The organism is Mycolicibacterium obuense, from assembly GCF_055397605.1.
In genome coordinates this window covers 3,696,704-4,151,123 of the sequence record NZ_AP043663.1, presented here as the reverse complement: position 1 = coordinate 4,151,123, position 454,420 = coordinate 3,696,704, and the positions used below count along the sequence as shown (strand labels likewise).

The 454,420-nt window shown below is 67.6% G+C and carries 446 protein-coding genes, 2 tRNA genes, 3 rRNA genes and 2 pseudogenes (2 of these 453 cut by a window edge); 251 read left to right on the top strand and 202 right to left on the bottom strand.

Features of this window, described 5'->3' with window-relative positions:
* A protein-coding gene (locus tag ACZ50N_RS19795) for a dihydrodipicolinate synthase family protein (RefSeq protein ID WP_464473593.1) crosses the window boundary here: on the bottom strand, nt 1-188 show its beginning. It extends 1,006 nt beyond the left edge of the window; only the first 188 of its 1,194 coding nucleotides appear in the window; the start codon lies at nt 186-188; the stop codon falls past the left edge of the window.
* Nucleotides 185-1,339 carry a Gfo/Idh/MocA family protein gene (locus tag ACZ50N_RS19790; protein WP_464473592.1) on the bottom strand — a complete coding sequence of 385 codons (1,155 nt, stop codon included), beginning with the start codon at nt 1,337-1,339 and terminating at the stop codon, nt 185-187. Before ACZ50N_RS19790 ends, ACZ50N_RS19795 begins: the two co-directional genes overlap by 4 nt.
* A gap of 161 nt (nt 1,340-1,500) precedes the next feature.
* On the opposite strand from ACZ50N_RS19790, the gene ACZ50N_RS19785 reads away from it, so the two are divergent.
* The 4 genes from ACZ50N_RS19785 to ACZ50N_RS19770 all read left to right on the top strand — a co-directional run bounded on the left by ACZ50N_RS19785 (nt 1,501) and on the right by ACZ50N_RS19770 (nt 5,398).
* Entirely contained in the window at nt 1,501-2,526 is a 1,026-nt protein-coding gene (locus tag ACZ50N_RS19785; RefSeq protein ID WP_046361667.1) for a LacI family DNA-binding transcriptional regulator, read from the top strand.
* Between the two features lie 218 nt (nt 2,527-2,744).
* Entirely contained in the window at nt 2,745-3,524 is a 780-nt protein-coding gene (locus ACZ50N_RS19780; RefSeq protein WP_236728390.1) for an ABC transporter permease, read from the top strand.
* A gap of 21 nt (nt 3,525-3,545) precedes the next feature.
* Nucleotides 3,546-4,580 (top strand): ABC transporter substrate-binding protein, encoded by a 1,035-nt coding sequence (locus tag ACZ50N_RS19775; protein WP_046361625.1) that lies wholly within the window; start codon nt 3,546-3,548, stop codon nt 4,578-4,580.
* An 8-nt stretch (nt 4,581-4,588) separates the two neighbouring features.
* Nucleotides 4,589-5,398, top strand: coding sequence for an ABC transporter ATP-binding protein (locus tag ACZ50N_RS19770; RefSeq protein ID WP_464470194.1), 810 nt, complete (start codon nt 4,589-4,591; stop codon nt 5,396-5,398).
* A 16-nt stretch (nt 5,399-5,414) separates the two neighbouring features.
* Here the strand turns inward: ACZ50N_RS19770 and ACZ50N_RS19765 are convergent, their stop codons facing one another.
* Nucleotides 5,415-6,290, bottom strand: coding sequence for an SDR family NAD(P)-dependent oxidoreductase (locus tag ACZ50N_RS19765; protein ID WP_464470195.1), 876 nt, complete (start codon nt 6,288-6,290; stop codon nt 5,415-5,417).
* A 25-nt stretch (nt 6,291-6,315) separates the two neighbouring features.
* Nucleotides 6,316-7,119: an SDR family NAD(P)-dependent oxidoreductase gene (locus tag ACZ50N_RS19760; RefSeq protein WP_464473591.1), complete on the bottom strand. Its 804-nt coding sequence runs from the start codon at nt 7,117-7,119 to the stop codon at nt 6,316-6,318.
* A 68-nt stretch (nt 7,120-7,187) separates the two neighbouring features.
* Between ACZ50N_RS19760 and ACZ50N_RS19755 the strand changes: the two genes are divergently transcribed.
* Entirely contained in the window at nt 7,188-7,766 is a 579-nt protein-coding gene (locus ACZ50N_RS19755; protein WP_464473590.1) for a TetR/AcrR family transcriptional regulator, read from the top strand.
* A 192-nt stretch (nt 7,767-7,958) separates the two neighbouring features.
* Here the strand turns inward: ACZ50N_RS19755 and ACZ50N_RS19750 are convergent, their stop codons facing one another.
* Nucleotides 7,959-9,101 (bottom strand): FAD-dependent monooxygenase, encoded by a 1,143-nt coding sequence (locus tag ACZ50N_RS19750; RefSeq protein ID WP_464470198.1) that lies wholly within the window; start codon nt 9,099-9,101, stop codon nt 7,959-7,961.
* On the opposite strand from ACZ50N_RS19750, the gene ACZ50N_RS19745 reads away from it, so the two are divergent.
* Complete coding sequence (locus tag ACZ50N_RS19745) at nt 9,102-9,452, top strand: hypothetical protein (RefSeq protein ID WP_464470199.1); 351 nt, start codon at nt 9,102-9,104, stop codon at nt 9,450-9,452. It abuts the gene before it with no gap.
* Between the two features lie 718 nt (nt 9,453-10,170).
* Here the strand turns inward: ACZ50N_RS19745 and ACZ50N_RS19740 are convergent.
* Nucleotides 10,171-10,737 carry a redoxin domain-containing protein gene (locus ACZ50N_RS19740; RefSeq protein WP_464470200.1) on the bottom strand — a complete coding sequence of 189 codons (567 nt, stop codon included), beginning with the start codon at nt 10,735-10,737 and terminating at the stop codon, nt 10,171-10,173.
* A gap of 419 nt (nt 10,738-11,156) precedes the next feature.
* Between ACZ50N_RS19740 and ACZ50N_RS19735 the strand changes: the two genes are divergently transcribed.
* Nucleotides 11,157-11,561, top strand: a complete 405-nt coding sequence (locus tag ACZ50N_RS19735; protein WP_464470201.1) for a limonene-1,2-epoxide hydrolase family protein — start codon at nt 11,157-11,159, stop codon at nt 11,559-11,561.
* Nucleotides 11,562-11,856: 295 nt separating this feature from the next.
* On the top strand, nt 11,857-12,378 hold the full coding sequence (locus ACZ50N_RS19730) for a DUF417 family protein (protein WP_464473589.1): 522 nt from the start codon (nt 11,857-11,859) through the stop codon (nt 12,376-12,378).
* Between the two features lie 253 nt (nt 12,379-12,631).
* Here ACZ50N_RS19730 and ACZ50N_RS19725 read toward each other — a convergent pair whose 3' ends face one another.
* From ACZ50N_RS19725 to ACZ50N_RS19695, 7 genes are all read right to left on the bottom strand, one after another.
* Entirely contained in the window at nt 12,632-13,297 is a 666-nt protein-coding gene (locus ACZ50N_RS19725) for a TetR/AcrR family transcriptional regulator (protein WP_464470203.1), read from the bottom strand.
* A gap of 279 nt (nt 13,298-13,576) precedes the next feature.
* A complete protein-coding gene (locus tag ACZ50N_RS19720) occupies nt 13,577-14,191 on the bottom strand; it encodes an RNA polymerase sigma factor (protein ID WP_464470204.1) in 615 nt (204 codons plus the stop codon).
* A gap of 652 nt (nt 14,192-14,843) precedes the next feature.
* Complete coding sequence (locus tag ACZ50N_RS19715) at nt 14,844-15,482, bottom strand: cutinase family protein (protein WP_464470701.1); 639 nt, start codon at nt 15,480-15,482, stop codon at nt 14,844-14,846.
* A 299-nt stretch (nt 15,483-15,781) separates the two neighbouring features.
* Nucleotides 15,782-15,955, bottom strand: coding sequence for a hypothetical protein (locus ACZ50N_RS19710; RefSeq protein ID WP_464473588.1), 174 nt, complete (start codon nt 15,953-15,955; stop codon nt 15,782-15,784).
* A 110-nt stretch (nt 15,956-16,065) separates the two neighbouring features.
* Entirely contained in the window at nt 16,066-17,442 is a 1,377-nt protein-coding gene (locus ACZ50N_RS19705) for an aldehyde dehydrogenase family protein (protein ID WP_464470206.1), read from the bottom strand.
* 51 nt (nt 17,443-17,493) lie between these two features.
* Complete coding sequence (gene lpdA, locus ACZ50N_RS19700; protein ID WP_464473587.1) at nt 17,494-18,915, bottom strand: dihydrolipoyl dehydrogenase; 1,422 nt, start codon at nt 18,913-18,915, stop codon at nt 17,494-17,496.
* 1 nt (nt 18,916) lies between these two features.
* Complete coding sequence (locus ACZ50N_RS19695) at nt 18,917-19,678, bottom strand: GntR family transcriptional regulator (protein WP_464470208.1); 762 nt, start codon at nt 19,676-19,678, stop codon at nt 18,917-18,919.
* 115 nt (nt 19,679-19,793) lie between these two features.
* Between ACZ50N_RS19695 and ACZ50N_RS19690 the strand changes: the two genes are divergently transcribed.
* The gene (locus tag ACZ50N_RS19690) at nt 19,794-22,046 is read left to right on the top strand and encodes an alpha-ketoacid dehydrogenase subunit alpha/beta (RefSeq protein ID WP_464473586.1); all 2,253 of its coding nucleotides are present in this window, start codon (nt 19,794-19,796) and stop codon (nt 22,044-22,046) included.
* A gap of 3 nt (nt 22,047-22,049) precedes the next feature.
* Nucleotides 22,050-23,384 (top strand): dihydrolipoamide acetyltransferase family protein, encoded by a 1,335-nt coding sequence (locus ACZ50N_RS19685; RefSeq protein WP_464473585.1) that lies wholly within the window; start codon nt 22,050-22,052, stop codon nt 23,382-23,384.
* Nucleotides 23,385-23,628: 244 nt separating this feature from the next.
* On the opposite strand, the gene ACZ50N_RS19680 is transcribed toward ACZ50N_RS19685, so the two are convergent.
* The 10 genes from ACZ50N_RS19680 to ACZ50N_RS19635 form a co-directional block, all read right to left on the bottom strand.
* Entirely contained in the window at nt 23,629-23,757 is a 129-nt protein-coding gene (locus ACZ50N_RS19680) for a hypothetical protein (protein WP_464470211.1), read from the bottom strand.
* An 87-nt stretch (nt 23,758-23,844) separates the two neighbouring features.
* Nucleotides 23,845-24,867 (bottom strand): TIGR03619 family F420-dependent LLM class oxidoreductase, encoded by a 1,023-nt coding sequence (locus tag ACZ50N_RS19675; RefSeq protein WP_464473584.1) that lies wholly within the window; start codon nt 24,865-24,867, stop codon nt 23,845-23,847.
* On the bottom strand, nt 24,852-26,411 hold the full coding sequence (locus tag ACZ50N_RS19670) for an amidase family protein (RefSeq protein WP_464470213.1): 1,560 nt from the start codon (nt 26,409-26,411) through the stop codon (nt 24,852-24,854). Before ACZ50N_RS19670 ends, ACZ50N_RS19675 begins: the two co-directional genes overlap by 16 nt.
* Nucleotides 26,412-26,453: 42 nt before the next feature.
* Nucleotides 26,454-26,942 (bottom strand): nuclear transport factor 2 family protein, encoded by a 489-nt coding sequence (locus ACZ50N_RS19665; RefSeq protein ID WP_464470214.1) that lies wholly within the window; start codon nt 26,940-26,942, stop codon nt 26,454-26,456.
* Between the two features lie 37 nt (nt 26,943-26,979).
* Nucleotides 26,980-27,468 carry a VOC family protein gene (locus tag ACZ50N_RS19660; RefSeq protein ID WP_464470215.1) on the bottom strand — a complete coding sequence of 163 codons (489 nt, stop codon included), beginning with the start codon at nt 27,466-27,468 and terminating at the stop codon, nt 26,980-26,982.
* A gap of 38 nt (nt 27,469-27,506) precedes the next feature.
* Nucleotides 27,507-28,508 carry an ABC transporter permease gene (locus ACZ50N_RS19655; protein ID WP_464470216.1) on the bottom strand — a complete coding sequence of 334 codons (1,002 nt, stop codon included), beginning with the start codon at nt 28,506-28,508 and terminating at the stop codon, nt 27,507-27,509.
* Nucleotides 28,495-29,997 carry a sugar ABC transporter ATP-binding protein gene (locus ACZ50N_RS19650; RefSeq protein WP_464470217.1) on the bottom strand — a complete coding sequence of 501 codons (1,503 nt, stop codon included), beginning with the start codon at nt 29,995-29,997 and terminating at the stop codon, nt 28,495-28,497. Before ACZ50N_RS19650 ends, ACZ50N_RS19655 begins: the two co-directional genes overlap by 14 nt.
* A complete protein-coding gene (locus ACZ50N_RS19645) occupies nt 29,994-31,109 on the bottom strand; it encodes a sugar ABC transporter substrate-binding protein (protein ID WP_464470218.1) in 1,116 nt (371 codons plus the stop codon). Before ACZ50N_RS19645 ends, ACZ50N_RS19650 begins: the two co-directional genes overlap by 4 nt.
* 522 nt (nt 31,110-31,631) lie before the next feature.
* Entirely contained in the window at nt 31,632-31,973 is a 342-nt protein-coding gene (locus ACZ50N_RS19640) for a hypothetical protein (protein ID WP_464470219.1), read from the bottom strand.
* A gap of 527 nt (nt 31,974-32,500) precedes the next feature.
* Entirely contained in the window at nt 32,501-33,286 is a 786-nt protein-coding gene (locus ACZ50N_RS19635) for an IclR family transcriptional regulator (RefSeq protein ID WP_464470220.1), read from the bottom strand.
* 357 nt (nt 33,287-33,643) lie between these two features.
* Here ACZ50N_RS19635 and ACZ50N_RS19630 point away from each other — a divergent pair, with 357 nt between their 5' ends.
* On the top strand, nt 33,644-34,846 hold the full coding sequence (locus ACZ50N_RS19630) for an alpha/beta fold hydrolase (protein ID WP_464473583.1): 1,203 nt from the start codon (nt 33,644-33,646) through the stop codon (nt 34,844-34,846).
* Nucleotides 34,847-35,857: 1,011 nt separating this feature from the next.
* On the opposite strand, the gene ACZ50N_RS19625 is transcribed toward ACZ50N_RS19630, so the two are convergent.
* Nucleotides 35,858-36,280, bottom strand: a complete 423-nt coding sequence (locus ACZ50N_RS19625) for a Rid family hydrolase (RefSeq protein ID WP_143820334.1) — start codon at nt 36,278-36,280, stop codon at nt 35,858-35,860.
* 715 nt (nt 36,281-36,995) lie between these two features.
* Here ACZ50N_RS19625 and ACZ50N_RS19620 point away from each other — a divergent pair.
* The 3 genes and pseudogenes from ACZ50N_RS19620 to ACZ50N_RS19610 form a co-directional block, all read left to right on the top strand.
* On the top strand, nt 36,996-37,511 hold the full coding sequence (locus tag ACZ50N_RS19620; RefSeq protein WP_464470222.1) for a DUF421 domain-containing protein: 516 nt from the start codon (nt 36,996-36,998) through the stop codon (nt 37,509-37,511).
* 1,045 nt (nt 37,512-38,556) lie between these two features.
* Nucleotides 38,557-39,795 (top strand): bifunctional alpha/beta hydrolase/OsmC family protein, encoded by a 1,239-nt coding sequence (locus ACZ50N_RS19615; protein ID WP_464473582.1) that lies wholly within the window; start codon nt 38,557-38,559, stop codon nt 39,793-39,795.
* Between the two features lie 117 nt (nt 39,796-39,912).
* A pseudogene (locus ACZ50N_RS19610) lies at nt 39,913-40,167 on the top strand (hypothetical protein); the annotation flags it as partial.
* Here ACZ50N_RS19610 and ACZ50N_RS19605 read toward each other — a convergent pair.
* Nucleotides 40,100-41,404 (bottom strand): MFS transporter, encoded by a 1,305-nt coding sequence (locus ACZ50N_RS19605; protein WP_464470224.1) that lies wholly within the window; start codon nt 41,402-41,404, stop codon nt 40,100-40,102. The pseudogene ACZ50N_RS19610 and the gene ACZ50N_RS19605 sit on opposite strands and share 68 nt — an antisense overlap.
* An 81-nt stretch (nt 41,405-41,485) precedes the next feature.
* Between ACZ50N_RS19605 and ACZ50N_RS19600 the strand changes: the two genes are divergently transcribed.
* Genes ACZ50N_RS19600 through ACZ50N_RS19590 form a run of 3 tightly spaced genes read left to right on the top strand, consistent with a single transcriptional unit; the run spans nt 41,486 to nt 43,673 of the window.
* The gene (locus ACZ50N_RS19600) at nt 41,486-42,454 is read left to right on the top strand and encodes a GlxA family transcriptional regulator (protein ID WP_464473581.1); all 969 of its coding nucleotides are present in this window, start codon (nt 41,486-41,488) and stop codon (nt 42,452-42,454) included.
* A 46-nt stretch (nt 42,455-42,500) separates the two neighbouring features.
* Nucleotides 42,501-42,923: a hypothetical protein gene (locus ACZ50N_RS19595; RefSeq protein ID WP_046361617.1), complete on the top strand. Its 423-nt coding sequence runs from the start codon at nt 42,501-42,503 to the stop codon at nt 42,921-42,923.
* Nucleotides 42,924-42,983: 60 nt separating this feature from the next.
* Nucleotides 42,984-43,673 carry a hypothetical protein gene (locus ACZ50N_RS19590; protein ID WP_464473580.1) on the top strand — a complete coding sequence of 230 codons (690 nt, stop codon included), beginning with the start codon at nt 42,984-42,986 and terminating at the stop codon, nt 43,671-43,673.
* A gap of 11 nt (nt 43,674-43,684) precedes the next feature.
* Here the strand turns inward: ACZ50N_RS19590 and ACZ50N_RS19585 are convergent, their stop codons facing one another.
* Nucleotides 43,685-44,368, bottom strand: a complete 684-nt coding sequence (locus ACZ50N_RS19585) for a hypothetical protein (RefSeq protein ID WP_464473579.1) — start codon at nt 44,366-44,368, stop codon at nt 43,685-43,687.
* Nucleotides 44,369-44,405: 37 nt separating this feature from the next.
* Between ACZ50N_RS19585 and ACZ50N_RS19580 the strand changes: the two genes are divergently transcribed.
* On the top strand, nt 44,406-44,696 hold the full coding sequence (locus ACZ50N_RS19580; protein ID WP_464473578.1) for a hypothetical protein: 291 nt from the start codon (nt 44,406-44,408) through the stop codon (nt 44,694-44,696).
* A gap of 447 nt (nt 44,697-45,143) precedes the next feature.
* Here the strand turns inward: ACZ50N_RS19580 and ACZ50N_RS19575 are convergent, their stop codons facing one another.
* Nucleotides 45,144-45,551, bottom strand: a complete 408-nt coding sequence (locus ACZ50N_RS19575; RefSeq protein WP_046361614.1) for a helix-turn-helix transcriptional regulator — start codon at nt 45,549-45,551, stop codon at nt 45,144-45,146.
* A gap of 172 nt (nt 45,552-45,723) precedes the next feature.
* On the bottom strand, nt 45,724-46,383 hold the full coding sequence (locus ACZ50N_RS19570) for an HAD family hydrolase (RefSeq protein WP_073683259.1): 660 nt from the start codon (nt 46,381-46,383) through the stop codon (nt 45,724-45,726).
* A 156-nt stretch (nt 46,384-46,539) separates the two neighbouring features.
* Here ACZ50N_RS19570 and ACZ50N_RS19565 point away from each other — a divergent pair, with 156 nt between their 5' ends.
* From ACZ50N_RS19565 to ACZ50N_RS19555, 3 genes are all read left to right on the top strand, one after another.
* A complete protein-coding gene (locus tag ACZ50N_RS19565) occupies nt 46,540-46,677 on the top strand; it encodes a hypothetical protein (RefSeq protein ID WP_157850928.1) in 138 nt (45 codons plus the stop codon).
* 164 nt (nt 46,678-46,841) lie between these two features.
* A complete protein-coding gene (locus tag ACZ50N_RS19560) occupies nt 46,842-48,314 on the top strand; it encodes an NCS1 family nucleobase:cation symporter-1 (RefSeq protein ID WP_046361612.1) in 1,473 nt (490 codons plus the stop codon).
* A complete protein-coding gene (locus ACZ50N_RS19555) occupies nt 48,311-49,303 on the top strand; it encodes an isopenicillin N synthase family dioxygenase (protein WP_464473577.1) in 993 nt (330 codons plus the stop codon). Before ACZ50N_RS19560 ends, ACZ50N_RS19555 begins: the two co-directional genes overlap by 4 nt.
* 57 nt (nt 49,304-49,360) lie before the next feature.
* Here ACZ50N_RS19555 and ACZ50N_RS19550 read toward each other — a convergent pair whose 3' ends face one another.
* Nucleotides 49,361-49,498, bottom strand: coding sequence for a hypothetical protein (locus ACZ50N_RS19550; RefSeq protein ID WP_166429226.1), 138 nt, complete (start codon nt 49,496-49,498; stop codon nt 49,361-49,363).
* Nucleotides 49,499-49,668: 170 nt separating this feature from the next.
* On the opposite strand from ACZ50N_RS19550, the gene ACZ50N_RS19545 reads away from it, so the two are divergent.
* Both ACZ50N_RS19545 and ACZ50N_RS19540 read left to right on the top strand, forming a co-directional pair.
* On the top strand, nt 49,669-49,827 hold the full coding sequence (locus ACZ50N_RS19545; protein ID WP_164481785.1) for a DUF6307 family protein: 159 nt from the start codon (nt 49,669-49,671) through the stop codon (nt 49,825-49,827).
* A gap of 4 nt (nt 49,828-49,831) precedes the next feature.
* Nucleotides 49,832-50,029, top strand: coding sequence for a hypothetical protein (locus ACZ50N_RS19540; protein ID WP_046361611.1), 198 nt, complete (start codon nt 49,832-49,834; stop codon nt 50,027-50,029).
* 24 nt (nt 50,030-50,053) lie between these two features.
* Here ACZ50N_RS19540 and ACZ50N_RS19535 read toward each other — a convergent pair whose 3' ends face one another.
* Complete coding sequence (locus tag ACZ50N_RS19535) at nt 50,054-50,686, bottom strand: GIY-YIG nuclease family protein (RefSeq protein WP_464473576.1); 633 nt, start codon at nt 50,684-50,686, stop codon at nt 50,054-50,056.
* Between the two features lie 24 nt (nt 50,687-50,710).
* Nucleotides 50,711-52,063, bottom strand: a complete 1,353-nt coding sequence (locus ACZ50N_RS19530) for an acetamidase/formamidase family protein (protein ID WP_048422903.1) — start codon at nt 52,061-52,063, stop codon at nt 50,711-50,713.
* 140 nt (nt 52,064-52,203) lie between these two features.
* On the opposite strand from ACZ50N_RS19530, the gene ACZ50N_RS19525 reads away from it, so the two are divergent.
* Nucleotides 52,204-52,605 carry a hypothetical protein gene (locus ACZ50N_RS19525; protein ID WP_464473575.1) on the top strand — a complete coding sequence of 134 codons (402 nt, stop codon included), beginning with the start codon at nt 52,204-52,206 and terminating at the stop codon, nt 52,603-52,605.
* Between the two features lie 9 nt (nt 52,606-52,614).
* On the opposite strand, the gene ACZ50N_RS19520 is transcribed toward ACZ50N_RS19525, so the two are convergent.
* The 3 genes from ACZ50N_RS19520 to ACZ50N_RS19510 form a co-directional block, all read right to left on the bottom strand.
* Nucleotides 52,615-53,973 carry a wax ester/triacylglycerol synthase domain-containing protein gene (locus ACZ50N_RS19520; protein WP_464473574.1) on the bottom strand — a complete coding sequence of 453 codons (1,359 nt, stop codon included), beginning with the start codon at nt 53,971-53,973 and terminating at the stop codon, nt 52,615-52,617.
* A gap of 80 nt (nt 53,974-54,053) precedes the next feature.
* Complete coding sequence (locus tag ACZ50N_RS19515) at nt 54,054-54,524, bottom strand: lipoprotein LppJ family protein (RefSeq protein ID WP_082133203.1); 471 nt, start codon at nt 54,522-54,524, stop codon at nt 54,054-54,056.
* Nucleotides 54,525-54,594: 70 nt separating this feature from the next.
* Complete coding sequence (locus tag ACZ50N_RS19510) at nt 54,595-56,478, bottom strand: alpha/beta hydrolase (RefSeq protein ID WP_048422906.1); 1,884 nt, start codon at nt 56,476-56,478, stop codon at nt 54,595-54,597.
* A 281-nt stretch (nt 56,479-56,759) separates the two neighbouring features.
* Here ACZ50N_RS19510 and ACZ50N_RS19505 point away from each other — a divergent pair, with 281 nt between their 5' ends.
* Entirely contained in the window at nt 56,760-58,025 is a 1,266-nt protein-coding gene (locus tag ACZ50N_RS19505) for an HNH endonuclease signature motif containing protein (protein WP_464473573.1), read from the top strand.
* 10 nt (nt 58,026-58,035) lie between these two features.
* On the opposite strand, the gene ACZ50N_RS19500 is transcribed toward ACZ50N_RS19505, so the two are convergent.
* Together ACZ50N_RS19500 and ACZ50N_RS19495 are read right to left on the bottom strand one after the other, a co-directional pair.
* Nucleotides 58,036-58,923 carry a phytanoyl-CoA dioxygenase family protein gene (locus ACZ50N_RS19500; RefSeq protein ID WP_464473572.1) on the bottom strand — a complete coding sequence of 296 codons (888 nt, stop codon included), beginning with the start codon at nt 58,921-58,923 and terminating at the stop codon, nt 58,036-58,038.
* A 56-nt stretch (nt 58,924-58,979) separates the two neighbouring features.
* Nucleotides 58,980-59,561, bottom strand: a complete 582-nt coding sequence (locus ACZ50N_RS19495; RefSeq protein WP_048422907.1) for a TetR/AcrR family transcriptional regulator — start codon at nt 59,559-59,561, stop codon at nt 58,980-58,982.
* Between the two features lie 191 nt (nt 59,562-59,752).
* Here ACZ50N_RS19495 and ACZ50N_RS19490 point away from each other — a divergent pair, with 191 nt between their 5' ends.
* A complete protein-coding gene (locus tag ACZ50N_RS19490; RefSeq protein WP_464473571.1) occupies nt 59,753-60,187 on the top strand; it encodes an MmpS family transport accessory protein in 435 nt (144 codons plus the stop codon).
* Nucleotides 60,184-63,006, top strand: coding sequence for an MMPL/RND family transporter (locus tag ACZ50N_RS19485; protein WP_464473570.1), 2,823 nt, complete (start codon nt 60,184-60,186; stop codon nt 63,004-63,006). The genes ACZ50N_RS19490 and ACZ50N_RS19485 overlap by 4 nt, the downstream gene beginning before the upstream one ends.
* Before the next feature lie 103 nt (nt 63,007-63,109).
* Here ACZ50N_RS19485 and ACZ50N_RS19480 read toward each other — a convergent pair whose 3' ends face one another.
* Nucleotides 63,110-63,301, bottom strand: coding sequence for a hypothetical protein (locus tag ACZ50N_RS19480; protein WP_046362052.1), 192 nt, complete (start codon nt 63,299-63,301; stop codon nt 63,110-63,112).
* 101 nt (nt 63,302-63,402) lie between these two features.
* On the opposite strand from ACZ50N_RS19480, the gene ACZ50N_RS19475 reads away from it, so the two are divergent.
* Together ACZ50N_RS19475 and ACZ50N_RS19470 are read left to right on the top strand one after the other, a co-directional pair.
* Nucleotides 63,403-64,362: an NAD(P)/FAD-dependent oxidoreductase gene (locus ACZ50N_RS19475; RefSeq protein WP_464473569.1), complete on the top strand. Its 960-nt coding sequence runs from the start codon at nt 63,403-63,405 to the stop codon at nt 64,360-64,362.
* Complete coding sequence (locus ACZ50N_RS19470) at nt 64,359-65,339, top strand: MOSC domain-containing protein (protein WP_464473568.1); 981 nt, start codon at nt 64,359-64,361, stop codon at nt 65,337-65,339. The genes ACZ50N_RS19475 and ACZ50N_RS19470 overlap by 4 nt, the downstream gene beginning before the upstream one ends.
* A gap of 4 nt (nt 65,340-65,343) precedes the next feature.
* Here the strand turns inward: ACZ50N_RS19470 and ACZ50N_RS19465 are convergent, their stop codons facing one another.
* A complete protein-coding gene (locus ACZ50N_RS19465) occupies nt 65,344-66,276 on the bottom strand; it encodes a LysR family transcriptional regulator (protein WP_464473567.1) in 933 nt (310 codons plus the stop codon).
* 103 nt (nt 66,277-66,379) lie between these two features.
* Between ACZ50N_RS19465 and ACZ50N_RS19460 the strand changes: the two genes are divergently transcribed.
* From ACZ50N_RS19460 to ACZ50N_RS19425, 8 genes are all read left to right on the top strand, one after another.
* Complete coding sequence (locus tag ACZ50N_RS19460; protein WP_048423003.1) at nt 66,380-67,258, top strand: alpha/beta fold hydrolase; 879 nt, start codon at nt 66,380-66,382, stop codon at nt 67,256-67,258.
* A complete protein-coding gene (locus ACZ50N_RS19455) occupies nt 67,255-67,920 on the top strand; it encodes a cysteine hydrolase family protein (RefSeq protein ID WP_464473566.1) in 666 nt (221 codons plus the stop codon). Before ACZ50N_RS19460 ends, ACZ50N_RS19455 begins: the two co-directional genes overlap by 4 nt.
* The gene (locus ACZ50N_RS19450) at nt 67,917-68,378 is read left to right on the top strand and encodes a nuclear transport factor 2 family protein (protein WP_046362049.1); all 462 of its coding nucleotides are present in this window, start codon (nt 67,917-67,919) and stop codon (nt 68,376-68,378) included. Before ACZ50N_RS19455 ends, ACZ50N_RS19450 begins: the two co-directional genes overlap by 4 nt.
* Complete coding sequence (locus ACZ50N_RS19445; RefSeq protein WP_048422911.1) at nt 68,375-69,001, top strand: pyridoxamine 5'-phosphate oxidase family protein; 627 nt, start codon at nt 68,375-68,377, stop codon at nt 68,999-69,001. Before ACZ50N_RS19450 ends, ACZ50N_RS19445 begins: the two co-directional genes overlap by 4 nt.
* Before the next feature lie 161 nt (nt 69,002-69,162).
* Complete coding sequence (locus ACZ50N_RS19440) at nt 69,163-70,581, top strand: amino acid ABC transporter substrate-binding protein/permease (RefSeq protein WP_464475684.1); 1,419 nt, start codon at nt 69,163-69,165, stop codon at nt 70,579-70,581.
* Entirely contained in the window at nt 70,578-71,348 is a 771-nt protein-coding gene (locus ACZ50N_RS19435; RefSeq protein ID WP_048422912.1) for an amino acid ABC transporter ATP-binding protein, read from the top strand. The genes ACZ50N_RS19440 and ACZ50N_RS19435 overlap by 4 nt, the downstream gene beginning before the upstream one ends.
* Nucleotides 71,349-71,409: 61 nt before the next feature.
* Nucleotides 71,410-71,832, top strand: coding sequence for a nitroreductase family deazaflavin-dependent oxidoreductase (locus ACZ50N_RS19430; RefSeq protein WP_046362046.1), 423 nt, complete (start codon nt 71,410-71,412; stop codon nt 71,830-71,832).
* Nucleotides 71,833-71,838: 6 nt separating this feature from the next.
* Entirely contained in the window at nt 71,839-73,137 is a 1,299-nt protein-coding gene (locus tag ACZ50N_RS19425; protein ID WP_464470247.1) for a H(+)/Cl(-) exchange transporter ClcA, read from the top strand.
* Between the two features lie 4 nt (nt 73,138-73,141).
* On the opposite strand, the gene ACZ50N_RS19420 is transcribed toward ACZ50N_RS19425, so the two are convergent.
* Nucleotides 73,142-73,285: a hypothetical protein gene (locus ACZ50N_RS19420; RefSeq protein WP_162231998.1), complete on the bottom strand. Its 144-nt coding sequence runs from the start codon at nt 73,283-73,285 to the stop codon at nt 73,142-73,144.
* A 164-nt stretch (nt 73,286-73,449) separates the two neighbouring features.
* On the opposite strand from ACZ50N_RS19420, the pseudogene ACZ50N_RS19415 reads away from it, so the two are divergent.
* Nucleotides 73,450-73,614 (top strand): annotated as a pseudogene (locus tag ACZ50N_RS19415) (GNAT family N-acetyltransferase); the annotation flags it as partial.
* 307 nt (nt 73,615-73,921) lie between these two features.
* Nucleotides 73,922-74,650, top strand: coding sequence for a TMEM165/GDT1 family protein (locus ACZ50N_RS19410; protein WP_464470248.1), 729 nt, complete (start codon nt 73,922-73,924; stop codon nt 74,648-74,650).
* 2 nt (nt 74,651-74,652) lie between these two features.
* Here the strand turns inward: ACZ50N_RS19410 and ACZ50N_RS19405 are convergent, their stop codons facing one another.
* From ACZ50N_RS19405 to ACZ50N_RS19385, 5 genes are all read right to left on the bottom strand, one after another.
* Complete coding sequence (locus ACZ50N_RS19405) at nt 74,653-74,901, bottom strand: hypothetical protein (RefSeq protein ID WP_236728334.1); 249 nt, start codon at nt 74,899-74,901, stop codon at nt 74,653-74,655.
* Nucleotides 74,902-74,999: 98 nt separating this feature from the next.
* A complete protein-coding gene (locus tag ACZ50N_RS19400; protein ID WP_236694198.1) occupies nt 75,000-75,311 on the bottom strand; it encodes a hypothetical protein in 312 nt (103 codons plus the stop codon).
* Between the two features lie 149 nt (nt 75,312-75,460).
* Nucleotides 75,461-75,787 (bottom strand): hypothetical protein, encoded by a 327-nt coding sequence (locus ACZ50N_RS19395; RefSeq protein ID WP_236694201.1) that lies wholly within the window; start codon nt 75,785-75,787, stop codon nt 75,461-75,463.
* Nucleotides 75,788-75,906: 119 nt separating this feature from the next.
* Nucleotides 75,907-76,890, bottom strand: a complete 984-nt coding sequence (locus ACZ50N_RS19390) for a cobalamin B12-binding domain-containing protein (RefSeq protein ID WP_464473565.1) — start codon at nt 76,888-76,890, stop codon at nt 75,907-75,909.
* 62 nt (nt 76,891-76,952) lie between these two features.
* Entirely contained in the window at nt 76,953-78,104 is a 1,152-nt protein-coding gene (locus ACZ50N_RS19385) for a PP2C family protein-serine/threonine phosphatase (RefSeq protein ID WP_082164060.1), read from the bottom strand.
* A 310-nt stretch (nt 78,105-78,414) separates the two neighbouring features.
* Between ACZ50N_RS19385 and ACZ50N_RS19380 the strand changes: the two genes are divergently transcribed.
* From ACZ50N_RS19380 to ACZ50N_RS19365, 4 genes are all read left to right on the top strand, one after another.
* On the top strand, nt 78,415-78,753 hold the full coding sequence (locus ACZ50N_RS19380) for an STAS domain-containing protein (protein ID WP_048422918.1): 339 nt from the start codon (nt 78,415-78,417) through the stop codon (nt 78,751-78,753).
* Nucleotides 78,754-78,862: 109 nt separating this feature from the next.
* A complete protein-coding gene (gene mbp1 / locus ACZ50N_RS19375) occupies nt 78,863-79,099 on the top strand; it encodes a microaggregate-binding protein 1 (RefSeq protein ID WP_046362038.1) in 237 nt (78 codons plus the stop codon).
* A gap of 139 nt (nt 79,100-79,238) precedes the next feature.
* Entirely contained in the window at nt 79,239-79,535 is a 297-nt protein-coding gene (locus tag ACZ50N_RS19370; RefSeq protein WP_236728335.1) for an STAS domain-containing protein, read from the top strand.
* A gap of 371 nt (nt 79,536-79,906) precedes the next feature.
* Nucleotides 79,907-80,977, top strand: a complete 1,071-nt coding sequence (locus tag ACZ50N_RS19365; protein WP_464473564.1) for an MmpL3/TtfA transport complex stabilizer — start codon at nt 79,907-79,909, stop codon at nt 80,975-80,977.
* A 6-nt stretch (nt 80,978-80,983) separates the two neighbouring features.
* Here ACZ50N_RS19365 and ACZ50N_RS19360 read toward each other — a convergent pair whose 3' ends face one another.
* Nucleotides 80,984-81,676, bottom strand: a complete 693-nt coding sequence (locus tag ACZ50N_RS19360) for a response regulator (RefSeq protein WP_048422921.1) — start codon at nt 81,674-81,676, stop codon at nt 80,984-80,986.
* On the bottom strand, nt 81,673-83,235 hold the full coding sequence (locus ACZ50N_RS19355) for a sensor histidine kinase (RefSeq protein ID WP_464473563.1): 1,563 nt from the start codon (nt 83,233-83,235) through the stop codon (nt 81,673-81,675). The genes ACZ50N_RS19360 and ACZ50N_RS19355 overlap by 4 nt, the downstream gene beginning before the upstream one ends.
* A 106-nt stretch (nt 83,236-83,341) precedes the next feature.
* Between ACZ50N_RS19355 and ACZ50N_RS19350 the strand changes: the two genes are divergently transcribed.
* Nucleotides 83,342-84,724: a cation:dicarboxylate symporter family transporter gene (locus ACZ50N_RS19350; RefSeq protein WP_048422923.1), complete on the top strand. Its 1,383-nt coding sequence runs from the start codon at nt 83,342-83,344 to the stop codon at nt 84,722-84,724.
* Between the two features lie 135 nt (nt 84,725-84,859).
* On the opposite strand, the gene ACZ50N_RS19345 is transcribed toward ACZ50N_RS19350, so the two are convergent.
* Nucleotides 84,860-86,047 (bottom strand): lipid-transfer protein, encoded by a 1,188-nt coding sequence (locus tag ACZ50N_RS19345; RefSeq protein ID WP_464473562.1) that lies wholly within the window; start codon nt 86,045-86,047, stop codon nt 84,860-84,862.
* 101 nt (nt 86,048-86,148) lie between these two features.
* Here ACZ50N_RS19345 and ACZ50N_RS19340 point away from each other — a divergent pair, with 101 nt between their 5' ends.
* From ACZ50N_RS19340 to ACZ50N_RS19330, 3 genes are read left to right on the top strand one after another with little or no spacing between them, the layout of a single operon-like run.
* Complete coding sequence (locus ACZ50N_RS19340; RefSeq protein WP_046362031.1) at nt 86,149-87,195, top strand: NAD(P)H-dependent amine dehydrogenase family protein; 1,047 nt, start codon at nt 86,149-86,151, stop codon at nt 87,193-87,195.
* Entirely contained in the window at nt 87,196-88,047 is an 852-nt protein-coding gene (locus ACZ50N_RS19335; protein WP_046362030.1) for a class II glutamine amidotransferase, read from the top strand.
* Nucleotides 88,048-88,056: 9 nt separating this feature from the next.
* Nucleotides 88,057-88,914: a patatin-like phospholipase family protein gene (locus ACZ50N_RS19330; protein ID WP_046362029.1), complete on the top strand. Its 858-nt coding sequence runs from the start codon at nt 88,057-88,059 to the stop codon at nt 88,912-88,914.
* On the opposite strand, the gene ACZ50N_RS19325 is transcribed toward ACZ50N_RS19330, so the two are convergent.
* Nucleotides 88,903-89,883 (bottom strand): patatin-like phospholipase family protein, encoded by a 981-nt coding sequence (locus ACZ50N_RS19325; RefSeq protein ID WP_046362028.1) that lies wholly within the window; start codon nt 89,881-89,883, stop codon nt 88,903-88,905. The genes ACZ50N_RS19330 and ACZ50N_RS19325 overlap by 12 nt on opposite strands.
* 51 nt (nt 89,884-89,934) lie before the next feature.
* Between ACZ50N_RS19325 and ACZ50N_RS19320 the strand changes: the two genes are divergently transcribed.
* Nucleotides 89,935-90,300, top strand: coding sequence for a VOC family protein (locus ACZ50N_RS19320; protein WP_464473561.1), 366 nt, complete (start codon nt 89,935-89,937; stop codon nt 90,298-90,300).
* A 12-nt stretch (nt 90,301-90,312) separates the two neighbouring features.
* On the opposite strand, the gene ACZ50N_RS19315 is transcribed toward ACZ50N_RS19320, so the two are convergent.
* Complete coding sequence (locus ACZ50N_RS19315) at nt 90,313-90,756, bottom strand: lipoprotein LpqV (protein WP_464473560.1); 444 nt, start codon at nt 90,754-90,756, stop codon at nt 90,313-90,315.
* A 178-nt stretch (nt 90,757-90,934) separates the two neighbouring features.
* On the opposite strand from ACZ50N_RS19315, the gene ACZ50N_RS19310 reads away from it, so the two are divergent.
* Nucleotides 90,935-91,459: a cysteine dioxygenase gene (locus ACZ50N_RS19310; RefSeq protein ID WP_046362025.1), complete on the top strand. Its 525-nt coding sequence runs from the start codon at nt 90,935-90,937 to the stop codon at nt 91,457-91,459.
* Between the two features lies 1 nt (nt 91,460).
* Nucleotides 91,461-91,832, top strand: a complete 372-nt coding sequence (locus ACZ50N_RS19305) for a rhodanese-like domain-containing protein (protein ID WP_046362024.1) — start codon at nt 91,461-91,463, stop codon at nt 91,830-91,832.
* On the opposite strand, the gene ACZ50N_RS19300 is transcribed toward ACZ50N_RS19305, so the two are convergent.
* Genes ACZ50N_RS19300 through ACZ50N_RS19290 form a run of 3 tightly spaced genes read right to left on the bottom strand, consistent with a single transcriptional unit; the run spans nt 91,829 to nt 95,377 of the window.
* Nucleotides 91,829-93,520, bottom strand: coding sequence for an alpha/beta hydrolase (locus ACZ50N_RS19300; protein ID WP_464473559.1), 1,692 nt, complete (start codon nt 93,518-93,520; stop codon nt 91,829-91,831). The genes ACZ50N_RS19305 and ACZ50N_RS19300 overlap by 4 nt on opposite strands.
* Nucleotides 93,521-93,542: 22 nt before the next feature.
* Nucleotides 93,543-94,319 (bottom strand): enoyl-CoA hydratase, encoded by a 777-nt coding sequence (locus ACZ50N_RS19295; protein ID WP_048422929.1) that lies wholly within the window; start codon nt 94,317-94,319, stop codon nt 93,543-93,545.
* The gene (locus tag ACZ50N_RS19290; RefSeq protein WP_464473558.1) at nt 94,316-95,377 is read right to left on the bottom strand and encodes an enoyl-CoA hydratase/isomerase family protein; all 1,062 of its coding nucleotides are present in this window, start codon (nt 95,375-95,377) and stop codon (nt 94,316-94,318) included. The genes ACZ50N_RS19295 and ACZ50N_RS19290 overlap by 4 nt, the downstream gene beginning before the upstream one ends.
* Nucleotides 95,378-95,537: 160 nt before the next feature.
* On the opposite strand from ACZ50N_RS19290, the gene ACZ50N_RS19285 reads away from it, so the two are divergent.
* Both ACZ50N_RS19285 and ACZ50N_RS19280 read left to right on the top strand, forming a co-directional pair.
* Nucleotides 95,538-96,392 (top strand): Bax inhibitor-1/YccA family protein, encoded by an 855-nt coding sequence (locus ACZ50N_RS19285; RefSeq protein WP_048423007.1) that lies wholly within the window; start codon nt 95,538-95,540, stop codon nt 96,390-96,392.
* 179 nt (nt 96,393-96,571) lie between these two features.
* A complete protein-coding gene (locus ACZ50N_RS19280; RefSeq protein WP_464473557.1) occupies nt 96,572-97,444 on the top strand; it encodes a putative endonuclease domain-containing protein in 873 nt (290 codons plus the stop codon).
* 32 nt (nt 97,445-97,476) lie between these two features.
* On the opposite strand, the gene ACZ50N_RS19275 is transcribed toward ACZ50N_RS19280, so the two are convergent.
* Nucleotides 97,477-98,694 (bottom strand): acetyl-CoA C-acetyltransferase, encoded by a 1,218-nt coding sequence (locus tag ACZ50N_RS19275; RefSeq protein ID WP_464473556.1) that lies wholly within the window; start codon nt 98,692-98,694, stop codon nt 97,477-97,479.
* A 38-nt stretch (nt 98,695-98,732) separates the two neighbouring features.
* Nucleotides 98,733-99,707 (bottom strand): SGNH/GDSL hydrolase family protein, encoded by a 975-nt coding sequence (locus ACZ50N_RS19270; RefSeq protein ID WP_464473555.1) that lies wholly within the window; start codon nt 99,705-99,707, stop codon nt 98,733-98,735.
* 193 nt (nt 99,708-99,900) lie between these two features.
* On the opposite strand from ACZ50N_RS19270, the gene ACZ50N_RS19265 reads away from it, so the two are divergent.
* The 4 genes from ACZ50N_RS19265 (at nt 99,901) to ACZ50N_RS19250 (ending at nt 104,606) form a co-directional block, all read left to right on the top strand.
* Nucleotides 99,901-100,971 (top strand): alpha/beta hydrolase, encoded by a 1,071-nt coding sequence (locus tag ACZ50N_RS19265; protein WP_046362061.1) that lies wholly within the window; start codon nt 99,901-99,903, stop codon nt 100,969-100,971.
* 29 nt (nt 100,972-101,000) lie between these two features.
* Nucleotides 101,001-102,395: a cystathionine beta-synthase gene (locus ACZ50N_RS19260; protein ID WP_046362018.1), complete on the top strand. Its 1,395-nt coding sequence runs from the start codon at nt 101,001-101,003 to the stop codon at nt 102,393-102,395.
* Between the two features lie 240 nt (nt 102,396-102,635).
* Nucleotides 102,636-103,334, top strand: a complete 699-nt coding sequence (locus ACZ50N_RS19255; protein ID WP_046362017.1) for an Rv1078 family RDD domain-containing protein — start codon at nt 102,636-102,638, stop codon at nt 103,332-103,334.
* Nucleotides 103,335-103,433: 99 nt separating this feature from the next.
* On the top strand, nt 103,434-104,606 hold the full coding sequence (locus ACZ50N_RS19250; protein ID WP_046362016.1) for a cystathionine gamma-synthase: 1,173 nt from the start codon (nt 103,434-103,436) through the stop codon (nt 104,604-104,606).
* On the opposite strand, the gene ACZ50N_RS19245 is transcribed toward ACZ50N_RS19250, so the two are convergent.
* The 3 genes from ACZ50N_RS19245 to ACZ50N_RS19235 all read right to left on the bottom strand — a co-directional run bounded on the left by ACZ50N_RS19245 (nt 104,603) and on the right by ACZ50N_RS19235 (nt 106,492).
* Nucleotides 104,603-105,274: a GOLPH3/VPS74 family protein gene (locus tag ACZ50N_RS19245; protein WP_464473554.1), complete on the bottom strand. Its 672-nt coding sequence runs from the start codon at nt 105,272-105,274 to the stop codon at nt 104,603-104,605. The genes ACZ50N_RS19250 and ACZ50N_RS19245 overlap by 4 nt on opposite strands.
* Nucleotides 105,275-105,279: 5 nt before the next feature.
* Nucleotides 105,280-105,774, bottom strand: coding sequence for a transcription elongation factor GreA (gene greA, locus ACZ50N_RS19240; RefSeq protein ID WP_046362014.1), 495 nt, complete (start codon nt 105,772-105,774; stop codon nt 105,280-105,282).
* A gap of 283 nt (nt 105,775-106,057) precedes the next feature.
* The gene (locus ACZ50N_RS19235) at nt 106,058-106,492 is read right to left on the bottom strand and encodes a DUF4307 domain-containing protein (RefSeq protein WP_464473553.1); all 435 of its coding nucleotides are present in this window, start codon (nt 106,490-106,492) and stop codon (nt 106,058-106,060) included.
* 117 nt (nt 106,493-106,609) lie between these two features.
* Here ACZ50N_RS19235 and mca point away from each other — a divergent pair, with 117 nt between their 5' ends.
* Genes mca through ACZ50N_RS19215 form a run of 4 tightly spaced genes read left to right on the top strand, consistent with a single transcriptional unit; the run spans nt 106,610 to nt 110,159 of the window.
* A complete protein-coding gene (mca, locus tag ACZ50N_RS19230; protein WP_046362012.1) occupies nt 106,610-107,482 on the top strand; it encodes a mycothiol conjugate amidase Mca in 873 nt (290 codons plus the stop codon).
* Nucleotides 107,483-107,486: 4 nt separating this feature from the next.
* A complete protein-coding gene (locus ACZ50N_RS19225) occupies nt 107,487-107,783 on the top strand; it encodes a hypothetical protein (protein WP_464473552.1) in 297 nt (98 codons plus the stop codon).
* Nucleotides 107,761-109,776 (top strand): thioredoxin domain-containing protein, encoded by a 2,016-nt coding sequence (locus tag ACZ50N_RS19220; RefSeq protein WP_464473551.1) that lies wholly within the window; start codon nt 107,761-107,763, stop codon nt 109,774-109,776. Before ACZ50N_RS19225 ends, ACZ50N_RS19220 begins: the two co-directional genes overlap by 23 nt.
* An 11-nt stretch (nt 109,777-109,787) precedes the next feature.
* Complete coding sequence (locus ACZ50N_RS19215; protein WP_046362060.1) at nt 109,788-110,159, top strand: nuclear transport factor 2 family protein; 372 nt, start codon at nt 109,788-109,790, stop codon at nt 110,157-110,159.
* Nucleotides 110,160-110,186: 27 nt separating this feature from the next.
* Here ACZ50N_RS19215 and trhA read toward each other — a convergent pair whose 3' ends face one another.
* Nucleotides 110,187-110,924, bottom strand: coding sequence for a PAQR family membrane homeostasis protein TrhA (trhA, locus tag ACZ50N_RS19210; protein ID WP_464470268.1), 738 nt, complete (start codon nt 110,922-110,924; stop codon nt 110,187-110,189).
* 55 nt (nt 110,925-110,979) lie between these two features.
* Here trhA and ACZ50N_RS19205 point away from each other — a divergent pair, with 55 nt between their 5' ends.
* From ACZ50N_RS19205 to ACZ50N_RS19195, 3 genes are all read left to right on the top strand, one after another.
* Nucleotides 110,980-111,771: a (2Z,6E)-farnesyl diphosphate synthase gene (locus ACZ50N_RS19205; RefSeq protein ID WP_046362059.1), complete on the top strand. Its 792-nt coding sequence runs from the start codon at nt 110,980-110,982 to the stop codon at nt 111,769-111,771.
* A 9-nt stretch (nt 111,772-111,780) separates the two neighbouring features.
* Nucleotides 111,781-113,130 carry a hypothetical protein gene (locus ACZ50N_RS19200; RefSeq protein ID WP_464470269.1) on the top strand — a complete coding sequence of 450 codons (1,350 nt, stop codon included), beginning with the start codon at nt 111,781-111,783 and terminating at the stop codon, nt 113,128-113,130.
* Nucleotides 113,131-113,274: 144 nt separating this feature from the next.
* Entirely contained in the window at nt 113,275-113,691 is a 417-nt protein-coding gene (locus tag ACZ50N_RS19195; RefSeq protein ID WP_046362007.1) for a hypothetical protein, read from the top strand.
* On the opposite strand, the gene coaA is transcribed toward ACZ50N_RS19195, so the two are convergent.
* The gene (coaA, locus tag ACZ50N_RS19190) at nt 113,688-114,626 is read right to left on the bottom strand and encodes a type I pantothenate kinase (RefSeq protein WP_048422938.1); all 939 of its coding nucleotides are present in this window, start codon (nt 114,624-114,626) and stop codon (nt 113,688-113,690) included. The genes ACZ50N_RS19195 and coaA overlap by 4 nt on opposite strands.
* 30 nt (nt 114,627-114,656) lie before the next feature.
* On the opposite strand from coaA, the gene ACZ50N_RS19185 reads away from it, so the two are divergent.
* The 5 genes from ACZ50N_RS19185 (at nt 114,657) to ACZ50N_RS19165 (ending at nt 120,801) form a co-directional block, all read left to right on the top strand.
* Nucleotides 114,657-115,865 carry a DUF885 domain-containing protein gene (locus ACZ50N_RS19185; protein ID WP_464473550.1) on the top strand — a complete coding sequence of 403 codons (1,209 nt, stop codon included), beginning with the start codon at nt 114,657-114,659 and terminating at the stop codon, nt 115,863-115,865.
* A 109-nt stretch (nt 115,866-115,974) separates the two neighbouring features.
* On the top strand, nt 115,975-117,438 hold the full coding sequence (locus ACZ50N_RS19180) for a glycine hydroxymethyltransferase (protein WP_046362005.1): 1,464 nt from the start codon (nt 115,975-115,977) through the stop codon (nt 117,436-117,438).
* Nucleotides 117,439-117,502: 64 nt separating this feature from the next.
* Nucleotides 117,503-118,330, top strand: a complete 828-nt coding sequence (locus ACZ50N_RS19175; RefSeq protein ID WP_464473549.1) for an acyl-ACP desaturase — start codon at nt 117,503-117,505, stop codon at nt 118,328-118,330.
* Nucleotides 118,331-118,542: 212 nt separating this feature from the next.
* Nucleotides 118,543-119,856, top strand: coding sequence for an RNA 5'-3' helicase PhoH2 (locus tag ACZ50N_RS19170; RefSeq protein ID WP_046362003.1), 1,314 nt, complete (start codon nt 118,543-118,545; stop codon nt 119,854-119,856).
* Between the two features lie 63 nt (nt 119,857-119,919).
* Nucleotides 119,920-120,801 carry a polysaccharide deacetylase family protein gene (locus ACZ50N_RS19165; protein ID WP_464473548.1) on the top strand — a complete coding sequence of 294 codons (882 nt, stop codon included), beginning with the start codon at nt 119,920-119,922 and terminating at the stop codon, nt 120,799-120,801.
* Between the two features lie 89 nt (nt 120,802-120,890).
* Here the strand turns inward: ACZ50N_RS19165 and ACZ50N_RS19160 are convergent, their stop codons facing one another.
* Nucleotides 120,891-122,297 carry a class II fumarate hydratase gene (locus tag ACZ50N_RS19160; protein WP_046362001.1) on the bottom strand — a complete coding sequence of 469 codons (1,407 nt, stop codon included), beginning with the start codon at nt 122,295-122,297 and terminating at the stop codon, nt 120,891-120,893.
* A gap of 44 nt (nt 122,298-122,341) precedes the next feature.
* Nucleotides 122,342-123,370, bottom strand: a complete 1,029-nt coding sequence (gene glpX, locus ACZ50N_RS19155; RefSeq protein WP_046362000.1) for a class II fructose-bisphosphatase — start codon at nt 123,368-123,370, stop codon at nt 122,342-122,344.
* 55 nt (nt 123,371-123,425) lie between these two features.
* Between glpX and ACZ50N_RS19150 the strand changes: the two genes are divergently transcribed.
* Nucleotides 123,426-124,130, top strand: a complete 705-nt coding sequence (locus ACZ50N_RS19150) for a DUF4245 domain-containing protein (protein ID WP_111511915.1) — start codon at nt 123,426-123,428, stop codon at nt 124,128-124,130.
* 31 nt (nt 124,131-124,161) lie between these two features.
* On the top strand, nt 124,162-124,959 hold the full coding sequence (locus tag ACZ50N_RS19145; RefSeq protein WP_046361998.1) for a dienelactone hydrolase family protein: 798 nt from the start codon (nt 124,162-124,164) through the stop codon (nt 124,957-124,959).
* On the opposite strand, the gene ACZ50N_RS19140 is transcribed toward ACZ50N_RS19145, so the two are convergent.
* Nucleotides 124,940-126,109: an AI-2E family transporter gene (locus tag ACZ50N_RS19140; protein ID WP_133414271.1), complete on the bottom strand. Its 1,170-nt coding sequence runs from the start codon at nt 126,107-126,109 to the stop codon at nt 124,940-124,942. The genes ACZ50N_RS19145 and ACZ50N_RS19140 overlap by 20 nt on opposite strands.
* Nucleotides 126,106-126,873, bottom strand: a complete 768-nt coding sequence (locus tag ACZ50N_RS19135) for an SDR family NAD(P)-dependent oxidoreductase (protein WP_046361996.1) — start codon at nt 126,871-126,873, stop codon at nt 126,106-126,108. The genes ACZ50N_RS19140 and ACZ50N_RS19135 overlap by 4 nt, the downstream gene beginning before the upstream one ends.
* 105 nt (nt 126,874-126,978) lie before the next feature.
* Here ACZ50N_RS19135 and ACZ50N_RS19130 point away from each other — a divergent pair, with 105 nt between their 5' ends.
* Nucleotides 126,979-127,446 carry an SRPBCC family protein gene (locus ACZ50N_RS19130; protein WP_046361995.1) on the top strand — a complete coding sequence of 156 codons (468 nt, stop codon included), beginning with the start codon at nt 126,979-126,981 and terminating at the stop codon, nt 127,444-127,446.
* 113 nt (nt 127,447-127,559) lie between these two features.
* On the opposite strand, the gene ACZ50N_RS19125 is transcribed toward ACZ50N_RS19130, so the two are convergent.
* The 7 genes from ACZ50N_RS19125 to ACZ50N_RS19095 all read right to left on the bottom strand — a co-directional run bounded on the left by ACZ50N_RS19125 (nt 127,560) and on the right by ACZ50N_RS19095 (nt 134,210).
* Nucleotides 127,560-128,450, bottom strand: a complete 891-nt coding sequence (locus ACZ50N_RS19125) for a formylglycine-generating enzyme family protein (protein ID WP_464473547.1) — start codon at nt 128,448-128,450, stop codon at nt 127,560-127,562.
* Complete coding sequence (locus ACZ50N_RS19120; protein WP_464470274.1) at nt 128,443-129,345, bottom strand: HAD family hydrolase; 903 nt, start codon at nt 129,343-129,345, stop codon at nt 128,443-128,445. The genes ACZ50N_RS19125 and ACZ50N_RS19120 overlap by 8 nt, the downstream gene beginning before the upstream one ends.
* Before the next feature lies 1 nt (nt 129,346).
* Nucleotides 129,347-130,891: an arylsulfatase gene (locus ACZ50N_RS19115; RefSeq protein WP_464473546.1), complete on the bottom strand. Its 1,545-nt coding sequence runs from the start codon at nt 130,889-130,891 to the stop codon at nt 129,347-129,349.
* A 108-nt stretch (nt 130,892-130,999) separates the two neighbouring features.
* The gene (locus ACZ50N_RS19110; RefSeq protein WP_464473545.1) at nt 131,000-132,112 is read right to left on the bottom strand and encodes a 3-beta-hydroxysteroid dehydrogenase; all 1,113 of its coding nucleotides are present in this window, start codon (nt 132,110-132,112) and stop codon (nt 131,000-131,002) included.
* Nucleotides 132,113-132,175: 63 nt separating this feature from the next.
* Nucleotides 132,176-132,388 carry an exodeoxyribonuclease VII small subunit gene (locus ACZ50N_RS19105; protein WP_046361991.1) on the bottom strand — a complete coding sequence of 71 codons (213 nt, stop codon included), beginning with the start codon at nt 132,386-132,388 and terminating at the stop codon, nt 132,176-132,178.
* The gene (xseA, locus tag ACZ50N_RS19100; RefSeq protein ID WP_048422949.1) at nt 132,385-133,626 is read right to left on the bottom strand and encodes an exodeoxyribonuclease VII large subunit; all 1,242 of its coding nucleotides are present in this window, start codon (nt 133,624-133,626) and stop codon (nt 132,385-132,387) included. Before xseA ends, ACZ50N_RS19105 begins: the two co-directional genes overlap by 4 nt.
* Nucleotides 133,623-134,210, bottom strand: a complete 588-nt coding sequence (locus ACZ50N_RS19095; RefSeq protein ID WP_046361989.1) for a lipid droplet-associated protein — start codon at nt 134,208-134,210, stop codon at nt 133,623-133,625. Before ACZ50N_RS19095 ends, xseA begins: the two co-directional genes overlap by 4 nt.
* A gap of 52 nt (nt 134,211-134,262) precedes the next feature.
* Between ACZ50N_RS19095 and ACZ50N_RS19090 the strand changes: the two genes are divergently transcribed.
* Nucleotides 134,263-135,276 (top strand): 4-hydroxy-3-methylbut-2-enyl diphosphate reductase, encoded by a 1,014-nt coding sequence (locus ACZ50N_RS19090; RefSeq protein WP_048422951.1) that lies wholly within the window; start codon nt 134,263-134,265, stop codon nt 135,274-135,276.
* Between the two features lie 18 nt (nt 135,277-135,294).
* Nucleotides 135,295-137,058: a penicillin-binding transpeptidase domain-containing protein gene (locus ACZ50N_RS19085; RefSeq protein ID WP_464473544.1), complete on the top strand. Its 1,764-nt coding sequence runs from the start codon at nt 135,295-135,297 to the stop codon at nt 137,056-137,058.
* On the opposite strand, the gene ACZ50N_RS19080 is transcribed toward ACZ50N_RS19085, so the two are convergent.
* A complete protein-coding gene (locus tag ACZ50N_RS19080; RefSeq protein WP_464473543.1) occupies nt 137,055-138,086 on the bottom strand; it encodes a DUF6542 domain-containing protein in 1,032 nt (343 codons plus the stop codon). The genes ACZ50N_RS19085 and ACZ50N_RS19080 overlap by 4 nt on opposite strands.
* A gap of 93 nt (nt 138,087-138,179) precedes the next feature.
* On the opposite strand from ACZ50N_RS19080, the gene ychF reads away from it, so the two are divergent.
* The 4 genes from ychF to ACZ50N_RS19060 all read left to right on the top strand — a co-directional run bounded on the left by ychF (nt 138,180) and on the right by ACZ50N_RS19060 (nt 141,010).
* Nucleotides 138,180-139,253, top strand: coding sequence for a redox-regulated ATPase YchF (gene ychF, locus ACZ50N_RS19075; RefSeq protein WP_048423010.1), 1,074 nt, complete (start codon nt 138,180-138,182; stop codon nt 139,251-139,253).
* A 44-nt stretch (nt 139,254-139,297) separates the two neighbouring features.
* Complete coding sequence (locus ACZ50N_RS19070) at nt 139,298-139,996, top strand: NAD(P)-dependent oxidoreductase (RefSeq protein WP_464473542.1); 699 nt, start codon at nt 139,298-139,300, stop codon at nt 139,994-139,996.
* A gap of 101 nt (nt 139,997-140,097) precedes the next feature.
* Nucleotides 140,098-140,460 carry a hypothetical protein gene (locus ACZ50N_RS19065; RefSeq protein WP_464473541.1) on the top strand — a complete coding sequence of 121 codons (363 nt, stop codon included), beginning with the start codon at nt 140,098-140,100 and terminating at the stop codon, nt 140,458-140,460.
* Nucleotides 140,461-140,611: 151 nt separating this feature from the next.
* Nucleotides 140,612-141,010 carry a VOC family protein gene (locus tag ACZ50N_RS19060; protein ID WP_464473540.1) on the top strand — a complete coding sequence of 133 codons (399 nt, stop codon included), beginning with the start codon at nt 140,612-140,614 and terminating at the stop codon, nt 141,008-141,010.
* 7 nt (nt 141,011-141,017) lie between these two features.
* Here ACZ50N_RS19060 and ACZ50N_RS19055 read toward each other — a convergent pair whose 3' ends face one another.
* The 6 genes from ACZ50N_RS19055 to ACZ50N_RS19030 form a co-directional block, all read right to left on the bottom strand.
* Nucleotides 141,018-141,512, bottom strand: a complete 495-nt coding sequence (locus tag ACZ50N_RS19055) for a nitroreductase/quinone reductase family protein (RefSeq protein WP_048422956.1) — start codon at nt 141,510-141,512, stop codon at nt 141,018-141,020.
* A gap of 33 nt (nt 141,513-141,545) precedes the next feature.
* On the bottom strand, nt 141,546-141,755 hold the full coding sequence (locus ACZ50N_RS19050) for a hypothetical protein (protein ID WP_053079328.1): 210 nt from the start codon (nt 141,753-141,755) through the stop codon (nt 141,546-141,548).
* Between the two features lie 59 nt (nt 141,756-141,814).
* Entirely contained in the window at nt 141,815-142,183 is a 369-nt protein-coding gene (locus ACZ50N_RS19045) for a hypothetical protein (protein ID WP_046365738.1), read from the bottom strand.
* A gap of 123 nt (nt 142,184-142,306) precedes the next feature.
* Nucleotides 142,307-143,227, bottom strand: coding sequence for a Vgb family protein (locus ACZ50N_RS19040; protein WP_464473539.1), 921 nt, complete (start codon nt 143,225-143,227; stop codon nt 142,307-142,309).
* A 12-nt stretch (nt 143,228-143,239) separates the two neighbouring features.
* Nucleotides 143,240-143,806 (bottom strand): hypothetical protein, encoded by a 567-nt coding sequence (locus ACZ50N_RS19035; protein WP_048422958.1) that lies wholly within the window; start codon nt 143,804-143,806, stop codon nt 143,240-143,242.
* Nucleotides 143,807-143,900: 94 nt separating this feature from the next.
* Nucleotides 143,901-144,578: a guanylate cyclase gene (locus ACZ50N_RS19030; protein ID WP_464475683.1), complete on the bottom strand. Its 678-nt coding sequence runs from the start codon at nt 144,576-144,578 to the stop codon at nt 143,901-143,903.
* Nucleotides 144,579-144,620: 42 nt separating this feature from the next.
* On the opposite strand from ACZ50N_RS19030, the gene ACZ50N_RS19025 reads away from it, so the two are divergent.
* Nucleotides 144,621-144,791 carry a hypothetical protein gene (locus ACZ50N_RS19025; protein WP_110798052.1) on the top strand — a complete coding sequence of 57 codons (171 nt, stop codon included), beginning with the start codon at nt 144,621-144,623 and terminating at the stop codon, nt 144,789-144,791.
* On the opposite strand, the gene ACZ50N_RS19020 is transcribed toward ACZ50N_RS19025, so the two are convergent.
* Nucleotides 144,781-145,566, bottom strand: a complete 786-nt coding sequence (locus ACZ50N_RS19020; RefSeq protein ID WP_464475682.1) for an adenylate/guanylate cyclase domain-containing protein — start codon at nt 145,564-145,566, stop codon at nt 144,781-144,783. The genes ACZ50N_RS19025 and ACZ50N_RS19020 overlap by 11 nt on opposite strands.
* 34 nt (nt 145,567-145,600) lie before the next feature.
* On the opposite strand from ACZ50N_RS19020, the gene ACZ50N_RS19015 reads away from it, so the two are divergent.
* Nucleotides 145,601-146,539 carry a hypothetical protein gene (locus ACZ50N_RS19015; RefSeq protein WP_201778353.1) on the top strand — a complete coding sequence of 313 codons (939 nt, stop codon included), beginning with the start codon at nt 145,601-145,603 and terminating at the stop codon, nt 146,537-146,539.
* Between the two features lies 1 nt (nt 146,540).
* Here ACZ50N_RS19015 and ACZ50N_RS19010 read toward each other — a convergent pair whose 3' ends face one another.
* The gene (locus ACZ50N_RS19010; protein ID WP_073684371.1) at nt 146,541-147,410 is read right to left on the bottom strand and encodes an alpha/beta fold hydrolase; all 870 of its coding nucleotides are present in this window, start codon (nt 147,408-147,410) and stop codon (nt 146,541-146,543) included.
* Between the two features lie 108 nt (nt 147,411-147,518).
* Between ACZ50N_RS19010 and ACZ50N_RS19005 the strand changes: the two genes are divergently transcribed.
* From ACZ50N_RS19005 to ACZ50N_RS18955, 11 genes are all read left to right on the top strand, one after another.
* Nucleotides 147,519-148,124 carry a TetR/AcrR family transcriptional regulator gene (locus tag ACZ50N_RS19005; RefSeq protein WP_464473538.1) on the top strand — a complete coding sequence of 202 codons (606 nt, stop codon included), beginning with the start codon at nt 147,519-147,521 and terminating at the stop codon, nt 148,122-148,124.
* A gap of 149 nt (nt 148,125-148,273) precedes the next feature.
* A complete protein-coding gene (locus ACZ50N_RS19000; RefSeq protein WP_046365745.1) occupies nt 148,274-149,041 on the top strand; it encodes an MlaE family ABC transporter permease in 768 nt (255 codons plus the stop codon).
* Entirely contained in the window at nt 149,038-149,892 is an 855-nt protein-coding gene (locus ACZ50N_RS18995; protein WP_046365746.1) for an ABC transporter permease, read from the top strand. Before ACZ50N_RS19000 ends, ACZ50N_RS18995 begins: the two co-directional genes overlap by 4 nt.
* Before the next feature lies 1 nt (nt 149,893).
* A complete protein-coding gene (locus ACZ50N_RS18990) occupies nt 149,894-151,342 on the top strand; it encodes an MCE family protein (RefSeq protein ID WP_464473537.1) in 1,449 nt (482 codons plus the stop codon).
* Nucleotides 151,343-151,376: 34 nt separating this feature from the next.
* Nucleotides 151,377-152,417: a virulence factor Mce family protein gene (locus ACZ50N_RS18985; RefSeq protein ID WP_046365748.1), complete on the top strand. Its 1,041-nt coding sequence runs from the start codon at nt 151,377-151,379 to the stop codon at nt 152,415-152,417.
* A complete protein-coding gene (locus ACZ50N_RS18980; protein ID WP_464473536.1) occupies nt 152,414-153,772 on the top strand; it encodes an MCE family protein in 1,359 nt (452 codons plus the stop codon). Before ACZ50N_RS18985 ends, ACZ50N_RS18980 begins: the two co-directional genes overlap by 4 nt.
* Entirely contained in the window at nt 153,769-155,124 is a 1,356-nt protein-coding gene (locus tag ACZ50N_RS18975) for a virulence factor Mce family protein (protein ID WP_464473535.1), read from the top strand. The genes ACZ50N_RS18980 and ACZ50N_RS18975 overlap by 4 nt, the downstream gene beginning before the upstream one ends.
* Complete coding sequence (locus ACZ50N_RS18970) at nt 155,121-156,269, top strand: virulence factor Mce family protein (RefSeq protein WP_464473534.1); 1,149 nt, start codon at nt 155,121-155,123, stop codon at nt 156,267-156,269. Before ACZ50N_RS18975 ends, ACZ50N_RS18970 begins: the two co-directional genes overlap by 4 nt.
* A gap of 1 nt (nt 156,270) precedes the next feature.
* The gene (locus tag ACZ50N_RS18965) at nt 156,271-157,770 is read left to right on the top strand and encodes an MCE family protein (RefSeq protein WP_464473533.1); all 1,500 of its coding nucleotides are present in this window, start codon (nt 156,271-156,273) and stop codon (nt 157,768-157,770) included.
* Nucleotides 157,734-158,396: an Rv1363c family protein gene (locus ACZ50N_RS18960; RefSeq protein WP_046365778.1), complete on the top strand. Its 663-nt coding sequence runs from the start codon at nt 157,734-157,736 to the stop codon at nt 158,394-158,396. Before ACZ50N_RS18965 ends, ACZ50N_RS18960 begins: the two co-directional genes overlap by 37 nt.
* Entirely contained in the window at nt 158,393-159,016 is a 624-nt protein-coding gene (locus ACZ50N_RS18955; protein ID WP_464473532.1) for an Rv1363c family protein, read from the top strand. Before ACZ50N_RS18960 ends, ACZ50N_RS18955 begins: the two co-directional genes overlap by 4 nt.
* Here the strand turns inward: ACZ50N_RS18955 and ACZ50N_RS18950 are convergent, their stop codons facing one another.
* Entirely contained in the window at nt 159,017-159,823 is an 807-nt protein-coding gene (locus tag ACZ50N_RS18950) for an SDR family NAD(P)-dependent oxidoreductase (protein ID WP_046365777.1), read from the bottom strand.
* 23 nt (nt 159,824-159,846) lie between these two features.
* Here ACZ50N_RS18950 and ACZ50N_RS18945 point away from each other — a divergent pair, with 23 nt between their 5' ends.
* Nucleotides 159,847-161,088, top strand: coding sequence for a WS/DGAT domain-containing protein (locus ACZ50N_RS18945; RefSeq protein ID WP_464473531.1), 1,242 nt, complete (start codon nt 159,847-159,849; stop codon nt 161,086-161,088).
* Here the strand turns inward: ACZ50N_RS18945 and ACZ50N_RS18940 are convergent.
* On the bottom strand, nt 161,073-161,747 hold the full coding sequence (locus ACZ50N_RS18940; RefSeq protein WP_053079329.1) for a TetR/AcrR family transcriptional regulator: 675 nt from the start codon (nt 161,745-161,747) through the stop codon (nt 161,073-161,075). The two genes, ACZ50N_RS18945 and ACZ50N_RS18940, sit on opposite strands and share 16 nt — an antisense overlap.
* 64 nt (nt 161,748-161,811) lie before the next feature.
* Here ACZ50N_RS18940 and ACZ50N_RS18935 point away from each other — a divergent pair, with 64 nt between their 5' ends.
* Entirely contained in the window at nt 161,812-163,242 is a 1,431-nt protein-coding gene (locus ACZ50N_RS18935; RefSeq protein WP_464473530.1) for a carotenoid oxygenase family protein, read from the top strand.
* Nucleotides 163,243-163,393: 151 nt separating this feature from the next.
* Nucleotides 163,394-165,136, top strand: a complete 1,743-nt coding sequence (locus ACZ50N_RS18930; protein ID WP_464473529.1) for a DUF3556 domain-containing protein — start codon at nt 163,394-163,396, stop codon at nt 165,134-165,136.
* A gap of 1 nt (nt 165,137) precedes the next feature.
* Here the strand turns inward: ACZ50N_RS18930 and ACZ50N_RS18925 are convergent, their stop codons facing one another.
* Nucleotides 165,138-165,923 (bottom strand): FadR/GntR family transcriptional regulator, encoded by a 786-nt coding sequence (locus ACZ50N_RS18925; protein ID WP_464473528.1) that lies wholly within the window; start codon nt 165,921-165,923, stop codon nt 165,138-165,140.
* Nucleotides 165,924-166,072: 149 nt separating this feature from the next.
* Between ACZ50N_RS18925 and ACZ50N_RS18920 the strand changes: the two genes are divergently transcribed.
* From ACZ50N_RS18920 to ACZ50N_RS18905, 4 genes are all read left to right on the top strand, one after another.
* Nucleotides 166,073-167,377: an acetyl-CoA hydrolase/transferase family protein gene (locus ACZ50N_RS18920; protein WP_464473527.1), complete on the top strand. Its 1,305-nt coding sequence runs from the start codon at nt 166,073-166,075 to the stop codon at nt 167,375-167,377.
* A 67-nt stretch (nt 167,378-167,444) separates the two neighbouring features.
* On the top strand, nt 167,445-168,590 hold the full coding sequence (locus ACZ50N_RS18915) for a thiolase family protein (RefSeq protein WP_464473526.1): 1,146 nt from the start codon (nt 167,445-167,447) through the stop codon (nt 168,588-168,590).
* Nucleotides 168,587-169,390: a crotonase/enoyl-CoA hydratase family protein gene (locus ACZ50N_RS18910; protein ID WP_269083398.1), complete on the top strand. Its 804-nt coding sequence runs from the start codon at nt 168,587-168,589 to the stop codon at nt 169,388-169,390. The genes ACZ50N_RS18915 and ACZ50N_RS18910 overlap by 4 nt, the downstream gene beginning before the upstream one ends.
* Nucleotides 169,391-169,401: 11 nt before the next feature.
* Nucleotides 169,402-170,544, top strand: a complete 1,143-nt coding sequence (locus tag ACZ50N_RS18905; protein WP_046365770.1) for an acyl-CoA dehydrogenase family protein — start codon at nt 169,402-169,404, stop codon at nt 170,542-170,544.
* Between the two features lie 57 nt (nt 170,545-170,601).
* On the opposite strand, the gene ACZ50N_RS18900 is transcribed toward ACZ50N_RS18905, so the two are convergent.
* Nucleotides 170,602-171,345, bottom strand: a complete 744-nt coding sequence (locus tag ACZ50N_RS18900; protein WP_133414251.1) for a fasciclin domain-containing protein — start codon at nt 171,343-171,345, stop codon at nt 170,602-170,604.
* A 121-nt stretch (nt 171,346-171,466) separates the two neighbouring features.
* A complete protein-coding gene (locus ACZ50N_RS18895) occupies nt 171,467-172,375 on the bottom strand; it encodes an SDR family NAD(P)-dependent oxidoreductase (protein WP_464475681.1) in 909 nt (302 codons plus the stop codon).
* Between the two features lie 78 nt (nt 172,376-172,453).
* On the opposite strand from ACZ50N_RS18895, the gene ACZ50N_RS18890 reads away from it, so the two are divergent.
* From ACZ50N_RS18890 to ACZ50N_RS18880, 3 genes are read left to right on the top strand one after another with little or no spacing between them, the layout of a single operon-like run.
* Nucleotides 172,454-172,981, top strand: a complete 528-nt coding sequence (locus ACZ50N_RS18890) for a gamma carbonic anhydrase family protein (protein ID WP_048422974.1) — start codon at nt 172,454-172,456, stop codon at nt 172,979-172,981.
* A gap of 29 nt (nt 172,982-173,010) precedes the next feature.
* Complete coding sequence (locus tag ACZ50N_RS18885) at nt 173,011-174,156, top strand: NAD(P)H-binding protein (protein WP_464473525.1); 1,146 nt, start codon at nt 173,011-173,013, stop codon at nt 174,154-174,156.
* Nucleotides 174,153-174,869, top strand: a complete 717-nt coding sequence (locus tag ACZ50N_RS18880; RefSeq protein ID WP_046364335.1) for a CPBP family intramembrane glutamic endopeptidase — start codon at nt 174,153-174,155, stop codon at nt 174,867-174,869. Before ACZ50N_RS18885 ends, ACZ50N_RS18880 begins: the two co-directional genes overlap by 4 nt.
* Here ACZ50N_RS18880 and tet(V) read toward each other — a convergent pair.
* Both tet(V) and ACZ50N_RS18870 read right to left on the bottom strand, forming a co-directional pair.
* On the bottom strand, nt 174,866-176,122 hold the full coding sequence (gene tet(V) / locus ACZ50N_RS18875) for a tetracycline efflux MFS transporter Tet(V) (protein WP_464475680.1): 1,257 nt from the start codon (nt 176,120-176,122) through the stop codon (nt 174,866-174,868). The genes ACZ50N_RS18880 and tet(V) overlap by 4 nt on opposite strands.
* A gap of 86 nt (nt 176,123-176,208) precedes the next feature.
* Entirely contained in the window at nt 176,209-177,018 is an 810-nt protein-coding gene (locus tag ACZ50N_RS18870; protein WP_464473524.1) for an enoyl-CoA hydratase, read from the bottom strand.
* A gap of 87 nt (nt 177,019-177,105) precedes the next feature.
* Between ACZ50N_RS18870 and ACZ50N_RS18865 the strand changes: the two genes are divergently transcribed.
* Genes ACZ50N_RS18865 through ACZ50N_RS18855 form a run of 3 tightly spaced genes read left to right on the top strand, consistent with a single transcriptional unit; the run spans nt 177,106 to nt 179,957 of the window.
* Nucleotides 177,106-178,191, top strand: coding sequence for a CaiB/BaiF CoA transferase family protein (locus ACZ50N_RS18865; protein ID WP_073683382.1), 1,086 nt, complete (start codon nt 177,106-177,108; stop codon nt 178,189-178,191).
* Between the two features lie 21 nt (nt 178,192-178,212).
* A complete protein-coding gene (locus ACZ50N_RS18860) occupies nt 178,213-178,965 on the top strand; it encodes a 3-hydroxyacyl-CoA dehydrogenase (protein ID WP_046364338.1) in 753 nt (250 codons plus the stop codon).
* 2 nt (nt 178,966-178,967) lie between these two features.
* Entirely contained in the window at nt 178,968-179,957 is a 990-nt protein-coding gene (locus tag ACZ50N_RS18855; RefSeq protein ID WP_464473523.1) for an NAD(P)H-dependent flavin oxidoreductase, read from the top strand.
* 54 nt (nt 179,958-180,011) lie between these two features.
* Here ACZ50N_RS18855 and ACZ50N_RS18850 read toward each other — a convergent pair whose 3' ends face one another.
* Nucleotides 180,012-180,143 (bottom strand): hypothetical protein, encoded by a 132-nt coding sequence (locus ACZ50N_RS18850; RefSeq protein WP_110797964.1) that lies wholly within the window; start codon nt 180,141-180,143, stop codon nt 180,012-180,014.
* Nucleotides 180,144-180,320: 177 nt separating this feature from the next.
* Here ACZ50N_RS18850 and ACZ50N_RS18845 point away from each other — a divergent pair, with 177 nt between their 5' ends.
* Nucleotides 180,321-182,540: an MMPL family transporter gene (locus tag ACZ50N_RS18845; RefSeq protein ID WP_464473522.1), complete on the top strand. Its 2,220-nt coding sequence runs from the start codon at nt 180,321-180,323 to the stop codon at nt 182,538-182,540.
* A 23-nt stretch (nt 182,541-182,563) separates the two neighbouring features.
* Nucleotides 182,564-183,196: a class I SAM-dependent methyltransferase gene (locus ACZ50N_RS18840; RefSeq protein ID WP_464473521.1), complete on the top strand. Its 633-nt coding sequence runs from the start codon at nt 182,564-182,566 to the stop codon at nt 183,194-183,196.
* A 20-nt stretch (nt 183,197-183,216) separates the two neighbouring features.
* Here ACZ50N_RS18840 and allB read toward each other — a convergent pair whose 3' ends face one another.
* Entirely contained in the window at nt 183,217-184,578 is a 1,362-nt protein-coding gene (gene allB / locus ACZ50N_RS18835) for an allantoinase AllB (RefSeq protein WP_464473520.1), read from the bottom strand.
* A gap of 223 nt (nt 184,579-184,801) precedes the next feature.
* Between allB and ACZ50N_RS18830 the strand changes: the two genes are divergently transcribed.
* Nucleotides 184,802-186,316 (top strand): NCS1 family nucleobase:cation symporter-1, encoded by a 1,515-nt coding sequence (locus ACZ50N_RS18830; protein ID WP_048422981.1) that lies wholly within the window; start codon nt 184,802-184,804, stop codon nt 186,314-186,316.
* 7 nt (nt 186,317-186,323) lie between these two features.
* Nucleotides 186,324-187,046 (top strand): aspartate/glutamate racemase family protein, encoded by a 723-nt coding sequence (locus ACZ50N_RS18825; protein ID WP_464473519.1) that lies wholly within the window; start codon nt 186,324-186,326, stop codon nt 187,044-187,046.
* 15 nt (nt 187,047-187,061) lie between these two features.
* Here ACZ50N_RS18825 and ACZ50N_RS18820 read toward each other — a convergent pair whose 3' ends face one another.
* Both ACZ50N_RS18820 and ACZ50N_RS18815 read right to left on the bottom strand, forming a co-directional pair.
* Nucleotides 187,062-187,889, bottom strand: a complete 828-nt coding sequence (locus tag ACZ50N_RS18820) for a bifunctional allantoicase/(S)-ureidoglycine aminohydrolase (RefSeq protein WP_073683373.1) — start codon at nt 187,887-187,889, stop codon at nt 187,062-187,064.
* Entirely contained in the window at nt 187,886-189,163 is a 1,278-nt protein-coding gene (locus tag ACZ50N_RS18815; RefSeq protein ID WP_464473518.1) for a DUF6986 family protein, read from the bottom strand. Before ACZ50N_RS18815 ends, ACZ50N_RS18820 begins: the two co-directional genes overlap by 4 nt.
* A 173-nt stretch (nt 189,164-189,336) precedes the next feature.
* Between ACZ50N_RS18815 and ACZ50N_RS18810 the strand changes: the two genes are divergently transcribed.
* Entirely contained in the window at nt 189,337-190,098 is a 762-nt protein-coding gene (locus tag ACZ50N_RS18810) for an IclR family transcriptional regulator (protein ID WP_048422984.1), read from the top strand.
* Here ACZ50N_RS18810 and ACZ50N_RS18805 read toward each other — a convergent pair.
* Nucleotides 190,095-190,811: an NAD-dependent deacylase gene (locus ACZ50N_RS18805; RefSeq protein ID WP_046364348.1), complete on the bottom strand. Its 717-nt coding sequence runs from the start codon at nt 190,809-190,811 to the stop codon at nt 190,095-190,097. The genes ACZ50N_RS18810 and ACZ50N_RS18805 overlap by 4 nt on opposite strands.
* 36 nt (nt 190,812-190,847) lie before the next feature.
* Between ACZ50N_RS18805 and ACZ50N_RS18800 the strand changes: the two genes are divergently transcribed.
* Entirely contained in the window at nt 190,848-191,213 is a 366-nt protein-coding gene (locus ACZ50N_RS18800) for an Rv1152 family transcriptional regulator (RefSeq protein WP_111512036.1), read from the top strand.
* On the opposite strand, the gene ACZ50N_RS18795 is transcribed toward ACZ50N_RS18800, so the two are convergent.
* Both ACZ50N_RS18795 and ACZ50N_RS18790 read right to left on the bottom strand, forming a co-directional pair.
* Complete coding sequence (locus tag ACZ50N_RS18795; RefSeq protein ID WP_073683376.1) at nt 191,214-192,059, bottom strand: class I SAM-dependent methyltransferase; 846 nt, start codon at nt 192,057-192,059, stop codon at nt 191,214-191,216. It abuts the gene before it with no gap.
* 18 nt (nt 192,060-192,077) lie between these two features.
* On the bottom strand, nt 192,078-192,596 hold the full coding sequence (locus tag ACZ50N_RS18790; protein ID WP_048422988.1) for a DUF1697 domain-containing protein: 519 nt from the start codon (nt 192,594-192,596) through the stop codon (nt 192,078-192,080).
* Nucleotides 192,597-192,683: 87 nt separating this feature from the next.
* Between ACZ50N_RS18790 and ACZ50N_RS18785 the strand changes: the two genes are divergently transcribed.
* Together ACZ50N_RS18785 and ACZ50N_RS18780 are read left to right on the top strand one after the other, a co-directional pair.
* Entirely contained in the window at nt 192,684-193,127 is a 444-nt protein-coding gene (locus ACZ50N_RS18785; RefSeq protein ID WP_046364352.1) for a PPOX class F420-dependent oxidoreductase, read from the top strand.
* A gap of 17 nt (nt 193,128-193,144) precedes the next feature.
* Nucleotides 193,145-193,336 carry a DUF5302 domain-containing protein gene (locus tag ACZ50N_RS18780; protein ID WP_048422989.1) on the top strand — a complete coding sequence of 64 codons (192 nt, stop codon included), beginning with the start codon at nt 193,145-193,147 and terminating at the stop codon, nt 193,334-193,336.
* A 1-nt stretch (nt 193,337) separates the two neighbouring features.
* Here ACZ50N_RS18780 and ACZ50N_RS18775 read toward each other — a convergent pair whose 3' ends face one another.
* From ACZ50N_RS18775 to ACZ50N_RS18735, 9 genes are all read right to left on the bottom strand, one after another.
* Entirely contained in the window at nt 193,338-194,675 is a 1,338-nt protein-coding gene (locus ACZ50N_RS18775; RefSeq protein ID WP_464473517.1) for an acyltransferase family protein, read from the bottom strand.
* Nucleotides 194,641-195,882, bottom strand: a complete 1,242-nt coding sequence (locus ACZ50N_RS18770) for an MFS transporter (protein WP_048422991.1) — start codon at nt 195,880-195,882, stop codon at nt 194,641-194,643. The genes ACZ50N_RS18775 and ACZ50N_RS18770 overlap by 35 nt, the downstream gene beginning before the upstream one ends.
* A 28-nt stretch (nt 195,883-195,910) precedes the next feature.
* Nucleotides 195,911-197,542, bottom strand: coding sequence for a monocarboxylic acid transporter (locus ACZ50N_RS18765; protein WP_464473516.1), 1,632 nt, complete (start codon nt 197,540-197,542; stop codon nt 195,911-195,913).
* Entirely contained in the window at nt 197,539-197,889 is a 351-nt protein-coding gene (locus ACZ50N_RS18760; protein WP_046364357.1) for a DUF485 domain-containing protein, read from the bottom strand. Before ACZ50N_RS18760 ends, ACZ50N_RS18765 begins: the two co-directional genes overlap by 4 nt.
* Nucleotides 197,890-198,031: 142 nt before the next feature.
* Entirely contained in the window at nt 198,032-199,774 is a 1,743-nt protein-coding gene (locus ACZ50N_RS18755; RefSeq protein ID WP_046364358.1) for a sodium/solute symporter, read from the bottom strand.
* The gene (locus ACZ50N_RS18750) at nt 199,771-200,139 is read right to left on the bottom strand and encodes a DUF485 domain-containing protein (RefSeq protein WP_046364363.1); all 369 of its coding nucleotides are present in this window, start codon (nt 200,137-200,139) and stop codon (nt 199,771-199,773) included. The genes ACZ50N_RS18755 and ACZ50N_RS18750 overlap by 4 nt, the downstream gene beginning before the upstream one ends.
* Complete coding sequence (locus ACZ50N_RS18745; protein ID WP_048422995.1) at nt 200,132-200,917, bottom strand: LytR/AlgR family response regulator transcription factor; 786 nt, start codon at nt 200,915-200,917, stop codon at nt 200,132-200,134. The genes ACZ50N_RS18750 and ACZ50N_RS18745 overlap by 8 nt, the downstream gene beginning before the upstream one ends.
* Nucleotides 200,918-200,930: 13 nt before the next feature.
* On the bottom strand, nt 200,931-202,148 hold the full coding sequence (locus tag ACZ50N_RS18740) for a sensor histidine kinase (protein WP_464473515.1): 1,218 nt from the start codon (nt 202,146-202,148) through the stop codon (nt 200,931-200,933).
* Nucleotides 202,149-202,229: 81 nt separating this feature from the next.
* Nucleotides 202,230-202,529: a DUF732 domain-containing protein gene (locus ACZ50N_RS18735; RefSeq protein ID WP_110797962.1), complete on the bottom strand. Its 300-nt coding sequence runs from the start codon at nt 202,527-202,529 to the stop codon at nt 202,230-202,232.
* Between the two features lie 120 nt (nt 202,530-202,649).
* Here ACZ50N_RS18735 and ACZ50N_RS18730 point away from each other — a divergent pair, with 120 nt between their 5' ends.
* The gene (locus tag ACZ50N_RS18730; RefSeq protein WP_464473514.1) at nt 202,650-203,228 is read left to right on the top strand and encodes an HhH-GPD-type base excision DNA repair protein; all 579 of its coding nucleotides are present in this window, start codon (nt 202,650-202,652) and stop codon (nt 203,226-203,228) included.
* Nucleotides 203,229-203,272: 44 nt separating this feature from the next.
* Here the strand turns inward: ACZ50N_RS18730 and ACZ50N_RS18725 are convergent, their stop codons facing one another.
* Entirely contained in the window at nt 203,273-203,656 is a 384-nt protein-coding gene (locus ACZ50N_RS18725) for a recombinase family protein (protein WP_046366827.1), read from the bottom strand.
* A 103-nt stretch (nt 203,657-203,759) separates the two neighbouring features.
* On the opposite strand from ACZ50N_RS18725, the gene ACZ50N_RS18720 reads away from it, so the two are divergent.
* Entirely contained in the window at nt 203,760-203,906 is a 147-nt protein-coding gene (locus tag ACZ50N_RS18720) for a DUF1059 domain-containing protein (protein ID WP_073685206.1), read from the top strand.
* A gap of 83 nt (nt 203,907-203,989) precedes the next feature.
* On the opposite strand, the gene ACZ50N_RS18715 is transcribed toward ACZ50N_RS18720, so the two are convergent.
* Nucleotides 203,990-204,985, bottom strand: a complete 996-nt coding sequence (locus ACZ50N_RS18715; protein ID WP_277242945.1) for an Rv1157c family protein — start codon at nt 204,983-204,985, stop codon at nt 203,990-203,992.
* A 42-nt stretch (nt 204,986-205,027) separates the two neighbouring features.
* A complete protein-coding gene (locus tag ACZ50N_RS18710) occupies nt 205,028-205,657 on the bottom strand; it encodes a hypothetical protein (protein ID WP_048421938.1) in 630 nt (209 codons plus the stop codon).
* 130 nt (nt 205,658-205,787) lie between these two features.
* Here ACZ50N_RS18710 and ACZ50N_RS18705 point away from each other — a divergent pair, with 130 nt between their 5' ends.
* A complete protein-coding gene (locus ACZ50N_RS18705) occupies nt 205,788-207,032 on the top strand; it encodes a mannosyltransferase (protein ID WP_464475679.1) in 1,245 nt (414 codons plus the stop codon).
* Here the strand turns inward: ACZ50N_RS18705 and ACZ50N_RS18700 are convergent.
* Complete coding sequence (locus tag ACZ50N_RS18700) at nt 206,980-207,261, bottom strand: 4a-hydroxytetrahydrobiopterin dehydratase (RefSeq protein ID WP_046366673.1); 282 nt, start codon at nt 207,259-207,261, stop codon at nt 206,980-206,982. The genes ACZ50N_RS18705 and ACZ50N_RS18700 overlap by 53 nt on opposite strands.
* A 38-nt stretch (nt 207,262-207,299) precedes the next feature.
* Here ACZ50N_RS18700 and ACZ50N_RS18695 point away from each other — a divergent pair, with 38 nt between their 5' ends.
* Nucleotides 207,300-207,689, top strand: coding sequence for a (deoxy)nucleoside triphosphate pyrophosphohydrolase (locus ACZ50N_RS18695; protein ID WP_048422049.1), 390 nt, complete (start codon nt 207,300-207,302; stop codon nt 207,687-207,689).
* Between the two features lie 4 nt (nt 207,690-207,693).
* Here ACZ50N_RS18695 and ACZ50N_RS18690 read toward each other — a convergent pair whose 3' ends face one another.
* A complete protein-coding gene (locus tag ACZ50N_RS18690; RefSeq protein ID WP_464473513.1) occupies nt 207,694-209,103 on the bottom strand; it encodes a PucR family transcriptional regulator in 1,410 nt (469 codons plus the stop codon).
* Nucleotides 209,104-209,268: 165 nt separating this feature from the next.
* Here ACZ50N_RS18690 and ACZ50N_RS18685 point away from each other — a divergent pair, with 165 nt between their 5' ends.
* The 5 genes from ACZ50N_RS18685 to ACZ50N_RS18665 are packed head-to-tail and all read left to right on the top strand — an operon-like array spanning nt 209,269 to nt 214,049.
* A complete protein-coding gene (locus tag ACZ50N_RS18685; RefSeq protein WP_464473512.1) occupies nt 209,269-210,747 on the top strand; it encodes an amino acid permease in 1,479 nt (492 codons plus the stop codon).
* Nucleotides 210,744-211,439 (top strand): SDR family NAD(P)-dependent oxidoreductase, encoded by a 696-nt coding sequence (locus tag ACZ50N_RS18680; protein ID WP_464473511.1) that lies wholly within the window; start codon nt 210,744-210,746, stop codon nt 211,437-211,439. The genes ACZ50N_RS18685 and ACZ50N_RS18680 overlap by 4 nt, the downstream gene beginning before the upstream one ends.
* Complete coding sequence (locus ACZ50N_RS18675; RefSeq protein ID WP_464473510.1) at nt 211,436-212,200, top strand: SDR family NAD(P)-dependent oxidoreductase; 765 nt, start codon at nt 211,436-211,438, stop codon at nt 212,198-212,200. Before ACZ50N_RS18680 ends, ACZ50N_RS18675 begins: the two co-directional genes overlap by 4 nt.
* A 14-nt stretch (nt 212,201-212,214) precedes the next feature.
* Nucleotides 212,215-213,183 carry an agmatinase gene (gene speB, locus ACZ50N_RS18670; RefSeq protein ID WP_046365357.1) on the top strand — a complete coding sequence of 323 codons (969 nt, stop codon included), beginning with the start codon at nt 212,215-212,217 and terminating at the stop codon, nt 213,181-213,183.
* Nucleotides 213,180-214,049, top strand: a complete 870-nt coding sequence (locus ACZ50N_RS18665; RefSeq protein ID WP_046365356.1) for a polysaccharide deacetylase family protein — start codon at nt 213,180-213,182, stop codon at nt 214,047-214,049. Before speB ends, ACZ50N_RS18665 begins: the two co-directional genes overlap by 4 nt.
* 7 nt (nt 214,050-214,056) lie before the next feature.
* Here ACZ50N_RS18665 and ACZ50N_RS18660 read toward each other — a convergent pair whose 3' ends face one another.
* Both ACZ50N_RS18660 and ACZ50N_RS18655 read right to left on the bottom strand, forming a co-directional pair.
* Nucleotides 214,057-214,323 carry a hypothetical protein gene (locus ACZ50N_RS18660; protein WP_046365355.1) on the bottom strand — a complete coding sequence of 89 codons (267 nt, stop codon included), beginning with the start codon at nt 214,321-214,323 and terminating at the stop codon, nt 214,057-214,059.
* Nucleotides 214,324-214,383: 60 nt separating this feature from the next.
* Nucleotides 214,384-214,548 (bottom strand): hypothetical protein, encoded by a 165-nt coding sequence (locus ACZ50N_RS18655; RefSeq protein WP_110797996.1) that lies wholly within the window; start codon nt 214,546-214,548, stop codon nt 214,384-214,386.
* Nucleotides 214,549-214,604: 56 nt separating this feature from the next.
* On the opposite strand from ACZ50N_RS18655, the gene typA reads away from it, so the two are divergent.
* Both typA and ACZ50N_RS18645 read left to right on the top strand, forming a co-directional pair.
* The gene (typA, locus tag ACZ50N_RS18650) at nt 214,605-216,512 is read left to right on the top strand and encodes a translational GTPase TypA (protein ID WP_048421944.1); all 1,908 of its coding nucleotides are present in this window, start codon (nt 214,605-214,607) and stop codon (nt 216,510-216,512) included.
* A 73-nt stretch (nt 216,513-216,585) separates the two neighbouring features.
* Nucleotides 216,586-218,502, top strand: coding sequence for an ABC transporter family substrate-binding protein (locus tag ACZ50N_RS18645; RefSeq protein ID WP_464475678.1), 1,917 nt, complete (start codon nt 216,586-216,588; stop codon nt 218,500-218,502).
* Here ACZ50N_RS18645 and ACZ50N_RS18640 read toward each other — a convergent pair whose 3' ends face one another.
* Complete coding sequence (locus ACZ50N_RS18640; RefSeq protein WP_464473509.1) at nt 218,503-219,717, bottom strand: chloride channel protein; 1,215 nt, start codon at nt 219,715-219,717, stop codon at nt 218,503-218,505.
* 61 nt (nt 219,718-219,778) lie between these two features.
* Between ACZ50N_RS18640 and mshB the strand changes: the two genes are divergently transcribed.
* From mshB to ACZ50N_RS18605, 7 genes are all read left to right on the top strand, one after another.
* Nucleotides 219,779-220,633, top strand: coding sequence for an N-acetyl-1-D-myo-inositol-2-amino-2-deoxy-alpha-D-glucopyranoside deacetylase (gene mshB, locus ACZ50N_RS18635; protein ID WP_464473508.1), 855 nt, complete (start codon nt 219,779-219,781; stop codon nt 220,631-220,633).
* A 207-nt stretch (nt 220,634-220,840) separates the two neighbouring features.
* Nucleotides 220,841-221,221 (top strand): hypothetical protein, encoded by a 381-nt coding sequence (locus ACZ50N_RS18630; protein WP_464473507.1) that lies wholly within the window; start codon nt 220,841-220,843, stop codon nt 221,219-221,221.
* Nucleotides 221,222-221,305: 84 nt separating this feature from the next.
* Nucleotides 221,306-223,885, top strand: coding sequence for a bifunctional FO biosynthesis protein CofGH (locus ACZ50N_RS18625; protein ID WP_464473506.1), 2,580 nt, complete (start codon nt 221,306-221,308; stop codon nt 223,883-223,885).
* A 129-nt stretch (nt 223,886-224,014) separates the two neighbouring features.
* Complete coding sequence (locus ACZ50N_RS18620; protein ID WP_464473505.1) at nt 224,015-224,284, top strand: hypothetical protein; 270 nt, start codon at nt 224,015-224,017, stop codon at nt 224,282-224,284.
* A 9-nt stretch (nt 224,285-224,293) separates the two neighbouring features.
* Nucleotides 224,294-224,755, top strand: a complete 462-nt coding sequence (locus ACZ50N_RS18615) for a DUF2231 domain-containing protein (protein WP_046365347.1) — start codon at nt 224,294-224,296, stop codon at nt 224,753-224,755.
* 16 nt (nt 224,756-224,771) lie between these two features.
* Nucleotides 224,772-225,506: a glycoside hydrolase family 16 protein gene (locus tag ACZ50N_RS18610; RefSeq protein ID WP_464473504.1), complete on the top strand. Its 735-nt coding sequence runs from the start codon at nt 224,772-224,774 to the stop codon at nt 225,504-225,506.
* 91 nt (nt 225,507-225,597) lie between these two features.
* Nucleotides 225,598-226,035 (top strand): CsbD family protein, encoded by a 438-nt coding sequence (locus ACZ50N_RS18605; protein ID WP_464473503.1) that lies wholly within the window; start codon nt 225,598-225,600, stop codon nt 226,033-226,035.
* Nucleotides 226,036-226,078: 43 nt separating this feature from the next.
* Here ACZ50N_RS18605 and ACZ50N_RS18600 read toward each other — a convergent pair whose 3' ends face one another.
* Nucleotides 226,079-226,627: a YceI family protein gene (locus tag ACZ50N_RS18600; protein ID WP_048421951.1), complete on the bottom strand. Its 549-nt coding sequence runs from the start codon at nt 226,625-226,627 to the stop codon at nt 226,079-226,081.
* Between the two features lie 291 nt (nt 226,628-226,918).
* Between ACZ50N_RS18600 and fdxA the strand changes: the two genes are divergently transcribed.
* Both fdxA and dapC read left to right on the top strand, forming a co-directional pair.
* A complete protein-coding gene (gene fdxA, locus ACZ50N_RS18595) occupies nt 226,919-227,242 on the top strand; it encodes a ferredoxin (protein ID WP_046365345.1) in 324 nt (107 codons plus the stop codon).
* Between the two features lie 23 nt (nt 227,243-227,265).
* Nucleotides 227,266-228,372: a succinyldiaminopimelate transaminase gene (gene dapC, locus ACZ50N_RS18590; protein ID WP_464473502.1), complete on the top strand. Its 1,107-nt coding sequence runs from the start codon at nt 227,266-227,268 to the stop codon at nt 228,370-228,372.
* A gap of 38 nt (nt 228,373-228,410) precedes the next feature.
* Here the strand turns inward: dapC and ACZ50N_RS18585 are convergent, their stop codons facing one another.
* Nucleotides 228,411-229,337: a LysR family transcriptional regulator gene (locus tag ACZ50N_RS18585; RefSeq protein ID WP_201778335.1), complete on the bottom strand. Its 927-nt coding sequence runs from the start codon at nt 229,335-229,337 to the stop codon at nt 228,411-228,413.
* A 69-nt stretch (nt 229,338-229,406) separates the two neighbouring features.
* On the opposite strand from ACZ50N_RS18585, the gene ACZ50N_RS18580 reads away from it, so the two are divergent.
* Nucleotides 229,407-232,829: a bifunctional proline dehydrogenase/L-glutamate gamma-semialdehyde dehydrogenase gene (locus tag ACZ50N_RS18580; RefSeq protein WP_464473501.1), complete on the top strand. Its 3,423-nt coding sequence runs from the start codon at nt 229,407-229,409 to the stop codon at nt 232,827-232,829.
* A 3-nt stretch (nt 232,830-232,832) separates the two neighbouring features.
* On the opposite strand, the gene ACZ50N_RS18575 is transcribed toward ACZ50N_RS18580, so the two are convergent.
* Together ACZ50N_RS18575 and ACZ50N_RS18570 are read right to left on the bottom strand one after the other, a co-directional pair.
* Complete coding sequence (locus ACZ50N_RS18575) at nt 232,833-233,327, bottom strand: Rv2253 family sensor-like surface protein (RefSeq protein ID WP_046366808.1); 495 nt, start codon at nt 233,325-233,327, stop codon at nt 232,833-232,835.
* A 125-nt stretch (nt 233,328-233,452) separates the two neighbouring features.
* On the bottom strand, nt 233,453-233,989 hold the full coding sequence (locus ACZ50N_RS18570) for an NUDIX domain-containing protein (protein ID WP_048421954.1): 537 nt from the start codon (nt 233,987-233,989) through the stop codon (nt 233,453-233,455).
* Nucleotides 233,990-234,038: 49 nt separating this feature from the next.
* Between ACZ50N_RS18570 and ACZ50N_RS18565 the strand changes: the two genes are divergently transcribed.
* Nucleotides 234,039-235,454, top strand: coding sequence for an acyl-CoA synthetase (locus ACZ50N_RS18565; RefSeq protein ID WP_464473500.1), 1,416 nt, complete (start codon nt 234,039-234,041; stop codon nt 235,452-235,454).
* Nucleotides 235,455-235,542: 88 nt separating this feature from the next.
* Complete coding sequence (locus tag ACZ50N_RS18560) at nt 235,543-236,076, top strand: M15 family metallopeptidase (RefSeq protein WP_464475677.1); 534 nt, start codon at nt 235,543-235,545, stop codon at nt 236,074-236,076.
* A 3-nt stretch (nt 236,077-236,079) separates the two neighbouring features.
* Here ACZ50N_RS18560 and ACZ50N_RS18555 read toward each other — a convergent pair whose 3' ends face one another.
* The gene (locus tag ACZ50N_RS18555) at nt 236,080-237,258 is read right to left on the bottom strand and encodes an MFS transporter (RefSeq protein ID WP_464473499.1); all 1,179 of its coding nucleotides are present in this window, start codon (nt 237,256-237,258) and stop codon (nt 236,080-236,082) included.
* A 51-nt stretch (nt 237,259-237,309) separates the two neighbouring features.
* Here ACZ50N_RS18555 and ACZ50N_RS18550 point away from each other — a divergent pair, with 51 nt between their 5' ends.
* A complete protein-coding gene (locus ACZ50N_RS18550; RefSeq protein WP_464473498.1) occupies nt 237,310-238,485 on the top strand; it encodes an ROK family transcriptional regulator in 1,176 nt (391 codons plus the stop codon).
* Between the two features lie 17 nt (nt 238,486-238,502).
* Here ACZ50N_RS18550 and ACZ50N_RS18545 read toward each other — a convergent pair whose 3' ends face one another.
* On the bottom strand, nt 238,503-238,778 hold the full coding sequence (locus ACZ50N_RS18545) for a DUF6480 family protein (protein WP_048421957.1): 276 nt from the start codon (nt 238,776-238,778) through the stop codon (nt 238,503-238,505).
* Nucleotides 238,779-238,909: 131 nt separating this feature from the next.
* Nucleotides 238,910-239,857: a 2,3,4,5-tetrahydropyridine-2,6-dicarboxylate N-succinyltransferase gene (dapD, locus tag ACZ50N_RS18540; protein ID WP_464470320.1), complete on the bottom strand. Its 948-nt coding sequence runs from the start codon at nt 239,855-239,857 to the stop codon at nt 238,910-238,912.
* An 88-nt stretch (nt 239,858-239,945) separates the two neighbouring features.
* On the opposite strand from dapD, the gene ACZ50N_RS18535 reads away from it, so the two are divergent.
* From ACZ50N_RS18535 to ACZ50N_RS18525, 3 genes are all read left to right on the top strand, one after another.
* On the top strand, nt 239,946-240,854 hold the full coding sequence (locus ACZ50N_RS18535; RefSeq protein ID WP_046366073.1) for a LysR family transcriptional regulator: 909 nt from the start codon (nt 239,946-239,948) through the stop codon (nt 240,852-240,854).
* A 105-nt stretch (nt 240,855-240,959) separates the two neighbouring features.
* Entirely contained in the window at nt 240,960-242,462 is a 1,503-nt protein-coding gene (locus tag ACZ50N_RS18530; RefSeq protein ID WP_464473497.1) for an APC family permease, read from the top strand.
* A gap of 29 nt (nt 242,463-242,491) precedes the next feature.
* Nucleotides 242,492-243,511 (top strand): aminotransferase class IV, encoded by a 1,020-nt coding sequence (locus ACZ50N_RS18525; RefSeq protein WP_052765249.1) that lies wholly within the window; start codon nt 242,492-242,494, stop codon nt 243,509-243,511.
* Nucleotides 243,512-243,515: 4 nt separating this feature from the next.
* On the opposite strand, the gene ACZ50N_RS18520 is transcribed toward ACZ50N_RS18525, so the two are convergent.
* Complete coding sequence (locus ACZ50N_RS18520) at nt 243,516-243,821, bottom strand: DUF202 domain-containing protein (RefSeq protein WP_048421958.1); 306 nt, start codon at nt 243,819-243,821, stop codon at nt 243,516-243,518.
* Nucleotide 243,822: 1 nt separating this feature from the next.
* The gene (locus ACZ50N_RS18515; protein ID WP_464473496.1) at nt 243,823-244,176 is read right to left on the bottom strand and encodes a YidH family protein; all 354 of its coding nucleotides are present in this window, start codon (nt 244,174-244,176) and stop codon (nt 243,823-243,825) included.
* Nucleotides 244,177-244,230: 54 nt separating this feature from the next.
* On the opposite strand from ACZ50N_RS18515, the gene dapE reads away from it, so the two are divergent.
* A complete protein-coding gene (gene dapE, locus ACZ50N_RS18510; protein ID WP_464473495.1) occupies nt 244,231-245,295 on the top strand; it encodes a succinyl-diaminopimelate desuccinylase in 1,065 nt (354 codons plus the stop codon).
* A gap of 78 nt (nt 245,296-245,373) precedes the next feature.
* Nucleotides 245,374-246,975 carry an ABC-F family ATP-binding cassette domain-containing protein gene (locus tag ACZ50N_RS18505; protein ID WP_464473494.1) on the top strand — a complete coding sequence of 534 codons (1,602 nt, stop codon included), beginning with the start codon at nt 245,374-245,376 and terminating at the stop codon, nt 246,973-246,975.
* Here ACZ50N_RS18505 and ACZ50N_RS18500 read toward each other — a convergent pair.
* Complete coding sequence (locus ACZ50N_RS18500) at nt 246,972-248,963, bottom strand: AAA family ATPase (protein ID WP_464473493.1); 1,992 nt, start codon at nt 248,961-248,963, stop codon at nt 246,972-246,974. The genes ACZ50N_RS18505 and ACZ50N_RS18500 overlap by 4 nt on opposite strands.
* A gap of 29 nt (nt 248,964-248,992) precedes the next feature.
* Here ACZ50N_RS18500 and ACZ50N_RS18495 point away from each other — a divergent pair, with 29 nt between their 5' ends.
* From ACZ50N_RS18495 to ACZ50N_RS18465, 7 genes are all read left to right on the top strand, one after another.
* Nucleotides 248,993-249,550 carry a cytokinin riboside 5'-monophosphate phosphoribohydrolase gene (locus ACZ50N_RS18495; RefSeq protein WP_046366245.1) on the top strand — a complete coding sequence of 186 codons (558 nt, stop codon included), beginning with the start codon at nt 248,993-248,995 and terminating at the stop codon, nt 249,548-249,550.
* Between the two features lie 42 nt (nt 249,551-249,592).
* Nucleotides 249,593-251,401: a long-chain-acyl-CoA synthetase FadD6 gene (fadD6, locus tag ACZ50N_RS18490; RefSeq protein WP_464473492.1), complete on the top strand. Its 1,809-nt coding sequence runs from the start codon at nt 249,593-249,595 to the stop codon at nt 251,399-251,401.
* 76 nt (nt 251,402-251,477) lie between these two features.
* Nucleotides 251,478-252,353: a dihydropteroate synthase gene (gene folP / locus ACZ50N_RS18485; RefSeq protein ID WP_133414219.1), complete on the top strand. Its 876-nt coding sequence runs from the start codon at nt 251,478-251,480 to the stop codon at nt 252,351-252,353.
* Complete coding sequence (locus tag ACZ50N_RS18480; protein ID WP_046366242.1) at nt 252,350-253,309, top strand: glucosyl-3-phosphoglycerate synthase; 960 nt, start codon at nt 252,350-252,352, stop codon at nt 253,307-253,309. The genes folP and ACZ50N_RS18480 overlap by 4 nt, the downstream gene beginning before the upstream one ends.
* A gap of 50 nt (nt 253,310-253,359) precedes the next feature.
* The gene (locus ACZ50N_RS18475; protein ID WP_464473491.1) at nt 253,360-253,671 is read left to right on the top strand and encodes a DivIVA domain-containing protein; all 312 of its coding nucleotides are present in this window, start codon (nt 253,360-253,362) and stop codon (nt 253,669-253,671) included.
* The gene (locus ACZ50N_RS18470; RefSeq protein WP_464473490.1) at nt 253,668-254,276 is read left to right on the top strand and encodes a DNA-3-methyladenine glycosylase I; all 609 of its coding nucleotides are present in this window, start codon (nt 253,668-253,670) and stop codon (nt 254,274-254,276) included. The genes ACZ50N_RS18475 and ACZ50N_RS18470 overlap by 4 nt, the downstream gene beginning before the upstream one ends.
* A gap of 145 nt (nt 254,277-254,421) precedes the next feature.
* Nucleotides 254,422-254,589, top strand: a complete 168-nt coding sequence (locus ACZ50N_RS18465) for a DUF3117 domain-containing protein (RefSeq protein ID WP_003406247.1) — start codon at nt 254,422-254,424, stop codon at nt 254,587-254,589.
* A gap of 12 nt (nt 254,590-254,601) precedes the next feature.
* Here ACZ50N_RS18465 and glgA read toward each other — a convergent pair whose 3' ends face one another.
* Nucleotides 254,602-255,762 (bottom strand): glycogen synthase, encoded by a 1,161-nt coding sequence (gene glgA, locus ACZ50N_RS18460; protein ID WP_464475676.1) that lies wholly within the window; start codon nt 255,760-255,762, stop codon nt 254,602-254,604.
* Between the two features lie 167 nt (nt 255,763-255,929).
* Here glgA and glgC point away from each other — a divergent pair, with 167 nt between their 5' ends.
* Nucleotides 255,930-257,144 carry a glucose-1-phosphate adenylyltransferase gene (gene glgC / locus ACZ50N_RS18455; protein ID WP_048421967.1) on the top strand — a complete coding sequence of 405 codons (1,215 nt, stop codon included), beginning with the start codon at nt 255,930-255,932 and terminating at the stop codon, nt 257,142-257,144.
* Here glgC and ACZ50N_RS18450 read toward each other — a convergent pair.
* The 7 genes from ACZ50N_RS18450 to ACZ50N_RS18420 form a co-directional block, all read right to left on the bottom strand.
* A complete protein-coding gene (locus ACZ50N_RS18450) occupies nt 257,141-257,629 on the bottom strand; it encodes an MSMEG_6728 family protein (protein ID WP_464473489.1) in 489 nt (162 codons plus the stop codon). The genes glgC and ACZ50N_RS18450 overlap by 4 nt on opposite strands.
* Before the next feature lie 22 nt (nt 257,630-257,651).
* The gene (locus ACZ50N_RS18445) at nt 257,652-258,242 is read right to left on the bottom strand and encodes a DUF4126 domain-containing protein (RefSeq protein ID WP_046366236.1); all 591 of its coding nucleotides are present in this window, start codon (nt 258,240-258,242) and stop codon (nt 257,652-257,654) included.
* Between the two features lie 15 nt (nt 258,243-258,257).
* Entirely contained in the window at nt 258,258-258,932 is a 675-nt protein-coding gene (locus ACZ50N_RS18440; RefSeq protein ID WP_048421969.1) for a methyltransferase family protein, read from the bottom strand.
* A 2-nt stretch (nt 258,933-258,934) separates the two neighbouring features.
* Complete coding sequence (locus tag ACZ50N_RS18435) at nt 258,935-260,578, bottom strand: ABC transporter permease (RefSeq protein ID WP_464473488.1); 1,644 nt, start codon at nt 260,576-260,578, stop codon at nt 258,935-258,937.
* Nucleotides 260,575-261,504 (bottom strand): ABC transporter ATP-binding protein, encoded by a 930-nt coding sequence (locus ACZ50N_RS18430; protein WP_464473487.1) that lies wholly within the window; start codon nt 261,502-261,504, stop codon nt 260,575-260,577. The genes ACZ50N_RS18435 and ACZ50N_RS18430 overlap by 4 nt, the downstream gene beginning before the upstream one ends.
* Nucleotides 261,497-262,153 (bottom strand): TetR/AcrR family transcriptional regulator, encoded by a 657-nt coding sequence (locus tag ACZ50N_RS18425; RefSeq protein ID WP_046366469.1) that lies wholly within the window; start codon nt 262,151-262,153, stop codon nt 261,497-261,499. Before ACZ50N_RS18425 ends, ACZ50N_RS18430 begins: the two co-directional genes overlap by 8 nt.
* A gap of 138 nt (nt 262,154-262,291) precedes the next feature.
* Nucleotides 262,292-262,972 (bottom strand): O-methyltransferase, encoded by a 681-nt coding sequence (locus tag ACZ50N_RS18420; RefSeq protein WP_046366464.1) that lies wholly within the window; start codon nt 262,970-262,972, stop codon nt 262,292-262,294.
* Nucleotides 262,973-263,140: 168 nt separating this feature from the next.
* On the opposite strand from ACZ50N_RS18420, the gene sigE reads away from it, so the two are divergent.
* The 4 genes from sigE to tatB all read left to right on the top strand — a co-directional run bounded on the left by sigE (nt 263,141) and on the right by tatB (nt 266,420).
* Nucleotides 263,141-263,938 carry an RNA polymerase sigma factor SigE gene (sigE, locus tag ACZ50N_RS18415; protein WP_110814650.1) on the top strand — a complete coding sequence of 266 codons (798 nt, stop codon included), beginning with the start codon at nt 263,141-263,143 and terminating at the stop codon, nt 263,936-263,938.
* An 88-nt stretch (nt 263,939-264,026) separates the two neighbouring features.
* Nucleotides 264,027-264,422 carry an anti-sigma E factor RseA gene (rseA, locus tag ACZ50N_RS18410; RefSeq protein ID WP_048422061.1) on the top strand — a complete coding sequence of 132 codons (396 nt, stop codon included), beginning with the start codon at nt 264,027-264,029 and terminating at the stop codon, nt 264,420-264,422.
* A 92-nt stretch (nt 264,423-264,514) separates the two neighbouring features.
* Nucleotides 264,515-266,002 carry a serine protease HtrA gene (htrA, locus tag ACZ50N_RS18405; RefSeq protein ID WP_046366463.1) on the top strand — a complete coding sequence of 496 codons (1,488 nt, stop codon included), beginning with the start codon at nt 264,515-264,517 and terminating at the stop codon, nt 266,000-266,002.
* A 4-nt stretch (nt 266,003-266,006) separates the two neighbouring features.
* Nucleotides 266,007-266,420, top strand: a complete 414-nt coding sequence (tatB, locus tag ACZ50N_RS18400; protein ID WP_046366462.1) for a Sec-independent protein translocase protein TatB — start codon at nt 266,007-266,009, stop codon at nt 266,418-266,420.
* A 4-nt stretch (nt 266,421-266,424) separates the two neighbouring features.
* Here the strand turns inward: tatB and ACZ50N_RS18395 are convergent, their stop codons facing one another.
* From ACZ50N_RS18395 to ACZ50N_RS18380, 4 genes are all read right to left on the bottom strand, one after another.
* A complete protein-coding gene (locus tag ACZ50N_RS18395) occupies nt 266,425-267,582 on the bottom strand; it encodes an Mrp/NBP35 family ATP-binding protein (RefSeq protein ID WP_073685176.1) in 1,158 nt (385 codons plus the stop codon).
* 36 nt (nt 267,583-267,618) lie between these two features.
* A complete protein-coding gene (locus tag ACZ50N_RS18390; protein ID WP_048421972.1) occupies nt 267,619-268,935 on the bottom strand; it encodes a lytic transglycosylase domain-containing protein in 1,317 nt (438 codons plus the stop codon).
* 91 nt (nt 268,936-269,026) lie between these two features.
* Nucleotides 269,027-269,569: a DUF1003 domain-containing protein gene (locus ACZ50N_RS18385; protein ID WP_073682669.1), complete on the bottom strand. Its 543-nt coding sequence runs from the start codon at nt 269,567-269,569 to the stop codon at nt 269,027-269,029.
* A complete protein-coding gene (locus tag ACZ50N_RS18380) occupies nt 269,566-270,861 on the bottom strand; it encodes a magnesium transporter MgtE N-terminal domain-containing protein (protein ID WP_048421974.1) in 1,296 nt (431 codons plus the stop codon). Before ACZ50N_RS18380 ends, ACZ50N_RS18385 begins: the two co-directional genes overlap by 4 nt.
* A 25-nt stretch (nt 270,862-270,886) precedes the next feature.
* On the opposite strand from ACZ50N_RS18380, the gene ACZ50N_RS18375 reads away from it, so the two are divergent.
* Nucleotides 270,887-271,846 carry an HpcH/HpaI aldolase/citrate lyase family protein gene (locus ACZ50N_RS18375; RefSeq protein WP_464473486.1) on the top strand — a complete coding sequence of 320 codons (960 nt, stop codon included), beginning with the start codon at nt 270,887-270,889 and terminating at the stop codon, nt 271,844-271,846.
* 18 nt (nt 271,847-271,864) lie between these two features.
* On the opposite strand, the gene ACZ50N_RS18370 is transcribed toward ACZ50N_RS18375, so the two are convergent.
* Entirely contained in the window at nt 271,865-272,563 is a 699-nt protein-coding gene (locus ACZ50N_RS18370; protein ID WP_464473485.1) for a DUF4190 domain-containing protein, read from the bottom strand.
* Nucleotides 272,564-272,695: 132 nt separating this feature from the next.
* On the opposite strand from ACZ50N_RS18370, the gene ACZ50N_RS18365 reads away from it, so the two are divergent.
* Nucleotides 272,696-273,211: a YflT domain-containing protein gene (locus ACZ50N_RS18365; RefSeq protein WP_464473484.1), complete on the top strand. Its 516-nt coding sequence runs from the start codon at nt 272,696-272,698 to the stop codon at nt 273,209-273,211.
* Between the two features lie 2 nt (nt 273,212-273,213).
* Entirely contained in the window at nt 273,214-273,801 is a 588-nt protein-coding gene (locus ACZ50N_RS18360) for a suppressor of fused domain protein (protein ID WP_073682665.1), read from the top strand.
* Nucleotides 273,802-273,804: 3 nt separating this feature from the next.
* Here the strand turns inward: ACZ50N_RS18360 and corA are convergent, their stop codons facing one another.
* Nucleotides 273,805-274,911, bottom strand: coding sequence for a magnesium/cobalt transporter CorA (gene corA, locus ACZ50N_RS18355; protein ID WP_046362661.1), 1,107 nt, complete (start codon nt 274,909-274,911; stop codon nt 273,805-273,807).
* A gap of 130 nt (nt 274,912-275,041) precedes the next feature.
* Here corA and ACZ50N_RS18350 point away from each other — a divergent pair, with 130 nt between their 5' ends.
* The 5 genes from ACZ50N_RS18350 to ACZ50N_RS18330 all read left to right on the top strand — a co-directional run bounded on the left by ACZ50N_RS18350 (nt 275,042) and on the right by ACZ50N_RS18330 (nt 280,528).
* Complete coding sequence (locus tag ACZ50N_RS18350) at nt 275,042-276,247, top strand: NAD(P)-dependent malic enzyme (protein WP_464475675.1); 1,206 nt, start codon at nt 275,042-275,044, stop codon at nt 276,245-276,247.
* 38 nt (nt 276,248-276,285) lie between these two features.
* A complete protein-coding gene (locus ACZ50N_RS18345; protein WP_464475674.1) occupies nt 276,286-277,095 on the top strand; it encodes a glycine betaine ABC transporter substrate-binding protein in 810 nt (269 codons plus the stop codon).
* 146 nt (nt 277,096-277,241) lie between these two features.
* On the top strand, nt 277,242-277,886 hold the full coding sequence (locus ACZ50N_RS18340) for a TetR/AcrR family transcriptional regulator (protein WP_172835560.1): 645 nt from the start codon (nt 277,242-277,244) through the stop codon (nt 277,884-277,886).
* Nucleotides 277,887-277,988: 102 nt separating this feature from the next.
* Nucleotides 277,989-279,863 (top strand): S9 family peptidase, encoded by a 1,875-nt coding sequence (locus tag ACZ50N_RS18335; protein WP_464473483.1) that lies wholly within the window; start codon nt 277,989-277,991, stop codon nt 279,861-279,863.
* The gene (locus ACZ50N_RS18330) at nt 279,860-280,528 is read left to right on the top strand and encodes a DUF3159 domain-containing protein (protein WP_464473482.1); all 669 of its coding nucleotides are present in this window, start codon (nt 279,860-279,862) and stop codon (nt 280,526-280,528) included. Before ACZ50N_RS18335 ends, ACZ50N_RS18330 begins: the two co-directional genes overlap by 4 nt.
* Here ACZ50N_RS18330 and ACZ50N_RS18325 read toward each other — a convergent pair.
* On the bottom strand, nt 280,461-281,282 hold the full coding sequence (locus ACZ50N_RS18325) for an SDR family NAD(P)-dependent oxidoreductase (protein ID WP_046362656.1): 822 nt from the start codon (nt 281,280-281,282) through the stop codon (nt 280,461-280,463). The genes ACZ50N_RS18330 and ACZ50N_RS18325 overlap by 68 nt on opposite strands.
* Nucleotides 281,283-281,464: 182 nt before the next feature.
* Nucleotides 281,465-282,967 (bottom strand): PGRS repeat-containing protein, encoded by a 1,503-nt coding sequence (locus ACZ50N_RS18320; protein ID WP_464473481.1) that lies wholly within the window; start codon nt 282,965-282,967, stop codon nt 281,465-281,467.
* Between the two features lie 160 nt (nt 282,968-283,127).
* On the opposite strand from ACZ50N_RS18320, the gene ACZ50N_RS18315 reads away from it, so the two are divergent.
* The gene (locus ACZ50N_RS18315) at nt 283,128-283,490 is read left to right on the top strand and encodes a DUF732 domain-containing protein (protein ID WP_464473480.1); all 363 of its coding nucleotides are present in this window, start codon (nt 283,128-283,130) and stop codon (nt 283,488-283,490) included.
* 81 nt (nt 283,491-283,571) lie between these two features.
* Here the strand turns inward: ACZ50N_RS18315 and ACZ50N_RS18310 are convergent, their stop codons facing one another.
* Nucleotides 283,572-287,294 (bottom strand): multifunctional oxoglutarate decarboxylase/oxoglutarate dehydrogenase thiamine pyrophosphate-binding subunit/dihydrolipoyllysine-residue succinyltransferase subunit, encoded by a 3,723-nt coding sequence (locus ACZ50N_RS18310; protein ID WP_464475673.1) that lies wholly within the window; start codon nt 287,292-287,294, stop codon nt 283,572-283,574.
* 267 nt (nt 287,295-287,561) lie between these two features.
* On the bottom strand, nt 287,562-288,305 hold the full coding sequence (locus ACZ50N_RS18305; protein ID WP_046362654.1) for a hypothetical protein: 744 nt from the start codon (nt 288,303-288,305) through the stop codon (nt 287,562-287,564).
* Between the two features lie 154 nt (nt 288,306-288,459).
* Here ACZ50N_RS18305 and ACZ50N_RS18300 point away from each other — a divergent pair, with 154 nt between their 5' ends.
* Complete coding sequence (locus tag ACZ50N_RS18300; protein ID WP_464473479.1) at nt 288,460-289,731, top strand: multidrug effflux MFS transporter; 1,272 nt, start codon at nt 288,460-288,462, stop codon at nt 289,729-289,731.
* Nucleotides 289,732-289,796: 65 nt separating this feature from the next.
* Entirely contained in the window at nt 289,797-291,476 is a 1,680-nt protein-coding gene (locus ACZ50N_RS18295; RefSeq protein ID WP_464473478.1) for an MFS transporter, read from the top strand.
* On the opposite strand, the gene ACZ50N_RS18290 is transcribed toward ACZ50N_RS18295, so the two are convergent.
* The 4 genes from ACZ50N_RS18290 to ACZ50N_RS18275 all read right to left on the bottom strand — a co-directional run bounded on the left by ACZ50N_RS18290 (nt 291,473) and on the right by ACZ50N_RS18275 (nt 298,376).
* Nucleotides 291,473-292,864, bottom strand: coding sequence for an NAD(P)/FAD-dependent oxidoreductase (locus ACZ50N_RS18290; protein ID WP_464473477.1), 1,392 nt, complete (start codon nt 292,862-292,864; stop codon nt 291,473-291,475). The two genes, ACZ50N_RS18295 and ACZ50N_RS18290, sit on opposite strands and share 4 nt — an antisense overlap.
* Before the next feature lie 27 nt (nt 292,865-292,891).
* Entirely contained in the window at nt 292,892-294,250 is a 1,359-nt protein-coding gene (locus ACZ50N_RS18285) for an FAD-binding oxidoreductase (RefSeq protein ID WP_464473476.1), read from the bottom strand.
* A complete protein-coding gene (locus ACZ50N_RS18280) occupies nt 294,247-297,666 on the bottom strand; it encodes a TM0106 family RecB-like putative nuclease (protein ID WP_464473475.1) in 3,420 nt (1,139 codons plus the stop codon). The genes ACZ50N_RS18285 and ACZ50N_RS18280 overlap by 4 nt, the downstream gene beginning before the upstream one ends.
* A 119-nt stretch (nt 297,667-297,785) precedes the next feature.
* Entirely contained in the window at nt 297,786-298,376 is a 591-nt protein-coding gene (locus tag ACZ50N_RS18275) for an LppP/LprE family lipoprotein (RefSeq protein ID WP_046362650.1), read from the bottom strand.
* A 62-nt stretch (nt 298,377-298,438) separates the two neighbouring features.
* Between ACZ50N_RS18275 and ACZ50N_RS18270 the strand changes: the two genes are divergently transcribed.
* Nucleotides 298,439-300,139 (top strand): DEAD/DEAH box helicase, encoded by a 1,701-nt coding sequence (locus tag ACZ50N_RS18270; protein ID WP_464473474.1) that lies wholly within the window; start codon nt 298,439-298,441, stop codon nt 300,137-300,139.
* A 6-nt stretch (nt 300,140-300,145) separates the two neighbouring features.
* Nucleotides 300,146-301,282, top strand: a complete 1,137-nt coding sequence (locus ACZ50N_RS18265) for an acyltransferase family protein (protein WP_464473473.1) — start codon at nt 300,146-300,148, stop codon at nt 301,280-301,282.
* Here the strand turns inward: ACZ50N_RS18265 and ACZ50N_RS18260 are convergent.
* From ACZ50N_RS18260 to ACZ50N_RS18220, 9 genes are all read right to left on the bottom strand, one after another.
* Nucleotides 301,266-301,832 carry a TetR/AcrR family transcriptional regulator gene (locus tag ACZ50N_RS18260; RefSeq protein ID WP_464473472.1) on the bottom strand — a complete coding sequence of 189 codons (567 nt, stop codon included), beginning with the start codon at nt 301,830-301,832 and terminating at the stop codon, nt 301,266-301,268. The two genes, ACZ50N_RS18265 and ACZ50N_RS18260, sit on opposite strands and share 17 nt — an antisense overlap.
* Nucleotides 301,829-303,070 carry a cytochrome P450 gene (locus tag ACZ50N_RS18255; RefSeq protein ID WP_464473471.1) on the bottom strand — a complete coding sequence of 414 codons (1,242 nt, stop codon included), beginning with the start codon at nt 303,068-303,070 and terminating at the stop codon, nt 301,829-301,831. Before ACZ50N_RS18255 ends, ACZ50N_RS18260 begins: the two co-directional genes overlap by 4 nt.
* A 169-nt stretch (nt 303,071-303,239) precedes the next feature.
* The gene (locus tag ACZ50N_RS18250; RefSeq protein ID WP_464470348.1) at nt 303,240-304,034 is read right to left on the bottom strand and encodes a DUF1906 domain-containing protein; all 795 of its coding nucleotides are present in this window, start codon (nt 304,032-304,034) and stop codon (nt 303,240-303,242) included.
* Between the two features lie 54 nt (nt 304,035-304,088).
* A complete protein-coding gene (locus ACZ50N_RS18245; protein WP_133414199.1) occupies nt 304,089-306,989 on the bottom strand; it encodes an MMPL/RND family transporter in 2,901 nt (966 codons plus the stop codon).
* A complete protein-coding gene (locus tag ACZ50N_RS18240) occupies nt 306,986-307,420 on the bottom strand; it encodes an MmpS family transport accessory protein (RefSeq protein WP_464473470.1) in 435 nt (144 codons plus the stop codon). Before ACZ50N_RS18240 ends, ACZ50N_RS18245 begins: the two co-directional genes overlap by 4 nt.
* Nucleotides 307,417-307,908 carry a MarR family winged helix-turn-helix transcriptional regulator gene (locus ACZ50N_RS18235; protein ID WP_048421993.1) on the bottom strand — a complete coding sequence of 164 codons (492 nt, stop codon included), beginning with the start codon at nt 307,906-307,908 and terminating at the stop codon, nt 307,417-307,419. Before ACZ50N_RS18235 ends, ACZ50N_RS18240 begins: the two co-directional genes overlap by 4 nt.
* 121 nt (nt 307,909-308,029) lie before the next feature.
* Nucleotides 308,030-309,397 carry an FAD-binding oxidoreductase gene (locus ACZ50N_RS18230; protein ID WP_464473469.1) on the bottom strand — a complete coding sequence of 456 codons (1,368 nt, stop codon included), beginning with the start codon at nt 309,395-309,397 and terminating at the stop codon, nt 308,030-308,032.
* Between the two features lie 10 nt (nt 309,398-309,407).
* On the bottom strand, nt 309,408-310,643 hold the full coding sequence (gene tap, locus ACZ50N_RS18225; RefSeq protein WP_464473468.1) for a multidrug efflux MFS transporter Tap: 1,236 nt from the start codon (nt 310,641-310,643) through the stop codon (nt 309,408-309,410).
* A gap of 28 nt (nt 310,644-310,671) precedes the next feature.
* Complete coding sequence (locus ACZ50N_RS18220; protein WP_464473467.1) at nt 310,672-311,349, bottom strand: sensor domain-containing protein; 678 nt, start codon at nt 311,347-311,349, stop codon at nt 310,672-310,674.
* A 128-nt stretch (nt 311,350-311,477) separates the two neighbouring features.
* Here ACZ50N_RS18220 and ACZ50N_RS18215 point away from each other — a divergent pair, with 128 nt between their 5' ends.
* Both ACZ50N_RS18215 and ACZ50N_RS18210 read left to right on the top strand, forming a co-directional pair.
* A complete protein-coding gene (locus tag ACZ50N_RS18215) occupies nt 311,478-312,308 on the top strand; it encodes a uracil-DNA glycosylase (protein WP_464473466.1) in 831 nt (276 codons plus the stop codon).
* 80 nt (nt 312,309-312,388) lie between these two features.
* Nucleotides 312,389-313,438 (top strand): LLM class flavin-dependent oxidoreductase, encoded by a 1,050-nt coding sequence (locus ACZ50N_RS18210; protein WP_046362637.1) that lies wholly within the window; start codon nt 312,389-312,391, stop codon nt 313,436-313,438.
* On the opposite strand, the gene ACZ50N_RS18205 is transcribed toward ACZ50N_RS18210, so the two are convergent.
* The 3 genes from ACZ50N_RS18205 to ACZ50N_RS18195 are packed head-to-tail and all read right to left on the bottom strand — an operon-like array spanning nt 313,435 to nt 314,852.
* Nucleotides 313,435-313,893, bottom strand: a complete 459-nt coding sequence (locus ACZ50N_RS18205) for a nitroreductase family deazaflavin-dependent oxidoreductase (RefSeq protein WP_048421999.1) — start codon at nt 313,891-313,893, stop codon at nt 313,435-313,437. The genes ACZ50N_RS18210 and ACZ50N_RS18205 overlap by 4 nt on opposite strands.
* Nucleotides 313,894-313,897: 4 nt before the next feature.
* Nucleotides 313,898-314,335 (bottom strand): HIT family protein, encoded by a 438-nt coding sequence (locus tag ACZ50N_RS18200; RefSeq protein ID WP_464473465.1) that lies wholly within the window; start codon nt 314,333-314,335, stop codon nt 313,898-313,900.
* Between the two features lie 4 nt (nt 314,336-314,339).
* Complete coding sequence (locus tag ACZ50N_RS18195; protein WP_464473464.1) at nt 314,340-314,852, bottom strand: DNA-deoxyinosine glycosylase; 513 nt, start codon at nt 314,850-314,852, stop codon at nt 314,340-314,342.
* Between the two features lie 32 nt (nt 314,853-314,884).
* Between ACZ50N_RS18195 and ACZ50N_RS18190 the strand changes: the two genes are divergently transcribed.
* Nucleotides 314,885-316,012: an adenylate/guanylate cyclase domain-containing protein gene (locus tag ACZ50N_RS18190; RefSeq protein ID WP_046362634.1), complete on the top strand. Its 1,128-nt coding sequence runs from the start codon at nt 314,885-314,887 to the stop codon at nt 316,010-316,012.
* 103 nt (nt 316,013-316,115) lie between these two features.
* Here ACZ50N_RS18190 and ACZ50N_RS18185 read toward each other — a convergent pair whose 3' ends face one another.
* On the bottom strand, nt 316,116-317,348 hold the full coding sequence (locus ACZ50N_RS18185) for an integrase catalytic domain-containing protein (RefSeq protein WP_048421677.1): 1,233 nt from the start codon (nt 317,346-317,348) through the stop codon (nt 316,116-316,118).
* Between the two features lie 115 nt (nt 317,349-317,463).
* Between ACZ50N_RS18185 and ACZ50N_RS18180 the strand changes: the two genes are divergently transcribed.
* Complete coding sequence (locus tag ACZ50N_RS18180) at nt 317,464-318,840, top strand: HNH endonuclease signature motif containing protein (protein WP_464473463.1); 1,377 nt, start codon at nt 317,464-317,466, stop codon at nt 318,838-318,840.
* Here ACZ50N_RS18180 and ACZ50N_RS18175 read toward each other — a convergent pair.
* On the bottom strand, nt 318,824-321,061 hold the full coding sequence (locus ACZ50N_RS18175) for a heavy metal translocating P-type ATPase (protein ID WP_464473462.1): 2,238 nt from the start codon (nt 321,059-321,061) through the stop codon (nt 318,824-318,826). The genes ACZ50N_RS18180 and ACZ50N_RS18175 overlap by 17 nt on opposite strands.
* A gap of 1 nt (nt 321,062) precedes the next feature.
* The gene (locus ACZ50N_RS18170; RefSeq protein ID WP_046362632.1) at nt 321,063-321,269 is read right to left on the bottom strand and encodes a heavy-metal-associated domain-containing protein; all 207 of its coding nucleotides are present in this window, start codon (nt 321,267-321,269) and stop codon (nt 321,063-321,065) included.
* A gap of 91 nt (nt 321,270-321,360) precedes the next feature.
* Between ACZ50N_RS18170 and ACZ50N_RS18165 the strand changes: the two genes are divergently transcribed.
* Nucleotides 321,361-322,008 (top strand): DUF305 domain-containing protein, encoded by a 648-nt coding sequence (locus tag ACZ50N_RS18165; RefSeq protein WP_464470359.1) that lies wholly within the window; start codon nt 321,361-321,363, stop codon nt 322,006-322,008.
* A 1-nt stretch (nt 322,009) separates the two neighbouring features.
* Nucleotides 322,010-322,441, top strand: a complete 432-nt coding sequence (dtd, locus tag ACZ50N_RS18160) for a D-aminoacyl-tRNA deacylase (RefSeq protein ID WP_046362630.1) — start codon at nt 322,010-322,012, stop codon at nt 322,439-322,441.
* Between the two features lie 5 nt (nt 322,442-322,446).
* Here dtd and ACZ50N_RS18155 read toward each other — a convergent pair whose 3' ends face one another.
* A complete protein-coding gene (locus ACZ50N_RS18155; RefSeq protein ID WP_464473461.1) occupies nt 322,447-323,328 on the bottom strand; it encodes an AIM24 family protein in 882 nt (293 codons plus the stop codon).
* A 71-nt stretch (nt 323,329-323,399) separates the two neighbouring features.
* Between ACZ50N_RS18155 and ACZ50N_RS18150 the strand changes: the two genes are divergently transcribed.
* Nucleotides 323,400-323,960 (top strand): ATP-binding transcription factor AbmR, encoded by a 561-nt coding sequence (locus ACZ50N_RS18150; RefSeq protein ID WP_464475672.1) that lies wholly within the window; start codon nt 323,400-323,402, stop codon nt 323,958-323,960.
* Here the strand turns inward: ACZ50N_RS18150 and ACZ50N_RS18145 are convergent, their stop codons facing one another.
* Entirely contained in the window at nt 323,961-325,862 is a 1,902-nt protein-coding gene (locus ACZ50N_RS18145; protein ID WP_464473460.1) for an ABC transporter ATP-binding protein, read from the bottom strand.
* Nucleotides 325,859-327,586 (bottom strand): ABC transporter ATP-binding protein, encoded by a 1,728-nt coding sequence (locus tag ACZ50N_RS18140; protein ID WP_464473459.1) that lies wholly within the window; start codon nt 327,584-327,586, stop codon nt 325,859-325,861. Before ACZ50N_RS18140 ends, ACZ50N_RS18145 begins: the two co-directional genes overlap by 4 nt.
* Nucleotides 327,587-327,703: 117 nt before the next feature.
* Here ACZ50N_RS18140 and ACZ50N_RS18135 point away from each other — a divergent pair, with 117 nt between their 5' ends.
* Complete coding sequence (locus tag ACZ50N_RS18135; RefSeq protein WP_046362626.1) at nt 327,704-328,279, top strand: DUF3558 domain-containing protein; 576 nt, start codon at nt 327,704-327,706, stop codon at nt 328,277-328,279.
* Nucleotides 328,276-328,824 (top strand): DUF3558 domain-containing protein, encoded by a 549-nt coding sequence (locus ACZ50N_RS18130; RefSeq protein ID WP_046362625.1) that lies wholly within the window; start codon nt 328,276-328,278, stop codon nt 328,822-328,824. Before ACZ50N_RS18135 ends, ACZ50N_RS18130 begins: the two co-directional genes overlap by 4 nt.
* Here ACZ50N_RS18130 and ACZ50N_RS18125 read toward each other — a convergent pair.
* Nucleotides 328,821-329,327, bottom strand: a complete 507-nt coding sequence (locus ACZ50N_RS18125) for a SixA phosphatase family protein (protein ID WP_464473458.1) — start codon at nt 329,325-329,327, stop codon at nt 328,821-328,823. The genes ACZ50N_RS18130 and ACZ50N_RS18125 overlap by 4 nt on opposite strands.
* 116 nt (nt 329,328-329,443) lie before the next feature.
* Here ACZ50N_RS18125 and ACZ50N_RS18120 point away from each other — a divergent pair, with 116 nt between their 5' ends.
* A complete protein-coding gene (locus tag ACZ50N_RS18120; RefSeq protein WP_048422003.1) occupies nt 329,444-330,592 on the top strand; it encodes a metallophosphoesterase family protein in 1,149 nt (382 codons plus the stop codon).
* A complete protein-coding gene (locus ACZ50N_RS18115; protein WP_464473457.1) occupies nt 330,589-333,255 on the top strand; it encodes an AAA family ATPase in 2,667 nt (888 codons plus the stop codon). The genes ACZ50N_RS18120 and ACZ50N_RS18115 overlap by 4 nt, the downstream gene beginning before the upstream one ends.
* Nucleotides 333,256-333,259: 4 nt before the next feature.
* On the opposite strand, the gene ACZ50N_RS18110 is transcribed toward ACZ50N_RS18115, so the two are convergent.
* Together ACZ50N_RS18110 and ACZ50N_RS18105 are read right to left on the bottom strand one after the other, a co-directional pair.
* On the bottom strand, nt 333,260-334,615 hold the full coding sequence (locus ACZ50N_RS18110) for an LLM class flavin-dependent oxidoreductase (protein WP_133414190.1): 1,356 nt from the start codon (nt 334,613-334,615) through the stop codon (nt 333,260-333,262).
* A 13-nt stretch (nt 334,616-334,628) separates the two neighbouring features.
* On the bottom strand, nt 334,629-335,852 hold the full coding sequence (locus ACZ50N_RS18105; RefSeq protein WP_464473456.1) for an acyl-CoA dehydrogenase family protein: 1,224 nt from the start codon (nt 335,850-335,852) through the stop codon (nt 334,629-334,631).
* A 133-nt stretch (nt 335,853-335,985) separates the two neighbouring features.
* Between ACZ50N_RS18105 and ACZ50N_RS18100 the strand changes: the two genes are divergently transcribed.
* Nucleotides 335,986-337,254: an alpha/beta hydrolase gene (locus ACZ50N_RS18100; RefSeq protein WP_464473455.1), complete on the top strand. Its 1,269-nt coding sequence runs from the start codon at nt 335,986-335,988 to the stop codon at nt 337,252-337,254.
* On the opposite strand, the gene ACZ50N_RS18095 is transcribed toward ACZ50N_RS18100, so the two are convergent.
* The 4 genes from ACZ50N_RS18095 to ACZ50N_RS18080 are packed head-to-tail and all read right to left on the bottom strand — an operon-like array spanning nt 337,241 to nt 341,413.
* Entirely contained in the window at nt 337,241-339,259 is a 2,019-nt protein-coding gene (locus ACZ50N_RS18095) for a dipeptide ABC transporter ATP-binding protein (RefSeq protein ID WP_464473454.1), read from the bottom strand. The genes ACZ50N_RS18100 and ACZ50N_RS18095 overlap by 14 nt on opposite strands.
* Nucleotides 339,256-340,161, bottom strand: a complete 906-nt coding sequence (locus tag ACZ50N_RS18090) for an oligopeptide ABC transporter permease OppC (RefSeq protein ID WP_464473453.1) — start codon at nt 340,159-340,161, stop codon at nt 339,256-339,258. The genes ACZ50N_RS18095 and ACZ50N_RS18090 overlap by 4 nt, the downstream gene beginning before the upstream one ends.
* Nucleotides 340,158-341,135, bottom strand: coding sequence for an oligopeptide ABC transporter permease OppB (locus ACZ50N_RS18085; protein ID WP_464470369.1), 978 nt, complete (start codon nt 341,133-341,135; stop codon nt 340,158-340,160). The genes ACZ50N_RS18090 and ACZ50N_RS18085 overlap by 4 nt, the downstream gene beginning before the upstream one ends.
* A 35-nt stretch (nt 341,136-341,170) precedes the next feature.
* Nucleotides 341,171-341,413 (bottom strand): hypothetical protein, encoded by a 243-nt coding sequence (locus ACZ50N_RS18080; protein WP_046361349.1) that lies wholly within the window; start codon nt 341,411-341,413, stop codon nt 341,171-341,173.
* A gap of 149 nt (nt 341,414-341,562) precedes the next feature.
* On the opposite strand from ACZ50N_RS18080, the gene ACZ50N_RS18075 reads away from it, so the two are divergent.
* The 12 genes from ACZ50N_RS18075 to ACZ50N_RS18020 all read left to right on the top strand — a co-directional run bounded on the left by ACZ50N_RS18075 (nt 341,563) and on the right by ACZ50N_RS18020 (nt 355,350).
* Complete coding sequence (locus tag ACZ50N_RS18075) at nt 341,563-342,267, top strand: response regulator transcription factor (protein WP_464475671.1); 705 nt, start codon at nt 341,563-341,565, stop codon at nt 342,265-342,267.
* A complete protein-coding gene (locus ACZ50N_RS18070; RefSeq protein WP_464473452.1) occupies nt 342,245-343,837 on the top strand; it encodes a sensor histidine kinase in 1,593 nt (530 codons plus the stop codon). The genes ACZ50N_RS18075 and ACZ50N_RS18070 overlap by 23 nt, the downstream gene beginning before the upstream one ends.
* A gap of 97 nt (nt 343,838-343,934) precedes the next feature.
* Entirely contained in the window at nt 343,935-345,752 is a 1,818-nt protein-coding gene (locus tag ACZ50N_RS18065; RefSeq protein WP_464473451.1) for a glycosyltransferase family 39 protein, read from the top strand.
* Nucleotides 345,753-345,784: 32 nt separating this feature from the next.
* On the top strand, nt 345,785-347,062 hold the full coding sequence (locus tag ACZ50N_RS18060) for a bifunctional glycosyltransferase family 2/GtrA family protein (RefSeq protein ID WP_464475670.1): 1,278 nt from the start codon (nt 345,785-345,787) through the stop codon (nt 347,060-347,062).
* Nucleotides 347,059-348,981 carry an ArnT family glycosyltransferase gene (locus ACZ50N_RS18055; protein WP_464473450.1) on the top strand — a complete coding sequence of 641 codons (1,923 nt, stop codon included), beginning with the start codon at nt 347,059-347,061 and terminating at the stop codon, nt 348,979-348,981. Before ACZ50N_RS18060 ends, ACZ50N_RS18055 begins: the two co-directional genes overlap by 4 nt.
* Nucleotides 348,982-349,044: 63 nt before the next feature.
* A complete protein-coding gene (locus ACZ50N_RS18050) occupies nt 349,045-349,536 on the top strand; it encodes a beta-class carbonic anhydrase (RefSeq protein ID WP_464473449.1) in 492 nt (163 codons plus the stop codon).
* Between the two features lie 164 nt (nt 349,537-349,700).
* Nucleotides 349,701-350,630, top strand: a complete 930-nt coding sequence (cysD, locus tag ACZ50N_RS18045; RefSeq protein WP_464473448.1) for a sulfate adenylyltransferase subunit CysD — start codon at nt 349,701-349,703, stop codon at nt 350,628-350,630.
* Between the two features lies 1 nt (nt 350,631).
* Nucleotides 350,632-352,485 (top strand): sulfate adenylyltransferase subunit CysN, encoded by a 1,854-nt coding sequence (cysN, locus tag ACZ50N_RS18040; RefSeq protein WP_046361355.1) that lies wholly within the window; start codon nt 350,632-350,634, stop codon nt 352,483-352,485.
* A complete protein-coding gene (locus ACZ50N_RS18035) occupies nt 352,482-353,222 on the top strand; it encodes a 3'(2'),5'-bisphosphate nucleotidase CysQ (RefSeq protein WP_464473447.1) in 741 nt (246 codons plus the stop codon). The genes cysN and ACZ50N_RS18035 overlap by 4 nt, the downstream gene beginning before the upstream one ends.
* Nucleotides 353,223-353,231: 9 nt before the next feature.
* Nucleotides 353,232-353,831, top strand: a complete 600-nt coding sequence (locus ACZ50N_RS18030; RefSeq protein WP_464473446.1) for a cysteine hydrolase family protein — start codon at nt 353,232-353,234, stop codon at nt 353,829-353,831.
* 8 nt (nt 353,832-353,839) lie between these two features.
* On the top strand, nt 353,840-354,316 hold the full coding sequence (locus ACZ50N_RS18025; protein ID WP_048422018.1) for an Rrf2 family transcriptional regulator: 477 nt from the start codon (nt 353,840-353,842) through the stop codon (nt 354,314-354,316).
* 14 nt (nt 354,317-354,330) lie between these two features.
* Nucleotides 354,331-355,350: a nitronate monooxygenase gene (locus tag ACZ50N_RS18020; protein WP_464473445.1), complete on the top strand. Its 1,020-nt coding sequence runs from the start codon at nt 354,331-354,333 to the stop codon at nt 355,348-355,350.
* Here the strand turns inward: ACZ50N_RS18020 and ACZ50N_RS18015 are convergent.
* Genes ACZ50N_RS18015 through ACZ50N_RS18005 form a run of 3 tightly spaced genes read right to left on the bottom strand, consistent with a single transcriptional unit; the run spans nt 355,347 to nt 358,178 of the window.
* Nucleotides 355,347-356,219, bottom strand: a complete 873-nt coding sequence (locus ACZ50N_RS18015) for a DUF4097 family beta strand repeat-containing protein (protein ID WP_048422019.1) — start codon at nt 356,217-356,219, stop codon at nt 355,347-355,349. The genes ACZ50N_RS18020 and ACZ50N_RS18015 overlap by 4 nt on opposite strands.
* Nucleotides 356,220-356,253: 34 nt before the next feature.
* Nucleotides 356,254-356,898 carry a response regulator transcription factor gene (locus ACZ50N_RS18010; RefSeq protein ID WP_048422020.1) on the bottom strand — a complete coding sequence of 215 codons (645 nt, stop codon included), beginning with the start codon at nt 356,896-356,898 and terminating at the stop codon, nt 356,254-356,256.
* The gene (locus ACZ50N_RS18005) at nt 356,886-358,178 is read right to left on the bottom strand and encodes a sensor histidine kinase (RefSeq protein ID WP_464475669.1); all 1,293 of its coding nucleotides are present in this window, start codon (nt 358,176-358,178) and stop codon (nt 356,886-356,888) included. Before ACZ50N_RS18005 ends, ACZ50N_RS18010 begins: the two co-directional genes overlap by 13 nt.
* A 149-nt stretch (nt 358,179-358,327) precedes the next feature.
* Here ACZ50N_RS18005 and ACZ50N_RS18000 point away from each other — a divergent pair, with 149 nt between their 5' ends.
* From ACZ50N_RS18000 to ACZ50N_RS17990, 3 genes are read left to right on the top strand one after another with little or no spacing between them, the layout of a single operon-like run.
* On the top strand, nt 358,328-359,050 hold the full coding sequence (locus ACZ50N_RS18000) for a FadR/GntR family transcriptional regulator (RefSeq protein ID WP_073682005.1): 723 nt from the start codon (nt 358,328-358,330) through the stop codon (nt 359,048-359,050).
* Nucleotides 359,047-359,715, top strand: a complete 669-nt coding sequence (locus tag ACZ50N_RS17995; RefSeq protein WP_073682004.1) for a sterol desaturase family protein — start codon at nt 359,047-359,049, stop codon at nt 359,713-359,715. Before ACZ50N_RS18000 ends, ACZ50N_RS17995 begins: the two co-directional genes overlap by 4 nt.
* A 43-nt stretch (nt 359,716-359,758) precedes the next feature.
* The gene (locus ACZ50N_RS17990; protein ID WP_073682003.1) at nt 359,759-360,640 is read left to right on the top strand and encodes an LLM class flavin-dependent oxidoreductase; all 882 of its coding nucleotides are present in this window, start codon (nt 359,759-359,761) and stop codon (nt 360,638-360,640) included.
* Here ACZ50N_RS17990 and ACZ50N_RS17985 read toward each other — a convergent pair.
* The 3 genes from ACZ50N_RS17985 to ACZ50N_RS17975 are packed head-to-tail and all read right to left on the bottom strand — an operon-like array spanning nt 360,633 to nt 364,624.
* Nucleotides 360,633-362,306 carry an NAD-binding protein gene (locus tag ACZ50N_RS17985; RefSeq protein WP_464473444.1) on the bottom strand — a complete coding sequence of 558 codons (1,674 nt, stop codon included), beginning with the start codon at nt 362,304-362,306 and terminating at the stop codon, nt 360,633-360,635. The genes ACZ50N_RS17990 and ACZ50N_RS17985 overlap by 8 nt on opposite strands.
* A gap of 38 nt (nt 362,307-362,344) precedes the next feature.
* Nucleotides 362,345-363,451, bottom strand: a complete 1,107-nt coding sequence (locus ACZ50N_RS17980) for an acyl-CoA dehydrogenase family protein (RefSeq protein WP_464473443.1) — start codon at nt 363,449-363,451, stop codon at nt 362,345-362,347.
* 15 nt (nt 363,452-363,466) lie between these two features.
* Nucleotides 363,467-364,624: an acyl-CoA dehydrogenase family protein gene (locus ACZ50N_RS17975; RefSeq protein ID WP_046361366.1), complete on the bottom strand. Its 1,158-nt coding sequence runs from the start codon at nt 364,622-364,624 to the stop codon at nt 363,467-363,469.
* A 168-nt stretch (nt 364,625-364,792) separates the two neighbouring features.
* Between ACZ50N_RS17975 and ACZ50N_RS17970 the strand changes: the two genes are divergently transcribed.
* The 6 genes from ACZ50N_RS17970 (at nt 364,793) to ACZ50N_RS17945 (ending at nt 369,037) form a co-directional block, all read left to right on the top strand.
* On the top strand, nt 364,793-365,032 hold the full coding sequence (locus ACZ50N_RS17970; protein WP_046361367.1) for a hypothetical protein: 240 nt from the start codon (nt 364,793-364,795) through the stop codon (nt 365,030-365,032).
* A 31-nt stretch (nt 365,033-365,063) separates the two neighbouring features.
* A complete protein-coding gene (locus ACZ50N_RS17965; RefSeq protein WP_046361368.1) occupies nt 365,064-365,597 on the top strand; it encodes a hypothetical protein in 534 nt (177 codons plus the stop codon).
* 75 nt (nt 365,598-365,672) lie between these two features.
* A complete protein-coding gene (locus ACZ50N_RS17960) occupies nt 365,673-365,825 on the top strand; it encodes a hypothetical protein (protein WP_166429219.1) in 153 nt (50 codons plus the stop codon).
* 4 nt (nt 365,826-365,829) lie between these two features.
* Nucleotides 365,830-366,945 (top strand): YeiH family protein, encoded by a 1,116-nt coding sequence (locus ACZ50N_RS17955; protein ID WP_464473442.1) that lies wholly within the window; start codon nt 365,830-365,832, stop codon nt 366,943-366,945.
* Nucleotides 366,946-367,211: 266 nt separating this feature from the next.
* Nucleotides 367,212-368,198, top strand: a complete 987-nt coding sequence (locus ACZ50N_RS17950) for a DNA adenine methylase (protein ID WP_464475668.1) — start codon at nt 367,212-367,214, stop codon at nt 368,196-368,198.
* Entirely contained in the window at nt 368,198-369,037 is an 840-nt protein-coding gene (locus ACZ50N_RS17945; RefSeq protein WP_073681998.1) for a hypothetical protein, read from the top strand. Before ACZ50N_RS17950 ends, ACZ50N_RS17945 begins: the two co-directional genes overlap by 1 nt.
* A gap of 288 nt (nt 369,038-369,325) precedes the next feature.
* On the opposite strand, the gene ACZ50N_RS17940 is transcribed toward ACZ50N_RS17945, so the two are convergent.
* Nucleotides 369,326-370,741, bottom strand: coding sequence for a dihydrolipoyl dehydrogenase family protein (locus ACZ50N_RS17940; protein ID WP_464473441.1), 1,416 nt, complete (start codon nt 370,739-370,741; stop codon nt 369,326-369,328).
* A 74-nt stretch (nt 370,742-370,815) separates the two neighbouring features.
* Complete coding sequence (locus ACZ50N_RS17935; protein ID WP_464473440.1) at nt 370,816-371,409, bottom strand: TetR/AcrR family transcriptional regulator; 594 nt, start codon at nt 371,407-371,409, stop codon at nt 370,816-370,818.
* A gap of 147 nt (nt 371,410-371,556) precedes the next feature.
* Between ACZ50N_RS17935 and ACZ50N_RS17930 the strand changes: the two genes are divergently transcribed.
* Nucleotides 371,557-372,711, top strand: a complete 1,155-nt coding sequence (locus ACZ50N_RS17930) for a molybdopterin-dependent oxidoreductase (protein WP_464473439.1) — start codon at nt 371,557-371,559, stop codon at nt 372,709-372,711.
* On the top strand, nt 372,708-373,163 hold the full coding sequence (locus tag ACZ50N_RS17925; RefSeq protein WP_318257605.1) for a hypothetical protein: 456 nt from the start codon (nt 372,708-372,710) through the stop codon (nt 373,161-373,163). The genes ACZ50N_RS17930 and ACZ50N_RS17925 overlap by 4 nt, the downstream gene beginning before the upstream one ends.
* Here the strand turns inward: ACZ50N_RS17925 and ACZ50N_RS17920 are convergent.
* The 3 genes from ACZ50N_RS17920 to ACZ50N_RS17910 all read right to left on the bottom strand — a co-directional run bounded on the left by ACZ50N_RS17920 (nt 373,153) and on the right by ACZ50N_RS17910 (nt 377,103).
* The gene (locus ACZ50N_RS17920) at nt 373,153-374,103 is read right to left on the bottom strand and encodes a carbon-nitrogen hydrolase family protein (RefSeq protein ID WP_073681993.1); all 951 of its coding nucleotides are present in this window, start codon (nt 374,101-374,103) and stop codon (nt 373,153-373,155) included. The two genes, ACZ50N_RS17925 and ACZ50N_RS17920, sit on opposite strands and share 11 nt — an antisense overlap.
* Before the next feature lie 13 nt (nt 374,104-374,116).
* Nucleotides 374,117-375,451 (bottom strand): histidinol dehydrogenase, encoded by a 1,335-nt coding sequence (hisD, locus tag ACZ50N_RS17915; protein ID WP_464473438.1) that lies wholly within the window; start codon nt 375,449-375,451, stop codon nt 374,117-374,119.
* Nucleotides 375,452-375,612: 161 nt separating this feature from the next.
* The gene (locus tag ACZ50N_RS17910) at nt 375,613-377,103 is read right to left on the bottom strand and encodes an APC family permease (protein WP_464470387.1); all 1,491 of its coding nucleotides are present in this window, start codon (nt 377,101-377,103) and stop codon (nt 375,613-375,615) included.
* A 108-nt stretch (nt 377,104-377,211) separates the two neighbouring features.
* Between ACZ50N_RS17910 and ACZ50N_RS17905 the strand changes: the two genes are divergently transcribed.
* Together ACZ50N_RS17905 and ACZ50N_RS17900 are read left to right on the top strand one after the other, a co-directional pair.
* Nucleotides 377,212-378,111 (top strand): LysR family transcriptional regulator, encoded by a 900-nt coding sequence (locus tag ACZ50N_RS17905; RefSeq protein WP_464473437.1) that lies wholly within the window; start codon nt 377,212-377,214, stop codon nt 378,109-378,111.
* Between the two features lie 110 nt (nt 378,112-378,221).
* Complete coding sequence (locus ACZ50N_RS17900) at nt 378,222-378,710, top strand: J domain-containing protein (RefSeq protein ID WP_464473436.1); 489 nt, start codon at nt 378,222-378,224, stop codon at nt 378,708-378,710.
* A gap of 36 nt (nt 378,711-378,746) precedes the next feature.
* Here ACZ50N_RS17900 and ACZ50N_RS17895 read toward each other — a convergent pair.
* A tRNA-Arg gene (locus ACZ50N_RS17895) sits at nt 378,747-378,819 on the bottom strand.
* A gap of 101 nt (nt 378,820-378,920) precedes the next feature.
* Between ACZ50N_RS17895 and argS the strand changes: the two genes are divergently transcribed.
* From argS to rho, 6 genes are all read left to right on the top strand, one after another.
* Entirely contained in the window at nt 378,921-380,573 is a 1,653-nt protein-coding gene (gene argS / locus ACZ50N_RS17890; RefSeq protein ID WP_464473435.1) for an arginine--tRNA ligase, read from the top strand.
* A complete protein-coding gene (gene lysA / locus ACZ50N_RS17885; RefSeq protein WP_464473434.1) occupies nt 380,570-381,988 on the top strand; it encodes a diaminopimelate decarboxylase in 1,419 nt (472 codons plus the stop codon). Before argS ends, lysA begins: the two co-directional genes overlap by 4 nt.
* A gap of 4 nt (nt 381,989-381,992) precedes the next feature.
* A complete protein-coding gene (locus ACZ50N_RS17880) occupies nt 381,993-383,309 on the top strand; it encodes a homoserine dehydrogenase (protein WP_464470392.1) in 1,317 nt (438 codons plus the stop codon).
* Complete coding sequence (thrC, locus tag ACZ50N_RS17875) at nt 383,306-384,385, top strand: threonine synthase (protein WP_464473433.1); 1,080 nt, start codon at nt 383,306-383,308, stop codon at nt 384,383-384,385. Before ACZ50N_RS17880 ends, thrC begins: the two co-directional genes overlap by 4 nt.
* A 12-nt stretch (nt 384,386-384,397) precedes the next feature.
* Nucleotides 384,398-385,342, top strand: coding sequence for a homoserine kinase (gene thrB / locus ACZ50N_RS17870; RefSeq protein WP_464475667.1), 945 nt, complete (start codon nt 384,398-384,400; stop codon nt 385,340-385,342).
* A gap of 310 nt (nt 385,343-385,652) precedes the next feature.
* The gene (rho, locus tag ACZ50N_RS17865; protein ID WP_464473432.1) at nt 385,653-387,644 is read left to right on the top strand and encodes a transcription termination factor Rho; all 1,992 of its coding nucleotides are present in this window, start codon (nt 385,653-385,655) and stop codon (nt 387,642-387,644) included.
* Between the two features lie 4 nt (nt 387,645-387,648).
* Here rho and ACZ50N_RS17860 read toward each other — a convergent pair whose 3' ends face one another.
* Complete coding sequence (locus ACZ50N_RS17860) at nt 387,649-388,614, bottom strand: quinone oxidoreductase family protein (RefSeq protein ID WP_046361377.1); 966 nt, start codon at nt 388,612-388,614, stop codon at nt 387,649-387,651.
* Between the two features lie 78 nt (nt 388,615-388,692).
* Here ACZ50N_RS17860 and ACZ50N_RS17855 point away from each other — a divergent pair, with 78 nt between their 5' ends.
* Complete coding sequence (locus ACZ50N_RS17855) at nt 388,693-389,199, top strand: MarR family winged helix-turn-helix transcriptional regulator (protein WP_046361421.1); 507 nt, start codon at nt 388,693-388,695, stop codon at nt 389,197-389,199.
* Here the strand turns inward: ACZ50N_RS17855 and ACZ50N_RS17850 are convergent.
* Nucleotides 389,180-389,614 (bottom strand): MarR family winged helix-turn-helix transcriptional regulator, encoded by a 435-nt coding sequence (locus tag ACZ50N_RS17850; protein WP_464473431.1) that lies wholly within the window; start codon nt 389,612-389,614, stop codon nt 389,180-389,182. The genes ACZ50N_RS17855 and ACZ50N_RS17850 overlap by 20 nt on opposite strands.
* Nucleotides 389,615-389,681: 67 nt before the next feature.
* Here ACZ50N_RS17850 and ACZ50N_RS17845 point away from each other — a divergent pair, with 67 nt between their 5' ends.
* Nucleotides 389,682-390,266, top strand: coding sequence for a maleylpyruvate isomerase family mycothiol-dependent enzyme (locus tag ACZ50N_RS17845; protein WP_464473430.1), 585 nt, complete (start codon nt 389,682-389,684; stop codon nt 390,264-390,266).
* Nucleotide 390,267: 1 nt separating this feature from the next.
* On the opposite strand, the gene ACZ50N_RS17840 is transcribed toward ACZ50N_RS17845, so the two are convergent.
* Complete coding sequence (locus tag ACZ50N_RS17840; protein ID WP_073682014.1) at nt 390,268-390,891, bottom strand: TetR/AcrR family transcriptional regulator; 624 nt, start codon at nt 390,889-390,891, stop codon at nt 390,268-390,270.
* Between the two features lie 129 nt (nt 390,892-391,020).
* Here ACZ50N_RS17840 and fadD1 point away from each other — a divergent pair, with 129 nt between their 5' ends.
* The 16 genes from fadD1 (at nt 391,021) to ACZ50N_RS17760 (ending at nt 405,645) form a co-directional block, all read left to right on the top strand.
* Nucleotides 391,021-392,610: a fatty-acid--CoA ligase FadD1 gene (fadD1, locus tag ACZ50N_RS17835; RefSeq protein ID WP_464470396.1), complete on the top strand. Its 1,590-nt coding sequence runs from the start codon at nt 391,021-391,023 to the stop codon at nt 392,608-392,610.
* 159 nt (nt 392,611-392,769) lie between these two features.
* Entirely contained in the window at nt 392,770-392,997 is a 228-nt protein-coding gene (rpmE, locus tag ACZ50N_RS17830) for a 50S ribosomal protein L31 (protein ID WP_046361380.1), read from the top strand.
* A gap of 106 nt (nt 392,998-393,103) precedes the next feature.
* Nucleotides 393,104-394,180 (top strand): peptide chain release factor 1, encoded by a 1,077-nt coding sequence (prfA, locus tag ACZ50N_RS17825; protein ID WP_046361381.1) that lies wholly within the window; start codon nt 393,104-393,106, stop codon nt 394,178-394,180.
* 23 nt (nt 394,181-394,203) lie between these two features.
* Nucleotides 394,204-395,031 carry a peptide chain release factor N(5)-glutamine methyltransferase gene (gene prmC, locus ACZ50N_RS17820; protein ID WP_133414275.1) on the top strand — a complete coding sequence of 276 codons (828 nt, stop codon included), beginning with the start codon at nt 394,204-394,206 and terminating at the stop codon, nt 395,029-395,031.
* A 13-nt stretch (nt 395,032-395,044) separates the two neighbouring features.
* Nucleotides 395,045-395,707: an L-threonylcarbamoyladenylate synthase gene (locus ACZ50N_RS17815; protein WP_046361382.1), complete on the top strand. Its 663-nt coding sequence runs from the start codon at nt 395,045-395,047 to the stop codon at nt 395,705-395,707.
* Nucleotides 395,708-395,709: 2 nt separating this feature from the next.
* On the top strand, nt 395,710-396,915 hold the full coding sequence (locus tag ACZ50N_RS17810) for a glycosyltransferase family 4 protein (RefSeq protein WP_046361383.1): 1,206 nt from the start codon (nt 395,710-395,712) through the stop codon (nt 396,913-396,915).
* A 262-nt stretch (nt 396,916-397,177) separates the two neighbouring features.
* On the top strand, nt 397,178-397,651 hold the full coding sequence (locus tag ACZ50N_RS17805) for an ATP synthase subunit I (protein WP_048422045.1): 474 nt from the start codon (nt 397,178-397,180) through the stop codon (nt 397,649-397,651).
* Between the two features lie 19 nt (nt 397,652-397,670).
* Nucleotides 397,671-398,468: a F0F1 ATP synthase subunit A gene (gene atpB / locus ACZ50N_RS17800; RefSeq protein ID WP_046361385.1), complete on the top strand. Its 798-nt coding sequence runs from the start codon at nt 397,671-397,673 to the stop codon at nt 398,466-398,468.
* Between the two features lie 71 nt (nt 398,469-398,539).
* Complete coding sequence (locus ACZ50N_RS17795) at nt 398,540-398,788, top strand: F0F1 ATP synthase subunit C (protein ID WP_046361386.1); 249 nt, start codon at nt 398,540-398,542, stop codon at nt 398,786-398,788.
* 9 nt (nt 398,789-398,797) lie between these two features.
* A complete protein-coding gene (locus ACZ50N_RS17790) occupies nt 398,798-399,307 on the top strand; it encodes a F0F1 ATP synthase subunit B (RefSeq protein ID WP_046361387.1) in 510 nt (169 codons plus the stop codon).
* The gene (locus ACZ50N_RS17785) at nt 399,307-400,644 is read left to right on the top strand and encodes a F0F1 ATP synthase subunit B/delta (RefSeq protein ID WP_046361388.1); all 1,338 of its coding nucleotides are present in this window, start codon (nt 399,307-399,309) and stop codon (nt 400,642-400,644) included. The genes ACZ50N_RS17790 and ACZ50N_RS17785 overlap by 1 nt, the downstream gene beginning before the upstream one ends.
* Before the next feature lie 49 nt (nt 400,645-400,693).
* Nucleotides 400,694-402,334 (top strand): F0F1 ATP synthase subunit alpha, encoded by a 1,641-nt coding sequence (atpA, locus tag ACZ50N_RS17780; RefSeq protein WP_046361389.1) that lies wholly within the window; start codon nt 400,694-400,696, stop codon nt 402,332-402,334.
* Between the two features lie 41 nt (nt 402,335-402,375).
* Nucleotides 402,376-403,305, top strand: a complete 930-nt coding sequence (locus ACZ50N_RS17775) for a F0F1 ATP synthase subunit gamma (protein WP_046361390.1) — start codon at nt 402,376-402,378, stop codon at nt 403,303-403,305.
* A 33-nt stretch (nt 403,306-403,338) separates the two neighbouring features.
* Complete coding sequence (gene atpD, locus ACZ50N_RS17770) at nt 403,339-404,790, top strand: F0F1 ATP synthase subunit beta (protein ID WP_048422046.1); 1,452 nt, start codon at nt 403,339-403,341, stop codon at nt 404,788-404,790.
* Between the two features lie 36 nt (nt 404,791-404,826).
* Nucleotides 404,827-405,192, top strand: a complete 366-nt coding sequence (locus ACZ50N_RS17765; protein ID WP_046361392.1) for a F0F1 ATP synthase subunit epsilon — start codon at nt 404,827-404,829, stop codon at nt 405,190-405,192.
* A gap of 6 nt (nt 405,193-405,198) precedes the next feature.
* The gene (locus ACZ50N_RS17760; RefSeq protein WP_048422047.1) at nt 405,199-405,645 is read left to right on the top strand and encodes a DUF2550 domain-containing protein; all 447 of its coding nucleotides are present in this window, start codon (nt 405,199-405,201) and stop codon (nt 405,643-405,645) included.
* On the opposite strand, the gene ACZ50N_RS17755 is transcribed toward ACZ50N_RS17760, so the two are convergent.
* Nucleotides 405,639-406,214, bottom strand: a complete 576-nt coding sequence (locus ACZ50N_RS17755) for a cob(I)yrinic acid a,c-diamide adenosyltransferase (RefSeq protein WP_046361394.1) — start codon at nt 406,212-406,214, stop codon at nt 405,639-405,641. The genes ACZ50N_RS17760 and ACZ50N_RS17755 overlap by 7 nt on opposite strands.
* A 77-nt stretch (nt 406,215-406,291) precedes the next feature.
* On the opposite strand from ACZ50N_RS17755, the gene murA reads away from it, so the two are divergent.
* The 4 genes from murA to rrf all read left to right on the top strand — a co-directional run bounded on the left by murA (nt 406,292) and on the right by rrf (nt 413,172).
* A complete protein-coding gene (murA, locus tag ACZ50N_RS17750) occupies nt 406,292-407,545 on the top strand; it encodes a UDP-N-acetylglucosamine 1-carboxyvinyltransferase (RefSeq protein ID WP_046361425.1) in 1,254 nt (417 codons plus the stop codon).
* Nucleotides 407,546-407,876: 331 nt separating this feature from the next.
* A 16S ribosomal RNA gene (locus ACZ50N_RS17745) occupies nt 407,877-409,396 on the top strand.
* Nucleotides 409,397-409,824: 428 nt separating this feature from the next.
* Nucleotides 409,825-412,951: ribosomal RNA gene (locus tag ACZ50N_RS17740) — 23S ribosomal RNA — on the top strand.
* Nucleotides 412,952-413,059: 108 nt separating this feature from the next.
* Nucleotides 413,060-413,172 (top strand): 5S ribosomal RNA (gene rrf / locus ACZ50N_RS17735).
* Together the 16S, 23S and 5S rRNA genes form the textbook arrangement of a ribosomal RNA operon.
* A gap of 73 nt (nt 413,173-413,245) precedes the next feature.
* On the opposite strand, the gene ACZ50N_RS17730 is transcribed toward rrf, so the two are convergent.
* From ACZ50N_RS17730 to ACZ50N_RS17700, 7 genes are all read right to left on the bottom strand, one after another.
* Nucleotides 413,246-413,749 carry a methylated-DNA--[protein]-cysteine S-methyltransferase gene (locus ACZ50N_RS17730; protein ID WP_046361426.1) on the bottom strand — a complete coding sequence of 168 codons (504 nt, stop codon included), beginning with the start codon at nt 413,747-413,749 and terminating at the stop codon, nt 413,246-413,248.
* On the bottom strand, nt 413,749-415,233 hold the full coding sequence (locus ACZ50N_RS17725) for an AlkA N-terminal domain-containing protein (protein ID WP_464473429.1): 1,485 nt from the start codon (nt 415,231-415,233) through the stop codon (nt 413,749-413,751). The genes ACZ50N_RS17730 and ACZ50N_RS17725 overlap by 1 nt, the downstream gene beginning before the upstream one ends.
* A 56-nt stretch (nt 415,234-415,289) precedes the next feature.
* Nucleotides 415,290-416,222 carry a LysR family transcriptional regulator gene (locus ACZ50N_RS17720; RefSeq protein WP_464473428.1) on the bottom strand — a complete coding sequence of 311 codons (933 nt, stop codon included), beginning with the start codon at nt 416,220-416,222 and terminating at the stop codon, nt 415,290-415,292.
* 56 nt (nt 416,223-416,278) lie between these two features.
* Complete coding sequence (locus tag ACZ50N_RS17715) at nt 416,279-418,642, bottom strand: CaiB/BaiF CoA-transferase family protein (RefSeq protein ID WP_464473427.1); 2,364 nt, start codon at nt 418,640-418,642, stop codon at nt 416,279-416,281.
* 5 nt (nt 418,643-418,647) lie between these two features.
* Nucleotides 418,648-419,865, bottom strand: coding sequence for an acyl-CoA dehydrogenase family protein (locus ACZ50N_RS17710; protein WP_133414905.1), 1,218 nt, complete (start codon nt 419,863-419,865; stop codon nt 418,648-418,650).
* A gap of 1 nt (nt 419,866) precedes the next feature.
* Nucleotides 419,867-420,961, bottom strand: a complete 1,095-nt coding sequence (locus tag ACZ50N_RS17705) for an acyl-CoA dehydrogenase family protein (protein WP_048423800.1) — start codon at nt 420,959-420,961, stop codon at nt 419,867-419,869.
* A gap of 106 nt (nt 420,962-421,067) precedes the next feature.
* On the bottom strand, nt 421,068-422,678 hold the full coding sequence (locus ACZ50N_RS17700; RefSeq protein ID WP_048423799.1) for an adenylate/guanylate cyclase domain-containing protein: 1,611 nt from the start codon (nt 422,676-422,678) through the stop codon (nt 421,068-421,070).
* Between the two features lie 47 nt (nt 422,679-422,725).
* Here ACZ50N_RS17700 and nucS point away from each other — a divergent pair, with 47 nt between their 5' ends.
* Together nucS and ACZ50N_RS17690 are read left to right on the top strand one after the other, a co-directional pair.
* On the top strand, nt 422,726-423,397 hold the full coding sequence (gene nucS / locus ACZ50N_RS17695) for an endonuclease NucS (RefSeq protein WP_048423810.1): 672 nt from the start codon (nt 422,726-422,728) through the stop codon (nt 423,395-423,397).
* Entirely contained in the window at nt 423,397-423,687 is a 291-nt protein-coding gene (locus tag ACZ50N_RS17690; RefSeq protein ID WP_046361400.1) for an Rv1322 family protein, read from the top strand. The genes nucS and ACZ50N_RS17690 overlap by 1 nt, the downstream gene beginning before the upstream one ends.
* 19 nt (nt 423,688-423,706) lie before the next feature.
* Here ACZ50N_RS17690 and mce read toward each other — a convergent pair whose 3' ends face one another.
* Nucleotides 423,707-424,180 (bottom strand): methylmalonyl-CoA epimerase, encoded by a 474-nt coding sequence (gene mce, locus ACZ50N_RS17685; RefSeq protein WP_048423798.1) that lies wholly within the window; start codon nt 424,178-424,180, stop codon nt 423,707-423,709.
* A 93-nt stretch (nt 424,181-424,273) separates the two neighbouring features.
* Between mce and ACZ50N_RS17680 the strand changes: the two genes are divergently transcribed.
* The 3 genes from ACZ50N_RS17680 to ACZ50N_RS17670 all read left to right on the top strand — a co-directional run bounded on the left by ACZ50N_RS17680 (nt 424,274) and on the right by ACZ50N_RS17670 (nt 426,837).
* A complete protein-coding gene (locus ACZ50N_RS17680) occupies nt 424,274-425,455 on the top strand; it encodes an acetyl-CoA C-acetyltransferase (RefSeq protein ID WP_464473426.1) in 1,182 nt (393 codons plus the stop codon).
* A 64-nt stretch (nt 425,456-425,519) separates the two neighbouring features.
* On the top strand, nt 425,520-425,906 hold the full coding sequence (locus ACZ50N_RS17675; protein WP_048423796.1) for a DUF3817 domain-containing protein: 387 nt from the start codon (nt 425,520-425,522) through the stop codon (nt 425,904-425,906).
* 25 nt (nt 425,907-425,931) lie between these two features.
* Entirely contained in the window at nt 425,932-426,837 is a 906-nt protein-coding gene (locus ACZ50N_RS17670; protein ID WP_048423795.1) for a tetratricopeptide repeat protein, read from the top strand.
* A gap of 75 nt (nt 426,838-426,912) precedes the next feature.
* Here ACZ50N_RS17670 and glgB read toward each other — a convergent pair whose 3' ends face one another.
* Both glgB and ACZ50N_RS17660 read right to left on the bottom strand, forming a co-directional pair.
* The gene (glgB, locus tag ACZ50N_RS17665; RefSeq protein ID WP_048423794.1) at nt 426,913-429,135 is read right to left on the bottom strand and encodes a 1,4-alpha-glucan branching protein GlgB; all 2,223 of its coding nucleotides are present in this window, start codon (nt 429,133-429,135) and stop codon (nt 426,913-426,915) included.
* Nucleotides 429,136-429,139: 4 nt separating this feature from the next.
* Complete coding sequence (locus ACZ50N_RS17660; protein ID WP_133414899.1) at nt 429,140-431,233, bottom strand: alpha-1,4-glucan--maltose-1-phosphate maltosyltransferase; 2,094 nt, start codon at nt 431,231-431,233, stop codon at nt 429,140-429,142.
* A gap of 206 nt (nt 431,234-431,439) precedes the next feature.
* Here ACZ50N_RS17660 and glgP point away from each other — a divergent pair, with 206 nt between their 5' ends.
* Complete coding sequence (gene glgP, locus ACZ50N_RS17655) at nt 431,440-434,070, top strand: alpha-glucan family phosphorylase (protein WP_464473425.1); 2,631 nt, start codon at nt 431,440-431,442, stop codon at nt 434,068-434,070.
* Between the two features lies 1 nt (nt 434,071).
* On the opposite strand, the gene ACZ50N_RS17650 is transcribed toward glgP, so the two are convergent.
* From ACZ50N_RS17650 to ACZ50N_RS17640, 3 genes are all read right to left on the bottom strand, one after another.
* Entirely contained in the window at nt 434,072-435,508 is a 1,437-nt protein-coding gene (locus tag ACZ50N_RS17650) for a neutral zinc metallopeptidase (RefSeq protein ID WP_048423792.1), read from the bottom strand.
* A gap of 82 nt (nt 435,509-435,590) precedes the next feature.
* Nucleotides 435,591-437,582, bottom strand: coding sequence for an ATP-dependent DNA helicase (locus ACZ50N_RS17645; RefSeq protein ID WP_046361409.1), 1,992 nt, complete (start codon nt 437,580-437,582; stop codon nt 435,591-435,593).
* 3 nt (nt 437,583-437,585) lie between these two features.
* Nucleotides 437,586-438,932: a nicotinate phosphoribosyltransferase gene (locus ACZ50N_RS17640; protein ID WP_464473424.1), complete on the bottom strand. Its 1,347-nt coding sequence runs from the start codon at nt 438,930-438,932 to the stop codon at nt 437,586-437,588.
* 53 nt (nt 438,933-438,985) lie between these two features.
* On the opposite strand from ACZ50N_RS17640, the gene clpS reads away from it, so the two are divergent.
* The 11 genes from clpS to rdgB all read left to right on the top strand — a co-directional run bounded on the left by clpS (nt 438,986) and on the right by rdgB (nt 446,441).
* Complete coding sequence (gene clpS, locus ACZ50N_RS17635; protein WP_046361410.1) at nt 438,986-439,288, top strand: ATP-dependent Clp protease adapter ClpS; 303 nt, start codon at nt 438,986-438,988, stop codon at nt 439,286-439,288.
* Nucleotides 439,289-439,295: 7 nt separating this feature from the next.
* A complete protein-coding gene (gene aosR / locus ACZ50N_RS17630) occupies nt 439,296-439,880 on the top strand; it encodes an oxidative stress transcriptional regulator AosR (protein WP_464473423.1) in 585 nt (194 codons plus the stop codon).
* Nucleotides 439,880-440,914, top strand: a complete 1,035-nt coding sequence (locus tag ACZ50N_RS17625; protein WP_277243659.1) for a P1 family peptidase — start codon at nt 439,880-439,882, stop codon at nt 440,912-440,914. Before aosR ends, ACZ50N_RS17625 begins: the two co-directional genes overlap by 1 nt.
* 10 nt (nt 440,915-440,924) lie before the next feature.
* Nucleotides 440,925-441,338, top strand: a complete 414-nt coding sequence (locus ACZ50N_RS17620; protein ID WP_046364613.1) for a M67 family metallopeptidase — start codon at nt 440,925-440,927, stop codon at nt 441,336-441,338.
* 32 nt (nt 441,339-441,370) lie between these two features.
* On the top strand, nt 441,371-441,643 hold the full coding sequence (locus ACZ50N_RS17615) for a MoaD/ThiS family protein (RefSeq protein ID WP_046364612.1): 273 nt from the start codon (nt 441,371-441,373) through the stop codon (nt 441,641-441,643).
* Nucleotides 441,640-442,602 (top strand): PLP-dependent cysteine synthase family protein, encoded by a 963-nt coding sequence (locus ACZ50N_RS17610; RefSeq protein ID WP_048423789.1) that lies wholly within the window; start codon nt 441,640-441,642, stop codon nt 442,600-442,602. Before ACZ50N_RS17615 ends, ACZ50N_RS17610 begins: the two co-directional genes overlap by 4 nt.
* Nucleotides 442,593-443,279: a rhomboid family intramembrane serine protease gene (locus tag ACZ50N_RS17605; RefSeq protein WP_464473422.1), complete on the top strand. Its 687-nt coding sequence runs from the start codon at nt 442,593-442,595 to the stop codon at nt 443,277-443,279. The genes ACZ50N_RS17610 and ACZ50N_RS17605 overlap by 10 nt, the downstream gene beginning before the upstream one ends.
* Nucleotides 443,276-444,106, top strand: a complete 831-nt coding sequence (gene murI / locus ACZ50N_RS17600) for a glutamate racemase (RefSeq protein ID WP_464473421.1) — start codon at nt 443,276-443,278, stop codon at nt 444,104-444,106. The genes ACZ50N_RS17605 and murI overlap by 4 nt, the downstream gene beginning before the upstream one ends.
* Before the next feature lie 69 nt (nt 444,107-444,175).
* Entirely contained in the window at nt 444,176-444,949 is a 774-nt protein-coding gene (locus tag ACZ50N_RS17595) for a cyclic nucleotide-degrading phosphodiesterase (protein WP_046364608.1), read from the top strand.
* A 104-nt stretch (nt 444,950-445,053) separates the two neighbouring features.
* The gene (rph, locus tag ACZ50N_RS17590) at nt 445,054-445,836 is read left to right on the top strand and encodes a ribonuclease PH (RefSeq protein WP_046364607.1); all 783 of its coding nucleotides are present in this window, start codon (nt 445,054-445,056) and stop codon (nt 445,834-445,836) included.
* Nucleotides 445,833-446,441, top strand: coding sequence for an RdgB/HAM1 family non-canonical purine NTP pyrophosphatase (gene rdgB / locus ACZ50N_RS17585; RefSeq protein WP_082164209.1), 609 nt, complete (start codon nt 445,833-445,835; stop codon nt 446,439-446,441). The genes rph and rdgB overlap by 4 nt, the downstream gene beginning before the upstream one ends.
* A 4-nt stretch (nt 446,442-446,445) precedes the next feature.
* Here rdgB and ACZ50N_RS17580 read toward each other — a convergent pair whose 3' ends face one another.
* Entirely contained in the window at nt 446,446-446,793 is a 348-nt protein-coding gene (locus tag ACZ50N_RS17580; RefSeq protein ID WP_133414896.1) for a DUF3817 domain-containing protein, read from the bottom strand.
* On the bottom strand, nt 446,790-447,170 hold the full coding sequence (locus ACZ50N_RS17575; protein ID WP_464473420.1) for a hypothetical protein: 381 nt from the start codon (nt 447,168-447,170) through the stop codon (nt 446,790-446,792). Before ACZ50N_RS17575 ends, ACZ50N_RS17580 begins: the two co-directional genes overlap by 4 nt.
* Nucleotides 447,171-447,206: 36 nt before the next feature.
* Here ACZ50N_RS17575 and ACZ50N_RS17570 point away from each other — a divergent pair.
* Nucleotides 447,207-447,290: transfer RNA gene (locus ACZ50N_RS17570), tRNA-Leu, on the top strand.
* Between the two features lie 82 nt (nt 447,291-447,372).
* Here the strand turns inward: ACZ50N_RS17570 and ACZ50N_RS17565 are convergent.
* Nucleotides 447,373-447,615, bottom strand: a complete 243-nt coding sequence (locus ACZ50N_RS17565; RefSeq protein ID WP_046364604.1) for a hypothetical protein — start codon at nt 447,613-447,615, stop codon at nt 447,373-447,375.
* Between the two features lie 166 nt (nt 447,616-447,781).
* Here ACZ50N_RS17565 and ACZ50N_RS17560 point away from each other — a divergent pair, with 166 nt between their 5' ends.
* Nucleotides 447,782-448,678 carry an alpha/beta fold hydrolase gene (locus ACZ50N_RS17560; RefSeq protein ID WP_046364603.1) on the top strand — a complete coding sequence of 299 codons (897 nt, stop codon included), beginning with the start codon at nt 447,782-447,784 and terminating at the stop codon, nt 448,676-448,678.
* 7 nt (nt 448,679-448,685) lie between these two features.
* Here the strand turns inward: ACZ50N_RS17560 and ACZ50N_RS17555 are convergent, their stop codons facing one another.
* Nucleotides 448,686-448,958 carry a WhiB family transcriptional regulator gene (locus ACZ50N_RS17555; RefSeq protein ID WP_046364602.1) on the bottom strand — a complete coding sequence of 91 codons (273 nt, stop codon included), beginning with the start codon at nt 448,956-448,958 and terminating at the stop codon, nt 448,686-448,688.
* Nucleotides 448,959-449,099: 141 nt separating this feature from the next.
* Between ACZ50N_RS17555 and ACZ50N_RS17550 the strand changes: the two genes are divergently transcribed.
* Nucleotides 449,100-449,750 (top strand): TetR/AcrR family transcriptional regulator, encoded by a 651-nt coding sequence (locus tag ACZ50N_RS17550; protein WP_048423782.1) that lies wholly within the window; start codon nt 449,100-449,102, stop codon nt 449,748-449,750.
* On the opposite strand, the gene ACZ50N_RS17545 is transcribed toward ACZ50N_RS17550, so the two are convergent.
* Together ACZ50N_RS17545 and ACZ50N_RS17540 are read right to left on the bottom strand one after the other, a co-directional pair.
* On the bottom strand, nt 449,733-451,532 hold the full coding sequence (locus tag ACZ50N_RS17545) for a sulfatase-like hydrolase/transferase (protein ID WP_464473419.1): 1,800 nt from the start codon (nt 451,530-451,532) through the stop codon (nt 449,733-449,735). The two genes, ACZ50N_RS17550 and ACZ50N_RS17545, sit on opposite strands and share 18 nt — an antisense overlap.
* Before the next feature lie 102 nt (nt 451,533-451,634).
* On the bottom strand, nt 451,635-452,210 hold the full coding sequence (locus tag ACZ50N_RS17540) for a TetR/AcrR family transcriptional regulator (RefSeq protein ID WP_464473418.1): 576 nt from the start codon (nt 452,208-452,210) through the stop codon (nt 451,635-451,637).
* A 119-nt stretch (nt 452,211-452,329) separates the two neighbouring features.
* On the opposite strand from ACZ50N_RS17540, the gene ACZ50N_RS17535 reads away from it, so the two are divergent.
* On the top strand, nt 452,330-454,420 hold the 5' portion of the coding sequence (locus tag ACZ50N_RS17535; protein WP_464473417.1) for an acyl-CoA dehydrogenase family protein. The gene runs 150 nt beyond the window's last position; 2,091 of the gene's 2,241 nt are visible here — the first part of the coding sequence; it begins with the start codon at nt 452,330-452,332; its stop codon lies off the right edge, out of view.

The window sequence follows — 454,420 nt, the reverse complement described above, 5'->3', positions numbered from 1 at the left end:
TCGGCAGGCGCGCCGGGGGTGTTGTCGGCAGTCACCTTCGGCACGACGTGCGCTGCGGCATAGGCGATCCGCGACATGATCGGCTGATCGGGGCGTCGCCACGCACCAGGCGTGGACAGCTGATAGGGACGCACCGCGCCGTCGAGAGGAAGCGCGATGCGTGCGGTGGTGTCCGCAGTGACGGTCATAGCACGATCTCCGGAACCTCGAGGCGCACGCCCCGTGCGGAACTGTCGAGGCCGAGCTGCGCGAGCTGGACACCGCGTGCGGCTGACAGCAGTCCGAAGCGGTGCGACCGCTCGGCGAGCACGTCACGCAGGTACTCCTCCCACTGCAGCTTGAAACCGTTGTCGAGTTCGGCGTTGGCCGGCACGTCGAGCCACTGGTCGCGGAACTTCTCGGTGGCCGGGAGGTCCGGATTCCATACGGGTTTCGGTGTGTGTGCTCGCTGCTGTGCGACGCAATTCCGCAGTCCCGCAACAGCGGAACCGTGCGTGCCGTCGATCTGGAACTCGACGAGTTCGTCGCGGTGCACGCGTACCGCCCACGACGAGTTGATCTGGGCGATGACGCCCCCGGCGATCTCGAAGATGCCGTACGCGGCGTCGTCGGCGGTGGCGGCGTACTCCTTGCCCGCCTCGTCCCAGCGCGTCGGGATGTGGGTGACGGTCTTCGCCGTGACCGCCTCGACCTTGCCCAGCAGGCCCTCCATCACGTAGTTCCAGTGGCAGAACATGTCGACGGTGATCCCGCCGCCGTCTTTGGCGCGGTAGTTCCAGCTGGGCCGCTGCGCGGCTTGACCATCGCCTTCGAACACCCAGTAACCGAACTCGCCGCGCATCGAGAGGATGCGGCCGAAGAAGCCCTCGTCGACCAGCCGACGCAGCTTGACCAGACCGGGGAGGTAGAGCTTGTCGTGCACGACGCCGGCCACGATGCCGGCGTTCTCGGCCATCCGGGCGAGTTCGACGGCTTCGACCAACGTTTCGGCCGTGGGCTTCTCGGTGTAGACGTGCTTGCCCGCCTTGATCGCGGCGGTCAGCGCCTCCACCCTGCGGGACGTCACCTGGGCGTCGAAGTAGACGTCCACGGTCGGATCCGCGATGACGGCGGCGGTGTCGGTGGTCCAGTGCTCGACCCCGTGCTGTGCGGCGAGGTCGGCGAGACGGTCGGCGTTACGGCCGACGAGGATCGGCTCGACGGCGACGCGCGTACCGTCCTCGAGCACCAGTCCTGAGTCGCGCAACGGCAGGATCGAGCGCACCAGGTGCTGGCGGTAGCCCATGCGGCCGGTGACGCCGTTCATGGCGATGCGCAGGGTCTTGCGGGGAGTGGTCATGGGAACGTGCTCCATCGTGGGGCGCGGCGTCGACGACGCTGCGCAAGAGGGCGGTGGATTGCACTTCGGAATGCGCTTTCCACGGTAAGCTGACAGCCGCGCATCGGTCAACCCATGTGCGAGAACTCGCCTTTGACGTGGCGATTGAGGAAGGCGAGTGGATGGCGGTCACCCTGCAGGACGTGGCGACCCGTGCGGGCGTGTCGCAGGCGACGGCATCCCGGGTGCTCAACGGGTCCGCGCGCGTCCCCGGGGAGGGCGTCGCCGATCGCGTCCGGGCGGCGGCCAGGGAACTGGGTTACGTGCCGAACGCGCAGGCCCAGGCGCTGGCGAGATCATCGACCGGACTCCTCGGCCTGGTCGTGCACGACATCGCCGACCCGTACTTCTCCTCGATCGCGCGCGGCGTGCAGAACGCATCGCGCGCGGCCGGCAAGCAGGTGCTGCTTGCCAGCACCGATCGGGACTACGACGTCGAACGCGATGCGGTCAGCACATTCATCTCGCACCGCGCCGACGCGATCCTGCTGGCCGGTTCCCGCCAGAGCGGACACCTCGATCGCGACATCGAAACCGAGTTCGGGCGCTATCGGGACAACGGCGGTCGCATCGTCGTCATCGGTCAGCCGCTGGCCTTCGGCGGTGCTGTCGAACCTGAAAACGCCTTTGCCTCAGCGCAACTCGCCGACCAACTGGTCGAGCTCGGGCACACCCAGTTCGCCGTGATCGGCGGGCCGGGCAGCATCCGCACCGCGGTGGACCGCCGCAATGGGTTCGTCGACGCACTGGGCAGGCGGGGCATCACACCGCTGGTCGAGGTCTCGGGCGACTTCACCCGCGACGGCGGGCACTCGGCTGCCCGGCGGCTGGCCGCTGCGCTGCAGCTCAGCCCCGCTACGGGGGCCCCGCCGGTCTGCGTCTTCGCCGTCACCGACGTCATGGCCATCGGCGCCATCGCGGCGTGGCGCGAGCTGGGCCTGGAGGTCCCGCGCGACGTCTGCATCGCCGGCTTCGACGACATCCCCACACTGCGCGACCATTGGCCGAGTCTCTCCACGGTGGCGCTTCCCCTGGAACGGATAGGGGAGCGCGCGGTCGAGCTCGCGCTCTGTACCGATCCGGGCGCTGACGACCTACGCGAACGCGTTCCCGGGAAGGTCGTGCTTCGGACCAGCACCCAGCTCTGACCTGCGCTGACGCCGCCGACGTGCGCCGCATCGTTGACAGTGTGTGCTGCATCACGTTAGGGTCGGAACTGCTTCGGAAAGCGCATTCCCAACGGGTGTTCATCCACCCGGACCTTCGAATCAAGGATTCATCCATGGCCGTAACCGCACCCGCGGAATCGCGCCGGGCCCCGCGCCCCGCCGCTCGACAGAAACGCCCGCGGAGATCGTTGTCGCCGATGAGCACGCTGTCGAGCATCTGGCGCCCGTCGGCTCTGCTGCTCGCCCTCCTCGTCGCGTGGTGGGCCGTCACCGAGGCCGACCTCGTCGCGCCCTACATCCTGCCCTCACCCGCAGATACCTGGCAGACCGCCGTGGACAACGCCGCGTACCTCGCCCAGAACACCTGGGTGACCACCTGGGAGACGGTGGTCGGCTTCGCGATCGCCACGGTGGTGGGCGTTTTCGTCGCAGTCGTGATGGTCTACTCGTCGAACATCGAGAAGACCGTCTATCCGTTGATCCTGTTCGCTCAGGTGATCCCGAAGATCGCGATCGCACCCTTGTTCATCGTCTGGCTGGGTTTCGGCACGTCTCCCAAAATTCTGGTCGCCGTCCTCATGGCGTTCTTTCCCATCGTCATCTCCGGGCTGGCCGGCCTGCGGTCGGTCGATCCCGAGATCCTCGAGCTGACATCGACCATGGGCGCGAGCAAGCTCAAGACCTTCGCCAAGATACGGTTTCCTGCCGCGCTGCCCCAGTTGATGTCAGGACTCAAAGTCGCCGCCACCCTCGCCGTCACCGGTGCGGTGGTCGGCGAGTTCGTCGGCTCCAATGAGGGACTCGGATACGTCATCCTGCAAGCCAACGGAAACGTCGACACCGCGATGCTGTTCGCCGCACTCGTGATCATGTCCGCACTGGGCATCGCACTCTTCGCCATCATCGAGATCGCCGAGAAGCTGCTGATCCCGTGGCACTCGTCGCGCCGCATCAGCTCATCCACCACTCAAGCCTGACCCGAAACCCCAGGAGAGACCATGTCGCTCAACCGACGGGCCGTCGCCATCGCCGCTGCGGCCACCGCCACCCTGCTGACGCTGACCGCGTGCGGCGGAAGCGGATCCGAAAACACAACCGCCGCTGATGGTTCGACCCAACCGGCGACCCTGATGCTCAACTGGTATCCCTACGGCGAGCACGCGCCGTTCTACTACGGTGTCGAGAAGGGCATTTTCGCCGAGCACGGAATCAACCTGAAGATCGATGCCGGACAAGGGTCGACGAAGACCGTGCAGGCCGTCGGTTCCCAACAGGTCGACTTCGGCTGGGCGGACACGCCTGCCGTCCTGAGCAACATTGACAAGGGCGTCAAGGTGAAGAGTGCGGGCGTCTTCCTGCAGACGACTCCGTCGGCGGTGCAGGTGTTCGCGGACTCGGGAATCAACACCCCGAAGGATCTCGTGGGCAAGACCATTGCGGTGTCCGCCGGAGACGCGCCGACGACGACCTTCCCGATCTACCTCGAGAAGGTCGGAGTCCCTGCGGATCAGGTGAAGCAGCAGAGCCTCGATGCCGCGGGCAAGATGTCCGCCCTCATGTCGGGTCGCGTCGACGGTTTGATCGGCTTCGCCCACGACCAGGGCCCGACGATCGCGAACAAGAGCGGGCGCGAGATGCGCTACCTCCGGTACAGCGATGCCGGCTTGAACTTCTACAGCAACGGCCTCATCGCCAACACCGAAACACTCTCCGACAACACAGAACTCGCGCAACAGATGGTCGAAGCCACCAGTGAGGCGTTTGCAGCCGCGGTCGCCGATCCCGAGGGTGCCGTGGACGCCATGGCGGGTAAGGACCCGCAGATGCCGCCGCGTGAGGTGCTGCTGGAGCAGTGGCGTCAGACCATCCCGCTGCTGAGCACCCCCGCGACCGCGGGCAAGGCACCGGGCGTCAACTCCGAAGCCGACTGGAAGTCCACGATCGCCACGCTGAACGAGGCGGGCCTGCTCGAGACGGCCAAGGAGCCCAGCGAGTACTGGGAATCCTCCATCAGCCCGCGCGGCAACGAGTAGGAGATCAGATGACCACCGCAACCATCGATCCGTCGACCGAAGTGACCCCCGCCGGCATCACCGTCGATGGCCTCACCGTGACGTTCTCATCCAAGCGCGGAACCACCACCGCGCTGCAGGACATCGATCTGCAGGTCGCCGACGGCGAGTTCGTCACCATCGCCGGCCCCTCGGGATGTGGAAAGTCGACGCTGCTCAGGGTGATCGCCGGGCTGACCGGCTCCACCAGCGGGGAAGTCCGGCTGCGCGGCAAGGCCGTGCGCGGGCCGCAGCGGGAGATCGGCTACGTGTTCCAGCGAGCCGCCCTGCTCGAATGGCGCAGCGTGCGAAAGAACATCCTCCTTCAGGCTGAGATGCGCGGTATGTCCCGGCAAGCCGCTGCGCGCCGGTGCGACCACCTCTTGGAGATGACTGGGCTGGAGGGCTTCGCCAACGCGATGCCGTACGAACTCTCGGGCGGTATGCAGCAACGGGTTTCACTGTGCCGGGCGTTGCTGCACGAACCTGACGTGCTGCTGATGGACGAGCCGTTCGGTGCACTCGACGCGTTGACTCGGGAGAAGATGAACGTCGAGCTGCACCGCATCTGGCGAGAGACTCAGACGACCGTCGTCCTGGTGACCCACTCCGTGGCCGAGGCGGTGTACCTGGCCAACCGCGTCGTGGTGATGAGCCCCCGTCCCGGCCGGATCGTCGAGACGCTCGACGTCGACCTGCCGGCGGACCGCGACTACTCCGATACCATGGAGCGGCCGGAGTTCATCCGCGTCGCCAACCGGGTCCGGGATCTCCTGGGGAGTTCAACCGCCGCGGACTGACCGGCGCATGTGCTCGTCAGCGTCGACTGCGCAGCGGGTCCAATTGATCGTCGGTGGCGTCGTCGGCGGCTGTGGAGAGGCTCAGCTCCTCCCACTTCTCGTCCGTGGCAAGCAGATCACGTCCGGCGGCCGTCGCGTAGCGGTAAGCGTCCGGCCCGACCAGGAGTCGGGCCGGCGGCTTCGGCATCCCGACGACGTCGAGCAACAGCGCGGCCACCTTGGCGGGGTCACTCGCCCCGATCGTGGCGGTGTTGCTCATCGCCGCGGCAGCCCCGACTGTGGGCTGATATTCCTCGCGGATCGGGTCCACGCGCATAGAGGATCCTGCCCAGTCCGTGCGCATGCCGCCGGGCTCCAGCACTGTCACTGTGATACCCAGTGGCGCCACTTCCTGGGCGAGGACGCTGGAGAAGCCGGTGACCGCCCACTTGGCCGACTGATAGGCGGCCAGGCCCGGTCGCGTCAGTCGGCCACCCACCGAGGAGATCTGGACGATGTGGCCGCCGCGTTGGGTGCGCATGACGGGCAGCGCGGCCTGGGTCAGCCGCACCACCCCGAGAAAATTGGTGTCGATCTGGGTCCGGAAGTCCTCGAAGTCGACATCCTCGATGGCCCCGATGTTGGCGTACCCAGCGTTGTTCACCAGCACATCGAGCCGTCCAAACTGGTTGACGGCGTGCGTGATTGCGGCCCGAACCTGGCCATCGTCGGTGACATCCAGTGGGACGACCGACAGTGTGTCGGGGAACTCGGTGGCGAGGTCGTCGAGCGCCGAGACCGAGCGGACGCCGGCGACCACGCGGTGCCCCGCCGCGAGAGCGGCCTCGGTGATCGCGCGACCGAGTCCGCGAGAGGCGCCCGAAATGAGAAAGACGTGCGATTGATCGGTCATGGGAACTCCTGTGGGTGATGGGTGATCAGGAAACGGATCGGATGGTGCCGCCGTCGACGCGGAGGTCGGCACCGCTGATGTAACCGGCATGCGTGCTGGCCAGAAACGTGACGGCAGCAGCGATTTCCTCGACGCGGCCGAACCTGCCGATGTCGTTGAGGAACCACTGCGAAGACGCCGCCTTCTCGATGTCGGGCCAGTCGGTGCCCCAGCCGTTGTCCGCTGCCAATCGACGGGTCATGTCGCGGACCGGCTCGGTCAGAATCGCGCCGGGGGCAACGATGTTGGCGGTGACTCCTGTACCTGCCAGTTCTCGAGCCAGAGCCACCGTGAGGTTGTGGCGGGCCGCGAGCGTGGCGTTGTAATGCGGCTGAAGCGCGACCGGCTGGATCGCCAGGCCACCTCCGATCGTGACGATGCGACCCCATCCGCGACGTCGCATGCCGGGGACCAGATGACGAATCATGCGGACGCCCGTCACGACGTTGGCCTGGTAGATGTCTGACCAGTCGTCGTCACTGAGCTGCGACCAGGTCAAGCCGTCGTAGTAGCCGGCATTGTTGACCAGGATGTCGATCTCGCCCGCGGCGTCGACCACTGCGGTCGCGCCGGCACTCGTCGTCAGGTCACCCAGTGCGGCGACCGCCTCGCCGCCGTTCGCGCGGATGGTGTCGACCACCGCGTGCGTCCTGGTCTGGTCGCGTCCATGCACGACGACCGAAGCGCCCTCCGCCGCCAGCATTTCGGCGATAGCGCGACCGATGCCGGCACTCGACCCGGTGATCAATGCGCGTCTGCCTGTCAATCCCATGTCCACGGCGCGCTCCATATCTACAGTCGTATACATACAGGTATACAGACGTAGACTTGTCGTCGTCTATTCCCTAACATGAAGACGTGCCCCCCCGCCCGTCGCGACCGCGCAACGCGGCGGCCACTCGCGAGGCCATTCTGAGTTCTGCGATCAGCAACTTTGCGCGCGCCGGCTATGACGGAGTGGGGGTTCGCGAGATCGCGGGCGATGCCGGTGTCACCGCCATGCTGGTGAACAGGTATTTCGGCTCCAAGGAGCAGCTGTTCGCAGAGGCGGTCGAAGCGTCTTTTGCGGCACCGGCTTTCGTCGCCGAGCAGCCGCGGTTCTCTGCGCGGGAGACCGCAGCAGCACTGGTGGCTCGCTCCGCCCCGGGCGGCGATGAGCTGGCCCCATTCCTGATCATGCTCCGGTCCGCCTCCAACCCGCGCTCCGCGGAGATCGTGGTCGACGCCATCGAGCGGCACGTGGGCAGGCGCTTGGCGAGGCAGCTGTCCGGCCCCGGCAGGCAGTTGCGCAGCGACGTCGTGCTGTCCGTGATCAGCGGAGTGCTCCTGATGCGACGGGTGGTGGGGACACGAGCGCTGAACAGCCGCGACATGGACGGGCTCACGGACATCTTGGAGGCCGTGTTCGAAGCCATCGTGCAGGGTCCTCCAAGCTGACGAACCGTCCGGGTCGCTTCAACTCGGGGAACATCCGTGGCATCGCGTCGGCGGTGCCACGCCAAGGCGGCACCGAAGGATGTCGCGTCTGGGGTTTTCGCACGCCGTAACGACGCGTGACCCGGAGACGCGCACCACCCCTTTGGCATCGAACTGGTCGTGGGCTTACCCGGCGAGTAGCGCTGATGTCGTCTAGGGGGTAGAGCTGCGTTCGTTAGCTCTGACTGCTCGTTCCACCAGCGCCGGTTCGACGAGGAGAGATGGGTGGGCCGCCATGAAGGAGACGGCTGTGTAAACGTCCGCGACCGACTGATCATGCAAAGTTGCCTGCAGCACTTGGTCGAAATTCCACCTCTGCTGGGCGACGTCACTGGCCACTTCGTTGCCATGTAAGGCGTCGAGCCGGGCGGCGTCGGGGCCAGTTGAAAGGGCCCAAGCGGCGTCAGTGACGACGGATTGGAGGTGGAAGAACTGTGTGGCGGCCTGACTCAACCGCGGACCGGAGGACAGGTACATCGATAGGCAGTTTCCGTGTAACGCCGCGGAAGACATTCCCTGACCGTGAATTGGGTTGAAGGAGGCCACAGCGTCTCCGACGCTGACCAGGCGGGCCGGAAAGTGCTGCAGTGCGGTGAAGTCGCGGCGACGGCTATCGGCTTGGCGGTAGGTCCGTATCTCGCGGGTGAGCAGACCCTGGGCTGCGTGGGCGAAGACGGGTGGCAGCTTGGCGCAGGTGGCACGGAACTGTTCTAGCGATGCGGGAGGTCGATCGGGCTCATATGCCGTGAGCATGACCATCCACTGGTCGCGTTCGGCGGCGAGTGCAGCACCGAGCGCCACTGCGTCGGGGGCTCCGGGGCTGGTGAACAGCGCAAGTGTGGTCAAGGGGTGCTCTGCGACATCATCGGACCGTTTGAATAGAGCAGTGGCGTAATTGATGTCGCTACGCAGCCGCTGCTCTATGGGTCGTTGGAAACCCGCGCGTTCGACCCACCCCGCTGCCTTGCTGGAGCGGCCCATGGCGTCGACTACGAACTCGGCAGCCACAACCCGCGGGCCGTCGTGAGTCTCATACCGAACGGCACAGACCTCATCGTTGTCGAACTCGAGCCCGGTCACTCGGGCAGGCAGCGCCGAGACGTTGGGGTATGCCAGGACGCGGCTGCGGATTGCCGCCTCGAGAAACGGTCGAGTGGCCGACAAAATGGGCAGGTCGCGGTTCGGCAGCCGCGGACGACCGTCGAGGTAGACAGCCTGATGCTTCGACTCGACGAGAACGGCACCCTGATCCTGCAAGTCGCCGCTGAAGCCGGGCAGCCACTTTTCGATCTGCATATGCCCACCTGGCAGCAGGACGTGCCCTTGGCGATCTTGGGGGACACCGGTACGCGGAGGTTCGTCAGCGTCGTCGCGTTCGAGAATGAGCACCGTCGTGGCGTGATCGGCAAGCACACGGGCAGCCAACAGTCCAGCGACACTGCCGCCGAGCACACAGGCAGTACCGAACAACCTTGGGGTGTGTGTGGGCACCAGGGTGCGGACGATGCGATCGAATACGACCCGGCCGGGGTGAAAAAGGCGGTTCATCTACGGTGCCATCCGCGCCTTGTCGAGGAGGGCGGTGCGGTCGGCCTAACGGAGCCGCATGCCGGCGCCACCGTCGTTGATACCGAAGGGGATGCCTGATTCGAGAGGTACACAGTCAACGGTGTCTTGCATCCATTGAGCCGTTACACGCAATCGTCGGTGCATCCGGAACGCAACCATGTCACGGACCTTCGAGATATTGGTGTCGGTAGGGCTGTTCGTCGTTCAAGGAATTCTGCGGGTCGGACCCGCATCTTGCAGGCCGAGCTCATGCCGGTGCTGCACGCCTGCGGTGTCGGGTTGGTGGCCGTGATCCCCAGGAAGTCCAACGGTTCGCTGAACTCAACCGCGATGAACGGGCTGACCCTTGCCGTGATCTCCGATGCGGCTGACACAATGGCGAATGGTTTGAGTGGCCAGACGCGACCCTCCACCAAAGCCGTTTATGCAAAACACACTTCGGTTCACGGCGCGAGCGAGCGAAACGCCGACGGCGTCAAGCCAGCCTGCCCATGCCGACAAGTCGGGGCTTTTCGGTAATACGGGCTGCCGATGGTGTGCGCGCCCGGCTCCGCGGAGTCGGAACGCGGCCTGCGCGAGCGCTCGCAGTGTCGGCGTCGCTCCGCGACAGCGGGCGTCAAGGGACATTGGCACGGCGGCAGTCGTCGAGTCCAAAAGTCGCGTTCACCAACGTCTGAGTATGTTTCATGCGGTCAGCCGTCGAGTAGGCGTTGACTCACTCCGTGCGGTAGCGATCGGACCTCGCCACGTTGTTTTGCTACCGTTGGCGGCTCTGTGTGCGAAAAACGTTGGGAAGTCAGGGCAGAACCGACGCTCGCACCGCGGAGACGATTTCCTCGATCGGCGGGATGTCGGCTGCAGTCATCGCTTCATGGACATAGACGACCCTGCCGTCACAACCCACGACGTAAGTGCCGCGGCCTTGCAAGACGTTCGTGCCCATGCCAAGGACTTTGGATCCCGCGTGGCGGGCCGCCAGAAGCCGCCGGGGTGAGAAGGCGAGGTAGCGCAACAGCTTGAAACGTTGTAGATCGACGGCGTCCTCCAACGATCGGTGAGCGTCACTGACGCAAACCGCTGCGGTGTGACGTTCCGTGCAGGCCGCTGCCACCGCGTTGAGGTCCTCGCGGTACACGATCACGGTGACCGCGCCCAAACGTGTGAGCTCTGATGCGGCGCCACTGAGCTGGATCGCGGCCTGCTGGCAAAAGGGGCACCACATTCGGTGAAAGGCAATCACCAAGGGCCCGCTGGACCACAGGTTCGCCAAATCCAGCTCTCCGTCGGTGCTGAGTACTCTCATGGCGGGAAAACGATCTCCTACAGACATACTCATCGTGACAGTGTCCTCGCTTTCAATCATCGTTTCCTGCCGTCGGCATTCCGATAGCCACGTTTGGCGATCCGTCCTGACTCGCATCACATGACCAACTGCCGGCAGCAGGTCATAGAACACTGTGTGTCGGATTCATCGCGTTCCGTTTCATCGAAATCACCGCGACTTCACTGGATATGATGCAGGCACCAAAGAGTCGGGCACCCGCCTGAGATGGAAGACCCCTGAATCTGAGCCCATCTCCGGATGGCACGGTTACTAGCCGCGGGGTCAATTATGTTGCAGGGACTGAATGCAGGTCGCGAGTAGTTCACTTGCGTGTCGGCTTGATGTACTGTCTGGTACAGTAGGCGCAGATGGCTACAGACCAGTCTCGCGTCGTGTGCTGAAGATCGATCCTCCCCGACCATTCTTGAAAAGCCCATCTGGAAGTAGGAATTGAAAATATGCAGACCGTAGACAACGAACCCAGCGAGACGGCCCTCGTCCGGAACTTCTTCGATCTGGTCAACTCCGACAAGTTCGACGAGGCGACCGATCTGCTGAGCGAGGATGTCTTCTACCACAACATCCCTTTGCCGGAAATGGTGGGTCGCGATAATGTCAGGGACTTCCACAAGGGCTTCGGTGTCGGATCCCGGGTGACGATCGATTGGCAGCTGACACGTATCGCGCAGTCTGGAAACGCGGTCCTTACCGAGCGAATCGACATCTTCCGTCACAGAAACGGGGCGGAGATCGTCCTGCCGATAATGGGCAGCATGGTCGTCGAGTCGGGAGCGATCACCCAATGGCGGGACTATTTCGACCGCGGAGACTTCGAGCGCCAGGCAGCATCGTTTCGCCCGTGACCACGATGAGCCTGCGATCGGCAGGTAGGCCAAGCTGGCGATCGCAATGGTGATGCAGCGCCCGCCGACTCGATTCTTCGGATTGCCTCGTATCGAAGGGTGGTCCGAACCGGATGGCAGCATCGACCTGCGGACGCAGTTGGCGGAATTGAGAATTGCGACCACGCCGTCGGCGGAAGGTCGCGGCCGGCATGCTCACCATCGCGTGCCGCGTTCGCGCAGCAGTGTGTAACGCCGCCACGGTGCGAGACCACAAGGTTGGGTGAGATGCACCCCATTCGACGAAGGAGCTCATATGGCCACCCCGTTTGTCCCCGGCCAGCAAAGCACTATTCGCGCCTATCAGGCGATCTCCACCGCAGGTGGGATAATTCTTCGGTTGGGTCTGATCATCCCGCTGGCGTGGATTGGGATTGCGAAGTTCACCAGTGCCGAAGCCGCCGCCATCATGCCACTGGTCAGCCATCAGCCGCTTATGCGTTGGGTTTACGACGTCTTCAGTGTCCAGGCGTTCTCAAATGTGCTCGGCTGCCTCGAACTCTTGGCCGCCTTGCTCATCGCGATCAGGCCGGTCTCGGCACGCCTCTCGGCGATTGGCAGTGGCATTGCGGCACTGTTGTTCGTCTCCACGATCAGCTTTCTCTTCACCACCCCCGACGTCGTCGCGTCCTCATCGCTGCACGTTCCGCTGGTGACCGAAGTCGGAGGCTTTTTGATCAAGGACGTGGCCCTGCTCGGTGCTGCGGTGTGGACACTCGGCGAGGCGCTGATTGCGCAGTCCGCGAAGGATGCCCGAATTGTCGGGGATCGCGGCTAGATCACGGTTGTGTCATCCACGATTGCCGAGCTGGCGAAAGCGCATGCGGCAACTGAGCTTCAAGGCTTCGTTAACGAAAGATGATCTGCGGGAAGCATCTACAGGTGGCCGGCATCGACCCGTCGAGCCGGGCGCCCACAACGACGACGCGCGTGACGCCATCGGGACCGGTTCGAGTACTACGACGACGGCCGGGACGTAGGTGGCTCGGCCGTCATCGAGACTCCGTCCTCGTCACGGGATTGCGCGACTCTCACCTGGCCTTCGCGCGGGTGCTGACTGGTCGCGGACGCGGCGTCCAGCGGCGAAGTTCGGTGAGCGCCGCGGTGAGCGAGTCGTGCAGGGGAGTGACGTCGTCGCGGACACGCGCCATCAGCATTCCACCCTGAAGGGCCGCGATGACCATGGCGGCGAGCCGCTGAGGGTCAGCCTTCCGAGACAGCTCGCCGCGCCTCTTCATCGTCGCCAATCCGCGGGCCAGCGGGGCTTCCCAACGGCGGAAAGCCGCATCCAGGCTGGGTCGGTATGCCTCGTCGTTCTTGAGTTCAGCGGCCATCGTGCCCAGCGGACAGGCGAAGGGGCCCTCCGGGGGAGCATGCAACTCCAAGTACTGCGCGGCCCACGCGTCAATGCCCGCCCAGGAATCGGTGTGACTGAGGGTGGGTTCCTGTTCTTCGAGAACGAGCTGCAGTTGACGATCGATGACAGCATGGACGAGGTCGGACTTGCCGTCGAAGTAGTGATATAGCTGACTCTTGCCCGAGCCCGCCGCGGCCAGGACATCGTCGAGGCTTGTGGCGCGCACGCCACGCTGATACATCAAGGTGGCCGCGGCATCAACTATTGCCGCCCGGGCGCGTCGGCCGCGCTCGGTGGCGGGTAAAGGTCGGGCATTGCCGACGGGCGGGGACCCAGACATCTACAAAGCGTATAAGACACCACGTAAGGGAAGTGCTTCATAGGGCTCGCCGCCACCTGGGCAGGTTCGTCGAACGCAGTGGCGACGTCGAGTCGGGGAAAGGCCGGGAGGCGTCGGTCTGCAGCAAGGAGTTCATCGTGGTTGACCGCCTGATCCGGTAACCGTGTGCGCCGATGTCGTCCGAGCTGCGCACGCCAGATCCTCAATCGAGGGCGGAGGGCCGTCTCTCGGACGGCGCAAAGGCCGACGCGCCGCGATGATTGCTCACGTTGAGCACGGTCATTCTGAGCCCGTCGCGTAGTCCTCCAGAATTCGCCGGATCGCCGCGCGACCCCGATGGAGCAGGACACGCTGATTGGCTGCACTGATGTCGAGCACCTCGCAGACCTCCGTGGAGTCGAAGCCCATGAAGTCGCGCAACATGACCACTTTTCGTTGCCGCGGCGGCAACGTGTCGACCGCCGGCTGAGCGACGGCGCGCAGTTCGCGCCCCAAGATCGAGCCCTCTGGAGAATGGCGAAGGTTCGCCGGGCGCTCCTTCCGCCCCCCGGCGCTGGGAACCCCCGGTCCGCGAATGGTGGCAGTGTCGACGTTGGAACCCGCCGAGAGAAGTAGCACTTCCCTGTCGCGTCGTTCACGGATACGGCGCGCCTTGGCGATATTGCTCATCACCACAAACAACCATGCACGCAGCGAGGATCGACCCTCGAACCCTGCGACGCCCTTCACCAGCGCGATCCAGGTCTCCTGGACGACCTCCTCGGCGACGGCATGGCTGGGGACGTACCCGCGCGCCGCCCGAAGAAGTGCCGGTGTATGAGAGTTGACCAGTTCCGTGAACGCCGCTTGATCTCCGCTTCGCAAAGCCAGGATCAATCCCGACTCGTCGATCATTTGCTCACCACGACTTCGTCGCCTCTGCAAAGCTGACCATCAGCCGATCGCGCAACACCGGTTTCTGGGTGCTCCACGACGAGGGTCCTACCGTCGGCGAAGGATGGACGCGCGCCGTATCTCGGGAGAGGCGGTAAGTGCCCTCGCACGTCGGCATGTGGCGCGTGAAGTGGTCAGCTCCTGAGCGTCGAGCGCGTGCTCGAGATGAGTAAGGGCAACTTTACAATCGCGTTGCCCAACAGTGATTTTAGCGCTCCATGGATCTGTACAGCCGGGTGAAACGCCACCGTGAGTCGCAGGTGTCAGTTCCATGGACAGTTCCTTTCAGCCTCTGAAAGTGCACTGCGGCCGTAGCGAAGCGCTCTGATTTGACTGGCGATGTGTTCGTCAGCGGGCAGACCTGACGGAACGTGGCGATCCGCCTGCACGATGGACGCGGCGACTCAACGAGCCGGCGAGATATCGGCGATTCGCCTGGAGGGAGATCGGTCGCGATTACGACGAGATCCAGGGTCGGATCGCTACGCGCTTTTAATCCCCGAGACTCTATCGCCTCCCACCTTCACACCCAGACTGCTATACGTGAAAAGCCCTCATGCTGAAACTCTTTGGTGCGACTGAGTCTCCTGATGGACAAACCGGTGACACGCGCTCATAACGATGTGCTAGTCAGGCGACCGGCAGCGAATGAAGCGCCCTGGCTTGCCGGGTCGCCGACGTAGTTGGCCGGGTTGTGTCCCGCGAAGTTGAGGCCATCCGAGCAAACGGGGTCGTCGACAACGCACAGCGCGCGCGTCTTGTTCTCATACAGAGGGCCGATCGTCACCGGCGGCTGACCCAGAAAGCTCATGGCACGACCGTTCGGCATGCCGAACAGCACTACTGCCGCAACGTGCTCGGCAACAGCTGGTTGCAATGGTTCAGGGACGGTCGTGGGATCGATACCTCCGGGCACCGTAGACGACGTCACGAAGCCTGCAACGGCGGCTCCCTGGGAGTAGCCCCCAAGAACAATGTTGGCTTGGGGGCACGTCTTCGAAATCGAGACAACACGAGCGGCGGCGTCTCTCACACCGTCAACGCCTGTAGCCCACTGATCGCTGGCAGGGTAGTTGACCGGGTAGACCTCAAGTGATCGTTGGCCGATTTGGGGACGCAAGGCGTCGACGAACGCATCACCGATGGGCCCGGGACCCGGAGGCTCATGCGTTCCCCGAGCAAAGATGACCTCGACATCGGGACACGCCGCGGCCGACGTGGATGGCGCAACGGTGGTCGTCAGCGCAGCCATGGCGAGCGGCACCACTCCCGAACTGAACAGGATCTTGTTGGTTCTCACTATCTGCTTCCTTCGCAATCAAATTGGTGTGAAACGGACTGTGATGGGGGCTCTGATCGCCCCTGGCGGTGATCGAGGCGGCGTGCCAGCGGCCTCCAGCGTTGAATGCGGGCGGCGTGGATCGTGACTTTCTGAACTCAACAGAGTCGGAACAGTGTGTCGTGTTGCGGACAGAGCGATCACTGTCGCTGCTCGTGGGTACGGCGGTGGCTTCGGCGGAACGAACTGATCGTACTGTACTCAAGAGTACATTAATTGGTAGCGCTGAATCGACGCTGAATATCGGCGTTGCCTCGGAGCGCGGTGATCCTCGCCGAACCCCGTAATGCATGGCAGTAGTGGAAGTGATCCGCGCGATCGAGCGACAGCGCCGCACAGGCGATCCAAAGGCCTTTATTGGTGATTCCGTCGCCCTGATCCTTCATCGGTCACGATCATCACGCTCTATGGGTGATTCTGTTTGGTGACTACCACGCGTTTTTCACACGCGTTTTTCAGTGGTCGTTGAGGCTTTGGGGTCCCGGCCGTGGCACCTTCATCTGCGCCACACGGATTTCAGATTGCAGAAGGCGCGGATACCCTCCGAAGAGAGTTCTTGTCCCACACCGGAATCCTTGACGCCTCCGAACGGTAGTTGCGGGTAGGAGACGGACATTCCGTTGACGAACACGGCGCCGGCCGCGAGGCCGCTGACGAAGAACTCTTCGTCGGCGGGGTCGTTAGTCCACACGGCCGAACTCAATCCGAATGTGGTGGCGTTGGCCAGTGCGAGTGCTTCGGCGCGGTCGGCAACCCGGTAGAGCGACGCCAGCGGACCGAATGCCTCCTCTGCGTACAGCTTCATTTCGGGGGTGACGCCGGCGACGACAGTTGGAGGGTAGTACCAGCCGTCGCCGTCGGGAACGACACCGCCGGTCATGACACTCGCTCCCTTGTCGCGAGCGTCGATGACCAATTCTTCGATGTCGCGGCGGCCGGACTCTGTGGCCAACGGTCCGATGTCGGTGCGTTCGTCGAACGGATCGCCCACGACAAGTGCGGCCATCGCCGTGGTGAACTGATGGACAAACGCGTCGTAGACGTCTTCGTGGACGATGAACCGCTTGGCGTTGATGCAAGCTTGACCGTTATTCGAGGTGCGTGCTGCGACCGCCGTGCTGACCGCGGCGTCGAGGTCCGCGGACGGGGTGACGATGAAGGGGTCGGAGCCACCGAGTTCGAGGACTACTGGCTTCACCTCCGAGCCTGCTATTGCGGCCAGCGAGCGGCCGGCCGGCTCCGAGCCGGTTAGTGTCATGGCGGCCACACGCTTGTCCCGTGCCACGCGCTCGACGCCAGCGGCGGGAATCATCAGTGACTGAAAGCATCCCGCGGGAAACCCGCCCCTGTCGAAGAGCGTGTCGAGGTACATTGCGGCCTGGGGCACGTTCGACGCGTGCTTGAGTAGCCCTACGTTGCCGGCCATGAGCGCGGGCGCGGCGAAGCGGATTACCTGCCAGATGGGGTAGTTCCACGGCATGACCGCAAGCACGACACCCATCGCCTCGTAGCGGGTGTAGGCCGCGCTGGCGTTCACAGCGGACGGGTCTGGCAGGAAGCGTCCGGTGAGGAATTCCTCGGCGTTCTCGGCGTAGAACCGCATGGTATGGGCCGACTTCAGTACTTCGGCTCGGGCTTGGGTGAGGGGCTTTCCCATCTCCAGCGTGAGCAACCGCGCGACGTCGTCGACGTCCGTTTCCAACACGTCGGCTGCGGAATTCATCCACACTGCCCGCTCGGCGAATGAGGTCTTCGCGAGGGCGAGAAAAGTGTCGTGGGCCAGGCCGATCCGACAGTCGACCTCGGTCTCGTCGTGTGGGGTGAAGAACTGTTCGATTTTCCCGGTGGCCGGATTAGTGGTGGCAATCGCCATGAGTGTGCCTTTCGATGGAAGCGGGTGGAGTCGAGAGGGCAGACGTTGTCATCACATGTTGATCATGTGGCCGGCCAGTCCGTGGATGGCTTCCTGGAGCGCTTCAGACAGGGTCGGGTGGGTGTGCACGTTCTTTGCGAGTTCGTAGACGGTGAGGTCCCACCGCTGCGCCAGCGTCAGTTCAGGAAGTAGTTCGGAGACATCGGGTCCGACGAGATGCGCCCCGAGAAGCTCTCCGTATTCGTCGTCGGCGATGAGCTTCACGAAGCCGATTGGTTCGCCCAGCCCGTGAGCCTTGCCGTTGGCGGAGAAGGGGAACTTAGCGGTGCGGATGCTCGACGAGCCTCGAGTTGCGGCTTGCTCGGTCGCTTGCTGTTCGGTCAGTCCGAAGCTGGCCACCTGCGGTTGACTGAACGTGGCGCGTGGCATCATCCCGTAGTCACCTATCGGGTCGGTGTCGTGACCGGCGATCGTCTCGGCGGCCACGAGGGCCTGCGCCTCGGCGACGTGAGCGAGTTGCAGCTTCGCGGTGACGTCACCGACCGCGTAGATATGAGAAACCGAGGTCTGCATACGGTCGGAGATTTCGATGGCGCCGTCCGCCGTCAGCGCGACGCCCGTGGACTCGAGGCCGAATCCGTCGACGCGCGGAAGGAATCCCACTGACTGCATGACCTTGTCGACGACGATCGTCTCGGACCGGGAGGTTGCGTTGTCGGTCAAGGTGACGGTCACATTGTGCCCGTCGTCGTGCAGCTCGGAGACCGTCGTGGCCGTCTTGATCGTCACCCCGAGCTTGCCGTACTGCTTCCGCGGCACGTCCGATACGTCAGAATCTTCGCTAGGGAGCACTCGGTCGAGGTATTCCACGATCGTCACGTCGACGCCGTAGTTGACGAGCACGTAGGCGAACTCCATGCCGATGGCGCCGGCGCCCACGATGAGGATTGACTTGGGAAGGTCACAGGCCATGATCTGTTCTTCATAGGTCACCACGTTTGGGCTCAAGGTGGTGCCGGGCAGCAGCTTGGTGGTGCTTCCGGTGGCAATGATGGCGTGGTCGAATTCGACTGTCGCCGTGCCACCGTCAGTTCTGGTGACTTCGATTTGGTGCGGATCGACAAATGACGCGCTACCGAAGAATTCAGTGATCGAGTTCTTTTTCATCAGGTAGTGCACACCTTTGACGCGGGAGTTCGCGACCATGCGGCTGCGGTCGAATGCTGCGCGGTAATCGGCGGTGTTGTACCCACCGGAGAGGCCGAACTCTTCGGCGCGATCCCGGAGGAGATGAGTGAGTTCGGCGTTGCGTAACAGAGACTTTGACGGGATGCAGCCGACGTTGAGACAGACGCCGCCCCAATACTGCTTCTCCACGATCGCGGTCCGCAGGCCGAGCTGGCTTGCACGTATCGCCGCGACGTATCCGCCGGGGCCTGCGCCGAGGACGACGACGTCGAAGCGCTCGCTCATGTCAGGTGGTTCCCTTCACTGTGAATATCTCGGGGTGGTTGAGAATTTCCATACGCGTACGCTCGACGTGGGTCTTCAGGATCGTGGCCGCAATCGTCCTGTCCCGCTGGGTGATTGCGTCGAGCAGAAGACGGTGCTCGGCGATCACGACCCAGCGGCGGCTGGGGCCGGTGATCCGGACGAATTCCCGCCGGTAATGCTGAGTCATGTTCCACAACCGGACGACCGTCGAGGCCAGGGGTTCGACCGTGCATCCTCGGTAGGACGTGAGATGGAAGGCTCGGTCCAGTTCCATGAAGTCCGCCAGGTTGTCGCGGGCTTCGATCCGGTCCTGGATGTCGGAGAGTTCGGCGATGTCGGCGTCGCTGAGTGCATCGATGCTCTCGCCGAGGACCAGCGGTTCCAGGGATTCCCGCATCCGGTAAATCATGTCGGCTTCGTGGCGGGTCAGGGCGGGCACTCGAGCGCCACGGTTGGTCTGGAGTTCGGTGAGCCCTTCGAGTTCGAGCATGCGGAGCGCTTCGCGAACGGGTAGGCGACTCATGCCGAATCGGTCTGCAATCTCCTCTTGGCGGATGCGTTCCCCGGGCCCGATCTCTCCCGCAAGGATGATTTTTCGCAGGTGGTCGGCCACCCGCTCGCTCGCGGCGGTTGCAGCGGCGGAGGGGGACGGTGATTTCACGTCTTCTGCTGACATGACGTAACTCTTACTCGCCCGGTAGCGAGATGACTGGCTCATTTTCTCGGCCGGCTTCTGCGTCACGCCGTTTGGGTGCGCGACGCGACCGCGTGGAGACGGTAGCGCACCGTGGTGTGCTCCCGGTATCGCCATCACGATATCCATAATGGATCCATAATCGGAGATTTGTCCACCAAACTTGACTCTAGAAGGCCATAATGGCTACATTTTGGAACGAGCATGTGACCGAGAACTCAGGGGAGTCGAAGTTCGTATGAGCAACAAGAACGCGCTGCAACCAGCCGTCGACTGGATCGAGGTCTCGGTCACCGAAGACGATTGGGACGACGCCCACCCGGCGCTACTGACGTCGATGTTCACTCAAGCGACCGTGATTCGGGTGTTCGAGGAGTACGTTCTCGACCTTGCCGGTCAAGGGCTGATCCACGGTCCCGCGCATTCGAGTATCGGGCAGGAGGGCGGCGCCGTCGGATCCGTGCTCTCCCTGACCAGTTCTGACGTGGTCAATGGCACGCACCGCGGGCATCACCAATTTCTGGCCAAGTCGCTGCATCACGTCGCGGCTGAAGGAATAGACGTGACGACTGAGCTCGACGAGGACGTTCGCACGGTGTTGCTGCGCACCCTCGCCGAGATCTGCGGGCTTTCGCGTGGATTCTGCCGCGGTAGAGGTGGATCGATGCACCTGCAGTGGCGAGAAGCCGGCGCGGTAGGAACAAACGCCATCGTCGGAGGTGGGGTGCCCCTGGCAGCCGGCTACGCGTGGGCTCAGCGTCATGCCAATACCGACGCCGTGGCTGTCACCTACTTCGGCGATGGCGCCACCAACATCGGATCGACACTGGAGACGCTGAATCTCGCTGCAGCATGGACGCTGCCAATCTGTTTCTTCATCGAGAACAATCGGTATGCGGTGTCCACCACCGTCGAGGAGGCCACCGGCGAACCACGCCTGTCGGCACGCGGCCCCGGGTTCGGCATCCCGAGCTGGAAAGTCGATGGGATGGACACTCTTGCAGTCCATCTCGCGATGAACGAGGCCATCGAGCATATGCGGGCCGGAAACGGTCCGACTCTCATCGAAGCTGAGGTCTACCGTTACTTTCATCAAAATGGGGCCTTTCCCGGCAGCGCGTTCGGCTATCGCACCAAGGACGAGGAACGCGCCTACCGCGACCGTGATCCCATCGCCCAACTCGCCAGGAACCTGTTGCGCCGCGAGATCGCCGACCAGGAACAGCTCGACACTTTCACTGCAAGCGTCAAGGCGACAATGCAGGAACTCGGCGACGTGATCCTCGAGCCGAAGCCCGGCGGCAAGCCACGCGAACGCCGAATCAAACCGAGCGAACTCCCCAACACCGACTTCGTCGACATGGGGGTGCGTGGGGATTTGTCCGAATTCGACGACACGGAGTTCACCGATCGCGACACCTTCACGGGTGAGGTGAAGCAAAGCAAGTTCATTGACGAGATCGCGACCGTATTGGCTCGACAGATGGATCGTGACGACACCGTTGTGATCATGGGTGAGGACGTTCACCGCCTCAACGGAGGTACCAACGGCGCCACCCGTGGCATCTCGGACAAGTGGCCCGACCGCATTCTGGGTACTCCGATCAGTGAGAACGCCTTCACTGGTCTAGGCGGTGGCATGGCCCTGGACGGTCGGTACAAGCCGGTCGTCGAGTTCATGTACGCCGACTTCATGTGGGTCGCCGCCGATCAACTGTTCAATCAAATTGGCAAGGCCCGCCACATGTTTGGAGGCGACAACGATGTCCCCTTCGTCTTGCGCAGCAAGGTGGCCATGGGCACCGGCTACGGGTCTCAGCACTCAATGGACCCCGCAGGCATCTTCGCGACTCAGCCGGGCTGGCGCATCGTCGCGCCGTCGACACCGTTCGACTATGTCGGTTTGATGAACACCGCGCTTCGCTGCAAGGATCCGGTGGTCGTCCTCGAACACGTGGACCTCTACGCGAGCACCGGCGACGCACCCGTGGACGACCACGACTACTACCTACCGGTTGGCAAGGCCGCCAAGCGCCGAACTGGCGACGCCGTCACTGTCCTCACATACCTTGCGATGACGAACTATGTCCTCGAGGCAGTCGACGACGGTGGCTTCGACGCCGACGTCATCGATTTGAGATGGCTCGATCGCGCGAGCATCGACTGGGAGACGATCGAACACAGCATCAAGAAAACCAACCGCGTGATAGTCGCCGAGCAGGGTGCCCGTGGCACCAGCTACGGCGGCTGGCTCGCCGACGAGATCCAGCGCCGGTACTTCGACTGGCTCGACCACCCCGTCGAGCGAATCACCGGTGGCGAGGCGTCGCCAAGCATCAGCAAGGTCCTCGAGCGGGCCGCTATCGCTCAGGCGGCAGAGGCCACCGCCAAGCTGACCGAAGTCACGGAGGCCTGACCCATGCCCGCCCTCTACCGCATGCCCGAAGTCGCCGCAGGCACCACCGACGCGCTGCTCTCGGAGTGGCTCGTCGCGGAGAACGCTGAATTCGCAGAGGGTGACACGCTTGTCACCGTGGAGACCGACAAGGCCAGCGTCGACATAGAAGCCGAGGCGGCGGGGGTGATTTTGCGCTATCTCGTCGAGGCAGGAACCCGTGTCGAGGTCGGTGACGCGATCGCCTTCATCGCCGACGTCGGACAGTCCGTCCCCGACATCGACGCCGCTCTGGCCGAACTTGGTGTCGACGGCTCCGCGGTCGGGGTCGGCACACCGGAGGCCGATGTGCTGCCCGCCGCGGCCGACGCCGACCATACTCCAGAACGCACAACCAAAGCTGCGCCGGCGCCCACGCCAGCTCCTGCGTCGACGGAGGGCACCGCAAGCAAAGGACGCCGCTTCGTCGCGCCACTGGTGCGACGACTTGCCGCCGAACACAACCTCGACCTCGATGCCGTCGTCGGCACAGGGCCCAATGGGCGAATGGTCAAGCGCGACATCATCGATCTGTTGAACGCGCCTGCCGCACCCGCAGAGCCCACGGCAGCGCCCGCACCCGCTACACCTCAGCCCCCCGCCTCCCAATCTCCGACGTCACTGCCCGAGACCGGTGCGCCCGGCTACACCGATCTGCCTCACACCCGAATCCGCCGAGCCATCGCTGCGCGTCTCACCGAGAGCAAGCATCAGGCGCCTCACTTCTATCTGCGCGGCAGCGCAGACGTCGGTGAACTGCTGGCCCTGCGGGCGGTGATCAACGACTCCGCCGCCACCAAGGTCTCGGTGAACGACATGTTGGTGAAGGCCGCCGCGGCCGCGCACATCGCCGTGCCCGAAATGAACGTGATCTGGACCCCCGATGCGATAAGGCAGTATCACAGTGTGGATTTGGCCATTGCCGTCGCTTCCGAGGGCGGCCTGGTCACCCCAGTCGTCCGCAACGTCGACGGCCAGTCGATCACCGCCATTGCGACGACAACCCGCGACCTGGCCGAGCGAGCCCGCTCCGGCGGCCTCAAACAGCACGAACTCAACGGCGGCACGCTGACCATCAGCAATCTGGGCATGTACGGCACCCAGGAGTTCGCCGCCATCATCAACCCGCCACAGTCGGCAATCCTTGCCGTCGGCGGGGCCATGAAACAGGCGGTCGTGATCGACGATCATCTGGCCATCGCCACCATGGTGCAGTTCACGCTGTCAGTTGATCACCGTCCGGTCGACGGCGCGGTGGCGGCCGAGTGGATGAAGACTTTCATCAGCATAATCGAGACTCCCATGCGAATTCTCCTGTGACGGAATCTCCGAAGGAGTCATCTCACACGACAGATCGTGACGAGGTGGATTGAATCCACCCCGTCGTTCGCGTGTTCGTGGTTGTCGGCTATCGTCGCGCCGCCCCCGGTGGCTCTTCGCACAGTCATCAACGCACACAGCCCGTAATGCTCTCGCCGCACCAACCGCGAGCGCGACGAGCCGCTACCGACGCAGGGACGATGGACATGAATCGACCCACACGATCGCCCATTTCAACGTGGTCCTAGATTCCGAGCAGCTGCGCAATGGCGCAGGGGGCCTGTACCGAGTGTGCCTGCTCCTCATGAACAAAGGCGATCGAGCGGATGCCGAATGAACCGCGATAGGTGCAAGACACCTCTTCGGCCGTCACGCACAAACACTGCGCCTTTCTGGGCGCGCCATGGCTCGTTCGCCGTGCGCCAACGCCACAGCGAATCGCAAAGGGCAGTCGTTCGAGTTATGAGGTCATGGGCGCAGCGGCAATCGAGCTGACCTGGGGTAGCACCTCGAGGGCGAACTGCTCGGTCTGCTCTGCGTACTCAGTCACTGTGCCTCCAGGACAGTCGAACTGCACGGTGATGTGCTGATAGCCGTGGCCGGCCAATCGCTCGAGATCCGCGACGATCTGCTCGACGTTGCCGGTCAAGACGGGACGGCCGTATCTGAAGGATCCGTCTGGCTGCGCCGTTGGCGTCAGTCGGACTTGACAGTATGCGCCCATGGTGAAGTCGGATAGGTCGCGCTGCAGTTCGTCTGCTTCCTTCCGGATCACCGTCCGCAGAAAGTCGAGATCCGACGGTTGCGTGCGTCCGTCCAACAGCATCGGGTAGAAGCCGTCACACATGCGGGCCGCCCGCTTTGCGGCGATCTTCGACATTCCCCCGTACCAGATCGGAATTCTACTTTGGATCGGCTTCAAATCCATTGATACGCCGTCGATGTCGAAGTACTTTCCCCGAAACTCGATGTCGGAGTGTTCCCAGGCCTGGCGATAGATTTGAATGCTCTCCCAGAGTACGCCGCCACGCTGGTCGAAATTTGCGCCCAGGGCCGCGAACTCGCCTGTCTCCCAGCCGACGCCGACGGCCATCATGGCTCTGCCACCCGACAGCACGTCCAGAGTCGCCCATTCATGAGCGGTGACAAGCGGGTGTCGATAAGGGGCGATATAAACGGTCGGACAGAAGCGCAGGGTAGAGGTCCTGCTTGCGATGGCGCCGAAAGTCGTTGCCACGTCCAGCATCACCGGCCTGTCGGGATATGCTCGCTTACCTGACGAGTTGGCCGGGTGCACCTCGTCTGTCTGTCGTTCGGTCACGATGTGATCGCTCAGCCAGACGGAGTGGTAGCCAAGCTCCTCGGCGCGGACGCTGCGTTCGACTGGCTTCATGTCCTGAGGATCGATATTGGTCAAGAAGCAGTCTCCGTCCACGTCGCGGCTCATCACGCCGTGGGTGGGGAGGTTCAATCCGAATTGCATTGGCCAGTGCTCCAATCTCGCGTCGTCACGTGACGTTCTAGGCCCAGCTTCCAGCCGACCTCTGCCTCGTAGAGCCGCGCAACCTCGAGCAACTCTGCATCGGTGCCTTTCGGTCCCGCCAGCATCACACCGACCGGGAGTCCGTTCGCGCGTCCTACAGGCATGCTCAGTGCCGGCATCCCGGTGCTGTTGAAAGGCGAGGTGTTACCCAGCATCGTCCACCCTCGCTCCAAGACTTGTTCGACGTTGGCGTGGTCGCCCGCCAACAGCGGGGCAATCGGCGTGGTGGGCATGACGAGCATATCGAGCGACCTGAAAACGAGCTCGTACGTGGCTGTTTGGCTGGCAAGCTGGTTTCGGGCCCTGGCATACAAGGCGCCGCCGTACGTGGTCGACATCGTCGTCCCGGCCAACCACGCCAGTTTTACTTGCGGTGACAGCTCGAGGGCACGGTTCTGCAACGCACTGTGCAGCCGCGCCGAGAACAGCGGGTCGTAGCGACCGAGGTGTCCGTATCCTTGGCCCCCGGATCGCAACAGCGAGGCCATGCCTTCGATGTTGCAGACGAACGCCGCCTCGGCAATGGTGAGGTGTTCGGGGATCGACACGCGTTCGATTCGTGCGCCCAACGCCTGCAGCTGGGTGAGGGTCTGTTCGAAGACATCGAGGATCTCCGTGGACCCGTGCTGACGGGTGAGGTCGACGGCTTCGTCGACGACCCCGATCGTGAGGCCGGCGAGGGATTTTCGTGCGTTCTCGACCCGCCTGGTGAACATCGGTGGGGGGATCTGGGCGGGTTGTCGCGGGTCTTCGTCGTCCCTGCCGACCAGTACGTCCATCAATGTCGCGATGTCTGCGACTGACCGGGCGATGGGCCCTGCGTGGTCGATGATCTGATCGATTCCCGCGATACCGGTGTACGGCACCCACCCGTGAGTGGGTTTGAGGCCCAGTGCCCCGCACCACGCCGCCGGAATGCGGATGGATCCACCCTGGTCGCAACCCACGGCCATGTCGATCCCGGGGTAGGACAGTGCGGCTGCAGCGCCGCTGGAAGACCCTCCGGCGAGGTGCGCTGCGGAGTTCGGATTGACCGTAGGCCCGTAGGAACTGGTTTCACCCGACGCTGCAAAACCGAAGCAATCCATGTTGGTGGTCGCCACCACACGACCACCAGCGCGAAGGATGCGGTCGACGACTGTCGCATGGGCGACGGGAACGAAGTCTTCCAGTCCCGTGTAACCGCATGTGGCCGGCACTCCCGCGACCGAAATCGAGTCCTTCACTGAAATGGTGCGACCCGAAAGCGGACCGTCGCCAGTCGGAGGCAGATCACACCAGCGCACAACGGCATTCAGGGGGTCGTCCTGCGGCGTCGACCGGCGCCAGTGGGTGGGGGGGTGGACTGGAGACGGCATGGCCGCCATCGGCTCCGCGGCATCGAGTTGGACGTTGACCATCTTGATGATGTCGTCGATGCCTTTGTTTTCGGACAGTCCCCAGGTCGCCGCCAGCGCGGCGACATCGGTCCGCGTTCGGGTCATGGAATCGCTCCTCCTCGAGCTCGTGAATCCGACTCGGGCCGGTCAGATATGGAAGCGACTGTCGTGCCAGCCGTGATCGATTCGCGCTTGCATGGCCCAGTTCAGCCGCACGACGGAGAACTTCCACCCCTCGTCGGTCAGCCGATATTCGTCGTTGTACGTACCCGCCATGATTGCTGAAAACCCCTGGCCACCGTCCGAGATGGCGACGGGTTCGTAGAGCTGCCAAAAGCCGGTCGCTGTCGTCGCCGTTTCGTCGACGTCGATGTCGCCGCCGATCATGAGGTGCAGCGCGAAGGTGATGGTCTCGCTGGTTGCGGCGAAGAAGTCGTAGATGGCTTGGCGGCCGACGTGGCGTCCCCAGCGGTCGCCGCCGTCCCAGATCGCGTCCTCGGTGAACATGGGCGCTATGACGTCGGGTTGATAGTCGTTGTCGCATGCCACGGCGTACTGCAGCTTGAGGCGACGAATCTGTTCGGCAGCGTCCAGGCGTGCAACCCTCTGGGTGAGTTGCTCGATGGTGTTGGTCATGTTCACTCCTTCAATGGTTGTGTTGAGGTGAAGCTCTTCAAAGGGTTTCGCTGGGAACCCGTCGTGCGGGTATTTCGATGAACTCGACGACGGCGCCGAGTGTGTCCTGTGTTTCGTAGTACGCGAATCCGCCGTCACCGTCGACGCCGTACCCGGCACCCGTCTGGGTAGGCTCCAAACCGTGCGTGCGATAGGCGTCGACGATGTCGTCAACTGACGAGACGAAGAATCCGACGTGGTGCAACCCGTAGCCGTGTTCGTCGATCCAATCGTGGTAGATACTGGGCCCATTGATGGGCTCGATGAGTTCGATTTGGGGCACCGTGTCGGCCAGTGCGAGTCGCATGGCGAACCGACCCGGTCCGCCACGATAGCCGTAGCGTGCCCCGGCTTTACCGGGTGCGTAACTGTAGATCTGCCACCGCGGTGCGCCGAGCGCGGCAGTCCATTCTCGAACGCCCCGGGCGAGATCTGGTACCAGGAAGCCAAGTTGGTCGACTCGGGACGAGGGAAGTTGCGGTTGCATCGATGTCCTTTCGGCTTTGCGCCAGGCGCGAGTGGGTCTCAAATCGCCTGTGCTGAACGGCGGTTGGACGTCAGCCGGGACAGTGCGATGGCGATGACCAGCGCGGCCCCGTTGAAGACCGGGTCCACCCAGGAGGGCACCCCGAGTTGGGCGAGTCCTGCCACTCCCACGGCAAGTAGGTAGACAGAGGCGACGACGCCCAAGGGGTTGAACTTTCCGATCTGTATTGCCGCCAGACTCAAGAACGCTGCCGCGAACGCGGGCAGGAAGAATGCGCTGTAGGACGTCGGGTTGGCCGAGCCGACCCGAGCCGTGAGGACCAGTCCGGCTATCGCGGCGAGTACCGGAGCGCCGAGCAACGCCACCGTGCGGATCTTGGCCGTGGGTACGCCAGCCAGTCGCGCGGCAGGCTCGTTGGCGCCGACGGCGTAGAAGAGGCGTCCGATGGGTCGTTGCGTCAACATGAACCACAACGACGCGGTGATTCCTGCGGTGATCAGGATGGGAAGACCTATTCCGGCGACGGACGCGGTTCCGATGATCCGGATTCCGTCGGGTATGGCCTCGTACACGACTGCGCCGTCCGAGTAGAACAAAATCAACCCTGCCAGAACGGAATTGGTGCCAAGGGTCACGACGAAGGACGGAAGGTTGAACTTGACGATGAGGAGCGAATGAATGGCCCCCACCACGAGTGCCATGATTACGATGGCAGCTAGTGTCGCCACGACGCTGAATCCCTGCCGTGCCGGCAGTCCCGCGGCCAGCATCGCGGACATTCCCAAGACTGCAGCTAGCGACAGGTCGAATTCGTCGACGATCAGCGGCAACATCACGGCCAGGCTGAGCATTGTCAGCACCGCGCTCTCGACGAGGATGGTTTCGGCGTTTGCCGCCGTGGCGAATGTTTCGGGCCGGAGCAGGCTGAACACCAGGATGAGCAGGATGAGCAGACCCGGAACCGCGAGCTTGGCCGCGACCTTTCCCCATTCTCGGGCGGGTTGTTGGTGTAGGTGCGTCGTCACCTCAGCTGTGGCCATGAATTTCTCCTTTGTGCATTTCGGTGAGCACCGACGAGACGTCGACTGGTGCCGTTATCTCGGCTGACACTTGTCCGTTGTTGATGACCACCATCCGGTCGCACGCAGCGGCGATCTCTTCTGGTTCGCCGCTGATCAATACGACCGCGAGACCGTCGGCGGCGTGTTGCCTCAGCTTCGACAAGATGTCGCCCTTGGCGTAGACGTCCACGCCCTGAGTCGGTTCGTCGGCCACCAGAACGTGAGGATTGACCGCGAGCCATCGGCTGAAGAGCACCTTCTGTTGGTTTCCGCCCGAGAGTGCGAGCATGTCGACGTCGGGGTCGAGTGGATGGACTCCCATGGAATCGAAGAGTTCGTACATGCGGGTCCGTTCGCTTTTCACGTTTATTCGTCCGCGCGACAGGTAGGGACGCATGTCGGACACCGTGGCGTTCTCGCGCGCGGTGAGGCCGGGCAGGACCGCTTGGGTCGCGCGGTTGGCTGGCACGAAACCGACCATGCGCGGGGCGCGCGCGACCTTGGTCTCACCCAGCTCGACGGATCCGCCCGTCGGCTCGGCCCTGCCGGTGAGCAGCGATCCCAGCTCCTCGACGCCGCTGCCCAAGATGCCGGCGACACCGACGACCTCCCCGCGGTGTACGTCCAGATCGATCCCACGAAGCGTCTCGCCTCTGAGTGCGGCGGCACGCAACACGAGAGGCCGGTCGACCCGCGTGGTCGTCGCCGTAGACGGTGCTGACACGGCCACCGGTGCGAGACTCGTACCGCCCATTGCGGTGGCGATCCGGTCGACGGACAGTTCTGACGTCGGTGCACTGTGAACCGCTTTACCGTTGCGCAGCACCGTGACTGCATCACTGACCCGCATCACCTCGCCTAGTCGATGCGAAATGAACAACACGCCCAGACCGGAGGCGGCGCACTGCGTGGTCACGTCCAGAAGGCGTTGTGTCTCCCGCGCCGGCAGTGTGGACGTCGGCTCGTCAAGAACGAGGAGCGAGCAGTCGGCGCTGGCCTGCAGGCCGCGGGCGATCGCCACGATGGTCTTCTCGGCCTTGGTCAAGGCGTCGACCGGGGTGTCGATCTTTGACTCGAGATCGAACGGCTCGAGTGCTTCGATCACCGCTGCCCGCTCGAGACGCTGGTCGATCCGCCACCGCCGAGTCGGGATGTTGCGCCCCAGGCTGAGGTTCTCAAGCACGGTCAACGACTCGACCAGAGCAAGGTCTTGGTGGACGAATGCGACTCTGTCGCTGAAGTTGTGGCCGTCACCGCCGACTTCCAGGCTGCCGGCATCACGCTGGTAGAAGCCCGCGAGGATTTTGACGAACGTCGATTTCCCCGAACCGTTCATTCCGACGAGTGCATGAACGCTAGCGGCCGGAATCTCTACGTGAAAGTCGTCGAGTGCTGCGTTGTCACCGAAGCTCTTACTGACCGACTCGGCTCTGAGCGCCGGAGAGCGATTCGCCGTCGAGATACTCATGAGCCCAACCAGATTCGTCGGTACTCCGACATGTAGTCGATGTCACCTTCCCACTGACCCTGCTGCGGAATGTCGGCAATGTTGTCGGTGGTGATGAGTCGGGTAGGCACGTGTTGTTCCACGATGTCCTGGCCCGACAACAGACGGTTGACGTTGTCGAACGCAGCCCACGCGCCCCATTTGATCGGCACCGCAGAGGTGGCGTTGGCCTGCCCATTGCGGATGAGCTGTAGCCAGGGAGCGATCCCGTTGAAGCCCCCCACACGCACACTGTCGAACCCGGCACCGCGGATGGACGGCAATGCGCTGAGCATCGATGCGTCGTACGCACCGATGACGGTGTTGATCTTTGGGTTCTCGCGGAGAGCACTGACCATCAAGCTCGGCACCCGAGTGGAAGCTTCAGCCGCGGTGAATTTATCCTCACGTACGATCTCACATGTCTTGCACGCCTGCAGGGTTTCGCGGGCTCCTCTAATCCACTCCCGCACAACGTTGAACTCGGGGGCCTCGGTGAGATAGGCCCGCGCTTGTCCGCCGGACTGCCAGATCATGTAATTGGCCATGTTGACGCCTTGTTCGGCGATGGGCTGGTCGACCTCGAAAGACACCCCAGTGGGGGAGGGCTCGTTACCACCGTCCCAGCTGCCGACCACGATCCCCGTGCCACGAGCCCGCTGGACGGCGCCCGCTACCGCCTCGACGGACACTGCACTGAGGATGATTGCGTCGTAGTCCTGGTCGACGGCCTCGCTGATCGCGCGGTTCTGAATTCGTGGGTCGAGTTGGCCGTCGACTACCCGCAGGTTCCAGCCGAGGGCGTTCGCGGCAAGTTCTGCGGCTTCAGCTGGACCTTTGCAACCTTCTGCTGCGAACCCGCAGGCAATCCACATCACCTTCACGCCCGGTCGAGCGCGCGGCCCCTGGGTTGGTCCCGGCCACGTCGTGACCGGTTTCATGGCCGCTTGGCTGGCGTTCTCGTAGGCCGACACATCGACGACTGCCTTATCAGCACCTGTTGCGGCAGCGTTATCGAGCCCCGAGGAACAGGCTTGCGTAACCAACGCAATGACCGCCACAAAGACGCTGCAACAGAACGATTTCCGAACCATGATTCTCCGAGTCATTCATTTTGGGGTGATCGGGCGATGCGCCGTAGCTTCGATGAACACCTCATGCATGGACAGGTGTGGTTGCCCGACGCGTCCACAGCGCAGACGTCGACGGCGCGAGTACTACTCGATGAAGCGGTCACTCATCCCGGGTGATGCCTCAAAAGCCGATGGACACAGAAGATTCGGCTTCCGTGCCGCCCTGGTCTTATGACGAAAATTGGGCCGTGACCATGTAGCGAACATCCACCGCGTCGTCACATCGGACTCGGGCGGACGGGTGAGTGACTCTGCCGCCCAGACGGGAATACCGAAGGGGGCAGGGTGCGCAGGTACTTAGTCGGGCGAGTTGCAGATCCGCTACCCGCGTTACCTCCAAACTGTGTAATGAACCAACACCATGTGTAATAGAGATAGTCTCGCCGACCGGTGTTGCCGTGTCAAGAGGAAGTGCGAGGCAGGTTGCAAAGAACCGAAGGCGGTGAGCAGGTGGTGTGTCATCTCAGCGCACGCGGCGCCGGCCTAGATGGCGAACTCGACGATATATGCGCAGTGGATGCGTAATTGGAGAGATTCAATGGCGACATAGACGAATTCTGTTGTTTGCAAAACGATTACACTGCGCCGAGGTGATGACGGAACCAACCGCCGCATTCCCGTCGCTACACCGAAGATTCGTCGGTTCCGGTCAAACTTGTGAGCAGTGGCGAAATAGACTGGTGTCACGAGGTTTTCCGTATCGGTGTCGAAGTTGGGGGTCGTCCCGTCGTGGGCCGGCTCAAGGTAAGCGAGATCAACCTTTAGGCGATCGGCACGCTGGTTCAGCCTCAGGCCTGGATGCTGCGGCTGGTTTGCCTGCCACACGCCGACTCCGACTCGTTGCATCCGCGCTGGTGCGATCGATCACCTGGGGCCAGGGCACCGAGATGGCGCGTCACCTTGCGACCGCCGACAAGTTGGACGCGCCTGTTCATTTCTGCGATTTACGCTCACCCTGGTAACGCGGCAGCAATGAGCACGAACGGGCTACTGCGGGATTACACCTCCAGGGGCGTGACCCTGCGGGGCCGCTCGCCCAAGCATCCACAGCTGTGGAAAGCGAACTCAACAACCGTCGCCGGAGAGTCCTGCAAGTCCGTTGTCCCGCGGACGTATTCGCCACCCCGCTAGCCTCGCGAAGTCCGCCGGTGTTGCGACGTTGACCAGAACTCGCCTCGGAGCGGGCCGCTCAGAGATGGACCGGAGCCGACAGGATTCGTGAGGTCGCTTCGGCTGCCCGTCGTCAAACGTCCCCACGGTGGCGGTGACACAGAAACAGGGCACAGCTCGACTCGCCGTACGCGTCAAAGGACGAGAAGTGCAGTGGGGCTGACCGGCGACGGCTGTATCCCTCAGACGCTTGCAGCAGCCAAAAGTGCCTCGACGTACGCGGTTTCGTTGGCCGCGAAGCGATCAGCGGGCATTGTGAGGGTGAGCGCACATTGCGGGTGGCGTTCGCCGAGGTACATAGGGACGGCTATGCCCCACACGCCGTCTAGGTACTCGCCGCGGTCGATGGCATAGCCGCGCTCTCGTATTTGGGCGAGCTCAGCGCGCATCGCGTCGACTTCGACGATGGTGTTGGCAGTGCGCCGCGTGAGAGTACGGCTTGTCAACAGGCGTTCGGCGTGGTCGTGCGGCGCGAAAGCGAGAAGGCACTTGCCCGAGGAACGCGCGTGGATGTCGCCAGCGCGTCCGATTTGAAGTGCTGCCACGCGGATGGCGTGGTTACCCTCGGCGACCGCGATGATCATGACGTCATCGCCTGTCCAGCAGGAGGCGTAACCTGATTCGCCGGTCTGTTCGGTGACCTGGTGCAGCGCAGAAAGCACCGCTGGGGACGGCTTGACATCGGCCTCGATCTGGGAGTAGAGCGACAGCACTTTCTCCGTCGAGAGAGAGTATGTCCTACCGTGTTTGGCGAGGTAACCGCATTCCGTCAGCGTGTTCAGCAGGTGGACGGCCGTGGTCAGGTTCAAACCAAGCGATGACGCGATCTCCTGTCCGCGCATACTGCGGTTCGCACTGATTTCGTCGAGAATGGCCAACGCTCGAGCTACCGACTGAATCCGGCCCGCTCGCCTGGCCTGATCCGGTTCACCCGACGAGGCCGCGTCCTCACTTTCGTCGACCATCATCCTCTCCTTGCCGAAACTCGCCTAAAGTAGCACAGTCGGACAGATGGTTTCACCATTGCACAGGTGGATTGACGCGCTCTAGTCCTTCCGTCATCCCACGCGTCGCGGCTTTGCTGGTGCCGCCGTCCGATCGAGCGTCGACAGCTCCACCCCCGTTGCGTGCAGCGAAGTCCGGCCGGGTGGCGTGGTAGTTGCCCGCGGCTATCGGGCCAGCGGGGAGATTTGCTGGGCGATGGATGAATCTCAAGGTTAGGGGCGACCGCGCCTTGCTAACCCTTGACAACGCCAGAACTACCTGACCACAATCGTCACTATTGCACAGTATGTTGCACAATATAACAGCTATGAGGTGACTCGATGTTTGGTGCTCAGTGGTGGGATAGGTATCAGCAGACGCTCAACGAGGACGCGCAGTGGCGCGCGGCGTCGCGGTGGGTGGACGCCCGCGTGCTCTTCGTGGTCGACGACGAACCGGTTGCCGGCTTGGAGGTTCGCCAAGGCCGCGCTCTCGGGGTTCAATTCGGTTTCCCCGGCCGCGGTGCAGACATTGTGCTGACGGCGCCGCGCAGTGAATGGGCTCGGCTGTTGGCAGGCGACATCGATTGGTTCGAGGCCACGTCACCTGGTCTGGGGCGGCTCGTCGTTTCCGGCGACGTGGTTGCAGCCATGCGCAATGCGAAGAGCATGTGGTTGATGCTGGGCGCACTGAGCCGGGTCGACAAGCCAGCTGCTGCCATACCGCAGCCATCACCTTCGCCCAGCCCGTCGGGCCACGACATCACCGGCCGGTACGTCACGGTCAACGGTTCGCGTACGTACTACGAGGAGGCTGGCGATGGTCCAGCCATCGTCTGCCTGCACGCGGCGTCCCAGGACGCCATGATGTACCGACACGTGCTGGAGGGGCTGTCGGACTCGTACCGGGTGATCGCCCTCGACGCGCCAGGACATTGCAAATCTCATCCCCCGGTCGGCGGCTTGTTCACAAGCATCACCCAGCACGCCGAGTTCAACGAGGCGTTCATGAGGGTGCTCGAGCTGGACCGACCCGCTCTCATCGGCTGCTCGTTCGCCGGCAACCAGGTGCTGGAATTAGCAGCTCGCCAGCCGGGTGCCTACAGCGCGATCGTCTCCAGTGAAGGCGCGGACTACACGCCTACGGTCTCAGATTTCTTTCTGGAAATGATGCGCACCGACGGTCACCAGATCGTCGACGCATGGTGCCAATCGATGATCGGAAACCGCACACCGGCCGATCGCCGGGACGACGTCGTCTGGCAAATTCAAAGAAACCCCGCCGAGGTCATGGTGAGCGACCTGATCGGATATGGGCACTTCGACAAGCGCGATGACATGGGTCGCATTACCGATCCGGTGTTGCTGTTGCGTGGCGACGCAGACTGGCTGGTGTCGCAAGAACAGGTCGAGGCCACTGCCGCGCGTATCAGTGGGAGCCGCATCGCCCTGCTAGCAGGCACCGGTCACTACCCGATGATCGAAAACCCTGTGGAGTTCAACCAAGCCGTGCGCGAGTTCCTCTCTGATGTCGGCTACGTATAGCCGCGCATTGCGACTCCGACCTCCGTTCCTGTGAGTGTGCACGCCCGGCCGGCACGGGGGTAAGTGACACACGGCCAGGGCCCGGCTCAGGTCGACATCGGATTCGACGAAGCGCGTCAGTGGGCGAACACGCCGTATTTGGAAGCAATCTGCCACCGTGCGTCAACCATGGTCACCCCAGCCGGCGCTGGGTGAGGACAGCACACCCGCCACGAGTCAATCGGCCTCAACGGCTCACACCGGATCGAGTGCGCCGGAGTTCGAACTTTCAATGGGCCGTACTGAAGTCGGGTGCCGGAAGTGGTAGCCAGTCCATCCCATGAGCTCACCCGAAAGTCGGTCGATGCAAGAACCCCGACGTCGGCGACAAGTGTGACTCAATGTTGGTTCCCTTGCGCTGATCCCGCTTGAACCTGCGGGTGCGCCTCTACCCGAGGCGGTGCCGGCCTGCTCGCGTCGATCGATAGTGCGTGTATGACGCAGGGTGACAGCCGTCGATGGCAGGTAGGCAGACTAGATGGAGCGCCTTGCCTCGAAAGGCCCTGGTGCGGAGCCAACCTCAGCAGACACGTCTGGGTGCGTCCGATGAGAAAATGGTCGTTGAGTCCCCGAGCAATGCAGCTGGACTGCGGATCTCCGACCGAGACCTTTTGGAGCCCTGGACTTTCCGTCAACGCTCAGCATCCAAAGGTGTGAACGTGGCGTGGTCGACGCGGTATGCGATCCGTAGATGCCGAGGCTGGTGGGAATGCGTTTCCTCGACCCAGCGTGCCGGAGTCGTTGGACGGTGTCGTGGCGGGAATCGGGCCGGCCATACTGAACTGGCCGGCCCGACGCCCACCGAAACTAGGCGCATGCCGTCTGAAGTGTTATCAGTTCCTCGGTGTCGCTACTACTTTGACGAGAACATTCAGATTTCCTGCCCCGGCCGAACTGTACGAGACCACTGTTGCTCCGCAGCCCACCGCGCTGTTCCTTCTCGCTTCGGGCGCGGACGCGCACGACTCGGTCCTATGTTTGGTTGAGTATCGCGGTGACGCGAATCTCGACTCGCATTGCAGGTAGCCCCAAACTGGTGACACCACTTTGCGTCCAGATTGGCGCTACATCCCCCAAGTGTTCGGCGAATTGTGGTGTCATGACGGCATTGTGGTCTTCCCAAGAGGCCCCCCGCTCGTCATCGATGACGTGGTAGGAGTTGATATGGACGACGTCAGACCACTTCGCACCAGCAAGGGCGAGCGTACGAGTCAGGTTGTCAAAGGCCAGCCGGATTTCCGCGTCTAGCGCTTCCGGGATGTTGAACTCGTCGTCCCATCCTCCTTGGCCTGATGTCTCGACGCGGTCACCGATGCGAAGCGCTTGACTGTAGCGCAGCCGTTTGACCATGGCCTCGCCGTATCCAGGCGTAACGAACAGTTCCACGTTCGGCATTTCCGTTCCTTCTCTTCATTGTTGATTCCCCGATTGTGGGGCTGTCAGCGGACAGATCCGTCGAAACCAGCAGAGCAGGGCAATTCGCCTTCACGCGACCGCGGATTCGGCGCCTCGTGGCGAGCGACGTGCTCCCGGCCAAAGTGTGGCATAGATGCATGCACATTGGCATAATGACAGTTTGTTGGATATCGTGCGAGTCTGTCAAGGCGAAAGGTATGGAGGCAGTGGATGAGTCGGCGGACTCGGGCGTCAGAGATCCACCCACCGTCGGCCCATGTCCGGCGGGCCGGCGCCACGACTCGTCTCGGATGTGGTGTGGACCGTGCCGCCGATAGGCTCCGATACAACGGCTTTCCTCAGCGGATCGCGGACTTGCACGGTCGCGTGTATACGGGTGATGCACGCGGCATGCAGCGACGTTCAGTCCTGATGCCAGCCTGTGGTGACTCCAAATCGTGTGCTGAAGAACGCGATACAGCTCGTCGCCGCAAACGACGGGACGTCGACTGGTGCCGTATAGTTGGCGACCAAACCCCAGAAGGCAAGTCTCTGAGCCAGCGACGACTGATCCGTCGCGATGGCCGAAGGCCTTTCAAAAGTACGAAGTGAGTTGACATCTCGCTCGGGGAACCGGCGCATTGCGCGCCCTCGCCACCAGTAGGAGCGGTCGGCCGCCAATGCCAACTGTCAGCTGATTCAACAAGGGAAGATCATGGAGCACGTTCTGCATGCTTTGATCGGGGACCTCTCCACGCTGGCGGGCAACGCGGTCAAGGCCGTGGCACTCTTCCTGACTGCAACCGCGCTCTTCCGGCTGAGCGGGCGACGCAACCTGGCCGACTTCGCCCCCTTCGACTGGCTTGTCACCGCAGCTGCGGGCGCAATCGTCGGACGATCGGCCACCGCCCCCGACACCTCGTGGCTTTCGGCGACTGTCGCGCTCGTCAGCCTGCTCACGACTCACGCCCTGCTCGCGAGGCTTCGATTGTTCCCGCGACTGCAGCGCATGATCGACCCGCCGCAACGAATACTCATCCGGGACGGCCTCATCATCGAGAACAACGTCCGTCGGTGCGGGCTGACCGCAGCTGACCTCGACGCGATCTTGCGCCAACATGGCCACCGCGATGCGAACAGGATTCATTTGGCGATCTTCGAGACCAAAGGCACAGTCTCGATTTTTCTCCGCGACGGATCCGCTGGTGAACGATGTGCGCCATCGAGTTAGGGGCGAGTGCGCTGTTCAGCGCTCGTACAACCCAAGCGGCAACGAAGTGTTTAACACTCCGACTGTCAGTCAAGCCTCGACACAGGATTGTCGGCCACGTCCCGAGGCTCCAGTGTGAGGACGATCTTGAGTTCGCCTGTGCGATGTATGTACCATCGAGTACAGTCGATCAATTGTCCGACGCGATCGCTGCCAGAAAGGCATTCGAGGCGACCGGGAATATGCCGAGCCGCGGGCCTGGATAACTGTACGCTGCGGTACATCCGGCAATTGCCCGGTCGAAGATCGATGGCTGTCCGCCGCGGACCTTGGTCCTGGTGCGGACGATGAAGCGCATCGAAGCCCGTGGCAGTTCATTCACGTCGCGTAGTAATCCCCGGGTAGGTCGCCGATAGATGTAAGTGAGGCAGTAGTTCTGTGCGACTGGATCTCTCGACGAAATGAGGCCGGGATGACTACGCTTGCAGCGACATCGCAGGTGGCAACCACGACAGCCATCATTGGTTACCTAATGTGGAGAACCGTCGGGTGGCGAGACGGTGCGCAGTTCCGAAGGCGGGTAAAGGTCAGAGTTGCCTTCGTCATCTTCGTGGGCTCCAATGCCTTGATTCAAGATGGGACCGCCCGCATCTTGCTCTTGCTGTTCGTGTGCACTCCGGTTGCAATGGCGGTGATCTACTCCTGCATCAAGCGAAAATGCCGTCGTCCCACAACATCGTGATCGCTGCGACGCCTGTGAACAATCGAGGGTACGGGCGCGGTGGCGAAATAGGTCGCTACCGAACGGAAGCACATGAATGCCGCGGGTTTTGTGAAACAGTCTGGTGCTGATACGCATTCGAGTCCTGCGAATGGCACGGGATCCACTTCGCCGCGGTGTTCAGCTCGGTCTGATCGTAGGAATTAGCACGGGCCGCTCAGAAGGCTGGATTTGGCGGAATCGGTCTTAAGCGCGTACGGAGACGCCGTCCGTCAGCCCGCTACCGAAACTACAACTGTTCCGTATAGTACAGTTCGTCTGAATCATCATCAGGCAAGGAGCGATGTGAACACCCCAACCAAAACGGTCTTTCGCGGCAGCAGCGGAGATTTGGCCGGGAAGCTGGAGATGCCGACCGGCACCCCGCAAGCCTGGGCACTGTTTGCGCACTGCTTCACCTGCGGCAAGGACAACATTGCTGCAGGCCGGATTTCGCGTGCCCTGGCCAACCAGGGTATTGCGGTTCTTCGATTCGACTTCACCGGCTTGGGCGAGTCCGATGGTGACTTCGCCGCGACCGGCTTCAGTTCCAACGTTCAGGACTTGATCTGTGCCGCAGACTATCTCCGTGAGCAATTTGTCGCGCCAGCGATCCTCATCGGACATTCTCTGGGCGGTGCGGCAGTCCTAGCAGCCCGTCCGCACATCCCTGAGGTTCGCGCAGTCGTCACCATCGGCGCCCCGGCCGACCCGGCCCACGTCACCGGACTGCTGAGCAACGCGTTGCCCGCCATCGAATCCGGCGAGGCCACGGTGTCAATCGGGGGTCGACCATTTCGGCTGCGCCGCAGCTTCCTTGATGACATCGCTGAGCAACCGCAGCGTGAGCGCATCTCGAGACTTCGCGCCGCGTTACTCGTCATGCACGCACCCACCGACGAGGTGGTGTCGGTGACCAACGCGCGGGAAATCTTCGATACCGCCCGGCATCCCAAGTCATTCATTTCACTCGACGGCGCCGACCACCTTCTCAGCAACCGGTCCGACGCCGAGTACGCGGCGAGCGTCCTCGCCGCCTGGACCAGCAAGTACATAGCAGCGCCATCCACGAGTACCCGCGTCACGGACACTGAGGGTCTCGCCGATGGCGTCGTGCGGGTTGCGGAAAGCCGGACCGGCAGACTGAGTGAGGAGATTAGTGTGCGCCGACATCGTCTGACGGCAGACGAACCCCACCCGGTCGGCGAAGACACCGGGCCCACTCCGTACGAACTACTTCTGGCTGCGCTGGGAGCATGCACGTCGATGACGGTGCGGATGTATGCCGACCGGAAGCAGTGGCCGCTTGAACGCATCGTGGTCAACTCGCGCCACTTTCGCATTCATGCGAAGGATTGCGCCGAATGCGAGACCGCCACGGGAATGGTCGACCGGATTGATCGTGACATCACCCTCATTGGCCCGCTCGACGACGATCAACGCGCCACATTGCTCGAGATCGCCGACAAGTGCCCGGTGCATCGCACCCTTCGTTCCGAAGTCTCCATCCTCACCGTTGAAACGAAAGCCGACGAAGAAGACTGACACGAACCGGACTTGTCCTTCGACGCAATTGTCATTCATGGCGTTCCTGACTGCGACCAGCACCTCGACGTCGGTGTTCCTGACCATCGGAATGACGTTGATGCGGCTCATGTTGCGACTGACGTCCGATACACCGGGTCCGGTGTCGCGTACAACGGCTCGAGCATCCTCGGCGCGGCGATCGCACCGTTCGTCGCGGCATGGTTGGCCACCTCCTATGGGGTGGCGTGAATGGGCGTCTATTTGATTGCGCCGCGTTGCTGACGCTCATTGCGCTTTTTGGTCATGCGAGAGACGAGATGCCTCACTCGACGACATCGAGCATCTCGTCCCGCTGCCTTGCGCCCACTCTGCGCACCGACAGGCACATGACCGCTGCGACGGCGCACAGCCCGGCCGCTAGGTAGAACGCGAGGTCGTAGTCGCCGCGCAGGTCGCGAATCCAGCCGGCGCCTGCCGCGGCGACCGCAGCGCCGAGCTGGTGCGAGGCGAACACCCACCCGAAGACGATCGGCGTCTTATCACCGAAGTAATTGCGGCACAGCGCAATTGTCGGCGGCACCGTGGCCACCCAGTCCAGGCCGTAGAAGATGATGAATACCCACGTTCCCGGCTCGGCGCGGGGAGAGAGCAGCGCCGGAAGCGCGAGAAGCGACAGCCCGCGCCCGGTGTAATAGATGACCAGCAGCACCCGGGCGTCGACCCGATCGGTCAACCATCCGGAGAACACCGTGCCCGCGACGTCGAGGATGCCGACCACGGCGAGTAGGCCGGCGGCCACGGTCGTCGGCATCCCGTGGTCGTTGGCTGCGGGGATGAAGTGGGTGCCGATCAGCCCGTTGGTCGTCATGCCGCAGATCGCGAAGCTGCCCGCCAGCAACCAGAACGCCGGTACCCGCGCACCCAGCACCAGCCCGGAGAACGCCGCGGCGAAACTGCTGTCGGGTGGGCGTGGCGCCGGTCCCGTGTCGGAGGACGGCTGCCGGCCGTAGCGGCCAAGGCCCCTGTCCTGCGGCCAGTTTCGCATCAGTAACAGCACGGGTGGTATCACGGCGAGCGCTGCGGCGGCGACCAGAAGCGACGCCCAACGCCACCCGTGATGCGTTGTGATGGCGGCGACCACCGGCAGGAAGATCAGCTGACCCGTCGCGCTGGCCGCGGTCAGCACCCCGGTGACCAGTCCCCGGTGCGCCTCGAACCACCGGGTCGCGATCGTGGCCACGAAACCCATCGAGATGGCGCCGGTTCCGGTGCCGACGAGCACACCCCACAGCAGGACCAGTTGCCAGCTCGCGGTCATCGTGACGCTGAGCGCGCTGCCGGCCGCGATCAGCGTCAGTGCGACGGTCAGCACCGGGCGAATGCCGAAGCGATCCATCAGTGCCGCGGCGAATGGCGCGGTGAGACCGAACAACGTCATGTTCACCGACATCGCGAGTCCGACCGTTCCGTGCGACCAGCCGAACTCGTGGTGCAGCGGGTTCATCATCACCCCGGGCACGGAGCGGAAGCCGGCGGCGCCGAGCAGCGCGATGAAGCTGACGGCCGCCACCACCCAGGCCCAGTGCAGGCGGGCGGTGCTGCGCGCAGAGCGGTCTGTCACGGTCACCGCTCGACTATGACGGCAGTGCGGCCCGACGACTAGTGGCAAGACTGCCGTTATGTGTCAAAAACGTGCCATCATGGCGTCATGTCCGCCCACCGGGTCGTCGTGCTCCTGCTGGAACCTGTCATCGGCTTCGACGCCGCGATCGCCCCGACGCTGTTCGGTGCGGCCAGCAGCCCCGAGGGCGCACCGCTGTACGAGGTTCTCACCTGCGGGCTGACGGCCGATCCGGTACTCGCCAACACGGGGTTCGCGATGATCCCGGCCGCCGGGGCCGAGGCCCTGGCCACCGCCGACACCGTGGTGGTCCCCGGCACGCGTTATCAGCCCGCTCGCGTCGACGGCCGGCTCGAACCGCAGGTGGCCGATGCGCTGGCGGCGATCCCGCCCACGGCGCGCGTCGTCTCGATCTGCACAGGCGCCTTCGTGCTCGCTGCGGCGGGGCTCCTCGACGGCCGGCCCGCTACCACCCACTGGCAGCACGCCGACACGCTGCGCGCACTGTATCCGCGGGTGTTACTCGATGAGAACGTGCTGTTCGTCGACGACGGGGACGTGCTGACCTCAGCGGGCCTTGCCGCAGGTATCGACCTGTGTCTGCACATCATTCGGCGCGATCACGGAACACAGGTGGCGAACGCGGTCGCCCGCTACTGCGTCGTACCGCCGTGGCGGGAGGGCGGCCAAGCCCAGTTCATCGAAAGTCACCTGCCTGCAGACGATTTCGCGTCGACGGCGGCGACCAGAACCTGGGCGGCGCAGAATCTGCACGAACCATTGACGATCGGCCGGCTCGCCGAGCATGCCGGCATGAGCACGCGTACGTTCATTCGCCGGTTCCGTGAGGAGACCGGCCAGCCACCCGGAGAATGGATCCGCAACCGCCGCATCGACCGCGCCCGCGAGCTACTCGAGGGCCACGACCTCAGTGTCGACGAGGTCGCCCGACGGTCGGGGCTGGGCTCCGGCGGCAATCTCCGGCACCACCTGCGCCGCGGATTGGGCATGTCGCCGTCGAGTTATCGCAAGGTCTTCGCCGGCCACGATCGCTAGGTCCGGGTGAAGGAAGGCTGTCCCAGCCCATCGCTACTCTCGAATCATGCAGATCACCGGCGCCTTCCTCGCCGAGCACGCCGAGATCGTGGACGGCAAGCTCAACGTGACGGGAGGCGTTCTCGACGTCGTCAAGGCTCCGGCGATAGGCCTGACGAACGAGAACGGGGAGCAGTTGGCCCTCCCACTCAGCCTGGTGACGCTGATGCAGGCCGGGCCCGACGACGAGGGCCGGCCCTATCGCATGAAGCTGGAGGTGGTCGCGTCCAACGGCGACATCATCGTGCTGGGCGACCAGGAGATCCCCGGCGGACACCCTGAGGGAGAGAACCACTTCTGGATCAGTGACTTCGGGCTCACCACCCGGGCGACCGGACGCATGGCGTTGATCGCCAGCATCGAAGGCGGCGGCAGCGTCAGTGTTCCGGTGTTCGTCGAGCGGGTCGACAGTCACCCGCCCGCTGGGTGAGCGTCCCCGGTGGCCGACACGTCATGCAGTCCGGCTGAGCGTTGGCGACGAATACCTTCAGTGGCGAATAGCGCGTGCAGCGTCCGCAGGCTGCGGATCCTTCTTGCACTGTCGAACGTCGTCCTCGTCGTCGTCGGCGTGCTCGTGGTCTCCGACCCGACGCGGCGGGACGCCCGCGGCGCCGGTCGGCCCGAATTGCCCGACCTCCACGTCCTCACCGACACCATGCCCGTCGACGAGAGCGCAGTGCCGCCGTTACCCGGCACGCAGTGGGGCACCATCATCGCCGTCCCCCAGGGTGGCCCCGCCCCGGTCCAGCCGCCTGAATGCGGTGTGTTCCTCTCGCAGGGAGAGGTTACCCAGAAGGCCCTGGCAATGCGCTCGTCGGGCGGTGCGGCGATCGGCATCGAACTCGCCGTCACACCGCAGCGTGTCCAGGTCCATGGTCTGCCCGACCGGTGTGCGTCGTTCTCGCTGACCACACCCGAGCTTCGCTCCGCCACCCGTGTCGAACCCGCAGACTTCGGTGCCACTGCGCCAGAAGCGATCAGCGTGCTGATGCACACGCGGACGACCACGAAGACGCAGTCGCTGGCGTGGGACATCGCGATGATCGTCGGCGTCCACCGCGGGCTGTTGGTGACGGCGGAATACACCCCCGGACCCCACGGCGCTGCCTTCGATCCCGCATTGGCGCAGCAACTTCCGGCACTGTACGAGGCTCAGACAACGCGATTGGACAAGAGCTGAGCCGCAGGCAGTCAGGCGCTGTCGCGCAGATGTGAGGCGACGGCGCGCAGGCGCGCCGGTTCGGCACTCGAGCGTCGCGATCCGATCTGAACGAACCCCGTCTCCCGCACGATCCCCAACGGGCCGGGACCGCTGAAGCGAGCAAGACCGGCGGCGCGGAGCGCGTAACCCGCCTTGGCCTGGCGGAAGCCGACCATGGTCCCGAGACCGGTCAGGCTGACCATGCCGAAGAGTCCGAAAGCGGCAGCGGTGAACAGCGCCCATATCGAGACGTTGCGGATGAACGTGCCGACGCAGGGGAGCCTCGGCTGCAGTCCCGAGCGAGCGGTCACCTGATCGGTGAGCGCCTTCACGATCCCGGGGAGCTTCGCCGCCTCGGCCGCCAAGGTCGCCGACGTCCTCTGCAGCAGCGCCGGATCAATCGGAAGGCCGAGAGAGCGCATTCCTTGAAGGGCGTCCAATGTCGTTGTGAACCAGGAAAACTGCGTCGGGAGAAAAGCTGTCGAGGACGGGTTCGGGTACACAGCGCTGATCAGCCGGGGGTCGGCGATGCCGAGGCGATTCAGAACCGGTGTCACGGCCGAGCCACTCAGCTGCTGTTGTATCAGCCATTGCAGCTGGGCCCAGGTCAACAGGACGAACCACTGCAGAATGCTGGGCGGTGCGACCACTGCCGTCGCTGAGACGAGTGGCACCGTCGTCACGGCTGCCGAAATGGAGACGGAGACAGCGATGGTCGGTTCAGTTGCGGAGGAGATCGGTGATTCGCCTGTGGCGGGCGCATTCTCGACGACAGGAGCGTTCTGCGCGACGGGGGGAGCGCTGACGACTGACGCGGGTTCGACAGCAGGCGTGGAGGTGCTCGAGGCGTCGGTACTCACGGGACTCGCGGTGATCCCCGCGTCGTCCGCGGTCGGCGCCGTCGTGGTTGCGGTGGCGACGGGTACCGACGTTGAGGACGAATCTGGTCCAGTGGTCGACGAATTGGTCGCGGTACCGGACTCGGTGTCCTCCGCGGGTTGATCGATGGTCGGAACGTCTTCGGGCGTCACATCCTCCGGTACCGCAGGCGACGAATCCGCGGTGCTGTCCGTGGACGTGTCCTGTTCCTGGGACGGAGGGGCGGCATCCTCGATCCGCGGAGACTCACCGGAACCATCGGTGTCGTCGGGGTGCGCGGCCTCTGCTTCTGTGCGTGACGGCGAGAGCGATTCTGTGCCCGGTTCCCGAAATGACGTGTGTTCGGATCGGTCCGTGACGGATGGACCGTCTCGGCTGCCCGAGTCGACGGAGTTCGGCGCGCGATCATCGGCGTAAGCGACGGCTCCGCCGCCGCCGAAGACGACAAGGATCGACGAGATCGCGCCGCCTGCGGCGATGTACCGCCATGCCGGCACGGTGCATGTGTTGGACCGCAGGGCCGGTCGCCCCATCGCTACGTCCGGGCTCGGTGGCTCGAGGCGAGCTCGATCACACCGACGCATCGTCGGCGAGGTGTTCCTTGCGCCGCAACTCGTCGACTTTCTCCACGACATCGCGCTGCGCCTCCGGCGACAGTCCGATGGCCCGCGCGGCCACACGGCGCACCCCCTCGTCGCGAAGACCGGCGAGCAGGGTCAGCTCTTGGTCGAGCTTCGCGTAGTAGGCGTCGTCGGTGAAGAACTCGGGTCTGATGCGGAAAAAGTTTGCCAACGCGGCCATTGTCGTGTTCGACGGATTGGTCCGGTTTCCCGATCTCAGCTGCGACAGGTAGGGAGCCGACATCGTCAACCCCTCCGCCTTGAGCGCCGTGACCACTTCGGCGGACGTGTGCGGTCCGCGTCCAGGCGGATAGACCGTGTCGAAAAGCCTGTTCAGACGGTCTGCGAATGTGTTCATATTCTGCTCTTATCGTGTGCGGCCGGTGGGCGGATTCCCGTGCCGATCGAATAAGAATAAGTTCTGGCATTTCGATCGCGGTGAAATCGACGTATTCGAATTGCATTCTTTTCAACCGGTGTTGCTGACGCCATCGGGGAATGGCAACCGAAATTGTTGCGCTTGCAAAAGATCACGGGATGCGTAGGACATCGCCCACCAGTGGATGGAGGGTGTCGTGCTCGGCCAGCGGTGCCGGCTCGGTGTCGCGCGCCATGTGTATGCGGTTGTGCCACCACACGGGCATGCCCACGTTGGCCGCTCCGGCGATGTCGTAGCGCGATCCCGCGACGAAGAGAACGCGGTGCGGTGCGAGCCCCAGATGCTGGAGCGCGAGAACGTACGGGGCCGGGTTCGGTTTGTACGCGCCGGCCGCTTCGGCCGTGACGACGACGTCGAGAGGGGCGTCGAGCCGTGAGGCCGCGAGATGCCCCAGCCGTTCCGAGCAGTTGGTGACGACACCGAGCGTGACGCCGGCGGCAGCCAACTCGGCCAGGACAGCGGGCGCTTCACCCCACGGCTGCAGTTCCGCCCAGCGGGCAGACAGACCGGCCGCCAGGCCGCGATCGAGAGCCAGCGACTCTGCGGCCTCGGCGACCAGCGCCTCGTAGTCCCGGTACGAGCCCTCGCCATACGTGATCTCGAGATATCTGTTTCGCCAGCGGCTCCCCGTCTGCGGATCTCCGGCGACGTCGTTCCACACGGTCCACGAATCCAGCAGTGCGGTCAGCAGATCGAACAGCACCGCGTCATAGCGTGGGGATCGAACCGGGACGTAGCTACCACCAGACACAGTCGGCCTTCCTCGAGACGAGAGTCGTCCGTCGACAAGCCTCGCCCTTCACGCTGTTGTTTCCGTGCGTAACACGCTGGTAGCACGCGTCCGATACGTTCCCTTGCGACAGACCTCCCCATCGGAGGCAGCTGGTTGACAGGAGCAGCGGGAAGCATGGTCGTACGCGGCAACTCATTCGCGATGGTGATGTCCGGCATCACCTTCACGGTGGAAGAGTGCCTGCGCGCCATCTCGTCGCAGCGAGTGCCGATGGCGCTGCTGTCGATCACCAGAGAGCGCGAGTACCACTAACCGCGCCACCGGTGTGCCCGCGGTCGGGTGAAATCCCAGCGGACACCGCGCGTATCACGTCGACCCGAGCGCAACGTCGGATCACACATCACCGCACCGGTCATCCCGGTCCTGCGGCCATTTGAACTTCGCAGCAACGCCTGCGCACCTGGAAGTGAAATGCCATGTCCATCAGCTCATTACCCGAGACACCGACCATCGGTGTGCCCACCGCCACGTCGACCCGTCTATACAACGCGGACCTCGCGCCCGTCACCAAGCGAAACTGGGGTGTCTACAACTTCTTCGCCATGTGGATGCAGGACATCCACAGCATCACCGTCTACACGTTCGCCGCATCGCTGTTCTTCATGGGCCTCAACGGCGGTCAAGTCTTCATCGCGCTCACAGTCAGCGTCGTGATCATCTGGGCGCTGATGAATCTGAGCGGGATCGCCGGACAGCGCACCGGGGTGCCGTTCCCTGTGCTGGCACGCTCCAGCTTCGGGATCTGGGGAGCCAACATCCCCGCGTTGATCCGCGCCGCCATTGCCGTCATCTACTACGGGATCCTGACCTATCTGGGTTCTACCGGCCTTCAGATCGCCGCGCTGCGCGTGGCACACGATGCAGTCGAGCCACTCACGCACCCAACGCTTCTCGGCCTCCATGTGCTCGGCTGGATCTGCTTCGCCGTCATGTGGGCGATTCAGCTGCTGGTCGTCCGCCACGGCATGGATGCGGTGCGCAGATTCCAGGACTGGGCGGGGCCCGCGGTCTGGGTGGTGATGTTCGCACTCGCCGTCTGGATGGTCATCAAGGCAGGCGGCAATGTGTCGTTCGACCTGAGCCCCGACCAGGCGCACGGCTGGGATCTGACCTACGAGATGTTCGCCGCCATTGCCCTGAACGTGTCGTTCTTCGCCACCTTCCTGGTCAACTTCGCCGATTTCGGGCGCCTGGCGCCGAACGAGAAGACGATCACCCGCGGCAACTTCTTCGGACTACCGGTCAACTTCGTGATGTTCGCCATCGTCGCCGTCACCGTGACATCAGCGAGCATCGTGGTGTTCGGCGAGGCGATCACCGACCCCGTCAAACTGATCGAAAAGACCGACAGCACAGCAGTCATCCTTTTCGGCGCCCTGGTCTTCACGATCGCCACCATCGGCATCAACATCGTCGCCGATTTCATCTCGTGCGCATACGACTTCTCCAACATGGCGCCCAAACAGGTCAACTTCTTTCGTGGCGGTCTGATCGCCGCGGTGCTGTCAGTGCTGCCACTCCCGTGGCACCTGTACAACAATCCGGAATCGATCGCATACTTCGTCGGCGGACTGGGAGCGTTCCTCGGACCTCTGTTCGGAGTGCTGATGTCGGACTACTGGATCATCCGCAGAGGGCGCGTCGACGTCGCAGAACTGTTCCGCGCCGACCCAGAGGGCAAGTACTACTACACCCGCGGGGTCAATCCGAGGGCGCTGATCGCGTTGATACCGGCGACCGCTGTGGCGGCAGTTCTCGCACTGGTTCCGGCGTTCGGGGCCTGGGCGCCGTTCTCCTGGGCGATCGGCGCCATTCTGGCCACCGCGCTCTATGTGCCGATCGCGTGGAGCACACGCGAGACCGAGACGCCGGCGGAGGTGACCGCATGACGCAGACCGTGTCTGACACCGTTCCCCTCATCGACCTCGCCCGGGCGCGCGGCGGGGAGCAGGATCGCCGCCAACTGGCCCGCCAGATCGATGATGCGAACTCTCACGTCGGATTCCTCGCCGTCGTCAATCACGGCGTCTCCGCCCAGTTGCTCGACGACATGTACGCGGTGACGGCCGAGTTCTTCGACAGCGCCGAGAGCGTGAAACTGGCGGTCCGTGGGGAACCGGATACGAGCCGGGGTTACATGCCGCCGAAATCTCGGGCATTGGCGCGTACCCGGGGAAAGGTGACGCCGGCCGACCTCGTCGAGTTCTTCTCGATCGGCTTGCCCGACGTCCCCGCCGGCGACCCGTGGTTCGTCGAAGCCCGTCGACGCGGCCACTTCCGGGACAACATCTGGCCGTCCGTCAATGGGTTCCGGGGCGTGTGGGAGCGCTACTACGACGAGATGGCGGCGCTCGCATTCGACATGATGCGCCTCTTCGCGCTCGCACTCGGACTGGACGAACACTGGTTCGACAACAAGGTGGACAAGCCGATCAGCAATCTGTTCGCCAATCACTATCCGCCGCTGGAACACCCACCCGAACCCGGCCAACTCCGCATCGGGGAACACACCGACTACGGCAGCCTCACGCTGCTCTATCAGCGCGACGCCGTAGGTGGACTCGAGGTGAGACTCGACGACGTGTGGGTTCCCGTCGCCCCGATCGCCGACAGCTTCGTGGTCAACATCGGAGACCTGATGGCTCGGTGGACCAACGACAGGTGGACCTCGACGCTGCATCGCGTGCAGAATCCCACTCTCACCGGCCCGGCCAGCCGTCGGCTGTCCCTTCCGTTCTTCTGTCAACCCAACTACGACTCGGTCATCGAGACGGTTCCGACCTGTGTCAGTGCCGGCGCCCCGTCGAAATATCCGACGACCACCTCGGGTCAGAATGTGACAGACAAAACCAGGGCCAGCTTTGGTGTACGGACCTGAGAGGCAACCGGTTACGAACTCGCCACCCCGCGTGTCTGAACTGGTGGCGGCCGACTGTCAGTGCTTTCTGTTGTCGAACAACGCTTCAGCCGAAGACCGCTTGGCCGCTGTCTTCGCATTCTTGTCGACGCGCTTTTCCTTCAACGATTTTCCCGATTTCTTCGACATGGCCTGGCGCGGAGACTTATCAGACATGAAGGAGCCCCTTGATTCTGGGGCCTGGGTGGTCCCGATGCCCCGACGGTACTCCTGTCGCGGGTTCCCTGGTGGTTTGCGGTGAATCGGCGGCGAGGCGCCGTGCGTGTAGCGTTGAGGGATCAGGTAGCTCGGATACGAGCGAACATGCCTGAGTGAAGAGGAATCTCATGGCATCGCCATCGACCATCCGATCGCCGTACGAAGTCCGGTTGGCGCTAGTTCAGGACACCATCACCTCGCATTCGCCACTCGATACCGATGCGGCCCGCACCCTCGCGGTACAGATCCTGGCGACGATCAACTCCATTCCCGAAAAGGTGCGCTGACCTCGTGACGGTCAAGGTGACACTGCCCGACGGCGGTCTCGACAGTTACATGCGGTTCGGCGACACCTACGTCGAGCACGGTGACGGCAGCTTGGACGTCATTCGCACGGGAGTCAAAGACACGTTGCGCTACACCTCGGACGAATGGGTCGGCGTCGAAGGTGATCGCAACACGTCGAAGACGAGATTCTTCCGTCGCTGACCGGGGTTCACGACCGCGCAGAGTTCACGACCATTCGGCGAGAATGCGCATCTTGCCGGCCTTGACCGCTGCATCGCGCCGCAGCTTCTTCAGCTCCGGCGCGAATGCGTTGCGCTCGTTGCCCTGGATGTTCAGCGGCAGCACCAGGGCATCGAGCAGCTTCGCCTCCATGTGCCAGGGCTCGGGATGGAGCACCCACGACACCGCCGCGTTCTCCGCCATCCACTGGGTCAGGATCGCTTCGCCGCCGGCGAACGTCTGCCGTTTACCCGAGCCGACCCGGCGCAGCGCAAAGCCCAATTCGCCCCCCAGCAGCACACCGAGGGATTTGCGCAGCGTCGAGCCGTCTGCGGCGGCATTCCCCGCGCCGAAGTGATATCGGATGCGCTTGCGCAGATCCTGCGGCGTCTGCGGCTTGCCGTCGGCACGCGGCGGACCGGGACTCACCCCGACGTACAGCAGTGTCCAGCCGTCGCGCTGCTCGCACTCGGAGACGTCGATACCGCCCGGGATCTCCCGGAACCACCACCCGTGCGCACCCGCGCGGGCGGGCACCGGGTCTGCCTCGGAGAACACCTCGTCACGCGTATACCTTTGCGCGGCAAGGAAGTTTGCGATCACATCTGCAGTGCGCTTCTCGGATATCCGGCCAGCCATGTGGCACAGCCTAGCCGCCCCGCGTCAGCTGAAATGCGCCTTGTACACCTGCCCGTGCACGCCGACGGTCCGGTCCACCACCTGCGAGACCGAGAAGTCGGCGGCTGCCGACAGATACGCGTATGCCGTCGCGCGATCCATTCCCCGGTCGGTCTCGAGGAAATCCAGCGCGTTGACCACGGCGCGCCTCATCGCCACGTCGAGGTCACTGCCCTGCCCGCCGACCGAGCCGTCGGGATCCGACAGGCCTATCGGTACCCAGGCGTCGGCTGTCTCGGCGAACGGGTAGCGGTACGACACCGACGGCGCATCGCCCGATCCCGGCTTGCACACCGTCAACCGGTAGGTGCCCCGCAGTGAACCCTCCATCGCCGTCAGCGCCACCTCGCCGTCACCCATGCCCATGTGCGGATCGCCGACGTAGAACAGGGCTCCTTCGGCGAACACCGGCAGATAGAACGTCGACCCGGGACCCAGCAGACGGATGTCGATGTTGCCACCGCCGACGGTCGGCGGGATCGAGTTGGCGGTCGCCGCGGTCAACTCGGTGTCTTGTGAGAAGGCGACGCCCATCATGCCCATGAACGGCCGCAACGGGAACCGCACCCGAGCGTCGCCGTAGGTCATCACGCCGTGACCGTCCTCGACGGCGGTGAACGTCGACACGTTCCCATAGCGCAGAGGATCTTTCGTGGCTCGCCCGTCGGTCGCCGTCGGTGGCATCACCTCCGCCAGCGTGATGCCGGCCGGGGGAGAGCCGTCGGAAGCACGCGCCAAAGCACCCTTGCCGTGCCTGCTGGAGACCACGCCGTAGGGCACCCGCGGAATAGCCTCCAGCACTTCGATCTTCACGACATCACCCGGCTCGGCTCCCTCCACGAAGACGGGGCCGGTCACCACGTGTGGGCCGTCTTTGTCGAAATCGCGCGGAGTTCTTCGGTACTCGGATGCGATCGCGACCGCATCATCGAGCACGTCGGCTTCGGCGACACCGTGGGCGCCGAAGTACTCGACCGGATTGCGGCCCTGGTCTTCGAGGATGCCCTCGTGGCTGACCGCGTCGATGCTGACCGTCTGCCCGGAAGACATCCGGAGCACGGGTTCGGCGTGGACGTTGGGGACGTATCCCCAGAGCACCTCGTCGGGGCGGGACTGAAGATAGTGATCGCCGGTGGGATCGCCCTGGCCGGGTTGCAGGACGGTGAAGCTCCCCGCCGACCCTGACGTCGCCGATGGCTCGGAGGGGCTCGAGGAGCATGCCGCGGCGATTCCGGCGACGCCGGTCCCGGCCCCGACGGCGGCCACCGCGCGCAGGAAGTCCCGGCGCCCCAGTCCTGTCCACAGGGCTTCTGCGGCGTGTCGAGCGAAGTCGGCCATCTGTCACCTTTCGTCGGGGTCGTGAAAGGTGTTCCCGCGCACTGTTTCCACTCTGCTAATTCTGTGGAACCGCTGTGTTAGGGGTCGATCGCAGCAAGAGTCGGTACTGTCGGGGGCACTTGTCGACGAGAGGACCTTCCATGCCGGACAGCGATCTACGCAGCTCAGCCAGAGCGTTCCTTGCCACGGCCCGGGGGTTCGCGCTGGCGTCCGTGGCGGTGCTGATCGTCTCGTTCGTGACGGCGGGTGAACTGGTGCAGTTGCACGAACTCGAAGACATCCACGGCGGTGCCGCGATTGCACTGCACGTCGTCACCGCCGGCTTGACCGTCGCACTGGCCGGGTTGGCCTACGCCCGGCGGAGCGCCTGGTGGACCGCGGTGGTCGCCGGATTCGCGTGCATCTATTCGTTCATCCAAGCCGCCCTGGGGGAGGGCGACACGCTGAAATTCCACATCCCCGGCGCCTTGTTCCTGGTGGTCGCCGTCGTGTGGCTCACGGCGTGGCTGTTCTCGCCGGCCGCGGCCGACCGCGACCGCTGACCGCCGGCCTCACGCCGGGGCGAGTTCCAGCACTTCGTCGAAGCCTTCGCGTAGGCAGTCCATGAACACCTCCAGGTCGGGGACGGCACCGGCGTCGATGTCGACACCCAATGCGCAGGTGTCGACGTAGGTCAACAGGGTCACGTTCACCGCAGCGCCGATCGTCGGCCCAAAGGCGTATTGCTTCAGCACTTTCGACCCGCCCAGAGACACCGGCACCGGGATGCCGGGAACGTCGCTGCACAGGAAGTCCACGTGCCGCAGGATCGATCCGATGTACCAGCGCGGCACCCGGTTGAGCACGCCTGCGATCAGCTGGGTGTGCGGTAGTGACTTCTCATGCCGTACCCGTGTGGTGATCTCGCGGATCCGCTGAATGCGCGTGGCCGGATCGCTCTCCCCGACGGGGATGTCGAATCGCATCACGGTGATGCGGTTGCCGCCGGGCGCATCGTCGTCGGTGCGCAGATTGATCGGCATGGTCAGGTGCAGTGAGGACACTCCGACGTCGTGCCGCTCGTGGTAGCGGCGTAACCCACCGGCCACCCCGGCGACGAATGCGTCGTTGAGCGCACCCCCGCCGCGGTGGCCCGCCTCCCGTAGTCGGGGCATCGTTATGTCGAGCACGTCGAGCCGTCGCAGCAGCGTCCGCCGGCTCATCAGCGCCGACCCTGCGTGGTTGACCGGGCGCACCGTCCGGTAGACCGAGGTGGCCATCTCGGCGGCCGAGCGCGCGGTACGCAACGGTGCGCGGGCGCTGTCGACGAGCAGTCGCGGCACCGCGGCGGCAACCCCGATAGCGGCCTCGCCGACCAGCCCGACGCCGTATCGCGCGGCCTCGGCGTAGTCGTCGACGACGCTGTGCGTCGGTGTGACCCGGTCTGCCTCGTCGTGCGCCGCGAACTCGGTCAGGCCGAAGAGCGTCATCGCGATCTGCACCCCGCCCACCCCGTCGGAGAGTGCATGGTGAAAGACGCACAGCACCGCGGCTCCGCCGTCCGGCAGTCCCTCGATCAGGGTGATCTTCCACAGCGGCCGGGCGCGGTCGAAGTCCTCCATCTGCGCCAACCGGGCGAGCTCCAACACATCGGCGAACGACCCGTCCGCGGGCAATGCCGTTCGGCGCATGTGGAAGTCGAGGTCGAAGTCCGCGCAGTCATGCCACCGCGGGGGCGCGTACAGAGGCGTCTCCATCACCCGCTGACGCAGCATCGGCAGCTGATGGCTTAAAGCCTCGACGCGCTGCCGGACCTCGTCCCAGTTCGGCGTGCGATCGAGCAGCATCACCGTCACCACCGTCGAGCGCAGTCGTGGGTCACTTTCCATCGACCATGTGAAAGCGTCGCTGCTGCGCATGAATTCGTTCATCGTCATCTCCTGCGCACCAGTGTGGCGACGGGCGCGCAGCCGTCAGAAGGGGCTTTGGTCCCGTTCTGAGCGTCCCTTGCTCAGCGGTTCTGCACCTCGCCGGTGATGTCGTGCAATGCGCTGTCGTCGCGATGGTCGGTCATGTTGCGGCACTCGCCGAAGATCTGCAGCGAGCCCCGCTGGGGGTAGTTGCCCACCGATGCGATCGCCATCACGCCGCCCTTGTGCACCACCTCGCCGTAGGGATTGAGCCCCGGCGGCGGGCCGGGCGCCCACCCCGGCTGCCGGGCCGCAACCGTGGCGACCTGCTTGGCCATCGCTGCGCTCTCCGTGCCCGCCGGCACCTCATACGCCACGTCGACGCGGCCGTGGTACGGCGGCTCGCCTTGGTCGTTGCACCATTCCCACTCGAAGGTGGCATAGGTGACGCGCAGATTCGCCGCCTGGGCGATCTCCTTGGCCGCGTCGACGACCTGCGCGCGGGCCTGGTCGTCGGGCAAGCCTTGGGCTGACGGGGTGGCGGACGCGGTGTCCTCGGGTGGTGGAGACATCGATGAGCAACCTCCTGTGACGGCGGCAAGGACAGCGAATGCTGCTGCCGCGCAGAGTCGTAACCGCATATCAGTACCTGTGGTCATTGGTGACGGTCTTTCGGTCCCATTCGGGGTCGTAGATGATCGGGGTCTGCACGTCGACACCGGGGATGGGCACCTTCCCGACGATGGGGACGTCGATTTCGCGCGGCGTGCTGACCGTGATCGGATGGCGGTGCTCGGCGATCAGGTTGTCGGTGACCAGGCGGTCGGCGTTCCCGGACGCGATGTCGGTGATGCCGCGCAGCGACTCGCTGCCGACTGTGTAGTAGTTCGAGTGGTCGGAAGGGTCGATGCCATCGGCGCCGGCGACTTCGGCGCGGAACCTCACGGACCCGAAGTCCTGACCGGCGGGGTCGGTGCCCAGCCCGGCCGAGACGCCCATCATGTTGCCCAGCTTCTCGTTGAGGGCGTTGGGAAGTCCTGGCCCGGCTTCCCCGAGCATGCCGACCGGATCGGTGGAGGCGTCACCCACGTACACCTGCCCGCCGTTGAGGTGGAAGTCCGCGGCGCTGCGGGCCGCGTCGGTGCCCGGGCACCCGAGGAGCACGGCGTCGTTGGCCTGCATCCCACTGCGAGCGAACGCATCCGCGACTGTCGTCGAGCCGTAGGAATGCCCGATGACCGTCGTGTGCTGCGGCACCGACGGATCGTGGGTGACACCCAGGCTGTTGACGTCCCAGGCGAGCGCGTCACCGCCGGTGCGCGCCAGCCCGGGCGTGGCGATGTTGGGGTCGGTGAAGCTCTCGGGGGTGTCGTAACCCATCCACGAGATCACCGCCGTCGGATCGGTCGGATCGGCCTTCAGGGACTGGTCATAGAGGTTGCGGGCGTCGTTGTGGCCGTCGGAGAGCCACCCGTCCCGCACGCTGGACCCGGTGCCGGGCACGATGACGGCGGTGTTGGCGGACTTGTCCGGATTGCCGATGGAGACCGCCGCCCGGCCCTTACCGTCGAAAGCCGTTGGCTCATAAGCCCACAACATCGTCGGGCGCAGGTTGCGGTCCATCCGCTCCTGCGGGCTGATGTCGCTGTAGCGGCGGTTGTTGCGTTCGTCACCGTCGATGCCCATCTGGTGCAGCAGACCGTCTTGCGTTCGCTTGGCGTTGTCGTACCGCACGACGTCGTCGCGGGAGAGCCCAAACCTGCTCGGGTCGGATGTGACGTCATCGACCGAGACGCCGTGCTGCTGCGCGGTGTGCTCGACGCGGTCCAGATCGTCGTCCATCACCGCGACGTTGACCTGATCGCGGACTTCTGCCGGTAGCCCGTTGAGGTTGCCGAGAATCGGCGGGTGTTCGGCGATCAACTCCTGGCGCTGCTGATCGGTCAGGCTGTCCCACCACTGCTTCACGTCGGCGGGTGCGGTGTCCATCGACGGGATCTGCACCGGGTGCCCGTCGACGGTGATCGTCGGGTTGTCCAGGTTCGGGCCGTCGGCCTGATCGATCGCCGCCGCGGTGTTCTCGTCGAGGTCGGTGAACAGCTGCAGGATCTTCTTCAGCATGGTGCTGCAGTTGTCGGCGATGCTGTGCAGGAAGCGGCCGACCAGCCACTGATGCGGCGTCACGGTGCCGTCGTCGGCGACCGCGAAGCCCATCTTCTCGAGCGAGGACACCAGGTCCAGCAGCGCGTCGCGCAGCGCGCCCATCTGCAGGCCCGCGTTCTGCAGCGCCGACTGCAGCTGTTGCAGACGCATCGCCGTGCGCTCCTGGATCGCGATGTCCTTGAGCCCGCGGGCGATCGCTGCCTCGGCCGCGGCGCCTTTCCAGTGGTCCTGCAGGTGTGACAGCGTCTCGCGCTCGCCGGCGATCACGGTCTGGACCTCGGTGTACTGCCGACCCAGCTCCGCAGCCGCATCGACCAGCGTGCCGGGGTGCGTCCCCCTGACCACCGAAATCGATACCGGCATGACCCTCCACTCGTCGCTGGGACGATGGTGTCACATCCCCGGTGGAGGTCAGTGCGCCTGGACGGGGTGGCTTCGAGGCTGCGGTGCTGTGGTCGCCGTTCGGCGGAGGATTGCGCACCGTCAAGTACCGCATCGGCGAATCCGCTCGGCTGCCGGATGAGCCTTGGCCAGCCGCACGAGCAGGCTATCGAACAGCGTCCGACAGTGCTGGGCGGCAACGAGTTTCGGGTCCCATCAGTCGGCGGCGCCGACTTGTCGGTGCCTCGTGATTGTGTGGGGTCATGTACCCGCGCAGTTCGTTGGCCATCGATGAGCGGCTCTCGGTGCTCTTCGATGAGCTGGCGGAGCTGACGGGGCAGCGCAACGCGATCGACGGGCGGATCGTGGAGATCTTCGCCGAGGTCGATCGCAATCAGTTGTGGGCGGCCGCCGGAGCGAAATCGACGGCGGGGCTCTTGGCGTGGAAGGCCGGAGTATCCCCGTCGCGGGCGCAGACGATCGCCGCGATCGCCCACCGCTATGACGAATTCCCGCAGTGCATCGACGGGATGACACAGGGTCGTCTCTTCGTCGATCAGGTCGGGGTGATCGCCGAGCGCGGTCTGCCTGGCTCTGACGAGCACTTCGCCACGATGGCCCAGTGTGCGACGGTGTCCCAGCTGCGGACCGCGCTGAAGATGCAGCCCAAACCCACCCCGGAACCGGAGCCCGTTGACGAGGCAGACGATGAGGACGACGACGGGGAGGTGGTCGTCGATCCGGGGCCGCAGGTGTCGATCACCTCGACATCGGATGAGCAGTACACGTACTGGACCATTGCACTGCCGCACGTGGAGAACGCCGCGTTCGAAGCCGCGCTGGCGTCGCACCGCGACGCACTCGTCACCGAGTGGAAGGCCGTCGACCCTGACGGGCGGGCGTCGATGCCCGGCACCGCTGCGGCGTTCCTGCGGCTGATCGGAGCGAGCTGGGACGCCGAAGCGGCGGCCCGCCCGCACGGGCAGCGCACCACCGTGGTCATCCACGTCGACATCCAAACCCGCCTGGCAGCACTACATTTGGGTCCCGTTCTGCCCGACAGTGACCGCCGCTACCTGACCTGTGATGCCACCTGCGAGGTGTGGTTTTCCCGCGACGGGCAGGTGGTCGGCGCCGGCCGGTCGACCCGCACGGTCAACCGGCGGCTGCGCCGGGCGCTCGAGCATCGCGACCGGGCGTGTGTGGTGCCCGGCTGCGGGGCGACCCGGGCGCTGCACGCCCACCACCTGGTGCACTGGGAAGACGGCGGCCCCACCGAATTGTGGAACCTGGCGCTGGTCTGTCCGTATCACCATCGGGCCCATCACCGGGGCCTGATCACGATCACCGGCCCCGCCGACCAGCTCGTCGTCACCGACGCCGCCGGCCGCGCCCTGACCTCAGACTCGTTGGCCCGCACGCCCACCCAACCACCGCCCGACGTCGCACCATGCCCCGGCCCGACCGGCGAACGCGCGAACTGGTGGTGGTACCAGCCCTACGAACCCCGCCCACCCTCGACGAACTAGGGCACGACGATCACTCGCTGTGCGTGAGCGAGTCGGTGAAGGCCGCGTTCGCTGCGCCGTTGAGGCGGCTGCCGTCGAAGCCGTACTCGACGGCGTCCCCGCGGATGGCCCGCAACGGATCCTCGAAGTCCCGGAAGTAGCCCATCGCCCAGGCGCCCTCCTGGTATCCGATGAGCTTCAGCAGATCATCATCGAGAGTTCGCGCGACATCCAGTGGTACCGAGAGGAATTGATTCTCTTCCTGGCGCACCCAACCGACGCAGTAGTTGACGTTGATCGCGCGCCGCACCCGATCGGAACGGTTGGCGGCGCCGCTGTGCACGATCTTGCCGGTGTAGATCAACACGGAACCGCGTGACATCTCGGCCTGCAGGCATTCGTCGTCGCCATAGTCGGTGGGCTTCTTGTCGCCGACCTGGCTCCCCGGAACGACCCGGGTGGCGCCCATCTCGGCGGTGTAGTCCGACAGCGCCCACAGCGTGTTGCACTGCACGTGGTAGTCGTCGGGGAAGGGGTAGAAGTCGAACGCGTTCTGGTCGCGGTGCAGCGCCTGTGCCGACTCGCCGGGTTCGATCGAGATCACCTGCGTGAGCATCAGCTGAAACGCCGACGCGTGGCCCAGGAAGTCGGCGCAGACGCCCATCATCGTGGGGTTCTGGACCAGCGTGCGGCACCCGTGCGAGCGTGCCACCAGTGCGCCGGTGCGCCGCGTCCGCCGCCCGATCATGGCGTTGTAGCCGAGCGGGGTGGCGTCGAGGTACGGCGCGAGTTCATCGTCGATCTGGTCCATCAATGCTGTGGACGCGAGGTCGTCGACGATCACGTAGCCGTCGCGACGCAGGAGGTCGGAGATCTCCTCAGGCGGCGTGGTGGCGGGTACGTGGTTCAGTTCGGCCATGGGCTCGAGTATCGCCATCGCATGTGTTGAGCTGGTAAAACGGCGTCACGCCGCCGTTACGAGACAGGCGCTCCCGCGTGATCCGGGGAGAGAAGGCGGGCCGACAGTTCGACGAGGGTCCGCTGCAGATCGCTGTCGCCGATGTCGGACATGTCGGGATCGGCCGCGACCCGGCAGACACCGGACAGGAACACTCTGAGGGCAATCCGGTCGGCGATGCACGGCTGCGGTCCCTCGAGCAGCTCCTGCAGGCGGTCGGTCACGACCCTGAATTCCGGTTCATCGCGCACCAATTGATCGATACCCGGATCGCCGTAGAACAGGACCGACAGTTGACGATGTCGGACCACCATCTCGATCAGGCCACTGACCAACACCTCGCGTCGGCGCTGCATGTCGGGAAGCACTTCGGCAATGCGAATGACCCGGGCCATATCGTCGATCGAGGGGCGCAGCACCTCCAGCGCAATCTCTTCTTTGGACCGGAACTGGTAGTAGACCGCTGCTTTACTCACCCCGACGCGGTCGGCGATCATCTGCAGCGACGAGCCGTGGACTCCGTGTTCGGCGAACAAGGCCAGGGCGGCGTCGAGCACGCGTTGCCGCGCCAAGCCGCGCGGAGCAGTGGGTCGCGCCATCCACCGTTCCTTCCTGTGAGGCCCTTCCTGTGAGACCGGCTCAACCTTAACGCCGAGCCTTCTCGGCGAGTGCCCTTTGGGTTTATCGATCGACAAAACAAAGCTAGCCGATCGGCTTGCTGAAATTATGCAGCCCATCTATGTTTGCTTGGCCGACACACATGGTGTCGCGTGGCGCACAAGGGGCATGCATGGTCGGGGTCTTGAAGCGGGCGTGGATACCGCTCGTCATCGTGGCGGTCGTCGCTGTCGGGGCGACCGTGGTGTACCGGATGCACGGGTTCTTCGGCTCGAACAACGAGACGACCAGGCCCGGTGCAGGTTTGGCCCAGGACGCAGAACCGTTCAACCCGAAGGTCGTCACCTACGAGATCACCGGCGACTCCGGCGCCTTCGCGACCATCAACTACCTCGATCTGGACGCCAATCCGCATCGCGTCGACGATGCACCGCTGCCGTGGTCGCTCACCTTGGAGACCACCAAGCCGTCAGCGGCCGCCACGATCATCGCCCAGGGCGATGGTGCGTCGATCAGCTGCACGATCTCGGTGGACAACGAAGTGCGCGACCATCAGACCTACGACGGTGTGAACGCGCAGACCTCCTGCCTGGTGAAGTCCCTGTGAGCGCGCCTCAGACCGGCCACGCCCGGATTCCCCGTTTCCTCCGACTCTTCTGCGTTCCCGTCCTGCTGGGCTGGCTGGCGCTGACCGCCCTCCTCAACGTCGTCGTACCCCAGCTGGAAGCGGTCGGGGCCGCCAACTCCACCTCGCTGACGCCCAATGACGCGCCGTCACTGCAGGCCACCCAGCTGGTGGGAAAGTTGTTCGGGGAGTACACCTCCAACAGCTCCGCGATGATCGTGCTGGAAAGCGACACGCCGCTCGGTGCCGACGCGCACAAGTACTACGACGGTCTGATCGCCGCTCTGCGTGACGACACCACGCACATCCAGCACATCCAGGACCTGTGGGGTGATCCACTCACGTCGTCCGGCTCGCAGTCGGCCGACAATCTGTCGGCCTACGTCCAGCTCTACCTCGCCGGAAACCAGGGCGAGACGCTCGCCAACGAGTCGGTGGAGGCGGTGCGCGACATCGTCGCGGAGAACCCGCCGCCGCCGGGGCTGCGTGTCTACGTCACCGGCGCCGGACCTCTGCTCTCCGATCAGCAGCACGCCGGCGACAAGAGCCTGCAACTGGTGACCGCGCTGACGTTCGCCGTGATCCTCACCATGCTTCTGATCGTCTACCGCTCCATCGTCACCGTGCTGCTGGTGCTGGTGACGGTGGTGCTAGAACTCGCGGTCGCGCGCGGCGTCGTGGCGTTCCTGGGGTATCACCACATCATCGAGTTGTCGACGTTCGCGGTGAACCTGTTGACGCTGTTGGCCATTGCCGCAGCCACCGACTACGCCATCTTCCTGGTCGGCCGCTATCACGAGGCGCGCAGCGCCGGCGACGACCGTGAGAACGCGTTCTACGTCATGTATCACGGCACCGGACACGTGATCCTGGGTTCCGGCCTGACGATCGCCGGTGCGACGCTGTGCCTGCACTTCACCCGGCTGCCGTATTTCCAGACCCTCGGAATCCCCTTGGCCATCGGCATGTTCGTGGTGACGGTGGCCGCGTTGACCCTCGCGCCGGCGATCATCACCGTCGCCTCGCGGTTCGGTCTGCTCGACCCCAAGCGGAGCCAGCGGACCCGCGGATGGCGCCGCATCGGCACCGCAGTCGTTCGGTGGCCCGGCCCGATCCTGGTCGCCTCACTCGCCGTGACATTGGTCGGACTGCTCGCGCTGCCGTCGTACACCACCAGCTACGACGACAAGAAGTACCTGCCGTCGAGTGTCGAGGCCAACGTGGGCTATCAGGTTGCGGCCAAACACTTTCCGCAGGCTCGTTTGAATCCCGAGGTGCTGATGCTGGTGGCCGACCACGATCTGCGAAATCCGACCGACATGCTGATCGTCGACAGGGTGGCCAAAGAGGTCTTCCACTTGCCGGGCATCGCTCGGGTGCAGACCATCACGCGTCCGCTCGGGACGCCGATCGAGGGTTCCTCGATTCCCTACATCGTCGGCCAGCAGGGTGTGAACCAGAAACTGACGCAGTCCTACGGGGAGGCCCGCACGGCTGATCTGCTGCGGCAGGCCGCCGACATCAACAAGCAGATCGATGTGCTGCGTCAGCAGTTGGAGCTGCAGAAGCAGAGCGCCAACGCACAGCAGGAGCAGTCCGACGTCTTGAAGCAGACGGTCGCGGTCACCAACGACCTGCGGGACAAGATCGCCAACTTCGACGACTTCTTCCGGCCGATTCGGAATTACTTCTACTGGGAACCGCACTGCTACGACATCCCCGTGTGCTACTCGCTGCGCTCGCTGTTCGACGCGCTGGATGGCATCGATGAGCTCTCCGGACTGCTCGCCGAGACCACCGTCAGCCTCGACAAGATCAATGCCTTGCAGCCCAAACTGCTTGCGTTGATCCCGCCGCAGATCGCGAGCCAGGAGCGCAACCGCGATCAGATCATGACGAACTACGCGACGCAGAAGGATCAGCAGGATCTGCAGGACCGGCAGCAATCGGATCCCGCTGCGATCGGCCGGGCCTTCAACCAGTCCAAGATCGACGACTCCTTCTATCTGCCGCCCGAGGTCTTCGACAACCCCGACTTCAAACGCGGTCTCAAGCAGTTCGTCTCGCCCGACGGCAAGGCAGTTCGCTTCATCATTTCCCACCAGGGTGATCCCGCGACGCCAGAGGGCATTTCGCATATCGACCAGATCAAGAACGCGGCATTCGAGGCGATCAAGGGAACCCCGCTGGAGACCTCGAAGATCTACCTCGGCGGGACCGCGGCGACCTACAAAGACATGCGCGACGGTTCCAACTACGACCTGATCATCGCCGCGATCTCCGCGATCTGCCTGATCTTCATCATCATGCTCATCATCACGCGGTCGGCGATCGCTGCGCTGGTCATCGTCGGCACCGTGGTGCTCTCGCTGGCCGCGTCGTTCGGCTTGGCGGTCCTGCTATGGCAGCACATCATCGGGCTCGAGCTGCACTGGCTGGTGCTGGCGATGTCGGTGATCATCCTGCTGGCGGTGGGATCGGACTACAACCTGCTGCTGGTCTCGCGGTTCAAGGAGGAACGCGACGCCGGCCTGAACACCGGGATCATCCGCGCCATCGCGGGCAGCGGCAGCGTCGTGACCTCGGCCGGTCTGGTGTTCGCGTTCACGATGATGTCGTTCGCGATCAGCGATCTGAAGGTGATGGCTCAGGTGGGCACCACGATCGGGCTCGGCCTGATGGTGGACACCCTGATCATCCGGTCGTTCATGACCCCGTCGATCGCCGCGTTGATGGGTCGGTGGTTCTGGTGGCCGCAAAACGTCCGTCCTAGGCCGGCCCGCTCGGTGACCTCACGCTGATCGGTCGAGATGGGTTATCCGAAAAACCCGAACTACTCAGGTGCTTGCGTACCGATCGCCAGCTACCCGTCACCGTCATCGGTGACAAAATCGGCTGCGATTCCTAGGCGTTCGGGTCGACCGTGACGTGACCATCAGGGCTGACGTGCACTGTCCCGTCCTCGTGAGCCCCGGGTAGATCGGGCATCTCGTGGCGACCGCCGGCCGACCGGCGACGCGCCGACCACACCGCGCCGCCGACCGCGGACGCCGCCGCTGCTGCGATCGGCCACACCAGTCGAGACCTGTTGCCCATGCGTCCCGGTATGCCCAGAGGGCGCCGTCGGAAAACCGGTGCGCGAAGGTGCGTAGTGAGCTACTCGAGTCACGGGGGCGCCGCCGGGCTACCGTGACCACATGACCGACATGCCGCTGCCGCGCGTCGCCGTGATCGGAGCGGGGCTCTCCGGCGCGGCCTGTGCGCAGGCACTGCGTGACCGCGGCATCGCGGTGGACATCGTCGAGCGGGGCCGCGGCCCCGGCGGCCGGATGGCGTCGCCGACCGTGCAGGGGCGCCGTGTCGACCTGGGGGCGGCGTACTTCACCGTCAAGGAACCGGCGTTTCAGGCCGTCGTCGACGAGTGGGTGCGACGAGGACTCGCCCGCCCCTGGACCGACACCTTCGATGTGCTCGCACCCGACAGCCGTGACAGCACCTCCGGACCCGTCCGATTCGCCGCGGACCGAGGTCTGCGCTCCCTGGTCGACGACCTGCTGCCCGAACCGGTCCGCTATGCGACTCCGATCGAGACCATCGACGACCTGACCCACGACGCCGTCGTTCTCGCGATGCCCGATCCGCAGGCGGCACGGCTCGTCGCCGCACCGGGCAGTGAGTGGGTGAGCTACGACCCCGTGATCGCGGTCGCGGCCGGCTGGTCGCAGCGCCGATGGCCGATCGAGCACGCCGCCTTCGTCAACGACGACCCGGACCTGTCGTTTCTCGCCGACGACGGATCACGCCGCGGCGACGGCGCCGCTGTCCTCGTCGCGCACAGCACCGCGGACCTGGCGCGCCGGCACCTCGAGGACCCCGGGAAAGCCGTCGCACCCGTCGTTGCGGCCATGCGCCGACTTCTCGACATCGCCGGCGAACCGGACTGGACCCATGTGCACCGGTGGACCTTCGCCAAGCCCTCCGGTACCCATGGCGACGCCGAGTTCAGCCTCGACGCCACCGCGAGACCGCTGGGGCTGTGCGGAGACTCCTGGTGCCCGTCGGGCGCGCCGCGTGTCGAAGCGGCGTGGCTGTCCGGGCAGCGCCTCGGTGCCGCACTGGCGGATCACCTCACGAAGGGAATGACACAACGGCCATGAAAATCACTGAGCTCTGGCGCTTTCCGGTGAAGTCGATGGGCGGCACTCGCGTCGATGAACTGCGTATCGACGAGCGCGGTGTGCACGCCGACCGGCTGTGGGCAGTCCGCGACGTGGAGAAGGGGGTCACGGCCTCGGCGCGCAGAATCCCGGTGCTGCTGCAGTGCTCGGCGCGCTACGTCGACGAACCCGGCCCCGATGCCGGACCCGGCAAGGTGCCCGCCGTGGTGATCACGCTGCCGGACGGGCGGGAGATCACCAGCGACGACCCGACGGTGCACACCGCCCTCAGTGAGCTTGTCGGCCGGGAGGTGCGGCTCACCGCGCTCCCGTCGGTGAACGACACCAGCGCCCACCGGATGTCGTTGCAGACCTCGCTGGGCAACTTCGCGACAGATCAGGTCCGCCAGGATTTCGGGCTCGGTGCCACCGACGAGCTGCCGGACACCTCGGTGTTCACCACCCGCCAGATGGTCACTCTGGCACGGTATTCCACTCCGCCGGGAACGTTCGTCGACCTCAGCCCGGTGCACGTGCTCAGCACGACCAGCTTGCGCAGCCTCTCGGCCGATGCGACACCGTATGACGTGCGGCGCTTCCGGCCCAACGTGCTCGTCGACGTCGAGAGCCCCGACCCGTTCCCTGAATCCGCCTGGGTCGGTGGTGAAGTGCATTTGGGCACCGTTGTGCTCTCGGTGACCAATCCGACGATCCGCTGCGTGGTCGGCACCAGGCCGCAACCGGGCCTGGAGAAGGACCTGTCGGTGACTCGCCAACTGGCCGAAAAGACGAACCGATTCCTCGGAATCTACTGCGACGTCGCCACCGCGGGCACCGTGCGCATCGGCGACGAGGCAACCGTCTATCTGCCCACGCCGCCGAACGTGGTCGAACGGACGGCCGCCGCGGTCGGCAAGTCGGCCAGCCGGGGCCTGCAGAAACTCGTCGAAGCCACGGTGCTGCGCTTCGCCAAGTGAGGGATCACCGGCCCGGATGTCGGAGGTGGTCGGGTTGGCTCACCCAGCCCGGCGGCACGTCGACCGACAACGCGAGATGGACGAACCTGCCGACCGCGGCGGTCGTCGCGCGGATCGGGCACCACTGCAGCGTGTAGGGAATGAACCGTGGGGGATCCAGCGGGATGAGGACCACCCCGGGTGCCGCGCCCGCCACGGCGGCGGTGGTCAGCGTCCAGCCCACCTCGGGCTGTTCTGCCCAGCGGTGCGCCGACAGGTCGATCTCCACCAATTCTGCTGTGGGCGGCACGATTCCAACATCATCGAGGATCTGCTGCACGGCCAGCGACCACGCGGGGAACAGCGCCTCGCTGTGCACGCCCAGCGTCTCGCCCGACAGCTGCGCGAGGTCGAGTGTCGGACTGTCGGCCAGACGGTGACCCTGCCGCAGGCCCACCACCGCGGGCTCGGCGCAGAACACCTCGCTCAGGATGCCAGGCGGGTTGGTGACCGGACCGCACGTGATGGCGACGTCGAGTGCGCCCTCGCCGATCGCCTGTTGCAGATCGGGCAGCCACATCCGGCGCACGGACAGCTCGACCTCGGGTGCGGCCCGCCGAAGGGCCTGCGCAAGGTGCGGCGCCAACAGTGGTGCCGCGGGCGGAGTGATTCCCAGCCGGACCGTGCCGGTGTCCCCATCGGCCAGCCGGCGCACCGCCGCCGCTGCCCCCTCGACGTCGTCGAGAATGCTGACCGCGCGGCCGAACAATTCGACGCCTGCCTGCGTGAGGGCGACCCGGCGCGTCGTCCTGGTCAACAGCGGCGCGCCGACTTCCCGCTCGAGGCGGCGGATCAATTCGCTCAGCGTGGGCTGAGCGATGTGCAGTTTCTCGGCGGCGCGTCCGAAATGCAGCTCGCGCGCCACCGCGACGAACGCCTCCAGCTGGCGCAACTCCACCCGACGATCGTAAAGCCCGCGACGCGATTGATCAGCCTGCCCGATGAATGCGATCCCGGATCGGCCCTTGTTCGCCGTCTCCGACCCCGGGCACGCTGAGTGGGTGTCCGATACCACCACGCGCCACCGCACCGCGACCATCGACGGGCTCGACGTCTTCTATCGGGAGGCCGGCGACCCGAGCCGCCCGACTCTGCTACTGCTGCACGGGTTCCCGTCCAGCTCCCACATGTTCCGCAATCTGATCGCCGCGCTGGCCGACGAATACCACCTCGTCGCACCCGATCACATCGGCTTCGGTCAGTCGGCGATGCCATCGGTGAACCAGTTCACCTACAGCTTCGACCGGCTCGCCGAGATCACCGAGGGACTGATCGAGCATCTGGGCCTCGAGCGGTTCGCGATCTACATCCACGACTACGGCGCACCGATCGGGCTGCGCATCGCCCACGCCCGACCGGACCGCATCACCGCGATCATCAGCCAGAGCGGCAATGCCTACCTCGAGGGCTTCACCCCGTTCTGGGATCGCCTCTTCGCGCACGCGAAAGATCGCGCCGCGAACGAGGATTCGGTGCGGGAGTACTTCACCGCCGAGACCACCCGGTGGCAGTACACCCACGGGGTGCCCGCCGATCGACTCGACCGCATCGCCCCGGAGACCTGGCAACTCGACCAGGCCGGGCTGGACCGCAAGGGCAACGACGCGATCCAGTTGCAGCTGTTCTGGGACTACCAGTTCAACCTCGACGGCTACCCGGGGTTCCAGGAGTACTTCCGCACTCATCAGCCGCCGCTGCTGGTCACGTGGGGGCGCAACGATCAGATCTTCGGCGCCGCGGGCGCCGAGGCGTTCCAGCGCGACCTGCCCGACGGTGAGTACCACCTGCTCGACACCGGCCACTTCGCGCTGGAAACCCACGGCGACGAGATCGCCGGCTACATCAGAGACTTTCTCGGTCGAAAGGTGAGGCAGCCGTGAACTACCCGCCGGACAGCACCGCGGTGGTCGTGATCGACCCGCAGAACGACGTGCTCAGTCCGACGGGCAAGAACTGGGAAGTGTTGCGCGACAGCGTCACCGAGAACCGGACTGTCGAGCATCTGGTCACGCTGCTCACCGCCGCACACGATGGCGGATACGGCGTGTTCGTCTCGCCGCACTACTTCTATCCCACCGACCACCGGTGGCTGTTCAACGGACCCCTGGAAACCGACGAATTGCGCACCGACACCTTCGCCCGGCGCGGGCCGCTGACCCTGGACGGGTTCACCGGCTCGGGAGCGGACTGGTTGGCCGAACTCGCCCCGCTGATCGACCACCCGAACACCGTCGTGGCCAGCCCGCACAAGGTCTGGGGGCCACAGACCAACGATCTGGTCCTGCAACTGCGCAAGCGCCGGATCAGCACGGTGGTGCTGTGCGGCATGCTGGCCAACATCTGCGTGGAATCACACCTACGCGACCTGCTCGAGCAGGGCTTCGAGGTCGTCGTCGTCACCGACGCCACCGCAGGTCCGCGCCATCCGGTGTTCGGCGACGGTTACCAGGCAGCACTGATCAACTACGAGTTCCTCGCCCACGAGGTCGCGACGACGAACGACGTGGTCACCGCGATGACCCAGGAAGGCGCACGACGATGACGGAATCACGACCACCATTTCCCCCGTTCGACCTGACCACTGCTCTGCAGAAAGTCCAAGCCGCCGAGGACGCATGGAACACGTGCGATCCGCACCGGGTCAGCCTCGCCTACACCGAAGACAGTGTGTGGCGCAATCGCGACCAGTTCGTCACCGGGCGGGCGCAGATCGTGGACTTCCTCACCGCCAAATGGGAGCGCGAACGCGACTACGCCCTGCGCAAGAGTCTCTGGGGATTCCGGCAGAACCGGATCGGTGTGCGGTTCCAGTACGAGTGCCGCGACGCCTCCGGTCAATGGTGGCGCAGCTACGGCAACGAACTGTGGGAATTCGACGAACACGGCCTGATGCGCCGGCGCGAGGCGAGCATCAACGACGTCGCGATCGACGAGTCGGAGCGCCGCTACTTCGGCCCGCGCCCCGAGGCCGAACACGGCCACGAGATCCCGCTGCAGTGAGCAGACACTACGCATCGATCGCGTTCACCCCGGCCGTGCGGTCGGTGCAGGACGAGCACGGGAGCGCCACGTTCTACGGACGCAAGGCGGACGCGGGCGCGGCGGCGCCGGGGCCTGACCGGCTCACCGACGACGAGCGGGATTACCTGGCCGAGCGAGACCACTTCTACCTCGCGTCGGTGGGGGAGACGGGGTGGCCGTATGTGCAGTTCCGGGGCGGACCGCCCGGTTTCGTGAAAGTTCTCGACGACCATTCCATCGGGTGGGCCGATTTCCGCGGCAACCTGCAGTACATCAGCACCGGCAACATGGGCGGCGAGCAGCGCGTCGCGCTGATCTTCCTCGATTACGCACACACGAGGCGCCTCAAGGTCTTCGGACGCGCCCGGATCGTGACCGCGCCGCAAGACCCCGAGCTCGTCGCATCGATGACCGATCCCACCTACGACGCAAGGGTCGAACGCGCCGTCGTCGTCGATGTCGCCGCCTACGACTGGAATTGCCCGCAGCACATCACCCCCCGCTACACGCTGGCCGAACTCGAGGGTGCGCTGGAGCCGATGCGCCGCAGACTCGCGGCGCTGGAGGCCGAGAACGCCGAGCTGCGAGCGGGGCGAACCTGACCGTGTCGGCCCGATAATCAGCTCCCGCGCCCTTCGGTGGGGCTAGCGTGTTCGCGAGATCATCACCGACAGGGAGGTCCAGCATGCGAGCCGGTTGGTCGGGACCCACGGTCCCGCGCAGAGTCCCGTGCAGAGCGCGAGGGTGGGGCAGGGTCGTCTCACTGCTCGGAGTACTGCTCGTGCTCGGCGTCGGTTCGGCGCTGACAGTTCCGCAGGCACTCCCGCAGGCCCAGGCGCAGGGGCAGACCTACACGGTCGCCACCGACACCACGTTCGCGCCGTTCGAGTTCCAGGACAAACAGGGCAATTTCGTCGGCATCGACATGGACCTGATCCGGGCGATCGCCAAGGATCAGGGCTTCACCGTCGACATCAAACCGCTCGGATTCGACGCCGCGCTGCAGGCCGTGCAGGCGAACCAGGTCGACGGCGTCATCGCCGGCATGTCGATCACCGACGAACGCCGCAAGGTGTTCGACTTCTCCGACCCCTACTTCGAGTCCGGCATCCAGATGGCCGTGCTCAAGTCCAACGACACCATCAAGTCCTACGAAGACCTCAAAGGCAAGCGGGTGGCCGTCAAGAACGGCACCCAGGGCTCGGATTTCGCGAACTCCATCAAGGATAAGTACGGCTTCCAGGTGGTCTCGTTCGCCGACTCGTCGTCGATGTTCGACGAGGTGCGCACCGGGAACTCCGACGCCGTCTTCGAGGACTACCCGGTGCTGCTGTACGGCATCGCGCAGGGCAACGGCTTCAAGACGGTCACCCCGAAGGAAGACCCGACCGGTTACGGCTTCGCCGTCAACAAGGGGGCGAATGCCGAGCTGCTCACCAAGTTCAACGCAGGCCTGAAGAACCTCAAGGCCTCGGGCGAATACGACAAGATCATCAGTGCCTACCTCGGTGAAGAGGCCACCACCGACGACAATTCGATCCTCGGCCTGATCAAGAGCACCTTCCCGCTGCTGCTCGAAGGCCTCAAGATGACCATCATCCTGACGGTCGTCTCGATCTTCTTCGCGCTGATCCTCGGCATCATCTTCGGGCTGTTCCGCGTCTCGCGGGCCGTCTGGCTGCGCGCGATCGGCACCACGTTCGTCGACATCTTCCGTGGCACCCCGCTGCTGGTGCAGGCGTTCTTCATCTACTTCGGCATCCCGTCAGCGCTGGGCTTCCAGATGTCGGCGCTCACCGCGGGCATCATCACGCTGTCCCTGAACGCGGGCGCCTACATGACCGAAATCGTCCGCGGCGGAATCCAATCCGTGGACAAGGGGCAGATGGAGGCGGCGCGAAGCCTCGGTATCGGCTACCTGCCGACCATGCGCAAAGTGATCCTGCCGCAGGCCATCCGCACGATGATCCCGTCCTACATCAACCAGTTCGTCATCACGCTGAAGGACACCTCCATCCTGTCGGTGATCGGCATCGCCGAACTCACCCAGACGGGCCGCATCATCATCGCCGGCAACTACCAGTCGTTCAACATGTGGTTGATCATCGGCATCATCTACTTCATCGTCATCATGGCGCTGACCAAACTCTCGGACCGACTCGAGAAGAGGCTCGTGAAATGAACCAACTGGCACCCGAAAGCGCGACGGAATCCACGGGCGCGGTGAAGATCCGCATCGACAACCTGAAGAAGTCGTTCGGTGATCTGGTGGTCCTCGACGGCATCACGACCACGGTCAAAGAGGGCGAAGTCGTCTGCGTCATCGGCCCGTCGGGCTCGGGCAAGTCGACGTTCCTGCGCTGCCTGAACAAGCTCGAGGACATCACCGACGGCACCGTGGTCATCGACGAATTCGACCTGACCGACAAGAAGATCGACCTCGACAAAGTGCGCCAGCGCATCGGCATGGTGTTCCAGCACTTCAACCTGTTCCCGCACATGACGGTGCTGGACAACGTCACGCTGGCGCCGCTGCTGACCAAGAAGATGGACAAAGCGGCCGCCGAGAAGCGGGCGATGGAGCTGCTCGGGCAGGTCGGCCTGGCCGAGAAGGCGCAGGTCAAACCCGCGACGCTCTCAGGTGGGCAGAAGCAGCGCGTCGCCATCGCCCGCGCGCTGGCCATGAGCCCGTCGATCATGCTCTTCGACGAAGCCACCAGTGCGCTCGATCCGGAGATGGTCGGCGACGTGCTCGAGGTGCTGCGGACGCTGGCCGCCGAGGGGATGACCATGGTCGTCGTCACCCACGAGATGGGCTTCGCGCGGGAGGTGGCCTCACGGGTGATCTTCATGGCCGACGGCAACATCGTCGAGGACGACACCCCCGCCCAGGTGTTCGACCATCCCAAACACCCACGGCTGCAGGATTTCCTGTCCAAAGTGCTCTGAGTGCCATGACATCTTCGTCGGTCACCGGAATATCGTCACGTCGGTGGTGTTGACTGGTGGCATGACTGAGCAACCGCAGCTGAGCCCCACCGACTGGGTTCGCGACCAGACCAAGCAGATCCTCGAGCAGGGCACCACCGAGGGCGTCCACATCATGGACCGGCCCGTCGTGCTGTTCACGACCGTCGGTGCGAAGTCCGGCCAGAAGCGCTATGTGCCGCTGATGCGCGTGGAGGAGAACGGTAAGTACGCGATGGTCGCGTCCAAGGGCGGAGACCCCCAGCACCCGTCGTGGTACCACAACGTCAAGGCCAACCCGGCGGTGACGGTGCAGGACGGCACCGAGGTGCAGGAGATGACGGCGCGCGAGATCTCCGGAGACGAGCGGGAGCACTGGTGGGCACTGGCCGTCGAGGCCTACCCGCCCTATGCGGAGTACCAGACCAAGACCGACCGGCAGATCCCCGTCTTCGTCGTCGAGTAGCCGCTGGTGACCGCGCGGGGATCGTTCGTCCTCGCGGTGACCGCGACGCTTGCCGGCGTCGTCATCGGCCTCATCGGCGGCGCCTTCCGCTGGTGCCTGCAGCACGCCGAAACGCTGCGGCTCGGTCTGGTCGAGTGGGCGCACCGCCTGCCCGGTCCGGGGTGGCTGATCCCGGTCGCCGCGGCTGCGCTGGGGGCGTGGCTGGCCGCGTTGATCGTGCGGCGGCAGCCGCTGGCCGCCGGTAGCGGCATCCAGCACGTCGAGGCGGTGTATCACGGTCACGCACGTCCACCGCTGATCGGACTACTGTTCGCGAAGTTCGTCGGCGGGGTGCTGTCCATCGGTTCGGGACTGGTGCTGGGCAGGGAGGGCCCGACTGTTCATATGGGTGCTGCGGTGGGCGCCCAAGCCGGTAGACATGCCCGCCTGAGTGACGCCGACGTCCGTCTGATGCAGACCGCGGTCGGCGGCGCCGGGCTGGCTGTCGCCTTCAACGCACCGATCGCCGGCGTGCTGTTCGCCGTCGAAGAGGTCAGCAAGTCCTTCCGCATGCAGCTGGTGCTGGCCACCACGCTGGCCTCCGCGACCGCGGTCGGGTGCACGCGGCTGATCCTCGGCAACCACCCCGACTTCGCGGTCGAGCCGTTGGCCGCTCCGGCGCTGGGCTGGCTGCCCCTGTTCTTGATCTTCGGGCTGCTCACCGGACTTCTCGGGGCCGCCTACAACGTGACGGTGCTGTGGTTCCTCGACCACGTCGCCACTGTCGTACGCATCCCGACAACGGTGAAGGCCCCCCTCATCGGCGCGGTGATCGGGCTGGCCGCGGTGCTGCTTCCGCTGTCGGTCGGCGACGGGCAGACCATCACGCAACTCGTTCTCAGCGGCCACACCCTGGCCCTGACCGCGATCGTGGGCTACCTCGCCGTGCGGTTCATCGCCGGTCCGCTGAGCTATTCGGCTGCGCTGCCCGGTGGGCTCTTCGCCCCGCTACTGGCCATCGGAGCGCTGTGGGGAGTCGGCTTCGTCACGATCGTCGACGCCATCTGGCCGCACGACCTCAGCGGGCTGGCCATTCCGATGGCGATCGTCGGGATGGCGTCCTTCTTCTCCGCCACGGTGCGCGCGCCCGTCACCGGGATGGTGATCGTCATCGAGATGACGGCGACCACCTCGGTCACGGTGCCGATGCTGGCCGCGACCGCCGCTGCGGTGATCGCCGCGCAGCTCACCGGATCGGCGCCGATCTACGACAGCCTGCGCGACCGGATGGTGCCCGAACGCGGACCTTCGGACTCGGCTGACTAGTCGGTCAGTTCTCGTCGGGGATCTGATGGCGCGTCTGCCATCCTCCGGGTGCGTCTGCGTCGTCGTCCTGATGGTCGAGCTTGTCCTGCAACTCGCGTTGTTCCTCGGTGGCCTGGGTTGCGTCCTCGGGTGTACTGGAATCGGTCACGATCCAATGTTCTCTTTTCACCCCGCCGCCAAACACCACACACTGGCGGAACGTTGTTCTGCGGTATCGGGCCCGGCCCGGCGCATCGAACGCGCCGAAGTCGATCTCATCGGAGCGGCGACTCGGTGAGACAGTGGCGGGCGGCGCGAGCATGCGCATCGCCGGCGGCGCTGCTGGCGCACCGTCTGGGTGCCGCGTCCGGCGCTGGATGCGACATCGCGGTGGTGACCACGGCGCCTGGCTCTGTGTCGCAGAAGGGCATGCAGCGCTGGGGTTTTCATCTCTTGTTCACGCGAGCGATCCTGGTGCACGACGCTGGCGGGTACTAGAGGCGTCACTTGTGGATGCGGGTACCCGAACAATTGCAGTCGATCACTCAAACTTACTGTGCGACAGCTCCTTTCGGAGCCACTGAGTTGCGTGGGGTCGAGCCCGAGGGTAGCCTTACCGTCAGCGAAGGGGAGTAGCCCCCAATCGGATGGTCGACATACTGGCGCAACGCGTGCGTTCTCGCCCGGTCATCCGAACCGGACCACGTGGACCGGTGGGCGAGACCTTCGGCCGTGCATCGTATTTCGGTTGCCGGCCGGAGGCGTGACCCGATCCGGCTGACAGCCACGACCAGAGGAGCCGTCAGTGATCGCCGCCCTGCTGCTGAGTTTCGCCGTGATCTTCGTGGCCGAGCTCGGCGACAAGAGCCAGTTGATGGCGATGATGTTCGCCCTGCGCTACCGGTGGTGGGTGGTGCTGTCGGCGATTCTCGCGGCCACCACCGCCGTGCACATTCTCTCGGTCGCCATCGGGCACTACCTGGGCGCCGCGCTTCCCACCCACCTGCTGGGTCTGATCGCGGGCGTGATGTTCATCGTCTTCGGCCTGTGGACGCTGCGCGGCGACTCACTCACCGATCAGGAGGCGTCCCGGGCCCAGCGTGCCACCGCGCCCGCGTTCTTCGTGGTCACCTCGGCCTTCATGCTCGCCGAACTCGGTGACAAGACCATGCTCGCCACCATCACGTTGGCTGCCGACAACAACTGGCTGGGTGTGTGGATCGGCTCCACGATCGGCATGGTCGCCGCCGACGCGCTGGCCATCCTGGTAGGAGCGGTCGCGGGCAAGCACCTGCCGGAGCGGCTCATCCAGGTGGTCGCCGCAGCGCTGTTCGGTGTGTTCGGCATCTTCATGGTGATCGACAACATGCTTCCGAGCCTCGCCGGCCCGGTCGGTGTCGCGATCGCAGTCGGTGTCATCGCCGCGATCGGACTCGTCCTGCGGTCCCTGCCGGAGCGCATGCGGCCGTCGGTCCTGCGGCCCGCGGCGCAGCTGCCCGCAGACGAACAGCCCGTGCAGCCCAGCCGCGGCTGACGTCAGATCGGCGCCACCGACCGGATCGAGATCTGGTCGGTGGCGCACATCCGGCACATCAGAGGGCGAACCTTCAACCGCACGTTGGCAATTCGCAGAGCACGGCGGCACATCGGATAGGGGCATCCGCACGACAGCGTGACCCACCACTGCGCCGGGTGCGCCAGCGGGCCGCAGAAGCGTCGGCACGTGCACAGGATGTCGGGTTCGAAATCCAGCTCCGCCAGCGACGGTTCCAGCAAGGTGGTCACGGCCACCAAGGCTAAAGTCCGGGTCGAGGGTTGTGCGGGAGGCGCGCGCGAGCGGTGCGGCCGATGTCCTCGAGGGTGCACCGCCCGCGCGCCACACGCTAGAGCCGAATCCAGCGGCCCAGGAACCAGAATCCCCAGCCGTCGCCGTTACCGGCGGGCATCGGCTGGACATGCTGGCCCTGGTACTGGAAGGGCTGGTGATCCTGGCGGCCCTGGTCGATGCCGCGGCGCTGCCAGTCACCGTTCGGCTGTGGTGCCGGCTGGCAGGCCGGCGCACCCGGCGCGCCGCACGGGCCGCCGGGTTCCGCAGCCGCGATGCCTGCAACCCCCGAGGCGAGGCCAGTGAAGAGCAAGGCCCCAGCAACAGCCGAGGTGCCCAGGGTGCGGGTGAGGTTCATACGTCGCTCCATTCGTCGAGTCGTGCGTGGCGGATGACCACACGAGCGACGACGCTAGGGCCGCGGCGTGGGTGGGCTCTTTGCGCAGCCTAGGTGCGCGCTTTGGATCCGGTCACGAATCGGACACCGAACGGCCACAAGATGTTTGGGCCGCTTCGGTGTCATCGCGAGCAGTTCAGCGTGACCGTCACCTTGGGCTTGGGGAACGTGGTGAACACGTTGATGTCGTCCTCGTTGATCGGGATGATCTGCGCCGGACGCGAGAAGGTGTTCACATTCGTGACAATGCATTCGTCCAACGGCGCGCTGCCGATGCGATTCACCCGGACATCAGCGCCCGAGGCCTTGAGCTGGTTGATGGTCGCCACGGCGTTGCCGCCCGCAGTGGCGTCCGAGGTGGGCGCAGCCTGCGACGGGACCGCCAGCGCCATCATCGCTCCCGAAGCGAGCACGCCTGCGGTCACGGTTGTGCGGATGGTCGCGGTCATCATGAAACCCCCAGTGGTGTCGGCTCGGCGGTGGCGAGCGTGTCAACCGGTGACACGGTGCCCACGGCCGAACGGTTCAACGCCCGAAGGAAGCGCGACCATTCCACGCCGCCGCGCCGTCAGCGGTCGTCGGCGAAGTGGGTGTCGAGGATGGCGCGCGATAGGGGGTAATTGCGCAGTGCCGCCGATGCCGTGCCGGCGAGTTCGTCGACGACGGACGCGGCGAGTCCCCGCGTGGTGACCACGTCGGCGATCCACGCCACCGTCTCGGGAATCGGCCTGCTGTCACCTGTCAGCAGGACCGCCGAAACCGCATGCAGCAGTTGGTTGAGCGCGTCGATTGCCATGGCCCTGTCCGTGGCATCCAGGCGCCCGCCGGCGGTCACCGACCAGGATGCGGCGAGCTCGTCGACGATCGCGCGGTGGTCGTGTTCGAGGTCGGCCTGCTCGGCCGCGGCCCGGGGCGGCAACGGCGAGACCGGCGGAACCACCGGAGGCAGGCTCGCGACAGCAGTCAGCGCCCCGTGCGCGTCGGCCGCCCACGCGGTCGCACCCAGCGCCTTGGCGCGCACGTCGTCAGAGCCGAACGCCGGACCACCCACCACGATCGGTGTCCCCGCGGCGGTGCTGGCCTCGATGAACCGCCTCGTGGCGGGCAGGGAGCCCAGCACCGAACAGCTGACGGCCACCGCCTCGGGCCCGTAGTCCTGCAGATACTGGTTCAGCCGCACCGGCGAGGTGGCCGCACCCATCAGGATGCTGTCCCACCCGTCGCTGCGCAGCGTGCAGTCGATGATCATCGCGGGCAACGCGTGCCATTCCCGCTCCGCACAGGCCAACAGAACTCGACCGCGCGTCGGCGCGACGGAACGCACATGCCGGCTCACCGCCTTGGTCGCGGCCACCGCCATCGCGGTCGCAGCGTGCTCTTCGGCGATGGTCCACTCGCCCCGCTGCCACCGCTCCCCGTTGTCGCGCTGCACCGCGGCGATGACGTCGGTCAACACGGTCACCGGATCGAGACCGTCAGCCAGCAGGCGGTCGATCAACGACTGCACGGCGCCGGCGTCACGTGCGGCGACCGCGTCTCGATACCGCAGCATCCGATCGTGTTGATCGTCGTCGCTTGACGACGACGGAGGAGGAGTCGAGCCATCGGACCCGGTCAGCGCGGACACGTCACCGCCAGCAGCGCGATGTCGTCGTGGGGTCGGCCGTCGACGTACTCGACAACCTGCTGTTCCACCGCCTCGCACACCACGTCGGGCGATGCGCCTGCGTAGGCGGGCAGCAGACCGATCAACCGATCGACGCCGAACAGGCCCTGCGCGCCGTGCGCCTCGTCGACGCCGTCGGTGAACATCAGCATCGTGTCGCCGCGGTTCAGACGCAGCGTGATGGTGCGGTACTCGACGTCAGGAATCATCCCGCACGCGGTGCCGAACACCTCGAGTTGCTCCACGAGCCCGTCGCTGCGGATGACCAGGGGCGCCTGATGGCCAGCGGTGGCCAGGTCGACGTCGATATGGGAGCCCGTCTCGGCGATGTGTAACCCGACACACAGCACGGTGACGAACTGCTCGGGCCGCGTCTCGTACAGCACGCTGTTCAGCGCACGCAGCAGCATCGCCGGCCGGCGGTCGAAATAGGCGGCCATGCGGACGCTCTGCCGGGTACGCCCAGTGAGAGCAGCTGCTTCCACGCCTTTGCCGCTGACGTCGCCGAGCGTGATCAGCCAGTCCCGGTCGGAGCCGAGCACGTCGTAGAAGTCGCCGCCGATGTCGATGTGTTCTGCCGCGGGACGGTAGCGCGCCGCCAGATGCAAGTGCTCGATCTCGGGCAGCGACGGTGGCCGCAGCGCTCTGCTGAGGACGGTCGCGATCTGCGTGCGCTCCTCGTAGAGGCGCGCGGAATCGAGCGCGATGGCGGCACGGGCGGCGAGATGACCGGCGAACGTGGTGTCGTCCGCGTCGAACGCTCCGCGGCGAGCGAGCAGCAGCGCGCCCAAGGTGGCGCCGCGCGCGTTGAGCCCGACGACCAGAAGATCCGTCAACCCCAGCGCTGCGACCTCGGCGCGCAAGGCAGGGTGCGGGAGCAGCCCGGCGAGAGACGGATCGGCGATGTCCGAGGTGGCATCGGTGTTTCCGGTGCGCAGCACCCGGTCCAGACGGCTGCCGGCGATCGAGGTCTGCGAGATCGTCGCGGTGAATCCCACCGACTCGCCGCCCTGGAGGAGAAGCCCGCCGCTGCGCGCGTCCGGCATCGCCAGCATGGCCCAATCCGCGAGCTCGGGTTTGAGCAGCGTCAGGAGCCGCATAGCGGTGCGTCTGGGGTGCAACGAGCCCGCGAGGCCGAGTTCGACCTCTTCAGCCAGTTGTGTGCGCGTGCGGACGGAGCACCTCCGATTTCAGCCGTGTTCCCGCGAGATGTGCCAACCTCAGGCGTGCTCCACGGTAGTCGCCGCCGGCGGGCATGCACGCAGGTCGGCCGATCCGGTCCACGCGCCCGCACAGGCACTCCGATAGCCTGTAGCCGGTTGTCGGCTCCGGCAACGCGTCGAGCAGGTTCAGACTGCAGCCTCGTGACATCAGCGCCCCCGCAGGGCGAAGAGAGATGAGGCATTGCGCGTGCAGCAATTCAGCGAACACCAGGTCGACGGCGTTGTCGTGATCGCGGCGTCCGGTGCTGTCGACATGCTGTCCGCTCCCGAGCTCCAGAACGTGATGAGTGCCGCGGCCGAGAGTCATCCCGCGGGCCTGATCCTGGACATGACCGAGGTGGATTTCCTCGGCACGGCCGGCATGGAAGTGCTGATGACAACCCGCAAGCAGCTCGGCGAGAACACCCGTTTCGCGGTGGTGGCCGACGGTCCCGCCACCAGCAGGCCGATGACGATCATGGGATTGGCCGACTACATCGAACTGTTCTCGTCATTGGATGTCGCGCTCAGCGCCTTCACTGGTTGAATGTTTGACATCCCCGGGGACCAGGGAACAGACGCATCGCTGAGCGGCCGGGCCGCTCCCCGGAGCGGAACGATCCGTCCGGGCACAACACTGAAGAGGGAGCGCTCCCGTGGGTGACAACAATTCTGGTCCCGAAGAAGCCGTCAAGGGTGTCGTCGAAGGCATCAAGGGCAAGGCCAAAGAGGTCGCCGGCGTCGTGACCGGCCGTGACGATCTGCAGGAGGAAGGCGAAGCCCAGCAGGACAAGGCCGACGCTCAGCGCGAAGCAGCCCAGAAAGAGGCCGAAGCCGAGAAGGCGCGCGCCGAAGCCAAGGCTAACGAGGCCCGTCAGAAGGCTGCGGAGTAACAGCCCATGCCGCAGTGATGTCCGTGCCATGACCGTCACGTCCATTCGTAGCAGGTCATCAGACTGCCGAAGCTTCTCTGTGGCTTCGACAGACCTGACTGTTGCGACTCGGACGCGCGGTCGTGGCCGGGCGAAGGAAGTGACGGTCGCGGTCGCCGGTGAGGTGGACGCGGCCAATGCCAAGCATTTCGCGCATGCGATCCGAGAAGCCGCCGGTGTGTGCCGCGCAGTGGTCGTCGACCTCACCGCGGTGCCGTTCATGGCCTTCGACGGCGCGTCCGCGCTGTATGCCATCAGCGCACATTTCTCTCGCGAGGACGTCGAGTGGTGCGTCGTCGGGAGCCCGGCGGTCGCCCGCGTGTTGCAGTTGTGCGACCCCGAAGGCCTGATTCCCCGAGCCGAAGTGCCCGTCCTTCGCGGAGCCGAACCGGCCTGAGTGCCGTGGCGCTGTCCACCGCGATAATTTGCTGCCGTGTCCCGGTGTGATCTGGCACTCACTTCGCGGCAGGACTCTAAGAAACCCTGAGCGCGCCGACTTGGTCACAGTCGTTGACAGCGGTTGCGGATCGGCGATGCCGTGCTGTTCATCGGCTGTTTGCTCGTTGCCATCGCAACGTAACGAATCGATAACCAAGAAAAGTCTAAGTGTGTGTTGAGAGTTTCTCCGCGCTCCTTCGCGCATGTGACCTTTGGCACCTCTGACCTTGATTTTTGGTCGATACACTCGATCCAGAACTGCGCCCGCAAGGGTTGCTGACAGACGTAATCGGACCCGGGAGACGTCGTCCCGGGGGAGGTGAGACTGCAATGGCCAGATTTGCGATGCCCACGTGGATGCCGGTGCGCAAGCACACGGAAGTGTCCGACGAGACCCATGTGGCCGACGTGGCTACCGAGGACTCCGACGCGAGCGCTGTGCGCCGTCTGAGCATTGGCCGTGGACCGGTCGGCGACATCGCCGCCGGCCCCCGCGCGATTGCTGTCGCGAACCCGGCCGACGACACCCTCACTCTGCTCGACCCCCATACGCTCGCCGAGCGAGCCGTGCTCGGTCTCGATGGCGAGCCGACCGGTGTCGTCGTCAGTGACGACCGCGCCTACGTCAGCGTCACCTCGGCGCAGCAGGACGCGGTGGTCGTCGTCGACGTGGAAACTGCCGGCGTGATGGCAACGTTCCCCGTCGCCTCGGGGATCACCGCACTGGCGGTCGGGCCCGACGGCAAACGGCTCTACGCCGGCCGCGCGTCGGCCGACCGCGTCGAGGTGACCGTCATCGACGTCACCGCGGAGCGCGCCGGAACCATCGACATCGGAAAGGGTCCGGCGGCCAACATCGACGCGCTGGCGCTCGACCCCCGCGGCAGGCGCCTGCTGGTCGCCGTCACCGATGACCGCGGCAGCCAGCTCGTCATCGTCGACGCGGAGACCGCGCGCGTGCAGCGCGTCGTGCCCGTCGGCTCCCCGCTGCGCGATCTGGCCTGTGCCGGCGACACCGTGTACGCCCTGACCTCCGATCGCGCGATCGGTGGCGCAGTGCACGTCGTCGACCTGGCCACCGCGCGGGTGACCGGCACGATCGCCGTCGGTGGGGCGCCGACCCAGCTGTCACTGAGTCGCGACGAGGCACGTGTCTACGTCGTCGACTACGACCGTGTCCACGTCGTGGACGCGACGCGTCTCGAGGTCGTCGACGCCCTGACGGCGCCGGCCCGGCCGTCGTGTGTGGCGCACAGTGCCGACGGTGGCGAGCTGTTCCTCGCGGATTACGCCGGTGGGCTCAGCGTGCACGCCGTCGAGTCCACGATCGGCATGCTCTATTCGCAGTTCCTCGCGACCGAACCGTTCGCCCTCAGCGTGCGCCAGCCCGTCGGCGTCTGAGCCGCGTCAGCGCCACTGGTAGCGAGTTTTCGGCCGGCCCGCCTTCCCGTAATCGGTCTCACGACGCAACGTGCCCTCGTCGGCCAGGCGCTCGAGATAGCGCCACGCCGTCACCCGGGACACCCCGATCTGTTTGGCGACGGCGTCCGCGGTGACGCCCGCATCACCGGAATCGCGCACCGCGCGGGCGATCTCGTCGTTCGTGCCGGGGGCGATGCCCTTGGGTGCAGCGGTCCGGTCCGGTCCGATCCTCAGCTCGGACAGTGCCCGGTCGACTTCAGCCTGGCTGGCGGCGTCGGTGCCCGCGGGAAGTGCGTCGCGGTAGCGCGCATACCGCTCCAGTCGATCGCGGAACGCCGCAAAGGTGAACGGCTTCAGCAGATAGGCGAGAGCACCGTGACCGACCGCGGCCCGCACCATCTCGAGGTCGCGCTCCGAGGTGATCGTGATGATGTCGGGGGCGGGGCGCAGCCCCGAGAGCGCCGACGCCAGCGCGATGCCGTTCGCGTCGGGCAGCCCGATGTCGAGCAGCACCAGATCGATCGCGGCGCCGTCGGCCGCCGCCTCGGAGGCGGCCCGCATCGCATCCCGCGCCGTGTGTGCCACCGCTGCCACCGAAAACCCCTGCAGGCGACCAAGATACGCCTGATGCGCCTCGGCGATCAGCGGCTCGTCCTCGACGATCAGCACCCGGATCACAGCGCGTTCACCTCCACCGTGACCACCGACCCGTACGTCACGTCGGCGCGCAACGATCCGCCGTGCTTCTGGACGACCTGAGCCACCAGCGCCAGCCCGAGGCCGTGCTGCTCGGCGTCGCTGCCCGTCTTGGTCGAGTATCCCCGCCGCATCGCCTTGTCAAAGGTGTTGGTGTCCATACCTTCTCCGCTGTCGGCCACCCGGATCAGCAGCCGGTCATCGCTCTGATTGACCGTGACCTCGACCCACGGATCGGATTTGTCGCAGGCATCCATCGCGTTGTCGATCAGGTTGCCCAGCACCGTGACCATCTCCGAACCACTGAGCAGATGCCCGTCCCCGGCAGGCAGATACGTGTCCTCGGTGATCGTCAGCTCGATTCCCCGCTCATCGGCCTGGGCGGTCTTGCCGAGCAGCAGCGCCACCAGCGCCGGTTCCCCCACCGCGCCCGACAGACGATCGACGAGGTGCTGCGACAACTCCAACTCGGCGGTCGCGAATCGGACCGCCTCGTCGGACCGACCCATCTCGACCATCGTGACGATGGTGTGCAACGTGTTGGCCGCCTCGTGCGCCTGCGCGCGCAGCGAATCCGTCAGCACCTTCAGCGAGTTCAACTCGCCCAGCGCACCCTGCAATTCGGTGCGGTCACGGATCGTCACCACCTCCGACGAGCGCTCGGCCGAAGCCACGGGGGAGCGGTTCACCACCAGCACGCGATCGTCGGTGACATGGACCTCGTCCCGGGCACCCGGCGCGAACGACTGCAGGAACTCCGGCAGATCCGTTCGCTTCACCGAGCCCTCCGGCAAGGACAACAGCCGCCTCGCCTCGTCATTGACCAGCGCCACGCCGTCGCGGTCGAGCACGATGAGACCCTCGGACACCGAATGCAGGATCGCGTCGTGGTGGTCGTACATCACCCGCAGCTCCTCAGGCCGCAGGCCCCTGGTCTGGCGCAGCAGCCGGCGGCGGATACCCCAGACCCCGACGAGTGACACCGCGAGCGCCCCGACGCCCACCGCCGCGATCACCGGCCACTGAGATCGCCACCGTTCGGCCAGGCTCTTCTGCAAGATGCCGGCGGCAACCAGGCCGACGATGCGGCCCGACCCGTCGCGCACCGGCGCGACCGCGCGGATCGACGGACCCAACGTGCCGGTGTACGTCTCGCTGAACGTCTCACCCTGCAGCGCGGGTTCGATGGTGCCCAGGTACTTGCCGCCGATCTGAGACGGATCCGTGTGGGTGAACCGGGTGCGGTCAGGCGCCATGATCGTGATGAACGCGATGTCGGTGTGGGTGCGCACCAGCTCCGTCATCGGTTGCAGCACCTCGGTGGCGCGGCCCGATTCGATGGCCGACGCCGTCGAGGGGGCGTCGGCCAGCGAGGTGGCGATGCCGAGCACCTGATCGCGAGCCGCTGCGTCACCGTCCTGACGGGCGTCGATCAGCGCCAGGATGCTGCCCACCGCCACGATCAGCGCGATCACCAGCACCTGCAGGGCGATCGCCTGGCCGGCCAGGGACCGCGGCCACGCGGCGCGGAGCGATCGCATCGTGTACGCACCCTCCCTGAACGAAATGAACTAAAACGTGACCTGGCTCACGCGCTGGCTGACCATCCTTTCAGACCACTTCGTCACCCCAGTTCGGAGGAAGCACATGACCACCACCGTCGACCGGCCCCCCACACCGGAAGCGCCCAAGCGGCGCGACCGCACCCACTGGCTCTACATCGCCGTCATCATCGCGGTGATCGCCGGCGTCGGCGTCGGAATCGTCACCCCCGAGGTGGGCAAGAGCCTCGGCGTCCTCGGCACGATGTTCGTCGCGCTGATCAAGATGATGATCGCGCCGGTCATCTTCTGCACGATCGTGCTGGGCATCGGATCGGTGCGCAAAGCCGCCACCGTCGGCAAGGTCGGCGGGCTCGCCTTCGTGTACTTCCTGGCGATGTCGACGTTCGCGCTGGCGATCGGTCTGGTCGTCGGCAATCTTCTCCACCCCGGTGAGGGCCTGAACATCAGCTCGACCACGGCCGCCAAGGGCGCCGAACTCGCCGACAAGGCACACGAGGCCGGTGGCCTGATGGACTTCGTCCAGGGCATCATCCCCACGTCGATGTTCTCCGCGCTGACCGAGGGCAGCGTGCTGCAGGCCCTGTTCATCGCACTGCTGGTCGGATTCGCAGTCCAGGCCCTCGGCTCCACCGGTGAGCCCATCCTGCGCGGTGTCGAGCACCTGCAGAAGCTGGTGTTCAAGGTCCTGAGCATGATCCTGTGGCTGGCCCCGATCGGCGCCTTCGGCGCCATCGCCAACGTCGTCGGCCAGACCGGCTGGTCCGCAGTCGGACAGCTGCTGACGCTGATGCTGGGCTTCTACATCACCTGCGCGATCTTCGTCTTCGGCATCCTCGGCTCCCTGCTGCGGGTGGTCTCCGGCATCTCGATCTTCAAGCTGGTGCGCTACCTCGCTCGCGAGTACCTGCTCATCGTGTCGACCTCGTCGTCCGAGTCGGCGCTGCCGCGCCTGATCGCCAAGATGGAGCACCTCGGTGTGGACCGCTCGACCGTGGGCGTGGTCGTGCCCACCGGCTACTCGTTCAACCTCGACGGCACCGCGATCTACCTGACCATGGCGTCGCTGTTCATCGCCGGCGCGCTGGGTGACCCGCTGTCGATCCCCGAGCAGATCGGTCTGCTGGTGTTCATGATCGTCGCCTCCAAGGGTGCGGCCGGTGTGACGGGCGCGGGGCTGGCGACGCTGGCCGGCGGCCTGCAGGCCCACCGCCCCGACCTGCTCGACGGCGTCGGCCTGATCGTCGGGATCGACCGGTTCATGTCCGAGGCGCGGGCGCTGACCAACTTCTCGGGCAACGCGGTGGCCACTCTGCTCGTCGGGTCGTGGACCCGCACGATCGACAGGACCAAGGTCGACGACGTGCTCGCCGGGCGAGATCCGTTCGATGAGCTGACAATGGTCGACGACGGACACGGCTCACGCGTTCAGGAGCCGCAACAGGAGAAAGCCCCTGCCGCGGTGTAGGACGCGAGAGGAAAGACCCGGTCGGTGCTTCCCGGCCGGGTCTTTTCATGTCCGTTTCTTTGCGCGACCAGACGCGAACTCGAGTATTTCGCCCGACGTGTCACTCGAGTTCGCGACTGGTCGGCGGAAGAAACCTCAGCGTTCGGCGCGCTGGTAGGCCGTCACGACCGCCGCGCCACCCAGCCCGATGTTGTGCTGCAGCGCCGCCGTCACACCATCGACCTGACGCTTGTCGGCATCGCCGCGCAGCTGCCAGGTCAGCTCGCTGCACTGGGCCAGACCCGTCGCACCCAGGGGATGGCCCTTCGAGATCAGCCCGCCCGACGGATTGACCACCCAGCGTCCGCCGTAGGTGGTGTCCTCGTCGTCGATCAGCTTCGGCGCCTCGCCGGGCCCGCACAGTCCGAGGGCTTCGTAGAGCAGAAGCTCGTTGGCCGAGAAGCAGTCGTGCAGCTCGATCACCTGGAAATCCTGCGGCCCGAGGCCGGACTGGTCGTAGACCTTCTGCGCGGCCTGCACATTCATGTCGTAGCCGATGATGTTGGCCGCGCTGCCGTCGAACGTCGACGCGAAATCGGTGGTCATCGCCTGCCCGACGATCTCCACCGCCCGGCCGGCGAGGCCGTGCCGATCGACGTAGTCCTCGCTGGCGAGCACCACCGCCGCCGACCCGTCCGAGGTCGGCGAGCACTGCAGCTTGGTCAACGGATCGGAGATCATCTTCGCGGCCAGGATGTCGTCGAGGCTGTACTCGTCCTGGAACTGTGCGTACGGATTGTTCACCGAGTGCTTGTGGTTCTTGAACCCGATCTTGGCAAAATGTTCGGCGGTGCTGCCGTACTTCTGCATGTGCTCGCGGCCCGCGGCCCCGAACATCCACGGCGCCACCGGGAACTGCATTGCGTCGATGTCGTTGAGCGCGAGGATGTGTCGCTTCATCGGAGACTCCCGATCGTCGGCGCCACCGCCGAGCGAGCCAGGCTGCATCTTCTCGAAGCCCAGCGCCAGCACGCAGTCGGCCAGCCCGCCGCGGATCGACTGGGCGCCCAGGTACAGCGCCGTCGACCCTGTCGAGCAGTTGTTGTTGACGTTCACGATCGGGATACCGGTCATTCCCAGCTCGTAGAGTGCCCGCTGACCCGACGTCGAGTCGCCCGAGCAGTACCCGACGAAGCCCTGCTCGATCTCGGAGTAGTCGATGCCGGCGTCCGCGAGCGCGTTGGTGCCGGACTCCCGCGCCATGTCGGGGTAGTCCCAGCCCTCCCGTCGTCCAGGCTTCTCGAACTTGGTCATTCCCCCGCCGACCACGAACACACGCTTCATGTGTTGATCCCTTCGCCAATCGCGACCGGCCCGCCGGGCGCTGGTGTACATCTGAGTAGAACACGTTCCAGTTCTTTGTCGGCATTGTTGGAGGAGGCGGAATGGCGCTGCGCGTCGTGCAATGGGCGACCGGCGGTGTCGGCGTCGCCGCGATCAAAGGCGTACTCGAGCACCCCGAGCTGGAACTCGCCGGCTGCTGGGTGCACTCGGCCGCGAAGGCCGGACGCGACGTCGGCGAGCTCATCGGCGTGGCCCCGCTGGGCATCACCGCGACCGACAGCATCGATGAGATCCTCGCGATGGACGCCGACGCGGTCATCTACGCCCCGCTGATCGCCAACCCCGACGAGGTCATCGCGCTGCTGCGCTCGGGCAAGAACGTCGTGACCCCGGTCGGTTGGCTGTATCCCAGCGAGCGCAGCGGTGCGCCGCTGCGCGAGGCCGCACTGGCCGGCGACGCCACCCTGCACGGCACCGGCATCGCGCCCGGCGGCATCAGCGAGAAGTTCCCGCTCATGCTCTCGGCGATGTCGACCGGCGTCACCTTCGTTCGCGCCGAGGAGTTCTCCGATCTACGCACCTACGAAGCGCCCGACGTGCTGCGGCACGTGATGGGCTTCGGTGAGACACCGGACAAGGCACTGACCGGGCCGATGCAGAAGATGCTCGACGCGGGATTCATCCAGGCCGTCCGAATGTGTGTGGACCAGTTGGGCTTTCACTCTGATCCGCGAGTGCGGGCGACGCAGGAGATCGCCGTGGCCACCGCCACGATCGAGTCGCCGATGGGGCCGATCGAGCCGGGGCAGGTGGCGGGACGCAAATTCCATTGGGAAGCGCTTGTCGACGGCGAGCCCGTGGTCCGGGTGACGGTGAACTGGTTGATGGGTGAGGAGCACCTCGACCCCGCCTGGTCCTTCGGCCCGGCCGGACAGCGTTACGAGATGGAGGTGCGCGGCAACCCCGACTTCACCGTGTCGGTGACGGGCTTCCAGTCCGAGGTCGGCGGCCAGGGGCCCGAATACGGCGTGGTCGGCACGGCCGCCCACTGCGTGAACTCGGTACCCGCGGTCTGCGCCGCCGCGCCGGGCATCGCGACCTACCTCGACTTGCCTCTGATCAGCGGCAGAGCCGCACCCCACCTGTAGATGTGCCGCCTGTTCGGGATGCACGCCGGGACGGCTGTGCCGGTGACGTTCTGGTTGCTCGATGCCCCCGACAGCTTGGCCGAACAGAGCCGCCGCAATCCCGACGGCACCGGCCTCGGCTACTTCGACGCGGCCGGACAACCCGTGGTGGACAAGCAACCGCTGGCCGCGTGGCAGGACGCCGCGTTCGCCCGCGAGGCCCGCGACGTGGTGGCGACGACGGTACTGGCCCATGTGCGCTACGCGTCCACCGGAGCCCCCGACCCGACCAACACCCATCCCTTCGTGCAAGAAGGCCGGTTGTTCGCCCACAATGGCGTCGTGACCGACCTGGATGTGCTCGACGCGCGTCTGGCCGAGCTGGGCATCTCCGAACTGGTTGTGGGGCAGACCGATTCGGAACGGGTATTCGCGCTCATCACCGGCGCGATACGAGCACGCGGCGGCGACGTCACCGCCGGCCTGATCGACGCCGTCGAATGGCTGGGCGCCCACGTCGGAGTGTTCGCGATCAACATCCTGCTGTGCACCGCGACCGAGATGTGGGCGCTGCGCTACCCGGACACCCACGACCTGTTCGTGCTCGATCGCCGCACGCCCGCCGACCACACCCCGTTCGAGATGCGGAGCAGCAGGATCAACGCCCGGTCCGGCGACGGGCCGTCGGTGGTGTTCGCGACCGAGCGGATGGACGACGACCCCGCCTGGCGGCTCCTCGGCGACGGCGAACTGCTGCACGTCGGACCCGGATTGGCCCTCACCTCGACCACCGGCGTCCTCGCCCCGCCCGCGCACCGCCTGAGCGTCGCCGATCTGAACCCGGTAGCGGCGGCGAGTCAGACCGTCCGGTAGAACAGGAGGGTGACGACGCGTCGTGCCCTAGTGCTGGCCGGTGGCGGACTGGCCGGAATCGCCTGGGAGACAGGTGTTCTGCTCGGTATCGCCGAGAACGTGCCCGCCGCGGGTCGGGCGCTGCTGGCTTCCGACGTCCTGCTCGGCACCTCGGCGGGGTCGACGGTCGCCGCGCAGCTCTCCAGTGACCTGCCGCTGGAGGAGTTGTTCGCCCGTCAGCTGTCGGAGACCTCACACGAGATCCACCCGGGGGTCTCGGTCGACGGCATCACCGAGCTGTTCCTGGACGCCGTGATGACCCCCGGTACCACCAAGGAGCAGAAGCTGACGAAGATCGGTGCCGTCGCCGCCGCCACGGACACCGTCGACGAAGGCGTGCGCCGTGAGGTGATCGCCCACCGGTTGCCGTCGCACGACTGGCCGTCACGCGACCTGCGCGTGACCGGAATCGACATCGCCACAGGCGAACTCGTGGTCTTCGACCGCGCCTCGGGAGTCGATCTGGTCGATGCGGTGGCGGCCAGCTGTGCTGTACCCGGCGCGTGGCCCACCGTCAGCATCGCCGGCAGGCGCTACATGGACGGCGGTGTCGGCAGCTCGGTGAACATGTCCGCCGTCTCCGACTGCGACACCGCCGTGGTCCTCGTGCCGTCGGCACCCGATGCGCCGTCGCCGTGGGGGACCGGCACGGCCGACGAGATCGCCGCCTTCGCAGGGGCCACGCTCGCGGTCTTCGCCGACGCCGGGGCGTTGGAGGCATTCGGCCCGAACCCTCTCGACCCGGCCTGCCGGGCACCCTCGGCGCAGGCCGGCCGTGCGCAGGGCCGGCGCGAAGCTGCCCGCATTGCGCAGTTCCTAGGCCTCTGACGCGGACACGGTCGCTTCGAGCGTGTCCAGTGCGGCACTGGCCAGCTCCTGGCCGATGTCGATCACCTCGTTGGCGCGATGGAAATCCAAACTCCGGCACACCGTGCGCGGCACCTCGATCAACAGATCGGGTGGATAGGCCGCCAGGGTGTGCCGGGCCAACGCCGCCTGCGCGATGTCGATGACACGGTTCATCACCTCGAAGCCGCCCAGCCGCGGCACCACGGGCATCACCGGTTCGCTAGGAGCCTCCAGGGGCTCGTCGTCACCCACGGTGAACCTGCCCAGCACCGCGCGCCCCGTCGGTGTGTCCAGCAGTGACCGCGCGGCCTTGGAATCCAGCAGCGACGACGAACTGCGCCACATCCGGTTCAACCAGTCGCCGGTGGCCTGCCGGGGTTCCCGGTCGCGGCGGTGCGCTTCGGGATCATCCCCGGAGAGGCTGACGGCGATCGTGACGTCGGCGGTGACGGCGGCAATCGGAGCCATCGGCAGTGGATCCAGGATTCCGCCGTCGGCCAGCAGCCGGCCGTCGAGCACATGTGGAGTGATGACGCCCGGAATCGCGATCGACGCTCGGATCGCGTCATCGACCGGACCGCGCTGCATCCACACGGACTTGCCCGTGATCAGATCGGTGGCCACCGAGGTGTAGGGAATCGGCAGGTCCTCGATCCGCACCTCGCCGAGGATCTCCCGCACCGCATCGAGGATCTTCTCGGCCCGCAGCACCCCCGCCGCCGTGATCGACGGATCGAGCAGGCGCAATACCGCCCGCTGGGTCAGCGAACCGGCCCAGGTCGTGTACTGGTCGAGCCGCCCCGCCGCTTCCAGGCCACCCACCAGGGCGCCCATCGACGACCCCGCGATACCGACGATCTCGTGGCCCCGCTCGTGCAGTTCGTTGATCACTCCGATGTGGGCGTACCCGCGGGCTCCTCCGCTGCCCAACGCCAATGCCACCCGCATCCGCTCATTCTCGCTTGCGTGAGCCGACCGCGACGGGCAACCCTGTCCCTCATGATCGGAACACTGCGTTCAGTCGTCGTCGACTGCCCCGACCCCCTCCGCCTGGCGCGTTTCTGGGCCGAGGTTCTCGGCGGCGACATCACCCAAGAGGACGCGGACTGGGTGGTGGTCACGGGTCCGGACGGGCGCCGGCTGGCGTTCCAGCTGTCTCCCGAACACCGGCCGCCGCAGTTCCCTGACCCGCACGCCTCGCAACAGATCCACTTCGACGTGATGATCCCCGAGGACCAGCTCGAGGCCGCTCAGGCCGAGGTGATCAGGCTGGGTGCGACATGGGTGCAGGACGTCGACGAGGACCAGTTCCGGGTGTACCGCGACCCGGCCGGCCACACGTTCTGCTTCGTCTGGAACGATTGAAACAACGCAGCGCTAGCCGCACAGCGCGTCGGCGGCCGACTCGACCGCGACGATGATCGCCGACTGCTGCCCGGCCGACAGCTGCGTCCAACTCTTGTTGAACTCGCCCGACCCCACCGTCGGCGTGCTCTGCAGCATCTTCAGGTACGGCTCGATCTGCGCCTTCGGGTCACCGCCGTGAGTGTCCATGTAGGTGCGCGCCGCACGGCAGTTCTGGAAGTAGTCGTCTTCCGTGGACTCCGCCGGTGCGCCCACCTTGGTCGTCACGCCACCCGGTGAGACCTCGACGGCGTCGGGGGCCAGCGATTCGGTGGCAGTCGTCGGGGCCGCGCTCGCCCGGGTGGACGAGGACGTCTCGGTGCTGGGCGTGGACGGGGTGGGTGTCGACGAGCAACCGGCCAGTGCCAGCAGGCCCGGTGCGGCGAGCAGAACGACTCGGACGGCGAAGGGGACCATCCCGTCAATCTAGCCGCGACGTGCGCAATTCCAGATTCACGGTGAGATTAAGTCCGCAGACCTGGCCAATCGCCTGGTCTCGTGCCACAGTGGGTGCGTGCGCAACGGAATGACTCGGGAGTGTTGTCGGGCCTGACCCCGACCCCCACTTCGTCCGTTCCACCCCTGGAGTTCTCCCATGGTTCTCGCTCCCACCCGTTTGCGCCCAGCCGACCTGCTGCATGCCACCGATCGGTACGCCGCCGACGTCCTCTCCGGTCGTTTCGACGACGTCCTTCCGGTCGGTGGGCCGCCCACCACCGAGCGCTGGTACACCCGCCTGCACGGCGATGACGAGCTCGACGTCTGGCTCATCAGTTGGGTGCCCGATCACGCCACCGAGTTGCACGACCATGGCGGCTCCCTCGGTGCACTCACCGTCCTATCCGGCGCGCTGCGCGAAACCCGCTGGGATGGCAAGCAATTGCGCAATCGCCGGCTTGAGGCCGGCGACCAGGCGGCGTTCCCGCTCGGCTGGGTACACGATGTGGTGTGGGCTCGCGAGAGCGTGTCGCTGTCCACTCCGATCGTTGCGCCGACCCCGACGCTGAGCGTGCATGCCTACTCACCGCCGCTCACCGCGATGTCCTACTACGAGGTATCCGAGCGAAACGCGCTGCGCCGCAAGCGGACCGAATTGACCGACCAACCGGAAGGGAAGTGACATGGGAAGCCGTATCGATGTGGTGCTGGAGAACGCTCGCACGAAGATCAACCGACTGACCGCGGACGAACTGCCGGCCGCCCTGCGACGCGGAGCCATCCTCGTCGACATCCGGCCCGCCGCCCAGCGGGCCATCGAAGGCGAGGTCCCCACCGCGCTGATCATCGAGCGCAACGTGCTCGAATGGCGACTCGACCCCACCAGCGATGCCCGGATTCCGCAAGCCGTCGACGACGACGTCGAATGGGTGGTGCTGTGCTCCGAGGGCTACACGTCCAGTCTGGCCGCGGCGGCCCTGCAGGAGATCGGTCTGCACCGCGCCACCGACGTCGTCGGCGGATACCACGCCCTCAAAGGCGTGCTCGTCTACTAGGAACTCTCGTCGCTGCGCAGCAGCGGCCTCAGCTTCTCCGTCTTGGCCGCAGACCACCCGGGCGGCAACAGGATCGAGGCCCACGCGTCGGCGACGTTGCGCACGTAGACGTGCCCGTGTCCGTCGGGCACGTTCACCGCCACCGCCATGTCGGCAGACACCTGCAGGAACGTCACGACTGGAATCCATTCCATGTCGGGGGAGACGTCGTACCCGCGCGGCTCCCGCAGCCAATCCGGTTTGGCGAACAACAGATCCGGATTCCACCAGGCGATCGGATCCGAGGCGTGCTGCAGATAGACGACGCGCGGCTGGCCCCACGGATCGTGCGGGCGCTGCAGGTCTTTCGGCTCCGCGACGAATCGCACGTTCTCGCCCTGGTCGTAGATCGGCAGCCATTGCGGGGAACCGGGATCGCGGTTGGTGGTCAGGTCGGTCCAGATGGTGTTGTTGAACGTCGGTCCGCTGAACAGTGCGCCGTCGGTGCGGGCGATGAGGTTGTTCAGCGCCAGGAACGGGGCCTCGCCGCCGAAGGAGCCCAGGCTTTCACCGAACACCACGAGCTTGGGGCGCTGCGCCTCGGGCATCGCGCGCACCAGCTCGTCGACGGCCTCGAACAACGCCTGGCCGGCCTGCCGCGCGTTCTCCTTGTCGACGAGGAACGACAGCCAGCTCGGGAGGAACGAGTACTGCATCGACACGATCGCGGTGTCGCCGTTGTACATGTACTCCAGGGCGGTGGCCTCGGCCTCGTTGATCCAGCCCGTGCCCGTCGTCGTGGCCACGGCCACCACCGGACGGTCGAGACCGCCGGTGCGCTGCAGTTCACGGGCGGCCAGCCGCGCCGTGGCCTTGATCCCGTCCGCGGAGTTGAGGCCGGCGTAGGCACGGATGGGTTCGACGGCGGGGCGGGCGTTGAACGCGCTGAGCTCGTCCACCGACGGTCCGCCGCCGACGAACATGCGACCCTGATGGCCGAGCGACTCCCAGCTGACCAGAGATCCCGGGCCGCCGGAGCGCAGCGGCGTCGCCGGAGCCGGATTGTCCGGATCGGTCTCGTCGTTGACCGCCGCGAATGTGCTGTTGATGGTGCTCATCGCGAACCGCACCACGATGCCGTTCAGCAGCGCGATCGTCAGCGCCAGTAGCAGCGTCACCACGATCACGGCCGAAACCCTCGGCGGCGCAACGCGATCGAGCTGACGAACGAGAAAGAGCACCAGCCGGCGGATCAATTGGCCGATCTCGACGAACACGAACAGCGTCACCACCGAGATCGCAGCCGCCAGCGGATAGTCCCAGAACGTCAACCGCGGCACACCCATCAGGTCGCGGACGTTGTCCTGCCATTCGTGGAACCAGACGATCGCCAGGACCATGCCGATCGCACCCACCACGACGAGGACCAGCCAGGCGCGGCGCGGAGGGGGCGGGCTCGAATCCTTGGACCGCATGTAGCGCACCAGCCACACCGAGAACACGCCGATCGCGTACCCGAAGGCGCCCGCGCCTCCGCTGACCAAGCCCTGGAACAGCGGGCCGCGGGGCAGCAGCGACGGCGTGAGCGACAACCACAGGAAGACGAGGCCGACCGCGGTTCCGGTGAACGTGTAGCGACGTATCCACCAGGGTTTGCGGGTGGTCTCGGCGCGCGGCTCGTCCTCCGGCGGGGCGACGGTGACGGTCACGAAGGCATGTTAGCCGTGCATGTCAGCGGTGGGTGAAGTTCGGCGAACGCTTCTCGGTGAACGCGGCCATGCCCTCGGTCTGATCGTCGGTGGCGAACGCGGAGTGGAACAGCCGGCGCTCGTAGAGCAGGCCCTCGGCGAGCGTCGACTCGAAGGCGCGGTCGACCGCTTCCTTGGCCATCCTGGCGGCGGACAGCGACATACCGGCGATCGTCTGCGCTGTGGCCGTGGCTTCCTCGAGCAAGGAGTCGGCCGGGACCACGCGGGACACCAGCCCGGCCCGTTCGGCCTCCTCGGCTCCCATGGTGCGACCGGTCAGGATCAGATCCATCGCCTTGGCCTTGCCGATGGCCCGGGTCAGCCGCTGCGAACCACCCATGCCCGGCAGCACGCCCAGCTTGATCTCGGGCTGGCCGAACTTCGCGGTGTCGGCGGCGATCAGGATGTCGCACATCATCGCCAGCTCGCAGCCGCCGCCGAGCGCATACCCGGCGACCGCGGCGATCGTCGGCGTGCGCGTGGCCGCGAAGTTCCCCCAGGCGGCGAAGAAATCCGACGAGAAGACCTCGGCGAACGACAGATTCGCCATTTCCTTGATGTCCGCACCGGCGGCGAACGCCTTCTCGTTGCCGGTCAGCACGATGGCGCCAATGCCCGGATCGGCGTCCAATTCGGCTGCAGCGGAGGTGACGTCGTTCATCACCTGGCTGTTCAGCGCGTTGAGAGCTTTCGGTCGGTTCAGCGTGATGGTGGCGACGCGGCCCTCGCGGGTGACGAGGATGGTCTCGTAGTCGGTCATGGCTGCTCCTGGTGCGTCTCGGTCTGGAAGGTCAGGTCGGGGTCGGTGCGCTGGAAGTAGGCTTCCACGTCGGCGTCTGTGACAGCGTCCAGCGTCGCCGGATTCCACTGCGGGTTGCGGTCCTTGTCGATGACCTGCGCCCGGATGCCCTCGACCAGATCATGGGAGCGCAGCGCCGCACAGGACACTCGAAACTCTTGCTGCAGAACATCTTCCAGTGATGGCAGCGAGCGGGCGCGGCGTACGGCCGCCAGCGTCACCGACAGGGCGACGGGGGAGCGGGAGCTGATCAGATCGGCAGCCTTGGTGGCCGCGGGGTCCTCCTCGTTGCGCAGGGCATCGACGATGCCTGCGACGGACTCGCCCGCGTAGCAGCGATCGATCCACTCACGATGATCCGCCAACTCGCCGGCCGGCGGCTCCTGCGCGAAGTCCGCGACCGCGCGGTCCACGCCGTCGGACTCGATGGCTTCGACGAACGAGGCGAGATCGGCGTGCGGTACGTAGTGGTCGGCGAAGCCCATCGCGATCGCATCGGCACCACCGAAAGGGGCGCCCGTCAGCGCGGCGTGGAGGCCGAGTAACCCCGGCGCATGGGCCAGGATGCGGGTGCCGCCGACGTCGGGCACGAAGCCGATGCCGACCTCCGGCATGGCCATCTTCGTCGCCTCGGTGACCACGCGGACGTCCCCGTGCGCGCTGATGCCCACGCCGCCGCCCATCGTGATGCCGTTCATCAGCGCGACATACGGTTTGGGGTAGCGGCCGATGTACGCGTTGAGCAGGTATTCGTCGTGCCAGAACAGGCGAGCCTCGGCGCCGCCGGCCTTCGCGCTGTGGTAGATCGCGACGATGTCACCGCCTGCGCAGAGGCCACGGTCGCCCGCGCCGGAAACAACGACCGCGTGGACGTCGTCGTCGTGCTCCCACGCCGTCAGGGCGGCCGTCATCTCGGTGACCATCGGGTGGGTCAGCGAGTTGATGGCCTTGGGTCGGTTGAGGGTCAGGTGCCCGACATGCCCGCGCACCGTTACTAGGAGATCCTCGTTTTGATCCACGCCAGCAATCTAGATCGTCGCCCCTGATCGGAGGGCGCCGGGTAAGGTTCCTGTGAGAAGGCTGGGAACAGATTCGATTCTCGGGAACCGTCCCGACGTGTCGATCGTTGAACCGATGTTCGGCACAGGCCGAATCACGACATCAGGAAAGGAACCGACGGTGCGCGAGAGCAGCAACCCGGTATTTCGCACGCTGCCCAAGGGGCAGCAAGGCGGATACGCGCAATTCGGTACCGGAGCCGCCGGCTACGGTGCGCAAGCGGTACACGCCGATCCCTATGCCACCTACCCCGATCAGCGTCAGACGGGTGTTTCGCGCCCGCTGACCATCGACGACGTCGTCACCAAGACCGGCATGACGCTGGCAGTGCTGTCGGCCGTTGCCGTGGTGTCGTACTTCCTGGTGGCGTCCAACATCGCGCTCGCCATGCCGTTCACGCTGGTCGGCGCGCTCGGCGGTCTCGTCCTGGTGCTGATCGCGACCTTCGGCCGTAAGCAGGACAACCCCGCCATCGTGCTGACCTACGCGGCGCTGGAGGGCCTGTTCCTCGGTGCGTTCTCGTTCGTCGTCGCCAACCTGATGGTCTCCGGCGTCAGCGCCGGCGCCCTGATCAGCCAGGCGGTCCTCGGCACCCTCGGCGTGTTCGCCGGCATGCTCGTCGTCTACAAGACCGGCGCCATCCGCGTGACGCCGAAGTTCACCCGCTTCATCGTGGCCGGCCTCTTCGGTGTGCTGGCTCTGATGCTGGGCAACTTCGTGCTGGCGCTGTTCGGTGTCGGCGGCGGTGAGGGCCTGGGCCTGCGCAGCGGTGGCCCCATCGCGATCATCTTCTCGCTGGTCTGCATCGGTCTGGCGGCGTTCAGCTTCCTGATCGACTTCGACTCGGCCGACCAGATGATCCGCGCCGGTGCGCCGGAGAAGGCAGCCTGGGGTATCGCGCTGGGCCTGACCGTGACGCTGGTGTGGCTCTACATCGAGATCCTGCGCCTGCTCAGCTACTTCAACAGCGACTAGTCATCGCACGGAGAAGGGCGCTCACCGAAAGGTGGGCGCCCTTTTTCGTGGTGCGCGTGTGCGCGGTGTGCTTCCGCTTCGGCGCCGAAACTGCTCACAGATCGCATTTCATCCACAGATTGCGATCCCCCCGCAGTCTGGGCGCCGATTGGGATGTCGCAACGTGTGATGGTGGCGCCATGACGCCACCGATCTGGCCGTTTGTCGGAAGCGAAGCCATCGCCGATGGTCGGGTGAAGAAGCATCAACTGCGCTCGAACTATCGGGCAGTCTTCCCGGATGTCTACGTTCCCTGTGACGTCGAGCCCGGGCTCGAGCATCGCGCCGTAGCGGCGTGGTTGTGGTCGCATCGCGAAGGAGTGATCGCCGGGCTGACGGCAGCGGCCCTGCACGGTGCCGCATGGATCGACGACACGCTGCCGATCGAACTCGTTTGGACGAATGCCCGGCGGCCGCTGGGAATGCGCACCATGGACGCCCGGTTGCGCTCAGACGAGTTCATGGTTCGCCCCGACGGCATGAGACTGACGACGATCACGCGAACTGCATACGACCTGGCGCGCCGAGGCAGAATCGGGGAGGCAGTCGCACGCGTGGACGCTCTGGGCCATGCCACAGGACTTCGCGCCGAGGACGTGCTCGCGTGTGCTCGCACCCACCGCGGCGCTCGGGGGCTGCGACAACTCGAGAAGGTCATGGACCTCTACGACGCGGGATCGGCGTCACCGAAGGAGACCTGGTTGAGGCTCCTGATCATAAGCGCCGGCTATCCGCGCCCACACACGCAAATTCCGGTGCGCAGTGCGGACGGCCGGCGTCGGTACTACCTCGACATGGGATGGCCCGACGCGATGATCGCGGTCGAGTACGACGGAGAGCAGCACCGCGTCGACGACGCGCAGTACGCCAGAGACATTCGCCGTTCCGAGGATCTGCGTGAGCTCGACTGGCTGGTGGTCCGCGTCATCAAGACCGACCGGGAGGTCGACATTCGGGCCAGAATCGCGCGCGCATGGGCCGCGAGACTGCGGGGAGATCGCGAAATCAGCTGAGATCGCGATCTCCCCGCAGTCTCGCGGCAGAACTAGGAGAGGCGCTCCACGACCATCGCCATGCCCTGCCCGCCGCCCACGCACATCGTCTCGATGCCGAAGGTCTTGTCGTGGGTGGCCAGGTTGTTCAGCAGCGTGGCGGTGATCCGGGCGCCGGTCATGCCGAACGGATGCCCGAGCGCGATCGCGCCACCGGAGACGTTCAACTTCTCCTCGTCCATGCCGAGCTCACGCGCCGACCCCAGCACCTGAACCGCGAACGCCTCGTTGATCTCGCACAGGTCGATGTCGGAGATCGACATCTTCGCGTTGCCCAGCGCCTTGCGCACAGCCTCGATCGGGCCGAGGCCCATGATCTCCGGCGACAGACCCGACACACCGGTCGAGACGATGCGCGCCAACGGGGTCAGCCCCAGCTCCTTGGCCTTGGTGTCGCTCATGACCACCACCGCGGCCGCACCGTCGTTCAACGGGCACGCATTGCCCGCGGTGATCGTGCCGTTGGGCCGGAACACCGGCTTGAGCTGGCTGACGGCCTCGTAGGTGGTGCCGGCGCGCGGGCCGTCATCGGTGCTGACGACGGTGCCGTCGGGCAGCGTGACCGGCGAGATCTCCCGCTCGAAGAACCCGCTCTTGATGGCCTCTTCGGCCCGGTTCTGCGACCGCACGCCCCAGTGGTCCTGGTCCTCACGGCTGATCCCGGTGTGCAGCACGACGTTCTCCGCCGTCTGGCCCATCGCGATGTACACGTCGGGCAGCAGGCCGTCCTCGCGCGGATCGTGCCACTCGGTCGCCCCCGCGGCGGCCTGATCAGTGCGGGCCATCGCGTCGGCGTACAACTCGTTCTTCGAGTCCGGCCAGCCGTCGGAGGTGCCCTTGAGGAAACGCGACACGGTCTCGACGCCGGCCGAGATGAAGGCATCACCCTCGCCGGCCTTGATCGCGTGGAACGCCATCCGCGTGGTCTGCAACGACGACGAGCAGTACCGGTTGACCGTGGTGCCCGGCAGGAAGTCGTAACCCAGCTGCACCGCCACGGCGCGGCCGATGTTGAAACCCGCTTCACCGCCGGGCTGCCCACAGCCCAGCATCAGGTCGTCGATCTCGCGCGGGTCCAGTGCCGGCACCTTGTCGAGCGCCGCCTTGACCATCTGTGCGGCCAGATCGTCGGGCCGCATGGACACCAGGGAGCCCTTGTTGGCCCGGCCGATGGGGGAGCGGGCGGTGGCGACGATGACGGCTTCGGGCATGACGACTCCTCGGTAGACAGCGAGAACTATCTGTGAACCTAGCTCGCAGCCACGACGATCGGCGCGGGGACCCCGGTGGAGCGGCGCCACAGCCGGCCGAGATTGCCGATCCGCGACAGCAGCGATCCCTCACCGGAGCGCGATTCCAGGGCCGCCTCGGCGGGCTCGCTGCCGACGAACTCACCGAGCGCAGCGCACAGCGCGGGCAGCAACTGCTGGGCGGCCAACGAATAGCCCGCCGCCGAGGGGTGGAACATGTCGGGAGAGAACAGCTCGTCGGGCGCCTCGTAGAAGTGCGGTGCCAACAGGTCGGAGAACGGCACCGGCACGCCGCCGGCAGCCCGCACCTCACCGGCCTGTGCCCGCGCCAAGCGCAGGCCGCGGCCGCGCGCCACCCAGCGCAGCGGCTGCGGAATCGCCTTGATCACCCCGAAGTCCGGGCATGTGCCGACGACGACCACCGCGCCGCTGCTGCGGAGCCGCTGCACCGCGCGGCCCAACCGGCGCGCGGACGGCCCCAGCCCGTTGGGGGCGGTGATGTCATTGGCCCCGATCATGATGACCGCCGCGTCCGGGGGCGGACCCGCGACGAACATCGCGTCGATCTGACCGGACAGTCCCTTGGACGTGGCACCGACGATCGCCTTGGTGCTGAGCCGGATGCGCTTGCCCGACTCCTTCGCCAGGCCGCGGGCCAGCAGCACACCGGGTACCTCGTCGGCGGTCGCGCAGCCGTAACCGGTCGCGGTGGAGTCCCCGAAGATCATCAGGTGCAGGTCGAACGGCACGCCGCGATACCAGCGGGTCACGGGGCCGCCGTCGGGCGAGTAGACCCCGTCGGCGCGTGGGGGGACGTCCCAGGATTTCGGGATGACGCGCCGGGCCTGATCGGCCTGACCCGTCAGCAGGTTGCGGGCGCCCACGTAGAACGACCCGGTGGATGCGAGTGCTGCAACTGCCGCCAGCGCGACGGTCGACCGGCGGACGTGAGGAGCACGGCGGCTGAATCCCACGAGTGCGAGTTTAGGTGGCCGTTTGCGGGGCTCGCGGGAGGGCGACGGAATCCGCGGTCACAGTGCGGTATCAACTCCGGTATCAATCGCGTTTAAACGATTGCGATAATGGTTACAAATGCCAAGCTAAATAACGAGCTTGTCTGAGTATCTTGGCTGATCCCGTACTACAACGGCGTAGGGAGTGGTGGCGATGACGGCACCGAGCAAGGTCCCCAGTACTGCGCACCTGGGCGTCCGGCCTGGTCGCGGCCACAAGCCGCGCCGTTTTCCGGTCAGCGACGGGGCGCCGGTCGAGGTCGTCGAGGACGGCCCGAGCATCGCTGGACGGCTCTTGGGTCTGGCGGCGATGGCCACCATCAAGCCGTTCCTCTCCGTCGGCAGCTACGCCCCCAAGCTGCCGTGGCCCTGGGGAGTCGTCGACTTTGCGGCCCGTGTGATCCGCCCGGTTCCCGGCACGGTGCGCGCGACGATCTCGCTGCCGCACTGCACCGCGCAGCTGGTGCGGGCGGCGGGTGTCCTGCCCGCCGACGGCAAGCGCAGCGTGATCCTCTACATGCACGGCGGCGCGTTCCTGACCTGTGGCGTACACACCCACGGTCGCCTGGTGACCGCGTTGTCGCAGTACGCCGATGCGCCGGTGCTCGTCGTCAACTATCGAATGATCCCCAAGCATTCGGTGGGCACCGCACTCGACGATTGCTTCGACGCCTATCGCTGGCTGCGGGAGACCGGCTACGAGCCGGATCAGATCGTGCTCGCCGGTGATTCCGCGGGCGGCTATCTGGCGCTGTCGCTGGCCGAACGCCTGCAATTCGAGGGCGTCGAGGGCTACGGTTCCGAGACCCCCGCGGCCATCGTCACGATGTCCCCGCTGTTCGAGATCGACAACGAGGCGCGCGCCGAGCATCCCAACATCGGCAGCGATGTGATGTTCCCGCCCAAGGCTTTTCACGCACTGATCGAGTTGATCGAGCAGGCCGGGAAGAAGCGCGTCGTCAACGGCAAGCCCGAGGAGACCTACGAACCGCTCGACCACATCGAGCCCGGCCTGCCACGCACGCTGATCCACGTCTCCGGCTCGGAGGTTCTGCTCAGCGACGCGAGGAAAGCGGCTCGTCTGCTCGCCGAGTCCGGGGTGCCGGTGGAGGTGCGTGTCTGGCCCGGCCAGATGCACGTCTTCCAGCTCGGCGCGCCGGCAGTGCCCGAGGCCAGCCGGTCGATCAAGCAGATCGGCGAGTACATCCGAGAGGCCACCTGGTAGTCGCCCGGCGGGCCTGAGACGATGGATGCATGCGCATCGCCCGGCACGTCAGTGAGCTCATCGGCAACACCCCTCTGGTGCAACTGAACTCGGTGGTTCCGCCGGGGTCGGGGACGGTGGCCGCCAAGGTCGAGTACCTCAATCCGGGCGGCAGCTCGAAGGACCGCATCGCGATCAAGATGATCGATGCCGCCGAGGCCAGCGGCGCGCTCAAGCCGGGAGGCACGATCGTCGAGCCCACGTCGGGTAACACCGGTGTCGGCCTGGCGCTGGTCGCGCAGCAGCGCGGCTACAAGTGCATTTTCGTCTGCCCGGACAAGGTCAGCGAGGACAAGCAGAACGTGCTGCGGGCCTACGGCGCCGAGGTCGTGGTGTGCCCGACCGCCGTCGCACCCGACGATCCCGACAGCTACTACAGCGTCTCCAACCGGTTGGTGACCGAGATCGACGGGGCGTGGAAGCCCGACCAGTACTCCAATCCGATGGGGCCGGAGAGCCACTACGAGACCACCGGGCCGGAGATCTGGGCGGACACCGACGGCAAGATCACCCACTTCGTGGCCGGCGTGGGCACCGGCGGCACCATCACCGGTGCCGGCCGCTACCTCAAAGAGGTTTCCGACGGTCGGGTCAAGGTCGTCGGCGTCGATCCGGAAGGCTCGGTGTACTCGGGCGGCACCGGGCGGCCCTACTTGGTGGAGGGTGTCGGCGAGGATTTCTGGCCCACGGCCTATGACCCCGCGGTGCCGGACGAGATCATCGCGGTTTCGGATGCGGACTCGTTCGAGATGACGCGGCGGCTGGCACGCGAAGAGGCGCTGCTGGTCGGCGGGTCGTGCGGAATGGCTGCCTATGCCGCGATCCAGGTCGCCGAGCGCGAGGGTCCTGACGCCCTGGTCGTGGTCCTGCTGCCCGACGGCGGCCGCGGCTACCTGTCCAAGATCTTCAACGACGGCTGGATGTCCTCCTACGGGTTCCTGCGCAGCCGGCTGGACGGCTCGGTCGCGGAGTCCACGGTCGGTGACGTGCTCCGCGGCAAGTCCGGGGCGCTGCCCGACCTGGTGCACACCCATCCCGCGGAGACGGTGCGCGACGCGATCGGCATCTTGCGGGAGTACGGGGTGTCCCAGATGCCGGTGGTCGGTGCCGAGCCGCCGGTGATGGCGGGCGAGGTGGCGGGCAGCGTGTCCGAGCGCGAGCTGCTGTCCGCGGTGTTCGAAGGGCGCGCCAAGCTCGCCGACGCCGTCAGCGAGCACATGAGCCCGGCGTTGCCGTTGATCGGTGCCGGCGAACTGGTGAGCACCGCGGCCAAGACACTCCGCGAGTGCGACGCCGTGATGGTGGTCGAGGAGGGCAAGCCGGTGGGTGTGCTGACGCGGCACGATCTGCTGGGCTACCTGTCCGACACCAGCTCGCGACGCTGAGCGCACAGCGGACAAAACCGCTGTTCGCAGCCGTCTCTCAGGTATGGTGATCTCGCTTGCTGCCAGCTAAGAAACAGACTGGAGGCACCATGGGCGAGCAACCGCCGGGGTCTCGGCTGTCCCCGCCGTATGTGAATCGGTTGTCTCGCCGCAGAATTCAGTCTGCACGCCGTGGCTTGGCCGGTTGCTCGCCAGACTTTCGTCCAGCACTGAACCATCCGAGCCGAGGAGGAAGATTCGATGACTGACAATCCGGGCGGTTACCCGCCCCCCGGTGGATATCCGCCGCCCCCCGGCGGCCAGCCGACCCCCCAGGGTGGCTACCAGCCGCCGCCCCCGCCCGGAGGGTATCCGCCTCCGCCGCAAGGCAATTACCCGCCCGGCGGATTCCCGCCGCCGCAGCAGGGCGGTTACCCGCAGGCCGCGCCCGCCCTGCCCAAAGAGGCCTACACCTCCTGGTTGACGCGCGTTGCCGCCTGGTTCATCGACTACATCCCGGTGTTCATCCTGGTCGGGCTCGGACAGGGCATCGCGATCCTCACCGGTGACAACAACTGCGAGAACATCAACGGCGGCTACGCCTGCACATCGGAACCGTCGGCGCTCGGCGCGACGGTGAGCATCCTGGCGTCGGTGCTGACGTTCGCCTATGTGATCTGGAATTACGGTTACCGGCAGGGCACGACGGGCTCGAGCATCGGCAAGTCGGTGATGAAGTTCAAGGTCGTCAGCGAAAAGACCTTCCAGCCCATCGGTTTCGGGTTGTCCGTGGTCCGCCAGCTGGCCCACATCGTGGACACGATCATCTGCTACATCGGGTACCTCTTCCCGCTGTGGGACGGCAAGCGTCAGACGCTGGCCGACAAGATCATGACCACGGTGTGCCTCCCCACCACTCCGCAGGGGCAGCACGGGCAGCAGCCGACGCACCACTACTGAGCCAGGGAATCGGCGCCGGCGCTGGGATGCGCCGGCGCCGATCGCTGCGCCCCGGTGCCGGGTCGACAGCGAGACGGTCCCCAGGGCTACCGTGGCAGCATGAGTGAGCAGCGCAGCGCGTCCGAGCACTTCCGGGCACTGGGACCGGCGACCAAGGCCATCCACGCCGGCTACCGGCCCGATCCGGCCACTGGCGTGGTCAACACCCCGATCTACGCCAGCTCGACGTTCGCCCAGGACGGCGTCGGCGGGCTGCGCGGCGGCTTCGAGTACGCCCGTACCGGCAACCCGACCCGAGCGGCACTGGAATCCGCCTTGGCTGCAGTCGAATCCGCGACCCATGCTCGCGCGTTCAGCTCGGGGATGGCCGCCACCGACTGCGCGCTGCGCGCGGTCCTGCGGCCGGGAGATCACCTCGTCATCCCCGACGACGCCTACGGCGGCACCTTCCGGCTCATCGACAAGGTGTTCACGCAGTGGGGGATCAGCTACACCGCGGTGGCACTCGGTGATCTCGACAAGGTGCGGGCCGCGGTCACCGACCGCACCAAGCTGATCTGGGTCGAGACGCCGACCAACCCGCTGCTCTCGATCGCCGACATCGCCGGCATCGCGTCGCTGGCCGCCGAACGCGGCGCGAAAGTGTTGGTGGACAACACCTTCGCCTCACCGGCACTCCAGCAGCCCATGCTGCTCGGGGCCGACATCGTGCTGCACTCGACGACCAAGTACATCGGCGGACATTCCGATGTCGTCGGCGGCGTGCTGGTGACCAACGACGAGGCTCTCGACGACGCCTTCGCGTTCCTGCAGAACGGGGCCGGCGCGGTACCGGGCCCGTTCGATGCGTACCTGACGATCCGCGGGCTCAAGACGCTGCCGCTGCGGATGCAGCGCCACAGTGAGAACGGTGCGGCCATCGCCGAATTCCTCACCGGGCATCCCGCGGTGGAGACCGTCCTCTACCCGGGGCTGGCAGACCACCCGCATCACGACGTCGCGGCCCGGCAGATGAGCGGGTTCGGTGGGATGGTGTCGGTGCGGCTGAAGGGCGGCCCGCAGGCTGCGCGCGACTTCTGTGCGCGCACCGACATCTTCATCCTCGCCGAGTCGCTCGGCGGCGTGGAGTCGCTGATCGAGTACCCCGGGGCGATGACCCACGCCTCGACCGCGGGCTCGCAGCTCGAAGTCCCCGACGATCTGGTTCGCCTGTCGGTCGGTATCGAAGACGTCGCGGACCTGCTCGGCGACGTCGAACAGGCGCTCGCCTAGGTCAGCTCTGCCAGCGCCTGCCGCACCGCCGACGCGGTGACGGCGAGGTTGACCTCGGCCAGCCCCGTCGGCGACTCGTCCAGCCAACTGCCGGCCGCGATCTCCCCGGCGCGGGCGTGCACCCACCGCCAGCCGCGGTCGTTGAGGCTGAGTAGCGCCCCCAGACCGTCGGCGGCATGCAGCACCGTGATGATCGCCGCGGTCGCGGCGGAGGGTGGGCGTCGCTCGAACAGCGCCGCCAGCAGCGCGTCGCGGGCGGGTCCCACCCGGCGGCGGTCGGTCGGCGAGGTGCTGGTGCGTCGACGCAGTGCGCTGGAACGCACCGAGACGCGACGAATCTGGCCGGTCCGCTCCAGGTGCTCGGCCAACCGGCGTTCTGCCGACCGACCCAGGACCTTGATCGCCTGGCCCGGCCGTCGCGGGGCTCTGCCGATGTAGTCCACCGCCGGTGCGGTCAACGGATCGACCGGGCCGGCAGCCGCGAGCGCCACCAGCGTTCCCGGCGGTGCCGGCTCGCCGTCCACCGCAGGGCGCACGCGGCAGGCGTACGCCACATCGAGCAGGGTGGCTGCCGCCAGCGCATGAGCGCGCCGCGTGTCGTCGAGGCCGGGTTGACCGGACGCGTTGTCGACCAGGAGCAGAAACAGCTCTTCAGCGATCTGCGCCACGCCGGTCAGCCGTGATAGGGCTCCGCGGAGACCAGCGTGACCTTCACGGTGTTGCCGTTGGGCACGGTGTAGGTCCGCGTGTCGCCCACCTTGGCGTCGAGCAGCGCGCCGCCCAGCGGAGAGTTCGGGGAGTACACCTCGAGCTTGCCGTCGGTGACGCCCTCCTGGCGGGTTCCGATCAGGAACGTCTCGGTGTCGCTCTCGTCGTCGTCGTAGTAGACCTTGACCACCGAACCGGGCAGCGCCACGCCCGACTGCTTGGGTGCCTCGCCTACCTTCGCGGTGTTGAGCAACTCCTGCAGCTGGCGAATCCGGGCCTCCTGCTGGCCCTGCTCCTCACGGGCGGCGTGGTAGCCGCCGTTCTCGCGCAGGTCGCCCTCTTCGCGGCGGTCGTTGATCTCGGCCGCGATGACGGGTCGGTTGGCGATCAGATGGTCGAGTTCGGCCTTCAGCCGGTCGAACGCCTCTTCGGTCAGCCAGGTGACCTGGGTGTCAGTCATATCGGCGCGCTCCTGTCGTCGTCGCTTTCAGCGCTTCTCGCGTGAAAAGTTCTCGGGCACGGTGCCGGGGCGGTGCTGAGGAACCAGCGTGTATCAGCGTGTATTGCCGCATCCGCCCGTTGTCGCAACTCGTCTGTCGTGATCGTCGTAACGGCGCTCAAATGCAGCAATACACGGCCCCAGCAGGAACCGTGTACTCAGCCATGATAGCACCGGGCGGCCACCCGATTTTCATGTTTTCGCAGTCCGCGGTTGGTTGCGGGACGATCCGTTGTCGCTCGTCCTATCCGCCGACCAGGTACGACGGCACATCGGTGCCGCACCCGTAGACGTCGCCGACAACCGCCGGCCGAGACGTCGTCACCGTCGTTCGGACCTGGACGATCTCGGTCGCCGACGGCGCGACGAGCAGCTCCCGGCGGCCCACTTCGTCACCGTCGTAGGACCGGGCCCGCACGATGCACACCACCGGCGCAGAAGGGTCGTCGCGGGTGATGCTCGCCGTCACCTCCACGGTGCGGTCGTCGACGACGCGGTATCCGCCCAGTTCCCCCTTGACCTCCGGCGACCCCAGCCGGGAGTACGCCACCGCCGCGATCGTCACACCGAGCACCACGACCGCGGCGAACAGGCCTACGATGACCCAGCGGCGGGTGCGCCGGCTGCGCTGCGGGGCGCCGTAGCGCGACGCAGGACGGTCGAGGGGACTGTCGGTCATCACGTTTTGCATGCCCGTCGTTCGGATGGGTGTACTAGGACTGGAACTATAGGACGTGTCGGATGTGTTGAATTCGACCGTGAGTGTCCATCCAGGTGAGCAGCTAAGAGGGAACTGTTGAGCGAACTGCGGTTGATGGCCGTGCACGCGCACCCCGACGACGAGTCAAGCAAGGGCGCGGCGACGATGGCCCGCTACGTCGATGAGGGCGTGCGGGTGATGGTGGTGACGCTGACAGGCGGCGAGCGCGGCGACATCCTGAACCCGGCGATGGACCTGCCCGAGGTGCACGGCCGGATGGCCGAGATCCGTCGCGAGGAGATGGCCAAGGCGGCCGCCATCCTCGGCGTCGAGCATCACTGGCTGGGCTTCATCGATTCCGGCCTGCCCGAGGGCGACCCGCTGCCGCCGCTGCCGGAAGGGTGCTTCGCGCTGGAACCGCTCGAGGTACCCACCGAGGCCCTGGTCCGGGTGATCCGCGACTTCAAGCCGCATGTGATCACGACCTACGACGAGAACGGTGGCTATCCCCACCCCGACCACATCATGTGCCACAAGGTGTCGGTCGCGGCCTACGAGGCGGCCGCCGACCACCTGCTCTACCCGGACGCCGGCACGCCGTGGGCGGCCCACAAGCTCTACTACAACCACGGCTTCCTGCGGCAGCGCATGCAGGTGCTGCAAGACGAGTTCGCCAAGAACGGCCAGGAGGGTCCCTTCGCGAAGTGGCTGGAGAGCTGGGATCCGGAGATCGACCTGTCCGCCAACCGGGTGACCACGCGCATCGAGTGCGCGAAGTACTTCCAGCAGCGCGACGAAGCGCTGCTCGCGCACGCCACCCAGATCGACCCGAAGAGCTTCTTCTTCACCACCCCGATGGAGTGGCAGCAGCGGCTGTGGCCCACCGAGGAGTTCGAGCTCGCCCGGTCCCGCGTTCCGGTGTCGCTGCCCGAAACCGATCTGTTCACCGGTATCGAGGGGCGGAACTGAAACCATGGTGACCGCGCTAACTGTCGACATCCTGGCCCAGAACCCGCCGCAGCAGAGCGGACCCGACTTCGGGAAGGCCAGCCCGTTCGGCCTCATCGTGATCGTGGTGCTGCTGATCGCCGTCTTCGGACTGGTGTGGTCGATGAACCGGCATCTGAAGAAGGTGCCGGCCTCCTTCGACAACGACGCCACCGACGCGGACCCGGGCGCGGTCACGGGTGCCCCCGACGCCGATCCCGATCTGGCCGCCGGAAACCCGGCGGATCCGGCGGCGCGCCGTGAGCCCGACGCCGGCACGTAACACCCTCGGGGCGGCCCTGAGCCCCTATCTGCGCCAGCACGCCGACAACCCGGTGCACTGGCAGCAGTGGAGCGCCGAGGCGCTGGCCGAGGCTGCCGCGCGCGACGTACCCATCCTGCTGTCCATCGGCTACGCCGCGTGCCACTGGTGCCATGTGATGGCCCACGAATCGTTCGCCGATCCCGAGGTCGCCGCCGCCGCCAACGCGGAGTTCGTCTGCATCAAGGTGGATCGGGAGGAGCGGCCCGACCTCGATGCGGTCTACATGGCCGCGACCGTGGCGCTGACCGGGCAGGGCGGCTGGCCGATGACGTGCTTCCTGACCCCCGACGGCCGGCCGTTTTTCTGCGGCACCTACTACCCGAAAGCGACCTTCCTGCAACTACTCTCGGCCGTCAGCGAGACGTGGCATCAGCGCCGCGCCGAGGTGGAGCAGGCGTCGGCGCACATCGCGGGCGAACTGCAGACGATGGCCGGCGGTCTGCCCGTGGGCGCACCCGTGACCGCGGAGGTGTGTGACGGCGCGATCGATGCGGTGCTCGCCGAAGAGGACACGGTGCACGGCGGTTTCGGTGGACCCCCGAAGTTCCCGCCGTCGGCTCTGCTGGAGGCACTGCTGCGCCATCACGAACGCACCGGCGCGGACGGGGCCCTGCAGGCAGCGGTCCGCGCGGGTGAGGCGATGGCGCGCGGCGGCCTCTACGACCAGCTGGCCGGCGGATTCGCCCGCTACAGCGTGGACGAGGCCTGGGTGGTCCCGCACTTCGAGAAGATGCTCTACGACAACGCCCTGCTGCTGCGCGTGTATGCGCACTGGGCGCGACTCTCGCGTGATCCGTTGCCGCTCAGAGTGACTCGGGAGACGGCGAGATTCCTGCTCGACGATATGCGCCGCGACGACCTGTTCGTCTCGTCCCTGGATGCCGACGCCGCGGGACGCGAGGGGTCGACGTACGTATGGACACCGGCGCAGCTGCGCGACGCGCTCGGTGACGACGCCGTCTGGGCCGCAGAGCTTTTCGGGGTGACCGACGCCGGCACCTTCGAGCACGGCGCGTCGGTGCTGCAGCTGCGCACCGATCCCGCCGACGCCGAACGGTTCACCGCCGTGCGGGCCGCACTGCGCGCGGTGCGCGCCGAGCGCCCACAACCGGAGCGTGACGACAAGGTCGTCACCGCATGGAACGGCCTCACGATCACCGCACTGTGCGAAGCCGGCGTCGCGCTGGCCGAACCCGAGCTGATCGACGCCGCCGCGGCATGCGCCGGCGCGCTGCTGAACCTGCACCTGCGCGACGGACGACTGCGCCGCACCAGCCTGGGCGGCGTCGTCGGGCCCGGCACGGCGATCCTCGAGGACCACGCGGCGCTGGCCACCGGCCTGCTCACGCTCCATCAGGTGAGCGGCGAGCAGCGATGGCTCGACTCCGCCACCGAGGTGCTCGACCTGGCGCTGGACCACTTCGCGGATCCGGACACCGCCGGCCGCTGGTACGACGTCGCCGACGATGCCGAGCAGCTGCTGGTGCGGCCGGCCGATCCATTCGACGGGGCCACGCCGTCTGGGGCGTCGTTGCTCGCCGAGGCGCTCATGCTGGCGGCGCACCTCGCCCCGTCCGACCGTGCGGCCCGCTACGCCGACGCTTTCAACACCACGCTCGCAGCAGCCGCCCCGGTGATCACCGGCGCGCCCCGTTCGGCCGGGCACTGGCTGGCGATCGCCGAAGCCGCGGTGCGCGGCCCGATCCAGATCGCGGTGTCGTGCGTCGACCCGTCGACGTCGGATCTGCTGGCCGCCGCTCGCGTGCTCGCGCCCGGTGGCGCGATCGTCGTCGGCGGGCCGGCCGATGGTTCGGAACTGCTGCGAGACCGGCCGCGGGTGGCCGGCACCGACGGTCCCGAGGATGCCGCGTACGTGTGCCGCGGGCGGGTGTGCGATCTGCCCGTCCACACAGCGGACGATCTCGCCGCCGCGCTGGGTCCGTCCGTGTAGCGTTGCGGCTCATGAGCTTCGAGCCCGACGTGCTGCAAGGTTTCGTCCAGCGCTACCTCGACACGGTCGCCAACGGCAAGGCCGAGGATGTCGCGGCGCTCTACGCAGAGGACGCCACGCTGGAGGATCCGGTCGGGTGCGGGGAAGTGCACATCGGCCGGCAGGCCATCGCCGGGTTCTACAAGGGCATGGAAGGTGATCACGACATCACCACCGAGCTGCTGACGTTCCGCGCGGGTGGGCACGAGGCCGCATTCACGTTCGCGATCACCGTGGGCGGTGCGATGCGGATCGAGCCGATCGAGGTGATGGTGTTCGACGGCGACGGCAAGATCACGTCGATGAAGGCCTACTGGAGCCAGGAGAACATCACCCCGCTGTAAGGGGCGCTGTCGTTCTGGGGGAAGGGTTCAGCCGGAGAAGACGGCGAACCACATCGCGATGTAGTGGCAGATCGCCGCGACCGCCGTGCAGGCGTGGAAGAACTCGTGATGACCGAAGGTCGTCGGCCACGGGTTGGGCCACTTCAACGCGTAGAGCACGCCGCCGATGCTGTACAGCGCGCCACCGACGATCAGCAGCACCACCGCGGCCACCCCGGCGCCCTGCATGATCGGCCCGATGAACCAGGCCGCCACCCAGCCCAGCAGGATGTAGAGCGGCGTTCCCACCCATCGCGGCGCCGACGGCCAGAACATCTTCAGCAGCACCCCGGCGAGCGCACCGCTCCACACGATCCAGAGCAGGACCCGACCGCTGTCCTCGGGCAGTGCGAGCACAGCGAACGGCGTGTAGCTACCGGCGATGAACACGAAGATCATCGAATGGTCGGCGCGCTTCATCCAGGTGCGCGCCGTCTTCGACTGCCACGTCACCCGGTGGTAAGTCCCGCTGACGGCGAACATCGCCACGATCGTCAGCGTGTACACCAGCGTCGCCAGACCCGCCTGCGTGGACTTCATCGACCACGAGACCGCCACCAGCGTGGCGCCGCAGATCACCGCGATCACCGCGGAGTAGACGTGAATCCACCCCCGCAGCCGCGGCCGGCCCAGGAACTTCGCGACGCCTTCGGCGACCGCCTCGGGCAGATCCTCGGGGTCCCGCGGCGCGTCGGCGGTGTACCAGGGCTCGAGAGATGTCGGCATTTCACCTCCGCTGACTGGCGTGGACAATCCACGGGCCACAGTAGTCTGGATCATCGTGGACCTCATTCCGCGGCGGCTCAAGGAACCGGCTTACCGGCTCTACGAGATGCGGCTGCGCCAGGGGTTGGCCCGGCAGAAATCCGAGCTCCCACGCCACATCGCGGTGCTGTGCGACGGCAACCGCCGGTGGGCCCGTGAACTCGGTCACGACGACGTCGCCTACGGCTACCGCGCGGGCGCGGAGAAGATCGCGGAGATGCTGCGCTGGTGCGCCGAAGCCGGCATCGAGATGGCGACGGTCTACTTGCTGTCCACCGAGAACCTGCAGCGCGACGCCGATGAACTCGCGGCGCTGATCGACATCATCACCGATGTCGTCGAGGAGATCTGCGCACCGGCCAACCAGTGGAGCGTCCGCACCGTCGGCGATCTCGCTCTGATCGGCGAGGAACCCGCCCGCCGGGTGCGCGAGGCCGTGCAGTCGACGGACGCGAACGGCGGGAGGTTTCACGTCAACGTCGCCGTCGGATACGGCGGCCGGCAGGAGATCGTCGACGCGGTCCGCGCCCTGCTGAGCAAGGCGATGGCCGACGGCGCCACCGGGGACCGATTGATCGAAGCCGTCACCGCAGAGGCGATCTCGGAGAACCTCTACACCTCCGGCCAACCCGACCCCGACCTGGTCATCCGGACCTCGGGTGAGCAGCGCCTGTCGGGATTCCTGCTGTGGCAGAGCGCCTACTCCGAGATGTGGTTCACCGAGGCGTACTGGCCCGAGTTCCGGCGGGTCGACTTCCTGCGGGCCCTGCGCGATTACAGCGCCCGGCACCGCCGCTACGGGCGCTAGGGGCCCGCGATGCTCGGCCTGTCCGCCGCGGTGTTCGCACTGAGCTGGTGGCTGGGCCTCTATCTGCTGGCCCGCGATCCGCGCAAACCCGTGCTCGTCCTCGCCGCGGTGGGCCTCACCGGCTTCGCCGCGATGGTGGCGCTCGACGCCGTCCGCACCGGCGCGGGCGTCGACGCGCTCGGCCGGATCGAGGTGTATCTCGTCGCCGTGCCGGGGGTGGCGTGGTTCGCCGTCCTGCTGGAGATGTCGCGCCCGCGGGACTGCACGCGCGGCCGGGGCCGGGAAGCCGCTCTCGTCGGCGCTGCGGCCGTCGTCGCCGCCACCGGAGCAGCGATGGCCGGCGATGTCGAGGGGCCGCTGCGCCTCGGCCACTGGGTGTTGTTCGCCGCAGTCTCCATCCCGGCCGTGGGCGCGCTGCTGGCCGCGGTCCTGCGTCGTCACCAGCCCCGCCCCGTCGTCGGGTTCGTCGTCGTCGCCACGCTCTTCTTCGCGCTCGGCAACGCGATCCTGGTCATCCCGCTCGGTCTGGTTCCGAGCTGGCTCGCGCTCGCCTCGACCGGGTGCGACGTCGCCCTGCTCGGCGTCGCGGTCGCGCTCGGCGACGCCTTCGACGAGGGCCAGGCACTGCGCAAGGACATGCTTCGCTCGGCGCTGGGCACCGCGGCGGTGGCGGTCCTGTTCGGCGGTCAGGTGTTGCTCGGGGTGGCCGTCTCGGGGCCGGGCGCCACGCTGGTCGTCCTGCTGTTCACCAGCCTGGCGGTCGCGATCACGGTCACCGTGCTGGCCGACCCGCTGGCCGGACTCCTCGACCGGCTGGCGTTCTCCCGGACACCCGCGCTGAGCGCCGAACGCGCCGCGCTGCGCAGCACCGAGGCGGCACTGCCGCGCCGCGCGGCCAGCCCCCTCGACGACATGGACGACGAGACGTTCGTGCGCGTCACGCGTCGCGCGCTGGGGCATTACGCGGACCTGTCCAAGCTCGTCGCCAGCCCGTTGACTGCGCTGCCGATCATCGACGAACGCCTCATGCGGCGCGGGGCATCCGATCGACCCCTGGAACGCGCCAACGAGCTGCGCGCCCTGCTGGCCGAGCGCATCGCGGGCCTCAAACCCCGCGACGGCAACGACTTCGGCACCACCGAGGCGTGGCGGCACTACAACGCGCTGTACTTCCCCTACGTCGTCGGCGTCCGTGCCTACGCGCAGAACGCGACCGCCGCCGGCCTGGACCCGGTGGCCCGCCGGGCGTGGCAGTGGCTGGCCACCGAGGTGCCGCAGCGCTCGTTGCACAACTGGCAGAACGCGGCCGCGCGCGTCATCGCCACCGACCTCAAGAGCAGCCTCGTCGACGTGCGCTGACCTGCGGCTGGCAGTAGTTGGCAGCGTTCGGTGTCGATGTGGCACCGACATCGGCGCACCGTCATGGCAGGTACCGGAGTCGCCGTCGGAAGAGGTTACGGCGTCGGCTCCGGTACCGATCGTCCATCGAGAAAGGAACCCGTCATGACCGCCACCGTTTCCTCCCGCCTCGGCACGTCACGCGACTCGCTACTGCGCTTCGCGATGCGCGCCGACGCCGTCTGCAGCGGCCTGACCGGAATCGGACTGCTGGTCCTCGCGCCCACCGTCGCCCGGGTGTCCGGTACGACACCGACCGTCGAGTACGTGACGGGTGCGTCGTTCGTCGTGTTCGCCGTCGCGGTGCTGGTGTTCGCGGCACGGCCGCGCATTCGCACCGCCGGTGCAGTGCTGGCCGCCGGCAACCTGTTGTTCACCGTGGCCACCGTGATCGTGGTGTTGGTCGGGGTGTGGCCGCTGACCACCACCGGTGTGGCGCTTTTCCTCGGCACGGGCGTCTACACGCTCGTGATGGCCGAACTGCAGTTCCAGGGTGTGCGGCGCATCTCCGCTCGCGGCTAGAGCTTGCGCAGCCGAAGCCGGTTGATGGAGTGGTCGGCGTCCTTGCGCAGCACCAACGTGGCGCGCGGGCGCGTCGGCAGGATGTTGTCCATCAGGTTGGGCCTGTTGATCGAATTCCAGATGTCGCGGGCGGCGAACACGGCCTGCTCGTCGGTCAGCGTGGAGTAGTGGTGAAAGTGCGAGGCGGGGTCGGCGAACGCGCCGGCCCGCATCGACAGGAACCGCGAGATGTACCAGTTCTCGATGTCCTCGATGCGGGCGTCGACGTACACCGAGAAGTCGAACAGGTCCGACACCATCAGCGCCGGCCCGGTCTGCAGGACGTTGAGACCCTCCAGGATCAGGATGTCCGGATGGGCGATGATCTGCTTCTCGCTGGGCACGATGTCGTAGAGCAGATGTGAGTACACCGGGGCGCACGCCGCGTCGGCGCCCGACTTGACCGCGGTGACGAAGCGCATCAGCGCCCTGCGGTCGTAGGACTCGGGAAAACCCTTGCGATGCATCAGGTTTCGACGCGACAACTCGGCGTTGGGATAGAGGAAGCCGTCGGTGGTGACCAGGTCCACGCGGGGGTGGTGCTCCCAGCGGGCCAGTAGCGCCTGCAGCACACGCGCGGTGGTGGACTTGCCGACCGCCACGCTGCCCGCCACGCCGATGACGAACGGCACCGGCCGGTCCGGATTCTGCTGCGGCTCACCGAGGAAGTCGGCGGTCGTGGAGAACAACGCCTGCCGCGCCGCCACCTGCAGGTGGATCAACCGCGCCAGCGGCAGATAGACCTCTTCGACCTCGAGCAGGTCGATCTTCTCGCCGAGACCCCGTAGCCGGACCAGTTCGTCCTCGGTCAGCTTCAGCGGGGTCGACATCCGCAGTGCCCGCCACTGACGTCGGTCGAACTCCACGTAGGGGCTGGGTTCGCTCAGCCGAGCCATGGGCACAGTCTTGCAGTTAGCGTGGTGACCATGGACGCCGGTACTAGTTCTGACACGCTGGTGCGCGACTACCTGATGCTCGGGTTGCGCTTCGACCGCATCGAGGAGGGCTACGTCGACTCGTTCACCGGTGACCCCGCGCTGCGCCGCGCGGTGGCCGATGAACCCGCACCCGACCCCGCCGACCTGGCGCGTGATGCGCGCCGGCTGCTCGGCGAACTGCCCGCCGGTCTCGACGACGAGCGCGCCGCGTTCGTCGGCGCGCACCTGCGCGCGCTCGAGTGCGCGGCACGCACGTTCGCCGGCGACAAGGTGGGGTTCGTCGACGAAGTCGAGGCCTACTTCGACGTCCGCATCAGCAAGGGCGATCCCGAGCGCTACCGCGAGGCGCACGCCAAGCTCGACGACGCACTCGGCGGCACCGGCCCGTTGGCCGAGCGCATCGCCGCCCACCGCGCCGCCGAGGAGATCCCGCCGGCGCGGCTCGAGGAAGCCATCCACGCGTTCTCCAGCGCGCTGCGCGACAACGTCCGCGCCACGTTCCCGCTGCCGGAGCGCGAGACCATCACCTACGAGGTGGTCAGCGACAAACCGTGGTCGGGCTTCAACTACTACCTCGGCGACTACCGGTCCACGGTCGCCGTCAACGCCGATCTCAAGCAGCAGATGGCGAACCTGCCACGGCTGGTCGCCCACGAGTCCTACCCGGGCCATCACACGGAGCACTGCCGCAAAGAGGCCGGACTGGTCGAGGCCAAAGGTCAGGCCGAGCAGACGATCTTCCTGGTCAACACCCCGCAGTGCCTGATGGCCGAAGGCCTGGCCGATCTGGCGCTCTACGCCGCCGTCGGGCCGGGCTGGGGGAGTTGGGCCGCCGAGATCTACGCCGATCTGGGCCTGCGGTTCGACGGCGCACGGGCCGAGACGATCTCGGAGGCGACGGCCGCGCTGGCCGACGTCCGGCAGGACGCCGCGCTGATGCTGCACGACGAGCACCGCGACGTCGACGACGTCGTCGCCTTCCTCAAGCGCTGGTTGCTCGTCGACGACGACCGCGCCCGCCAGATGCTGCGGTTCCTGTCGTCGCCGCTGTGGCGGGCCTACACGTCGACCTACGTCGAGGGGTACCGGCTGCTGCGGGGCTGGCTCGACGACCGGCCCGACGGCGTCACGCTGACACAGCGGTTCACCACCCTGCTCGACGAGCCGCTGATCCCGTCGTCGCTGCGGACCGCCTGACCCCGCCGCCGGTTGTGCGGATTCATCCGCGGCGCCCCGGGTCAGGCGTATGAGGGCGCACGCTCGCCGGGTTTTCCGGGCGGGCCCGTGGCCGACTAGGCTCGACACCATGACTGCCACCTCCGCCAAAGGTCAGGGCATCGAATACGCCGACACCGCCAGCGAGGCCTACCGCGCCGCGCTACGAGTGATCGAGAGCGTGGAGCCGCGCATCGCCGAGGCCACCCGCAAAGAGCTCGACGACCAACGGCATTCGCTCAAGCTGATCGCCAGCGAGAACTACGCCTCGCCCGCCGTGCTGTTGACGATGGGCACCTGGTTCTCCGACAAGTACGCCGAGGGCACCGTCGGGCACCGCTTCTACGCGGCCTGCCAGAACGTCGACACCGTCGAGGCGCTCGCCGCCGAGCACGCGCGCGAGCTGTTCGGGGCGTCCTACGCCTATGCCCAGCCGCACTCGGGCATCGACGCGAACCTGGTGGCCTACTGGGCGATCCTGGCCACCCGGGTCGAGACCCCGGGGCTGGCCGAGCTCGGCTCGAAGCACATCAACGATCTGTCCGAAGCCGACTGGGAGACGCTGCGCGCCAAGCTCGGCAACCAGAAGCTGATGGGCATGTCGCTGGACACCGGCGGCCACCTCACCCACGGGTTCCGGCCCAACATCTCGGGCAAGATGTTCCACCAGCGCCAGTACGGCACCAACCCCGAGACGGGGTTCATCGACTACGACGCCGTCGCCGCGGCCGTGCGCGAGTTCAAGCCGCTGATCCTGGTGGCCGGCTACTCCGCCTACCCGCGCCGCGTGAACTTCGCCAAGATGCGCGAGATCGCCGACGAGGTGGGCGCGACGTTCATGGTCGACATGGCGCACTTCGCCGGCCTGGTGGCGGGCAAGGTGTTCACCGGCGACGAGGATCCCGTGCCGCACGCGCACGTGGTGACGACGACGACGCACAAGTCGTTGCGCGGCCCGCGTGGCGGCCTGGTGCTGGCCACCGAGGAGTACGCCCCGGCGGTCGACAAGGGCTGCCCGATGGTGCTCGGCGGCCCGCTCTCGCACGTGATGGCCGCCAAGGCCGTCGCCCTCGCCGAGGCCCGCCAGCCGGAGTTCCGCACGTACGCCCAGGCGGTCGCCGACAACGCGCAATCGCTCGCCGACGGTTTCGTCAAGCGGGACGCCTCGCTGGTCACCGGCGGCACCGACAACCACCTGGTGCTGCTCGATGTCACGTCGTTCGGGCTGACGGGCCGCCAGGCCGAGTCGGCTCTGCTGGACTCCGGCATCGTCACCAACCGCAACGCGATCCCGGCTGACCCCAACGGCGCCTGGTACACCAGCGGAATCCGGTTCGGCACGCCCGCGCTGACCACACGCGGGTTCGGCGCCGACGAGTTCGACCGGGTGGCCGAGCTGGTGGTCGAGGTGTTGTCCAACACCCAGCCCGCCGCGGGGCCGAACGGCCCTTCCAAGGCCAAGTACACGTTGGCCGACGGAACCGCGGACCGGGTGCGTTCCGCCGCGGCCGAGCTGCTGGAGGCCAACCCGCTCTACCCGGGTCTGACGCTCTGACGCGAGGCCTGCGACACGGCCGGGGAATTTTACGATCCCCACAGAATTGGGTTACTGTAACTGCATGGCACAGAAACCTGTCGCTGACGCGTTGACCCTCGAGCTCGAGCCCGTCGTCGAGGAGCAGCTGAGGCGTCACCTCGATACCGAGGACGCCTGGTTCGCTCACGACTACGTGCCCTTCGACCAGGGCGAGAACTTCGCATTCCTCGGCGGCCGGGACTGGGACGCCTCGGATGTGACGCTGCCCAACAAGGTCACCGACGCCGTCGAGATCTTGCTGATCACCAAGGACAACCTCGCCGGCTACCACCGCGAGCTGGTCGAGCACTTCATCCTCGAGGACAAGTGGGGCCGCTGGCTGGGGCGCTGGACCGCCGAGGAGCACCTGCACGCCGTCGCGCTGCGCAACTATCTCGTCGTCACCCGTGAGGTCGACCCGTCGGCCAACGAGGACGTGCGCGTCGAGCACGTGATGAAGGGCTACCGCGCCGACAGCTACAGCCAGCTCGAGACGCTGGCGTTCATGGCGATGTGGGAACGTGCCCACGCCGTGTTCTGCCGCAACCTGGCCGCCCAGACCGACGAGCCGGTGCTGCGCGGCCTGGTCGAGAAGATCGCCCGCGACGAGGAACGCCACGCTGACTTCTTCTCCAACCTGGTGGCCCACTGCGTGACCTCCATGCGCGACGAGACCGTCGACGCGATCGCCACCCGGGCTGCGGCCCTCGACGTGGTCGGTGGCGACATCGACGCCTACACCGACAAGGTGGCCGCCGTCGCCGAAGCCGGCATCTTCGACCGGGCCGCGCTGCGGCAGGTCGTCGCCGACTCGATCGCGGCGTGGGGGCTGACGGACGAGCCGCGTCTCGCGGAGTTCATCAGCTCGTAACGGGGCAGCCGCTTCGGCACGGCGCGCCTGCGCGGCGCGGATGCCCGCGCGGGAGTAGCGTCGTTTTCGATGGCTAGCGAATTGCTCTGCTGTCCGGGCGGTCCGAATCGTTTCGACGAAAGGACCGGCCCCGGTCCTTTCGGCCGCGCCCGCGTCCACCGAGATGTTCGCGCCGGGGCTCCGCGAACTCGCGCAGCCTCGAGGAGCGCTACGTGACCGATTCTCCCATCCGGACCTACGTTCTCGACACCTCCGTCCTGCTATCAGATCCCTGGGCCATCACGAGGTTCGCCGAGCACGAGGTCGTGGTTCCGCTGGTGGTGATCAGCGAACTCGAGGCGAAACGCCATCACCACGAGCTCGGCTGGTTCGCCCGCCAGGCGCTGCGGATGTTCGACGATCTGCGTCTGGAACACGGTCGGCTCGATCAGCCGGTTCCCGTTGGGGCAGAAGGTGGAACGCTGCATGTCGAGCTCAACCACAGCGATCAGAGCGTGCTGCCGTCGGGCTTCCGCACCGAGAGCAACGACACCAGGATCCTGACGGTCGCCGCCAACCTGGCTGCCGAGGGCAAACAGGTCACCCTGGTCAGCAAGGACATCCCGCTGCGGGTCAAGGCGGGCGCGGTGGGCCTGCTGGCCGACGAATACCACGCCCAGGATGTCGTGACGTCCGGCTGGACCGGGATGACCGAGTTGGAGGTCACCTCCGATGACGTCGACGGCCTGTTCGCCGACGGTGAGATCGACCTCGAAGAGGCTCGGGATTTGCCCTGTCACACCGGAGTTCGGTTGTTGGGCAGCAACTCTCACGCGCTGGGCCGGGTCAATCCGGACAAGCGGGTGCAGTTGGTCCGTGGGGATCGCGAGGTGTTCGGCCTCCGGGGAAGGTCAGCCGAACAACGCGTGGCCCTGGATCTGCTGCTCGACGAGTCCGTCGGCATCGTGTCTCTCGGCGGCAAGGCCGGCACCGGCAAGTCCGCGCTGGCCCTGTGTGCCGGTCTGGAAGCGGTGCTCGAGCGGCGCACGCAACGCAAGGTCGTGGTGTTCCGGCCGCTGTACGCCGTCGGAGGCCAGGATCTCGGCTATCTGCCCGGCAGCGAGAGCGACAAGATGGGGCCATGGGCCCAGGCCGTCTTCGACACCCTCGAGGGACTGGCCTCTCCGGCGGTGCTCGAGGAGGTGCTCTCACGCGGCATGCTCGAGGTGCTGCCGCTGACGCACATCCGCGGTCGGTCGCTGCACGACTCGTTCGTGATCGTCGACGAAGCGCAGTCGCTGGAACGCAACGTGCTGCTCACAGTGCTGTCGCGGCTGGGCAGCGGGTCGCGGGTGGTGCTCACGCATGACGTCGCGCAGCGGGACAATCTGCGGGTCGGCCGGCACGACGGTGTCGCCGCGGTGATCGAGAAGCTCAAGGGGCATCCGCTGTTCGCCCACATCACACTGCTGCGCAGCGAGCGCTCGCCGATCGCGGCGCTGGTCACCGAAATGTTGGAGGAGATCAGCCCCGGCGCCCTGCCGTGACCCTGTGATCTGGCACGCCGCGCGCTGGGCGGCGTGCCAGATTCGCACGGTAGGCTGCCCGACGTGCGTAGGCGTCCCGACAGCTTGACCTGGCGTTATGGCCGGACCGTTCTCGGGACGGCCGCGGCGGTGGCCGTCATCATCGTCGGTGGGCTCACGGGTCACGTGCGCCCCGCCAATGCCGACGACGTGGACTGTGCGCAGGTCAAGTGCGTCGCGCTGACGTTCGACGACGGCCCGACCCCATTCACCGACCGATTGCTGTCGATCCTGCGCGCCAACAACGCGGACGCCACGTTCTTCCTGATCGGCAACAAGGTGGCCGCCAACCCCGCGGGCGCCAAGCGGATCGCCGACGCCGGTATGGAGATCGGCACCCACACCTGGGAACACCCGAACATGACGACGATTCCGCCGGAGGACATCGCCGCGCAGTTCAGCAAGGGTGTCGACGCGATCGTCGCTGCCACCGGAGTGCGGCCGACGTTGTCGCGCACCGCCGGTGGGTTGGTCAACGACGCGGTGCTCGCGGAGGCAGGACGGCAGGGCTTGGCCGACATCAACTGGGACGTCATCCCGTTCGACTGGGCCAACGACAGCAACACCGCGGCCACCCGGGCGCTGCTGATGAGCCAGATCAAGCCCAACTCTGTCGTGCTGATGCACGACACCTACTCCTCGACCGTCGATCTGGTCGAGCAGTTCATTCCGGTACTGAAAGCCAACGACTACCACCTGGTGACGGTGAGCCGCATGCTGGGGCCGCGTCAGCCGGGCACGGTGTACGGCAGCCGCGACAACGGGCCGCCGGTCAACGGTCTCGTCGACCTGCCGGCCGGTCAGATCCCGCCACTGCCGGCGACGCCGTCGCCGGCGCCGATGCCGAACTACCCGATCACCGACATCCCGGGCCAGAACTCAGGCGGCCCGAACAACGGCGCGTAGGCCCGGCGCACGTCTGGCGACCAGACGCAAACTCGAGCGGACACGCCGTGGAATTGCTCGAGTTCACGTCTCTTCGCGGAAAAAAGGCCCTACTCCCCGTCGCGAACTTTTGCCATCTTCAGCACGTCCAGGCGCTTGTCGAGTTCTTCTTCGGAGAGCTTGTCGCCGATCAAGCCGCGATCGATGACGGTCTGCCGAATCGTCTTGCGCTCCTTGAGCGCTTCCTTGGCGACCTTGGCCGCCTCCTCGTAGCCGATCGCCGAATTCAGCGGCGTCACGATCGACGGCGACGACTCGGCCAGCTCGCGCAGATGCTCGTCGTTGGCCACCAGCCCGTCGATGCAGCGCTGCGCGAACAGCTTCGACACGTTGGACAGCAGCGTGAACGACTCCAGCACATTGCGCGCCATCATCGGGATGTAGACGTTGAGCTCGAAAGCCCCTGAGAGCCCGCCGACAGTGACGGCGGCGTCGTTGCCGATCACCTGGGCGGCCACCTGCGTGACGGCCTCGGGGAGGACGGGGTTGACCTTGCCCGGCATGATCGAGCTGCCCGGCTGCAGATCGGGCAGCTGCAGTTCGCCGAGCCCGGTCAGCGGCCCCGAGCCCATCCAGCGGATGTCGTTCGCGATCTTGGTCAGCGACACCGCGATGGTCTTCAGGGCACCTGAGGCCTCCACCAGGCCGTCGCGCGCCGCCTGAGCTTCGAAACTGTCGACGGCCGTGCGCAATTCGGCGATTCCGGTCTGGTCGACGAGCACGTCGACGACCTTCGCGCCGAACCCGTCGGGGGCGTTGAGGCCGGTCCCGACCGCGGTGCCGCCGATCGCCAGCTCGCCGAGGCGGGGGAGCGTCGCCTTCACTCGCTCGATGCCGGCCTGGATCTGCCGGGCGTACCCGCCGAACTCCTGGCCCAGCGTCACCGGCACCGCGTCCATCAGGTGGGTGCGGCCCGACTTGACCGTGGTCCGCCATTGCCGAGCCTTGCTCTCCAGCGACTCGTGCAGCACCTCGAGCGCCGGAATCAGATGTCGCACAGCGGCTTCGGTGGCCGCGATGTGCGTCGCGGTGGGGAAGGTGTCGTTGGAGCTCTGCGACATGTTGACGTCGTCGTTCGGGTGCACGGTGACACCGGCCGCGGCTGCGATCGAGGCGATGACCTCGTTGGTGTTCATGTTCGAGCTCGTGCCCGACCCGGTCTGGAACACGTCGATCGGGAACTGGTCGTCGTGCGCGCCGTCAGCGATCTCGGCAGCAGCGGCGATGATCGCGTCGGCCTTCTCCGGTGCCAGCAGGCCCAGGTCCTTGTTCACCTGTGCGCAGGCACCTTTGAGCAGCCCGAGGGCACGGATCTGGGTGCGCTCCAACGGCCGGAACGAAATCGGGAAATTCTCCACCGCACGCTGGGTCTGAGCCCGCCACAGCGCGTTCTTGGGCACCTTGACCTCGCCCATGGTGTCGTGCTCGATGCGGTATTCGACCTCGTTGTCGCTCATTCGCTTCCTGTTCGTCTGGGGTGGGGCGGGGTTAAGAAAGATGGTCAGGGCAGGGGATATGCGGCGGTCTTGTCGCCGGTGAAATCGACCGCGGAGTACTCGTTGAGCTTGGCGAGGCGGTGGTACGCCTCGATCATCCGCACGGTGCCGGACTTGGAGCGCATGACGATGGACTGCGTCGTGCAGCCACCGCCGGAGTAGCGGACGCCCCGCAGCAGGTCGCCGTCGGTGACGCCGGTGGCGGAGAAGAACACGTTCTCCCCGGAGACCAGATCCTCGGTGTGCAACACGCGGTCCAGGTCGTGGCCGGCGTCGATGGCCTTCTGCCTCTCGGCGTCGTCGGTGGGGGCCAGCACGGCCTGAATGGCGCCACCCATGCACCGGATCGCGGCGGCGGTGATGATGCCCTCGGGGGTGCCGCCGATGCCGGCCAGCAGGTCGGTGCCGGAGTTCGGGCGGCAGGCGGAGATCGCGCCGGCGACGTCGCCGTCGGAGATCAGCCGGATGCGAGCGCCTGCCTGTCGGACGTCCTCGATCAGCTGGGCGTGCCGCGGCCGGTCGAGCACGCACACGGTGAGGTCGGCGACGCTGGAGTTCTTGACCTTCGCGACGCGGCGGATGTTCTCGCCGATCGGGGCGGTGATGTCGATGACGTCGACAGCATCGGGTCCGACCGCGATCTTGTTCATGTAGAACACGGCCGACGGATCGAACATCGCCCCGCGCTCGGCCACGGCGAGCACGGAGATGGCGTTGGGCATGCCCTTGCTCATCAGCGTGGTGCCGTCGACGGGGTCGACGGCGAAGTCGCATTCAGGCCCGTCGCCGTTGCCGACTTCTTCGCCGTTGTAGAGCATCGGGGCGTTGTCCTTCTCGCCCTCCCCGATGACGACCACACCGCGCATCGACACCGAGTTCACCAACTCGCGCATCGCGTCGACCGCGGCGCCGTCGCCGCCCTCTTTGTCTCCGCGCCCCACCCAGCGGCCCGCCGCCATCGCGCCCGCCTCGGTGACTCGCACCAGTTCCAGGGCCAGGTTGCGGTCGGGGGCTTCCCGCCTCGATTCCGTCATGGGCGAGATTGTCCCATTAGCGGGCCACCGATCGGGAGCTGGGATACTGGCAGTCATGACCACGCCGCCCGACCCCGGTCAGCCCGCAGGCAGTGAGGGCGCCGAGCGCCCCGCAAGCGGGTACGCGGTACCCGTCGCCAAGCCCGCCAAGGCCCGTCTCCTGCAGGACGGCCGCGACATGTTCTGGTCGATCGGTCCGCTGATCATCGCCTGCGTGGTGCTGGCAGGCGTGCTCGGCAGGTGCTCGTTCGCGCCGACGGGCCCCGGTGAGGGCCCGCCTCCCACCTACGACGCCCGTGCCTCGCTGCAGGCCGACGCGGATGCGTTGAAGATCCCGATCCGGGTTCCGCAGCTGCCCCGCGACTGGCGGGCCAATTCGGGGAGCCGGAAGGGCATCGAGGGGGGCCGCACCGACCCGCAGACCGGTCGGCAGGAGCGTGCGGTGGCCTCGACCATCGGCTACCTCGCACCCAGCGGCATGTACCTGAGCCTGACGCAGAGCAACGCCGACGAGGACAAGTTGATCGCCTCGTTGGGGCCGGATCTGGTGCCGACGGGCACCGAGGACGTCGACGGCATCCGATGGGTCGTCTATCAGGGTGGCGAGCAGGACGGCCGGGCCGCCGAGCCGGTGTGGACCGCCCAGCTGCGCGGTCCGTCGGGACCTGCCCAACTCGCGCTGCGGGGGGCTGCAGGTACGGACGAGTACCGTACGCTTGCCGCAGCGACGCAGTCCCAGCAGCCGCTGACTGTCAACTGATCGACGCACCTGACTCAACGATGGAGACGTGATGACTTTTCCTGTTGCCGACCTGTCGGGGTGGGTCTCCGAGCCCTTCACCGCTGCTGGCTACACCCACGACGTCTACCGCAAGGGTGAGGGGCCCGGCGTCGTGCTGATCCCCGAGATGCCCGGCCTGCACCCCGGTGTGCTCGCTCTCGGTAATCACCTGGTGGACAACGGGTTCACCGTGGCCGCACCATCGCTGTTCGGCACCCCCGGCGCGCCGGCGCTGCGCCCCGGCGCGGTCCCCGTGCTGCTGAAAGGGTGCGTGGCCAAGGAGTTCGCGGCGCTGACGACGAACGCCGACCGGCCGGTCGCGCACTATTTGCGGGCGCTGGCCCGCGATCTCAACGAGAAGACACCCGGCAAGGGTGTGGGCGTGATCGGGCAGTGCTTCACCGGTGGCTTCGCGCTCGCGGCCGCCGTCGACGACAGCGTCCTCGCCCCGGTGATGAGCCAGCCGTCGGTGCCGCTTGCGTTGACGCTCAAGCACAAACGCGATCCCGGCGTGTCCGAAGCCGAGATGGCGACGATCGAACAGCGCGCCCGGACCGAGGGTCTGTGCGTGATGGGCCTGCGGTTCAGCGAGGACGCGATGGCGCCGGGGGAGCGGTTCGCCACGCTGAAGAGCCGCCTCGGTGACGCCTTCGAATGCATCGAGATCAATTCCAAGAAGGGCAACCCCGACGGCTTCGGCCGGATGGCGCACTCGGTGCTCACCGATCAGGTGCGCGAGGTCGACGGGCACCCGGCCTACGAGGCACGCAAACGCGTGGTGGAGTTCCTCAAGACCCGCCTGACCTGAGCGCCCGGACCGGCAGCAGGCGCTGCCACCACGGCGGCTTCTTCTCGTCGTCGGTCGGATCGCTGGTGAGCGAATCCAGCGGCGCCCCTTTGTCGACGGCGAGGTAGACACTGATCGTCGTCACGATCACGATCATCAGCACCGGACCCAGCACGATCCCCCAGAAGCCGAACATCCTCAGCCCGGCGAACACCGCCAGCAGCATCAGCGCAGGGTGCAGATGAGCGCTCTTCGGCACGAGGAACGGGCGCAGCAGGTTGTCGATGCTGGTGGTCACCAGGACGTGGAACACCACGATGAACACGCCGCCGGCGACGTTGCCGAAGACCGCCAGGCCGATACCGAGCGGGATCGTGACGATGCCGCTGCCCAGCGGGATGAACGACAGTGCGGTCAGGAAGATCAGGAACATGAAGAACCCGTCGTGCAGCCCGGCCACGTAGATGGAGACTGCGCCGGCCACTCCCTGGCACACCGCGATGATGAACTGGCCCTTGACCGTCGCGGACACCATCGCGCCGATCTTGGCCAGGTAGATGTCGGACACCTCCCGTCCCAGCGGGTTGAGGTCGCGGAACAGGTCGGCCACCGCGCCGCCGTTGGTGAGCATCGCGAGGAATACGTACAGGAAGATGACGAGTGCCGTGACCGTCGCGGCGATGCTGCCCACCGAGTCGCGCGCGAAGTCGAGCGCGACTTGACCTGCGCCCTGGCCGACCCTGGTGGCCGCCTCCCGCACCGAGTCCTGGGTCAGCGTGACGTTCACGAACGGCAGCCGGGCGAGCACCTCGTTCGCGGAATCGAGCAGCCGCTGCGCCAGCGCGGTGAAATCGGTCTGCTCGGCCCAGTGCCCGATGCTGGTCACCATCTGACGGATCTGCAGCACGGCCAGCACGATCACGCCGGACAGCGGAATCACCACTGTGGCGACGGCAGCGAGCAGCGTCGCCGTCGCAGACAGCCCGGTGTTCATCCGCGCCCGCAGCCGGTGATACAGCGGGCTGAACAGGTACGCCAGCACCGCGGCAACGGCGATCAACAGGAGATAGGTGCGCAGGAAGTACGCGCCGAACCCGAGTGCGGCCACCGTGGCGACGGCCAGCGCGCGCTTCTGGGTGAGGGTGAAGCCCGCCGTCCCGGTGAGGTTCACGGTGCCTGGTCCATCAGCCGCGTCACATGGCCGAGCAGATCCGGGTAGCGCAACAGATGTGCTCCGCCGTTGATGTCGAGCACCTCGCCGGTCAACCAGGAGGACCGTGAATCGCACAGGTAGGCAACGGCATTGGCGATGTCCTCGGGGGTGCCGGCCCGGCCGAGGGCGGTGTTGTCGATGTAGTCGTCGACCACGCCGGGCACTGCGGCCGCGGGTTCGGTCAGCGGCGTGTGCACGAATCCCGGCGCCACCGCGTTGACGCGGATGCCGCGCGGGCCCATCTCCAACGCGGCCACCTGGGTCAACATCGACAGACCTGCCTTGGCTGCGCAGTACGCGCTCATGCCTGCTGCGGCCTGGCGGCCGTTGAGTGAGCTGATCTGCACCAGCGAGCCGCCGGCGCGCAGGTGCCGACCCGCGTGCTTGGTCACGATGAACGCACCGACCAGGCACACGTCGATCACGGCGCGGAAATCCTCGGCCGGCATCTCGGTGATCAGCCCGAGCGTGCTGAAGCCCGCACAGTTGACTGCGATGTCGAGGGCTCCGACATCGTCGAAAAGGCGCTCCACAGACGGTTCGTCGGAGACGTCGACCCATGCCGCGGAGTGTGGTGCGCCCAGCGCGGAGGCGCGTTCGGTGGCCGCGTCACGGTCGCGGTCGGCCACGACGACACGGCACCCGTCGGTGGCCAACGCCTGCGCCGTCGCCCAGCCGATGCCGGAAGCTCCACCGACGATCACTGCGACCCGCTCGGTCATGGTGAACTCTCCTTCTGGGCAGGACGGGAAGCGGGTTACAACGTCACACCTGGCCAATCAAAAGGCAATAGCGCTGACGGATTCCCGGCTGGCAGACTCGACATCGTGACCGAATTGCAGAGATCCGAGTCGATTTCGGTGGCGGTGCCGCCCGATCAGCTCTACGCCCTGGTGTCCGACGTGACGAACATGGGTCAGTGGAGCCCGATCTGCAAGGCCTGCTGGTGGGACGAGGGTGACGGTCCGCGCGTCGGGGCGTGGTTCACCGGGCGCAACGTGCTTCCCGAGCGGACCTGGGAGACGCGCAGCAAGGTGGTGGCTGCCGACCCGGGCCGCGAGTTCGCGTGGGAGGTCAACAACGGCTGGGTGCGGTGGGGATACTCCTTCGAGCCCGACGGCGACGGCAGCCGGCTCACCGAGCACTGGGAGTTCCTGCCGGCCGGCCTCGAGGGCTTCCGGGAGCGTTTCGGGGACGCCGCGGACGAGGAGATCGCCAAGCGCAGCGAGGCGGCCCGCACCGGTATCCCGGCCACGCTGGCGGCGATCAAGGAGTCGGCCGAGAGCGCCGCCTGATCCTGGGGCCGGCTACCAGTGCGATGCGCGGCAGCCGGCCGCGATGTTGTGGCAGTGTTTGCCTTCCTTGCACTTGCTGCACGAGCAGCGGCATTCGTGGTCGGAACGTCTGGTCATGGTGCTCCTTCTCGTCGGATACAGCGAAAACCGATGTGGCTCATACCCGTATCCACCGGCTGTGGGCGGCGGGCGGCGGGCCGGTAGCGCATGCAGTAGCTGTCGGCGCACAGGAACGAGCCGCCCTTGACGACCTTGCGTGGCACGGGGGTGCCAGGCTGGCGCGGGTCGTAGGTGTCGGCGGCGCAGCAAGGTTGGTTGTCGCGGCTGTCGCCGTACCAGTCGGTCGTCCACTCCCAGACGTTGCCGGCCATGTCGAAGAGCCCGTAACCGTTGGGTGGGAACGATCCCACCGGGGTGGTCTGTCCGTAGCCGGTGTCCGGTAGGTACGGGAACTCGCCGTGCCAGTAGTTCGCCAGCCGCTGATCTCGGCGCTCCGGCTCGTCACCCCACGTGTAGACCGCGTGCGCGAGTCCGCCGCGCGCAGCGACCTCCCACTCCGTCTCGGTCGGCAGGGCCAGGCCTGCCCACTCGGCGTAGGCCTGCGCGTCCGCAAAGGCGATGTGCACGACGGGGTGCGCGTCCTTGGCGCAGAGGGATGAGCGGGGCCCGCGGGGGTGGTTCCAGCAGGCGCCCGGGGTCCATGCCCACCACTGCGACAGGTGGCGCAGGTCCACCGGGCCCGTCGTGCGCTGGAACACCATGGAACCCGGCACCAGATTCTCCGGAGGGGCTCCCGGGAAGTCGCTCGGATCGAGCGGCCGTTCGGCGACGGTGACATACCCTGTCGCAGTGACGAACTCGGCGAACTGAGCGTTGGTAACCTGGCGCGGCATGATCGCGAACCCCTCGACACTGATCTCCCGCGCAGGACCTTCCTCCGGGTAGTGCTCGACGGACCCCACGACCGTGGTCTGAGGCGGCACGGGCACCAGGTCGTCAGTCACCGAACACGGTCACCCAGTCATCGCGCATGCTGGCGACGAGCCAGCCGAGGGTGGACGCGGCATCCAGCGACTTCTCGGCACCAGCGAGGTAGTCGAACTCGCGTTCGCCGTCGTCGTGGCGCAGCAGTAGCGCCAACGATGGCCCGCGACCGGCGGTGGCGTACTGGAGCATCGCGATGTCCCCGTTGGAGTTGCCGGCAGCCATGATCGGGCGCCGGCCCACCCGGCCCCAGATCCGCACCGGTTTCACCGGACCGTCGTCGAGGAACTCGGGCGTCGACGTGGTCGTGAGATGACCGTCGGCGAAGTCGAGGCCCACCGAACTGCCGATGACCCGCTCGGGAGGGATGCCGTACATCCTCGTGGTCACCGGCCGCATGAAGTCGCGGCCACCGCCGGACGCGATGTAATTGGTGAATCCGTGGTGCTCCAGGTAGCGCAGCAATTCCACCATCGGCGTGTAGCCGCACGAGGTGTACGGGCGGCCGAGTGTGGGGTGGACCGCGTCGTCGAAGAAGGCTGCGACTCGGTCGGCATGCTCCTCGACGGTGAGCCCGGCGTACGCCGAGAGGATTGCTCTCGCAAGAGTTTTCATCGCGGAGTCGTCACCGTTGTAGTGACGGGTGACGGCGTCGCCGAACCAGGACAGGTCGCCGGACGCAGCCGCCCGATACGGAGGATCGTCTGCCAGCGCCGGCTCTGCCGCGGCTTGCTCGGCCAGCCGGCGGACCAGGAAGTCGAGCTGGATGTAGGCCGGCTTCTCGCACCACAGCGTGCCGTCGTTGTCGAACACCGCGATCCGCTCCTCGGGGGCGACGTCGCGCACCGCGCGATCGACGAACTCGACGATCGAGGTCTTCGTGGAGCCGTCGCGCCAGGAGTCCAGAACCGCCAAGTCAGCCGCCGCCGGTCGCGAGGAACTTCTCGAGCTCCTCCACTGCGTTGTCGATCGTGAACGATGCCGGTTCCTGGCGTGGCGGGAACTCCCGGAACGTGTCGAGGAACTGAGTGACGATCGCCGAGCCGTAGAACATCAGGAAGAGCCTGTCGATCATCCAGTCCCAGTACGTGTTCGACGTGACGTCGGCGCGTTCGAACGGATCGGTGCGCAGATTGAACAGCTTGGGCGCCCGCAACCGGGTGAAGGGCTCGAACCACACCTGCAGCGTGCCCTGGCAGCGCTGCTCCATGAAGACGATCTTCCAGTTGTCGGCGCGGATGCCCAGCACGTCGCCGTCGTCGGAGAAATAGATCATGCCGCGCCGCGGGCTCTTGTCGACCTCTCCGGTGAGGTACGGCAGCAGGTTGTAGCCGTCGATGTGCACGCGATAGGTCATGTCACCGATGGTGTGTCCGGCTTTGAGTTTCTCGATGATGTCGGCATCGCCGGCCGCCGCCAAGAATGTCGGCAGCCAATCATGGTGCTGCACGATCTCGTTGGACACCGATCCGGCGGCGATCTTTCCGGGCCACCGGATCATTTCCGGGACGCGGAAGGCGCCCTCCCAGTTGGTGGCCTTCTCGCTGCGGAACGGCGTGGTGGCGCCGTCGGGCCAGCTGTTGGCGTGCGGTCCGTTGTCGGTGGAGTAGATGACGATGGTGTCCTCGGCGATGCCGAGTTCGTCCACCAGATCCAGCAACGTCCCGACGTTGCGATCATGGTCGATCATCGTGTCGTGGTACGGCGACTGCCAGCGGCCGGCCTGGCCTCGGCTCTCCGGCTTGGTGTGCGTCCGAAAGTGCATGTGCGTCATGTTCATCCACACGAAGAACGGGGTGCCCTCGGAATTCTGGCGACGGATGAAGTCGGCGCAGGCCGCGGTGGTCTCGTCGTCGATGGTCTCCATGCGCTTCTTCGTCAGCGGACCGGTGTCCTCGATGCGCTGTCTGCCCACCGGTCCGTAGCGGTCGTCGACCTCGCCGGAATCCTCTTCTGTGGGCCAGGAATGGATCACCCCGCGCGGTAACAGCGCCTTGCGCAGCAGCGGCGCCTCCTCCGGGGTCGGGTAGTCCTCGTGCTCGGGTTCCTCTTCGGCGTTGAGGTGGTAGAGATTGCCGAAGAACTCGTCGAACCCGTGCGCCGTCGGTAGGTACTTGTTGAGGTCGCCGAGGTGGTTCTTGCCGAACTGGCCGGTCGCATAGCCGAGGGGCTTGAGCAGTTCGGCGATCGTCGGGTCTTCCTTCTGTAGACCGATGTCGACCCCGGGCATGCCCACCTTGCTCATACCGGTGCGGTAGACGCTCTGTCCGGTGATGAAGGACGACCGACCGGCGGTGCAGCTCTGCTCGCCGTAGGAATCGGTGAACAGCATGCCCTCGGTGGCGATGCGGTCGATGTTGGGCGTGAAGTAGCCCATCATTCCGCGGCTGTAGCAGCTCAGATTCGAGATGCCGATGTCGTCGCCCCAGATGACGAGGATGTTCGGTCGGCCGTCGGGCATGGCGGGCTCCTTCACCATTTGACGTTCGCGTCAAGCGTAGGACTACCCGGGCCGCCCGGTCGGCGGATTCCGAAAGTGTGGCCGGGGAGCGCGCACCCGGCCGAGGCGTCAGCCCTCGGGTGCCACCGGTGCCGCGGCGTGCACCAGCGGCTCGCCGGCGGCGGCCTTCATCCGTTCGAACAACTCGACGTAGTAGGGGAGGCACTGCTGCAGCGCCTCTTCGGTGGTGAACAGCGGGCGATAGCCCAGATCGCGCTGCGCCTTGGCGATCGAGAAGTAGTTGTCGAGGTACAGCCGTTCCACCGCAAGGGGTTCCAGGAGCGGCTTGGGTGCGCCGAAGCGGAAATGCAGGAACTGCCAGAGCGTCATCGCGAACCACACCAGCCGGCCCGGCACCCGCAGCCGCGGATACGGCTGACCGCACGCCTCCACCACCGGGCGAGAGAACTCGAACATGTTGATCGGCTCACCGTCGTTGATGAAATAGGCCTGACCGGGTGCGGTGCCGCCGGGCACCAGGTGCTCGGCGGCCAGGATGAAGCCGTGCACCAGGTTGGCGATGTAGGAGTTGTCCAGCTTGACGTTCTTGCTCCCGACGAGCACCTTGACGTGGCCGGCCAGCACGCTCTCGAAGACGCGGCGGAACATCGTCTGGTCGCCGCGGCCCCAGATACCGCTCGGCCGGATCGAGCAGGTGAGAACGCCGTGCTCGCCGTTGGCGGCCAGCACGAACTTCTCGGCCGTCACCTTCGTCTCGGTGTAGAGGTCGTTGAACCGCGCGGTGTAGGGCAGTGTCTCGTCGCCGCCGGAGATGCGTTGGCCGCCCATCACCACACTGTTCGACGCCGTGTAGACGAAGCGCTTGGTGCCCGCCTGCTGCGCGGCACGCACCAGGTTCTGCGTTCCGGTGACGTTGACCGCGAAGCTGCGCTGCCGGAACTCCTCGCTGACCGCCCCTCCGCCCGTCAAGTCGATGATCGCCGCGGTGTGGAACACCGTGTCGATGCCCTCGACCGCGCGGGCGACGTCCGCGGTGTCGGTGATGTCGCCCTCGAGGACCTCGAGCCGGGGATGCGATGGCAGCGGCGAGGTCACGCGGTTGAAGCTGCGGACCTCGAGCCCGCGGTCGAGCAGTTCGGTCACCAGGTTGGCGCCCACGAAGCCGGAGCCGCCGGTGACGAGGACCCGGCCCAGTTCGGTGGTCAGCGATGCATCACCCATGGGGGGCAGACTAACTGAAACGTGTTCCAATTTTCCAGCATCGGCCGCGAAGTGAACCCGCGATCACTCGTCGGACTCGTCGCTCGCGGACAGTGCATCGGCCACCCTCTTACGGGCTCCAGCTAAGTGCTCTTCACAGCATTTTGCGAGCGCTTCGCCGCGTTCCCACAGTTTCAGCGATGCATCGAGATCGAGGCCCCCGTGCTCGAGCTGCTGCACGACCTCGATGAGCTCGTCGCGCGCCTCTTCGTAGCCGAGTTCGCTAATGGGCTTCATAACAAGTCCTCTGCTTCACCCTCGCTGATCGCCGTCACCGCGCCGTCGGACACCCGCACGCGTAGGCGCACCCCCGCCGGCGCGTCGAGCACCGACTGCAGCACCTGCGGCTCACCACCGGTCGGCGCCACCTGGACGACGGCGTAACCCCGCGCCAGCGTCGCTGCGGGTCCCAGTGTGCTCAACCGCGCCGACAGGTGACCGATCCGGTCGGATTCCACGTCGAGCAGCCTGGCGATGTCGCGGCGTCCTGCCCGTCGCGCCCGGTGGATCTCGTCGGCCCGGGCGGCGATCGCCTCCAGCGGGCGGGCCAGCACCGGTCGGCTGCGCAGCTGGGTCAGCGTGTGCTGTTCGCGGTTGACCCAGTTCCTCAGCGCCCGTGCGCTGCGCCTGCGCAGGTCGGCCACCAGCGCCAACTCGGCCGTCGTATCGGGCACGATGCGCTTGGCCGCGTCCGTGGGCGTCGCGGCCCGCAGGTCGGCCACCAGATCGCAGAGCGGATTGTCGGGCTCGTGTCCGATGGCGCTCACCACCGGCGTGGTGCACTTCGCGATCTCACGGCACAGCGTCTCGTCGGAGAACGGCAGCAGGTCCTCGACGCTGCCACCCCCGCGGGCCAGCACGATGACGTCGACCTCGGGGTGTGCGTCGAGCGCGCGCAGCGCCTCCACGATCTGGGGTACGGCGTTGGGACCCTGCACCACCGTGTTGCGCACGTCGAAGCGCACCGCGGGCCAGCGCGCCGAGGCGACGGCCGTGATGTCGTGCTCGGCCGCCGACGCCCTTCCGGTGATCAACCCGATCGTGCCCGGCAGGAACGGGATCGGTCGTTTCAGCCGGGCGTCGAACAGACCCTCGGCCTCGAGCAGGCGGCGCAGGCGATCGATGCGGGCCAGCAGCTCGCCGATGCCGACGGCTCGGATCTCGCTGACCCGCAGCGAAAACGTGCCGCGACCGGTGTAGAAATTCGGCTTGCCGTAGACGATCACCTGCGTGCCGTCGGTCATCTTCACCGGCGCATTGGTCACCAGGTCCCGGGGGCACGTCAGCGACAGCGACATGTCCGCGGCGGGATCCCGCAACGTGATGAACGCGGTGTTCGAGTTGGGCCGCAGTGTCAACTGCGCGATCTGTCCCTCGACCCAGACCGCGCCCAGCTTGTCGATCCACCCGGCGACGCGGATCGCGACGCCGCGAACGGGGAAGGGGTTCTCCGGCGACTGCCCGGGACTGGTCACTTCGCCGACGCGCGCGTGATCCTGTTGGCCAGCAGGGTCTGGAACGGGGCGCGCGCCTTCGTCGTCTCCTCATAAGAGAGCAACGCCTCCAGGTCCGCGATCCGCAGCGAGGTCAGACGCGCGCGCAGCTGGGCCAGCGTCAGGTTCTGGTAGTCGATCTCGGTGACGATCTCCGGCGCGTCGGTCGACGACGTCGATGACGCCGACGAGGCGGGTGTCGAGGTGGTGTTCGGCGTCTCGGGCTCCTCGCTGAACAGTGCGAAGCGGCCCTCGGTGAGCCGTTCGCCGTCGCGCACCGGCAACGTCACGACATCGGCGCCGGACTGCTCTGCCGCGCCCAGGTCCTCGTCGAACGTCGCCCACTCCGGCTGCTCGTCCTTGGGCGGGAACATCGTGTCGAGCGTCTCGTCGCCCTTGATGACCAGGACCGCGACGTCCTGCTGCACCTTCATGACCATCTGGGCGATCTGACTCACGACGGTCATCGGGTACATCAGGATCGTCTGCGGGAGCTTGCGGGTTTCCTCGATCGCGGTCACCGCTGCACCCACCAGCAGACGGACCCCGTACGGTGCAGTTGCCATGGCGACAGCCTACGGCTGGGCGAGGCAGGGGACCGATCAGTACCCTGGACTCATGCCGCCGACTGTCAACATGGGGATTCCAGGCGCCAGCCGATCCGCGCTGGGTACGGGTCTCGCGCAGGACGCGGGTAAGCGGGTCCTGCTCGCCGAGCCGCGCGGCTACTGCGCCGGCGTGGACCGCGCGGTGGAGACCGTCGAACGTGCTCTGGAGAAGCACGGCGCGCCGGTCTACGTCCGCCACGAGATCGTGCACAACCGCTACGTCGTCGACACGCTGGCCCAGGCCGGCGCCGTGTTCGTCGAACAGACCGACGAGGTGCCCGAGGGGGCCATCGTCGTGTTCTCCGCGCACGGCGTCGCGCCCACCGTGCACGAAGAAGCCAAGGCCCGGAAGCTGCAGACCATCGACGCCACGTGCCCGCTGGTCACCAAGGTGCACAACGAGGCCAAGCGGTTCGCCCGCGACGACTACGACATCTTGCTCGTCGGCCACGAAGGCCACGAGGAGGTCGTCGGCACCGCGGGGGAGGCGCCCGACCACGTCCAGGTGGTCGACAATCCCGACGCGGTCGACAACGTCACGGTCCGCGACCCCGCCAAGGTGGTCTGGCTGTCCCAGACGACGCTGTCGGTCGACGAGACCATGGAGACCGTGCGACGGCTGCGCGAGAAGTTCCCGACGCTGCAGGACCCGCCCAGCGACGACATCTGCTACGCCACCCAGAACCGTCAGGTGGCGGTCAAGGCGATGGCGCCGGAATGCCAGCTGGTCATCGTCGTGGGCTCCCGCAATTCGTCGAACTCGGTGCGGCTGGTCGAGGTGGCGTTGGGTGCCGGCGCTTCGGCGGCGCACCTCGTCGACTACGCCGACGACATCGACCCCGCCTGGCTGGCCGACGTGACGACGGTCGGGGTGACCTCGGGCGCCTCGGTGCCCGAGATCCTCGTCCGCGGTGTCCTCGACCGGTTGGCCGAACACGGTTTCGGGACCGTGCAGCCGGTGACCACCGCCAACGAGACACTCGTGTTCGCTCTGCCGCGGGAGATCCGGCCCGCACGCACCTAGCGGGTACCTTCGGCCCCTGTGGGTGTGCGCAAGCGTTCGTCGGCTGTCCTGTTCGTTCTCCTGCTTGTCGTGGCGGGCTGCAGTAACGCCGGAGACCGATTGCGGGACACCGTTTCCGCGTTCGCCGACGCCCTCAGCCGCGGCGGTGCGGCTGCGGCGGCCGCACTGACGACCGACCAAGCCGCGGCGGGCACGACGCTGGACGCATTGTTCGCGAGCCTGGGTAAAGACGTCCATGTCGGTGTCACCTCGACAGCAGAGGACAACGGCGCGGGCACCTTCGGGCTCGACACGACGTGGAAGTTCGGGCCGCAGAAGCAGATCGAGTGGAAATACAGCGCGGACGGCCGGGCCGTGAGCGCCGGCGACGACTGGAAGATCCAGTGGGATGCCACGACGGTCGCGCCGGGTCTGGACAAAGGGCCGCTGTCGTTCAGCACCCTCGTCCCGCAACCCGCCGCTCGCGTCCTCGACCGCACCGGCGCCGAACTGCTCACCCAGCACGTCGTCACACTGGTCGACCTCGCGCCCGGCGCGGACGTCAATGCCGTTGCCGCACTGCTCAATCCGATCGCACCCACGATCACCCCGGAGTCGCTGGCCGGTGAGTTGGCCGGCGGAAAACCCGTCACCGCGGTCACGTTGCGCGACGAGGACCTGGCACCCATCGAGGCTGCGCTGACGGCGCTGCCGAACGTCACGCTGCGGCCGCAGACCCGGCTGCTCGCGACCGACCGCGCGCTGACCTCACCCACGCTGTCCGGGCTGTCGGACCTGTGGCAGCAGCGCATGGACGCCGCGGACGGCTGGGCCGTGACCGCGCAGACCGCCGCGGGCGCGCAGCGCGTCGGCGGGCAGGACGCCACACCTGTCGGCGACATCGCCGCCACGCTGGACATCGGGATGCAGCGCGCCGCCGAGAGCGCGCTGGCGCCGCTGCCGACACCGGCCGCTCTGGTGGCGATCCAGCCGTCGACGGGCAATCTGCTCGCCGTCGCACAGAACGCTCCTGCCGATGCGCAGGGGCCACTGGCGCTGACCGGTCTCTATCCGCCGGGGTCCACGTTCAAGACCGTCACCGTGTCAGCCGCGCTGCAGGCCGGCCAGGTGAGCGCGGACACCGTCCTCGGCTGCCCCGGCACCGAGAACATCGAGGGCAGGCAGATCCCCAACGACGACGAATTCGACCTCGGGGAGGTGCCGCTGCACACGGCGTTCGCGAAATCCTGCAACACCACGATGGGGCGGCTCGCGGTCAACCTGCCGCCCGACGGACTGACGAAGGCCGCGGCTCAGCTGGGCCTGGGCCTCGATTTCACCGCGCCGGGCATGACTACCGTGACGGGCTCGGTACCGGTCGCCGACACGTCGGCGCTGCGCGTCGAGGAGGGCATCGGCCAGGGCAAGGTCACCGCGTCGCCGTTCGGGATGGCGCTGGTTGCTGCGACGCTGGCCCACGGTTCGGTACCCATGCCGGCGATCGTCGCTGGGCAGCCGGCCACCGTGGACCGCACCCCGGCACCCCTGCCCGCCGGGGTCGACGGGCAGATCAAGGCGATGATGGCCGAGACCGTGTCCGGGGGCACTGCCACCCAACTGCAGGACATCGCCGGCATGCTCGGCAAGACGGGCACCGCCGAGTACGTGGGACCCGACGGGGTGCAGCGTGCGCACGGCTGGTTCGTCGGCATCCACGACGACCTGGCGCTGGCGGTGTTCGTCAGTGACGCCGACAGTTCCACGCCGGCGGTGGATGCCGCCGGCCGGTTCCTGCGGAGCTAGATGTCGTATTCCCAGCGGTCGGCGTCGGTGTCGCGCGACGGTCGCCGGCGCGGCCGGTACTCGGGCTCGTCGGAGTCATCGCCGCCGCGGTACCGCACCCGTGAAATCGGATGGTGGGTGCTGCTCTCGCGCGGCTCGTACTCGTCGTAGCGGGGCCGGCGCGCGGGGCGTTCGTAGCCGCTGAGGCGCTCGCTGGGCGGGATGCGGGACTCGCGCGTCGAGGACGACTCCCGCGCCGACGCACGCTGCCCCGATGGCCGGGGGCGGCGCCTCGGCTCGGACGCAGGTGCGTCGTCCGGGCGGGGTCGGCGGCGGCGCGGCCGATCGAGATCGACGACCGGTTCGATGATTTCGGTGGGGTCCGGCGGCCGGGCATGCCGCGACCGTGAGGGTGCAGCGCGCTTGGTGGGCCGTTCGGCACGCGACCGCGCGGTGGCCCTGTCGCCAGGGCCCGCGGCCTCGGCGCGCCGGCCCGCGGTGTGGCGCCGGCGCGGCGGCTTGGCCTTCTTCTCGGCCGGGTCGGCGGCGTCGGCCTTGCCGCCGCCGGTGACGAAGCTCGACAGCTTCGCCGACACCGGGCTGCTGTGGCCCGCCGGAGAGGCGCCGAGGTAGCGGCGCGCGATGCCGACGACGAGCACGGCCGCAGAGGTGAAGAACATCAGGGGGAAGCGCTCGATCAGCGGATACCCACAGTTGATCAGCAGGTCCTTGATGCCTTTGACCTCGCTGCTGTGCATCAGGAAGTACGCGCCGGGCACCGTGACGAACAGCAGCAGCGGTGGCTGGATGACGGCGGTGAACAACCCGCTGCGCCGAACGGCGAGCACCGCGGTGAGACAGCCCATGACGTAGAGCACAGAGAACACGGACGTCAACGCGCCTCCGCCGCCGCCGGCGTCGATGGCGAAGCCGGCCGTGCTGGCGGCGACGGCGATCAGAATGGCGCCCCACCAGGGCACTCCCGCGATACCGGGGTGCGCGGAGCGGAGTTCGGCTGGCACCGCCGAGCGCGCACGCTGTCCTGACACACGTCGACCGTACCGGCTGGGGTGGCCGCATGCCGCCAGCGGACGCCTGTGTGGCGATGGCGGCCGGCCGACATCTGGCAGACTGTGGACTCCGTGGGCCTGAATCTGGGAATCGTCGGACTGCCGAACGTGGGCAAGTCGACCTTGTTCAACGCGCTGACACGCAACGACGTGTTGGCTGCCAACTACCCGTTCGCGACGATCGAACCGAACGAGGGTGTGGTGGCGCTCCCGGATCCGCGGCTGGACAAGCTGGCCGAGATGTTCGGCTCGGAGAAGACCGTGCCGGCGCCGGTCACGTTCGTCGACATCGCGGGCATCGTCAAGGGCGCGTCCGAGGGTGCCGGCCTGGGCAACAAGTTCCTGGCCAACATCCGAGAGAGCGATGCGATCTGCCAGGTGGTGCGGGTCTTCGCCGACGACGACGTCGTGCACGTCGACGGCCGGGTCGATCCGAAGTCCGACATCGAGATCATCGAGACCGAGTTGATCCTGGCCGACATGCAGACGCTGGAGCGTGCGCTGCCGCGGCTCGAGAAAGAAGCCCGCACGAACAAGGATCGGCGACCGGTGCAGGAGGCGGCGCTCGCGGCGCAGGAGGTGCTCAACGGCGGCACGACCCTGTTCGCGGCAGGTGTCGACGTGACGCTGCTGCGCGAGCTGAATCTGATGACCTCCAAACCGTTCCTGTACGTGTTCAACGCCGACGAGTCGGTGCTCACCGATGCCGCGCGAGTCGCCGAGCTGCGCGAGATGGTGGCGCCGGCGGACGCGGTGTTCCTGGACGCCAAGATCGAGGCGGAACTGCAGGAGCTCGACGAGGAGTCCGCAGCCGAGCTGCTGGAATCGATCGGTCAGACCGAGCGCGGCCTGGATGCGTTGGCGCGGGCTGGTTTTCACACGTTGAAGCTGCAGACGTATCTGACCGCGGGCCCGAAAGAGGCGCGCGCGTGGACGATTCACCAGGGCGACACCGCGCCGAAGGCGGCCGGGGTGATCCACTCGGACTTCGAGAAGGGCTTCATCAAGGCCGAGATCGTGTCGTTCGACGATCTGGTGGCCGCGGGCTCGATGGCCGCGGCGAAGGCCGCGGGCAAGGTCCGCATGGAGGGCAAGGACTACGTGATGGCCGACGGCGACGTGGTGGAGTTCCGCTTCAACGTCTAAGACAAAGCAGTGATCCCACGCTTTGCTGCCGACCGGAGGGATTGATGGACCTCGTCGTGTTCGGAGCGAACGGACCTACGGGACGTCGCGTTGTCAGCCAGGCGTTGGCCGCCGGTCATCACGTCACCGCTGTGACGCGCAAGCCCGATGAGTATCCGGTGACCTCGCCGAGCCTGAGTATCGCTGGCGCTGACGTCATCGACCAGGACGCCGTCGAAAGGGCGGTCGCTGGGTCCCAGGCGGTCATCTCCACTTATGGTGTGCCCTACAGTCGAAGCCAGATCACCGTCTACTCGGACGGCATCGCCAACATCATCCGGGCGATGGTCGCGAATGACGTCAATCGCCTGGTGTGCGTCAGTTCCACAACCGTAGCGACGGAAGACGCGCCGGGGGAGTCGCTGCTGTGGCGTAGGGCCATCGGCCCGTTCCTCCGCAAGGTCGTCGGTCGCACGCTGTACGACGACATGCAGCGCATGGAGGAGATTGTCAAAAGCAGCGATCTCGACTGGACCATCGTCCGGCCCGGTGGACTGTTCAACGCAGACGAGCCGACCGACGATTACGAAGTCGCGCCTAAACGTCTATCGGGGCGGGTCACGTCTCGCGCCGATCTCGCGGACGCCCTGATCAAAGAGGTTGCCGAGCCAGGGCACCCGCGTACGATCATCGAGGTCGTCACCAGGTCGGCCCAGCCGTCACCCCTCACGTTTCTTAAAGAGGCCTTCGGTGGCGGGAGCTAGAGGCCGCACGCGGAATCGCGACGTGGTGGAGTTCCGCTTCAACGTGTAGACGCCGCGGCTCGCTGATTCCGCAGCGCACCAGGCCGCGCTAGGTTTGGTCGATGATCGGTGTTGAAGATGCCGACGTCGGGGACGACTCCGATCGGTGCAGCGCTGCGATGGACGAGCGCGAACGCAGCCTCACACGGCGCGAAACCGAACACTCGCGGCGCGAACGGGTTTCCGACGAACGCGACCGGATCGCCGATGAACGCGACAGGATCGCCGACGACCGCCAGCAAGCTGCGGATGAGCGCGAGCGGATCGCGGACGAGCGCGAAGGTGCCAACGAGCAGCGTGAGCGGGATCGCTTGCAACGCATCACGGACGGTGAAAACCGTTCGTTAGCAGGGGAGAGACGGGACCAGGCCGAAAGGCGCGAAGTAGCCGAGACGCGGCGGTCGATGAACGAAGGCCCGCCCTAGCGGTGCTGACGACTCGAGGAGTCGCGGAGTTCCGCTTGAGCGGCTGGCCGTCGAGCGTGGGGGCTGTGCACGCTTCGGCGCCTGATTGCGTACACAGGGCCCACGGTGGGCGCCCGCGGGATGTCGGTGCCCCGGTCTAGCGTCGGCCGGCATGAAGCTCGTATCCGTCCGCCTCATCACCGCCGACGTGCCGCGGCTCGTGTCGTTCTACGAGATGGTCGCCAAGGCCTCAGCGGTCTGGGGTAACGCACTGTTCGCCGAGATCCCGACATCGGTCGGCACGCTCGCGATCGGCAGCGACAAGACCGTTCCGCTCTTCGGCGCCGGGTCCGCGGAACCCGCGGCCAACCGCAGCGCGATCATCGAGTTCCTCGTTGCCGACGTCGACGCCGAATTCGACCGTCTGCGAAAACAATTGGACGATGTCGTCACCGAGCCGACCACGATGCCGTGGGGCAATCGCGCGCTGTTGTTCCGGGACCCGGACGGCAACCTGGTGAATCTGTTCACGCCCGTGTCCGACCAGGCGCGCGCCAAGTTCGGCGTCTGAGAACGCGTCAGCGCGGTGTCAGCCTCATGATCGGAATCTGGCGACCACTCTCGGCAGTCCGCTCGCGGTAGTCGTCGTAACCCTCGTACACCTGCTCGGCCAGCGCGAACAGTCGGGCGTATTCGTCGGGGTCGGTGACCTCCGAGGCGGTGAACGGCTCGCCGCCGAACTCGCACTCGGGATGTGCGGTCAGATTGAAGTACCACGACGGATGCCGCCGCTTCCCGTAGTTCGAGGCGACGAGGATGACGTCGGAGCCGTCGTGGAAGTACGTCAGCTGCGTCTGGCGCTGCTGCCCGGATTTCGCGCCGGTCGAGATTAGCGGGGCGTTGATGATCGGCCCCATGTTGACCCGGCCGCCGGTGAGCCGGAACAGATACGGGTCGGTGCGCCGCGCAACGTGGCGCGCGAAGAACTGACCGACCGGCGAGCGGCCGAAGCGCACCCCACGCTGATAGGAGCGGCCCCGCCTGCGGTGCGGGTCGACGTAGCGAAGCGGCATATCCGGAAAGCTACCCGAGGGTGGGAAAACGATTCAGCCGCGGCGCGACGTGAGGCGCTGCTGCGCGCTGCGCTGTAGTTGGCTGACGGCGACAAGGGCAAGAAGGCCGACCGCCTGACGGGCGAGCACGGGCCGACGGGTGCGCTGGCGCCAGCTCTTCGACTGTGACGCGGAACGGCGGCCCAGGTAGAAGCCGAACAGACCTGTGGCCGCCATCATCGAGAACACGACGATGGCGGCCACAGGGTCAGCTTTCCCGACCGCGGTCGCAGTCAGGTCACAGGCGGGCTACACCTGAGACATCAGCCCACATAGCCGATGAACAGCCCGTTCCACCAGATGCCCCAAGAGTTGGAGCCGGGATTCCACACCAGCGGCTGGGGATCCCGGATACCGAGGTCGATCCAGTTGGCGGGCCGCCACACCGGAGGCAGGCCCAGACGCACCGGGTCACCCCAGTGTCCGGGCGGGCCGGCCAGCGGGCCCGGGCCCTTGGCGACCAGTCCGGGCGGCCCGAACGGGTTGTGGCCGGGCGGGTCGCCCGGCAGCCAGATGTCGTCGTGGCCGTGACCCGGTTTCGCCTGCGCAACACCTGCGCCGATGCCGACGATGGCTGATCCGAGAGCTGCGGCGGTCACCGCACCTGCTGCGAACTTCGTGAATCGTGTCATGACACTCCTCCTCAGAGTCGCTGTTCAACGCGCCGGTCACCGTCAACGTCGTGGCACCGGCCGGATACGACCCCCCTGCACTGAACGGCAGGTTAACCACACGACGAAGCGACCAAACGCTCCCTAGGGTTTAGCGGTCAGGGCCCCGAGAGTGTTACCGCGCTTGTTTGTGAACCACATCACGTGAGGGTCCGGGCCGGGTTTGATGTCGAATGGTCCGCGGATGTCGGGCGAGCTGAGAAACGACCAGGCGCCGCGCTGTGATGCCTGGTCGGGGGCCACGCTGACGATGCGGTCAGCGGCCGTGTCGACCAACCACAGCTGACCGTCTGCGCCGGTACAGATCCCGTCGGGTTCGACCAGGTCGGGGTGCGTGAAGAGGCGCATGGTGCCTGTGGGGTTCTCGGGGTCGAACGACAGCAGTCCGGCCGGTTCACGCGCTGTCAGCCACAGCGTGCCGTCATCGCCGCGAGTCCATGCGCGCGGAGTCGCCGGAAGCGGCCCGATGGTGGTCACGTGTCCGGTGAGCGGGTCAGCGCTGCCGATCGATGCCGCGTTCACCCACCAGGGCCGCCCGTCGCCGGTCACGAACAACGCAGCCGGCGCGGCGATGCCGTCGTCTGTGATCAGCCGCAGCGACGCCGCGGGATCTGGGGCGCACGGATCGATCGAGCCGATCGCGTCGGCGCCGCGCAGCGAGAACCACAGCCGACCGTCGGGGGCGGCCTTGAGTGCCACCGGGCGACTGCCGGCGGGCAACGCGTAGGAGGCGATCGTCGACGCCGGATCGGCGCTGTCGGGATCGATGGCCACCAACGCGTCGGAGCCGAGACTGGTGCACCACACCCGGCCGTCGGCCGCCGGAAAGATGTTGGCGGGGAAGCGAATGACGCCGGGCTCGGCGCCGAAGAGTTCGATCCGCCCGCTCCGGACGCGCCCGATCCGATCGTCGCCGATGTTGGTGAACCAGACATCGCCTGCTACGGCGATGATGCCCGAGGGCGCGTTCAGCCGGGGATGGTGCAGAGCTGTGACCGTGGGCATATCGAAACCGGTTCAGCCGGCCCGGTATTCGATCACGCGGTCCCGACTCTGCAGCGACTCACCCGCGATGACGACGAGTTCGGTGCTCGTCAGCCGGTAGGTGGTGGTGTCGTTACGCGCTTCGAATCCGGCCGGAATGAGCCGGACATCGTCGAGGCGCAGTGAGGCGCCGTCGCGCAGTCGCACGCCCCGGTAGGTGTATCCCTGCGCGTCACGGCACACCGCGACGGCTGAGTGTTCGGTGCGCGCCACGGCGACGGCGCGCTGATCGGTGTCGCACCGCGCCGCCGAGTCGACGAACCCGCGGGTGTCCATCGGCATGCTCACCGGCGCCGCCGGTTCCACCGGGGCGGGGCGCGGCGGGGGTGAGGGCTTCGCAGGCGCCGCCACCCAGGCGGACACCGTGTTCGGCTGCGCCGGAACGGAGTGCACCTGCTGTTCGGCTGGACCGCGGGAGGCGAGCAGCGCGACGATGATCACCAGCGTGCCGAGTGAGGCGACGACGATGGACAACGCCGGACCGCGCGAACGCGGCTCATCGTGAGCGTCGGGGGCTGGGGCGTGGTCGGTGACGGTCATGCCTGACGCTTCCTCGTCTCGCAGTATCTTGAGGACAGCAAAGCATCGCCGGTGGACGAAAGCCGGTAGCCGCACCGGCGTTTCACACACTGATTCAGGGCGCAACCGCGATCTCGGCGCCCAGTCGGTAGCCGTCGGCCAGCGGCAGGTCATCACCACTCCAGAACGATCCCGGATCGAACCAGTTCGCGTTCTTCTCGGTGACGAGCAGGCCCATCTCCTCGTAGGTGATCGCCACGGTCTCCGCGCAGTAGGCGGTCTCCAAGCCCATCTGCGTCCGCTCGATCTTGCGCTTGTCCGCGGCTCGACGAACAGCCTTGTGCATCAACGGGATTCCGCGAGTGAAATCGCTGACGGTGGGAATCCGTCCGCGTAGCCAACGCCCGGTGAGGCGCGCTGTGGAGGGAAACGGGGTGCCGTCCATGCGTGCGATCACGGTGAGCATGCGGTCCTCCTGCTCACGGTCGGCGTGCGGTGTGAGCTGGCGCAGCCAGCAGCGCTGGCCGTACGCGTCCGCCCAGCGGTGTACCGCTGCCCGCAGATCGTTGAGCTGCACCCCGCGATGGTGGGTTCCGGTCCACAGGTCGAGGAGCTTGTCGCCGAGCTCCGCGTGCCAGATCAGTGGTGGCAGATCCTCCAGTGCGACGGTCATCCCGACATGGTTGACCGGACTGTTGGTCATGGACTGGATCGCGCGGTCCGGACCGGAGTGGCCACGGAACAACCAGATGTCGCCGGTGCGCGTTTCCTCCAGCGCGCGTTCCAGGGACACCGTGCTTGGCTTCATGCCCGCAGCTTAGGCAGACTGACCGGCATGCGGGGAATCTGGAAGTGGGTCGGACTGGCCGGTGCGGCCGGCGTGGTCGCCGGCGGCGTGCTGGTCGCACGTGATCAGCGGCGGCGAAACTCCTACACCCCGGAGGACATTCGCGCTCGCCTGCATCAGCGCCACGCCCAGGCGCACGGCTCCGACGTCACGCGGTGACGGCGTAGAGCGTGTGCGTGCCGGAGAAACCCTTCAGCTCGGTGTCGCAGTGTCGTTCGACAACCAGATCGTCGCAGTCGTCGCGGTCGTCAATCGCATCGCGCACGGCCGCACTGACCAGGATCTGACCGCCGTCGGCCTGCGCGGCGACCCGCGCGGCCAGCGCCACGTTGCGGCCGAAGACGTCGTCGCCGCGCAGCACCGACTTTCCCGTGTGGATGCCGATCCGCACCCGAATGCTGTTGCGGCGCTTCGACAGTGAGCGCTGGATGTCCAGGGCGCAACGTACCGCCTGTTCGGGACGGGCGAAAGCGACCATGAACCCGTCGCCCTGGCTCTTCACGACGTGACCGTCGTGGCGCTCGACGAACCGGCGCACGGCCCGGTCGTGCCTGGCGATCAACCGGACGAACGCGCGATCGCCGATGCGCTCGTTGAGTGCGGTCGACTCCTCGATGTCGGAGAACATGATCGCGAGCCGTCCGTTGCGGGAGAGCCGGGCGAGATCGGGCCGTTCCACCTCGGCCCAGTCCGCGAGATCCTCGATCGAGGAACGCACCGCCGCGCCCAGCCCGTCCCGGCGCAGGATGTTCGCCGTCTGCCACACCGTCTTGACGGCCCTCGTGCCACCCGACACCAGCAGCTGTCGGGTGTCGAGGCGGTTCCGCAGCTCGTCTGCCTCCGCTTCCGCGGCCCGCACCCGTCGCCACAGCAGTCCGATCGCGGCTGCCTCGCCGATCGCGACGACGGCCAGGGCCAGCGCGACGATCTGCATCCCGGTCACCGGTCCAGTATTGGATGCTGGGGGCGTGAGTTCTCCACAGGCCCCCTGTTACGAGAGCCGCTGGCTGCGTGCCAACAGCAGCGACGGCACCCGCGCGATCTGGGTGCGCGAGACGCTGTTGCGGTCCTCGACCGGCGCGGCGAATGCGGATGTATGGGTGATGGCCTTCGATCCCACGGGGCACCGGGCGCTCCGACAGTCGTTCCCGATCGACTCCGCGGCCTTCGAGGACGTGCCCTGGACCGCACAGATCGGTCCCAGCAGCCTGACCGACACGGCCGCCGTCGGCGACATCGCCGGCCGCGCGCGCTGGGATCTGACGATTCGTCCGGGTGGGGAGCCCGCGGTGCGCATGCTCTCCGATCGGGCCTACCAGGCCCGGTTCCCGCCGGCGAAGACGCTCGTGCGGCATCCGCGGGCGGAGATGGCCGGCCGCCTCCAGATCGACGGTCTGACGGTCGACGTCGACGGATGGGTGGGCAGCGTCAACCACAACTGGGGCAGCCGGCACACCGCTGCCTACGCCTACGGGCAGGTGTGCGCGTTCGACGATGCGCCTGACACCACGCTCGAGATCGTCACGGCGCGCGCCGCGGTGGGGCCGGTGCTGTTGCCCGCGGTCACGCTCCTCGTGCTCCGCCATGCCGGCGTCGAATTCGCGGTGCGCAGCGTTCTCGGCAGTCTGCAGACGCATGGCCGGTACGAGCCGTTCACCTGGAGCTTCGGCGCACGGGTGGGGGAGCAGACCATCGAAGGCGAGATCGTCGCCGCAACCGATGACGTGATCGGCTTGACCTACACCGACACCGGCGGCGCCGAGAAGTACTGCTACAACTCAGCGTTGGCGACCTGCAGACTCCAGGTGGCCGGCTCCGCCGTCGCGCGTACCGAATTGACCAGTGCGGCAGCGATGTTCGAGATCCTGACCGCCGACCAGGTGGCGGGTGTGCCGCTGCGGGTGTGAGTCAGGGCCTCAGTACGAACGACACGACGGCGTCGGAGAAGGCGTCGTTGTCGTCGCCCGCAGCGGTGTGTCCCGCGCCGGTGAGCTCGACGAACTCAGCACCCGGCACCTTGTTCAGGAAGTCGGCGACGGCCTCCTCGCTGACCACGTCGGACAGCTTTCCGCGGATCAACAGGATCGGGATGGTCAGTTCGACGGCGGCCTGTTCGAGTTGCTCGACCCGCAGGAACGGATCGTCATGGGGAGCGGTGAGAAACGCCGGATCCCAGTGCCAGTACCAGCGTCCGTTGCGGTGCCGGAGGTTCTTCTTCAGTCCCTCGGGGTTCTGTGGCCGGGTGCGGTGCGGCAAGTAGGCGGCGACCGCGTCGGCGGCGTCGTCGAGGGAATCGAACCCGTGGACATGGCTGAACATGAAGTCGCGGATGCGCGCGCTGCCGTCCTTCTCGTACCGCGGCACCACGTCGACGAGCACCAGACGGGTGACCTTGTGCGGGCCGGCGTTGCGCGCCACCTGAATGCCGGTGAGCCCGCCCATGCTGGCGCCGATCACGACTGTCGGGCGACCGATCTGGTCGAGTACGCGCTCTGCGTCGGCCGACAGCGCGTCGATGCTGTACCGGGCGTCGGGGGAGCGGTCGCTGTCGCCGTGGCCGCGGCTGTCCAGGGCCACCACGTGCAACCCGCGGGAAGCCAGCACCTGCCCGGTCTTCTTCCACGACCAGCGGTTCTGGCCACCACCGTGGAGCATCAGCACAGACGGGCGAGCGGGGTCACCGTTGTCGGCGGCCGAGGGCCGGTTCCATTCGTCGGCGACCAACTGGAGGCCGTCGGCGCCGGTGAAGGTCGCAATCGTCGCATCGCTGCTGGTCATGGTCCACCGCGTCCTCTCACCGGTCCCCGAAGCCCTGAGGCTACCCAGCGCATCGGATCCACCGATCCCGGGTCCCGGCAGACCGCCGTCGATCTATTATTTTCGGTTGTGCAAATTGTGGCCGGTTCCGACGACGAACGGCGGCGCATCATCGAGGCCGCCTACCGCTGCCTGTCCGATTCCCACCGGGAGCCGGTCACGATGTCGACGATCCTGCACACCGCCGGCGTCTCCAGTCGCGCGTTCTACCGCCACTTCCGTTCCAAGGACGATCTCTTCCTGGCGCTGCTGCAAGAGGGTGCCGACGAGATCGCCGCCCGGGTGGACCGGGTGGCCGCGGCCGAGATCGGCAGCCCGGTAAACCAATTGGCGACATGGATCGGGGAGATCTTCGATCTCATGGTGGATCCGCGCCGACGGATGCAGATGGCGGTGATCGATTCCGAGGAGGTCCGCTCCGCGGCCGGCTACCGGGACATGCGGGAGCGCTCGCACGCCAGCAGGGAGCGGTCGCTCGCTGACATCCTGCGCCGCGGGCGTGCTACTGGCGCGTTCCCGCTGGCTGACCCCGACCACGATGCCGTCGCGATCAGCGCGTTGGTCAGCCGGATCCTGTCCTCCGTCGCGCCCGAGGACGTGCAGGCGGTCAAACAGGCCGAGTCCCGGTTGCTCGACTTCGCGCTGCGCGCCGTCGGCGCGGTGGCTCGCGAGTGAGCGTGACCGGCGCTTGCGACTCGTGTTGCCGCACCACATTTTGGTGATATACGGGCTGCCAGCGTCCTCACAGATGTACCGTCACCCCACACAGCGGGGGTTGGTCGGAGGCTTTGGCGGTGAACTGCTTGCGAGGAAGGACCGGTTGAATGGTCGCTTCCGACGTCATCAGCAAACCCGTACGTGCCTTCGGCGGGTTCTTCTCGATGGCCCTCGACACGTTCGTGGCGCTGTTCCAGCCACCGTTCGCGTGGCGCGAGTTCATCGCCCAGTCATGGTTTGTCGCGCGCGTGTCGATCCTGCCCACCCTGCTGTTGACGATTCCCTACACCGTTCTGCTGACGTTCATCACGACCATCCTGCTGACCGAGATCGGCGCGGCGGACTTCTCCGGAACCGGTGCGGCACTCGGCACGGTGCGCCAGATCGGGCCGATCGTCACCGTTCTGGTGGTCGCCGGTGCCGGCGCCACCGCGATGTGCGCCGACCTGGGGGCCCGCACGATCCGTGAGGAACTCGACGCGCTGCGGGTGATGGGCATCAATCCCATTCAGGCACTGGTGGTTCCCCGGGTGCTGGCCGCCACGGTGGTGTCGCTCGCGCTGTCGGCGACGGTGATCCTCGTCGGCCTCTCGGGTGCGTACTTCTTCGTCGTCTACATCCAGCACGTCTCACCGGGCGCGTTCGCGGCGGGGTTGACGCTGCTCATCGGCACCACCGACGTGATCATCGCGTTGGCCAAAGCGGCGCTGTTCGGGCTCTCGGCCGGCCTGATCGCCTGCTACAAAGGCATTTCCGTACGTGGCGGCCCGGCCGGGGTCGGCAACGCGGTCAACGAGACCGTCGTGTTCACATTCATGGCGCTGTTCGCGATCAACATCGTGGCGACGGCTGTGGCGATCAAGATCACCGCATGACCGTCTCGCGGCCGCATTCCCAGTTCCCGTGGCTCAAGGCCCGGTTCCGAAGCGTGGCCGGACCGTGGAATGACATCGGTACGCAGACCAAGTTCTACGGCCGCACGTTGCGCTCGGTGGGCTATGTCTTCACCCACTACAGCGTCGAGCTGATTCGCATCATCGCCCAAATGGGTCTGGGCGCAGGAGCACTCATCGTCATCGGCGGCACCGTGGCGATCGTCGGGTTCCTCACGGTCACCACCGGCGCGCTGGTGGCGGTGCAGGGCTACAGCGACTTCTCCACCATCGGTGTCGAGGCGTTGACGGGTTTCGTCTCGGCCTACTTCAACGTCCGGCTGATCGCGCCGGCCACCACCGCGATCGCGCTGTCGGCGACCATCGGCGCCGGCGCCACCGCCCAACTCGGCGCGATGCGCATCAACGAGGAGATCGACGCACTCGAGGTGATGGGCATCCGCAGCATCGCGTTCCTGGCGTCCAGCAGGGTGATCGCCGGTCTGTTCGTCGTGATCCCGCTCTACTGCGTGGGCGTGCTGATGGCGTTCTGGGCGGCGCGGTTCGGCACCACGGTGATCTACGGCCAGTCCACTGGCGTCTACGACCACTACTTCAAGACGTTCCTCAACCCGACCGATCTGATGTGGTCATTCGGACAGTGCATCGTGCTGTCGGTGATCATCATGCTCGTCCACACCTACTACGGCTACACCGCGCGCGGCGGCCCGGCCGGCGTGGGCGAGGCCGTCGGGCGGGCGGTGCGGACGTCGCTGATCGTCTCGGCATCGGTGTTGGTGCTGCTCTCCCTTGCTGTCTACGGCCAGTCCGGCAACTTCAACTTGGCGGGTTGACATGGACACACACGACGAAGGCCTGCATCCGGCGTGGTACACGCTGATCCTGCTCGTGGTCATGGCTGTCATCCTGTGGCTGACGTATTCGTTGTTCTTCGGCACCTTCACCTCCCACGAGACGGTCACGCTGACCTCCGACCGGGCGGGTCTGGTGATGGAGACGAACTCGAAGGTCAAGCTGCGCGGCGTACAGGTCGGCCGCGTCTCGGCGATCGAGGGCGGCAGTGAGCCGGTGGCGCTGAAGCTCGAGATCGACAAGGACAAGATCGGCTTCATCCCCGGCAACGTCGAGGCGCAGATCCGGGCGACGACGGTGTTCGGTGCCAAATACGTCGACCTGATCTATCCGAGTGACCCGCAGGGCACGCTGCGGGCCGGTCAGGTGATCCAGTCGCGCAACGTCACCGTCGAGGCCAACACCGTGTTCCAGAACGTGGTCGCCATCATCGACCGGGTCGACGTGGCGAAGCTCAACAGCACGTTGTCCGCACTCGCCGACGGGGTGCGTGGCCTGGGCCCGCAGATCGGTGAAGCCACCACCGCCGCGAATCAAGTTCTCCTGCAACTCAATCCGCGCAGCGACACCATCGCCGAGGACTGGCGCACGCTGCGGCAGTTCAACGACACCTACAGCGCTGCCGCGGGTGACATCGTCACCACGCTCGACGCGCTCAGCACCACGAGCACGACGATCGCCAACCGCGCTACGGCGCTCGACACGCTGCTGATGTCCACGATCGGCCTGTCCAACAGCGGCATCAGCCTGCTGGCCCCCAACCAGGCCAACCTGATCAAGGCCATCAACGTGCTACGGCCCACCACCGACCTGCTCTTCAAGTACAGCCCGGAGTACACCTGCCTGCTCACGGGCGCCAAGACCCTGCTGGACACCGGCGGGTACGAGGCGCCGGGTGGGAACGGCCGCAGCCTGATTCTCGACGTCGGCCTGTCTCTGGGTGACGATCCCTACCACTACCCGGACAATCTGCCGATCATCGGCGCCAAGGGCGGTCCCGGCGGCAAACCCTCCTGCGGCTCGCTACCTGACGTCGCCAAGAACTGGCCGGTGCGGAACCTGGTGACCAACACCGGGTTCGGCACCGGGATCGACTGGCGGCCCAACCCCGGTATCGGGTTCCCGGCCTGGGCCAACTACCTGCCGACCACCCGCGCGGTGCCCGAACCGCCGAGCATCCGCAACCTGTTCGGCGGACCGGCCATCGGGCCCATCCCGTATCCGGGTGCCCCCGCCTACGGGGCGGATCTGTACGCCCCCGATGGCAGCCCCCTGTGGCCCGGATTGCCGCCGGCCCCACCGCCGGGCGCACCGCGGGAACCGGGCCCCACACCCGGGTCCGAACCGTTCATCGTCGCGAATCCGGCGCAGATGCAACCCACTCCGCTGCCGCCGGTTCCGCTGCCGCGTGAGGCTGCCCCGTCACCATGACCACCATCGAGAACACACGGAGAGGTGTCCCGCCATGGCAGGCCTGACGACCAGGATCAGGCACGACGCGTGGCGTCTCGCCGTGTTCCTGACCGTCTGCCTGCTGGGTGTCTTCGGGCTGTTCGCGGTGTTCGGCCAGATGCGATTCGGGGAGAAGACGCACACCTACCGCGCCGAGTTCATCAACGTGAGCGGACTCGAGGAGGGCGATTTCGTCCGGGTCGCCGGCGTGGAGGTCGGACGCGTCGACAAGGTTGCCATCGAACCGGATACGACGGCGATCGTGGAATTCACCGCCGATGACTCGGTGGTGCTCACCGAGGGCAGCCGCGCGGTGATCCGCTACGACGACCTGATCGGTGGCCGCTTCCTCGCGCTGCAGGAAGGCGCCGGCAGCACCGCGACGCTGAAGCCGGGCGACACGATCCCGATGGCCCGCACGGCGCCGGCCCTGGACCTCGATGCTCTGATCGGTGGCTTCCGGCCCTTGTTCCGGGCGCTCGATCCGGAACAGGTGAACGCGCTGTCAGGGCAACTGATCTCGGCCCTGCAGGGGCAGGGCGGGACCATCAACTCGTTCCTGGGGCAGACCGCCGCACTGACCAGCACCCTGGCCGACCGGGATCAGCTGATCGGGCAGGTGGTCACGAACCTCGACGTCGTGCTCGGGTCGCTGGGGGACCAGAGCGACCAGTTCGCCAAGGCGGTCGACGGGCTGTCCGGACTGGTGGAGACACTCAAAGACCGCAGGCAGGACATCAGCACCGGACTGGCCTACACCAACGCGGCGGCATCGAGCATCGCCGACCTGCTGGCGCAGTCGCGGGAGCCGTTCACCAAGACAGTGCGCGAAACCGACCGCGCCGCAGGCATCGTCGTGGCCGATAGCGAGTACTTCGACAATCTGCTCAACACGCTGCCCGACGCCTACCAGGCGCTGGCACGCCAGGGCATTTACGGCGACTTCTTCAGCTTCTACCTCTGCGACATCGTGCTCAAGCTCAACGGCAAGGGCGGCCAACCCGTGTACGTCAAGGTGGCCGGTCAGTCCACGGGGAGGTGTGCGCCGAGGTGAAATCGTTCAGTGAACGCAATCAGTTGATCGTCGGCTCGGTCGGGCTGCTGGTGACGATCGGCGTGGTCCTCGGCTCCCTCAACTACACCAAGTTGCCGTTCTTCCACGGCAACGAATACTCGGCGTTGTTCGCCGACGCCGGCGGGTTGACCACCGGTCAGGACGTGCTCGTGTCGGGCTTCAAGGTCGGCACCGTCACGTCGATCGACCTCGATCAGTCGCGCGCACGCGTCGCGTTCACCGTCGACAAGGGCATCCGGCTCGGGGACCGCACCGAGGCGGCGATCAAGACCAAGGGACTCCTCGGCACCAAGCTGCTCGAGATTACCTCCCGCGGCGACGGCCAGCTCGACGGCCTGATTCCGTTGGAGCGCACCACGTCTCCGTACCAATTGCCCGACGCACTGGGCGATCTGGCGTCGACGATCAGCGGCCTGAACACCGACCAACTGTCCGAGTCGCTGCGGGTTCTGTCCGCCACGTTCGCCGACACCCCGCCGCAGCTGCGCATCGCCGTCGATGGCGTCGCCCGGTTCTCCCAGACTCTCGACGAGCGGGATGCCCAGTTGCGCAACCTGCTCGGCAACGCGGACAAGGCGACGACGGTGCTGGCGCAGCGCAGCGATCAGATCGTGGGCCTGGTCAACAACAGCAATGCGCTGCTGGCCGAACTGCGCACCCAGAGTGCGGCGCTGGATCAGATCTCCGGCAGCATCTCGACGCTGAGCGAGCAGCTGCTCGGCTTCATCAACGACAACCGCGCGATCCTCAAGCCGTCGCTGGACAAGCTCAACGGTGTGCTGACGATGATCGACAATCGCAAGGAGCGCCTGCAGAAGTCACTGCACCTGCTGCAGCAGTACTCGATGTCATTGGGTGAGTCGGTGTCCTCGGGCCCGTTCTTCAAAACCTATGTGGCCAACCTGCTGCCGGGTCAGTTCGTGCAACCGTTCGTCGACGCCGCGTTCTCCGATCTGGGTCTGGACCCCAACGTGCTGCTGCCGTCGGAGCGCACCGATCCGCAGGTCGGCCAGCCGGGCACGCCGGCGCTTCCGATGCCGTACCCGCGCACCGGCCAGGGTGGCGAACCGCGCCTGACCATCCCGGACGCCATCACCGGTAACCCCGGTGACCAGGGCTGCGGACCGCCCGGCCTGCCCCTGCCCGGACCCACCGGCTGCTACCCCTACCGGGAGCCGCTGCCGGCGCCGCCACCGGGCGGTCCGCCGCCCGGCCCGCCCGCCGAAGCCCCGCCGAACCTGCAATCGACCCCCGGGCCGACACCTCTGCCGCAGTACGTGCCGGCGCCCGGCGGCATTCCACCCGCCGCACCCACGGATGGAGGAGGCCAATGACGCGTATGCCGCGGACCTTCCTCATCGCCGCGCTGGTGGTGATCCTCGCCGGTGGTGTCGTCGTGCTGCTTCGCACCATCGATCGGGTCGACCGCACCCACGCGGTGGCCTACTTCGAGAACACCAACGGCATCTATGTCGGCGACTACGTCAGCATCGTCGGGGTGCCCGTCGGGCGGATCGAGTCGATCGAGCCGCAGCCCGAGTCGGTCAAAGTCAGTTTCTGGTACGACAGCAAGTACAAGGTGCCGGCCGACGTCAAGGCGGCGATCCTGTCGCCCACGCTGGTGACGGCGCGCAGTATCCAGCTCACGCCGCCCTACACCGACGGACCCGTCCTGCGCGACGACGCGGTGATCCCTCGGGAACGCACCGCAGTGCCGGTGGAGTGGGACCAGGTGCGCGAACAACTGGCGAAGCTCGCCGACAGCCTGCAGCCGACCGAACCCGGCGGGGTGAGCCCACTCGGGTCGGCGATCAACACCACCGCCGACAATCTGCGGGGCCAGGGCGCCAACATCCGCGACGCCGTCATCAAACTGTCGCAAGCCATTTCAGCGCTGGGCGACAAGAGCACCAACGTCTTCTCCACCGTCAAGAACCTGGCGATCCTGGTGTCGGCGCTGCAGGACAGCACCGACGTGATGCGCCAGCTCAACCAGAATCTCGCGAGTGTCACCGGACTCCTGGCCGACGATCCCGACGAGGTGGCCAACGCGGTCCGCGATCTCAACGCCGTGGTGGGCGAGGTCCAGACGTTCGTGGCCGAGAATCGCGAATCGCTGGGCACCACCTCGGACAAGCTCGCCGGGGTCACCCAGGCGCTGACCGACAGCCTCGGCGATCTCAAACAGTTCCTGCACGTCGGCCCGAACACGCTGCAGAACTACGTGAACATCTGGCAGCCGGCCCAGGGGGCGGTCAGCAGCGTCCCGATGATCAACAACTTCTCCGATCCGATCTCGTTCCTGTGCGGCGCCATCCAGGCGGCCTCCCGGCTGGGCGCCGAGGAGTCGGCGAAGCTGTGCGTGCAGTACCTGGCGCCCATCATCAAGAACCGGCAGTACAACTTCCTGCCCGTCGCGCAGAACGTGTTCGTCGGCGCCAGTACACGGCCCAACGAACTGACCTACAGCGAGGATTGGTTGCGGCCGGATTACGTTCCGCCGCAAGGCTCCTCGATGCCGGCGTCGGCGCCGGGCCCGGGGCCCGGCCCGGCGCAAGTGCCCGCCGAGGGTGCGCCGTTGCCCCCGTCGATGGGCCCGCTGCTGCCCGCCGAGGCGATTCCGACCACGCCCGACCCGGCCGCCGGCCTGCAGGGCATGATGGTGCCCCCGGGAGCGACGCCGTGAGGCCCGCGGTGCGCGCCGCCGCCGTCGCGGTCGTCTCGGTCGGACTGCTGTCGGGCTGCTCGGACTGGCGTGGCCTGAACTCGGTTCCGCTGCCCGGCGTCGAAGGCACCGGGCCGGGGGCGTTCACCATCGAGGCGCAGATGCCCGACGTCAACGCCATCGAACCGAATTCCCGCGTCCGGGTCGGTGACGTCAACATCGGCCATGTCCGCAAGATCGAACGCCAGGGCTGGCACGCCCTGGTGACGATGGAGCTCAACGGCAACGTCGTGCTCCCCGCCAACGCCACCGCCACGCTGGGGCAGACCAGCCTGCTGGGGTCTCAGCACATCGAGCTGGCCCCGCCCACCGACGTCGCCCCGGCCGGCCGACTGCACCAGGGGTCCCTGATCCCGCTGTCGTCGTCGAAGGCGTTCCCGACCACAGAGCAGGCATTGGCCGCGGTGGCGATGCTGCTCAACGGGGGCGGTATCGGGGACATCCAGGACATCACCGAGGCCTTGAGCGTCGCGTTCGCCGGGCGGGAAGGTGACCTGCGCAGCTTGATCGAGCAACTCGACCTCGCGATCGGCTATCTGGATGACCAGAAGCAGGACATCATCGACGCCGCCGACAGCCTCAACAACCTGGTCGGGCAGTTCGCCGACCAGAAGCCGGTCGTGGACAAGGCGCTCAGGACGATTCCCGACGCTCTGTCGGTGCTCAAGGACCAGCGCAAGAACCTGGCCGAGGCGCTGACGCAGCTCGGCAGATTCAGCGCACTGGCCGCGGATTCGGTCAATCAGACCAAGGAGGCCCTCGTCGCCGAGCTGCGGGATCTCGGTCCGACGGTCGAGCAGCTGGCCAATGCCGGACCGGCGCTGACCCGTGCGCTCAGCTTCCTGCCCACGTTCCCGTTCCCGAAGGAAACGCTGACCAACTGGATTCGCGGTGACTACGCCAACCTGACGCTGGTCCTCGATCTGACGCTGAGCCGCATCGATCAGGGCATCTTCACCGGCTCGCGCTGGGAGTGCGACCTGACGTGGCTGGAGCTGCAGTGGGGCCGGACCATCGGTCAGTTCCCGAGCCCCTGCAATGCAGGTGGTCCCGGCACCGCGGGCAACCCGCTGGTGGCCCCGTACCGATTCGACCAGGGGCGCTGACATGCGGCTGACTCGGCGGATTCTCCTGCAGATGGCGATCTTCGCGCTCATCGCGACGATCGCGCTGACGATCATGGTCTTCGGTTACATGCGGTTGCCGGCGTTCTTCGGCGTCGGGCAGTACCAGGTCACGATGAAGCTGGCCGAAAGCGGCGGCCTGTACCCGCGCGGCAACGTCACCTACCGCGGCGTCGAGGTCGGCGAGGTCAAGAGCATCGCACTGACCGACACCGGGGTGTCCGCGGTGTTGACGCTGAACTCCGACGTCCCGATCCCCGCCGACGTCGAGGCCGAAGTGCACAGTGTGTCCGCGGTGGGTGAGCAGTTCGTCCAGCTGCTGCCGCGCAGCGCGGGCGGCCCGATGCTGCGCAACGGCGACGTCATTCCCGAGGACCGCACCACCGTGCCGACCGACATCAACACCGTCCTGGACGCCACCAATCGAGGGTTGCAGGCGATACCGCAGGAGAACCTGCAGACCGTGGTCGACGAGGCGTACACCGCCGTCGGCGGCCTGGGTCCGGAATTGCGCCGTCTGGTCAGCGGCAGCTCGACGCTGGCCATCGACGCCCGCGCGAACCTCGACTCGCTGATCACGGTCGTGGATCAGTCGAAGCCGGTGCTGGACAGTCAGATCGAGACCGGGGACTCCATCCGGGCGTGGGCGTCGAATTTGGCGACCGTCACCGGCCAGCTGCAGCGGCAGGACCAGGCGGTCAACGGGATCCTCGACAAGGGCCCGGGTGCCGCCGAAGAGGTGCGGGCGCTGTTCGACCGGTTGCGACCCACGCTGCCGATCGTGCTGGCCAACCTCGCCAGCGTGGGAGAGGTGCTGGTGACCTACCAGCCCAGCCTCGAGCAGCTGCTGGTGCTGCTGCCGCAGGGCACCGCGGTCACCCAGGCCGTCGGCGTGCACAAGCGCAACACCAAGCAGGACTACATGGGTGATGCGCTGAACTTCAACCTCAACCTCGCGATCCCGGCCTTCCCGGCGCCGATCCCGCTGCCCCCGCAGGCGCTGCCGCCACCGTGCACCACGGGCTTCTTGCCCGCGCAGCAGCGGCGGGTGCCGACGTTCGAGGACTATCCGGACCGGCCGCCGGGCAACGTCTACTGCCGGGTGCCGCAGGACGCGCCGTTCAACGTGCGCGGCGCCCGCAACCTGCCGTGCGTCGAAAGGCCCGGCAAGCGCGCGCCGACGTGGCAGGAGTGCGAGAGCGACGAGGTGTACGTGCCGCTCAACGACGGATACAACTGGAAAGGCGATCCGAACGCCACGGCGTCTGGACAGGCCGTGCCCGACATTCCGCCGGACATCCCACCCACCGGAGCTGCTCCGGCGCAACCCGCGCCCCCGCCGATCGCGGCCGCCGAATACGATCCGGCAAGCGGCACGTACGTCGGACCGGACGGACGTGTCTACACACAGTCCAATCTGGCCAACGGTGCCGCAGAGGAGAAGACATGGCAGACGATGCTCCTCCCCCCGAAGGGGAAGTGACGGAGACAGCACCGGACACCAGCGTCGAACCGACAGACACCGACAGCGCCGACACCGACGGCGCCGACACCGACGAGAACTCGGAGTTCGCCGATCCTGACGAATCCGACGAGGACGCCGACGCGCGGCCGCCGCGGGAACCGTGGTCCTCGGTGAAGATCGCACTCGTCGGGGGACTGGCCGGCGTCGTGGCGCTCGCGGGTCTGACGGGCTGGCTGGGATTCCGCACCTGGGAGTCGCAGCGGGCCGAACAGGCCCACGAGTTGTTCCTGCAGGTGGGCCGGCAGGGTGCGTTGAACTTGACCACGATCGACTGGCAGGAGGCCGACGCCGACGTGCAGCGCATCCTGGACTCGGCGACAGGCACGTTCTACGACGACTTCCAGAAGCGGGCCCAGGCGTTCGCCGATGTCGTGAAGCAGGCGAAATCGAAGTCCGAGGGGACCATCGCCGAAGCGGGCCTGGAGTCCTCGACGGACAACGAGGCGCAGGTCCTGGTCGCGGTGAATGTCAAGACGACGAATGCCGGCGCCCCCGAACAACAGCCGCGAGCCTGGCGGATGCGGATCTCGGTGGAGAAGATCGGCGACGAGGCCAAGGTGTCCAACGTGGAGTTCGTGCCGTGACCGACGAGAAGAGCACCGAGGTGACCGACGTGACCGCCGAGACCGCCGACGAGACGGTCGACGAGACGTCGACGGCACAGGAGGCCCCACCGATCGAGGACGAGGGCATCACGGCCGCCCCGGCGACGCGGTCTCGGCCGACCTGGTCGCGGGTCGTCGCATTCGCGGTGCTGCCTGCGCTGGCACTGCTCCTCGCCCTGGGTGCGGGCTACCTGAAGTGGCAGGACAACGGCGTGCGCAACGGTGAAGTCGCCGCGGCGACGTCGATGCAGGCGGCTCGGGACGGCACAGTTGCGTTGCTGTCCTATACGCCCGACAAGGTCGAGCAGCAGCTCGGCGCCGCGCGTGATCTGCTGACCGGCCAGTTCCGCGACTCGTACACGTCGCTGACCAATGACGTCGTGATCCCGGGCGCCAAGCAGAAGCAGATCGCGGCCGTGGCGTCCGTGCCGGCCGCGGCGTCGGTGTCCGCCACGCCGGAGAAGGCTGTCGTGCTGGTGTTCGTCAATCAGACCGTCACCGTCGGCAACGACGCTCCGACCGACACGAACTCGAGCGTGCGCGTCACGCTCGAGAAGGTCGGTGACCGCTGGCTGATCTCGGAGTTCGACCCGGTCTGATCACGTCCTGCGACCGGGGTGGCTGCGGCCCAGCAAGGGCAGCAGCAGCCGGTGCGGTGCATAGCGATAGAGCAGCGCAGCCGCCCTGTTGGGCACGCCGGGAACGATCACGCCGCGCCCCTTGTCGAGGCCGTCGATCGCGGTGCGCGCCACCGCATCGGCCTGCTCCCACAGGAACGGCGGCAGCATCTTCTCTGCCTCCTCATCGGGAATGCCCGCGGTGGCGCCGAACTCGGTGCGTACGGGCCCGGGGCACACCACGGCCGCGGTCACGCCGCTGTCCCGCAGTTCCTCACGTAGAGCCTCGGTGTAGGACAGCACGAACGCCTTGGCCGCCCCGTAGGAGGCCTGGAACGGCACCGGCCCGAACGCGCCGACCGAGGCGACGTTGAGCACCGCGCCGCGGCCGCGTGCCACCATCGCGGGCACGAATCGTGCACTCAGATCCACCACCGCCGCGACATCGAGCTCGATCAGTCGCAGTTCGTCGGACACACTCACCCGCGCGACCGGTCCCAGGTTCGACATGCCGGCGTTGTTGACGAGGATCTCGACGGTCACCCCGAGTGCGGCCACCTGATCGGGCAGCGTGGCCCGCTGCGCCGGATCAGCCAGGTCGACGGGAAGCACATAGGCGCGGGAGTCGAGGGACTGCGCCAGCGCGGTCAGCTTGTCGGCACGCCGGGCCACCAGCACCACGGGGTAGCCGCGGCCGGCGAACTCGCGGGCGATCTGTTCGCCGATGCCCGACGATGCGCCGGTGACCAGCACCGCCCCGGTCTCCGAGACAGGTGGCAGCAGCGTCATGGCGTCAGCCTAGCCTTGGCGCCATGACGCTGCGCCGACTCACCGCTGTCGACGCGCAGATGCTCCTGCTGTCGGCGGCGACCCCGAACGACCAGTTCCTCCTCTACGGTTTCGGCGCACCGGTCGACGCCGCGGCGGCGCTCGCCGCGGTCCGTGACGCTGCCACCCGCTGTGCCGAGCTGACGGTCAGGGTGCGCGATCGCGGCCCGTGGCGCTACCCGGTGTGGGAGCTATGCGATGTGGGTGCCGACCAGTTCGTGGTGCACGACACGACCACGTGGGCGGGTGCGCTCGCGACGGTGGCCGCGCTGGCCGGCGATCAGGTCGACGTCCATGTCCACCCGTGGCGGCTCCACGTCTTCCCCGACGTCGACGCGCTCCCTGGTTCCGGCGCGGGATCGATTGCAGTGCTTCAGATTTCGCATGCTCTGGCCGACGGCGGGCGTGCGTCGGCTCTGGCGGCTCGGCTCTTCGGGCGCGCCGCTGCCCTGGAGGCGGTGAGGCCGCTGCCGACCCACGGCTTCGTGTACCGGTCGGCGGCCGCTGCCCGGGCGCATCGCCGGCTCGTCCTGGACACCGACGCGGGACTCGTTCCGGCGCCGGCGGTGTCGTGCCCGGCGCTGCGCAGCAACACCGCGCCGGCCGGCGCGGTGCATGTCCGCACCATCGTCCGCCGTCGCGATGAGCTGGCCGGCCCGACGGTCACCGTTGCCGCGCTCTCTGCGATCTCGGCAGCCCTGTCCGCGCACCTGCGGGCGTCCGGCGACGATGCGGAGCGGCTCGGTGCGGAGATCCCGATGGCGAAACCCGGTGTGCGTCGGGCCAACAACCACTTCGGCAACGTCGGCGTCGGGCTCTATCCGCAGCTGCCGCATCGGCAGCGGGCGCGGGCGATCGCCCAGGACCTGCTCCGGCGCCGCCGGCGGGTGTCGCATCCGGCGATGGCCGCGCAAGACGCGTCCTTCGCCGCGATCCCGGCCGCGCTGCTGCGGTGGGGGATGGGGCAGTTCGACCCGGCGCAGCGCTCACCGACGGTCGCCGGCAACACCGTCGTCTCCAGCGTGAACAGGGGGCGTGCGGACCTCACCTTCGGTGGCGCGCCTGTTGTGCTCACCGCCGGCTTTCCCGCACTGTCGCCGATGATGGCTCTCACGCACGGGGTGCACGGCATCGGCGACACCGTCGCGATCAGTGTGCACGCCGCCGAGTCGGCCATCGGTGACATCGACGCCTACACCGAGCGGCTCGTTCACGAACTCGGCTGAGCGGCAGGCTCGCTTCTCTCCGCGACCGCCCGCAACGACTGCTGCGCGGTGTCGCGATCATCGCCCATCCCGACCAGCGCGTCGATGATGAGGGGCCCGAGAACCTGTGTCAGCCCGTGGCCCTCGTGGCCGAAGAAGCCGGCGGTCTCGAGCATCACCGCGCCGTGGTTGAGGCTCCACAGTCGAGCAGCCACGGAGCTCTCGTCGTCGGGCCGGATACGTCCGGCGGCCATCATCCGGTGCACGGCGTTGCGGAGCGCGCCGAACGAGGCCGCCCATTCGGCGCGATCGGTGGCGTTGCCGGTCGTCGTCAGATCCGACCGATGCTGGGCGATGGACGCCGGGGCGGACGTGCCGAACATCAGCTGATAGCGCTGGGGGTTGGCCATCGCGAAGCGGTGATAGGCCAACCCCATGGCCAGGAAGTCAGCCACCGGATCGTCGGTCAGCGGCACTTCGGTGAGCACGGCGGTGAACCTGTCGAAGACCTCCCGGGCGATCGCATCGAGAAGTCCCGTCATACCACCGAAGTGCGTGTACAGCGCCATCGTCGACGTCCCCGCTTCGGTTGCCACCGCACGCGCGCGCAACGCGGCCACACCGTCGCGTTCGAGGAGGCGCACCCCGGCGTCGATCAGGGCTTCCGGCATCGAGCTCATGGTTGCCATCGTGCCATAACGGTGTTATACAAGACGCACGATAACGCTGTTATAGGAGGCGGACATGGGAAATCGCTACCTCGAAGGCGTCTACGCGCCGCTGTCGGAGGAAGTCACGCTCACCGACCTGGAGGTCACCGGGTCGATCCCCGAGCGCCTCGACGGTCGGTATCTGCGCAACGGGCCCAACCCGATCGGCGAGATCGATCCGGAGCTGTACCACTGGTTCGTCGGCGACGGGATGGTGCACGGCATCCGACTGCGTGACGGCCGCGCCGAGTGGTACCGCAACCGCTTCGTCCGCGGGCCGGGTACGGCGCGCGCACTCGGCGAGACAGTGCCCGATCAGCGGTACACGGTGTCGCCGATCGGCGCGAACACCAACGTGATCGGCCACGCCGGCAAGACGCTGGCGCTCATCGAGTCGGGCGTCGCGGCCTACGAACTCACCGACGAACTCGACACTGTCGGGGTCTGCGATTTCGACGGCACGCTGCGGGGCGGCTACACCGCGCACCCCAAGCGCGACCCCGAGACCGGGGAACTTCACGCGGTGTCCTACCGCCTCGGCCAGAAAAACACCGTGCAGTACTCCGTGATCGGAGTCGACGGACGCGCCCGCCGCACCGTGGACATCGAGGTCACGGGAAGTCCGATGATGCACGACTTCTCGCTCACCGAGCGGTATGTGGTGTTCTACGACCTGCCCGTCACGTTCGACGTCGAGCAGGCCGTGGAGATGACCGTGCCGAAGGCGCTGCGCCTGCCGGCCCGGTTGATGATGTCGGCTCTTCTCGGTCGGGTGCGCATCCCCGACCCGGTGGCCGCGCGCATGCCGGCCGCGCCGAGCGCCGACCGTCGCTTCCCGTACTCGTGGAACCCGCGCTATCCCGCACGGGTCGGCGTGATGCCGCGCGAGGGCGGCAACGCCGACGTCCGCTGGTTCGACGTCGAGCCCTGCTATGTCTTCCACCCGATGAACGCCTACGACTCGGGCGACACCGTCGTGCTCGACGTCGTTCGCCACCCGAAGATGTTCGCCACCGACCATCTCGGCCCCAACGACGGGCTGCCGACACTCGAGCGCTGGACGGTCGATCTGGCCGACGGCAAGGTCCGGGAGTCACGCATCGACGACCGCCCGCAGGAATTCCCCCGCGTCGACGAGAGGCTCGTCGGCAAGCGGCACCGCTACGGGTACGCGCCCGGCTTCTCTGCCGAGGGGGAGGAAACGTTGCTCAAACACGATCTGGTGGGCCACAATTCGGCGGCGCGCTCGTTCGGGGCCGGGAAGGCCGTCGGCGAGTTCGTGTTCGAGCCCAACGCCGCCGATGCCGGCGAGGACGACGGCGTGCTGATGGGTTACGTGTACGACCGGGCCACCGATTCCAGCGAGCTGGTGATCCTCGACGCTCAGACCCTCGACGATGTGGCCGCGATCAAGCTGCCGCACCGCGTGCCCGCCGGCTTCCACGGCAACTGGGTCCCTGCCTGATCTGGGTCACCTGACCCCCAGAGCCACCTGACCCCTACGGTCACCTGACCCCCGCGAGCAGACGCGTACTCGCGTGACACGCCGCAATTCCACGCGAGTTTGTGTCTGTTCGCGGCCACAAGAACTGGAACACGTTCTAGTCTGGGGAGCCATGGGGTTTCTCAAGCAAGACGCACCCGTCGTCGACTACGCCGAATGGAGCAAGGGAACCCGCGCCGAGCGGATCGTCCCGATGGCCAGGCACTGGGCCGAGGTGGGCTTCGGCACGCCGGTGGTGATGCACCTGTTCTACGTCGTCAAGATCCTGCTCTACGTGCTCGTCGCGTGGCTGATCGTCCTCACCACTACGGGAATCGACGGGTTCACCAACGTCGCCGCCTGGTACCACGAGCCGATCGTGTACCAGAAGGTCGTCTTCTACACGATGCTGTTCGAGATCATCGGGCTGGGCTGCGGCTTCGGACCGCTGAACAACCGGTTCTTCCCGCCGATGGGCTCGATCCTGTACTGGTTGCGGCCCAGCACCATTCGGCTGCCACCGTGGCCGAACCGGATCCCGCTGACCCGCGGCGATGCCCGCACGCCGGTCGACGTGGTGCTCTACGGCGCCCTGCTGGTGATGCTGCTGGTCGCGCTGTTCTCTGACGGCACCGGACCCATCCCGGAGCTCGGCTCGCAGATCGGGGTGCTGCCGGTCTGGCAGACCGTGGCCATCCTGGCGCTGCTCGCCCTCGCCGGGCTGCGCGACAAGGTGCTCTTCCTGGCCGCGCGCGGCGAGGTCTACGGCGCGCTGGCGGTGTGCTTCCTGTTCAGCGGCGCCGACATCGTGATCGCGGCCAAGCTGGTGTGCCTGGTCATCTGGATGGGCGCGGCGACGTCGAAGCTCAACAAGCACTTCCCCTTCGTCATCTCGACGATGATGAGCAACAACCCGGTGATCCGCCCACGCTGGATCAAACGCAAGTTCTTCGAGCACTTCCCCGACGACCTGCGGCCCGGTCGCGCGTCGCGCGTGCTGGCACACGTCTCGACGGCCATCGAGATGCTCGTGCCGCTGGTGCTGTTCTTCTCCCACGGCGGCTGGCCCACCGCGATCGCCGCGTTCGTGATGCTGTGCTTCCACTTCGGCATCCTGTCGGCGATCCCGATGGGGGTGCCGCTGGAGTGGAACGTCTTCATGATGTTCTCGGTGCTGGCGCTGTTCGTCGGCAACGCGGGCATCGGGCTGGGCGATCTGCAGAGTCCGTGGCCGCTGGTGCTCTTCGCGGTGTCCGCGGGCACCGTCGCGATCGGAAACCTGTTCCCGCGCAAGGTGTCCTTCCTGCCCGGCATGCGCTACTACGCGGGCAACTGGGACACGTCGCTGTGGTGCGTCAAGCCCTCCGCCGACGCCAAGATCGCCGCGGGCGTCGTCGCGATCGCGAGCATGCCCGCGGCGCAGATGGAGAAGTTCTACGGCAGCCGCGAGACCGCCGAGATGTACCAGTACATGGGGTACGCCTTCCGCTCGTTCAACACCCACGGCCGCGCGATGTTCACCCTCGCGCACCGGCTGATGGCCGGACACGACGAAGCCGACTACGTGCTGACCGACGGAGAACGCATCTGCAGCACCGCGATCGGGTGGAACTTCGGCGACGGCCACATGCACAACGAGCAGCTGATCGCCGCGCTGCAGAAGCGCTGCCACTTCGAGCCGGGGGAGGTGCGGGTGCTGCTGCTCGACGCGCAGCCGATCCACCGGCAGCGTCAGGAGTACCGGCTGGTCGACGCCGCGACGGGTGAGTTCGAACGGGGGTACATCCTGGTCGCGGACATGGTGACCCGGCAGCCGTGGGACGACACCGTGCCGGTACACGTCACGTGGCGCAAGGACATGTCCGAAACGGCTTGAGTCAGCCCATCACATCGCGAATCGGCACACTCTCCAGACCGGTCAGCAGCAGTTCCCGCGATACGTCGAGGTGCTTGCGCCAGTGCTGCTCGGCGCCGGCGGCGTCGCCGGCCCGCAGGTAGGTCATCAACTTGCGGTAGGAGCGAATCAGCTTGTCGTAGTCGGCTTTCGACACGGGCCTGCGCTCGTTGAACACGAAGGCCGTGTGCCGCACCGTGATCTCGTGCAGCATGCCCGCGACGATGGACAGCGTCGTGTTGCCCGAGAGCTGCACCACCCGCAGATGGAAGGTGCCGGTGTTCTCGGCCAGCCGGTCGGACTCGCAGCCCTGGGCCACCAGATCATCGAGCAGTGCGTCGAGTTCGGCGAAGGCCTCGGCCGAGCCGGATTCGGCCAGCAGACGCGCCGCCAGCGGTTCGATGCCGGCTTTCGCAGTGAGCAGATCGGCGATCGTGGCGCCGGAGAGCTCCAACAGCAGCCCGGCCGGCCGGGCCACCACCTCGGGGCCGGGCACCCGCACGCGTGCCCCGGTGCGCGAACCTCGCCGCACTTCGACGAGCCGCTCGGACTCCAGCACGCGCACGGCTTCGCGCAGCGTCGGCCGGCTGACCCCGAAGTGGGCCATCAACTCGGCTTCGTTGGGCAGGAAATCCCCGTCGGTCAGCTGCCCGTCGACCACCATGCGACGCAGCGTGCCGGCGACCAGCTCGGCGGTCTTGGGTGACCGCACCCCCGGCCGCGCGCCGGTCGCGTCGATCATCGGCGCCAACCGGGTGCTTCGCGTCACGATGTCTCCACGATCTGAACAGGGTCCTGCCGCCGCGTTGTGCGGCGAGCTGTGCAACTCAGTAAACCATGTGAGGGCTGCGTTGCCGGTGTCGGAATCGACCGGTGTTTGTCCGTCGGACGCATTGACCTGCATGGCAGGGTATCGGCATGCCGGAGGAATTGACCGCCGAGCGGGCCGCGCAGCGGCTGCGCCCCGTCGACACGTTGGGCATCCCGCTCGGACCGGGACAGCCGCCGGCCTTCCTGCGAGCGCTCGGCGCCCGCACGGACTGGACGGCGCTGCAGGTGTACGGGGCCCTGCTGGCCGTGGGCACCGAGCTCTTCTCCCGCCCGGGGGTCCGCTACCTGTCGGGGTTCTACGGCCCGCTCGAACGCGCGTTGCGCGATTCCGGCGCCGACGTCGACTTCATGCCGGCCGATTTCCGGCGTTTCGGGCCGCTGCTGCAACGGCAGCGGCCCCGCGTGATGGCCACGGTCGCGACACCGCCGGATGCCGACGGGTGGTGCTCGCTGTCGTTGCACGCCGGTGCCACCGTCGCCGAACTGCACCGGGCCGGCTCCGATCCGGACCGGCTGCTGGTCGTCGAGGCGTCCGAGGGGTTCCCGCGCACCGGGGGGTGGGGTGAGCGACATCGCCACGCGCTGCACGTCGACGAGATCGACGTGCTGATCCGCTCGACGGAGCCGCCGCTCTCGCTGCCGATCGCGGCGCCCACGGACACCGACGCCGCGATCGCCCGGCACGCCGTCGGATTCATCCGCTCCGGGGCCACGCTGCAGACCGGGATCGGCGCGATCCCGAGCCAGATCGCCGCCCTGCTCGCCGAGGGGGAGGCCGGCGACTTCGGGCTGCACAGCGAGATGTTCACCGACGGGTGCATGCGTCTGCACGAGGCGGGAAAGGTCACCAACGCGCGCAAAGGTCAGTACGACGGCGTGAGCGTCACGACGTTCGCGTTCGGATCGCCGGACCTCTACAGCTGGCTGGACGGCAACGCCGAGGTCGCGTTCCTGCCCGTCGAGGTGGTCAACGCGCCGGAGGTGATCGCGGCCAACGCGGACATGATCTCGATCAACGGCGCGCTGGCGGTCGACGTGCACGGCCAGGTGGTGGCCGACACGATCGGCGACGAACAGTTCAGTGGGATCGGTGGCGCCGAGGACTTCGTCGCCGGCGTCGGACTCGAACTGTCCGATCGGTCGCTGATCTGCCTGCCGTCGACGTTCGAGCGCGACGGCGTTCCGCACTCCCGCATCGTGGCCCAGTTCGCGTCCGGCGCGATCATCACCACGCCCCGCCACCAGGTCGACGTCATCGTCACTGAGTACGGCGCTGCCGAGCTCGAGGGGCTGACGGTACGGGAGCGCGGCCATGCGCTGGCCGCCATCGCTCACCCGCTGTTCCGGGACGAATTGATCGACGCGGCGGACCGCGCCGCCCGCCGTGCATGAGCAAGTTGACCTAGTAAACCTTGTCGTTTAACTTCGAAGAATCCGTCCAATGAAGGAGTGTCTTTCCATGCCAGAAGCCGTCATCGTCGAAGCTGTGCGGTCCCCTGTCGGCAAGCGCAACGGCGGACTCTCCGGAGTGCATCCGGCCGAGCTGTCCGCGCAGGTCCTCAACGGTCTCGTCGAGCGGGCCGGGGTCGATCCCGCGCTGGTCGACGACGTCATCTGGGGCTGTGTCATGCAGGCCGGCGAGCAGGCGCTCGACATCGCCCGCACCGCACTGCTGACGGCCGGATGGCCGGAGTCGGTGCCCGGGGTGACCGTGGATCGCCAGTGTGGATCGAGCCAGCAGTCGGTGCACTTCGCCGCGGCCGGTGTGGTCGCCGGACACTACGACGTCGTCGTCGCCGGCGGTGTGGAGTCGATGTCGCGGACCCCGATGGGTTCGTCGTTGGCCGGTGGCGGAAACCCGTACCCCGCGGGCTTCAAGGACCGGTACAGCAAGACCCCGAACCAGGGCATCGGCGCCGAGATGATCGCCGAGCAGTGGGGCCTCAGCCGCACCGATCTCGACCAGTTCTCCCTCGACTCGCACGAAAAAGCCGCCGCCGCACAGGATGCCGGTGCTTTCGAGGATCAGATCGTGGCGATCAAAGACCAGGACGGTAATCCGGTCCTCAAGGACGAGGGCATCCGTCGCGGCACGACCCTGGAGAAGATGGGTCAGCTCAAGCCCGCGTTCCGTGAAGACGGTGTGATCCACGCCGGCAACAGCTCTCAGATCTCCGACGGCTCGGCCGCGCTGCTGTTCATGTCGGCCGAGAAGGCCAAGGAACTCGGCCTCAAGCCGCTGGCGAAGGTGCACACCGCGGTGCTGGCCGGCGCCGACCCGGTGATCATGCTGACCGCGCCGATCCCGGCGACGCAGAAGGCACTCAAGCGGTCGGGCCTGACGATCGATCAGATCGGTGCGTTCGAGGTCAACGAGGCGTTCGCGCCGGTGCCGATGGCGTGGCTCAAGGACATCGGCGCCGACGAGAAGAAACTCAACCCCAACGGCGGGGCGATCGCACTCGGTCACCCGCTCGGCGGCTCGGGCGCCCGGATCATGACCACGCTGCTCTATCACATGCGCGACAACGGGATTCAATACGGGCTGCAGACCATGTGCGAGGGTGGCGGGCAGGCCAACGCCACCATCCTGGAGCTCCTGTGACCACTACGGAGACGACCGAGCCGGGCGCGCTGGTCGAGCGCCGCGGCAACGTCATGGTCATCACGATCAACCGGCCCGAGGCGCGCAACGCCATCAACTCTGCCGTGTCGATCGCACTCGGCGACGCGCTGGAGGAAGCGCAGAACGACCCGGACGTGTGGGTCGTGGTGCTCACCGGCTCGGGAGACAAATCCTTCTGCGCCGGAGCGGATCTCAAGGCGCTCTCTCGGGGCGAGAACATCGGCCATCCTGATCAGCCGAAGTGGGGCTTCGCCGGTTTCGTCCGACACTTCATCGACAAGCCGACCATTGCCGCCGTGAACGGCACAGCTCTCGGGGGTGGCACCGAACTGGCGCTCGCCAGTGATCTGGTCGTCGCTCAGGAGAGCGCGAAATTCGGTCTCCCCGAAGTGAAGCGGGGCCTGATCGCCGGCGCCGGCGGGGTGTTCCGGATCGTCGAGCAGATCCCACGCAAGGTGGCGATGCAAATGATGCTGACCGGTGAGCCGATCAGTGCGGCCGACGCGCAGCGTTGGGGGCTGGTCAACGAGGTCGTGCCCGACGGTACCGTGCTCGACGCCGCGCTCGCGTTGGCCGAACGCATCACCGTCAATGCCCCGTTGGCCGTTCAGGCCAGCAAACGGGTCGCCCGCGGCGCCGACGACGGCGTGGTCGTCGACGAGGAAGCCGGATGGACCCGCACCATGCGCGAGGCCGTCGTCGTCTTCAGCTCCGAGGATGCCAGGGAAGGGCCACTGGCGTTCGCCCAGAAGCGTCAACCTGTCTGGAAAGCCAAGTAAGGGAATCGATTATGAAGCGCACCATCTACGAGGCCGAGCACGAGGCGTTCCGCGACACCGTGCGGGGATACATCGAGAGTGAACTCGTGCCCAACGCCGAGAAGTGGGAGGCCGATCGCATCATCGACCGGTCGGCCTACGTCGCGGCCGGCAAGCACGGGCTGATCGGGTTCAACATGCCCGAGGAGTACGGCGGCGGCGGCACCGACGATTTCCGGTTCAACGCGATCATCGACGAGGAGATCGCCAAAGCCGGTGTGCCCGCACCGGGGCTCAGCCTGCACAACGACGTCGTCGGGCCCTACTTCAAGGACCTCACGAATGACGAGCAGAAGGAGCGGTGGCTCCCGGGTATCACGAGCGGCGAGACGATCATCGCGGTCGCGATGACGGAGCCGGGCGCAGGCAGCGACCTCGCCGGCATCCGCACCTCGGCCGTGCGGGACGGGGACGACTGGATTCTCAACGGGTCCAAGACCTTCATCTCCTCGGGCATCAACAGCGACCTCGTCGTCGTCGTGACCCGCACCGACCCCGACGCGGGCCACAAGGGCTTCACGCTGTTCGTGGTCGAGCGGGACATGCCTGGGTTCACCCGCGGCCGCAAGCTCGACAAGATGGGAATGCACGCCCAGGACACCGCCGAACTGCATTTCGAGAACGTGCGGGTGCCGAACGCCAACATCCTCGGCAAGGAGGGTCGCGGCTTCTACCACCTGATGCAGAACCTGCCCTCGGAGCGGTTGTCGATCGCGATCTCCGCGATCGCCGGCGCGCGCGAAACCTGGCGCCAGACACTGCAATACGCGAAGGATCGCAAGGCGTTCGGCCAGCCGATCGGCAGCTTCCAGCACAACCGGTTCCTGCTCGCGGAGATGGACACCGAGCTCGATGTCACCGAGCAGTACGTGGACCGGTGCCTGCAGGCCGTCGTCGACGGCGAGCTGACCGCCGTCGAAGCGGCCAAGGCGAAGTGGTGGGCGACCGAGGTGGCCAAGAAGGTGGTCGATCAGTGCCTGCAGCTGCACGGCGGCTACGGCTGGATGATGGAGTACCGCGTCTGCCGTGACTACGTCGACGGGCGAATCATGACGATCTTCGGTGGAACCACCGAGATCATGAAAGAGATCATCGGCCGCGATCTCGGCCTGTAGGACAAACGATTTCGGCGTGGTTGTCGTCGCTAGGCGACGACAACCACGCCGAAATCACTAACCGATCGGGGCTTCTGCGGCCGGGGTGGTCGGCGTCTCGGCCGGCAGCGGTGCAGCCGGCGTGGTGGCCGGGGTCGCCGATGTGGTTGCCGTGGTCTCCGCTGTGCCTGACGTGCTGGTCGACGTCTTCGGGGCCGGTGCGTCCGCCGGGTTCAGCACGTGATCGACCAGGTAGATCCGCGCGTTCTCCGCCTGGATGCCACCGCACACCACCTGGGTGGTCTCGTTGACCTTGAGGTTGTCGCCGGAGCCGGTCACCTCGATCTCGGTGCCCTCCTGCGTGGGCCGCTGGCCCTTGACGTCATCGGGGCCCAGCAGGCCGAGGAAGACGTGGTAGTACAGCAGGCTGGTCAGCGCGGCCGGGTCGGTGCGCAGCATCTCCTGCTGCTCGGGCGGCAGCTCGGCGAACGCCTCGTTGGTGGGCGCGAACACCACGAACGGGCCGTTGTCGAGCACCGGGTCGATGTTGACGGCCGGGTTCAGCTGGCCGGACACCGCGGCGTTGAACGAGCTGATGTCCGGGATGCTGGCCAGCACCTTGCTGACGGGCACATTGGCCAGGCTCTTCCAGTTCGGCACTGCTTGCTTGAACGGATCGCACTTGCCCTGCGGGTCGGGGATCTCAGCCGTCACGGTGGTCGTCGTCGGCTCGGCGGATGCGGTCACAGCCAGCGGAACCGACAGGGCGAGCGCGGCGGCACTCGCAGCGATGCCGATGGTCTTGCCGGTGCGGGTCTTCACGTTCTGCTCCTCATGCTCGTCAGGTCGCTTGGCATGCTAAGCGCAGGCTCGGGTCACGACCAAGTCGAGAATGTGTCGCGGTTGTGCCCTGAACCGTTACAGAAGAACCGCTGACCAGCAGTTATCGCGCGCCGACAGCGGGCGTGCAGAGCTGCTCGGAGAGCTGCCACAACTCCAGTGCGCGGGCCTCGTCCACCGCGTACGCCGCCGCCTCGGCGACCGCACAGTCGGACAGATACACACCCCCGGCAGGGGTCACGTCGTCGCTGACCGCGGCCCACACCTGCGTCGCCGCGCCGTACTCGGGCGTGGTGAACTGCCGGTTGGTGCGGCCACGCCGGGTCAGGTCGGCGAAGTCCTGGTCGTCCATGTGCCGGGCCAGCGAGGTGGCGACGATGCCGGGGTGCACCGCATAGGCGTGCACGCCGCTGTCGCGCAGGCGTCGGTCCAGTTCGACCGCGTGCAGCACGTTGGCGGTCTTCGATGCGCCGTACGCGACGAATTTGTCGTAGTCGCGGTGCTCCCAGTTGGCGTCCTCGAGGTCGATGTCGCCGAGCCGATGCCCTTCGGAGGACAGGTTCACCACACGCGCGCCGTCGGCAGCGACCAGAGCGGGCAGCAGCGAGCGGGTCAGCTCGAAGTGACCCAGATGGTTGGTGCCGAACTGCATCTCGAACCCGTCGACGGTGCGCTCGAACGGCGTGAACATCACCCCGGCGTTGTTCATCAGCACGTGGACGGCCGGGGTCAGGTCGCTGATCTCCGCCGCTGCCGCAGTCACCGATTCGAGCGAGGTGAGGTCCATGCGCACCGTCGCGGTCGACGCCTGCGGTACCTGCTCGCGAACCCACGCCTGCGTATCGGCGAGCGCCGCCGCGTCGCGACCCGTCAGGACCACTCGCGCACCGGTGTGGGCCAGGCATCGGGCCGACTCCCGGCCCAGTCCCGACGTCGCGCCGGTGATCACGACGGTCTCACCGGTCAGATCGACGCCCTCGACGATCTGCAGGGCGGTGGGGGTCGACGTCATTGTCGAGTCGGAGGTCGTCACGACGAGAGGATCGCACGCGCCTGCCGAGCACGCGGCAGCCGACCCTACGATGGCGCCATGCCGGAGCCGCTGATCCTTCCCATCGCCGGGCACGCGCCTACGCTGCATCCGCAGAGCTGGGCCGCGCCGAACTCCACGCTCGTCGGCCGGGTGATCCTCGCCGAGGGGGCCAGCGTCTGGTACGGCGCCACGCTGCGCGCCGAGACCGAGGACATCGAGGTCGGGCCGGGCAGCAACATCCAGGACAACGTGACGATCCACGTCGACCCGGGTTTCCCTGCGCGTATCGGCAGCGGCGTGACCGTCGGCCACAACGCGGTCCTGCACGGGTGCACCGTCGGCGACGACACCCTGATCGGGATGGGAGCGGTGGTCCTCAACGGAGCCACCATCGGCGCGGGATGTCTGATCGCCGCCGGCGCGGTGGTGTCGCAGGGCGCCCAGATCCCGGCGGGACACATGGTCGCCGGGGTGCCCGCCAAGGTGCGCCGCGAGCTGGGCGATGCCGAGAAGGACGGCATCCGGACCAACGCGCTTCTGTACCAGGAGCTGGTGAAATTGCACCGTGACACAGGCAACGTCTGACATAGCGGCGGTTGGGGTACAGGCCAGTCGTGGGTAATCGGACTCTGGTCACCGGCGCGAGCGGCTACATCGGCTCTCGCCTGGTCGCGTCGCTCCTGGCCGCCGGCAACGACGTCGTCGCGGTCAGCCGCCACCCCGAAAGGCTGCGCGAATTCGGCTGGTACGACCGTGTTTCCGCAGTCGAACTGGATGCCGGTGACGCAGCGTCGGCGCGGCGGGCGTTCGACGAAGCCGGTCCGATCGACGTCGTCTACTACCTGGTGCACGGAATCGGCCAACCCGGTTTCCGGGAGGCCGACAACGAGGCCGCTGCCACTGTCGCCGAGGCGGCCAAGGCCGCGGGAGTGCGCCGCATCGTCTACCTCGGCGGATTCGTGCCGCAGGCCCGTGACGGCGGACCGCTGTCGGAACACCTGGCCAGCCGGGCCGAGGTCGCGCACGCGCTGCAGATCGACGGCGGACCCGACGTCGTGTGGCTCGGCGCGGCGATCGTCCTCGGGGCGGGGTCGACGTCCTTCGAGATGTTGCGTTACGTCGCCGACCGGTTCCTGCTGCTGCCGATGCCCGAGTGGTCGGCCAATCCGATCGACCCGATCTCGATCCGCGACGTGCTGTACTACCTGGTGGCCGCAGCGGACGAGACGGTGCCCGCGGGCTCCTATGACATCCGCGGACCCGAAACCACCACGTACGGAGATCTGCTGCGCACCTACGCGCGCATCGCCGGCATCTTCCGGACCCCGGTCCCGGTGTACGGCATCGACACCGGTCTGGTGTCGAAGGTCAGCGGCGCCATCCTGCCGGTGCCCGGCGGTCTGGCCGGCGACCTGATCGAGTCGCTGGACTTCCCGATGATGGCGACCCAGGACGGTCTTGACGTGCCCGACCCGCCGGAGGGACTCACGAGTGTCGAGGACGCCATCCGCGCAGCCGTGACGAGCCCCTCGCGCCGACCCGTCGACCGTCTGGCCGACCCCCACCACCTCGCCGACACCGATCCCGATTGGGCGGGTGGGGACGCGTTGCGGCTGCGGCAGATCGCCTCCGCTGTGACGCCGCATGTCGTCCACCCGGTACTCGGACTGATCGGTCTGGTGCCCAAGCCCGTCGCCGCTGCCGTCCGCACCGGTCTGGATCACGTGATCGGACTGGTGCCCAGAGGGAGTACTGCGTGAACAGCTCAGAGCACACGCCGCTGTCCGGCGAGATCAAGCAGATCGCGCGCACCAAGGCGCCTGCATTCAACGAGCCGCCGTCGATGGTGACCCGGCGCAAGTTCGTCGTCGCGGTGTTCCTGCTGATCGGCGCCGCGCTTCTGGGTTACTCACTGAGCCTGCCGCCCGGAGACAGCTCGTTCGTGTGGCTCACGCTGGCGCTGGCCGCGGTGTGGGCGATCGGCGCGTTCCTCTCGGGCCCGCTGCACTGGGGGCACGTGAGCTTCCGCGGCCGCAACCAACGCCCGGTCATCACCGGCACCGGGGTCGGTTTGGGGCTCGGAGCGATCTTCGTGCTGGGTGCGCTGGTGGCCCGCCAGATCCCCCCGGTGCGTGACTACATCACCAGCGTCCTGGAGTACGTCAACACCGCGCCGCTGTGGGCGATCGCGTTCATCACGGTGATCAACGGCCTGGCCGAGGAGATGTTCTTCCGCGGCGCGCTCTACACCGCGCTGTGGAAGTACAAGCCGGTGCTGGTGTCGACGGTGCTCTACGTGATCGCCACGGCCGTCACGACGGGCAACCCGATGCTGGGTTTCGCGGCCATCGTCCTGGGCACCGTGTGCGCGCTGGAGCGCCGTGCCACCGGGGGAGTACTCGCCCCGATGCTGACGCACTTCTTCTGGGGGCTGGTGATGGTTCTCGCCCTGCCCCCGTTGTTCGGCGTCTAGTCCAGCGGGTGCGCGACCTCATCGCGCCCCATCTGGGCGGCGGCCATCGCGATGCCCGCCAGCAGCACCGGCACCAGGCCCGCGGTGAGGAAGATCGTCGGCATCGACACCACCTTCGACAGCGGGCCGATGATCGCGAACGACACCGGCATGAACGCCAGTGAGACGAAGAAGTCCAGGCTCGACACGCGGCCCAGCATCTCCGGCGGCACCCGCCGCTGCAGCAGCGTGCCCCAGATGACCATGCCCGCGCCGTCGGTGACGCCGATGACGGAGGTGGCCAGCGCCATCACCGGGAACGACGACGTGACGCCGACGACCGCCAGCGGTATCGAGCCCAGTCCCCACATCGTCATCATCACCGTCAGATAGCGGCGGGGCAGTCGCCGTGACGACACCGTCAGCGCACCCAGCGCGCTGCCGAGGCCGAAGAACGCGAGCACCAGACCATAGGTCTTCTCGCCGTCGGCGAACCTGTCGCCGACGATGAAGGGCAGCAGCACCTCGATCGGGCCCAGGACCACCAGCACGAACACGCTGGCGAACAGCAGCGTCCACAGCAGCCACGGTGTGCGCCACACGAACGCGAAGCCCTCGCGTAGATCGCGCAGCAGGTGCGACTTCGGTTGTGTGACAACCCGTGTGCCGGCCGGCCGGGTTGCGATGAGCAGCGCGAGACCGATGGCGAACAGGATCGCCACCACGAGTGCGCCCGCGGCCGGGAACGTCGCACCGATCAGCACGCCCGCCACCGCAGGGCCGGCGGCGCGCTGGAACACCGGGCGTACGACGCCTTCGACGCCGTTGGCGGCCAGCAGCTGCTCGGCCGGCAGGATGCGCGGGAGCAGGGCGCTGTAGGCCGGGAAGAAGAACGCGGCGGCTACGCCCAGGGCGCCGGCCGCGATCGCGAGATGCCAGATCTGCAGCGTGCCGGCGAAGCCGAGCGCCGCGATGACGGAAACCACTGCGGTGTTGACGAATTCGACGACGATGATGATGCCCCGCTGGGGGAGCCGGTCTGCGGCCAGGCCGCCGACGAGGACGAAGGCGACCAGGCCGAGCCCCAGGCATGTCGCGACCAGCGACAGCGAGGTGGGATCGTCGTCGATGGCGATCACCTGCAGCGTCATCACCACCGCCCACATGCCCTCGGCGAAGATCGACAGGGAGACGGCAGCGATGAGCAGGCGGTACTCGCGGAATCGGAAAGGCGCGAGCACGCGCCAGCGGGCATCTGCCGCCGGCGTCTCGATGTGGTAGTCCGTGCTCACTTGTCGATGGTGGCCGACGAGTGGTGCTCGCGTCGAACGATTTTCGCGCGTCCGCGGTCGAGAAAGGGCTAGGTGTCGGTGAAGGTGGGCTCCCGGCGCTGCTGGAACGCGCGCATACCTTCGCGGCAGTCGTTGGCGCCGAGCAGGATCAGCTGGCCTTCGGTCTCACGCTCGAGCGCACCCTCGAGCTCGGTCAGCGTCGCGGCGTTGACCGCCTCCTTGGTCTTGCGCAGTGCCACCGCCGGGCCGCGGGCCAGCCTCGCGATGACCGCGTCGACCTCGGTGGCGAAATCCTCGGTCGGGTAGACCGCGCTCACGAGCCCCCAGTCGAAGGCCTGTGCGGCGGGAATGCGCTCGGCCAACAGCGCCATCCGCATCGCCCGAATTCGCCCGACCGCCGCGGCGATCAATGCCGAGGCCCCGCCGTCGGGCATCAACCCGATCTTGGTGAACGCCAGCATGAAAAATGCCTTCTCCGAAGCCAATACGACATCACACGCCAGCGCCAGTGACGCCCCGACACCCGCTGCCGCGCCCTGCACCACCGCGACCGCCGGCTGCGGCAGCGCCACGATCGCGCGGATGGCGCGGTTGGCGGCGTCGAGCACCTCGGCCGGCGTTCCCGCCCCGTCTGGATCGGCGTGGTCGGACTCGCTGATACCCGCGCCGGAGGAGAAGCCGCGCCCGGCCCCCTCGATGCGCACCACCCGCACCTCGGGGTCATTCGAGGCGCGGTCAAGAGAGTCTGCCAGCGTGGTCAACATCGCTGCGGTCAGCGAGTTCAGGCTGTCCGGGCGGTGCAGTTGCAGCGTCAGCACACCGCCCTCGCGGCTCACCCGAAGGTCGTCGATACCCGCGTAATCCTGCGACGTTGACATAGTCAGGCACCCTAGGTGGGCCGAGAAGGTTATACAAGTAAGCTATGTCGGGCTCGACCGAGCGACCGACGAAAAGGACGGGTGGAGATGGCTGGACCTCTGCAGGGACTGCGTGTGGTGGAGTTGGCCGGCATCGGCCCCGGACCCCATGCGGCGATGATCCTCGGCGACCTGGGCGCCGATGTCGTGCGCGTGGAACGTCCGGGCAAGGGCGGTGGTGCGCCGAGCGGGGACTACCTGCTGCGTAACCGGCGTTCGATCGGCGCCAACCTGAAGGACCCGGCCGACGTCGAGAAGGTGCTCTCCCTGATCGCCAAGGCCGACGTGCTGATCGAGGGGTTCCGTCCCGGGGTCACCGAACGTCTCGGCCTGGGGCCCGAGGATTGCGCGAAGGTCAACGAGCGCCTGATCTATGCGCGGATGACCGGGTGGGGCCAGGACGGACCGCGGGCTCAGCAGGCCGGTCACGACATCAACTACATCTCGCTCAACGGCACGTTGCACGCGATCGGCCGGGCCGGTGAGCGCCCGGTGCCGCCGCTGAACCTGGCGGGCGACTTCGGTGGCGGGTCGATGTTCCTGATCGTCGGCGTCCTCGCTGCTCTCTTCGAGCGTCAGACCTCCGGCAAGGGTCAGGTGATCGACGCCGCGATGGTCGACGGCTCCAGCGTGTTGATGGCAATGATGTGGGCGTTCCGCGGCACCGGCATGTGGAGTGACGAACGCGGAACCAACATGCTCGACACCGGTGCGCCCTACTACGACACCTACACCTGCGCCGACGGCCGCTACGTCGCGGTCGGCGCGATCGAGCCGCAGTTCTACGCCGAGATGCTCAAGGGGCTGGGCCTCGACGCCGCCGATCTGCCCGGCCAGAACGACGTCAGCCGGTGGCCGGAGTTGCGGGCGCGGCTGACCGATGCGTTCGGCGCGCACGACCGCGACCACTGGGCCTCGGTGTTCGCCGGTACCGATGCCTGCGTCACCCCGGTGCTGTCTTTCGCCGAGGTCGAGTCCGAGCCGCACAACACCGAGCGCGACACCTTCTACCGCGAGAACGGGAACCTGTACCCGGCGCCGGCGCCGCGGTTCTCCCGCAGTGTGACGGACGCCCCGAAGGCGCCGGGTGTACCGGGTGCCGATACCGAAGCTGTTCTGCAGGACTGGATTTAGCCAACAGAAAGGAACCGATCAATGGAGATCAAGGACGCGGTCGCGGTCGTCACCGGAGGTGCCTCCGGTCTCGGTCTCGCGACCACGAAGCGCCTGCTGGACCGAGGCGCATCCGTCGTGGTCATCGACCTCAAGGGCGCCGAGGCGGTCGCCGAATTGGGGCCGCGCGCCAAGTTCGTCGAGGCCAACGTCACCGATCCCGAGCAGGTCGCCGCTGCGCTGGACGCGGCGGAGGAGATGGGGCCGGTCCGTATCGACGTCAACTGCGCGGGCATCGGCAACGCGATCAAGACGCTCGGTAAAGAGGGGCCCTTCCCGCTCGACGGCTTCCGCAAGGTCGTCGAGGTCAACCTGATCGGGACGTTCAACGTCATTCGCCTTGCGGCAGAACGCATTGCCAAGACCGAGCCCATTGGCGGCGAGCGCGGCGTCATCATCAACACGGCGTCGGTGGCCGCGTTCGACGGGCAGATCGGGCAGGCCGCGTACTCGGCATCGAAGGGCGGCGTGGTCGGCATGACGCTGCCGATCGCGCGTGACCTGTCGCGTGATCTGATCCGCGTCGTCACCATCGCGCCGGGCCTGTTCAAGACCCCGCTGCTGGGCTCGCTGCCCGAGGAGGCGCAGGCCTCGCTGGGCAAGCAGGTGCCTCACCCGGCGCGCCTCGGTGACCCCGACGAGTACGGCGCGCTCGCCACGCACATCGTCGAGAACCCGATGCTCAACGGGGAGACGATCCGGCTCGATGGCGCGATCCGGATGGCGCCGCGGTAACCATGGCCATCCGGACCAAGTTCACCGAAACCTTCGGTGTCGAGCATCCGATCGCCCAGGGCGGAATGCAGTGGGTGGGCCGCGCGGAACTGGTTGCGGCCGTGGCCAATGCGGGCGGATTGGGTTTCCTCACGGCGCTGACGCAGCCGACGCCGGCGGATCTGGCCAACGAGATCGCCAAGACGCGGGATCTGACCGACAAGCCGTTCGGGGTGAATCTGACGATCCTGCCGACGATCAATCCGCCGCCGTATGACGAGTACCGCCAGGTGATCGTCGACGCCGACATCAAGATCGTCGAGACGGCAGGTTCCAACCCGGCGCCACACCTGCCGATGTTCCACGACAACGGCATCAAGGTGCTGCACAAGTGCACCTCGGTGCGGCATGCGGTCAAGGCGCAGAGCCTGGGTGTGGACGGCATCAGCATCGACGGCTTCGAATGCGCGGGTCACCCCGGCGAGGACGACATCCCCGGCCTGGTGCTGATTCCGGCGGCCGCGGACAAGATCGAGATCCCGATGATCGCCTCCGGCGGGTTCGCCGATGCGCGGGGTCTGGTGGCCGCGCTGGCGCTGGGCGCCGACGGCATCAACATGGGGTCGCGGTTCATGTGCACCGTCGAGTCGTGCATCCATGACAACGTCAAAGAGGCGATCGTTGCCGGCGACGAGCGGGGTACGGAGCTGATCTTCCGCAGCCTGCACAACACGGCGCGGGTGGCATCGAATGTGGTGTCGCGCGAGGTGGTCGAGATCCTGAAGGGCGGCGGCCAGTTCGACGACGTGAAGAATCTGGTGGCCGGCTCGCGGGGCCGAAAGGTGTTCGACGAGGGCGACGTCGACGCCGGAATCTGGACTGTCGGGACGGCCATGGGCCTGATCAACGACGTCCCGACGGTGGGCGACCTGGTGTCGCGCATCGTGGCCGAGGCAGAGGAGCTGATCCGCGGCCGGCTGGCCGGGATGGTCGCACAGACCTCAGCGGTCTAGCAGGGTCGTACTACACGGTAAAGAGCGCGCGTCCGGGAGGGCGCGCGCTCTTTGTCACACGGCAGTAGGAAGAGTCTGCTCGTCGTCGAGCTGCTCCGACGTCAGCCCCTCGACGAGAACATCGCCGTGGTAGAGGGCGTCGAAATCAACCTTGATGACATCAGCATTGGTGTCGTCGATCCACATGTACTGAACAGTAACCACGAGCTCTAAGGAATCTTTGAGCCTCGTTTCGGAAAACTGTGGCAATTCTTACCGGTGGGTAGGTTCAGCCCGTCGCGGTCAGTGATTACAGGCCTGTCATGGTTCGGATCGGCGGTCGCCGGCGCCGCTACCATGACGGCGTCATCGCAGGAGGCGAAGGTGCTCCAACGGATCGCGTCGTCGGCCATCGCCGCTCCGCGCCGCATCCTCGCGGCCGCGGCTCTGGTCATGGTGGCCTGCGGAATCTTCGGCATCCCGGTGGCCGGGAAGCTGTCTGCGGGCGGGTTCGGTGACCCCACCTCGGAATCGGCCCGGGCATCCCAGATCCTCATCGACCACTTCGATCAGGGCGACATGGACCTCCTGGTCAGTGTCACCGCCGAGCGCGGCATCGAGGCGGCGCGTCCGGTCGCCGCGGAGATCGTGGCGGGGCTGGCCGCCTCGCCCCACGTCAGTCAGGTCACCTCGGCATGGACCGCCCCGCCGCAGGCATCCGCGGCACTGGTCAGCCGTGACGGGAAGACCGGGTTGATCGTCGCCGGCATCACCGGCGGCGAGACCGGCGCGCAGCGCCACGCCGAGGAACTCGACGAACGCCTGCTGTACGACCGCGACGGCGTGACCGTGCGCGCGGGCGGCGTCGCGATGACCTACGTGCAGATCAATGCGCAGACCGAACGCGATCTGCTGCTGATGGAGTCGATCGCGATCCCGCTGAGCTTCGTGGTGCTCGTGTGGGTGTTCGGTGGGCTGCTGGCGGCCGGCTTGCCGCTGGCGGTGGGCGGGTTCGCGATCCTCGGTTCGATGGCGGTGCTGCGGACCGTCACGCTCGTCACCGACGTGTCGATCTTCGCGCTGAACCTGTCGATCGCGATGGGCCTGGCGCTGTCGATCGACTACACCCTGCTGATCATCAGCCGATACCGCGATGAACTCGCCGATGGCGCGGACCGCGAGCGTGCGCTGATCCGCACGATGACGACAGCGGGCCGCACCGTACTGTTCTCGGCGTTGACGGTGGCGCTGTCGATGGTCGCGATGGTGATCTTCCCGATGTACTTCTTGAAATCATTCGCCTACGCCGGGATCGCCGTGGTGGCGTTCGCGGCGCTGGCGGCGATAGTCGTGGCGCCCGCGGCGATCGCGCTCGCCGGTGACCGGCTCGATGCTCTCGACGTGCGTCGCCTGCTGCGCCGCCCCCTACGGCGATCCGAACCGGCACCCGTGCCCATCGAGCAGATGTTCTGGTACCGCTCGACGAAGTTCGTGATGCGTCGCCCGATTCCGATCGGCCTGGCTGTGGTGGCACTTCTCCTGCTGTTGGGTCTGCCGTTCTTCGGGGCGAAATGGGGCTTCCCCGACGATCGCGTGCTGCCGCAGTCCGCCTCGGCGCGCCAGGTCGGCGACGAGATGAGGGAGAACTTCGCGGTCGATTCGTCGAACAACGTCGTCGTCGTCCTGCCCGACGTCCGTGACGTCACCCCCGAAGAGCTCGACGGGTATGCCGCGGCGCTGTCCCGGGTCGGCGACGTGACGACGGTGTCGGCGCCGGGCGGCACGTTCGTCGACGGGGCGAAGGTGGGCCCGCCGGCTCCAGAACCCGGGACAGCGACCGGAATGGCCGACGGGCGAGCGTTTCTGACTGTCGGCAGCACGGCGCCGCTCTTCTCCGACGCGTCGGAAACCCAGCTCGACGAGCTGCATGCGGTCGAGACCCCTGACGGCAGGGAGGCGATGCTGACCGGGCTGGCGCAGATCAACCGGGACAGCTCCGCATCGATCACTTCGCGATTGCCCGCGGTGCTCGGTGTCATCGCGGCGATCACGTTCGTCCTGCTCTTCCTGCTCACCGGGTCGGTGGTGCTGCCGCTGAAAGCCCTGGTGCTCAACGTGTTGTCGCTGACCGCGGCGTTCGGCGCGCTGGTGTGGATCTTCCAGGACGGTCACCTCGGAGCGCTGGGCACGACGCCGACAGGCACGCTGGTGGCCAACATGCCGGTACTGCTGTTCTGTATCGCGTTCGGCCTGTCGATGGACTACGAGGTGTTCCTGGTCTCCCGCATCCGGGAGTACTGGCTGGCGTCGGACCGCAGCGCGGCGGCCAACGACGAGAGCGTGGCGCTCGGGCTGGCCCGCACCGGCCGGGTGGTCACGGCGGCCGCGCTGCTGATGGCGATCTCGTTCGCGGCCCTGATCGCCGCGCAGGTGTCGTTCATGCGGATGTTCGGCGTCGGTCTCACACTCGCCGTGCTGGCCGACGCGACGTTGGTGCGGATGCTGCTGGTGCCCGCCTTCATGCACGTGCTCGGCCGGTGGAACTGGTGGGCGCCGGCGCCGTTGGCCCGCCTGCACCAGCGCATAGGATTGCGGGAGACCTGACGGGGGCGTTGAGGAGTTCGCTGATGGCTACCACTGTCGATAATCCCTTCTTCGCGCGCATGTGGACCCTGATGTCGGCCCGAGAGCCCGAAACGGTGCGGCGGCTGCGCCGGGAGAACCTGGCCGGTCTGACGGGCCGGGTGCTCGAGGTGGGTGCGGGCACCGGAACCAACTTCGCGTTCTATCCCGCCACGGTCACCGAGGTCGTCGCCGTCGAGCCCGAGCGCAGGCTCGCCGCCGTCGCGGAGCACGCTGCAGCACTGGCCGCGGTGCCCGTCACGCTGACGGCCGACACCGTCGAAGGATTCGGTACCGGTGAACAGTTCGACGCGGTGGTGTGCTCACTGGTGCTGTGTTCGGTGGAGAGCCCCAGCGATGTTGTCGCGCAACTCTTTTCGGTGCTGAAGCCCGGGGGCGAGATGCGCTATCTGGAACACATCGCCGAACCGGGGGTCAGGGGCGGCTTGCAGAAGGTCGCCGACGCGACGATCTGGCCCCGGCTGGCGGGCAACTGCCACACGCATCGCCACACCGAAGAGACCATCGCGGCCGCAGGCTTCCGGCTGGAAGGGCGCCGGGAGTACACGATGCCCCGGTGGGTGCCGCTGCCGGTCTCCGCGGTCGCGATCGGCCGGGCGGTGAAGCCGGCATCCTGACCGGAGCGGGTAGCCCCCCGCTAGACGCCGCCGCGGCGCAGCATCCGGCCCTGCGGGGTCGTGAAGTCGATCTCCTTGCCGCGCAGCCACGTACTCGTCACCACACCGGCGAGCGCGCGCCCGTCGTAGGGGCTGATCGGGTTCTTGTGATGCAGTCTGTGGACGTCGACCACCTGTGCGGACTCGGGCTCGAAGATCGCGAAGTCGGCGTCATGCCCCAGCGCGATCTTGCCCTTGTTGGTCAACCCGGCGAGCGCGGCGGGCTTCGCCGCCATCCAGTCGATCACCTGGGTGAGCGCGATCCCGCGGCGCTTGGCCTCTGTCCAGATCAGGGACAGGCCGAGCTGCAGCGATGCGACGCCGCCCCACGCCACACCGAAGTCGCCGTTCTCGACGTCCTTGAGGTCGACGGTCGACGGTGAGTGATCGGACACGATGCAGTCGATGGTGCCGTCGAGCAGGCCCTGCCACAGCAGTTCCCGGTTCGACGCCTCACGGATCGGCGGACAGCACTTGAATGCCGTTGCCCCGTTGGGGATCTCCTCGGCGAGCAGCGTCAGGTAGTGCGGGCACGTCTCGACGGTGATCCTGACGCCGTCGCGCTTGGCGGTCGCGAGCATGGGCAGCGCGTCCGAGGACGACAGGTGCAGGATGTGTGCGCGGGCACCGGTCCACCGCGCGCGCTCGATCACTTCGGCGATCGCCACGTTCTCGGCGCCGCGCGGCCGCGAGGCGAGGAACCGGCTGTAGCGGTCACCCTCGGCGGTCGGTGCGCGATCGATGGCGCGGGAGTCCTCGGCGTGCACGATCATCATGGAGTCGAAGCCGGCCAGCACGGCCATGTCCTTCTCCATCTCGTCCGCGTCGAGGTGCGGGAATTCGTCGACACCGGAGTGCAGCAGGAAGCACTTGAACCCGAAGACCCCGTCGTCGTGCAGACTCCGCAGATCGCCGGTGTTGCCGGGGATGGCGCCGCCCCAGAATCCGACGTCGATGTGCAGCTTGCCCGTCGCCGCGTGGCGTTTGGCGTTGAGCGCGTCGACGTTGACCGTCGGCGGTATCGAATTCAGCGGCATGTCGATCAACGTGGTGACACCGCCGGCCGCCGCCGCTCGGGTGGCGGAGTCGAACCCTTCCCACTCGGTGCGTCCGGGCTCGTTGACGTGCACGTGCGTGTCGACCAAGCCGGGGATCATCACCTGCTCGTCGGTGAGTTCGATCGTCTCAGCGGCGGTGAGGTTGCTGCCCAGCGGCTCGATCGCGACGATGCGGCCGTCGCGGACACCGATCTCCCGGGCGACGATCCCGGCGGTCGTCAGCATGCGGGTACCGCGCACCACCAGGTCGAGATCCGGTCGGTTCGTGGGGGCGTCGACGGTCATGGATATCCTCCGTTGCGACGTACGTGAATTCCTCATCGTGGAATTCGATTCCACTCTGTGCGCGACTGTAGGGGTGAGCGGGGCCACAGTCAATCGCGTCAGATGCTTGACAGGTGATGCCTGCGTGCGAGTTACTTGAGCCACAGTGGAATATTTCTTCCACAAGATGGAATTTCAGCGACGGCGCCGGGCGTCGGAGCTCCGACTGTGACAGGCGTGTCCATTGAGCACAGAGCCCTCCCAACTCGTCGATGAACCCGGTCGTGGCTTCACCACCGACGCCGCCGCGGCCGCTCGGGTGAGTCCGTCGCTGTACAACCCCGATCTCGCACCCATCAGACGCGAGGGGCGGCGCTGGAGCGCCTACAACATCTTCACGTTGTGGGCCAACGACGTTCACAGCCTGGGCAACTACTCGTTCGCCATCGGTCTCTTCGCGTTGGGGCTCGGCGGGTGGCAGATCCTGCTCGTGCTCGGGCTCGGGGGTGCCTTCCTCTTCCTGCTGCTGAGCCTGTCCGGGTTCATGGGGGAGAAGACCGGCGTTCCGTTCCCGGTGATGAGCCGCATCTCGTTCGGCATCCGCGGCGCCCAGATACCCGCTGTCATCCGCGGCGCGGTGGCGATCGCGTGGTTCGGCATCCAGACCTACCTCGCCTCCGTGGTGCTGCGCATCCTGATCGTCGCGCTGGCACCGTCGGCCGCGACGCTGGACACCAACAGCGTTCTCGGGCTGTCGACGCTCGGGTGGATCTCATTCGTCGCGTTGTGGGTGGTCCAGGTGATCATCGTCAGCTACGGCATGGAGATGATCCGCAAGTACGAGGCGTTCGCCGGTCCGGTCATTCTGATCACGATGGTCGCGCTCGCGATCTGGATGCTCAGCAGCGCCGACTGGTCCATCGCATGGACGACGCCGGATTCGCTGACCGGTGTCGACATGTGGCTGCAGATCGTCGGCGGGGCCAGCCTGTGGGTCGCGATCTACGGGACGTTCGTGCTGAATTTCTGTGACTTCACCCGCAACGCGACGTCGAAGCGCGCCATCGTCGCGGGCAACTTCTGGGGAATCCCGCTCAACATGCTGGTGTTCGGCGGAATCGTCGTGACGTTGGCGGGCGCCCAGTTCCGTATCGACGGGCGCATCATCGAAGCGCCCGCCGACATCGTCAAGGAAGTGCCCAACACCCTGCTCCTGGTACTCGCGGCTCTTGCGCTGCTGATCCTGACCGTGGCGGTTAACCTGATGGCGAACTTCGTCGCCCCCATCTACGCCCTGAACAACCTGTTTCCCAAGCACTTGAATTTCCGTCGCGCAGCACTCATCTCGGCCGTCATCGGCCTGGTGATCCTGCCGTGGAACCTGTACAACTCGCCCGCCGTCATCAATTACTTCCTCGGTGGGCTCGGCGCCATCCTCGGACCGCTGTTCGGCATCATCATGGCCGACTACTGGCTGGTGCGTCGTTCACAGATCAACGTGCTGGACTTGTTCACCACGGATTCCGGCGGTGAGTACCACTACGCGAAGGGGGTCAACATGCGTGCCGTCGTCGCACTCGTCATCACCGCGGTGGCAGCTCTGTTGATGGCGTTCGTCCCGGCGTTCAAGGTCGTCTCCGAGTTCTCCTGGTTCATCGGCGCGGGACTCGGTGCAGTCGTCTACCTGCTGGTGGCGGATCGCCGCGGACCGTTCACCGACGTCTCGGGCGAGCCCATCGCCGTGGCGAGCACCCACTAGGACCGCGATGAGAATCCTGGTGGCCAACGTCAACACCACGGCGTCGATGACCGACGCGATCGCCGAGTCGGCGCGCGGGGTCGCGTCGCCGGGTACCGAGATCATCGGTGTCACACCGCGTTTCGGCGCGGATTCGTGTGAGGGCAACTTCGAGAGCTATCTCGCGGCCATCGCCGTCATGGACGCGATCACGTCCTACCCCGAACCGTTCGACGCGGTGATCCAGGCCGGATACGGCGAGCACGGCCGTGAGGGCCTGCAGGAACTGCTGGACGTCCCGGTCGTCGACATCACCGAGGCGGCTGCGTCGACCGCGATGTATCTCGGACACAAGTACTCGGTCGTCACCACGCTCGACCGCACCGTCCCGCTGATCGAAGACCGTCTCAAGCTCGCGGGACTCGACGCGCGGTGCGCGTCGGTGCGGGCCTCGGGACTCGGTGTCCTCGAACTGGAGTCGGATCCGGACCGGGCGGTCGAGGCGATCGTGCGTCAGGCGCGAGAGGCGGTCGAGCACGACCACGCCGAGGTCATCTGCCTCGGGTGCGGCGGCATGGCCGAACTCGAGGCGAAGGTACGGGCCGCCACCGGCGTCCCGATCGTCGACGGAGTCCGCTCGGCGGTGACCATCGCCGAGGGTCTGGTCCGGATGGGCCTGTCCACGTCGAAGGTGCGGACCTATGCGACGCCGCGCGCGAAGAAGGTCACCGGCTGGCCGTTCCGGTTGTAGCGCAACCGAATGGGGTCAGAGCATGACCTGGCGGTTGACATCCTTGTACAGCAGGTATCGGAAGTTCGACGGCCCGCCCGCGTAGCACGCCTGCGGGCAGAAGGCCCGCAGCGAGAGGAAGTCGCCGGCCTGGACCTCGACCCAGTCCCCGTTGAGGTGATAGACCGCCTTGCCTTCGAGCATCAGCAGGCCGTGCTCCATCACATGGGTCTCGGCGAACGGGATCGTCGCGCCGGGCTCGAACGTGACGATGTTGACGTGCATGTCGTATGCCAGGTCCTGGGGGTCCAGCATGCGCGTGGTGCGCCATTTGCCGTCGGTTCCCGGCATAGCTGACGGCTCGATGTCCTGCTCGTTGCCGAACAGGACCGACGGGATGTGGCCCTCGATGGCCTCGTAGCGCTTGCGGATCCAGACGAACGTCGCGGTCTCTTCGCCGTTGTTGGCGGCCGACCACTCGGTGCCCGCCGGAAGGTACGCGAAGCCGCCCGCGGTGAGGGCCTGTGACTGACCTGCCGCATCGACGGTGAGCGCGCCGGATGTCACGAACAGGAAGCCGGCCACCTCGGGTTGCGGCTCGGGGCGCTTGGCTCCGCCGCCGGGCGCGACCTCGACGATCGCCTGGTAGTACGTCGTCGCGCCGCCGGCGACAGGGCGATTGATGATCCACGCGCGCGTCTCGGTCCACTCCGGGAACACCGAGGTGACGATGTCGGAGAGCACGCCGCGCGGGATGACCGTGTAGGCCTCGGTGACGATCGCGCGGTCGGTCAGCAGATCGGTCTGCGGGGGCAGGCCGCCGCGAGGGGTGTAGTACGACGCTCGTGTCTTCGCGTGGGTCACGGGGTGCTCCTTGGTGGGCGGCCGAGCGCGATGTCGCGGACGGAGGACAGGGGAAGGTCGACGGCCGTTTCGATCTCGTCGTCGGTGAGGGCGCCGCAGACGCTGCCGCGATGAATGACGTTGGCCAGTGCGCGCGCGGTCGCCGGCTCGTCCATGACGGTCGAGTCGAGCCCGTGGAAGTAATTGCGCAGTCGGGTCGCGGCCGGGGCGAAGGCGCCGCGGTAGAACGCATAGGTCGCCAGGTACCGGGTGACGAGCTGAGCGGGATGCAAGTCCCAGCCCTGGTAGATGCCGCGTTCGAGATGGCGTCGGACCAGGCGCGCGTGCAGTTTCCATGCCATCGCGACGTTGTCGGGGTCGCCGACGGGAAGGATGTTGGTCGAGCCGTCGGACAGGTGGACGCCGGTGCCCGCGACGGCGGTCTGCATGACGTTCTTGGCGTGGTCGGCCGCCGGGTGCTCCATCGACTGGTGAGCGGCGGCGATACCGAGGGAGGCCGAGTAGTCGTAGGTCCCGTAGTGCAGCGAGCTGACCCGGCCCGCACCGGCGTGGACGAACTGCGCGACGGGCGAGCGGCCGTCGGCGCCGAGGATCGCCTGCGGCGTCTCGACCTGGACTTCGAAGCGAATCCGCCCGTCCGGCAATCCATTCGCGGCCTCCAGCGCACCCGCCACCGCCACCATGGCCTCGACCTGCTCGACGGATGTCACCTTCGGCAGCGTGAGCGTGAGGCCCTCCGGCAGACCTCCGTTGTCGACGAGTCCGCTGACGAACATGTCGAGCGTGCGGAGCCCGCGTGCCCGGGTGGCTGCTTCCAGACACTTGAAGCGCGTCCCGACGAACGGCGTCGAGGTGCCGGCGTCGAGCGCGCCGCGCAGCGCGGTGACCGCGCGCGTCACGTCGGCGTCTTCGGTGGCGTCGTCGACTGTGCCGTACCCGTCTTCGAAGTCGATGCGGAGGTCTTCGATCGGCTCGGTGGTGAGCTTGTTCTCGACCAGTGTCGCGAGAGTCTCCGGTTCGCAGTCGGTGTCACCGCTCGCGCCGACCATGTCGGCTATGGCGTCGAGTCCGTGCGCGTCGTTCGCGGCGGCCAGCGCTGCAGATCCCCATGCGGCGGGCATGGTCGCGGAATACTCGTCACCGGGTATGTAGACGGTGTGGACCGGTTGCCGGCGGCCGTCGTCACCGGGATATCGATCCGCGAGTCGGGCATCGGCAGCCGCGAGACGGCGATCGATGTCGGCGAGCACCGCGTCGCCGAGGGATCGTGTCACGTCTGGCCCCCTGTCGGCGTGGAGAGATCTCGCATGAATTCCGCATTGTGGAGTTTAGTTCGTGAGCTGCGAAATGTACACGCCACGCCGCACTGCGGACGAAGACTTCCATATTGTGGAACTCAATTCCGGCCTGTTCAATGGATGCACATCGGCGGGCCAGGAGTGGACACATGGCGGACAGATCAGGCGGCGTGCAGTCGGTCGAGCGCGCATTCGAGCTGATGGAACTCATCGGGCGCGCGGGCGGGGAGTGCTCGTTGACCGAACTGTCCGCAGAGTCTCCGTTGCCGCCGCCGACGATCCACCGGTTGCTGCGCACCCTCGTCACCCTCGGCTACGTGCGCCAACTTCCGAATCGTCGCTATGCGTTGGGCCCCAGGCTGATTCGACTCGGAGTGGTCGCCAATCGGCAGTTGGGTGCGGTGGCCGGTCCGGTGCTGCAGTCGTTGGTCGACGAGCTGGCCGAGACGGCGAGTCTCGCGGTGCTCGACGGCGACATGGTCATCTACACGGGCCAGGTCGCGTCGACGCAGATGATGCGGACCGCCGACGAGGTCGGCAGGCGGGTGGGCCTGCACACGTCCGGTGTCGGTAAAGCCGTCCTGGCCGAGCTCGACGATGCGCGCATCCTCAAACTGGTGACGCAGTCAGGACTGCCGGCGCCGACGGGCAACAGCGCGGCCACGTTGTCCGCGGTGTTCGCCAACGTGGAGCGCGTGCGCGCCGACGGGTACGCCGTCGACGACGAGGAGTTCGAGATCGGCATCCGCTCGGTCGCGATGGCCGTGCCGGGTGCTCCGACTCCGATGGCCGTCGGCATCTCGGGTCCGGTGGCACGGATGGGCAAGGACGTCATCGCTCGTGCTGTGCCCGCGCTCGAGAAGGCGGCCGGGGTGATCTCCGAGGCGTTGATCGGTGCGCGAGAACGCTAGCCGATCAGGGCGGGCAGCCGCTGCAGCAGGCCGGGCAGTGCGGTGCCCGCCTTCTCGCGCAGGGACACCGTGGCGCTGCGTGACAGTGGCGTCGGTTCCGGATTGATCTCGATGACCGGGGTTCCGCTGGCCACCGCCAACTCGGGGAGGCCGGCGGCCGGGTAGACCACCGACGACGTTCCGACCACCACGACGACATCGGCGCCGACGACCGCGTCGACCGACTGCTGCCATGCCCGGTCGGGCAGCGACTCACCGAACCACACCACGTTCGGCCGGATGAGTCCTCCGCAGACCCCGCACCGCGGGGGGTCGACGGATTCGACCGGCTCGGGCATGTCGGGTACCTCGCCCGGGTACGCGGTTCCGCAACGGTCGCAATGGAATTCGAACAGGCTGCCGTGGACGTGGTAGACCTGCGTGCTACCGGCCCGCTCGTGCAGATCGTCGACGTTCTGCGTGACGACGTGCACGTCGGCGTAGTCCTGCCACGCTGCGACGGCGCGGTGCGCATCGTTGGGTTCGACGGCGGCCATCATGTGGTGGCGCCACAGGTACCACGCCCAGACCCGGTCGGGATGCGCCTGCCAGCCCTCCGAACTCGAGATCTCGTAGGGGTCGACCTGGGCCCACAGCCCGGTCTCGACGTCGCGGAACGTCGGCACACCGCTTTCGGCCGAGATCCCGGCGCCGCTGAAGACCGTCACCTGCACTCCACCAAACTAGTCGCTGTGAGTGATACTGAGCACGTGGCCGAGTTGGGGGATTGGGTACACGTCGACACGCAGGCGGCCCGGCCGCTGTTCGACCAGCTCAGAACGCAGATCATCGAGGGCATCCGGGACGGCCGGCTCACCCCGGGCACGCGCCTGCCCACCGTGCGGGAACTGGCGGGGCAGCTGGGGCTGGCGGTGAACACCGTGGCGCGGGCGTACCGCGAACTCGAAGCCGCGGGCATCCTGGAAACCCGCGGCAGATTCGGCACCTTCGTCGCCAGCTCCGACCCCGCCGACTCCGCGTTGGCGACCGCAGCGCACACCTATGTGTCGGCGGCCAAGGCCCTCGGGGTCGGCAAAGGGCAGGCGCTGCGCTATGTGGAGGCGGCGTTCGGCTGATCAGCCGAATTCGAGCAGTGTCGTCAGGGGCCGAAGCGGGTCGAGCAGTGGCAACCGCTGCCACGTCCAGATGATCGCGTTGAGCAGCCGCCCCCGGGCCGGTTCGGCCGGTAGGTCGTGCACGGCTCGGACCCCGGGCACCGTGTTGGCCAGGTCGGCTGCCTCGGCGACGGTCAGGGAGAACGGCATCGGCGGAACCCGGTAGCGCAGCGAGGCGGGCATCCCGCGGCGGACCAGTGCGGCGAGTGCCGACGGCGGCAGATCGAAGATCATCTGACCGCCCGGGAAGCGGGAGGCGCATTCGGAGATGATCGACATCGCCTCATCGGGTTGCAGGTACATCAGCAGGCCCTCGGCGGTGATGAACACCCCGCCCCCGGTGTTGCTGTCGGTGTCGACCTCGTCCATCCAACTGAAGTCGAGCGCCGACTGCGCGCGCTCGGTGATGCGATCCGATGGAGGCAGGATGGCCCGCCGTAGCTCGATCATCGGCGGTAGGTCGACGCTGAGCCACGAGAAGTCGTGGCCGACCCCGCCGGTGGTGTCGAGTCGGTAGAAGCTCGTCTGCAGACCCTCGGCCAGCGCCACCACCGTCGCCTTCGGATGGTCGCGGAGATAGCGGCGGGTGTACTTGTCGAACAGGTTGGCCCGCAAGGCCATATCCTGCCGGCGGGTGAAGCCGAACTTCGCGAAGTCGAAGTTGATGGAATCCATCAGGTGGATGGCCATCGGATCGTCGATGATGCCGTCGGGGCGGCGAGCCTCGGCTGCCCGCACCGCCAGCGTCATCAACGCGGTCTCCGAGACCCCGGTCAGATCGGCGGTGTGTTTGGGTGAACGTGTCATCGGTGTGATGCTCCTTGGTCAGCCGGCCAGCAGCTTGTCGATGGTGCGAAGATTCCGCGTCGTGGTCGAGGGCTTGAAGCGCTTGTCGCCCATGGTCTTGCCGATGGTGCTGTCGAGGGTCGACCCCTTGGGGACCTGCCAGTAGATGACACCGTCGCCGGCGTCGATCTTCTCCGTCGGGCCGGCCGACAGGCTCGCCAACTCGTCGAACGCCTTTCGGTCACTGACGAACGTGACGTAGGACTGGTGACCGTCGCGCTCCCGCTCGAACGGGTAGGCCGCCGAGATCTCGGCCAGCGTGTCCAGGTCGTACACCAGAACCCATGCGTCGTAGCCGAACTCGTCGCGCAGCGCCTTCTCGGCCTTCGTGCGCACCCCGGCGGTGGCGGCCCTGCTGCTCAGCAACACGTTGCCCGTCGCCAGCACCGTTCTCACATCGGTGAAGCCGGCCTGCTCGAGGGTGCGCGCAACGTCGGGCATCTTCAGTTTCACGCCGCCCACGTTCACTCCCCGCAGCAGTGCGACATACCGGGTCATGGGGGAGTCATCTCGGGGGCGCCGCACTCTGCCAGGAGGTCCACCTGTTCGATCATTCCACTCGCCGCGCCGACGTACCCTCAGGTGATGACACGCGATGTGTTCGACGACAAGCTGCTGGCGCTGATCGCCGGGAACTCGCTGGGCGTGTTGGCCACCCTCAAGCGTGACGGCAGACCGCAATTGTCCAACGTGTCCTATCACTTCGATCCGCGCACGCTGACGATCTCGGTCTCGATCACCGAACCACGAGCCAAGACCCGCAATCTGCGCCGCGATCCCCGTGCAGCCATTCATGTCAGCTCCGACGACGGGTGGGCCTACGCGGTGGCTGAAGGCGATGCGATTCTCACGCCGCCGGCGGCGAACCCGAACGACGACACCGTCGAAGGGTTGGTCGCGCTCTACCGTGAGATCGCCGGGGAGCACCCCGACTGGGACGACTATCGCCGAGCGATGGTCGACGACCGGCGGGTGTTGATGCGCCTTCCCATCGGACACCTCTACGGCATGCCGCCGGGCAAGCGCTGAGCCGCTACGCTTGCGCCATGGCATCCCAAGAGTCGCCCGCGCCGTCGGATACTCCGGAGGACGAGAACAAGCGCAAGTTCCGCGAGGCGCTGGAGCGCAAGAAGGCCCAGGCGGCCGGCGGCTCCTCCCACCGCGACGGCGGGACGAAGCAGCCCCGGGCACACGGCCCGGTCGAGAACCGTCGCGAGTTCCGCCGCAAGAGCGGATAGCTCACCTCCCGACGGCGGCCGCCTCACGCGGCAGCTGGGAGACCGCACGTCCCTCGTCGGCCAGCGCCCGCGCGGCTGCCAGGGCACACAGCATCACCGCAACCAACGGCAGGCCCAGATCTTTCAGGCCCCAGCCGACCGACGCCAGCGTCGCCGCCCCCGCGATGCACAGCAGGGTCCCGACCGCCGCACTGCGCAACCCGGGTCGGGCGACACGTCCGCCGTCCCACCAGGGGAGTGGCCCGTTCTCCAGCGGCCGCAACAGGACGAACGCCGCGCTCACTGCCACCGCCATGATCGCCACCTGCAGCACCGACACCACCAGGAAGAGCGGCGCGGCGGGATCGAAGCGCGGATAGCCCAGGTAGTCGAACGCCAGATGCACGGCCAGCAGCGGCGGGATGTGCCAGAGGTACAGCGTCATCGCGCCGCTGTTCCCGATGGCTGTCGCCCACCACACCCGCGGCCGGCGCGCCCACCGTCCGATCGCCGGTGCAGCCGCAATCGCCAACGCGCACATCATGATTGCGTGCCCGGCCAGTAGCAGCGACGGCGGTGTCATGTTCTTCAGCTGCTGGCTCTCCAACCCCACCAGGCTGAGTTCGTAGGGGCCCAACGCCACCAGCGCCACGTTGACACCGAACGCGACCGCCGCCGTCGTCAGCGCAGCACGCCCGGTCACCAGGCCGCGCCGATAGGCGACCCCGAAAGCCCCGGGAATCAACCACATCGCAAAGTTGACATAGCCCAGCGCAGACCAGCCGTCGTGGGTGATGCGCAGCAGGTCGACGGCGGCGACCATGACGTACAGCAGGGCTACCGTGGCGACGAAGCGGCGGGTGGTGGTGATCCGCGCCAGCAGTGGCACCGTGGCGAGCACCAGTACGTAGGCGCCCAGGAACCACAGCAGCTGGATGGAGATGCCGGCCACGGGTTCGTACACGTGCACCGGCAGCACCTGTTTCGCCACCGCCAGCGTCACGCCCCAGAACGCGAGGTAGGAGAACACCGGCCGGTACAGCCGGGTGCAGCGGCGCATCAGCCAGCCACCCCAGCTCATACCGGGCGTCCAGGTCTGCACCGACGCGGCCACACCGGCGAAGAAGAACAGCGGCATGATCTGGAAGACCCATGTCAGCGCCTGGAACACCGGCGACACCGACAGCAGGTTGGTCCAGACGAACACGTCGTCGCGAATCGTACTGGTGGCCATCACGGTGTGGCCCACCACGACGCCCGCCAGAGCGGTGATGCGGATGACGTCGATCGCGCGGTCCCGCTCGGGCGGGGTGGCAGCCTCTACGTCATCGGGGCGGGGAAACGGCGTCCGAGGACTCATGCTCCGAAACTAGCTGCGGTGCGGCATCCTTCGAATGAGTAGAAGCACTCAGGATCGCGATCAGACAGCCCGCCGCGAGCACCGCGACCGCGACCGCGAACACCACCCCCGAGGTGCGCAACCCCCACGCCTGGGCGGCCAGGCCCTCGCCGATCACGGGGACCGCGATCGCGACATAGGCGACGACGAAATAGGTGGAGCTGACCTCGGCGCGGCGGTCGGGCGGGGTGCGTTCGGACACGGCGGCCAACCCGCGGCTGAAGCTGATGCCTTGGCCGATACCGGAGACCACGGCAGCCGCGATCAGCCCCGGCAGCGAGCCCACGTGCAGCGCCACCGCGAGCGTCGCCATCCCCGCGATGAGGATCGCGCAGCCCAGCGCGACCGCACGTTCAGGATTCATCGACCGCGCCACGACCTGCGCGACCGCGGAGGTGAGGAAGATCGTGCCGGCGATCAGTCCCGCGAGGGCGTGATTGCCGATGCCGATCACCTCGGCCAGGAAGGACGGTGCGACGGCGGCGAACAGGCCGGTGACGGCGAAGCCGGCGAACGCCGCCAGCGCGGCCACCACGAACACCGACCGTGCTTCGACAGGCACGGCGAGACGCTGCAATCCGAGCTTGCCCTGCCGTGGCGAGGTCTCCCGCGAGCACAGCACGGCCACCGCGGCGGCCACCGTCAACGCCAGATGCACGACGAAGCTCAGGTCCAGCGGCCGCGGCGCGTACTGCACGAGCACGCCGGCCAGCACCGGACCCAGACCCAGCCCGCCGATGTTGACCACCGAGGCGACCGCGGCAGCGCGCCCCCGCCACGCTTCCGGCGCCGCCTCGATCACCGCCGCCGTCGCCGTCCCGGTGAACAGGCCGGCCGACAACCCCGACAGCACGCGGCCGATCAGCAGTTCGGGTACCGAATCGGCCAACACGAACACCACGGCGCTCGCCGCTGCCATCGTGATGCCCGCCAGGAGCACGGGCCGCCGACCCACGACGTCCGACCAGCGGCCGAACAGCAGCAGCGCGGCCAGCACCCCGCCGGCGTAGGCGGCGAAGATGATCGTCGTCGTCAGCACGTGGAAGTGCAGTTCCTCGGCGAACAACGCGTACATCGGCGTAGGCAGCGTCGTGCCGACCATGATCGCGGCGAACGCGTAGGCCAGCAGAGCCATCGAGTAACGGTGCACGGACATTCTCAGCGGCATACCCGCCGAGGCTATTCCGCCTACCGCGTCAGTGTGCGACTGCCTTCTCTGCGCCGATACCGGTCAGCGACCGCACCTCCATCTCAGCGGCGATTTCCGGGTTGCCGCGGTCCGAGGAGGTCAAGGTGCCGACGATGCCGAGCACGAACGCGAGCGGAATCGACACGATGCCCGGGTTGGCCAGCGGGAACCAGGCGAAATCCGCACCCGGGATCATCGAGGTCTTGGCACCCGACACCGCGGGGGAGAACACGATCAGCACGATCGTCGAGATCAGCCCGCCGTACATGCTCCACAGCGCGCCGCGGGTGTTGAACCGCTTCCAGTACAGCGAGTACACGATCGTCGGGAGGTTGGCCGCTGCGGCCACGGCGAATGCGAGCGCGACCAGGAACGCGACGTTCTGGCCGTTCGCGAGAATGCCCAGGCCGATCGCGAACACGCCGAGCACCACCGCGGTGATCCGGGAGACCCGCACCTGCTCGGCTTCGGTCACCTTGTGCTTCTTCAAGACGCTGGCGTAGATGTCGTGCGCGAACGACGCCGACGCGGTGATTGTCAGACCGGCGACGACGGCGAGGATGGTCGCGAACGCCACCGCCGAGATGACGCCGAGCAGGATCACCCCGCCCAGCTCGAATGCCAGCAGCGGTGCCGCCGAGTTCACCCCGCCGGCGGCCGACAGGATGCGGTCGGGGCCGACCAGGGCGGCCGCGCCGTAGCCGAGCACCAGCGTGAACAGGTAGAAGGCGCCGATCAGCGCGATCGCCCACACCACGCTTCGCCGCGCCTCTTTGGCCGTCGGCACCGTGTAGAAGCGCATCAGCACGTGCGGCAGGCCGGCGGTGCCCAGCACCAGCGCGATCGCCAGCGAGATGAAGTTGATCTGCGAGGTCAGGGAACCGCCGTACTGCGCGCCGGGGGCGAGGACGTCGCGGCTGGCGACTCCGGTGGTGGTCGACCCGCTGATCGCCGACTGCGCGGAGCCCAGGATCTCGGAGAAGTTCAGCCCGAACTTGGCGAGCACCATCACGGTCATGAAGCCGGCGCCGACGATGAGCAGCACCGCCTTGATGATCTGCACCCATGTGGTGCCCTTCATGCCGCCGACGAGCACGTACACGATCATCAGCACGCCGACGACGGCGATGACGACCGACTGGCCCGTGCGGCTGCGGATGTCGAGCAGCAGTGCCACCAGTCCGCCGGCCCCGGCCATCTGGGCCAGCAGATAGAACAGCGACACCGTCAGCGTGTTGGTGGCCGCGGCGAGTCGCACCGGACGCTGCTTCAGCCGGAAGCTGAGCACATCGGCCATCGTGAATTTGCCGGTGTTGCGCAACAATTCGGCCACCAGCAGCAGCGCCACCAACCAGGCGACGAGGAAGCCGATCGAATAGAGGAAGCCGTCATAGCCGTAGACCGCGATCGCGCCGGCGATGCCGAGGAAGCTCGCCGCCGACAGGTAGTCGCCGGCGATCGCGATGCCGTTCTGCGGGCCGGAGAAGCCGCGCCCGCCGGTGAAGAACTCGTCGGCGGTGGCGTTGCGCTTGCTGGCGCGGATCACCACCACCATCGTGACGACGACGAACAGACTGAAGATGCCGATGTTGGCGATCGGGTTGCCGACGGTCTCGGACGCCGCGAGGACGGTGGTCATCGGAGGTCGCCTTCCAGTTCGGTGCGGATCGCCTCGGCGCGCGGGTCGAGCTCGCGGTTGGCGAAGCGGACGTAGAGGCCGGTGATGAGGAAGGTCGACAGGAACTGCCCCAAGCCGATGATCAGCCCGACGTTGATGTCCCCCCAGACCTTGGTGGCCATGAAGTCGTGGGCGAAGGCGCCCAGCAGTACGTACACCGCGTACCAGATCAGGAAGATCGCGGTCATCGGGAAAACGAAGCGACGCAGTCTGTTTCGTAGCTCCTGGAATTCAGGGCTGGCCTGGACCTCGAGATAGCGTTCGCCGCTGATCGCGTCCGGGCGGATGGGTAGGTCGGTGTCGGACACGGTGATGACGCTCCTGACTGCTGTGAACCGGCTGTGCAGCGACCGTAGTTGAGATGTGGGTCACAGAAACAGGCACAATTGCGCGAACACGACGAGGTCGGGCAGCGCTGCGGTGAGCGGTCGGTCGGTGACGACGAGCGGCTTACGTGTCAGGCACGCGGTCGACCACCATCCCGAGGTTCTCCGGCAGATGCATGCGCGCGAACGTCCGCGCGACGTCGGCAGGTGCCGGCGCACGGGTGAGGCGGCTGACCACGATCATCGTCGCGAACGCGAGCGGCACGCTGATCGCCGCCGGATATCCGATCAGGACCGCCGGCCATCCACCGGCGACGTTCTCGTCGACGCCTCCCGCGACGGCGACGGTGACCGCCACCCCGGACATGAGCCCTCCGACGGCCAGCCCCCACCCGGCGCCTGCGGCGGTCAGGCCCCGCCACCAGATGCCGAGCACCAGCAGCGGGCACAGCGTCGAGGCCGCCACGGCGAAGGCCAACCCGACGCTGCGGGACAGCTCGAGACCGCCGGAAGCGGCCAGCGCCAACGGAATCGGAACGAGTCCGCCGATGATCGCGGCCACCCGGAAGTCCCGCACACGTCCTCCCAGCACGTCGGTGGCCAGTGCGCCGGCGAAGCTGACCAGCAGACCTGACGAGGTGGCCAGGAAGGCGGCGATCGCGCCCGCGGCCACCAGCGCCGCCAGCAGCTGCCCTGCCGCGCCTCCGACCGCCGACCCCGGCGCCAGCAGCACCGCCGCGTCCGCGGTCCCGGTGATCAGCAGTTGCGGCACGTAGAGCCGAGAGAACACGCCCAACAGTGTCGGAAACAGATAGAACAGCGCCAGCAGCGCGATGACCGCCAGCGCCGTGCGCCGCGCCGCCCGGCCGTCGGGATTGGTGTAGAAGCGCACCAGCACATGCGGCAATCCCATGGTGCCCAGGAACGTCGCCACCATGATCGAGACCACCTGGTACATCGGGTGGGCGCCACCCAGGCCACCTCCCGAGGCGATCCAGTCCGCCCCGGCGGCGGGAGTGCCTGCGAGCACAGGGGTGGCGGCGCCGGAGGCGAGCCGCAGCGTGCTGCCCGCGCCGAGGGTGTGCCGGCCCGCGGCACCGACGGGTGCGTCGGCCACCGGCTGTCCGTCGAGCGTGCCGCTGACGGTGACGCCCTCGGGTGCGACCACCTGGACCACCACGTCGGTCTCGATCGCCACCGTGGTGTCCTGCGCGACGGTCGGGGGCAACGGGCCGCCGAGCTCGCCGCCACGGTCACCGAGGAACAGCCCGGCCAGCGCGAGCGCGGGAATCGCCACCGCGGTCAGCTTCAGCCAGTACTGGAACGCCTGCACGAACGTGATCGAGCGCATGCCGCCGGCCACCACGTTGGTCAGCACGATCGCGCCGACGGCCAACGGCCCCAACCACACCGGCGTGCCGAGCAGTGTGCTCAGCGTCAGCCCCGCGCCCTGGTACTGCGGAACCAGATAGAAGATGCAGATCACCACCACGACGAGCATCGCGATCTTGCGCAACCGCTGCGAGCCGAGCCGGAACTCGGCGAAGTCGGGGACGGTGTAGGCCCCGGAACGGCGCAGCGGCGCGGCGACGAACAGCAGCAGCCCGAGGTAACCGGCTGTGAAACCGACCGGATACCACAGCGCATCCGCGCCGTACTTGGCGATCAACCCGGCAACGCCGAGAAACGACGCAGCCGAGAGATATTCGCCCGAGATCGCGGCGGCATTCCATCGCGACCCGACCGTGCGAGACGCGACGAGGAAGTCGGACGTGGTGCGGGAGAAGCGAACTCCGTACGCGCCGATCGCGATCGTGGCACCGGCCGCGGCCAGCAGCGCGGCGGCGGTCAACGGAGAACCGGTCACGGTTCGGCGTCCACCACGCCGATGAAGTCCCGCTCGCCCTGTTCGGCGAGCCGCACATAGGCCCAGCCGATGCCGTACAGCAGCGGATACACCAGCCCCGCCAGCACCAGCCAGTTCAGCCGAAGCCCGAACACCGTCACCGCGCCCAGGCCCGGGAACAGCGCGCTCAGCACCGGAATGGCGCCGACGAGGCACACCACCACCGCTGCGAGTCGCAGCGCCAGCCCGAGCTGCGCGCGCACCAGTCCACGCACCAGCGCGTCGCCCACCTGGGTCTGCTCCTGCACCTCGACGCGGGTGCGCACCATGCGGGCGCCGCGGCGATGGGCCAGCACCACCCGTTGCCGCTGGGGGCGGTCACTCATCGCTGCCCCCACCGGGGCGCAGGCTGCGCATCGGGGTGCGCACCACCCGGTCACGCAGTTCGCGCGCCTGACGCCGGCTGACGGGCAGTTCCACCGCCGGTGACGCGCCGTTCTCGCGCAGCCGCACCAGGACCGCACCGTCGGCGGTGCGCAAGCCCGTCACGAACGGCAGCGCGACCAGATAGGAGCGGTGCACCCGTTGGAAACCGTGCTCGCCCCAACGGTTCTCGAGTGTGCTCAGCGGGATGCGGACAAGATGTGCCCCGGAGGCCGAATGCAGGCGGGCGTAGTCGCCCTCGGCCTCCACCCAGCTGATGGTGTCGCGGGGGATCAGGTGGGTGACGCCGGCGAGTTCGGCGGGGACCACGTCCGAGTCGACGTCGTCGCGTTCGGTGGGAGCGTCGGCCGGCCGGGAGGTGACGACGCGGCGGATCGCCTCGTCGAGACGGTCCTCGCGGATCGGCTTGAGCAGATAGTCGACCGCGCCGAGGTCGAACGCGGCGACGGCCTTGTCCTCGTGGGCGGTGACGAACACGATGGCCGGCCGCTGCGCGTAATGCGCGAGGACACCGGCCAGTTCGATGCCCGACAGGCCGGGCATGTTGATGTCCAGGAACACCGCGTCGATGCGACGGTGATTGAGTTCGCGCAGCGCCGAGGTCGCGTCGCCGGCGCGGATCACCTCGCCGATGTCGGCGTGACGGCTCAGCAGGTAGGCGACCTCGTCGAGAGCGGGGACCTCGTCGTCGACCGCGAGGACGGTGAGTGATCTGCTCACTGCTCACACACGCCTAGCCACTTCGGCCCACCCCGTACGTCCCTCCGTCGGCTCGGACGCCGGATCGGAACTTGGGCACCCGCATGATCACCTTGGTGCCGGCGCCGATCGCTGTCTCGACCACCAGACCGTAATCGTTGCCGAAGGCCGCGCGCAGTCGATGGTCGACATTGGTCAACCCGACGTGCGCCGAGGCGCCTTCGGGGTCGCCGGCCGACAGCGCGTCGCCCGGCCCGGCCCGCAGCGCCTCGGGATCCATGCCGACACCGTCGTCTTCGACCGAGATGATGCAGTCCGAGCCTTCGTCGCGCGCGATCAACTCGATCGAGCCGCTGCCCCGACCCGCGAAGCCGTGCCGAACGGCGTTCTCCACCAACGGTTGTAGTGCGAGGAAGGGCACCGTCACGGTGAGCACCTCAGGCGCCACCTGCAGCGTCACCCGCAGCGCGTCACCGAAGCGGGCCCGCTCCAACGTCAGGTAGCGGTCGATGTTGCGCAGTTCCTCGGCCAGCGTGGTGAACTGCCCGGCCGCGCGGAAGGAGTAGCGGGTGAAGTCGGCGAACTCGAGGACGAGTTCCCGGGCGCGATCGGGATCGGTGCGCACGAACGAGGCGATGGTGTTGAGCGAGTTGTAGAGGAAGTGCGGGCTGATCTGGGCACGCAACGCCAGCACCTCGGCGCGGTCGAGACGGGCGCGCGAGGCGTCGAGTTCGGCGAGCTCGATCTGACTCGCGGCATAGCGGGCCACCTCACCGACGGCGCCCAGCAGACCCGGACCGGGGGAACGCGTCGTCACGACCACCAGGACACCGAGCACGTCGCCGGCGTCGGCCAACAGCGGTTGCGCGACGACCGCCGACGTCGGGGCATGGCCCATCACGCGGCGCTGCCCGGACAGTGAATCGCCGGCCGCGCTCGCGCACGCCTCGCGCACGTCGGCGTCCCACGCATCGTCGGGATCACAGGCCAGCAGCTTGCCGGTGCCGTCGAACAGGGCGAGCCGGTCGGTGCCGGTGAGCTCCCGCAGGAACGGCGCGGCCTCCCGCGCGGAGTCCGGCGTCAGGCCCTGCCGCAGCGCGCGGGCCGCGAGCGAGGCGGTGTGCAGCGCGGCGTGCACGGCCCGCTCGGTCGGTGTCGCGACCACCCGTCGAGTCCGTAGCGCCAGCACGACCGCCGCCACCGCGATGACGATGAGCGCGGCGGTCAGGGCGATCGCGAGCTGGCCGGACATGGGTTCACGCTCCTCGCCGGATGTTCAGTTGTCGATGGTAAGCCGGGGTGTCTGGAGGGGCCGACTACCGTACGGGGCGCGTCACTGAACGGGGCACGCGTACTTGCGGGCGACGTCGAAGACCCGCTCCTGCGCGCCCGGGCCGATGACCCCCTGGGCGGCGAGTTCGAGCCCGATGTATCCGGGGATGCCGCCGATGCACGCCTGATGCGCGACCCGCCACGCGGTATCGGGGTTGAGGTTGTAGCCGTTGCGCTGCAGGCCTTGCAGATAGGCGTCGAAGGCCGGCGTGCCCTGATCCGGGATCGCGTGCGCGGTTCCCGCGAGCGAGAGTGCGGTGACCACCGCCGCGAACAGTGTTGCCGCAACGCGTCGTTTCATGTCGTCATTCCCCCTAGGTGCGAACATGAAGAATAGTGGCGTCCCTGGCTATCTCGCAGTCAATTGCAGAAGTCGTGCTCGGTCGCATCGGTGGGTACAGGGGCCGCCTAAGCTGCTGCCATGACCGTGACGTTGTGCCTCGCGCAGGACGCAGATGCCGATGCCCTTCTCGATGAGAACCCCCTCGCGCTGCTGGTCGGCATGCTGCTCGATCAGCAGATCCCGATGGAGGTGGCGTTCGCCGGGCCGAAGAAGATCGCCGATCGCATCGGTGGCTTCGACGCTGCCACCATCGCCGACTACGACCCCGAGCAGTTCGCCGCGCTGTGTGCGCAAACCCCTGCGGTACACCGGTTTCCGGGGTCCATGGCCAAGCGGGTGCAGGCGCTCGCGCAGACGATCGTCGACGAGTACGGCGGCGACGTGACCGCGCTGTGGTCTGACGGCGCCGACGGTGCGACGGTGCTGCGGCGGCTCAAGGCACTGCCCGGCTTCGGCGAGCAGAAGGCCAAGATCTTCCTCGCCCTGCTCGGCAAGCAGTACGGGGTGACGCCGTCAGGGTGGCGTGCCGCGGCCGGTGACTACGGCAAGGCCGGTAGCCACATGTCGGTGGCCGATGTGAAGGACGCCGGCACGCTGCAGAAGGTGCGCTCCTACAAGAAGGAGATGAAGGCGAAGGCCAAGGCGGCCAAGGCCTGACCTTCAGCGCCGAGACTGCTGTCAGATCGCCGAATCCGGCCGCATCACGATCTGTGCGCAGTCTCGCTGTCGAGGACGGCGAGTTCTGTGAGCACCTCGGCGACCGCGCGACCCGTGGCGCTCGCCGTGTCCAGGCCGTTGGCCAAGCAGCGCACCGTGATTGCGCGGCTGGTCAGGTCGGCCACGATCTGAGCCACTTCGGCTGCCGAGCGGCCCAGCCGGTCCAGGCTCACCACCACGACCACGTCTCCGGGGCGAGCGTAGCTCTGCAGTGCCAGCAATCCGGGCCGTACCTTGTCGGCCGAGCCGGCTGCCCGATCGGTGAAGATGCGCCGCGAGTCGACTCCCGATGCGGCGAGCTCGGCGAGTTGCTCGGCCAGGTCCGGCGACGGCCGACCCGCCATCGCGTATCCCAGCGTCACCGACACCTCTTCACGGTCTCACGGGTGCGCCGTTGCTGGTGAAGGGCACGCCGTCGGAGCGTGGCGGACTCAGCACCTCTTCGGTGTCCGCGTGTGCCATTGTGAAGTCATGAAGACTCACTTGAGCTGCCCGTGCGGCGAGGCGATTCAGGGCAAAGACGAGGACGATCTGGTCGAGAAGGCCAAGGAGCATCTGTCCGAGGTGCACCCCGGCCGTGACTACGACCGCGACGCCATCTTGTTCATGGCCTACTGACCGAACGGCGAAGGTGCATCGTCGGTAGTCGCGGCGTCGTTGCCGCTACCGAGGATGCACCTTCGCGGTTGGGGGGAGCCGGGTCAGGGGACGACGGTCGAGCCGATCGTCGGCATGAACTGGCACTGCTTTTCGGTCGTGGTGACCTGGCCGAAGATCGTCGACATGATGCTGCCCGAGCCGGTGTCGGCGATGGCGGTCAGCGTCGTCGGGCCCTGGGGGTTCATGTCCGGCCGGGGCTTGAGCGTGACGCTTCCCGACTTGCCCGTCGTGAGGTTCACCCACGTGGCGTTCAGCGGCAGTTTCTGCTCGGCGGCAGGCCCGGGTGTGCCGACCGCGGTGAACACATAGGCCGTCTGGCCCGGTCCGGGGCCGGGGAGCGGGATCGCTGCCGGGCCCGCCACCGAGATGGCCGTCGCCAACACGTTGCCGCCATCGGCCAGGCAGCCGTTGCTGATCGACGGATACAGGAAGTCCTGTGTCACCGGGGTGTTCGGGCCGAAGGCGCCGCCACCCGGAGTCGTCGCGGCGACGGGCTGTGCGGCTGGGTCCGGAGCCGGCGCGGCCGGAGCCGGTGCGGGCGGGGCCGCCGGATCGGGTGCCGGCGCCGGCACGGCGTCCGGAGCGGGCCCGGGCAGCGCCGCCTGCGGCGTCACCATGTGCGCCACCTCCGGCGCGGCGTCCGGAGCCGGCCCCACGGCGAACTCCGGGTTGACGCCCGCCGGGAGGTGGGCCTCCGTGCCGGGTACCGCCCCTGTCGCGGGAACGTGAGCGACGGGCTGCACGAACTGGTTGACCGCCGAGGCGACATCCTTCGACGGTGCCGGTGCCGCGGCGTCACCGGCGAACACCGCGGCAGCGGCCATCAGCATCGACGCCGCATTCGACGGATCCGCGGCGGCCTGCTGAATCACGGGCCCGAGGCTCTGCACCGCGGGCAGGCCCGGTGCGGTGAGCCCGTCGATCGGCAGCGGCGCCACCGGGTCGGCGTGAGCGACGCCGGTCACGCCGACCGCCAGCAACGCGGTCGATGAACTCACCGCCAGAGCGGTGGTGAGCATCGTCCTGATCGTTGACATGGTTCCCCTCGTGTCGGATGGGCGGTTATCGGGTTATCGGTGTCAGGGCAGCGCTGAGAGCAGCGGTGCCGCGACGGGAGCCGCCGGTGCAGCGGGCGCTGCCGGTGTCGCGGCGGCGCCTCCGGTGGGCAGCAAGCTGGCCAGCGGGGATCCGCCCGGCAGCAGCGAGGCCAGGCTGCCCGGCGCGCCGAGGACGTCGGTCAGACCCGACAGCGGCGAGGCGGCGGCCGGCGTGTTGACCGGCGGGACGGTGGTGGTGTTGCCGGCCGGCACGGTGCCGGGCGTCGCGGTCACCGTCGGCATGGCTGCAGGCAGCGTCTCCGGCAGGGCGGCCACGGCGCCGGGCAGGGCGTTGACGCTCGGCGGCAGCGTCAGCGACGCGGTGGCGCCGGGGGCGGGGGCCAGCGGTGCGGTGGCGGCGCCCGTCGTCGCGGAGGCGGCGGCCGGCGCGGTGCCCATCAGGTTGGTGAAACCCTGCATGAGCTGCGTCGCCGCAGCCGGGTTGGCGGCGATCTGCTGCAGGAACGACAGTCCGGGCACGGCCGGAGCCGGCGCCGGAGCGGGGGCGGGAGCCGGTTGGGCAGAGGCTCCCGCGCTGAGGGTGACAGCCGCCGTCACTGCTCCTGCCGCGGCAATCATCGTGGTGGCGAACAGTTTCCGGGTGCGGTTCATCAGGTCTCCCAATCGGTGTAGTGGCACGCCTGAACCCGAAGCTAGCCTGTTACTAGAGTTACTCAAGTGACATGAGTGGCATTTATTCAACCGTTACGGACGTGAAGGCAGACGGTGACCGAGCGGCCCCATCGATAGAGTCGCTGCCATAGACACCATCGAGGCGGCCACGCGCTCACGGTGGGCAGCCCGGCTGTCCGCCGCGGCACCCGTGCTGCTGATCCTGAGCATCGGCGCCCGGCTGGCGTGGACTTATGTGCTGCCCAACGGCGCGAACTTCGTCGACCTGCACGTCTACGTCGGCGGGGCGGCCGCCCTCGACCGGCCCGGCACCCTCTACGACTACGTCTACGCGGATCAGACGCCTGACTTTCCGCTGCCCTTCACCTATCCGCCGTTCGCGGCCGTGGTGTTCTACCCACTGCACCTGCTGCCCTTCGGCCTGGTGGCATTCCTCTGGTCGATCGGGATCATGGCCGCGCTCTACGGTGTCGTCCGGGTCAGCCAGGGACTGCTGACCGATACAGAGGGGAGCCGGCGTGTCGCCATGCTGTGGACCGCGGTCGGCATCTGGACCGAACCGCTGCGCAGCACGTTCGACTACGGGCAGGTCAATGTCGTTCTGGTGCTGGCCATCCTGCTCGCGGTGCGCAGCACACGCTGGTGGCTGTCGGGCCTGCTCGCCGGCCTCGCGGCGGGCATCAAGCTGACCCCGGCGGTCTCGGGCCTGTACTTCGCCGGCGCGCGCCGCTGGGCGACAGCGGTGTTCTCCGCGGTGGTGTTCTTCGCGACGATCGGCGTGTCGATGCTCGTGATCGGGCAGCAGGCCCGGTTCTACTTCACCGACCTGCTGGGCGACGCCCGGCGCGTCGGCCCGATCGGCACATCGTTCAACCAGTCCTGGCGGGGTGGCATCTCGCGAATCCTGGGTCATGACGCCGGCTACGGTCCCGTCGTGCTGGCGGGCATCGCGGTGACGGCTCTACTGGCCGTGCTGGCGTGGCGCGCGATCGGCGGTGCCGATGATCGGCTCGGCGCGATCGTGATCGTGTCGCTGTTCGGGCTGCTGCTGTCGCCGATCTCGTGGACGCACCACTGGGTGTGGCTGATCCCGCTGATGATCTGGCTGCTGCACGGGCCGCTGCGCGCGCAGCGCGGTGCCCGGGTTCTCGGGTGGGGGTGGCTCGCGCTGACGCTGATCGGCGTGCCGTGGCTGCTGAGCTTCGCCCAGCCGACCATCTGGGAGATCTCGCGGCCCTGGTACCTGGCGTGGGCGGGCCTGATCTACATCGTCGCGACGCTGGCGACGCTGGGCTGGATCGCTAGCCGAGGAGGCCGTCGATCTCGCGTGCCATCGCCACGTCCTTGTCCGTGATTCCGCCTTCGGAGTGCGTCACGAGGGCGAAAGTCACTGTGCGCCATCGGATGTCGATGTCAGGATGATGGTCGGCAGCTTCTGCGCGCTCGGCCACCCGCCGGACGGCGTCGATACCGTCGAGGAACGCGGGGAATTCCACGCTGCGGCGCAGGGCGCCGTCGGAGCGCTCCCAACCGTCGAGTTCGGGCAGGACAGCATCGACATCGTCGTCGGACAACACGGCCATGCCGTCGACGGTACGCCGGTCCGGATACCTTCATGACCATGCCCACGCTGGTTGTCGTCGCCGGAGCGCTGATCGAGCAGGGTCGGCTGCTCGTCGCGCAGCGGGACCGGCCGCCAGAGCTGGCGGGGTGGTGGGAGCTGCCCGGCGGGAAGGTGAACGCCGGCGAGACGGATGCCGGGGCGCTGCGGCGAGAGTTGTTGGAGGAGTTGGGGATCGAGGTATCGGTCGGTGCCCGCCTCGGAGCCGACGTCGCGTTGAGTCCGACGGTGACGTTGCGGGCGTATCTGGTCACCCGCGCCGGCGGGGTGCTGCACCCACACGACCACCGCGCGCTGCGCTGGGTCGGTGCCGAAGACCTCGACGGGCTGGCGTGGGTGCCGGCCGACCGCGCGTGGTTGCCGGACCTGGCGGGCCTGCTGGCCGGCTGACGTCCTACTCGTGATCGCGGGAGACTCCGCCGGATGCCCGGTCGCGGGCGCGCAGTGCGATGGCGAACGCGGTCTGATCGTCGAAGCGCAGCGGGTCCCGGCCGGTGATCTCGTGGATCCGGGTCAGCCGGTGGCGAACGGTGTTGGTGTGCAGATACAACTCGCGGGCGGCCTCTGACAGCGACCCGTTGGCGGCGATCAGGGCACGCAGGGTCAGGACATGCTGGGTGCCCCGCGCCCGGTCGATCCGCTCGAGCGGCTCGATGAGCTGTGCGACGAACGGGGACAGCTGTGCCGAAGGCAACTGCTGGATCAAACTGTCCAGCGTGCTCAGCTGATCCGGCCCGATACTGCCGCCGTGCTGGTGGGCCAGACTCAACGCGATCCGGGCCTGGGTGATCGCCGGTCCGAGTTCGGTGATCGGCACGTCGGCGGAATGTCCGGACGGCAGCGACAACGCCTCGGCGGCGAGATCGCCGGTGTCGGCCTCGGTCAGGACCAGGCACACATCGGGGGCGTCACCGACGAGCGCACCCGGGAACGCCAACGACAGCAGGGCTCCGGCACCACCCGGCCAGGCCGAGCACCGCACACTGGCCACCGGTGTGTCGGGCCAGCCCACGAGCTGGTGCAGCGCGTCGGGCAGCAGCATCCGGCGTTCGACGAGCGACAGCAATTGGCCCACGCGCTCCCGCGACAGGGCGGCCTCGATGTCGTGCTCGCTCTGCGCGGCCCGCGCGAAGCGCCCGATCATGGCCAGCAGCGACGGATCGGGCCGGTCGCCGCGACCGATCCACACCAGCGTGCCCAGCTCGGGGATCCTGACCGTCGCCTCGGCTGCGCCGTCTGTGACGGGCGGCCGCGTCTCCTGCTCGTCGAGGATGAAGTAGCACCCCATCAGCTCTCCCGCCCGGTCGAGCAGCCGGCGTACCGGCTCTCGTCGCCGTAGTGCCGAGATCAATTCAGGCACAAGAGTGTTGGTGGCGCGCGCGGCGGCGAGCTCGCTGCCGAGCCGGTAGTCCGCGACGAAGCGGCTCACCGTCTCGAACGGCACGTTCTGCGGCGCCACCACGACCGGCAGACCATGGGCACGGCAGCGGGACATCAGCTCGGCCGGGACGACGTCATGGCCGTCGCCGGTGCCGAAGCACACGCCCGCGGCGTTCGAGCGAGCAAGAGCGTCGGCGAAGGTACGGCAGTCCTGCGGAGACTGCAGCAGCAGACCCACCGTGCACACCAGCTCGCCGCCGCTGAGATAGCGCGCCGGATCCTGCAGCTCGGTGGTGTGCACCCAGGTGATCGGCCGGTCCAGATCCTGGCTCGCCCCGGCGGGCTCGGTCAGACCCAGCAGCGAATCGGTCAGCAGGTCACGCACGGTGGGTGCCGCCGCGCCGAGCTCCGGCGGGTCGATCATGGCCCCGAGCGTAACGCCGTCGTCACATCGCGGCCACCGACCATTGTGCGATCGTCCAACGTGAGGATGCGCCTGTGGTGCGATCGCTGCGAATTCGGTGCTATCGGTGGTGCGCAGCGGTGCGCCGACCGATAGTTTCTCCAACCCGCCACCGGAGGAGCACTCATGACGTCATCGGTTGACAGCGTCGACTCGCCGTACACACTGCGACGGGAGTTCTCGCTCTGGTCGGCGTTCGCCTTCGCGTTCGCGTTCATCTCACCGATCGTCGCTCTCTACGGCATCTTCGGGTTGGCGCTGACAGCTGCGGGCCCGAGTTTCTGGTGGGGATTCCTGCTCGTGTTCGGCGGCCAACTTCTGGTCGCGTTCGTGTTCGCCACCCTGGTGTCGCGGTGGCCGCTGGAGGGATCGATCTACCAGTGGTCACGCCGTTTGATGGGCACCGGATACGGCTGGTTCGCCGGCTGGTTCTACATGTGGACCCTGGTGATCGCGATGGCCACGGTGGCGCTGGGCGCGGCCGGTTTCATCGCCAACATCGCCGGGGTGGCGGCACCCTCGGGCGGTCTGCGCGCGGGCATCGCGCTGGTGATCCTGTTGTGCGGCACAGTGATCAACCTGATCGGCCGCGGCGCGTTGAAGCTCTTCATGACCGCCAGCATCGTCGCCGAGGTCCTCGGCTCGATTGGGCTGGGCACCTGGCTGCTGATGTTCCACCGCAACAACTCGCTGTCGGTGCTCTTCGAGGGTGGCGGCGCGGGAGCCGACACGTGGTCCTATCTGTCGGGGCCGTTCCTGATCGCCGTCGCGTTCATCGGCTTCTCGTTCGTCGGGTTCGAAAGTGCCGGCGCGATCGCCGAAGAGGTGCACGAGCCTCGCCGCGACCTACCCAAAGCGGTCCTGTTCTCGCTCACCTTCATCGCACTGGTGGTCGCGTACTCCAGCCTGGCGATCATCCTGGCCATCCCGGACATGGCGGCGGTGACCGCCGGTTCGGTGGCCGACCCGGTGTACGACACACTGACCGCGGCGCTCGGCGCAGGGATCGCCAAACCCGTCGAGGTGTTGTTCGTGGTGGGCTTCCTGGCCAGCTTCCTGGCATTGCAGACCGCGGCGTCGCGGGTCATCTGGGCCTACGCCCGAGACGGCGCGCTGCCCGCGGCGAGTGTGCTGGCGCGCCTGGGTAACACCAATCGGATGCCGGTGGCGGCCATCGGAGTGACGACCGTCGTCGGCGGTGCCCTGTTCGGCTTGTCGATCGTGGCCGGCGACATCTACTCCCTGATGGTCAACTTCACCACCGGCGGCTTCTACCTGGCGTTCCTGTTCCCGCTCATCGGGTTCCTCGTCGTGCTGATCCGCCGCACCTGGACCGCGCCGTCCTTCTCGCTCGGGCGCCTTGCGCTGCCGGTCGCCGCCGTGGCGGTGATCTGGGCGGTGCTGCAGATGCTCAACATCTCCTGGCCTCGCGCGGTCTATGAGCAGCGCTACCTGGACTGGTCGGTGTGGATCGGGGTCGTTGCGCTCGCGCTGCTCGGTGCGGTGATCTTCGCCGCCGTACGCTGCCGCATCGTGGCCGTCAGCGTGATCGAGGACGCGGAGCTCGCCGACGAACGCGCCGACGGAACCCGGCGCTCCCGGTGACCGGGGCCCCGGTAGCGATCGTCACCGGCGCTGCGAGCGGTATCGGCGCCGCCGTCGTCACGGCGTTGCGGGGACGCGGATTCGCCGTGGCCGGACTGGATCTCGTCGACGCGAACGATGTCGATTACGCGGTGCGTGCCGACGTCTCCGACGGCGCGGCGGTCGCGTCCGCGGTCGCCGCGGTGCGCGAGCGGCTCGGGCCGGTGCACGCGGCGGTCAGCGTCGCGGGGCACTACGCGATGGCTCCGGTCGAGGAGATCACTGCGACGGCGTGGCGGCGGATGCTGCGGGTGCACCTGGGTGGTTTCGTCAACCTCGCGCGGGCCTGCCTGCCGGACCTCGAGGTCACGAAGGGTGCGCTGGTGGCGATCGCGAGCGAACTCGCGGTCGGGGGAGGCGATCACGACGCGCACTACGCCGCGGCCAAGGGTGCCCTGCTGGGGGCGATGCGCAGCCTCGCCGCGGAGGTCGCACCGAGGGGTGTGCGGGTCAACGCCGTTGCGCCGGGACCCACCGACACGCCCCTTCTCGCACCCGACTCACCTTGGCGCGCAACGGAGTACCTCGATACGCTCCCGCTGCGGCGGCTCACCCTGCCTCACGAGGTGGCCCGCTGCGTCGAATACCTGGTGTGCGACGCGGGGTTCAGCGTCGGCGACGTGGTCAACGTCAACTCGGGAGCGGTGATATGACGACCTCACTGTCCGGCCGCGTCGCCCTCGTCACCGGAGCCGCGCAAGGCATGGGCGTGGCGCATGCCCGGCGACTGGCTGCCGCCGGCGCGACAGTCGCGGTCAACGACCTGCGGGCGACCGCCGAACTGACCGAAATTGCCGGCGACATAGGCGGATTCGCGGTGCCCGGCGACGTGTCCGATCCCGCTGAATGCGTGCGCATCGCCGACACAGTCGCGCACACCGCCGGCCGGTTGGACGTGCTGGTGGCCAATCACGCGTACATGACGATGGCCCCGCTGCTCGAGCACGACGACGCCGACTGGTGGAAGGTCGTCGACACGAACCTCGGGGGCACCTTCTTCCTGGTGCAGGCCGTGCTGCCGCACATGCGACGGCAGGGGGAGGGGCGCATCGTCGTGATCAGCAGTGAATGGGGCGTCACCGGCTGGCCGGAGGCGACGGCATATGCGGCGTCGAAGGCGGGCCTGATCTCGTTGGTGAAGACGCTCGGCCGCGAGTTGGCGCCGGAGCAGATCATCGTCAACGCCGTCGCACCCGGCGTCACCGACACCCCGCAACTGGAAGTGGATGCCGCCGCCGCGGATGTCGACCTGGCAACCGTGCACACCCGGTATGCGGAGGCTATTCCGTTGGGCCGCATCGGATCGGCTGCGGACATCGCGGCCGCCGTGGAACTGCTCGCCGATTTCGAGGTCTCGGCCGTGGTGGGACAGGTGCTGTCCTGCAACGGCGGGTCCACGCGCGCGCGGGTCTGAGAAGGGAGCACGACATGGCGCAGGGATCGTATGTGCGTACCGAGAGCGGCACACTCGGTCAGATCGACGCCCGGGAGGTGCCCCGCTACGCGGGCCTGGGGACATTCGCGCGGCTGCCGCAACGCCACGAGGTGGACCGCTACGACATCGCGGTGGCCGGCGTGCCGTTCGACAGCGGGGTGACCTACCGCCCGGGGGCCCGATTCGGCCCCGCCGCGATCCGGCAGGCCTCGCGACTGCTCAAGCCCTACCACCCGGCGCTGGATGCCACGCCGTTCACCTCCGCCCAGGTGGTCGACGCCGGCGACATCGCCGCCAACCCGTTCGACATCTCCGCCGCGGTCGACCAGATCCGCGACGGCGTCGCTGCGCTGCTGACCGAGGACGGCCACCGGGTGGTGCTCCTCGGCGGGGACCACACGATCGCGCTGCCGTCGCTGCAGGCGCTGCACGCGGTGCACGGGCCGCTCGCGCTGGTCCACTTCGACGCGCACCTCGACACGTGGGACACCTACTTCGGTGCACCCTGCACGCACGGCACGCCGTTCCGCCGCGCCGCCGAGCAAGGGTTGTTGGTGAAGGACCGCTCGGCGCACGTCGGCATCCGGGGGTCGCTGTACGACCGCGCCGACCTGCTCGACGATGCCGAACTCGGCTTCACCGTGGTGCACTGCCGCGACATCGACCGCATCGGGATCGACGGGACGATCGAGCGAATTCTGGAACGGGTGGGCGACCATCCCGTCTACGTGTCGATCGACATCGACGTCCTCGATCCCGCGTTCGCTCCCGGCACCGGCACCCCGGAGATCGGCGGGATGACCAGCCGCGAGCTGGTCGCCGTGCTGCGCGCGATGCGCGAGCTGCCGATCGTGGGCGCCGACGTCGTCGAGGTGGCACCGGCCTACGATCATGCCGAGGTGACCGCTGTCGCGGCGGCCAACCTCGCCTATGAGCTGGTTACCCTGATGGCGGACCGATGAGCGAATTCGATTGGCCGAGCGGCAAAGTCGCGGCGGCGTCCTTCACGTTCGACGTGGATGCCGAGTCGGCGGTGCTGTGGGACGCTTCCGGCGACTGGGAGTCGGTGGGCGCACGGATGAGCGTGATGAGCCATCAGGCCTACGGCCCCCTCGTCGGCCTGCCCCGCATCCTGGCCCTGCTGGAGCGCCACCAGATCGCCTCGACGTTCTTCGTTCCCGGCCACACCGCGGACCGGTACCCCGACGCGATCCGCGCGGTCGTCGCTGCCGGCCACGAGATCGCCCACCACGGCTATCTGCACGAGCAGCCGACCAAGCTGTCGCTGGAGGGCGAGATCGACGCGCTCGACCGCGGATTGGCCGCCCTGGCCGACGTCGCAGGCGTGCGTCCGGTGGGATACCGGGCCCCGATGTGGGACCTGTCCTGGCGCACGCCCGCACTGCTGGTCGAACGCGGCTTCCTCTACGACTCCAGCCTGATGGACGCCGACCATCCCTACGAACTCGCGGTGACGGATGACGGTCAGCTCGTGGAGATCCCGATCCAGTGGGCGCTCGACGACTGGGAGCAGTACTGCTTCCTCCCTGACGTGTCGGGCAGCGGATTGATCGAATCCCCGCGCAAGGCACGGGAACTCTGGCAGCTCGAGTTCGACGCGCTGCGCCGGGTCGGTGGCTGCTGGGTGCTGACCAATCATCCCTTTCTCACGGGAAGGCCTTCGCGCGCAGCTGAACTCGATGACCTGATGAGCTACGTCGTCGGTCACGACGACGTCTGGACCACCAGTCTGGGCGAGATCGCGACGCACGTGCGCTCACTCGGACTCCCGCCGCGCAGCATCAGCCCACCCGACGTTCCGCGGTGACACCGCGTCAGTACCGCAGTCGGTCGTCGAGGATGCGCACCGGGGCGTCGCGGTGGCGTGCCGCGTAGATGGGGTGCAGCAGGCTCGGGTGCTCGCAGTGCGGGCAGGACACCCGCGGATCGCGCCGCGAGTTGAAGGCCAGATGGTGACAGGCCGAGCACCGCACCACGTACAGCGCGCCGATCCAGTTCATCAGGCCCAGGTAGATCGCCAGCGAGGCCAAGGTGGCGAGCGCGACGATCAGGGCAACGGTGAGGACTTCGTAAGCCGTCATGATGGCCAACCTCCACGAAGCTGACGGATCTCCCCACGGTACGCCCGAAAACCGGTTCGATCAGGCCTTTCGTGCCCTCTTGTGCACCTTCTCCAGGTCCTTGCCGCGGATGCCGCTGAGCTCGGCCTTGCGCACCTTGTGCAGCACCAGCGGGCACTTCTTGCAGCGGGGCTTGCTGCGGCAACATTTCTTCTTCGGAGTGAGCTTGGTCAGCTTGCTGGCCACGTGACGGGTATCTCTCGTTTTCGCGATCGGTGCACCACACTGCGACAATCACGGGCGTGACTGCACGCCCCGACTTCCGCAACGTCGCCATTGTGGCCCACGTCGACCACGGCAAGACCACCCTGGTCGACGCAATGCTGCGTCAATCCGGGGCGCTGACCCACCGCGGTGACGACGCGATCGAACGCCTGATGGACTCCGGTGACCTGGAGAAGGAAAAGGGCATCACGATCCTGGCGAAGAACACCGCGGTGCATCGCCACCACCCCGACGGCTCGATGACTGTCATCAATGTGATCGACACCCCCGGCCACGCCGACTTCGGCGGTGAGGTGGAGCGCGGCCTGTCGATGGTCGACGGCGTCCTGCTGCTGGTCGACGCCTCCGAGGGCCCGCTGCCGCAGACCCGTTTCGTGTTACGCAAGGCCCTCGCTGCGCACCTTCCGGTGATCGTGGTCGTCAACAAGACCGACCGGCCCGACGCCCGGATCGCCGAGGTCGTCTCGGAAAGCCACGACCTGCTGCTCGACGTCGCCTCTGACCTCGACGCCGAAGCGCAGACGGCCGCCGAGTTCGCGCTCGGGTTGCCCGTCCTCTACGCCTCGGGGCGTGCCGGTATCGCCAGCACCACCGAACCCGCCAACGGGGAGAACCCCGACGGGGAGAATCTCGACCCGCTGTTCGACGTGCTGCTCGAGCACATCCCGCCGCCGCAGGGCGACCCCGAGGCGCCGCTGCAGGCACTCGTCACGAACCTCGACGCATCGGCGTTCCTGGGACGCCTCGCGCTGATCCGCATCTACAAGGGCCGCATCCGCAAGGGCCAGCAGGTGGCCTGGATGCGTGAGGTCGACGGACACCCCGTCATCACGAATGCCAAGATCACCGAGCTGCTGGTCACCGAAGGTGTGGAACGTACTGCCACGGACGAGGCCGTCGCGGGCGACATCGTCGCGGTCGCGGGCATGCCCGAGATCATGATCGGCGACACGCTCGCCGACCCAGACCACGCGCACGCGCTGCCGCGCATCACCGTCGACGAGCCCGCGATCTCGGTGACCGTCGGCACCAACACCTCGCCCCTGGCGGGCAAGGTGTCCGGACACAAGCTGACCGCGCGCATGGTCAAGAACCGCCTCGATTCCGAGCTCGTCGGCAACGTGTCGATCAAGGTCGTCGACATCGGCCGCCCCGATGCCTGGGAAGTGCAGGGCCGTGGTGAGCTCGCGCTCGCGGTGCTCGTCGAACAGATGCGCCGCGAGGGTTTCGAGCTGACCGTCGGCAAGCCACAGGTGGTCACGCAGATGGTCGACGGCAAGCTGCACGAGCCGTTCGAAGCGATGACGATCGACTGCCCTGAGGAGTTCGTCGGCGCCGTCACCCAGCTGATGGCCGCCCGCAAGGGCCGCATGGAAGACATGGCGAACCACGCCGCCGGGTGGGTGCGGATGGACTTCATCGTGCCCAGCCGCGGTCTGATCGGTTTCCGCACCGACTTTTTGACGTTGACCCGCGGCACCGGCATCGCCAACGCCGTGTTCGACGGCTACCGCCCGTGGGCGGGGGAGATCCGCGCACGCCATACCGGCTCGCTGGTGTCCGACCGGTCCGGTCAGATCACCCCGTTCGCGATGATCCAGCTCGCCGACCGCGGGCAGTTCTTCGTCGAGCCGGGACAGGAGACCTACGAGGGCCAGGTCGTCGGCATCAACCCGCGCGCCGAGGACCTCGACATCAACATCACCCGGGAGAAGAAGCTCACCAACATGCGGTCGTCGACGGCCGATGTGATGGAGACGCTGGCCCGTCCGCTGGAGCTCGACCTGGAGAAGGCGATGGAGTTCTGCGCCGAGGACGAGTGCGTCGAGGTGACACCCGAGATTGTGCGGGTGCGCAAGGTGGAGCTGACGGCGTCGCTGCGGGCGCGGGCGAAGGCGCGGGCCAAGCAGCACGCCAATTCGTAGCCTGTCACCGAGGGGTTCCGGGCCGGCGGACGGCGATCGATACCCTGGCAGCGTGCCCATCGCCCGCCGTGTCATGACCTGCGCGGTCGCGGTGATGGTGCTCCTGTCGGGTTGCACGGTGAGCCCGCCGCCCGCGCCGCAGAGCACCGACACGACGGAGTCCACCGCGCCGCCGCCGACGAAGGCGACGCAGATCATCATGGCGATCGATTCGATCGGGCCTGGCTTCAACGCGCACCTGGTCTCCGACCAGTCCCCGGTGAACGCCGCGATCAGCTCGCTGGTTCTGCCGAGCACGTTCCGACCGATCCCCGATTCCCGGACCCCGACCGGCTCGCGCTGGGAGATGGACCCGACGCTGCTGGACTCCGCCGAGGTGACGAGCCAGGACCCGTTCACCGTCACCTACAAGATCCGGCCCGAGGCGCAGTGGACGGACAACGCGCCGATCGGGGCCGACGACTTCTGGTACCTGTGGCGGCAGATGGTCAGCGAACCGGGCACGGTCGACCCGGCGGGTTACGACCTCATCACCGGTGTGCAGTCGGTCGAAGGCGGAAAGACCGCGGTGGTGACGTTCTCTCAGCCCTATCCGGCGTGGCGGGAGCTGTTCCACAACATCCTGCCCGCGCACATCGTCAAGGACGTGCCGGGCGGGTTCTCCGCGGGGCTGGCGCAGGCCCTGCCGGTGACGGGTGGGCAGTTCCGCGTCGAGAGCATCGATCCGCAGCGCGACGAGATCCTGCTGGCACGCAACGACCGGTACTGGGGTAAACCCGCCGTCCCCGACCTCATCCTGTTCCGCCGCGGCGGGGCGCCGGCCGCCCTGGCCGATTCGATCCGCAACGGCGACACCCAGGTCGCGCAGGTGCACGGCGGATCCGCGGTGTTCGCGCAGCTCTCAGCGATACCGGACGTACGGACCGCCCGGATCGTCACGCCGCGCGTCATGCAGCTGACGCTACGAGCGCAACAGCCTGCGCTCGCCGACGCCGACGTGCGCAAGGCCATCCTCGGCCTCCTCGACGTCGACCTGCTGGCTGCGGTCGGCGCCGGTGACGACAACACGGTGACGCTGGCGCAGGCGCAGGTCCGCTCGCCGTCGGACCCGGGGTACGTGCCGACGGCCCCGCCGGCCATGACGCGTGACGAGGCGATGGCGCTGCTCGGTGCCGCCGGCTACCAGATCGACACCCCACCCGCGACGCCGACGGCGACATCGACGCCGAGCCCGGCGCCGTCGACTCCGGAGAACAACCGCGGTCAGCTGGTCAAGGACGGCGAGCCGCTCACCTTCGTCCTGGGCGTGGCCGCCAACGATCCGACGTCGGTGGCGGTGGCCAACACCGCGGCCGACCAGCTGCGTAGCGTCGGAATCGCGGCGTCGGTGTCGGCACTCGACCCGGTCACGCTCTACGGCCAGGCCCTGACCGACAACACCGTCGATGCCGTCGTCGGCTGGCATCAGGCCGGCGGGGATCTCGCCACCGCGTTGGCGTCACGGTTCGGGTGTCCCGCACTGGAGGCGACGGCCGTGCCCACCACCGCACCGAGCGCGTCCACCCCTGCCGAGACGACCACCACGACAACACCCCCGACCACGACGACCAGAACCACGACGACGCGCAGGCCCACGACGAGCGCCACGTCCCGACCCGCACCACCTGCGCCGCCCACGACGATCGCGAGTTCCACCCCCGCGCCCGCCCCGGAAACCGGCCAACTGGTCCAGGCGCCGAGCAACATCACCGGCATCTGCGATCGCACGATCCAACCCAGGATCGAGGCCGCCCTACAGGGCACCGCCGACATCGGCGAGGTGATCGACGACGTCGAGCCACGACTGTGGGACATGGCCACCGTGCTGCCGATCCTGCAGGACACCACGATCGTCGCCGCCGGCCCCAGCGTGCAGGGAGTCAGCCTGACCGGTGCCGTCCCGGTCGGCATCGTCGGCGACGCCGGGCAGTGGCTCAAGCTGCCCCAGTAGCTAGGACGCTGTCACCCGGCGCAGTCGCGTCAGGCCGTGGGCGGTGAACGCGGCGAGCGCGAACACCGCGAGCAACCACACCGGCGGCCGCGCCAGCTCCCAGACGAACAGCGCGGCGAACAACGGTGAGCGCTGCGTGATCGCCAACACCCCGGCCGCGCAGGTCAGCGATACCGCCGGCACGGGCAGCGTCAGACCGGCCCAGGCGTCGAGCGCCAGCGCCACCACCGAACCGGCCGCCGCTCCCGTCGCCAGCGCCGGGGTCAGCAGCCCGCCGACCGCGCCGGCACGCAGGAACGCCGCCGACAGCAGCGGTTTGAGCACCAGGATGGCCGCCGCGGCGCCGAGCGTCAGACCGCTGTCGACGCTGACCTCGAGGACACTGCGACCGTTGCCGGGCAGCTCCGGCAGCCAGATCGAGCACACCCCGGTGAGCAGTCCGGCCGCGGCGATCGCCGGGATCAGGGTCGGCGCGGCGGCAGGCGGCCCGGCGGCCATGATGCGTGTGAAGGCCCACCCGACGGCCACCGCCAGCGGCGCCAACGCCACGGCGAGAAGGCCGAACAGTGGCGAGAGATCTGCGGTCGGCCAGGTCAGCGGGTGTTCCAGGTGGGTCACCGGCGACGAGACCGCAACCGCGAGGCTGGATGTGATGAGCGCGGTGCCGAGCGCGCGAGGATGCCAGGTACCCAACAGGATTCGCGTCGCGAACAGCGCACCACCCAGCGGCACGCTGTAGACCGCACCCAGCCCTGCGCCGGCCGCGCACGCGAGCAGGATGCGACGATCGGCGGCGGTGAGCGCCCATCGCGATGTGCCCAGATCCCCCCACGCCACGGCCAGCTGACGTGGCGCGCCTTCGCGGCCCAACGACGCGCCCGAGCCGACGAGCAGCACCTGCAACGCGGCGTCGCCGGTGAGCGCCAACCGTCGCACCGGCTGCTCGCCGGCGAGCGCCGCGGACAGTGTGGGCACGCCGGCGCGGCGCCGCAGCAGCCACCAGCCCGTCCCGGCCAGCGCGCCGCCGACCATCGGCCCCAGTGCGCGGCGCCAATCTCCGCTGTTCTCGACGCCGTCCAGCAGCGAGCCGAAGCTGTAGCGATAGGTGAGGTGTTCGATCGCGTGCAGCAGCAGCGTCGTCGCGGCACCGGCGACGCCGGCGAGCAGGCCGATCACCACGATCGCGCAGCCGAACTCGACTCTGCGGCGGGACACGAGGCGAATCTAAGCCACACCTGGACTCGATGGCCGGCAGACCAGCGGGCAAGCTGGGCGCATGGAGACGCCGCGCCTGTTGTTCGTCCACGCCCACCCCGACGACGAGACCCTCACCACCGGCGGCACGATCGCCCACTACTGCGCCCGCGGTGCGCAGGTGCAGGTTCTGACATGCACGTTGGGCGAGGAGGGCGAGGTGATCGGCGAGCAGTGGGCGCAGCTGGCCGTCGACGCCGCCGACCAGCTCGGCGGCTATCGGATCGGTGAGCTGACCGCAGCTCTGGCCGCGCTCGGGGTGGACCGGCCCCGCTACCTCGGCGGCGCCGGTCGGTGGCGGGATTCCGGCATGGCAGGAACCCCCGCCCGGCATCGGCAGCGTTTCGTCGACGGCGACGTCGACGAGCAGACCGCCGAACTTGCGGCCGTCATCGACGACCTGCGCCCGCACGTCGTCGTCACCTACGACCCGCAGGGTGGGTACGGCCATCCTGACCACATCCACGCTCACCGGATCGCGACGGCCGGCGTCGCCGCGGCGCAGTGGCGCGTACCCAAGGTGTACTGGAACGTGATGTCGCAGAGCGGGATTCGCGATGGTCTGGCCGGATTGTCGGGGCTCCCGGAGAGCTGGGTGACGCTCGACGCCGAGGCCCTGCCGCTGGTCGGATTCGCCGACGACACGATCGACGCGGCCATCGACGTCACCGCGCACCTGCCTGCCAAACTGGCCGCGTTGCGCGCGCACGCAACTCAGGTGCAGGTCGCCCCGGACGGGACTGCGATGGCGCTGTCCAACAACATCGCGCTGCCGGTGCCGGCGGTGGAGCATTACGTACTGGTCGAGGGGCAGGTGGGCAAGCGCGACGATCGGGGATGGGAAACCGATCTACTCGCCGGGCTGACCCTGGGGTGAGCAGGGGCGCCACGGGGTACGCTGCCCCTGGTCGGTTGGACGCGCGGAAGGGAAGCCCATGGATCCGGATCTCGATCCCAACCTGCAGCACTGGCAAGACCGGCTCGACAACTTCCAGTGGGTCGTCGGATCGCTGGTCTCCGTGCTCGACAGCATTCCGACCTGACTTCCTCCGCACCGCCGGCATCCGACCGGCTGCGCTGGTTCGTGCTCGCCGTCCTGGCCTTCGATGGTGTGCTCTCGGCGCTGATGGCTGTCTTCTTCCTTCCGCTGCGCGTGGGCGGTGTGGCGGTGCCGATCAGCGCTGTCCTCAGCGGAGCCATGAACGTCGCGCTCGTGTGGGTCGCGATGCGGTGGACCTCGTCGACCCGACAGGCCGCCGCGCCGTTGTGGGCCTGGCTGGCGACCGTCCTGCTGTGCACGTTCGGAGGTCCCGGCGACGACATCGTCTTCGGTGGCGTGGGGCTGATGGAGTACGCGTCGGTCCTGCTCATCGCCGTCGGCGCACTGCCGGCGGGCTGGTTGTTGACCCGGCGGCGGACGGCGCAGGAACGCGCCGGGGCGGGCCCCGCGGCGTTTCGCCGTTGACTACTGTGGCCGGTATGCCACGCGCACGGGTTTCAACATGTGAGACGCGCGGATGATCCGCGTCGACGCCGGGGTTATGCGGGAGTGGCTCTGAACTCCCAGCGCGGCACCGATCTGCCCGATCCCTCCGTGCCCCCCTCTTCTGCACCCCCGTCTACGGCGGCGTTGCGGCGAGTGCTGCGGCGCGCGCGGGACGGGGTGGCGCTGAACATCGACGAAGCTGCGATCGCGTTGACGGCCCGTGGGGCCGATCTGACCGATCTGATGGCGAGCGCTGCCCGGGTGCGTGATGCCGGTCTGGAGGCGGCAGGTCGGCGCGGTGCGCACGGCCGGCTTCCGGTGAGCTATTCGCGCAAGGTGTTCATTCCGGTGACGCATCTGTGCCGCGACACCTGCCACTACTGCACCTTCGTCACGGTGCCGGGCCGGCTCCGCGCGCAGGGCAAGGGCATGTTCATGGAACCCGACGAGATCCTCGCGGTGGCCCGCCAGGGTGCCGAGTTGGGTTGCAAGGAAGCTCTTTTCACGTTGGGGGATCGGCCGGAGGCGCGCTGGGAGGAGGCGCGTCAGTGGCTCGACGAACGCGGCTACGACTCGACCCTCGATTACGTGCGGGCGATGGCGATCCGGGTGCTGGAGGAGACCGGGCTGCTGCCACACCTCAACCCTGGGGTGATGAGCTGGACGGAGCTGTCCCGGCTCAAGCCCGTGGCGCCGTCGATGGGCATGATGCTGGAGACGACGTCGCGGCGGCTCTACGAGACGAAGGGTCTGGCCCACTACGGCAGCCCCGACAAGGACCCGGCGGTGCGGCTGCGCACCCTCGACGATGCGGGGCGGCTGTCGATCCCGTTCACCACCGGGCTGCTGGTCGGCATCGGCGAGACGGAGCTGGAACGGGCGGAGACGATCCACGCGATCCGCCGCTCGCACCGCGAGTTCGGGCATGTGCAGGAAGTGATCGTGCAGAACTTCCGCGCCAAGGACCACACCGCGATGGCGGCCGTGCCCGACGCCGATCTCGAGGAGTTCCTGGCCACGATCGCGGTCACCCGGCTGGTGCTGGGCCCCAAGATGCGGGTGCAGGCGCCGCCGAATCTGGTGTCGCGGGCCGAATGCCTGTCGCTGATCGCGGCGGGGGTGGACGACTGGGGTGGTGTCTCCCCGCTGACGCCGGACCACGTGAACCCCGAGCGGCCCTGGCCTGCGCTCGACGAGCTCGCTGAGGTGACCGCCGAGGCGGGTTACGACCTGGTGCAAAGGCTCACCGCGCAACCGCAGTACGTGACCGCCGGAGCGGCATGGATCGATCCGCGCGTCGGCGGACACGTCGCCGCGCTCGCCGACCCCGACACCGGTTACGCCCTGGACGTGAACCCGGTCGGGCGGCCCTGGCAGGAACCCGACGAAGCCGCCGAATCCCTCGGCCGCGTCGACCTGCACGCCGCGATCGACGTCGAGGGCCGCCGCAGCGAGACCCGCTCGGATCTCGGGTCCGCGTTCGGGGACTGGGAGTCGATCCGCGCCAAGGTGTCCGAGTTGGCGGCCCGCGCGCCGGAGCGCATCGACACCGATGTACTGGCCGCACTGCGCGCGGCCGAGCGTGACCCGGCCGGCTGCTCCGACGACGAGTACCTGGCGTTGGCCACCGCTGACGGGCCCGCTCTGGACGCCGTCACCTCGTTCGCGGATGCGTTGCGCCGTGACGTCGTCGGCGACGACGTCACGTTCGTGGTCAACCGGAACATCAACTTCACCAACATCTGCTACACGGGCTGCCGGTTCTGCGCGTTCGCGCAACGCAAAGGCGATGCCGACGCGTTCTCGCTGTCGACCGCCGAGGTCGCCGATCGCGCGTGGGAGGCGCACGTGGCCGGTGCGACCGAAGTCTGCATGCAGGGCGGCATCGACCCCGAGCTCCCCGTGACCGGTTACGCCGACCTGGTGCGGGCGGTCAAGGCACGGGTGCCCTCGATGCACGTCCACGCGTTCTCCCCGATGGAGATCGCCAACGGCGTCACCCGCGCAGGCACGTCGATCCGGGACTGGCTGACGGCACTGCGCGAAGCCGGCCTCGACACCATCCCGGGTACGGCGGCCGAGATCCTCGACGACGAGGTGCGCTGGGTGTTGACCAAGGGCAAGCTGCCCACCCCTATGTGGATCGAGGTCATCACCACCGCCCACGAGGTCGGGCTCCGATCGAGCTCGACGATGATGTACGGCCACGTGGAGCAGCCCAGGCACTGGGTGGGGCACCTGAACGTGCTGCGCGAGATCCAAGATCGCACAGGCGGTTTCACGGAGTTCGTCCCGCTGCCGTTCGTGCACCAGTCATCCCCGCTGTACCTGGCGGGCGGGTCCCGGCCCGGCCCGACGCATCGCGACAACAGAGCGGTGCACGCGCTGGCGCGGATCATGTTGCACGGCAGGATCTCCAACATCCAGACCAGCTGGGTCAAACTCGGCGTCGAGCGCACCCAGGTGATGCTCACCGGCGGGGCAAACGATCTGGGCGGCACGCTGATGGAGGAGACCATCTCGAGGATGGCGGGCTCGGAGAACGGCAGCGCCAAAACCGTCGCCGAACTCGTCGCGATCGCGCAAGGCATCGGTCGGCCCGCCCGTCAGCGCAGCACCGACTACACCCCTCTGGCCGCCTAGCTCGTTCCGCGAGCGAGCGCGTCTGTACGTCGGCACGCCGCGACACGCGGGCAATCGGCGCGCACTCGATCGTGACGACAGCACCCGTCTTGCCGCGGATTCACAGCTCCACCTGGTATCACCATCACTGTGAAGCTGCGGCGGATGCTGGTCGACGGGCGCATCGAGATGCAGGCGCTCGCCGCCGACGGCATCTGGCAGGCCGCGGAGTGGACTCCGGGAGTGCTGCTCGCCCACGCATCTGGGGACGAAAGACTCTTTCTCGGAGAGCTATTCGCCATGGGAATCTTGCCGGGTCGATCCGGCATGGAGACGGGCCACTGGTCGCGACCCGGTGACCAGCTGACCTTGACCATCGACCAGATCGGTGAGACCAACCACCCGATCGTGACTTCCTGAGGACCTTTGATGACCACAGTTTTCGGATTGCCCGCGCACGCACTGCTCGTCCACGCCATCGTGGTTCTCGCTCCGCTCACTGCCGGTCTCGGCATCCTCTGTGCTCTACTTCCGTGGGCGCGAACACGTTTCGTGTGGTTGGTGGTAGCGCTGGCCGCGGCGAACCTGGTACTCACCCCATTGACGGTCTCTGCAGGGCAGTGGCTGTACAACCGGGAGGACTCGCACAGCCCCATCCTGGAACTGCACGAGGAGCGCGGCGAGACGATGATCTACTTCTCGATCGCGCTGCTGGTGATGGCGATCGCGATCGCCGTACTGCATGTGCGTGCCGGACGTTCGAGCACACCCAAAGGGCTCGCGATCGGCGTGGCGGTGCTCGCCGTGGTGATCGGCGTCGCAACGACAGTGCAGGTGGCCCGCATCGGGCACGTCGGCACTGAAGCGAAGTGGGGCGTCGTCAGCGACTAGCCGTTACAGTCCGCGAGTGGGATTCGACGAACGGTTCGCAGTTCTGGACCCAAAGGTGTGGACGGCGTCGTACCTTCCCGCCTGGAGTTCGCGTGCCGCATCGGCCGCGGCGTGCACCGTCGGCGCGGACGGCCTCACGCTGTCGGTTCCGGCCGACCATCCGCTGTGGTGCCCGGACGATCATCCGACGCCGCTGCGGGTGTCGGCGATCCAGAGCGCGAATCGATCCGGAGCTGTGGGATCAACCGATGCGCCCCAACCGTTTCGAGACGGCCTGGTGGTCCGCGAGCAGCAGCCGACGGTACTCGGCTTCACGCCGCATTTCGGCTCGATCGCCGTCACGTGCGCGGCGAAGCTCGGTGCACGCTCGATGTTCTCGGCGTGGATGGTCGGGCTCGAGGACAGCCCCGAACGGTGCGGGGAGATCTGCCTGGTGGAGGTCTTCGGCGACACCGTGGAAGACCGCACCGCCATGGTGGGCCAGGGGATTCACCGGTTCCGCGATCCCGCACTGCGTGAGGATTTCTCGGCGCAGCGGCGCGAGATCGACGTCGGCGACGCCCACACGTACGCCGCGCACTGGGAGCCCGGCCGAGTGGAATTCAGCATCGATGGTGCGACGACCGGAATCTGTACCCAGGCGCCGGATTACCCGATGATGCTGATTCTCGGCGTCTTCGATTTCCCGGATCGCCCAGGCGATTCCGGGCACGTGCCGTCGATGCACATCAACCGCGTGACTCATCGCTGACCTCTGTGTCGGACGTCACGGGTCCCGTGCCGTTCGGTTCTCCGGTTTTTCGACGTCTGTAAGGCAGTAACGGAAAATCGAAGGAGAGATCATGGGAGAGCTGTCGGACAAGGCTCAAGAAATCGCCGGCCGTGCACAGGAGGCTGTCGGCGACGCGACCGGAAACGACGACATGCGCGCCGACGGCGCGGCCAACCGCGTCGAGGCCGAAGCCAAGCAGACCGTCGACGACGTCAAGGAAAAAGTTGACGACGTCAAGGACAAAGTCGACGACGTGAAGCAGGCAGCCGGCGAAAAGGCTTCGCAGGTCGCAGATTCCGTGCAGGACAAGGCCGACGAGGTCAAGAGCGCCGTCGCCAAGAACGCCCCGCAGGCCTCCGGTGTCGCCGTCGCGGTAGCCGCGGGAGCCGTCCTCGTCGCGGTCCTGCTGCTGCGCCGTCGGCGCTCCGCCTCGGGCAAGCGTCACAAGGGTCGCAAGGTCGCGACCAAGGCGGTCTCCGCCGGGCTCAAGGAAGCCATCGCCCGGTGACCGAACGGGCCGCATCGCCGAGAAGCGATGCGGCCCGCCGCCGTCAGGCCTGCTTGAGTGCCTCGATCTCCAGGGTGATCGTCACCTTGTCGCCGACCACGGCGCCGCCGGTCTCCAGCGGCATGTCGATGTCGATGCCGAAGTCTTTGCGGTTGAGCACGACTGATGCCTCGAAACCGGCGACCTCGCCATGCCCCATGCCGGGGTTGACCCCGTTGAACTCGAGATCCAGCGAAATGGGCTTGGTGATGCCCTTGAGCGTGAACTCGCCGTCGAGCACGTAGCGCTCGCCCGCTTCGCGGACCGAGGTCGACGCGAACGTCGCAACGGGGTGGTTCTCGACGTCGAAGAAGTCGGCGGCCTTCAGGTGCGCGTCACGCTGTTCGTTGCGGGTGTTGACGGAGTCGACCGCGATCTCGGCCTGTACCGAGGGTGCGCCGTCCTCGCCGACGGTGATCGTCCCGCTGAAGGCGTCGAACCCGCCGCGGACCTTGCTCACCACGAGGTGGCGGACGGAGAAGTTGACCGAGGAGTGGACGGGATCGATCGTCCAGGTGCCGGTCGGCAGGGCGGTGGCTACGGAGCTGGTCATGGGTGTTCCTTCCGGACGTGCGTCGGACCATCCGACGTCGGCACCCGATGAAACGGACCGCAGTCCGAATGCATTCCCGACACGTTCCCGCAGGTGCCACGCACGTGGTATCTGCGACGTTTAGTATCAGTAACCACGCGGAACCCCCGTCGGGGATTCGCGGAGTTAGGGCACACTGACACGCGCGGCCAACCAGCGGCAGGGATACTTGCTGAGCCGGTCGCGCCGACCAGCGCGCCTACCGGGAACAGCCCACCGGACAGGTAGTTCGAGAGGACTTAGGAGAAGTTCGTGACGTACACGATTGCCGAGCCCTGCGTCGACGTCAAAGACAAGGCATGTATCGAGGAATGCCCTGTCGATTGCATCTACGAGGGCGCTCGCATGCTGTTCATCCACCCGGATGAGTGCGTCGACTGCGGCGCCTGCGAGCCGGTCTGCCCGGTCGAGGCCATCTACTACGAAGACGACGTGCCGGACCAGTGGAGCAGCTACACCCAGATCAACGCCGACTTCTTCAGTGAACTCGGATCGCCCGGGGGCGCATCGAAGGTCGGCCAGACCGACAACGACCCGCAGGCGGTCAAGGACCTGCCCCCGCAGGGTGAGGACTGACCTCATCGGCGGGACACGGTCCCGTGCGTGACTCCGGGCGGCGCCGATCGGCGTCGTTACCGGTCTTTCCGTGGGACACCCTGGCTGATGTCACGGCCGCGGCTCGGGCCCACCCCGACGGCATCGTCGACCTGTCGGTGGGCACGCCCGTCGATCCCGTCGCGCCGCTGATCCGGGAGGCACTGTCGGCCGCCAGCGGCGCGCCCGGCTATCCGACCACGGCCGGTACCGCGGCACTGCGGGAGTCGGCGGTTGCTGCACTCGGTCGCCGCTACGGCGTCACCGGGCTGACCACGTCGGCCGTGCTCCCGGTGATCGGCACCAAGGAGCTGATCGCCTGGCTGCCGACACTGCTCGGACTCGGCGCGACGGACACCGTCGTCGTCCCCGAACTGGCCTACCCCACCTACGAGGTCGGCGCGCTGCTGGCCGGGGCCGCCGTGGTTCGAGCCGACTCGCTGACCCAGCTGGGGCCGCAGACGCCCGCGCTGGTGTTCCTGAACTCGCCGAGCAACCCGACCGGCAAGGTGCTCGGGGTCGACCATCTGCGCAAGGTCGTCGGCTGGGCGCGCGAGCGCGGAGTGCTGATCGCCTCCGACGAGTGCTACCTCGGGTTGAGCTGGGACGCCGCGCCGCTGTCGGTGCTGCATCCCGACGTCTGCGACGGCGACCACACCGGGCTGCTGGCCATCCACTCGCTGTCGAAGACGTCGTCGCTGGCCGGCTACCGTGCCGGTTTCGTCGCCGGTGACCCCGCCGTGGTGGCCGAACTGCTCGCGGTGCGCAAGCACGCCGGCATGATGGTGCCGACCCCGGTGCAGGCCGCGATGGTGGCCGCGCTCGACGACGATGCGCACGAACACGAGCAACGCGCCCGCTACGAGCATCGGCGCGAGCTGCTGCTGCCGGCGCTGCGCGCGGCCGGTTTCACCGTCGATCACTCCGAGGCCGGACTGTATCTATGGGCCTCGCGGGACGAGCCGGGTCGCGAGACGGTCGCGTGGCTGGCCGAGCGGGGCATCCTCGTTGCCCCCGGCGAGTTCTACGGTCCCCGCGGCCTGCGGCACGTACGGGTGGCGTTGACGGCGACGGACGAGCGCATCGCGGCCGCCGTGGCCCGCCTCGCCTGAGCTCACCTTCCTGGGGCCCTCGCGGGAAGAAAGTGGGCTCAGGGCAGGGTGAGTTCCGCCGGCGCCACCGACGCCAGTGCTGCGCGGCAGGCGCGGATCGCGGGCGTGTGGCGCAGCGCGGTCCGGGTCGCGGTGAAGACGGTGCGGCGGCGCGTGTCGACGTCGACCACCCGGACGTCCGGGCGGCGTCGCACCCGCATCAGGTCGGGCAGGATCGCGACCGCGTTGCCGCTCTCGATCAGTGCGATCTGCGCTTCCAGATCGTCGGTCTCGAAGCGCACATCAGGCTCGAAACCCGCTCGGCGGCACAGTTGTTCGGCCCAGTGCCGGGAAGCGGTCCCGGCGGGTTCCATGGTCCAGGGAAGCGCGGCGGCATCGGTGACAGTCCGCACCTGTTCCCAGGGTGCGCCCCGCGGGGGAACGGCGAGGCGCAGCAGATCCGAGGTGAGCGGTTCGCGGTCCAGGTCGGGGTACACGCGCGCGGCATGGCCGGGGTACTCCTCGGCGATCACCAGGTCGAACTCACGCATCCACGTCTCGTAGAGCGCCTGCTCCGGCTCGCGCTGCGACATCGTCACGCGCAGCCGCGGATGGCGTGCCGCCAGTTCGGTCAGCATCTGCGGCATGAACGCTGACGCGGCGGACTGGAAGACGGCCAGGCGCACCGTCCCCGACGCCTCGGCGCTACGGGCGGCGACCTCGCTGGCGGCCAACTCGAGTCGGTCCAGGATGGCGGCGGTGTGCTCGACGAGCACTTCGGCGGCCGGGGTGAGCCGAACGCGGCGCCCGACCTTCTCCAGCAGCGGTACCCCGACGTCGTGCTCGAGTCGGGCCAGCGCCTGGGACACCGACGACGGACTCTGATGCAGCGCCTCGGCGACGCCGGCGATGGTCCCGCGCACGCTGAGTTCCCGCAACAGGCGCAGCCGGCGGGTGTCGAGCAGATCGGGGCGACGAACCGTCACTTCTGCTTATGCTTTTGCTTCAGAAAACATCGCTTTATTTTAGGGTTCGCGACCGCGGATCATGGAGACATGACGCTGATCGACCGCGATGGCCCCACCGTCGATGTGCTCACCGACGTCGAGACCCTGGTCCGGGAATGGCTCGACGACGCCGCGGGACGGCGGGACACGGCAGCCGCTCGCCGGCTCGCCGACGTGCTCCGCGACCCCGCCGGTCTCGACTTCACCGTCGGCTTCGTCGACCGGGTCATCCGTCCCGACGACCACCGGGTCGCCGCCGCCAACCTGCGCGATCTCGCACGCACCGCTCCCGGCTTCCTGCCGTGGCACCTGCGGCGACTGATCAGCCTGGGCGCAACCCTGTCGCTGGTGATCCCGGGGCTCGTCATCCCGATCGCCCGAAAGGCACTGCGGGGGATGGTCGGTCACCTGCTCGTCGACGCGACCGACCGCCGCCTCGGGCCCTCCATCGCCCGCATCCGCGACCGCGGGGTGGGGCTCAACATCAACCTGCTCGGCGAGGCCGTCCTCGGACGGGGAGAGGCACAGCGGCGCCTCGAGGGCACCGAGCGCCTGCTCGCGCGACCGGACGTCGACTACGTCTCGATCAAGGTCTCGGCGACCGTGCCGCCCCATTCCCCGTGGGCGTTCGACGAGGCGGTCGACCACGTGGAGCGCAGCCTGCTGCCGTTGTTCACGCTCGCGGCCACCTCGCCGACGAAGAAGTTCATCAACCTCGACATGGAGGAGTACCGCGATCTCGAGATGACGATCGCGGTCTTCACCCGCCTGCTGGACAGGCCTGAGCTGCTGGATCTCGAGGCCGGGATCGTGCTGCAGGCCTACTTGCCGGATGCGCTGTCGGCGATGATGCGCCTGCAGGAGTGGGCGGCCACCCGCCGACAGCGCGGTGGCGCCGGCATCAAGGTACGTCTGGTCAAGGGCGCCAACCTGCCGATGGAGCACGTCGAGGCCGATCTGCACGGCTGGCCTGTCGCCACGTGGCCGACCAAGCAGGACACCGACACCAATTACAAGCGCGTCCTCGACTACGCCTTGCACCCCGACCGCACGGCCAACGTGCGCATCGGGGTGGCCGGGCACAACCTGTTCGACATCGCCTACGCGTGGGTGCTCGCCGGCCGGCGCGGTGTGCGTGACCGCATCGACTTCGAGATGCTGCTCGGCATGGCCGAGGCGCAGGCCGAAGCTGTGCGCCGCACCGTCGGTGGCCTGCTGCTGTACGTGCCCGTGGTGCACCCCAAGGACTTCGACGCTGCGATCGCCTATCTGGTGCGCCGACTCGAAGAGGGGGCCAGCCAGGACAACTTCATGTCGGCGGTGTTCGACCTGCACGACGAACGCTCGCTCTACGAGCGGGAGAGGGACCGGTTCATCGCATCGCTGGCCGCGTTGGATACCCATGTGCCGCAGCCGAATCGCCGCCAGGACCGGCGAACCGACGATCCGGCCGGTTCGGAGCGGTCGGTGTTCGCCAACGTCGCCGACACGGATCCCTCGCTGCCGGGTAACCGTGCGTGGGGCCGGACGATCACCGAACGCGTCGCGCACTCCGACGCCGGGCTGGCGCTCGTCGACGAGCACACCGTCACCGGCGCCGATCGCCTCGAGGCGGTGATCGCCGACGGTGTCGCGGCGGGAAGCGCTTGGTCCGCCCGGTCGGGCAGGGAGCGCGCGACGATACTGCGCCGCGCCGCCGGGACCCTCGAGGCCGCCCGCGCGCAGCTGCTCGAGGTGATGGCCGCCGAAACCGGCAAGACCCTCGACCAAGGTGACCCGGAGATCTCCGAGGCCATCGATTTCGCGAATTACTATGCCCACCTTGCCGAGAACCTCGACGACGTCGACGGTGCCACCGCCGTCGCGGTCGGACTCACCGTGGTGACACCGCCGTGGAACTTCCCCGTCGCGATCCCGGCCGGGTCGACGCTGGCGGCGCTGGCGGCGGGCAGCGCGGTCATCATCAAACCCGCGACGCAGGCCCGCCGGTGCGGCTCGGTGATGGTGCAGGCGCTGTGGGATGCCGGCGTCCCGCGCGACGTGCTGCAATTGGTCCACGTCGACGAGGGGGAGCTCGGCTCTCGACTCGTGTCCGATCCGCGGGTCGGCCGGTTGATCCTCACGGGTGCGTTCGACACCGCGGCCATGTTCCGTCGGATGCGGCCCGACCTGCCACTGCTCGCCGAAACCAGCGGCAAGAACGCCATGGTGATCACCCCGCACGCCGACATCGACCTGGCGGTCAAAGATCTCGTTGCCTCGGCGTTCGGGCATGCCGGCCAGAAGTGTTCGGCCGCGTCGCTGGCGATCCTGGTCGGCTCTGCCGCGCACTCGCGGCGGTTGCGCGATCAGCTCGTCGATGCCGTCACGTCGCTGACGGTCGGCTACCCGTCGGACCCGACCGCGCAGATGGGGCCGGTGATCGAGCCTGCCGACGGAAAGCTGTTGCGCGCGTTGACCACTCTGGGACCGGGGGAGACGTGGCTGGTCGAGCCGCGCCGGCTCGACGACACCGGACGGCTCTGGTCGCCCGGGGTGAAGACGGGGGTCCGCCGCGGTTCCGAGTTCCACCTGACCGAATACTTCGGTCCGGTGCTGGGTCTCATGGAGGCGGCCGATCTGGATGAGGCGATTGCGATCCAGAACGAGGTCGACTACGGCCTGACGGCGGGACTGCACTCTCTCGACCGTGCGGAGATCGAGCAGTGGATCGACCGGGTGGAAGCCGGCAATGCTTACGTCAATCGGTCGACGGTCGGGGCGATCGTGCGGCGGCAGCCGTTCGGCGGCTGGAAGAAGTCCGCGGTGGGCGCGGGCACCAAGGCCGGCGGCCCCAATTACCTTGTCGGGCTCACCGACTGGCGTAGTGCCCCGGCCGCCGGCGGGGCCCCGCTGACTCCGGTGCTGGTCGATTTCCTCTCGGCGGCAGAAGATCTCGGGCTGGGCGCCGAGTTCCTGCAGCGATCTCTGGCCTCCGATGCGCTGGCCTGGAACGAGGAATTCGCCGTGGCACGCGACGTGTCCGGCCTTGCGGCGGAGAAGAATGTGCTGCGCTATCGGCCCGTGCCGGTGACGGTGCGCGCCGAGGACGGCTCGACCGCGGAGCTGCTGCGCGTCGTCGCGGCGGGTGTTCTCGCGCGCAGCCACGTCACCGTCTCGACCCCGGCGCCACTGCCGCCGGCGACGGCGGGGTTGCTGCACGCCCACGGCGTGGCCTGCCGCGTCGAGGACACCGATGCGTGGCGAAATACGTTGCGGGGTAACGCTCCGGCCCGCGTGCGGCTGCTGGGTGGGACGCGGCAGGATTTCGCTGCGGCCAGCGACGGCAGGGTCGACGTCGCGCTCTACGCGCAGCCGGTGGTCGAGGCGGGGCGGATCGAGATGCTGACCTTCCTGCGCGAACAGTCGGTGTCGGTGACCGCGCACCGCTTCGGTTCTCCGACAGCACTCACCGAGGGCCTGTTCGACTAGCGCTCAGGCCGGGTACGCAGCGACGGGCATGATGACCGTGCCCTTGCATATCCCGTCGAGGATTTCGGTGCGCCAGCTGCCGTACATCGAACCGTCCAACGTCGGTGCGTAGAACACCAGGGAGCGAGCGGGGACGTACTCGCGGGGGACGTCGTCGCCGCGGTAGCACTCCCACTGCCAGTTGTAGTTGAACACCCACTGCTTCCCGTCCCATGTGTAGCGGCTCGGTTGCGGGACGGTCGGATTGCTCGATGCGGGGCCGTCATTGGCGGTGGCCACGCAGGTGCCCGCGCACGAGGTGCTGAACGTGTACTGGGCCCGGAAGTCAGGTTCGGGCTGGCGCGCGGCGATGCTGGTGCCCAGCTTGTTCGATGCGAACGTGATCACGGTGTAGCGCCCCGACCAGTCCGGCGGAGCGGCCGTGGCGGTGGCGGTCGGGTGGACGCACGCGGCGGCGACGAGGATGGCAGACGCGCACGCGCTCCGTCGGGCAGACATGGTCCCTCGCCGTAGTTCCAGTCACACAGTAATTTTCCAGTTACCTGTGAACGGTATCTCCGCGCACCGACACTCATCCCCGCCGACACGGGCACGGTTGCGTCACGGGTTGATCTCGTCGTCAGTCAGTGACCGGCGAGCAGCATCAGCGTCCACGCCGCCATCGATTGCGCATCGGTGATGACGCCGTCGCGCATCATCTGCTCGATCTCCGCACGTGCGAACCACGCGCTGCGCATGTCCTGCTCCTCGTGCTCTCGGTCGTGGGGGCCCTCGGTGATGCCGGTGGCCAGGAACACCCGGCCGCGCTGGCTGCTCATCCCGGGCGCGACGTCGAGCAGGCCGAGCTCGGTGAGCGTCTGCGCGATCAACCCGGTCTCCTCGCGCAGCTCGCGAGCGGCGAGCTCCGCCGGCTCGAGGTGCGCGCGGTCGGGGGCGGTGCCTTGCGGAAACTCCCAGCGCCGCAACCCGAGCGGGTAGCGGAACTGCTCGACGAGGTGGAACCGGTCCCCGTCCCGGGGGATGACCAGCGCGTAGGTGGGTTTGTCGACGACGGCGTAGATACCGTTGCTGCCGTCGGGACGCTGGATGTCGTCCTCACGGATGGTCAGCCAGTTGTTCTGATAGACCTGGCGGGACGCGAGCGCTCGGATCGGCTCCATGGCCCCAGTATCGCCGAGTGTGCTCAGGCCGGCCGGGTAGCCTCAGTGCGTGCTGCTGGCCTCCTTGAACCCCGCGGCGGTCGCTGCCGGCGCCGACATCGGCGACGCGGTACGCATCAACGGTGTGACGCTGAGCCGCAGCGACCTGGTCGGTGCGGCCACCTCCGTCGCCGAACGGGTCGCCGGTGCTGCGACGGTCGCCGTGTTGGCCCGGCCGACGGCCGCCACCGTGCTGGCCGCCGTCGGCGCGCTGATCGCCGGCGTGCCCGTCGTCCCGGTGCCCGCCGACGTGGGCGCCGCCGAGCGCCGCCACATCCTCACCGACTCCGGTGCCCAGGCCTGGCTCGGCGAGCTGCCCGAGGACAGCGCGGGCCTGCCGCACATCCCGGTGCGCCTGCATGCGCGGTCCTGGCACCGCTACGCCGAACCCTCCCCGGACGCGACAGCGCTGATCATCTACACCTCCGGCACCACCGGCCCGCCGAAGGGCGTGCTGGTCAGTCGCCGGGCCATCGCGGCCGACATCGACATGTTGGCCGCCGCCTGGCAGTGGACCGCCGAGGACACGCTGGTGCACGGGTTGCCGCTGTATCACGTGCACGGTCTGGTGCTGGGACTGCTGGGCTCGCTGCGGATCGGCAACCGGTTCATCCACACGGGGAAGCCGTCGCCGCAGAACTATGCGCAGGCGGTCGCAGACGGTGGCTCGCTGGTGTTCGGGGTGCCGACGGTGTGGTCCCGCATCGTCGCCGACGGTGACTCCGCCCGGGCGATGGCTCCGGCGCGGCTGCTGGTGTCGGGGAGCGCGGCGCTGCCGGTGCCGGTCTTCGACGGGTTGGCCGACCTCAGCGGGCATCAGCCGGTGGAACGGTACGGCAGTACCGAATCGCTGATCACGTTGAGCACGTTGGCTTCCGGAGAGCGCAGGCCGGGCTGGGTGGGTCTCCCGCTGGAGGGAGTCGTCACGAAGCTGATCGCCGAGGATGGCACGAACGCTCCCCACGACGGCGAGACGATCGGTGCGCTGCACGTGCAGAGCCCCACGCTGTTCGACGGCTACCTGAATCGGCCCGACGCGACCGCGGAGGTGCGCAGCGCCGACGGGTGGTACCACACCGGCGACGTCGCGGTCATCGATGCCGCAGGGATGCACCGCATCGTGGGTCGCGAATCGGTCGACCTGATCAAGAGCGGTGGCTTCCGGATCGGCGCCGGCGAGATCGAGACGGTGCTGCTGGCGCATCCCGGGGTGAATGAGGTGGCCGTCGTCGGGGCCCCGGATGCCGATCTGGGCCAGCGAATCGTCGCGTTCGTCGTCGGCGACGCCTCGCCGGAGGCCTTGATCGACCATGTCGCGCAGGAGCTATCGGTGCACAAGCGGCCCCGGGAGGTGCGCATCGTCGACGCGTTGCCCCGCAACGGCATGGGTAAGCTGCTGAAAAAGCAACTGCTGCAGGAGTTCTGAGGTGGGCCAGCGTGTGTGGGGCGCGATCGCGGCGATCGGCGGCGCGCTCACCGTCGCGGCCTGCGGTCATCCGTCGCAGCCGGACGTGATGCTCGTGCAGACCAGCATCGTGCTGCCCCCGCCGCCCGAACCCGCAGCGCCGTCCCCGCCCCTGGAGCCGCTCTCGATCGGAGCGGCTGCGGTCGACACCACAGGCGGCTGGCTGCCCGACGGCACCACTCTCTCGCCCTTCGACGTCACCAATCCGATTCTCTCGCAGATGAATCCGGCTCTGCTGCAGGCTGTCCAGAATGCGACCCGCGCTGCGCAGCCTGCGGGTGTCGACATCCGGATCACGTCGGGCTGGCGTTCGCCGGGGTTCCAGCAGCGCCTGTTCGACGACGCGGTCCGGTCCTACGGAAGTGTGGCAGCCGCCGCGCAGTTCGTGGCCACGCCGGAGGTGTCCCAGCATGTCCGGGGGCAGGCCGTCGACATCGGTCCGGCCGCCGCCGACGAGTGGCTCATCGCCAACGGCAGGCAGTTCGGGTTGTGCCAGATCTACGCCAATGAGATCTGGCATTTCGAGTTGGCGGTCGATGCGCAGGGCAACTGTCCGCCGCTGCGCCCCAACGCCGCCGGCTGACCGTCAGGGCCGGTCGGGAAACGCGTTGCGCGCCACCGCAGCGATGAGTGTCCCGCAGAAGATCAAGACCATCGCGACCCACGGCAGCACACCCAATCCGGCGCGGTCAAGCAGCATCGCCCCGAGCGCGGAGCCGCCGGCGATCCCGACGTTGGCGGTCGCGTTGACCCACGCGCCCGCGCGCTCCGGCGACACCGCGTGGGTGCGCACCGCGCAGGCCTGATACACCGATGGCACTCCGCCGAAGGCGCCGCACCACAGTGCCGTCGCGCCGAGCACGGCCACCAGCGCCGGCCAGCCCACACCGAGCAGCGCCACGGCCGCCACAGTGGCCAGCAGCAGAATCAGCGTGGTGCGCCGGGGATTGCGATCGAGCCCCTTGCCCGCGTACCAGAGGCCGATCAGCCCGCACGCCCCGCACGCGAGCAGGATCGGCCCGATGAACGCCGGTCCGACGCCGCTGGACAGCAGCAGCAGGCTGATGAAGGTGTAGGCACTGAAGTGGCCGACGAAGACCACCAGGTTGGACGCGGACACGGCGACGAGCATGCCCCGACGTCCGGGCTCGGGTCTGCTCGTCGGCTGGCTGTTCGCCACGGGCGGGAGCACGGTGCCGACGAGGGCGAGCGTCGCGACCGATGCCACCGCCAGTGTGATGAACGAGGCGCGCCAGCCGGCCGCCGTCCCGAGTGAGGTCAGCAGCGGCACGCCCAGCACCAGGCCCGCGGACACGCCGCTGCCGGCGATCGCCAGCGCCCGGCCCACATGTGCGCGCGACACGAGTCGAGGGGAGTACCCGATCAACAGCGCGAAGAACAGCGCGTGGGTGAGGCCGCCGACCGCTCGTCCGACGGCGACGACGGCGAACGTGGGTGCGAGTGCGACCACGGTGTTGCTGATCACATACCCGGCGATCGTGGCCATCAGCAGGGGTTTACGGGCGAAGCGCGACGTGGCGATCGTCAACGGCACGGCGAACACGGCCACCATCACGGCATAGAGTCCGACGAGCAGGCCGGTGGTCGAATCGGAGACCCCGAAGGCCGTGCCCAGGTCGGGCAGTAGCCCCACGGGCAGCATCTCGGTGGTGACTGCCAGTGCCGATGCCAACGCCAGCGAGAGCAGGGCGGGCAGGGCATCGCGCACCCCGCGCGTCGGGGCATGATCGGCTGTCAGAGTCACGTGTCCTCAATATACTCAGGCATCGAGTTTATTCCAAAGGAGTTTCCCCGCATGGTCTCTGCACACGCCGAACGGCTGCGATGGCACACCGCCGCGCAGCTGCTCACTGTGATGCGGGACGCACCGGGCATCACACGCGCCGCCGCGGCGGCGCGTCTCGGCATCGGCAGCGGCAGTGCCAGCGAGCTGACCGCGCGGCTACGCAAGGCACATCTCGTCGACGAGGTCCGCGCGCCGGCGCAGGGCCGTGGCCGGCCGACCGCTGTGCTGGCCGCCCACCCCGAGGGGCCGCTGATCGCTGCGGCGGATCTCGGTGTGGCCGGCTGGCGGCTGGCCATCGCCGGCGTGGACGGCCGGCCCGAGATCGTGGCGCACGACGAGTACGCGGGACACGAGCTGTCCGCCGCGTTGGCGGGGATGTCCCGCGCGATCGGCGCGGCGCACCGGCGCCACGCTGATCGTCTTGCGGCGCTGTCGGTGTCGGTGGCGGGGACGGTCAGTGATGCCCGACTGGTCCAGTTCACCGCGCGTGGCTCGCGCGACGTCGATCTGGCGGTGCTGACCGCGAAGATCCCGCGGCGGGTGGCGGTGCTGCTCGGCAACGACGCCACCCTGGCCGGGCTGGCCGAGGCCCGCACCGGTGCCGCCCGCGACGTGACGACCGCGCTTCATCTGATGGTGGCGCAGGGCATCGGCGGGGCGCTGGTGGTCAACGGTGAGCCGGTCGCGGGCGGGCACGGCGCGGCAGGGGAGTACGGGCACGTCCCGTTCGGAGACCCCGGCCTACGGTGTCCGTGCGGGGCTCGAGGGTGCTGGGATCTGACGGTCGACGGCCGCGCGTTGGCGCGCCACCTCGGCGACCGGGCTCCGACCGATCCGATCGGCTACGTGCATGACCTGGCTGCTCGTCGGGACGCGTTGTCTCGCAGTGCGTTTCGAAAGGTCGCGGCCTCGCTGGGCCGTGGCATCGGGGCGCTGGTGAACCTGCACGATCCGGAGGCGGTGACGCTCGGGGGTGTCGCAGCGCTGCTGCGGGCGCAGGCTACCGGGGCTTTCGACGATGCGTTCCGTGATGCGCTGATGGCGTTCCGGAAGGCGTCACCGCCGCCGGTGCGCGACGCCCTGCACGGCGAGGACGGGCCGCTGCAGGGCGCGGTCCTGGCCGGGCTCGATCACGTGACGACGCCCGACGCGCTCGCTGCGTGGGTGGGTCGCCGGCGTGCCTGACGTGATGCGCGCCGGTGTCACCACCGATCCATCAGCCCGAACACCTGCAACCCGTACACCACGGCGACGGTGAGGAACAGAACGACGAGGACTGCGGCGGCGATCATGCCCGCGATCGCCACAGGTGTGAACCGGTGCTTCGGCAGTGGGTTCTGGTTCGCCGATGCCGACAGCGAGCCCGAATCGGGCGGCGTGTCACCCGGTTGGACGCTGCCGCCTTCCGAGAGGCCCGTGGTGTCGCCGGGATCCGGGTCGGGGGGAAGCGCTGTCGAGTGCTCGCCACTCGCCGCCATGGGCCACTCCTGTCGACATGGTTTCCCTGTCAGTCCCCACACGCAGCGGTCCGGTAAACGGATTTCGCCGCGTCAGGAGCGTTGGTCAGAGTTCGGTCATGACCGGGACGCTGCCGCAGTGACGGACGACCCTAGTTGGCGTGCAGGGCGTCGTTCAGCGTGATGCCGGTGCCGTCGCGCTTGACCACCTCGACCGCCCCCGTCACCGAATTGCGCCGGAACAGCAGATTGTTCGCGCCGGAGAGCTCCCGGGCTTTGACCGTCTGACCGTCACCGGTCGTGACCTTGGTGCCCGCGGTCACGTACAGCCCGGCCTCGATCACGCAGTCGTCACCCAACGAGATGCCCAGACCCGCGTTGGCGCCGAGCAGGCAGCGCTCACCGACCGAGATCACCTGCGTGCCACCGCCGGACAGGGTCCCCATGATCGACGCGCCGCCGCCGATGTCGGATCCGTCGCCGACCACCACGCCGGCCGAGATGCGGCCCTCGACCATCGAGTTGCCCAATGTGCCGGCGTTGAAGTTCACGAACCCTTCGTGCATGACCGTCGTCCCCGGCGCCAGGTGCGCGCCGAGCCGCACGCGGTCCGCGTCGGCGATGCGCACCCCGGAGGGCATGACGTAGTCGACCATCCGCGGGAACTTGTCGACGCCGTAGACGGTCACCGGGCCGCGGCGGCGCAGCCGCGCCCGCACGATCTCGAATCCCTCGATGGCGCACGGCCCGTGGTTCGTCCACGCGACGTTGGTCAGCACGCCGAACAGTCCGTCGGCGTTGAGCCCGTGCGGCGCGACCAGCCGGTGCGAGAGCAGATGCAGACGCAGGTAGGCGTCGTAGGCGTCGACGGCCTTGTCGTCCAGCGCCGCGATGGCGGTGCGGATCACCACCGTCTCGACGTCGCGGTCCTCGTCGCGGCCGGCCAGTTCGGCCAGCTCGGCGGGCACCTCGGCGACCGACAGCCGCACCGAGCCGGTCTCGCTCTCGTCCGACAGCTCGGGCGCCGGGAACCACACGTCGAGAACCGATCCGTCGGCCGCGATCGTCGCCACGCCGATACCTGATGCTCCTGAAGTCACGGTGCTTCAGGCTACCGGTGGGCCTAGCATCGCGTGACAGGTCCCAACCGGGCCCGGGCAGGACGGGAGGCGTGCCACGAGCACCGACGTGACCCTGCGCCAGCTGCGCTACTTCGCCGTCCTCGGCCAGGAGCTGAACTACCGCCGTGCCGCGGAGAAACTGTTCATCACCCAGCCGGCACTGTCCACGGCGATCAAGCAACTCGAGCAGCACTTCGGCGTCGTGCTGTTCCGGCGCAACACCCGCGAGGTCGCGCTCACCGACCTCGGTGCGGCCTGGTTGCCCCAGGTGCAGCAGGCGCTGTCCGGCGTCGACGCCGTCGTCGACAACCTCGTCATGCTCTCGGGCACCCGTCGTGGCGTGCTGCACCTCGGCTATCTCATCGGGACCGGCGCGGACCTGCTGTTCCGGCTGGTACGCCACTTCGAGGCCGCCTACCCCGACGTCACGGTCGAACCGATCGAGTTCGACTTCGCGGACCCGACGGCCGGGCTGGCCGACGGCACCACCGAAGTCGCGATCATCCGGCCGCCGGTCGACCTGCCCGAGCACCGCATGCTGATCCTGGACTCCGAGTCGTGGGTGGCCTGCCTGCCCCGCGACCATCGGCTCGCGGGCCGCCCCGAGGTCTCGATCGTCGAGCTGCTCGACGATCCGATCGTGTGCGCGCCGCTGACCGCGGGCACGTGGCGTGACTACTGGCTGGCGATGGACGTGCGCGGCACCCGGCCCCCGACGATCGCGGCGGTGGCCGCCACCTACGAAGCCGAGACGACGTCGATCGCACGCGGCCTGGGGATCAGCTTCACGTCGTCGTCGGTGGCTCGCTTCTACGACCGGCCGGGCATCGTTTACGTACCGATCACAGACCGGCCGCCCAGTCACACAGCGCTCGCGTGGCATCCCGCAGCGCTGTCTCCACAGGCTGATGCCCTGGTCAGGCACGTGCAGGCGCACTGGAGCTTCGGCGATGCCGCGTCCGAGCCGACCTACTGATAAGCCGCGGTTATCACCAGATCAAAACATCGAACTTCCGATGAACGGCCAACGGCGTTTTCCTGTCATCAGGTGTTCAACCGATGCCTCTCACCTGGAGTGAACATGACCGATGCCCTGACCTCTCCCACTCATTCGCAACCGTCGAGCGGAGGCGAGGACGCCAAGCTCGAAGAGTTCGGCTACACGCAGAAGCTCGATAGATCCGTCGGACGACTGGCGTCCTTCGCGCTCGGCTTTGCGACCATCAGCGCGACCACCGCGGTCTTCACCGGCTTCGGCGCCGGCTACTTCACAGCGGGCGGACCCTTCGTGTGGACCCTGCTGCTCGCGGCCGCAGTGTTCCTGATCTGGACGTTCATCGCTTCCGACCTGTCCGCCAAGATCCCGCTGGCCGGCTATTCGTACCAATGGACCAGCCGCCTCGTCGGCTCCTCGATGGCGTTGTTCACTGGCATATTGGCCCTCGCTGGGTGGATTTGCGGCATGACCGGCGTCGGCTTCATCCTGTCGGGGTATCTCGGCAGCTTGTTCGGCTGGAACATGACCCAGACCGCGCAAATCCTCGTCGCGATCGGCGTGATGGCCGTCTGCATGATGATCAACCTGTACGGCGTTCGATTCGCCACAATGGTCAACAACATCGGTGTGAGCCTCGAGTTGGTCATCACCGTCGGCGCCACAATTCTCGTCGCGATCATCGCGTTCTCGTCGCCCGACAACCATCAGCCGGTCTCGGTACTGTTCACCGGCGGCGAGTCCGGCGACCACAGTGCGTACATCCTGGCCTGGTTGGCGGCTTCGCTCGGGCCCTTCTTCGGACTGATCGGCGTCGAGGCCTGTGCGGATGTCGCCGAGGAGACCATCAACGCCCGCAAGGTCATTCCCCGGACGATGTTCTATGCGCTGACCGCCTCGATCGTCATCGAATTCCTGATGTACGTCGTCTACGTGCTGGCCATCAAAGACCAGGACGCCGTCCAGGCCGCCTCGGCGGCTCCCATCGAGGAGATCATCACCCAGCAGGCCGGCCCGTTGGTCAGCAAGATCGTCGTCGCCGTGGCCCTGACCAACGTCCTGGCGTGCATCCTGGCCAACATCCTTGTGGCGACCCGGCTCACCTACTCGATGGCCCGCGACAACATGCTGCCGTTCTCGCACATCTGGCGCCACGTGTCCCCGTCGAACCGCACACCCACCTACGCGGTGTTAGGGATGTTCGGCCTGTCGACCATCCTGCTGCTGTCGGCCCTCGTCAGTGAGAAGGCGTTCTTCCTGATCCTCGGTCTGTCGTCGCTGGCGGTGTGCGCGATGTACTTCCTGCAGACGGTCGCCGTGCTGATCGGCACGCGGCGGGGCTCCATCCCCGCGCCCGAGCCGGGCACGTTCGATCTCGGCAGGGCCCGCGTGCCGATCGCCGTGGTCGCCCTCATCGCGTTCGCGGCGGTATGCGCGGCGCTGATCTTCCTGCCGCAGTTCGCAGGCAACGGATACGTCTTCCTCGGTCTTCTGGTGCTCGTCGGCCTCTGGTCGGTGACCGGGCTGCGCAAGCGGCTCGCCAGCGGCGATGCCGGACCGGACTACGCCAAAACCCACGGCTTCAACTGATTCCCGATAGTTCCCGAAAGGATCACTTCATGACCACCACACAAGAACTCGGCACCTCGAACCTGGTCGCCGTCGAGCCCGGCGCGATCCGGGAGGACACCCCGCCCGGTTCGGTGATCCAGTACAGCGACTACGAACTGGACACCTCGAGCCCGTACGCCGGCGGCGTCGCGTGGATCGAAGGCGAGTTCATCCCCGCCGAGGACGCGCGGATCTCGATCTTCGACACCGGCTTCGGACATTCCGATCTGACCTACACCGTCGCCCACGTATGGCACGGCAACATCTTCCGGCTCGGGGACCACCTCGACCGGCTCCTCGACGGCGCCCGCAAGCTGCGCCTGGACGCCGGGATGAGCAAGGACGAACTCGCCGAGATCACCAAGAAGTGCGTCAGCATGTCGCAGCTTCGCGAGTCCTTCGTCAACCTGACCGTCACCCGCGGTTACGGACGACGCAAGGGTGAGAAGGACCTGTCCAAGCTGACCCACCAGGTGTACATCTACGCGATTCCCTACCTGTGGGCGTTCCCCCCGCAGGAACAGATCTTCGGCACCACCGCCGTCGTCCCGCGCCATGTGCGGCGCGCCGGCCGCAACACCGTCGACCCGACGATCAAGAACTACCAGTGGGGCGACCTGACCGCAGCGAGCTTCGAGGCCAAGGACCGCGGCGCGCGCACCGCGATCCTGCTGGACTCCGACAGCTGCGTGGCCGAGGGGCCCGGTTTCAACGTGTGCATCGTCAAGGACGGCAAGCTGGCCTCGCCGTCGCGCAATGCGCTGCCCGGCATCACCCGCAAGACCGTGTTCGAGATCGCCGACGCGATGGGCATCGAGGCGACCCTGCGCGACGTCACCAGCCACGAGCTCTACGACGCCGACGAGATCATGGCGGTCACCACCGCCGGCGGCGTCACGCCGATCAACACCCTCGACGGTGAGCCCATCGGCAGCGGTGAGCCGGGACCGATGACGGTCGCCATCCGCGACCGGTTCTGGGCGCTGATGGACGAACCGTCACCGCTGATCGAGGCGATCCAGTACTGACGGATCACATCGAGAGGGCCAGCGCCACCGCAGCGGCCGCCGCGAACGCCGCTGTCCCGTAGCCGAGCACCCGGACCTCCAGCGCCGGTACCTCGACGGCGCCGGGCCGGATGCGGCGCGACCGCCGGTAACCGAGCACCAGCACCGCGACGGCCAGCAATCCCGCCGACGCCGCCAGCCACGGTCCGCCCGCGATGGGCGGGCCGTGGTGGCGGATCAGCATCAAGGCGCCGCCGACGAGCAGGCCCAACGCGCTGCGCTCCCACGACAGCAGGGTCCGCTCCGTCTGCAACCCCGGCTTCTCCGCCATGTCAGTGCCCTGTCGGTGGCCAGATCACCAGCACCACCAGCACGCCAAGTGCGACGACGGCGATACCGGTGGCAAGCGCCGCCGGAACACGGGTGGGCGGCAGGTCGGCGTCGCGGCGCATCGCGTCCTGCACCACCCGCCACCGGTGTACGGCCAACACGGCGAGCACACCGCCGCCCGCGGTGAGCACCACGCTGAGCAGATGGCGCACCCCGGCGATCCCGAAGGCCGGGGCGAACTGCACGACGGCGACGCCACCGGCGATCAGCGCCAGCGCGGTGCGAATCCATGCCAGGAAGGTACGTTCATTGGCCAGCGTGAACCGGTAGTCCGGTTCCTGCTCCGATGACGACATCGAGCTCCTTCCCAGCGCCGTCTCACGCTAGCGAACCGACTAACCTGGTGTCTCGTGCTCGACCTACACGGTGACCCGATCGCCTTGACCGTCGCGCTGGTCGACATTCCCAGCGAATCCCGCCACGAGACGCGCATCGCCGACGAGGTCGAGGCCGCACTACGAGCGCAGACCACCGGATTCGAGATCATCCGGCACGGAGACGCAGTGTTGGCTCGCACGCATCACGGGAAGCCGTCGCGGGTGCTGCTCGCCGGACACACCGACACCGTGCCCGCCGCCGACAACGTGCCGAGCCGCCGTGACGGCGACCTGCTGTACGGCTGCGGCACGTCGGACATGAAGTCCGGCGACGCCGTGTTCCTGCACCTGGCCGCGACGGTCACCGAACCCGCGCATGACATCACGCTGGTCTTCTACGACTGCGAGGAGATCGAGGCGTCGGCCAACGGGCTCGGCCGCATCGAACGCGAACTGCCCGACTGGCTGGCCGCCGACGTGGCGATCCTCGGCGAACCGTCGGGCGGACTCATCGAAGCCGGCTGCCAGGGCACGTTGCGGGTCATCGTCCGGGCGACCGGTACGCGTGCTCATTCGGCGCGATCGTGGCTGGGCGACAACGCGATTCACAAGTTGGCAGCGGTACTGACCAGGCTGCAGCACTACCAGGCCCGCAGCGTCGACATCGACGGTTGCGTGTATCGCGAGGGACTCTCGGCGGTGCGCATCGACGGCGGTGTCGCCGGCAACGTCATCCCCGACGCCGCCTCGGTCACGGTGAACTTCCGGTTCGCCCCCGACCGCTCGGTGGACGCCGCATACGCCCACGTGCTCGAGGTGTTCGACGGGCTCGATGTGACGATCGAGATGACCGACTCCGCCGCCGGTGCCCTGCCCGGGCTGACTCGCCCCGCCGCGGCTGCGCTGGTGCAGGCCGCCGGGGGAGCCGTACGCGCGAAGTACGGCTGGACCGACGTGTCCCGGTTCGCGGCGCTGGGTGTGCCGGCCGTGAACTACGGCCCGGGAGACCCGAACACCGCGCACCGCGTCGACGAACACGTCGACGTCACGCAGATCACCTCCGTCACCGAGACGTTGCGGCGGTACTTAATCGGTTGACGGGTCCGGTTATCCTGGACCCATGCTCTCTCGCTGACGCGCCCGCTGACACTGTCCGCACGTCTCGAGAGTTCTTGCATGTCATCAATCGTCTTCTCTCACGTCTCGTTCTCCTGGCCCGACGAGACCCCGCTGTTCACCGATCTGTCCTTCGCCGCAGGTCCTGGCCGTACCGGCCTGATCGCGCCCAACGGCGCCGGTAAGAGCACGGTGCTGCGCCTGGCCGCCGGTGAACTCGTTCCGGCCGCGGGATCGGTCAGCGCCGACGGCACCGTCGGCTATCTGTCGCAGACCCTGCCGCTGCTCGACGATCGCACCGTCGCCGACCTTCTCGGGATCGCCGACGTACTCGCCGCGCTGGAGGCGTTGACGGCCGGGGACACCCGTGACGAGGTGTTCATCGCCATCGGCGACGACTGGGACGTCGAGGAGCGAGCCCACGCCCAGCTCGACCGTCTCGGGCTCGGCCACATCGGACTCCGCCGCTCCCTGCGTACCCTCTCGGGTGGCGAAGTCGTCACCCTCGGACTGGCCCGAGAATTGCTGCGGCGCAGTGAGATACTGCTCCTCGACGAGCCGACCAACAATCTCGACGCCGGCGCGCGGAGTCGACTCCACGATGCGCTCGCCGACTTCACCGGCTGCCTCCTGCTGGTCAGTCACGACCGGGCGCTGCTCGACCGGATGGACCACATCGCCGAGCTACGCGGCGGTGAGATCACCTCGTACGGCGGAAATTTCACCGCTTACCGGGACGCCGTCGAGGCTGCCGACCGCGCCGCGCGCAGCGCGGTCCGCCAGGCCGAGCAACACCTCAAACGCCAGAAGCGCGATCGCCAGCAGGCCCGCGAGCGGGCCGACCGGCGCAGCGGCGCTGCGCAGCGATCACTCCCTGACGCGGGGATACCGAAAATAGTTGCCGGCGCGATGAAGCGCCGGGCGCAGGTGAGCGCGGGCCGTGCCGATGATGTGCACGCCCGGCGGGTCGACGACGCTCGGGCTCGGCTGGGTGAGGCCGAAGCGCTGGTGCGCGACGACGACACGCTGACCCTCGATCTTCCGGACACCGAAGTGCCGTCCGGTCGGATGATCCTGCGCTGCAATGAGATCGCGGTGGCACGCGGCAATCGCGAGGTGCTCGCCGGCGTCGAGTTCTCGATCCGTGGCCCAGAGCGAATCGCGCTCACCGGCCCGAACGGCAGCGGTAAGACCACGCTGCTGCGGGTTCTGCTCGGCGAACTGGCACCCGATCGCGGCACGGTCGACCGCTCGGGAGGCCGGGTGGCGTACCTGTCGCAGCGGCTCGACCTGCTCGACGACAACGCCACGCTGGCCGACAACCTCGCCGCCCACGCGCCGAGCCTGTCGGTGACGCGCCGCCGGCATCTGTTGGCGCAGTTCCTGTTCGGAGACGACGCGGTCGATCGCACGGTCGCGACGCTGTCGGGCGGCGAGAGATTGCGCGCCACCTTGGCGTGCGTGCTGTTCGCCGAACCCGCACCCGAGCTGCTGCTGCTCGACGAACCGACCAACAACCTCGACCTCGTCAGCGTCGCCCAGCTCGAACAGGCCTTGCAGGCTTACCGGGGTGCGTTCGTCGTCGTGAGCCACGACGAGGCGTTCCTCGCGGCCATCGGCGTGGACCGCACGCTGAGTCTGGACGCGGGACGCGTGCGCTAAAGGCCGGCTACCGCGTCGCGGCCGAAGGCGCACGGCACCTGCTGCGCGATTCGAGTCAGCGTCTCACCCGCGCGCGGATCACCGAGGACAACTGCGTCGGCCGCAGCGCGCAGAGCGACCGCCTGCTGGCCGCCGCGCTCGGCGGCCTTGACGGCATCCCGGGCCGCCGCCACCGCGCCGTGGGCGTCGCGGCGAGCCGACATCGTCCACGCCCGCGCCAGGGCCAACTCCGGCGCGAACAGCATCGACTTCAGGCCGTGCCGAGATTCTGCGCGCGACAACGCCTTTCCCGCCTCGACGGTCTCGCCCAGCCGGCCGAGCGCCTGCGCGAGCAGCATCCAGGCCAGCGGCCCCCACGAGTATCCCGTCGGGGCCAGCGTCGCGGCCGACTGCCGCAGCAGCGCCACCGCCTGCGCCGTCTGGCCGGTGGCGATCAGGACGTCGGCCACCAGCACCTCGCCGATCGCGCGGCCGGGCTGCCGGCGCTGGGCGAAATCGGTGAGATGGCGCGCCAGTTCCAGTGCACGCTCGGGCTCCCCGGCCATCAGCAGCGCGGAGGTCTGGCCGAAGCCGCTGGTGAATCGCAGCAACCCCGGCTGGCCGGCCGACATCGCGCGCTCGGCCAGCGCGTCGACATCGGCGAACCGCCCCATGCGGGCCGCGCACAGAGCGGCCGCCGAACCCGCCCAGCCCACCGCGGTGTCGTCGGCGGCCGACGAGCCCAGCACCTCGTCAGCGAGCTCGACGGCCCTACCGAGGTTGCCGGCGTTCATCGCGAAGGTCGCCGACAGCGCGTCCAGCGTGGTGCGCGCCGCCGGTGAGCTCACCTTGCCGCGAGTGGCCTGCAGGAAGGCCGTCGCCCGCTCGGGCTCCGACAACATCCAGAACTGATTGGCCGCCGTCGGCAGCGCCCACGCCAGCATCTCGTCCTCGGTCAGCTCGCCGGGCTCCACCTCGGCCAGCACCGCGTCGGCGTCCCGGCCGCGGCCCTGCCACGCCAGCGCGTAGCCGACCGTGAGGCGGGCGCTCAGATCGGGCGACTGAGCCAGGGCCGCCTGTCCCAGCCGCTCGGAGAGCTCCAGATCGCCGAGTCGCAGCGCATCCGCCGCCGCGGCGCACACTTGCGCGACCGGCGGCGGGCTGTCGCTTCCCACGGCCAGCGCCGCCAGGCGCAGCCGCGCGACCACGCCGCGCGGACCCGCCTGCGACAGCCGGGCCACCACCGCCGTCCGCAGCCGGCGGAGCTCAGGACCGCCCAGCGCGGCGCGCACCGCGTCGCAGAACAGCGGATGCGCGGGACGCACCCCGTCGTCGTCGACCGAGATCACCCCCGCCGCCGCGGCGTCGTCGACCGCGCCGGCACTGGTCAACACCGCGACGTCCTCGAGACTCAGCGGATCGCACACCGCGAGGAACTCGAGCACCCGGCGCGCCTGCGGGCTCACAGCGTCGACGAAGTCGGCCACATGGGCCATCAACCGGTCGTCGTCGTGCCCGGGCGGCTCGAGATCGATGCGGGACAGCAGGCCGTCCCGCCACAACGCGCTGACCTCGGCGGGTACCGGGTTCGCCGAGACGCTGGCCGACAGCAGGATGCGCACCGTCGCGCCGACCGCCAGCTGATAGATCAGTGCCGCCGACAGCGGATCGAGCAGGTGCGCATCGTCGACCACGAGCAGGCGACCGTCGCCGAGACGGTTCCGCGCGGCCCGCAGGACCGCTGCCGTCTTGCCGGTGTCGGGAACGTCGACGAGATGTCCGACGGCGGCGAACGGAATCGCGGTCCGCGTCGCCGTCGCGCGCACCCAGTCGACCCGTGGGAAGTCCGACGCCAGCCGCTCAGCCGCCCGGCGCAACAGCCACGTCTTTCCGACGCCGGCGGGCCCGATCAGAGCCGCCCCCGAGCGGTCGCGCACGCCCGCGTCCAGCTGTGCCAGCGCGGGTTCGTCGGGTGCGGTCACCCAGGTGACTGGCGCGGGCACGGGCACCGGCTCAGCCTATGGCTAAGTTTTAGGTCGTGTCCCCAGAACCCGATCGCGGATGGGCCGTCTGCGTGTACTGCGCCTCGGGCCCCACAGAAACTCGTCTGCTCGACCTCGCCCGGCGGCTCGGCGCCGCCATCGCCGACCGCGGCTGGACGCTGGTCTCCGGCGGCGGAAACGTCTCGGCGATGGGGGAGGTGGCCGCGGCCGCCCGCTCCCACGGCGGTCGCACCGTGGGCGTGATCCCCAAGGCGCTGGTCCATCGCGAGGTCGCCGACACCGAGGCCGATGAGCTCGTCGTCACCGACACGATGCGGGAGCGCAAACAGGTCATGGAAGACCGCGCCGATGCTTTCATCGCGCTGCCCGGCGGCATCGGAACGCTCGAAGAATTCTTCGAAGCCTGGACAGCGGGCTATTTGGGTATGCACACCAAGCCAATCGTGATGCTCGACACTTGGGGGCATTACGAGGGGCTTCTGGACTGGCTGCGCGGGCTGGTCCAGAGCGGCTATGTCGGTGAGGGCGCGCTCGCGCGTCTGCACGTCGTCGACGACATCGATGCTGCTCTGGCCGCATGCGCACCGGGCTAGGGTGACCGACACACGACCACCGAGGAACAAGGGGAGCGGCGAATGAGCGGTAAATCCGGGAAGCGGAGCAGTGTCGGGGTCCTCGACATCGCGAGCCAGGTACCGGGGCTGCTGATGGACACACCGACGATCGTGCAGGGCGTCGTCACCGGGTTCCTGGCCCGTCCGACAGCGAAGACCTCTATCGGCAAAGTCTTCCAGGACCGCGCGGGCCGCTATGCCGACAAGGTGTTCATCAAGTTCGACGACGTCGAGCTGTCCTACGGCGAGGCCAACGAGACCGTCAACCGCTACGCCGCGGTACTCGCCGCGCGCGGCGTGGGCCACGGCGACGTCGTCGGCGTCATGCTGCGCAACTCCCCGGACTCGGTGCTGCTGATGCTCGCCGCGGTCAAGTGCGGCGCCATCGCCGGGATGATCAACTACCACCAGCGCGGTGACGTGCTCAAGCACAGTCTGGGCCTGCTCGAGGCCAAGGTCGTGATCGCCGAGGTCGACCTGATCGATCCGATTTCCGAGAGCGGCGCGGACACCTCCGGTGTCGTCACCGTCGACGAGATGAAGGAGAAGGCGCAGGGCGCGCCGACCAGCAACCCCGCCACCACGTCGGCGGTGCTCGCCAAGGACAAGGCGTTCTACATCTTCACCTCCGGCACCACCGGTATGCCGAAGGCCAGCGTGATGACGCACTACCGCTGGCTGCGGGCGCTGGCCGGGTTCGGTGGTCTGGGCATGCGGCTCAACAGCAACGACACGCTGTACTGCTGCCTGCCGCTCTACCACAACAACGCGTTGACAGTCGCGCTGTCCTCGGTGCTGAACTCCGGCGCGACACTGGCGCTGGGCAAGTCGTTCTCGGCGTCGAAGTTCTGGGACGACGTCATCCGCTACGAGGCGACCGCGTTCGTCTACATCGGCGAGATCTGCACCTACCTGCTGGGCAAAGAGGAGAAGCCGACCGACCGCCAACACAAGGTGCGGGTGATCGCCGGCAACGGCCTGCGGCCTGCCATCTGGGACGAGTTCACCGAACGGTTCGGCATCAAGCGGGTCTGCGAGTTCTATGCGGCCAGTGAAGGCAACACCGCGTTCGTCAACGTCCTCAACATCGACAAGACAACCGGCATCTGCCCCAGCCCCGTGGCCTTCGTCGAGTACGACGAGGAGACCGGGGACCCCAAGCGCGACGACAACGGCCGGCTGCGGAAAGTGAAGACCGGCCAGCCCGGCTTGCTGCTGTCCAAGGTCAGCAACTTCCAGCCCTTCGACGGCTACACCGACAAGGAGGCCACCGAGAAGAAGCTGGTGCGCGACGCCTTCAAAGAGGGTGACGTCTGGTTCAACACCGGCGACCTGATGCGCGCCCAGGGCTTCGGGCACGCCGCGTTCACCGACCGCCTCGGCGACACCTTCCGGTGGAAGGGCGAGAACGTCGCCACCACCGAGGTCGAGGCCGCCATCTCGACGGACCCGCAGGTCGAAGAGGCCACGGTGTTCGGTGTCGAGGTGCCCGGCGCGGGCGGGCGGGCCGGCATGGCCGCCGTCCAGCTCAAAGAAGGCCAGGAGTTCGACGGCAAGTCCCTGGCCAAGGCCGCCTACGACAAGCTGCCCGGCTATGCGGTGCCGCTGTTCGTCCGGGTGGTCGAGGAACTGGCCCACACGTCGACGTTCAAGTCGCAGAAGGGTGACCTCCGCAAGGAGGGGTACGGCAAGGCCTCCGCCGATGACGACGACTCCGAGGACGTGGAGATCGAGGATCCGATCTACGTGCTCTCCGGCAAGGAGGAGGGGTACGTCGAGTTCTACGACGAGTACCCCGAAGAGGTCGCCGCCGGCAAGAAGCCCAAGTAACCGCCGGTTTCGGCGTGTTTGCCGTCGCTGAGCGGCGGTGAACACGCCGAAATCGCACGGTACGTAGCCTGGGAGCGTGCAATCGACGTTTCTCGGGCGTCCCGTGGCCGGTGATCGTGCGCTGATCATGGCGATCGTCAACCGGACGCCGGACTCGTTCTACGACCGGGGCGCCACGTTCACCGATGAGGCCGCCAAGGAGGCGGCGCACCGTGTGGTCGCCGACGGTGCGGACATCGTCGACGTCGGCGGCGTCAAGGCAGGGCCCGGGCAGACCGTGGACGCCGACGAGGAGATCGCCCGCGTCGTCCCGTTCATCGAGTGGCTCCGCGCGGAGTTCCCCGACCAGCTGATCAGCGTCGACACCTGGCGCGGCGAGGTCGCCAAGCTGGCCTGTGCCGCCGGTGCCGACCTGATCAACGACACCTGGGCCGGGGCCGACCCGGACCTCCCGTCCGTCGCCGCCGAGTTCAATGCGGGCCTGGTGTGCTCGCACACCGGCGGAGCGGTGCCGCGGACTCGGCCGTTCCGGGTGAACTACGGGATCACCGACCGCGGCGTGGTCGACGACGTGCTGGCCGAAGTGACTGCGGCCGCGGAGAGGGCGCTGGCCCACGGGGTCCGGCGGGACGGCATCCTGATCGATCCGACCCACGATTTCGGCAAGAACACTTATCACGGTCTTAGTTTGTTGCGCCACGTAAAAGAGCTTGTTAACACTGGATGGCCCGTCCTGATGGCCCTGAGCAACAAAGATTTCGTCGGGGAGACTCTCGGTGTGGGACTCACCGAGCGCCTGGAGGGCACCCTGGCTGCGACCGCACTCGCAGCCGCCGAGGGAGCCGCCATGTTCCGCGTGCACGAGGTGGGCCCCACACGTCGGGTACTGGACATGGTGGCGTCAATCAACGGCGTCCGTCCGCCACAACGCACGGTGAGGGGACTGGCATGACGGTCTTGAGTGAGCGCGTTACGGGAATGGGCCCCCAGGGAATGGCCGAGCATCGCTGGCTGACCGACCACAGTTGGAGCCGCCCGGCCTGGACAGTCGCCGAGTTGGAGGCTGCGAAGAAGGGGCGCACCGTGTCGGTGGTGCTCCCGGCTCTGAACGAGGAAGAGACCGTGGCCGGCGTGGTCGAGACGATCACACCGCTGCTCGGCGGGTTGGTCGACGAGCTCGTGGTGCTCGACTCCGGGTCCACCGACGACACCGAGATCCGCGCGCTGGCCGCGGGGGCGCGGGTGATCAGTCGCGAGGCCGCGCTGCCCGAGGTGGCGCCCCAGCCCGGCAAGGGTGAGGTGCTGTGGCGTTCGCTGGCGGCTACCACCGGTGACCTGATCGCATTCGTCGATTCCGATCTGCTCGATCCCGACCCGATGTTCGTGCCCAAGCTGCTCGGCCCGCTGCTCACCGCTGATGGTGTGCATCTGGTGAAGGGCTTCTACCGACGCCCACTCAAGGTCAGCGGCCGCGAAGACGCCAACGGCGGCGGGCGCGTCACCGAGCTGGTGGCCCGACCGCTGCTCGCTGCGCTGCGGCCCGAGCTGACGTGCCTGTACCAACCGCTCGGCGGGGAATACGCCGGCACCAGGGAGCTGCTGACCGCGGTGCCGTTCGCGCCGGGCTACGGCGTGGAGATCGGGCTGCTGGTCGACGCCTACGACCGACTGGGCCTCGACGGCATCGCCCAGGTCAACCTCGGGGTACGCACCCACCGCAACCGCCCGCTCACCGAGCTGGCCTCGATGAGCCGGCAGGTCATCGCGACACTGCTGCAGCGGTGCGGCATCCCGGATTCCGGCGTCGGTCTGACGCAGTTCTTCGCCGACGGCGAGGACTACACGCCCCGCACGTCGTCGGTGTCGTTGGACGACCGGCCGCCGATGGTGACGTTGCGTCCCCGCTGACATCCGCGGCTGACGCTGATCGTGTCGGTGCAGTCAGGCAGTATCGACGTGTGACGCTCGTTCTTCTCTACCTCGTCGTGCTGGTGCTCGTCGGCGTCGTGCTGTTCGCGATCGGCAGCGTGTTGTTCGGCCGCGGTGAGGTGCTCGCGCCGCTGCCGAAGGCGACCACCGCCACGTCACTTCCGGCCACCGAGATCACCGGGGCCGATGTCGAGGCGCTGAAGTTCACCCAGACGCTGCGGGGATACAAGGCCAGCGAGGTCGACTGGGCGCTCGAGCGCCTGGGTCGCGAGATCGACGAGTTGCGTGCGGAGTTGGCGCAGACGCGGGCGACGCAGGACGCCCCGCAACTCGGCACATGACGGCCGTCGATGACGGTCGGGTCCGGTGCGGCTGGATCGACCAGGCGCGTCTGTCGGACGACGACTTCGTGCTGTACCGCGACTACCACGACACCGAGTGGGGTCGGCCGCTGCGCGATTCGGGTGCATTGTTCGAGCGCATCAGCCTCGAGGCGTTCCAGAGCGGGCTGTCGTGGCTGATAATCCTGCGCAAGCGGGAGAACTTCCGCGCCGCATTCGACGGCTTCGACGTCGAGCGGGTGTCCCGCTACACCGAGCGAGACGTCGAGCGGCTGATGTCCGACGCCGGCATCGTGCGCAACCGGGCCAAGATCGAGGCCACGATCGCCAATGCGCAAGCCACGGTCGATCTCGCCGACGCGGGCGGCGACCTGGCGGAGCTGCTGTGGTCGTTCGCCCCGGCCGGCCGGCCCCGGCCCGTCGATCTGTCCGCGGTACCGGCCACGTCCCCGGAATCCACGGCGATGGCCAAGGAACTCAAACGGCGAGGATTCCGGTTCGTCGGCCCGACCACGGCGTACGCGCTGATGCAAGCGACCGGCATGGTGGACGACCACGTCGCCGATTGTTGGGTGCCGCGAACAGAGCCGAAGGCGCAGCTATAGCGGGTCTTTGCACACGAGGCGGCGCCGATAGGGAACAATGGACGTCTGAAGCAGTTCAGAGCCGATGCTGTCAGCGTTCGACGTCATCGGTGCTTGCACGACCAATCGGGCCCTGACGGGCACGCCCATGTGGAGGAGGCACTCGATGGCGGCGATGAAGCCCCGGACCGGCGACGGTCCACTGGAAGCAACCAAGGAGGGGCGCGGCATCGTGATGCGGGTACCACTGGAAGGTGGCGGACGGCTGGTCGTGGAGCTGACTCCCGATGAGGCAGCCGCCCTCGGCGACGAACTCAAGGGCGTCACCAGCTAGCGCGCAAGCCGCTCAGCAGACCTTGCGGTAGATCTCCAGGGTCTGCTCAGCGATCTGCGCCCACGAGAACTCCTCGATACACCGGGCCCGGCCCGCGGCGCCGAACGTCGCGGCGCGCTGCGGGTCGGCCACCAGTGAGTTGACGGCCTCGGCCAGGTCGCGCTCGAATGCGGCCGTCTGGTCTGCGTCGTAGTGCACCAGCAGGCCAGTGCGTCCGTCGTCGACCACCTCGGGGATACCGCCGACATCGGATGCGACGACTGCCGTCCCGCACGCCATCGCCTCGAGGTTGACGATGCCCAGCGGCTCGTACACCGACGGGCATACAAAAGCCGTTGCCGCCGTGAGTATTTCGCGAATCTTGGGCGTCGGTAGCATCTCGCGGACCCAGAACACGCCGGTGCGGGCATCTGACAGCTGCTGGACCGCCGAGGCCACCTCTTCGGCGATCTCCGGGGTGTCGGGGGCCCCGGCGCACAGCACGAGCTGCACCTCAGGGGCGAAGTGGTGCGCGGCCGCGACCAGGTGCGCGACGCCCTTCTGCCGGGTGATCCTGCCGACGAACGCGACGATGGGGCGGGTCGGGTCGACACCCAGGTCGGCGAGCACCGACTGCGCGGGGTCGGGTTGGGCGGGATACCAGACGTCGGTGTCGATGCCGTTGCGCACGACGTGCACCCGGTCGGGATCGAGCGCGGGGTAGGTGCGCAGCACGTCGCCGCGCATCCCGGAGCTGACGGCGATCACCGCGTCGGCGGCCTCCACGGCCGTCTTCTCCACCCACGACGAGATGCGGTACCCGCCGCCGAGCTGCTCGGCCTTCCACGGGCGCATCGGCTCCAGCGAGTGCGCCGTCAGCACGTGCGGAGCGCCGTACAGCAGGGCCGCCAGATGGCCAGCCATACCCGTGTACCAGGTGTGCGAGTGCACGACGGTGGCCTCGGAACTGCCGTTGACCATGGTGAGATCGGCCGACAGGGTGGCCAGCGCGGCGTTGGCTCCCGCCAGCGCCGGATCGGGCGCGGCGACGGTCACTCCCGGGCGGGGCGCACCCATACAGTGCACGTCGACCTCACAGAGGTGTCGCAGCTGCGCGACCAGCTCGGTGACGTGAACTCCCGCGCCGCCGTAGACCTCCGGGGGGTACTCCCGCGTCATCATCGCCACTCGCATCTCCGACCGCATGGACAGACCGTACCCAGATCGACCGACCGCTCGCGCCGCATCCTCAATTGTCTTGATGCACATGTGCGGATGCAGTTGACGTGATGAGGACGCAAGAACGCGCCAATGCCTGTCAATAGCTGGCCCCCGTCACCACCTGCCGATAGGTTGGTTTCATGAGGGAAGCGCCACACGTGCTGGGCATCGTCCTCGCCGGCGGAGAAGGTAAACGGCTGTACCCGTTGACAGCTGACCGGGCCAAGCCCGCGGTGCCATTCGGAGGCGCCTACCGGCTGATCGACTTCGTGCTCTCGAATCTCGTGAATGCTCGGTACCTGCGGATCTGTGTTCTCACCCAATACAAGTCGCATTCGCTGGATCGCCACATCTCGCAGAATTGGCGGCTTTCGGGGCTTGCCGGTGAGTACATCACCCCGGTGCCGGCGCAGCAGCGTCTCGGTCCGCGGTGGTACACCGGCTCCGCCGATGCGATCTACCAGTCGATGAACCTCATCTACGACGAGGACCCCGACTACATCGTGATCTTCGGCGCCGACCACGTGTACCGGATGGATCCGGAGCAGATGGTGCAGCAGCACATCGAGAGCGGCGCCGGGGCGACCGTGGCGGGTATCCGTGTGCCGCGCGCCGAAGCCAGCGCGTTCGGGTGCATCGACGCCGACGATTCGGGACGCATCCGCGGGTTCATCGAGAAGCCGGCCGATCCGCCCGGCACGCCCGACGACCCGGAGCAGACGTTCGTGTCGATGGGCAACTACATCTTCACCACCAAGGTCCTGATCGACGCGATCCGCGCCGACGCCGAGGACGACGACTCCGACCACGACATGGGCGGCGACATCATCCCGCGGCTGGTGTCCGACGGTATGGCGTCGGTGTACGACTTCAACAACAACGAGGTGCCCGGGGCGACGGAGCGCGACCACGGCTACTGGCGTGACGTCGGAACGCTGGACGCGTTCTACGACGCGCACATGGACCTGGTGTCGGTGCACCCGATCTTCAACCTCTACAACAAGCGGTGGCCCATCCGTGGCAGCTCCGAGAACCTGGCACCGGCGAAGTTCGTGAACGGCGGATCGGCCCAGGAGTCGGTCGTCGGTGCCGGCAGCATCATCTCGGCGGCGTCGGTGCGCAACTCGGTGCTGTCGTCGAATGTCGCGGTCGACGACGGCGCGATCGTCGAGGGCAGCGTGATCATGCCGGGCGCGCGGATCGGCCGCGGCGCGGTGGTGCGGCACGCCATCCTCGACAAGAACGTCGTGGTCGGACCCGGGGAGATGGTGGGCGTCGACCTGGACAAGGACCGGGAACGGTTCTCGGTCAGCGCGGGCGGCGTGGTGGCCGTCGGCAAGGGCGTCTGGGTCTAATCCGCGGGTTTGGCCCGGCGGCGCGGCCGGTCGGAGACCGGCCAGACATACGGCAGGTCGTCGGGCACGTCGGGACACAGCGGACGGTAGTGATCCGGGAGCTTGCGCACCAGCGCCGACTGGTGGCTGCTGTGCACCGCCGGGTCACCGAGCCAGGGCGGGAGGTCACCTGCCGCGGCGAGCTCTTCTTGCGTGCGGACAGCGGTCAACCCGGTGCCCTGCGTCAGGTCGGTGCGTAGGGTGACCGCGCACGTGTCCGCGCGGCCCAGCGCGCACCACACGTCGCAGATCTCCAGCCCGTAGCGCACGACTGCCTCTTCGTATCCGGCCCACATCGTCGCGGCCGGGTGGTTGCGCCAGCCATAGCCCGCAACCGTGAGCGCCCGCAGCACCTGGATGGTCTCCGCGCGCTGCTTGCCCAGGCGGCGGGCGTCGAGGATGCGGGCCGAGTCGGCGAAGCCGGGATACGGCAGGAACGTCTGCATGACGACCCGGGTACCCGGCTCGTCAGCGAATACCTGCTTTCGTGGCACGCCGTCGGCGCCGGATCAGCCGGACCGCTGCCCACGCCATGCCGACGAGCGCGACCAGCACCAGGACCGGTACGAGGATCGCCAGCACCACCAGCAGCACGCTGACGATGTCCTCGATGGTGCTCAACACCGGTGCGGCCATGCCGGCCGTCGCGACGTTGGCTGCCGGCCGGACCGTCGACTTCGTCAGCGACACGATCAGGGCGACGACGACCCCGGCGACGACGGGAATCCACTGACCGGACTGGGCGAAGGCGCCCGGATCGGTGACGGCCGCGGTCTGCGCCGCGGTGCCGGAGCCGAAAACGATCCCGCCCGCGGTGGGCCGGACGAGGGTTTGCACAGTGTCGTTGATGCTGTCGAGTGCGGGCACCTTGTCGGCGACGACCTCGACGGCCAGCAGTACCGCGACGATGGCCATCACCCAACCGTTCTCGAGCCACGCCCAGCCGGCCGGGAGCGAGACCAGATCGGTGAAGCGTGCCAGCAGCCCCAGCGCCAGCAGAGGGATGTAGGCGTTGAGCCCCGCGGCACTCGCCAGTCCGAACCCGGTCAGCACTTCCATGGGCTCAGTATGGGCTCACCACACGTGGGGGATCAGCCGAAACCGCACCTGTTGCGTGTAGTCGAGGTAGCCGGCCAACCCTGCGCGTAACGCCTTCTCCTCGTCGAGGATTCGGGCCGCCAGCAGCGGCACGGTCAGCGCCACGACCGCCAGCCCCCACAGGGACCCGAGCGCGAGTGGTGTGCCGGCCATCATCACCAGCGTCGCGGCGTACATCGGATGGCGGACGATCGCGTAGAGCCCCGTCGACACGAGCGGCTGATCCTGCTCGACGGTGATGCTCGCGCCGGCCCAATTGTTCTGGACGACAACCAGTTGCGCGCCGAGCAAGCCGGCGGCGACGATGACGTCACCAAGGACGACGAGCCAGTCCGGAACCGTGGACCAGCCGAATCGCCAGTCGAGCGCGCCGACGACGAGGGTCGCGATGACCGCCACCAGCATGAGGCTGATGATGATCCGCTGCGCGGGTCGCGTCTCGGCGGTCGGTCCGGCCTTGACGCGACGGGCCAGTGCCTCGGGCTGTCGCACCGCGAGGTAGGCGCCCGAGACCACCGAGCACGCTGTGAACACGGCGATGAAGGCCCAACCCTGCCAGTAGTCCACGGTGCCCGCAGGGACGAACAGGGCCAGCCCCAGACACAGGATGCCGACGACCGCCGACGCGATGGCCTGCAGGATGAGCTTCACGATCAGCGCAGGTCGCGTCGGCGGAATCCGATGACGCCCAGCGTGATCGCCGCGGCGTCGAGGCAGAGCAACCACACCAGCGGCACGGCGGTGAACGAACCGATGCCGACGTGCGGCACGTGGCTGAACGGCTCCAGATCGAGCAACCAGTGCGGCGCGTCGGCAAGCGAGCCCATCATGAACACCGCGATGAACCCGACGAGCAGCCCCCAGGCTACCGGCGCCCAGCGCGGTGCGAATCCGAACAGCGTCACGGCCACCGCCGCGGGCAGCCACACCGCGGGCAGCTGGGCGGTCGCGGTGCCGAGGACCGTCGGAAGCGTCGCGCCGATGTCACCCGTCGCGGTCCCGTAGGTCAGCCCGGTGACGAGGCCGGCCACCAGCAGTGCCACGGCGGGACCACCGATCGCGAACACCAGATGGCTTGTCAGCCAATGCCTTCGGCTCACGGAACCGGCCAGCACAGCTTCCGCGCGCTGAGTGCTCTCCTCCTGGTGCAGGCGCAGCGCGAGGGAGACGGCGAAGGCCGCCGCGATCATGCCGAGCATGCTGAACGCCACCGCGATGAAGGCCTGTTCGACGGCGCTGGATCCGCCGAGGCGTGTCACGATGTCGCGGGCGACCTGGCTGTCTCCCATCTCATCTCCGATGCCGTGCACGATGCTGCCGATCAGCAGACCGTAGAGACTCAACCCCACCGTCCACACGAGCAGTGCTCCACGGTCGAGACGCCACGCCAAGCCGACCACGCCACTCAGGGCCGCCGCCGCCCGCGGCGGGCCGGGTCGTTCGGCGAGCAGGCCCGCGCCGACGTCGCGCCGCGACAGCAGCAGGTACGCGACCGCGAGAAGAGCGGCCGTCAGGCCGAGATGCAGTGCCAGGACGGCGAACCTGTCACCGGCGTAGGGCCGGACCTGCAGTGACCACCCCAGCGGTGAAAGCCAGCCCAGGAACACAGCCCGGGTGCCGGCATCGCCGACGGCCCGCAGCGTGAACGCGGCACCCAGCACCGCGAACGCGGCACCCCGCGCGAAGCGGGCGTTCGGCGACAGTTGGGCCGTGACGGCGGCCACCGCGGTGAACACCAGGCCCGAGCAGGCGAGAGCGGCACCGAAGGCGAGGGACCCGGCGGCGGGCACGTTCTGGGTGAGCAGACCGGTGGTGCCGATGGCTCCGGTCGCGACCGACGCACCGCCGGCGAGCAGCAGCGCGGCCGTCAGTCCGGCGTAGCGACCGATCGCGGTGGAATCGAGAAGCTCGGCGCGGCCGGCTTCTTCGTCGGCGCGGGTGTGGCGGATCACGGTGAGGATCACCGCGACCGCGATCAGGGTGTGGAACATGCCGGCCTTCCAGATGCCGACCGCGCCGAGGCTGTCGTCGAAGACCTGCCCGTAGAGCGCGCGCTGGGCCGGGCTGGCCATGATGGATGCCGCCAGCGTCGCCCGCTCCGCAGCGGTGGGATACACGGCCGCGGTGGCGCCGATGTAGACGCTCGAGAGCGGAACCGAGAGCAGTAACACCCACAACGGCAACACGATTCGGTCCCGACGGGCGTAGAGCCGCAGCAGGTCCAGGGTGCCGGTCAGCCCGCTGCCGCGGTTCGGTGCCTGGTGCGCCGGATGCGGGCGCTCGAGCAGCGTGGTCATGCGTGCACCTGCTCTTGGTCTGCCGTGTTTGCGGTGTTTTCGGTGTTGTAGTGGCGGAGGAACAGCTCTTCGAGAGTGGGCGGCTGGCTGACGAGGCTGCGTACGCCGGCCTCGCCGAGCACTTTGATCACCTGCGCCAGGCTCTCGCCGTCGACCTGCGCCCGGACCGTCGTACCGTCGACGGAGACATCGTCGACGCCGGGAATGGAGTCCAAACCGGTTGGGCTGCGGAGTAACTCAGCAGTGATCGAGGTGCGCGACAGATGTCGCATCGAGTCCAGCGTGCCGCTCTCGACGGTGCGTCCGGCCCGGATGATGGTCACGCGATCGCAGAGCGCCTCGGTTTCGGCGAGGATGTGGCTGGAGAGCAGGACGGTGACCCCGCGATCGCGGGCTTCACCGACGCAGTGCTGGAAGACGTTCTCCATCAACGGGTCCAGCCCGGTGCTCGGCTCGTCGAGAAGTAGCAGCCGCGCGTGAGAGGAGAACGCCGAGACCAGCGACACCTTCTGACGGTTCCCCTTGGAGTAGGTTCTCGACTTCTTGGTCGGGTCGAGGCTGAACCGTTCGACGAGCTCGTCGCGACGCTTCATGTCGAGTCCGCCGCGCATGCGGGCGAGCAGATCGATGGTCTCGCCGCCGGTCAGAGTGGGCCACAGCGTGACATCACCGGGCACGTAGGCCATGTGGCGGTGCAGGGCGACGGCGTCGGTCCACGGATCGGCGCCGAGGACGCGCACGGTGCCCGAGTCGGCGCGCGCCAGCCCGAGCAGGATGCGGATGGTGGTGGATTTGCCCGCGCCGTTGGGGCCGAGGAAGCCGTGCACCTCGCCTCCGGCGACGGACAAATCGAGGCCGTCGAGGGCTCGGACCGAGCCGAACGTCTTGGTCAGGGACCGCACCTCGATTGCAGCGTGCTCACTCATCTGGGTCTCCTTGTGTGAACGGAATACCTTCCCGGCGCCTCGCGAGGAAGGCGTCGTACATCGTCGAATCGGTCATCAGGCCGTGGGTGTAGAGCTCCAGCGCCGGCAACACCATCTCCTCGCTGTAGTCGCGCAGGACGGCGCGCAGGTCGGATGGGTCGGGGTGCAGTTGCAGGTAGAGCAGGAACGCGCCGCCGCCCGCCATGCCCAGGAAGCGCGCGCGGGCCTTCGCGTCGACACTCGGCTTGATGGTGCCCGCGCGCACGCCCTCTTCGATGTACTGCTCTGTGTTGTCGATCATGTTGTGCCACAGCGTCTTTGCGAGGTCACCACCGGACTGCAGACTGCGCACCAGGTAGGCCATCATCGGCGCGTACTGCTCGATCTCGGCCATCTGCGCGAGCCACGTCGCCGGGTCTGAGGTCTGGATCGACTCGGACTTGGCGGCCCGGATGGTCTCGGCGATGTACTCGTCGCAGGCGCGGTGCAGGTTGTCCTTGCTGCCGAAGTGGTGGATCACCAGGCCGGGGCTCACCCCCGCAGCCGCTGCGATCGCTCGCACGCTGACGCGGAACCCGTCGCGGCCGAACAGTTCGATGGCGGCGTCGCGAATGCGAGCCACCGCGGTGAGATCATCCGCTGAACGCATGTTCAACATGCTAAACACGCGTTCAGTCTGCGGTCAAGGTCTGTCCGCGGCGGGGTTCCATGACGTGGGCGGGCAGACGCGAACTCGAGTGATTCGACGCAGAATCACTCGAGTTCGCGTCTGCTCGCGTAAAAAAGCTCAGTCGCGGGCGGCGGCGAGCAGGCCGTCGCCGAGGGGGATCAGCACGGGGGTCAGCCGCTCGTCCTCTGCGATCAGCCGGGCGGCCTCACGCACAGCGCTGACTTCGGCGTCCTTGGCGGTGGCGTCGCCGGCCCGGCCGCCCAGAGCTGCCCGGTGCAGAACGATCGCGCCGCCGGGCCGCAGCAGGCGCACCCCTTCAGCGACGAATTGTGGCTGGTCGCCCGGAGCTGCGTCGATGAACACCAGGTCGTAAGACTCATCGGCCAGGCGGGTCAGCACTTCCTGCGCGCGCCCGCTGATGAGCCGGGTGCGCCCCGGGCCCACCCCGGCCTCGGTGAACGCCTGCTTGGCGATCCGCTGGTGTTCGGGTTCGACGTCGATCGTGGTGAGCACCCCGTCGTCGCGCATGCCCGAGAGCAGCCACAGCCCGCTGACGCCGGCGCCGGTGCCGACTTCGACGACGGCCTTCGCGCTGGTCAGCTTCGCAAGAACGCACAGCAGGGCACCTACGGCGGGCGTCACCGCTCCCGCGCCGATGTCGACGGCTCGCTCCCGCGCGGCAGCGACGATCGCGTCCTCGGAAATGGAGTGTTCGGCGTGGCTGACGATCGCCTCGGCGACACTCGGCGCGGCGGGGGAATCGCCGGCGCCGGCGGTGGGCTCGTCGGTGCTCGACATGCCCGCAGCGTAGAGCGTCGGCCCCGACGCGGACACCTCGACACGCCAAGCCCCGGCGGTGGCCGGCGCGACGCCGTTTCCGCTGGTCGAAAATGGGTAGCGAGGTTTCTCAGGAAATGTTCAGTTTGCTCATATGCCTGGCTCACCACGACGGGAGAATGTATTCGCATGACAGACGCCGCGCACCGCGACGCGATCGCCGACCGCGGGAAGAATGTGTCTCTGCGCCGCGTTGTCTCGACCGAGCGGCACGAGCCGCAGGACAGTCCGCACGACCTGGAGGATCCGACGACCACCAACGCCCCCGTTGCTGCCCCTGTGTCCATGGCCCATCTGGAACAGTTCACCGAGGCCGAGTGGGTGGAGACCACCGACGAGCTGACCGGCACGGCCGTGTTCGACGCCACCGGCGACCAGTCCGCCATGCCGAGCTGGGACGAGCTCGTCCGCCAGCACGCCGACCGCGTCTACCGGCTGGCCTACCGCCTGTCGGGTAACCAGCACGACGCAGAAGATCTCACGCAAGAGACCTTCATCCGGGTGTTCCGCTCCGTGCAGAACTACCAGCCCGGCACCTTCGAAGGCTGGCTGCACCGCATCACGACCAACCTGTTCCTCGACATGGTCCGTAGGCGCGGGCGCATCCGGATGGAGGCGCTGCCCGAGGACTACGAGCGTGTCCCGGCCGATGAGCCGAACCCCGAGCAGATCTACCACGATTCGCGATTGGGTCCCGACCTGCAGGCCGCGCTCGACTCGTTGGCCCCCGAGTTCCGTGCCGCCGTCGTGCTGTGCGACATCGAGGGTCTGTCCTACGAGGAGATCGGCGCCACGCTGGGCGTCAAGCTGGGCACCGTCCGAAGCCGCATCCACCGCGGCCGACAGGCGCTTCGCGAGTACCTTGCCCGGCACAGTGACATCAGGGCCGACATCAGGACCGTTCAGGATTCCGCCCGATCGGCGTGATCTCGGCATGGCGATGAGCGGCGGATGCACAGAAAGCCGCGCTACATTCGAAGCAGGCCTGCATCCATGACCGGAGAGGAGTCGGGTGGTGTTCGATCCCGGACATGCGTTCCGTCGCGCATTCTCCTGGCTCCCCACGCAATTCGCGTCGCAGAGCGATGCCCCCGTCGGGCCCCGGCAATTCGGTAGCACCGAGCACCTGTCGACCGAGGCTGTGGCCGCCTACGTTGACGGTGAGCTGAGGATGAGTGCGCACCTGCGCGCCGCTCACCACATGTCGATGTGCCCCGAGTGCGCACTGGAGGTCGACAGTCAGCGCCAAGCCAGGGAAGTGCTGCGCGACGCATGCCCGGTGGCGATGCCGAGCTCTTTGCTGGGTCTGCTGTCGCAGATTCCGCAGCACGCTCCATTGCAACACCCCGAACCCGCCGACACCCCGCAGCTGGCCGATGGTGCGCCGCGCACCCGCCGGAAGCGTCGGTAGGGTGTGGGTGACGTCGGCCCGGACCGGGTGCCGTTGATTGCTGGCGTCCCGAACTTGCAGGTGAACACGGTGACGAGAAGGGCGATCTACGCGTGACCAATCTGGACCAGACCGGTCGGGAGCGTCTCGAGCCGCGCCCGGTGTCGCGGCCTCCGGTCGATCCGGCCGCCAAGCGCGCCTTCGGCAGGCCCGACGGCGTGAACGGGTCGTTCCTCAATCGTGGACAGAACCGCGACCAGGGTGAGTACGCGCCGAAGGACCAGCCGCCGGATCCGGTTCTCGCCGAGGCGTTCGGGCGTCCCCACCGGGGCGGTGACTCCCTCCAGCGCCACCCGACCGATGCCGGTGCGCTGGATGCGGAGCGCGACGGTGCAGGGGAGGACGTCGACGATCCATGGCGCAATCCCGGTGCCCCGGTGGCACTGGGAACCCCCGCGGTCACGCAGACCGCCCCGGCCGCGCCGACGGCTCCGGCGGGCAAGCTCGGTGTGCGCGACGTGCTCTTCGGCGGCAAGGTGTCCTGGTTCGCCCTGGTCATCCTCGGGATCGTCGCCCTGGTCATCGGCATCGCCGGTGGCGTGGTCGGCCGCAAGACCGCCGAGGTCGTCGAGGCCTTCACCACGTCCAAGGTGACGTTGGAGACGGGCAACAACGGTGAGCCGCCGCAGGGGCAGTTCGCGAAGGTGGCCGCCGCGGTGGCCGACTCGGTGGTGACGATCGAGGCCAAGAGCGACACCGAGGGGGCGCAGGGCTCCGGTGTGATCGTCGACGGGCGCGGCTACATCGTGACCAACAATCACGTGATCTCCGAGGCGGCGACGAATCCGAGCAAGTTCAAGATGTCGGTCGTCTTCAACGACGGCAAAGAGGTGCCGGCCAATCTCGTCGGTCGCGATCCCAAGACCGACCTCGCGGTCCTCAAGGTCGACAATGTCGACAACCTCGTGGTGGCCCGGCTCGGTGACTCGGAGAAGTTGCGCGTCGGCGAAGAGGTGATCGCCGCCGGTGCCCCCCTCGGCCTGCGCAGCACGGTCACCCACGGCATCATCAGCGCCCTGCACCGGCCGGTGCCGCTGTCGGGCGACGGGTCGGACACCGACACCGTGATCGACGGTGTGCAGACCGACGCATCGATCAACCACGGCAACTCCGGCGGTCCGTTGATCAACATGGACTCCGAGGTCATCGGCATCAACACCGCCGGCAAATCGCTGTCCGACAGTGCCAGCGGGCTCGGCTTCGCCATCCCGGTCAACGAGGTCAAGCAGGTCGTCGAGACCCTGATCCAGGACGGCAAGATCGCGCATCCGACGCTCGGCCTGACCGCCCGGTCCGTCAGCAACGACGTCGCCAAGGGCGCGCAGATCGCGAACGTGGCCGCGGGCGGCCCTGCTGAACGTGCCGGCATCCTCGAGAACGATGTCGTCGTCAAGGTCGGTGACCGCGACGTCGCCGACGCCGACGAGTTCGTCGTCGCCGTCCGACAGCTCAAGATCGGTGAGCCCGCTCCGATCGAGGTCATGCGGGACGGTCGGCGGGTCACCCTGACCGTCACTCCCGGCCCCGACAACAGCACCTAGGCCGATGTTCGCCAACGTGGGCTGGGGCGAGATGCTGGTCCTGGTGATCGCCGGTCTGGTGATCCTGGGACCGGAACGGCTGCCTGGTGCGATCCGCTGGACCTCGGGTGCGGTGCGTCAGGCACGCGACTACATCTCCGGGGCCACCAGCCAGCTGCGAGAGGATCTCGGGCCGGAGTTCGACGATTTGCGCGAGCCTCTGTCGGAACTGCAGAAGCTGCGCGGAATGACGCCGCGCGCCGCGCTCACCAAACACCTGCTCGACGGGGACGACTCGATCTTCACCGGGCGCTTCGACTCGCCCACCAAACCGGAGACGCCCGAGACGCCGCAGACCCCGCCGGAAAAGCCCCAGTCGGGGCCGGGGCCAGGGGATGTGCGCCCTGGCGTGACCAGGTTCGATCCGGACGCGACCTAGACGATCAGCGGCCCGCCGGATCGAGTCCCAACGACATCCCGGCCAGCCCGCGCTTGCGGCTCGACAGCGCATCGGCGATCGTCCGCAGCGCCGTTCCGGCCGCCGACTCCGGCGCGCTCAGCACCAGCGGGATACCGGTGTCGCCGGCGGCCACCAGGGCCGGATCGAGCGGAACCTGGCCGAGCAGCGGCACGTCGGCGCCGACGGAACGGGACAGGCTGTCGGCGACCTGGCGGCCACCGCCCTCGCCGAACAGCTGCATGGTCGAACCGTCCGGCATCAGCAGTCCGGACATGTTCTCGACGACACCGGCGATCCGCTGACGGGTCTGCAGCGCGATCGCGCCGGCGCGCTCGGCGACCTCCGCCGCCGCGAGCTGCGGGGTGGTCACGACCAGGATCTCGGCGCCGGGGATCAGCTGGGACACCGAGATCGCGATGTCGCCGGTGCCGGGCGGCAGGTCGAGCAGCAGGACGTCGAGATCACCCCAGTAGACGTCGGCGAGGAACTGCTGCAGCGCGCGGTGCAGCATCGGCCCGCGCCACACCACGGGGGTGTTGCCCTGGGTGAACATCGCGATCGAGATGACTCTGACGTCGTGGGCCACCGGCGGCAGGATCATCGAATCGACCTGCGTCGGGCGATCGGTGGTGCCCATCATGCGAGGCACGGAGTGGCCGTAGATGTCGGCGTCGAGCAACCCGACCGAGAGCCCCTTCGCGGCCATCGCGGCCGCCAGGTTCACCGTGACACTCGATTTGCCCACCCCACCTTTGCCCGACGCCACGGCGTAGACGCGGGTCAGTGAGCCGGGTTGGGCGAACGGGATCACCGGTTCGCGGGAGTCGCCCCGCAGCTGCTTACGCAGCTCGGCACGTTGCTCGTCGTTCATCACGTCGAGGGTGACCCGCACCGACCCGGTGCCGGGCACGTCGCTGACGGCTCGGGTGACCTGTTCGGAGATCTCCGTCTTCTTCGGGCAGGCCGAGGTGGTCAGGTAGATCTCGACGTGCACGGATGAGTCGGCGTCGACGGTGACGTTCTTGACCATGCCGACGTCGGTGATCGGTCGCCGGAGTTCAGGGTCGATGACCTTGGTCAGTGCAGCACGGACCGCCTTGGCGAGATCGGAGCCAGGGAGGTCGGGGGTGTGGGCAGACATCACCCGCGAGTGTAGGCCTGACGCTGGTCCGAGCCGTCAGCCGACCGGGCCGGGCGCGGGTCCGGGCGCCGGTCCCAGCCCCGGCGGCAGACCGGCGTCGGCCGGCGGCGGAGCAGGTTGGGCAGGCATCAGCGGCGGCGCGGGCTGGGCGGCCGGTACCGCCGGCGGAGCGGCCGGGACTGCGGAGTCGCTGATGCAGAACACGGCGCACTGCGGCAGCTGCTGTGCCGGCGGCGGCGTCACCCACGGCGGCACCCAGGCCGGCGGCGGCGCGGGCACAGGTTGCGGTGCGGCCGCCGGCGCCGGACCGGGAAGCGGTCCCAGCGACTGCCCCGGGACGAACCCGGGGACGTTCGTGTTGATCAGGGCCGCGACGTCGGTGCGTTGTCCCAGTTGCAGCAGGGCCAACGGATCGTTGGCCGGCAGCCCCGCAGCGTTGAGCGGCATCCCGGGGCCGAGCCCCTCCGGGCGGTCCAGGTGGCTGTCGCCGAGCGCAGGCACCTCGCCGGTGATGGGCGGCAGATCGACCGGCACCACACCGGTCGCATAGGAAGCGGCCCAGCTCAACACGTTTCGCGCGTAGGCCATCGAATTGTTGTAGCGCAGGATCGCGGCCAGCACGTCGGGCTGGTTGCGCAGGTTGAGCCCGCCGCTGCACAGGTAGCGGGCCGCGGCCAGCGACGCATCGAAGACGTTCTGCACGTCGGCCTTGCCGTCGCCATCGCCGTCGGCGGCGTAGCGCGACCACGTGCCGGGGAGGAACTGCATCGGGCCCAACGCGCGGGCATAGACCACGCGATCGGAGGCGCGGCTCTGCACGATCACCTCGTTGCCGGGCAGCGTCCCGTCCAGGCTGGGGCCGTAGATCGGCTTCACCGCGGTGCCGCGTGCATCGGTGGCTCCGCCGTTGGCGTGCATCGACTCGATGCGGCCGATGCCGGCCAGCAGATTCCAGCTCACGCCGCAGCCGGGGGCGGTCGCGGCCATCTTGGCTTCGGCGTTGCGGTAGGCGGCCAGCGCCATCGACGGGATGCGCAGCATGCCGGGTGCGCTGGTCACGATCGCCGGCGGTGGGGCGGACACGGTGGCCGCGGCGATCCGCATCGGGGTCGGCATCTTGGTGACTGCCACCACGGAGATCCCGGAGTTGTCCTGCGACGAAGAGGCGACCGCAGCCAAGGGCATCACCGCGGTGTCGCGGGTGGGCGAGTGACCTGAAGGCGCCGACGCACCGACCGCACCGGCGAGCACCAGGGGAGTCAACACAGCCGCGACGCCGAAGGCCGGTGTGCGAACAAGGCGTCCCGCCCGACATCTCGCTGCTCCGAGAGCCGCTCGTCCGCCTATGTGCACGCACCCGTCCTTGCTGTGTGGTGGCCTGTGAACCCAGTCACCATATCGGTTGGGCCACGACTGTGTTACGGCATTCGCCACAGCCGTGTCGTCAGGATCTGCGGGATCGCCTGTCGCCGCCGTCGGCTTTGCTCGGATCGGGCTCGGCAACGGGGTCGGCGGGTCGCAGGTCGCTGATCAGTTCGCGGATCTCCTCGAGTTCGCGGCGCAGGTAGTCACGAGTGGCCACTTCGCCGACGGCCAGGCGCAGCGCGGCGAGCTCGCGCGCGAGGTACTCGGTGTCGGCCTTCGTCTGTTCGGCGCGTCGCCGGTCCTCCTCGAGCGCCACCCGGTCCCTGTTCTCCTGCCGGTTCTGGGCGAGCAGGATCAGGGGCGCCGCGTAGGCGGCCTGGGTGGAGAACGCGAGATTCAGCAGGATGAACGGGTAGGGGTCCCACTGCCAGGCGAACGCGCCGATGTTGAGCAGGATCCAGACGATCACGATGATCGTCTGGATCGCCAGGTAGCGGCCCGTGCCGAGGAACCGCGCGATGCGCTCGCTGACGCGACCGACGGCCTCGACGTCGAACCGGGGAGTCAGGGAGCGGGAGACCCGCGGCGTGTCGAGCCGTTGACGTGCCGAGGCGTCGCTCATGTCGCCTTCTCCGCGGTCATGATCACCGGTTCAGCCTCGCGCTCGCGCCAGTCGTCGGGCAGGAGGTGATCCAGGACGTCGTCGACGGACACCGCGCCCAGCAGGTGGTTCTCGTCGTCGACGACCGGCCCGCACACGAGGTTGTAGGCGGCGAAGTACCGGGTGAGCGCGCCGAGGGAGTCCTCCGGGCCCAGGCTGGGCAGGTCGGTGTCGACGATGCCGCTGACCAGCGCGGCGGGCGGCTCACGCAGCAGCCGCTGCAGATGCACGCACCCCAGATATCGGCCCGTCGGCGTCGCGGTCGGCGGCCGGGAGACGAACACCAGCGAAGCCAGCGCCGGTGTCAGATCTGGATCACGCACGCGCGCAAGGGCTTCGGCCACGGTGGTGTCTGGCGCGAGCACTACTGGCTCCGAAGTCATCAGGCCACCGGCGGTGTTGGGGGAGTGGCTGAGCAGGCGGCGCACGTCTTCGGAGTCCTCGGGGTCCATCCGCCGCAGGAATTGCTCGGCATCGGCCGGACTCATGGTGCCCAGCAGGTCGGCCGCGTCGTCGGGATCCATCGCCTCGAGCACGTCGGCGGCGCGGTCGGTCTTCAGCTGCCGCAGCACGGCGACCTGCTCGTCTTCGGGCAGCTCCTGCAGAACGTCGGCGAGCCGTTCGTCGTCGAGCGCATTGACGACCTCGTAGCGGCGTTTGGCGGGCAGCTCCCGGATCGCGTCGGCCACCTCGACGGGACGCTGGCCGACGAACTGCTCGAGCAGCTGCGCCACGCCCTGATCCGGCATCGCGAGCCCGGACGGAGTCAGGCCCTGCACGTGCATCCAGTCCACCGTGTGCACGTTGCTGCGACGGCCGAGTCGCCGCTGCGGACGTACCGCCACCTTGGTGACCATCCAGTCCCTGGTGCGGGTCTGCTCGATACCGAGATCGACCACGACGACGTCGATCCCGGCGAGTTCCGCCAGATCGGGATCGTCGACGCGGACCCGGGTCTCGATGACCTGGCCCAGTACCAGCACCTCGCCGGGCCGCTGGGAGAAGCGGCGCAGCGAGACGCTCCCGGTGGAGAGGGTGACCGCGCCGGGCTCGATCGCGGTGACCCGACCAATCGGCACGAATATCCTTCGGCGCGAGAGCAATTCGATGACCAGACCGAGCACGCGGGGCTGTTGCCTGACCAGGCTGATGCTGATCACCACGTCCCGCACGCGGCCGATCGATTCGCCGTCGGGACCCAGCACCACCATCCCCGCGAGCCGGGCTGCATAGACCCTGTTGACCGACGCCATGAGTGTCAGAGTAGAGAGTGGTGTTGTGCAAAACCGGTATCGACCCCGCCGAACCTGTCTGTCCGTGCCGGGCAGCAGCGCGAAGATGATCGCCAAGGCCAAGACGCTGCCCGCCGACGAGGTCTTCCTCGACCTCGAGGACGCGGTGGCCGCAGACGCGAAAAGTGAAGCGCGCGAGCAGGTAGCGGCCGCTCTGGCCGAGCCGGGGTGGGGTGATCAGCTGCGCGGGGTGCGGGTCAACGACTGGACCACGCCGTGGACGCACACCGATGTGATCGACGTCATCGGCCGCGCCGGTGCGTCGGTGGACCTCGTGGTCCTGCCGAAGGTGACCGACGTCTCCCATGTGCAGGCCCTGGATCTGCTGCTGTCGCAGGTGGAGGCCTCGCACGGGCTGCCGGTGGGGCGCATCGGCATCGAGGCGCAGATCGAGGACGCGCGCGGACTGACCAACATCGATGCCATCGCCGCCGGCCCCCGCATGCACGCGTTGGTGCTCGGTCCGGCCGACCTGATGGCGAGCTTGAACATGCGCACGCTCGAGGTGGGTGAGCAGCCCGAGGGGTACGACGTCGGGGACGCCTACCACCACGTGCTGATGCGCATCCTGATTGCTGCGCGCACCAACGGAATCAACGCGATCGACGGGCCCTATCTGAAGGTTCGCGATGTCGAGGCGTTCCGCCGCGTCGCGGGACGTGCCGCCGCGCTGGGCTTCGACGGCAAGTGGGTGTTGCATCCCGATCAGATCGCGGCGGGCAACGAGATCTTCAGCCCGCGCCAGGAGGCCTACGACCACGCCGAGCTGATCCTCGAGGCCTACGAGTGGCACACCTCGAGGGCGGGTGGCGCACGGGGGGCGGTGATGCTGGGCGACGAGATGATCGACGAGGCGAGTCGCAAGATGGCGTTGGTGATCGCGGGAAAGGGCCGCGCGGCGGGCATGGCGCGCACCGGCGAGCGGTTCACCCCGCCCGCCGGCTAGTTCGAGCCTGAGCCCGAACTAGACGTTGAGCGCGGTGATGCCCCAGATCAGGCTGATCACGAGGGTGACTGCGCCGACTGCGATACCGGCGACGGCCAGGCCGTGACCGTTCTGGCGGGTCTGCTTGATCTGGTTGATCGCGAGGATGCCGAGCACGATGCCGACGATGGAACCGATTCCGCAGCACACGCCGAGGATCGACGCGACCAGCGAGGCGATCGCCATCGTGTTGGTGCCTTGCGGGGCGGGCGGGCCGTAGCCGTAATCCGCGCCGGGGTAGCCCATCGGGGGCGGGGGATATCCGCCGGGAGAGGTGCCGTACGGCGGAGGCGGCGGATACGACCCAGTGGCGCCGGTTCCGTAGCCCGGAGCCCCGTAGCTCTGGTTGCCATAGGGCTGGTTGCCGTAGCTCTGGTCGCCGTAGCCCTGGTTGGGGTAGGGGCTCCCCGCGTTCGGATCCTGATACGGCGCGCCGTAACCGGGTGGGGGCGGCGGATAGTCCGTCGGGGCGGAGTACGACGGCGGGGGCGGCGGGCTGTAGGCCGGCGGGTAGTCGGTCGGGGCACCGGACTCATGGCCCGTCGGAGTTCCCGACTGGTAGTCCGTCGGGGTGCCTGACTGCTCGATCGGCGGCGCCTCGTAACCCTCCGAGGTGGGCTCGGACCCGGCGGAGTCGGAACGGTCGATCCGGCGTGCGTCGTCGTCCTGACTTGTCATGGGAATCAACCTAGCCTAAGTGCATACCGGCGGTCGGGACCGTCGGAGCCGGGCACCTTTGCCCACTCCGGCGCGTTGATCGAGCGACGAGGTATACCTGATCGAACTTCCAGACCGGAGGAGTGCAAGGACATGACCAGCCCGTTTCAGTCAGGCCAGACCCCGGGCGCCCCGCCTGCGGGCCGTGGCCGCCCGGTCGGCCTGCCCACCCCGCCCAAGGGGTGGCCGATCGGTTCGTATCCGACCTATGCCGAAGCCCAGCGCGCCGTGGACTATCTGTCCGATCAGCAGTTCCCGGTCGAGCAGGTCACGATCGTCGGGGTGGACCTGATGCAGGTCGAGCGGGTCACCGGGCGGTTGTCCTGGCCCAAGGTCCTCGGCGGCGGTGTGATCAGCGGCGCCTGGCTGGGTCTGTTCATCGGCCTGATCCTCGGGTTCTTCAGCCCGAGCCCGTGGGGTTCGCTGATCACGGGCCTGATCGCCGGCGTGTTCTTCGGCCTCATCACCTCCGCGGTGCCGTACGCGATGGCGCGGGGCACGCGCGACTTCAGCTCCACGATGCAGTTGGTGGCCGGCCGCTATGACGTGCTGTGTGACCCGCAGGGTGCCGAGCAGGGCCGAGATCTTCTGGCCCGCCTGAAGATCTGACCGTGGTCGACGTCACCGCGGCGGTTCGCGCGCGGGTGCTCGAGCATTTCCGCAATTCCGGCGACCCCGCGGAGGCCTCGGTGACCTTCTTGGGCGCCGACCGGATCATCGTGCTGCGTTTCGACGGTGACGGTCCGAACAGCGCTGCCCACTACGTGTCACTGGGGTGCTCGTCGCAGCCGATGGTGGATCCCGCCGAGATGATGGCCGATCCGCTCCGCGGGCCGCGCGCCGAAGTGGCGGTGGTGCTGCGCGGCCCGGCTCCCACGGGACTGGCGCGCTCGGTCGCGGTGGTGGCCGCCGCACCTGCGGTCGAGGGGCTGATCTTGGAGCCCGACGCGTTGATCGACCTGGAGACGCCGCTGTGGGACGGCGCACCGTTCACGGCATTCCTGTTGGGACACAGCGACCTCGACGACGTCGAGCTGCCCGAGCCGGCGTCGCCGGTGGCGATTCTCGGTGCGGTTCCGATCACGCCGACCGAGGCCGCCTGGGTGCGGCTCAAGGGTGCCGGCGCGATGCGGGAGGCGTGGGAGCAGGACGGGGTGGACGTGACCGATCCGCGCCGCCGCGCGGCCAGCCCGGCCTGACGTCTAGAGCCAGTTGTTGCGCCGGAAGGTGCGATGCAACCCCAGGCACACCGTCAACATCAGCAGTAGCACCGCGGGATAGCCCCACACCCAATGCAATTCGGGCATGTGGTCGAAGTTCATGCCGTAGATGCCCGCCAACGCGGTGGGCACCGCGGCGATCGCGACCCACGCCGAGATCTTGCGCATGTCGACGTTCTGCTGCATCGCGACCTTGCCCAGGGCGGCCTGCACCAGAGAGCTGAGCAGTTCGTCGAAGCTGGCGATCCGGTCCGCGGCTTTGATGGTGTGGTCGAGCACGTCGCGCATGTAGCGGCGGATCTCGACGTTGATCAGATCGTCGTGGTTGGTGCCGATGCGTTCCAGATCGGTGGCCAACGGGCTGACGGCCCGCCGCAACTCGACCACTTCCCGCTTGAGCAGGTAGATGGATTCGATGTCGGTCAGCGGCCGCGGGGAGAAGATGTCCTCCTCCATCGCATCGATGTCGGTTTCGATCAGGTCGGTGACGTCGAGGTAGTGGTCGACCACGCTGTCGGCGATCGCGTGCATCACCGAGTACGGGCCGAGCTTCAGCGATGCCGGTGACGCCTCGAGGCGTTTCCGCACCCCGGCCAAGCCGCCGTGCTCGCCGTGGCGCACCGTGACGACGAAGTCCGGGCCGACGAAGATCATCACCTCACCGGTCTCGACGATCTCGCGAGCGTTGGCGACCGACTCGTGGTCGACGTATTTCACGGTCTTGAGTACCAGGAACAGGGTGTCGTCGTACCGCTCGAGTTTCGGCCGCTGATGGGCGTGCACCGCGTCTTCGACGGCGAGTTCGTGCAAGCCGAAGACATCCGCCACGGCCTGCATCTGGTGTTCATCGGGTTCGTGCAGTCCGATCCACACGAACGCGGACCGGCCTTCGGCTTCGATCTCGTGCACCTTGTTCAGCGCTGCGGCGTGAGTGTATTTGCCGGGCAGGCGATTTCCCTCGCAGTAGACGCCGCAGTCGACCATCGCGCGCGCGACGGGGACGTGGATGCTGCGTGCGTCGGGATGGTCGGGGCGGGGACGGCCGCCCTGGCGCATCAGTGACGGTGGTAGCGCGCGAAACGACGGCATCGGCCGACCTCCCTTCGACACCCGCCTGGCTCGGCTAGACGGATGGTACGCGCCGAACCTGTCCGAATCTGCGCGCGTTCTGCTCACCGATCTCCAACCTGCTCCTGTGGGGGCCCCGGTGTCGGTTACCCTGACGCCCGTGGCGGACAGTGCGGTTTCCCCAGAACATGACGTCGCGACACGCACCCCGCAGGTGGTGGTCGACGACGCCGAGATCTTCGAGGCGCACGAGGGCGGCAAGCTCTCGGTGGCGCTGAGTTCGCCGCTGGACACCCAGCGCGCCCTGTCGATCGCCTACACGCCGGGTGTGGCGCAGGTGAGCCGCGCGATCGCCACCGATGTGACGCTGGCTGCCCGCTATACCTGGGCCAACCGCCTGGTCGCCGTGGTCAGCGACGGCAGCGCCGTCCTCGGGCTCGGCGACATCGGCCCGGCGGCCTCGCTGCCGGTGATGGAGGGCAAGAGCGCGCTGTTCAAGGCCTTCGGCGGGCTCGACTCGATCCCGATCGTTCTCGCCACCAAGGACCCGGACGAGATCGTCGAGACGCTGATCCGACTGCGGCCCACGTTCGGCGCGGTGAACTTGGAGGACATCTCGGCGCCGCGCTGTTTCGAGATCGAGCAGCGGGTGATCGAGGCGCTGGACTGTCCCGTGATGCACGACGACCAGCACGGCACGGCGATCGTCGTGCTCGCCGCCCTGTTCGGTGCGGCGAAGGCGCTCGACCGCGACATGCACACGTTGAAGGTCGTGATCTCCGGAGCCGGGGCCGCGGGCATCGCCTGCGCGAACATCCTGCTGGCCAGCGGCATCACTGACATCACGGTGCTCGACAGCAAGGGCATCGTGGCCACCGGCCGCGAGGACCTCAACCCGTTCAAGGCCGACCTCGCCACGCGGACCAATCCTCGGGGGCGCAGCGGTGGCATGGCCGAGGCGCTGGCCGGCGCCGACGTGTTCATGGGTGTCTCGGCCGGGCTGGTGCCCGAGGAGCTGATCGCCACGATGGCACCCGGCGGCATCGTCTTCGCGATGTCCAACCCGGACCCGGAGATCCATCCCGACGTGGCGCGCAAATACGCCGCCGTGGTGGCCACCGGCCGCAGTGACTTCCCGAACCAGATCAACAACGTGCTGGCATTCCCCGGTGTGTTCCGCGGCGCGCTCGACGCGGGTGCTCGCCGTATCACCGAGAAGATGAAGATGGCCGCGGCCCAGGCCATCTTCTCGGTCGTCGGGGACGACCTGGCCGTCGACCACATCGTGCCGAGCGCGTTGGATCCGCGGGTCGGTCCGGCTGTCGCGGCGGCGGTCGCCGCCGCATCCGAGGACTGAGTCTGCTGCGCTGGAGGCGGTTGGTCGCCGCACTGACCATGGTGTGGTGCGTCGCCGGCTGCGCGGGACGGCAAGCGCCGCCGCCCATTCCGGTGGCGACCACCGCGGGACCCGAGGCCGAGCTCGTCGCGCACCTGTACGCCTCGGCGCTCGGCTTCTACGGCAGCGCCGCGCAAGTCCGGGTCGTCGACGATCCGCTGGCCGGTCTGGATTCCGGCGAGGCGACGGTGGTGCCGGGGTGGACGGGCCGGCTCCTCGCGCGGTTCGATCCCGACGCGCCGGCTCGCTCGGACGTGCAGGTGTACCGGTCGCTGCTCTCCGCGCTGCCCGAGGGGGTGGCGGCCGGTGACTACACGACTGCGGCGGAGGACAAACCCGCCTTGGCCATGACCGCCGCGGAGTCGCAGAAGCTCGGAGCCGACACCGCGACGCTGGCCCGCCGCTGCCCGGCCATCACGGTCGGTGCGGTCAGCGGCACCACCTGGCCGACCTCGATCGGCACGTGCGCGCTGCCCACCGTGCGTCAATTCGACGATGCGGCAACGCTGTTCGCCGCGCTTCGGTCAGGGCGGGTGGATGCTGCGTGGACGTCGACGGCCGCCGCTGGCGTGCCGTCGGAGGTGGTGGTGCTGTCGGACAAGACCTCGCTGATCCGGGCGGAGAACCTGGTGCCGCTGTATCGCCGCAACGTGCTGAGTGAGTCACAGGTGTTGGCGCTCAACGAGATCGCGGGCGTGCTGGACACCGGCTCGCTGGCCGACATGCGGCGCGAGATCGCCGAGGGCGCCGAGCCGGGTCGGGTGGCCGCGCAGTGGCTCGAGGCGCACCCACTCGGCACCAGCAACTAGGCCTGGTTCGGCGAGTGCGCGTCTGCACCGCAACACGCCGTAAATCCTGGCGCTCAGCGTTCGCTCGCGCTCGCTGAGCGCGCACCTTGACCGCTCTGTCACTTAGTGACACACTCGATGGTGACACTAAGTGACAGGGGCTAGTGATGGTGACCACCTCGATCCTGGAACAGGCGGGTGATGACAGGCAGGCTCGAGCCCGGCTCGAGGTGTCTCGGCATGCGTGTGCTCTGTTCTGGGAACGCGGGGTGTCGGCCACCAGTGGTGACGACATCGCTGCTGCCGCAGGGCTTTCGACGCGGACGATCTGGCGGTACTTCCGCACCAAGGAGAGTTGTGTCGAACCTGTGCTGGCGTTGTCCGCGCGGCGCTTCCTCGACCTGGCTCGCCGCTGGCCGCCCGAACTGTCGCTCGCCGACCACATGGCGGCCAACTATGCGGAGAACCCCCTGAGTCCAGAGGACATCGCTGACGAGATCAGCGCTCTGCGGATCACCACCCTGTCGCTCACCGAACCGGCGTTACGGACGGCGCACCTGATGGTTCACGACGAGATGGAGCACGCCTTCGCCCCGATCATCGCCCATCGACTCGGCCTGGCCGACAACGACCTGACCGCCCGGCTCTTCGCTGCGGCGGTCACCGCGGCCTTTCGGGTCATCGACGAGGACGTCGGTTACCGGGCCATCGTCGAGAAGGAGAAGATCACCCAGCAGCAAGCCCTGGCGATGATCGACCGTGCGATCAGAGATGCCACCAACGGCCAGTTGGGTGGGCCCGTGCCGCACTGATCCGACAGATCCACAACCGTTCTGCCTCACCATCATCCATCCGTCGAGTGAGCGTCATCTCGACGGGGCGACCCCGTGCGCCCACAACCAGGAGGAGAAGCAATGCCCCTGCCCGATCTGATCCCCGTCGCCGACCTGTTGAGCCCGCCCACCCGCGCTGCCGCATCCATCTCACCCGACGGCACCAGGATCGCATTCCTCGCGCCGTGGAAGAACCGGCTGAACGTCTGGATCGAAGATCTCGACTCGGACTCCGCGAGCCCGCGGTGCGTCACCGCCGATGCAAATCGCAGCGTCCTGCACTACGAGTGGACCGACGATCCCCGCTGGCTGATCTATCTGCAGGACAACGACGGTGACGAGAACTGGCACATCCACCGGGTCGATCTGGACCACCCTGACTCGCCCTCCGTCGACCTGACACCGTTCCCGGGCGTGATGGCTCTTCCGATCCGTGAGGTCACGGGCGGCGCGACGACGGTCATGCTGAACAACCGCGACGTTACGTTGCTCGACGCCTACGAGCTCGACATCGCCACCGGACAACTCACCCTGATCGCCGAGAACCCTGGCCACGTAAATGGCTGGCTGGGCAACGACCGCGGCGACCTGCTCGCCACCTCTCTGACTTCTGCAGGCGCACTGGAACTGTCGCGGTGGGATGGGAGCGCACTGCGGCGCATCGCGACCTTTGACGGCAGCGACTATCCCGTCGGCATCCACCCGATGGCCATCACGCCCGACGGTACCGGTGTGTGGATGGGTTCCAATCGCGACACCGACCGCACGCGCCTGGTGCGCATCGATCTCGCGACCGGAGCGGAGACCGAGGTCGACAGCCACCCGGAGTGCGACCTCGATCCGCGGGCGGCGGTCAGTCCGATCCTGCCGGGGCCGCTCATCTGCGATCGGCGCACCGGCGAGCTGCTGGCCGTGCGGTATTACGCTGAGCGCCAAATGATTCGGGCGCTCGATCCGCATTTCGCCGACATCCTCGCCAATCTGGAAAAGCTCTCCGACGGCGACCTCGGGCGTCTGTCGTCGGACGAGGACGGCCAGCGCTGGGTGGTCGGCTTCAATCACGATCGCGACCCGGGCGCCACCTATCTGTACGACCACCGCACGGGTCAGAGCAGGCTGCTGTTCCGTCCGCTGCCGCACCTCGAGCCGGCGACACTGGCCCCGATGCAGCCGGTCACCCTCACTGCCCGCGACGGTCTGACACTCCACGGCTACCTGACGGTGCCCGTCGGTGTCGAGCCGCGACACCTGCCGCTGGTGCTGGCAGTCCACGGTGGGCCCTGGTATCGGGACTCCTGGGGCTTCGACGCCGGCGTGCAGCTGCTGGCCAATCGTGGATATGCAGTGCTGCAGCTGAACTTTCGCGGCTCGACGGGATACGGCAAGGCGTTCCTGAAGGCCGCGGTCGGTGAGTTCGCCGGCAAGATGCACGACGATCTGGTCGACGGGGTGACCTGGGCCGTCGAGCAGGGGTACGCCGACCCGACGCGTGTCGCCATCTTCGGCGGCTCCTATGGCGGCTATGCCGCGCTCGTCGGAATCACCTTCACCCCCGATGTTTTCGCCGCGGCCATCGATTACGTCGGTATCTCTGACCTCGCGAACTTCATGCGGACCCTGCCACCCATCGCCCGTCCGCACTTGGTCAACAACTGGCACGCCTACGTGGGGGACCCCGACGATCCCGCGCAGCTCGCCGACATGATGGCGCGCTCGCCGATCACCCGGGTGGATCACGTGCGTACGCCTCTGCTGGTGATTCAGGGCGCCAACGACGTTCGCGTAGTCCAGGCAGAGTCCGACAACTTGGTCGACGCACTGCGCGCACGCGGCGTCGACGTCGACTACCTGCTCCAGTCCACCGAGGGGCATGGCGCCGTCAACCCGGAGAGCACGATCGAGATGTATTCCGAGATCGTCGACTTCTTGGCCAAGCACCTGGGTGGCCGGGCGTGAGTGCCCGGGCGTCGGATGTGACGCCGACCTTGCTGGCCCGCATGGGCGGTTGGTCGGGGATGCTCTACGCGAGTCTGCCCACCGTTGTGTTCGCCGCGGTCGATGCCGCGGCGCCGCTGCACATCGCGGTCGTGCTCGGCGTGGGCGCGGCCGCGGCAGTCGCGGGACTGCGGCTGGCACAGCGTGAGCCGCTCGCCCCCGCGTTCTCCGGTCTGTTCGGGGTGGCGATCGGTGCTGTCCTCGCCTTCTGGACCGGCGACGCGCGCGATTACTTCGTGGTGGGTATCTGGGCGAGTGCGATTCTCGCCGTGGTGTTCTCGGTCTCGATCATCGTTCGCAGGCCCCTGGTGGGCGTGGTCTGGAGTGCCCTCACGGGCAGCGGACAGGCATGGCGCACCCGTCGGAGCGCACTCCTGCGGTACGACATCGCCACGGCCGCTTTGACCGCCGTGTTCACGGCCCGCTTCGTCGTGCAGTTCTGGCTGTACGGCGAGCAGTCGGTGGCCTGGCTGGCTGTCGCCCGCATCGCGATGGGCTATCCATTGACCGCGCTCGCCCTACTCGTCGTCGTGTGGGCCATCCGCGATTCCCGGCGGACTACTTCGTCAGCCGCGACACCACGCGCGGGAACAGACCCTGGTAGCCCGCTCCGACGAACCGGATGACGTATTCGAACATGCGCGCGTCGTTGCCCACGAGGATGCGCGCCTTGTTCTTGCGCACGCCGTCGAGGATGATCTGCGCGGCCCGCTCAGGGGTCGTGTTGGCGAGCTTCTTGTCGAACGTCTTGGCCAGTTGTTCGGCGTCGAGGCCTTCGGCGGCAGTGGCGTTGCGGGCGATCGCGGTCTTGATACCGCCGGGATGCACGCAGCTGACCTTTACCGGATGGCCTGCCAGCGCCATCTCCTGGCGCAAGGCCTCGGTGAAGCCGCGCACCGCGAACTTCGCCGCGTTGTAGGCCGCTTGGCCGGGCACGGAGAACAGTCCGAACACGCTCGAGACGTTGACGACATGCCCGTCGCCGGAGGCGATCAGGTGCGGCAGGAAGGCTTTGGTGCCGTTGACGACGCCCCAGTAGTCGACATCCATCACCCGTTCCATGTCCTTGAACTGGCTGATCTCGATGTCGCCGGTGAACGCGATGCCCGCGTTGTTGTAGATCTGGTTGACCTTGCCGAAGTGCTCGGCGACGCTGTCGGCGTAGAGCAGGAAGTTCTCGCGCTCGGTGACGTTGAGGCGGTCGGTCTTCACCGGTGCGCCGATGGCCTTGAGGCGTTCCTCGGTGGCGGCCAGGCCCTCGGTGTCGACGTCGCTGATCGCCACGCTCGCGCCGGAACGGCCCAGCTCGATGGCCAGCGCCTGACCGATGCCTGAGCCGGCGCCGGTCACGACGGCCACCTTTCCGGCGAAGCCCTGCATATCCACTCCCTCGAGTTGTTGACGGGTGCTGAGTGATCCCGAGCCTAACCGGTACCCGCGGTCCCGCGTATGTCAGGACGGTTTAGGACGCGAAGGCCGGTGAGCACCACGTGCTCACCGGCCCCCGCGGCCATGGTCGCTAGACGGCCGCGCCGTCACATCGGGAGCGGCCGATTGCGTGTTTAGACTCCCGGACTGCCGTCGTTACCCGAATCGCCCTGGGCCCCTTTCGCGCCCGCATTACCGCTAGTTCCCTGCGCGCCTTTGGATCCGAAGAGGCCGCCGCGTCCGCCGGACCCGCCCTTGTTGCCGGCGCCTCCGGTTCCGCCGGCACCACCCGCGCCACCCTTGCCCCCGGCGCCAGGCGTGTCGGTGCCGTTGCCGCCATTTCCGCCATCGCCACCGCGAGCTCCCTTGCCGCCCGTGCCGCCGTCACCGCCGTCACCGCCCTTGCCCCCGTTGCCGCTGATGGCGCCGCCTTTACCGCCGGAACCGCCCACGCCACCGATAGCGCCCGCGCCGCCTGCAGCGCCCTCGCCGCCCTGGCCGCCATTGCCCCCGAACGTGGCGAAGCCGAGCCCGCCCCCTCTGTTGAAGCCCGCATTTCCGCCGTCACCGCCTCGTGCGCCCGTTCCGCCGAGACCACCATCTCCGCCGCTACCGGCAGCTCCGATCGAACTGGTCTCGGCGTCGCCACCGCGGCCGCCGTTGCCACCGGGGGCTCCCGCGCCGCCGACGCCCCCTTGGCCGCCGTCACCACCGATCACCCCGCTCGACGTGGTGATACCGCCGGCGTTGCCGCCGTCGCCGCCAGCGCCGCCGGGTTGCCCGGGCACCCCGTTTTGCCCGGGTCCGCCATTGCCGCCGTAGGAGACGTTGCCCACGGAGCCATCGGTGTCCGTGCCGTCAGCGCCTTTGGCGGCAGGAGGCAGCAGGGTGGTGGGAATGGGGTTGACCCCTGCGGCCCCGGTGGCGCCCACACCGCCCTTGCCGCCCGCGCCGCCGTTTCCGAACAGCCGGGCATCGCCGCCATTGCCGCCGGCTGCGCCGATCCCGCCGGCACCGCCGTCGCCACCGTCGCCGCCCCACAGTCCGCCGCGGCCCCCGTTGCCGCCGGCTTGCCCGGGTGCGCCGTCGCCGCCCTTGCCGCCGTTGCCGAACAGCAGGCCGCCGTCGCCGCCGTCCTCACCGGCGGCGCCGTCGAGGCCGTTGCCGATGAGCCAGCCGCCCGGCCCGACCATCGGTCGTAGCTCGACCCGGCCGTTCGGCGTTGCAGTAGCGACGAACGTCGCTGTCCGGTCGCTGCGGTACTGGCGAAGTTCGGGTGCGAACAGGGCGTCCTCTGTCGACGACGGCGTCGTCGGGAGAAAGCGAACCCGGCTCGACGGCGTGGTCAGCCGAAGAAACGCGTGCGCATCGCCCTCGGAGAACAGGACCGGTGCAGCCGGCACGGTTGCGGCGGTCCCGAAGGTGGGTCGGGCCGTGACCGTGTCGCGGGTGACGGCGGCGAGTAGCGGCGCGGGGATCGACGCTTGCGGTGCCGGCGCCGCCTGGCGCGCCGCTGCGGATGCTGGCGGTGCCTGTTGGGCATGGATCGCGTCGACACCGGCGGTCAAGCCGGCCCCGACGGCCAGCGCGCTGATCGTCAGCGCGGCGGCAAGGGTGGTGGACGAGGGAGAAGACATGAGGCCCCGATTCGATGGAGGTGTGGTTACCAGGCGAATCGTCTTCGGGCGAGCGTGGCGGCGATAGCGTAGTGCGCTACTCATACGCGTCATCCGGGGTTGCCGGCGCCTGCGTAGCGCTCGGCGTAATACCTTGGGCGTCTGCTGCGACAATCAGGACGTGAAGTCTCGCCTTTCGTTCGCCGTCCTGGGCGCTGCCCTCGCCATCGCTGCGCCGGCCACCGCCACTGTCGCGGCAGCACCCGCTGCGGCCGATCCCGGCGTCGATGTGTTCCTGTCGGCGCTCGACCACTACCGACTGGGCGATATCGACCCGGCCACCGCGGTCCGCGTGGGCGAGCAGGTGTGCCCGATGCTCTCCGAGCCCGGTCAGAACATGGCGAACGTCGCGGCCAAGGTCGCCGATGAGCTGGGCCGGCCGCTCGGACCGGCGACCATGTTCACCGGCCTTGCGATTCAGCTCATGTGCCCGCGCGCCGTCAGCGCACTCACCGACGGGGTGCCGTTCTCGTTCATCCGCTAGCGCTCGACGGCCGCGACCGCGCGCAGATGCACGCGGTTCGCGGCGCGTCGGCGTACAGACCCGCTCGCTCGCCGAACGAGGCTAGGCGAACGCCTCGTCGATGATCTCCTGCTGCTCGACCGCGTGCACCTTCGACGAGCCCGAGGACGGAGCCGACATCGCCCGCCGCGAGATCCGCTTGATCCCGGCCAGGTGGTCGGGCAGCAGCTCGGGCAGCGTCAGGCCCATCGTCGGCCACGCACCCTGGTTGGCCGGCTCTTCCTGCACCCAGAACTTCTCCTTGGCGTTCGGGTAGCGGTCCAGCGTCTCGGCCAACCGTCGTCTGGGCAGCGGCGCCAACTGTTCGACGCGCACGATCGCGACGTCCTCGCGCTTGTCCTTGGTCTTGCGGGCGGCCAGCTCGTAGTACAGCTTGCCGCTGGTCAGCAGGATGCGCGTGACCTTCGACCGGTCGCCGTCGCCCTCGTCGTAGGTGGGCTCCTCGAGCACCGATCGGAACTTCTGTTCGGTGAAGTCCTTCAGGTCGCTCACGGCAGCCTTGTTGCGCAGCATCGACTTCGGTGTCGCAACGATCAACGGGCGCTGGATGCCGTCGAGGCCGTGACGACGCAGCAGATGGAAGTAGTTCGCCGGTGTCGACGGCATCGCGATGGTCATCGAGCCCTCGGCCCACAGCAGCAGGAATCGCTCGATGCGGGCGGACGTGTGGTCGGGGCCCTGACCCTCGTGGCCGTGCGGCAGCAACAGCACGACGTCGGAGAGCTGCCCCCACTTGGCCTCGCCGGAGCTGATGAACTCGTCGATGATCGACTGCGCACCGTTGACGAAGTCGCCGAACTGCGCCTCCCACAGCACCAGCGCTTTGGGGTTGCCCACCGAGTAGCCGTACTCGAAGCCGACCGCGGCGTACTCCGAGAGCGCCGAGTCGTAGACCATGAACCGGCCCCCGGTCGGGTTGCCGTCGGAGTCGACGGTCAGCAGGTCCAGCGGGGTGAACTCCTTACCGGTCTTGCGGTCGATGATCACCGAGTGGCGCTGCGTGAAGGTGCCGCGCCGGGTGTCCTGACCCGTCAGCCGGATGGTCTTGCCCTCGGCCAGGAACGTGCCGAGCGCGAGCAGTTCCGCGAACGCCCAGTCCACCTTGCCCTCATAGGCCATCTCGCGGCGCTTCTCCAGAACCGGCTTGACGCGGGGGTGCACGTTGAAGTCCTCGCCGAACGCCAGATGCGCGTCACCGATGCGGGCCAGCAGCGACTTGTCCACCGCGGTGGTCATGCCGGCCGGCACCATCTGGTCGGATTCCACGGAGTGGCTGGGTTCCACGGCGTGCTTCTCGAGTTCTCGGACCTCGTTGAAGACCCGTTCGAGCTGGCCCTGGTAGTCGCGCAGCGCGTCCTCGGCCTCTTTCATCGAGATGTCGCCGCGGCCGATCAGCGCTTCGGTGTAGGTCTTGCGGACCCCGCGCTTGGTGTCGATGACGTCATACATGTTGGGCTGCGTCATCGACGGGTCGTCGCCCTCGTTGTGCCCGCGACGGCGGTAGCACAGCATGTCGATGACGACGTCCTTCTTGAACTTCTGACGGAAGTCCATGGCCAACTTGGCCACCCACACCGCGGCTTCGGGATCGTCGCCGTTGACGTGGAAGATGGGCGCGCCGATCATCTTCGCCACGTCGGTGCAGTACTCCGATGAGCGGGAGTCGTACGGCGATGTCGTGAAGCCGATCTGGTTGTTGACGATGATGTGGATCGTGCCGCCGGTGCGGTACCCGCGCAGCAGCGCCAGGTTCAGCGTCTCGGCCACCACGCCCTGCCCGGCGAATGCGGCGTCGCCGTGCAGCATCATCGGCACGACGGTGAAGTCGTTGCTGCCGTTGGTCTCTTCGCCCGTGTCCAGCATGTCCTGCTTGGCGCGGACGATGCCTTCGAGTACCGGGTCGACGGCCTCGAGGTGGCTGGGGTTGGCGACCAGGGACACCGCGATGTCGTTGTCGCCGAACATCTGCAGGTAGGTGCCCGAGGCGCCGAGGTGGTACTTCACGTCGCCGGAGCCGTGCGCCTGCGACGGGTTCAGGTTGCCCTCGAACTCGGTGAAGATCTGGCTGTAGGGCTTGCCGACGATGTTGGCCAGCACGTTGAGCCGGCCGCGGTGCGGCATGCCGATCACGACCTCGTGCAACCCGTGCTCGGCGGCCTGATCGATCGCAGCGTCCATCATCGGGATGACGGTCTCCGCGCCCTCCAGCGAAAAGCGCTTCTGGCCAACATATTTCGTCTGGAGGAAGGTCTCGAAAGCCTCGGCCGCATTGAGCTTCGACAGAATGTACTTCTGCTCGGCGACCGTGGGCTTCTCGTGCTTGACCTCGATGCGCTCCTGCAGCCACTGCTGCTGCTCGGGCTCGAGGATGTGGGTGTACTCCACGCCGACGTGGCGGCAGTACGCATCACGGAGCAGGCCGAGGACGTCACGCAACTTCTTGTGCGTCTTGCCGGCGAATCCGTTGACCTTGAACTCTCGGTCGAGATCCCACAGCGTCAGGCCGTGAGTGTTCACGTCGAGGTCGGGGTGGCTGCGGAAGCGGGTGTTGTCCAACCGCAGCGGGTCGATGTCGGCCATCAGGTGACCGCGGTTGCGGTAGGCCGCGATCAGCTCGATGACACGAGCGTTCTTGTCCTCGATCGAGTCTGGGTTGTCGATGCGCCAGCGCACCGGCTCGTAGGGGATGCCGAGCTCGCGGAAGATCTCGTCGTAGAACTCGTCGTCGAGCAGCAGTTGGTGGATGGTGCGCAGGAAGTCGCCCGACTCCGCGCCCTGGATGATGCGGTGGTCGTAGGTGGAGGTGAGCGTCATCAGCTTGCCGATGCCGACCTCGTTGATGCGCTCTTCGCTGGCGCCCTGGAATTCCGCGGGGTACTCCATCGCGCCGGCGCCGATGATCGCGCCCTGGCCCTGCATCAGGCGCGGCACCGAGTGCACGGTGCCGATGGTGCCGGGGTTGGTCAGCGAAATGGTCACGCCCGCAAAGTCTTCGGCGGTCAGCTTCCCGTCGCGGGCGCGGCGGACGATGTCCTCGTAGGCGGCGATGAACTGGCCGAACCGCATGGTCTCGCAGTTCTTGATCGACGCGACGACGAGCTGGCGGCTTCCGTTCTTACCCTGCAGGTCGATGGCCAGGCCGAGGTTCGTGTGCGCGGGGGTGATGGCGTTGGGCTTGCCGTCGACCTCGGCGAAGTGCCGGTTCATGTTCGGGAACTTCTTGACCGCCTGCACGATTGCGTAGCCCAGCAGGTGGGTGAAGGAGATCTTGCCGCCGCGGGTGCGCTTGAGGTGGTTGTTGATGACGATCCGGTTGTCGATCATCGCCTTGGCCGGAATGGCCCGCACGCTGGTGGCGGTCGGCACGTCCAGCGAGGCGGACATGTTCTTGACCACGGCCGCTGCGGCGCCGCGCAGCACCTGCGTCTCGTCGCCGCCGTCGGAGTTCGGGGCGCTCTTCTCGGGGGCCTTCTTCTCGGGGGCCTTCTCTGGCGCCTTCACGTCCGTCTTCGCTGCCTGCGTCTTCTTCTCGGGAGCCTTCTGCGCCGGCGCGGCTTTCGCGGCGCCGTTGCTGCTCGCGGTCTTCGGCGGAGGGGCCGGGGCGGGTTCGGGCGGGCTCACCGGGCCGGACGAGCGGGTGGACGACCCGTTCGCGCGGGCTGGGGCACTGGAGGCGTCGGTGGTGGGCTCGGGGGAGTAGTCGACGAGGAACTCGTGCCAACTCGGGTCCACCGACGAGGGATCCTCGCGGAACTTGCGGTACATCTCTTCGACCAACCACTCGTTCTGACCGAATGGTGAAGGTGAATTCACGGCTGCTGTTCGCCTCAATTCTTCGTTTCCGGCCAGTGCTCCGCGGCAGCCGGCCACCCCTTGATTGAACCCGGTGTGCGGTCACCCGCAATTCCGCCTCGTCAAGGCTAGCGCTTCGGCGACCGGCGGGACCAGGCAACGTGGGTATGGGTCGTTGTGGTCATTCCGGACATGGCCGACCGGTGAACGACCGGCGGCGCGCCGGTGCGCCGGCGCCGCTCAGGTGGGCGGCGCGGGCAGCAGATGCAGCGGTGACGGCCAGCGCGGGGGCGGTGGCCCGAAGGCGCTGTGGGCGTTCTGCACGATCTTCTTGCTCATCATCCGATTGCCGACACCGCCGACGACGGCGCCGATGCCGACGGGCAGCATCTTGCCGAACATCATCGCGCCCCTCTTGAGTGTGTAGCGCTTGACGAAGTACTTCAGCAGGCGGTTGTTGAGCTGTGACACCGCAGGCAGCGGCAGCGACGCGGCACCGTCGGACAACCAGCCGCCGCTGGTGCGTCCGCGGCCGAGCAGATCAGCGATCGCGCCCTTGCTGTCGTCACCGACGAGCACGGCCAGCACGAGGGCGCGCCGACGCTCGCGTTCTTCGGCGGGCACACCGTGCACTTCGGCGACCGCCAGCACGAACACCGCGGTGGCCTCCAGGAACACCACCGTCTCCCCGGCGACCGCGGACATCGCGACCAGGGTGCCGATGCCGGGGAAGGCGGCCGCGGAGCCGACCGCCGCTCCGCTGGCCATCACCGCGGCCACGTAGTGCTTCTCCAGCTTGGTGATGATCTCGGCCGGGGTGGCCCCTGGGTTGCTCTCACGCAGTCGCGCCACATAGGCGCGGACCGCCGGACCTTGCACACGGGCGCCGCGTTCGATGATCTGGCTGAGCGCCTTCGCGGCGGCGCTGGGATCGTCCTCCTGGACTGCGGGCTCTTTGCTCTTCGCCCGTGACCATGCACTCATCGATCGGCCTCTCGTCGAGTGGACTCGTTCCCAGGTTAATGCCTGGAAACACCTGAGAAACGATTCACCACCCGTCCGGGGTACCCAAAGGTGACGGCGATCACTGTTCGCCGAGAGGGGAAGAATTCACTGGGAAGCCGCGCTAACCAATTGCATGGCAGTATCCCCAGACGTGGACCTGACGCCCCTCGAGACCGACGCGAGTCGGGGAGTGGGTGAATCGCCGGCGACCCCTCCCAGCCGCCTGAAGATGATCGTGGTTCTCGGCCTGCTGGTCGCGCTGGGCCCGCTGACCATCGACATGTACCTGCCGGCGCTCCCGAGGATCGCCGACGAGCTGTCGGTGACGTCGTCGGTGGCGCAGTTGACGCTGACGGGCACGCTGGCCGGTCTGGCGCTGGGCCAGCTGATCATCGGTCCGCTGTCCGACTCTCTGGGTCGTCGCAAGCCGTTGATGGCCGGCATCGTGCTGCACATGCTGGCCTCGCTGCTGTGCCTGTTCGCGCCGAACATCGCGGTCCTGGGTGTCGCCCGCGGTCTGCAGGGCGTCGGCGCGGCTGCAGGCATGGTGGTGGCGATCGCGGTGGTGGGCGATCTGTACAAGGACAACGTGGCGGCCACCGTGATGTCGCGGCTGATGCTGGTACTCGGTGTCGCGCCGGTGCTCGCACCGTCGCTGGGCGCTGCGGTGCTGCTCAACGCGTCCTGGCATTGGGTGTTCGCCGCCCTGGTCGTCTTGGCCGGAGCCATCTTGGTGATGGCCGCGCTGGCCCTGCCCGAGACGCTGCCCGTCGCGCACCGGCGTCCGTTGAAGGTCGGCGGGATCGCCCGGACCTATGTCGAGCTGCTGCGCGACACCCGGTTCGTGATCCTGGTGTTGGTCGCGGCGCTCGGTATGAGCGGATTGTTCGCCTACATCGCGGGCGCCTCGTTCGTCCTGCAGGGCCGGTACGGCATCGGTCAGACGGCATTCGCGCTGGTGTTCGGCGCCGGTGCGATCGCGCTGATCGGGTCGACGCAATTCAACGTGGTGCTGCTGCGCCGGTTCTCCCCGCAGCGGATCATGGTGTGGGCGCTGGCGGCAGCGTCGCTGTTCGGTGTGGTGTTCGTTGCGTTGGCCGCTGCGCACGTGGGCGGGCTGGCCGCGTTCGTCGTGCCGGTGTGGGCGATTCTCGCCGCGATGGGGCTCGTGATCCCGAACGCACCCGCGGTCGCGCTGACGCGGCATCCGGATGCCGCGGGCACGGCAGCGGCACTGCTCGGCGCGGTCCAATTCGGCCTGGGTGCAGCTGTTGCGCCCCTGGTCGGGGTGCTGGGCAACGATGAGCTGGCGATGGCCTCGGTGATGGCCACCGGCGTGGTGGTCGCGTTGGCGGCGCTGCTGCTGACCGGAGCGCACCGCGCACCCGCACCGGACTTGTCGTGAATGGCGCCGATCCGTAGCGTCGGCGCGGTCCATCTCCCACCTGTCATTGCGGATTGCCTTAGACCATGCTCGATTTCGTGACGCCACGCGCCCCGGGGGCCAATCCCTGGCATGCCCTGTGGGCGCTTCTCGTCGGCTTCTTCATGATCCTGGTCGACGCGACGATCGTCGCCGTCGCCAATCCGGCGATCATGGAGGCGCTCGGCGTCGGATACGACGCCGTGATCTGGGTGACCAGCGCCTACCTGCTGGCCTACGCCGTGCCGCTCCTTGTGTCCGGTCGCCTCGGTGACCGATTCGGTCCGCGCAACGTCTATCTCGTCGGATTGTCGGTGTTCACGCTGGCCTCGCTGTGGTGCGGGCTGTCCGGCAGCATCGGAATGCTGGTCGCCGCCCGGGTGCTGCAGGGCGTCGGTGCTGCGCTGCTCACGCCGCAGACGTTGTCGGTGATCACCCGCACGTTCCCCGCCGAACGGCGAGGCGTCGCGATGAGCGTGTGGGGTGCGACGGCCGGGGTGGCCACGCTGGTGGGCCCGCTGGCCGGAGGCGTGCTGGTCGACCACCTGGGTTGGCAGTGGATCTTCTTCGTCAACGTGCCGGTGGGCGTGGTCGGTCTGGTGCTGGCACTGCGGCTGGTGCCGGCGCTGCCGACCCAGAGCAAACACGTCGACCTGCTGGGCGTGGCGCTGTCCGCGGTCGGGTTGTTCCTGATCGTCTTCGGTCTACAGGAGGGGCAGGCCCACAACTGGGCGCCGTGGATCTGGGCGGCGATCGGGGTCGGGATCGCGGTGATGGCCTGCTTCGTGATGTGGCAGTCGGTCACCCGCCGCGAGCCGCTCGTCCCGCTGGCGATCTTCGGCGATCGCGACTTCTCGATGTCGAACCTCGCGATCGCGACGATGGGGTTCGTCGCGACATCGATGATCCTGCCGCTGATGTTCTACGCCCAGGCCGTCTGTGGTCTCACGCCGACGCGGGCGGCGCTGCTGACCGCGCCGATGGCCGTGGCGACCGGCGTGCTCGCGCCGCTGGTCGGCAAGATCGTCGACCGCGCGCACCCGCGCCCCGTCATCGGGTTCGGGTTCTCGGTGCTGGCCATCGGGCTGACCTGGCTGGCGATCGACATGACCCCGACCACGCCGATCTGGCGACTGGTCGTGCCGCTGACGCTGATGGGTGTCGGCATGGCGTTCATCTGGTCACCGCTGGCGGCGACGGCCACCAGGAACCTCCCACCGCATGTGGCCGGGGCCGGCTCCGGGGTCTACAACACCACCCGCCAGGTCGGCTCCGTGCTGGGCAGTGCGGGGATGGCCGCGTTCCTGGCGGCACGGCTGTCGGCGGAGATGCCGGGCGGTGCCGGCGGCGGGGGAGCGTCGGAGGGCGCGGTGGCGCAGCTGCCGGGATTCCTGCACGCCCCGTTCTCGGCGGCCATGTCGCAGGCGATGCTGCTGCCGGCGTTCATCGCGCTCTTCGGTGTCATCGCGGCGCTGTTCCTCACCGGCGGTGTGGCGCGGCGGTGGGCGGCGGCTGGAGTCTCCCGAGCGGACATCCGAACGGACGCCGACGACGACGGGGATTGGGTCGACGACGACTGGGTCGATGACGACGACTACGTCGAGTACCTGGTCGACCGGGATGTCGACCGGGATGTCGATCGGGATTCCGACCGGGATGTCGACACTGATGTGCTGGACCGGGTCCTCGCCGAACCCGACAGCGGCGGGCGCCACGCGCGCGGCTAACCGCTCTCCATCAGCGCGCTCAACTGGTCGTTGGTCTTGGTCAGCGCTGTGGTCAGGGCGCCGAACGCGCGATCACGCACGCGGATCTTGTCGCCGAAATCGGGGAAGATGTCGCGCAGCACATTGAGCCGGGATGCCTTCAGCCAGTCCATCAGCTCTGGGTCTTTCAACCAGCGCACCTGAGCTTTGTTGTCCGACAGCAGGATTCGCAGCCAGTCCAGCGGCGCGTCGGGGTGCATGATGGGTGCGCACAGGTCGTTGCGGACGGCGTCGTCGGCGTAGGCGGCCTCCACGTGGGCGATGAACGCCGAACTGAACACCTGCTGGCATCCCCGCACGCTCTGCAGCGTGATCTTCTCGCCGTCGAACACCGGCACCGACGGCGGCCGGGGCAGTCCCTGCGTCGTGCAGTCCACGTACAGCGACGGCGTCGATACCTCGATCTCTCCCCCGCGCAACACGATTCGGTCGTGTTCGGCGCGTTCGAGGTGGCCGAGTCGGACCACGTCGTCGATCAGGCGAAGCTGGTCCAGCTCACGGGAGGACACGATCGCGCAGTGATACATCGTCGGTGTGACGGCGGGGTCGAGCCGGAACAGGGTCGCGTCCGCTTCGAGCCGGGCGAACAGGTCCTCCACCGAGGTCGCCTCGGCGATGGCGGCCATCCGGGAGGCGATCGATTCGCGAAAGCTCTTCACGAACTGCCCGCCGGGCTGGATGTGCGCCCTGTTCAGCAGCCAGGAGTCGCGCGGCATGATCCATCGCAGACTCTGCGGCGAGACACCGGAGCGCAGCAGCCACAGGCAGCAGTCCATGCCCGTCTTGCCGCCGCCGACGATCGTGTAGTGCTCGCGACCCGCGGCCCGGCGGGGTAGATCGTTGGGGGTGACCACCTCGATGCCGTCGGCCACCGAGAACGGCGCCGTCCGCATCGACTGCACGACGGTGAGCAGGAATGTCGCGTCGACGATCCGGCGTCGGACGGTGACCTCGTGTTCGGCGCCGTCGAGGGTGCGAAACCTGTTGTCGCCCAGATAGTGCGAGGACGGGTAGTACTGCAGCCGACCGGTCGGCAGCATCTGGTGACGCATCACCTGGTCGTAGTAGGAGCACACCTCGTGGCCGGTCGCCAGCTCGAAGAACCCCTCGTTGGGCCCTGACTGGTCGATCCAGTCCTCGTTGCCCAGCGCCCGCGAATTCACCCCGTAATACGACGAGGGCTGGTGCAGCCGCACGAACGGATACACCCAGTTCCAGTGCCCGCCCGGCTGGTGGTTCTCGTCGACGAGCACGACCGTCGCATCGGTTTCGGTCAGCAGCGTGTCGACGAACGCCATCCCCATCGCGCCTGCGCCGATCACCAGGTAGTCGGCCTCGATGCTCGTCATCGCCGCCACGCTACGGGACATCGACGCTCAGCCGAACAGCACCGCGGGGTTCAGATACCCGGTGGGGTCGAAGGCGGCCTTGACCGCCCGCATCGCGGCGATGTCGGCGTCGCTGCGCGACATCGAGACGTAGTCCCGTTTGCGGGTGCCCACACCGTGCTCGGAGCTGACGTTGCCGTCGTGGCGGGCGATCAGCGCCATCATCGCGGTGTAGAGCGCGCGCTCGGGCTCGCCGGTCAGTGCGCACCGCACGATGTTGAGGTGCAGGTTGCCTTCGCCGACATGCCCGAACAGCACCGGGATCGCCTCGGGCGCATGCTCGGCGACCAGCGCCACCGCATCGGCGGCGAACGCCTTGATCGACGAGAGTGGCAGCGACACATCGAATTTCAAGGGCGGACCGTAGACGCCGAGCACGTCGGCGACCGCCTCGCGGACCTGCCAGAGCCGCTGCTGCGCTCCCGTGTCGACGCCGACGGCGGGTTCGCCGACCAGTTCGGCGTCGGTCAGAGCGTCGGCCAGCCGGTCGGTCAGGTCGGTATCGCCGGCCAGCTCGATCAGCAGCAACCAGTCACCGTCGACGGGGGCGGCGACACCGACGTGCTCGGCGGTCAACGCGCTGGCCCGCGCGTCGATGAGCTCCAGTGCCGCGATGCCCGCCATGTCCCGGAACACCCGCGCGGTGGCGAGCAGCGCGTCCAGATCGGCGTAGCCGCAGATCGCCGTGACGCGGTGGCCGGGGGCGGGGTGCAGCCGCAGGTCCAGTCCGGTGATCACCCCCAGCGTGCCCTCGGCGCCCACGAACAGCGACGCCAGGTCGTATCCGGTGTTGTCGCTGCGCACCTGGCTGTGCCGGTGCACGATCGATCCGTCGGGCAGCACGACGTCGAGGCCCAGCACCTGTTCGCCCATGTTGCCGTAGCTGACGGTGCGCAGCCCGCCCGCATTCGTCGAGGCCATCCCGCCGACGGTCGCCGAGTCGCGGGCGGCCAGGTCGACTCCGAACACCAGGCCGGCCGCCGTCGCGGCGCGCTGCACCTCGGCCAGCGTCACCCCGGCGCCGACGTGCACGCGGCGCTCCACGGTGTCGACGTCGCCGATCTCACGCAGCCGCTCGGTCGAGAGCAGCACGTCGTCGTGTTCGGGCACGGTGCCCGCCACCAGCGATGTGCGCCCGCCCTGCACGGTCACGCTCACCCCGGCGTCACGGCACGCGGTCAGCACCGCGGCCACGTCGTCAGCGGACCCGGGACGCACCAGCACTGCCGCCCTGCCCCGGTAGCGCCCGGTGTAGTCGGTGCTGCGGCCGGAGAGCACGTCGGCGTCGGTGCTCACCTGCGAGGCACCGACGATCGCCGCGAGCTGTTCTGTCAGCGCTTCGGTCATGGGCCCGGTGTATCACATGCGGACAGCGACAGGAACGCGCCCAATTCGACCAGGCGATCGGGCGTACCGGGTAGGTATTCGGTGAGCTGCGGTGACCGCACGATCACGGCCAGGTACTTCGCCCGGCTGACCGCGACGTTGAGCCGATTCCTGTTGAGCAGGAAGGCGATTCCGCGAGGAGCCTCGTCGATCGAGGACGCCGTCATGGACACGAACACCACCGGCGCCTGCTGACCCTGGAACTTGTCCACGGTGCCCACTGGCACGTCGGCATATCCCGCGGCGTCGAGGTGGTTGCGCACTTGCACGACCTGCGCGTTGTACGGGGTGACGACGAGGACGTCGCGCTGCGCGAGCGGGCGGGTGCCGTCCTCGTCGGTCCATTCGGCGCCGAGCAGGTCACCGATCGCGGCGACGATCGCCGCGGCCTCTTCGGGGCTGTCGGTGACGTTGCCGTGGTGGGGGACGGCCAGCGTGCGGATGCCGGGCGCGACGCCGGCGAGCGTGCGCGCGGCGGTCACCGGTTCGTGCGATTGCAGCCGGTTGTCGTAGGACAGCCGGGAGACCCCGCGGCACACCTGAGGATGCATCCGGTAGGAGCAGTGCAGGAAGTAGCCGCGCTCAGCAGGCAGGGTGTGGTGGCCGTCGACGAGCCACGCGAGTGCCGAGCCGTCCACCGGTTCCGGGTGGGTGCCCTGGCTGACCTGCGGCAGCTGTTGCGGATCGCCGAGCAGCAGCAGGCTACGCGCCGCGCGGGCCACCGCGATCGTGTTGGCGAGGCTGAACTGGCCGGCCTCCTCGACGACGAGCAGGTCCAGCGAGCCGGCCGGAACCTTGGTGGCACTGGCGAAATCCCACGCGGTGCCCCCGACCACGCAGCCCTCGTGCCCGGCGATGAAGTCGGCGAACTGCGGGTTGGTGATCTCGGTCCAGGCGCCGTCGCCGGAGCTGAGCTTCTTGGCCACCCGCGTGCCGTCGACACCGACCCGCAGGATGCCGGCGAACAGGTTCTCCACGACCGCGTGCGCCTGCGCGACGACCCCGACCCGCCAGCCGTGGTCGTTGACCAGCCGGGCGATCACCTGGGCGGCGGTGTACGTCTTGCCGGTGCCGGGCGGACCGTGCACCGCCAGGTAGGACGCGTCGAGATCGAGCAGCGCGGCCGTGATGTCGTCGACGACGACGCCGGAGTCGGGCAGCGCGGCGCCGCTGCGGGTGCGAGGGTCGCGGCGCAGCAGCAGATCGGTCATCGCGCCGGGATGCATCCGGGGCAGCGCGGCAGCGACGTCCGCTGCGGTCGCGGCGATGGACTCCGCCAGCGGTTTGGTGCTGATCGGCGGGCCGGGAGTCAGCGCGAACGGTACCTGCGTGAAGATGTCGCCGTCTTTGGGTTGGCGCTCGATCACGGTCACCTCGGTCGGGGCGTCGACGTTGTCACACTCGACCACGGACACCGTGGCGAACCCCCGGCGATCGGGGTCGTCGGCCAGGCCCGCCGGAGCCGGCGGATCGTAGAGCGCGTACATCTCTCGAGCTAGGTCCCCGTTGGCGATCTCACCTCGAAGCACGATGCGGCGCTGCGGTTTACGAGCCCGGGGCGGTGTGTGCCAGTCCTCGGCGATCTCGGCGCTCTCGACCAGGAACACCCCGCTGGCATCGGCCCACTCCTCGACCGGATTGTTCACCCGGTCGAAGTGGCCCCACCAGAACGGCTTGTCCTCCCGCTGGTGAAAACCCTTGGCCGCGGCGATCATCGCGATCGCCGTCTGCTCGGGCGTTCGCGGGTCCACACCGTCGCCGGCGAACTTCAGCAATCGGCGTTCGACCGCATCGGGCTCGGCGGTCTGTATCGTCGCGCCGTCGACCGGCACGGGTCCGCGGGGCGGCACTCCGGCTTCGATGGCGCGCGCCACCAACCAGTCGCGCAGCCGGCGCGTCGATCGGCAGTCGTAGCGGTTGTACTCCTCGATCTCCTTGAGCACCGTCGCGGCGTCGTCGGCACGGCCTGCGTCGCGCAGCTCGCAGTAGTGGGCGTACTCGGTGATCGACGCGGTGGCGGTGGTGACCTCACCGTCGCGCAACTCGTTGCCCATGTAGAGCGGTTCCAGGCTCTTGATGCTGTAGTTCTCGGTGCCGACTCGAATACTCTTGCGCACCAACGGATACAGATCCACCAGCACGCCTTCGCGGAGCAGCTCGTCGACGTCGCGTTCACCGACGCCGTAGCGGCCCGCCAACCGCAGCAGCGTGCTCTTCTCATACGCCGCGTAGTGGTAGATGTGCATGCGGGGGTAGCGCCGCCGGCGCTTGCGGACCATGTCGAGGAACGCGATCAGCGCCGCGCGTTCGTCGGCGCGGGTGTGCGCCCACAGCGGCGAGAATTCGTCGGCGACGGTCAGCACGCCCCACAGGTATTCCAGACCCCATTCGTGGCCGTCGGCGGTCCACAGCGGATCGCCCTCGAAGTCGAAGAACAGATCGCCTTTGTCGGCGTCGGGCAGCACCATCAGCGGCTGCGGATCGACGACGCGGTAGGGCGGTTTGCCGTCGACGCGATCGGCGATCTGCAGGCGGGCCTGGCCGGTCAGCGCCGCGACGGTGCGGGGCGGCAGGTCGGGCACGGAGCCCTGGTGAGCGGCGAGTTCGCGCACGGTCGTGACACCCGCGTCGAGCAGCCGGGCGCGCTGGCTGACCCGCATACCCGCGACCAGTAGCAGATCGTCGTGCGCGCGGACCTGCTCCTCGCAGTCGGCGCAGCGGAAGCACGCGCGCACCGACTCGTCCTCCCACGACGCCGGGGTGCCGGCGGCCTCGTGCCGGTCCAGCAGCTGCTGCAGCGCGGCGCGGCGGGGTCGGTACACCGGCAGGAGCTCGTCGACCGGATAGCTGACGATCGCGCCGTCGCCGAGGACCAGGTCGACCTCGGGCGAGACAGGGACTCCCGCCGCGAGGAGGGTGTCGACGTAGGCGGCCAGCTGCAGCAGGGCCTCGACCTTCACCGAGCGGGCCAGCTTGGTGTCGCGCAGGCGATAGCGCGGGCCCTGCTCGGACTCTTCGAGCCGGATGAAGTCGGCGAACCCGACGAACCGGCCGTCGAACATCGCGGCCTGGTAGATCACCGGCGCCCGCCGCTCGATCGCTCGCAGCGTCTGCTCGGCCGCCGCGGTCAGGCCTGCGAATGTGTAGTCCGGCCGGCCGATGACGGTGATCTCGGCGTCGTCACGCAGTGCGTCGAGGTGCCGCTGCTCGTGCTGGTCTCCCAATTGTGATGTGCGAGACAGCATCTCGTCATCGCCGGAGACTTGCGGCGCGCGGCCCAGCTTGACGTCGAACGAGCGCAGCAGCGCGTACTCGCAGCGAGCGGCCGCGGCGAGATCGGAGGCGCTGTAGACCACCCGGCCGTCGATGACGAACACGCCGCCACTGTAGGGCAGCCCACCGACGCCCACCCCCGCCGCGGAATATCATTCCCGGTCGTTGCCGAGCCGAAATCGCAGCCCTGGCTTCTCACTGGCGGCGCCCGCGACCGACGACCTCAGCGCGGCGTGTTGCCGATCAGCTCCACCCCGCTGCCGTTCCAGCGGAACTTCACGATGCTGTCGAGCCCGGGCATGCCGCCGGAGTACTTCAGCGCCACCGTGTCGCCCGTGGTGCCGACGCCGTCGAGACCGTTGAAGCCGTAGGTGTCGGGCACCCCGGTCGGGATGAACTTGCCGCGGTGGAACAGCACGGCGCGGGTGTTCGGGTTCTGCGAGTTGGTGTTGGCCTTGACGATCACCGCCGAGAGCTGCGCGCACTCGTTGTAGTTGCCGGCCACCGGTTCGGGGTTCCAGCCCTGCTTGCTGCGCGGGTCGCGGGGGAGTTCGGACACCGCCTTGGCGATCTCGGGAGAGGCCAGGTCGGTCGCGCAGGGGTCTGCTGCGGGCGCAGGCCCCGGCGGTGGCCCAGCAGGTGTCACCGCCGGCGGCGGCGCTGCTGAAGGAGCCGCCGAGGCCGTCGGACCCGGGGTTTTCGACGCGGTCGAATCACCTGACCCGCAGCCCGCGAGGACGAGGGCTGCGGTACCCAACACTGCTGCCCACTTCACAACAGGCGACCGTACCGGCACCGCCTGGACAGGTGCCATCAGGGCGCGCGGCAGGGCATCAGGCAGGAGGAAGCCGAAAAGGGCACTAGACTGCCACCACGATGACCTCCTCGGATGTGACCCCCGCCAGCACGGATCTGCCAGGCGAGACGACCTTCGCCGACCTGCAGATCCACCCCTCGGTGCTGCAGGCGGTCAGCGACGTCGGCTACGAATCGCCGTCGCCGATCCAGGCTGCGACGATCCCGGCGATGCTGGCCGGCTCCGACGTCGTCGGTCTCGCCCAGACGGGAACCGGCAAGACCGCCGCGTTCGCCATCCCGATCCTGAGCAAGATCGACACCTCGAGCCGCGCCACCCAGGCGTTGGTGCTGGCCCCGACACGTGAGCTCGCGCTGCAGGTGGCCGAGGCATTCAGCCGCTACGGCGCGCACCTGAACGTCAACGTGCTGCCGGTGTACGGCGGCAGCTCCTACGGGCCTCAGCTGGCCGGGCTCAAGCGGGGCGCGCAGATCGTCGTCGGCACGCCAGGGCGCGTGATCGACCATCTGGAGAAGGGCACGCTCGACGTCAGCCACCTCGACTACATGGTGCTCGACGAGGCCGACGAGATGCTGCAGATGGGCTTCGCCGAGGACGTCGAACGCATCCTCGCCGACACCCCGGAGTACAAGCAGGTCGCGCTGTTCTCGGCGACCATGCCGCCGGCGATCAAGAAGATCACCAACAAGTACCTGCACGATCCGGTCGAGGTCACGGTCAAGTCGAAGACCCAGACGGCCGAGAACATCACCCAGCGCTACCTGCAGGTGTCCTACCCCCGCAAGATGGACGCGCTGACCCGGCTGCTCGAGACCGAGCAGGGCGACGCGATGATCGTCTTCGTCCGGACCAAGCAGGCCACCGAGGAGGTGGCCGAGAAGCTGAAGGCCCGCGGGTTCGCGGCGGCCGCCATCAACGGCGACATTCCGCAGGCGGTGCGTGAGCGCACGATCAACGCGCTCAAGGACGGCTCGATCGACATCCTGGTGGCCACCGACGTCGCCGCCCGCGGCTTGGACGTCGAGCGCATCTCGCACGTGGTGAACTTCGACATCCCGCACGACCCGGAGTCGTACGTGCACCGGATCGGGCGTACCGGCCGGGCGGGCCGGTCGGGCACGGCGCTGCTGTTCGTGACGCCCCGGGAGCGGCATCTGCTCGGCGCCATCGAGCGGGTGACGCGGCAGAAGCTGGTCGAGATCGAGCTGCCGTCGGTCGAGGACGTCAACGAGCGCCGTGTGCAGAAGTTCCGCGATTCGATCACCGAGGCGCTGGCGGCACCGGGCATCGAGTTGTTCCGGACGTTGATCGAGAACTACGAGCGCGACCACGACGTACCGATGGCCGACATCGCCGCCGCGCTGGCGCTGCAGAGCCGCGACGGCGAAGCATTCCTGATGACCGAGCCGCCGCCGGAGAAGCGCCGGGACAAGAAGGACCGACCGGATCGTGCCGACCGTGACGACCGAGGTCCGCGTAAGCAGCGGGAGCGGCGCAGCGATCTGACGACCTACCGCATCGCGGTGGGCAAGCGGCACAAAGCCATGCCGGGTGCGATCGTCGGCGCCATCGCCAACGAGGGCGGCCTGCACCGCAGCGATTTCGGTCACATCGCGATCAAGCTGGACTACTCGCTGGTGGAGCTGCCGGCCAATCTCTCGCGGGACACGCTGAAGAAGCTGGAGAACACCAAGATCCAGGGTCAGCTGATCAATCTCGAACCCGATCGCGGGCCGAAGGCGCGCCGTAAGACGCACTAGCGCCCGATGACGCTGTCACGAGACGCCGACGCCCAGGGTGGCCTGGAGTCGGTGACCCCGACCGGGCGGGTCGACTCTCTGACCGGTATCCGGGCCGTGGCGGCACTTCTGGTGGTGCTCACCCACGCCGCCTACACGACCGGCCATTACGGGCAGGGCTACATCGGGTTGGTGTTCTCCCGCATGGAGATCGGGGTGCCGATCTTCTTCGTACTGTCGGGGTTCCTGCTCTTCGCGCCGTGGGTGAACGCGTGTGCTGAAGGTGCGCCGGCTCCGTCGGTGACACGCTATGCGTGGCATCGGGTGCGCCGCATCATGCCCGCGTACGTGGTCACCGTCGTCGCGGCCTACCTGGTCTACCACTTCCGTACGGCCGGGCCGAATCCCGGGCACACCTGGGAGGGTCTGGCCCGCAACCTGACGCTGACCCAGATCTACACCGACAACTATCTGTATTCCTATCTGCACCAAGGGCTTACGCAGATGTGGAGCCTCGCCGTCGAGGCGGCGTTCTACGTCGCGCTGCCACCGATGGCCTACCTGCTGCTGGTGGTGTTGTGTCGCGGGCGCTGGCGGCCGTGGCTGCTGCTGGCCGGGCTGGCCGCGTTCGCGGCGTTGTCGCCGGCCTGGCTGTGGCTGGTGCACACCACATCGTTCCTGCCCGATGGCGCGCGGCTGTGGCTACCGGGGTACCTGTCGTGGTTCGTCGGTGGCATGGTGCTCGCGGTGCTGGCGGCCATGGGGGTGCGCGCCTACGCGCTCGCGTGCCTGCCGATCGCGATGGTCAGCTACCTCATCGTGTCCACACCCATCGGAGGGGAGCCGACGACATCGCCTGCGCTGTTGTGGGAAGCGTTGGCCAAGAGCGGGTTCTATGCGGTGATCGCCACGCTGGTCGTGGCTCCGTTGGCGCTGGGCAACACGGGTCTGTATGCGAAGGCGATGGCGAGCAGGCCGATGGTGTTCCTCGGCGAGATCTCCTACGAGATCTTCCTGATCCACCTCGTGACGATGGAACTCGTGATGGTCGAGATCCTGCAGTATCCGATCTACAACGGCTCGGTGTGGCTGCTGTTCCTCGGCACGATGGTGGTCACGATGCCGCTGGCGTGGCTCCTGCACCGGTTCACCCGGGTGCGATGACGCGAGGCACGACGAATTCTGAGAGCATCTCGGCTTCGTCCGTGTCGTCGCGTCCGGGGAACAGCAAGAGCGAGGTCAGAATCCGCACCACCCAGCGGGCCCGCGCTTCGACGCGATCGTCGTCGCCGAGCGAGCCGACGAACGTCTCGGTCACCGCTGCGATCAGCGGTGACTGCTCGGCCATCTCGCCGCCCAGAGGTCGCTCCGAGGCCGTGAACCACGATGCCAGCGCGGGGTTCTCCCGAACCATGCGCAGGCATCCGAGCATGCCCTGCACGAGGCGCTGTTCCGGATCGGTGATCGAGGCGAGCTCATCGGTCAGCTCGCGGTAGATCCGGTGCGTCTCTCGGTGGACGTAGGCGGTATGCAGCGCTTCGCGGTTCTCGAAGTATCGGTAGAGGGTTGCTCTCGAACACCCCGCTGCCGAGGCGATCTCGTGCATCCCGACGGTCGCGGCGGGCTGGCCGGCGAAGAGCTCGCCTGCTGCGTCGAGGATGCGTTCCGCAGCGATCTCGGTGCGCTGGGCGGCCAGCCAGTCCCGGCCGCTCACCGGGTCACCGTGATCGGCACGGACAGCGGCCTGCGCACGTAACTGCCGCCGGCCCAGACGATGCCCTCCTCGTCGACGGTGAACTGCGGTATCCGCGCCAGGAGTTCGGTCAGGGCGACCCGCGACTGCATCCGGGCGGCGGCCGAGCCCAGGCAGAAGTGCGCGCCGTGGCTGAACGTCAGGATGTTGCGCGGGTTGCGCATGACGTCGAGTTCGCCTGCATCGTCGCCGTATTCGCGTTCGTCGCGGTTGGCGGAACCGTAGAGGAACAGCACTTTGCGGTCCGCGGGGATCGTGCGGTCGCCGATGGTGACGTCGCGGGTGGTGGTCCGGGCCAGGCCCTGCACCGGGGAGGTGAGCCGCAGGAATTCGTCCACGGCGCCGGCGATCAGGCCGGGATCGTCGACGAGCAGGAGGCGTTGGTCCGGGCGCTGGTGCAGCAGCTGCACCGAGCCGCCGAGCATGCCCGTGGTGGTGTCGTTGCCGCCGGTGACCATCGTGAAGGTGAACGCGAGAACCGATAGCACACCCGCGATGTCACCGTCGGCGCCGACTCCGGCGGCCACCAGGTGAGAGACGGTGTCGTCGGCCGGGTCGGTGCGGCGACGTTCGATGAGGGCGGTGAAGTAGGCCATCATCTCGCCGAGGGCGTCGCCGAGAGTGCCCAGCGCTCCGCCGATCCCGCCGTCGGCGGTGTTGGCCGCGACGATCGCCTCGGTCCAGCCGTCGAACTTGCCGCGATCGGCCTCGGGCACGCCGAGATAGTGGGCGACGACCATCGACGGCAGCGGTTTGAACAGTTCGGCGACGATGTCGCCGCCGCCGTTGGCGCGCAATTTCTCGATGCGTTCAACGACGAACTGGCGCACCGTCGGCTCGATCGCCTCGACCTGGCGCGGAGTGAAACCGCGTGACACGAGCTTTCGGAACTCGGTGTGCGTCGGGGGATCCTGCATCACCATCGGCGGGTTGTCGGCCAGGCCGATCATCTCGAGTTCGCCGTAGTTGACGGTCAGGCCCTGTGCCGAGGAGAACGTCTGGTGGTCGCGTGCCGCGGACCAGATGTCGGCGTGCCGGGAGAGCACGTAGTAGTCGTGATCGGGCCTGTCGGTGGGGACGACGTGGTGGACGGGATCGTGGTCGCGCAGCGCGCGGTACATGGGCCAGGGGTCGGACCAGGTGTCAGCGGTGGCAAGCGCGAACTGAGCCGGAGCCTCGTGAGACAAAGATGCTGACATGTCTCATGTGTACGACGGAAGCAGGCTGGTGTCAATGGGTCATCAGTCAGCGCCAGGCGGCCTGTTCCTCGATGCTGCAGGCGAGATTGCGTTCAGGGTCGTTGCGGCAACCCTGTAGGCAATCTCGGCTGAAGCATCCGGTATAGGTGCGGGTCAGCGCGCCGTTAGGTCACTGATGCAGGTTCCACTGTCCGACGTCGCGGGCCATCACGTCGTTGACGTCCACACGCATGCCGCCGACCAGCGGGCCCGGGTTCGACGCGGTGTCCACGATGCGTTGGTAGAGCACCGCTTGCGGGTGGATGCGATTGCCCGACCACGCCTTGGTCTGCCAGGCCCACCGATAGCCAGGAATGCTGGACGCGCCGACGACGCCGTCGGCGATCGCCCACTGGCACGCGTCGATGCCCCCGTAGATTCCGGTCCGCTGCACTCCGATCACCGAGTTGATGCCCCGAAACCACTGCAGCGCAACCGTATTCCAGACGTCGCGGCTGATGTCCTCGTCGATCGTGAAGAAGATCGGCGCGCTGCGCCCGCCTCCGGCGGCGGTGTGCAGTCCCCAGCCGGTCTTGGCGTCGGCAACGCCGCCGGCGAACCCGCGGGTGAAGTCCGATGGTGCTGTGCCGCCGGGCTTTCCGTACTGATAGTTGCTGACGATGACGAGGCCCTGAGCGTTCAGCGAGCGCGCGTAGGGCAACGTGATCGGCTTCGCGCCGAAGTTCGATCCGGGCCGCGACAGCGACACGTAGTTGACGACGCCCGCGTGGCCGGCCGCTCGGATCGCATCGGCCGGGATCTGCGCGGCGGCGAAGTCGATCAGCGTGGGCGCGGCCGCCGAGGCCGTGGGCGCACCGGCACCGAGGGCGGCGGCGCCCAGGCCGGCGGATGCGGCAGCGGCGAAGCGCAGCGCGTCGCGGCGCGACACCGCTCGGGTGCGCCTCACGTCGGGCAGATCGGGCACGGCGTGATGTTAACCGTGTGACTTCTGATATCGGTGGTGCCACGCGGGCGGGGATCAGCCTCCGACCGGGACAGGCGCGGTGTCGGCGTCCCGGGCGGGCGGCTTCGGCGGCAGGAAGTGGTTGTCCCCGCGCGGGTAGACCACCTGCGGCCACCAGAACCAACGACCCAACAGCGTCGCGATCGACGGCATCAGGAAGGACCGCACCACCAGCGTGTCGACCAGCAGGCCGATCGCGATCGTCGACCCCATCTGCGCCAACACCGTCAGGCTGCTGCCGAGCATCGCCGCCATGGTCGCGGCGAACACCAGACCGGCCGAGGTGACGACGCCGCCGGTGCCGGCCATCGACCGGATGATGCCGGTCTTGAGGCCTGCGTGGATCTCCTCGCGGAAGCGGTGCACCAGCAGGAGGTTGTAGTCCGCGCCGACGGCCAACAGGATGATCACCGACATCAGCATCACCAGCCAGTGCACCTGGATGCCGAGAAGGTCCTGCCAGATCAGCACGGAGATACCGAACGACGCCGCGATCGAACTGGCCGCGGTGCCCACGATCGTGGCCGCCGCCACCACGCTGCGGGTCAGGATCAGCATGATCATGAAGATCAGCGTGAGCGCGGAGACTACGGCGATCAGCAGGTCGTACTTCGCCCCGTCGGACATGTCCTTGTAGGTGGCCGCGGTCCCGCCGATGAGGATCTTCGCGTTCGACAGCGAGGTCATCTTGATCGCGTTCTGCGCGGCCTCACGCTCGGCGTCCACGCGCGAGATACCCTCCACCGTCGCAGGATCGCTCTGGTGGGTGATGAACATGCGCGCCGACTTCCCGTCGGGGGACATGAACATCTTCAGCCCCCGCTCGAAATCGGGATTCGTGAACGCCTCCGGGGGCAGGAAGAACAGGTCGTCGTTCTTGGCGGTGTCGAACGCCGCGCCCATGGCCAGCGCGGTGTCGTTCATCGCGCCCATCTGATCGAGCAGCGCCTTCTGGGAGTTGTACGACGCCCACGTCAAAGCCAATGTCTGCTTCATCGTCGCGATGGTCTGCGGCAGCAGCGCGGTGAGCTGAGGCGCCAGGTCGGCGAGCTGATCGGTGTTGCCCTGCACCGCGCCCTGGGCATCGGTCAGCTCGTTGATGCCGTCGAGCGAGTCGAACAGCGACCTGATCGCCGCGCACATCGGGATGTCGTAGCAGTGCGGTTCCCAGTAGAAGTAGTTACGCAGCGGCCGGAACTGGTCGTCGAAGTTGGCGATGTTGTCGCGGACCTGCTCGGTGATCTGCAGGAGCTCCTTGGACTTCTGCGCCGAATCTTGCGTCAGCTGAGTCTGTTTGAGCGAGAGCTGGTACTGCTTCTCCATGATGTCGATGTTGGCCTCAGTGGCCTCGGCCATCTTCTTCATGTCGTCCAGCTGAGCGCGCTGGAACGGCAGGTTCTGGTTCTGCACCTGGCCGGACACGCTGGTCTGGAACGGAATCGAGCTGTGCTGGATCGGGATGCCCAGCGGACGGGTGATGCTCTGCACCATCGCGATGCCCCGCGCCTGCATGACGTTGCGGCCGATCGCGTTCAACACGAGCATGTCACCGGGATTGCGCATGTCGTGGTCGGCTTCGACCATGATGATGTCCGGGTTCATCCGCGCCGGGCTGAAATGCCGGTCGGCCGCCGCGTATCCGACATTGACCTGTGCATTGTCGGGCAGGTAGTAGCGGTCGTTGTAGGCGGGCTTGTAGCCGGGGATGGCGACCAGCCCGATCAGCACGATGAACGCGCTGGCCACCAGGATGGGGCCGGGCCAGCGGACCACCGCGGTGCCGACTCGGCGCCAGAACCGGCTTCGCGCATCGCGTTTCGATTCGAACAGGCCGATCTTGCTGCCGAGGAAGAGCACGGCGGGCCCGAGTGTCACCGCGGAGGCGACCACGACGACCATACCGATCGCCACGGGTTCGCCCATGGTGGAGAAGTAGGGGAGCCGCGCGAACGAGAGGCAGTAGGTGGCGCCGGCGATCGTCAACCCGGAGCCGATGATCACCGGCGTCACCGAGCGGAACGTGGTGTGGTAGGCCGTTTCCCGGTCTTCACCCGCGCTGCGCGCCTCGCGATAGCGGCCGAAGATGAAGATGCCGTAGTCGGTGGCCGCGGCGATCGCGAGCATCGTGAGGATGTTGCCCGCGAAGGTGGTCAATCCGAAGGCGCCGTTGTCGGCGAGCACCGAGACCACGCCCCGGGCGGTCAGGAGCCCGATGGCGGTGAGGAAGAGCTGCACCAGCGTCGTGACGAGCGACCGATACACCACGAGCAGCATGAAGAAGATCGCGAGCAGGGTGTAGGCCGTGATCTGGCCGAGGCTGGCGTTACCGATGACGTGCATGTCGTCGGTGAGCGCGGCCGGGCCGGCGACGTAGGCCTGCACGCCGGGCGGCGCAGGAGTGTCCGCGATGGCCTCCCGGACGTGCTCGACACCGGTGTTGGACAACGTCTGCCCTTGCTCGCCGGCCAGATTCAGCATCACGTAGGCGGCCTTGCCGTCGGCACTCTGAGCGCCGGCCGCGGTCAGGGTGTCGCCCCAGAAGTCCTGGATGTGCTGGATGTGTTCTGGGTCTTTCCGCAGCTTGGTGATGATCTCGTCGTAGTACTTGTGGGCGTCCGGTCCGAGCGGTTCCTGGCCCTCGACGATCACCATGACGGTGCTGTTGGAGTCGAACTCCTTGAAGTTCGCCCCCATCTCCTTCATCGCCTGCACCGACGGTGCGTCGTTGGGCGTCATCGGAGCGGAGTGTTCTTCGCCGACGACTTCGAGCTGCGGGGCGACGACGTTCACCACCACGGCGAAGGCGATCCAGGCCAGGATGACCGGGACGGACAGGATGCGCAGCGCGTGCGCCACGGGATGTCCCTTGGCGTGCTTCTCCGGACGGTGTGCGAACCGCTTGGTGTGTGTGCTCATGCGGACTTCACCAGGCAGTAGGTCTGGGCGTCGACACCGTCGGCCCGGCGTTCGTCACGCACGGTGCCGTTGACGGTGACGCGGCAGCCGATCGAGTCCGCGTCAGCACGGGCCATCAGGTTCGCGCTGACCGACGGCAGCGTCGTCGACAACGTGACGGTCCAGGGCAGCGTCGCAGTCAGCGTGTGCACGTTGGCATCGGGATCGAAGTAGCTGATCTCTGCGGTCGAGCCGGGTGCCCCCCACACCTCGTACACCATGACTTTCGGGTTGAACTGCACGATTTCGATGCCGGCCCCGGCGTTGGCGTTGAGGTCGGTGGAGGCGAACTGCCGGTGCAGCCGGGACACGACCAGGCTCGACACGGCCAGCACCACGATCAGCACGAGCGGGATCCACACCTTCTTCAGTCCTCTCCGCACGAATCTCATGCCGGTCCCTGTTCCTCGTCGAGCCCGGTGCCCGGGCAGATGCTGTCGGCGGTGGTGGCCAGCGACTGCAGCACGGGCAGCGCGACACGTGCGGCGAGCGTCAGTGCGTCGCGCTCTTCGTCGTCCAGGGTTTCGAGGAGCCGGCCCAGTCGTTCGCGTCGGGCGGCCGCGCGCTGTTCCATCAGCGCGACACCCTCCTCGGTGACGCCGATCAGCGCCGCGCGGCCGTCACCGGGATCGGCGACCTTGGCCACCAGGCCGCGCCGCTCGAGCCGTTGGATCAGCTGCGTCATCGACGGCTGGCTGACGCCCTCTTTGGCGGCGAGCGTGGTCAGCCGGGTGGGACCTTCACGGTGCAGCCGGTTCATCACGAAGCCGGCGGACGCGGTCATGTCGGCGCGGTCGCTGAGGTGTCGGACGAGGAGGTCGGCAGCATGGTCGACGAGGGAACCGATGCTGTCGACAGCGGGAGCGGCGCGGTCGGGCACTGGGTATATATATCACTACGGTTATGTAGTTGCGAGATCTAGGTGCAGCTAAGGCCCGAGGACTTCGCTCAGCAAAACGTTTGCATAGCCGTGGTGATGTAACTCCAGTTATGTCCGCGGCTCAGAACGCGGCGCCGGGATTGAGGATGCCGTGCGGATCGAGTGCGGTCTTGATCCGCCGATTGAGCTCCATCACCTCGGGCCCGAGCTGGCCCGCGAGCCACGGTCGCTTGAGTCGGCCCACGCCGTGCTCGCCGGTGATCGTGCCGCCCAGGGAGACGGCAAGGTCCATGATCTCGCCGAATGCCTGCTGGGCGCGCTGCTCCATCGCCGCATCCGAGGGATCGAAGACGATCAGCGGGTGGGTGTTGCCGTCGCCGGCATGCGCGATCACCGAGATCATCAGGTCGTGGTTGGCGGCGATCTTCTCCACGCCGCCGACCAGATCGGCCAGCGCGGGCAGCGGTACGCCGACGTCTTCGAGCAGCAGTGACCCCCGGGCTTCCACCGCGGGGATCGCGAACCGCCTGGCGGCCACGAAGGCTTCGCCCTCCTCGGGGTCGGAGGTCGAAAAGACCTCCGTGGCACCGTGTTCGGTGAACACCTCGGCCATGTACTCGGCATCGCGGGCGCCGGCGGGGCCGCGATCGTCGCTCGCCGCGACCATCATCGCGGCGGCGTTGCGATCCAGGCCCATCCGCAGTTTGTCTTCCACCGCGTTGATCGCCGCGGCATCCATGAACTCGAGCATGGAGGGCCGGATCTTGCCGGTGATCGTGACGACGGCGCGCGCGGCCGCCTCGACCGAATCGAAGGACGCCACCACGGTACAGGCGCCGTGCTGGGCGGGCAGCAGTTTCAACGTCACCTCGGTGACCACGCCGAGGGTGCCTTCGCTTCCGACGAACAGCTTCGTCAACGACAGTCCTGCAACGTCTTTCAAGCGGGGACCGCCGAGTCGCACAGCGGTCCCGTCGGCGAGCACCACCTGCATGCCGAGCACGTAGTCGGTCGTCACGCCGTACTTGACGCAGCACAGGCCGCCGGCGTTGGTGGCGATGTTCCCGCCGATGCTGCAGATCTCGTAGGACGACGGGTCAGGTGGGTACCACAGGCCGTACTCGGCGACGGCCTTCTTGACCTCGGCATTGAGAAGTCCGGGTTGGACGACGGCGGTGCGGGTGACCGGGTCGATCGAGATGTCCCGCATCTTCTCGGTGGACAGCACGATGCCGCCGTCGAGAGCTGTTGCGCCACCCGACAATCCGGTGCCCATACCGCGGGGGACGACGGCGATCCGATGGGCGCTGGCCCAGCGCAGCACGGTCTGCACCTCGTCGGTACGCTGCGGCCGCACCACGGCCATCGGCGTTCCCGCACTCGGATCGGCGGCGCGGTCCTGTCGGTACGACGCCACGATGTCGGGGTCGGTGACAACGGTGCCCTCGGGCAGCGAGGCGGTCAGGTCGTCGAGCACGTCGGAAGCCATCTGCCCGATGCTACGAGTTTTGTTCGGCGTGCGGCCCGCGATCGAGCTCCCGTAATGGGCGCAAGAACACGGTGGCCACGCCGAGCACGAGCATCGGCAACGACAACGCCAAGAACGTGGCGTGCAACCCGGCCGAATCGGCCAGCGGCCCGGCGACGACCAAACCGAGCGGGCCGGCCGCGTAGGCCAGCGACCCCATCACGCCCACCACGCGCCCGCGCAGGTGCGGCGGCGCCTGGGTCTGCATGACGTAGTTGTAGATCGGGGCGATCGGGCCGTAGACGAAGCCCACGACCGCGCACAGCACCAGGATCAGCGGCAGCGGCGGCAAGAACGCGATGATCGTCATCGCCACCCCCAGCGTCAGCACCGCGGTCATCATCACGGTGCGGCGCCGGGTGAACCGGGACAGCACCGCGTAGCCCAGGGCGCCGACCAGTCCGCCGATGCTGAGAGCCATCAGCACCCAGCCCAGCTGGGCGGGCTCGTCGCGGTCGGTGAAGTACTTGGGGAACAGCACGCTTTCCATCGGCATGTAGAGGCCCGTCGCTGCCAGGTCAACGAACGCCAATGTGCGCAGTACCCGGTGGCGCCACACGAAGCGAAGCCCCTCGACGATGCCGGCCCACACCGATCCGTCGCGGGTCGACGGATCGGGCGTCCCCGCGCCCTCGAGGCGCAGCACCGCGATCGCGACGATCGAGAGCATGAAGGCTCCGGCGGTCACCCACATCGTGTTGATCCCGCCCAAGGTGGCGATGAGCAGACCGCCGATGCCCGGCCCGACGATGTAGGCCAGGTTGAAGGCCGCCTCGTAGAACGAGTTGGCGCGATCGAGAGTCCAGCCGGCCCGCTGGGCGGCCTCGGGCAGCATGGTCTCGCGTGCGGTCATCCCGGCCGGGTCGAAAAATGCGCCGAGAGCGGCCAATCCGGCCAGCACCGCGACGTTGACGGCCTGCGCCCCGAACTGCAGAGCCAGTACCGGGACCGTCGCGACCGACAGGGCCGACAGCGCATCGGAGATCATCGACACGCGCCGGCGGCCGAGGAAGTCGACGGCGGCGCCGGCGATCAGCGTCGCGGCCAGAAGCGGTAGCGTCCCGGCCATCGCGACCACCGAGGCGTCGAGCGCCGATCCGGTGTGCTGCAGGACCAGCCACGGAAAGGCGACCATCGAGATGCCGTTCCCGGCGCCCGCCATCAACGCGGCGAACAGGATCAGTAGCAGGGGGCCGCGCCGGCTCATCGCCGCACGGTAGCAAGCTCCCGGTCGATCACCACGTCGCCGCGACGTTGGCGGCGATCTGTTGAGCGATCTTGACCGCGGTGTCGGCCGGATCGGCGCTGCAGGTGTTGACGTCGACGATCACGTTGTTGGCCTGGGCCAGCGCCCGTCCGCACCCCCAGCCCGGTGCCGCGGCCTCGTTCAGTGTCGACACCGTGCTCAGGACGTGGTCGGCGTTGCGGATCTCGCCGACGGTCCACTCGGTTCCGCTCTGGGTGTGCGTGTACTGGTGGCAGGCGGACCACTGTTGGACCGAGGCGTCGAAGAACGCGGTGGCCTTCTCCAGATACGGGAACAGCACCACGGCCTGCTTGGAGTAGTGCTTGAACGCGTCGCCGTCGTTGAGGCTCTGGTCCCGCTCGGCGGTGAAGCCGCTGGCGGAGTAGACGGCCGCCTCCGCGGCACCGTCGAGGGCGAGGCATTCCGGTGGCGCCATGATCGAGCTGTTGTCCGACATCGCCGACTGGGCTTCGGTGACCGTCATCGGGGGCGACGCCATCGCCTGGGCCACCTGTTCGGGGGTCAATAGGAGCTTGGGGAGTTCGCGCTCGGTCAACGGCCGCGGGATCATCGTCCTGGGTGCGGGCGACTCGGCGTTGCTCACGGTCGCGCCGCATCCCGTCACCAGAACGCAGATGCCGATGACGGCCGCGTGTGCTCGTCGCATGTTTCTCCCCACCTCGCTAGGGTTCCCAGGCGATCCATGGTGAGCCGTACTGCCCGGCACGCGGGTGAGGTACACGGTGTTTCGTGGTAACGATGAACCGTGCTTTCTGGTAACGAACAGGTCGAGCGGTGAGTTTGCCGCACCCCCGCACGGGTGGTCTGTTCGCTTCGCCGGTGCCCCCGGGTACGGGATGGCCGGGGGACCCGGGCACCAAGCGCACTCCGGCCGCGGATTCACCGGCCGAGGTCGTCGCGCTCGCAGCCGCCGCCACGACGCTCGGTCGGCTCGACGCCGAGGTGTCGGTGTGCCGGGCGTGCCCGCGTCTGGTGGCGTGGCGCGAAGAGGTCGCCGTGGTCAAGCGGAAGTCCTACATCGATCAGCCCTACTGGGGGAGGCCCGCACCCGGGTTCGGCTCCGAGAAGCCGGGCATTCTCGTCGTCGGGCTCGCGCCCGCGGCCAACGGCGCCAATCGCACGGGACGGGTGTTCACCGGCGACCGGTCGGGCGACTTCCTGTTCGGGTCTCTGTACCGGACCGGACTGGCCAGCCAGCCGACTGCAGTCGACAGTGGAGACGGATTGTCGCTCAACGGTATTCGGGTCGCAGCGGCGGTGCGGTGTGCGCCGCCGGGCAATGCGCCCACCCCGGCCGAGCGCACCACCTGCGCGCCGTGGCTGGACGCCGAGTGGGCCCTGATCAGCCCCCACGTGCGCGTGATCGTCGCACTGGGCGGGATCGCGTGGCAGGCGGCGCTGGCGCTCATCCGGCGAACCGGCGGCACCGTCGGCACGCCCGCCCCCAAGTTCGGACACGGCGCGGCCGCGCCGCTGGACACGCCGACGGGAGAGGTCATGCTGCTGGGCTGCTACCACCCCAGCCAGCAGAACACCTTCACCGGCCGGCTGACCCCGGCGATGATGGACGACATCTTCACGCGCGCCGGTGCGATTTCGGCGTGATTGCCGTCGCTCACCGACGATCATCACGCCGAAATCGCGCAGGAGGGAACGTCGCGGCGCCTCGAGGCGTTGCACGTTCAATGCGCCTCTCTGTCCTCGACCTCGTCCCCGTCCGCTCCGACCAGACCACCTCGGATGCGCTGGCTGCGACGACGCGCCTGGCCCAGGCCGCCGATCGCCTCGGCTACACCCGATACTGGGTGGCCGAGCACCACAACATGCCGTCGGTCGCGGCGACCAGCCCGCCGGTCCTGCTTGCCCACCTGGCCGCGCACACCACCGCTGTGCGCCTGGGCTCCGGCGGGGTCATGCTGCCCAACCACGCGCCACTGGCCGTCGCTGAGCAGTTCGCGCTGCTCGAGGCCGCCCATCCCGGCCGCATCGACCTGGGCATCGGCCGCGCGCCCGGGTCCGACCCGGTCACGTCGATGGCGCTGCGTGGCGCGGCCGGCCGGGACGACCGGGACATCGAGGCGTTCCCCGAGTATCTCGACGACGTCGTCGCCCTGATGGGCCGCACCGGAGTCCGTGTTGCGCTGCCGCGCGACCTGATGCGGGACAATTACATCCTCAAGGCCACGCCGGCCGCCGCGTCCGAACCCAGGCTGTGGTTGCTCGGCTCCTCGATGTACTCCGCGCATCTGGCGGCGGCCAAGGGCCTGCCGTATGTGTTCGCGCATCACTTCTCGGGCCAGGGCACGGCGGAGGCGCTGGAGACCTATCGCGCCGAGTTCCGGCCCAGTGAGCTGACGCCCGAGCCCGTCACGTTCCTGACCGTCAACGCGGTGGTGGCCGAAACCCGCGACGAGGCACTGCGATTGGTGCTCCCGAACCTGCAGATGATGGCGCGGTTGCGTACCGGTGCGCCGCTGGCGGCCGTCGATCTGGTGGAGGACGCCGAGGCGTTGGACATGGGCCCGCGGGCTCAGTCGGTCATCGACCACGGTCTGCGGCAGGCCGTGGTGGGCAGCCCCTCGGAGGCAGCCGAGCAGGTGCGCGAACTGGCAGCGGAGTTCGACGTCGACGAGGTGATGGTCCATCCGGTCGCGTCGGCGCACCGCGGAGTGGACCCCGCGACCTCGCCGGCACGCGAAGCCACGCTCGAACTGCTGGCCAAAGAGCTGTTCTAACCCTTCGGGGTGAGTCTCACCAGCGGGATCTTGCGGCTGGTGCGACGCTGGTAGCCGTTGTAGCGATCGCTGTTGTCGCGGTTGACGAGCTCCCACAGCCGCGGATAGTCGGGATCGTCGGCGAGCACCGGCGTCGCCGACACCGCCAGTCGCTTGGGTCCGAGGTTGATCTCGATGTCCGGGTTCGCTTTCAGGTTGTGATACCACCCGGGCGCGCGCGGATCGCCACCCTTGGAGGCCACGACGTAGTAGTGGCCGCCGTCGGGGAAGTACGACAGCGTGTTGGTTCGGTGCTTACCGGTCTTGGCGCCGACGGTGTGCAGCAGCAGGCTCGGTGGGACGCCGGGCAACGGAATGCGATGGCCGATACGACCATTCGTGCGCTTGTAGAGGGAGTCGTGCAGCATCAGCAGGCGCACACCGACGTTCTGTTCGACCCACAGGGCGATGTTCATCTGCTCAATCCAACTCTGCGGTGTCGATCTGCGCCAGTGCCTCCCGCAGCAGGCGTCCGGTCTGCTCCCGATCACCGTCGCGTCGCATCAGCATCCCCTTGGCGAACGAGAGCTTGTCGCCGTCGCGTCGCGGCACAACGTGCAGGTGGATGTGGAACACCGTCTGAAAAGCGGCCTTGCCGTCGTTGATCGCGATGTTGTTGCCGTCGGCGTGCAGGCCTGAGGCCCGTGCTGCCTTGGCGATGCGCTGGCCCAGCATCATCATCGACGCCAAGGTGGCGGGCGGGGTGTCGGTGAGGTCGACGGTGTGCTTTTTCGGGATGACGAGCGTGTGGCCCCGGGTGAACGGACGGATGTCGAGGATCGCCAGGTACTCGTCGTCCTCGTGGATCGTGATGGCCGGGGCCTCGCCGGCGACGATGGCGCAGAAGACGCAGGACATCCCGTCACGGTAGCGGCTGTGCCACCGGCTCGATGATCCGGCGCCACGCGGTCAGTTTCGTCGCGAACGGCGCGGTGTGCGCGGGGCTGGTGGACGGTAGCGGCACGGTGTCTGGGGAATGCGTCGTGCGGACGAGGCGCCGATAGTTCTTCGCCGCGGCGGCGCCGTTGAAATACAGGCGTTCGATGCTCGGGTGTGCGGCGAAGAACGCGTCGAAGTCGTTGGCCACCATGCTGGCCGGTTCGACCGCGGCGTCGAGACTGCCGAATCGGCGACACGACGCGAGCACATCCCAGACGGCCACGCCGGCGTCGGTGAGCCTGCACACGCGCTCCTCGTGGGGTGCGTGCGCGTCGAAACCGAAGAGCTCGGCGGTGATTCGCCAGAACGCGTTGCGAGGATGGGCGCAGCACCGATGCTGCTCCAGCGACATGACGCCGGGCATGTTTCCGAGGATCAACACCTGGGGACGGTCAGCGACGAGCGGTGGGAAGCTGTGCACGGTCGGAGACGCCATGTCTCCTGTGTAGCGCACGGTAGGTTGAGCGCGTGGCCGATGACGTCGATGTGGAGGCAAGCGGGCTGCTCGACGGGCTCGAGGGCGATGCGCGCGCCGAGCGCGCGGAGCTGATCCCGTGGCTGTTGGAACGCGGGGTGAGCATCGAGCAGATACGGGCCAGTTCGTCGCCGATGCTGCTTGCGTCGCGGCGGGTCATCGGCGACGACGGTGTCTACGTCTCGGCGCGGGAGGCCGCCGAGAAGTACGACGTCGATCTCGAATTGTTCGAGCGGATTCAGCGGGCAATGGGGTTGCCGCGCATCGAGGATCCGGATGCTGCGGTGCTGCTGCGTGCCGACGCCGAAGCGGCGAAGTTCACGCGTGACTTCCTGGCCGCGGGCATCAGTGCCGACGAGCTGGTGCAGATCACCCGGCTCCTCGGGGACGGGGTCGCGCGTGCGGCCGAGGCGATGCGATATGCGGCGTTGGCGGCTGTGATCCGGCCGGCGGCAACGGAAGTGGAGATCGCACAGGCATCGGAGAAGCTGGTTTCCGAATTGGCGCCGATGCTGGGACCCCTGATCCAGGACGTGTTGCTGCTGCAGCTGCGGCATGCGATCGAGACGCAGGCGGTCACTGCGACCGAACGTGCGGAGGGCCAACATCTGCCGGGGGCGCGGGAGGTCACGATCGCGTTCGCCGATCTGGTCGGGTTCACCAAACTGGGGGAGGCGCTGCCGCCCGAGGACCTCGAGCGGCTGGCGCAACGATTGGCCGACATGACGCGTGAGGTCGCGGTGGCCCCGGTGCGCTTCATCAAGACCATCGGCGATGAGGTGATGCTGGTCAGCCCGGAGCCGGTGCCGCTGCTGGAGGCGGTGCTGCGCCTGGTCGACGCGACCGACGACGACGGGGATTTCCCGCGTCTGCGCGTCGGGCTGGCCACCGGGATGGCGGTGAGCCGCGAAGGGGACTGGTTCGGCAGCTCGGTGAATCTCGCCGCTCGCGTCACCGGTGCGGCCCGGCCCGGTTCGGTCCTCGTGGCCGAGAGTGCCCGTGACGCGATCGGCGACGACGAGAGATTCGCGTGGTCGTTCGCGGGAGCGCGACACCTGAAGGGCTTCAAGGCCGACGTGAAGCTGTTCCGCGCGCGCAGGGCGGAGCCGGCCGAGGAGTAGGATCCGGCATGCGTAGCGGGTGAAAGGGCCTGCCCAGGAAGACCTTTGACCTCATTCGTACCGTGGGTATCTCCAGTCACCCGGCGGAGCCTGTTGCCTCACGTCAAGATGCGCGCGTAGGAGTGGTCGTTGCCTCACGTGAGCGTGCGCGCTTGGTGATGGCCGGTTGGCCGTCGTTAGTGGGTTTGCTGGTGGCGAGGGTGAAAAGTTGGACGGTCAAGGCGTGGAGTTGGCGCCGTGTGGCGGCGGGATTGATGAGCGAGTAGATCCGCTTGAGCGCTATGACGCGTTGAACCGTCATGGTCTGGTGATCGATCGCACGCCGGTACGGCGTGGTCGCCTGGTCGTGTTTCTTGGAAACTTTGGCACCGCGACGAGTCTTGGAGATCAGTTTCTGCTGCGGGCAGAAGTAGTTGGCCAGCTTCGAATGCAAACGCCAGATCTCGTTGAGCAACAACAGCTCCGCGGCGGTGTCGTAGCGGTAGTAACCCACGACTGAACGCACCACGGCCCAATTTTTCTGCTCGACATGACAGCCATCGTTTTTGTTGCCTGGTCTCGCCCGGGTGAAGGTGACATGGCGCCGCTCGCACCACGACAGCAGGTGACCGTTGATGAACTCGTATCCGTTGTCGGAATCCACTCCGATGATCGGAAACGGCATCGTGTTAGCGATGTCGTTAAGAGCCGCCACCACATTTTTGGCGGATTTGCTCGGTACGGATCGATTTTCGGTCCAGCCGGTCGCGACATCGGTGACGGTCAAGGTGAATGCATGGCCGCCACCGCGGTCGCCGCCGTCATGGAAGACCAGGTCGATCTCGACGAACCCGGGTTGGGCGTCGTCCCACTCCGCCCAGGTGCGTACCGGTATCTGGGTCTTGAGCAGCGATCCTGGCTTCGTGCCCACATGCCCTCTGAGCTGGCGGTTGGCGCGTTCACCGGCAAGTCTGCGGTCGATGGTGGCCGCCGACATCGAGGTCAGCAATGCCGCGGTGTCCTCGGTAATGGTCAGCTCTCCGAAACGCCGCAACACCGCCACCAGCTCACCGAGCATCGGCGCCAGCCGCTTGCCGGCCGGCATCTCCAAGACCTGCCAACAGACCGTCAACGCTGCGATGACTTCCGGCCCGTATTTCACAGGACGCGGGCTGCGCCTGGCCACAATCCTGGGCACCAGCGCCTGTTTCAGCGCCTTGCGGGCGTGACTCCTATGCCACCCGGTGTTGGCGCACAACTCGTCGAGGATCCGACCTTTGACGCCCTTGCTTGCCAGCTGATAGCGCTTCGCAGCCGCCTCGGTGATTGCTCGGCGCTCGGTCAACGTCAACCCCATCTACTGGGCCTACGCGCGCATTTCTGATGAGGCAACGGCCCGCCCATTTGCGCGCATTTCTAGTGAGTCAACGCGCGGAGTCAGTTTGTCGGACCTTCGAACTAGTGTTCGATGTATGGATGAGGTCGCCGGTGCGGTGGAGGGGTTGCGGGCTCAGCTCGCGATCCTGCACGACGCCTGCGACACGCTGACCCACCCGGAGTTGGTGGCTCTGTTGTCTGAGGTGACCACGGTGGTGCGGTCGGTGCCGGCGTTGGAGCATCAGATCCTGGCTCGGCTCACGATGGAGACGGAGCCGCGCCGGCTCGGGGAAGCGTCGTGGAAGACGGTGCTGACGACCGCGCTGCGGGTCTCCGATAAAGAGGCAAAGCGCCGACTTGCTGATGCCGCGCACCTGGGTCCGCGCCAAGCCCTGACCGGGGAACCGCTGCCGCCGGTCTGGGAGGCCACCGCCGCCGCCCAAGCCGCCGGCACCCTGGACGGCGAGCATGTCGCGGTGATCGCGGCGTTCCACGAGGACCTGCCGGTGTGGGTCGATGTGGACACCCGCGCTGCCGCGGATCGACAGTTGGCGTCGCTGGGCGCCGGATTGACGCCGCAAGATTTGAAGAAGGCGGCTGATCGGTTGGCGGCGATGATCGACGCCGACGGCCCCGAACCATCGCATGCCGATCGCGCCCGCAAGCGCGGGATCAGACTGGGTGAGCAGCAGGCCGACGGGATGAGCCGCCTCTCGGGCTGGATCACCCCGGAAGCGCGCGCTACTTACGAAGCCATTCAGGCCAAGCTGGCTGCGCCGGGGATGTGCAACCCCGACGACGAGACACCCTGCGTCGACGCCGAACCCGACGAGCGACAGCGTCGGGATGACACGCGCAGTGCTGCGCAGCGCAACCATGATGCGTGGCTGGCCGTCGGCCGGATGGCTCTGAGCTCCGGGGACCTGGGCTCGCACAACGGATTACCGGTCACCGTGATCGTCTCCACAACCTTGCAGGAGTTGGAGAAGTCGGCGGGGGTGGCGGTCACCGGCGGCGGCAGCTTGTTGCCGATGGCCAATCTGATCCGGATGGCCACCCATGCCCATCACTATCTGGCGGTGTTCGATCAGCACACCAATCAGCCGCTGTATCTGGGCCGGACGAGACGGCTGGCGTCGGCGGCACAAAGAATAGTGCTGCACTCCTCGGCCCGCGGCTGCACCCGACCCGGCTGCACCGTGCCCGGCTACTGGACCCAGGTCCACCACGTCGACGACTGGAAAAGCGGCGGGGCCACCGACATCACCAACCTCACCCTCGCCTGTGGGCCGGATAACCGCATGATCGAACAGACCGGCTGGACCACCCATGTCAACGACCGCGGCCAGACCGAATGGCTGCCCCCACCCGACCTCGATACCGGCCGACGCCGCGTGAACGGCTACCACCACCGGAGAACGCCACCTCCTACCCGAAGACGACCACGGGCCGTGATCACCGCGCGGGCGTGAACCCCCGCAGCCTCAAGCTGTTGGTCACCACGAACACCGAGCTGAAAGCCATTGCCGCCCCGGCGATCATCGGATTCAGCAGGCCCGCTGCCGCCAGCGGCAGCGCCGCGACGTTGTAGGCGAACGCCCAGAACAGGTTGCCCTTGATGATGCTCAAAGTCCGGCGAGACAGCCGAATCGCATCGGGCACGGCCCGCAGATCGTCGCGCACCAGCGTCAGGTCACTCGCTTCGATCGCGACGTCGGTGCCGCTGCCCATTGCCAAACCGAGGTCGGCTTGTGCCAGCGCGGCCGCGTCGTTGACACCGTCGCCCACCATCGCGACGACCTTGCCCTCGCGCTGCAGCCGGATCACGGTGTCGACCTTTTCCTGCGGCAAGACGCCAGCGATCACCTGCTCGACGCCCACCTCGGCGGCCACGGCGCGGGCGACCGCTTCGTTGTCGCCGGTCACCATGATCGGCGTCAGGCCGAGCTGCTTCATCAGCGAAACAGCCTCGGCGGAAGTCTCTTTCACCGTGTCGGCCACCGTCACCACGCCGCGCACCCGGCCGTCCCAGCCCACCACGACAGCGGTGCGCCCCTTAGTTTCAGCCTGCTGCACCGCAGCGTGGACGTCCGCCGCCACCTCGAAGCCCTGCTCGTCGAACAGTCGTAACCGGCCGAGCAGCACGGTCCGATCCTCGACGACGCCCCGCACGCCAAGACCACGCAGATTTTCGAACGACGTCACCGACGGCAAATCGCCGAGCTTGTCGCGGGCACCGGCGCTGATCGCGTGCGCGATCGGATGCTCCGACGCAGCCTCGGCGGCTCCCGCGATCCGCAGCACCTGGTCCGACTGTTCACCAGCGGAAGCGACGACACCCGTCACCGTCATCGTGCCCGTCGTCACGGTCCCCGTCTTGTCGACGATCACCGTGTCGACCCGCCGCGTCGACTCCAGCACCTCCGGCCCCTTGATCAGGATGCCCAGCTGCGCACCCCGGCCTGTGCCGACCATCAGTGCCGTCGGCGTTGCCAGTCCCAGAGCGCACGGGCACGCGACGATCAGCACGGCCACTGCCGCGGTGAAGGCAGCGCCGGCCGACGCTCCGACAGCCAACCAGAATCCCAGTGTCGCAGCAGCCAATCCGAGTACGACGGGGACGAACACCGCGGAGATCCGGTCCGCGAGCCGCTGCGCCGATGCCTTGCCGGTCTGTGCGTTCTCGACCAGTAGAGCCGTCTGCGCGAGTTGCGTATCCGCACCCACCCGTCGGGCACGCACGACGAGCAGGCCGTCGACGTTGACCGTCGCCCCGACCACCTCGTCGCCAGGCGACACGTCCACCGGTACCGATTCGCCGGTCAGCATCGACGCGTCGACTGCTGAATCGCCCTCGAGCACAACACCGTCTGCGGCGATCTTCTCCCCTGGGCGCACGATGAAGTCATCGCCGGCGCGCAGATGCTCGATCGGAATGCGCTGTTCTGCGCCGTCCCTGCGTACGGATACCTCTTTGGCGCCCATGTCGAGCAGAGCGCGCAGTGCCGCACCGGCCTCCCGCTGTGCTCTTGCCTCGAGGTAGCGCCCTGCGATCAGGAAGGTGGTGACCCCGGCCGCCGCTTCGAGGTAGATGTTGCCGGTGCCGTCGGTGCGCGCGATCGTCAATTCGAACGGATGGGTCATTCCCGGCATGCCCGCGTGCCCCCAGAACAGCGCGTAGACCGACCATCCGAACGCCGAGAGTGTGCCGATCGAGATCAGCGTGTCCATCGTCGCGGCGCGGTGCCGCAGATTGGTCCACGTAGCGACATGGAACGGCCAGCCGCCCCACACCACCACAGGCGCCGCCAACGTCAGCGACAGCCACTGCCAGTAGGTGAACTGCCAGGCCGGCACCATCGCCAGCGCGACCACCGGCACCGACAGCGCCGCGCAGATCAGTAGGCGACGACGCAGCTCGGCGGCGGGATCGTCCGACGCCGGTTCAACCGGTGCCTGCTGGGGGAGGGAGGCGTGATAGCCGGCGGCTTCCACCGCGGCGAGGAGCTGATCGGTGGTGACGTGTCCGTCGTAGGTGACGCGCGCCTTCTCGGTGGCGAAGTTGACCGTCGCGGCGACGCCGTCGAGCTTGTTCAGCTTCTTCTCCACCCGAGCAGCGCAGGACGCGCAGGTCATGCCGTCGATCGACAGGTCCAGCGATGTCACTGCCCGTGTCGGTGTCGGGGCCGCCATATCAGCTCGCCAGCTGGTAGCCGGCCTCTTCGACGGCGGCGCGCACAGCGTCGGGGTCGACGGGCCGGATGCTGGCGATGGTCACCGTGCCGCCGGCGAGGTCGATGCTCACGTCGGACACGCCGGGCAAGTGCGACAGCTCGGCGCGCACCGAGGAGGCGCAGCCGGCGCAGGTCATACCCTCGACAGCGATCGTGGTGGTGCTCATGGGAATCCTCTCCGGGGCGGTGTGACGCGCCCGCCCGACATGTGTACCATACCCCCCTAGGGTATAAAAAGCTACGACGGGAGAGACGCTGGTGTCCCTTTTCACGACGAAGTCCACGGTCAAGGCTGCGACTGCGGTGGGGGCCGCGGGAACCGCTCTGGTGCTGCTGCTGAGCGGGTGTACCGACTCCGGCCAGGGCAGCGCCGGCTCGACGACCAGCGCCCACGACGATGCCGACCACGACCACGGCTCGATGACGCACAGCGCCGATCCAGCCGCCGGCCACAACGATGCCGACGTCTCGTTTGCCGCCGGCATGGTGCCCCACCACGAGCAGGCGATCGTGATGAGCGACATCATCTTGGGCAAGCAAGGCATCGATGCCCGCGTCGTCGAACTGGCCAACCAGATCAAGGCCGCCCAGGGTCCGGAGATCGCGACCATGCAGCAGTGGCTCACCGAGTGGAATGCCGCACCGATGAACCACGAGGGTCATGACATGACCAGCATGGGCATGATGACCGATCAGCAGCTCGACCAGCTGCGGCAGGCCCAGGGTGCCGACGCGGCGCGCCAGTTCCTCACCGGCATGATCGCCCACCACGAGGGTGCGGTGCGGATGGCCCAGACGGAGCTGGACTCCGGTGAGGCGGCGGACGCGAAGAAGCTGGCCCAGAGCATCATCGACACCCAGCAGCGCGAGATCGCCACGATGAAGCAGATTCTCGGATCGCTCTAGGATGCGGGTGCTCGTGCAGCGGGTGACCTCGGCGCGCGTCACGGTCGCGGGGGAGGTCGTCGGCGAGATCACCCCGGCCTCCCAGGGGCTACTGGCGCTGGTCGGGATCACCCATGACGACGACGCGGCCACAGCCACCAAATTGGCCGAAAAGCTCTGGCAGATGCGGATTCTCGACGACGAGAAGTCCGCGGCCGACATCGGCGCACCGATCCTGGTCGTCAGTCAGTTCACGTTGTACGGGAACACCACGAAGGGCCGCCGGCCCACCTGGAATGCCGCGGCTCCGGGCGCTGTCGCCGAGCCGCTGGTCGACGCGTTCTGCGATGCGCTGCGCGCACTGGGCGCGGAGGTGCAGACCGGTGCGTTCGGTGCCGACATGTCCGTCGAACTCGTCAACGACGGCCCCGTCACCGTGATGCTCGAGCTCTAGCGAAGTCACTGCGCGGTGGTGACCTGCACCCCTTCGGACGGCTGCACGATCACGAATCCGTTGCCGTAGAACGAGACCTGCACCGCTTCGCCGGAACCGCGGCCGATCAGCGCACCGGCCTTGAAGCTGGTCTTGAGTTGGGTCTGCAGATTGGCCGACCAGGCGACGACGGCATTGGTGTCGGCGAACGTCGGCGCCTCTGCGGCGTTGAGTACCACCGGCGGTCCGTCGGTGGTCAGCGCGACCCACCCGGTGCCGCGCAACGTCGTGTTGAACAGGCCGCCGGTGGCGATGCTGCCGCCTTTGACGCGTTCGATGTTCCAGTCGAGGCTCGACGAGAACGCCAGCACGTTCTTGCCGCTGATGGACAGGCCCGAGTTCGTCAGGTTCAGCAGGTGGACGTCGTAGGCGCGCTCGGCGAGGAAGACGTCGCCCTGGCCGGCGCATCTCATCAGCGGCAGACCCTCGCCGGTCAACGCCTTCTTGATGAACCGGGACGCGCCGCCGCCTTCGAACGAGAAGTCGACGTTGCCCTGGTAGGCGACCATCGAGCCCTGCCGCGCCATGAACGGCTCGCCCAGCCGGACGCGCAGCAGCTTGGCGTTCTGATTGCCGATCGCCTTGGCTTCCTTCTCGCTGAAGCGGCCGTCGACGAGATCGCCACTGATACCGGCGAATCCGCTGTCACCGACGGGCTGTGCCTGTGCCTGCACCCGAGCCTGCGACTGCCCGACCGGCTGCTGGGTCGGAGCCTGCTGGCCGAGTGGCGCACGCATCACCTGCCCGCCGGCCGACACCTGGTCGGTCCACTGCTGACCGTCGTGCCACCGATAGTCGAAGCGGCCCTCGGGATCGGGCTGCCACGTGCCTTGTCCGGGTGCGCTCATGCGCCTCACCCTAGTGCCGTTCGCCGACGGTGAACCCCGTTCCCGTGAGTCTGAAACGGTGTAATCATGTAATCATGAGACACCATCCCCACAAGAGAGCCGGCCGCTCCGGAGGCTGGCAGCAGGCCGATCAACCCGATGCCCGTGATGCCGCCGAGTGGTTCGCCGGGCGCCTGCCGGAAGAGTGGTTCGCCGGTGACCCCGAGGTCATCGTCGACCGCGAAGAGATCACCGTCGTCGGCCGCCTCGCCGAGGTCGACGGCGAACAACCCGAGAGCGAGGCCCGCGCCTCTGGGCGTGCCGCACGCTTCCGCGAGCAGACCCGCGCCGAGCGCATGCACATCGCCGACGAAGCCGAGGCGCGCTACGCGCGCAAGGTCTCGTGGGGCGTCACGGTCGGTGACGAGCGGATCCTGTTCACCCACATGGCAGTTCCAGTGATGACGCGTCTGCGTCAGACGGAACGTCAGGTGCTCGACACGCTCGTCGACGCCGGGGTGGCGCGGTCGCGCTCCGATGCACTTGCCTGGTCAGTACGGTTGGTCGGCGAGCACGCCGACGAATGGCTGGGCAAGTTGCGCGACGCGATGCGTGAGGTCGACGACCTGCGCGCGCAGGGGCCGCAGGTCTAGTCAGGCCTGGATCATCGTCCAGTAGGCGCCGCGGCGGGCCATCAGCTCGTCGTGCGTGCCCTGCTCGACGATCCGGCCGGCGTCCATCACCAGGATGAGGTCGGCATCGCGGATCGTCGACAGACGATGCGCGATCAGGAAGCTGGTGCGACCTTCCCGCAGCGAGGTCATCGCGTGCTGGATCAGCACCTCGGTGCGCGTGTCCACCGAGCTGGTCGCCTCGTCGAGGATCAAAAGCTGGGGGCGGGCCAGGACGGCGCGCGCAATCGTGATCAGTTGGCGCTCACCGACACTGATGTTCGTGCCGCCGTCGGCGATGCGTGTGTCGTAGCCGTCGGGCAGCGTGTGCACGAATCGGTCGACGAACGCCGCGGTGGCAGCCTCGATCACCTCGTCGCGGTCGGCGTCGGGTCTGCCGTAGGCGATGTTGTCGTACACGGTGCCGGCGAAGAGCCAGGTGTCCTGCAGCACCATGCCGATCCGGGAGCGCAACGCCGAGCGGCTCACCGTGGTGATGTCGACGCCGTCGAGCAGGATCTGGCCGGCGTCGACGTCGTAGAACCGCATCAGCAGGTTGACCAGGGTCGTCTTGCCCGCGCCGGTCGGCCCGACGATCGCCACCGTGGTGCCCGGCTCCACGACGAGGCTCAGGCCCTCGATCACGGGTGCCTCGGGGCGGTAGCCGAACCGGACATCGTGGAACTCGACGCGGCCGCTGCGTCCACTGACCGTCGGCAGGTCCCGGTCAGGCGCCTGGGGTTCCTCCTCGGCGTCGAGCAGCTCGAAAACCCGCTCGGCGCTGGCGATTCCCGATTGCAGGGTGTTGTACATGCCGGCGATCTGGGTCAGCGGCTGGTTGAACTGCCGCACGTACTGGATGAACGCCTGGATGCCGCCGAGGGTGATCTGCCCGGTGGCGACCTGGATCCCGCCCACCACCGCGACGGCCACGTAGCTGAGGTTGCCGACGAAGATCGTGGCGGGGGAGACCAAACCGGAGAGGAACTGCGCCCCGAAACTGGCGTGGTAGACGTCGTCGTTGAGCTCGGCGAACTGCTTCTCCGCGTGGGCCCGGTGCCCGTAGGTGGTGACGACGGTGAAGCCGCTGTAGGTCTCTTCGATGTGCGCGTTGAGCTTTCCGGTGTTGGTCCACTGCGCGACGAACAGGCGGCGTGACCGCCTCGCGATCGACCGGGTGACCCACAGCGAGAGCGGGACGGTCACCACCGTCAGCAGCGTCAACAGCGGTGAGATCGTCAGCATCATCACCAGCACGGCGACGACCGTCAGGACCGAGGTGAGCAGCTGGGTGATCGACATCGACAGCGACTGCGCCAGATTGTCGACATCGTTGGTGACTCGGCTGAGCACCTCGCCGCGCTGCCGGGAGTCGAAGTAGCGCAGCGGCAGCCGATGGATCTTGTCCTCGACGTCGGCGCGCAACGCCACCATGGTCTTCTGGACGACGACGTTCAGCAACCGCGCCTGCAGCCAGACCATCAGCGCCGCAACCAGATACAACCCCAGCGCCAGCGCCAGCGTGCGGGCCACCGCGGCGAAGTCGACGCCCTGGCCCGGGATGACGTTCATGCCGGACAGCAGGTCGGCAAACGTGGTGTCACCGCGAGCGCGAGCCGCTTCGACTGCCTGCTCCTTGGTCAGGCCGGCCGGGAGCTCTCGGCCCACCACACCGTTGAACAGCAGGTCGGTGGCGTGGCCCAGGATCCGCGGCCCGACGACGCCGATCGCAATGCCACCGATGCCGAGCAGCATCACCGCGACGGTCAGACCGCGTTGTGGCGTCAGCCTTCTGAGCAGTCGCAGGGCCGAGGCCCGGAAGTCACGGGAACGAGCCTGCGGGGGTTCGTTCATCCGCATCGAGCGGGCCAGCGGGCCGCTCACGGCGTCCCGACCGACTGTGAATCCGCGAACTCGCGGTAGGCCGTGCACTCGGCGATCAGCTCATCGTGGGTGCCCGCGCCGACGACCCGTCCGTCGTCGACGACGACGATGTGGTCGGCCTCGGCGATGGTGGAGATGCGTTGCGCGACCACGATCACGGTGGCGTCGGCGGACACCTCGCGCAGCCTGGTGCGGACCGTGGCGTCGGTATGGACGTCGAGTGCGGAGAACGCGTCGTCGAACAGGTAGATCGCCGGGGTGCGGATGACGGCCCGCGCGATCGCGAGCCTCTGGCGCTGACCTCCGGAGAAATTCATCCCTCCCTGCGCGACGCGCTGGTCGAGCCCGTCGGGGTGGGCGGCGACGAAGTCGTCGGCGGCGGCGACCCGCAACGCCGCCCACATCTCGTCGTCGGTGGCGTCCGCCTTCCCGAACCGCAGGTTGTCGGCGATCGTGCCGGCGAACAGGTAACCGCGCTGTGGCACCAATCCGATCTCCGCCCACAGCGTTTCGATGTCGAGATCGCGGACATCGACACCGTCGACCAGAACCGCCCCGTCGGTCACGTCGTACAGCCGGCAGACCAGGGACAGCAGCGTCGACTTCCCCGAGCCCGTCGAGCCGACGATCGCGGTCGTCGCCTGCGGCCGGGCTATCAGCGAAATATCCTGCAGCACCGGGCGGTCGGCACCGTCGTAGGAGAAGGTGGCCCCGGCGAAGCGCACCTCTCCGGTGGTGCGTTCCGGCACGACCGGTTCGGCGGGGCTGACGATGGTCGGCTGCGTCGAGAGCACCTCGGTGATGCGTTCGGCGCACGCGGACGCGCGCGGGATGATCACCAGGATGAACGTCGCCATCAACACGGCGACGAGGATCTGCATGAAGTAGGAGAGGAATGCGATCAGCGAGCCGACCTGCATCTGCCCGGCGTCGATGCGCTGGCCGCCGAACCAGATCAGGGCCACGCTCGAGATGTTGATCACCAGCGTGGTGACCGGCAGCATCACCGCCTGCCACCGGCCGGCCTCCAGCGCGGCGTCGGCCAGCGCCGTGTTGGCCGCAGCGAACCTGGTGCGCTCGTAGGGTTCCCGGGCGAAGGCACGCACCACCCGCAGTCCCGTGAGCTGCTCGCGCATGACCCGGTTGATGCCGTCGATCAGGCGTTGCAGCCGGCGGAAGACAGGCAGCAGATGGGAGACGATCCAGTAGTTGGCCAGCGCCAGCACCGGAACGCTGATCAGCAACAGCCAGGACAGTCCGGCGTCCTGGTGGATCGCCATCGCGATGCCGCCGATGCACATGATCGGCGCGGTGATGAGCATCGTCGCGGTCAGCTGCACCAACAGCTGGATTTGCTGAACATCGTTCGTGGTGCGGGTCAGCAGCGACGGCGCCCCGAAGCGCGCGGTCTGCTCGGCCGAGAACCCGGTGACGTGATGGAAGATCACCGACCGCAGATCGCGGCCCACGCCCATGCTGGCGCGCGAGCCGAAGTAGACGGCGCCGACCGCGCAGGCCACCTGCAGAGCGGTCACCCCGAGCATCACCGCACCGAGCTCGACGATGCGGCGCAGGTTCCCCTGGGCGACGCCGTCGTCGATGATCGCGGCGTTGACGGTCGGGAGATACAGCGTGGCCAGGGTGCTGACGAGCTGGAGACCGGCGACCACCGCGAGGAGCGGGCGGTACGGCCGGGTGTGCCGGCGGAGCAGGCCCCAGAGCATCCCGCTACTGTCGCACACCCCCGTGAGAGGCCCCCTGTGCGGCGCGATACCTGAGAATACTGTGAATTGGCAGGTCAATCGGCCTGTCGGTGGTTGACCCCAACCCCTGCCGCTACAGTGCATGGCGTGACCCGCAGCCCCCGCAGAATCCGACGGCCCGCGAAAGCGCTCGCCGTTGCTGCCGCGGCCGTGCTTCCGGTGCTGGCCGGGTGTTCCAACGACCAGCCCACCTCGCCGACGGTGCCGTCAAGCGACGCGCCGGCCGCAGCCGCCAAACACGGCCCGTTCTTCCCGCAGTGCGCCGGCATCAGCGATCAGGAGATCGCGAAGCAGACGCAGGTGCCGGGGCTGGTCAACACCGCGACGAACTCCGCGGGCTGTCAGTGGCTGACCAACGGCAGCATCGTCGGCCCGCACTTCTCGTTCACCTGGTTCCGGGGCAGCCCGATCGGACGTGAGCGCAAGACCGAGGAGCTCTCGCGCACCAGCGTCGAGGACATCAACATCGAGGGCCACGACGGATTCATCGCCTCCAACGAGGATCCGATCCTGGGCGTCAACCTGTGTGAGATCGGCATCGGCTTCGACGATGACTTCATCGAGTGGTCGATCAGCTATGCGCAGAAGCCGTTCCCGGATCCGTGCGATGTCGCCAAGGAACTCACCCGCCAATCGATTGTGAACTCCAAATGAGCGTTCGACGGGGACGGGCGGTGGCCGCAGCCGGCGCGGCAGCGCTCGTGCTGCTGACCGGCTGCACGCAGACAGTCGAGGGCACGGCGGCCAAGTCGGGCGCCGGCGATGTGCCGCGCAACAACAACTCCGAGCGTCAGTACCCGAACCTGCTCAAAGAGTGCGACGTGCTGACCCAGGACATCCTGGCGCAGACGGTCGGCGCCGATCCGCTCGACATCCAGAGCACGTTCGTCGGCGCGGTGTGCCGCTGGCAGGCCGCCAATCCGGCGGGGCTGGTCGACATCACGCGATTCTGGTACGAGCAGGGCGATCTCGAGAACGAGCGCAAGACCGCCCAGCAGCTGAACTATCAGATCGAGAACCGGTCGATTGCCGGCATCCAGTCCTTCGTGATGCGGCCGAACGATCCCAACGGTGCGTGCGGTGTGGCCAGTGACGCCGCGGGTGTGGTGGGCTGGTGGATCAACCCGCAGGCGCCGGGCATCGACGCCTGCGGCATGGCGGTCAAGCTGATGGAACTGACGCTGGCCACCCGCGCCTAGCGCGCGACGTGGAAATCGACCAGCTCGGCACTGCCGAGTTGCAGCTCAGCCCACGGTGCGCCGACCCGCAGCACCGCGATCGCCGACGTCGGATATTTCGCCGAGATCTGCTGCGCGGCATTGCTGTTGGCGGTTGCTTCATCGGCCAGGCTCAGCGCCAGCGATGACATCACCGGCTCGTGCCCGACCACCAGCAGCGTGGCCACGTCGTCTGCCAGCCCGTTGATCTCCTCGATGACAATGCCCGGGCTGGCCTCGTAGAGCCGGTCGGAGAAGGTCGCCGGCGCGGTGATGCCGCTGCGCTCCAGCGTCTGGCGGGTCCGCGTCGCCGACGAGCACAACACAGCCTCGACCGGTGAGAGGTTGGCGCGGATCCAGTCTCCGGCCAGCGCGGCTTCGCGCTCGCCGCGTGGCGCCAGCGGCCGCCGGTGATCCGACACCCCGTCGGGATAGTCCGATTTGGCGTGTCGCATCAGCACCAGCGTGCGTGTTCCGTCGCTCATGAGAGATAACCGTAGGCCATCTCGGTGCGCATCCCCGGACTTGTCGGCGGCCCGCCCTAGACTTCCGATGCACTCGCCACGAGCCCGCCGAACACCAGGAAAGGACGGTCATCCGCATGCGATTCCTGCACACCGCCGACTGGCAGCTCGGCATGACGCGGCACTTCCTCAGCGGTGAGGCGCAGCCCCGCTACTCGGCGGCGCGGCGCGCGGCGGTCCGGGCACTGGGGGCGCTGGCAGCCGAAACCGGCGCCGAGTTCGTCGTGGTCGCGGGTGACGTGTTCGAGCACAATCAGCTGGCACCGCGGGAAGTCAGCCAGTCGCTCGAGGCCATGCGCGGCATTGGTGTCCCTGTCTATCTGTTGCCCGGCAACCACGATCCACTCGATGCGGCGTCGGTCTACACCAGCGCGCTGTTCACGGCCGAGCGCCCCGACAACGTCATCGTGCTCGACCGCCCCGGCGTTCACGAGGTGCGGCCGGGTCTGGAACTGGTCGCCGCGCCGTGGTCGTCGAAATTCCCCACCACCGACCTCGTCGGCCAGGTGCTCGACGGGCTGGCGGCCGACGGGGTGACGCGCATCGTCGTCGGGCACGGTGCGGTCGACATCCTGGTGCCGGACAAAGATCGCGCGTCGCTGATCGCGCTGGCGTCGGTCGAGAGCGCGATCGCGCGTGGCGCCGTGCACTATGTCGCGTTGGGAGACAAGCATTCTGTGCTCGACGTCGGATCGTCGGGACGCATCTGGTACTCAGGGTCACCCGAGGTGACGAACTTCGACGACGTCGAACCGAAACCTGGTCACGTGCTGGTCGTCGACGTCGACGAGACGGCCTCGCATCGGCCGGTGCGCGTGGATCCGCGCCCCGTCGGCACGTGGCGGTTCCTGTCGCTGCGACGCGGCGTCGACGACAGCCGCGACGTCGCCGATCTGGACATCAACCTCGATCTGATGCCGGACAAGGACCGCACGGTGATCCGGCTCGGGCTGACCGGCTCGATGACCGTCACCGACAAGGCGGCCCTCGACCTGTGCCTGGACCGCTACGCCCGCCTGTTCGCCGCCCTGATCCCGTGGGATCGGCACACCGACATCGCCGTGATGCCCGCCGACGGGGAATTCGACGATCTGGGCATCGGCGGTTTCGCCGCCTCCGCGGTGCAGGAGCTGGTGTCGACGGCCCGCTCGTCCGGGGAGGACGCCGAGGACGCCCGCGCCGCCCTCGCCCTGCTTCTGCGCCTGACCGAAGGAGGGGCGGCGTGAAGCTGCACCGGTTGACGCTGACCAACTATCGCGGAATCACCCACCGCGACATCACGTTTCCCGACAGTGGGGTCATCGTGATCAGCGGCGCCAACGAGATCGGTAAATCATCGATGCTCGAGGCGCTCGACCTGCTGCTCGAGTCGAAAGATCGCTCCACGAAGAAGGACGTCAAGCAGGTCAAGCCCACGCACGCCGATGTCGGTGCCGAGGTCACGGCCGAGATGTCCACCGGCGCTTATCGATTCGTCTATCGCAAGCGGTTCCACAAGAAGCCCGAGACCGAGCTGACGATCCTGGCGCCCCGTCGCGAACAGCTCACCGGTGACGAGGCGCACGAGCGCGTGCGCGCGATCCTCGCCGAGACGGTCGATCTCGATCTGTGGCAGGCGCAGCGGGTGATCCAGGCGGCGTCGACGTCGGCGACCGAGCTCTCGGGATGCGATGCGCTTTCGCGTGCTCTCGACGTCGTCGCGGGCGAGGTCGATGACACGCCCGCCGGAGCAGGTCCCGCTGATGCCCTGCTGGTGGACCGGATCGACGAGGAGTACCGGCGCTACTTCACTGCCACCGGTAGGCCCACCGCCGAGTGGCTGGCGGCCATCAACCGGCTCAAGGCCGCTGACGAAGACGTGGCCCGCTGCGCGGCGGCGATCGCCGAAGTCGACGAGGCGGTCCGCCGGCACGCCACGCTGACCGTCGACCTAGAGATGGCGACGCGCGAAAAGAACAGCACGGCAATCAAAGTCGCCGCTGCCCAGCAGTCTGCCGATGCCGTGGCGACGCTTACAGCGCAGCTCGAGCAGGCGCGGGTCCGCGCGGAGGCAGCAGCATCGACCCACGCGGCGTCGCTGGCGACGCTGACCGAGCGGCGGCGCACCCGCGCCGAGGTCGACGAACGGATCGCGGCCGTGGCGCGCCTGCGCACCGACGCCGAATCGGCGGCCGAGGATGCGGCTACCGCGCGGGAGATGCGGGCGGCCGCGGAAGCGACGGCCGCGGCAGCGAAGACGGATCTGCAGCGGTGCAAGGAGCGTGTCGACGCCGCCCACGCCGCGGTCGCGCTGCTGGCCGACCGAGAAGAAGCCGATCGGCTCAGCGCCCGGATCGCCACGATCGAGCGGCACCAGCGCGAACTCGACGCTGTGCGTCGCGATCTGGCACGCATCACGGTGACCGCGGAGTCGATGACGATGCTCGAGAAGGCGGCAGCAGCGGTCGAGCGGGCCGCGGCTGCGGTCGAGCAGACCTCGGCGCGCATCGAGGTGGTCGCGGAGGCCGACGTCGACGTGGCGATCGACGGGACTCCGGTACCGCTGGCGCCGGGTCAGACGTGGACGACATCGGTATCGGGTGCGACGGGTATCGACGTGCCCGGCGTGCTGTCGGTGCGCGTGATCGCCGGCGCGACGGCCGCCGGCACGCAGGCCGCGTTCGACCGTGCGCAGGAGACGCTGGCCGCGGCGCTGCGCGAGGTGGGGGCGCCGGACCTCGAGACGGCACGGGCGCTCGGGACTCGTCGCCAGGAGCTGCTGGCGAGCAGCAAGCAGATCACCGCGGTGCTCGAGGCGCTCGCCGCCGACGACTCGGTCGAGATCCTGCGATCCCGGTTGGCTTCGGTGCAGGAACGACTGCTCACAGGCCACGACCACGACGGCGGCCTGTTCGACGCCCCGTCGACCGAAAGTCCGCTCGATCCGAAGGCGCAGCGGCTCGAGCTGGTCGAAGCGACCGCCGCCCACCAGCAGGCGCTACGCGAATGCGATACGCACATCAAGGTCGCTGAGGGCGCCGCGACCCTGCTCGCCGAACGTGAGATGCGTTCGGCCCGGCTGTCGGAAAAGCTCGGTGTGGTGGCCGAGGAGCTGGCCGCCGCCGAGCAGCGACTCGCTCAGGCACGCGCCGCGGTCCCGGACGAGGAGCTGGCCGTCACGGTCCAATCCCATGCCGAGGTGGCGGCAGCGGCGCAGTCCGGAGTCGATCGACTCGGCGAGGAGCTGGCGAGCCATCAGCCCGACCTGGTCACTGCACGCCTGGCCGAGGCGCGCAGTGCCGCAGCGCGGGCGGCCGCCCGCTGCGATGACGTCGTCGAGGCGCTGCGCGACGTCGCCGCCCAGCTGAAGGTGTTCGGGACCGAGGGCCGCAAGGGCCGGCTCGATACCGCGGAAACCGAGCGCCAACATGCGGCCGCCGACCACGAGCGGGTGCAACGCCGGGCGCGCGCCGCGCAGCTGCTGCGCACAGTGATGGGTCGGCACCGTGACGCGATGCGCTCGCGCTACGTCGATCCGTTCCGCGGCGAGGTGGAACGGTTGGGCCGCATCGTGTTCGGCGACACCTTCGAGGTGGATGTCGACAGCGACCTGCGCATCGGGCACCGGACCCTGTCAGGGCGCACCGTGCCGTACGACTCGTTGTCGGGCGGTGCGAAGGAGCAGCTGGGCATCGTGGCCCGGCTGGCCGGCGCGGCACTGGTCGCCAAGGACGACACCGTGCCGGTCGTGATCGATGACGCGCTGGGCTTCACCGATCCCGACCGGCTGACCCGGATGGCCGAGGTGTTCGACGCCGTGGCCGGCGACGGGCAGGTCATCATCCTGACGTGCAGTCCCCAGCGCTACGCCGGCGTGCAGACGGCGCGCCACATCGAACTGGTGTCGTGAGCGGCTAGCTCACCGACTGCAGGCGGTGGGGTACGTCGAAGCTCGCGGGCGCCAGGCCGAGATGGTCCCGCAGCGTCGTGCCCGTGTACTCGGTGCGAAACAGGCCGCGCCGCTGCAGTTCCGGGACCACGGCGTCGACGAAGTCGTTGAACGTGCCCGGGGTCTGGGCGGCCGACACCATGAAGCCGTCCGCTTCGCCGGCCCGGAACGACTCTTCGATCTGGTCGGCAACCTGTTCCGCAGTGCCGACGAACTGTGGCAGCAGCACCCCCTGGGCATACCAGTTGCCGATATCGCGCAGCGTCAGGTTGTCCCGGTCGGCCACCCGGCGGGCGGTGTCGAACAGTCCCTGAGTGCCCGTCACGGTGATGTCCTCGACCGGCGCGTCCAGGTCGTATCGGGAGAAGTCGTGGTCGGTGTGCACCGACAACGTGATCAGTCCCGACACCGGGTCCGCCAGCTCGTTGTGGAAGGCCTGTTTCTCCCGCGCGATCGACTCGGTTTCGCCGATGAACGGCAGGAACGCCGGGAAGATCAAGACCTGGTCGGGGTCGCGGCCCAGATCCGATGCGCGGGACTTGATGTCGTCGTAGTAGGCGCGCCGACCTTCCGGGGTGGGATCGATCTCGAAGATCGCCTCGGCCCACCGCGCGGCGAAGTCTCTGCCGGTCGGCGAGGAGCCGGCTTGGATCAGCACCGGCCGGCCCTGCGGCGAGCGCGGCACATTGAGCGGTCCGCGGGTCCGGAAGTACTCACCGGCATGGTCGATCCGGCGCACCCGGTCCGGGTCGGCGAACACCCCGGACGCCTTGTCGAGAACCAGCGCATCGGGGTCCCAACTCGACCAGAGTTCCAGCGCGGTGCGGACGAATTCGTCGGCCCGCAGGTACCGGTCGTCGTGCCCGAGATGGTCGTCGTGCCCGAAGTTCTGGGCCTCGCTCTGGGTGAGCGAGGTGACGATGTTCCACGCCACCCGGCCCGCCGTGATGTGATCCAGGCTGGCGAAGATGCGCGCCAACTCGTAGGGGTGGAAATAGGTGGCGGACTTCGTGATCGCGACGCCCAGCTTAGACGTGACGGCCCCGATGCTCGCGGCCACGATCGACGGGTCGAGGGTCGCCGTGGCCTGCGTGCCGCGGCGGAGCGGTTCGCTGATGTCGTCGCCGTAGCGGACCGGCGCGGCCAGCAGGTCGGCGAAGAACACGAAGTCGAACTTCCCGCGTTCCAGGATGCGCCCGATGCGGTGGTAGTAGTCCGGCGTGGTGAACCGTGTGTCGCTGGCCGGGTGCCGCCAGGCGGCATGCGAGTGGGTGACCTGTGACGCGATCTGGAATCCGCCCAGGTGCAGCTGACGTGTCATGCCTGTGTCCCGTTCAGAAGTAGGCGTTGGCCGGAAGTGCGGTGCCGTGCAACAGGTTCTGGCCGATGGCGCGCGCCTTCAGCCCGACCGGGTTGTGCAGCGTGATCGTGCGGATGTTGCGCCAGTGCCGGTCCAGGTTGCGGCTGCGGCTCGCCGCGCTGGCCCCGCCCAATTCGAGCAGGCGCGTCGCAGCCTCCGGGGCCACCGCGTCCAAGTGCACCTTGACCTTGGCGACCTTGAGCTGCGCCGCGGTGGCCAGCTCGGCATCGGGCACACGGTCCTCGCCGTAGGACTCGGTGGCGGCTTCGATCGCCGCGGCCGCATCGAGCACCGCCGCCCGGGCGATCGCCGCGGTGCTGGCGATCTCGCCGAGCTGGCGCTGCAGCAGCGGGTCGTCGGTGGGCCGTTCGGTCACCGCGTGGCTGAAACTGCGCTCGCGTGACCGGAGCAGGGTCACCCCGTCGTCGACCACCGACTCCAGGATGCCGGCGACGACCGCGTGGATGAACAGCTGCAGCGACGCGTACTGCACGGTCGGCTGGGGCTCCGCGTCGTACGGGGTGTCGCTGAGCACCTCGTCTTCGGACACCGCGACCCCGGTGAACACGGTCGTGCCGGTGCCGGTGCGGCGCTGACCGAAACCGTCCCAGTCGTCGATGATCTGCACGCCGTCCCGATCGGCGGGCACCACCACCGTCGCCACCGAGTCATGGTCAGTGGTGGCGGTGACGGTCAGGTAGTCGGAGAACAGCGTGCCGGTGCTGTAGAACTTCTCCCCGTCGAGCCGGTAGCCCTGCTCAGCGGGCAGCAGCCGGGTGTTGAACACCAGGCTGCCCACCGCGTTGCCGCCCTTCTCGCTGAACGCATTACCGAAGGTCTTCCCCTGAGCCACCGTCGACAGCCACTCGGCCGAGAGCGGATCGGAGCCATCGTGGGAGGTGCGCAACCTCTCCTCGACGAACCAGAAGTGCGTGCGGAAGATGTGCGCCACGATCGGGTCCGCCCGCGCGACGTCGATGATGGCCGAGAACAGTTGCGTCACCGACAATCCGGGGCCGCCGAAGGCGGCGGGCAGGCGCAGGGTGCCGAAGCCGGCACGCTTCAGCGCGGCCACCTGCTCGACGGGATTCTCGTCGTTGCGGTCGCGGTCGGCGGCCCCGGCGGCGATGTCGCGCAGCAGCGCGGCGAAAGCGTCGGAGTCGGGTAGCAGGGCGGTGGAGCGGTCCAGAGAGGTCATGCTGGAGATTCCTACCGGCGCGTGGGCCGGGTGCCACGGCTTTGGCTCAGCTCGAACCGAACCTCGAACTGAACCTCCGGCCGAAGCCGGCCCGCGTGGCCCGCAGGTCGGACCGGGGGCAGAATGGATCGCGATGACGATGAACGCCAAGCGTCGGCGTGCGCACGCCAAGCTGGCCGCGCTGCCGGGCGTGCGCCCTGTCCGGCGTCCGTTCGGCACCGGAGCAGCCACCGGTTCATCTGATGAATTCGACGTCTACTACGTACGCACCGGACGGAAATCCGCGCATCCGCTGCTGGTCATCCCGGGCGGTCCCGGGGCTGCCTCTGTTGCTCTCTACCGGGCGTTTCGGCGGCGTGCCGCGCTGGCCGGGCTCGACGTGATCATGGTCGAGCACCGCGGCGTGGGGCTCTCCCGGCATGACGACGCGGGTCACGATCTACCTCCCGAGGCGATCACGGTCCGAGCTGCGGTCGACGATCTCGCGGCGGTGCTCGACGACGCCCACGTCGACAAGGCGATCGTCTACGGCGCCTCGTACGGCACCTATCTGGCCGCGGGCCTCGGCGTGGCACATCCCGAGCGCGTGCACTCCATGGTGCTCGACTCACCGTTGCTGTCGGCCGGCGACATCGCCGAGGTGCGGGCCCAGACGCGCCGCGTGCTGTGGGACGGGACCGAGCCCGGTACCTCGGACCTGGCGGCCAAGGTGCGTCGACTGGTGGAAGCGGGGGTGGTCACCAGCAAAGACGTCCAGCTCATCGGCGACATGTACGGCGTGGCCGGCCCGGAGGTGCTGTGCCGGCAACTCGACCTGCTTCTCGCCGGGCATGACTGGCTGTGGGCGGCGGTCGGCTTCGGCGCCCGCAACCTGTTGGAGCGCAAGACGCCCTATCAGCACGAGCCCGACCTCGTCGAGCGCATCGCCTATCGCGAGTTGAACTACGGCGCCGAGCCGGACGGGCTGCCTCTGGATCCGGCTATCGCGTTGCGTGAAATGGCCACTGGTGACGTCGAATTCGTCGCCGAGCCCTACGATCTCGTGTCTGCGATGCCGCAGTTCCGTTGGCCCACCGCCGTGCTCTCCGGCGGCCGCGACCTCACCACCCCGCCGGGAGTCGCGCACCGGGTCGTCGACCTCATCCCCGACGCGGAACTGGTCGATCTGCCCACCGCCGGGCACAGCATGCTCGACACGCGCGAGCACGCCGCGCTGCAGGTGTGCCGCGCGGCCGCACAGGGGCAGGTCGCCGAACTGGGCTCGCGCGGGACGGAACTGGACAAGCTGTCGGCGAACCTCACGGTGCGGTTGCTGGTCGGCGCGATCCGGCTGGCAGCTCGGGCCGAAGGCACGGTGCCCGACGTGGTGCCGCGGGCGGTCCGTCAGGTCACCCCTTCATGAAGCCGATCGCGGTGTAGTTGAGGTCGCCGATGCCGGCCGGGCCGTAGTTGGCCAGCGTGGCCCGGACGGCGACGTTGCCGGGAGCCTGGAACAGCGGCAGGCTGTGCACCTCCTGCCAGATCATCGTGTCGAGCTCGTTGGCCTGCGTGCGGGCCTTTGCGGCGTCGAGCTCGGAGAGTGTCTGCTCGATCTTCGCGTCGATCTCGGGACTGCCGATCTTGCCGTAGTTGCTCTCACCCGCCGACGCGTATGCCTGGGTCAGGCTCGACAGCGCGAATGCGTCCGCGGCCCAGGAAAATTGAACGATGTCGAAGTTGCCGGGGGTGACGAAGTCGGTGAAAAGTTTGCCGCCGGCGGCCGGCACCAGCTGCAGGTCGAGCAGTAGGTTGATGATGCCGGCCTGGATCGACACGTCCAGCGCCGAGACGGGTTCGTCGAGCGCGAGGATCTTCGGCTGCAACGCCAGCGCGCGGGCGATGCCGATGCGCTGCTTCTGGCCGCCGGAGAATTCGGCCGGATAGCGGGTGGCGTCCTCGCGGCGCAGCCCGACCAGCGTCAGCAATTCGGCCACCCGGTCTGCGGTGGTTATTTTGTCAGACCCATTGGCCTGCAACGGCTCTGCGAGAACGTCGGACACCGGAAGTCGTGGATCCAGGGACGCGACCGGATCCTGGAACACCACCTGCAGGTCGCCGCGCAGTGCGCGGCGCGCGCGGCGGTCCAGCGAGGCGACATCGGCGCCGAGCACCTCGATGCTGCCCTGCTGCGGCGCGGTCAGGCTCAGGATCTGGTGCAGCGTGGTCGATTTGCCGGAGCCGGACTCGCCGACGATGCCCAGCGTGCGACCCTGCCGCACCGACAGGTCGACCCCGTCGACCGCGCGGACCTCGCCCACGCGGCGCCGCAACACCACGCCCTTGGTCAGCGGGAAGGTCTTGACCAGGTCGCGCACCGACACGACAACAGGCGCCTCGGCGTCACCGACGGAGCGCACGGGGTCGGTGCTCACGCCGTAGATGTCGGCTGCGCTGCGGCCGGCGACCTCCTCGTGCCGGATGCAGGCGACCCGGTGGTCGGGGCCGACAGCGCTCAGCTCCGGCTCGGCGGCGCTGCACTCCGCGACGGCCAGCGGGCAGCGCGGCGTGAACGGACATCCGGTGGGCAACGCTGACAGCGACGGGGGAGCGCCCGGGATCGGCACCAGACGGGCGCCTTGCCGGGCCTCCAGCCGCGGGACGGACCCCAAAAGCCCGGCGGTGTAGGGCATTCGGCGTCGGGTGTACAGGTCGGCGACCGGCGCGGTCTCGACGGCGCGGCCCGCGTACATGACCAACGCACGGTCGGCGAACTCGGCGACCACGCCGAGGTCGTGGGTGATGATCAGCACGCCGGCGCCGGTGACGTCACGCGCCGTGCGCAGCACGTCGAGGATCTGCGCCTGCACCGTGACGTCGAGCGCAGTCGTGGGCTCGTCGCAGATCAAGAGATCGGGGTCGTTGGCGATCGCGATCGCGATGACCACGCGCTGACGTTCCCCGCCGGAGAGCTCGTGGGGGAACGCGGCGGCCCGACGCGCGGGCTGCGCGATGCCGACGAGGTCGAGGAGCTCCACTGCTCGGGCCCGCGCGGCCTGGCGGGTGACGTCGCGGCGATGGATGCGGATCGCCTCGGCGATCTGGTCCCCGACGGTGTAGACCGGGGTGAGCGACGACATCGGGTCCTGGAAGACGGTGCCGATCTTCGCCCCGCGGATGCGCGACATCGCGGCATCGGTTTCGGTGAGCAGTTCGGTGCCGTGCAAGCGGACGGAGCCGGATACCTCGGCGTACTCCGGCAGCAGGCCGACCACGGCCATCGCGCCTGCCGACTTGCCGGCTCCGGATTCGCCGACCAGCGCGACGACCTCTCCGGAGGCGACGTCGTAGTCGAGGCCGCGCACGGCGGCCACCCGTTCGGTGTCGGTGGGGAATGTGACGGTCAGGTCGCGCACCTGCAGCAGGGTCATCGGCGTGACCTCCGTCGGGTCAACCGGGCCGGGCGCACACCGGGATCCAGCGCGTCGCGCAACCCGTCGCCGATGAGATTGGCGCACAACACGATCAGCACCAGGATGCCGGCGGGGAACAGGAAGACCCACGGGAACGTCGTCACCGAGGCGGTGCCGGCGGCGATCAGCGTGCCCAGCGAGACGTCGGGCGGCTGCACGCCGAAACCCAGGAAGCTCAGGCCGGTTTCGGCCAAGATCGCGACACCGACGTTGAGCGTGGTGTCGATGATCAGGATCGATGCCACATTGGGCACGATGTGCCGGGCGATGATGCGCGTGTTGCTGACCCCCATGTAGCGTGCGGCCGCGACGAATTCGCGGTCGCGCAGGCTCATCGTCAGGCCACGCACCATGCGGGAGCTGATCATCCAGCTGAACGCGGCGAGCAGCACGATCAACCACACCACCGTGCCTGCGCCCCGCGTGCTCGGGGTGACGATCGCGATCAGGATGAAGCCCGGCACCACGAGCAGCAGGTCGACGAACCACATCAGCGCGGTGTCGCGCCAGCCGCCGAAGTACCCGGCGACCGCGCCGACGGTCGCGGCCACCAGCGTGGAGATCACCGCGACGCAGACGCCGATCACCATCGATTTCTGCATGCCGCGCAGGGTCTGGGCGAGCAGGTCCTGGCCGAGTGCGTTGGTGCCGAACCAGTGCTGCGGCGACGGTGGCTGCTGCAGCGCGTAGTAGTCCAGATCGGTGTAGGAGTAGGGCAGCAGTGGCGGCAGCGCCCAGCACCCCACGAACAACACGACCAGCACCACGGCCGACACCATCGCGGGCCGGTTGCGGCGGAAGCGGCGCCACACCAACGTCCGTCGCGACACGAAGTCCTGGGTCGAATCCTGAACGGTCACGAGGCACGCACCCGCGGGTCGAGGGCGGCGTAGAGGACATCGGAGAGCAGGCCGCCCAGCAGGATCGTCGTCCCCGAGAACACCGTGAACGCGACCACGATGTTGGTGTCCTGGGCGGCGATGCCCTGCACGAACCACTCACCCATGCCGTGCCAGCCGAAGATCTTTTCGACGAACACCGCACCGGTCACCAGACCACTGATGCCGTAGGCGAACAACGTCGCCATCGGGATCAACGCCGTGCGCAGACCGTGCCGGAACAACGCCTGGCGCCGCGTCAGCCCCTTGGCTCGGGCGGTCCGGATGAAATCCTGACCGAGTACATCGAGCATCGCGTTGCGTTGATAGCGGCTGAAACCCGCGATCGAGGTCAGCGCCAGCGTCGCCGTCGGCAGCACCAGATGCTGCAGCCGGTCGACGAACTGGTTCCACCCACCGCCGACCGCGTCGATCGACGTCTCCCCGGTGTACTCGAACAGCTGCACGCCGAGCACCGAGTTCACCTTCAACGCCGCCAGGATCAGCAGGTTGGCGATCACGAACGTGGGGGCGCTGATGATCAGTAACGAGAGCACGGTGATGACGCGGTCGGACAGCCGGTACTGGCGAACCGCGCCCCAGGCACCTACGACCACGCCGATGATCGTGCCGAGCACCGAACCGATGATCACCAGCCGCAGGCTCACCCCGACGCGTCGCCACAGTTCGTCGGTCACCGGCTGGCCCGTGACCGTGGTGCCGAAGTCGCCGCGGACTGCCCCGGACACCCAGTCGACGTAGCGGATCGGGATCGGTTGGTCGAGGCCGAGCTCGGCGGCCTTCGCGTCGATCACCGCCTGCGGGGGGCGCGGGCTGCGCTCGAGCAGGCTGTCCAGCGGATGGAACGTCAGTGAGGTCAGCGTAAACGCCAGGAACGAGGCGAGGGCGAGCAGCACCAGGTAGTTGAGCAGCCGCCGCGCCAGAAAGCGGGTCATCCGGCGGGTCCGCCTCGGGGCTGCATCCGGACAGGTTATGAGATCGCGGCGCCTCCTGCGTGGCCGCGCTCCGGCGCGCCTTCTCCGGACATGTCGACCATGAACGGGCCGGGGAAATGTCCGTGACTGCGTGCGGCGTGGATTGCCGCGCCGCCCAGCCCGCCGATCACTGCCGCGATCGCGACCGCGGCAGCGATCTCGCGGGCCCGTCGCCGGCGCGGCTCCGGACCGGGGGCTGCCCACGCTCCGTCGTCGAGTGCGGCTGTTGGTTCGGTCATGGCCCCAGGATGGCCGCCCCAGATGTGTGCCGGCTGTGTGTCTGCCTCACAGCGGGCGCATAGCTTCGACACAGCCCGGCCAAATCGTGCGCGCACATAATGGGGTGGTGACCTCACCTCCCAGCGAAACCGACGCCGCGCGGGTGGTGATGCGTCGTGCCGACGGCAGCCCGGTGCACGTGCTCGTCGTCGACGACGAACCGGTGCTGGCCGAGCTGGTGTCGATGGCGCTGCGCTACGAGGGGTGGGAGATCTCGACCGCCGGCGACGGCGCCAACGCGATCGCGACGGCACGGGAGAACCCACCCGACGTGGTCGTGCTCGACGTGATGCTGCCGGACATGAGTGGTCTGGACGTTCTACATCGCCTCCGTGAACAGATCCCCGGGCTACCGCTGCTGCTGCTCACCGCCAAGGATTCGGTGGAGGACCGCATCGCCGGGCTGACCGCTGGCGGCGATGACTACGTCACCAAGCCGTTCAGCATCGAAGAGGTCGTGCTGCGGTTGCGAGCACTGCTGCGCCGCACCGGGGTGAGCACCGAGGCCGCCGGGGCGACGATCGTGGTCGGGGATCTGGTGCTCGACGAAGACAGTCACGAGGTGACCCGTGCGGGGGAGCCGATCACGCTGACCGCCACCGAGTTCGAGCTGCTGCGGTTCATGATGCGCAATGCCAAGCGGGTGCTCAGCAAGGCGCAGATCCTGGACCGGGTGTGGAGCTATGACTTCGGCGGACGGTCCAACATCGTCGAGTTGTACGTGTCGTATCTGCGCAAGAAGATCGACAGCGGCCGGGAGCCGATGATCCACACGCTGCGCGGCGCCGGGTATGTCCTCAAGCCCGCACGCTGACGGGGAGGCCGCCACGCGGGGCCGCGTCCTCGCACCTCGGACCTGGTCGCTGCGCGTGCGGTTGGCCGTCACCCAGATGGTGCTGTTGGCCGTCGTCATCGCGAGCATCGGCGTCGCCACCGAGTTCGCGCTGCAGCGCTTCCTGTCCCACCAGCTCGACGAGCAACTCGTCGAGGCGGGCCGGCGCTCGGTCGCGATCTTCGATCTGCCGCCGCCGGTGTTCGTGCCAGGCACCCCGGACTGGGAGGAGCGCCGGCGGTTCGACCCCGAGGTGGGGCCCGGTCCTGGGTTCCTCAATGCGCCCGGCCAGGCCACCCGCACCGTCGGCGCTGTGGTGACGCCAGGCCGCGACACCGACGCCGGTGTCATCACCGCCGACGGTGGGCGCTCGGCGATCAGCGAGACCGCCACCGAGCAGCTGGCCGCTGTACCGCCGGATCACACTCCGAGGACCGTCACCCTCGACGGGTTGGGGCGCTACCGCGTCATCGGGCTGCACGACCGCCGCGGCGGGACCCAGACGATCGTCACCGGGCTGCCGACGGCGGTGGTCGACGACACCCTGCTGTGGGTGCTCGGCATGTTCTGTGTCGTCGCGCTGCTCGCCCTGATCGCCGCCGCGTTCGCGGGCATCGCGATCGTCCGACGCCAGCTGGCACCGCTGTCCCGGGTGGCGTCGGCGGCGCGCGACGTGGCCGACCTCGAGCTCGACCGCGGCGAGGTGAACCTGCCGACGCCGATCGTCGCGGTCGACCCAGAGGCCGCGCACACCGAGGTCGGGCGGCTCGGCTCGGCGCTGAACCGGATGCTCGACCGGATCGCCGGCGCGTTGTCGGCGCGGCACGCCAGCGAAACCCGCATCCGCCAGTTCGTCGCCGACGCAAGCCACGAGCTGCGCACCCCGCTGGCCGCGATCCGCGGCTACACCGAGCTCGCGCAGCGCCGCCGCGCCGACCTGCCCGACGACGTCGCCCACGCGATGAACCGGGTGGAGTCCGAGACGCAGCGGATGACGCGGTTGGTCGAGGACATGCTGTTGCTCGCCCGGCTGGATGCGGGCCGCCCGCTGGAGCGGGAGCCGGTGGATCTGACCCGGTTGGTCGTCGACGCGGTCAGCGACGCCCACGCCGCCGGACCCGACCACGAATGGGAGCTCGACCTACCCGACGAGCCCGTCGCGGTCCCCGGTGACGAGGCGCGGCTGCACCAGGTGCTGGCCAATCTGCTGGCCAACGCGCGCATCCACACTCCGCCGGGCACCACGGTCACGACATCGCTGGCTGAAGCCGGTGATGACCTGGGGAAAAATGTGGTGCTGACCGTCGTCGACGACGGTCCGGGTATTCCGGACTCGCTGCAGCCGGAGGTGTTCGAACGCTTCGCGCGCGGCGATTCCTCACGCTCCCGCCGCGGCGGCAGCACCGGTCTGGGCCTGGCGATCGTGTCTGCTGTGGTGCGTGCCCACGACGGCACGATCTCGGTTCGCAGTGTGCCCGGCCGCACGGAGTTCGTCGTGACCCTTCCTGTGAATTCACAGCCAAGGCACAGCGGGGACCAATCGGGCGCCTAGCGGGGCCGAACATGATCGAACGGTGACCGTGCTGACGTCGGGGCCCGAGGCTGCGCCCAACCCCGGCGAGCAGACACGAACTGGACTATTTCGCGGTGTGTCTGCTCGACTTCGCGTCTGCTCGCCGGGGCTGGCGGTGCTCCTTCTCAGCACCGCCGTGCTGTATCTGTGGAACCTCGGTGCCTCCGGGTGGGCCAACACGTTCTACGCCGCCGCGGTCCAAGCGGGATCGAGCAACGCGACCGCGATGCTGTTCGGCTCCAGTGACGCCGCCAACGCGATCACCGTCGACAAGACCCCGGCCGCGCTGTGGGTGATGGACGTTTCGGCGCGGGTGTTCGGCTTCTCACCGTGGAGCATGCTGGTGCCGCAGGCCCTCATGGGCGTGGCCGCCGTCGGGGTGCTCTACGCGGCTGTGCGCCGTGCCGCCGGACCCGGTGCCGCCCTACTGGCCGGCTGGATACTCGCGCTGACCCCGGTCGCCGCGCTGATGTTCCGGTTCAACAACCCCGACGCGCTTCTGGTGCTGATGCTGGTGCTCGGCGCGTACTGCACGCAGCGCGCCTGCGAGAAGGACGCGAGCAGGTGGTGGCTGGTCGCGGCGGGCGTGGCCGTCGGCGTCGGGTTCCTCGCGAAGATGCTGCAGGCACTGCTGGTGCTCCCCGCCTTCGCGCTGGCCTACCTGGTGGCCGGACCGTCAACGCTGCGCCGACGAGTGCTCGACCTCGGGCTCGCCGCGGGTGCGGTCGTGGTGTCGGCCGGCTGGTACATCGCGCTCGTCGAACTGTGGCCGGCCGATGCGCGGCCCTACATCGGTGGCTCGCAGCACAACAGCATTCTCGAATTGACGGTGGGCTACAACGGCTTCGGCAGGCTCACCGGCAACGAGACAGGGGGCCTGGGCAACCTCAACCACGACGTCGGCTGGGGACGGCTGTTCGGGTTCTCGATGGGCGCCGACATCGGTTGGCTCCTGCCTGCCGCGCTCGTCTGCACCGTCGCCGGCTTCGTCCTGACCCGCCGCGCGCCCCGCACCGATCCCACCCGGGCCGCGCTGATTCTGTGGGGCGGGTGGCTCGCCGTCACCGCTGTGGTGTTCAGCTACATGAACGGAATCGTCCACCCGTACTACACCGTGGCACTTGCTCCCGCGATCGCCGCGAGCGTCGGCATCGGCGCAACTCTGTTGTGGCGCAGTCGACGAGATCCGCGTGCGGTGAGTGCGATGGCCGCCACCGTCATGGTGACGGTGCTCCTGGCCGCGCAGTTGTTGTCGCGTGAGGCGGACTGGTTGCCGTGGTTGCGGATCGTGATCGTGATCGCCGGGGTGGGCGCTGCGGCGCTGATCCTCGCGAACTCGCGGCTGGGTCCGCGCGCGAGCCGGGCCGTCGCCGCGGTGGCTCTGCTGTGCTGCCTCGCGGCGCCCGCCGCGTACACGGTGGTCACCGCCGCGACCCCGCACTCCGGTGCCATCCCATCGGTCGGGCCCGCACGCACCGGCGGCTTCGGTTTCCCCGGCGGCGGTTTGCTGAGCTCACCGACCCCGCGCCCGGACCTCACCAGGGTGCTCGCTGCCGACGCCGATCAATTCACCTGGGCTGCAGCCGTTGTCGGCTCCAACAACGCCGCGGGCTACCAACTCGCGATCGATGCGCCGGTGATGGCGATCGGCGGATTCAACGGCACCGACCCGTCGCCGACATTGGCGCAGTTCGTCGACGACGTCGCTGCCGGGCGCATCCATTACTTCGTCTCCGGCCGCCTGATGACCATGGGCCGCGCGCCGGCCAGCGGATCCCAGGAGTCGGTGGCGATTCGCGATTGGGTGGCCACGAACTTCGTCGCGGAGACCGTCGACGGCACGGTGATCTACGACCTGACCGAGTCACAGCCGGCACATAGCTCCGGCCAATGATGAGCACACCTAAGCAGCACAAGATGAACACCATGACATGCACCGACATCGTGACCGAGACGGGTTCTGGCCGAATCCCCGGTGAGCGCCGACCCCACGCCGCCCGCATCGCGCGCACCACCGGGGCGCCGGTGCTCGACGTCGTCGTTCCCGTCTACAACGAGCAGGCCGTCCTGTCCGAGTCGGTGCACCGGTTGCACCGGTACCTGCGTGATGCGGTGCCTTTCCCGGCGCGCATCACCATCGCCGACAACGCCAGCACCGACGACACACCTCGCATCGCCGCGCGACTGGCCGCCGAGCTGAGCGACGTGCGCGTGGTACGCCTCGAAGAGAAGGGGCGGGGCCGGGCACTGCATCACGTGTGGTCGACGTCCGATGCGGCGGTGCTCGTCTACACCGACGTCGACCTGTCGACCGATCTGGCTGCGCTCGGACCCCTCGTGGCGCCGCTGATCTCCGGTCACTCCGACCTCGCGATCGGCACCCGACTGGCGCGCGGTGCGCACGTCACCCGCGGGCCGAAGCGCGAGATCATCTCCCGCTGCTACAACTTCATCCTCAAATCGACGCTGTCGGCCCGATTCTCCGATGCCCAGTGCGGGTTCAAGGCCATCCGGGCCGATGTGGCCGCCCGGCTTCTGCCCCACGTCGAGGACACCGGCTGGTTCTTCGACACCGAACTGCTGGTGCTCGCCGAGCGCAGCGGGCTGCGAATCCACGAGGTCCCCGTCGACTGGGTGGACGACCCGGACAGCCGCGTCGACATCGTCGCCACGGCCGCGGCCGACCTACGTGGCATCGGTCGCCTGCTGCGCGGGTTCGCCAGCGGCGCGATCCCGGTGAACATGATTGCCGCGCAACTGAGTTCGTCGCGGGAGGCGGCACCCCGATCACTGCTGCGCCAGGTGGTGCGGTTCGGGGCGATCGGGCTCGCCTCGACACTGGCCTACATCGCTCTGTTCGTGCTGCTACAGAACGACATCGGCGCCCAGTGTGCCAACCTGGTGGCCCTGTTGGTCACCGCGATCGGCAACACCGCGGCCAACCGGCGCTTCACCTTCGGGGTGCAGGGTCAGTCCGGGCTGGCCCGCCACCACGTCGAGGGTCTCCTCGTGTTCGGTATCGCGTTGGGCATCACCAGCGGATCGCTGAGCGTGCTCCACGCGGCGTCCGCAGAACCGAACCACGTGGTCGAACTCGTCGTGCTGATCGCGGCCAATCTGCTCGCCACCGTGGTTCGCTTCGTCCTGCTCCGCGGTTGGGTGTTCCATCCGCGCCGCGCCACCACCGAAGGGATCGCCCGATGACTCTCACCGACGACACCTCGGTCATGGCGGCATCGGTGCCGCCGCGCGAGCCGGCCACGCGCTGGCCCCGTGTCGCGCTCGCTGCTCTGCTGGCCGCGACCGCGGTGCTCTATCTCTGGGGCCTGGGCTCGGGCGGTTGGGCCAACGACTTCTACGCGGCCGCCGCGCAGGCCGGTACCCAGAACTGGAAAGCCTGGCTGTTCGCATCGCTGGACTCCGGCAACGCGATCACCGTCGACAAACCGCCGGTGTCGATCTGGTTCATGGCGCTGTCCGGCCGGCTCTTCGGCTTCACCCCCTTCACGATGCTGCTGCCGCAGGCCCTGATGGGTGTTGCTTCGGTGGGGGTGCTCTATGCCGCGGTGCGCCGCGTCAGCGGACCGGGTGCCGGTCTGATCGCCGGCGCCGCGCTGGCTGCGATGCCGGTCGCGGCGTCGATGTTCCGCTACAACAATCCCGACGCGCTGCTGGTGCTGCTGCTCGTTGTGGCTGGTTATCTGACGGTGCGTGCCATCGAGACCGGACGCACCCGATGGATGGTGGGCGCGGGAGTGGTCCTGGGCGTGGCATTCCTGACCAAGATGCTGCAGGCCTTCCTCGTGGTGCCCGGGCTGGCGCTCGCGTTCCTGGTCGCCGCGCCGATCGCGTTCTGGCCGCGGGTCCGCGCGTTGATCGCCGGTGGGGTCGCCATGGTGGCGACGGCCGGGCCGTTCCTGGCGCTGGTGGATCTGTGGCCGGCCGATTCCCGGCCCTACATCGGCGGGTCCACCGACAACTCGCTGCTGCAGCTCGCGCTGGGCTACAACGGGATTCAGCGGATTGCCGGCCGGGGCGAAGGCCCTGGCATGGGCCATGGTCCGGGAGGCGGCCCGGGTGGGGGACCCGGAGGCGAGGCGCACGTGTTCTTCGGCGGCACCCCGGGCATCGGCCGGATGTTCGGTCCGTCGTTCGGCGCTGAGGTGTCCTGGCTCCTGCCCGCGGCGCTGATCGGATTGGTCGCACTGCTGTGGTGGACCCGGCGCGCCGGGCGCACGTCGCCCCTGCGGGCGAGCCTGCTCCTGTGGGGCGGTTGGATGCTGGTGACCGCCGCCGTGTTCAGCTTCATGGACGGCACCATCCACCCGTACTACACGCTGGCGCTGGCGCCGGCCGTCGCCGCACTGGTCGGCATCTGCACTGTCGAGCTGTGGCGGGACAGGCACTCCGCGGCGGCGCGGGCAGTTCTCGCGGTGATGTCGGCGGGTACCGGAGTATGGGCCTTCGTCCTCCTCGGCCGGGCGCCCGGATGGCAGCCGTGGCTCCGTTGGGTGGTGCTGATCGGGTTGCTCGCGGTCGCTGCGCTGTTGGTGGCGGGTGTGCAGCGATGGGGTCGGTTCGCTGCGGCCGTGGCCGGCGCCGCGCTGATTCTCGGGGCTGCCGCACCCGCGGCTTATGCGATTGAGACGGCCGCGCATCCGGCGAAGGGTCCTGGCGCCATGGCGGGCCCGGCGGCCGCACACGCCGACCTCGGCGGATTCGGCGGGTTCGGCGGGTTCGGTGGGCCAGGCGGCCCCGGCGGCCCAGGAGGACCCGAGCGGGCGTCGGACAACGTCGCACTCCAGGATCTGGTGAGGGCCACCGACAATCGTTGGGCCGCAGCCACTGTCGGTTCGATGACGGCGGGCAGCCTGGAGCTGAGCACCGGCACGTCGGTGATGGCGATCGGCGGCTTCATGGGCAGCGACCCGTCGCCGACGTTGGCGCAATTCCAGCAGTACGTCGACGACGGTCAGGTGCGCTACTTCATCGCCGAGCAGCACCGTGGCCCCGGCGGCCCCCGGCCCGACAGCGGGGAAGCGGCAGAGATCACGGCGTGGGTGACGAAGAACTTCACTGCCCGCGACGTGGGCGGCGCCACGGTGTACGACCTCGCGCGCTGACGCTTTGCGCGCTGGCTGATTCTTAACCGTGACAGATCGGGGCTTCGTCTCTACGGTCGCGCCATGTCGGTGACTGACGAGTACCTGAAGAACAACGAGGAGTACGCGAAGACGTTCTCGGGGCCGCTGCCGCTCCCTCCCAGCAAGCACGTCGCCGTCGTCGCCTGCATGGACGCGCGCCTGGACGTGTACCGCATCCTCGGGCTGGCTGACGGCGAGGCACACGTGATCCGCAACGCCGGCGGCGTCGTCACCGACGATGAGATCCGCTCCTTGGCGATCAGCCAGCGTCTGCTCGGTACTCGGGAGATCATCCTGATCCACCACACCGACTGCGGCATGCTGACGTTCACCGACGACGAGTTCAAGCGCGCCATCCAGGAGGAGACCGGCATCAAGCCGGAATGGGCCGCCGAATCGTTCGGCGATCTCGACGAGGACGTCCGGCAGTCCCTGCGCCGCATCGACGCCAGCCCGTTCGTCACCAAGCACGAATCACTGCGCGGCTTTGTCTTCGACGTCGCGACCGGCAGGCTCTCGGAGATCACCCTGTAGCCGCCCCCGACCGTGGGGGTTGTGCACGCCCGCCGCCCGTTTCGCGTGCACAACCCCCACGCTCGCGTCCTCGACGCCCACCGTTGACACGCGCCGACCCGGCGATTACATTGCCCGATGATGATCGTAATTCCGGTCAAATCTACCAACTTTGCAGGGAAACCATGACGACGACCGAAGACACCGCGGTCAACGCGGGGCGCTACGAGCTGAGCCACCTGCGTGCGCTGGAAGCCGAAGCCATCCACATCATCAGGGAGGTGGCCGCCGAGTTCGAGCGGCCGGTGCTGCTGTTCTCCGGCGGCAAGGACTCCATCGTGATGCTGCACCTGGCGCTCAAGGCGTTCGCACCAGGCCGGCTGCCGTTCCCGGTGATGCACGTCGACACCGGCCACAACTTCGACGAGGTACTGCAGGCCCGCGACGACCTGGTCGCTCAATCGGGCGTGCGACTGGTAGTGGCCAGCGTGCAGGAGGACATCGACGCCGGCCGAGTGGTCGAGACGATCCCGTCGCGCAATCCGATGCAGACGTTCACGCTGCTGCGGGCCATCCGGGAGAACAAGTTCGACGCCGCGTTCGGTGGGGCGCGCCGCGACGAGGAGAAGGCGCGCGCCAAGGAGCGGGTGTTCAGCTTCCGCGACGAGTTCGGCCAGTGGGACCCGAAGAACCAGCGGCCCGAGTTGTGGAACCTCTACAACGGCCGGCACCGCAAGGGCGAGCACATCCGGGCCTTCCCGCTGTCGAATTGGACCGAGTTCGACATCTGGTCCTACATCGGCGCCGAGAAGATCGCGCTGCCGTCGATCTACTACGCGCATCAGCGCAAGGTGTTCGAGCGCGACGGCATGCTGCTCGCGATGCACAAGTTCCTGCAGCCGCGCAAGGAGGAGCAGGTGATCGAGAAGACGGTGCGGTTCCGCACCGTCGGCGACGTCACCTGCACCGGCTGCGTCGAGTCGACGGCCGCGACGGTCAGTGAGGTCATCGCCGAGACCGCGGTGTCGCGCCTGACCGAGCGGGGCGCGACGCGCGCCGACGACCGCATTTCGGAGGCGGGGATGGAAGACCGCAAGCGCGAGGGGTATTTCTGACATGGGTTCTTCGACCACACTGCTGCGTATCGCGACCGCTGGATCGGTCGACGACGGGAAGTCCACGCTGATCGGCCGGCTGCTCTACGACAGCAAGGCTGTGATGGAGGATCAGCTCGCCGCTGTCGAGCGCACCTCGAAGGAGCGCGGTCACGACTACACCGACCTGGCTCTGGTGACCGACGGGCTGCGCGCCGAGCGTGAGCAGGGCATCACGATCGACGTGGCCTATCGCTACTTCGCCACGGCCAAGCGGAAATTCATCATCGCCGACACGCCGGGCCACATCCAGTACACCCGCAATATGGTGACCGGTGTGTCGACCGCGCAACTGGCGATCGTCCTCGTCGACGCCCGCCACGGTCTGCTCGAGCAGTCCCGTCGCCACGCGTTCCTGGCCTCGCTGCTCGGCATCCGGCACATCGTGCTCGCCGTCAACAAGATGGATCTCGTCGGCTGGGACCAGGAGCGGTTCGAGCAGATCCGCGACGAGTTTCACGAGTTCGCCGCGCGTCTGGACGTCCAGGACGTCACCACGATCCCGCTGTCGGCGCTCAACGGCGACAACGTCGTCACCAGATCCGATGTCACGCCGTGGTACGACGGGCCGGCGCTGCTGAGCCATCTCGAGGACGTCTACATCGCCGGTGACCGCAACCTGGTCGACGTGCGGTTCCCGGTGCAGTACGTGATCCGGCCGCAGACCCACGAGCACGCCGACCATCGCAGCTATGCCGGCACCGTCGCCAGCGGCGTCATGCGTCCCGGCGACGAGGTCGTCGTGCTGCCGACCGGCAAGACCTCCCGCATCACGGCCATCGAGGGCCCGGGCGGCCCTGTGCAGGAAGCGTTTCCGCCGATGGCCGTGTCGGTGAGCCTGGCCGACGACATCGACATCAGCCGCGGCGATCTGATCGCCCGGCCGAACAATCAGCCGCGGGTGACGCAGGAGTTCGACGCCACGGTGTGTTGGATGGCTGACGAGGTGACGCTGGAGCCGGGTCGCGACTATCTGATCAAGCACACGACGCGCACCACGCGCGTCAGGGTGACAGCGCTGGACTACCGGCTCGATGTCAACACGCTGCACCGCGACAAGACGGCGACCGCGTTGAAGCTCAACGAGCTGGGCCGGGTGTCGCTGCGCAGCCAGGTGCCGCTGTTGTTGGACGAGTACAGCCGCAACGCGGCGACGGGCTCGTTCATCCTGATCGATCCGAACACGAACGGCACGGTCGCGGCGGGCATGATCCTGCCGTACGTGACGGCGCGGACGTCGAGCCCCAACACGGTGCGCCACCAGTCGCTGTGCACCTCCGAGGACCGGCTGTCCAAGGGACGCACGGTGTGGTTCACCGGCCTGTCCGGTTCCGGCAAGTCGTCGGTGGCCATGTTGGTGGAGCAGAAGCTGCTCGAAAAGGGCGTGCCGGCTTACGTTCTCGACGGGGACAACCTGCGGCACGGGCTGAACGCGGACCTCGGCTTCTCGATGGCCGACCGCGCCGAGAACCAGCGCCGGCTCGCGCACATCGCGGCGATCCTCGCCGATTCCGGCCAGGTGGTGCTCGTGCCTGCGATCAGCCCGCTCGAAGAGCACCGCGCGCTGGCCCGGCAGGTGACCACGGCGGCCGGCCTGGACTTCTTCGAGGTGTTCATGGACACTCCGCTCGAGGATTGTGAGCGCCGCGATCCGAAGGGCTTGTACGCCAAGGCCCGTGCCGGTGAGATCACCCACTTCACGGGCATCGATAGTCCCTACCAACGACCGAAGGATCCCGACTTGCAGCTCACCCCGGACGAACCTCTCGACGGACTCGCCGATCGGGTGATCGAGCTGCTGGAGAGCAGGCCATGACCGAATCCGACCACGAGGTCGCCGCGCGCCTGGCCACCGAAGCCGGTGCCTTGCTCCTCGACGTGCGCGCCGAGTTCGCCGACGCCGATGCATCAGAGCGGAAAGCCGCGGGGGACAAACGGTCCCACGACTTCCTGATGGAGGCGCTGGCCGCTGTGCGGCCCGACGACGCGGTGCTCTCCGAGGAGGGCATCGACGACCCGGTGCGGCTGTCCGCCGAGCGGGTGTGGATCGTCGACCCGCTCGACGGAACCCGGGAGTTCTCCGAGGCTGGGCGGTCCGACTGGGCGGTGCACGTCGCGCTGTGGCAGGCGGGCGAACTCGTCGCCGGGGCCGTGGCGCTGCCCGCGCAGGGCGTCACCCTGGCTACGCCGACGGTGCCGGCGCCCCCGGCGCAGCCCGGCGCCCCGAGGATCGTCGTCTCGCGTACCCGGCCGCCGGCGATAGCCCTGGAGGTCAAAGACGCGCTCGAGGGCACACTCGTCGAAATGGGTTCGGCCGGCGCCAAGGTCGCCTCGGTGGTGCAGGGTATCTCCGATGTGTACGTGCATGCGGGCGGGCAGTACGAGTGGGATTCGGCCGCACCGGTCGCGGTGGCTCGCGCAGCGGGGCTGCACACGTCCCGCATTGACGGTTCGCCGCTGATCTACAACCAGCGGGACTCCAAGCTGCCCGACCTCATCGTGTGCCGGCCCGAGCTCGCTGATGCGGTGCTGGCGGTGACGGCCCGCGGGTAGGCTGCGGAGATGGCCGAACCCAACACCTTGCGCGCCCTGTCGGGGCTGCCGCTCGAGCCTGCCCGTCTCGGTGAATCGGTGCTGGTGCTGATCGACTGCCAGAACACCTACACCGAAGGGGTGTTGGAGCTCGACGGGGTGCAGGCCGCCCTTGACGAGGCCGCGGTGCTGCTTGAGCGTGCGCGCTCGGCGGGTGCCCCGGTCATCCACGTCCAGCACGACGACGGTCCCGGCTCGCTGTACGACATCAACGGGCACACCGGCGCGATCGTCGACCGGGTCGCTCCGCTGGATGTGGAGCCGATCGTGGTGAAGAACTACCCGAATGCGTTCGTGCAGACCGAGTTGCAGGACAGGCTCGCCTCGCTGGGCGTGCAGAATCTCGTGCTCGCCGGCTTCATGACGCACATGTGCGTGAACTCGACGGCCCGTGGAGCGTTCAACCTGGGCTATGCGCCGACGGTGGTGGCCAACGCGACCGCGACGCGCGCGTTGCCGGGGGTCGATCGAGAGCCGGTGTCGGCGTCGACAATTCAGGCCGCGAGCCTGGCGGCGATCGCCGACCTGTTCGCGGTGGTCGTGCCCGACGCCGCCGATATCCCCGGATAGGCCCGCGTATGCGGATGTCGGCGAAGGCGGAGTACGCGATCCGCGCGATGGTCGAGCTGGCGACCGCCGACGAGGGCGCGCTGGTCAAAACCGAGGATCTGGCCAAAGCGCAGGGCATTCCGGCGCAGTTCCTGGTCGACATCCTGTCCGATCTGCGCACCGATCGGCTGGTGCGCAGCCACCGGGGCCGCGACGGAGGATACGAACTCGCGCGCTGTGCCACCGATATCAGCATCGCCGACGTGCTGCGGTGCATCGACGGCCCGCTCGCCAGTGTCCGTGACATCGGGCTCGGCGATCTGCCCTACAGCGGGCCGACGGCTGCGCTGACCGATGTCTGGCGGGCGCTGCGCGCAAGCATGCGATCCGTTCTGGAGACCACCAGCCTCGCCGACGTCGCGTCGGGCGCGCTGTCCGACCACGTCCGCAGCCTGGCCGACGATTACCGCGCGCAGGAGGAGCAGCGCGGCCGCGCCGTCACCTGACCCGAGGAGTGCTGATGGCCTTCGACTTTCGTGATCTCACCGCACCGGTGTCGGTGGCTCCGATGGCGGGTGGACCATCGACGCCCGAACTGGCCGCAGCCGGCACCGACGCCGGTGGACTGGGTTTCGTTGCGGCGGGCTATCTCGGCGCCGACGCCTTCGCCGACCGGCTGGGTGCGGCGATGCGGTTGGCGTCCGGGCCGATCGGCGCGAATCTCTTCGTGCCAGGCCCCGATACCGGCAGCCCGGAGATCGTCGAGCGGTACGCCGCGCAGCTGGCGCCCGATGCCGATCGGTACGGCGCCGCGGTCGGAACTCCGCGCATCGACGACGATGCCTGGCAGGGCAAGCTCGACGTTCTGCTCGACCTGCGGCCGGCGGTGGCGTCTTTCACGTTCGGGCTGCCCACCGTCGAGGAGATCGCGCGGCTCCGCGGCGCGGGCATCACCGTCGCGGGGACGGTGACCACGGTGGCCGAGGCTCGTGAGGCCGCTGATCGCGGCGTCGACGTGCTGGTGGCGCAGGGACCGGCCGCCGGTGGACACCGCGGCACCTTCGATTCGCAGGCGCGCCCCGCCGAACAGTCCCTCGACGATCTGCTGGCTTCGATCGTCGCCACGCTCGATCTCCCCGTGGTCGCGGCGGGTGGTCTGATGACCGCGGCGGACATCGCGCGGGTTCGCCGCGGCGGTGCGGTGGCCGCGCAGCTGGGCACCGCGTTCCTGCTCGCTGACGAAGCGGGAAGCAGCCCGGTACACCGGGCCGCGCTGGTGAGTCCGGAGTTCACCGAAACGGTTGTGACGAAGGCGTTCTCGGGACGGTTCGCACGAGGTCTGCGCAACCGCTTCGTCGACGATCACGACGCGCAGGCACCGCTGGCCTACCCGCAGGTGCACTATCTGACGAGCCCGCTGCGTTCGGCTGCGGTGCGGGCCGGCGATCCGCACGGCACCAACATCTGGGCCGGCACCGGGTTCCGTCTCGCCGAACCCGGGCCCGTCGCCGCGATCATCGAGAAGCTCACCCGCGCCTAGCGCAACTCGTCGACCGTCACGTCGCCGGTCTCGGACCGCACGCTCACGGTGGACGCGGCGCCGCTCGGATCACGGGTCTGCGGTACCCGCACCACCGTGGAGCCCCAGGATTGGCCGGTCGTCGCGTCGACGACGTAGGGTCCGGGCGGCGGCAGAGCGACCGTGACATCGCCGTTCTGGGTCGTGGCGGCCAGCGTCTTCGGTGCGCCGGAGAACTCGACGTCGATGTCGCCGGACTGGGTGGTGGCCGTGAAGTTCTCCGACACCGACATCGCGGCGCGGGTGTCGATATCCCCGTTCTGCGCGGTGATGTCGACGTCACGCGCGGCGCCGCCGAGGACGACCGCGCCGTCGCGGGTGCGGGCTACCAGTGAGTCGATATCGGCCTCGAGCATCACCACGCCGGTGTCCTGCTGGGTGGTCACCGTGGTGCGGCGGGCCTGATCCTGGGGAAGCACCACCGTGATCTGCGATGCGCGGCCCCAGTTGAGCAGCGCGGACGGCTCGGCGTCGATAGTCACCCGGGCCGACGTGCCGTCGGCGGCGACGGAGAGCGGATCCGAGCCTGCACGAACGGAATTGACCATTCGCATGTCGACGCGCGGGGTCGTCGCCTCCCGATCGGAGCTGATCCGCACGATCACGGGGACGGAGCCGGTGTCGATGGTGACCGAGCGCAGCGTGGCGGGCAGCGCGGCGCTGTCGGCGACGACCCGAAACGAGCTGACGCCCCAGGCGGTGACGCCCAGTGACGCCACCGTTCCGACGACGAGGACCGCCGCGGCAACGATGAGGAGCGACCGGATCGCTGTGCGGCCTCCGGGAGACACGGCAGGTGGCGGAGTGGGTGGGGTGAGGACGGTGGTCATGCGGGAGTCCTTTCGCGCGTTCAGGATTCGGGCTTCACGATTCGAGATAGCGGAGCACCGCGAGGACGCGCCGGTTGCCGCTGTCGTCGGGAGCCAGGCCGAGCTTGGTGAAGATCGAGGCGATGTGCTTCTCGGCCGAGCCGACCGAGATGTGCAGGGCGGTGGCGATCGCCGAATTCGTTCTGCCCTCGGCCATCAGCTGCAAGACGTCGTGTTCGCGCGGGGTCAGCGCGTCCAGCGCATTGCGGCGGTGGGAGCGAACGAGGATCTGCGACACCACGTCCGGGTCCAGCACGGTGCCGCCGGCGCCGACCACGGCCACGGCGTCGAGGAAGGCCGGCACGTCGGCCACCCGGTCCTTGAGCAGGTAACCGAACCCGCGGGTGTCCGAGGCGATCAGGTCGGCGGCGTACCGCTCCTCGACGTAGTGCGAGAGCACCAGAACCGGGGACTCCGGGTTCTGGCTGCGCAGCAGCGCCGCTGCGCGGATGCCCTCGTCGGTGAAGGTGGGCGGCATCCGGACGTCGAGGATGGCGAGCTCCGGCCGAGTGTCGTTGACCAGGCGGAGCAGGTTGGTCGCGTCGGGCACCCCGGCCACCACGTCGTGACCGGCGTCGGTGAGGATGCGCTCGATACCGGCCCGCAGCAGAGCGGAGTCCTCGGCGATCACGATCCGCATGGCAGCACCGCGGTGATGATCGTCGGACCGGTGACCGGGCTGGACACCGTGAACGTGCCGCGGGCCGCGCGCACCCGTTCGTCGAGACCGCGCAGACCCGTGGCGTTCTCGTCGCCGGTGATCTGCGCTCCGCCGCATCCGTCGTCGAACACCGTGACGTGCAGTTGCTGGGCGGTCTCGTCGAGGCGGACGGTCACGGCGGCCTGGTGGGCCGACGCGTGCCGGGTGACGTTGGTCAGGGCTTCGGCGACGACGAAGTACGCGCACGCCTCGACCTCGTCCGGCAGGCGGCGGGGCAGGTACACACTCAGCGTGGTCGGCACCCCGGATGTCGACGCGCGCTGCACCACCGCCGAGAGCGCTGCGTCGAGGCCGCGGTCGGCCAGGATCGTCGGGGCGATACCGCGGACCACGTTGCGCAGTTCGACCAGCGCGCTCTTCGCCTCGTCGTGAGCCTCGGCGATCAGCGCCTTGGCTGCGGGCAGGTCGGAGTCGAGTTTGGTCTGCGCCAGGCCGATCGTCATGGCCAGCGACACCAGGCGCGGTTGCACGCCGTCGTGGAGATCGCGTTCGATGCGGTGGCGTTCGGTCTGCGCGGAGGTGACCGCGCCCTGCCGCGCGTCGGCCAGCGCACTGACCTGGTACTGCAGGTGTGCCGTCGGCGACGGCGTGAGCAGCCAGCGGTCGATCGTGGCGTCGAGGGCGGGGGCGTAGACCAGGAGCAGGCCTGCCGCTGCGAGCGCCACCACGGCCAGCAGGAACGCCACCGGTGTGGGCAGAAACGACAGGCCTGCGTCGGCGTCACTGTTGCCGATCGCGATCGCGGCGGCCGGTGCGAGGAAGGCGAACACCAGCAGCGCCGCCGCGAGGCCGGTGGCCAGGATGTCGTAGGTCATGCGCAGGTAGTGATGGGCCGTCGCCTTCCAGAACCTGGAGCTGCCCAGGTCCAGCAGGATCTGATGGGCCCATCGCTGGAAACCGCTGTGCGGCGAGAGTCGACGCGGCGGAATGCCGATGCCCATCCCGAACACGGCCTCGCTGCGCACCCGTTCGACGCGCTCGACACCCCGCATCAGATAGGTGAAGACCACGGCGGCGAGGACGAAGCCGATCACGCTCGGGATCGAGGAGATACCGATGATCAACAGCGTCAACGGTATCCAGAACCAGACGGTGGCGATCGCGGCACCGGTGATCATGGAGGCGGTCGGCACCACGCCGAGAGTGGAGGCGCGGCCAACCGGCGGTGGTGTCGCGATGTCAGGTGCGGGCTCGATCATCGTGGCAGCTGGTGCGGTCATGATCTTCAACCTAGGGATCGCGGCGGGACGACGGTACGGCGTTTTCCCGCCAGTCCGGCGGGGGATAACCCCCGGAGGCACTGGTATGACCACTTGACCTCCTGGCCGACAGGGTGCACAGTGGCGGCATGGTGCTTCGTCCGGTGAACCGTCGTTCGGTCCCCGAGGACGTCTTCGATCAGATCGTCGCCGACGTGCTGAGCGGCGAGATGCAGCCCGGGGAGGCCCTGCCCAGCGAGCGGCGGCTCGCCGAGGTGCTCGGCGTCTCACGTCCGGCGATACGCGAGGCGCTCAAGCGCCTCGCCGCCGCTGGTCTGGTGGAGGTGCGCCAGGGCGACGCCACCACGGTGCGCGACTTCCGGCGCACCGCCGGCCTCGACCTGCTCCCCACGCTGTTGATGCGCGGCGGCGACCTGGACCTCGACGTCGTGCGCAGCATCGTGGAGACACGGCTGCACAACGGCCCGAAGGTCGCCGAACTCGCCGCGCAACGCGGCGGCCCGCACGCGCGTGAGAGCCTCGACGGGGCCCTGGCCGCCCTGGCGGCCGAGCCCGATCCCGTTGCCGCGCAACGGTATGCGCTCGACTTCTGGGATCACGTCGTCGACTGCGCCGAATCGATCGCATTCCGGCTGATGTTCAACACGCTGCGTGCCACCTACGAGCCCGTGCTGCCCGCGCTCGCCGCCGTGATGGCGGCCGAGATGGAGCGCATCGACGACTACCGCGCGCTGGCCGACGCCGTCATCGGCGGGGAGGCCGACGCGGCCCGTGCGGCCGCGCAACGGCTGCTCGAACCTGCGACCACTGCCCTGCTCACCGCTCTGGCCGATCTGGAGGAGAAGCAATGACCAGCGCACCCGTCCGTGCCACCCGCCGGCAGTTCACACTCGGCGACGCCGCGCGCGAGTTCTGGCGGCATCCGTCCCCGTGGTTGATCAGCGCGACGCTGGCCGTCGCGGTCACCCTTCGCCTCTGGATGGGTGAGTGGAGCTGGACCGACGCCGTGGTGCCACTCGTGATGCTCACCGTGTTCCCGTTCTTCGAATGGGTTGTCCACGTGTGCATCCTGCACTGGAAGCCCCGGCGGATCGCCGGCCTGCGGATCGACTCGCTGCTGGCCCGCAAGCATCGCGAGCACCACGTCGACCCGCGGCAGGTCGCGCTGATCTTCATCCCGTGGCCGGCACTGCTGTGGGTGTTGCCGGTATCGGTCGCGATCGCGCTGCTGGCGTTTCCGCGCACCGCCCTGGGACTGACGTTCCTGGCGTTCCTGACGGTGCTGGGCCTGTGCTACGAGTGGTGCCACTACCTGGTGCACAGTGATTACAAGCCGAAAACCGCTGCGTTCCGGGCGGTGTGGCGTAATCACCGGCAACACCACTTCAAGAACGAGCACTTCTGGTTCACGGTCACCAGCGCGGGCACCGCGGACCGCGTGTTGGGCACCTACCCGGACCCCGCTGCGGTCGAGACGTCACCGACCGCCAAGAACCTGCACGGCCAGCCCGCGTAGGCGGTCACCGCGCGCATGTCAGAATCGCGGCGTGCGTATCGGGATGACGATGCCGGTGATGGAACCCGACCTGGACAGTGCGACGCTGCGGGCATGGGCGCGACTGGTCGACGACGGACCCTTCTCGTCGCTGTGCTGGGGTGAGCGGATCGCGTTCGACAACCCGGAGAGCCTGACGCTGCTGGGGGCGCTGGCCGCCTGGACGGACCGGGTCCGGCTGGTGACCACGGTGGTGATTCCGCAGTTGCACGACCCGGTCATGCTGGCCAAGGCGTTGGCCACCGGCGACCTGCTCGCCGACGGTCGATTGACGGTCGGGATCGGGGTCGGGGGGCGGCACGAGGACTACCGCGCGGTCGGCGCGGACCCGGCGACCCAGACGATGCGCCAGCTGGCCGACCGGGTCGCGGTCATGCGCCGGGTGTGGGCGGGGGAGAACGTCACAGACGCAACGCTGCCGGTGGGGCCACCGCCCGTGCAGTCCGGCGGACCCGAATTGCTGGTCGGCACAACGGGTCCGAAGACACTGCGCCACGCGGCGGGGTGGGCTGCCGGCCTCGCGGGCATCAGTCTGGACCTGAACACCGCGTCGCAGAACGAGCTTTTCGACGTCGCGCGCGCTGCGTGGCGGGAGGCCGGCAAGCCAGCGCCGCATCTGGCCACGTCGTTCTGGTTCGCGATCGGTGAGGGAACCGCACCGCGCGAGCAGGTGCACCATCACCTGCGGCGTTACATGAACTGGATACCGGCCGAGATCGTCGACGCGATGGCCCCGACGACGGGCTGGGCCGGTACGCAGGACGAATTGCGTGCTGTACTCGGCCGATTCGCCGACATCGGCACCGACGAGATCCATCTGATACCGACCAGTACCGACATGGATCAGCTGCGCCAGGTGTCCGAAGTGGTGTCGGACCTCAGCTAGGCACCGGGGCGCCGGCGGGCGACCGGCCACGGCCCTTGCTCAAGGTAGCGAGCAGTTCCCGGTAGGGACCGACCAGGTACGCGGTGTCGCCGGCCCGCAGCTGCGAATCGCGCCGCGGGTGCAAGGCGCGCGTGCCGTCGCTGCCGACGATGGCGATCACCCGAGTTTGCGTCGACAGCTCCGCCATCCGGATGCCGTCGAGTTCGCTTCCGGGGTCCACGCGGACGCCACCGACCATGAACGACGCCTGCCCCACCGAGAACGTGCCGAACACGGTGAGGCCCAGCGCCGCCCCGATGAACCACGGGGCCGCGAGCTCGACGGTCGAGAGCACGTTGTCGAAACCGAACCGGTGCGCCACCGCCGCGCCGAGCGCTCGATCGAAGACCCGCAGGACCACCGGCACACCATGGCGGTCTTTGAGGCGTTCTCGGGAGACGATGGCCGTCTCGATGTTGACCACGTCGGCGTCGGTGAGAACCGCGACCGCCCTGGCGTCGTCGATGCGGGCGGCTTCCAGCGTCGAGGGCAGGGTGGCGTCACCGAAGATCACCGGAATGCCGCGGTCGGCGGCAGCCGACAGGTAGCGATTCTCGTCGTTGAGTTCGATCACCGCGACATCGTGGCCCGCGGCTTTGAGGTCGGAGGCCACCCGGATGCCGAACGATCCCAGACCCACGACGATCATGTGGCGCTGCAGTTCACGGACCTTGCGCCGGCCGGCCGAGTAGGCGAGGCGCCGCGACAGCAGGAGATCGGCGACGAACGCCATGAGCACCGCGGTGGTGGTGATGCCGGCGAACATCAGCACGATGCTGAACAGGCGCAGCCACGTGGGCTGATCGCTGAAGCTGAAGTCGCCGTATCCGACGGTCGCGATGGTCTCGGTGGAGAAGTAGAGCGCATCGACAAAGCTCATGCCTGGCCTGTCGTAGGAGAACCACAGCAGGATCGTCGAGAAGGCGAGCAGGCTCATCGACACCGACAGCGCGCGATAGAAATTCGGGTTGACGTCCTCGCGAAAAGCGCGCGCTGCGTTCATGACTCGGGTCATCGGGGAGCGGCGTGGGCGGGCCGCGACAGTGGTGTCCGGTTCATCGAGCTGCCCGGCGGTGCCGATCATGGCCACCCAGTCACCCTCGTCGACGTGAAGGTCGCGTCCGGGGCACGCGACCACCGCCCCCGGTGTCGAACCCCGGTCGCCAAGCACGACTGCCACCGGGGCGAGGTCACCGTAGATCTCCCGCAACGTGCCGGCCCGCGGCATCGCCTCACCGGACACCACGAAGTGGAGGTCTCCCGCCGCGATCGTGTGCGTCGTTCGGGCCAGGCACCGCTCCACCACGGACGGCGCGGCGAGGTCGGCGACATCGAGCACGGCTCCCGGGCCGTTGCCGACGGCCATCGCCTCCCGCAGCACCGTGTTGGCCAGACGCGCCACCACCCGCACCGTGGGGCTGAAACGGCGCGCCAGCAACGCGATCTCGAGGTTGTCTGCGTCATCGGGTCCTGCGCACACGACCGCAGTGGCGGTGTGGACACCGGCGGCGGTGAGCTGATCCGGTCCGTCGATCACCGTCACCGTGATGCCGGCGCCGCGCAACTCCTCGGCGATGCGCATCGCCAGAGCGTCGCCACCGCTGACGATGGTGTGGCTGCCGACCATTGCAGCAGGGTACGCAATACGGCGCTGACCTGCAGGATTTAGACGGTGACGACCTCGTAGTCGCCCAGTTGACCCACCAGCGTGTGCAGGTGGTCCTGCGCCGAACCCAGCGTCTGTTCGATCGCCGTCAGCCGCGCGGCGTAGTGACCGACCGGATACTCGGCGGTGACACCGATACCGCCGTGCAACTGGATCGCTTCCTGGGCGATGTGGCGGCCCGACCGGCCGATCTGCACCTTCGCGCGCGCGGCGACCGTCGACGTCAGGTCACCCTCGGCGATCGACATGGCGGCGTACAACGCCATGCTGCGCGCGAGCTCGAGGGAGACGTACATGTCCGCGGCGCGCTGGGTCAGGGTCTGGAACTTGCTGAGCGTGACGCCGAATTGCTTGCGCTGGGTGAGGTATTCGGTGGTCAACCGCAACGCCTCTTCCATGGCGCCGAGCGCCTCGGAGCACAGCCCCGACGAGAACCGCACCAGGGCACGCTCGACGGCCGCCGACGCGTCGACCGCGTCGCCGAGCGGCTCTGCCGCGACGTTATCGAAATCGATCTCGGCACCGCGCTGACCGTCGAAGGTCTTGTAGGGCTTGCGTGATGTCGCGGTTGCGTCGACCAGGAAGAGCCCCGTGCCACCGTCGGGCAGCGCGGCCGTCACCACCAGGGTGTCGGCGCTGTCACCGGCGAGCACCGGGTTCTTGGTGCCGCTGACCGTCCAACCGTCGCCGGCGCGTGCTGCGGTGGTGGAGACGGTCGTGGTGGGCCGCCGCATCCCCGGCTCGGTGTGGGCGAACGCCAGGAGGCGCTCACCGGCGGCGACCTCGTCGAGCAGTGCGCGCTGCTCAGCGCTACCGACCTCCGCGATCACCGCACCCGGGCCCAGCGCCGCGTGCAGCACCGGTTCGGGAGCCAGCCGGCGACCGACTTCGACGAGCACCGAGTGGATCTCGAGCTGCCCACCGGCGTCCTCGTCGAAACCCAGGCCGAGCACCCCGGTTTCGGCGAGCTGGCCCCACACGTCGCGGCTCCAGCCCTGATCGGTGTCAAGGACCTTGAGGCGGCTCTCGACGTCGTAGGCGCGGGCCAGCATCTCGCGAGTGGTGTCACGCAGCAGGGTCTGTTCTTCGCTGAACTGGAAGTCCATGAGTTCGCCTTCTCTCTACAGTCCGAGGATGGTCGACGAGATGATGGTGCGCTGCACTTCGTTGCTGCCGCCGTAGATCGAGGTCTTGCGGTAGTTGAGGTAGCGCGGCGCGCTGTGCTGCGCCCACTCCGGGGACGCGATGTCACCGCCCTGGAACGGCAGGATGTCGGGCCCGGCCACTTCCATCAGCAGCTCGGTGGCGACCTGCTGCAACTGGCTGCCCCGCAGCTTCAGCACCGACGACGCGGGGTTGGGCTTGCCGCCCTTGGAGCCCGAGGCCACCCGCATCTGCGTCAATTCCAGTGCGAGCACGTCGTTTTCGGCCTCCGCGAGCCGCGCGGCGAACAGCGGGTCCTCGAGCAGACCGCTGGCTTTGGCGCGTTCCTTGACCTCCGCGAGCCGCACCTTGGTCCGGGCGACCTGGGCGATGCCCGTGCGCTCGTTGCCGAGCAGGAACTTGGCGTAGCTCCAGCCCTGGTTCTCCTCGCCGACGAGATTCTCGGCGGGCACGCGGACGTCTTCGAAGAAGACCTCGTTGACCTCGACGCTGCCGTCGACGAGCTTGATCGGCCGCATCGTGATCCCGGGAGTGTCGAGATCGATGAGCAGGAACGAGATGCCGGCCTGCTTCTTCGGGGCGTTCGGATCGGTGCGCACCAGGCAGAAGATCCAGTCGGCGTACTGGCCCAGCGTGGTCCACGTCTTCTGGCCGTTGACCACATAGCTGTCGCCGTCACGCAGCGCCGTGGTGCGCAGCGAGGCGAGGTCGGAACCCGCCTCCGGCTCGGAAAAGCCTTGGCACCACCAGATGTCGAGCGCTGCCGTGGGCGGCAGGAACCGCTCCTTGACCGCCTGCGAGCCGAACTCGGCGATCACGGGGCCGACCATCTTGGCGTTGAAGTTCAGTGGCTCGGGAACGCACGCCAACTGCATCTCGTCCAGCCAGATCTGATGCTGCGTGGGGGTCCAGTCCTTGCCGCCCCATTCGACGGGCCAACTGGGCACGGCGAGGCCGTGGTCGTTGAGGATCCTGTGCGTGGTGACGATGTCTTCTTTGGTGATCTCCGTGCCGGCGCGGCTGCGTTCTCGGATGTCGGCGGGGATCTCCGTGGTGTAGAAGGTGCGAAGCTCGTCGCGAAACGCGGCTTCCTCGGGTGTCAGTGCCAGCTGCATGGCCGCCTCCTGCTCCGTCGATGGACTCCCTGCAGACTAACCACTTGGTTGGCCGCCATTCCGCGCAGTGCGGGGATGTCATTTCTCGGTGTGTTTTATTGCTTGCCGCGTCAAATTGGCGCGTAACCTCTCCAGGTGTTCGCAACTCGTCTGAAGAGGGGATTAGACATGCGCAGACTCGCGATGACGGTCGGGGCTTCGGCCTTGGTTGTCGGCTCGCTGCTGGGGGCGCCGATGGCCACCGCCGCCCAGCTCGCCAACCCCGCGCCCGCGCCGGCACCCATGCCCACGCCTGAGCGCAAGCCGGTGCAGCTGCTCGACTGCTACGGGTCGACCGGCTGGATGGGATGCGGTCCGGGCTGGACGTGGCGCGACGGCTGGCGCGGCTTCGCGTGCTACCCCTGCTGACCCGACGACCCTCGAACCCGCGGAGAAACCGATGAAACTTCCAGCCATCTCACTCGGGGGACTGGCCGCAGTGTCGGCAGTCCTCACCGTCGGCCTCGGAACAGCCGCTGCCGCACCTAATTACGGCACGCTTCCCGTCGATCCGAACCTCTCGACCGACTCGACGGCGTACGTGTCCGTGCCGCCGATCGTCGACCCCGGCGGCCAGCAGGGCGTCGAGCAGGTGTTCAACCACCGTGACGGCAGTCGCGCCATCACGACGAAGATCCTGGTGCTGGCGTCACCGCAGGCGGCCACGGATGCGATGAACGCCTGGCGCGACGGCCTCGGCAGCGTCGTCACCAATCCCACGACCGCATCCGTCGACGTCGGGACCGCTGCAACGTGGGCGACAGGGCTGTCGCCGAACGGGTCGCAGTCCGTGGGCGTGCTCATGTTCACGCGGGGCAACGCGGCGGTCGACGTGGAGTTCGATGGGCCGGCCAACGATCCGGTTCCTGCCGACCTCGCGACGCAGTACGGCAAAGACCAGGTGGCCTCGCTGGATCGTCAGCTGGGTTCCTAGCCGACGCCAGTCCCGCTGGGATCATGCCGAGTCTTTATCTGGCAGGTGTGTGACCGCCGGGGCTACACCTTGGTGGTGACCGGAACGGAGCAGGGGGCGCCCGACGCACCCCAACCAGCAGATGAACAGCGCCTCGGTGGTCTGAGCCTCGACTGGTGGGCGACCATCGTGGCTGGCGTGATCGTGCTCCTGGCGGTGGCCGACGTGCTGCCGAAGATTCCGTGGTGACCCGGTGAGTACCGCAGTCCAGCAGACCGGTCATGAAGGACCCACCTTCACCAGCCGAAACCCGCTTGCCTATCTACCGGGTCTGCTGCTTCTCGTCGCCGTCGGCGTGGCCGGCAAGTACGCCCAGGTGGGCTGGAACGCGTTGGCCAAGCGCGAACATTGGACCGTGCCAGACATCGAGTACGTCCTGTGGGCCATCGTCATCGGCTTGGTGATCGCCAATACCGTTGGTGTGCATCGTGTTTTCCGGCCCGGCGTGCAGACCTACGAGTTCTGGCTCAAACTCGGCATCGTCGCCCTCGGCGCCCGGTTCGTGCTGGGTGACGTGATCAAGTTGGGCGGTATCTCGCTGGTGCAGATCGTGCTGGACATGGTGATCGCCGGCGCGATCATCATTCTCGCCGCGCGCCTGTTCGGGTTGTCCGGCAAGCTGGGGTCGCTGCTGGCCATCGGTACGTCGATCTGTGGCGTCTCGGCGATCATCGCCTCCAAGGGGGCCATTCGCGCGCGCAACTCCGAGGTGAGCTATGCGATCGCCGCGATCCTCGCACTCGGCGCGGTGGCGCTGTTCACCCTGCCGCCTCTCGGTCACGCGATCGGGCTGACCGACCACGAGTTCGGACTGTGGGCCGGCCTCGCCGTGGACAACACGGCCGAAACCACGGCAACGGGATTCCTGTTCTCGGACGAGGCCGGCAAGGTCGCTGTGCTGGTGAAGTCAGTGCGCAATGCGCTCATCGGCTTCGTCGTGTTGGGCTTCGCCCTCTACTGGGCTGCCCGCGGCGAGGCCGACCAGATCGCACCGGGGGTGCGCGCCAAGGCCACGTTCGTCTGGGAGAAGTTCCCCAAGTTCGTCCTCGGGTTCCTGGTGGTGTCCGCACTGGCTACCGCGCATCTGATCAACAAAGGGCAGATCGCGAACCTCGGCAACGTGTCGAAGTGGGCGTTCCTGCTGACCTTCGCAGGTGTCGGACTCAACACGAACTTCCGCGAATTGGCACGTGCGGGGTGGCGCCCGCTGGTGGTGGCCGTCATCGGACTCGTCGTCGTCGCGGTGGTGTCGCTGGGTCTGGTGCTGGTGACGTCGCGTGTTCTGGGGTGGGGCGTCGGCGCGCACTGACCGGGGCAGCGAGTTTCTTCTCGGTAGTTGGTGCCCCGCCGAACGTTCGCCGTCTGTCGCGCGGACGTCGCCGTGGCCTTGTTGTCGGTGGTCGCCGCTACGGTGACCGGCACTGTGACGAATGAACTCCACGCCGCGAACATGCGCCGGTGAGCGTGCCGGAGAAGCGGGCTGATGTGTGGGAATCTGTGTCCGTGGCGCGCGCATCCGACTTGACGTCCTCGGACGTCGTCGCCACGGCACAGCGGTTCCCTCGGCTGCGCTACATGGGGTCGAAGTACCGTCTGCTCCCACACCTGGAGCGGGTGTTCGCCGAGATCGGCGGGGAGACGGCCGTCGACGCGTTCTCGGGGTCAGGAGTGGTGTCGTATCTACTCAAGGTCCAGGGCTTCGCGGTCACGTCGAACGACTTCCTGAACTTCCCGGCCGTGATCGCGGCGGCGACGGTGCAGAATTCCTCGGTGCGGCTCGACCAGGATCTGATCGATCAGATCTGCGGCCCGCCGGCCGACGACCGCGACTTCATCCAGAGCACCTTCGACGGCCTCTACTTCACGCCTGAAGATCGCCGATTCCTCGATTCGGCGTGGTCGCACATCGACACGCTGAAGGGGTACCGGCGCGACCTCGCGATCTCGGCGTTGATCCTGTCCGCAGCGCGCAAGCAGCCGCGCGGAGTGTTCACGTTCACCGACGGCACCAAGTACGCCGACGGGCGCCGCGACCTGAAACTGTCGCTGCGCGAACACTTCCGCGAGCGCGCCCTCGACTACAACGCGACGGTGTTCAGCAACGGCAAACGCAGTCGAGCGCGGCGTGGCGACGTGTTCGAGATCCAGGACAACACACCGGATCTCGTGTACCTCGACCCGCCGTACGCCCCGCCCAGCGACGACAACGACTACATCAAGCGCTACCACTTCCTCGAGGGACTGTCGGTGTATTGGCGTGACGTGACGATCATGGAGAACACCAAGACCAAGAAGCTCGAGAAGCGGTTCACGCCCTTCGCGTACAAGCGGACCATCGAGGACGCGCTGCTCCGGTCGTTCGAGCACTTCGCCGACGCGGGCGCGATCGTGTTGTCTTACTCATCGAACGCGATTCCCGGGGCGGCGCGCATTCGCGACCTGCTGGGCAAGGTCAAACCGTCGGTCGAGGTGATCGCGATCGACCACAAATACAGCTTCGGCACGCATGTGGCGGCGGCTCGGCGCGACGTGAGTGAGTATCTGTTCATCGGGCGGGATTGATGAGTGGTGCCGTTCCCTTCGACGACTATGTGGCGTCGCTCGGTCGGCTGACGGCGATCGTGGACCCGACGGCGTCGACGCCGGAAGCCGAGGCGATCACCGAGGCCGTGGCCAGCCTGGAGCAGCTTCCCGACGTCGACGCTTCGTCGCTGGCCTGGTGGGCGCGGCACAATGCGCAGTCAGTGCACGTGCTGGGCCTGGCGGTCGGGCTCGGTCAGGAGAAGCTCAAAGCGGCGTTGACCACCGAGTTCGGCTCGGCCGGGTTCGTCACGCTCGCGCGGAGACGGCCGACGGAGCTGATCGCGATGCTCGACGAGCAGTTCGATCTGCTGAGGCTGCTGCGTGTGCAGCGCAACCGCACGTACACCCTGGCGGACGTGCTGATTGCCCGCGCCGGGCCGCGAGCGACCGCGTCCGGGGGACAGGCGTCCGGGCGCAAGATCGAAGACGAGATCTCGGCGATAGCCGCCGATCTCGGACTGCCGCACACTCAGCGCTCGCGGTTCACCGGGCGGCAGGGGCGTACGGCGCCGGCCGATCTGATCGTCCCCGACGCCGACAACGCGTCGATTGTCGTCGCGGCCAAGGGTTTCGACTCGACCGGCAGCAAGCTCACCGATGCGGTGCGCGAGATCGAGGAGATGGCCGAGGTGAGGCTGCCGCGTCAATATGTGTTCGCGGTGATCGATGGCATCGGTTGGCATCGGCGTAAAGCCGACCTGAAGAAGATCCACAGTCTCTGGGCGAACGATCACATCGACGGGATGTACACGTTGGCGAGCCTGGATCAGTTTCGCGCAGATCTGCGCGACGCAGCGACGCGGCTGGGACTCGGGTAGGCGCGGTCATCTGTCTGCGTTGACGCCTCGCCGTGACGTGTCGTTATCGGAGCAGTCTGTGGGGGCGGCAATGATGCCGAAAGCGACGGCGTAGCAGTCGATTATCGCAGACCACGTGCTGCCGCTGCCGTTGTTGGCGGATGTCATCATGAGCTCCTCGTCATTGCCGCCACCTGCTGTAGCGCTGTACATGACGATGCCGTGGAGATGCCGATGCGGGTATCCGCCGATAAGCCGATGTGCCGGGGGAGCCGAGGGTCCACCGATTGGTGGACATGGGTGGTGGCTTCAGCCGGCGAGGAGCGGATTCCAGATCTGACTCAAGGACGGATGGGGGGCTATGGCGTGTCGCAGCACCGACAGCGGGACTTCGCCGACCACTGCGACGGTTGCTCCTTGGACCAGTTCGGCGACGTTCGGCCCGACGAAGGTCGCCCCCAGAAGCGTGTCTCGGTCGGTGTCGATCACCAGCTTCGCCTCAGCCTCGAAGCCATCACGCAGAATCAACAGCTCTGCGAGCCCGCCAGGGTAGGTCTGGCTCCGTGTGGTGACTGCGAATCCCGCTGCGCGCGCGGCGGCTTCGGTGTAGCCGACTTCCACGACCTGCGGATCGGTGAAGATGATCTGCGGGAGGCGCCCTTTGTCCTGTGCCGACAACCCCGGCGCGTCCAGCGTGGCGCCGCGCACTCGACTGGCCACGACGTCCGCGACGATGCCGGCGTGATACTGAGAGAGGTGCGAGAGCAGTGCGCGACCTGTCGTGTCGCCGATCGCGTACAACCAGTCACCGAGGACGTCGGTCGCCGTGAGGTGATCGTCGACCGCGACGAAGTCGCCGCCGCGGAGGCCCACAGTCTCCAGGCCCATGTCGTCTGTGTTGATCGAACGTCCTGCTGCCAGGAGGATTTCGTCCGCCTCGAGGACTGAGTCGGTGTTGGTGACGACTGTGATCCGGCCTGAGTCGCTTCGGGTGACTGATCTCACCGATGTGTCGCAGCGGACGTCGACACCGCGTTCCTGAAGGGCGCGCGAAACACGCTCGCCGACGAAGGGTTCGGAGCCCCGCAGCAGGCTCGGTCCACGCGCCAACAGTGTGACCTCACTCCCCAGCCCTGACAGGATGGTCGCGCTCTCCACACCGACGACTCCGCCCCCGAGGACGACGGTCCTGGCGGGAACGCGCGTCATGGTCGCGAGTTCGCGGTTGGTCCACGGCGTGACAGACCGCAATCCGTCGATGTCGGGGACGAAGGGACGTGTCCCGGTGGCGAGGATGACGGCGTGCCCGGCGTGAAGTCGCCGCTCGTGTTGGGTGTTGTCATTCACCACCACTGTGTGGTCGCCGGCCAGACGGCCCCGACCGCGGATGACGTGGATGCCGGCGTCCTCGAGGCCGGTGACGATGTCGCGATCGACGAGGTGGTCAATGATCGCGTCCCTTTTGGTCAAGACCGCGTCCACGTTCACCGCCTGACCCTTCAGGATTTCACGCACCCCCGGTACGGCCTTCGCGAGTTCGAGGATCTCGATGGGCCGAATCAGCGTCTTCGTCGGATTGCAGGCCCAGTAATGACATTCGCCGCCGACCAATCGATCTTCGACCAGGGCGACGGTGAGACCATGGCCCATCAGACGAATAGCCGCGGTGACACCACCGGGGCCACCGCCGATCACCACCGCATCGAATAGCTCAGTACTGTTCACGGTTTGTCTCCAAGACGTCACGCCGCCGACGGATTCGGTTCGGCTGGAGGGGAAGCAAAGCGGACACGCCAGGATCAGGCGATCCTCTGTCGTCTCTTCTTTCCGTCCGGTCGCGGGGGACCAGTGAGTGCGGCGTCGGTGACCCCCAGGAGGGCGCGACGCAACGGGTCGACGTCACCGGCGGCGCCGGCAAGGAGCACGCCGCCCTGATACGCCGCGAGCAAGGCTGAGGCCAGAGTCGTGGCGTCAGAGCTGGCAGCCAGCCCCCCGTTGTCAGCCACGCGCTGAAGTCCAGCCGCCAACAGGTGTTCCCAGCGTTGGAATCCGGAGACCAGCGCGCGCCGTGCTGCTACGTCGGACTCGCCGAGTTGGTGGACGAGAGATCCGATGGGACAGCGAATCGCTGGGGCGGACGCGGCGTGGAAAGCAACGACGTCGTCGCACCAGGCCCGCACGTCGGTGGCCGTCGACATGGACTCGAGAGCCGGGGACAGCTCGTCGACGACGCGGTCCACCTGACACGCAACGACTTCGGCGACGAGGTCGCCCTTGTCGACGAAGAAGTGGTAGAGCTGACTTCGCCCCACGCCTGAAGCGGCGCCGATCTCGTCCAGAGTCGTCGACCGAACGCCCTGCGAGCCGAAGAGATCGCACGCTGCATCGAGCACACGCGCCACGGTCGCACGACCACGATCCGTCGTCGGTGCCACCCTCACGACAACCTCCCTGTATTGCCCTACATGATGTTTTGTACTACAAAGTACAGTGACTGTATCCGATAGTACAGTGCGCCCGCGGCGAGAGTGAGAAGCGGAATGTCCTCAGATACCGGTGAGCCGGTGACGTCCCAGGCGAGGGGGTTCGCCGACACCCGCAGTACGGCGGTGACCGTCCGCGTCGGGGTGTGGCTTGGGGTGGCCGTCGCGGTGTGTATGGCAACGGGATTGATCAGCCACCTCGTGCAGCATCCACAGCCGTGGTTCTGGTGGCCTACGCGGCCGGTCTGGCTCTATCGCTTCACCCAGGGGCTGCACGTGATCAGTGGAATCGCAGCGATTCCCCTGCTGGTGGTCAAGCTGTGGTCGGTATGGCCCAAGCTCTTTGCGACCCCTCTCATCGGAGGTGTGACCCGGCAACTCGAGCGACTGTCCATCCTCGTGCTCGTCGGGTCGATGATCTTCCAGTTGAGCACGGGTCTGCTGAACACAGCTCAGTGGTATGTTTTCGGATTCTTCTTTCCACCAGCACATTTCGCGATGGCCTGGGTCGCCCTGGGAGCGGTTGCGGTGCACATCGGACTCAAGCTCCCTGTGATCCGTCGCGCACTCGGCGAGCCGATCGGTCCGGCCGACGTCGCAGGCGGCGGGGCGGTCGGGACAGCTCGCCGCAACGTTCTGATCGGCGCGGCCGCCGCGACCGCGCTCGCAACTGTGGTGACCGCAGGTCAGACGGTACCGTGGCTGAAACGCCTTTCTGTGCTGGCTCCTCGCTCCGGCGATGGACCACAGGGTGTTCCCGTCAATCGGACGGCGCTCGCCGCCGGTGTCTCACGTGCTGCGCGGTCGCCGGCTTACCGATTGACGGTCGTCGGTCCGAGTGCGACACGCAGCTTCACGCTGGCCGAACTGCACGCCATGCCCCAGGCGACCCGCGAGCTGCCGATCGCCTGCGTCGAAGGGTGGAGCGTCAATGCGGAGTGGACCGGTGTCGTGCTCGCCGATCTCGTGGCGACCGTGGGCGGTTCGCCGAAATCCGACATCCGCATGATCTCACTCGAGCCTCCGGGTCCGTACTCGCGCACGACTCTGCCCGCGAGGCACACCGCTGATTCCGCCACGTTGATCGCTCTACAGCTCAACGGAGAACAACTGGACCTCGACCACGGGTATCCCTGTCGGCTCATCGCGCCGACGAGACCGGGCGTCCTGCAAACGAAGTGGTTGACACGACTGGAGGTGATCGGCGGATGAGTGGGCAGGCCGGAGCGCCGACAGCTGCGATGAGAGCACTGCGGTGGGGCCTCGTGGCCGCCGGTCTCGTCAGCGTGGCATGCGGGGCGTGGTTGTTGGTGGATCTGAGCACCGCCACCCTCATCCGCATCGTGGTGTGGACCGGTGTCGGCGTGGTGATTCATGACTTCGTCTTCGCGCCGGTCACCGCGGCGCTCGGCTACACGGGGCGCCGCTGGCTAGGGCGACGCTGGTGGCCGCCGGTCGCCGTCGCCGCGATGTGCTCGATTACTCTGGTGCTGCTCGCCGTTCCCGTCGTCGACACACCAGGTGCCAAACCCGACAACCCCACGGTTCTCGACCGCGACTACCCACTCGGGCTGGTCCTGGCACTGGCGGCGGTATGGGTGTGTGTGCCGGTCTACGTCGCGGTCTCCGCCCTGGTGCGGCGCCGACAGCGGGTCAGTCGGTGAAGGTCGTCAGCGTCTGCCGGCGCCGGTCGACGACGAGCCTGGTCACGTCGGGGCGACCGTAATGTCCTGCAGGATCGAAATTCTGACGCTCGCGGCGGACCTGGTCGTGATCGAGGGTCGCAACCGTCAGCCCCTCGGTGTCGGCGGTCGGGGCGATGACCCAGCTGCCGTCGGGAGCGGCGATGCACGTTCCTCCGCTGCTGATCTGTTCATCGCTCGCAGCGCGCATCTTGTCGGCGCCCGGCATGAAGTCCGGGATGTGCTCGCGGCGCAGCACTCCGGAGACGGAGACGACGTAGGACCGTGATTCCAGCGCGATGAACCGGGTGATGTCCGCCGTGTCGTAGACGTCGCCCGGCCACAGCGCGACGTGCAGATCCTCGCCCTGGGAGTACAGCGCCGTGCGCGACAACGGCATCCAGTTCTCCCAGCAGTTGAGGGAGCCCAAAGTGAACGGCGCCACGTCATGTGTGACGAGCCCGTGGCCGTCACCGTTCGCCCAACTCAACCGCTCCTCGTAGGTGGGGGTGAGTTTTCGGTGCACCGAGGCGATGTCGCCGCCCACATCGATGGTGACGGCCGAACAGTAGATGCTGTGGCCGCCGCGGTCGGCGGGGCGTTCGGCGATGCCGAGCACGACCGTCGTGCCGTTGCGCCGGGCGGCCTCCCGTACGCCGTCGAGGTGGCCGGCTTCGATCTGCACGGCTTCTCGCAGGTACAGCGAGTGGATGTCGCGCTGCAGGTCGGAGTTGAACGTCGCTCCGTCGGTGCGCCCGAGCCAGAACGGATAGCCCGGCACGATCGTCTCTCCGAACGCGACCAGGCGGCACCCCTTCGCCCCGGCCTCGTCGATGTACCGCTCGACCTTGTCGAGCGTCGCCGCGCGATCGAGGTAGACGGGTGACATCTGAACGGCACCGACGACGAGAGTCTGCTCCATGTCAGCCATCCTCCTACTCCGCACCCACGGTGTCGGCATAGAGAGCGAGACGTCGCGTCGCGGTGGCGCTGTGGGCTGCCATCCCTTCCGAATCGGAGATGACCTGGACGGCGTTGGCCAGGTCGGGCGTGGCCTCCCGGGTGACCCGTTGATACGTCAGCGGCTTGAGGTACCGCGACACCGAGAGTCCGGCGCTGTGCTTCGCGCCGCCGGCCGTCGGGAGCACATGGTTGGTGCCCGCCATGCCCTTGTCGGAGTATGCGACTGTGCTCCACGGCCCCAGAAAGATCGAGCCGTAGTTCTGCAGCCGGTCGTGATACCAACCGTCGTCGGCGGTGATGACCTCCAGGTGCTCCGGGGCGAGATCGTCCATCAGCAGCGCGGCGGTCTCACGATCGTCGGCGACCGTCACCACGCCGAAGTCTCGCCAAGCGGGGCCGGCGATCGGTTCGGTCGACAAGCCCTCGAGCTGGCGATCCACGGCCGCGATCACCGCGCGCCCGTGGCTCTCCGATGTCGTGACAAGGGCTGCTGGCGAATTCGTGCCGTGCTCGGCCTGCCCCAGCAGGTCGGCGGCGACGATCTCGGGGTCGGCCGTCCCGTCAGAGAGCACGGCAACCTCGGACGGCCCGGCCAGTAGGTCGATGGCCACCGTGCCGAAGAGCTGCCTCTTCGCCTCGGCGACGTAGGCGTTGCCTGCGCCGACGAGCATGTCGACGGGAAGTTCGTCGAGGAGACCGAAAGCCATGGCGGCCAGAGCCTGAACACCTCCGAGCACGAAGACGCGGTCGACTCCGGATACGTGCGCGGCATAGACGACCGCGTCGTTGGCACTGCGATCGGGTTGCGGTGGCGTGCAGGCGATGACCGTCGAGACGCCCGCCACCTTCGCGACGCCCACCGTCATGAATGCCGACGCGGTCAGAGGGAAGCGGCCCGCGGGCAGGTAGGCGCCCACGCGCGCGACGGGAACATAGCGGGTCCCCGTCACCAGTCCCGGGCACAGCTCGGTCTCGAATCCAACCAGGTGCGAGCGCTGTTCGCGCGCGAACGAGCGGGTGCGTTGCGAGCCGAGTTCGATCGCCTCCCTGAGATCGCGTGGCAGGCGGTCACCGCTGGTGGCGACGTCGCGCGACGACAGTTCGAAGTCGTGGCGGTCGTCGTGGTCGAGCGCCCGGCTGAAATCGCGGACAGCGTCGAGGCCCCGGGCCTCGATGTCCCGCAGCATGGCTGTCACGGTCTCGATCACGGCCGGATCGCGCTGCGCGGCGGGAGCGTCGAGGAGGGGTCGTTTCAGGTGCCGGTACTTGCCCTGGACGCGGTCGAGGAGAGAAGTCGTGTAACGCATGATCTCACGGTAGGCACGAGGCTTCCGTCGGACCAGGCAGTGATTTCCGAGGTGATGCAAAGGGTTTCGCTATGCCCAGAACCCGCCCGCAGGGGCGGGGAGATGCGTCAGGACCAAGACCCGATGTGGGCCTTGGTCTCGACGGCGGTTCGGCGCGACTGTCAGGGCAACGCTGCCGTCGAGTCTCGACGTTCGGCCTTTGCCAATGCATACTTCGGCCCGGCGTCGGATCGCGCGATGCGTGCTCTCAGGACGGCGAGCCACCAGATGCCGGCCACTCCCATCGTCACGACGAACACGATGGCGTTGGCCCGGAAGTCGGGCAGGAACAGCAGCGCCGACATGACCGATCCGAACACCACCAGTCCGAGGACGTACACCGGGAGTCGCATGCGGCCGAGGTCGAAGACCCCAGCGACACCTTGGGGAATCCGCTTGCGCGCATTGGCGACGACGAGTCCCGATGTCGTGAGCAGGTAGACCGCAAAGAACCCGAGAGCCGACATGCCGATGATGTAAGAGAAGGTCTTTTCATTCGCGAGGGCGGACAGCAGCAGTGCGAACGAGACGAGGCCGGTTGCCCACACAGCGTTGGTGGGCACCTTGTGCGTTGCAGAGACGCGCCGAAGCAGGTGCGACCCGGGAAGCATGTTGTCGCGCCCCAGTGCGTACACCAGGCGCGTGGCGACGAGCATGCTGGCCAGGACGCAGACGAGGATGTTGGTCAATGCCACTGCGATCACCAGCTTCGAGAACCACGGTGACACCTGCTGGGCGAACAGGTCGGTGATGGGAGATGCGCTGTCGGACAGCGTGTCCGGGTCTTTGATGACCAGGAGGAATACGATGTACATGAAGAACTCGATTGCCGAGGCCACCCCCAGGGCGAGGAACATCGTACGCGGGATGGTGCGGCGTGCGTTCTTCGTCTCCTCCGCGACGTCGGCGGCTGCCTCGACGCCCAGCAGTCCGAAGATGCACCCGAGGCTGGCAGTCAGCCACACGATCACATAGGGCGAACTGGATTCGCCCGCAGGACCGGTGCTGAAGAGGAACTCGATGCCCTGGTGTTCATTGGAGACGAAGAACGCGACGATGGCGATGAACGCGGTCGCGCCGATGGTCACGACCAGTTCGAGGGCGACGCCGATGTTGTTGAGCATGGTTGCGAGCCGCACGCCGTAGACGTTGATCAGGACACACAGCAGTACGACGACGATCGAGGTGAAGATCTGTGCGGGCGTGGTCATCTCGATGCCGAGCAGGCTGCCGATGTACCCGGACATGACGAATGCGACGCCGGTGAATCCGCTGATGAATCCGACGGCCCCCGCGAATCCCGTGAACCAGCCCAGGTTCGGGCTGACGAGTCGACTCGTCCACTGGTAGGCGTAGCCGGCGAGAGGCAGTTTGACCACCAGGTCGGCGGCGATCAGCGCCCAGACGAAGAAGATGGCGACCGCGAGGGGAAAGGTCCACACGAAGGCCGGTCCGGCGGTGTTCAACCCGAAGCCGAACCCGGAGAACACCGCGGTGGTGGCACTGATGACGGAGAAGCCGAGGAAGAACGACGAGACACCGCCCACCGAGCGACTGAGTTTCTGGGTGTAACCCAATTCGCCGAGTTGTCGGTCCTCCTCCGAGGTGTCCATGGTGATCTCCTGGGTTGCGGTGGCGCGGTCTGAGGCGAATTTCAGCGTATGAACGTCTGAGCAAGAGGACAACCTTGTGAAAACCGAGGACTGCTATCGTGTTTAGCTATGTCGCTGTCGCTCATTCAGCTACGCGTGTTCGTCACGGCGGCGCAGTGCGGTTCGTTCACCGCCGCCGCCAAAGAGCTGCACATGTCGCAGCCGACTGTTTCCGAGACCATCCGACGCATCGAACAGCAATATGGCACACCGCTTTTCGTTCGCGGCGCACGCCGACTCACGCTGACCGCTCCGGGCGAGGAGCTGTTGCCGCTTGCCGAGCAGACACTGGCATCCGCCGATGGCGCCGACAGGGCCTTGAAGGCGGTCACCGGTCTGCAGGGCGGCGTCGCGTCGATCGGCCTGTTGCGTAATGCGAAGTACTACGCCATGGCCGACCTGCTGACGTCGTTCCACGCCCGATACCCCAACGTGCGGCTCCGCGTCATCGGGGTGAACTCCGCGGATGTCGCGGATCTGGTGCGCGATGGTGGTCTCGAAGCTGGGCTCGTCGTGTTACCGGTCGACACCAGTGACCTGTCTGTCACGCCGTTGTTGAAGGACGAGGTGGTGTACGCGACGTCGTACGAGTGGCGCACCCGGCCGGTCTCCATCGAGGACATGGCGGAGGCGAAGCTCGTCCTCTACGACGCGCACGCGGGGTGGCGCGATCCCACCCGTCGTCAGTTGGCGGAGCGGGCACTGCTCCGAGGGCTCGTCATCGAGCCCCAGATCGAGGTCGAGCAGGTGGACACCGCGCTCGAGCTCGTCGCGTCCGGCGCCGGGGAGACCATCGTGTCGAGAGCTGTCGCGTCCTCGGGCATTGCGCCGCCCGGCATCAGGTACCTGCCGCTGGAGGAGCCGCTCTACGACACCGTCGCGCTCATCCAGAGGGAGTCGGCGATCCTCTCGCCTGCGACGAAAGAGCTCGCACGGTTGGCTCGCGAAACTCTCGCTTCCCGGAACTAGGGACATGGACGGACGGCGCCCGCCGCAACGGCACATGCAACGTCTTCAGACTCATTTCAGCCCCCGGCGGTAGCGTCGGCTTCCCGACCCAGCATGTGAAGGAGCAGACGATGAGCGACTTGGTCGGGCGTGGCGGGGATGTGCCCGCGAAGAAGGCGCCGGGCAAGAAGGCGGCGGCGAAGAAGGTGCCGGGCAAGAAGGCCGCAGGCAAGAAGGTGCCGGGCAAGAAGGCCGCAGGCAAGAAGGTGCCGGGTAAGAAGGCCGCGGCGAAGAAGGTGCCGGGCAAGAAGGCCGCGGGCAAGAAGGCTGCCGCGAAAAAAGCGCCTGGCAAGAAAGCCCCGGGCCAAAAGACGTCCGATGGGTTTGCGTCATCGCGCTTCGACGAAAACGATGCGCCGCCGCGGATGAAGGTGCCGGAACTGCCTGCTCCGCAGACTGATCCGCTGTCGGTTCTGGGGCTCGGTGAGGTCCACACCGAGGCTGACCTGAACCGTGCCTGGCGGCGCTACGCGGCCCGTCACCATCCCGACCGCGGCGGTGACGCGGTGACGTTCACGCGTGGGCGGTTGGCGTACGAGGAGCTGCTCGCTCGGCGGTGACGTCATCGGTCGCTGAGGGGCGGTTGACGTGATGAGTGCCCCCGGCAGGATTCGAACCTGCGGCCTTCTGCTCCGGAGGCAGACGCTCTATCCCCTGAGCTACGGGGGCGCATGATGACACTGCGCCGAATCGGGCGTGGCTAGCGTAGCGCATCCGCGCGAGGAAACGGATTCGGGGCAGAAGGGCCCCAGACCATAGGATGGTCCCTCGTGACCCCTGCCGATCTGGCCGAACTGCTCCGCAGCACCGCTGCCGCGGTGCTCGATACGCACGGCCTGGACTCCTCTGCACTGCCGGCCACCGTCACCGTGGAACGCCCCCGCAATCCCGAGCACGGCGACTACGCCACCAACCTGGCCCTTCAGCTGGGCAAGAAGGTCGGCGCCAACCCCCGCGAGCTGGCCGGCTGGCTGGCCACCGCGCTCATCGAGCAGCCCGGCATCGCCGCCGCCGACGTCGCCGGACCCGGGTTCGTCAACCTGCGCATCGAGGCCGCCGCCCAGAACGTGCTGGTCAAAGACGTCATCACCGCCGGCGCCGGCTTCGGTACCTCGACCCAGCTGGGCGGCCGCAGAGTCAATCTCGAGTTCGTCTCGGCCAACCCGACCGGCCCGATCCACATCGGCGGCACCCGCTGGGCAGCCGTCGGCGATGCCCTTGGTCGCCTGCTGACCACTCAGGGCGCCGAGGTGGTACGCGAGTACTACTTCAACGACCACGGCGCCCAGATCGACCGGTTCACCAACTCGCTGATCGCCGCCGCCAAGGGCGAGCCGACCCCCGAGGACGGCTACGCCGGCTCCTACATCGGCGACATCGCCGAGCAGGTCCGGACTAAAGAACCCGATGCGCTGAGCCTGCCCGACGAGCAGATGCGCGAGACGTTCCGCGCTATCGGCGTCAACCTGATGTTCGACCACATCAAGGCCTCGCTGCATGACTTCGGCACCGACTTCGACATCTACACCCACGAAGACTCGATGCACACCTCCGGCCGCGTCGACCAGGCCATCGCCAAGCTGCGCGAAACCGGCGCCATCTACGAGAAGGACGGCGCCACCTGGCTGCGCACCACCGACTACGGCGACGACAAGGACCGGGTCGTCATCAAGAGCGACGGCAACCCTGCTTACATCGCCGGTGACCTCGCTTACTTCCTCGACAAGCGCCAGCGCGGTTTCGACCTGTGCATCTACATGCTCGGCGCCGACCACCACGGCTACATCGCGCGGCTCAAAGCCGCCGCAGCGGCTCTGGGCGACGATCCCGACACCGTCGAGGTGCTCATCGGCCAGATGGTCAACCTCGTCCGCGACGGCCAGCCCCTGCGGATGAGCAAGCGTGCCGGCACCGTGATCACCCTCGACGATCTGGTCGAGGCGATCGGTGTGGACGCCGCCCGGTACGCGTTGATCCGCAGCTCTGTCGACACCCCGATCGACATCGACCTCGAGCTGTGGTCTTCGGCATCGGCCGAAAACCCGGTCTATTACGTGCAATACGCGCACGCGCGGCTGTCCGCGCTGGCCCGCAACGCCGCAGACCTCGGCATCGCGCCCGACACCGCGCACCTCGATCTGCTGACCCACGACAAAGAGGGAACGCTGATCCGCAACATCGGCGAGTTCCCGCGGGTGCTGGCCACCGCGGCGGCGCTGCGCGAACCGCACCGCGTCTCGCGCTACCTCGAGGACCTCGCCGGCGACTACCACCGCTTCTACGACTCCTGCCGGGTGCTGCCCCAGGGTGACGAGGAGCCCGGCGATCTGAATGCCGCGCGGCTGGCCCTGTGTGCGGCCACCCGTCAGGTGATCGCCAACGGTCTGACCATCCTCGGCGTCAGCGCGCCGGAGCGGATGTGATCGCCCACCCGGCCGGGCCCCGTCACGCTGAAGAGATTCATCACGCGGGCGCGCCGGCCCGGCCTCAGACCGCGGCCGATGTCGCCGCGTTGGCGCCGAAAGTGTGGCCCCGCAACGCCGTCCGGGACGACGCCGGTGTCCTGACGATCGGTGGGGTGTCGGTCGCGGACATCGCCGCCGAATACGGCACCCCTGTGTTCGTCGTCGACGAGGACGACTTCCGTTCTCGCTGCAGGGAAATCGCGGCAGCGTTCGGCGGCGGGAACCATGTCCGCTACGCGGCCAAAGCTTTTCTGTGCACCGAGATCGCACGCTGGGTCGACGAGGAGGGCCTGTCCCTCGACGTCGCCAGCGGCGGCGAGCTCGCAGTCGCGCTACACGCCGGCTTCCCCGCCAATCGCATTGCGCTGCACGGCAACAACAAATCCATCGCCGAGCTGACCGCGGCGGTGCAGGCGGGGATCGAGCACGTGGTGGTCGATTCGATGACCGAGATCGAACGCCTCGACGCGATCGCCGGTGACGCCGGCGTCGTGCAGGACGTATTGATCCGCGTCACCGTCGGCGTGGAAGCCCACACCCATGAGTTCATCTCCACCGCGCACGAGGATCAGAAGTTCGGGCTGTCGCTGGCCAGCGGCGCGGCGATGGCCGCGGTGCGACGGGTGTTCGAGGCCGACCACCTCCGCCTGGTCGGCCTGCACAGCCACATCGGCTCGCAGATCTTCGACGTCGCAGGCTTCGAGCTCGCCGCCCACCGGGTGATCGGCCTGCTGCGCAACGTGGTCGCCGAGTTCGGCGTCGACAAGACCGCGCAGATGTCGATCGTCGACCTGGGCGGCGGGCTGGGCATCTCCTACCTGCCGTCCGACGATCCGCCGCCGATGGAGGACCTCGCCGCGAAGATCGGCGCGATCGTCGAGAACGAATCGGCGGCCGTCGGGTTGCCCGCGCCCCGGCTCGTCGTCGAACCGGGACGGGCGATCGCCGGACCCGGGACCGTCACGATCTACGAGGTCGGCACCGTCAAGGACGTCGCCATCGCGGCTGACCGGCAGCGCCGCTACGTCAGCGTCGACGGCGGGATGAGCGACAACATCCGTACCTCGCTCTACGGCGCCGAATACGACGTGCGGCTGCTCTCGCGCACCACCGACGAGGCCCCGGTGCTCTCCCGGGTGGTCGGGAAACACTGCGAAAGCGGCGACATCGTGGTGCGCGACGCCTGGTTGCCCGGCGACGTGGCCCCGGGTGACCTGCTCGGGGTGGCGGCCACCGGCGCATACTGCTATTCGATGTCGAGCCGATACAACCTGATCGGCCGGCCGGCCGTGGTGGCCGTGCGCGACGGGCAGACCCGCCTGATCCTGCGCCGGGAAACGGTCGATGACTTGTTGAGTCTGGAAGTGAGGTGACGCGGTGAGTGACGCGATCGGAGTGGCCGTCCTGGGCCATGGAAACGTCGGTAGCGAGGTGGTGCGCATCATCGAGCGCAGCGCGGCCGACCTGACCGCGCGCATCGGCGCGCCGCTGGAGGTCCGGGGGATCGGGGTGCGCCGCGTCGCCGATGATCGCGGGGTCCCGGTGGACCTGCTCACCGACGACATCGACGGACTGGTCTCGCGCGACGATGTCGACATCGTCGTCGAACTCATGGGCCCGGTGGAACCGGCACGCAAGGCCATCCTGGCGGCGCTGGAACAGGGCAAGTCCGTCGTCACCGCCAACAAGGCGCTGATGGCCGTCGCCGCCGGCGAGCTCGCCCAGGCCGCCGAGAACGCCCACGTGGACCTGTATTTCGAGGCAGCGGTGGCCGGCGCGATCCCGGTGATCCGTCCGCTCACTCAGTCGCTCGCCGGTGACACGGTGCTGCGGGTAGCGGGCATCGTCAACGGCACCACGAACTACATCCTGTCCGCGATGGACAGCACGGGCGCCGATTACAACAGCGCCCTGGCCGATGCCAGCGCGCTCGGCTACGCCGAAGCCGACCCGACCGCCGACGTCGAGGGATACGATGCCGCCGCCAAGGCGGCCATCCTCGCCTCGATCGCCTTCCACACCCGGGTCACCGCCGACGACGTGTACCGCGAGGGCATCACCAAGGTCAGCGCCGCCGACTTCGCCTCGGCGCGTGCGCTCGGCTGCACGATCAAGCTGCTCGCGATCTGCGAGCGGCTCACCGATGGCGATGGACAGCAGCGGGTTTCGGCCCGGGTCTATCCCGCGCTCGTGCCGTTGACCCATCCGCTGGCGTCGGTCAACGGGGCTTTCAACGCGGTGGTCGTGGAAGCCGAGGCGGCCGGCCGTTTGATGTTCTACGGGCAGGGTGCCGGTGGCGCTCCCACTGCGTCGGCCGTGCTCGGCGACGTGGTGATGGCCGCCCGCAACCGCGTGCAGGGCGGGCGCGGGCCCCGAGAGTCCAAGTACGCGAAGCTGCCGGTGGCGCCGATCGGCGACATCGCGACCCGCTATTACGTCAACATGAACGTCACCGACCGCCCCGGCGTGCTGTCGGCCGTCGCCGCTGAGTTCTCCAAGCGCGAGGTCAGCATCGCCGAGGTGCGTCAGGAAGGCATGGTCGACGAGGGCGGGACGCGCTGTGGCGCCCGCATCGTCGTGGTCACCCACCGGGCGACCGACGCCGCACTATCGGAAACTGTTGCCGCACTGGCTGATCTGGAAGTCGTGTCCAGCATCAACAGCGTGCTGCGGATGGAAGGGACTGCAGAGTGAACACCACCCGCGCCGTACACCAGCCCTGGCCCGGTCTGATCGAGGCCTACCGCGACCGGCTGCCCATCGACGAGTCGTGGACGCCGATCACGTTGCGCGAGGGCGGCACTCCGCTGCTGCCCGCCCCGCGGCTGTCCGATTACACCGGCTGCACCGTGCATCTCAAGGTGGAAGGCCTCAACCCCACCGGCTCGTTCAAGGACCGCGGGATGACGATGGCCGTCACCGAAGCGGTCGCGCGCGGTCAGCAGGCCGTGCTGTGTGCGTCGACGGGCAACACGTCGGCATCGGCAGCCGCCTACGCCGCGCGGGCGGGCATCACCTGCGCGGTGCTCGTGCCGCAGGGCAAGATCGCGCTGGGCAAGCTCGCGCAGGCAGTCATGCACGGCGCCAAGATCATTCAGATCGACGGCAACTTCGACGACTGCCTCGAACTGGCGCGCAAGCTGACCGCCGACTTCCCGACGGTGTCGCTGGTCAACTCGGTCAACCCGTTCCGCATCGAGGGGCAGAAGACCGCCGCGTTCGAGATCGTCGACGCGCTCGGTGACGCACCCGATGTGCACGCACTCCCGGTGGGCAACGCCGGGAACATCACCGCGTACTGGAAGGGCTACACCGAATACCACCGCGATGGCCTGGCCTCGCGACTGCCTCGCATGCTCGGCACGCAGGCCGCCGGCGCCGCCCCGCTGGTGTCCGGCGAGCCCGTCAGCGACCCCGAGACCATCGCCACGGCGATTCGTATCGGTTCGCCGGCATCGTGGACCCAGGCGGTCGAGGCCCAGCAGCAGTCCGACGGCAAGTTCCTCGCGGCCACCGACGAAGAGATTCTCGCCGCGTACCACCTCGTGGCGCGTACCGAAGGTGTGTTCGTCGAACCGGCGTCGGCGGCCAGCATCGCCGGCCTGCTGAAGTCGATCGAAGACGGTTGGGTGGCCAGGGGTTCCACCGTGGTCTGCACCGTCACCGGCAACGGACTCAAAGATCCCGACACCGCGCTCAAGGGCATGCCCGCCGTGATTCCGGTTCCCGTCGATCCGGTCGCCGTCGTGGCCAAGCTCGGCCTGGTCTGAGTCGACGTGTCCGTGATCCGCACCCTGCCTCCAGGTCTGACCGCGACCGCGGTCGTGGCGGCCTCGAGCGCCAACCTGGGCCCCGGTTTCGACAGCATGGGCATCGCGCTCGGCATTTACGACGAAATTGTCGTCGAGACAACGGAATCCGGCCTTGTAGTTGAGGTGCGAGGTGAGGGTGAGGGGCAGGTTCCTCTTGATGCGACGCATCTGGTGGTGCGCGCGATCGAGCGGGGATTGCGGGAGACGAAGGTGTCGGCGCCGGGGCTGATCGTGCGCTGCCGCAACGTCATTCCGCACTCGCGTGGTCTCGGTTCTTCGGCGGCTGCGGTTGTCGGCGGGTTGGCGGCGGCCAATGGGCTTGCTGCGCAAGCGGGTTCGAGTCCGATGTGCACCGAGGCGCTGGTGCAGGTCTCCTCGGAGTTCGAAGGGCATCCCGACAACGCCTCGGCCGCAGTTCTGGGTGGTGCCGTGGTGTCGTGGACCGAGGATGCCGGGGGAGCGCCGAGCTACGCCGCGGCGCCGATCCGGCTGCATCCGGACATCGTGCTGTTCAGCGCGATCCCCGCGGTGCGTTCGTCGACCGCCGAAACCCGGATACTGCTGCCCGACCAGGTCAGCCACACCGACGCCCGCTTCAACGTGAGCCGGGCAGCGCTACTGGTGCTCGCGCTGACAGAGCGCCCCGACCTGCTGATGGCGGCGACCGAAGACGTGCTGCATCAACCGCAGCGTGCGCCGGCGCTGCCGGCATCTGCGGAATACCTCGACGTTCTGCGTCGTTGTGGGGTACCAGCAGTGCTGTCGGGCGCCGGGCCCGCAGTGCTCGCCTTCAGTCACGACGCCGAACTGCCCGCGGAGGCGGTGCAGCGAGGTCGAGATCTCGGGTTCAGTGTCGTGAACACGCCGGTCGGACATGGTGTGACGTGGTGCGCCGGCGTGGCAGCCAGGCCCTGATCGCCGGAAGCGCGGCAGTCACACACGCACCAGATGAATCACCGCGATTCTTGCTTCCAGCTCAGATGCGGGTTATTCTCGCTTTCGTCCAGCAATCGCAGGCGTCTCGTCCTGCGTCGACTGCGGAGACCTCAGGACAACCCATTCTTTCAGGTGCTCAACTCGTGGACCGACGGCTGTGTCGTCTCCCGGCGGACCCCGTGGATCACCGTTGCTCTAGCGGCGGTGTGACTTCAGCGTTCAGCGGATTGGACTGAGCGCACAGAACCCCTCGCGAGACCAAGATCGGCGAGGGAAAGAAAGGAAATCCGTGACCGATACGGACCTCATCACGGCTGACTCGAGCGCCGAGAACGGCGCGCTGCCCCTTGCCGTGACCACTGACGCTCCTGCCGCACCGGCTCGGCGCGGCGGCGCGCTCACCTCCATGGTGCTGCCCGAACTGCGCACGCTGGCCAAGGAGATCGGCGTCGAAGGCGCCTCCGGGATGCGCAAGGGCGAACTGATCGCCGCCATCCGCGAGCGTCGCGGCGACTCCAACGGCAAATCTGCCGCACCCGCCACCCAGGCACCCGCGGCTGAGGCGCCGGCCGACACCGCGCCCCCGCAGCGCCGCGAGCGCCGATCCGCCTCCCGCGGACAGGGCGAGCCCAAAGCTTCTGACCAGCCGGCCGGCGAGAACGCTCCGCGCGCCGAAGTGGCGACCGAGGCTCCCGAGCGCAAGGCGGACCGCAGCCAGGACGCCAAGGACACCGCGCCCGACGCAGCGGAGAAGTCCGACCGCGAGGGTCGCACCCAGAACGACGGTGCCCGTCAGAACGACGGCGGCAATCGACAAAACGAGGGCCGCAACCAGAGCGACGGCGGTCGTCAGAACGATGGTGGCAACCGGCAGAACGACCGGAACCAGCAGAACGATGGTGGCAACCGGCAGAACGACCGGAACCAGCAGAACGATGGTGGCAACCGGCAGAACGACCGCAACAACCAGGGCAACGATCGTAATCAGGCAGACAACGACGACGACGGTGACGGCCGGCAGGGCCGGCGCGGCCGCCGCTTCCGCGACCGCCGCCGCCGCGAACGCGGTGGTGAAGGTGGTGGCGGTGGTGCTGCTGAGCGCGACACCGAGCTCCGCGAAGACGATGTCGTCCAGCCGGTCGCGGGCATCCTCGACGTCCTCGACAACTACGCGTTCGTCCGCACCTCGGGTTACCTCGCGGGCCCCAACGACGTCTACGTGTCGATGAACATGGTCCGCAAGAACGGGCTGCGCCGCGGTGACGCGGTCACCGGTGCCGTGCGTGTGCCCAAGGAGGGCGACGGCGGCGGCGGGCAGAACTCTCGGCAGAAGTTCAACCCGCTCGTGCGCCTCGACTCCGTCAACGGCAAGCCGGTTGAGGAGGCCAGGAAGCGGCCGGAGTTCACCAAGCTCACGCCGCTCTACCCGAACCAGCGGCTGCGTCTGGAGACCAGCGGCGACAAGCTCACCACGCGCGTGATCGACCTGATCATGCCCATCGGCAAAGGCCAGCGCGCGCTCATCGTGTCCCCGCCCAAGGCCGGTAAGACCACGATCATGCAGGACATCGCGAACGCGATCACCCGCAACAATCCCGAGTGCCACCTGATGGTCGTGCTGGTCGACGAGCGACCCGAAGAGGTCACCGACATGCAGCGCTCGGTCAAGGGAGAGGTCATCGCCTCGACCTTCGATCGGCCGCCGTCAGACCACACCCAGGCTGCCGAGCTCGCCATCGAACGCGCGAAGCGCCTGGTCGAGCAGGGCAAGGACGTCGTCGTGCTGCTCGACTCGATCACCCGACTGGGCCGCGCCTACAACAACGCCTCACCCGCGTCGGGCCGCATCCTGTCCGGCGGTGTCGATTCGACCGCGCTGTATCCGCCAAAGCGATTCCTCGGCGCAGCGCGCAACATCGAAGAGGGCGGTTCGCTGACCATCATCGCCACGGCGATGGTCGAGACGGGCTCCACCGGTGACACGGTGATCTTCGAGGAGTTCAAGGGCACCGGTAACGCCGAGCTCAAGCTCGATCGCAAGATCGCCGAGCGCCGGGTCTTCCCCGCGGTGGACGTCAACCCGTCCGGCACCCGCAAGGACGAGCTGTTGCTCTCGCCCGACGAGTTCGCGATCGTGCACAAGCTACGCCGTGTGCTCTCCGGGTTGGACCCGCATCAGGCCATCGATCTGCTGATGAGCCAGCTGCGCAAGACCAAGAACAACTACGAGTTCCTGCTCCAGGTCTCGAAGAACACTCCTGGCGGAAACAACGACGACTGATCCGTCACGGGATCAGCACCACACGTTCTCCGGCGGACGCGGGGGACGCCCAGACTGCCTCCACGTCGACCAGCGGCCGGCGCGTGACGTCGATGTCGAGGGTGCCGGCCGCGGCCATGGCGAACAGTTCGGGAAGGAACTCGCTGTACGCCCGGGTCTGTGCCTCGGTGGGTACGCTGCCGAATCCGACACCGGTCAGCGTCACGCCCGCGCTGCGCAGCACTGCCGACGGCAGGCTGATCGGATCGCCGGCCATGGCGCCGATCTGCACATAGCGCGTCTGGTGGTACTCCGCGGTCAGCGCTGCGTTGCCCAATGCGGCCAGAGTGCTCTCGGCCACCGGGCCCCACAGGTAGTCGAGCACCGCGTCGAAGGGATGTTCGGCGTGGCGCGCCGCCACCTGCGCGGTCAGATCGTCGCCGAGAACCACCATGTCGTCCGCGCCTGCGCGAAGCAGCTCGGCCAGTCGCTCCTCGTTGCGGCCGGCGACCACGATCCGGCCCGCGCCGAAGCGGTGTTTGGCCAACTGTGTCGCCACGCGGCCGGTGACCCCCGTCGCGCCGAGGATGAGCACACACTGCCCGGGTTGCACCTGCGCGGCGTATTCGAGCGCGAACCACGCCGACAGACCCGGGTTGGGGATCGCGGCCGCGAGTGCGGGGTCGAGTCCGCTGGGCAGCTCGACCATCCGGGAGGGGTCGACGGCGGCGCGCTCGGCCATCATCCCGTCTGGTCCGGTCGACTGGCTGTAGACCCGGCGGCCGTCCGGTAGCGCCACCACGCCGTCGACACCCGGAACGAAGGGCGGTTGCAGGGCGGCGCTGCCGTAATGGTGGCCGCTGACCAGGCCGCGGTCCAGGTTCTTGACCGACGCGGCGAGCACCTGTCCCGTCATGGCGTCGGCGGCAGGATCGTCGATGTCGGTGTAGTTCGGTGCCTCCCCGAATGCGGTGACGACGGCAGCTTTCACGATGGCTCCTTGGTTTCCAAAAATACTGTTTCTGGAGAAACCATATCTCCGGATCGGCGGGATGTCACTATGGTTTCCGTGGCAACCAAAGCGGACGTCGTCTCCCGGATCGAGAGCCTGCTCGTCGCACTGGCCGAGGCGGATGACGGACGGGACGCCGAACGGGACTACCTCGTCGCATCGTGCCCGGACCGTCTCGAGTCGACCATCCGGCAGATGCCCACCGTGGCGATCCACGTCCTGGCCGCGATCGGTGAGGGGGAGACGAACGTCGTCGGATTGGCCTCGCGGACGGGGCAACTCAAGGGCACCGTCTCCAAGCACGTGCAACGACTGGTCGAGGCCGGCTTGGTGCACCGCGGTCCGGTGCCGGGCAATCGCAAAGAGGTGCGCCTGACGCTGACCGACGACGGTGCGATCCTCGAGCGCGTCCACCGGCGGATGCACGCCGAGAAGTCGGCTGGGCTGCGAGAGTTCCTGACTCGCTACTCCGACTCCGACCTGCAGACGCTGGCTACTGTGCTCGACGACCTCGTCACCTCAGGCCTGTCGGTGTGGCGGCCGGTCAGCGGTAGGGGTCGGTGATCTCGCGCAGCGAGAGCAGTGCCGTGCGCAGCGCATCGAAGGATCGCGCTCCGAGGTGTTCGCGCCACTGGCCCTCGATACGTCCCACCTCGTCGGCGACGACTCGGCAGAGGGTGGCGCCCTTCTCGCTGAGCGTCACCAGGCGCGCCCGCGCGTCGGACGGGTCGGGTCGACGGACGACGTAGCCGGAGCGCTCGAGTTGGTCGATCAGCGCGCCCGCGGTCTGTTTGGTGACTCGGGCCTGATCGGCGAGTTCGGTGAGGCGGGTGCCCGCCGGGCTCAGCCGCTGCAGGAGTCGCGACTGCGCCAGGGTCACATCGGTCACCCCTGCGGCGGCCAGCGCTGCCATCACGCGGGTTTCGACATCTCGGTGCGCGATGAACATCAGCACGCCCGTACCCGGATCGTCGGTCACACCCGTTGACTTTAGTATGGGAACCTGACTAATATCGTCAGGGTAACTGACTAAATGGGGAGGTCACGTGGAAGACGCAGCCGTCTGGCGACACATCGCCACCCAGCGTCGTGAGCTCGCCGACGTCATCGAAGAGCTCGGCGCCGATCAGCCGGACTGCTGGTCGACGCCGTCGTTGTGTGTGGGGTGGTCGGTCCGCGACGTCGCTGCTCATCTCACTCACGGCACCCTTCCCGCGCCGCGCATGCTCTTCGAGGCCGCGCGCAGCGGTTTCCGGTTCAACGCCGTGGTCGACCGTATGGCCCGCACCGACCGGCGTCAGCCATCGCAGATCGCCGCGGCGCTGCGGGCAGCTGCCGATTCGCGACGCCACCCGCCGGGGACGTCGGCCATGGAGCCGCTGATCGACCTGCTCGTCCACGGTCAGGACCTGTGCGTCCCTCTGGGTATCGATCGAGCGATGCCGCGCGATGCCGCCGTCGCAGCCGCCCAGCGGGTCTGGCAGATGGGCTTTCCGTTCCAGGCCCGCCGGCGTCTGGCCGGGCAGCGCCTGATTGCCGTCGATGTCGAGTTCGACGTGGGGGAGGGCCGCGAGGTCCGGGCACCCATCCGCGATCTGCTGATGCTCATGACGGGCAGATCGGCCGCGTAGGTCAGGGTGCCGGCTCGGCACGCAACCCGGCGACGATGTAACGCCGGGCGTGGCGCAGCACCGACGCGTGGTCGTCGAGGTCGCACTGCTCGCCCGGCACCGTCGCCAGGCTCACGACGATCCGGGCGATCCACTCGGCGGCCTCGGCGCAGTCGGTGGCGGGATGGATCTCACCGCTGTCGACCGCGGCCTGCAGATACGGCTTCCAGAACGCAGCGATCTCGGGGATGAGACCGCGTACACCCAGGCCTGCGCATGCGGTGAAGGCCTCTGGCTCCTGCTGGCGCAGTTTGAGGACCAGGGCGCCCGGCGCCTCCGATTCGCGCCTCGCCAGCGCGACACCGACGGCGATGCGTTCGTCGAGTCCGTCGACCGCGTCGAGCCGGGCCTGCGACTCGGTCCAGAACGCCTCGTTGAGCCGGACGATCGCCGCGCCGAGAAGCTCGGCTTTGTCGGGGAAGTGCCGATACAGCCAGCCGCGACTCACTCCGGCCACCTCGGCGACTTCCGAAACCGTGGTCGCACGAATGCCTTTGGCCGTCAGGCACTGCTCAGCAGCGTCGATCAGTCGATCCCGAACCGACCGCCCGCGCGTGGCGCCGCCGGCCGTCTGCGTATCGGTCACAGAATCTGCCCCGGTGTCCACGCTCACCGCCCTATCTTCGCAAATGGTCGGCGGTGTAGTTGGTACGCTGCGCCGGCCGGTCGAGTAGACACCAGGCGAAAAGTGTTCACCACCGCGAAGGGCGGGCCGATGGCCGAGACCGTGCAGCAGCTGCTCCGGGAACGTCGCGAGGACGACGGACTCGCGATGACCCGTGACGGGCAGCGCTGGACATGGCGCGAACACCTCGCCGAAGCGGAGGCGCAGGCGGCGACACTCATCGGCCTGGCCGACCCTGGCCGGCCCCTGCACGTCGGAGTGCTGCTCGGCAACACCCCCGACATGCTGACGGCGCTCGCCGCCGCGGGGCTGGGCGGCTACGTGCTGTGCGGGATCAACGACACACGTCGGGGTGCGGCGCTGGAACGGGACATCCGGCGCGCTGACGTGCAGATCCTGGTGTCCGACGAGGCGCACGCCGAGTTGCTCGAGGGCATCGATCTGACCGGCGTACGGCTGCTTCTGACCGGGAGTCCGGAATGGAAAGAGCTGACTACGCAGGCGTCATCGTCGGAACCGTTCGTCCCGTACCGCGAGGTCAGCGCCACCGACACCTTCATGCTGATCTTCACCTCCGGCACCAGCGGCGACCCCAAGGCCGTGAAGATGATGCACGCAATGGTCGTGCTGGCGGGTGCCGCGCTGGCCGGTCGCTTCGACATCACCCCGGCCGACGTGTGCTACCTGTCGATGCCGCTGTTCCACAGCAACGGAGTGCTCGCCGGCTGGTCGGTGGCCGTGAACTCCGGCGCGGTCATGACGCCCGCACCATTCAGCGCGTCGCGCTTCCTCGACGACGTCCGCCGTCACGGCGTCACGTACATGAACTACGTCGGCAAGCCGCTGGCCTATCTGCTGGCACGGCCCGAACAGTCCGACGACCGGGACAACCCGCTGCGCATCGCGTTCGGCAACGAGGCGAGCGACCGGGACATCGCCGAGTTCGCCCGGCGCTTCGGCTGCCAGGTCTGGGACGGGTTCGGTTCCACCGAGAACGCGGTCACCGTCACGCGCGAAGACGGCTGCCCACCCGGATCCATCGGCAAAGGTTTCCCCGGCGTCGCCATCTACGACCCCGAGACGCTGACCGAATGCGCCGTCGCCGAGTTCGACGAGCACGGTGCGCTGCGCAACGGCGACGCCGCCATCGGTGAGCTGGTCAACACCGAAGGGCCGGGCATGTTCGCCGGGTACTACAACGATCAGGACGCCACCGACGAGCGGATGCGGCACGGCATGTTCTGGTCCGGTGACCTCGCCTACCGCGACGCCGACGGCTGGATCTACCTGGCCGGGCGCACCGCCGACTGGATGCGGGTGGACGGCGAGAACATGACCGCGGCGCCGATCGAACGGATCCTCGGCCGCCTAGCCGACATCAGCCAGGTCGCGGTGTATCCGGTGCCCGACGATCTCGTGGGCGACCAGGTGATGGCTGCGGTCGTGCTGGCCGACGGTGCTCAGCTGACCCCCGACGAGTTCGGTGCGTTCCTCGCCGCGCAACCGGATCTGTCGCCGAAAGCCTGGCCGCGTCACGTATGGGTGGCCGGCGAACTGCCGGCAACTGCGACCAACAAGGTGCTCAAGCGCGAGCTGGTGGCGATGGGCGTCGAGCCCGCGGGACGGCGGATCTGGCGCAGGGACGGCCGCACCTACGGTGAGGTCAGCTCAGCGGAATAGTGACCACCGGGCGCACGTTTAGGCTGTTGGCGGTTGGCCTGGCATAATCCAGGGCAGCCTTCCGGCCTCCGGCCGGGTGCCTACACCTCGGTTCCGGTTCACGCCGAAACCTCCCGACACGGGAGGGGCGACCCGGGGCCAACGAATGAAGAGGAAACCATGAAATCAGGCGTCCACCCGGACTACGTCGAGACCAACGTGCTGTGTGGCTGCGGTGCCACCTTCACCACCCGCAGCACGAAGAAGAGCGGCAACATCACCGTCGAGGTCTGCTCGCAGTGCCACCCGTTCTACACCGGTAAGCAGAAGATCCTCGACAGCGGCGGCCGCGTCGCCCGCTTCGAGAAGCGCTACGGCAAGCGCACGAAAGCTTCCGACGACAAATAGCTGACCGAACGGCGCCCGCTCTGCTGCACACTGCGCAGGCCGGGCGCCGTTTCGTGACTGGGGCACAACGACAGCAGGGACGACGACGCATGCCAGAGGAGGCGAGATGAGCGATACCGCGACGGCGATCGACGCCATCCTGGCTGAGCATGCCGAGCTCGAGCAGCGTCTCTCCGAGCCCGAGTTGCACGCCGATCCGGCGACGGCCCGCAAGGTGGGCCGCCGGTTCGCCCAGATCGCGCCGATCGTCGCCACCTCCCGCAAACTCGATGCGGCGCGCGGCGACCTCGACACCGCCCGTGAGCTCGCCGCCGACGACTCGTCGTTCGCCGGCGAGGTCGCCGAGCTGACGGAGACGGTCGAACGGCTCGAAACCGCCCTGACCGATCTGCTGGCCCCCCGCGATCCCCATGACGCCGACGACATCGTTCTCGAGGTCAAGTCCGGTGAGGGCGGCGAGGAGTCCGCGCTGTTCGCCGCGGACCTCGCCCGGATGTACATCCGATACGCCGAACGGCACGGCTGGACCGTCACGATGCTCGACGAGACGGCCTCCGACCTCGGCGGATACAAAGACGCGACGCTGTCGATACGCAGTAAGGGCGATTCCGCCGACGGTGTCTGGTCGCGATTGAAGTTCGAAGGCGGGGTGCACCGCGTGCAACGCGTCCCCGTCACCGAATCTCAGGGTCGCGTGCACACCTCGGCGGCCGGCGTGCTCGTGTACCCGGAGCCCGAAGAGGTGGAGCAGGTCCAGATCGACGAATCCGATCTGCGTATCGACGTGTACCGCTCCTCGGGGAAGGGTGGCCAGGGCGTCAACACCACGGACTCCGCCGTGCGGATCACCCACCTGCCCACCGGCATCGTCGTCACCTGTCAGAACGAACGCTCGCAGCTGCAGAACAAGGCGCGGGCGATGCAGGTGCTCGCCGCCCGGCTGCAGTCACTCGCCGAGGAGCAGGCGTCCGCGGACGCCTCGGCCGACCGCGCCAGCCAGATTCGGACCGTGGACCGCAGTGAGCGCATCCGCACCTACAACTTCCCCGAGAACCGGATCGCCGATCACCGGATCAACTTCAAGGCCCACAACCTCGACCAGGTACTCGACGGCGACCTCGACCCGCTGTTCGACGCGCTGGCCGCGGCCGACCGGCAGGCACGGCTGCAGAGCGCGTCGTGACCGTGGCGGGCGGCCCCGTGACGATGCGTCGATTGATCGACGACGCCGCGGAGCAGTTGGCCGCGGCCGGCGTCGGATCGCCGAGGGTCGACGCTGAACTGCTCGCCGCTCACGTCGCAGGCACCGATCGGGGGCTGGTCGGTTTCACGGTTCCCGACACCGACTTCGCACAGCGCTTCGGCGCTCTGGTCGCGCGGCGAGCGCAACGCGTCCCGCTGCAACACCTCACGGGCACCGCAGCTTTCGGGCCGGTGACGGTCCACGTCGGGCCGGGGGTTTTCGTTCCGCGTCCCGAGACCGAGGCGCTGCTGGAGTGGGCGCTGGCTCAACCGCTGCCCGCAGAACCGGTGATCGTCGACCTGTGTACCGGTTCGGGCGCGCTGGCGCTCGCGCTCGCGACAGCCCGGCCCCGCGCCCGCGTCGTCGCCGTCGACGATTCGCCCGATGCTCTGCGCTATGCCCGCCGCAACGCCGAGGGCACCTCGGTGGAGGTGGTGTCCGCCGATGTCACGTCGGCCGATCTGCTCACCGAACTGGACGGCGCCGTCGATCTGCTGGTGACGAACCCGCCCTACATCCCCACCGGTGCACAGCTGGAACCCGAAGTGGCGCAGTATGATCCGTCGCATGCGCTGTTCGGAGGCCCGGACGGGATGGCGGTGATCGACCGCATTGTCGTCGCCGCGGCCCGACTGCTGCGACCGGGCGGCTTCTGCGCTGTGGAACACGACGACACCACCTCGGTGCGCACGGTCGATGCGTTCACCCGCGTCGCACGGTTCACCGACGTGACGGCTCGACACGACCTCACCGGGCGGCCACGCTTCGTGACGGCCGTGCGCGACGAGTGAGAGGCTGGCCAACGTGAGCGAGATGTTCGACTGCGACGACCCCGGTCAGCGTGAGATCGGGATCGCGTCAGCCATCAGCGCCCTCAAGGGCGGCCGCCTGGTGGTGATGCCCACCGACACCGTGTACGGCATCGGTGCCGATGCCTTCGACAGTGCCGCGGTCGCAGCGCTGCTCGCCGCCAAGGGGCGGGGGCGTGACATGCCGGTCCCGGTGCTGGTCGGCTCGTGGCACACCATCGACGGCCTCGTCTATTCGGTGCCGCAGAGCGCCAAGGAACTGATCCGGGCGTTCTGGCCCGGCGCGCTGAGCCTCGTGGTCCGTCAGGCCCCGTCACTGCAGTGGGATCTCGGCGATGCGAACGGCACCGTGATGCTGCGCATGCCACTGCACCCCGTCGCGATCGAGTTGTTGCGCGAGGTCGGACCGCTCGCGGTGTCGAGCGCCAACATCTCGGGGCGTCCCGCGTCCGTCAGCGCCCAGCAGGCCCGCGAGCAACTCGGTGACCTCGTCGAGGTCTACCTCGACGGCGGTCCGGCCGAACAGCAGGCGGCGTCGACCATCGTCGATCTCACCGGCGCGCATCCCCGCGTCCTGCGGCAGGGTCCGGTCTCTGTCGACGCCGTCGCCGGTGTGCTCGGCGTCGAGGCCGCATCGCTGACGGCGATCACGGACTGATCATGTCCACCACGCTGCTGGCACTCACCGACCGTGGGGCGGGGGTGCCTCTGCGTGAGCTGGCCCTGGTGGGTCTGACCGCGGCGATCATCACCTATCTGGCCACCGGCTGGGTGCGGGTGCTCGCCACTCGCTGGGGTGCGGTCGCCTATCCGCGCGAACGCGACGTGCACATGCAGCCGACGCCGCGGATGGGCGGGCTGGCCATGTACGCGGGCGTCGTCTTCGCCGTCCTGCTCGCCTCGCAGCTGCCTGCGCTGACGCGCGGCTTCGTGTACTCATCGGGTCTACCGGCCGTCGTCGTGGCGGGCGGGCTGATCATGGTGGTCGGATTGATCGACGACCGATGGGGGCTCGACGCGCTCACCAAGTTCGCCGGCCAGATCACCGCGGCCAGCGTGATGGTCACGATGGGTGTGGCGTGGAGCGTGCTCTACATCCCGATCGGTGGGGTCGGCACCATCGTGCTCGACCAGGTCGCGTCCATCCTGCTCACGCTCGCGCTGACCGTCGCCATCGTCAACGCGATGAACTTCGTCGACGGCCTCGACGGTCTGGCGGCCGGTCTGGGGCTGATCACCGCGTCTGCCATCTGCATCTTCTCGGTCGGGCTGCTGCACGACCACGGCGGCGACGTGCTGTTCTACCCGCCCGCAGTGATCTCGGTGGTGTTGGCCGGTGCATGCCTGGGCTTCCTGCCGCACAACTTCCACAAGGCGCGGATTTTCATGGGGGATTCCGGGTCGATGCTGATCGGGCTCATGCTCGCGGCGGCTTCCACGACCGCGGCGGGGCCGATCTCGCAGACGGCGTACGGTGCGCGCGACGTGTTCGCCCTGCTGTCACCGTTCCTGCTCGTGGTCGCGGTCATGTTCGTGCCTGCGCTGGACATGCTGCTCGCGATCATCCGCCGGACCCGGGCCGGCCTGAGCCCGTTCAGCCCGGACAAGATGCACCTACACCACCGCCTGCTCGAGATCGGCCATTCCCACCGGCGGGTGGTGCTGCTCATCTACTTGTGGGTGGGCATCGTCGCCCTCGGAGCGGCGAGCACGATCTTCTTCGATCCGCGCCACACCGCCGCGGTGATGGCGGGTGCCATCGTCGTGGCCGGGGTGGTGACGCTGATTCCGTTGCTCAGACGGCGCGACACCGACGGTGAGGACGCCGTCGACGGACCCGCGAACCGGATATACGACAAAAAGTAGTAGGGCCCCTTTTGGGGCTCTCACCATGTGTTAGGGTTCAGTTAGAACCCGAAAAAACCTCGCGGGTTGCCGGCCTCCGAACCATTGGTTCCCAGATTCCTGGGAGGCGATCGGGGCGGACACACGACCGACAGATCGACTGATTCAGGAGCTTCTTCTTGGGTGATTCCCGCGCGCCCGTCGCACTCCGATACGCTACGGACGCTCACAGGATCAACGAGACGACGCTCACACGACATGACCGCGGGATTGAGGTGACGCAGTGACGACGCCAGCGCAGGACGCGCCGTTGGTGTTCCCCTCCGTGGCTTTCCGGCCGGTCCGTCTGCTCGTGATCTGTGCGGCCGTCTCCGGCCTCGTCACGGTCGCCGCTGCGCTCGTCGGCTACCCCCTCTTCGGCGCATTCTTCGCGATCGGCATGGCGCTGGGCCTGACCAATGCTCTGCTGGTGCGTCGCGCGGTCGATTCGATCACCGCGGGCGACCATCCGCTGAAGAAGAAGATGGCGCTGAACTCGGCGTCCCGGCTGCTGGCGATCACCGTCGTCGGGCTCACCATCGCGTTCGTGTTCCGACCGATGGGCCTCGGCGTGCTGTTCGGTCTGGCACTGTTCCAGGTGGTGCTCGTCATGAGCACCTCCCTGCCCGTTCTCAAGAAGCTGCGCGCCGGCGATCCCGATAACCACGCGGACGCCGCGGCCCCCGCTGCTGACACCTCGACGCCCACCGACGGATAGCTCAAGGACTGATTCGTAGATGACTGAAAGCGTGCTCGCCCTCGAGGTCGGTCACCACATCGAACAGAAGTGGTTCGGCCTGACGGTCAACGTGGACACCGTGCTGTCGACCGCCATCGCCGGCGTCATCGTCATCGCGCTGGCGTTCTTCCTGCGTGCCAAGGTGACGTCCACGGGCGTGCCCGGCGGCGTCCAGCTGTTCTTCGAAGCGATCACCATCCAGATGCGCAACCAGGTGGAGAGCGCAATCGGAATGCGGATCGCGCCGTTCGTGCTGCCGCTGGCGGTGGCGCTGTTCTGCTTCATCCTGTTCGCCAACTGGCTGTCGGTACTGCCGGTGCAGTACACCGACGCCGAGGGTGTGACCACCGAGCTCATCAAGCCGCCGGCCTCGGACATCAACTTCGTGCTGGCGCTGGCCCTGTTCGTGTTCCTCTGCTATCACGCCGCAGGCGTCTGGCGCCGGGGCGTCATCGGCCACCCGATCAAGGTCGCCAAGGGCCATGTCGCCTTCCTCGCGCCGATCAACATCGTCGAGGAGATCGCCAAGCCGATCTCGCTGTCGCTGCGACTCTTCGGCAACATCTTCGCCGGCGGCATCATGGTCGGCCTGATCGCGCTGTTCCCGGCCTGGATCCTGTGGCTGCCGAACGCCATCTGGAAGTCGTTCGACCTCTTCATCGGCCTCATCCAGGCGTTCATCTTCGCTCTGCTGACGATCCTGTACTTCGGACAGTCGATGGAGCTCGATCACGACCACGACGACTCGAACCACGATTCCGATCACGCGAAGAAAGACGCGGCCACCGCGCACTGAGACCAGCACTACCCGTTAGACCCAACAGAACCTGGCGACAACCGAGAGCCAGTTATCAAGGAGGATAAGTAATGGATCCCACTATCGCTGCAGGCGCGCTCATCGGCGGTGGTCTGATCATGGCCGGCGGCGCGATCGGCGCAGGCATCGGCGACGGTATCGCCGGTAACGCCCTGATCTCGGGCATCGCCCGGCAGCCGGAGGCGCAGGGTCGGCTGTTCACCCCGTTCTTCATCACGGTCGGTCTGGTCGAGGCGGCCTACTTCATCAACCTGGCCTTCATGGCGCTGTTCGTGTTCGCCACCCCGGTCGGCGGCTAACTCGTCGTCATGGGTGAAACCACCGCACGGGTCTTGGCAGCCGAAGAAGGAGGCGGGGGGACCAGCAACTTCCTGATCCCCAACGGCACCTTCTTCTTCGTCCTGCTCATCTTCCTGATCGTGCTCGGCGTGATCTGGAAATGGGTGGTGCCGCCGGTGAGCAAGGTCTTGGCCGAGCGCGAGGCGATGCTGGCCAAGACCGCTGCCGACAACCGGAAAGCCGCCGAGCTGACGGCGGCTGCCCAGGCGGACTACGAAGAGACCATGGCCAAGGCGCGCAGTGAAGCTGCGTCGATCCGCGACGAGGCCCGCGCAGAGGGTCGTCAAACGGTCGACGAGGCCAGGGCCGAGGCCGGTAACGAGGTGTCGGAGAAGCTGCAGTCGGCCAACGCCGAGCTGGAGCGCAACGCGGCGTCGACCAATGAGGAGTTGCAGTCGTCGGTCGACGGTCTGTCGGCCACCCTGGCCAGCCGCATCCTCGGCGTCGACGTCAACGGCACTGCGAGCGAGAGGCGCTGATGTCCACCTTCATCGGACAGCTGGTCGGATTCGTGATCATCGTGGCGATCATCGTCAAATGGGTGGTCCCGCCGGTCCGCAAGCTGATGAACACCCAGCAGGAAGCGGTCCGCGCCGCGCTCATGGAGAGCAAGGCCGCTGCCGACAAGCTGGCGAACGCCGACGCGGAGCACGCCAAGGCTGTCGAGGAGGCGAAGAACCGCGGCGAGAAGCTGACCGAAGAGGCCCGTGCCGACTCGTCGCGGATCGCCGAGCAGCTGCGCGAGCAGGCCGGCACCGAAGCCGAGCGCATCAAAGCGCAAGGCGATCAACAGGTCTCGTTGTTGCGTCAGCAGACCATCCGCGGCCTGCGCCAGCAGCTGGGGTTGGAGTCGGTGGACAAGGCCGAACAGATCATCCGCGACCACCTCGCCGACGCCGATGCACAGTCCGCATCGGTGGACCGCTTTCTCGACGAGCTCGACGGCATGGCACCGTCCCCGGCCGTCCTCGAGGCGGGCGCTCCGCTCAATCTGCGGGCCGCCAGCCGGGAGGCACTCGCCGAGGTCGTCAAGAAGTTCGAGTCGATCGCCGATGGTGTCGACGCGGATGCGCTGACGACGCTCGCCGACGAGCTGACCTCGGTCGCGACTGTCCTGATCAAGGAGCACGCGCTCAACACCCACCTCGCCGAGCCCAGCAACGATCCAGCCGCCAAGGAGCGCTTGGTCGAGCGACTGTTCGCCGACAAGCTCTCACAGCCGACGGTTGATCTGCTCAAATCCGCTGTGGCGCAACGTTGGTCGAGCGACGGAAACCTCGTGGACGCCCTCGAGCACGTCGCCCGGCTCGCGCTGGTGGTCCGCGCGGAGCGCAATGAGCAGAGCGAAGAGGTCGAAGAGCAGCTGTTCCGTGTGGGCCGGGTGCTCGACGCGGAGTCGCGGCTCAACCGGTTGCTGTCCGATCCGACGGTGCCTGCAAACGAGCGGATCGAGCTGCTGAACAAGGTCCTCGAGAGCGGCGGGGGAGTCAACGACACGACCGCGGCGCTGCTGGCTCAGACCGTTCGGTTGCTGCGCGGCGAACTCGCCGATGCAGCAGTCGCCGACCTGGCCGAGTTGGCGGTGTCCCGCCGCGGTGAAGCGACCGCGCAGGTCACCGCCGCGACCGAAATCAGCGACGCCCAGCGCTCCCGTCTGACCGAGGTGCTCAGCCGCATCTATGGCACCGATGTATCGGTCCAGCTCGAGGTCGACCCCGACATTGTCGGCGGGCTCCTCATCACCGTCGGCGAAGAGGTCATCGACGGATCCATCTCCTCCCGGTTGGCGGCGGCCCGCACGGGCCTGCCGGACTGACCGGCCCAGCACTCCCAGCAACGAAAAACGAAGGCAGGAAGACGAACCCATGGCAGAGTTGACAATCTCGGCTTCTGACATCGAGGGCGCGATCGAGGACTACGTCTCCTCCTTCGCCGCCGACTCCGACCGTGAAGAGATCGGCACGGTCGTCGACGCGGGCGACGGTATCGCTCACGTCGAAGGCCTGCCCTCGGTCATGACGCAGGAACTGCTCGAGTTCCCCGGTGGCGTGCTCGGCGTCGCGCTGAACCTCGACGAGCACACCGTCGGTGCCGTGATCCTCGGCGAGTTCGAGAAGATCGAACAGGGTCAGCAGGTGAAGCGCACCGGCGAGGTCCTCTCGGTACCTGTGGGTGACGCCTTCCTCGGCCGCGTCATCAACCCCCTCGGTCAGCCGATCGACGGCCAGGGCGACATCGAGCCCGACGCCCGTCGCGCCCTCGAGCTGCAGGCACCGTCTGTGGTTCAGCGCCAGGGTGTTTCGGAGCCGCTGCAGACCGGTATCAAGGCCATCGACAGCCAGACCCCGATCGGCCGTGGCCAGCGCCAGCTGATCATCGGTGACCGCAAGACCGGCAAGACCGCCGTCGCGGTCGACACGATCCTGAACCAGCGCGAGGCCTGGGAGACCGGCGACCCGAGCAAGCAGGTGCGCTGCGTCTACGTCGCGATCGGCCAGAAGGGCACCACGATCGCCTCGGTGAAGCGGGCCCTCGAAGAGGGCGGCGCGATGGAGTACACCACCATCGTCGCCGCGCCCGCGTCCGACGCTGCCGGCTTCAAATGGCTGGCGCCGTACACCGGTTCGGCGATCGGCCAGCACTGGATGTACGACGGCAAGCACGTGCTGATCGTGTTCGACGATCTGTCGAAGCAGGCCGACGCCTACCGCGCGATCTCGCTGCTGCTGCGTCGTCCGCCGGGCCGCGAGGCGTTCCCCGGTGACGTGTTCTACCTGCACTCGCGGCTGCTCGAGCGTTGCGCGAAGCTGTCCGACGAGCTCGGCGGCGGCTCGATGACCGGTCTGCCGATCATCGAGACCAAGGCCAACGACATCTCGGCGTTCATCCCCACCAACGTCATCTCGATCACCGACGGCCAGTGCTTCCTGGAGTCCGATCTGTTCAACCAGGGTGTGCGCCCGGCCATCAACGTCGGTGTGTCGGTGTCGCGCGTCGGTGGTGCCGCCCAGATCAAGGCGATGAAGGAGGTGGCCGGCTCGCTGCGTCTGGAGCTCTCGCAGTACCGCGAGCTCGAGTCGTTCGCCGCCTTCGCCTCCGACCTGGACGCAGCGTCCAAGGCTCAGCTGGACCGCGGTGCCCGGCTGGTCGAGCTGCTCAAGCAGCCGCAGTACACGCCGTACTCGGTCGAGGATCAGGTCATCGCGATCTTCCTCGGCACCGGTGGCCACCTCGACTCGGTTCCGGTCGAAGACGTCGCGCGTTTCGAGTCCGAGCTGCTGGAGCACATCAAGGGCTCCCACAGCGACATCCTCGACAGCATCCGGGAAAGCAAGAAGTTCCCGGAAGAGGAGCAGGACAAGGTCAGCGACATCATCAACGAGTTCAAGAAGGGCTTCTCCGCCACGGACGGAAGCTCGGTCGCGGTCGATGACAAGACCGAGGCGATGGACGAAGAGGACGTCGAGAAAGAGTCCGTCAAGGTCCGCAAGCCGGCCAAGAAGTAAGACCGACAACGACGTTGGACCGAAAGGGTCTGGAGAGCTAGATGGCTGCAACACTGCGCGAGCTTCGGGGGCGCATCCGTTCCGCCGGGTCGATCAAGAAGATCACCAAGGCCCAGGAGCTGATCGCGACCTCACGAATCTCCAAGGCGCAGGCCCGAGTCGAGGCGGCTCGGCCCTACAGCACCGAGATCACCAACATGCTGACCGAGCTGGCCAGTGCCAGCGCGCTGGATCACCCGCTGCTCGTCGAGCGGGAGAATCGCCGGCGGGCCGGCGTGCTGGTGGTGTCCTCGGACCGCGGCCTGTGCGGGGCGTACAACGCCAACGTGCTGCGGCAGGCCGAGGAGCTCTTCGCCCTGCTGCGTGAGGAGGGCAAGGAGCCCGTGCTCTACGTCGTGGGACGTAAGGCGCTGGGCTACTTCAACTTCCGGCAGCGCGATGTCGTCGAGTCCTGGACCGGCTTTTCCGAACGGCCAGACTACGAGAACGCCAAGGAGATCGCCGAGACCCTGGTGTCGGCGTTCATGGCCGGCGCGGATGACGACGGTGATGACGCCGGCGCCGACGGAGTCCTCGGCGTCGACGAACTCCACATCGTGTTCACCGAGTTCAAGTCGATGCTCTCGCAGAGCGCGGCGGCGCGCCGGATCGCCCCGATGGTCGTCGAGTACGTCGAAGACGACCGTCCCGAGGACGGCCCCCGCACCCTGTTCACGTTCGAGCCCAACGCCGAAACGCTGTTCGACGCCCTGCTGCCGCGCTACGTGGCCACCCGCGTCTACGCCGCGTTGCTCGAGGCAGCGGCCTCGGAGTCGGCGTCACGCCGACGGGCCATGAAGTCGGCCACCGACAACGCCGACGATCTGATCAAGTCCCTCACCCTGGCGGCCAACCGCGAGCGGCAGGCACAGATCACCCAGGAAATCAGCGAGATCGTCGGCGGCGCCAACGCGCTGGCCGACGCCAAATGACCTTCAGCAGCATCGGTTAGGAAGCGATAAAAAATGAGCGCACCCGCAGAAGAGAAGTCCAAGGAAAGCACCAAGGAGACCACCGGTCGCGTGGTTCGCATCACCGGCCCGGTTGTGGACGTGGAGTTTCCCCGCGGTTCCGTGCCCGAGCTGTTCAACGCGCTGCACGCCGAGATCTCCTACAAGGAGCTGTCGAAGACGCTGACCCTGGAGGTCGCGCAGCACCTCGGTGACAATCTGGTGCGCACCATCTCGATGCAGCCCACCGACGGTCTCGTCCGTGGCGTCGAGGTGACCGACACCGGTAACTCGATCTCGGTGCCCGTCGGTGACGGCGTCAAGGGCCACGTGTTCAACGCCCTCGGTGATTGCCTCGACGAGCCCGGCTACGGCAAGGACTTCGAGCACTGGTCGATCCACCGCAAGCCCCCGGCCTTCTCTGAGCTCGAGCCCCGTACCGAGATGCTCGAGACGGGCCTCAAGGTCGTCGACTTGCTCACCCCCTACGTGCGCGGCGGCAAGATCGCCCTGTTCGGCGGTGCCGGCGTGGGCAAGACCGTGCTCATCCAGGAGATGATCAACCGCATCGCCCGCAACTTCGGCGGTACCTCGGTGTTCGCCGGCGTGGGTGAGCGCACCCGCGAGGGCAACGACCTGTGGGTCGAGCTCGAGGACGCCAACGTGCTCAAGGACACCGCGTTGGTGTTCGGTCAGATGGACGAGCCGCCGGGCACGCGTATGCGTGTGGCCCTGTCGGCGCTGACCATGGCCGAGTACTTCCGCGACGAGCAGGGCCAGGACGTGCTGCTGTTCATCGACAACATCTTCCGGTTCACGCAGGCCGGTTCCGAGGTGTCGACGCTGCTGGGCCGTATGCCGTCCGCCGTGGGTTACCAGCCCACGCTGGCCGACGAGATGGGTGAGCTCCAGGAGCGCATCACCTCGACCCGCGGCAAGTCCATCACCTCGATGCAGGCCGTGTACGTGCCCGCCGACGACTACACCGACCCGGCGCCGGCGACCACGTTCGCGCATCTGGACGCCACCACGGAGCTCTCTCGTACGGTGTTCTCGAAGGGCATCTTCCCGGCTGTGGACCCGCTGGCCTCGTCCTCGACGATCCTCGACCCGGCCGTCGTCGGTGACGAGCACTACCGCGTCGCGCAGGAAGTCATCCGAATCCTCCAGCGCTACAAGGATCTTCAGGACATCATCGCCATCCTCGGTATCGACGAACTCGCCGAAGAGGACAAGCAGCTGGTGAACCGGGCGCGTCGTATCGAGCGATTCCTGAGCCAGAACATGATGGCGGCCGAGCAGTTCACCGGTCAGCCGGGCTCGACCGTGCCGCTCAAGGAGACCATCGAGGCCTTCGACAAGCTCACCAAGGGCGACTTCGATCACCTGCCCGAGCAGGCGTTCTTCCTGATCGGTGGTCTCGACGACCTGGCGAAGAAGGCCGAAAGCCTCGGCGCGAAGTTGTGATGAACTCTCTGACGGCAGAAAAGAAGGTGGTGTGACATGGCGGAGATGAACGTCGAGATCGTCGCCGTCGAGCGTGAACTGTGGAAGGGCGAGGCGTCCTTCCTGTTCACGCGCACCACCGCCGGTGAGATCGGCATCCTGCCCCGGCACATTCCGCTCGTTGCCCAGCTCGTCGATGACGCGATGGTGCGGGTCGAGCGGGACGGTGAGGACGATCTGCGGATCGCCGTCGACGGCGGCTTCCTGTCGGTCACGGAGGAAACCGTTCGCATCCTGGTCGAGAACGCGCAGTTCGAGTCGGAGATCAACGCCGACGAGGCCAAGCAGGACTCTGAGTCCGACGACGACCGGACGGCGGCGTGGGGCAGGGCGCGGCTGCGCGCCCTGGGCCAGCTGGACTGACCGGCGATGAGCGCGTCCATGTTGTTCATGGTCGCGCTGGTCAGCGTGCTCCTGCTGGCCGTCATCGCACTGAGCTACCGGTTGTGGAAGCTGCGCCAGGTCGGCGGCACCGCGGCGATCCTGCGTGACGTTCCTGCGGTGGGCGGCCATGGATGGCGGCACGGTGTGATGCGATATCGCGGTGGCGAGGCGCAGTTCTACCGGCTGTCGAGCCTTCGGTGGTGGCCCGATCGGACACTCAGCCGCCGTGGCCTGGAAGTGGTGTCTCGGCGGTCTCCGCGCGGGGACGAGTTCGACATCATGACCGACGAGATCGTCGTACTGGAACTTCGTGACGTCATGGCGGACAGCGGACGGGGATACGAGATCGCCCTCGACCGCGGTGCCTTGACCGCGTTCACGTCATGGGTCGAATCGCGGCCTTCGCCGCGGGCGCGTCGACGCAGCTACTGAGCCGGCCCGCCCGGGTGCCACAACACGTCGCCGTCGGGGTTGGCCACCCGCGACAGGATGAACAGCAGGTCGGACAACCGGTTCAGATACTTGGCCGGTAACGCGCTGATGGCATCGCCGTGTGCGTCGACCGCCAGCCATGCGGATCGCTCGGCCCGCCGCGCCACCGTGCGAGCCACGTGCAGGAGAGCCGACAGCGCCGTGCCGCCGGGCAGGATGAACGAGTCGAGTGCGGGCAGCGGCTCGTTGAACTCGTCGCACCAGGTCTCGAGGCGATCGATGTAGCTCTGCTGGATTCGCAGCGGCGGGTACTGCGGGTTGTCGACCACGGGAGTGGACAGGTCGGCGCCGGCATCGAACAGATCGTTCTGGATGTGTCGCAGCACGTGGAGGACGCGTTCGCCGGGTTGACCCAGGGCTACCGCGACGCCGATGGCGGCGTTCGTCTCGTCACAGTCGGCGTAGGCCACCAGCCGCGGGTCGTTCTTCGACACCCGGCTGAAATCGCTCAGGCCTGTGGTCCCGTCGTCGCCTGTCCGGGTGTAGATCCGCGTCAGATGTACCGCCATGCCCAAACCGTACGGGACGTCAACGAAGCCGGTCTGCGGAGACTGACATGGGTGATCGCGCTGTTTACACTGACCGCGTGGGTGAGCGTTTCGTGGTGACCGGCGGCAGCCGGTTGGCAGGCGAGGTGGCTGTCGGAGGCGCCAAGAACAGCGTCTTGAAGCTGATGGCGGCGTCGCTGCTGGCAGAGGGCACGAGCACCATCACCAATTGTCCCGACATCCTCGATGTCCCGCTGATGGCCGAGGTGCTGCGCGGCTTGGGCGCGACGGTCGATCTCGACGGCGACGTCGTCCGGATCACCTCGCCGGACGAGCCCAAGTACGACGCAGACTTCGCCGCGGTCCGACAGTTCCGTGCATCGGTGTGCGTGCTGGGTCCGCTGGTCGGCCGGTGCAAGCGAGCCAAGGTGGCGTTGCCGGGTGGCGACGCAATCGGGTCGAGACCGCTCGACATGCACCAGGCGGGTCTGCGCCAACTGGGGGCGCGCTGCACGATCGAGCACGGCTGTGTGGTGGCCGAAGCCGACCATCTGCACGGCGCCGAGATCCAGCTCGAGTTCCCGTCGGTCGGGGCCACCGAGAACATCCTGATGGCGGCGGTTCTCGCTGACGGCGTGACGACGATCCACAACGCGGCGCGCGAGCCCGACGTCGTCGACCTGTGCACGATGCTGAATCAGATGGGTGCCCAGATCACCGGTGCCGGGTCGTCGACGTTGACCATCACCGGTGTCGACCGGCTCTATCCCACCGAACATCGCGTCATCGGCGACCGGATCGTGGCCGCGACGTGGGGGATCGCCGCTGCGATGACGCGTGGGGACATCTCCGTCACCGGGGTCGACCCGGCGCACCTGCAGTTGGTCCTGCACAAGTTGCACGATGCCGGCGCGACCGTGACGCAGTCCGACGACGGGTTCCGGGTGGTCCAGTACGAACGGCCGAAGGCGGTGAACGTGGCGACGTTGCCGTTTCCCGGTTTTCCGACCGACTTGCAGCCGATGGCGATCGGACTGGCCGCGATCGCCGACGGAACATCGATGATCACCGAGAACGTGTTCGAGGCGCGGTTCCGCTTCGTCGAGGAGATGATCCGGCTGGGTGCGGACGCACGCACCGACGGTCATCACGCGGTGGTGCGGGGGATACCGCAGCTGTCGAGCGCCCCGGTGTGGTCGTCGGACATCCGCGCGGGCGCGGGTCTGGTGTTGGCCGGACTGGTGGCCGATGGTGACACCGAGGTGCACGACGTCTTTCACATCGACCGTGGCTATCCGAAGTTCGTGGAAAATCTCGTCAGTCTGGGCGCGGAGATCGAGCGCGTCGGCTAGTCTCCGCGGCCCGTTTTGGCCTCTTGCGCTGGGGATTTGGGCGTCTGGCCGACAGCACGTAGTATTTCCCTCACAAGCCGATGACCCCGGTCGAAAGACCTGAAGTTGGAGCTTGACCGCCCTGATCACATGCAGTACAGTGGCAGGGTTGCCTGAAAACGGCGATGTTGTTTGAGAACTCAATAGTGTGTTTGGTGGTTTTTGTTTGTTGTTTTTTGTTGTGTCCGCATTTTCCCGTTTGGGGGCGCAACGTTTTTTTGCCAGTTTTTGCTGGTGTTTGTGATCGGATTTTTCTGATTCGGATTCTGCCCGGTCTTGTATCGGGGGTTTTTGTTTGGAGAGTTTGATCCTGGCTCAGGACGAACGCTGGCGGCGTGCTTAACACATGCAAGTCGAACGGAAAGGCCCTTCGGGGTACTCGAGTGGCGAACGGGTGAGTAACACGTGGGTGATCTGCCCTGCACTTTGGGATAAGCCTGGGAAACTGGGTCTAATACCGGATAGGACCACGGCATTCATGTGCTGTGGTGGAAAGCTTTTGCGGTGTGGGATGGGCCCGCGGCCTATCAGCTTGTTGGTGGGGTAATGGCCTACCAAGGCGACGACGGGTAGCCGGCCTGAGAGGGTGACCGGCCACACTGGGACTGAGATACGGCCCAGACTCCTACGGGAGGCAGCAGTGGGGAATATTGCACAATGGGCGCAAGCCTGATGCAGCGACGCCGCGTGAGGGATGACGGCCTTCGGGTTGTAAACCTCTTTCGCCAGGGACGAAGCGCAAGTGACGGTACCTGGAGAAGAAGGACCGGCCAACTACGTGCCAGCAGCCGCGGTAATACGTAGGGTCCGAGCGTTGTCCGGAATTACTGGGCGTAAAGAGCTCGTAGGTGGTTTGTCGCGTTGTTCGTGAAAACTCACAACTCAATTGTGGGCGTGCGGGCGATACGGGCAGACTGGAGTACTGCAGGGGAGACTGGAATTCCTGGTGTAGCGGTGGAATGCGCAGATATCAGGAGGAACACCGGTGGCGAAGGCGGGTCTCTGGGCAGTAACTGACGCTGAGGAGCGAAAGCGTGGGGAGCGAACAGGATTAGATACCCTGGTAGTCCACGCCGTAAACGGTGGGTACTAGGTGTGGGTTTCCTTCCTTGGGATCCGTGCCGTAGCTAACGCATTAAGTACCCCGCCTGGGGAGTACGGCCGCAAGGCTAAAACTCAAAGGAATTGACGGGGGCCCGCACAAGCGGCGGAGCATGTGGATTAATTCGATGCAACGCGAAGAACCTTACCTGGGTTTGACATGCACAGGACGCTGGTAGAGATATCAGTTCCCTTGTGGCCTGTGTGCAGGTGGTGCATGGCTGTCGTCAGCTCGTGTCGTGAGATGTTGGGTTAAGTCCCGCAACGAGCGCAACCCTTGTCTCATGTTGCCAGCACGTTATGGTGGGGACTCGTGAGAGACTGCCGGGGTCAACTCGGAGGAAGGTGGGGATGACGTCAAGTCATCATGCCCCTTATGTCCAGGGCTTCACACATGCTACAATGGCCGGTACAAAGGGCTGCGATGCCGTGAGGTGGAGCGAATCCTTTCAAAGCCGGTCTCAGTTCGGATCGGGGTCTGCAACTCGACCCCGTGAAGTCGGAGTCGCTAGTAATCGCAGATCAGCAACGCTGCGGTGAATACGTTCCCGGGCCTTGTACACACCGCCCGTCACGTCATGAAAGTCGGTAACACCCGAAGCCGGTGGCCTAACCCCTTGTGGGAGGGAGCCGTCGAAGGTGGGATCGGCGATTGGGACGAAGTCGTAACAAGGTAGCCGTACCGGAAGGTGCGGCTGGATCACCTCCTTTCTAAGGAGCACCACGAGAGCTCGGCCCGCCCACATCGTGTGGGGGTTCGGTGACCGTAGCCGATTCGTGAAGATGGCCTCACACCTGTAGTGGGTGGGGGTCTGGTGCAATTCAACAAACTTGGCTTGCTGCGTGGGATAAGCGTGGTGGGGAAAATCATCGGACACACTATTGGGCTTTGAGACAACAGCCCGTTGGTTCTCTGGCCACTGTGTGTGGTGAGAGGTGCTGTTGTTGCCCTGCTTTGGTGGTGGGGTGTGGTGTTTGATTTGTGGATAGTGGTTGCGAGCATCTGAGCATGCATGACTTTTGTGGGTTGTGTGTGGTCAGCATGTAATGCAAATTTTTCTGATACCCGCATGCGATGGCGGTGCTCTTCGGGGTGCTGGGGTTGTGTGTGGGTGATGACTCATTTTTTTGGTTTTGTGTTGTAAGTGTTTAAGGGCGCATGGTGGATGCCTTGGCACTGAGAGCCGATGAAGGACGTGGGAGGCTGCGATATGCCTCGGGGAGCTGCCAACCGAGCGTGGATCCGAGGATGTCCGAATGGGGAAACCCAGCACGAGTGATGTCGTGTTACCCAGCGCTGAATATATAGGCGTTGGGAGGGAACGCGGGGAAGTGAAACATCTCAGTACCCGTAGGAAGAGAAAACAACAGTGATTCCGTGAGTAGTGGCGAGCGAAAGCGGAGGATGGCTAAACCGTGTGCATGTGATACCCGGCGGGGGTTGTGTGTGCGGTGTTGTGGGGCGTTTCTTCTTCTCTCCGCCGAGAGGAGCGAAAGTGAACAACCGTTGGGTTAGGTGAAGTGGTCTGGGATGGCCTGCCGGAGAGGGTGAGAGCCCCGTATCCGAAAACTTGACGGCTTTCGTGAAATGTTTTCCCCGAGTAGCAGCGGGCCCGTGGAATCTGCTGTGAATCTGCCGGGACCACCCGGTAAGCCTGAATACTTCTCAGTGACCGATAGCGGATTAGTACCGTGAGGGAATGGTGAAAAGTACCCCGGGAGGGGAGTGAAATAGTACCTGAAACCGTGCGCTTACAATCCGTCAGAGCCCTCGACTTTGTTGTGGGGTGATGGCGTGCCTTTTGAAGAATGAGCCTGCGAGTCAGGGACATGTCGCGAGGTTAACCCGGGTGGGGTAGCCGTAGCGAAAGCGAGTCTGAATAGGGCGTATCCACACAACAGTGTGTGGTGTAGTGGTGTGTTCTGGACCCGAAGCGGAGTGATCTACCCATGGCCAGGGTGAAGCGCGGGTAAGACCGCGTGGAGGCCCGAACCCACTTAGGTTGAAGACTGAGGGGATGAGTTGTGGGTAGGGGTGAAAGGCCAATCAAACTCCGTGATAGCTGGTTCTCCCCGAAATGCATTTAGGTGCAGCGTCGCAGTGTTCGTGTCGGAGGTAGAGCTACTGGATGGCCGATGGGCCTCACAAGGTTACTGACGTCAGCCAAACTCCGAATGCCGACACGGTGTAATGCGGCAGTGAGACGGCGGGGGATAAGCTCCGTGCGTCGAGAGGGAAACAGCCCAGATCGCCGGCTAAGGCCCCTAAGCGTGTGCTAAGTGGAAAAGGATGTGCAGTCGCGAAGACAACCAGGAGGTTGGCTTAGAAGCAGCCACCCTTGAAAGAGTGCGTAATAGCTCACTGGTCAAGTGATTGTGCGCCGATAATGTAGCGGGGCTCAAGCACACCGCCGAAGCCGCGGCAGCACACCTTGTGTGTGCTGGGTAGGGGAGCGTCCTGCATCCGGTGAAGCCGCCGAGTGATCGAGTGGTGGAGGGTGTGGGAGTGAGAATGCAGGCATGAGTAGCGATAAGGCAAGTGAGAACCTTGCCCGCCGAAAGACCAAGGGTTCCTGGGCCAGGCCAGTCCTCCCAGGGTGAGTCGGGACCTAAGGCGAGGCCGACAGGCGTAGTCGATGGACAACGGGTTGATATTCCCGTACCCGTGTATGAGCGTCCCTGATGAATCACCGGTACTAACCGCCCAAAAGGTGGTCCACCAATTCCTTCGGGAAGCGGGGATCACCGGCTGCGCGGGACCTTCGGTGGTAGTAGTCAAGCGATGGGGTGACGCAGGAAGGTAGCCGTACCAGTCAGTGGTAATACTGGGGCAAACCTGTAGGGAGAGATCTAGGCAAATCCGGATCTCACATATCCTGAGAGGTGATGCATAGCCGAGTGAGGCGAATTCGGTGATCCTATGCTGTCGAGAAAAGCCTCTAGCGAGCGCATACACGGCCCGTACCCCAAACCAACACAGGTGGTCAGGTAGAGAATACCAAGGCGTACGAGTGAACTATGGTTAAGGAACTCGGCAAAATGCCCCCGTAACTTCGGGAGAAGGGGGACCCACATGGCGTGACGAACCCTCGCGGTTCTGAGCGTGAGTGGGTGGCACAAACCAGTGAGAAGCGACTGTTTACTAAAAACACAGGTCCGTGCGAAGTCGCAAGACGATGTATACGGACTGACGCCTGCCCGGTGCTGGAAGGTTAAGAGGACCTGTTAACTCGTAAGGGTGAAGCGGAGAATTTAAGCCCCAGTAAACGGCGGTGGTAACTATAACCATCCTAAGGTAGCGAAATTCCTTGTCGGGTAAGTTCCGACCTGCACGAATGGCGTAACGACTTCTCAACTGTCTCAACCATAGACTCGGCGAAATTGCATTACGAGTAAAGATGCTCGTTACGCGCGGCAGGACGAAAAGACCCCGGGACCTTCACTACAACTTGGTATTGGTGCTCGATACGGTTTGTGTAGGATAGGTGGGAGACTATGAAGCAGTCACGCCAGTGATTGTGGAGTCGTTGTTGAAATACCACTCTGATCGTATTGGGCCTCTAACCTCGAACCGTATATCCGGTTCAGGGACAGTGCCTGGTGGGTAGTTTAACTGGGGCGGTTGCCTCCTAAAATGTAACGGAGGCGCCCAAAGGTTCCCTCAACCTGGACGGCAATCAGGTGTTGAGTGTAAGTGCACAAGGGAGCTTGACTGCGAGACATACATGTCAAGCAGGGACGAAAGTCGGGACTAGTGATCCGGCACCTCTGAGTGGAAGGGGTGTCGCTCAACGGATAAAAGGTACCCCGGGGATAACAGGCTGATCTTCCCCAAGAGTCCATATCGACGGGATGGTTTGGCACCTCGATGTCGGCTCGTCGCATCCTGGGGCTGGAGCAGGTCCCAAGGGTTGGGCTGTTCGCCCATTAAAGCGGCACGCGAGCTGGGTTTAGAACGTCGTGAGACAGTTCGGTCTCTATCCGCCGCGCGCGTCAGAAGCTTGAGGAAATCTGTCCCTAGTACGAGAGGACCGGGACGGACGAACCTCTGGTCCACCAGTTGTCCCACCAGGGGCACCGCTGGATAGCCACGTTCGGACAGGATAACCGCTGAAAGCATCTAAGCGGGAAACCCCCTCCAAGACCAGGCTTCTCACCCATCAAGTGGGATAAGGCCCCCCGCAGACCACGGGATCGATAGACCAGACCTAGAAGACTAGTAATAGTCGCAGGGAACTGGCACTAACCGGCCGAAAACTTACAACACCAACAAAACCTCGCAACCACACCACAAACACACACCACCCCCACCACCAAAAAACAGGGGCTACAAAACTTCCCCAACACGGGGATCACTATAAAAGTGAATAAAGTTACGGCGGCCATAGCGGCAGGGAAACGCCCGGACCCATCCCGAACCCGGAAGCTAAGCCTACCAGCGCCGATGATACTACCCACACGGGTGGAAAAGTAGGACACCGCCGAACACACATTTAAGCCCTGTGCCCCCCAATTCTGTTGGGGGGCACAGGCATTTGTGCATCAGAACCGCGACGGACGTCAATCGAAGAGGGTGGCGCCGGCCGGCGCGTAACTCTTCTCCATGCCGAGCAGCAACTTCTTGCGCTCGAGTCCGCCGCCATATCCAGTGAGACTGCCGTTCGCTCCGATGACTCGATGGCACGGCACGATGATGCTGATCGGGTTGTGCCCGTTGGCCAATCCGACCGCGCGGGATGCGCCCGGCGATCCGATGTGCGCGGCGATCTCCCCGTACGAGCGCGTCTCGCCGTAGGGAATCGTCTGCAGGGCAGCCCAGACCGTGCGCTGGAATTCGGTGCCCACCGCATCGAGCTCGATCTCGAACTCCTGCCGCTGTCCGCGGAAGTACTCGTCGAGTTGCCGCACGGCGTCGGTGAACGCACCATCGTCGGGTTCCCAACCGGCGCGGCTCGGTTCATACGTCTGATCGACCATCCGCAGGTGTTGCAGCCGGTCTCCGACGCCGGCCAACGTGAGGACCCCGATCGGACTGTCGACGGTCCGGTATCTCACGCTCTCCATCATTTCTCCTTCGGCGGCCACTGGTTGACCGAGTGTTCGAGTGTTGTCCAAAGATGTTGTGTCACATAGGAACGCCACGGCCGCCAGCGCTCGCTGTATGCGGTGAGCGATTTCGCATCCTCAGCCATGCCGAGGTGGCGGGCTGCAACGAGGACACCGAGATCCGTCGCGGGAAACGCATCGGGATCGCCGAGACCCCGCATCGCGATCATCTCCGCCGTCCACGGACCGATCCCCGCCAGCGCCAGCATCTGCTCTCGACCGCGGTCCCACGGGGTTCCCGCATCCAGCACCAGCGCACCGCTGCCGAGTGCGTCGATCAGCGTCGTGACGGTGCGCTGACGCGCTTTCGGCACCGCCAGGTGGCGCATGTCGATGTCGCTCAGATCCTCTGTCGACGGGAACGTATGGGTCAGGCCCCCACCGGGGTCACTGACCGGACGTCCGTAGGCCGCAGCGAGTCGAGCGGCGTGCGTGCGTGCGGCCCCGGTCGACACCTGTTGACCCAGCACCACCCGCAGCGCCAACTCGTGCTCGTCGACAGTCCGCGGAATGCGCTGACCCGGAGCCTTCGCGACCACCGCGGCCATCTGATCGTCCTCGCTGAGCGCATCGATGACGGCCTCCGGATCGGCGTCGAGGTCGAGCAATCGGCGGCAGCGTGCAATCGCGGCCGGAAGATCGCGAAAGTCCGCGAGCCGCAGCAGACACCGGACATGGTCGGGATGCGGGGTGAGCTCGACGATGCCGCTGCCATGGGGTAGTCGCAGGGTGCGCCGGTACGTCTCGTCGCGTGTTTCCTCGACACCCGGTATCGCGGTCGCTGCGAGGTGACCGAATACCCCTTCATAGGCGAATGGTGTCCGTACCGGCAATCGCAGTGACAGCACGCCGCGGCCGCCCGCATCGTCTCCGAAGCGTTCCTGAGCTCTGTGGCGCAGCATCGTCGGTGTCAGATCGCAGACCGCGCGGATCGTGTCGTTGAACTGTCTGATGCTGGCGAACCCCGCTGCGAACGCGACATCGCTGAACGGCATGTCGGTGGTCTCGATGAGGACCCGCGACATCTGCGTGCGCTGCGCTCTGGCCAGAGCCAGCGGCGTCGCCCCGACCTCGGCCTGCATGAGGCGTTCCAGCTGCCGCACCGTGTAGCCGAGCTTCGCCGCCAGGCCGGTGACGCCGTCGCGGTCGACGGTTCCGTCGGCGATCAGTCGCATGGCCCGCGCCACGACGTCACCGCGGACGTTCCATTCCGGCGAGCCGGGCGATGCGTCCGGCCGACATCTTTTGCACGCGCGGAACCCAGCCCGCTGAGCCGCCGCGGCCGTCGGGAAGAACTCGACGTTGCGGGCGAACGGTGGTCGAGCCGGACAACTGGGCCGGCAGTAGATCTTCGTCGTCAGCACCGCGGTGACGAACCAGCCGTCGAACCGTGCGTCGTTGGCCTGGACGGCGCGGTAGCAGCGGTCGAAATCGGAGTGCATACCTCGACAATGGCACGCGGGCAGGGACAGGACTGGCGGAAAAGCGACATCGCAGTTCAGACGCTGCGGCGCACCGGGCCCAACCGGTCGGCGATCTGCTTGATCATCCGTTGCACATCGCCCAGCCGGTCGCCCAGCCGCTCCGGCACCCACGCCAACGCGATCTCCGCCGGCGCCCAGGTGCTCTCGTCGACGGGTATCAGCGCGAACTCGGGCGGAGAGAAGATCTTCCCGATGAACGAGTCGGGGGCATAGCTCACCACGGCGACCAGGTGCCGGTTGAAGACCTGGGTGGCCATCTCCACTTCGCCGCCGCGCCGGTTCGTCGTGCGCACGACCCGATGGATGCCCCGTCGATTGAGGCGTCGGATCAGGCCGGCGAGCACCACAGGATTGGGCCGCGCGAAGTCGATCGCGACCTCGCGGTCGCGCAACTCCTCGATCGTCACCTTGTCTCTGCCCGCCAGCGGATCGTCGAAGCGCACCGCGATCCCGCCCTGATAGGTGGCGACCACCCGGGAGTGCAGGCGCTTGTCCGTCGCGGGCAAGTGGATCAAGCCGAGCTCCGCCCGCCCCGCGATCAACGCCGCGGTCACCTCCGCCGCGGAGCCGGGCATGCTGAACTCCGATGGATGCGGAAGCTCTGCGATCACGGCTTCGAGGTGGCCGAGTAAATCCGACGGCGCGTAGGCGGTAGCGCTGACCCGCAGCGGAGCGAGTCCGCGTACGCCGTGCACAGCCGCCGCCTTGAAGTCCTCGACCTGGCGCAGGATCTCCCGCGCCGGACCAATTAGCCGTTGACCCAGCGGGCTCAGCCGCACCTCGTGGTACCGGCGCTCGAAAAGTTCTCCGCCTAATTCTTTTTCGAGCAACTTGATCTGCTTGCTCAGCGGGGGAGGCGTGATCATCAACTTCTCCGCCGCGCGGGTGAAGTGCAGTTCGTCGGCGACAGCGACGAAATACCTGAGCCTGGTGAAGTCGATGTCCATTCCCTGCCCGTTCGAGACCTACGGGCATGCTACGAGATCGCCGAACCGGGGTTCCCCTACAGCGGGACGGTAGCGTCGATCTGCGGCGTCTCCAGCACCCCGCGCTCGTGCAGCGCGGCGATCTCGGCCGGACCCAGACCGAGAAGTTCCGCGGCGATCTCGGCGGTCTGCTCGCCGAGCAGGGGCGCCTGCCTCATCGGTGGGTCGGCGACATGCGCGCAGTGGATCTGGACGTTCTCCATGACGAACGGTGCGGAGCCGAACGGGTGCAACTCCTCACGGAACGATCTGCGCTGCTGGTAGTAGCCGAACCCGGGCAGCTCGTCGGCGTGCAGGACCGCAGCGGCAGGGACACCCGCGGCTTGCAGCTCGGACATCGCCCGGGTGGCGGAGCGCTCCGCCACCCACGTCGTCACTGCGTCGTCGAGTTCGCTCCCCGAGATGCCGGGGGCGCCGACGACCGCTGCCAGTGCGGCGATCTCGTCATCGCGGCGAGGCGTCACGACCACCCACCGGTCCTCACCGGCCGCCGCGTACGTACCCCACGCGGCGTCGTGAACCGAAGGACTGCGCGCGACGTGTCCCGATCGTCGGAGCGCGTCGGCGGCGATGTCGGCCGCGAGGTGGGTGAGCATCACCTCGGCTTGCGAAATGCTGGCCGCCCCACCGGTTCCGGTGCGCTCGCGGCGGATCAGCAGTGCCAGTGCGGCCAACGAGCCGATGCGGGCCGCCACATGATCGGGATAGACGGTCACGGTGTCGCAGAACGTGTCGGGCTCACCCGGATACACCCACAGGTTGGTGAAGCCGACCGCGGCACGCACCAACGGTCCGTAGCCGAGGCGCGCCGCCCACGGCCCTGTCGGGCCGAATGCCGAGCTATCGACGACCACGACCTCGGGATTGATCCGACGTAACGTCGCATGGTCCATGCCCAAAGCGGCTGCCACGCCTGGTTTGAAGTTGTTGAGCACGACGTCGCTGCACTGCACCAAGCGGTGCGCCAGCGCCCTGCCTTCGGCGCAGCGCAGGTCGATGCCGATCGAGCGTTTGTTGCGGTGCCCGGCCGCGTAGGGCTGGGTAATCGCGGTCGGCTTGCCCAATCGCAGGCCGTCGGGGTGGGCGGAGTGCTCGATCTTGACGACGTCGGCACCGAGGTCACCGAAAAAGCGACCCGTGTCGGCGCCGACCACGATCACGCCCAGATCCAGGACGCGCAGACCCTCCAGCGGCAGACCCTGCCCGCTGCGGTCCCGCGCGCCCAGGACGGGTGCCGACACGACGCGCTCCGACGTGCCCGGCCGGCTCGCCGTCGCGCGGTGACCGTCGATCTCGCAGACACCGGCCGGGACCGGCGCCACCACACCCGGGGCCAGTTCGACGTCGCGGAAGAATCCGCGGGTGGTGAAGTGGTCGGCGGCCAGCGCCTCGGGCAGCGTCAACACCGCGGCGGCCGGCACGCCGTGGGCCTGCGCTCGCTCCTCGAGTTCGGCGCGGGTCTTGTCGGCGCAGAACCGTTCGATCGCCTCCTGTAGATGTGGTGAATGAAACCGCTTGCCGAGCTTGTCGTAGGACGGGTCGGCGAATTCCTGCGGACTGCCCATCAAGGCGAACATGCCACGCCACTGCCGTTTCGACAGAATGCAGATTCGAACGTGGCCGTCCTTGCAGCCGAAGATGGGGTAGCGCTGCTGCTCGGCGTTCCAGTCACGCTGCTGAGCGCTCACCGCGACACCGGCGGACGCACTGCCTGCTGACCCGAACGGCGGATCGAGGGTCTGCATCGCGCCGTCGAGCACCGCGAAGTCGATGAGATCGCCCTCCCCGGAACGTAACCGGTCCAGCAGCACGCTCAGCGTCGTCGCCGCAGCCTGGGCGGCAGCCACCTGGTAGGGCAATTCCCCCGGTGGGATGAGCGGGGCGCGACCGGGAACGCCGGACCGCGACAGCTCACTGCTGAGTGCGAGCAGAACCGGTGTGGTGGCCTGCCAGTGCGCACAGTCGTTGTCGCGCCCGAAGTCGCTGATCGACAGGATGACCAGGGCGGGGTGCCGGGTCCGCAGCGTCCGCACCGACAGCGCCGCCTCCGCGGCCGAACCCGGGCGGGCGCTCTCGATGAGAATGTCCGTGTCGGCCACGAGTGCGTCGAATCGCTTGCGGCCCTCGGCTGTTGACAGGTCGATGTCGACGCTGGGCAGCCCGTGGCGATTGATCGCGCTCTGCACGTGCACGGAGGCGACGTGGGGGCCGACCTGGGGGAAGACAACGTCGTCGACGGTGACACCGGGTATGCGTAGCACGGTGACGTCGGCGCCGAGGTCGGCGTAGAGGCGGCCGACCGCGGTCATGGGGCCGGTCGCAGCGTCCAGGATTCGCACACCCGCCAGCGGCGGATCGTAGGCAGCAGTTTCTGTGCGCACAGCGGTCAGCTTCGGCGGGCCTGACGAAACGGGATGTCGCGATCGGGTTCGGGTTCCTTGGGCAATCCCAGAACCCGCTCGCCGATGATGTTGCGTTGGATCTGGTCGGTGCCGCCGCCGATCGAGGTGAAGAACGCGTTCAGGGTCAGGAAGTTCACGTCGTCGGCCACCGGGTTCTCCGGGCCCGCCAGCAGCGCCTGGGCGCCGACGATCTCGGTCTTCAACGCCGCCTCGGCGTGAAGAATCCGCGACATCGCGAGCTTGCCCAGGGACATGATCGAACTGGACGTGCCCTGGCCTGCATTGGCTTTCGCGCGTGTGTTGTTGAGCCGGTTGAGCTCTCGCATCGCCAGCACGGTCGCCAACCGGTCACGCACCGCGCGATCGCCGAGGACACCGTTGTTACGGGCCATCTCGATCAGACTGTCCGCCGCACGGTTTCGCGAGCCGCGGTTGCTGTCACCCATGATCGAGCGCTCGTAAGCCAGCGCGGTCTGCAGCGCGCGCCACCCGTTGCCCTCACCACCGAGCAGATAATCGTCGGACACCACGGCGTCCGTGATGAACACCTCGTTGAAATGCGTCTCGCCCGTGATCTGCACCAGGGGACGCACGTCGATGCCGGCCTGCTTCATCGGCAGCATGAACAGGCTGAGCCCCTTGTGCTTCGGCGCGTCCCAGTCGGTGCGCGCCAGCAGAAGCGCGTACTGAGCCGTCTGAGCGCCGGACGTCCAGACCTTCTGGCCGTTGACGATCCATCGATCGCCCTCCCTCACCGCCGTGGTGCGGACAGCGGCGAGGTCCGACCCGGCACCGGGCTCGCTGTACAACAGGCAGGTGCGCGCACGCTCGACGAGGAAGTCGTGCAGCAGTTCGTCGCGCAGTCGGGCAGTGCCCAGCGCGAGCACGGTGTTGGCCGGGATGTTGTACCTGTCCTGCGAGGAGCCCGGCGCCTTCACCGCGGCGAACTCCTTGGAGATCACCGCGGCCAGCGTCGCGGGATAACCGCGACCGAACCACTCGACGGGATAGGTGGGCACCGCGTATCCGGCGGCGAGAACTTTCTCGAGCCATGCGACGCGCGCCGGCGAGCTGGTCCACGGATCGCCGCCCGCGGGCAGCGGAGACCAGTTGTCGCGCAACCACTCCCGAACCTCGGAGCGAAGTTCGTCGGCGCCGGGCAGTGCCGTCTCCGGTTCCGTCTCTGGTGTCGTCTCGGCCATCTCAGGCACCTTTCGCGGCAAGGTAGCGTTCGCGGTGCAGACGTGTGCCGCCGAACATGTGCAGTCCGGTGCGGGCACGTCGCAGGTACAGGTGCGCGGGGTGTTCCCAGGTGAACGCGATCCCGCCGTGCATCTGGATCGCGTGCAGTGCCACTGTGTGGTAGGCCTCCGCGCAGGTGAACCCCGCCAGTGCAATTGCACCGTCGGAATTTCCGCTGGCATCGGTGTGCTCGGCGGCAGCGTGGCGTGCCGCGGATGTCGCGTTCTCCACGTCGATGAGCAGGTCCGCGGCCATGTGCTTGAGCGCCTGGAAGCTGCCGATCTGGCGACCGAACTGGATGCGGGTCTTGAGGTAGGAGACGGTCATGTCGAAGATGTGCCGCGCGCCGCCGACCTGCTCACCCGCGGAAGCGATCACCGCGAGAGCCAGTGCGTCGCTCACGGCAGCCCAGCCGGCGGTTCCGAGCCTGCGCGCAGGGGTGCTCGTCAGCGTGATCGTCGACAGACGGACGGTCGGGTCGAAAACCGTTGCGGCTCTGAGATCGAATCCCGGTGCGGCCGGACTGACCTCGAACACCCCGATGCCGTCGTCGGTCCGCGCGACGACCAGCACCACGTCGGCGACGTGGCCCCATGTGACGTAGTGGGCGGTGCCGGTGAGGGTGCCATCGGCGCCCGCACGCACGTCGACCCCGTCGGGCGTCCACGATCCTGCCGGCCCGGTCAACGCCACCGTCGCGATCGTCGTCCCGTCGGCCAGCCCGGGCAGCAGCCGTGCCTTGTCCTCGTCGGAACCCGCCGCGTTGATCAGTGCGACGGCCAGCACGGAGCTGGAGATGAACGGTGCGGGCAGCAACGCCGCGCCGGTCTCCTCGGCGACTGCCTCCACTTCGGCGGCGCCGAATCCGAGTCCGCCGTGCTCGGGCGCGACCAGCATGCCGAGCACACCCTGGTCGGCCAGTCGAGCCCACAGCGCGCGATTGAACCCGTCCTCGGAGTCCATGACGCGGCGCACGTCGGCCTCGGTGCATGTGTCGGCCAACAGGTCGCTGACCGCGGCGGAGAGCTCAGCCAGTTCGGCCACATCCAACGTCATCTCAACGCCTTCCTCGGGTCGCGCCCACCATCGTGGAGGTCCGCCTGCTCGCTGTCCATCACCGATCCCGACACCGGTAAATGTCGCATCGAGACATGCGAACCGATCAGGGCTCACCGACCGGCGTGGCCAGGCGGGTGGGCTCGGAGTGTCCCCGCAGGGTCACGGTCTCGCCGAGGGCCCAGCGCTCACGTTCGTCCTCGGTCGCCTTGGTCACCGCGGCCGACGACGCGACAAGATGTCCGTCGACCTTCTTGGAGAGCTCACACAACCGGGCCGCCTCGTTGACCGGCTCGCCGATCACCGTGTACTCGAACCGCTCTTTGGCGCCGACGTTGCCCGCCACGACCTGACCGGCTGCGACGCCGATGCCCGCCTCACACTCCGGCACCTCGGCGCGCAACCGCCGCGCCATCGCGCGCGCCGCGGCCAGCGCCTCTGCTTCGGGGTTGTCCAGCGGCACCGGCGCGCCGAACACCGCGAGCACGGCGTCGCCCTCGAACTTGTTGACCAGCCCGTGATGCCGGTCGACCTCGTCGACGACGACGTCGAAGAAGCGGTTGAGCAGCTCCACCACCTCCACGGCCGGCCGCCCCGTCACCAGCTTGGTCGACCCGATGATGTCGATGAAGATGACGGCGGCATAGCGTTCCTCGCCGCCCAGCTCGATCTGCTGTTTCTCGGCGGCCAGCGCGACCTCCCGGCCGACGTGGCGGCCGAACAGATCGCGCACCCGCTCCCGCTCTCGCAGGCCGTGCACCATCGCGTTGAAGCCGCGCTGCAGCTCACCGAGTTCGGTGCCGTCGAACACCACGAGATTGCAGTCCAGGTCCCCGTCCTCGACCTGCTTGAGCGCCGACCGCACCACGCGCACCGGGGTGGCGATCAGCCAGGACAACAGCCACATCAGGATCAGGCCGAAGATCAACGCCACCAACGCGATGATCATCACCGCGACCGCGAACTGGGTGCTGGTGAGGTTGCTCAGCGACAGGGAGAAGATCGCCAGCAGCAGGATGCCCAATACCGGGACCCCAGAGCTCAGCAGCCAGACCGTCATGGTGCGCCCCATCACGCCATGCGTCAGCCGGCGCGGCGGGCGGCCCGCCTCGAGCGCCTGCGCGGCGACGGGCCGCAGCGCGAACTCGGTGATCATGTAGCAGGCGGTCGCCACGACGATGCCCGGGAAGCCCACCGCGAACAGGAAGCGGGGGATGAAGGCGGAATCCTGCAGGCCGTAGAGAAGGGTCAGCAATGCGGTGCCGACGCCCCACAGGATGAGCGCGCTCTTCGCGACGCGGGCCGGCGCTCGGAACACGTTGCGCTGATCCTCCCGGGTGGGTGTGCGCTCCTCGAGCGCCCACCGCAGCGAATTCACTGTTCGGGCCGTGATCCACACCGTGCCGAGGATCAGCGCCACGAAGAGGTACGCGGGCACTACGCCGAACGTCAACCATGCGGGTGCATCGGTGAACACGCTCGGCACCGGGATGGCGACGGTGTTGAGAAGCAGCGACACCCCGATGCCCAGGATGTTGGTGAACAGCAGGAAGAACGTCAGGATGACCTGGATCCGGACCCGGCGGCGGCGCTGGTCCTCTTCTGGCCGGCCCAGCAGCCACGAGCCGTAATCGGGCGTGTCCAGCCGCCCGCTCTGCCGGGTGACCCGCTCCAGCACCTTGCCCAACCGATGCGGCACGCTCGTCGTGGCGTTCATATGTTGCGTCAGCCTAGTGACTCCCGGTGGCCATCTATGGTGGATCGGTGCGTCTCGTGATCGCCCACTGCACCGTCGACTACGTCGGCCGGCTCACCGCCCATCTTCCGTCGGCCAAGCGACTCTTGTTGTTCAAGTCCGACGGCTCGGTGAGTGTGCACGCCGACGACCGCGCCTACAAGCCGCTGAACTGGATGTCGCCGCCCTGCTGGGTCTCCGAGCAGGCCGACGGTGAGACCCCGGTGTGGGTCGTCGAGAACAAGGCGGGGGAGCAGCTGCGCATCACCGTGGAGTCGATCGAGCACGACTCCAGTCACGAACTCGGTGTCGACCCCGGGTTGGTCAAGGACGGCGTCGAGGCGCACCTGCAAGTGTTGCTCGCCGAACACGTGGAACTGCTCGGCGCCGGCTACACGCTGGTGCGCCGCGAGTACATGACCCCGATCGGCCCGGTCGACCTGCTGTGCCGCGACGAGCAGGGCCGTTCCGTGGCCGTGGAGATCAAGCGGCGCGGCGAGATCGACGGAGTCGAGCAGCTCACCCGCTACCTCGAGCTGATGAACAGGGACTCGCTACTGGCGCCGGTGGCCGGGGTGTTCGCCGCCCAGCAGATCAAACCGCAAGCCCGCACGCTCGCCACTGACCGTGGAATACGTTGCCTCACACTCGATTACGACAAGATGCGCGGGATGGACAACGACGAGTTCCGACTGTTCTGATGGGCCGCCGCCCGGCACGCAAGCCACGGCAGCATCCGCCGCTGCCCGCACCGCGGCGGATCGAGATCGGCCCTGACGGCTTCGACTACGAGGTTCGGACGGTGCCGGGGTCACGAGCAATCAAGGTGTACCGCTGCCCGGGCTGTGATCAGGAAATCCGGCCCGGTGTCGCCCATGTGGTGGCATGGCCGGCCGATTCGGGGGACGCCGGCGCAGACGATCGCCGGCATTGGCACACACCGTGCTGGGCCAACCGCGCGACCCGGGGACCTACGCGTCGCTGGTCGTGACCTGTTGTGTCGCTACGCGTCAGTGCGAATCTGCGGCAGGTTCGACGAGCTCGATCAGCACGCCGCCGCCGTCCTTGGGATGAATGAAGTTGATGCGCGAATTCGAGGTGCCGCGCCGAGGCGCGTCGTAGATCAACCGCACGCCCTGCTCGCGCAGCCGCTCGCTCAACGCATCGAGATCACTGACCCGGTACGCGAACTGCTGCAGGCCGGGGCCGCGCTTGTCGAGGAACTTCGCGATCGTCGACTCGTCATCGATGGGGGCCATCAACTGGATCTGCGTGCTGCCCACCGGAGCGCCCCGCACCGCGAGCATCGCCTCGCGGATGCCCTGCTCCTCGTTGACCTCCTCGTGCAGCACGATCATGCCGAGATGGTCGTGGTACCACCGGATCGCCGCATCCAGGTCGGGCACCGCGATGCCCACGTGATCGACAGCGGTGACCAGCGCGGTGGCCAGGACAGGACGGGCGTCAGTCTGCTCGGCGGTCATAACAGCGAAGTTACCTAACAAGATCGGTTTCGAATAGTTCCGGCCCTAGAGATAGCCTCTCGGCAGTCGCTCGAAACTCAGGTGGAGGTAGTCATGACGACGTCGGTGATCGTTGCTGGGGCTCGTACTCCCGTAGGCAAGTTGCTGGGTTCGCTGAAGGACTTCTCCGGAAGCGATCTCGGCGCCGTTGCCATCCGCGGGGCACTCGAGAAGGCCGGGGTGCCGGCGTCCGCTGTCGAGTACGTGATCATGGGCCAGGTGCTCACCGCCGGCGCGGGCCAGATGCCGGCGCGTCAGTCCGCGGTCGCCGCGGGCATCGGTTGGGACGTCGCCGCGCTCACCATCAACAAGATGTGCCTGTCGGGCATCGATGCGATCGCGCTGGCCGACCAGCTGATCCGGGCCGGTGAGTTCGACGTCGTGGTGGCCGGTGGCCAGGAGTCGATGACGCAGGCGCCGCACCTGCTGATGAAGAGCCGGTCGGGCTACAAGTACGGCGACGTGACCGCGGTCGACCACATGGCCTACGACGGGCTGCACGACGTCTTCACCGACCAGCCGATGGGCGCGCTGACCGAGCAGCGCAACGACGTCGACAAGTTCACCCGCGCCGAACAAGACGAGTTCGCGGCGAATTCGCACCAGAAAGCCGCCCGGGCCTGGAAGGACGGCGTCTTCGCCGATGAGGTCGTGCCCGTCGCGATCCCGCAGCGCAAGGGCGACCCTGTCGAGTTCACCGAGGACGAGGGCATCCGCGCCGACACCACCGCCGAGTCACTGTCCGGGTTGCGTCCGGCGTTCCGCAAGGACGGCACCATCACCGCAGGTTCTGCCTCGCAGATCTCCGACGGCGCCTGCGCCGTCGTCGTGATGAGCAAGGCGAAGGCCGAGGAGATGGGGCTGTCCTGGTTGTGCGAGATCGGCGCCCACGGCGTGGTCGCCGGACCGGATTCGACGCTGCAGAGCCAACCGGCCAACGCCATCAAGAAGGCGGTCGCCAAGGAGGGGATCTCGCTCGATCGGCTCGACGTCATCGAGATCAACGAGGCGTTCGCCGCGGTCGCGCTGGCCTCGACGAAGGAGCTGGGCGTCGACCCCGACAAGGTCAACCGCAGCGGAGGCGCGATCGCCATCGGCCATCCGATCGGCATGTCGGGGGCTCGCATCACGCTGCACGCGGCGCTCGAACTGGCCCGCCGGGGCAGCGGTTACGCAGTCGCCGCGCTCTGCGGAGCGGGCGGACAGGGCGACGCGCTGATTCTGCGCCGGCCGTAGTCGCCCACGGCATCCTCAACGACACGCTGTAGTAGCTGGTGCGGCGCTGCGGCACAATGGCGCCATGACTCGCGCATTCGACGTCCGCAACGCCGCGGCGTGGTTCCGGCTGATCGCCTTCGCGGAGGCACTGTCCTGGATCGGCCTGCTGGTCGGCATGTACTTCAAATACCTGGGCACGCCCCGCACCGAGGTCGGGGTGAAGATCTTCGGACCGATCCACGGCGGCGTGTTCATCGCCTTCGTCATCGCGGCGGTGTTCACCGGTCTGGCGCTCAGGTGGAGGCTCGGCACATGGTTGCTGGCGTTGCTGGGCAGCATTGTGCCATTGGCCAGTGTGATCTTCCTCATATGGGCTGATCGCACGGGGCGGATGGGCCACGCGGCGGGGTCGGATCAGGTCGGTGCGCATGCCGGGCAGTCGCGTCGGGCGGCGCCCGAAACCACCTGAGGAGAGTCGTGACAGACTTGCTGTCGTGACACGTCCTGGACCCCGCATCTCGCCTGCCCTGGCGGGCGCAGTCGATCTGTCAGCTCTCAAACAGCGGTCGGCCACCGGTTCCGACGCCCGCTCCGCACCCGCGGCAGGCGCGCGGGGCGGGGTGGACGTGACCGAGGGCAACTTCGAGGCCGAAGTCCTCGTGCGATCCAACGAAGTGCCTGTCGTCGTGCTGCTCTGGTCACCGCGCAGCGACTCCAGCGTTCAATTGGCCGATGTCCTGGGCGAGCTCGCCGGAGCCGACCGCGGAAAGTGGTCGCTGGCCACCGTGAACGTGGACACCACGCCTCGGGTGGCGCAGATGTTCGGCGTCGAGGCCGTTCCGACCGTGGTCGCGCTGGCCGCCGGTCAGCCGCTGTCGAGCTTCCAGGGCATGCAGCCGCCGGACCAACTGCGGCGCTGGATCGATTCGCTGCTCGACGCGACGGCAGGCAAGCTCAGCGGCGGCCCCGCGGCCGGCGACGAGGAGCAGTCCGATCCGGCGCTCGACAATGCACGCGCCCTGCTCGATCAGGGTGATTTCGACGCGGCCCGCAGCGCCTATCAAGCGATCTTGGAGTCCGACCCGCAGCACGCCGAGGCCAAGGGTGCGGTGCGACAGATCGACTTCTTGCAGCGCGCCACGACGCACCCTCAGGATGCGGTGGCCCGGTCCGACGCCGCTCCGACGGACATCGATGCGGCGTTGGCGGCCGCCGACGTCGAGATACTCCAGCAGGACGTGGCCGCCGCGTTCGACCGACTCACCGGGCTGATCAAGCGCACCGCGGGCGACGAACGCGCCCGCGTCCGTACCCGGCTGATCGAACTGTTCGACCTCTTCGATCCCGCGGACCCCGAGGTGATCGCCGGGCGCCGCAATCTGGCCAACGCGCTCTACTGACTTTTCTCCGCGAGCAGACGCACCCTCGAGTGAATCAGGCTCGAAACACTCGAGGGTGCGTCTGGTCGCCGGAGATCAGGCGGGCTGCTCCGGCTCGAACCACAGTGCCGCCAGTGGCGGCAGCACCATGACCGCTGATGCGGGGCGCCCGTGCCATGGCTCGTCGGTCGCCTCGACGGCTCCGTAGTTGCCGATGCCGGACCCGTGGTAGTTGTCGCTGTCGGTGTTGAGGACCTCGCGCCATGTCCCCGCGTGCGGCAAGCCGAGCCGATAGCTGCTGTGCTCGCTACCCGAGAAGTTGAACACACAGGCCATCATCGAGCCGTCATCGCCGAAGCGTAGGAAGCTCAGCACGTTGTTCGCCGAGTCGTTGGCATCGATCCACGAGTAGCCCTCGGGCTTGGTGTCCCGCGACCACAGCGCCCGACGGCTGCGGTAGATGCCGTTCGCATCGGTCATCATCCGCAGAATGCCGTCAGAGAAGCCCTGCTCGTCGAGCTGCCACCAGTCGACCCCACGCTCCTCGGACCATTCGGCGCGCTGTCCGAACTCCTGCCCCATGAACAGCAGCTGCTTGCCCGGATGCGCCCACTGATAGGCCAGCAGACCGCGAATGCCGGCTGCCTTCATGTGGTCGTTGCCCGGCATACGGCCCCACAGCGTGCCCTTGCCGTGCACCACCTCGTCGTGGCTGATGGGCAGCACGAAGTTCTCGCTGAACGCATAGATCATCGAGAACGTGATCTCGCCGTGGTGGAAACTGCGGTGGATGGGATCGCGCTTGATGAACTCCAGCGTGTCGTTCATCCAGCCCATGTTCCACTTCATCGAAAAACCAAGGCCGCCAAGGTTTGTCGGCCGAGTGACCCCGGGCCACGAGGTCGACTCCTCGGCGATCGTCACGATGCCGGGGTTGATCTTGTGGACGGTCGCGTTCATCTCCTGCAGGAACTGGACGGCCTCCAGGTTCTCCCGGCCGCCATACACGTTCGGCGTCCAGCCGCCTTCGGGGCGGGAGTAGTCGAGGTAGAGCATCGACGCGACGGCGTCCACCCGCAGTCCGTCGACGTGGTACTCCTGCAGCCAGTACAGCGCATTCGCGACCAGGAAGTTGCGGACCTCCGCGCGACCGAAGTCGAAAACGTAAGTGCCCCAGTCCAACTGTTCGCCACGGCGGGGATCGCCGTGCTCGTAGAGCGCCGTGCCGTCGAAGCGGCCCAGCGCCCACGCGTCCTTCGGGAAGTGGGCGGGCACCCAGTCGACGATCACTCCGATACCCGCGCGGTGCAGCGTGTCGACCAGGTGGCGGAATTCGTCGGGCGTCCCGAACCGCGAGGACGGCGCGTAGTACGAGGTCACCTGGTAGCCCCAGGAGCCGCCGAACGGGTGCTCGGCGACGGGGAGCATCTCGACGTGGGTGAATCCGTGCTCGACGAGGTAGTCGGTGAGTTGCTCGGCGAGCTCGAGATAGCTCAACCCCGGCCGCCACGAGCCCAGGTGCACCTCGTAGGTGCTCATCGGCTCGAACACCGGGTTACGGAGCGCCCGCTCAGCCATCCACTGGTCGTCGGCCCAGGTGTAGTCGCTGACGAACACCTTCGACGCCGTCTGAGGGGGGATCTCGGTGGCGAATGCCATCGGATCGGCCCGCTCGGTGACCGCGCCGTCGGCACCGTTCACGCGGAACTTGTAGAGGCCGTTCTCCGGGAAGCTCGGCCAGAACAACTCCCACACGCCGGTGGAGCCCAGCACCCGCATCTGGGCCTCGTTGCCCCAGTGGTTGAAGTCGCCGATCACACTGACGCCCTTGGCATTCGGTGCCCACACGGCGAAGGACACCCCGCTGACGACGCCGTCGGGAGTCTCGAACGTGCGGGGATGAGCACCCAGGATCTCCCAGAGTCGCTCGTGGCGGCCCTCGGCGAACAGGTGCAGATCCACCTCGCCGAGCGTCGGCAGGAACCGATACGGATCCGCCACGGTGTGTACGAACCCGGAGTCCTCGCCCGAGTAGTCCACCTCGAGGCGGTAGTCGATCAGGTCGGTGAACGGCACCGCGACCGCGAACAGTCCGGCTTCGATGTGCTGCAGCGGATACCGCGTACCGCCGATGAGGGCGGCCACCGTCACCGCGTGCGGGCGGTAGACCCTGATGACGGTGTGATCGTCGAACTCGTGGGCGCCCAGCACGGAGTGCGGGTCGTGATGTTCGCCGGCGAGCAGTCGATTCACATCCGCGGTGTGCGGCCGCAGGTGCGGGCTGTCGATCTGTTTGGTCACATCGGACGCTTTGGCCATCTCGTCACTCCCTACGCAGTAGGTTCATTCGTTGGTCAGCCGGGACCTGGGGCATGTTGAGCACGTGCGCCACCGCGCGGGCGGGTTCCAGACGCACGTAATTGCCCTGACCCCACTGGTATTCCTCGCCGGTGATCTCGTCGCGTACCCAGAAACGCTCCTGCTGATCCATTCCCAGTGCGCCCATGTCCAACCACACCGTGCCCTCTTCGGGTCCGAACGGGTTGAGCGTCACCACGACGAGCACCTGGTCACCGGTGACCGGGTCGAACTTGCTGTACGCCAGCAACGCGTCGTTGTCGATGTGATGGAACGTGATCGTGCGGAGCTGGTGCAGCGCGGGATGCAACCGGCGAATCTCGTTGAGCCGGGTCAGGAACGGCTCGAGCGATTCACCGTCGGCCAGGGCAGCGTCGAAGTCGCGGGGCCGCAGTTCGTACTTCTCCGAGTCGAGGTACTCCTCACTGCCTTCCCGAACGGCGCGGTGTTCGAACAGCTCGTAGCCGGAGTACACGCCCCAGGTCGGGCTCATCGTGGCGGCCAGAGCGGCGCGGATCGCGAACATTCCCGGCCCACCGTGCTGCAGGCTCTCGTGCAGGATGTCCGGCGTGTTCGGCCACAGGCTCTGCCGCGCGTAGTCGGCGTGCTCGGCGATCGACTGGCCGAACTCGGTCAGCTCCCACTTCGCGGTGCGCCACGTGAAATACGTGTACGACTGGGTGTATCCCAGCTTGGCCAGCCCGAACAGGCGTGCCGGGCGGGTGAACGCCTCGGCGAGGAACAACACGTCGGGGTCGACGTTCTTGACCTCACCGATCAGCCAGGCCCAGAAGTTCGGCGGCTTGGTGTGCGGGTTGTCGACGCGAAAGACCTTGACGCCGTGCGACACCCAGAACTTCACAACGCGAAGGACTTCCTCGTAGAGGCCCGTCGGATCGTTGTCGAAGTTCAGCGGATAGATGTCCTGGTACTTCTTCGGCGGGTTCTCGGCGTATGCGATCGTGCCGTCGGGCAGCACGGTGAACCACTCCGGGTGCGTCTTGGCCCACGGATGGTCGGGCGCGCACTGCAGCGCGAGGTCGAGGGCGACCTCCAGCCCTTCGCCGCGGGCGGCGGCCACGAAGTCGTCGAAGTCGTCGATCGTGCCCAGGTCCGGGTGGACGGCGTCGTGCCCGCCCTCGTCGCTGCCGATCGCCCACGGCGAGCCCACGTCGTTGGGGCCGGCGGTGACGCTGTTGTTGCGCCCCTTGCGGTGCACCTTGCCGATCGGGTGGATCGGCGGCAGGTACACGATGTCGAAGCCCATGCGTGCCACCCGCGGCAACGCCTTGGTGGCTGTGGCGAAGGTGCCGTGCACCGGGTTGCCGGAGCTGTCCCAGCCGCCCGTGGACCGCGGGAAGAACTCGTACCACGAGCTGAAGCGGGCCAGTGGCCGATCCACCCAGATGCCGTGTGCCTCGCCGCGGGTGATGAGCTCGCGCAGCGGATACTGCTCGACGAGTTCGGTGACCTCGGGGGACAGCGCGGCGCCCGCGCGGTAGTACGGGTCGCCCGGGGTGCGGAGCCGTTCGGCCGCCTCCATCAGCGGGTAGCGCATCTGCCGCGGTACGCCCGTGGACGCGCGCTCGAGCAGTTTGGCGCCGACGAGCAGATCGTTGGACAGTTCCGCCTCGCTCTGCCCGGCGTCGAGCTTGGCGATCACGTGGTGACGCCAGGTGGCGATGGGGTCACCCCACCCGTCGACGCGATACGTCCAGAGCCCGACCGCGTCGGGGGTGAACTGGCCGTGGAACACGTCGGGGGTGCGGCCGGTGGCCATCGGCAGGGCCGACGGGCGAATGCGGGCCGACGACGACGTGACGACCTCCTCGATGGGGACGGGTTCGATGGTCTTGCTGCGACCCGGTGGCTCATCGGCCAGAGCCGGATAGCCGGTGCCGTGGTAGCGGACGACCAGCGTGGCCGCGACCGCGTCGTGGCCTTCTCGCCACACCGTCGCGGTCACAGGAACCACTTCGCCGACCACCGCCTTGGCGGGGAATCGCCCGCCGGACACCACAGGCTGGACGTCGTCGATTTCGATCCGACCGGCGGTCACTCAAGCACTCCCTAATACGTTGCAGGTCGAGCGCGGCCTACGGTCTGGACCCCGGCCGCGCGCCGTCGTTGGATGGTCTGGTTCACACCTCGTCGTGCACCCTTGTCGCGCCTATACCCACCGTAGTGTCAGCCTCAACCCCGCGGGAGAGGCGAAGTGCAGCGCGTCACCCATGGGCGGGCGTCGCGGCAGTAACGTGAGCACGCGTGAAAGCTCTCCGTCGGTTCACCGTCCGCGCCCACCTCCCGCAACCGCTGGCCGCACTCGAGCGGCTGTCGATCAATTTGCGGTGGTCATGGGACAAACCGACCCAGGATCTGTTCCAGACGATCGATCCCGAGCTGTGGAAACTCGTCGGCGCGGACCCGGTGGCGATGCTCGGTCACGTCAGCCCCGAGCGGCTGGAGGAGCTGGCCCACGACGAGCACTTCGTCGCACGCCTGGCAGCGCTGGCCGCTGATCTGGACGACTACCTGAGCCGTCCGCTGTGGTACCAGCAGCTCGCGCAGGTCAACGACGCGGATTCCGGTGTGGCGCCTGTGCTGCCCAACGGCATCGCATACTTCTCGATGGAGTTCGGCGTTGCCGAGGTGCTGCCGAACTACTCCGGCGGGCTCGGCATCCTGGCCGGCGACCATCTCAAATCGGCCTCGGATCTCGGGCTGCCGTTGATCGCGGTGGGGCTGCACTACCGGTCGGGCTACTTCCGGCAGTCGCTGACCGCCGACGGCTGGCAGCACGAGAACTACCCGCTGCTCGATCCGCAGGGTCTGCCGCTGCGCCTGCTCACCGACGCCGGGGGGGAGACCGTCTTGGTGAGCCTCGTGCTTCCCGACTCCGCCGAGCTGTTCGCCAGGGTCTGGATCGCCCAGGTCGGCCGCATCCCGCTGCTGCTGCTCGATTCCGACATCCCCGAGAACGATCACCAGCTGCGGTCGGTGACCGACCGGCTCTACGGCGGCGACCAGGAGCACCGCATCCGCCAGGAACTGTTGGCCGGTATCGGCGGCGTGCGCGCGATCCGGGCGTTCACCCAGATCGAGGGGCTGGCCGCGCCCGAGGTCTTCCACATGAACGAGGGGCACGCCGGGTTCCTGGGCGCCGAGCGCATCCGCGAGCTGATCGAGGCGGGGCTGGACTTCGACACCGCGCTGACGGTGGTCCGGTCGTCGACGGTGTTCACCACCCACACCCCGGTGCCGGCCGGCATCGACCGGTTCCCGGTCGACATGGTCGCGCGGTACTTCGGCGCCGACCCCGGTGGCTCGAGCTCGCGACTGCTGCCCGGCGTCCCCGTCGAGCGCATCCTCGCCTTCGGCGCCGAGGACGACCCGACGAAATTCAACATGGCCCACATGGGCTTGCGGCTGGCGCAGCGCGCCAACGGCGTGTCACTGTTGCACGGCCGCGTGAGCCGGGAGATGTTCAACAATCTGTGGCCCGGCTTCGATCCGGCCGAGGTGCCGATCGGGTCCATCACCAACGGGGTGCACGCCCCGACGTGGGCGGCCCCGCAGTGGCTGGAGCTCGGGCGGGAGTTGCTCGGCACCCAGGATCTGAGCTCGCTGCAGGAGCCGGAGACGTGGGGGCGTCTGCACGAGGTCGATCCCGGGCACCTGTGGTGGATCAGATCGCAGCTGCGGGAGGCACTGGTGCACGACGTCCGGGACCGGGTGCGCCGGTCCTGGCTGGAACGTGGCGCTGCAGATGCCGAATTGAAGTGGATCGCAACGGCTTTCGATCCGAATGTGCTGACCATCGGGTTTGCGCGCCGAGTGCCGACCTACAAGCGACTGACCCTGATGCTGCGCGATCCCGAGCGGCTGCGGCGGCTCCTGCTCGATCCCGAGCGCCCGGTCCAGCTCATCGTCGCCGGCAAGTCGCACCCGGCGGACGAAGGCGGCAAGGCGCTGATCCAGCAGGTGGTGCGGTTCGCCGACCAGGCCGACGTCCGGCATCGCATCGCGTTTCTGCCCGACTACGACATGTCGATGGCGCGCACGCTCTACCACGGCTGCGACGTCTGGCTGAACAACCCGCTGAGACCCCTGGAGGCCTGCGGCACGTCGGGGATGAAGAGCGCGCTCAACGGCGGACTCAACCTGTCGATCCGTGACGGCTGGTGGGACGAGTGGTACGACGGCGAAAACGGTTGGGAGATACCGACAGCCGACGGACTGGCCGACGAGAACCGGCGCGACGACCTGGAGGCGGCCGCGCTGTACGACCTGCTCGAGCGAGCGGTGGCGCCGAAGTTCTACGACCGTGACGAGCGTGGCGTGCCGACCCGGTGGGTCGAGATGGTGCGGCACACCCTGCAGGTGCTCGGTCCGAAGGTGCTGGCATCGCGGATGGTGCAGGACTACACCGAGCGCTACTACCTGCCGGCGGCCCGCGCTCTGCGGCAGTCGATCGAGCCCGGTGTCGAAACCGAGGGCCCATTCGGCGCGGCGCGGGAGCTCGCGCTGTACCGGCAGAAGGTGCACAAGGCGTGGCCGAACGTTCGCGTCGTCGAGGTCGACAGCTACGGGCTGCCCGACACGCCGCTGCTCGGGTCGGAACTGACGCTCACCGCGCGGGTCTGCCTGGAGGACCTCCGGCCCGACGAGGTGACCGTGCAGGCCGTTCTCGGACGCGTGGATACCGGTGACGCACTGGTGAATCCGGTGACGATCCCGATGACGCATTCGGGGAAGACCGACGCCGGTGAGGACCTGTTCACCGCCAGCACGCCGCTGCCGGTCACGGGTCCGGTCGGATACACCGTGCGCGTGCTGCCCCACCACCGACTGCTGGCCGGCGACAACGAGTTGGGGCTGGTGACGCTGGCTGGGTGACTCAGCGGAAGCGGGCGAAGCAGCGGTCGGCGTCCCCGAGTACACCCACCCGGAACGCGTCGATGCGGGAGAACCCCGACGGCACGGATTCGCCGTTGACGTCGCTGGCGGCCAACCCGTTGGTGAGCAGGCCCGACACCGCCTCGTCGACATCGCCGGCGGTCAGGGCGATCGTCGCACCGTCGGGCGTGGTGACCTGCTTGGACATCTTGACCGTCGCGACGCCGGTGAGGCACGCGGTGCGCAATGCGGCCTCGGCGTTGTCGAGGGCCACCCCGCCGCGCTCCTGCTGAATCGCCTGCATGTAGCGCGAGACCAGAACCGAATAGGCCACGTTGTCGCCGGAGGCGAGGCCGCCCTCGGCGTCCTGCGCGCCGAGTGCAGTCAACGCAGGCAGGTCCACGACGATGGTGTTGGTGGCCGGGCAGTACGACGCGGGTGGGCTCGGACGCGCGTCCGCGCACGTCTCGGCTGCCGCCGCATCGAAACTGAGCGCGGGAGGAGCCTTGGGGGAGAACAGGATTCCCATCGCGTCGACGATGGAGCGCACCGAACTCTCGTCGATCGCCAACTCGCCGGACTGGTCCTCGGGCAGCAGGACCGGAAGGTCGCCGCGCCGCTGGCCGATCTCCCGCATGTCGATTCCTGCGCACGCCGCCGGGCCATCGGTGAAGCCGAACTGGAATGCCGAGATCCGTTCGAAGGCCGAGCCGTGTTCGTCGACGCCCGCCTCGGGGTCGCCCTGCTGCATCAGCGGATCGCGGAACGAGATCACGCCGGCCAGGACATTGTTCAGCCCGTCTCCGGTGCTCAACGAGAACCGCGGCGACTTGTCCTCGGCCACCCAGCGCATGTAGGCACCGGCCAGGCAATCGGCCTGTTGTTCGGCGACCAGCGTCGGCGTGCCGTTGGTGGTCAGCTTGGCGGCGCGACTCACGGCGTGTCCGTACTCGTGGGCCAGCACCATCGCCACGCCGATGTCGCCGTGGGCACGGCGCAGCCCCGGCAGCAGTTCGCCTCGGTCCCAGCCGATCGTCCTGTCGGGGTAGCAGTACGCGGCGTTGATCAGACCAAAGGTGCTGTCGCCGCAGAAGGTCCCGTCGAAACCCCCTGCATCCCAGGAGATCAATTCCTTGACCGGGGTGAACCCCTCGTCGAAGGTCTCCGGAAACGCGCTCTCCCAATACTGTTCGATGTCGCTCACGGCGCTCGCCGCCAGGTTGTCGATGTCCCCGCCGTCGGTGCCCTCCACCGTGCGGCTCGGCCCCTCAGCATTCGGGCGCAAGCCGGTGGGTCCGTCGGTGGCCGGCATCCCGGCCACAGAAAACGGGTCACTGAACACCGATACGGCGTTGCCCTGCAGAGTTGTCGAGCAGGAGGCGCACAGCACGGCCCCGACACCGATCAGAACGCCCAGTACCTGCCGTGATCGCCCCATGACGCCGCCTTTCGGGTCGTTCCAGCGAGGTCGACAATAACGACCGGGCGCGTCCGCCGCCGGGCAGTCGCCGAACCTCGGTTCAGCCCGCCTCGTGCAGCCGCCGCAGCGCGGCGCGCACCGCATCACCGTCGGTGGTCGCCCAGAACGGCGGCAGCGACGATCGGAGGTAGCCGCTGTAGCGTGCGGTCGCCATCCGGGAGTCGAGTACCGCGACCACCCCGCGGTCGTCGACGCGGCGCAGCAGCCTGCCCGCGCCCTGGGCCAGCAACAGCGCGGCATGGCTGGCGGCGACAGCCATGAAGCCGTTGCCGCCCCGCGCGGCGACGGCGCGCTGACGCGCCGTCAGCAGCGGATCGTCGGGGCGGGGGAACGGTATCCGGTCGATCAGCACCAGCGACAGCGACGGACCCGGAACGTCGACGCCCTGCCACAGCGAGAGGGTGCCGAACAGTGAGGTCTGCTCGTCGGCGGCGAAACGCGCGACCAGCGCGGCAGTGCTGTCCTCACCCTGACACAGCACCGGGGTGGTCAGCCGGCCGCGCATGATCTCGGCGGTCGCCCGCGCGGCACGCATCGAGGAGAACAGTCCCAGCGTGCGTCCGTCCGCCGCCTCGATCAGACCGGCGATCTCGTCGAGCTGCTCGGCCGCGCCGACGCCGTCGCGGCCCGGCGGCGGCAGGTGCGCAGCGACGTAGAGGATCGCCGACCGGGCGTGATCGAACGGCGAGCCGACATCGATCCCGCGCCAGCCGATCTCGGCCTCGGTCGAACCGGTCAACCCCCAGGCCGCGGCCATCGCGTCGAAATCTCCGCCCACGGTCAATGTCGCCGACGTGAGCACCGCGGTGGTGGGTCCGAACAGGCGGGCCCGCAGCAACCCGGCGACCGAGAGCGGCGCCACCCGAAGCAGAGTGCGATTGCCGGAGCGCGCGTCCTCGATGTGTTCGACCCAGACGACGTCGGTGCGGTCGGGGATCGCGGGCACGAACGAGGCGAGAATCCGGGAGGCCGTGTCAGCGACGTCGCCGAGCGCGGTCGCGGCCTCGGCGCGCGCAGTGGCGGTCTTGGGATCGTTCGGCGCGGTCTCGACTGCGGTGCGGGCGCGGCTCGCGCTGTCGCGCAGCACGCTCAGGTAACTCCCGAGCTCCTCGTCGAGGACGTCGATGCGGCCGGCGCGCGCGTCGAACAGTGCGGAGGTCAACGTGGCGCAGGCGGCCTCGAAACGCTCGGCGAGCTCGGCGTCGACCACCCGGGCGGCCCGTCGCTGCGCCACCCCGAGGGCAGTCGCCGACAGTTCGGCCGTGGCCACGCCGGTCACCCTGTCCACCAGTTCGTGGGCTTCGTCGACCACCAGCAGGTCGTGTTCGGGCAGCACGTTGGCATCGCCGATCGCGTCGATCGCCAACAGCGCGTGATTGGTGACCACGACGTCGGCGTCGGCGGCGCGGTCGCGGGCCCGCTCGGCGAAGCAGTCGCTGCCGAAGGGGCAGCGCGACACTCCGATGCACTCACGCGCGGACACGCTCACCTGCGACCAGGCGCGGTCCGGCACACCGGGTACGACGTCGTCGCGGTCGCCCGTCTGCGTCGTGTCAGACCATGCGGTCAGGCGGGCGACGTCGCGGCCCAACGCGCTGGACGCGACGGGATTGAACAGCTGGTCCTGCGGCTGATCGTCACCGGCTTCTGCTGCTCCGTTGTGGATCTTGTTCAGGCACAGATAGTTTCCGCGCCCCTTGAGCAGCGCGAACTCCGGGCGTCGGGGGAGGTGCGGGGCCAGCGAATCGGCCAGCCGGGGCAGGTCGCGGTCCACGAGTTGGCGTTGCAGCGCGATCGTCGCGGTGGACACCACGACGGGCCGCTCGTCAGCCAGCGCGTGGGCGATCGCGGGCACCAGATAGGCCAGCGACTTGCCGGTGCCCGTGCCGGCCTGCACGGCCAGATGCTCACCGCTGTTGAAGCATTGCGCCACCGCTTCGGCCATCGCGACCTGGCCGTCGCGATGCGCGCCGCCGAGGGCGGAGACGGCTGCAGCGAGAAGCTCGGCGACCTCGCCCGGCCGGGTGCCCACCGCCTACCTCCCGCGCGGCGAGATCATCCGGGTCGGGACCGCGGGTTCGCCCTTGGACAGTTTCAACCCGTCCCAGGGCAAGCTCAACAATCCCTGCTGCACACGTTCGCGGGCGGAGGCGAGCGACAGATCGGCGACCACGCGGCCCTCGCGCACGAGCTCCGTCGTCACCGGCCGCGCCATGAGATCGGACGGTATGTCACCCGCCTCGTCGTCGCGGGGATACACGATCTCCTCGACGATCGTGCCCGACTCCTTGGCCAGCCGCACGGCCTGCTTGCGGCCGCCGTGGGACTCCTTGCGGCTGCTGCGCTTGGCCACCGGCAGGCCGTCGACCTCGACCAACTTGTAGACCATGCTCGCCGTCGGCGCACCCGATCCCGTCACCACCGAGGTGCCCACGCCGTAGATGTCGACCGGTTCGGCCCGCAGCGCGGCGATCGCGAACTCGTCGAGGTCGCCGGAGACCACGATCTTGGTACCGGTGGCGCCCAGTCCGTCGAGCTGGGCCCGCACCTGACGGGCGAGCACACCGAGATCGCCGGAGTCGATGCGTACCGCTCCCAGCTCCGGGCCCGCCGCGTCGATCGCGTTCGCGACGCCGGTGGTGATGTCGTAGGTGTCCACCAGCAGCGTCGTCCCGACGCCGAGCGCCTCGACCTGCGCTCGAAACGCCGCCTTCTCCCCGTCAGAGGCGGACTGGCCGGCGCTGCTGTGCAGCAGGGTGAACGCGTGGGCGCTGGTGCCGAGCGCGGGCACGCCGTGAGTGCGCTCGGCCTCCAGGTTCGACGATCCGGTGAACCCGGCGAGATAGGCGGCGCGCGACGCGGCGACCGCGGCGGACTCGTGTGTGCGACGTGATCCCATCTCGATGAGCGGGCGGCCCTGCGCAGCGCTGACCATGCGGGCCGCCGCCGAGGCGATCGCGGTGTCGTGGTTGAAGATCGACAACACCAGTGTCTCGAGCAGCACGCACTCGGCGAAAGTGCCGTGCACGGACAATACGGGGGAGCCGGGGAAGTACAGCTCACCCTCGGGATAACCGTCGATGTCCCCGCTGAAGCGGTAGTCGGCCAGGTAGGCGAGCGTGTCGGCGTCGCAGAACTTCTCGAGCGCGGCGAGCTCTGAATCGCCGAAGGTGAACTGCGGCAACGCATTCAGGAACCGTCCCGTCCCGCCGGTGATGCCGTAGCGCCTGCCGTCGGGCAACCGGCGCGCGAACACCTCGAACGAGGTACGGCGGTGGGCGGTGCCGTCCGCGAGCGCGGCCGCGAGCATGGTCAGCTCGTACTTGTCGGTCAGCAGGGCCGGTGAGGGGTACGCAGGCGGGTTCTCCGGCGACGAGGTCACCGCCCAACCGTATCGGTTCGGACCCCGGGGGCGACCCCGGTATTCTGGCACCCATGGTGACGCCGGCGAAGGCACGACCGGATACCCGCGTAGAACGTGAGGTGAGTACCGACACCGCGGCGGACACCCCGTGGGTCACGATCGTGTGGGACGACCCGGTGAACCTGATGACGTACGTGACCTACGTGCTCCAGAAGCTGTTCGGCTACAGCGAGCCGCACGCCACCAAGCTGATGCTGCAGGTGCACAACGAGGGCAAGGCCGTCGTCTCGGCCGGCTCCCGGGAATCCATGGAGGTCGACGTGTCCAAGCTCCACGCCGCCGGGTTGTGGGCGACGCTGCAACAGGACCGCTGACCCGGCTGTGCGTAAGTGGAAGAGGGTCGACGGCAGTGACGGCCCGCGGTTCAGGTCGGCGCTGGCCGCGCATGAGGCAGACCTGGTGTCCAGCCTGGTGACGTCGCTTCTCGGCATGCTCGACGACCGGGCCTCGTCGGCACCGGTCGACGAACTCGCCGAGATCACTGGTATCAGGACCGGCAATTCGACTGCGCCGCAAGACGATACGATGAAACGGCTACTGCCGGATTTCTACAAGCCGGCGACCGACCACCCCGCGGGTTCGGGGCCCGCCGAAAGCCTCAACAGCGCGCTGCGCAGTCTGCACGAGCCCGAGATCATCGACGCCAAGCGTGCGGCGGCGGACCGCCTGCTGGCGACGATGCCTCCCGGCGGCGGAAAGTTCGAGCTCACCGAGGACGACGCGCAGGCATGGGTCGCGGCGGTCAATGACGTGCGCCTGGCGCTGGGCACGATGCTCGAGATCGGGCCGGAAGGACCCGACAGACTCCCTGGCGACCATCCCATGGCCGGCCATCTCGACGTGTACCAGTGGCTGACCGTGCTGCAGGACTCCCTGGTGGTCAGCCTGATGGGTGGGGGACGCTGATGGCGGGCGCGATCACCGATGTGGCGGGCATCCGCGTCGGGCACCACCACACGATCGACCCCGACGCCGCACTGGGCTCGGGGTGGGCGACCGGAACCACCGTCGTGCTGACGCCTCCGGGCACGACCGGCGCGGTCGACGGTCGCGGTGGCGCGCCGGGCACCCGCGAAACCGACCTGCTGGACCCCAGTAATTCGGTGCGGCACGTCGACGCGGTGGTCCTGACCGGCGGCAGCGCCTTCGGGCTGGCCGCCGCGGACGGCGTGATGACGTGGCTGGAGGAGCAGCAGCGTGGCGTGGCCTTGACCGCTGCCGGCGGCGGCGGGGTGGTGCCGATCGTGCCCGCCGCGGTGATCTTCGATCTGCCCGTGGGCGGCTGGCAGTGCCGGCCAACCGCGGAGTACGGCTATCGGGCGGCCGCGGGCGCGGCCTTCGACACTGCCATCGGAACCGTCGGCGCGGGCGTCGGCGCCCGCGCCGGGGTGCTCAAGGGCGGCGTCGGGACGGCGTCGGTGACCCTCGACATCGGCGTCACCGTCGGTGCACTGGTCGTCGTGAACTCCGCCGGCGACGTCGTCGACCCCGACACCGGACTGCCCTGGCAGGCCCGCCACATCGAGGAATTCGGTCTGGTGGCACCGCCGGCCGACCAGATCGCGGCCTATGCCGACCGGCACGGCGAACTCAGTCCGCTCAACACCACGATCGCCGTCGTGGCCACCGACGCCGCATTGAGCAAGGCGGCCTGCCGCCGCGTCGCGGTCGCCGCGCAGGACGGGCTCGCCCGCACGATCCGCCCGTGTCACACGCCGATGGACGGTGACACGGTGTTCGCGCTGGCCACCGGCGCCGTGGAGATCGAACCCGACCCCACGATCCCGGCGTCGATGTCGCCGGAGGTGCCCCTGATGACGGCGATCGGCGCCGCCGCCGCCGACGTGCTGGCCAGCGCGGTGCTCGCCGGAGTCCTGGCCGCCGACGGGATCGCCGGAATACCCACCTACCGTGGGCTGTTGCCCGGAGCGTTCGAATGAAGGAGGGCGGGTGCTGACGATTCGTGCTGACCTCGTGGCGGCGATGGTCGATCACGCGCGCGCCGATCACCCCGACGAGGCGTGCGGGGTGATCGCCGGACCCGAGGGGTCCGATCGCCCGGAGCGGTTCATCGCGATGGTCAACGCCGAGCGGTCGCCGACCTTCTACCGGTTCGACTCCGGTGAGCAGCTCAAGGTGTGGCGGGCCATGGACGACGCCGACGAGGCGCCTGTGGTGATCTATCACTCGCACACCGCCACCGAGGCCTACCCGAGCCGCACCGACATCTCGTATGCATCCGAGCCCGATGCTCACTACGTGCTCGTGTCGACACGAGACCCCGACGAGCACGAGCTGCGCAGCTACCGCATCGTGGACGGCGTGGTCACCGAAGAGCCCGTCACCATCGTCGAGCAGTACTGACGCCAGACAACCCAGAACCGAGGAGCCCTGCCATGTCCGTGACCGTGTCCATCCCGACGATCCTGCGCACCCACACCGGCGGCGAGAAGCGGGTGTCCGCCACGGGCGACACTCTGCAGGCGGTGATCGACGATCTGGAAGCCAACTACTCGGGGATCACCGAGCGCCTCGTCGATAACGGCAAGCTGCACAAGTTCGTCAACATCTACGTCAACGACGAGGACGTGCGATTCTCGGGCGGCTTGAACACCGAGATCTCCGACGGGGATTCGGTGACGATCCTGCCGGCCGTGGCAGGAGGCTGATGAGGTACGACTCCCTGCTGCAGGCTCTCGGCGGCACGCCGCTGGTCGGTTTGCCTCGGCTCTCTCCGGCCTGGGATGGCGAGCCGCACGTCCGGCTGTGGGCCAAGCTCGAAGACCGGAACCCGACGGGCTCCATCAAGGACCGGCCTGCGCTGCGCATGATCGAAGAGGCAGAGCGTGCCGGACGTCTCCATCCCGGCGCGACGATCCTCGAGCCGACCAGTGGCAACACCGGTATCTCGCTGGCGATGGCGGCCCTCCTCAAGGGCTACAACATGATCTGCGTGATGCCGGAGAACACCTCCATCGAGCGTCGCCAGCTGCTCGAGCTCTACGGCGCTCGCATCATCTACTCCCCGGCCGAGGGCGGCTCGAACACGGCGGTGGCACACGCCAAAGAGCTTGCCGCACAGAACCCCTCGTGGGTCATGCTCTACCAGTACGGCAACCCGGCCAATGCCATCGCGCACTACGAGGGCACCGGCCCGGAACTGCTGGCCGACCTGCCCGAGATCACCCATTTCGTCGCGGGACTGGGCACCACCGGCACCCTGATGGGCACCGGTCGGTTCCTGCGCGAGAACGTCCCCGGTGTGCAGATCGTCGCGGCCGAACCCCGCTACGGGGAAGGCGTGTACGCACTGCGCAACATCGACGAGGGCTTCATCCCCGAGCTCTACGACCCCGAGGTGTTGACCACCCGGTTCGCGGTCGGGTCCTTCGACGCGGTGCGCCGCACCCGCGAGCTGATCCAGGTGGAGGGCATCTTCGCGGGAATTTCCACCGGTGCGATCCTGCACGCGGCGCTGGGCATGGCGGCCAAGGCCGTCAAGGCGGGGGAGCGTGCCGACATCGCGTTCACCGTCTGCGACGCCGGGTGGAAGTATCTGTCGACCGGCGCCTACGCCGGTAGCCTGGACGACGCAGAGGATGCGCTGGAAGGGCAACTATGGGCATGACGGGCACCGGTGGAGGCCCCGCCCCGACCGCGGGGCGCAATCGCCCCGGCTGGCTCGTCGGCGGGATCACCATCGTGTCGTTCGTCGTATTGCTCTGGGTCATCGAGGCTTTCGACGCCGTCAGTGGGCATCGGTTGGACAGCAACGGTATTCGGCCGTTGGAAACCGACGGGCTGGCGGGCATCCTGTTCGCCCCGTTGCTGCATTCCAACTGGGAACACTTGATGGCCAACACCGTTCCGGCGTTGGTGCTCGGATTCCTGGTGACGTTGGCCGGGCTGTCCCGCTTCGTGTTCGCCACCGCGATCATCTGGCTGGTCGGCGGTCTGGGCACCTGGCTGATCGGCAATGTCGGCGCCCAGTGCCCCTACATCGGTGTGCGCTGCGAGACCAACCACATCGGGGCGTCCGGCCTCATCTTCGGCTGGCTCACCTTCTTGATCGTCTTCGGCTTCTTCACCCGCAAGGTGTGGCAGATCGTCGTCGGCGTCGTCGTGCTGTTCTTCTACGGCAGCGTGCTGCTCGGGGTGTTGCCCGGCACGCTCGGCGTGTCGTGGCAGGGGCACCTCTGCGGTGCGCTGGCCGGGGTTCTCGCGGCCTACCTGCTGTCCGGCCCGGAGCGGCGTACCCGCGCCGTCGCCAAGGGCGCTCCTGCTCCGCCGTACCTCACCCGATGAGCGCCGAATTGCCGATCGGGATCTTCGATTCCGGTGTCGGGGGTCTGACGGTCGCCCGGGCCATCATCGACCAACTGCCCGACGAGCACATCGACTACGTCGGCGACACGGCCAACGGGCCCTACGGTCCGCTCACGGTGCCGCAGATCCGGGAGCACGCGCTGGCGATCGGCGACGATCTCGCCGAGCGGGGCATCAAGGCGTTGGTGATCGCCTGCAACACCGCGTCGTCGGCCTGCCTGCGCGATGCGCGGGAGCGCTACGCGCCGATTCCCGTCGTCGAGGTGATCCTTCCTGCCGTGCGACGCGCGGTCAGCACCACGCGCACCGGCCGGATCGGGGTCATCGGTACGGCTGCGACCATCGCGTCGGGCGCCTACCAGGACGCCTTCGCCGCGGCGCGTGACCTCGAGGTGTTCTCGGTGGCGTGCCCGCGCTTCGTCGACTTCGTGGAGCGCGGCGTGACGAGCGGCCGGCAGGTTCTCGGCCTGGCCGAGGGGTACCTCGAACCGCTGCAGCAGGCGCAGGTCGACACGCTGGTGCTGGGGTGCACGCACTACCCGATGCTGTCGGGTCTGATCCAGCTGGCGATGGGCCAGGACGTGACACTGGTGTCGAGTGCCGAGGAGACAGCAAAGGACCTGTTACGGGTGCTGACCGAGCGCGACCTGCTGCGGCCGCACCCCGGTGACAGCGCGCCCGCGCCGACGCGGTTGTTCGAGGCGACGGGCGATCCGGAGGCGTTCACACGGCTGGCGGCGCGTTTCCTGGGGCCGACCCTGGACGGGGTGCGCCATGTTCAGGGTCACGCTGCGACCAGGACATGATCCGGGTCTCCCAAAGTATCGAGAAAGCGGCGATGTTTTCCGCATGGCGCTGACGGGCATGGCAAGCTAGTGGGCGTGCGAGTCACCGTACTGGGGTGTTCCGGCAGTGTGGTCGGACCTGACTCGCCCGCGTCCGGTTATCTGGTGACCGCGCCCGACACACCGCCGCTGGTTCTCGACTTCGGCGGGGGAGTCCTCGGCGCTCTGCAGCGCCACGCCGACCCGAATTCGGTGCACGTCCTGCTCTCGCATCTGCATGCCGACCACTGCCTGGATCTGCCCGGGTTGTTCGTGTGGCGTCGGTACCACCCGAGCCCGGCGACCGAGCGCGGCGTCGTGTACGGGCCCGCCAACACCTGGGCGCGGCTGGGCGCGGCGTCCTCGCCGGAAGGCGGGGAGATCGACGACTTCAGCGACATCTTCGACATCCGGCACTTCGTCGACAACCAGGCCGTCGAGATCGGGTCTCTGACGATCGTGCCGCGCCTCGTGTGTCATCCCACGGAGTCCTATGGCATGCGCATCACGGACCCGTCCGGCGCGACGCTGGTGTACAGCGGGGACACCGGCTACTGCGACGCGCTCATCGACTTGGCGCGCGGCGCCGACGTGTTCCTGTGTGAGGCGTCGTGGACGCATGATCCGAGCCGTCCCCCGCGGTTACACCTGTCGGGTACCGAAGCGGGTCGCGCCGCGGCCAACGCCGGGGTCAGGGAACTGCTGCTGACCCACATCCCGCCGTGGACGTCGCGCGAGGACGTCATCAGCGAGGCGAAGGCCGAATTCGACGGCCCGGTCCATGCGGTCGTCGCCAACGAAGCCTTCGACATCACGCGCGGCTGACCTCCCCTCTTTCGCCCAAACCGACATTTGGGCGGGTTTGTGCGAGAGGCGCCCGCCATTACGTCGATCTCGGTGCTGTCGTGGCGACCAGCTAGGGTTGGCCCGTGTCCAGACGAGAAGACGGCCGGCTCGACGACGAGCTTCGCCCGGTCACCCTGACCCGCGGCTTCACCACGCATCCGGCGGGATCGGTGCTGGTCGAGTTCGGGCAGACACGGGTGATGTGCACGGCGAGCGTCACCGAAGGCGTGCCTCGGTGGCGCAAGGGCTCGGGCCAGGGCTGGCTGACCGCGGAGTACGCGATGCTGCCCGCCGCCACCCACGACCGTTCCGACCGGGAGTCGGTGAAGGGCCGCGTGGGGGGTCGCACGCAGGAGATCAGCCGTCTGGTCGGGCGTTCACTGCGCGCCTGCATCGACCTGGCCGCGCTGGGGGAGAACACGATCGCGATCGACTGCGACGTGCTGCAGGCTGACGGTGGCACCCGCACTGCAGCCATCACCGGCGCGTACGTCGCCCTGGCGGATGCGGTGACGTACCTGGCCGCCACCGGGAAGCTCAAGGACCCGCGGCCGCTGTCGTGTGCGATCGCCGCGGTCAGCGTCGGCGTCGTCGACGGGCGCATCCGGGTCGATCTGCCCTACACCGAGGATTCGCGCGCCGAGGTGGACATGAACGTCGTCGCGACCGACACCGGCACTCTGGTCGAGATCCAGGGCACGGGAGAGGGCGCCACGTTCCCGCGTTCGACTCTGGACAAGATGCTCGACGCGGCCATGGCCGCGTGCGACCAGTTGTTCGTGGTGCAGCGCGAAGCGTTGGAGTTGCCGTATCCGGGGACGCTGCCCGAATCGGGCGAGCCCGCGAAGAAGGCGTTCGGAAGCTGACCCGGCTCTTGGTTGCCACCCGCAACCTCAAGAAGTTGACCGAACTCCAGCGGGTGCTCGATGCTGCCGGGGTGGCGGGTCTGTCGCTGCTGTCACTGGCCGACGTCCCTGCGTTCGATGAGGCGCCCGAGACCGGAGCGACGTTCGAAGAAAACGCGCTGGCAAAGGCGCGGGACGCATACGCCGCGACGGGCCTGCCGTCGGTTGCCGACGATTCGGGCGTCGAAGTGGATGCGCTCAACGCCATGCCGGGCGTGCTGAGTGCGCGGTGGGCGGGCCGGCACGGCGACGACGCCGCCAACACCGCGCTGCTGCTCGCCCAGCTGGCCGACGTCCCCGACGAGCGCCGCGGGGCGGCCTTCGTGTCCGCCTGTGCGCTGGTCCACGGTCCCGGCGACGGTGACGCCGTCGTGGTGCGCGGCGAGTGGCGTGGCACTGTCGTGCGCGAGCCGCGCGGCGCGGGGGGCTTCGGGTACGACCCGGTGTTCCTGCCGGCCGGATCGGAGCGCACGGCAGCGGAGCTGACGCCGCAGGAGAAGGACGCGGCGTCGCACCGGGGCCGGGCGCTGACTGCGCTGCTGCCGTCGCTGCGCGAGCTGGTGTGAGGGGTCAGCTCAGACCGAATTGGTCCTTGATCTTCTGCGTCTGGAAGTGCTCGACGATGATGCCGACCAACGGGATCGTGCCTGCGAGAAGAATGCCGACGGTCTTGGCGATCGGCCAGCGGACCTTCACCGCCAGGTTGGCCGTGAAGAGCAGATAGACGAAGTACACCCAGCCGTGCACGACGGCGATCCAGCCGAGTGAGTCGTCGCCGAAGCCGTACTTCATCACCATCTCGTAGCAGAGGGCGATCAGCCAGACACCCGTGGCCCATGCCATGACCCGGTATCCGGTGAGTGCTTTGCGGACGGTGTCGACGGAGGCGATCGGCGAGGGAGATTCGGGTGCGGTCACGTACCGGTTCCTGTCGTCTTGTCATCGCCATTGCTTCTGGCGAGTTCTGCGAGGTAAGCGTTGTATTCGCGCAGCGTCACATCGGCTTCGATCGGCGCTGCCTTCGGTCGCTCGGGGAGGAGGCCCGCCGGGATCTCGGTGGGGGTCTCCGTGTTCTGCGGGGCGGGCGGCGCATCCTCGTAGCGGACGAACTTGTAGTAGGCGTAGACGCAGAAGCCGGCGAACGCCGGCCACTGCAGCGCGTACCCCAGGTTCTGGAAGTCGCCGGAGGTCGATTCGAAGCGTGTCCACTGCCACCACGCCAAGGCGAGGCAGCCCGAGGCAGCGGCGATCGTCAGCAGGATGAGCGCCGGCCTCCTACGCCGCGTAGTGGACACTGCTCAACGGTACCGCGTTACGATCGTCAGGCTCATGCGCGAGTGGCGGAATGGCAGACGCGATGGATTTAGGTTCCATTGTCTTCGGACGTGGGGGTTCAAGTCCCCCCTCGCGCACCAACTCTCGTGCTGGTGTGCGTCCTGAGCGTCGAATCGCCCCAGACTCAGCGCTGGGCGCACACCAGGCGGTCGCTGTGGCGAATCAGGCAGAGACTTCGACCGGCGCCTGTTCGCGAGCCTGGGAGGTGAAGCAGAACATGCTCGCCGCGAAACTCAGCAGCGCGACGGCTCCGGAGAGCACGGCGAACAACGTCTCCGACAGACTCCAGCTGCCCAGTGCGAACGCGAGCGCGATGATCGCCGAGATCATCAGGAACAGGCCGGTGGTCGCCACGGCCTCGTTGAACGGGTCGTCTGCGCTGACGATTTCGGACCTCTCGCCCATGGCTTCCTCCTCTGGCTGCCGGCATCCCGGCGTGTCGCCGAAAAGTTACCCGCTCGTCAACGAGGGAAAACCTGAGGACGCGTGACCATGGTCACGCCTGTACGTCTGGAGTGTGTTTTGCGACGATCAGTCGCATGATGCCCGCGAACGAGGGAACTTTTTGAGCATGAGCGACGTGAAGTTCCTGGATCTGCACGGCGATCGGCTCGCCTACCGAGACGAGGGCAGCGGCGATGAGGTGCTGCTCCTCATCCACGGGATGGCGGGCAGTTCCGACACCTGGCGGTCGGTGATTCCGCGGCTGGCCAAGCGCTATCGCGTGATCGCCCCGGACCTCCTGGGGCACGGGCAGTCCGCGAAGCCGCGCAGCGACTACTCGCTGGGCGCCTTCGCGGTGGGTCTGCGTGATCTTCTCGACGAGCTCGCCGTTCCCCGGGTGACGGTGGTCGGTCAGTCGCTCGGTGGCGGCGTCGCGATGCAGTTCGCCTACCAGCATCGCGAGTACTGCCGCCGACTGATCCTCATCAGCAGCGGCGGCCTCGGCCAGGACGTCGGATGGACGCTGCGGCTGCTGTCCGCGCCGGGCGCAGAGTTCCTGCTGCCGGTCATCGCGCCCCCGCCTGTGGTGCGGGTCGGCAACGCTGTTCGCGGCTGGTTGTCGTCGCACAGCATCCAGTCGCCGCGAGGTGCCGAGATGTGGAGCGCCTATGCGTCGCTGTCGGAATCGCAGACCCGGCAGGCGTTCCTGCGCACGCTGAGGTCGGTGGTGGACTATCGCGGACAGGCGGTCAGCGCGCTGAACCGGCTGTACCTGACCTCGGAGCTGCCGACACTGGTGATCTGGGGCGATGACGACCGCATCATTCCGGTCGAACACGGCCGGGCGCTGGCTGAACTCCGGCCCGCGTGCCGCCTCGAGGTGCTTCCCGGTGTCGGGCATTTCCCACACGTCGAGCAGCCAGATGCCGTCATCGACCTGATCGACGAGTTCGTCTCCACGACCGCAACAGACGTCGAGCCCGTCGAGTCGACCGCCCTGAATCCCAGCGAACCTTCGCGCTGATCTGGCGTCAGCGTTTGCGGACGGGATGTCCGTTCCGCTCGGCGAGCGAACGCAGCTGCTTCAGAGCGAACTGTCGGTTGCGCCCGCCTTCGGGAAGCACGATGCCCGCCCACAGTCCGACGGCTCCAGGCGTCACGCACGCCTCACGCGCACACTGCCATCTACGTGGGCAGGACCGGCACAGCTCCTTGGCGCCTTCATCGGTGGCGGTGGTCCACCGATCGGGATCGCGCGTGCACGGCGCGGTCCACGGCAACTCCGTGATCGATACCGGATTCATGGCCACACCCCTTCCTCGGCTCTGGGCATTCTTTGCCCTCCGCGTATTCCCCGTCGGCGACGACGATACGCCTGTATCGCAATGACGATACATTTGTATGGTGATGCCCGCTCGTGGGTGGAGTTGTCTACGGTTACCCACGTGGCCTCTGACGTGCGCGGCGGGAGATCTGAGGAACCCCGCAACATCGAGCGAATTCGGCAGGCCGCGCTGCAGAGTTTCGCCCGCAGCGGCACCGGCGCGACGACCATGCGCGGGGTGGCCGCCGCCGCCGGGGTGTCGCTGGGTCTGGTGCAGCATCACTTCGCGACCAAGGCCGGATTGATCGCTGCGGTCGACGAGTTCGTTCTCGAGCTCGTGGTGTCGTCGATGGCACGTCCGCTGCCGGAACCACCCGTCGACTCGGTGGCCGAGATCGGCGGGCGCGTCACCGCGATATTCGCCGACCATCCCGAAGTCGCCGCCTATCTGAGTCGCGCCCTGGTCGACGGCAGCGCGGTGGGGACCCGGCTCTTCGACGCATTGATCGGCGTGGGTGTGGCGCGGTGGCAGCAGCGCATCGACCGCGGCGAGGTGCGCCCGGACGTCGACGTCACCTGGGCCGCGATCAACGCCATCGTGCTGGCGCTCGGTGCCATCAGCCTCCGATCACACGTGGATCGGCATCTTCCCGCGCCGCTGACGGAGCCGGCGCAACTCGAACGCTGGCAGCGGGCGGTCGACACGCTGCTGCGCGACGGCCTGTTCGTGTCGCGATCGGAGCGGCCCGACGGTTCAGCGCCAGCGGAGTAGACGACCCGGGCGCCGACGTTGCGGCGGCCGACGCCGGGCATACGGCCATGGTTGATTTCTTTCCGGAACTGCTTCGGCGCGAACGGTTTTGAGCTGAGCCCGGAGGTGGGCACGCAGATCGTGCACCTCCTCGTCGGCCCACCGGTTGTGCACCTCTGTGGGATCGGCGTCCAGATCGTAGAGCTCCCACTGGTCGTCGAGCGGGTCCGACCGGTACATCGGCCCGCCGATCCCGGTCGCGGCGAGCTGGCGCACCCCTGGCTCTGTCCACGTCGCTGGATCGTCGAAGGAGCGGACCAGTTTCCACAGGTGCCCCGCTCCGTTCGGTGCGGTGTCTTCGTCCACGCGCAGCACCAGGCCTTCGAAATTGGCTGCGGTATGGGCCGGGACGCGGATACGCAGCGGTCGAGGCACCGCGGATGTCAACCTCAGCATGCGTGCAACGCCGGATGCCCCCGTGTCACCTTCCAGGACGTTGTCACGTGTCATCAGGTACACCGCCCGGGTGCTGTCGGCGTCAGCACCGTCGACGACAGGCATCAGGTCCCGGCCGGGGAGCGGGTGCACCTCGGTGAACGTCTCGGCGAGATTGCAGGCGGTGGCAGGGATGTCGACGCCGGCAGCAGAGAGCAGAGTGGGCACCAGGTCGACATGGGAGGTCGGCGCGGCCACGGTGCGAGCCGTCGACGAACGGCGTCCGACACGGGCGATGACGAACGGAACCCGAGTGGCCTCGTCGTACAGGTTGAACCACTTCTGGTGCAGCCCACCGTGAGCGCCCAGCAGATCGCCGTGGTCAGCGGTGCGCACCAGCACGGCGTCGTCGGAGCCGCCCTCGGTGACAGCGCGGCGTACCCGGTCGATCGGATCATCGACTTCGGCGTGCAGACGGTAGTAGAGATCCCGGTAGTTCTGCGCATCGCGTTCGTAGGTGCGCTCGATCATTCTGTTGGGCCCGTAGCCCGAGTAGTACGCGTCCCGAAAAGCGATCTGGGCGGCGGGTTTCGTGGAGAGGTCCTCGTCGGCAGAGGGTGCAGGCGGCACCGGTGGGGGATCGAGGTGCGACGCGCGTAGCGGACTGCGCCGTGACCACGCCGGGAACAGCACGATGTCGTGAGGGTTGACGAAGCTCGCGACGAGCAGAAATGGGCGTAGCGCAGCTGTTTCGCCGCGTCGCCGCCGTGCGTAGCGGTCTTTCAACCAGGCGACCACGCGATCGGCGATCAACGGGTCGCGGCGGATGCCGGCGTCGGACAGTTTGGCGCCGTGGGGTTCCGGGCCCACCCAGCCGGAGAAGCCGTACGGGGCAAGAGGATCGGCGTCGAGATAACGCGCGACGGCGCGCGGGTCGACCACGCCGTCGGAGTCGTTGGTGGCCAGGGACCGGCCCGTGTCAGGGTCGACGAGATCAGCGTGAGAGATGTGCCACTTGCCGTCATAGTGGGTGTCGTAACCGGCCGCGCGAAACCAGTTGCCGAGCGTCGGCACTTCACCGGGCCGAAGCCACCGCAGTCGGGAGTCGTCGTACGCCTTGCCCATTCCGTCGGTCTGGGTGACACCGTGCAGATCGGGATACTGCCCGGTGAAGATCGTCGGCCGACTCGGCACGCACGCCAACGAGCCCGTGTAGTGGCGGACGAACTGCACGCCGTGGTCGTCGAACCAGGCTCGGCCGCGCAGCTTCTCGCGGCGCCAGGCGGTCAGCGCGGCGGGCTCGTAGGGTGGCGCCGCCCGCTCCTCGTCGGTCATGACGATGACGATGTCCGGACGCGGTGATGTCATGTCGAGACCCTTTCGGTCGCCCGAGCCTCCCAGTGCAGAGGCGCGCTGCCGCAGGGCCCGGTCATGGGTACATCATCGTCCCTGGCGCCCGCCGGCGTTCGTTTACCGCGCGGTCAGCCCGGCGAGCACCGTACGGGTGATCGATGCGCCGCGGTCGGTGGGGAACTCACGGCCTTCGGTCAGCACGGCCTGGACGATGCCGCCCACGATGGCGTCGGTCGCATCGGCGGCCACCGCCTCGCTGTAGCCGTGGCTGCGGAGCCTCGCGCGGACAGCGTCGCGCAGCGGAGTGGAGAAGCCCGCCCGCAGCCGCTGCCCGGTCTCCGGGTGTTCGATGCCGGCGATGGTCAGGAACCTCAGCATCGCGTTACCGCGGACCGTGGTCAGCGCCGCCGCGAGTTCGACAGCCCAGGCGCAGAGATCGGCCTCGACGTCCGCGGTCGCGGGGACCGGACGCAGTATGCGATCGGCGTCGGCGAGGATGACGTCGGCGGCCAGGGCGTGCCGGCTCGGCCACCAGCGGTAGATCGTCTGCTTTCCGACTCCGGCGCGGGTGGCCACCGCCTCGATGGTCAGTTTGTCGAAGCCGCGGAGCAGCAGGAGTTCTCGGGTCGCCGTCACGATCGCCTGACGCGACTTCTCGTTGCGTCGGCGTGGCGCGTCGACTGTCGCGGCCATGGCTGTGCCTCCCGTCCGACCTTTTCGTCGTCTTTACACGCCGGGGTCGTGGCCGTAGTGTGCCACAAGACGAGACGTTGCGTCTCGTGAGAACTTCACAAGGTAGAGGGGTGAGCGCCATGGCAGTTGCACCGTCGATCGGTCTCACCCCCGAGCAGACGCAGCTCGCCGCTTCGGTCTCGGACTTCGCGGCGCGGCACGCACCGATCGACAAGACTCGCGCCGCCTTCGACTCGCTCAGCGCAGGCGGGCTGCCCGACTGGTGGGACGACTTCACTGCCAACGGGTTTCATGCCGTGCATCTACCCGAGGGTGTGGGCGGGGGTGGTGGCTCGCTGCTCGACGTCGCCTGCGTGCTGGAGGCCGCCGCCACCGCGATGCTGCCTGGTCCGGTGCTGCCGACCGTGATCGCCGGTGCCGTCGCCATGCTCGCCGACGACGAACCCGCCGCGCGAGATCTGCTGGGCCGACTCGCCCAGGGAATGCCGGGCGCCGTCGTCGCCGACCGCGACGTACTGCGTGCCACCGCGACGGAGCACGGCTGGACGCTGAACGGCTCGACGTCGGCCGTCCCGGGGCTCTGCTCCGCGCAGGTCGTCATCGTCACCGCGCGCTCCGCGGGCCGGACTCTGTGGCTCATCGTCGATCCGACGGCCCCGGGTGTGGAGTCGTCCCCGCTCGACGGCACCGACAAGACCGTCGACGTCGGCGTGCTCCGTTTCGATGACTACGCCTGCCCGGCGCAGCACCGGCTCACCGGCGTCGATGACACCCGCGTGCAGTGCCTGTCGCTCGCGTTGACCGCGGCGGCCGCGTCCGGCGTCATCCGGTGGTGTGTGGCAGCAGTGACCGAGCATCTGCGCACCCGCGAGCAGTTCGGCAAGCCGATCGGCGCCTTCCAGGCGCTGCAGCATCAGGCGGCCATGCTCCTGGTGCACAGCGAACTCGCCACCGCGGCCGCGTGGGACGCCGCTCGCTCGGCATCGGAGTCGCTGACGCAGAACAGGATTGCCTCCGCAACGGCGGCGCTGATGTCGATCGGCCCCGCACCGGGTTTCGTGCTGGACGCACTGACGATGTTCGGCGCGATCGGCTACACCTGGGAACACGATCTCCACCTGTACTGGCGCAAGGCCACCAGCCTGGCCGCCTCCATCGGACCGATCAGCCGCCACGCCTATCAGCTCGGTGACCTCACACGCCTCGAAAACCGGGACGTTTCAGTCAAACTCGGCGACACAGAAGCCGACTTCCGGAGGTTCGTGGCCGGTGTGCTCGACGAGGCCGCCACGCTGCGCAACGATCAGCCCGGCCGCCAGGGCGACTATCCGAATCTCGCCACCGGGCCGCAGCGGACCCTGCTCGCCGAGGCGGGATTGATCGCTCCGCACTGGCCCCGGCCGTGGGGCCTCGACGCCACGACCCGTCAGCAGTTGATCATCGACGAAGAATTCGCCAGACGACCCCAGCTGGTCCGCCCCTCGCTGGGCATCGCAGAGTGGATTCTGCCCTCGCTGATCAGTGGGGCGCCCGAACACGTGGCGCAGCAGCTGATCCCGCCCACGGTGCGCGGCGAACTGGGCTGGTGCCAACTGTTCAGCGAACCGGGCGCGGGCTCGGATCTGGCCGCGCTCACCACACGCGCGGTCAAGGTCGACGGGGGCTGGCGCATCACCGGGCACAAGATCTGGACGTCCTCGGCGCACACCGCCGATTACGGCGCGCTGTTGGCGCGCACCGATCCCGACGCGGCCAAGCATCGCGGCATCGGCTACTTCATCGTCGACATGCGTTCCGATGGCATCGATCTGCAGCCCATCCGGCAGGCCACCGGTGAGGCGCATTTCAACGAGGTCTTCCTCACCGACGTGTTCGTGCCCGACGAACTGCTGCTCGGCGGTCCGACGGACGGCTGGCGGCTGGCCATCGCGACCATGGCCCAGGAGAGGGTCGCCATCAGCGCCTACATCAAAGAGGACCGCGCCGTGATCCTGCGTGCGCTGGCCGGACGCGGCGGGCCGGACCACGTTCAGGTACTCGCCGCCCTCGGCGATGCGGACGCGCTCGCGACGGCGATCAAGGTGTTGGCGGTGCGCGAGGTGCTGCGTCTGCTCGACGGACAGACGCCCGGTGCGGCGTCCAGCGTGGCCAAGGTGGCGATGAACGTGATGCTGCGTCGCACGTTCGCAGCGACCCTCGAACTGTGCTCT

Coding starts and splice junctions, on each gene's coding strand:
- ACZ50N_RS19790 (WP_464473592.1), bottom strand. CDS start 1,339: ATGACCACTCCCCGCAAGACCCTGCGCATCGCCATGAACGGCGTCACC.
- ACZ50N_RS19785 (WP_046361667.1), top strand. CDS start 1,501: ATGGCGGTCACCCTGCAGGACGTGGCGACCCGTGCGGGCGTGTCGCAG.
- ACZ50N_RS19780 (WP_236728390.1), top strand. CDS start 2,745: ATGAGCACGCTGTCGAGCATCTGGCGCCCGTCGGCTCTGCTGCTCGCC.
- ACZ50N_RS19775 (WP_046361625.1), top strand. CDS start 3,546: ATGTCGCTCAACCGACGGGCCGTCGCCATCGCCGCTGCGGCCACCGCC.
- ACZ50N_RS19770 (WP_464470194.1), top strand. CDS start 4,589: ATGACCACCGCAACCATCGATCCGTCGACCGAAGTGACCCCCGCCGGC.
- ACZ50N_RS19765 (WP_464470195.1), bottom strand. CDS start 6,290: ATGACCGATCAATCGCACGTCTTTCTCATTTCGGGCGCCTCTCGCGGA.
- ACZ50N_RS19760 (WP_464473591.1), bottom strand. CDS start 7,119: ATGGAGCGCGCCGTGGACATGGGATTGACAGGCAGACGCGCATTGATC.
- ACZ50N_RS19750 (WP_464470198.1), bottom strand. CDS start 9,101: ATGCAGATCGAAAAGTGGCTGCCCGGCTTCAGCGGCGACTTGCAGGAT.
- ACZ50N_RS19745 (WP_464470199.1), top strand. CDS start 9,102: ATGCCCACCTGGCAGCAGGACGTGCCCTTGGCGATCTTGGGGGACACC.
- ACZ50N_RS19740 (WP_464470200.1), bottom strand. CDS start 10,737: ATGATTGAAAGCGAGGACACTGTCACGATGAGTATGTCTGTAGGAGAT.
- ACZ50N_RS19735 (WP_464470201.1), top strand. CDS start 11,157: ATGCAGACCGTAGACAACGAACCCAGCGAGACGGCCCTCGTCCGGAAC.
- ACZ50N_RS19730 (WP_464473589.1), top strand. CDS start 11,857: ATGGCCACCCCGTTTGTCCCCGGCCAGCAAAGCACTATTCGCGCCTAT.
- ACZ50N_RS19725 (WP_464470203.1), bottom strand. CDS start 13,297: ATGTCTGGGTCCCCGCCCGTCGGCAATGCCCGACCTTTACCCGCCACC.
- ACZ50N_RS19720 (WP_464470204.1), bottom strand. CDS start 14,191: ATGATCGACGAGTCGGGATTGATCCTGGCTTTGCGAAGCGGAGATCAA.
- ACZ50N_RS19715 (WP_464470701.1), bottom strand. CDS start 15,482: ATGGCTGCGCTGACGACCACCGTTGCGCCATCCACGTCGGCCGCGGCG.
- ACZ50N_RS19710 (WP_464473588.1), bottom strand. CDS start 15,955: ATGAAGGATCAGGGCGACGGAATCACCAATAAAGGCCTTTGGATCGCC.
- ACZ50N_RS19705 (WP_464470206.1), bottom strand. CDS start 17,442: ATGGCGATTGCCACCACTAATCCGGCCACCGGGAAAATCGAACAGTTC.
- lpdA (WP_464473587.1), bottom strand. CDS start 18,915: ATGAGCGAGCGCTTCGACGTCGTCGTCCTCGGCGCAGGCCCCGGCGGA.
- ACZ50N_RS19685 (WP_464473585.1), top strand. CDS start 22,050: ATGCCCGCCCTCTACCGCATGCCCGAAGTCGCCGCAGGCACCACCGAC.
- ACZ50N_RS19675 (WP_464473584.1), bottom strand. CDS start 24,867: ATGCAATTCGGATTGAACCTCCCCACCCACGGCGTGATGAGCCGCGAC.
- ACZ50N_RS19670 (WP_464470213.1), bottom strand. CDS start 26,411: ATGACCCGAACGCGGACCGATGTCGCCGCGCTGGCGGCGACCTGGGGA.
- ACZ50N_RS19665 (WP_464470214.1), bottom strand. CDS start 26,942: ATGACCAACACCATCGAGCAACTCACCCAGAGGGTTGCACGCCTGGAC.
- ACZ50N_RS19660 (WP_464470215.1), bottom strand. CDS start 27,468: ATGCAACCGCAACTTCCCTCGTCCCGAGTCGACCAACTTGGCTTCCTG.
- ACZ50N_RS19655 (WP_464470216.1), bottom strand. CDS start 28,508: ATGGCCACAGCTGAGGTGACGACGCACCTACACCAACAACCCGCCCGA.
- ACZ50N_RS19650 (WP_464470217.1), bottom strand. CDS start 29,997: ATGAGTATCTCGACGGCGAATCGCTCTCCGGCGCTCAGAGCCGAGTCG.
- ACZ50N_RS19645 (WP_464470218.1), bottom strand. CDS start 31,109: ATGGTTCGGAAATCGTTCTGTTGCAGCGTCTTTGTGGCGGTCATTGCG.
- ACZ50N_RS19635 (WP_464470220.1), bottom strand. CDS start 33,286: ATGATGGTCGACGAAAGTGAGGACGCGGCCTCGTCGGGTGAACCGGAT.
- ACZ50N_RS19630 (WP_464473583.1), top strand. CDS start 33,644: ATGTTTGGTGCTCAGTGGTGGGATAGGTATCAGCAGACGCTCAACGAG.
- ACZ50N_RS19625 (WP_143820334.1), bottom strand. CDS start 36,280: ATGCCGAACGTGGAACTGTTCGTTACGCCTGGATACGGCGAGGCCATG.
- ACZ50N_RS19620 (WP_464470222.1), top strand. CDS start 36,996: ATGGAGCACGTTCTGCATGCTTTGATCGGGGACCTCTCCACGCTGGCG.
- ACZ50N_RS19600 (WP_464473581.1), top strand. CDS start 41,486: ATGTCCGCCCACCGGGTCGTCGTGCTCCTGCTGGAACCTGTCATCGGC.
- ACZ50N_RS19595 (WP_046361617.1), top strand. CDS start 42,501: ATGCAGATCACCGGCGCCTTCCTCGCCGAGCACGCCGAGATCGTGGAC.
- ACZ50N_RS19580 (WP_464473578.1), top strand. CDS start 44,406: ATGGTCGGTTCAGTTGCGGAGGAGATCGGTGATTCGCCTGTGGCGGGC.
- ACZ50N_RS19575 (WP_046361614.1), bottom strand. CDS start 45,551: ATGAACACATTCGCAGACCGTCTGAACAGGCTTTTCGACACGGTCTAT.
- ACZ50N_RS19565 (WP_157850928.1), top strand. CDS start 46,540: ATGGTCGTACGCGGCAACTCATTCGCGATGGTGATGTCCGGCATCACC.
- ACZ50N_RS19560 (WP_046361612.1), top strand. CDS start 46,842: ATGTCCATCAGCTCATTACCCGAGACACCGACCATCGGTGTGCCCACC.
- ACZ50N_RS19555 (WP_464473577.1), top strand. CDS start 48,311: ATGACGCAGACCGTGTCTGACACCGTTCCCCTCATCGACCTCGCCCGG.
- ACZ50N_RS19550 (WP_166429226.1), bottom strand. CDS start 49,498: ATGTCTGATAAGTCTCCGCGCCAGGCCATGTCGAAGAAATCGGGAAAA.
- ACZ50N_RS19545 (WP_164481785.1), top strand. CDS start 49,669: ATGGCATCGCCATCGACCATCCGATCGCCGTACGAAGTCCGGTTGGCG.
- ACZ50N_RS19535 (WP_464473576.1), bottom strand. CDS start 50,686: ATGGCTGGCCGGATATCCGAGAAGCGCACTGCAGATGTGATCGCAAAC.
- ACZ50N_RS19530 (WP_048422903.1), bottom strand. CDS start 52,063: ATGGCCGACTTCGCTCGACACGCCGCAGAAGCCCTGTGGACAGGACTG.
- ACZ50N_RS19525 (WP_464473575.1), top strand. CDS start 52,204: ATGCCGGACAGCGATCTACGCAGCTCAGCCAGAGCGTTCCTTGCCACG.
- ACZ50N_RS19520 (WP_464473574.1), bottom strand. CDS start 53,973: ATGAACGAATTCATGCGCAGCAGCGACGCTTTCACATGGTCGATGGAA.
- ACZ50N_RS19515 (WP_082133203.1), bottom strand. CDS start 54,524: ATGTCTCCACCACCCGAGGACACCGCGTCCGCCACCCCGTCAGCCCAA.
- ACZ50N_RS19510 (WP_048422906.1), bottom strand. CDS start 56,478: ATGCCGGTATCGATTTCGGTGGTCAGGGGGACGCACCCCGGCACGCTG.
- ACZ50N_RS19505 (WP_464473573.1), top strand. CDS start 56,760: ATGTACCCGCGCAGTTCGTTGGCCATCGATGAGCGGCTCTCGGTGCTC.
- ACZ50N_RS19500 (WP_464473572.1), bottom strand. CDS start 58,923: ATGGCCGAACTGAACCACGTACCCGCCACCACGCCGCCTGAGGAGATC.
- ACZ50N_RS19495 (WP_048422907.1), bottom strand. CDS start 59,561: ATGGCGCGACCCACTGCTCCGCGCGGCTTGGCGCGGCAACGCGTGCTC.
- ACZ50N_RS19490 (WP_464473571.1), top strand. CDS start 59,753: ATGGTCGGGGTCTTGAAGCGGGCGTGGATACCGCTCGTCATCGTGGCG.
- ACZ50N_RS19480 (WP_046362052.1), bottom strand. CDS start 63,301: ATGGGCAACAGGTCTCGACTGGTGTGGCCGATCGCAGCAGCGGCGGCG.
- ACZ50N_RS19475 (WP_464473569.1), top strand. CDS start 63,403: ATGACCGACATGCCGCTGCCGCGCGTCGCCGTGATCGGAGCGGGGCTC.
- ACZ50N_RS19470 (WP_464473568.1), top strand. CDS start 64,359: ATGAAAATCACTGAGCTCTGGCGCTTTCCGGTGAAGTCGATGGGCGGC.
- ACZ50N_RS19450 (WP_046362049.1), top strand. CDS start 67,917: ATGACGGAATCACGACCACCATTTCCCCCGTTCGACCTGACCACTGCT.
- ACZ50N_RS19435 (WP_048422912.1), top strand. CDS start 70,578: ATGAACCAACTGGCACCCGAAAGCGCGACGGAATCCACGGGCGCGGTG.
- ACZ50N_RS19430 (WP_046362046.1), top strand. CDS start 71,410: ATGACTGAGCAACCGCAGCTGAGCCCCACCGACTGGGTTCGCGACCAG.
- ACZ50N_RS19400 (WP_236694198.1), bottom strand. CDS start 75,311: ATGGAGCGACGTATGAACCTCACCCGCACCCTGGGCACCTCGGCTGTT.
- ACZ50N_RS19395 (WP_236694201.1), bottom strand. CDS start 75,787: ATGACCGCGACCATCCGCACAACCGTGACCGCAGGCGTGCTCGCTTCG.
- ACZ50N_RS19390 (WP_464473565.1), bottom strand. CDS start 76,890: ATGCTGCGGTATCGAGACGCGGTCGCCGCACGTGACGCCGGCGCCGTG.
- ACZ50N_RS19385 (WP_082164060.1), bottom strand. CDS start 78,104: ATGCGGCTCCTGACGCTGCTCAAACCCGAGCTCGCGGATTGGGCCATG.
- ACZ50N_RS19365 (WP_464473564.1), top strand. CDS start 79,907: ATGGCCAGATTTGCGATGCCCACGTGGATGCCGGTGCGCAAGCACACG.
- ACZ50N_RS19355 (WP_464473563.1), bottom strand. CDS start 83,235: ATGCGATCGCTCCGCGCCGCGTGGCCGCGGTCCCTGGCCGGCCAGGCG.
- ACZ50N_RS19350 (WP_048422923.1), top strand. CDS start 83,342: ATGACCACCACCGTCGACCGGCCCCCCACACCGGAAGCGCCCAAGCGG.
- ACZ50N_RS19345 (WP_464473562.1), bottom strand. CDS start 86,047: ATGAAGCGTGTGTTCGTGGTCGGCGGGGGAATGACCAAGTTCGAGAAG.
- ACZ50N_RS19340 (WP_046362031.1), top strand. CDS start 86,149: ATGGCGCTGCGCGTCGTGCAATGGGCGACCGGCGGTGTCGGCGTCGCC.
- ACZ50N_RS19335 (WP_046362030.1), top strand. CDS start 87,196: ATGTGCCGCCTGTTCGGGATGCACGCCGGGACGGCTGTGCCGGTGACG.
- ACZ50N_RS19325 (WP_046362028.1), bottom strand. CDS start 89,883: ATGCGGGTGGCATTGGCGTTGGGCAGCGGAGGAGCCCGCGGGTACGCC.
- ACZ50N_RS19320 (WP_464473561.1), top strand. CDS start 89,935: ATGATCGGAACACTGCGTTCAGTCGTCGTCGACTGCCCCGACCCCCTC.
- ACZ50N_RS19315 (WP_464473560.1), bottom strand. CDS start 90,756: ATGGTCCCCTTCGCCGTCCGAGTCGTTCTGCTCGCCGCACCGGGCCTG.
- ACZ50N_RS19310 (WP_046362025.1), top strand. CDS start 90,935: ATGGTTCTCGCTCCCACCCGTTTGCGCCCAGCCGACCTGCTGCATGCC.
- ACZ50N_RS19305 (WP_046362024.1), top strand. CDS start 91,461: ATGGGAAGCCGTATCGATGTGGTGCTGGAGAACGCTCGCACGAAGATC.
- ACZ50N_RS19295 (WP_048422929.1), bottom strand. CDS start 94,319: ATGACCGACTACGAGACCATCCTCGTCACCCGCGAGGGCCGCGTCGCC.
- ACZ50N_RS19280 (WP_464473557.1), top strand. CDS start 96,572: ATGACGCCACCGATCTGGCCGTTTGTCGGAAGCGAAGCCATCGCCGAT.
- ACZ50N_RS19275 (WP_464473556.1), bottom strand. CDS start 98,694: ATGCCCGAAGCCGTCATCGTCGCCACCGCCCGCTCCCCCATCGGCCGG.
- ACZ50N_RS19265 (WP_046362061.1), top strand. CDS start 99,901: ATGACGGCACCGAGCAAGGTCCCCAGTACTGCGCACCTGGGCGTCCGG.
- ACZ50N_RS19260 (WP_046362018.1), top strand. CDS start 101,001: ATGCGCATCGCCCGGCACGTCAGTGAGCTCATCGGCAACACCCCTCTG.
- ACZ50N_RS19255 (WP_046362017.1), top strand. CDS start 102,636: ATGACTGACAATCCGGGCGGTTACCCGCCCCCCGGTGGATATCCGCCG.
- ACZ50N_RS19250 (WP_046362016.1), top strand. CDS start 103,434: ATGAGTGAGCAGCGCAGCGCGTCCGAGCACTTCCGGGCACTGGGACCG.
- greA (WP_046362014.1), bottom strand. CDS start 105,774: ATGACTGACACCCAGGTCACCTGGCTGACCGAAGAGGCGTTCGACCGG.
- ACZ50N_RS19235 (WP_464473553.1), bottom strand. CDS start 106,492: ATGACCGACAGTCCCCTCGACCGTCCTGCGTCGCGCTACGGCGCCCCG.
- ACZ50N_RS19225 (WP_464473552.1), top strand. CDS start 107,487: ATGGTGACCGCGCTAACTGTCGACATCCTGGCCCAGAACCCGCCGCAG.
- ACZ50N_RS19215 (WP_046362060.1), top strand. CDS start 109,788: ATGAGCTTCGAGCCCGACGTGCTGCAAGGTTTCGTCCAGCGCTACCTC.
- trhA (WP_464470268.1), bottom strand. CDS start 110,924: ATGCCGACATCTCTCGAGCCCTGGTACACCGCCGACGCGCCGCGGGAC.
- ACZ50N_RS19200 (WP_464470269.1), top strand. CDS start 111,781: ATGCTCGGCCTGTCCGCCGCGGTGTTCGCACTGAGCTGGTGGCTGGGC.
- ACZ50N_RS19195 (WP_046362007.1), top strand. CDS start 113,275: ATGACCGCCACCGTTTCCTCCCGCCTCGGCACGTCACGCGACTCGCTA.
- coaA (WP_048422938.1), bottom strand. CDS start 114,626: ATGGCTCGGCTGAGCGAACCCAGCCCCTACGTGGAGTTCGACCGACGT.
- ACZ50N_RS19185 (WP_464473550.1), top strand. CDS start 114,657: ATGGACGCCGGTACTAGTTCTGACACGCTGGTGCGCGACTACCTGATG.
- ACZ50N_RS19180 (WP_046362005.1), top strand. CDS start 115,975: ATGACTGCCACCTCCGCCAAAGGTCAGGGCATCGAATACGCCGACACC.
- ACZ50N_RS19175 (WP_464473549.1), top strand. CDS start 117,503: ATGGCACAGAAACCTGTCGCTGACGCGTTGACCCTCGAGCTCGAGCCC.
- ACZ50N_RS19160 (WP_046362001.1), bottom strand. CDS start 122,297: ATGAGCGACAACGAGGTCGAATACCGCATCGAGCACGACACCATGGGC.
- glpX (WP_046362000.1), bottom strand. CDS start 123,370: ATGACGGAATCGAGGCGGGAAGCCCCCGACCGCAACCTGGCCCTGGAA.
- ACZ50N_RS19150 (WP_111511915.1), top strand. CDS start 123,426: ATGACCACGCCGCCCGACCCCGGTCAGCCCGCAGGCAGTGAGGGCGCC.
- ACZ50N_RS19145 (WP_046361998.1), top strand. CDS start 124,162: ATGACTTTTCCTGTTGCCGACCTGTCGGGGTGGGTCTCCGAGCCCTTC.
- ACZ50N_RS19135 (WP_046361996.1), bottom strand. CDS start 126,873: ATGACCGAGCGGGTCGCAGTGATCGTCGGTGGAGCTTCCGGCATCGGC.
- ACZ50N_RS19115 (WP_464473546.1), bottom strand. CDS start 130,891: ATGCCCGACGGCCGACCGAACATCCTCGTCATCTGGGGCGACGACATC.
- ACZ50N_RS19110 (WP_464473545.1), bottom strand. CDS start 132,112: ATGGGTGATGCATCGCTGACCACCGAACTGGGCCGGGTCCTCGTCACC.
- ACZ50N_RS19105 (WP_046361991.1), bottom strand. CDS start 132,388: ATGAAGCCCATTAGCGAACTCGGCTACGAAGAGGCGCGCGACGAGCTC.
- ACZ50N_RS19095 (WP_046361989.1), bottom strand. CDS start 134,210: ATGGCAACTGCACCGTACGGGGTCCGTCTGCTGGTGGGTGCAGCGGTG.
- ACZ50N_RS19090 (WP_048422951.1), top strand. CDS start 134,263: ATGCCGCCGACTGTCAACATGGGGATTCCAGGCGCCAGCCGATCCGCG.
- ACZ50N_RS19070 (WP_464473542.1), top strand. CDS start 139,298: ATGGACCTCGTCGTGTTCGGAGCGAACGGACCTACGGGACGTCGCGTT.
- ACZ50N_RS19065 (WP_464473541.1), top strand. CDS start 140,098: ATGATCGGTGTTGAAGATGCCGACGTCGGGGACGACTCCGATCGGTGC.
- ACZ50N_RS19060 (WP_464473540.1), top strand. CDS start 140,612: ATGAAGCTCGTATCCGTCCGCCTCATCACCGCCGACGTGCCGCGGCTC.
- ACZ50N_RS19055 (WP_048422956.1), bottom strand. CDS start 141,512: ATGCCGCTTCGCTACGTCGACCCGCACCGCAGGCGGGGCCGCTCCTAT.
- ACZ50N_RS19045 (WP_046365738.1), bottom strand. CDS start 142,183: ATGACACGATTCACGAAGTTCGCAGCAGGTGCGGTGACCGCCGCAGCT.
- ACZ50N_RS19040 (WP_464473539.1), bottom strand. CDS start 143,227: ATGCCCACGGTCACAGCTCTGCACCATCCCCGGCTGAACGCGCCCTCG.
- ACZ50N_RS19035 (WP_048422958.1), bottom strand. CDS start 143,806: ATGACCGTCACCGACCACGCCCCAGCCCCCGACGCTCACGATGAGCCG.
- ACZ50N_RS19025 (WP_110798052.1), top strand. CDS start 144,621: ATGCGGGGAATCTGGAAGTGGGTCGGACTGGCCGGTGCGGCCGGCGTG.
- ACZ50N_RS19020 (WP_464475682.1), bottom strand. CDS start 145,566: ATGCAGATCGTCGCGCTGGCCCTGGCCGTCGTCGCGATCGGCGAGGCA.
- ACZ50N_RS19010 (WP_073684371.1), bottom strand. CDS start 147,410: ATGACCAGCAGCGATGCGACGATTGCGACCTTCACCGGCGCCGACGGC.
- ACZ50N_RS19000 (WP_046365745.1), top strand. CDS start 148,274: ATGGTCGCTTCCGACGTCATCAGCAAACCCGTACGTGCCTTCGGCGGG.
- ACZ50N_RS18995 (WP_046365746.1), top strand. CDS start 149,038: ATGACCGTCTCGCGGCCGCATTCCCAGTTCCCGTGGCTCAAGGCCCGG.
- ACZ50N_RS18990 (WP_464473537.1), top strand. CDS start 149,894: ATGGACACACACGACGAAGGCCTGCATCCGGCGTGGTACACGCTGATC.
- ACZ50N_RS18985 (WP_046365748.1), top strand. CDS start 151,377: ATGGCAGGCCTGACGACCAGGATCAGGCACGACGCGTGGCGTCTCGCC.
- ACZ50N_RS18975 (WP_464473535.1), top strand. CDS start 153,769: ATGACGCGTATGCCGCGGACCTTCCTCATCGCCGCGCTGGTGGTGATC.
- ACZ50N_RS18965 (WP_464473533.1), top strand. CDS start 156,271: ATGCGGCTGACTCGGCGGATTCTCCTGCAGATGGCGATCTTCGCGCTC.
- ACZ50N_RS18960 (WP_046365778.1), top strand. CDS start 157,734: ATGGCAGACGATGCTCCTCCCCCCGAAGGGGAAGTGACGGAGACAGCA.
- ACZ50N_RS18950 (WP_046365777.1), bottom strand. CDS start 159,823: ATGACGCTGCTGCCACCTGTCTCGGAGACCGGGGCGGTGCTGGTCACC.
- ACZ50N_RS18945 (WP_464473531.1), top strand. CDS start 159,847: ATGACGCTGCGCCGACTCACCGCTGTCGACGCGCAGATGCTCCTGCTG.
- ACZ50N_RS18940 (WP_053079329.1), bottom strand. CDS start 161,747: ATGAGCTCGATGCCGGAAGCCCTGATCGACGCCGGGGTGCGCCTCCTC.
- ACZ50N_RS18935 (WP_464473530.1), top strand. CDS start 161,812: ATGGGAAATCGCTACCTCGAAGGCGTCTACGCGCCGCTGTCGGAGGAA.
- ACZ50N_RS18930 (WP_464473529.1), top strand. CDS start 163,394: ATGGGGTTTCTCAAGCAAGACGCACCCGTCGTCGACTACGCCGAATGG.
- ACZ50N_RS18920 (WP_464473527.1), top strand. CDS start 166,073: ATGCCGGAGGAATTGACCGCCGAGCGGGCCGCGCAGCGGCTGCGCCCC.
- ACZ50N_RS18915 (WP_464473526.1), top strand. CDS start 167,445: ATGCCAGAAGCCGTCATCGTCGAAGCTGTGCGGTCCCCTGTCGGCAAG.
- ACZ50N_RS18905 (WP_046365770.1), top strand. CDS start 169,402: ATGAAGCGCACCATCTACGAGGCCGAGCACGAGGCGTTCCGCGACACC.
- ACZ50N_RS18895 (WP_464475681.1), bottom strand. CDS start 172,375: ATGACGTCGACCCCCACCGCCCTGCAGATCGTCGAGGGCGTCGATCTG.
- ACZ50N_RS18890 (WP_048422974.1), top strand. CDS start 172,454: ATGCCGGAGCCGCTGATCCTTCCCATCGCCGGGCACGCGCCTACGCTG.
- ACZ50N_RS18870 (WP_464473524.1), bottom strand. CDS start 177,018: ATGTCAACGTCGCAGGATTACGCGGGTATCGACGACCTTCGGGTGAGC.
- ACZ50N_RS18865 (WP_073683382.1), top strand. CDS start 177,106: ATGGCTGGACCTCTGCAGGGACTGCGTGTGGTGGAGTTGGCCGGCATC.
- ACZ50N_RS18860 (WP_046364338.1), top strand. CDS start 178,213: ATGGAGATCAAGGACGCGGTCGCGGTCGTCACCGGAGGTGCCTCCGGT.
- ACZ50N_RS18855 (WP_464473523.1), top strand. CDS start 178,968: ATGGCCATCCGGACCAAGTTCACCGAAACCTTCGGTGTCGAGCATCCG.
- ACZ50N_RS18850 (WP_110797964.1), bottom strand. CDS start 180,143: ATGTGGATCGACGACACCAATGCTGATGTCATCAAGGTTGATTTCGAC.
- ACZ50N_RS18840 (WP_464473521.1), top strand. CDS start 182,564: ATGGCTACCACTGTCGATAATCCCTTCTTCGCGCGCATGTGGACCCTG.
- allB (WP_464473520.1), bottom strand. CDS start 184,578: ATGACCGTCGACGCCCCCACGAACCGACCGGATCTCGACCTGGTGGTG.
- ACZ50N_RS18825 (WP_464473519.1), top strand. CDS start 186,324: ATGAGAATCCTGGTGGCCAACGTCAACACCACGGCGTCGATGACCGAC.
- ACZ50N_RS18810 (WP_048422984.1), top strand. CDS start 189,337: ATGGCGGACAGATCAGGCGGCGTGCAGTCGGTCGAGCGCGCATTCGAG.
- ACZ50N_RS18795 (WP_073683376.1), bottom strand. CDS start 192,059: ATGACACGTTCACCCAAACACACCGCCGATCTGACCGGGGTCTCGGAG.
- ACZ50N_RS18790 (WP_048422988.1), bottom strand. CDS start 192,596: ATGACCCGGTATGTCGCACTGCTGCGGGGAGTGAACGTGGGCGGCGTG.
- ACZ50N_RS18785 (WP_046364352.1), top strand. CDS start 192,684: ATGACACGCGATGTGTTCGACGACAAGCTGCTGGCGCTGATCGCCGGG.
- ACZ50N_RS18780 (WP_048422989.1), top strand. CDS start 193,145: ATGGCATCCCAAGAGTCGCCCGCGCCGTCGGATACTCCGGAGGACGAG.
- ACZ50N_RS18775 (WP_464473517.1), bottom strand. CDS start 194,675: ATGAGTCCTCGGACGCCGTTTCCCCGCCCCGATGACGTAGAGGCTGCC.
- ACZ50N_RS18770 (WP_048422991.1), bottom strand. CDS start 195,882: ATGCCGCTGAGAATGTCCGTGCACCGTTACTCGATGGCTCTGCTGGCC.
- ACZ50N_RS18765 (WP_464473516.1), bottom strand. CDS start 197,542: ATGACCACCGTCCTCGCGGCGTCCGAGACCGTCGGCAACCCGATCGCC.
- ACZ50N_RS18750 (WP_046364363.1), bottom strand. CDS start 200,139: ATGAGTGACCGCCCCCAGCGGCAACGGGTGGTGCTGGCCCATCGCCGC.
- ACZ50N_RS18740 (WP_464473515.1), bottom strand. CDS start 202,148: ATGTCCGGCCAGCTCGCGATCGCCCTGACCGCCGCGCTCATCGTCATC.
- ACZ50N_RS18735 (WP_110797962.1), bottom strand. CDS start 202,529: ATGAAACGACGCGTTGCGGCAACACTGTTCGCGGCGGTGGTCACCGCA.
- ACZ50N_RS18730 (WP_464473514.1), top strand. CDS start 202,650: ATGACCGTGACGTTGTGCCTCGCGCAGGACGCAGATGCCGATGCCCTT.
- ACZ50N_RS18720 (WP_073685206.1), top strand. CDS start 203,760: ATGAAGACTCACTTGAGCTGCCCGTGCGGCGAGGCGATTCAGGGCAAA.
- ACZ50N_RS18715 (WP_277242945.1), bottom strand. CDS start 204,985: ATGTCAACGATCAGGACGATGCTCACCACCGCTCTGGCGGTGAGTTCA.
- ACZ50N_RS18710 (WP_048421938.1), bottom strand. CDS start 205,657: ATGAACCGCACCCGGAAACTGTTCGCCACCACGATGATTGCCGCGGCA.
- ACZ50N_RS18700 (WP_046366673.1), bottom strand. CDS start 207,261: ATGGCCGTGTTGTCCGACGACGATGTCGATGCTGTCCTGCCCGAACTC.
- ACZ50N_RS18695 (WP_048422049.1), top strand. CDS start 207,300: ATGCCCACGCTGGTTGTCGTCGCCGGAGCGCTGATCGAGCAGGGTCGG.
- ACZ50N_RS18690 (WP_464473513.1), bottom strand. CDS start 209,103: ATGATCGACCCGCCGGAGCTCGGCGCGGCGGCACCCACCGTGCGTGAC.
- ACZ50N_RS18685 (WP_464473512.1), top strand. CDS start 209,269: ATGACGTCATCGGTTGACAGCGTCGACTCGCCGTACACACTGCGACGG.
- ACZ50N_RS18675 (WP_464473510.1), top strand. CDS start 211,436: ATGACGACCTCACTGTCCGGCCGCGTCGCCCTCGTCACCGGAGCCGCG.
- speB (WP_046365357.1), top strand. CDS start 212,215: ATGGCGCAGGGATCGTATGTGCGTACCGAGAGCGGCACACTCGGTCAG.
- ACZ50N_RS18665 (WP_046365356.1), top strand. CDS start 213,180: ATGAGCGAATTCGATTGGCCGAGCGGCAAAGTCGCGGCGGCGTCCTTC.
- ACZ50N_RS18660 (WP_046365355.1), bottom strand. CDS start 214,323: ATGACGGCTTACGAAGTCCTCACCGTTGCCCTGATCGTCGCGCTCGCC.
- ACZ50N_RS18645 (WP_464475678.1), top strand. CDS start 216,586: ATGACCTGCGCGGTCGCGGTGATGGTGCTCCTGTCGGGTTGCACGGTG.
- mshB (WP_464473508.1), top strand. CDS start 219,779: ATGGAGACGCCGCGCCTGTTGTTCGTCCACGCCCACCCCGACGACGAG.
- ACZ50N_RS18615 (WP_046365347.1), top strand. CDS start 224,294: ATGACCACAGTTTTCGGATTGCCCGCGCACGCACTGCTCGTCCACGCC.
- ACZ50N_RS18605 (WP_464473503.1), top strand. CDS start 225,598: ATGGGAGAGCTGTCGGACAAGGCTCAAGAAATCGCCGGCCGTGCACAG.
- ACZ50N_RS18600 (WP_048421951.1), bottom strand. CDS start 226,627: ATGACCAGCTCCGTAGCCACCGCCCTGCCGACCGGCACCTGGACGATC.
- ACZ50N_RS18580 (WP_464473501.1), top strand. CDS start 229,407: ATGACGCTGATCGACCGCGATGGCCCCACCGTCGATGTGCTCACCGAC.
- ACZ50N_RS18575 (WP_046366808.1), bottom strand. CDS start 233,327: ATGTCTGCCCGACGGAGCGCGTGCGCGTCTGCCATCCTCGTCGCCGCC.
- ACZ50N_RS18570 (WP_048421954.1), bottom strand. CDS start 233,989: ATGGAGCCGATCCGAGCGCTCGCGTCCCGCCAGGTCTATCAGAACAAC.
- ACZ50N_RS18560 (WP_464475677.1), top strand. CDS start 235,543: ATGCTCGTGCAGACCAGCATCGTGCTGCCCCCGCCGCCCGAACCCGCA.
- ACZ50N_RS18550 (WP_464473498.1), top strand. CDS start 237,310: ATGGTCTCTGCACACGCCGAACGGCTGCGATGGCACACCGCCGCGCAG.
- ACZ50N_RS18545 (WP_048421957.1), bottom strand. CDS start 238,778: ATGGCGGCGAGTGGCGAGCACTCGACAGCGCTTCCCCCCGACCCGGAT.
- ACZ50N_RS18530 (WP_464473497.1), top strand. CDS start 240,960: ATGACCGATGCCCTGACCTCTCCCACTCATTCGCAACCGTCGAGCGGA.
- ACZ50N_RS18525 (WP_052765249.1), top strand. CDS start 242,492: ATGACCACCACACAAGAACTCGGCACCTCGAACCTGGTCGCCGTCGAG.
- ACZ50N_RS18520 (WP_048421958.1), bottom strand. CDS start 243,821: ATGGCGGAGAAGCCGGGGTTGCAGACGGAGCGGACCCTGCTGTCGTGG.
- ACZ50N_RS18515 (WP_464473496.1), bottom strand. CDS start 244,176: ATGTCGTCATCGGAGCAGGAACCGGACTACCGGTTCACGCTGGCCAAT.
- ACZ50N_RS18505 (WP_464473494.1), top strand. CDS start 245,374: ATGTCATCAATCGTCTTCTCTCACGTCTCGTTCTCCTGGCCCGACGAG.
- fadD6 (WP_464473492.1), top strand. CDS start 249,593: ATGAGCGGTAAATCCGGGAAGCGGAGCAGTGTCGGGGTCCTCGACATC.
- ACZ50N_RS18480 (WP_046366242.1), top strand. CDS start 252,350: ATGACGGTCTTGAGTGAGCGCGTTACGGGAATGGGCCCCCAGGGAATG.
- ACZ50N_RS18470 (WP_464473490.1), top strand. CDS start 253,668: ATGACGGCCGTCGATGACGGTCGGGTCCGGTGCGGCTGGATCGACCAG.
- ACZ50N_RS18465 (WP_003406247.1), top strand. CDS start 254,422: ATGGCGGCGATGAAGCCCCGGACCGGCGACGGTCCACTGGAAGCAACC.
- glgA (WP_464475676.1), bottom strand. CDS start 255,762: ATGCGAGTGGCGATGATGACGCGGGAGTACCCCCCGGAGGTCTACGGC.
- glgC (WP_048421967.1), top strand. CDS start 255,930: ATGAGGGAAGCGCCACACGTGCTGGGCATCGTCCTCGCCGGCGGAGAA.
- ACZ50N_RS18450 (WP_464473489.1), bottom strand. CDS start 257,629: ATGCAGACGTTCCTGCCGTATCCCGGCTTCGCCGACTCGGCCCGCATC.
- ACZ50N_RS18445 (WP_046366236.1), bottom strand. CDS start 258,242: ATGGAAGTGCTGACCGGGTTCGGACTGGCGAGTGCCGCGGGGCTCAAC.
- ACZ50N_RS18435 (WP_464473488.1), bottom strand. CDS start 260,578: ATGACCACGCTGCTCGAGCGCCCGCATCCGGCGCACCAGGCACCGAAC.
- ACZ50N_RS18430 (WP_464473487.1), bottom strand. CDS start 261,504: ATGAGTGAGCACGCTGCAATCGAGGTGCGGTCCCTGACCAAGACGTTC.
- ACZ50N_RS18425 (WP_046366469.1), bottom strand. CDS start 262,153: ATGCGTTCAGCGGATGATCTCACCGCGGTGGCTCGCATTCGCGACGCC.
- ACZ50N_RS18420 (WP_046366464.1), bottom strand. CDS start 262,972: ATGTCGAGCACCGACGAGCCCACCGCCGGCGCCGGCGATTCCCCCGCC.
- sigE (WP_110814650.1), top strand. CDS start 263,141: ATGACAGACGCCGCGCACCGCGACGCGATCGCCGACCGCGGGAAGAAT.
- tatB (WP_046366462.1), top strand. CDS start 266,007: ATGTTCGCCAACGTGGGCTGGGGCGAGATGCTGGTCCTGGTGATCGCC.
- ACZ50N_RS18395 (WP_073685176.1), bottom strand. CDS start 267,582: ATGTCTGCCCACACCCCCGACCTCCCTGGCTCCGATCTCGCCAAGGCG.
- ACZ50N_RS18385 (WP_073682669.1), bottom strand. CDS start 269,569: ATGAGCGACGCCTCGGCACGTCAACGGCTCGACACGCCGCGGGTCTCC.
- ACZ50N_RS18380 (WP_048421974.1), bottom strand. CDS start 270,861: ATGGCGTCGGTCAACAGGGTCTATGCAGCCCGGCTCGCGGGGATGGTG.
- ACZ50N_RS18370 (WP_464473485.1), bottom strand. CDS start 272,563: ATGACAAGTCAGGACGACGACGCACGCCGGATCGACCGTTCCGACTCC.
- ACZ50N_RS18365 (WP_464473484.1), top strand. CDS start 272,696: ATGACCAGCCCGTTTCAGTCAGGCCAGACCCCGGGCGCCCCGCCTGCG.
- corA (WP_046362661.1), bottom strand. CDS start 274,911: ATGCCGTCGTTTCGCGCGCTACCACCGTCACTGATGCGCCAGGGCGGC.
- ACZ50N_RS18345 (WP_464475674.1), top strand. CDS start 276,286: ATGGTGTGGTGCGTCGCCGGCTGCGCGGGACGGCAAGCGCCGCCGCCC.
- ACZ50N_RS18340 (WP_172835560.1), top strand. CDS start 277,242: ATGGTGACCACCTCGATCCTGGAACAGGCGGGTGATGACAGGCAGGCT.
- ACZ50N_RS18335 (WP_464473483.1), top strand. CDS start 277,989: ATGCCCCTGCCCGATCTGATCCCCGTCGCCGACCTGTTGAGCCCGCCC.
- ACZ50N_RS18325 (WP_046362656.1), bottom strand. CDS start 281,282: ATGCAGGGCTTCGCCGGAAAGGTGGCCGTCGTGACCGGCGCCGGCTCA.
- ACZ50N_RS18320 (WP_464473481.1), bottom strand. CDS start 282,967: ATGTCTTCTCCCTCGTCCACCACCCTTGCCGCCGCGCTGACGATCAGC.
- ACZ50N_RS18310 (WP_464475673.1), bottom strand. CDS start 287,294: ATGTACCGCAAGTTCCGCGAGGATCCCTCGTCGGTGGACCCGAGTTGG.
- ACZ50N_RS18305 (WP_046362654.1), bottom strand. CDS start 288,305: ATGAGTGCATGGTCACGGGCGAAGAGCAAAGAGCCCGCAGTCCAGGAG.
- ACZ50N_RS18300 (WP_464473479.1), top strand. CDS start 288,460: ATGGCAGTATCCCCAGACGTGGACCTGACGCCCCTCGAGACCGACGCG.
- ACZ50N_RS18295 (WP_464473478.1), top strand. CDS start 289,797: ATGCTCGATTTCGTGACGCCACGCGCCCCGGGGGCCAATCCCTGGCAT.
- ACZ50N_RS18290 (WP_464473477.1), bottom strand. CDS start 292,864: ATGACGAGCATCGAGGCCGACTACCTGGTGATCGGCGCAGGCGCGATG.
- ACZ50N_RS18285 (WP_464473476.1), bottom strand. CDS start 294,250: ATGACCGAAGCGCTGACAGAACAGCTCGCGGCGATCGTCGGTGCCTCG.
- ACZ50N_RS18275 (WP_046362650.1), bottom strand. CDS start 298,376: ATGGCACCTGTCCAGGCGGTGCCGGTACGGTCGCCTGTTGTGAAGTGG.
- ACZ50N_RS18270 (WP_464473474.1), top strand. CDS start 298,439: ATGACCTCCTCGGATGTGACCCCCGCCAGCACGGATCTGCCAGGCGAG.
- ACZ50N_RS18265 (WP_464473473.1), top strand. CDS start 300,146: ATGACGCTGTCACGAGACGCCGACGCCCAGGGTGGCCTGGAGTCGGTG.
- ACZ50N_RS18255 (WP_464473471.1), bottom strand. CDS start 303,070: ATGTCAGCATCTTTGTCTCACGAGGCTCCGGCTCAGTTCGCGCTTGCC.
- ACZ50N_RS18245 (WP_133414199.1), bottom strand. CDS start 306,989: ATGAGCACACACACCAAGCGGTTCGCACACCGTCCGGAGAAGCACGCC.
- ACZ50N_RS18240 (WP_464473470.1), bottom strand. CDS start 307,420: ATGAGATTCGTGCGGAGAGGACTGAAGAAGGTGTGGATCCCGCTCGTG.
- ACZ50N_RS18230 (WP_464473469.1), bottom strand. CDS start 309,397: ATGGCTTCCGACGTGCTCGACGACCTGACCGCCTCGCTGCCCGAGGGC.
- tap (WP_464473468.1), bottom strand. CDS start 310,643: ATGAGCCGGCGCGGCCCCCTGCTACTGATCCTGTTCGCCGCGTTGATG.
- ACZ50N_RS18220 (WP_464473467.1), bottom strand. CDS start 311,349: ATGCGACGAGCACACGCGGCCGTCATCGGCATCTGCGTTCTGGTGACG.
- ACZ50N_RS18210 (WP_046362637.1), top strand. CDS start 312,389: ATGCGCCTCTCTGTCCTCGACCTCGTCCCCGTCCGCTCCGACCAGACC.
- ACZ50N_RS18205 (WP_048421999.1), bottom strand. CDS start 313,893: ATGAACATCGCCCTGTGGGTCGAACAGAACGTCGGTGTGCGCCTGCTG.
- ACZ50N_RS18200 (WP_464473465.1), bottom strand. CDS start 314,335: ATGTCCTGCGTCTTCTGCGCCATCGTCGCCGGCGAGGCCCCGGCCATC.
- ACZ50N_RS18195 (WP_464473464.1), bottom strand. CDS start 314,852: ATGGCGTCTCCGACCGTGCACAGCTTCCCACCGCTCGTCGCTGACCGT.
- ACZ50N_RS18185 (WP_048421677.1), bottom strand. CDS start 317,348: ATGGGGTTGACGTTGACCGAGCGCCGAGCAATCACCGAGGCGGCTGCG.
- ACZ50N_RS18180 (WP_464473463.1), top strand. CDS start 317,464: ATGGATGAGGTCGCCGGTGCGGTGGAGGGGTTGCGGGCTCAGCTCGCG.
- ACZ50N_RS18175 (WP_464473462.1), bottom strand. CDS start 321,061: ATGGCGGCCCCGACACCGACACGGGCAGTGACATCGCTGGACCTGTCG.
- ACZ50N_RS18170 (WP_046362632.1), bottom strand. CDS start 321,269: ATGAGCACCACCACGATCGCTGTCGAGGGTATGACCTGCGCCGGCTGC.
- dtd (WP_046362630.1), top strand. CDS start 322,010: ATGCGGGTGCTCGTGCAGCGGGTGACCTCGGCGCGCGTCACGGTCGCG.
- ACZ50N_RS18155 (WP_464473461.1), bottom strand. CDS start 323,328: ATGAGCGCACCCGGACAAGGCACGTGGCAGCCCGATCCCGAGGGCCGC.
- ACZ50N_RS18140 (WP_464473459.1), bottom strand. CDS start 327,586: ATGCTCTGGGGCCTGCTCCGCCGGCACACCCGGCCGTACCGCCCGCTC.
- ACZ50N_RS18130 (WP_046362625.1), top strand. CDS start 328,276: ATGAGCGTTCGACGGGGACGGGCGGTGGCCGCAGCCGGCGCGGCAGCG.
- ACZ50N_RS18125 (WP_464473458.1), bottom strand. CDS start 329,327: ATGAGCGACGGAACACGCACGCTGGTGCTGATGCGACACGCCAAATCG.
- ACZ50N_RS18120 (WP_048422003.1), top strand. CDS start 329,444: ATGCGATTCCTGCACACCGCCGACTGGCAGCTCGGCATGACGCGGCAC.
- ACZ50N_RS18110 (WP_133414190.1), bottom strand. CDS start 334,615: ATGACACGTCAGCTGCACCTGGGCGGATTCCAGATCGCGTCACAGGTC.
- ACZ50N_RS18105 (WP_464473456.1), bottom strand. CDS start 335,852: ATGACCTCTCTGGACCGCTCCACCGCCCTGCTACCCGACTCCGACGCT.
- ACZ50N_RS18100 (WP_464473455.1), top strand. CDS start 335,986: ATGACGATGAACGCCAAGCGTCGGCGTGCGCACGCCAAGCTGGCCGCG.
- ACZ50N_RS18095 (WP_464473454.1), bottom strand. CDS start 339,259: ATGACCCTGCTGCAGGTGCGCGACCTGACCGTCACATTCCCCACCGAC.
- ACZ50N_RS18085 (WP_464470369.1), bottom strand. CDS start 341,135: ATGACCCGCTTTCTGGCGCGGCGGCTGCTCAACTACCTGGTGCTGCTC.
- ACZ50N_RS18080 (WP_046361349.1), bottom strand. CDS start 341,413: ATGACCGAACCAACAGCCGCACTCGACGACGGAGCGTGGGCAGCCCCC.
- ACZ50N_RS18075 (WP_464475671.1), top strand. CDS start 341,563: ATGCGTCGTGCCGACGGCAGCCCGGTGCACGTGCTCGTCGTCGACGAC.
- ACZ50N_RS18070 (WP_464473452.1), top strand. CDS start 342,245: ATGTCCTCAAGCCCGCACGCTGACGGGGAGGCCGCCACGCGGGGCCGC.
- ACZ50N_RS18060 (WP_464475670.1), top strand. CDS start 345,785: ATGACATGCACCGACATCGTGACCGAGACGGGTTCTGGCCGAATCCCC.
- ACZ50N_RS18055 (WP_464473450.1), top strand. CDS start 347,059: ATGACTCTCACCGACGACACCTCGGTCATGGCGGCATCGGTGCCGCCG.
- ACZ50N_RS18050 (WP_464473449.1), top strand. CDS start 349,045: ATGTCGGTGACTGACGAGTACCTGAAGAACAACGAGGAGTACGCGAAG.
- cysD (WP_464473448.1), top strand. CDS start 349,701: ATGACGACGACCGAAGACACCGCGGTCAACGCGGGGCGCTACGAGCTG.
- cysN (WP_046361355.1), top strand. CDS start 350,632: ATGGGTTCTTCGACCACACTGCTGCGTATCGCGACCGCTGGATCGGTC.
- ACZ50N_RS18035 (WP_464473447.1), top strand. CDS start 352,482: ATGACCGAATCCGACCACGAGGTCGCCGCGCGCCTGGCCACCGAAGCC.
- ACZ50N_RS18030 (WP_464473446.1), top strand. CDS start 353,232: ATGGCCGAACCCAACACCTTGCGCGCCCTGTCGGGGCTGCCGCTCGAG.
- ACZ50N_RS18025 (WP_048422018.1), top strand. CDS start 353,840: ATGCGGATGTCGGCGAAGGCGGAGTACGCGATCCGCGCGATGGTCGAG.
- ACZ50N_RS18020 (WP_464473445.1), top strand. CDS start 354,331: ATGGCCTTCGACTTTCGTGATCTCACCGCACCGGTGTCGGTGGCTCCG.
- ACZ50N_RS18015 (WP_048422019.1), bottom strand. CDS start 356,219: ATGACCACCGTCCTCACCCCACCCACTCCGCCACCTGCCGTGTCTCCC.
- ACZ50N_RS18010 (WP_048422020.1), bottom strand. CDS start 356,898: ATGCGGATCGTGATCGCCGAGGACTCCGCTCTGCTGCGGGCCGGTATC.
- ACZ50N_RS18005 (WP_464475669.1), bottom strand. CDS start 358,178: ATGATCGAGCCCGCACCTGACATCGCGACACCACCGCCGGTTGGCCGC.
- ACZ50N_RS18000 (WP_073682005.1), top strand. CDS start 358,328: ATGGTGCTTCGTCCGGTGAACCGTCGTTCGGTCCCCGAGGACGTCTTC.
- ACZ50N_RS17995 (WP_073682004.1), top strand. CDS start 359,047: ATGACCAGCGCACCCGTCCGTGCCACCCGCCGGCAGTTCACACTCGGC.
- ACZ50N_RS17990 (WP_073682003.1), top strand. CDS start 359,759: ATGACGATGCCGGTGATGGAACCCGACCTGGACAGTGCGACGCTGCGG.
- ACZ50N_RS17985 (WP_464473444.1), bottom strand. CDS start 362,306: ATGGTCGGCAGCCACACCATCGTCAGCGGTGGCGACGCTCTGGCGATG.
- ACZ50N_RS17980 (WP_464473443.1), bottom strand. CDS start 363,451: ATGGACTTCCAGTTCAGCGAAGAACAGACCCTGCTGCGTGACACCACT.
- ACZ50N_RS17975 (WP_046361366.1), bottom strand. CDS start 364,624: ATGCAGCTGGCACTGACACCCGAGGAAGCCGCGTTTCGCGACGAGCTT.
- ACZ50N_RS17970 (WP_046361367.1), top strand. CDS start 364,793: ATGCGCAGACTCGCGATGACGGTCGGGGCTTCGGCCTTGGTTGTCGGC.
- ACZ50N_RS17965 (WP_046361368.1), top strand. CDS start 365,064: ATGAAACTTCCAGCCATCTCACTCGGGGGACTGGCCGCAGTGTCGGCA.
- ACZ50N_RS17950 (WP_464475668.1), top strand. CDS start 367,212: ATGGGGTCGAAGTACCGTCTGCTCCCACACCTGGAGCGGGTGTTCGCC.
- ACZ50N_RS17945 (WP_073681998.1), top strand. CDS start 368,198: ATGAGTGGTGCCGTTCCCTTCGACGACTATGTGGCGTCGCTCGGTCGG.
- ACZ50N_RS17930 (WP_464473439.1), top strand. CDS start 371,557: ATGTCCTCAGATACCGGTGAGCCGGTGACGTCCCAGGCGAGGGGGTTC.
- ACZ50N_RS17925 (WP_318257605.1), top strand. CDS start 372,708: ATGAGTGGGCAGGCCGGAGCGCCGACAGCTGCGATGAGAGCACTGCGG.
- ACZ50N_RS17920 (WP_073681993.1), bottom strand. CDS start 374,103: ATGGAGCAGACTCTCGTCGTCGGTGCCGTTCAGATGTCACCCGTCTAC.
- hisD (WP_464473438.1), bottom strand. CDS start 375,451: ATGCGTTACACGACTTCTCTCCTCGACCGCGTCCAGGGCAAGTACCGG.
- ACZ50N_RS17910 (WP_464470387.1), bottom strand. CDS start 377,103: ATGGACACCTCGGAGGAGGACCGACAACTCGGCGAATTGGGTTACACC.
- ACZ50N_RS17905 (WP_464473437.1), top strand. CDS start 377,212: ATGTCGCTGTCGCTCATTCAGCTACGCGTGTTCGTCACGGCGGCGCAG.
- ACZ50N_RS17900 (WP_464473436.1), top strand. CDS start 378,222: ATGAGCGACTTGGTCGGGCGTGGCGGGGATGTGCCCGCGAAGAAGGCG.
- fadD1 (WP_464470396.1), top strand. CDS start 391,021: ATGGCCGAGACCGTGCAGCAGCTGCTCCGGGAACGTCGCGAGGACGAC.
- rpmE (WP_046361380.1), top strand. CDS start 392,770: ATGAAATCAGGCGTCCACCCGGACTACGTCGAGACCAACGTGCTGTGT.
- prfA (WP_046361381.1), top strand. CDS start 393,104: ATGAGCGATACCGCGACGGCGATCGACGCCATCCTGGCTGAGCATGCC.
- prmC (WP_133414275.1), top strand. CDS start 394,204: ATGCGTCGATTGATCGACGACGCCGCGGAGCAGTTGGCCGCGGCCGGC.
- ACZ50N_RS17810 (WP_046361383.1), top strand. CDS start 395,710: ATGTCCACCACGCTGCTGGCACTCACCGACCGTGGGGCGGGGGTGCCT.
- atpB (WP_046361385.1), top strand. CDS start 397,671: ATGACTGAAAGCGTGCTCGCCCTCGAGGTCGGTCACCACATCGAACAG.
- ACZ50N_RS17795 (WP_046361386.1), top strand. CDS start 398,540: ATGGATCCCACTATCGCTGCAGGCGCGCTCATCGGCGGTGGTCTGATC.
- ACZ50N_RS17790 (WP_046361387.1), top strand. CDS start 398,798: ATGGGTGAAACCACCGCACGGGTCTTGGCAGCCGAAGAAGGAGGCGGG.
- ACZ50N_RS17785 (WP_046361388.1), top strand. CDS start 399,307: ATGTCCACCTTCATCGGACAGCTGGTCGGATTCGTGATCATCGTGGCG.
- atpA (WP_046361389.1), top strand. CDS start 400,694: ATGGCAGAGTTGACAATCTCGGCTTCTGACATCGAGGGCGCGATCGAG.
- ACZ50N_RS17775 (WP_046361390.1), top strand. CDS start 402,376: ATGGCTGCAACACTGCGCGAGCTTCGGGGGCGCATCCGTTCCGCCGGG.
- atpD (WP_048422046.1), top strand. CDS start 403,339: ATGAGCGCACCCGCAGAAGAGAAGTCCAAGGAAAGCACCAAGGAGACC.
- ACZ50N_RS17765 (WP_046361392.1), top strand. CDS start 404,827: ATGGCGGAGATGAACGTCGAGATCGTCGCCGTCGAGCGTGAACTGTGG.
- ACZ50N_RS17760 (WP_048422047.1), top strand. CDS start 405,199: ATGAGCGCGTCCATGTTGTTCATGGTCGCGCTGGTCAGCGTGCTCCTG.
- ACZ50N_RS17755 (WP_046361394.1), bottom strand. CDS start 406,214: ATGGCGGTACATCTGACGCGGATCTACACCCGGACAGGCGACGACGGG.
- ACZ50N_RS17730 (WP_046361426.1), bottom strand. CDS start 413,749: ATGGAGAGCGTGAGATACCGGACCGTCGACAGTCCGATCGGGGTCCTC.
- ACZ50N_RS17725 (WP_464473429.1), bottom strand. CDS start 415,233: ATGCACTCCGATTTCGACCGCTGCTACCGCGCCGTCCAGGCCAACGAC.
- ACZ50N_RS17720 (WP_464473428.1), bottom strand. CDS start 416,222: ATGGACATCGACTTCACCAGGCTCAGGTATTTCGTCGCTGTCGCCGAC.
- ACZ50N_RS17710 (WP_133414905.1), bottom strand. CDS start 419,865: ATGGCCGAGACGACACCAGAGACGGAACCGGAGACGGCACTGCCCGGC.
- ACZ50N_RS17705 (WP_048423800.1), bottom strand. CDS start 420,961: ATGACGTTGGATGTGGCCGAACTGGCTGAGCTCTCCGCCGCGGTCAGC.
- ACZ50N_RS17700 (WP_048423799.1), bottom strand. CDS start 422,678: ATGAACGCCACGACGAGCGTGCCGCATCGGTTGGGCAAGGTGCTGGAG.
- ACZ50N_RS17690 (WP_046361400.1), top strand. CDS start 423,397: ATGGGCCGCCGCCCGGCACGCAAGCCACGGCAGCATCCGCCGCTGCCC.
- mce (WP_048423798.1), bottom strand. CDS start 424,180: ATGACCGCCGAGCAGACTGACGCCCGTCCTGTCCTGGCCACCGCGCTG.
- ACZ50N_RS17680 (WP_464473426.1), top strand. CDS start 424,274: ATGACGACGTCGGTGATCGTTGCTGGGGCTCGTACTCCCGTAGGCAAG.
- ACZ50N_RS17675 (WP_048423796.1), top strand. CDS start 425,520: ATGACTCGCGCATTCGACGTCCGCAACGCCGCGGCGTGGTTCCGGCTG.
- glgB (WP_048423794.1), bottom strand. CDS start 429,135: ATGGCCAAAGCGTCCGATGTGACCAAACAGATCGACAGCCCGCACCTG.
- ACZ50N_RS17650 (WP_048423792.1), bottom strand. CDS start 435,508: ATGGGGCGATCACGGCAGGTACTGGGCGTTCTGATCGGTGTCGGGGCC.
- clpS (WP_046361410.1), top strand. CDS start 438,986: ATGGTGACGCCGGCGAAGGCACGACCGGATACCCGCGTAGAACGTGAG.
- ACZ50N_RS17625 (WP_277243659.1), top strand. CDS start 439,880: ATGGCGGGCGCGATCACCGATGTGGCGGGCATCCGCGTCGGGCACCAC.
- ACZ50N_RS17615 (WP_046364612.1), top strand. CDS start 441,371: ATGTCCGTGACCGTGTCCATCCCGACGATCCTGCGCACCCACACCGGC.
- ACZ50N_RS17605 (WP_464473422.1), top strand. CDS start 442,593: ATGGGCATGACGGGCACCGGTGGAGGCCCCGCCCCGACCGCGGGGCGC.
- murI (WP_464473421.1), top strand. CDS start 443,276: ATGAGCGCCGAATTGCCGATCGGGATCTTCGATTCCGGTGTCGGGGGT.
- ACZ50N_RS17565 (WP_046364604.1), bottom strand. CDS start 447,615: ATGGGCGAGAGGTCCGAAATCGTCAGCGCAGACGACCCGTTCAACGAG.
- ACZ50N_RS17560 (WP_046364603.1), top strand. CDS start 447,782: ATGAGCGACGTGAAGTTCCTGGATCTGCACGGCGATCGGCTCGCCTAC.
- ACZ50N_RS17555 (WP_046364602.1), bottom strand. CDS start 448,958: ATGAATCCGGTATCGATCACGGAGTTGCCGTGGACCGCGCCGTGCACG.
- ACZ50N_RS17545 (WP_464473419.1), bottom strand. CDS start 451,532: ATGACATCACCGCGTCCGGACATCGTCATCGTCATGACCGACGAGGAG.
- ACZ50N_RS17540 (WP_464473418.1), bottom strand. CDS start 452,210: ATGGCCGCGACAGTCGACGCGCCACGCCGACGCAACGAGAAGTCGCGT.